Below are 343,528 nucleotides of genomic sequence, written 5' to 3' on the forward strand. Positions count from 1 at the left end.
ACGCGGACGGCCCGCACCCCGAGGGGTGCGGGCCGTCGTCGTTCGCGGCCGGTCAGCGGGCGGCCGGCTCGGTCGGAGCACCCCTCAAAGGCGGTCCTTCTTCGTGAACGCCACCGCGCCGCGGGCGGGCAGGACCACGGTCGCGCGGCCCTTCTTGTCCACCTTCACCGTCGTGCCGGCGCAAACGCCGTCGGACTCCCCGCCGGTGAGCGTGTCGCAGTAGGTGCCCTTCTTCAGCCCCGTCTTCACGGTGATCGTCCGGGCGGAGGTGTTGTTGTTGAACCCGGCCCAGCCCTTCGTGCCGCGGCTGAACGCGAGCACGTTCTGCTCGTCGTCGTCGACGTGCCGCTTGCCGGCGCTCCCCACGTACTGGTGGAACCGCACCATGGCCGCGACCCCGGCCTTCGCGTGGTCGCAGGTCCAGCGCCCGTTCGAGCAGCTGGCCCGGTCGATGATGCCCTCGTCGTCGGACGGCGGACCCTGGTTGGCGTCCGCGCCGAAGGTGAAGCTCGAGAACACCTGCGGCGAGCCGTAGCCGTCCGCCAGCAGCCACTCGGTGGCGAGCAGGTACTGGTCCCCCTCCTTGTACGTGAGCGCGTTGGCCGCGTCGTGGTTGGTGTCGTGGTTGGTCACGAACGACATGGTCCTGCTCGACCTCGTGAGCCCCGACCCGCTGCCGAACGTCGCCAGCCCGGAGATGTCGCCCTGGCGGTCCGAACCCTCGTAGCTCCGGAACGCGCCGTAGATCTGCTTGACCCCGTCCAGCCCGAGCACGTCACCGTGCTCGGTGTACGCCTCCGGGCTGAGCACGCCGGGGCTGCCCGCACCGATCTCGAGCGCCCAGTAGGGCCGCTTGCCGTCGACGGTGGGGCGCAGCCGGTCGTAGATCGCGTCCAGGTCGGCCGGGGCCATGTGCTTGCCCGCGTCGACCCGGAAGCCCGAGACGCCGTAGCGCAGGAGCTTGTTGAGGTACGCGGCGAGCGTGGCCTGGACCTTGGGGGTCTCGGTCCGGAGGTCCTCCAGCCCGACGAGGTTGCAGTTCCAGACCTCGGTCTTGTTGTTGAAGTCGGCGATCCCGCCGTCGGCCGAGGGGCACGCACCGACGTTGTAGTGGAAGTCCTCGGGCACGTAGCCCGCGTCGGCGTACGTGTACGGGGTGTAGCTCTTGCCGCCGTACGAGAGGTTGCCCTGGCCGGTGGTGTGGTTGATCACCGCGTCCACGTAGACCTTGACCCCGGCTTCGCGGCAGTCGGTGACCATGTCGCGGAACTGCTGCTCGTCGCCCATCCGGCTCGTCAGCCCGTAGTCGACCGCCTGGTAGACCTCCCACCAGGGGTGCAGGTAGGCGTCGGAGCCGTTGCCCGTGGCGGTGCGCTTCACCGAGTCCTGCGGCGGCGCGACCTGCACGCCGTCGTAGCCGATCTTCGCGAGCCGGGGGCACTCGGAGGCGACGCTGCGCCAGCTCCACTCCCACAGGCTGGCGGTGACGCCGGGCTCCTGGACCTTGCGCGACGCCTTGGCCGCGGCGCCGCCGACCGACGCGACCTGCCCGGTCAGCTGTGCCGCCGTCGCCTGCGGGGTGCTGGGCACGGCGGGCGCGGCCGACGCGGTGGTCGTGGTCGCCGCGGCCAGCGCGGCGGCGAGGGTGGCGAGTCCGACGACGGACGTGCGGAGCAGGGTTCGGGGCACAACCATGGGCCCTCCTTCGGGTACGGCGGGGTGTCGACGCTCGTCGAGCGCCCGGCGCGACCAGCGGTCGCGCCCGGGGACTTCCTAGCAGCCCGTCCCGCGTCCGACGCGTCCGACCCTCACGTGCCCCGCCACCGGCCCCGCGGCCGTACGCCGCGTCCGTGCTCCTCGGGTCGAGGTCAGCGCGGGATGTCCACCACGGCCAGCGTCCCCGGACCGTCCGTGCGGTTGTCGAGGGTGAAGGTGCCCTTCATCTCGGCCACCAGGGTGCTGACGATCTGCAGCCCGAGGCTCCGCGACTTGCGCGCGTCGAAGTCCGGCGGGAGCCCGCGGCCGTCGTCGGTGATCTCGATGCGCAGGTGCCCGTGCGCCGTGCTGGGCACGACCCGGACCTCGCCCGAGGAGTCGGCCAGGCCGTGCTCGACGGCGTTCTGGCACAGCTCGGTCACGACCATGGCGAGGCTCGTGGCCACGTCCGCCGACACGGCACCGAAGCTGCCCTCGCGTCGCGCCGACACCCCGCCCCAGCTGGCCGACACGTCGCCGACCATGCGCAGCAGGCCGTCTGCCACCCGGTCGAAGTCGACGATCTCGTCGAAGGCCTGCGACAGGGTCTCGTGCACGATGGCGATGGACGCGACCCGCGAGGTCGCGTCCTCGAGGGCGACCCGCGCCTCGTCGGAGGTCATCCGCCGGGCCTGCATGCGGAGCAGCGCGGCGACGGTCTGGAGGTTGTTCTTGACCCGGTGGTGGATCTCGCGGATCGTCGCGTCCTTGGTGACCAGCTGGCGTTCCTTGCTGCGCAGGTCGCTGACGTCGCGGCACAGCACGATCGCGCCGACCCGGACGTCGTCCTCCACGAGCGGGATGACGCGCAGCATCAGGTGAGCGTCGCCGGACACGAGCTCGCCCCGGCGCGAGGAGCGGCCGGACAGCACGGAGCGCACCGAGTCGTCGACCGGTCCCTCCGAGGCCGGGAAGAAGCTGGCCGTCAGGGTGGGCAGGTGCTCGTCGACGAGGTCGCCGATCAGCCCGAGCCGGCGGTAGGCGCTCAGCGCGTTCGGGCTGGCGTACTCCACGTCGCCGGCCGGGCTGATCTTGATGAAGCCGTCGCCGACGCGCGGGTTCATGGCCAGGTTCGTCTCCCCCGGCGTCGGGAAGGAGCCGGTCGAGACCATCCGGGCCAGCTGGGCGCCGGTGTCGAGGTAGGCCTGCTCCAGCCCGCTGGGCGCGCGGGTGCCGAGCACGCTCGTGTGCTGCTCCACCACCGCGATCACGCGGTCGTTCAGCTTGACCGGGATCGCGCGGCTGTCGACGGGCATGCCGGCCTGCAGCTTGCCCTCGCTGGTCCGGGTCATGCCCCCGCTGACGAACGCGTCCGAGACGAGGTGCTCCGGGGAGTAGGCGATCAGGTCGCCGACCACGTCGTCGAACAGCGAGGTCGCGCCCGTCGTCGGCCGGACCTGCGCGGCGGCCCAGTACACGTTCGGGTCGTGGTCGGGGACCCAGAGCACCAGGTCGGAAAAGCTCAGGTCCGCGAGCAGCTGCCACTCCGACACGAGGAGCTTGAGCCAGCGCTGCTCCGCGTCGTCGAGGTCGGTGTGCTCCGCGACGATCTCCGACATCGACGGCATGCGCGCACTCTAACCGCGTGCCCGAAGGGTCCGGGCCCTCCGCGGGCCCTCCGGGACCGCTCCTGCCGATCCCGGGAACTTTTCGGCCCTCCCGGACGTCCGCGAGGTCGGCGCGCCGTGGACGGTGCTTGACCGTCCGCACACGCGGCGGGTACCTATGAGGACCGGACCGGCCCCCTCCGGTCCGGCGAGTCACGCCGACGTGGCCGGAGGAGCCTGATGACCAACCATCCCGCGCCCACGACGGGCGGGACCGACCCACGCTGGAAGCTCAGCCCCACGAAGATCGTGGTCGCGCTGCTCCTCCTGGCGGGCATCGTCGTCCCGCTGCTGGTCGGCACGTACGCCAAGGTCGAGCCGCGGCTGTTCGGCTTCCCCTTCTTCTACTGGTACCAGCTGCTCTGGGTCTTCATCGCGGCCGGCCTCTGCTTCCTCAGCTACGTGCTGCTGAAGCGGGAGAAGGACGCGTTCGCCCGCGACGCCGCGCGCTCCGAGCGCACCGAGGGGGGAACCCGATGAGCATCAACTGGGTCGCGCTGACCGTCCTGGTCGTGCTGTTCGCCGTCGTCACCGTGATGGGCTTCCAGGCCGCGCGCTGGCGGCGGGCGGACGACATGGCGTCGCTGCACGAGTGGGGCCTCGGCGGCAAGAGCTTCGGCACCTGGACCACCTGGTTCCTGCTCGGCGGCGACCTCTACACGGCGTACACGTTCATCGCCGTCCCGGCGGCCATGTGGGCCACCGGTGCGGTCTCCGGCTTCTTCGCCGTCCCGTACACGATCGTGCTCTACCCGGTGATCTTCTACTTCCTGGGTCGCATGTGGTCGGTCGCGCACCGGCACGGCTACGTCACCACCGCCGACATCGTGCAGGGCCGCTACGGCACCCGCTCGCTGAGCCTGGCGGTCGCCGTCACCGGCATCCTCGCGACGATGCCGTACATCGCCCTGCAGCTGGTCGGCATCCAGGCCGTGCTCGAGGTCGTCGGCCTGGGCGGCAGCAGCCTGCTCGCCCGCGACCTGCCGCTGCTGATCGCCTTCGCGGTGCTGGCGGCGTACACCTACTCCTCGGGGCTCCGCGCGCCGGCCATGATCGCGTTCGTCAAGGACATCCTGATCTACATCGTGATCATCGTCGCGGTGGTCTACCTGCCCACGAAGCTGGGTGGCTGGAGCAGCATCTTCGACGCCGCGCAGACCAAGATGGCGGCGCCCTCCGCGGCCAACCCGAAGGTGCCGACGGGTGTCTTCATCCCCGCTCCGACCCAGTACTGGGCGTACGCCTCGCTAGCCCTTGGCTCGGCGATGGCGCTGTTCATGTACCCGCACTCGGTGACGGCGACCCTGTCGTCGAAGACCCGCAACACCGGGCGGCGCAACGCCGCCATCCTGCCGGCCTACTCGCTGCTCCTGGGCCTGCTGGCGCTGCTCGGCTACATGGCCATCAAGGCGGGCACCAAGCCGATCGGGCTGGACGGCAAGGTCAACCCGCAGCTGGTCATCCCGCAGCTGTTCGAGGACCAGTTCCCGAGCTGGTTCGCGGGCGTCGCCTTCGGGGCCATCGCCATCGGCGCCCTGGTGCCGGCCGCGATCATGTCGATCGCCGCGGCGAACCTCTTCACCCGCAACATCTACAAGGCCTACTTCAAGCCGCAGGCGACGGACGCGCAGGAGGCCAAGGTCTCCAAGCTGGTCTCGCTGCTGACCAAGGTCGGCGCGCTGATCTTCGTGCTGACGCTGGACAAGCAGAACGCGCTGAACTTCCAGCTGCTGGGCGGCCTGTGGATCCTGCAGACGCTCCCGGCGATCGTGTTCGGCCTGTTCACCCGGTGGTTCCACCGCTGGGCGCTGCTCGCCGGCTGGGCGGTCGGGATGATCTACGGGACCGTCGTCGCGTACGGCGGCTGCACGGCGTGCTCGACGCGGCCGTTCGGCAACTCGTTGGCGATCGTGCCCGGCCTGGGCGACGCCGGCTACATCGGCATCACCGCCCTGGCGCTGAACGTGGTCGTGGCCGTGGTGCTGAGCGCGATCCTCAACGCCGCCCGGGTCTCGAACGGCACGGACATCACCTCGCAGTCGGACTACTTCGCCGACCTGGGCGACCCGGCCGTCGAGCCCGCCCTCGACACGCACCGCTCCATCCACTGAGGCCGGTCCAAGCAACCCGTCCACGACGTCCGACCGCCGTCCCGGCCGCGCACCGCACGCGCCGGGACGGCGGTCGACGCCGGTAGGCCGTGAGGTGTGGAAGAATCAGGGGCTGTGCCCGGCGCGAGCCGGGGCCTCGGAGTCGCAGCAAGGAGTGATCACCATGGGCAAGACCGGCCGCAAGCGTCGTGCGCGTCGCAAGAAGGGCGCGAACCACGGCAAGCGCCCCAACGCCTGAGCGCTGACCCACCTCGGGTTCAGACGTGCGAAGACCCCGCAGCCCTCAGGGCTGCGGGGTCTTCTCGTCTCCGGGAGCGCGGCTCAGAACGTGCCGCGCGTGACCTGGATCTTCGTCATGATGCTCACCCGCAGGTGGTCGGGGGCCTTGTCGTTGCCGCAGCACCGCTTCACGAGCGACTTCACGGCCTGCTCGACGTCGTAGCGGTCGAGGCACGGCTCGCAGTCGGTCAGGTGCGCGCGGATCTCGTCACCCGTGGCGTTGTCGACCTCGTGGTCGAGGAACTCGTAGACCCGGGCGAGCACGTGCTCGCACTGGGCGTCGGTCCCGCGCTCGGGGGTCCCCGGCGTGGTCTCGCGGCTGTCGGTGCTCATGCCCGCGTGTCCTCCTTCACCCGCATCCCGCGGTCCCGCGCGTAGTCGGAGAGCAGGCGACGCAGCTGCGTCCGCCCGCGGTTGAGACGCGACATCACGGTCCCGATCGGGGTGCCCATGATCTCGGCGATCTCCTTGTAGGCGAAGCCCTCGACGTCGGCGAGGAACACCGCGAGGCGGAAGTCCGGGCTCAGCTGCTGCAGCGCGTCCTTCACGTCGGAGTCCGGCAGGTTCTCCAGCGCCACGGTCTCGGCCGACTTCAGCCCGCTCGAAGTGTGCGACGCGGCGCGGGCGATCTGCCAGTCCTCGACGTTCTCGCCGTCCGAGAGCTGCGGCTGGCGCTGCTTCTTGCGGTACGTGTTGATGTAGGTGTTGGTGAGGATCCGGTAGAGCCACGCCTTGAGGTTGGTGCCCGGCGTGAACTGGTGGAACGAGGAGTACGCCTTCGCGTACGTCTCCTGCACCACGTCCTCGGCGTCGCTCGGGTTCCGCGTCATCCGCAGGGCGGCGGCGTAGAGCTGGTCGAGGTACTGCAGGGCGTCGGCCTCGAAGCGCGCGTCGCGCTCCTCGGGCGTCTCGGTCGCGAGGTCGACCACCGGGGCCTGATCGACGCTGGCCAGCAGCGCGTCGGCCTGGTTCTCGAGCTCGTTGGGCGCAGAGGAGGACGGGTGCGTCGCGGGGATGCTCATCACGTACGAGAGTACCGGCGACCCGCCCGCTCGCGCTGCGTCCCGCGGCTGCGGGGTCACGAACATCGGCATGTGGGTGCAACGCGTCCGTCAGGACGGTATTCCCGGCCCTCCCGCGAGCCCCCGGACGAACGCCGACGTCCTCGTGACGGCCTCCGAGCGGAGCTCCGCGGCCGTCGGGGCGGCACCCCGGGGCACCCGGCCACCGTGGTCCGCGCCCGCCAGCTCCACCACCTCGACCCCCGCCGCCCGGGCCGGGTCGACCTCCGGGCCGGCCAGCGCGGCGACCACGTCGGCGGCGCTGCCGAACGTGTCGCGCGTCCCCTGCAGCACCAGCCGGGGCACGTCCGGGGCGAGCAGCTCGGGCAGCCGGGACCGTTCGGGCCGCCCGGGCAGGTGCAGCGGAAAGCTCAGGCAGACCACCCCGGACGCCCCGAGCCCCGCGGCCGTACGGCAGGCCACGCGGGCGCCGGCGCTGCGGCCGCCGGTGACGAGCGGGAGCCCCGGGCCGACGGCCGCCAGCACGGTCGTGAGCCCGGCGAGCCAGGCCTCGTCGAGCCGCGGCGGGCGTACGGCGACGCGTCCGCCGGCCACGCGCCACGGCTGCTCGAACCGCAGCACCGTGACGCCGTCGTCCGGCAGCCGGTGGGCCAGGGCCAGGAGGTCGGGCGCGTCCACGCCGCCGCCGGCGCCGTGACCGAGGACCAGGAGGGCGACGGGCGCGTCGGCCTCGTCGACGTGGAACCGTCCCGGTCCCTGCGGCGTGGCGACCTCCACCAGCCGCACCGCGCGCCCGGGGCTCACACCAGCGGTTCCTGCGCGGGCGGGTCGGGCGTCGCGGCCGGCTCCCCGCCCGACTCGGCCAGCGGCAGGAGCAGCTCCGGGCCGTTGTTCTTCACGCTGTTCACCTCGGTCGACACCGCGTACGCCTCGAGCTCCGCCGCGTCGCTCGTGAGCAGCCCGCGTACGCGGTCCGGGTCGGTCAGCGTCGGGTCGAGCCAGGCGTCCACGACGTCGGGGCGCACGACCATCGGCATCCGGTCGTGGATGTGGCCCGCGGCGTCCCTGGCCTCCGTGGTGATGACGGTGCAGGTGCGCAGCCAGGCGCTGTCGTCGTCACGGTCCTTGGTCGGGTCGCGCCAGATCTCGTACAGCCCGGCCATCACCAGCAGCCCGCCGTCCTGGCGGTGCAGGAAGAAGGGCTGCTTCTTCACCTTGCCCTTGCCGGAGCGGCCGCCGGGGGTGTCGGAGTCGTGGCCGTCGGGGGTGTACCACTCGTAGAAGCCGTCGGCCGGCAGCAGGCAGCGGCGGGAGGCGAAGGCCTTGCGGAACGCCGGCTTCTCCGCCACCGTCTCGACCCGCGCGTTGATCAGCCGGGCGCCGATCGAGCGGTCCTTGGCCCAGGACGGCACCAGGCCCCAGGTGAGCGGGGCGAGCCGGCGGCGTACCTCTCCCTCGGTCGTCGCGCCCGCGGCGTCGTCGCTCCGGACGGCCCGCTCGAAGACCGCCGGCACGGCGACGGTGGGCGCCACGTTGTAGTCCGGGTCGGGCAGCCCCTCGAAGATGTCGACCACGTCGAACTGGTCGGCCAGCCGCTCCGCCCGGGCCGAGACCGCGTAACGTCCGCACACCCGGAGGACGCTACCGGGCCCCGGATCGGTAACAATGAGGCATGACGTTGTTACGCGCCGCCTACCGCACGATGCTGGCCTCCTACTTCATCTCCTCCGGGGTGAAGGCGGTCCGCAACCCGGCGCCGCTGGCGCCGCTGGCCGAGCCGCTGGCCGACAAGCTGGTGCCCTTCGTGAAGAAGTACGCCCCCAGCGAGGTCGCCGGCTACGTGCCGGAGGACCCCAAGACGCTCGTCCGCCTCAACGGTGCGCTGCAGATCGCCGGCGGGCTCGCGCTCGCCACCGGTCGCGGCCGCCGGGTCGGCGCGCTGCTGCTCGCGGGGTCGTTGATCCCGAGCACGCTGGCGAAGTACCCGTTCTGGAGCCAGAGCGGCGAGGAGGCGGCCGCCTCGCGGAGCCACTTCGCGAAGAACGTGAGCATCCTCGGCGGCGTGCTGCTCGCCTCCCGCGACACCGAGGGCAAGCCCGGCATCGCCTGGCGCGCCCAGGCCGGCGGTCACGCCATCGCCAAGAGCACCAGCCGGACCACCAAGAAGCTGACCCACAGCGGTGCGGGCGACAAGCTCGCCAAGCAGGCCGGCCAGGTCGGCGACGCGGTGAGCGACGTGGCCAGCGACGTCGCGAGCAAGACGTCCGACCTCGCCGGTGCGGCCGTCGCCGGCGGCGTGGCGCTGCTCGGTGCGGCCGAGGTCGCCACCCGTGGCACCCGCAAGAAGGCCCGCAAGCAGTTCAAGGTGGCCCAGGTCACCGCGGCCAAGCAGGCCAAGGTCACCGGCAAGCGCCTGGCCGAGCAGGCCAAGGAGGCCCAGAAGGTCGCCGTCAAGCAGGCCGGCGAGGCGAAGAAGATCGCCGCCGCCCGGGCCGAGGAGGCCCGCGAGGCCGCGCAGAAGGCCGCCAAGCAGGCCAAGAAGGACGCGAAGAAGCGCGGCGCCAAGGCCGTCAAGTCCACCAAGAAGGTCGGCCGGCACATCCAGCTCGGCGAGAACTGACCGCTCGGGACACGCTCCCCCGCACCAGCACACGGACCGCCCGCCCGGAAGGGGACGGGCGGTCCGTCGCATCCGGGGCCGGAAGACCGCACCTCTAGACTCGCCGCGTGCCCGACCTCGACCCCACCACGACCTCCGACGACGACCTCCGGCCCTGGCCCGCCCCGCAGGCCCCCGTGCCGGTGACGGCGACCGTGACGGTCCCCGGGTCGAAGTCCGAGACCAACCGCGCCCTCGTGCTCGCCGCCCTGGCGAGCGGCCCGTCGACCATCGTCAACGGCCTGGACGCGCGTGACACCCAGCTCATGCGCGACGCGCTGCGCACCCTCGGCGTGGTCGTCGAGGACGAGGGCGACACGTGGCGGGTCACGCCGCCGGAACGCTTCACCGGGGGTTCCGTGGGGTGCGGCCTCGCCGGGACCGTGATGCGGTTCGTGCCGCCGCTGGCGCTGCTGGCCGACGGCCCCGTCTCCTTCGACGGCGACGAGCAGGCGTACGCCCGCCCCATGCGCCCGCTGCTGAACGCGCTGAGCGACCTCGGCGCCGAGGTGACCGCGGACGGCGAGGGCGACGGGCTGCCGTTCACCGTGGTCGGGCGACCCGACCTCGCCGGCGGCACGGTCACCCTCGACGCTTCCACGTCCTCGCAGTACGTGAGTGCCCTGCTGCTGGTCGGCGCCCGCCTGGCCGGCGGCCTGGAGGTCCTGCACGCCGGCCCGCCGGTGCCGTCGCTGCCGCACATCGCCATGACCGTCGCCATGCTCCGCGAGCGGGGGGTCGAGGTCGACGACAGCCGGGCCGACCGCTGGGCGGTCTCCCCCGGCGTGATCGCGCCGCGCGACGTCGTCGTGGAGCCCGACCTCTCCAACGCCGCGCCGTTCCTCGCCGCCGCGGCGGTCACGGGCGGCACCGTGACGGTCCCGCACTGGCCGACCGAGACCCTGCAGCCGGGCGACCAGCTGCGCGACATCCTGTCCGTCTTCGGCGCCGACGTGACGCTGGACGACCGGGGCCTCACGGTCACCGGCACCGACCAGCTGCTCGGCACGGACCTCGACCTGGGCGGAGCGAGCGAGCTGACGCCCGTCGTCGCCGCCCTCGCCGCGCTGGCCCGCGACACCAGCCACATCCGCGGCGTCGCGCACGTCCGCGGCCACGAGACCGACCGGCTCGCCGCGCTCCGCACCGAGCTGGAGGCGATGGGCGCCCGGGTCCACGAGACCCACGACGGGCTCACGATCCACCCCCGCCTGATGGGCGGGACGACCTTCCGCACCTACGCCGACCACCGGATGGCGCAGGCCGGCGCGGTGCTGGGCCTGGTCGTCGCCGACGTCGTCCTCGACGACGTCGCCTGCACGGCCAAGACGATGCCGACCTTCGTCGACCTCTGGACGACGATGCTCGACGAGTCGGTGACCGAGGTCGACGCCGAGCTGGCCGTCGAGGAGCAGGTCGACCCGGAGGTGGACGACCCGCCCAGCATCTTCGACGGGCTGCTGCCCGTCTCCTCCGACGAGAGCCGCAGCCGCCCGTGAGCCGGCGGTGAGGCAGCCGTGAGCCAGCGGGGCGTCGGTTTCGACGACCACGCCGGGTTCGACCGTCCCCGGCGGACCCGGCCGCGGACCAAGGACCGGCCGGACTACTCGCGCGACCCGGTCGGCATGGTCATGACCATCGACCGCGGCCGCTACCGCGTGGTGCTCACCGGGCCGGACGAGGGCCGCGAGGTCAACGCCGCGAAGGCCCGCCAGCTCGGCCGGATGGGCGTGATCGTCGGCGACCGGGTCCGCCTGCACGGCGACGTGTCCGGCGAGGAGGGGACGCTCGCCCGCATCGTCGAGGTGCTCCAGCGCGACACCGTGCTGCGCCGGACGGCCGACGACGACGACCCGTACGAGCGGGCGATCGTGGCCAACGCCGACCAGCTCGTCATCGTCACCGCCCTGGCCGACCCGCCGCCCCGCGTCGGCATGATCGACCGCATCATGGTCGCCGCCTTCGACGCGCGGATCGAGCCGCTGCTGCTGCTGACCAAGGCCGACCTGGCCTCGCCCGACGAGCTGGCGGCCGCGTACGCGCCCCTCGACATCGACGTCATGGCCACCAAGCCCGGTGACGACCTCGACGAGATCCGGGTCTGGCTGGCCGGCCACCGGACCGTGTTCATCGGGCACTCCGGCGTCGGGAAGTCGACGCTGGTCAACGCCCTGATCCCCGGCGCGGGCCGGACCACCGGCGTGGTCAACGACGTGACCGGCCGCGGCCGGCAGACCTCGACCTCGGCCGTCGTGCTCGAGCTCCCGGCCCACCAGGTCGACGGCGTCGACCTCGAGCCGGGCTGGGTCATCGACACCCCCGGCGTCCGGTCGTTCGGGCTGAGCCACGTGACCCGCGAGAACATCGTCGCGGCGTTCACCGACCTCGACGCGCTGACCGCGGACTGCCCGCGCGGGTGCAGCCACGAGACCGGGGCGCAGGACTGCGCGCTCGACCTGGCCGTGGTGCGCGGGGACTTGCCGCGCGCGCGGCTCGAGTCGTTCCGCCGGATGCTCGGCTCCGGCCAGTAGGTTTCGTGCCATGCCCGCCGCCCGTACCGAGGACCCGCTCCTGCGCGGCCTGACCGACGACCTCCGGCTGGCGCACCTGCTCGCCGACGACGCCGACTCGATCACCATGAGCCGCTTCAAGGCGCTCGACCTGCAGGTCACCAGCAAGCCCGACCTGAGCCCGGTCACCGACGCCGACACCGCCGTCGAGGAGTCGGTCCGCCGCACCCTCGGGCGCGCCCGTCCGCGCGACGCGGTGCACGGCGAGGAGATGTCGGACACCGGCTGGGGGCCGCGGCGCTGGGTGATCGACCCGATCGACGGCACCAAGAACTTCGTCCGCGGCGTCCCCGTGTGGGCCACGCTGATCGCCCTCATGATCAACGACGAGGTCGCGGTCGGCGTCGTGTCCGCACCCGCCCTCGGGCGCCGCTGGTGGGCGAGCCTGGGCGGCGGCGCGTACGCGGGCAAGTCGCTGATGTCGCCGGTCGAGTGCCACGTGTCGAAGGTCGCCGAGATCGAGGACGCCTCCCTGAGCTACGCCGAGATCGGCGAGTGGGTCGAGGCCGGGCAGGGCCAGGAGTTCGTCGACCTGCTGCGCAGCTGCTGGCGGACCCGCGCCTACGGCGACTTCTGGTCCTACGTGCTGCTCGCCGAGGGCGCGGTCGACATCGCCTGCGAGCCGGACCTCGAGCTCTACGACATGGCCGCCTGCTCGATCGTCGTGACCGAGGCCGGCGGGTCGTTCACCGACCTCGACGGCCGGGCCGGTCCGCTGGGCGCGGGCGCGTACGCGACCAACGGGCTCCTGCACGACGCCGTCCTGGCCCAGCTGCGACCCGCTCCCGACGACGAGGACTGAGCCGGCCGTCGGCGCCGAGTCGAGAGCCGCAGGCGTCGACGGGGTGCTGCTGGCGGCCGGGGCCGGACGACGGGCCGGCGGACCGAAGGGGCTGCGCCACGACAGTTCGGGGGCGCCCTGGGTGCGCCGGGCCTCGGAGGTCCTGCTCGACGGCGGCTGCGACCGTGTCCTCGTGGTGGTCGGTGCCGCCGGCGACGAGGTCGCCGCGCTGCTGCGACTCCCGGGCTGGAGCCACGCCGACCGGGTCCAGGTCGTCCCCTGCCCCGGCTGGGCGGTCGGGATGGGCGCGTCGCTCGCGGCGGGCCTGCGGGCCGTGACCGCCGACGTCGCGGTGGTGCACCTGGTGGACCTGCCCGACGTCCCGGCCGCCGCGGTGCGCCGGGTGCTCGACGCGGGTGGCCGGAACCGCAGCACCTTGGCGCGCGCGACGTACGCCGGCCGGCCCGGGCACCCGGTGCTCGTCGGTGCCGACCACCTCCCGGCCCTGCTCGCGACCCTCGAGGGCGACCACGGCGCGCGGGCCTACCTCGACGCGCACGACGCCCTCGGGGTGGCGTGCGAGGACCTGGCGACCGGCGTGGACGACGACGCTCCCCCAGCCGGCGACACCCGGCCGTAGTCCGCGGCTGGTAGAGAGGTTCCGTGGTCAGGGTCCGGCGGTGAGCGCCTCGCGCGACGTGCTGCCCGCGCTGCTCGCTTGGTGGCGGGACGGGAGCGCCTGCGCGCTGGCCACCGTCGTCGCGACGTGGTCCTCCGCCCCGCGCCAGCCGGGCGCCTCGATGCTGGTCGGCCCCGACGGCAGCGTGGTGGGGTCGCTGTCGGGCGGCTGCGTGGAGGGGGACGCGTACGCGGTCTGCGAGCAGGTCCTCGCCGACGGCGTCGCCACGGTGCGTCGCTACGGCGTCAGCGACGCGGAGGCGGCCGAGGTCGGCCTGACCTGCGGCGGCACCATCGACGTGCTCGTGGAGCGGGTGGACGCGGGCGGGTTCCCGGAGCTGGAGGCCGTCGCCGCCGACGTGGCGGCCGGCCGGCCGGTCGCCGTCGCCACGGTGGTCGCCCACCCCGACGCGGCCCTCGTCGGGCGCCGGCTGGTCGTGCGCCCGGAGGGGGACCCGACCGGGACGCTCGGCACCACCAGGCGCGACGACGCCGTCGTCGACGACGCGCACGGTCTGCTGGCGGCCGGCCACACCGGCACGCTGACCTACGGCCCGGACGGCGAACGCCGGGGCGAGGGTCTGGAGGTGTTCGTCGCCTCGTACGCGCCCCGTCCGCGGATGCTCGTCTTCGGGGCGACCGACCACGCCGCCGCCGTGGCCACCACGGGGTCGTTCCTGGGCTACCGCGTGACGGTGTGCGACGCCCGCCCGGTCTTCGCCACGGCCGGCCGGTTCCCCTCCGCGGACGAGGTGGTCGTCGACTGGCCCCACCGCTACCTGCGGGCGCAGGCCGAGCAGGGTCTGCTCGACGCCCGCACGGCGGTGTGCGTGCTGAGCCACGACCCCAAGTTCGACGTGCCCGTCCTGGAGGTCGCGCTGCGGCTGCCCGACCTCGGCTACGTCGGTGCGATGGGCTCGCGCCGGACGGCGGAGCACCTGCGCGGCGCGCTGCGCGACCTCGGGCTGACGCCGGCCGAGCTCGACCGGCTCTCCTCCCCGATCGGCCTCGACCTCGGCGCCCGGACCCCGGAGGAGACGGCCGTCTCCGTCGCGGCCGAGATCATCGCCGCGCGCTGGGGGCACGGTGCGCGGCCCCTGAGGCTCGGCGACGGTCCGATCCACGCCCGGCCCGGCCCCGGTCCGGCCTGACCCGGCCTCGGCTCCTGATCCGGCGTCTCCGTACGCCGGGGCGTACCTTCTGCGGTCACGCGCATCCTGCAGGGTGCGCGTGGTCGAACAAGGTACGCGCGGTGCGACGACCGCAGGGTCTCCGGTCGCCGCGGACCGGGAAGGCGGCTCAGGCCGCGGGTGCCGCCAGGTGCTGGCGCAGGCTGAGGACGCCGGCCCGAACGCGGGTCTTGAGCGTCCCGACCGGCACGCTGAGCAGCCGCGCGGCCTGCTCGTGGGTGTGGCCGTCGATGAAGGTCAGCACCACGGCGTCGCGCTGCACGGTGGTGAGCCGCTCGAGCGCCGCCCGCAGCCGACCGGCCTCGTGCCGGGCCACGCCGAGGTCGGCCACGTCGGGGACGTCCCGGTCGGACTCCGCGGCGTCACGCTGGTCGCGGAGGTTCGAGCGGACGACGTGGCGCACCCGGTCGACCGCGCGGCGTCGGGCCAGCATCAGGAGCCAGGCGTACACGCTGCCCTGGACCGCGTCGAAGGTGGCGGCGTTCAGCCAGACGTAGAGGTAGACCTCCTGCACGACCTCGGCCGAGTGCTCGGGCGAGCGCGTCGTCGCGGCGACGACCCGGGTGACCCGTGCTTGCGTCAGGTCGTAGAGCTCGCGGAACGCGTCTTCGTCACGCGCCCGGATCCGGGCCATGAGGGGTGCGAGGAGGAGCTCGGGCGACGAGGTGGTGCCGACATTGGTCACGGGAGCCGATCAGCCGTCGAGCAGTCGTTCCGGCCCCCAAGCCGACGCCACATCCTGACCCACCGCCCCTCAGAAGGCGATGTTCCGCCGAAAATCCTCACCTTTCGGTGCCAGATCGTGACCTAAGGGGTGAGTCGGATGGCGCTGGGCGTGCATCCGTACGGCGCGGGCGGGAGTCCTCCGGGGTCGAGCACGGGGGGTCGGATGGTCGACCCCGGAGGACGGCTCACGCGCGCAACCGTGCTCCCACCGACGCCGCAGGAGAGTCGCCGAGCGCGGCGTCCTCCTCGTCGGTGAGCAGCCGCGAGCGGATCAGGAACCGGACGCCGTTCGGGCTCTCCAGGGAGAAGCCCGCACCGCGGCCCGGCACCAGGTCGATGGTCAGGTGGGTGTGCTTCCAGAGCGCGAACTGCTCGCGGCTCATCCACACGTCGATCGGCTCCGGGGTGCCCGCCTCGTCCGTACCGACCGTGATCCGTCCGAGCAGCACGTCGGCGTCGCCGGTGATGAAGTCGCCCTTCGCGAAGCACATCGGCGACGACCCGTCGCAGCAGCCGCCCGACTGGTGGAACATCAGCGGGCCGTGCTCCTCGCGCAGCGTCCGGAGCATCTCCGCCGCCTTGTCGGTCACCGCCACCCGGGACGGCTGCTGCTCACCCATCAGAAGAAGCCCAGCTTGTTCGGGTTGTACGACACGAGCAGGTTCTTGGTCTGCTGGTAGTGGTCCAGCATCATCAGGTGGTTCTCGCGACCGATGCCCGAGGACTTGTAGCCGCCGAACGCCGCGTGCGCCGGGTACTGGTGGTAGCAGTTCGTCCAGACGCGACCGGCCTGGATGTCACGACCCGCGCGGTACGCGGTGTTGATGTCGCGCGACCAGACGCCGGCGCCGAGCCCGTAGAGGGTGTCGTTGGCGATCGAGATGGCCTCGTCGTAGTCCTCGAAGCCGGTCACCGAGACGACCGGGCCGAAGATCTCCTCCTGGAACACCCGCATCTTGTTGTTGCCCTGGAAGATCGTCGGCGCGACGTAGTAGCCGCCCGACAGGTCGCCGCCGAGGTCGACGCGCTCGCCGCCGGTGATGATCCGGGCGCCCTCCGCGGTGCCGATCTCGAGGTAGGACAGGATCTTCTCGAGCTGGTCGTTGCTGGCCTGAGCGCCGACCATCGTGTCGGTGTCGAGCGGGTTGCCCTGCACCATCGCCTTGACGCGGTCGGTCGCCGCCGGCAGGAAGCCGTCGATGATCGAGTTCTGGATGAGCGCCCGGCTCGGGCAGGTGCAGACCTCGCCCTGGTTCAGCGCGAACATGCTGAAGCCCTCGAGCGCCTTGTCGTAGAACGCGTCCTCGCTGCGGGCGACGTCCTCGAAGAAGATGTTCGGGCTCTTGCCGCCGAGCTCGAGCGTGACGGGGATGAGGTTCTGGCTGGCGTACTGCATGATCAGCCGGCCGGTCGTGGTCTCGCCGGTGAAGGCGATCTTGCGGATCCGCGACGAGCTGGCGAGCGGCTTGCCCGCCTCGGCGCCGAAGCCGTTGACGACGTTGATCACGCCGGGCGGCAGCAGGTCGGCGATGAGCTCCATGAGCAGCAGGATCGACGCCGGGGTCTGCTCGGCCGGCTTGAGCACGATGGCGTTGCCGGCGGCGAGCGCCGGGGCGAGCTTCCACGTGGCCATGAGCAGCGGGAAGTTCCAGGGGATGATCTGGCCGACGACGCCCAGCGGTTCCTGGAAGTGGTAGGCGACGGTGTCGTCGTCGATCTGGCTGCTGTGGCCCTCCTGGGCCCGGATCGCGCCGGCGAAGTAGCGGAAGTGGTCGACGACCAGCGGCATGTCGGCGGCGAGGGTCTCGCGCACCGGCTTGCCGTTCTCCCAGGTCTCCCCCACCGCGAGCATCTCGAGGTTCTGCTCGATGCGGTCGGCGATCTTGTTCATCACGACCGCGCGCTCGGCGACCGACGTCTTGCCCCAGGCGGGGGCGGCGGCGTGCGCGGCGTCCAGGGCGAGCTCGATGTCCTCGGCGCCGGAGCGGGCGACCTCGCAGAACGTCTTGCCGTTCACGGGCGACGGGTTCTCGAAGTAGCGGCCCTTGACCGGGGCGACCCACTCGCCGCCGATCCAGTTCTCGTAGCGGGACTTGTAGGAGACGACGCTGCCGTCGGTCCCCGGGTTGGCGTACACAGTCATGCTTCGCGACTCCTTCGTCGTGGGGCGGCCGGGCCGGGATCGCGCGGCGGACTACGCCCCTGATGGTGACGGTAGGCCGAGCAGGGTTGCCGCAACGTTGCGGCCCCGGTGGCGCGCCCCGGGGGGCGCGTGCGCTCAGGCGAGCCGCTGGTCCAGCGCCGCGAGGTGCTGCTCGACCACGGCCCGACGGGCCGAACCCGCCGGCAGGGCGTCCGCGGCCGCCGTCCACACCCCGTGGTCGTCCCGGCCCTCCGCGCTCTGCCCGTACGCGAGCAGCGCCTCGGCGTCCCCGGCGGCCAGCAGCCGGTCGCGCAGCCGCAGCCGCAGGTCCTCGCGCAGCTCCACGACGCCGGGCGCCTCGGAGGACGGCAGCACCGCTCCGGCGTACGCGGCGACGGCCTCCCGCAGCCGTCCGGCGGCGAGGGCGGTGCGGACCCGCTGCACGTCGGTGGTGAGCGGGATCCGGAGCGCGTACGGGCGCGACGCGAGGACCTCCTCGCCCAGGGCCGAGCGCAGGCGGGAGACCTCCGCGCGGACGGTGACCGCGGACAGGCCGTGCGTCGACAGCGCCGCCTCCAGCTCCCCGCCGCTCAGGCCGGCGCGGCGCTCGGACAGGACCAGCAGGATCTCGCTGTGCCGCAGGCTCAGGAGGGTGCTGCGCCCGGCGCGCACCAGCAGCCCCTGCGGGCGCCCGAGCACGGAGAAGCGCGCGGGCGCGGCCTCGCGATGGACGGGTCGGCCCGGTTCACGCCCGCGGAGGCGGTCGATCCGGAGCTCGGCCTCGGCCGCGGCCACGGTCGCGCGGACGAGGGCGAGCGTCTGGGGGCCGGCGACCTCCGGGCCGCCGGTGATGTCGAGGGCGCCCAGGACGACGCGGCTGTCCGGGTCGCGGATCGGGACCGCGGTGCAGCTCCACGGCGTGACTGACCGCAGCAGGTGCTCGGGGCCGAGGATCTGGACGCCACGTCCGGTGCGCAGGGCGGTACCGGGCGCGTTGGTGCCGGCCCGCGCCTCGCTCCAGTCCGCGCCCGCGACGAAGTGCATCGCCTCCGCCCGCGTCCGCAGCCCGGCGTCGCCCTCGACCCAGAGGATCTGGCCCTGGGCGTCGGTCACGGCGACGACGAGGCCGGCGTCGGTCGCGGCGTCGACGAGCAGCCGACGGATCACGGGCATCGTGCGGGCGAGCGGTGAGCGCCGCCGCAGGTCCTCGAGGGCGCCCGCGCCCAGCGCCACGCCCACGCCGTCCCGCTCGGGGTCGAGCCCGCCGCCGAGGCTGCGGCGCCAGGAGTCGGCGACCACGGGGCGCACGGTCGGGGCGATGCGGCCGGTGGCGAGGAAGTCGTCGTGCAGACCCGCCAGCGTGCGGGCGAGCGTGGCCGCGTCCGAGCCCGGTGGCACGGCGGGGGCGCCGTCGCCCCTCACGACGACCCGCTCGTCATGGACGAAGGATAGTGCGGGACCGCCCGGCCGGCTCCCTCGCGCACGAGGTCGTCAGCCGCCATGATGTCGCCATGGAGCTCACCCACCGCGTACGCGTGCCGGCCCCGCTGGACGAGGCCTGGACCGCGGTCCTCGACCCGGCGCGGGTGGCGGCGGTGCTGCCCGGGGCGCGGGTGGACACGGCGAGCGGGGACACGTTCGCGGGGGCGTTCATGATCAAGCTCGGGTCGTCCCTGCTCGCGCTGACCGGTGACGGGCGCTACGTGACGCGCGACGAGGGCGCACACCGGGTCGTGGTGACGACCGACGCGACCGACCGGCACGGCGACGCCCGGGTGCAGGCGACCCACACCGTGACCCTCGCGCACGCGGGCGGCAGCCGCGCCGAGACCGAGGTGACCGTGCAGACGTCGATGACGTGGAGCGGGCGCCCGGGCCGGCTGGGCGACGGCGTGGTCGTCGACGCTGTGGACCGCGTGCTCGACGTGACCGGGGAGCGCATCGCCGCCCGCGTCGCCGACGGCCTGCCCTGGGTCCCCGCGACCGGGGACGTCTCGGCGCGCGACGACGAGCTCACCGCGGCGGCCGTGGTCGACCACCCGGTCGAGCTGGGCGACGACCTCGGGGCGATCGACGAGACGCCCGCGGGAGGTGGGGCCCCGCAGCCCTCGCCCTCCCCCGGCCCGGCGCCGCGGCCGCCCGAGCCGCGGGAGTACGTCTACCGCCCCTACAGCAACACCGCCGAACCGCACTACGACGTCGCCCGGACGCTGGGCCGGCTGGTCTCCGGCCGGGTGCTGCCCTACGCGGGCCTCGGCGCTCTCGCGGTCTTCGTGGGCGCGTCGCTCGTACGGCGGGCGCGACGCTGAGCGGGTCCGCCCCCGCACCGCGGACCGCCCGCGCGCCGCGCCCCACCTTCACGGTGACGGCCACCGTGCTCCTGCACCGCGGGGACCGGTGGCTGCTCACGGCGCGCAGCACCACGGTCGACGACGCGGCCGGCCAGCTCGGCCTCGTCGGCGGGCACGTCGAGCACCCGGGCCCGGGGCCGGGGCTGCTGGAGGCGACGGCGCGGCGCGAGGCCGCCGAGGAGGTGGGCCTCGACCTGATCGACGTGACCCTCACCTACCTGGAGTCGGAGCACTTCGTCACCGACGCCGGCCTCGGCCAGGTCACCGTGTCCTTCCTCGCCGCTGCCCCCGTCGACCAGGAACCCGTCGTCGCCGACCCCACCGAGCTCAGCGCGGTGGGCTGGTGGACGCCGGAGGAGGCACGGGCCGACCACCGCTGCCCGGACTGGCTACCCGCGCTCCTCCTCCGCGCCCGGACCCGGCTCCTCCGGGCGACGTGAACCGCCGCCCGGGGGCGGGTCCCGTCAGCTGCTGATCGGCTCCGGCTGCGACCGACCCTCGATCGTGCGGGCGCTGCCGTTGACGTCGATCCGGATCTTGCGGGGCTTGGCCCGCTCCGCGACCGGCACGCTCAGGCGCAGCACCCCGTCGGCGTACGACGCGTTGATCCGCTCCAGGTCGAGGTTGTCGCCGAGGACGAGCTGACGGCTGAACACCCCGCGCGGGCGCTCGGCCGCGAGCAGGTCGCTGCCGCCCTGCCGCTCGGGACGCTCGGCGCGGACGGTGAGGACGTTGCGCTCGACGTCGAGGTCGATCGAGTCGGGCTGCACGCCCGGCAGGTCGAACTCGATGACGAACGCCTCGTCCTCGCGCCACGCGTCCATCGGCATCAGCGTGGGCCGGGCCGAGGTTCCCAGCAGCTGCTGGCTCAGCCGGTCCAGCTCACGGAACGGGTCGGTACGCATCAGGACCATGAGAGACACCTCCTGTGGACGTTGAAATGGTCCGTGGTGTCGACGTCAGAAAGAGGTAACCTCTATCGATCACCACACATTCATGATAGCCAGCGGCAGAACGACGTCAAGCAGAACGGAGGGACGGTGGCGGGACGCGAGGAGCAGGACGAGGACGGGCCGGACGAGCGGGCCGCCGACCCGAGCCAGGGCGTGTACGGGATCTCGGTGGTCTCCGGGCTGCTCGGCACCGGGGTGCAGAACCTGCGCGCGTACGAGCGCGCCGGCCTCCTGCAGCCGGACCGCACCGCGGGCGGCACCCGGCTCTACAGCCCCGAGGACGTGGCCCGGCTCCGGCGGATCCAGCGGCTCCTCACCGACGGCCTCAACCTCACTGGGGTGGGACGCGTCCTCGACCTCGAGGACGACCTCGCCGAGGCGCGTCAGGAGCTCGAGCAGCTCCGCGACGGCGGGCCCGCGCCGGACTGAGGGAACCCCGTCCGGCACGCCCGCCGACCCTCAGGCGGCGACCGGCTCCCGCGCCTCCTCCGGCGTCGCGGGCGCGGCGACCCGGGGTCGACCGGGCAGCACGAGGGAGAGCAGCACGGACGCACCGGTCAGGCCGGCGGCCCACCAGAAGGACTGCTGGAAGCCCGCGACGGGCCCCACCGCGGCCACCCCGCGCTGCAGGACCACGGCGAGCACGGCGACCCCCACGGCCCCGCCCACCTGCATCGCGATCCGCGTGATGATGCTCGCGTGCGGGATCTCGTCGCGCTCCAGCCCGACGAACCCCACCGCCATCAGGGGAATGATCACCGCGCCGAGGCCGACGCCGCGCACCAGCAGGACGACGACGACCACCCAGACCGGGGTCCCCGGCCCCATGAGCGCGAAGGGCACGGTGGCCGCGCCGAGCACCGCGAACGCGACGACGGCGACGACCCGGGCACCGAAGCGGTCGTTCAGGCGGCCGGCGAGCGTGCGGCTCAGCAGGGCGCCGACCCCCTGCGGGACGAGCAGCAGCCCGGCCCCCAGCGCGTCCGTGCCGCGCAGCTCCTGGAAGGACAGCGGCAGCAGCAGCATCGCGCCGTAGAGCGAGGCCCCGGTGAGGAACAGCAGCGACGCGGACGCCGCCAGCGGTCGGTGGCGCAGGAGGTGGACGTCGACCAGGGCGGCGCCACGGTGGCGCAGGGCCCAGAGCGTGAAGGCGACGAGCAGCGCGACGCCGACGGCGATGGGCAGCCAGACGGCGGTCCGGGAGAAGCCACCGCTCCCGCCGACGCCGCTGAGGCCGTAGAGCAGGCCCACGACCGCGGGCGAGAGGAGGACCAGGCCGACGACGTCGAGCCGGGCCTTCGTCCGCGGGCCGTCGGCCGGGATCAGGTACCAGGCCAGCAGCAGCCCGGCGACGGCGAACGGGACGTTCACCCAGAAGAGCCAGCGCCAGCTCGCCGCCCCGAGGATCAGGCCGCCGACCACCGGTCCGAGGATCGGCCCCAGCGCGGTCGGCAGCGACACGACGGCCATCAGCCTCCCGAGGTCGCGGCCACCGGCCGCCTGCATCAGCAGGGTCGTGAGGAGCGGCAGCATCGCCCCGGCCCCGATCCCCTGCAGCACCCGGAACGCGACCAGGCTGGGCGCGCTCCAGGCGAGGCTGCACAGCACGGAGCCGACGAGGAAGACGACGAGGGCCGCCATCCAGAGCCGCCGGCCACCGACCCGCCGCTGCAGCCAGCCCACGACGGGGACGGTCACCCCCAGGGCGAGCAGGTAGCCGGTGCTGACCCACTGGATGGTCGCGACCGGAGCGTGCAGGTCGGCCGCGAGGCTGTGCAGTGCGACGCTGACGATCGTGGAGTCGAAGAGTGGTGCCATCGCGCCGACGACGAGCGCGACGGCGAGGTTGCGGAGGGAACGGTCCATGGCCAGCCTTAGATACGGGGACGTTTCTTGAGCACCGTAAACCGGCCCGATAAGATACGCAAGTGGATCTTCTCGAGGATGTCGTGACCAGCGAGCCAGCCCGCCGGCGACGCGGCAGCGAGCTGGAGGGCGCCCTCCTGGACGCGGCCTGGGAGGAGCTGCAGACCGCCGGCTACGGGGGCCTGACCTTCGAGGCCGTCGCGGAGCGGGCGGGGACGAGCAAGCCGGTGCTCTACCGCCGCTGGCCGACCAAGTCGGACCTCGTGGTGGCGGCCATGCGCCACGCCGGCCTCTTCGACCGTTCGCCCCTGCCGGACACGGGCGCGCTGCGCAGCGACGTCCTCGCCAGCCTCCGCGGCTTCAACGCGTCGCGAGCGGGTTTCATCACGATGATCGGGCTCTACGTCGCCAACATCGCGTCGGACACGGGCCTGTCCCCGGCAGCCCTGCGCGAGCGCCTGCTCGGGAGCGGGGTCTCGGGCGGGCAGGTGTTCCTCGAGCGGGCCGTACGGCGCGGCGAGGTCGCCGACCGGGCCTGGCCGCCGGGGCTGGTGACGATGCCGTTCGACCTGTTCCGCCACGACCTGACCATGACGCTGGCCCCGGTCCCCGAGGCGCGGATCCTCGAGATCGTCGACGACCTCTGGCTCCCGCTGGTCCTGCGGGAGGTCTGAGCCCGCGCCCGGTAAGGGTGTCAGCGGGCCATCGGGGTCAGCGGACTGCCGCTGCTCAGTCGCAGGACAGGACGCGCAGCCGTACGGTCTCGGGCAGGTCGCGCAGGCGCGCGGCGAGGTCGGCGCGCACCGGCCCGACCGTGTCCGTGATGACGTAGCCGAGCTCGCCCCGGGTCGACAGGGTCTGGCCCTCGATGTTGACCCCGGCGTCGCCGAGCACGGTGTTCACCCGCGCGAGCACGCCGGGGACGTTCTTGTGGACGTGCAGGATTCGACTGCGGCCCGGCTCGGCGGCGGAGACCACCTGGGGCAGGTTCACGGACATGGTCGTCGCGCCGACCGTCGCGTAGTCCCCCAGCTTGAGGGCGACGAAGCGGCCGATGTCGGACTGCGCCTCCTCGGTGGACCCGCCGACGTGCGGGGTGAGGATGACGTTCGGGAGGCCCTGCAGGCTCGACACGAACGGGTCGCCCGCGGTCTTGGGCTCGGTCTCGAAGACGTCCAGGGCGGCGCCGGCGATGTGGCCTGACACGAGCTGCTCGCGCAGCGCCTCCTGGTCGACGACGATGCCGCGGCACAGGTTCAGGAACAGGCTGCGCGGGCGCATCTTGGCGAACTGCTCGGCCCCGAAGAAGCCGGCGTTGCCCGGCCGGCCGTCCACGTGCAGGCTCACCGTCTCGGCGACCGACAGCAGCTCGTCGAGGCTGTCGCAGCGCTGGGCGTTGCCGAGCGCGAGCTTGTCGGAGACGTCGTAGAAGTAGACCTTCATGCCGAGCGCCTCGGCGACGACGGAGAGCTGGCTGCCGATGTTGCCGTAGCCGACGATGCCGAGCGTGCGGCCGCGCACCTCGTGCGCACCCTTGGCCGACTTGTCCCAGACCCCCGCGTGCATGGCCGCGTTCTTGTCCGTGAGGTGGCGGGCGAGCGAGATGATCTCGGCGAGGACCAGCTCGACGACGCTGCGCGTGTTGGAGAAGGGCGCGTTGAAGACGGCGACGCCCCGCTCGGCGGCGACGCCGAGGTCGACCTGGTTGGTGCCGATGCAGAAGGCGCCGACGGCCAGCAGGTCGGGCGCCTGCTCGAGGACGCGGGCCGTGACGTTGGTCTTCGAGCGGATGCCCAGCAGCTGCACGCCGGGCAGGCGCGCGGCCAGCTCGGCCTCGTCGAGGGCCCCCTTCACGGTCTCCACCTCGATCCCGCGCTCACGGAGCAGCCGGATGCCCTCGGGGTGGATGTTCTCCAGCAGCAGCGCCTTCACGCACCGCAGTCTAGGAACCGGGGCTCAGCCGCCCGCCGGAATCTCGCGCCCGACCGCGGACGGGGCCAGCTCGGCGTAGCTGCGCCACGGACCCCGGCCCTCCGCCTGCAGGACCGCGTCGAGGCACGCCGCCGTGAAGGCGTCCGCGGCCGACTCGAGCAGCGCGTTGAAGGCGGGGACCGTGCCGGCCCACCCGACCGTCGGCTCGACGGAGAGCGGTCGACGTCCGGACGCGAGGCAGAAGACCGTGTCGCCGTCGGACATCGAGTGCACCGGGGTGACGGCCCGCGCGAGCCCGTCGTGGGCGACGGCCGCGACCTTGCGGGCCTGCGCCTTGGTGAGCGTGGCGTCGGTGAGGACGACCCCGATCGTCGTGTTGAGCGACAGCGGCGCGTCCCGCTGCCCCCGCTCGAGCGCGTCCCGCTCGTCGGCGGTCGGGGTGGCGAGCCACCCCCGGCGGTCCGCCCAGAGCCGCCCCGTCGCCGGGTCCACGACGGAGCCGGCCGCGTTCACGACGACGAGAACCGCGACCCGGACGCCCGTGGGCAGCGCGAGCTCGGCCCAGCCCACCCCGCCCCTGAGGCCGCCGCACCGCGCGCCGGTCCCCGCCCCGACGCAGCCCCGGGCGGGGTCGTCGGCACCGGCGGCCGCGAGCGCCCTCCGCCCGAAGGCCGCGTCCGGCCGGTTCCGGAACGGGCCGCCGCGACCGAGGTCGAAGATCACCGCCGCCGGCACGATCGGCACGACCTCCCCCGGGTGCGGGCCCACCGGGAGCCCGACGCCGAGGTCCTCGAGGCCGGCCATGACACCGTCCGCCGCCGCGAGCCCGTACGCGCTCCCGCCGGTGAGGACGACCGCGTGCACCCGCTCGACGAGGGTGGACGGGTCGAGCAGTTCGGTCTCCCGGGTGCCGGGCCCGCCGCCGCGCACGTCGACGCCGCCCACGGCACCGTCCCGGGCGAGGACGACGGTGGTACCGGTCAGCCAGCCGTCGCCGTCGGCCGTGGCGTGCCCGACCTCGAAGCCGTCGATCATGGCGCGACGCCCGTCCCGACCATGATCGTCAGGACGTGATCTTGTAGAGCGAGGAGCGCATCCCGAACTTCGACTGGAACGCCGAGCCGGTCACCGTGACCGACTTCTTGCTGCCGACGATCTTGATGCTGCTGACCCGGCCGCCGTAGCGGCCCGAGCCGTCGCGCTTGGTGATCGTGAGCTGCTTGACGGTCCCGACCGACGGGTAGGCCTTCGCGACCGCCTTGGCGGTGACCGTCTTGCTCCAGGCCTGCGACTTGACGACGCCGTCGTACGGGTCGTCCTTCTCCTTCAGGTAGGGGTAGCCGCCGGTCGACATCGCGCCACCGTTGGACGAGGCGAACTGGGTGAGGGCGACCTGGCCGCCGTAGGTCACGATCGTGCCCGCGGTGGCCTTGGCCGCGGCGGTCCCGGCCGTGGTCTCGCGGACGAGGCGCGTGCCGCCCGACGTCGTCGTCGCCTTGCCGCCGTAGACCTGGCAGGCCGTGGTGTCGCAGATGTCGTAGCCGCTGTAGCTGGTGAAGTCGCGGATCCGGATCGCGTACGACCGCGCGGCGACCGCCTGGGCGCGCACGGCGTCCGGGGCCCACGAGGTCGGCATCTCCGACGGCACGACCGAGCGCACGTAGTCCTCGAGCTTCACCTTGTTGACGGTGCGCCCGCCGGTCCCCCGCTTGATCAGCCGCAGGGTGCCGCGGTACTCGCGCGTCGCCCCGTTCGGGAGCCGCAGCTTCACCACCTTGGCCTTGGTCGACACCATCCACGTGCTCGAGTCGAGCGGCGTCTTCAGTGCGTGGTAGTCACCGTCGCCGTCGCGCCACTCCAGCTTGTAGCCCGACCCCGACCGCTTGATCCGCCACGACCTGTAGTCGCTCCCGGTGGGCACCGTGATGCTGTGGTCGTTCGAGTCGTAGACCTTCAGGCCCTCGGCCGGCAGCACGCGCAGGTTGTTGTCGTCGTCCGCGGTGATCCAGACCTTGATCGTCGTGGACGAGCTCAGGGTCTTCAGCGTGGTGCCCGGGTAGTAGAAGGCGAGGATCTCCTTCCAGCTCAGACCCTCCTTCGCCGCGCCGTACGCCCCGTACTGCGACATGCCGTGGCCGTGACCGAAGCCCGCGCCCTTGATCACGAACTTCCCGTCCGAGGGCTTGACCCCGGAGTCAGCCTCGGCGCTCGGCGCCGTCAGCGCTCCGGTGAGGAGCAGGGAGCCGGCGGCCAGGAGGGTGGCCGCCGCTCTCACGAAGCGGGTGCGGTGGTGGAGCTGGGGTCGCGTCATCGGGGCCGTCCTGGGGGGTTGGGACACGGGCGAGCCCAAGGTTTCACGATGTCAAGGACGACACGCCAGAGTTGCAGAAGAAAAAGTTGAGGTTCATGGGGTGGATGGGCCGATGTCACGCTCACGTGTGCGCTGCACCACACGAGGGCCTCTCGATTTGAAGCCGCGGAGAGAGTCGCGTAACTTGGTGTTCACCGGCGCGGGGTGGAGCAGCTCGGTAGCTCGCTGGGCTCATAACCCAGAGGTCACAGGTTCAAATCCTGTCCCCGCTACAAGGAAGGCCCGCACAGGAGACTGTGCGGGCCTTGTTCTTTCTCGGCGAAGGCAAGGAATCGATGAACCACGCGGACGCCCGGGAGCTTCTTCTTGACTGAGTCCGGCGACGTCGCGGCCTCGCGACCCAGCGCCGCCGCCCTGCGGCGCTGGCGCCAGTACCTCGCGGACGAGCGGGCCGAGGCCGCGGTCTACCGGGACCTCGCCCGACACCGCGGGGGCGAGGAACGCGAGATCCTCCTCTCCCTGGCGGAAGCCGAAGGGCGTCACGAGGCCCACTGGCTGGCGCTGCTCGGCGACGAGGCGGGCAAGCCGCGTCGACCGGACCTGCGCACGCGGCTGCTGCTGCTGCTGGCTCGGCGCTTCGGCTCCGTCTTCGTGCTGGCCCTGGCCCAGCGCGCAGAGGCGCGGTCTCCCTACGAGGAGGATGCCGACGCCACCTCCGCCATGGCCGCCGACGAGCGGATCCACGAGGAGGTCGTGCGCGGACTAGCGGCGCGCGGTCGTCAGCGCCTGTCCGGCACGTTCCGGGCCGCCGTGTTCGGAGCCAACGACGGCCTGGTCAGCAACCTGTCCCTGGTCATGGGCGTCAGCGCCAGCGGGATCGCCAACCACTTCGTCCTGCTGACCGGGCTCGCGGGCCTGCTGGCCGGCGCGCTGTCCATGGGCGCCGGCGAGTACGTGTCGGTCCGCTCGCAGCGCGAGCTGCTCGAGGCCTCGACCCCGGATCCCGACACCCAGGACGTCCTGCCCGCCCTCGACATCGACGCCAACGAGCTCGCTCTGCTCTACCGGGCGCGCGGCATGGACCCTGACGTCGCGGAAGCCCGCGCCAACGAGGTGCTCGGGCAGGTCGCGCCGCAGCTCCACCCACCCGTGGTCGAGGGAGCTGACGCGGCGGACGAGCACGAAGCGATCGGTACGGGCTGGGGCGCGGCGCTCTCCAGCTTCTGCTTCTTCGCCTCGGGTGCCGTCATCCCGGTGCTGCCGTACCTGTTCGGTCTGGAGGGTCTGAGGGCCGTCGTCGTGGCTGCGGTTCTCGTCGGCCTGGCGCTGCTGGCCACGGGCGCGACGGTCGGCCTGCTCTCGGGTGCCTCACCGCTCAGGCGGGGCCTTCGGCAGCTCGCCATCGGCTACGGCGCCGCGGCGGTCACCTACCTGCTCGGGCTGCTGCTGGGCACAGGGACGGCGTAGCCGGCGCCAGCGCTCCCCGTCCTTCGGGCTCGTTCGAGCTGCTGCTCGGCCAGCCGGTCCGCATCTCCCAGCACAGCCACGTCGAGCTGCGCGACCTCGCCGCCTCCATCGTCGCGGAGACAGCCCGGGCGTCGAACGGCTGAGGAGAGCCTCCGGCCCTGGTCGTACGACCCGAGCGCCCGTCCTGCTGCCGCTCCCCTCCGCGGGGTCTCCCCTGGACGTCGCGCGAGAACTCGGCAATTGTCGGAACCGCCGTGCCCGGCCCGAAGCTACGTTCGAGCCGCTCGTCATCTCACCGCGGAGCGGGCGTGCACGACAGTCGGCCCGGGAGCGGCTCGGTCCGACCAGACGACGGAGGACTGCAGCAATGGCATTCGTGACCACGGACGACGGCGCCGAGATCTACTACAAGGACTGGGGCAGCCCCGACTCGCAGCCGATCATGTTCCACCACGGCTGGCCGCTGTCGGCGGACGACTGGGACGCCCAGATGCTCTACTTCCTCGACAAGGGCTTCCGGGTGATCGCGAGCGACCGGCGGGGCCACGGGCGGTCTTCGCAGATCGGCACCGGCCACGACATGGACCACTACGCCAGCGACGCCAACGCCGTGGTCGAGCACCTCGACCTGCGCAACGCCGTCCACATCGGCCACTCGACCGGTGGCGGCCAGGTCGCGCGCTACGTCGCCCGGTACGGCGAGCCCCAGGGCCGCGTCGCGAAGGCCGTCCTCGTGTCGTCCGTTCCCCCGCTGATGGTCCAGACCGAGGGCAACCCCGACGGGACGCCGGTGTCGGTCTTCGACGGGTTCCGCAGCGCGCTGGCGGCCAACCGGGCCGAGTTCTACGTGGCCGTGGCGTCGGGCCCGTTCTACGGGTTCAACCGCCCGGGCGTCACGCTCTCCCAGGCCGTGGTCGACAACTGGTGGCGCCAGGGGATGATGGGCAGCGCGCAGGCCCACTACCTCGGCATCAAGGCGTTCTCCGAGACCGACCAGACCGAGGACCTGAAGGCCATCTCGGTCCCAGTCCTCGTCACGCAGGGCGACGACGATCAGGTCGTGCCCTACAAGGACGCCTCGCTCAAGCAGCACGAGCTCCTCAGCAACTCGGTCCTCAAGATCTACGAGGGCTACCCGCACGGGATGCTGACGGTCCACGCCGACGTCATCAACCCCGACCTGCTCGCGTTCATCCAGCAGTAGCCCGGAGCCGTCCGTGGCGGGCGTACCAGGGGGGAACCCGCCACGGACCTCGGCCACGAGGCCGAGCGTCCTCGAACGCTCCCGTGGGACCGACCACGGTGCCCGGTCGGCACGACCTCGTGCTGTCCGTGCACGACCCGAGCCTCCGGGTTCCGCTCACGCCCCGCTCCTAGCGGGCGCCGCGCCGGTCGGGATGTGGGCACCGCTGCGGTGGCCCGTGTTCCGCTGGGTGTGGCTCGCGGAGTTGGTGGCCAACATCGGCACCTGAAAGCCGTCGGGTGGGTCCTGCTCCGCGACGCCGTGGAGACCGACCGCTTCGTCGAGCGCTTCCTGATGGCGTCGTGGGCCGACCACCGCGACCACCACGAGCGCCGCCTGACCCCGTTCGACACCGACGTCGTGCGACGTGCCGCCGCCCTGGCCCAGGAGCCGCCGCAGATCACGCACCTGTTCGTCCTGGCCCTCCTCCATTGGGACCGTCGCCACCCGCCGGGAGAGCAGCCGTGAGGCTGGGTCGGCCCGTCACGGGCGGTCCAGCCGACGGACGACCTCCTCGAGCTGCCGCCGGGTCGTGACGCCGAGCTTGGGGAAGGCGTTGTAGAGGTGCACGCCGACGGTCCGCGGCGAGAGGAACAGCGACTCGCCGATCTGCCGGTTCGTCAGGCCCCGGGCGGCGAGCCGGACGACGTGGCGCTCCTGCCCCGTGAGCGAGGTCCAGACCGTCGTGCCGCTGTCGGGGGCGCCACCGGCCAGCCGCAGCTCGGTGCGGGTGGCGTCGACCCAGGGCCGGGTGCCGAGCCGTTCGAAGGTCTGCAGCGCGGAGACGAGCTGGTGACGCGCCTCGGGCACGCGCCGGTGCCGCTGCAGCCAGCGGCCGTAGTCGAGCCGGGCGTTCGCCAGCTCGAACGCCCACGGGGCGTGCGCCGGGTCGTCGACCACCTCACGGAACAGCCGGTCCGTCTCGTCGTCGTGGGCCAGCAGCGCGCGGGCGAGGGTGATGACCATCGCCTGGTACGTGCCCGGCGTGGCGGGCAGAGCGGCCTCGACCCCCGCGAGCAGGGTGCGCCCGTCCTCGGCCAGGCCGCACCGCAGCGCCGTCGACACCGCCGGCGCGAGCGCCCGTACGGAGAGCCGGAGGTGCCGGGGGCGGCCGTCGGGCGAGAAGGCGCTGCGCAGGTGCTGGTAGCGGACGAGGTCGTCCTCGCCGTACCAGCTGTCGGCGACGGCCGTCCGCACCCCCACCTCGAGCGCGACGCAGGAGGCGAGGTCCAGCCGGCCGAGGACGTCGGCGGCGATCCCCCGGGCCTCGTCGCGGTCCCCCCGCAGCGCGGCGACCGCGGCCCGGGTGTGCTGGGCGACGGCCCGCTGGTACTCCAGGTCCTGGGCCTCGGCGATCTCGAAGAGGATGCGGGCGGCCTCGTCGGCGTCGTCGAGCGCGACGCGGTCGGCGTGGACCTGGGCGAGGGCGACGAGGATCGGGACCAGCTCCCAGGAGCTGGGCCGGTCGAGGATGGCCCGTGCCTCGCGCAGGTGGGCGACGGCGAGGTCGGGCAGGTCGAGCAACCAGGCGGCGGCGCCGAACATCATCGCCCGCAGGCCGACGACGACGGGCGGGGTGCCCGGCGGGAGCGCCCGTGCGCCGCGGACCTCCTCGAGCAGGTCCGCAGGCCGTCCGGCGGGCTCGGCCGCGGCGCGGCTCCAGACGCGCGAGGCGGTGACGAGGACGTCCTCGGGGTCATGGCGACCGAGCCGCCGCACCCACTCGGTGAGGAACGCCGGGTCGCCCGCCGTCTGGTAGACCAGCACGCCGAGGCTGGTGAGCGAGGCCCAGGCGGCGCCCGGGGCTACCGTCGCCGACTGCGCGACGGCGTCCTCGAGGGCGAGCCGGGCCGCCTCGAGGTCCATCGTCTGGGTGAGCGCGGTCCCGATGAAGCTCTGGGCCCCGGCGCGGACCTCGGGGTTCGTGGTCTCGTCGCGCACGCGCCGGGCGAGCCCGATCTGGGCGGCGAACTCGCCGACCGGCACCCCGACCTGCAGCAGCTGCATCATGCGTGTCTCCCGGACCGACGGGTCGGGGGTGAGCTCCACGGAACGCCGCAGCGCTCGGGCCGCCTCGGCGTACGCGACCCGGTCGACGGCGCGTCCGGCCGCGGCGGCCAGCTCGTCGGCGACCGACGCGTCGGGGGCCGCGGCGGAGACCGCCCGGTGCCACGCCCGCCGGTCGCCCTCGCTCGGGTAGGCGTCGGCGAGCGCGCGGTGGGCGCGGGCCCGTGCGGCCGCTGTCGCGCCGCCGTAGACCGCCTGCCGCGCGAGGGGGTGGCGGAAGGAGACGCGTTGCCCCCGCACGGTGACCAGGCCGACCTTCTCCGCCGGTTCGAGGGCGTCGGCGACCTGAGCGGGGTCCAGGCACCGCGCGAGGACGGCGAGGTCCTCGGCGCCCGCGGCGGCCAGGAGCAGCGCCGTACGGGTCAGGGGCGGCAGGCTCGGCAGGTCGGCGGCGAAGGCCTGCTCGATGCGGACGGGCACGGCGAGGTCCGCGGCGTCCTCCGCGAGGGTCCCGGGGTCGACGCGGGCGAGCTCGACCAGGGCGAGCGGGTTCCCGGCCGACCGCCGCAGCACCCCGCGGACGGCCGCGGCGGGCAGCGACGCCCGGGCGTCCCGCAGCACCCGCCGGCCGTCCTCCTCGCTCAGCGGGCGGAGGACGACCCCGGGCAGGTCGTCCAGCTCGTCCACCGCCCGGTCGCTGCGGCGGGCGAGCAGCAGGGCGACCGGGACGCCGGCCAGCCGGTGGGCGAGGAAGGCGAGGATCTGCCGGGTCGTGGGGTCGAGCCACTGCGCGTCGTCGACCACGACCAGGAGCCGCCGGTCACCGGCGAGCTCCTCGAACCAGGCGAGCACGTCGAGGCGCAGCCCGAGCGGGGTGGCGCCCGCGGAGGTCCCCTCGCCGCGGACGTGGGCGAGCAGCCCGTCGCGCAGCCGGCGTCCCGCCTTCGTCCTCGCGGTCGGGGCGTTCACCAGGAGCTCGCTGAGCGCCGCGAACGGCAGCGAGGAGTCGGCGATCCGTCCCGAGGCGGTGATCACCTGCCACCCCTCGCCGCGGGCCAGGTCCCCGACGACCGAGAGCAGCGTCGTCTTGCCCTCGCCCGGGGCACCGACGACCACGGCGCACCCGGGTGGGGCCGAGAGCAGCCGGCGCAGCTCGGCCAGCTCGGCGTGCCGACCGTGCAGCAGACCGGACGGGTCGGACCAGACGTCCGCTCCCGAGGTCTGCGGCACGGCAGCACGCTAGCGCCTGCGGGAGCGGTGCGACGACGCCCGCTACGTCGGTGACCTAAGTCGTCGACCTAACGCCGGTCGTCGTGCCCTGCCTAGCGTTCCCGGCGTCGGTCCGGTCCGAACAGCGGCCGACAGATCGCCCTTTGTGTCCCCCTCGTCGAACGGCTGCCCATGACCGTGATCGTCCTCGTGCACGGGGGTTTCCTCGACGCAGCCGGCTGGGCCCCGGTGACCCGCCTGCTGCTCGACGCCGGCCACGACGTGCGGGTGCCCGCCGTGCCGAACCGCAGCCTGGTCGGTGACGCCCTGCACGTCCGGGGCTTCGTCGAGCGGCTCCGCGCGCCCGTCCTGCTCGTCGGCCACGCGTACGGCGGCGCCGTCGTCACCGTCGCCGGCGTCGCCGACAACGTCGTCGGTCTGGTCTACGTCGCGGCGTTCGCGCTGCAGGAGGGCGAGAGCATGGGCCAGCTGCAGGGAGCCTTCCCCGACGCCGACCTCGCGGCGAACCTCGTCTACGAGCCGTTCGTCCTGGCCGACGGGACCTACGGCACCGACGTGTCCGTGAGCATCGACGCCTTCCCGGCCGTCGTCGCCGCCGGCGTCGACCCGGCCGTCGTCGGCGTCCTGGCCGTGGCGCAGCGGCCCCTGTCGGCCCTCGCCTTCAGCGAGGTCGCGAGCCGGGAGGCCTGGTCGAGCAGGCCCGCCTGGGGTCTCGTCGCGGCCGCCGACCGCGCCGTCCACCCCGACGTCCAACGCTTCGGCTACGCACGAGCGGGGGTGGTGCGGACGGTCGAGGTCGCCGGCGCCCCCCACCTGGTCATGCACCGGGACCCGCACGCCGTGGTCGACCTGATCACCGAGGCCCTCCACCACGTGGCCCCGGAGAGGCCCTCAGCATGACCGCCGAACCGCAGGATCTCCGGCTCGAGCCCGACGCACCGGGCCCTGCCCCGTACGACCTCGGCCTCGACCCGGGCCTGACGGGCACGGGCGTCCTGCCCGCCTCGCCGGCCGGGACGCGGCAGCCGATGCTCCAGGACGTCGCCGAGGCCCTGGCGAGCACGCTGCGGCGTTCGGTGGTGATCAACGACCGGGCGCACCGCCCGCTGGCGACGAGCACGCGGGCCGGCGACGCGGGAGGCGCGCACCTCGTCGACCTGCTGCGGGGGCCCGCGCAGGTCGCGACCCGGAACCACCTCGAGCAGACCGGCGCGGCCGAGTCCCGGCAGGCCGTGCGCGTCACCCTCGCGCCCGTCGACGGCCGGGAACGGCTCGCCGTCCCGGTCCGACACGCGGACCGGCCGCTCGCCACGCTGTGGCTCTCGACGGGCGACCTGCCTCCGCTGACCTCGGTCGACTACTCCTCGATCGACGCGGCGGTGAGCATCACCCGCGACCTCCTGAGGCCGGCGGGGCCCGCCGACGACGAGGTGTCCGGCCGGGCCGCCATCCACCGACTGCTCCACGCGGACGTCGAGACCCGTCGGCGGACCTTCGTGGCCGCCGTGGCCGCGGGCTGGCTGACGCGCGGAGAGCAGACCGTCGTCTGGGCCCTCGACCTCGCGTCCAGCAGCGCCGTCGAGCGGCTGGCGCTCGCTCGCCACTTCACCGGCAGCCGTACCCCTCGCCTGCACTTCCTGGTCGAACGCGACGCGTGCCTGCTCTTCGTCTCCACGCGGTGGCCGAAGGACGCGGTCGAGGAGGCGCTCCGCAGCGAGGCGCGCCGGCGCAGCATCGTGGTCCGTGCCGTCGGGTCGGCCCACCACGACCGCGACGACGACGACCTCGGCGAGGCGGCCGCGCAGGCCGTGACCGCGGCCGCGCTCGTACGCCGGATCCCCCACCGCCCCGGCACCGCCGACATCTCCGAGCTCGGCGCCTGGCTGATGCTCTCCTCGGTCGTGGCCGACCGGGCGCAGCTGGCGAGGTTCTCCCCCGCCGCGCACGTCCTGTGGTCGGGCGGCGACAGCCTGCAGCGGGAGACGGTCGAGACCTACCTGGACGCCTGCGGCCAGGCGAAGGACGCGTGCCAGCGGCTGCACGTCCACCGGACGACCCTGTACTACCGGCTCGACCACCTCCCGGAGGTCGTACGGGAGGCCCTCGCCGACGGGATGCAGCGCAGCGCCCTGCACCTCTGCCTCAAGCTCATGCACTTCTGGGAGGCGACGGGCCGGCTCTGACGGCCCGGAGCGGTCTCGTGGGTGGCTCGACAAACGACGAACCGGCTTGGTTCCAGGCGTGCAAGACCTGCCCGCGACATCTCCGTACGTTCCTTCTCGAGGGGCGGACCGCCCCCAGCAGAGGAGGTAGGACGTGACCGCCACCGAACCGTCCCGCAGCGCGAACCACGTGATCGAGGTGGTGGCTTCCGCAGGGGTGAAGTACATCTTCGGCATCCCGGGCGCCAAGGTCGACGCCGTCTTCGACGCCACCAACGACGGCGGCCCCGAGCTCGTCGTCTGCCGGCACGAGCAGAACGCGGCCTTCATGGCCGCCGCCGTCGGCCGGCTGACCGGCGTCCCCGGCGTGGTGCTCGTGACCTCCGGACCCGGTACGACGAACCTCGCCACCGGGCTGCTGACCGCCAACACCGAGCAGGACCCGGTCGTGGCCCTGTGCGGCGCCGTGCAGCTGTCCGACCGGCTCAAGCGCACCCACCAGTCGATGGACGCGGCGGCCTTCCTCACGACCGTGACGAAGTCGACGGTCGAGTCGACCGACCCCGACGACGTCTCCGAGGCCGTCGTGAACGCCTTCCGGGTCGCGACCACGGAGCCGAAGGGGGCGGCGGCGGTCGTGCTGTCCGCCAGCGTGATGGCCGCCTCCCCGTCGGCGGCGTCCGCGGGCGGGCGGGTGCTCCCCGCGCCGAGGCCCGGGCCGGCCGCACCCGCGGACGTCGAGGCCGCGGCGGAGCTCGTCCGCGCCGCCGAGCGCCCGGTGCTCCTGGTCGGTCTCCGCGGCGCCGACGTCGACGGCACCCGGGCGCTCCGGGCTCTGGTCCGGGACACCGACCTGCCGGTGATCGAGACGTTCCAGGCCGCCGGGCTCGTCTCGCGGGACCTCGAGGACCACTACCTCGGCCGGGTCGGGCTCTTCAAGAACCAGCCCGCCGACCTGGCGCTCAACGAGTCCGACCTGGTGATCGCGGTCGGCTACGACGCCGTCGAGTACGACCCCGTGATCTGGAACGCCGACCCGGGCCGCCGCATCATCCACGTCGACTCCGTCGTGGCGCCGTACGACAACCACTACCGCCCGAGCCTCGAGCTGAGGGGCGACGTCGCCGCCACGATCGACGCGCTGCGTCCCGCGCTGGCCGGCCTGACGATCTCCGACGCCGCAGCGGCGCGGTCCGCCGAGCTCCGCCACGAGCTGACGCTGATCGACGACCGCGCCCGGACGGCCGAGGCGGGCGCCGGGCTGGTGGACCCGGCGCGGCTGGTCCTGCTGATGCATGACCTCCTCGACGAGGACGCCACCGTCGCGTGCGACATCGGCTCGAACTACATCTTCATGGCCCGGCACTTCCGCGTCTACGAACCCCGGCACCTGCTGTTCTCGAACGGTCAGCAGACCCTCGGCGTCGCGCTGCCCTGGGGCATCGCGTCCGCGCTCGTCCGCCCGGGGACGCAGGTCGTGTCCGTCTCCGGCGACGGCGGGTTCCTGTTCTCCGCGCAGGAGCTCGAGACCGCCCGGCGCCTCGGCGTCTCGTTCACCCACGTGATCATGCGCGACAACACGTACGACATGGTGGGCTTCCAGGAGGAGCTGAAGTACGGCCGCACCTCCGGGGTCCAGCTGGGCGACTACGACGTCGAGCACTTCGCCGCGGCGTTCGGCGCCAAGGGCCGCAGGGTCACGGGGTACGAGGAGTTCGAGGCGGCGCTGCGCGCGTCGTTGGCCGAGGACGGGGTGTCGATCATCGACGTCGCGGTCGACTACAGCCGCAACGCCGACATCGCCGCCCACCTCGACGAGGCGTCGTTCGAATGAGCGGCGACGGGCACGTCACGAGGGTCGACCCGGTCGACGACTACGCGGTCTACCAGACGTCGACGATGGCGGCGCTGCTGGCGGGCCTCTACGACGGCGACGTCACGATCGCGGAGCTGTTGACCCACGGCGACTTCGGTCTGGGCACGTTCAACGGGCTGGACGGCGGGATGGTCGTCGTCGACGGCGTCTGCTACCACCTGCGGGACGACGGCAGCGTGAGCGTCGCGGCGGGCACGGACCTGACGCCGTACGCCGCGGTCATGACCTTCGCGGAGCGCGAGGGCTTCGACGTCACGCAGCCCACGACGCTGGCCGACCTGACGACCAGGATCGACCAGGTGACCGGGGGTGAGAACCTTCCCGTCGCGGTACGGGTCGAGGGGACGTTCTCCACGATCCGCACCCGGACCGTCAGCGCGCAGCACCGCCCGTACCCGCCCCTGGTCGAGGCGACGGCCCACGAGGCGGTCGGGTCGCTGACGGACAGCCAGGGGACGGTCGCGGCCTTCCGCACACCCCGTCTCGAGGCGGCGATCTCCGTGGCCGGCTACCACGTGCACTACATCGACCACGCCCGGGCGCACGGAGGGCACGTCCTCGACCTCGTGCTGACCGCGGGCCGGGTCTCGATCTGCCCGATCTCGGAGCTGCGGCTGGTCCTGCCCGACACGGCCGCGTACCGGGACGCCGACCTCGAGATCGGGGACCTGGCGAAGCAGGAGCAGCAGGCCGAGGGCGCCTGACCTCCGCGGGCGTCCCCGGCCTGTCACCACCGGCGTGGCGGCCTCGACCGCGAACGTCCGCGGTGCCGTCGTCGTGCCGCCGTGGAGGGGGAGACTGTCGCCGTGGTCCAGGCCCTGGTCGTGCTGCTGGGCCTGGGGCTCGTGATGGCGTTCAGCCCCACGACCTTCGGCATCGAGCTGCGGACCGCTCGCGACACGTCGACCGTCTGGCGCCGGGTGGCGGTCGTGACGCTCGGCGTGGTCCTTGCGGCGGTCGTGCTGGCGGGCGTGACGGTCGCGTTCGGGACGGTCCTGCTGTCCGCCCTGTCCCGGGACGGCCTGCGCCACCTCCTGACCCTGCGCTGGCTGGACCTCGTCGCCGCGCTGCTCCTGGTGCTCGCGGGGACCTGGCGCTGGCTCCGCCGGGGCCGGCCCACGCGGCGGGCCCGACGACGGACCGACCTCGACCGGCCCGGCGTCCTGCTGGCCGTCGTCGCCGGCGAGAGCCTGGTGAGCACGACCGGGCCCGCGACGATGTACCTGGTGGTGCGCACCGTCGCCTCGACCTCCGTCGACCTCCGACCGCTCGACGTGCTGGTCTTCCTGGTCGGGCTCGTCGCGCCCTACCTGGCTCTCGGGGCGGTCATCGCCAGGCTGCCGGTCGACCGCGCCGTGAGCGCGCGGGCGGCCCGGCACCAGCGGGTGTGGCAGGAGCTGACCGCGTTGGCCCTCGTCCTGGCCGGCCTCGCGCTCGGGCTGGTGGTGGTCGTCGGCCGGTGACGCGGTCCCGCGTACGGCCGGGGCAGCCCGACGCCCAGCGCGTCCACGGGCCCGCCGACTTGCGTCATTTGTCGCGGGCGCCGGGCGGCCCGGCCCTGCTCGAATGGCGGTCCCGTCCACGAAGGAGAACCGTGACCCCCGACCGGCAGGATGCGCCGCACCACGAGCCCGCGAGCTTCGGGAACCCCGACCTGCCCGCCGAGGGTGTCGGCAACACCGCGGACGACCCGGCGAGCACCACGATGACGGGCCCCCAGAACCTCGTCGTCGAGAGCCAGTTCCCCGACCAGATGGTCGCCCCCGCCACCGACGTCAGCACGCAGGCCTTCTTCTGGTCCTCGTTCAACATCTCGCCGCGCCGCGTGCAGGACGGGGGCTGGGCCCGGGAGCTGACCAAGGCCGACTTCGCGCTGTCCGACGAGATCGCGGGCGTGAACATGTACCTCGAGGCCGGCGCGATCCGGGAGCTGCACTGGCATCAGACCGCCGAGTGGGCGCTGATGACCCGCGGCCGGTGCCGGATCACCACGCTCGGCCGGCAGGGGCTGCCGAGCGTCGAGGACGTGGAGGCGGGCGACCTCTGGTACTTCCCCGCCGGGCTGCCGCACTCCCTGCAGGGCCTGGGGCCCGACGGGGCCGAGTTCGTGCTCGCCTTCGACGACGGCGAGCAGTCGGAGAGCAACACCCTGCTCCTCACCGACTGGTTCGCCCACACGCCGCCGGAGGTCCTGGCGAAGAACTTCGGCGTCGCCCAGGAGGTCTTCGCCGACATACCGCTGCACAACCTGTGGATCTTCCCCGGCGAGGTCCCCGGCGACCTCGAGGCCGACCAGGCCGCCGCCGGCGTGGAGTGGGGCGACGAGCCCGTGATCTTCCGCCTGTCCCGCTCGACGCCCGTCCACGAGAACAGCGGCGGGAAGATCCAGATCGCCGACAGCACGAACTTCCGCGCCTCGACCACCGTCGCCGCCGCCCTCACCACGATCAACCCGGGCTCGATGCGCGAGCTGCACTGGCACCCGAACGCCGACGAGTGGCAGTACTACCTGCAGGGCCAGGGCCGCATGACCGTGTTCAACACCGGTCCGCACGCGAACACGACCGACTTCAAGGCCGGAGACGTCGGGGTGGTCCGTCGCAACCTCGGCCACTACGTCGAGAACACGGGCGACGACGTGCTGGTCTACATCGAGACGTTCCGCAGCGACCGCTACGAGGAGGTGTCGCTCGCGAACTGGCTCAGCCACCTCCCGCCGGCGCTCGTCTCGGCCCACCTCAACATCCCCGTCGAGACGCTCGCCACCTTCGCCAGGGGGACGCAGGGCATCGTCCCCGTCCCGGGGAGGTGACGGTGGATCCCGCGCTGGTCGCCGAGGCCGATCGCGTCGTGGCGTCGCTCTCCCCCGGTCGGCGCGAGAGCGTGCGGGAGATCGTCCACGACGCGGCCCGCCGAGGTGCCCTCAGCCCCAGCGGGCGCCGGTTCCTCGACGCGGCGACCGGCTCCACCCTGGTCGCCGACCTCCTCGAGGCCGCGGTCGCGGAGTCGGCCGCGCATCCGCAGGCCCTCCTCGGCTCGCGCTGAGGCCGCGACGCTCCGCTCGAGACCCCGGCGCCGGTCAGCACCCCTGCCGCTTCGCCGCCAACGCCATCGCCCGAGACCAGGAGAACCATGAGCAGCAGCCACCCGTCCACCGCCGGACCCGCCGCGACCCGGCTAGTCGCGACCCCGCGTACGGGCGGCACGTCGGCCGCGCGCTGGTCCTGGCTCCTGGTCCTGGTCGGCGGGGTAGCGGCCTACCTCGTGGTCCTGCGCGTCCTGGTGATCACCTCGAACGTCAACCTCTTCCCCGCGCTGCTGCTGATCGGTGCCGTGACGGTCCCGCTGTCGGTCCTCGTCCTGGCCGAGGAGCTCGGGGACACGCCTCTCGTGCCCGGCTGGGCGGCCCTGCTGACCGCCGTGGTCGGCGGGATCGTGGGCGTGGTGGCGGCCGGGCTCCTCGAGTACGACACCATGCGCCAGCTGGGGACGGTGCCGATGCTGCTCGTCGGGTTCATCGAGGAGGCCGCCAAGCTCGTCGTCCCCGTCGTGCTCTACCTCGTCTGGCACCCGACCGACCCGCGGGGAGGCGTAGTCATCGGCGTCGCCGCCGGGACCGGCTTCGCCACGCTCGAGACGATGGGCTACGGCTTCCAGGCCCTGCTCTCCTCGGGCGGTGTCAGCGCCGTCGACGGCACCCTCCTCCTGCGGGGGCTGCTCTCCCCGGCCTGCCACATCGCCTGGACCGGGATGACGGCCGCCATGCTCTGGCGCATCCGGTCCGCGCCGCACCGGGGCCGGGCCGTCCTGGGCTTCGTCGTGACGTTCCTCGCGGCCGTGGCGCTCCACGCCACGTGGGACGGCTCCTCCAGCCGGCCGGTGCACGTCGTGGTCGCCGTCGTCGGCCTGGCGGTGCTCGTCGGGTTCGTCGTCGCGGCCCGCCGAGGGCGCGGTCCGCTGGCCCGGGCCTGACCGAACCTCCTGACGTACGGGGACCGGTCTTCGCCGCCGCTGGTCGTCGTCGCGCGGTCGCCCTGCCCGTCGGCGGCAGGACGCACGGCGGTCTGGCGGACCATGGTCGGGTGAGACCGCCCGGTACGCGTCGCCGACCGCCGCCGCCACCGCGCTCCATCGACGGGACGGTCACGGCCGACCTCGCCGACGTCGGGCGGCTGGCCTGGCTGGTGGAGCGCGGGTTCGTGGTGGCGGCGACCACCACGGGCAACCCGGCGGGAACGCGGGTGGCGTGCGCGCTCGCGGCCGGGGCGTTCTGGCCGCTGCTGCCCGCCGCCCTGGCGCTGCAGACCGCGCTGACCGTCCGGCCGGGCACGCGCTACTACCTCACGCCGGCCCGCGACGCCGTCCTCGCGGTCGCCGTCCGGCGCGGCGGCTGGTTCGTCTTCTGCCACGTCGCGGAGCGGCCGGGCTCGGGTCAGGGCCGGGCCCTCCGCGCCCTCGTCGCCCCCGCCCTGTGCGCGGCCGCCGACGCCAGCGGCACGCCCATCGAGGCCGCCGCGCTCACGTCGCGGCTCGCCCGCCGCTACCAGGCGGAGTTCCCCGGCCTGGCCGACCAGGGTAGGGCGTTCCCGCAGGGCCGTCGGCTGCGCCGGGCACCCCGGCCCTGACCCGGCCGAGGACCGGGAGCCGGGCCGAGCCGACGACCCCTGCCGCTCGACCGGGGCTCGCGAGTAGCGTGCGGGAGATGTCCGACATGCCGATGCCTCCCCGGGTCCTCGACCTGCTGCGCCGACCGAACCCGGCGGTGATGGCCACGCTCGCCGCCGACGGTCGTCCCGTCACCGTCGCCACCTGGTACCTGCTCGAGGACGACGGCCGCGTCCTGCTGGGGCTCGACGCCACGCGCGCCCGGCTCAAGCACCTGAAGCGCGACCCCCGCGTCTCCCTGACCGTGCTCGCCGCGGACGACTGGTACACCCACGTCAGCCTGCAGGGACGGGTCGGGCCGGTCACCGAGGACGTCGGGCTCCAGGAGATCGACCGGCTGTCGACCCACTACACCGGCAACCCGTACCCGGACCGCGTGCACCCCCGGGTGGCCGTGCGCCTCGAGGTCGAGCGGTGGCACGCCTGGGGCTCGTTGCGCGAGGAGCAGCCGGGCTGACCCGTCGGGCGCCGCCCGGTGCGAGCGGGCAGCGCCCGTACGTGCCGGTGGTTCAGGCGACGAGGATGACGGTCTTCCCCGGCAGACGGCCCTGGCCGGCGTCCTCGTGCACGGCCGGCAGCTCCGCCAACGTGCGGCGGTCGACGACGTGGAGGCGGAGCCGGCCCGCGTCCACCCGCGTCACCAGGTCGGCGAGGTGGGCGGTGTCGGGCCTGACCCACACCCCGGCCGTGCGCACCGACCGCGCCTCGTCGGCCGGCACCGGGCCGGCCGAGCTGACGACGATCCCGCCGTCGGCCACGAAGGCGGTCAGCCGCGCCAGGTCCTCTGCCGGCAGGCGTACGTGGTTGACCACGACGTCGAACGGCCCGGACACCGCGGCGGGGCCCGCGTCCAGGTCCAGCGGGCCGACGACCCGGGCGCCGTAGCCGCGCAGCCGGTCGTCGTGCTCGGGACCGTCGACCGCGGTCACCGTCGCGCCGGCGTCGACGGCGAGCTGGACCACGATGCTGCCCACCGCTCCCCCCGCGCCGACGACGAGGACGGTCTGACCGGCGCGGACCTCGGCGAGCTCGACGACCGCCTGCATCGCGGCGAGCCCGGCCAGCGGCAGCGACGCGGCGTCGGCCAGGTCGACGGTCCGAGGCGCGCTGGCCAGCAGGTCGGCCGCCACGACCGCGTACTCCGCAGCGCCGCCGTGCACGTCGAGCGGGAGCATGGCGACGACCCGGTCGCCCGGCGCGACCCCGTCCACCCCGGCCCCGAGCTCGACGACGGTGCCCGCGAGGTCCAGGCCGGGGGTGATCGGCAGCGGTGTCGGGATCATCTCCGCGAGCACGCCCAGGCGTATGTGGTCGTCGACGGGGTTGAACGAGGTGGCGGCCACCTCGACGAGCACTTGGCCCGGACCGGGCACCGGGCGTTCGACCTCCTCGTGGCGCAGGACCTCGGTGCTGCCGAACTCGTGGTAGCGGACGGCCTTCATGTCTGTCTCCTTGGGCGTGACGGTGACGGCGGCGGGCAGGAAGCCCTTGACTTGCCTGAGCAAGTGATTCGACGGTGCCACGCTTGCCTAGGCAAGTCAAGCGCTCGTCAGCGCCCGCTTCGAGTCCGTGTCGTCGTTCGGGCAGGTACGTCCCGACCATTGCCTAGGCAAGTACGATGCGGGGATGACCAGCCCGACGCGGTGGCTCGACGACGAGCAGCAGGACCTGTGGCAGGACCTGCTCACGGTGGTCATCGGTCTGCCCGCGCTCCTGGACCGGCAGCTGGAGGCGGACGCCGGGATCTCGAACTTCGAGTACAGCGTGCTGGCCCGGCTGTCGATGACCGAGACGTCGTCCATGCGGCTCAGCGACCTGGCCGCGCAGTGCACCAGCACCCTGCCGCGGCTGTCGAAGGTGATGGTCCGCTTCGAGCAGCAGGGCTGGGTGACCCGCCGCCCCGACCCGGAAAACGGTCGCTACACCGTGGCGACGCTGACGGAGAGCGGTCGGCGGAAGGTCGTCGACTGCGCGCCCGGCCACGTCGAGCAGGTCCGGCGGCTGGTGTTCGACCCGCTCAGCGCCACGCAGCAGCGTCAGCTCGGAGCCGCGCTCGCGCGCGTCTCCGGACCGGTGCGCGAGCACCTCGGCCTGCGCTGACGGAGGTGCGAGCTCAGCCCGCGGCGACGCCCAGGGTCAGGAGGATGTTGGCGTATAGCCGCTGCTCCCCCGTGGCGATGACCAGGGCGACGTCCTCGGAACGAGCGGCGGCGTAGAACGCCTGCCGCGGGACCCCGGGGAGCTCGAGGTCCGGCAGCAGCTGGCGGAACGCGGCGAAGACCTCCGGCTCCGGGCCGGTCTCGGGCAGCATCACCAGGGCCTCCTCGACGACGACCGCGGTGCTCAGGACGGCGAGCATGTCGACGACGCCCACGAGCCCGGGGCGCACGTTCAGGTAGACCAGGCGCGCGTGCGGCCCGGCCGCCGTCCGGAACGGGTAGTTCGCATCGGCGAGGAGGACGCGCGACCCGTGCCCGGCGGAGCCGAGCGCGTCCAGGATCTCCGGGTGCGTGAGCGGGTACCTCAGCATCCGGCGCCTCCCAGCGGGTCCTTCATCGTTCCTCCTGTCGTGCGGTCGTCGCTGGGGTCACATGACGGCGGAGAGCTGCCACGGGGCGAACTCGTTCTGCCCGTAGCCGTGCAGCTCGCTGCGCGACCGGCGGCCGGAGGCGCAGTCGATCATGGCCTCGAAGATCTCGTCGCCGACCTCCGCGATCGAGCGCCGCCCGCCCACGATCTCGCCGGCGTTCAGGTCCATGTCGTCGCGCTGGCGGTCCCACAGCAGGCTGTTGGTGGCGATCTTGAGCGACGGCGTGGGCTGGCAGCCGTACGCCGAGCCGCGGCCGGTGGTGAAGCAGATGAGGTTCGCCCCGCCCGCGACCTGGCCGGTGGCCGACACCGGGTCGAAGCCGGGCGTGTCCATGAACACCAGCCCGTGCGCGGTCACCCGCTCGGCGTACGTGTAGACGTCGACGAGGTCGGTCGTGCCGCCCTTGGTCACCCCGCCGAGCGACTTCTCGAGCACGGTGGTCAGCCCGCCGGCCTTGTTGCCGGTCGACGGGTTGTTGTTGAGCTCGGCGCCCATCCGCTCGGCGTACGCGAGCCACCAGTCGAACCGGCGCAGCAGCTTGTCCGCCACCTCGGGCGTCCGGGCCCGGCGGGTCAGCAGGTGCTCGGCGCCGTAGATCTCCGGGGTCTCGGAGAGGATCGCCGTGCCGCCGTGGCGGACGAGCAGGTCGACGGCGTGGCCGAGCGCGGGGTTGGCCGTGATGCCGGAGTAGCCGTCGGAACCGCCGCACTGCAGCCCGACCGTCAGCTCCGAGAGCGGGATCGGCTCGCGGACGACGTCGTTCACGGTCGGCAGCATGGCCTCGACCAGGGCGATGCCCTGGGCGATCGCCCGGGTCGTGCCGCCCACGTCCTGGATGGTGAAGCGGGTGAGCAGCGGCCCGTCGCCCTGGCCGACCGGGATCTCCTCGACCTGGTTGGTCTCGCACCCGAGCCCGATCATGAGGATCCCGCCGAAGTTGGCGTGCTCGGCGTAGCCCTGCAGGGTCCGGCGCAGGACCGCGAAGCCCTCGCCGGCCGGGTCGACGGCGCAGCCCGTCTCGTGCACGAGCGCCACGACGCCGTCCACGTTCGGGTAGTCCGCGAGGCGCCCCGGGTCGGCGTCCGTACGCCGGAAGGCGTCGGCGATGGCGCGGACGACGGTCGCCGAGCAGTTGACGCTGCTGACGATGCCGACGTAGTTGCGGGTGGCCGCCCGCCCGTCCGCGCGGCGGATGCCCTCGAAGGTGCGCGGCTGCTCCACGAGTTGCGTGGGACGGCTGTCCACCGACGGCGCGGGGTCGCGGGCGAACTCCGACATCTCGAGGTTGTGCGTGTGGACGTGGTCGCCCACGGCGATCGCGGCCGAGGCGGTACCGATGACCTGCCCGTAGCGGAGCACCGGCGCACCCACGGCCACGGTGCGCGTGGCGACCTTGTGCCCGGCCGGCACCTCGGCCCGGACGGTGACGCCCTCGGCGTCCAGGTGGTCGCCGGCGCTGAGCGGGTAGCAGGCGATGACGACGTCGTCGTCCGCGTGCAGCCGGATGGTCGCGCGCCGCGAACCGCCGAGCACGAGCGGGACCGCGGCGCCGCCCGCGTCGGGGCTGTCGGCCGGGCCCAGCGCGAAGCCCTGCCCCGTGCCCGGGGTCGTGCCCGGTGCCGTCTGTGCCGTCATCGCTGGTCTCCTGTCGTCGGTGCGGGCAGCCCGTAGGCCCGCCGTACGGTGCCGTCGAACACGTCCGCGTGCCACGCGGCCGGCACGAGCCCGACCGCCATCTCGAACCAGTCTCCGTACGCGGCGCGGGTCGTCACCACCGGCCAGTCGCTGCCCCACATCACACGGGTCGGACCGAAGCGCTCGAGGATCGTCTCGACGTAGGGGCGGAGGTCGTCACGGCCCTGGTCGGGCGCGGCCTCGGTGAGCAGCCCGGAGACCTTGCAGAAGACGTTCGGGCAGGCGGCGAGGTCGGCGAGGTCAGCGGCCCACCCGGGCGACCCGCCCGCGGCGACGTCGGGCTTGGCCCCGTGGTCGACCACGATCCGCAAGCCGGGCAGCCGGCGAGCGACCGCGAGGACGCGGGAGAGGTGGACGGGTCGGACCAGGGCCTCGTAGACGAGCCCGCGCGCCTGCATCGCGGCCAGCGACGACATCACCGCGGGCGCGAGGACCCAGTCCGGGTCGTCGATCGCCTGGAGCCAGGGACGCAGGGCGACCAGGGCCGACGGCTCGCGGTCGCGGATCGCTGCCGCGGCGCGCGGGGCCGCCAGGTCGCACCAGCCGACGACCCCGAGGAGGTGCGTGGGGTGCGACGCCGCGAGCTCCTCGACGTACGCGGTCTCCGCGGTCGTCGGCGCGGCCTGGACGAGCACGGCGGCGTCGATCCCCAGGGGGGCGGCGACGCTTGTCCAGTCGGCGACGGTGAAGTCGCGCCGCAGCGCGGGGTCCTCGTCGGCCAGCCAGTCGTAGTCCCCGCGGTCGAGCCGCCACAGGTGCAGGTGGGCGTCGATCACGCCGCGACCTCCCCGTCGGTGGTGATGACGGTCGGGCGGCCCGAGGCCGGGGCCCACCGCTCGGGGAGCAGCCCCTCGGCGACGAGCTCGGCCCACAGGTCGGCCGGGACCGGTTCCGCGAGCCAGGCGAGGTTCTGGTCCAGCTCGGCGACGCTGCGCGGGCCGATCAGCAGGCTGGTGAAGCCGGGGTTCGCGGCGACGAGCTGCGCCGCCGCGGCGGGCAGGGCGACCCGGTGCCGGGCGCAGACGGCCTGGAGCCGCGCCACCCGGGTCAGAACCTCGGCGGGGGCGTCGGCGTACGCGTAGCGACCGGCCCCGGTGAGGGCGCCCGCCGCGTAGATGCCGCCGGCGACGAGCGCCACGCCCCGGTCCGCGCAGCGGCCGAAGAAGGCCTCGTCCTCGGGCTGGTCGAGCAGGGTGAAGCAGCCGGCGACGAGGGCGCAGTCGAGGTCGATGTCCTCCAGCACCGCGTCGACCGCCGCGGTCTCGTTGACCCCGACGCCGATGCGGTTGACGACCCCCGCAGCCCGCAGGTCGTCGAGGGCCCGGTAGCCGCCGGCCCGGAGCGCGGCGACGTGGCCGGCGTTGGCCGCGCCGTGCGTGGCGACGCCGATGTCGTGCAGGTGGAGGACGTCGAGACGGTCGACGCCGAGGCGGTTCAGGCTGTCCTCCACCGAGCGGAGGACGCCGTCGTACGAGTAGTCCCAGCGCTCGACGAACGGTCCCCCGCTGCGCCAGCCGAACCCGAGCCCGCCGGTGTCCTGCGGGTGCAGCCGACGCGGACCGAGCAGCCGGCCGGCCTTCGTGCTGAGGACCAGGTCGTCACGGCACCCGGTCCGGTCGAGGAACGTCCCGATGCGGCGCTCGGCGGTCGTCAGCCCGTACATCGGGGCGGTGTCGACGTAGCGGACGCCCCGGTGCACGGCGTGCTCCAGCACCGCCTGCGCCTCGTCGGCCTTGACGGGTGCGTAGAGCCCGCCCAGCGCGACGGTCCCGAGACCGAGGCGCGGGAGGAACGGCGACGTGGTCGCGGACGTCATCGGGCTTCGCCGGCACCGCCGGGCGCGTCCCCGGGGACGCCGACCCGCTCGTAGCCGACGAGCACGTACGCCAGACCGTCGTGGACCCGCAGCGTGACCTCGTGGCGGCCGTCGACGTCCGCCACGTCGATGACCTCGGCCCCCGGACCGGCCTCGACGGCGCCGAAGGTGCGGTCGGCCCAGGCGGGCACCACGACGGTGACCGTCGGCACGCTCGGGACCCGGTCGGTGGAGTAGCTCAGCAGGGTGACGAGCAGCCGCGACTCCTCGGCCTGGTCGAAGACGGACAGCCAGACGCCGTCGCTGCCGCGGGCGGAGACGCTGACGTCGTCGCCGAGCAGCCGCTCGACGAGCGCCGTGAACAGCCGCCGGTTGGCCGGGGTCGGCGAGGTCTCGAGGTCGAAGGCGCTGTAGACGGCCGTCCCGGCCCCGAACCGGTTCTGCACGAGGACCGGGGTCTCGGTCCGGCGCCACGGCGGGGCCGCGTGGATCGCCGCCCAGGTCTTGCGGTCCACCGAACCCCAGTCCGCGCTGTCCGCGTACGGCAGCGTCAGCGTGGCCAGCACCTCGCCGGACGCCTCCCCCAGCCGGGGCGAGGTGCAGAGCGGCCGGGGTTCGTAGACCTGGCCGAAGTGCAGGTTGTACGGGTGGCTCAGGCTGTGCTGCGGCCACACGGCCGCGCGGACGCCCTCGTCGGCGGGCTGCAGGTAGGCGACGCGGCCCTGCTCCTCGCCCGCGATCGACACGCCGAACACGTCGGCGAGCGCGAAGTCGTCGTGGCGCCGGCCGAGCACGTCGACCAGGGAGGTGTAGCCGCTCGCGTACAGGCGTCCGCCCGCGGCCACGAAGGCGCGGAACGCCGCCACCTCCGCCGCGCTCGTGCGGGAGACGTTCGGCAGGACGAGCACCTTGTGGTCGCCCAGCCGGTCGAGGTCGCTGGACGTGACGACCCCGAAGGCGACGTGCGCCTCGGACAGCGCGCGGGCGGCACCGCGGACCGCCTCGACGTGCGGGAACGGGTCGCCGCCCAGCTTGTGCGGGACGGTGACCGGGGTCCGGTTGTCCGCGAAGTCCATGAACGAGTCGTCGGAGAAGTAGATCGCCACGTCCTCGACCGGCGTGCCCCCGAAGTACGGCTCGAACGGCTTCAGCCGCTCGACGGTCTCGCCGATCGCCGCGAAGCTGCCCGCCACCTCGCGGCCGTCGGGCTCGATGCCGTCGATGATGATGAACGCGGAGCCGACGGCGCTGGCCGCCAGCCCCTGCATGGCGAGCTCCTGGCTGCTCTTCAGCGAGACATGGTCGATCAGGTCCTTGCCCAGGCTGACCATCAGCTCGGCCGGCTGGGACCGGCTCAGGTGCTGGGCCATCTTGGTGACCACGAGCTGCTCGAAGCGGTCGCCGTAGAGGTCCATCGACGTGTACGTGTCGAGCCGGCCGCTCGACAGGGGCTGCGCGCACCGCCAGCCGGACAGCGCGTTGGCCAGGTTGTGGGTGACGGCGAGGCCGGGCCGCAGCTCGAGCGCCCGGTCCATCAGCTCGGCCGTGAACTCGGAGATCCAGCGTCGGCGCGCCTCCTGGAACGCCGCCCAGGTCGGATCGGTCCAGTCGACGGTGCCCGGGATCTCCAGGCCGTCCTCGCGCCGGAAGCGGTCGCGGCACGCCTCGCAGCTGCAGACGGCGAGGAAGAAGATCATGTCGAGCCACAGCGCGTCCCACGTGTAGCCCGTGAGGATCTCCTCGAGGATGCCGAGCTCGTACGCGCGGTAGCCCGCGTTGTTCGGGCAGCACACGCCGTAGCGCGTGTAGCCGTGCATCGGCCCGCCCAGCCCCTGGTCGACCTGCGCCCAGTCCGGGTGCGTCTCGGCGGCCCAGTTGTCGAAGGTGATGCTCTGGTACGCGGCGGTCGCCAGCCCGCGGCTCCGCAGCGCGTCGTTCAGCTCGCCGAGCACGTCGCGGCCCTCGAGCCGCGGGTGCATCCTGCCGATCCTCGTCGGGTAGGTGCAGAGGCCGAGGTGCGACTTCGCGTAGATCATCACCGCGTTGAGCCCGGCGTCGGCGCACGAGGCGGCGAGGCGCTCGGGGTCGTAGTCGGACAGGAACTGCTCGTCCCACTCGGGGATGTGCATGTCGCGCAGCAGGCGTCGCGTCGTGGTCTGGAACGGGGACGGGGCGCTCGTCGGCACGCTGACACTCCTTCGGGTCGGTCGAGTCGTCGGGTCAGAGGGCTAGATTGAGCCGACATCGAGGTGCTGGCGACACTAGCTAACGAGATTCATCGGGTCAATAGTCAGCAGAGGACCCTGGACAGTCGGTTTCGGGGCCGTTCTCTTCGGCTTCACCCGATGACGCGATCAGCACGGCCGCGAGCGCTGACCCGATGACCGAGAGACCTGGAGGCTGACGTGACGGTGACCGACGCGGCGATCGAGAAGATCAAGTCGATGATCGTCTCGGGCGAGCTGCAACCGGGCGACCGCCTCCCCGTGGAGAAGGTCCTCGCCGCCGAGCTGGGCCTGTCGCGGAACTCGCTGCGCGAGGCGATCCGCGCTCTCACGGTGCTGCGGATCCTCGAGACCCGGCAGGGCGCCGGGACCTACGTGACGAGCCTGGCCCCCAGCCTGATCCTCGACGCCGTGAGCTTCATCGTCGCCTTCCACGACCCGAAGACGGCGCTGGAGTTCCTCGACACCCGGCGGGTGCTGGAGTCGGAGGCGGCGGCGCGCTCCAGCCAGCGCATGACGCCCGAGGACCTGGACCGGCTGGGCATGATCAACGCCGACCTGCACGCGCTGGCCGCCGCCGAGGTCTTCGACAGCGAGGCCTTCCTCCGGGCCGACAAGCAGTTCCACCGCGTCGTCGCCGAGAGCTGCGGGAACAGCGCGTTGGCTGCCCTCGTGGTGATGCTGGGCGGCCAGACCGAGCCGGCCCGGATGCTCCGGGTGGCCTTCAGCGACGAGGTCGCCGCGCAGGCCGCCCGCGAGCACGACGGGATCGTCGACGCCCTCCGGCGCCGGGACCCCGACCGTGCGCGTTCGCGGACGGCCGCCCACATCCTGAACCTCGAGGACTGGCTCGAGCGCGAGCTCGACAAGCGCTGATCGCGGCGCCTACCCGCCCGCGGGCTCGACGCGCGGCGGCCGGCAGCGCACCGCGCGCAGGTCGCCGCTCACCCGCACGTCGCCGAGCCCGTGAGGGACCAGCACGACGTCGCCGCGCCCCACGCCGAGCGTCCCGTCGTCCCACGTCAGGTCGCCGACGCCCTCGACCACCACGAGCACGGCGAACGACGGCTCGAGCGTGATCTCTCGGGCGGTGTCGAGCAGGTCCGCGCGGAAGAAGCGGTCGGCGGCCGCCGGCAGCAGGCTCGTGGCTCCCCCCTCCGCCGACAGCGCGCGGCGTACGAGGAGCGCCTCGAGGCTCTCCGCCGACCGGCTCGTCGACTCGAGGGCGTCGAACACCTCCCCCGCGTCGAGGCCGAGCGTCGCGGACTCGGCGGTGAGGCCGTCGAAGCCGCGCCACTCGAGCAGCACGGACAGGTCGGACGGCTGCTGGAGCTCGACGATCGTCAGGCCGGGCGCCAGCGCGTGCGCGAGACCCGCCGGGACCAGGAACGCGTCGCCGACCGCCAGCTCGACCTCGTTCATCCGACCCAGCAGGTCGCCGGTGTCGCCGTGGTCGACCCAGCGGGCCACGTCGGCCGGGCCGACCTCCTCCCGGAACCCCAGGTAGGCGGTGGCTCCCTCCGCGGGCGCGTCCACGACCACCCACGCCTCGGTCTTGCCGTTCGGCTCGTCGAGCCGCCGCCGGGCGTAGTCGTCGTCGGGGTGCAGGTGGGCGAACAGCCGTTGGCCCGGGTTGATCAGCTTCACCAGCAGCTGCGTCGACGACCCGTGACGCCGCACGTGCTCCGCCCCGAGGAACCACTCCGGGTCCTGCTCGACCGCGTCCCGCAGCGCGGTCCCGTCGGGCAGCCGCGACTGCCCGACGTCGGCAGTGCCGTACGCGGAGGTGGTGGACGCGAGGAAGTCCTCGGGCCGGTGGTCGTCGATCTGCAGGGTGCCCCGCAGCGCGGCGATCCCGGCCCCGCCGCGGTACGGACGGCGGGGCTGGTTGGGCGCCAGGACGTACGGACCGCCGCCGGGACGGCTCGTGGGCGCGCTCATCGCAGGTGCACCACGGCGTAGGTCTCGAGCACCGGCAGCACGAGGCCGACCGTGCCGTCGGTGCCGGGCGAGACCGGGACCTCGACGGCCTCCCGCCCGGGAGCGTGGACCGTGGCCTGCGTGAACCCCTCGTCGGTCCGCACCCGGACCTCGAGGTCGACCCGGGGCCGGACCTGGTCGAGGTCGCCGTCGTAGTCGTAGTTCACGAGGTGCAGGGCCCAGCCGCCGGCCGGGGCCGCCTGGAGGCTCACCGCGGCGGCCGGTCCGAGGTCGACGAGGACCTCGGGCTCGACGGCCGCGACGGTCTCCCCGACGGAACCGCTCCGGACGGTGCGGGCGTGGTCGGCGACCTCGCGGGCCACGTCGTCGCCGAGCTCGGTGCCGTACGCGCCCTGCAGCAGGACCCGCCCACCGGCGTCGAGGTACGCGACGAGGGCGCGGTGCTGGGTCGCGCTGACGCCCCAGACGTCCGGCAGCACGACGGTGTCGTAGCGCCGGAGGCTCTCGGCGTCGACGTCGTTGGCCCGCAGCACCTCGTCGGGCAGCACCACCACGTCGAAGGTGCGCGTCGCGCGGCTGAGCGCCTCGACCGTCTCCCAGTACGACGACGCCGGGACGCCGGTCTGCTCGACGACCGGGAACCAGCGGTCCACGTCGTTGAACTGGTCGGAGTCGATCGTCAGGTCCATGAGGCTGCGCACGGAGTAGACGACCGCGGTGCGGTGCGGCGAGGTGTGGGAGAGCAGGTGGTCGATCTCCTTGAGGAACTGACCCGTCTCGTTCACCAGGTCGCGCGGCGCCCAGTAGGCGTCGCGCTCGTCGGTGCCGAACCACGAGCCGTACGGCAGCGACATGTTCGCGCCCATGGCGCTGGCCTCGAAGATCGTCAGCCGGAACAGGTCGTGCGCGCGCCCGTGCTGCAGCTTGCGGGTGAGCTCGCCGGTGACGCCGCCGTACGGGTTCTCGACCGCGACCAGGTCGCGCCCGCGGGCGAGCCCGACACCGTGGCGGAAGTACCAGGGCTGCTGGTAGCGGGTCTCGCGCATCTCGGTGACGAGCACGTCGACGTGGTCGACCATCGGGTCCCAGTAGGGCGCGAGGTCGTAGAAGTTGCCGCCGACGCGGATGTCGACGCCGAGCGAGCGCCCGTACTCCTTCGCGTAGCCCGCCACCTCGGCGAACGTCCGCGCGATGGCGATCTGGGTCGCCCGGCTGTAGGCGGCGTAGAGCGGGAGGGCGCGCGGGTTCTCGCGGGCACGGTGGCCGCGCTCCAGCAGCCACTCCCGGTAGTCGAAGCCGGCCAGGTCGACCCCGTCGAGCTCGGCCGGGACCTCGGCGGCCGGCAGCCCCTGCAGGTAGGAGCGGAAGTCGGCGACGCAGTCGCGGCAGAAGCAGCAGCCGTAGCGGAACGCGCTCAGCGGGGTGTCGGTCTCGTCGAGCTGGATGCCGCGGGCGCCCGCGTCGATCTGGACCTTGATGACCGCCTTGAGGTACTCCCGCCACACCGGGTTGTTCCGGTCGGCGTAGTAGCAGCTCTGCTCCGGCCGCGCCGCGACCTCCACCCAGTGCGCGTGGATCGGCCCGCCCTCGAGGTCGCGGCAGGCCACCTCCTCGAACAGGTCGGTCACGAGCTCGCCGGCGCTGTTCCGCAGGCCGTCGGGGAAGTAGTCGGTCAGGGGCTTCCAGGACGAGGGCCCGGTGCCCGCGGAGAACTCCCGCAGCCCGACGGTCGTCGGGGTGCCGGCGCCGCGCAGCTCGTTCTGGGCGACGACCTCGTCGTCGGTCACCTCGGCGGGGAACTCCCACGCCTGCGACTCGAAGACGATCGCGAACAGGTCGATGTCGCGCTGCTGCGCGTGCGCGATGAACTCGCTCTCGTTCACGTAGCCGTAGTGGCGGAAACGCGCGGGGACGTGGCCGTACGCCTCCTCCTCGAGGTACGGCAGGCTGATCGAGCCGCCGCCGAGTCCGGCCCAGACCAGGACGGTCGCGCCCATGTCCTCCAGGTCGTCCAGCATCGTCAGCCGCCTCGGCGGCATGCTCGGGTGCTGGTTCCACGTGTACGGCGTCCAGCCGTCGAAATACACTCCGCGTTCCATCGGGTCCTCCTGGGTCAGGGCGTGCTCGGGTTGAATGACGGGGGCGTGCGGCACCCGTCGTGTGGGGGTGGTGTCGGTCGGGCTCCTGCCCTGCCGGAGCAGGTGCAGAGGTGGGTCAGGCGGTGGCGCGGGGCGGGGCGGCGCTGCTGCGCACGACCAGCTCGGTGCGCACGAGCACGCTGCCCGGGGCCGACGCGGCCCGGACGACGAGCCGGGCGGCCTCGCGCCCCAGCCGGCGGGCCGGCTGCGTGACGACGGTGATCGGCGGCGTCACCAGCGTCGCCCAGGGCACGTCGTCGAACATCACGACGGACAGGTCGTCGGGGATGTCCAGGCCCAGGTGCCGGACGGCACCGATCGCGGCCTCGCCGAGGATGTTGTTGGACGCCACCAGCGCGGTGGGCAGGGGCTCCGCGCCGAGGATGCGCAGCGCGTTGGCGAAGGCGTTGCGCCGGGTGAAGTGGCTCGGCACCACGAGCTCCTCGACGACCTCGAGCCCGGCGTCGGCGTGCGCGTCCCGGTAGCCCTGCTCTCGCTCCCGGCCGCTGCTGACCTCGCGGGGCCCGCCGAGGTAGCCGATGCGTCGGTGGCCGAGCACGATGAGGTACTCCGTCAGGGCGTAGGCGCCGTCGTGGTTGTCGACGACCACCGACGGCACGTCCAGGCCGTCGAGGACCCGGTCGGCGAAGACGAGGTTGACGCCGAGCTCCTTCGCCTCCCGCCAGACCCCGAGGTTCTCGCTGCTCGGGAACGCGATGATCCCCTCCACGCGCTGCTCGAGGAAGAGCTCGACGTACTCGCGTTCCGCGGCGGCGTCGTCGTCGCTGGAGCCCACGATCACGTGCCGGTCGAGGTGCCGGGCCTCGGCCAGCACGCCCTTGGCGAAGTCGCCGTAGTAGCTGTTCGAGACGTCGGCGACGAGCAGGCCGATGTTCTTCGTCCGCTGCTCCTTGAGCCCCCGCCCGATCGCGCTCGGGCGGTACCGGAGCTCGCGCACGGCCTCCTCGACCTTGGCGCGGGTGTCGAGCGAGACGTAGCCGCGCCCGGAGAGCACCCGCGAGACGGTCCCCACGCCGACACCCGCCGCGGCGGCGATGGTCTTGATCGTCGGCTGCCGCGCGCCGGCGGCCAGGTGGGCGTCCTCGGTCCCGTCCGGCAGGTCCGGCCGGCCCGGCTCGCTCACCCCTTCACCGCGCCCTCGAGGACGCCCCGCACGAACTGCTTGCGGAACACCAGGTAGACGAGCAGGGGGAGCGCGGTGGCCACCGCGAGCACGGCCATCTGCACCGCGATCTGCGACGTCGACCGTCCGGCGAACTGGAGCACACCCACGGGGACTGTGTACCGGTCGGGGCTCTGCATGTAGACGAGGGGGTAGATGAAGTCGTTCCAGACCCAGATCACGTTGAAGATCACGACGGTCAGCAACGACGGGCGCGCGAGCGGGAGCAGCACCTGGAGGAAGATCCGCACGTGCGACGCCCCGTCCATGACGGCGGCCTCGCGCAGCTCCTTCGGCACGGAGTCGAAGAAGTTGCGCATGACGAGGATGCCGAAGGGCGTCCAGCCGCAGTAGGTGACGATGAGCGCCAGGTAGGTGTCCTGGATGTTGAAGAGCTCGATCCAGCGGTAGCCCGCGATCACCAGGGCCTGCGGCGGCACCATCAGCCCGACGATCAGTAGCCCGAACCACACCTGCTTGCCGCGGAACTCGAAGGTCGAGAACCCGTACGCCGCCACCGCCGACAGGCCGGCGATCAGCGCGACGCTGATGACGTTCACGAGGACGCTGTTGCCCACCCAGGTCAGCAGCCGGCCGTCGGTGATCAGGAACGCGTAGTTGTCGAGGCTCCAGCGCCCGCCGAAGCCGAACGGGTCGGCGAGCGCCGCGCTGTTGGAGCGCAGCGAGGCGGTGGCCATCCACACCAGCGGGTAGACGATCGTCACCGCGAGCAGGGTGAGCAGCACGTAGCGCAGCAGCCGGGTCCCCCACGGGCGGACGGGTCGCCGCCGCGTGGTCGTGGGCTCGACGCCCGGCGCGGTCGTGGTGGGGTGCGTGGTCGTGGTCGTCATGGCCGCTGGTCCTTCCCGAGGCGGTCGGCCCGTCCCTGACGGACGTAGAAGAAGGCGAGCACGAGCGTGATCACCAGCAGCACGACGAGGATCGCGCTGCCGTAGCCCACCTGGTTGCCGCTGAAGGCCTGGAAGAAGGCCCAGGTGGACAGCACCTCCGTGCCGTGGTTGGGGCCGCCGCCGGTGCTGACGTAGATGGTGGCGAAGACCTTGAGACCGTCGATCGCCGCCAGCAGCAGGACGAGCTTGATGGTGTCGGCGAGCATCGGGATCGTGACGAACCCGGTCTCCTTCCACCACCCGGCGCCGTCGACCTTGGCCGCCTCGAAGACGTCGCCGGGCAGCGACGCCATGCCGGCGATGAAGATGAAGAGGTAGAGCCCGAAGCCGACCCACACGTCGAGCAGCACGAGCAGCGGCAGCGCCCGGGAGGTGTCGGCCAGCCAGGGTCCGGCGAGCGCGCCCAGCCCGACCGCGTCGAGCATCGGGTTGACCAGCCCGTTGTTGGGGTCGAACACGAACTTGAGCACGATGCCGACGACGACCAGGGAGAGCGTCGAGGGCACCAGGAAGATGCCCTGGAACAGCCCGCTCAGCGGGAACGCCTTCCGGAACGCCAGCGCCAGCGCCAGGGCGAGCCCGGTCTTGAGGACCACCGAGCCGGCGAGGAACGCGACGTTGTGCACGAGGGCCTGGACGAAGACCGGGTCCTTGGCCAGGTCGAGGTAGTTCTGCACCCCGTTGAAGCTGATGTCGTCGTAGCTGTAGCCGTTCCAGTCGGTGAAGCTCAGCACGATCGTGAGCGCCAGCGGGACGAGCAGGAACGCGACGAAGAAGAAGTAGCCGGGGACGATGGTCAGGAACGCCTTCGGCGCCTGGCGCTCCCGACGTCGGACGCGGGGGCGGACCCCGGGGTCGACGGTGGTGCTCATGGTGGGTCCTTCCCTCACGGACGGGGGACGGGCTTCTCGGCCCGTCCCCCGCCCGTGCGGTGGGGGGTGGCGGTGGGGAGGCTGGGTGCCTACTTCTTCGCGGCCGCCGCAGCCTTCTGCAGCGACGTCACGAACTCCTCGGCCGTCATCGTCTGGCCGGCCATCGCGGTGGCGCCGTTGAGCATCGCCTGGTCACCCACGGACGGGTCGACGAGGCTCTCGAAGTAGGTCACGAAGCCCTGGCCGCCGCCCTCGAACGCGCTCTGCACCTGCTTCCACGCCGGCTGCAGGTCCTCGGGCAGCGCGCCGTCGGAGCCCTTCATCATGTTCATCACCGACGCCTTGGAGAACAGCTCGCCCGACTTCTGCGTGGCCATGTAGTCCAGGAACTTGTACGACGCGTCCTTGTTGCCGACCTTCGCCGGGATGCCGAAGCCCTCGTTGATGCCGCCCAGCTGCTCGGTGCTCGGCTTGGCCGGATCGACCTGCGGGAAGGGCGCGACCGTGACGTCGAACGTCGGGGGCGTCTCGGCCATCGTCTGCTGGAACCAGGTGCCGGTCTCCATGAACGCGGACTTGCCGGAGAGGAAGAGCGACATCATCGCGTTGTAGTCCGAGCCCGCGGCACCCTCGGGGAACACGCCGGCCTCGGCGAGGCCCTGGAAGTCCTGGGCCGCCTGCAGGAAGCAGGGGTCGTCCCACTTGGCCCCGTCCTGCGCCACGGCCTTGTTGATCGTGGCGATCCCGCAGCGCTGGATCGAGAGCAGCTGCCACCACTGCGCGGCCGGCCAGCCGTCGCCGCCGTACATGGACACGGTGCTGATGCCGGTGCCCTTGAGCTTCTGCGCGTTGGTCTTGAAGTCGTCGACCGACGTCGGGACCTTGAGGTCGTACTTCTGCACGATCTCGGGGTTCATGTAGAGGACGTTGCTGGTGTAGACGTCGAGCGGGACGCAGTAGACCTTGCCGTCGTACGAGCAGAGCTGCTTGACCAGGTCGCTGTCCGCGTACGAGTAGGCGCTCTTGTGCTGCTCCCACCACGGGGTGATGTCGGTGAGCAGTCCCGCCTTGGCGTACTCCTCGGTCTGCCGGAAGCCCTCGAACTGCAGGATGGCCGGCGGGTTGTTGCTCGAGATCCCCGTCCGGACCACCGTGTCCGCCTCGCCGTCGGCGAGCTCGCGGTTCTGGAACTGCAGGTCCGGGTTCTCGGCGTTGAAGCCGTCGACCATGCCCTGCACCGCCGTGTTGCCCGAGCCGGCCAGCTGGTGCCAGACGCTGAGGTTCGTCTCGCCGCCACCACCCCCGCTGCCGCCCTTCGCGGCGAGGCCGCAGCCACCGACCGCGGGCAGGAGCGCCGCCAGGAGGGCCCCCGCCATGAGTGTCTTCCGCACAACCTTCATGAGTCCGTCCTTCGCATCGTTGCGTTCGAGCTCTCCGTGTGGAGTCGTTTCCACAGGTCTACCACAACGACGGAGCGGTGCACCAGAGGTGGTCCGTGGGCCACGGGGCGGGACCGCTGCAGCGTTGTCGTCGGACGCGGGTCGACGGCTGCACCGACGACCAGGGGTCGCCGCGTACGGGCTGGTGCTGCCGCGCAAGCATGCGAAAGCCGTCCACGACGTCCTCGCTCCCCTGGTCAGCGGGCAGGCGTCACCATCAGTACCGGTAGCCGGGGTGAGGCGGCCCCGAGGTTCCCGAACCGCGGCCGGTCCGGCGGCGGGATCGAAAAGAATTCAGGCCAGGAGCCGCGCGTGGAGATCACGTTCACGACCCGCTGACGCGCCGCCTCCGGCTGAGGGACGGTGGAACCTCTGTCCCCGGCGCGTTCAGGACCAGTCGCCGTCGTCCGTGCCCAGGTGCGCGCGGCCCAGCTCGGTGATCGGGACGGCGGCCAGGCTGGTGAAGCCGATGTCCAGGAGGGTCGCGCGGGGCACGCCCGCCCCGCCGAGGGTGCCCATGCCCTCGATCAGCGCGCAGAAGTAGGCCCCGAGCGAGTCGGCGTCGGCGGAGGTCTCGATCTCGCCGGCCTCCTGGGCCTCGACGATGCACGCCGCGTAGTGCGCCCGGATCGCCTCGAAGGCCGCGGCGACCGTCGCGGCCACCTCCGGGTCCCGGGCCGAGAGCTCGACCGCCGCCTTGGTAAACAGGGACGCCGGCGCCGCGGCCGAGCCGTGCGCCACCGCCATCTTGACGAGCTGCGCGCGGATCCGGCCGATCGGGCTGTCCGACCCGTGCCGGATGAACTCCACGGCCTCGACCGCCTCCGCGGTGTCGCTGAGGAACGCCCGCATGAAGAGCTCCTTCTTGCCCCCGAAGGCGTTGTAGAGGCTCTGGCGCGCGAGGCCCGTCGCCTCCAGCAGCGTGTCGAGGGACGTCCCGGCGAAGCCCGTCTCGGCGAACGCCTCACGGGCGCGGGCGACGACGTCCGCCTCGTCGAAGGAGCGGGGTCGCGGCATCGGGAGCCTCCTCAGAGGGGTTGTTGACTGATCGGTCTACAACAGGTGTAGGGTTTGAGACCAAGCAGTCAACAACCTACGCGGAGGAACATCATGGCTCAAGCACTGGCCGGCAAGACGGCGCTCGTCACCGGAGGGACCTCGGGCATCGGGCTCGCGGTCGTCCGCCGATTCGTGGCCGAGGGGGCGCACGTCGTCGTCACCGGGCGCGGGCAGGCCGCGCTCGACGCGGTCGCCACCGAGCTCGGCGACGACGTGACCACCGTGCAGGCGGACGCGACCAGCCCGACTGGCGTGGCGACGCTCTTCGCGGCCGTCGCCGCCCGCGGGACCGGGCTGGACGCGGTGCACGCGAACGCCGGCGTCGGCGAGTTCGGCGCCCTGTCCGAGGTGACGGCGGAGGACATCGACCGCACCTTCGCGACGAACGTGCGAGGGACGGCCCTGACCGTGCAGGGGTCCCTGCCCTTCCTGAACGAGGGTGCCGCGATCGTCGTGACCGGCTCCACCTCGGCGTCCGGGACCGAGCGTGGCCTCGGCGTGTACGGCGCGTCCAAGGCCGCCATCGTCGCGATGACGCGCAGCTGGACCGCCGAGCTCGCGCCGAAGGGCTTCCGGATCAACACCGTCGTCCCCGGCCCGACGGAGACGCCGGGGCTGAAGGGGCTCGCCCCGGACGACCCCGCCGCGCTGCTGGAGCAGATTGCGAGCGGCATGCCGATCGGTCGCCTCCTCCGGCCCGAAGAGATCGCCGCCGCCGTCCTGTTCCTGGTCTCCACCGAGAGCTCGGGCATGACCGGGAGCGAGGTCTTCGTCGACGGCGGCAGCACCATCGCCTGACCCGACGGCCGGCCGATCGAGGCGGTTGGGTCCCGCTACCCGACCTCGAGCAGATCAGGCGGCTCGAGCCTGTCGGGACGGGCCGGGTCCGGAGGCACCCGTCCGGTTCAGCCGGACGGGCGGGTGGTCAGCGTCGTGGGCAGCAGCAGACCGTCGAGGTGGACGATGCCCACGCCGAAGTCGACCCACGCGGACCCGGCAGGAGCAGACCGCGTCGCCGAGGAGTCCGAGGAGTCCGAGGAGTCCGACGAGAAGGTCTCGCAGCGGCGGTAGTCCGCGTCGACGCGGACGGAGACCTGCACGGTGCCGCGCCGGGTGTCGACGTGCCAGTGGTGGTCGACACCGAGCCGGGCGTAGGCGCGGGCAGGACGAGGACCGGCGGGCTCGTCGGAGACGTCGACGCACAGGACGGGTGCACCTTGCAGACGTCCCTCGTCCGCGAGCGCGCGGTGCACGGCGACGTCGGGGTGCAGGGTGCCCGGGCCGGGCGAGGGATGCCAGCAGCACCCGGCCGACACCTCCCAGCCGTCCGGGACCGAGGCGCGGAGGCGAGCCGCGATCTCGCTGCGGAGCCGGTGCTGCAGCCCGGCGGCGTCCGCATCGGGCGCGCCAGCACCGTCGCCGCCGGGACAGCACCGTCGAAGGACGCCCGGGCCGGGCGCTGCCCTGACGTCCAGCCGCACCGCGCCCACCTCAGGTGATCTCGGGCGAGCGGCCGTAGGAGGCGAGGACGCGGCCGGTCGCCGTCACGGCGTCCGCCCGGAGCTCGTAGCGGCCGGCGGGCACGGGGAGCGCGAACGCGTACGTGCGGTCCGCCGCCACGGCGGCGTTGCCCTGGAAGAGCGTCTCCCGGGTGATGCGGTCGACGACGTACCAGGTGACGTGGTCGGCGTCGGCCCCGACGGCGCCGACCACCTGGAGCGGACCCGGGGTCGGCACGGAGGTCGGGAGCGTCAGGTCCACCGACGTCCGGGTGTCGACGTCCCGGCGGGTGAAGGGCCTCGTGGTGTCGAGGAGCCCGAAGAGGCGGAACGCCCGCCCGTCGAGCGTGACCCGCACGGCGGTGGGTCGCCCCTCGTAAGCGGACACGGTGTGCACGAGGCTCTGGGCCCAGAAGGCCGCGACGGCCGTGTCGGGCTTGCCCGGCCGCACCTCGTCGTCCTTGGCGTAGTCGACGACGACGCCGTCGGCGTCCTCGCGCACGGAGGCGAGGGTCAGCGAGCCGAACGGCCACGACGCACCCTCCCCCGCGGGTTCCCCGCTGATGCCGGCCACGGCGTCGGTGAGGGTCGTGCGCGGTCGCGGTTCGGCGAGAAGGTGCTGGTCCGGGCCCGGGTAGTAGATCAGCGTCGTCGCGACCGGCGTCGTCGCCGGGTCGGTGACGGGGACCCGCGCGCCGGACGGGGCGCTGCCGGACACGGTGAAGCGGTGGCCCGCCTCCGTCCGGCCCGACCTGCGCACGAGCTCGACCGTGTAGTCGCCCGGGTCCAGCGCGGGAGCGGAGGTGAGGATCGTCCGGCCTCCCCCGCCTTCGTCGGCGGTCACGCTCGCGACGACCTCCCCGTCCGCCACGTCGCGTACCACCAGCCGGTCGCCGACCGCACCGGGCATCGCGGCGAGGGCGACGGGCGAGGTGACCGTCGCGGCGTCCGCCGGGAAGTAGACCGTAGCCGGGTGCTTCAGCTCGACCGTGGGCCCGAGGAGGGGCTCGAGGAGGGGCTCGGTCGTGTCGACCACGCCGTACAGCGTGGCCGGCCTGCCGTTCACCGTGATCAGCACCTTGTAGCCGTCGAAGGCCGACGCCGCCGTTCCCACCCAGGCGTCGACCCACCGGCGGGCCTGAGCCGCACCCTCCGTGCCGACCGGGCGCGTCTGGTCATCGACGGCCGCCATGTCGAGGTGGACCACGCCGTCGACGTCCGTGAGGCTCGCGACCCGGTTCCGCCCGTTCCCGGGAACCACCTCGGCGCCCGGCACCGTCGGGTCCTGCTGGAACAGCGCCTCCATCGCCTGCACGGGGTCGTACGGAGCACGGGCCGGCGCGGCGTCGGCGTAGAGCCCGTCGGGCCCGGCGCGATAGACGGTCCACGCCACGCGGGGCTGGCTCGGGCGGAAACCCGTCCGGGTGGACGCCGTCCGGCCGCTCCCGGCGGACGTCGGGCCGGGCGTCGGGCCAGGGGTGGGGACCGCGCTCGGGGACTGCGCCGGTCCCGGTGTCGCCGTGCGGTGCAGGCTGCTGGTCGTCACGACGAAAAGACCGACCACGACGAGGCCGAGCGCGACGAGGGCGGCCATCGGCCCGAGCCACCGGGGTCGTGCGCGGGACGGGCGACGACCGGCCCTGCCTCGGGTGGACGAACGACGGCGCTCCGTGTCCAACCGCGCCTGCAACGAGGCGCGGGCGTCCGGGGAGACCGTGATCTCGTCGGCCTCGGCCGTCAGCGCGCGCGTCAGCGCGGCCACCAGCTCGGGTTCCGGCTCAGTCCTCATCGGGTCCTCCCAGAACCGTCCGCAAGGCACAGATCCCGCGGGACCCGTGGCTCTTCACCGAGCCCCGACCGATCCCCAGGACGTGGGCCGTCTCGGCCTCGGTCAGCTGGGCGTAGTAGCGCAGCACGAGCACCTCCCGCTGCCGACGGGGCAGCCGCGCCAGGCCGTCGAGCACCCGCCGGCGTTCGACGCCCCTGAGCGCCTCCGTCTCGGCGCTCTCCTCGACCTCGAGGCGTTCGGGGGGCGTCGCGCTCACGACCTTCTGGTGCCGCAGCACCGAGCGCGACCGGTTGACCACCGAGACGTGCAGGTAGCCCGCTGCGTCCTCCGGGGTCCGCAGCCGCGACCACCGGCGGTGCAGGTCGACGAAGGCGTCCTGCACCAGCTCCTCGGCCCGCCCGCTGTCGCGCACCAGCAGCCACGCCACCCGGACGAGCCGGACGTGGTGCGCGGCGAAGAGCGCGTCGATCGACAGCTCCGCGGTCACGTCCCGCGACCGGCTCGCGTCCGTCGAGCTCAGCGCCTCCACACCCTCTCCACGCGCAAGCGGGCCTGGCGGTTGTCCGGAGGTCGTCAGTATCTCGTGGAGGCCCGAGATCGAGCCTCGTCGGTCAGATTCGCGGTGCCCGTCCGACGTCCTCGGCCGCACCCGGCCGATGACGCCCCAGGCCCTCCAGGACGAGAGCGCTCGAGCGGGCCCAGGATCAGATCGTCGCGACCGAGCCGGCGTCGACGCGGTAGTTCGAGCCGTTGACGAAGCTCGCCCGCTCGGAGCACAGGAAGGCGACCACGGCCGCGACCTCCTCCGGCTCCCCGCGCCGCTTCAGCTCGAGGTGGGGCCGCTCCTCGTCGAGGAAGCTGCTGATCGCCTCGTCGACGTCGGTGCCCCGCTGGTCCGCCCGCTTCGCCATCATCGCGTCGGTCATCGGGGTGTGGATGAAGGCCGGCGAGACGCAGTTGACCAGCAGCCCCTCGCGGGCATAGCTGCGGGACAGCCCCTTGGCCAGCGCCAGGACCCCGGCCTTGGCCGCGCAGTAGGGGAGCTCGTCGTCGTACGGCTGCACGGCGTCCTCGGAGGTGAGGAGCACCACCCGGCCCCAGCCACCCGTCCGCAGGTCGGGCAGGAACTCGCGCACCACCCGGACCGGACCGAGGAGGTCGGTGGTCAGCGTGCTGGTCCACCCCTCGTCGTCGATCTCGTGGAACAGCCCCTGCGCACCGGTGACGCCGGCGGACTGCACGAGCACGTCGATCCGTCCGAGCGGGGCGACGCGCCGGTGCAGGGCGGCCAGCTGGTCGACGTCGGTCACGTCCGCGGCGAAGGCGTACAGCCGTCCGGCCGGGGCCTCGAGGGCCGCCGCCGCGGTGTCGAGCTCGGCCTGGTCGAGGTCCGTGACGACCACGGTGGCCCCTTCGGCGAGCAGCAGCCGGGCGGTGTGCCAGCCGATGCCGGAGTCGGCGCCGGTGACGAAGGCGAGCCTGCCGTTCAGGCCGAGGTCCATGACGTGTCTCTCCCGGTGGGTGCGCGGTGGTCCTCGGGCGACGGGCGGGCACGGTGGGACCCGAGCCCCGTCCCGCGGAGGACCGACGTGCACCTAGCCAGCCGCGCACCCGTCGAAACCGGGCGCTCGCCCTCCGGCGCGAACACCCCTCGCGGGAGGAGCTCGGCCGTCGGCGGTCGTGTCCCGCACCGTCCGACTAGGGGTGATCTCGAGAACGGCCGAGGCGCAGGTTCAGCAGGTCGGCGTCACGGCGACTCGGCGAGCTCCTCCAGCCGCTCGCGCAGCCGGCAGAGGCTCCGTCGGATGTGGCTCTTGACGGTCCCCAGCGGCATCCCCAGCCGTTCGGCGATCTGGGTGTGGGTCAGGTCGTCGTAGAAGGCCATCCTGATCACCTGGGCGGGCACGGCCGGGAGGTACGACAGCTCGTCGAGCAGCACGAGCTGGGAGGCGAGGTCCGGAGGTTCGACCGTGTCGTCGACCTGCGTCCTGGACAGCACCTCGGTGCGGATCCGCCGCTGCCGGGCGCGGGCCGCGTGGGCGTCGGCGAGCTTGTTGCGCGCGATGCCCACCAGCCAGGCGGCCAGACGTGCCCGCTCCGGGTCGAAGGTGTGCCGTGAGGTCCAGGCGGCCGTGAACACCTGCTGCGTCACCTCCTCGGCGTCGTCGACGTCACCGAGCGAGCGCAGCGCGAGGCCGTGGACGACGGGCGACCACCGCCGGTAGATCTCTGCCAGGGCGCGCTCGTCACCCGCGCGGAAGGCGTCGACGACCTGGGGAGGGTCGTCTTCCCGCTGCAGCACCCCGGCTCCTCGCTGTCCCCCGGCTCCGACGTCGACCGCCTCCTACCCCGCTGGCGTCGGACTCCTCACCAGGACGGAACACTCGTGACGACTGCGGGTCTGGTTCCGCGAAGCATCGACGGCCGGGAGCACGGTGCAAGAGGCACTGCGGTGATGGCTCTGAGGGATTTCCGGACCAGCCGCGCCGTGGGCCGAGGGCTCGCGCCGGGCGCTCCGACCGCGTCGGACGCCCTGCTGCAGGCTGCCGGAGAAGAGTGAGGAGCGGCGAGAGGATGCTCGGGGGTTCATTCCCTCGCCGCTCGTGAAAATTCTAGGCCGAGCCGGTCGGTCGCCGCAACCGCTGGCGGTGTCCTCTTCCGGACGCGGCCAGAAGCGGACACCTCGAGCGTCGAGCGTTAGGGCCCGGCCGCGCTGGTTATGCCCACGCCCAGAGGTGGTGGCTGCGCCGCACGACGGTCGGGGGATCGCGACGATGCGCAGCGGACGGGGTCGGCTGCTGTCACGCACCAGCCGGCCCCGGCCCCTTCCGGCGCCCGCGCGGATTCGTCCCGGTCAGATGGCTCCACTCCCCGCTGGACGACAACGATGCGGATCTGACCGCGTCTGCCCGGTCGGATCCGCATCGGTATCAGGACCAGTGCCCCCTCCCCCGCCCCGGACGGCGGCCGTTCGGGCGCACCGGGGACGGGCCCGGGTCCACGTACGGTGGCGCGGTGCTGATCTTCGGACTGTCGACCAAGGACTTCCTGGTCGCGACCCTCGTCTTCCTCTGCGAGCGCTGCCACCAGCAGGGCGCCCACCACCTGGTCAAGCGCGTCCGCCGGTTCAGCCTGTTCTTCATCCCGCTCTTCCCGGTCAGCACCCGCTACACCGACACCTGCACGGTCTGCGGTCGCACGATCGGCGTCCCCCGGGAGATGGCCGAGCAGGCTGCCGTGAGCGCGACCAGCGGTTCGTAGAACTCTCCGCCGTTCGACCACCGCAGAGGTGGTCGATCGGCGGAAATCTCGGCCGACCGGCTAGTCGGTCTCGGTCACCCACCTGTGCTCGTCGTCCTCGAGCGCGACCCGCCGCCAGGTCGTGGCCGACTCGGCTCGGCCGAGGCTGTCCGTGAGCCAGTAGGCGAGGCCGGGGTCGAAACCGGCGAGGACGGTCTGACCCCCGCGCGTCGGCAAGGCCCGGCCGGCGGCAGCGAGGTACCCGGCGACGGTCAGGTGGACCGCGTCGTGGTCCTGGCTCACGGCGTACCAGTCGGGGATCTGCCACGGCCCCCGTCCACCCGTGGCGAGCCACCAGTCGTGACGTCGCGACCGGTCGACCTCGAGCGGGTACCGGTCGACCAGGTCCGTCCAATCCGAAGGTCCCCCGATCTCGTAGACGGAGCGGTCGGGAAGGACGGCAACCGGCGCTACCCTCGCCCGCTCCCACCCCATCGCGTCCTCGACCAGCTCGAGCTGGACGGCGGGCAGCCGGCCGAGCCGCAGGCTCGTCGTCGTGATGTTCACGGCGACGGGTGTGGACCACCACTCGCCCGAGACACCGGTCTCGTACGACGTCGGCCAGCCCTGCGCCTCCGCCTCCCCCGCCACCGTGCCGTGACGCCACCGGCGCAGACGCTCGACCGTGCCGGTGAGCTCCGGGGCCTCGGCGCGACGGCGCCCCGGCTCGCACCACCGCACGATGCTCTGGACCTCGGGGGCGAGCGGCTCCCACCACCAGGCGGCCGCAGGAGCGGACACGAGTCCCCGCGCGACCGACCGAAGAGCCCCGACGACGTCGGGACGCCCCAGCAGGTCGTCCAGCCCGGCCGGCTCCTGCCAGTAGGCGGCGGAGTCCACAGCCGTGCCCAGGGCGTCGACCAACGCCGACGGGTCCTGGAGCGCGGCGACCCGCGAGGGGTCCACGGCCGCGAGACCGTGCACGAAGGTGGCGGCGTCCGCACGGTCGGTCGGGCGGAACGGCCAGCCCAGGTCCGGCGCGACCTGCACCCCGACCGCTGCGCACACGTGGCGTCCCCGCGGCCCGGCCAGCAGGGACGCGATGCGCCGCTCGACCTCCTGCTCGTCCACGCAGCGCAGTCTCGTCGGTGCGGGGCTCGTCCACCGGGACTTTCTGCCGAGGCCCACACCTCGGCCGTACGTCAAAAGTTCATCTGAGCGACCACCGGCGTACCCGGGTCACGTCGGGAACCGGGCGCGCGGCGTCACTAGGTTCGGGCGGGTCATGACGACCCTGCAGCAGCGCCCCACCTCCCCGGACGAGCAGCTCGACCGGCTCCCGGTCCGGGCGCCCCGGGCACTCCTGACCGCGGTCGAGCGGCCGGACGAGTCGCCGCGGCTCCGGGCGGGCGTCGTGGTCGCCTCGGTCGTGGCGATGCTGGCCGTGGGGTTCTGGGGGCTCGACCGCGGGTCGATGTGGCTGGACGAGACCGCGACGTACACCGTCGTCACGCGCCCCGTGCACCAGATCCTGGCCGTGCTCGACCACATCGACCTCGTGCACGGCGCCTATTACCTGCTCATGCACGTGTGGATGCTGCCGGGCGGCGGCGAGGTGTGGATGCGGGTGCCGTCCGTGCTCGCGATGGGCGTCGCCGCCGCTGCGACGGCCGGCCTCGGGACGCGGCTGGCCGGGGCCCGGACGGGTCTGGTCGCCGGCCTGCTCTTCGCCGGGTGGCCGCTGGTCTCCTACTACGCCCAGGAGGGGCGCTCGTACGCGCTGGTCACCGGCGCGGTCCTCGCCGCCACGTACTGCCTCGTCCGGGCCCTGTCCGGAGGCCGTCGGCGCTGGTGGTGGGGCTACGGGCTGGCGATCGTCGTCGCGACGACGCTGAACGAGCTCGCCGTGCTGGCGCTGACGGCGCACGCGGTGACGGTCCTGCTGTCCCGGGTCGGCTGGCGCGTCTGGCGCTGGTGGGCCGTGGCGGTGCTGGTCTGCGGCGCGCTGATGGTTCGCGTCACGCTGCTGTCGCTGGAGCAGGCGGACCAGGTGGCCCACACGGCGGCGATCGGCCGGAGCACGTTCGTGGTGCTGCAGGGGAAGTTCCTCGGCACGAGCCCGTGGGTGCTGACCCTTGCCCTCGGCCTCGTGGTGCTGGGCGTCGCTGCCGAGCTCCGGCGGTGGAGGCACCACGAGGGTGGTGCTCTCGCCGCGGTGGCGCTGCCCCTGCTGCTGGTGCCCGTCGCGGCGCTGCTGGCGGTGTCGCTGGTGCACCCGCTGTTCGAGGTCCGCTACGTCCTCTTCTGCGTCGCCGGGCTCCCGCTGCTCGCCGCCCGCGGGGTCGAGGTGCTGGCCGCCCTCGCCGCGCGCGCGACGAGCCGGACCGCCGTCGGCTGGGCGGTCGCCGGGCTCCTCGTGGCCGCGGTGAGCCTGGCCCAGCTGCCCGACCTGCGCCACGAGCGGACGGTCGGTTCGCGCTCGCAGGACTTCGCCGGCGCCGCCGCCGTCCTGCGGGCGCAGGCGCAGCCGGGCGACGCGGTGATCTTCCTCCCCATGAGCTTCCGGCTGGGCGCGCTGGCCTACCCGGAGGGGTTCGCGCAGGTCGACGACGTGGCCCTGCAGAAGACCGCCGTACGGGCCGCGAACCTCCGCGGGACGGCGCGCAAGCCCGCCGACGTCCGCGCGGCCATGCTCGAGCGGGACCGGATCTGGGTCTTCGGCACGGTGAACCTGCGGGTGAAGAGCACGGACAAGGCCGGCACGAACCAGATGGCCGTGCTCGACGAGCACTTCGTGCAGGAGCGACGCAACGTCGTCCGCGGCGTCGAGGTCGATCTCTACGTGCGCAAGGACGGCTGAACCCGCCCTCGCTGAGGGGCGACCGGAAGCCGAAAACCGGTTGCGGGTCCGCGACGGGGGGTGCAGCGTACGGGTGGTCGACCGGTGTGGGACCGGTCCGGAGCAGGAGGAGGTGCGTGGTGTCCGTCGACGTCCCCGGGTTGCCCGCAGCCCACCCCTCCCGCTCTGGAGACCTGCTCACCCATGTCCGACCTGTTCCCTGTCCCACCCGCACCCGCCTCTGACCCCGAGGCCCTCCACTACGTCGAGACCGACGACCTCGCGCCCGGCCAGCGCTGGTCCACCTGGGACGACGTCGGCGTCCTCGCCGGCCCCGAGCCCTGGCCCGACTGGGTCGTCACCTCCGACGCCGCCGTCGACACCGAGCTCGGCGTCCTGAAGACCGGCAAGGAGGCCGACGTCTTCCTGCTCGAGCGGGCCGACGCCCACGCCGGCGTCGTGCTCGCGGCCAAGCGCTACCGCGGCCTCGACCACCGGATGTTCTCGCGCGACGCCGGCTACACCGAGGGCCGGCGGATGCGCAACAGCCGGGACCGTCGCGCCGCGGCGAAGGGCACGCGGCACGGCCGGGCGGTCGAGGCCGGGCAGTGGGCGGCCGCAGAGTTCGCGTGCCTGTCCCGGTTCTGGTCCGTCGGCCTGCCCGTGCCCTACCCCGTCCAGCTCGACGGCACGGAGCTGCTGATGGAGCTGATCACGCTCGAGGACGGGTCCGGGGCGCCGCGGCTGGCCCAGACACGACCCGCCCCGCCGCTGCTGGAGGCGTACTGGGAGCAGCTCGTCGAGGCGATGCGCGGCATGGCCGCGCTGGGGCTGGCGCACGGGGACCTGTCGGCGTTCAACCTGCTCGCGGCGGACGACCGCCTCGTCATGATCGACCTGCCGCAGGCCGTCGACGTGGTGGCGAACCCGCAGGGCATGGAGTACCTCGCGCGCGACTGCCGGAACGTCACGACCTGGTTCCGCGCCCGCGGGCTCGACGTGGACGCCGAGGAGCTCCTGGCCGACCTGCTGGCGTGCGCGTTCTGACGGTCGGAAGGTCCCGGCCCGGCGCAACAGCGGTCAGGGCGCGGCGACCCGGAACACCGGCCAGCCGATCTCGGTGAGCCAGGCGGAGGGTTCGTCGGTGTCGCGCGGCCCGACGAGGTAGGTCTCGCGGACCGGGCCGGCCACCGCCAGCGCGTTCCCGGCCACCCAGGCGCCGACCTCGCCGTACGTCACGTCGATGTCGTCGTGCGCGCCCACGTGGGTGGCGACGGCCAGCTCGACGGCCGGGAGCGTCACCGGTCGTACGCGGCCCCGGCTCGGCGGGTCGTCCGTCGGGCGGTGCACGAGCACGTGGCCCCGGCCGAGCTCGAACAGCGCGTTGTCGTACAGCCCGCCGGGCGCACCGGTCGACACCCGCACGGTCGCGTCGAGCTCGGCCATCGCGCCGCTGTACCAGCCGAGGACGTCGTCCAGCGCGACCTCGCCCTCGACGGCCGCCACGGTCGTCGCCGGGACGGCCCGCAGCTCCACCTGCAGCGGCGCCGGTTCCGGCCGCAGCAGCCGCCGCAGCGAGACGACGGCCGCCCGGGTGCGGTCGAGCTCCGCCTCGAGACGCCGCAGGTGGTCGGCGACGAGGGCCGCGCGGACCATGGGTTCTGGCGCTCGCAGGATGCGCCGGACGTCGGCGAGCGGCACGTCGAGCTCGCGGAGGCGGTGGATGACCTGGGCGTCCGGGATCTGCTCGACCCCGTACGAGCGGTAGCCGGTCGCCGCGTCCACCACGGCCGGGACGAGGAGGTCGGCGTCGTGGTAGCGGCGCAGGGTCCGCACGCTCAAGTGGGTCAGGCGCGAGAACTCCCCGATCGCCAGCATGCGCCGAGTGTGCACCCTCCCCCCGGGGGAGAGTCCCGCGCTTGACCCTCCCTCCGCGGCATCACGGACGGTGGTCGCATGACCACACCGACCCCGGTCCAGCCCACGCAGCTGCCCGCCACCGTCCGCACCTTCCTCACCGCCCACGTCGCCGGCGACGCCGACACCGCGATCCGGTCCTTCGCCCCCGACGCCGCCCTCGTCGACGAGGGGAAGACGTTCCGCGGGGCGCGGGAGGTCCTCGACTTCCTGCGCCACGCGGGCGGCGAGTTCACTTACACGACCGAGCTGGTCGGCGCCGAGCGCACGGACGACGCGCACTGGGTCGCCGTCAACCGGCTCGAGGGGGACTTCCCCGGCGGCGTCGTCGACCTCCGCTACCGCTTCACCCTCGCCGACGACCTGATCACCGAGCTGATCATCGCTCCTTGATCATCCCCCCTTGATCATCGAGCGATCGGGCTCAGGCCGGCCACACGACCGCCTCAAGCTGGGCCCGCAGGCGCCGGCCGCGGACGGGGTTGACCGACTCGACCCAGCCGACCCGGCCCTCCAGGTGGGAGCGGAAGTCCGGGTGGGCCTGCCGGTTGGCCGCGGCCGGGCCGTTCCGGGTGGCGTCGTGCAGGACCGCGCGGAGCTGGTCGTGGTACGCCCGGGGGACGTTCACCCGGTCGTTGACGACGAGGCCGGTGACCTCCTGACGCTGCTGCGCCGAGCGGATGCGGGTCTTCGGCGGGTTGAGCGCGAAGCCCTCGTCCCGCACGACGGCCCCGACCAGCGAGACGAACCGTCCCTGGTCGACCCGCGGCCCGGAGAACGTGAGGTCGTCGGCGTACCGGCTGTACGTGAGTCCGGTCGCGGCGGCGAGCCCGGCGAGGCGGCGGTCCAGCGTGAAGCCGGCGAGGTTCGCCAGCGCCGGCGAGGTGGGCGCGCCCTGGGGCAGGTGCCGGCTCCGCAGGCCGGCGCGCAGCCACGCGCGGCTGCTCGCCGAACCGCCGCCGGGCATGCCCGCCAGCGCGACGCGCGGCGTCGGGTGGGTGCACAGGCAGGCGAGCGCCCAGGCGACGGGTTCCGGGTAGCCCAGCCCGCGGAACAGCCCGTTCACGCGGTTGACCGTGATCGAGGCGAAGAACGCGCGGAGGTCGAGGCAGACGACCGACTCCGCGCCCACGTGGTTCGCGGCGTGGGTGACGGCGCTGCGCCCGCGGACGAAGCCGTGGACCGCCGGGTGCACCGGGACCCAGACGAGGATGCGGTCCAGGACCCTCCGCAGGACCGCGCGCAGCAGCGGGGTGGGCACCTCGAGCAGCCGGGGCGCGGCGCCGGGCCGCTCCACCCAGCGGTGCCGGTAGACGTGAAAGGGGCCGTCCGGCGTCCGGCGCTGCAGGCCGTGGGTGTCGGCGACCCAGACGAGCTGGTCGAGGGGCAGCTCGAGCGCGTCGGCCAACGCCGGGAGGTCGGGCAGCTCCGGGACCGGCCACCGGCGTACGCCCATGGCCCCCGGCAGCGTCGGGACCCGGACCACCCGGACCACGGAGCCGCGCCGCGACGCCCGGTCCGCGTGCTCGACGAGCGAGGTCTGCTGCAGGACGAACCGGGTGAACGCGTACGGGCCGTCGGTCGGGGGCGACCGGTGCGCGGCGACGACCGCTGCGGCGACCCGCGGCAGCCAGCGGTACCGACGCCCCAACGCGGTCGCGCCCGCGTCGACCAGGGCGGGGACCGTCCAGGCTTCGGCGGCGAGGAAGGCCCAGGCGAGCCCACGCGCCAGCGCCTCGTCCTGGTGCCGGCTCACGGGCGACCGGGTGCGGGGTGTGGCGGCGGCGCCGGACGACCAGTCCTGCACGAGCGGGTGCCGACCTGCGCGGAGCGCAGCCGGGCACCTGCGGACCTGCTGCGAGGTGGACCTGCTGCCGCCCGAGGGAGCCTCGGGCACCGATCCCGCCGGAGCGGGTTCGCGATCTCGCCGACGTCGCCGACCACGGCTGATGGTGACAGACCGGACGGGGCGGCGCCCGAGCGGGCGCGCGTCGAGCGGGCGCGCATCGGACCCCGCTACGTGCCGCTCAGCTCCCCCGCCGCCCGGACGAGGACGTCGAGGACCGTGGTGACCGCGCGGCGGAACCGCCGTTCGGGTCGCACGAGCGCGTCCACGTGCCGCGCGAGGTCCATGTCGGCGAGCGGTCGCAGCACGACGTCGGTGCGCGGCGGCGCGGTGTGGCGGGGCATCAGGGCGACACCGGCGCCGGCAGCGACGAGGCTCGCGGAGGCCGTGAGGTCGTTGACCCGGTGGCTGATGATCATGGGCCGACCGGCCGCGGCCGCGATCGCCTCGAGCGGGGCCAGGAGCGGGAAGCCCTCGTGCACGCCGATCCACGGCTCCCGGCTGACCTGGTCGGCCGTGACGCGCGGCTCGCGGGCCAGCGGGTGGTCGGCCGGCAGCGCGACGTCGAGGGGTTCGCGGAGCAGGTGCGTGACCGAGACGGTCGCGGGCCAGGGCGAGCTGTGGTCGAGCCGGTGGGCCAGCACGACGTCGTGGTCGGCGCACAGCGCCGGGAACCGGGCCTGGGCGACGTCGTGCTCCGCGCAGACGACCGGCGGGCCGCCGGCCGCGGCCGCCCGGACGACCGGGGGGAAGAAGGCCGCGGCGGCGCTGGAGAAGGCCGACACGCGGACGGGACCGCGCGGGTCCTCGAGGTGGGCGTCGACGGCCGCCTCCGCGTGCGCCAGCGCGGCGGCCACGTCGACGGCGGCCGCGGACAGCGCCCGCCCGGCGTCGGTGAGGACCAGCGTGCGGCCCCGCCGCTGCGTGAGGGCGACGGGCACGTTCCGCTGCAGGGCCGCCAGCTGCTGCGACACGGCCGACGGCGTGATGAACAGCGCCTCGGCGACGGCGACGACGCTCCCCCGGTCCCCGAGCTCGCGCAGGACCGCCAGCTGCCGTACGTCCATGAAGGAACGCTACAACGTGGATTGACCAAGACGTCCTTGTTCTTCATCGTCTACTGATCGACGGTGAGCGGGTGCGACTCCGCGGAACCGGCTCCGGCCACGCCACCGACCTCGTCCTGCTGGGCGTCGCCCTCGTGTGGGGCAGCAGCTACCTGGTCGCCAAGGACCTCACGGTCGTGGCGCCGGTCGTCGTCGTGCTAACCCTGCGCTACGTGATCAGCGCCGTCGCCCTGGCGGTGGTCCGCGGAGGGACGCGGGCCCCGCGGCCCGGCCGGCGCGAGCTGGGCGTGGGCGTGCTGCTCGGCGTCACGCAGGCGGCGGTGCTCACGCTGGAGACGTTCGGGGTGTCGGGCACGACGGCCACGAACGCCGGGTTGATCATCAGCCTGACCGTGATCATGACGCCGCTGCTGGACGGCGTGTGGAGCCGACGCCCGCTGCCGCCGCCCTTCTTCGTGGCCACGGTCGTCGGCGTGGTGGGCGTCGGCCTGCTCGTGTCGGGCGGCGGCTTCCGGGTCCCGGCGTGGGGGGACGGGCTGATGCTCGCCGCCGCGGCCGTCCGCGCGCTGCACGTGAGCCTGATCGGGCGGCTGACCGCGGGCCGCCCGTACGGCTCGCTGACGCTCACCACGGTCCAGGCCGTGGTAGGCGCCGTCCTGCTGTCCGTCATCGCAGCGCCGCAGCTCGCTCGGACCGTGACGGTGCTGCCGCTCGCCGCCTGGGCCCAGCTCGCCTACCTGGCGCTCGCCTGCACCGTCTTCGCGTTCCTGGCCCAGACCTGGGCGATCCGCCGCACCTCCCCCAGCCGCGCCAGCCTGCTGATGGGCACCGAACCCGTCTGGGCCGTCGCCGTCGGGGTCGCCCTGGGCGGCGAGCACCTCACCGTCGCCGTGGCCGTCGGCGCGACCCTGATCCTCGCGGCGACCTCGTACGGCCAGCGCGTCGAGCGCACCCACCGCCTCGCCCACGTCCTGCCGCCGGCCCCGGCCCGGGAGCCGGCCCGCCTCTGACGGAGCCGGAGGCCGGACAGGGCTCAGGCGTGGTCGCCGACCCCGGTCCGGACGCCCTCGGCTCCCGGCGGCGCCGTCGCGGCCCAGGTCGCGAGGAGCCGGAGCCCGTCGTCGCTGGCGGAGCCGGTCGGCGCCGAGAAGGCGAGCAGCTGCAGGCCGGGGTGCGAGGTGAGCTCCATGGCCTCGAAGGTCAGGTCGAGGTCACCGACGACGGGGTGGTGCACGTCCTTCGAGCCCGTCCGGTGCACACCGACGTCGTGGGCCGCCCACAGGGCCCGGAACGGGTCGCTGGCGCTGACCAGCTCGGCGACGAGATCGGTGAGGACGCGGTCGTACGGCGTGCGGCCCGCCTCCGCGCGCAGCAGGGCGACGACCTGGCGCGCGGTCCCCTCCCAGTCGCGGTAGAAGGTCCGGGCGCGCGGGTCGAGGAAGGTGAAGCGCGCGGCGTTCACCGGACGGCCCGGCAGCGCGAACATCTCGGAGAACAGGGCCGCGCCGAGGCGGTTCGTGGCCACGGCGTCGAGGCGGCCGTTCTGGACGAAGACGGGCACGTCGCGCATGGCGTCGAGCAGCTGCAGCACGTTCGCGCCCACCTGCGGAGGGCGGACGGGGCGGCGCCGCGTGGATCCCGGGGCCGTCGTACGGGCGAGGTCGTAGAGGTGGGCGTGCTCGGCGTCGTCGAGCTGCAACGCGCGGCTGATGCCGTCCAGGACAGCGTCGGAGACGCCCGCACCGTTGCCGCGCTCGAGCCGGACGTAGTACTCCGTGCTCATCCCGGCCAGCAGCGCCACCTCCTCGCGGCGCAGGCCCTTCACCCGGCGGCGCCCGCCGAAGTCGGGCAGCCCGGCCTGGGCGGGCGTCAGGCGTTCGCGGCGCGAGGTCAGGAACGCGCGCAGACCCTCCCGGCTGTCCATGGGACGACCCTAGGTGCCGCACCTCGGCGGAGGGAGTCACTGGCGTTGACCCCCTCGCCCGTGACTCCCTGGACCTCTCCCGCACGTCTTCACTGGGCCGGTCGGCACCCGCAGCACCTCCACGACCCGGAAGGTCCACCCCATGAAGCACGTCTCCCTCGGCAGCCTCGACGTCTCGCGCATCGGCCTGGGCGCCATGACGATGGCCGGCACCTACACGAGCGAAGGTGCCCTGGACGACGCCGAGTCCGTCCGCACGATCCACCGTGCCCTCGACCTCGGCGTGACCCACCTCGACACCGCGGAGATCTACGGCCCCTTCCACAGCGAGGAGATCGTGGGGCGGGCGCTGGTCGGGCGACGCGACCAGGTCGTCGTCGCCACCAAGTTCGGGCTGGTCTCGCACCGTGGCGGCGTCGTCCCCGGCACGGTCGACAGCAGCCCGGCCACGGTCCGCGCCGCCGTCGAGGGGTCGCTGAGGCGGCTGCGCACCGACCACGTCGACCTGCTCTACCAGCACCGTGTCGACCGCGGCACGCCGATCGAGGAGACGGTGGGCGCGGTCGCCGACCTGGTCGCCGAGGGCAAGGTGCTCCACCTCGGCCTCTCCGAGGCGAGCCCCGACACCATCCGGCGGGCGCACGCCGTCCACCCGGTCGCGGCTCTGCAGACCGAGTACTCCCTGTGGACCCGCGACCTGGAGACCGGGATCCTCCCGCTGCTGCGCGAGCTCGGCATCGGGCTCGTCCCCTACTCCCCGCTGGGGCACGGCCTGCTCACCGGGAAGATCAGGTCCGTCGCCGACTTCCCCGACGACGACTGGCGCAAGACGAACCCCCGGTTCACCGGCACGAACTTCACCCGGAAACTGGCCATCGTGGACGAGGTGCGGGCCATCGGGGCCGAGGTCGGCGCCTCCCCCGCCCAGACCGCCCTCGCCTGGATCCTCGCCCAGGGGGACGACATCGCCCCCATCCCGGGCACGCGCCGGGTCGCGCGCGTCGAGGAGAACACCGCAGCGGACGCCGTCGTCCTGACCCCCGACCAGGTCCGTCGGCTCGACGCGCTGACCCCGGCCTCCGGCGAGCGGCACGACGAGGCCAACATGGCCTCCGTCGAGGCCTGAGCGCGGAGGACGTCGTCGCGCCCGCCACCCGGGCAGGGTCCGGGCAGGGCCCTGTCCCGGCTGCTGCGCCGGACGGCGGCTCGTCACGCTCTCGGAGGCGCTCGCTTGAGGCTCGAGACGGGCCGGGCGGCAGCCGGTTCGAGTCGAACGACGGAAGCGCGGGCCGGCGGCAGGCAGCAGGATGGGCGCGTGGACGACGTCGACGCCCTGGCCCGCACCGTCTTCGGCTACCCGTCCCTGCGCCGGGAGCAACGCCTCGCGCTGGACCCGGTCGTCCAGGGCCGGGACACCCTCGCCGTCCTCGCTACGGGAAGCGGCAAGAGCGCGGTCTACCAGCTGGCCGGCCTGGTGCTAAGCGGGCTCACGGTCGTCGTCTCGCCGCTGGTCGCCCTGCAGCGTGACCAGCTGCGCGGGCTCGCCGGTCGCGTACGGCCGGACGGGCGACCGGTGCGGGCGGCGCAGCTGAACGCCGCGATCCACGTGGACGAGGCGCGGGCCGCCCGGGCCGCGGTCGCCACCGGTGAGCTGGACTTCCTGCTGCTCGGTCCGGAGCAGCTGGACCGGCCGGCGACGCGGGAGCTGCTCACCGCCACCGCACGCCCGTGCACCCTGCTCGTCGTGGACGAGGCCCACCTGATCAGCGAGTGGGGCCTGGACTTCCGGCCCGACTACCTGCAGCTGGCCGACGCCCGCGTCGCCCTCGGCTCGCCGCCCGTGCTGGCCCTGACCGCGACGGCCTCCCCGCCCGTCCAGACCGAGATCACCCGCCGGCTCGCGATGACCGACCCCGCTGTCGTCGTCGCCGGCTTCGACCGGCCCAACATCAGCCTCGCCGTCCACCCGGTGCGCGGCGGCTCCGACGCCGACCACGAGCGCGCCGACGACACCGTGGTCGAAACCGTGCTCGCCGGCCCCACCCCGGCCCTCGTCTACGCCGCCACGCGTCGCCACTGCGAGGAGCTAGCGACCCGGCTCGGACAGCTCGTGCTGCGCGCCGCCCCGTACCACGCCGGGCTGCCGGCCGCCGAGCGCTCGGCGACGCAAGACGCCTTCCTCGGCGGTGACCTGGACGTCGTGGTCGCGACCAGCGCGTTCGGCCTGGGCATCGACAAGCCGGACGTGCGCAGCGTCGTCCACGCCAGCCCGCCGGGGAGCCTGGACGAGTACTACCAGGAGGTCGGCCGGGCGGGCCGGGACGGCGGACCCGCGCGTGCGGTGCTGGTCTTCAACCCGTCGGACCTGCGCCTGCCCCGCCTCTTCGCGTCGGCGGCCCGCGTCCGCGACGTCGACGTGGCCGCGGTCATGGCGGTCCTGACGCGCGCCGGTGGCCCCGTCCCGCTCGAGGAGCTCGGCCGGGCCGCGGGCCTGGGGGCCCGCAGCACGGAGAAGGCCGTCGACCGCATCGCCGAGGCCGGCGGCGCGACGCTGCACGACGGCGTGGTGACGCCGACGCCGGACGCCCCGCCCACCACCACCGTCCGTCGGACGCACGACGCCGAGCAGGCGCGCGAGGCGGTGGCGGAGAGCCGCATCGACGCGGTCCGCCACTACGCCGAGACCACCCTGTGCCGACGGGCGGAGCTGCTGGGCTACTTCGGCGAGACCTACCCCCCGCCCTGCGGCAGCTGCGACAACGACCACCGGCCGCCGCCGCTCGTGTTCCGTGAACCGGCGCACGGCGCCCCTCGGTCCGTGCCCGACCCGCGCGGCGTGCAGCCCGGCACCCGCGTGCAGCACAACCTCTGGGGCGAGGGCCTCGTGCTCTCCGCCGACCCGCACGAGCTGTTCGTGGTGTTCGACTCGGTCGGCTACCGCCACCTCACCCCCGCCACGCTGGGCAACGGGCTGCTGCACGTCCTGCCCTGACGGCTCGCTGAGCGCGCCGGGTCAGCGGCCGAGCGCCGCGCGCAGCTGCGCGCGGGACGTGATGCCGAGCTTCGGGAAGACCCGGTAGAGGTGGGCGCCGACCGTCCGGTGCGACAGGTAGATCTGGGTGGCGATCTCCTTGTTCGTCAGGCCTTCGGCGGCCAGGCCGGCGATCTGCAGCTCCTGCGCGGTGAGCAGCGCGACGGCCTGGTCCGGAGCGTCGTGCCGGCGGTTCACGACGGGAGCCCCGGCGGCGCGGAGCTCGGCGGCGGCCCGCTCCGCCCACCGCTTCGCCCCCGCGGTGTCGAAGGTGCCCAGGGCCTCGGCCAACGGCTCCCGCGCTTCCGACTCCCGCCGCTGCCGGCGGAGCCACATGCCGTAGGCCAGCCGGGTCCGGGCCAGCTCAAGCGGGGCGCCGCTGCCCGTCCCCGCGGCGATCGCCGCCCGGAACTCGTCCCCGGCCGCCGCGCCGTCGGCGAGGAGCGCCCTGCTGCGGTGCAGCAGCATCGCCAGGTGGGGAGAGGCGTACGTCTCGTTGTCGCGCTCCAGCTGCTGCAGCACGACCGTCACCTCCGCGACCTTCCCGGTCTGGACCGCCGCCTCGGTGAGGTCGGCGACGGACCAGGCCGCGAAGGTGGGGTGGCTGCCCACCTGGCGCAGCCGGACCCAGGCGTCCCAGTGACGGTGCTCGGCCAGGGCGAGCATCCCCGCCGCCCAGTGCAGCTCGGCCTCCTTCCGGCCCAGCGGAGCGCCGCTCGAGATCGCCTGCGCCCGCTCGATCTCGGCCGCCGCCTGCGGCAGGTCGCCGAGCCAGACGTGGGCCAGCGCCGAGACGAGCAGGGCGGCGGGGCGCACGTTCTCCAGGTCGACCTCGCTCGACGCGCGCTGGGCGACCTCGGCGCTCGCCAACGACCCCGTCAGGTCCCCGGCCAGGATCCGGATCAGCGCCCGCCCGTGCAGCGCCAGCCCTTCCTCGCTGACCTCCCGTGCGCGGCCAGTCAGCTCGGCCGCGGCCGCCCACAACGCGGTGGCTCCGGGGAGGTCCTGGATGGCCTCGGCCGCGTACGCGAGGCGGTTCGGCGGGATCTTCGCTCCGTCGAGCTCCTGCAGCCGGCCTCGCCAGCGGGCGGCGTTGCCGAGCGGGTCGAGGAGGATCAGGGCCACCCGCCCCTGCACGTCGAGCTCGTGGTGGCGCTCCAGGGCGGTGAGCGCCGCGAGCGCACGGCGACGCAGACCCTCGGCGGGCTGGAGGACGTAGAGCCCGACGGCCACGGCGACGAGCGCGCGGGTCCGCTCCTGGGGGTGCGCCGTCCCGTCGGGGCCACCGAGGCGTTCGGCGATCTCGACGAGCTCCTCGACCCGGGCGGCGAACTGGCCGTCGTCCGCCCCCAGCCGCCAGCGCGTGATGGCGGCCCTGACCGCGAGCGCCGGCTCGGCGGTCGGGTCGATCAGCAGCGGCCGCGCCGCGTCGGCCAGGCGGGACGCCGACGTCACGCCCGCCAGCCGGGCGGTCTCGGCCGCCTCGACGAGCCGCCGGAGCCGCAGGGACGGATCGACCGACAGCGCCGCGGCACGCTCGAAGGCCATCGAGGCCTCGGCCTGCGCGCCGCGGTAGGCGGCGTCCTCGGCGATCGCGGTGAGCGTCTCGGCGACCGACTCGTCGCGGTCCGGGGTCGCGGCAGCGAGGTGCCAGGCGCCGCGGTGCGGCTGCAGGGTGCTCGCCAGCGCACGGTGCACCGCGAGACGCTCGGCGATCGGCGCGGCGTTGTAGACGGCGGAGCGGACCAGCGGGTGACGGAACCGCAGGTGCTGCGCGTCGACGCGCACCAGCCCGACCAGCTCGGCCGGCGCCAGGTCGGCGGGCGACAGGCCGAGCTCGGTCGCGGCGGCGACGACCTCGCTGAAGGGGGCGTCACCGCTGGCGACGGCCACGAGCAGGAAGCGCTGCGTCGCGCCCGGCAGGCGGTGGACCTGCTGCATGAACCCGTCCTCGAGCCGACGGGAGAGGGGCAGCTCGGGCAGGAGCTCGGCGTCCGCCGCCAGGCCCCGCTCCTGCAGCTCGGTCGACAGCTCGAGCAGCGCGAGGGGGTTGCCCCGCGCCTCGCGGAGCACCCGGGCGCGCGCGGGCGGCGGCAGCCGTACGGGCAGCTGGTCGAGGAGCTCCTCGGACTCCCGCGCGGTGATCGGTCCCAGGCGCAGGTGCTCGATCGGGGGGCCCAGCCAGGTCGTCGACGGCAGGTCCCCGTCGCGGAGCGTCGCCACGAGGACGACCCGGGCCTGCCCGAGGCGCCGGGCGACGAACCCCAGCACGTCACCGGAGGAGCGGTCGAGCCACTGCAGGTCCTCCACGAGCAGCAGGACCGGTCGCGGGGAACCCGCCTCCTCGAGGAGCCCGAGCGTCGCGATGCCCACCAGCAGCTGGTTCGCGGTCGGCGCCTCGTCCGACTCGTCCAGCCCGAACACGGTCTCCAGCGCCTGCTGCTGCCGGGGTGGCAGCGACGTGCGCAGGTGGAGGACGGGCTGCAGCAGCTGGTGCAGCCCGCTGTAGCCGATGCTGCGCTCGCGCTCGACGGCGTCGCAGCGCAGCACGACGAAGCCGAGGTGACGGGCGTAGGCCTCGGCCACCTCGGCCAGCGCCGTCTTGCCGATCCCCGCCTCGCCCGAGATCACCACGGCGCGTCCGGCCCGGCTCACCTCCGACAGCGACGCGCGCAGGTGGTCCACCTCCCGCTGACGTCCCGTCAGGGGTCGCGCCACCTGCCCTTCGTCGTCGACCGTGCGCAGCGCGCGTACGGACGAGGCGGAGGCCCGCTGCATCTCGGCTCATCTCCCTGGGTCGCTGGATCGACGGTGTCGACCGTAGGCGAGCCGCGCCGGGCTGTCATCAGCACGATGACTCTCGTCCTCGTGCCCGGGGCCGTCAGCCGTCGAGCATCGTCCAGAGCCGCGCGATGCGCCCGTCGACGACCTCGACGACGTCCAGCCCGGCCAGCACCGGGTCGCCGCCGGGCGGACCGAGCCGCCACGGCCGGGAGCCCAGACCACCCACGCCACGGAACGGGCCGGCGGGCGAGAACACGAACCCGGGCCCCTGCGCCAGCAGGCCGGTGATCGCGGCCTCGAGCGCCACCCGACCGGTCACCACCGCGCCCGGGTCGGTGAACACGACGTCCTCGGCGAACACCTCCGCGACCACCGCCGCGCGCCGCTCCGCGTCCGGTTCGTTGAACACCTCCTCCACCATGCGTCCCAGCAGGGCGGCCGGCGTCGGCGCCGTCACGTCAGTCCGTCCCCAGCACGCCACGCAGGAAGCCGACGGCCTGGGTGATGGCGGCCTGCGCGGCCATGGTGTGCCGCAGCGGGTTCAGCCCCACGAAGTCGTGGGTGATCCCGGCGTAGCGCACCGCCGTGACCGGGACGCCCGCGGTCCGGAGCTTCGCCGCGTACGCCTCGCCCTCGTCGCGCAGCACGTCGGCCTCGCCCACGATCACCAGAGCCTGCGGCAGCCCGGCCAGGTCGTCGGTCGTAGCCCGCAGCGGCGACGCGGTGATCTCGGCCCGCTCGGTCGGGTCGGTCGTGTACTGGTCCCAGAACCACTGCATCCCGGCCCGCGCGAGGAAGTAGCCCTCGGCGAACTGCCGGTAGGAGCCGGTCTCGAAGTCGGCGTCGGTCACGGGGTAGAAGAGCAGCTGACCCACGAAGGAGACGCCGCCGCGCTGCTTGGCCAGGAGGGTGGTGACCGCGGCCATGTTCCCGCCCACGGAGTCGCCGGCGACGGCGATCCGGGAGGCGTCGAGGCTCTGCTCCGGGCCGTTCATCGCGATCCAGTCCGCGACGGCGTAGACCTGCTCGATCTGGGTCGGGTAGCGGTGCTCCGGCGCCAGGTCGTAGTCGGGGAAGACCACGGCGGCCTGGGCGCCCACAGCGAGCTCGCGGACCAGCCGGTCGTGGGTCTGCGGGCCGCCGAAGACCCAGCCCAGGCCGTGCACGTAAAGGATCACGGGGAGCACCCCGGTCGCGCCGGCGGGACGCACGATGCGCACCCGGACCGACCCGGTGGGGCCGCCCTCGACGGTCAGGTCCGAGACGTCGGCGTCGAGCAGCACGGGGGGCGGGTCGGACTGCACCCCGTCGACGAGCTTCCGTCCCTGCTCGGGCGACAGCTGGTAGAGGAACGGAGGGTTCGCGTTGGCGTCGGCGAAGGCCTGCGCGGCGGGTTCCAGGACGGGGGTGACGAGCTCGCTCATGCGGGTGGTGCCTCTCTGTCGGATGTCGAGTCACCGATCCTCATCGGCGACCGGCCGCGCCCACATCCGTCACTCGACTGCCGCCGCTGGTGGCGGGCCGGACGTCGCGCCCGGTCGCCGGCGCCGTCCCTCCGCCGTACGCCGGAGTCACCTGACTCAAGCGCCGGCGCCCGTCCCGCGTCAGGGTGGCTCAGCAGCCCGCGCCGGGCTCGCACCCGCACCGGCCGACCCGGAGCGCCGCGGTGCCCGGCGTCCTCGCCGTCCCGCACCGTCCGCACCCACAGAAACGAGCTCCCGTGTCGCACCACCTCGACTCCCCCCTCGCCCGCCAGGACGTCCGCCTCGACCTGACCGACCTGTACGCCTTCCGCGGAGCGACCGGGACCGTGCTGGTCGTCAACGCCTCGCACTCCCTCGGCGAGCCCGCGACGCCCGGCTTCCACCCCGAGGGCATGTACGAGCTCAAGATCGATCTCGACGGCGACGCCGTGGAGGACGTCACCTGCCGGCTCGTCTTCTCCGAGCGCGACGAGCAGGGGCGCCAGCCGTACGTGCTGCACCGCGTCGCCGGGCCGGACGCCACCGACCCGTCCGCCGCCGGCACCGTCGTGCTGTCGGGCACGACCGAGGTGGAGGCCGAGGCGGACGGCCTGCGAGCGTGGGCCGGGCACGCGGGCGACCCGTTCTGGATCGAGCCCGACGTGCTGCACGCGGTCGGGCACGCGTTCCACGACGGGACCAGGGTGGACCTCGCCGACTGGGACGCCGCCCAGGCGAAGAACCTCTTCGCCGGTCAGACCGTCTACTCGATCGTCCTCGAGATCCCCGACGAGCAGCTGGTCGCCACCAGCCCCGCCGGCAGGATCGGCGTCTGGGCGGTCGCGACGCTGGCCACGGACGCCGGCGGCTGGCGCTCGATCAACCGCATCGGCCTGCCGATGATCCACCCGCTGTTCGCGCAGTACGACGAGGACCTGGGCGACCGGCTCAACGCGGGCGTGCCGTCGGACGACCTCGTCACCTACGGCGACCACGTGACCGACCGGGTCGCGGGCGTCGTGGCCGCCTACGGGACGGCCGAGGACCCGCGCGCCTACGCGGAGCGCGTGGCCCACCGGTTCTTCCCGAACGTCCTGCCCTACGAGGTCGGGACGCCCGCCGCCTTCGGCTTCGTGGGCTGGAACGGCCGGTCGCTGACCGACAACGTCCCTGACGTCATGTTCAGCCTCGCCGCCAACACGCCGGTCTCCCTCGGCATCGGCAAGGGCTCGGTGACCGCGAAGCCGCGCCCCGTCTTCCCGTACGTGCCCGCGGTCGCCTGACCTCCCCGCTCCGGGCGCTCCCGGTGGTCGGGAGCGCCTCCGCCAGGTACGTGAGAAAGGGGTCCGTCGTGCGGCAACCGCAGGGCACCTCGACGAGGAGCGGCGACCTCCGGTCGCTGACCGGGATGGGGCTGGCGATCCTGGGGCTCCACCTCCTCGGCCTCGCGCTGCTGCTCTGGGCACGTCCGTCGGCGGGGGTGCCCGTCGGCACGCTGTCGCTCGGCACCCTGTCGGTCGGCACGGGTGCGGCTGTCACCGCGTACACCCTCGGCGTCCGCCACGCCTTCGACGCCGACCACATCGCCGCCATCGACAGCACCACGCGCACGCTGCTGGGCTCCGGGCGGCGAGCGACGTCGGTGGGCTTCTGGTTCTCCCTGGGCCACTCGTCGGTCGTCCTGGCCCTGACCGTGCTCCTCACGTCGGGCCTGCACGCGCTGACCGGCCAGCTCGAGGACGAGGGGTCGGGCCTGCACGCGATCACGCAGACCATCGGCACGACGGTGTCGGGGGTGTTCCTCTACGGGATCGCCGCGGCGAACGTGGTGCTGCTCGTGCGCCTGCTGCGCGGCCGACGCCGGCAGCAGCACGACGGCGACCCGAGCCCCGCGCCGGGTCCCGGACCGGTCGGGGGCCCGTTCGTGTGGCTGCTGCGGCCCCTCCTCGACGTCGTGCGGACGCCGCGACAGATGTATCTCGTCGGGCTGCTCTTCGGGCTGGGCTTCGACACCGCCACGGAGGTCGGCCTCCTGGTCCTGGCCGCGTCCGGCGTGGCCGCCGGGGTGTCGTGGTCCGGCCTGCTCGCCCTGCCGATCCTCTTCGCCGCAGGCATGTCCCTGTTCGACGCCGTGGACGGCGCGATCATGCGTTTCGCCTACGGGTGGGCTCGGCAGGACTCGCGTCGGGACCTGCCGTACAACCTGCTCGTGACCGCGCTCTCCGTCTGCGTGGCGGTCGGCGTCGGGACCGTCGAGCTGGCGACCCTCGCGGCGGACCGGTGGGGTCTGGAGGGGGTGGTCTGGACGTGGTTCCGCAGCCGTGACCTCGGCCCCCTCGGGCTCGTCGTGGTCCTCGCCCTGGTCACGGTGTGGCTGGTCTGGGTGCTCCTGCGACGGACGCGCACGGCGCCGGACGCGGGCTGACCGCCGTCGCCCCCCGCACGAGAGCCGTCGACCGAGTCATCCGACGGATGTCCGCGGCCGGTCACGGCGCCGAGGATCAGCGGGACAGGCCGACCGGAGCCTTCGAGGTCGTGAGACCGGGACCGGCGGCACGGCACGACGACACCCAGCACAGACGGAGGAACACCCATGCCCGACCCGTACTCAGGACGCTGCGCCTGCGGAAGGATCACGTACGCCTTCACGGCAGCACCCGACTTCATCGCGAACTGCTACTGCCAGGACTGCCAGCGTTCGTCGGGGTCGGTGCTGGCCAGCTACTTCCGCGTCGACGTCGACGACTTCACGCTCCTCAGCGGCACCCCCCGGTCGTACGGGTACACGGCCGACAGCGGCAACACGCTGGTGCGGTCGTTCTGCCCCGACTGCGGCTCCCGCCTGGTCAACGAGCAGCTCGCGGGCTTCCCCGGGAAGATGTTCGTGATGCTCGGCAGCCTCGACGACCCGGAGCTGATCGCGCCTCCGATGATGGAGATCTTCACCGCCCACCGGACCTCCTGGACGAAGCCGTTGGACGTCCCCCAGCACTGGGCGCGCCCCGACGCCGACCCTGCCGTCGTGGCCGCCCGCATCGCCGCGGGCGAGCTGCCGGGAGGGTGCGGCTGATCGACGCAACGGAGCGGGCTGCGTCGGCGCAACCGACGTCGCTCGCCCCGCTCCGCTTCTCACCGACGGGGGTGGGCGCCGCACTACCGTCGGCCGCATGGCCGGAGCTGGTGCGCACCCGCTGTCGGACCGGCTGCGCCGCGTCGTCGAGGCGCTGCCGCTGCGTCCCGGCCTCCGGGTGCTGGAGGTCGGCGGCGCACCGGGGGCCGCAGCCCGTGCCGTCGCGGAGCGCGTCGCGCCGGACGGCCACGTGCTGGTGCTCGACCGTTCGGCGCGCGGGATCGCGCTGACCGAGGCGCTCTGCGCGCCCGAGATCGCCGCGGGGCTGCTGTCGACGAGGCTGGCGGCGGTCGAGGACGTGAGCCTGGACGTCGCCCCGTTCGACCTGGCGTTCGCGTGCCGGGTGGGAGCGCTCGACGGTCGGCATCCCCAGCTGTACGAGGCCGCCCTGGCGAACCTCCGGCGCGCGGTGGTCCCGGGCGGCGTGCTCTACCTCGACACCGGCGAACCGCTGGACGCCGTCCGCCTCTGACTGCCGCGAGGGCTCAGTCCTCGAGCAGCGCCTGGCGCAGCGCCGGGATCATCCTGTCGAGCAGCCTCGGCGCCAGCACGTCGACGAGGTCGTCGAGGTCGGCCGTGGGCTCCGGCGTACGCGCCATCTGCTCCATGCGCACCGGCGGTGCGGTGACCGGCCGGTGGTACGTCGGGGCGGCGCTCTTCGCGCCCTCGGCCGGGCCGCCCGCGCCCTCGTCGACCCACGCGTCGAACGCCTGGTCGATGGCTCGGTGGAGCCGGTCGACGAGCTCGCGCGCAGCCGCGGCGTCGACCGGTCGGCCCGCTCCGGTGGGCGTGCCGGCGGTCGTTTCGTACGAGGACGTCATGCCGCCAGCCTCTCACCGCGACCGCGACTCGCCCTGGGCGAACCGGCCGGGCCTGCCGCTCTGACTTGCCGACGTACGAGTCCCACCTGTCCCAGGACTTTCACGTTTACGTGAAACTCCGGTACTGAGCACGGCAGATCTGCCGTGGTGAGTACCGGTCTTTCACGTAAACGTGAAAGACCTGTGGCGCCTGGGCCGACGCGGCGGGAGCGAACACCGCCCTACCGCTGAACCCCGCGGTCCCCGCTCAGGAGCACCACCCCCACCGCGGCGAGGGCAGCACAGCACGCGGCGGCCGCCAGGGTGGTACCGCTGAGGGCGGCCCCATCGTGCAGGAGGGTCCGTCCGCCGACGACGGCGGTCAGCGGGTCGACGAGGGTCAGGCAGCAGACGACCACCTGAGGCGCGCCGAGCAGGTAGGCCGACTGCATCGCCCCGACCCCGACCGGCAGGGCCACGGCCACGGCGAAGACGGCGGTGACGACCAGCGCCCCCGGAACTCCCGCCCTCGAGCCGACGACCTCGCCGAGCGTGCGGACCAGGACCGAGACGAGGCCGAAGAGCACCGCGGCGACCACGGCCCGCCCGACGCAGCCGGGCAGGGCCGGCACCCACGACCTCGTCAGCAGGAGGAGCAGGAGGAGCCCGGCCCCGACCACCGAACCTCCGCCTGCCGCGACCGCGCCCCACGTCGGGAGCGCGGCGGCCCGGACGGGTGGCAGCAGGAGGACGACGGTCAGGGCCGCGACGCCGGCGACGCTCAGCGCGGCACCGAGGACCGCCGTACGCGACGGCCGACGACGGCGCGCGAGAGCGGTCGCCAGGACGGTCACCGGGACGGCGAGCACCCCGACGGGCTGGACGAGGGTGACGGGGGCCAGCGTGAGCGCGACGACGTGCAGCCCGCCGCCGAGCCCGGCCTGGCCCGCCCCCAGGAGCCAGGCGGGCTGGCGGACGAGCCGCAGCCCGGCGGCGACCCGCTCCCGGACGGTCGTCCGCGCCGGCGAACCGGACGCCGAGGCCAGCACCGCGTCGTGCTGGCGGACCGACGCCAGCCCGAAGAGCAGGGCGCCGGCGGCGGCGAGCGCGACGGCCAGCAGAGAGGACGGGGCGGTCACACCGTCTCGGGCACGGGAGCCTGCACGTCGGTCCGGCGGACGGCGAGCCAGGCGACGAGCGCCGCGATCAGCAGGGCGGCGACCCCGGCCACCGGGCCGTCCCCGAACCCGAGCCCGCCACCGTGCGAGGCCGGCTTGCCGAGCCAGTCCGCGATCGAGGCACCGAGCGGGCGCGTGAGCACGTACGCGACCCAGAAGGCGACGACGGGGTTGAGCCGGAAGAAGCGCCAGCCGATCGCGGGCACCGCGATCGCCACGGCGAAGATCGCGACCGAGGGCAGGTAGCCGAGCTCGAGCTGGTCGGCCGTGAGGTCGCCGGCCGCCGTCCCGAGGGCGAAGCTGGCGAGGACCGTGGCCCAGTAGAAGAGCTCGCGCCGGCGCGTGGTGATGCTGTGGATGGAGAGCGTGCCCTCGGAACGGTGCCACCAGAAGAAGAGCGCCCCGACGACGAGCAGGTAGAAGACGGTCGTCACCGCGTACGGGAGGCCGACCAGGTGCACGCCGTCCGCCGCCATCGTCCCGAAGACGGCGACCATCGCGACGGCCAGCCAGTAGACGGGCGCGGTGTAGCGCCGGGTCCGGAGCTGGAGCCACAGCGCGGCGGCGAGCCCGAGCACGCCGATCGCGATCGCTGCCACGAGATTCGTGCTCGCCAAGAAGTCCGACAGCGCCTCCCCCATGCCCGTCGTCAACGTCTTGACCACCCAGAAGAGGACCGTGATCGCCGGGACCTTCGCGGCCAGGTCGGTGCTGCCGGAGGCGACGGGGGTCACGGTGCTGGTGCTGGTCACGGGCTGTCCTCGGGGACGGGGTGTCGGCGGGGTACGCGAGCCCGACGCTGGCCTCGACGTGGCGGCCGGCGCCCCGGGAGGGTGGGCGCCGACCGCAGCCTCAGTCTGGGACGGGTCGGCTGAGCCGGACCTGAACGCGGGTCGCCGGCCGCAGGTCCTCCGGGACGAGGAGCCCGCGCTCGATCAGCAGCGACCCCACGACGACCACGATCGTCTGGGCCGCGAGCAGCCCGACGAGCACGAGGACCTGGGCGGCGCCGGCCTGGGCGGGGCTGCCGCCGCCGAGCAGCACGCCCACGAACGCCCCGGGTAGGGTCACCAGCCCGACGGTGCGGGTCTGGTCGAGGCCCGGGACGAGCGCCTCCGCCCGGTGCCGGCCGATCACCAGCCGGACCGCGACGGGGACGGGGAGCCCGAGGGCCAGCGCCCCCTCGTACGTGTCGCGCTCCTCCCGCAGCGCGGCGAAGCACCGTCGCCCGTTCAGGCTGCTCGCGGTCATGGCCCCGCCGATGACGATGCCCGCCACCGGCACGATGCCGGCCCCGTTCCACGGCACCGCGCCGGACGCGAAGACCACGACGAGCACCGGGAACGCGCCCGACGCCACGGTCACCAGGACCCACGGCCACGCCCGGACCGCGCCGATCCGCCTGGCGGAGGTGCCGACCGCGACGGAGAGCATGACCAGCGCGAACAGCAGCGACCACGTCACCCGCCCGAGGACGGCGGTGAGGACGAGCGAGACGAGCGCGAGCTGGCCGACCGCGCGGGCGACGGCGACCGCGTTCGAGCGGGCCGTGCCGAGCCGGCTCAGCGCCGCCACCCCGACGGCGACGCCGGCGAGGACCGCCAGCGCAACGACGAGGTGGGTCGAGAGCGTGGTCACCCCGGCGGCTGCCGGTCCGGCCCGGCGGGCCCGGTCGCGCCCGCGGCGTCGCCCACGTCGAGCGGACCGACCGGCTCGGGCACCAGCGGCAGCCGGAGCTCGAAGCGGCACCAGCCGAGCGGATGCTCCACGACGGCCAGCCGGCCGCCCTGGGACGTGACGCCGGCCCGGGCGATCGCCAGCCCGAGGCCGCTGCCGCCGGCGTCGCGGGTCCGGCTGACGTCGAGCCGGACGAACCGTTCGAAGATGCGGTCCCGGTCCTCCGGGTCGACCTCCGGGCCGTCGTTGTCGACCCAGACCACGGCGTCCCCACCCTCGGTCGTGAGGGTCAGCGCGACCTGGCCCGCGGCGTGCCGCTCGGCGTTGTCGACCAGGTTCCGCAGGGGCTGCGCCACGCGCGACAGGTCCGCGTGCACCCGTACCGGCTCGATCCGCGTGGTCACGTCGAGGGTGCTCGTGGTGCGCAGGCGCCGGGCCTCGTGGTCGACGAGGTCGTCGAGGTCGACGTCGGTCGGGTTCGTGGTGGCGTCGTGGGCGTCCACGCGGGCCAGCGTCATGAGGTTGCCCACGAGGCCGCGCATGCGGACGAGCTCGGCGTTCATGGTGTCGAGCAGACGGGTCCGGACCTCCTCGTCGCTCGTCCGGCCGGCGAGCTCGGCCGCCGTGCTCAGCGTGGCGAGCGGGCTGCGGAGCTCGTGGCTCGCGTCGGAGACGAAGGCGCGCTGGGCCCGGTCCGAGGCCTGCAGGCGGTCGAGCATGGCGTTCATCGTCTGCGCGAGCGCGGCGATCTCGTCGCGCGTCGGCGGCACGTCGAGCCGGGCGGTGAGGGCACGGGCGTCGATCTCGGCGACCGTCCGACGGATCTGCTCGACGGTGCGCAACGCCCGGCCCACGAGCACCCAGACGGCCGCGGCCACGGCCGCGAGCAGCAGGGGCGTGCCGGCCAGCAGGAGGACGGCCACGGTCTGCACGGTGTCGCGCTGGATCCGGATCGGCACGGCGACCTGCACGAAGTACGTCCGGCCGGCCGACTCGACCGCGGTGGTGACGACCTTCCACTCCCCCCGCTCGTCGAGGGTGTCGATGTCGAGCTCGACGGAGTCGTACGACCCGACCGTCGGCCGCTGCGCCGACAGCGCCTCGGTCGTCGAGCGGCGCGACGACCCGATCACGGAACCCCCGGCGTCGAGCACCAGCGTGACCGCGTCGGTCCGGCTCTGGTCGCTGAGCGCGGCGACCGTGGCCGGGACCCCGTTCGCGTCGATGCGGGAGACGACCTCGGCCGCGCGCGCTCGGCCGGTGGCCTCCACAGCCTGCTCGAGCGACGACTGCAGCACGAGGAGCAGGCCGGTGCCGCCGACGAGCATCGCCACGACGACGACCACCACGGCCACGAGCACGGAACGTCCCCGGACGCCGACCCGCGAGCCCCACCGTTCGGCGAGGCCCTCCGTACGCGCGCGCACCGCGCCTCCCCGTGCTGCCGAGTGGTCCGAGACGCCGATCGTCCCACCGCTCGGGCGGCCGGGCCTCATGCGGCCGTGGCGAGGCTGCGGCCCGTCGCCCGTACGCCCGCCCGGGTGACGGCCAGCCAGGCGTAGCGGTCCTCGAACGCGGCCACGGTCGCGCCCAGGGCGTGGGTCTCGGCGATCGCCCGTCCCGCGCGCCCGAGCCGGGTGCGCAGCCCGGGGTCGGCGAGCAGCGCGGTCAGGGCGTCGGCCAGGCCGACCACGTCGCCCGGGGCGTGCAGCCGGCCGTTCACGCCCGGGCGCACGAGGTGCGGCAGGGCCATCGCGTCGGCGGCGACCACCGGCAGCCCGGCGGCCATCGCCTCGAGCGTCGCGAGGCTCTGCAGCTCGGCGGTGCCGGGCATGACGAACACGTCGGCGCGCGCGTACGCGGCCCGCAGCGCGTCGTCGTCGACGGCGCCGAGGAAGCGGACCGAGGCCGCGACCCCGAGCGTCCCGGCCAGGAGGGTCAGCGCCGGGCGCAGGCTCCCCATCCCGACCACCTCGAGCCGCGCGCCCAGCGCCGGCGGGAGCAGCGCGAAGGCCCTGAGCAGCTCGTCGACGTGCTTCTCGCGCTCGAGGCGACCGACGAAGAGCACCGTCGGCGCACCCCCGTCGACGGCCGGGCGGTCGACGGCGAAGCGGTCGAGGTCGATCCCGCACGAGACCACGTCGGCCGGCGCGAGCGTGGTCGCCGCGGCGAGCAGCTCGGCGGCCCTGCCCGTCGGCACGGTCAGCAGGTCGGCGTCGCCGTACACCCGCTCGAGGTCGCGCCAGGCGAGCCGGCCCGCGGCGTCGGGGAAGCGCCGGACCAGCGGGACGTGGTGGAGGAGGTTCTCGGGCATGAAGTGGTTCGTGGCCACCACCGGGACGCCGGCGCGGCGCGCCGTGCGCAGCAGCGTGCGCCCGAGGCCGAGGTGGGACTGGACGTGGACGACGTCGGGGCCCGCCAGCTGGAGCAGGTCCTCGACCTGCCGGCGTACGCCCCGCGGGGTGGAGACCTGCATGCGCGGGCGGCCCGGCAGGCGCGTGGACCGGAGCCGGTGCACGCGGACGCCCTGCTCGAGGTAGGTGTCCTGGCGCCCGTCGGCCGAGGGCCACAGCAGGTCGACCGTGTGCCCGCCGGCGGCGAGGCCCGCCGCCAGCCGGGCCGTGAAGGTGGCCGCGCCGTTGATGTACTCGGGGTACTGGTCGGCACCCAGGACGATCTTCATGATGATCACGCTCACCCATCCCGGCTGAGCCCGACCTGAACGTCTGCACGCCGCGCGCCGGGCGCGCCCACCCCGCTCAGGCCCGACTCAGCCGGCGGGCGGGAGGATGCCGGGAGAGCGTCGGGAGGGGTGCCGGGATGAAGGTCCTGCTGGTCGAGGACGAGGGGCGCCTCGCGGACGTGGTCAAGGAGGGCCTGGTCGCCGAGGGCTTCTCCGTCGACGTCGTCGGCGACGGCGTCACCGGGCTGTGGGCCTCCACGACGAACCCGTACGACGTGATCGTGCTGGACATCATGCTGCCGGGCCTCAACGGCTACGACGTGCTCAAGGAGCTGCGGCGCCGCAAGGTCTGGACGCCGGTGCTGATGCTGACGGCCAAGGACGGCGAGTACGACCAGACGGACGCCTTCGACCTGGGCGCCGACGACTACCTGACCAAGCCGTTCAGCTTCCTCATCCTGGTCGCCCGGCTCCGCGCGCTGGTCCGCCGCGGCGCCCCGGAACGTCCCGTCCTCGTCACCGTCGGCACGCTCGTGCTCGACCCCTCCCGCCGGGCCGTGGCCCGCGGCAGCGTCCCGATCAGCCTGACCGCCCGGGAGTACGGCCTGCTGCTCTACCTGATGCGCCACGCCGGTGACGTGCTGAGCAAGGCGCAGATCCTCGACAACGTGTGGGACTCCGCCTACGAGGGCAGCGACAACATCGTCGAGGTCTACGTCGGCTACCTGCGCCGCAAGCTCGACGTCCCCTTCGGCCTCACGACCCTGCACACCGTCCGCGGGCTCGGCTACCGCCTCGACGCGGACGTCTGAGCGCAGCCGTCTAGAGCAGGCCCTGCTCGTGGGCCTCCTCGATCGTCACGAGGGTCGTCCGCATGTGCTGCACGGCGACGCGGGTGGCGTTCTCGGTGTCGCCGTCGCGGTAGTGCTCGAGGATCTCGGCGTGCTCCCGGTCCGACTCGGCCCGACGCTCCGGGCTCGCGCGCAGGGAGAGGCCGACGTAGGTCGAGGCGCTGTCGCGCAGCCCGCCGAGGATCGTCGCCAGCCGGCTCGCCCTGTCGTCCTCGGCGAAGCACGCGTGGAACTGGCGGTTCAGGTCCGACCAGAGGCCGATGTCACGGGTGCGGGTCATGCGCTTCATCAGCCGCTCGGCCTCGTCGAGGCGTTCCGGGCTGACCTTGCCGATCATGCGCCCCACCATCAGCGGCTCGAGCGCCATCCGGAGCTCGTAGATCTCGCGCACCTCGCCGAGGTCGAAGCTCCGCACCCGCGAGCCGCGGTGCGGGTCGAAGACGACGAGGCCCTCGCCGGCCAGGTCCCGCAGCGCCTCCCGCACGGGGGTGATGCTCACGTCGAACTGGTGCGCCAGCTCCGCCTGGATCAGGCGGGCGCCCGCCGGCAGCTCGCCGTCCAGGATCGCCTGGCGCATGCGCTGGAGGACGTAGGCGTGCGCGGTCAGGTTCGGCCGCTCGCCGCTACGCATCTGCCCTAGCGGCATCCTTCGCCTCCTGCACCGTCAGCCCTGGTCCCACAGACTAACCACGCGTGATCATGCACCGGCCCCGCGCGCCCCGCGCCGACGGAACTCGTCGGCGACGGTCGACCGGTCGCTCCCCGCGCCGAGCAGGCAGCCGAGCAGGATGCGGGCCTTGCGCGGGTCGAGCCACCCGGCCAGGACCGCGCCGCGGCCGATCAGGTCGGACTCGGAGCCGGGGAAGCCGTACGTCGACGTGTACGTCGTGCCCGCACCGGTGCGCGTGGCGACGACGACGGGCCGCCGGGTGGCGACCTCCTCCACCACGTCCGCCAGGCCGCGCGACAGGTGCCCGACGCCGAACCCCGCCAGCACCACACCGTCGCAGCCGGCGTCGTCGACGACCCGGAGCAGGCGACCGTCGTCACCCAGGAACGTCTCGAGCAGCGGCACGAGCAGCGGGCCCGTCGGCAGGTCGCCCGTCAGCGGAGCCGGCCGGGACGGCGGTCCACCGAAGGTCACCCCTCCCTCGTCGACGTAGCCCAGCGGACCGAAGGACGGGGAGCGGAACACGTCGGGACCGCTCGACCGGGTCTTGCGCACCCGGGCGGCCGCGTGGACCTGGTCGGCCAGGACCACCAGCACCCCGCGGTCCCGGGCGCCGGCGCTCGCCGCCGTCACCACCGACGCGGACAGGTTCGCGGGTCCGTCGGCGCCGGGCGCCTGGGCCGCCCGCATGGCTCCCGTGACGACGAGCGGGGCCGACCGGTCCCAGTAGAGGTCGAGCAGGTAGGCGCTCTCCTCGATGGTGTCGGTGCCCTGCACGACGACGACCCCGTCGGCGCCGGCGTCGACGGCGTCGCGGGCCCACCGCAGCACCCCCAGGAGGTCGGTCAGCTCGAGGGAGGCGCCGGGAACGGTGGCCAGGGTCGTGGACTCGACCTCCACGTGGGCGATCCCGGGCACCGAGCTGAGCAGGTCGGCCGCGCTCAGGGACGGGACCACACCTCTGCCGTCGGAGCGGTCCGAGGTCATCGTGATGGTCCCGCCGAGCGAGGCGACGGCGACGCGGCGCGGGTCGGGCAGCTGCTGGCTCATGGCCGGGCCTTCCTGGACATCGGGGGGACGCGGGCGGGTCCTGCGCGGCGGTGCGCAGACGACCCACGGCCGTTACGTCGTCGTCATCGTGCTCTGCCTACGCTGCAGCACGCGTCGTTGACATATCGCATGATGCATTCTATAACATCCAGGACGCAACAACGGAGGTCCACGTGAGCAGCTCAGCCCCCTCGTCCACCGAGAAGGACGCGCCGACCCTGGCGCGGCTCCCGATCGGCATCGCCCTGTTCACGTTCGTCGTGCTCGGGCTCTCCTACATCACCAATGCCGCCGACCGGCAGGTCTTCCCCGTCCTGCTGCCGGCCATCCGGACCGAGTACGGCTTCTCGCTCGGCGAGGGCGGCCTGCTCTCGACGATCTTCACGCTGGGCATCGGGCTGGCCGGCGTCCCCGGCGCCTACCTGCTCAACCGGTTCTCGCGGCGGGCGGTGATCGTGGGCGGGATCGTCATCTACTCCGGCTTCACCGCGCTGACGGCGGTCTCGGTCGGGTTCGCCGACATGTTCGCCTACCGCGCGCTCTCGGGCGTCGGCGAGGCGATCCAGAACGCGGCCCTCTTCGCGGCCGTCGGCGCGTACTTCTTCAAGCGGCGCGCGCTCGCGATCGGCAGCCTGAACTTCTGCTACGGCGTGGGCGCCTTCCTCGGCCCGCGGCTGGGGGCCCAGTTCGCGGCCGGCAGCGGCTGGCGCACGCCGTTCTACGTGTACGCGATCGCGGGCTTCGTGATCGCCGCGATCATCCTCGTGGTGGTCAGCAAGCGGTTCACCGAGCAGGTGGAGCCGCTGGGCGACGTGCGTCCCGAGGTGGCCGCGAACGTCCCCGAGAAGGTCTACAACCGCAACGTCGTCGTGCTGATGGTCGTCGCGGCCATCGCCGGCGTCTCCCTCTACGGCTACCTCGGCCTCTACCCCACCTACCTGCAGACCGAGCTGGGCTTCACCGTCGTGGAGGCGGGCAAGGCCGCCGGCATGTTCGGGCTCGGCGCCCTGATGGGCATCCCGGCCGGCCTGCTCGGCGACCGCTTCGACCAGCGCTGGATCCTGATGGGCTCGTTGATCGCGGCCAGCGTCGTCGGCTACGTCCTGTTCCACGGCCCCACCACGCCGGGCTGGCAGTCGCTGCTGTCCTTCCTCACCGGCGCCACCGGCAGCGGCCTGCTCTTCACCAACACCTACTCGGCGATGCAGCGGGCCGTCCGCCCCGAGAAGGTCGGGCAGGTCTCGGGCGCCTTCGTCACCAGCTGGTACCTGCCCTCGGCCCTGGCCGGCTACCTCTTCGCCCTGCTGCAGAACCACCTCGGCTGGGGCGGAGCGAGCCTCGTCCAGCTGAGCCTCGTGCCGCTGGTCGGCGTGGTCGCGCTGATCTTCCTCGACACCCGCAGGTTCACGACGGCCAGGCCGGCCGCCACCCACCACTGACCGGGACCGGACCGCCCACCCCGAAGGGACGCATGACTCTCCCCGCGCTCGACCCCGCCCGCACCGCGGTCGTCACCATCGACATGCACCGCGGCCACCTCGACCCGGCCGTGGCCACCATGCCGCTGCCCGCCGAGGCCGCCGCCCGGGTCACGGCGGCCAACGCCGTGCTCGTCCGGGCGGCGCGGGCGCGGGGCGTCCCCGTCGTCCACGTCGTCACCGGCTACCACGACGTCTCCGAGATCGCCTCCAACCCGTGGTGGGCGGCCGTCGCCGGCACCGACGCGACGCGGGCGAACGTGCTCAACCACCAGCTCCCCGGCAGCCCCGGGCTGGAGGTGATGCCCGACCTGCTGGAGCAGGGCGACGTGGTCGTCACGGGCAAGAAGCGCTACGACTGCTTCGCCGCCACCGACCTCGACCACGTGCTGCGCTCGCGCGGGGTCTCGACGCTGCTGATCACCGGCGTCAACACGAACTCCTGCGTGCTGGCCACGACGGTCGCGGCCAACACCCGCGACTACGCCGCCGTCGTCGTCGAGGACTGCGTCGACACGATGGACCGGACCCTGCATGAGCCGGCCCTCGCCGTCCTCCGGCAGGCCTTCGGCTGGGTGGCCACGCTCGACGAGACGGTCGCCGCGCTGTGACGACACCACCGCCGCGGGTCGTCGACACCCACAGCCACGTCATCCCGCCGCAGCTGGTGGCGGCCATGGAGGACGGCCGGGCCCCGGACGGCATCACGCTGGACCGCAGCGGTGCGACGCCGTGGGTCGTGCACCGCCAGGGCTACCGCTACCCCCTGCTGCCCGGCTTCCACGACGTGGGCGCCCGGCTCGAGGCGATGGACCGCGACCAGGTGACGGTGTCCGTGCTGTCGGTCGCTCCTCCGCTCTTCCTCTACTGGGTGGACGCGGCGGAGGCCCTGGCGTCCAGCCGGCTGGTCAACGACGCCGTCGCGGCCATGGTCGGTGAGCACCCGGACCGGTTCGCCGGTCTCGCCACCCTGCCGATGCAGGACCCGGACGCCGCCGCGGTCGAGCTCCGCCGCGCGGTCACCGAGCTGGGGCTGCGCGGGGCGCAGATCGGCCCGCACGTCGAGGGCGTCCCCCTGGACGACCCGTCCTTCCGGCCCGTCCTGCGCGCCGCCGCCGAGCTCGACGTCCCGCTCGTCCTGCACCCCTACTACGTCGGCGCCGCCACCGGCGAGCTCGCCGACTTCTACCTCACCAACCTGCAGGGCAACCCGTGGCAGACGGCCGTCAGCGCGTCGCGGCTCATCCTGTCCGGGACGCTCGACGAGCTGCCCGGACTGTCGCTGGTCCTGGTGCACGGCGGGGGCCACCTGCCCTACCAGATCGGCCGGCTCGACCACGGACACCGCGTACGGCCCGAGGCCGCGACGCCGCAGCACCCGCCGAGCGCCTACCTGCGGCGCTTCCACTACGACAGCCTCACGCACGACCTCGACGCCACCCGCTGGCTGATCGAGAAGGTCGGGGCCGACCGGGTCATGTTCGGCACCGACTACCCGTTCGACATGGCCGGGGGGACGTACGCCGAGCAGCTCGCCGGCGTGCCCTCCGGCTCCCCCGTCATCCCCACGGTCGGGTCGGTGACCGCCGACACCCTCTTCCGGCTGCAGCCCCCGCACGAAGGAGCGTCCCCCGCGTGAGCGAACCCGAGGTGCTCCTGCACGTCGACGGCACCGACCGTCCCGGCGCGACCGGCGCGACCTTCGCCGTCGTCGACCCCTTCAGCGGCGCCCACGTGGCCACGGTCGCGGAGGCCACGGCCGGCGACGTCGACGACGCCGTCGCGGCCGCGCGCCGCGCGTACGACGACCAGCGCTGGCGCGGCCAGGCCCCCCGCGACCGCGCCCGCGTGCTCAACCGGGCCGCCGCGCTGCTCGCGGACCGCATCGACGACCTCGCCGCCCTCGAGACCCGGCAGATCGGACGGCCGCTGCGGGAGATGCGCGCGCAGCTGCGCCGGCTGCCGGAGTGGCTCGAGTACTTCGGGGCCGTCGCGCAGACGGCCGAGGGCACCGTCCCCGACTTCGGGCACGGCCACCTCAACGTCGTGCGCCGCGTCCCGCTCGGGGTGGCCGGGCTGATCACGCCCTGGAACCACCCGCTGCTGATCACCATGAAGAAGCTGTCCGTGGCGCTGGCGGCGGGCAACTCCATCGTGCTCAAGCCGAGCGAGCTCGCCCCCGTCGTGCCCGGGCTGCTCGTCGGGCTGCTCGAGGAGGCCGGCGTCCCCGGCGGGGTCGTCAACGTCGTGCACGGCTTCGGCCGCACGACCGGTCGGGCGCTGTCCGAGCACCCGGGCCTGGCCAAGATCGACGTCACCGGCGGCACCGAGACCGGCCGGGCCATCGCGGCCCACGCCGGCCGGTCGCTGATCCCCGTCACCGCCGAGCTCGGCGGCAAGGCCCCGGTGATCATCCTCGACGACGTCGACCTCGACGTCGCCGTGGCCGGCGCGCTGTTCGCCGCCTTCGTCGCCACGGGCCAGACCTGCGTCCAGGGGTCCCGGCTGCTGGTCGCCGAGGCGGTGCACGACCGGTTCGTCGCCGCCCTCGTCGCGCGTACGGAGGCGCTGCGGCTCGGCGACCCGATGCAGGCCGGTACGCAGGTCGGGCCGCTGGTGTCCGAGGCGCAGCGCGACAAGACCGTGCAGGCCGTCGAGCGCGCGGTGGAGCAGGGCGCGACCGTCCTCGCCGGGGGCGCGGTGCCCACGGCGCCGGACCTGTGCCGCGGCTGGTTCTACCCGCCGACCATCCTGGGCGGCGTGACGTCGGAGATGGACATCTGGACCGAGGAGGTCTTCGGCCCGGTGACGCTCGTGCGGTCGTTCACCGACGACGCGGACGCCGTCCGCCTCGCGAACGACGCGCAGTTCGGTCTCGCGGCCTCGGTCTGGACCGCCGACACGGCCCGGGCGCTGCGGGTCAGCGAACAGCTCGACATCGGGATCGTGTGGGTCAACGACCACCACCGGATCGACCCGTCCTCCCCCTGGGGCGGGTTCAAGGACTCCGGTCTCGGCTCCGAGAACGGGCTCGACGCCTTCCACGCGTACACGCGGGCCCAGAGCGTCGTCGTCAACACCCAGCCGCCGGGGCCGGACTGGTTCGGCACCACGTCGGACCTGCGCTACTCCTGACCGTCCGTACGCCCACCCCTACCGTCCAGCCCCAGGAGGCCCCATGCCCGACGTCGATCTCCTCGTGGTCGGCGGCACCGTCGTCAGCCCGAGCGGGCGCTCGCGGACCAACGTCGCCGTCCGGGACGGCCGGGTCGTCGCGGTCGGACCCGACCGACCGCAGGCGGACGAGGTCGTCGACGCGACCGGGCTGCTCGTGCTCCCCGGCGGGGTCGACACCCACGTGCACCTGATGGACCCGGGTGCGCCCGACCGCGAGGACTTCCCCTCCGGCACCGCGGCGGCCGCGGCCTCCGGCGTGACGACGATCCTGGAGCACACCCACGGCCGGCCGGTCCGGACCGTCGCGGACCTGCACGCCAAGGTCGACCACCTGCGCGACCGCTCGTACGTGGACTTCGGGCTGGCGGCGCACGCGTGGCCGGGCGAGGACGCGGCGGTGGCCGACCTGTGGGCGGCCGGCGTCGCCTTCTTCAAGGTCTTCACCTGCACGACCCACGGCGTGCCGGGCCACAGCGCCGCGGCGCTGCGGACCCACCTGCGGGCCAGCGCCCTCGTCGACGCGGTCAGCCTGCTGCACTGCGAGGACGAGTCGCTGACCGAGAGCGCCGAGGCCGTCCTGCGCGCCGAGGGGCGGACGGACGCCGGCATCCTGCCCGAGTGGCGCAGCCTCGACGCCGAGCTGGTCGCCGTGGCCGTGGCCTCCCTGCTGGTCCGCCGCACCGGCGCCCGCGCCACCGTGGCCCACGTCAGCAACGCCGAGGCGGCCGGCTACCTCGCCGCGGAACGCGCCCGCGGTGCCCGGCTCGCGGCCGAGGGCTGCCCGCAGTACTTCCTGCTCCGCGAGGAGGAGGTGCACCCGCACGGGGCGCTGCGCAAGTTCACCCCGCCGGCGCGCGCCCGCACCGACGACGACGAGGCCCAGCTGTGGCGGCTGCTCCGTCAGGGGACGCTCACGCACATGTCGAGCGACCACGCCCCCTCGACGCTGGAGCAGAAGGCCGACGGCGACATCTGGTCGGTGCACTTCGGGCTGCCGGGCCTGGACAGCACGATGGCCGTGCTGCTCGACGCGGCCGCGCGGGGGCACCTCGCGTACGAGGACGTGGTCCGGGTCTACAGCGAGGCGCCCGCCAGGACGTACGGGCTGTGGCCGCGCAAGGGCCGGCTCGCGCCGGGCGCGGACGCCGACCTCGTGCTCGTCGACCCGCACGCGCGCCGCACGCTGCGGAACGCCGACGTGCTGTCGAAGGCCGGCTGGACGCCGTTCGACGGCCGCGAGGTCACCGGCCGGGTCGTCTCCACCTACCTCCGCGGTCGGCTCGTCGCCACCGACGGGCGCCCGGTCGGCGAGCGCGGCGGCACGTTCCTGCCCGGCGCCGGCGCCCGCTGAACCCGGTCCAGCCCCGCACCCCTCACCCCCGCCCGACCCCACGAGAAGAAGGAGGGCCCATGCCCGAGACGAAGTCCGAGGTCCGTGACGGGATGCGCGTCGACTGGGACGTGCAGATCCCGGCCGACGACGGCACCCTGCTGGCCGCCGACGTCTACCGCCCCGACGACGACGGACCGCACCCCGTCCTGCTGGCGATGTGCCCCTACCCCAAGGGCGTGGCGTTCCAGGAGGCGTACGCCAACCAGTGGAAGGCGCTCGCCGGCGACCACCCCGAGGCGCTCGAGGGCTCGACGAACGCCTACCAGTCGTGGGAGTACCCCGACCCCGAGCAGTGGGTCCCCCACGGCTACGTCCTCGTCCGCGTGGACAGCCGCGGCACCGGCGGCACGCCCGGCGAGATCGACTTCTTCTCCCCGCGGGAGACCAAGGACCTCTACGACGCGATCGAGTGGGCCGGCGCGCAGCCGTGGAGCAACGGCAAGGTCGGGCTGAGCGGCATCTCCTACCTCGCCACCAACCAGTGGCAGGTCGCCGCCCTGAACCCGCCGCACCTCGCCGCCATCGCCCCCTGGGAGGGCGCGGCCGACTACTACCGCGAGTACACCCACTCGGGCGGCATGATCTCGGAGTTCATGCCGAACTGGATGAAGGCGCAGGTCATCCCCTTCCAGCACGGCAACCCCGACGGCCTGGTCAACCCGAACAACGGCCGTCGCGTCACCGGTGACGTCGAGGTGCCCGCCGACGAGCGGGAGCGGCTCCGGATCGACCCCGGCGCGACGTTCCTCGAGCACCCGCTGGCCGACGACTTCTACGCCGACCGCACGGCCCGGCTCGAGGACATCACCGTGCCGCTGCTGTCCTCGGGCAACTGGGGCGGCGTCGCGCTGCACCTGCGCGGGAACACCGAGGGCTACGTCCGGGCCGCGTCCGAGCAGAAGTGGCTCGAGGTCCACGGCTACGAGCACTGGACGGAGTTCTACACGCCGTACGGCCGCGACCTGCAGCGCCGCTTCTTCGACCACTTCCTGAAGGGCGAGGACAACGGCTTCGACACCCACCCCCGGGTGCAGCTCCAGGTCCGTCACCCCGACCACTTCGAGGTGCGCCACGAGGACGAGTGGCCGCTGGCCCGGACGGTGTGGACGCCATACCACCTGGACCTCGCGAGCCGGGCCCTGGGCACCGGCGTCCCGGGGGCCGCCGCGTCGACGTCGTACGAGCCGCGCAAGACCCGGCTGCAGCTGCGGACCGCGCCGTTCACGGAGCCGACCGAGATCACCGGCCCGGTGGCTCTGAAGCTGTTCGTGAGCTCCGCGACCAGCGAGGCCGACCTCTTCGTGACGCTCAGCCTGTTCCGTCCGGACGGGACGGAGGTCCTCTGGTCCTCGGCGATGGAGCCCAAGGCGCCGCTGACGCAGGGGTGGCTGCGCACGACGCTGCGGAAGACGGATCCGGCGCGGAGCCTCCCCCACCGCCCGTGGCACACCTACGACACGCACGAGCCGCTGACGCCGGGCGAGGTCTACGAGGTCGACGTCGAGGTCTGGCCGACGTGCATCGTGATCCCGGAGGGCTACGTGCTGGGCCTCACGGTCGAGGGCACCGACTACGACCACGGGCTGCCCGACCCGAAGTACCACTACGGCCGGCCGCAGACCGGCAGCGGGCCCTACTGGCACGAGTACCCGGGCGACCGCGACCGTCCCGAGCTCGACGGCACCGTGACCCTGTGGTCGGAGCCCGGGCGCGAGCCGTACCTGCTGCTGCCCGTCGTGCCGCCGAAGGCCTGACGACGACGCTCCCGGTCGGGCCTCGTGCCCGACCGGGAGGGCGTCCTCACACGAACAGCGGCGCCATGCCCCACTGACGCTCGAGGTCGGCCATGACGTCCTCGTCCGGGCGCTGGGCGCCGTTCGCGAAGACGTGCTCGGCGGCGTCGAGGACGGTGGGCAGCACGTGGATGTCGCCGACGGTGTTCAGGAAGACGTCGGGACGGCCCAGCACCCAGGCGACGGCGGTCTCGATGGCCGCCGGGTCCTTGAGCGGCTCGTACCAGGTCGCGGCGTGCTGCTCGGCGCCCTCGGACCAGGGCGCCTTGGTGATCGCCTTGATCGTCTGCACCGCGACACCGCGCTGGGCGCACTCGGCGACGAGGGCCTCGAAGTCGTCGAGGTAGGCGGTGTTCCGCGACATCGGGAAGTTGTAGGGCAGCAGCACCGAGCTGAAGTCGAAGCGCTCGAGCGAGCGGAGGTGCTGCCGGGCGACGGTCACGCCGTGCCCGGTGACGCCGATGTGGCGCACCAGGCCCTCGTCCCGGGCGCGGACGACGGCCTCGAGGACGCCGCCGGGGGCGTACGCCTGCTGCCACTCGGCCTCGTCGACGAGGTTGTGCAGCTGGATCAGGTCGACCTGGTCGACGCCCATGCGCTCGAGGGACTTGTTGATCTCGACCCACGCGGCCTCGGCCTCGCGCTCGCCCGTCTTGGTGGCGAGGAAGACCTCGTCGCGGTGGTCGGCGAGGAAGGGCGCCAGCCGCAGCTCCGCCTCGCCGTAGCTGGCGGCCGTGTCGACGTGGTTGAGGCCGTGGCTGCGGACGACCTCGAGCGTCGCGTCGGCCTCGTCCTGGGTCACCTCGGACAGCGCGGCGGCGCCGAAGATGACGCGCGTGCTCGCGTGGCCGGTGGAGCCGAAGGGCAGCGTGGAGATCATGCGGCGATTATGCGCCGAGGAGCTCCCGGACCTGCGGGAGGACGCCCGGATCGATCTGGTGGCCGCCCGGGTGCGGGAGCTCGACCACGTCGGCGCCGCGCTCACGGAGCTGGCCGACCAGCGTGGCGGTGAGCGCGGCCGGGATCATCGGGTCGCGCCGCCCGTTCGACACGACCACAGACGTGCCGGCCAGGTCGACCGCGGGCGGTTCGGCGAACGGGACCATCGCCGAGAGCAGCACGGCGCCGCGGAGCAGCCCGGGCCGCCGCAGCAGCAGGGCCGACGCGATGTTCGCGCCGTTGGAGAAGCCGACGGCGACGAGCGCGCCCGGGTCGACCCCGTACGCGGCCCCGGCCGTCTCGACGAACGCCGCGAGCGCGTCGGCCCGCCGCCGGAGGTCGTCCTCGTCGAAGACGCCCTCGCGCAGCCGCCGGAAGAAGCGCGGCATGCCGTTCTCCAGCACCGAGCCACGGACGGAGAGGACCGCCGCGCCGGGGCTCAGCAGCCCGCGCAGCGGCAGCAGGTCGCGCTCGTCGCCGCCGGTCCCGTGCAGGAGCAGCAGAGGCGGCCCGGCGGCGGACGGCTCGGCCGGCAGGAAGACGTGCGGCCGGTCGAGACCGGCGTCGTCGCTCACGCCGCCGACGGTCGTCCCGCGGGGTCGAGCCGCAGCGGCGGGAGCGCGCGGGCGATCTGCTCGCGGTCCGGCTCCAGCCACGGTGGCAGCTTGAGGTGCCGACCGAGCTCGAGCAGCGGCTCGTCGACGGCGAAGCCGGGCGCGTCGGTCGCGATCTCGAACAGCACGCCGCCGGGCTCGCGGAAGTAGATCGACCTGAAGTACTGCCGGTCGAGGATCTGCGTCACCCCCACGCCGCGCTCCAGCAGCTCCTGCTGCCAGACGGTCATGGTCTCCAGGTCCGGTGCGCGGAACGCGACATGGTGCACGGTGCCGCCGGCCTGCAGGCCCCGCTCGCGCACGCCGCCGGCCACGTCCACGAGGGCACCGGCGCCGCCGCCGGCCATGCCGAAGCGGGCCCGGTCGGCACCCTCGCCCGTCACGGACATGCCGAGCAGGTCGGTGAGCATGGTCGCGGAGGGGTCGAGCAGCCGCTCGGAGAGCGTGACGGCGTGCAGGCCGCGGACCGCGTGGTCGGCGGGGATGTCGGCGACGCCGTCCCAGCCGGAGCGGTGGTCGCCGTCGGAGGCCACGAGGTCGACGACCATCCCGTTCGGGTCCCGGAACGTCAGCAGGTCCTCGTCGTCACGGCTCGTGAGGGCGTCGGTGTCGACGTCCAGACCGGTGAGGCGCTCGTGCCACCAGCCGAGCGACGTGCCGGGAACGCTGAACGCGGTGGTCGTGGTCATCCCGGCTCCCTGGCGGCCCTTCGGCACGCCGGGCCAGGGGAAGAAGGTCAGCAGGCTGGACGGGCTGCCCTGCTCGTCGCCGTAGTAGAGGTGGTAGCTGTCGGGGGCGTCGAAGTTGACGGTCTGCTTGACCAGCCGCAGCCCGAGCACGCGGGTGTAGAAGTCGACGTTCGACTGGGGGTCACGGGCGATCGCCGTGACATGGTGGATGCCGTGGGGTTCGACCTGGGTCATGGGCGCCTGGCTCCTCGGTGAAGGGAGGTCCTTCGTACCACCGGTGCTCCCTCGGCGCTCCTCACGTGCACGGGCGGCACCGCCTCGTGCACGGACAGCACAGGGCCGGGGTCGCCGGCCCCGGCGGGGCGACGGTCAGGCGCGGGGCGTACCGGCCAGGCGCTCGCCCTCGTCCTCGATGACGACACCCTCGACGTACTCCGGCTCCGGGCCGGTCGTCAGCTGGCGGGCGTCCTCGGGCGCGCTCGCGGTCGGCTTGCGCAGGCCCGTCTCGTTGGCCTGGTTGGCCAGCAGCACGCCCATGTACGGCAGGAACACGGCGCCGGCGAACATGACCCACTGCAGCCACCCGTGCGCGACCGTCACCGCGAGGATGAAGCACGCCGTCCGGAAGGCCATCGTGATCGTGTAGCGACGGATCCGCTGAGACGTGTCGACGCTGGCGCCGGCACGCGCGGTGGTGATGCTCGAGGTGGTCGGGTGGGCGGACATGGCAGACCTTTTCGTCGTCGAACGGTGTGTGCTTCGTGGGGTTCTCGCCCTGATCAGGACACCTTTGACAACGTCGTCACAGGCATGTTTAGTCCTTTGTTCGGCCCGGCGCGACCCGCTGGACGCGGTAGACCAGACCCGTTCTGGTATTCGAACAGGTGTTCGTCGTGACCTACGATCGTGCCGTGGGCTACCACCCGGTCGAACCCTCTGCCCAGCACGTCTGGGTCCGCGCCACCGGCGAGCACGGCCAGCCCGTGGCCGGGGTGGTCGTGGCCTGGCAGCACGCCCCGCTGCACAACGTCGGCGGGTCGGCCTGGCAGGCCCTCGTGGCCACCACCCCTTTCGACGACGCCCTCGTCGTGAGCTGGGTCGACGCGACCCGGCTGCTCGAGCTGCGCGACCCGGCGCCCCGGCCGTGACCACGCCGGCACCCGCCCACCGCCACGTGTGGGTCGACTGCAGCGGCGGCTACACCTGCCCGGGGCTGGTGATGGCCTGGCGCCGCGACCCGTCGGGCTGGCAGGCCCAGGTCGCGCTGGTCCGCCACACGACCGTCTTCGTGCAGTGGACCCCGGCCTCCGCGCTCCACCCGGTCGTGGACGACGGCTGGGACCCGACCCCGCGCCGCCCGTGACCGGAGCCCGTACGTGGGGACGGGCCTAGCCGGTCTTGCGACGGAACGTGCGCTTGGTCTCGACCCGGCCGTGGGCGTGGCCCGGGGTCTGGCCACCGTCGAGGTGGTCCTCGCCGTGGCGGGCCTTCTTGGCGTCGAGCGCCTCGCGGAACCGGCGCTTCGTCTCCTCAGCGGGGTTCTCGGCGGTCGGCTCGGGGGTCTCCGGCTCCTGGGTGCTCATGGGCGCCATTGTGTCCCCTGGCCCCAGCGCCGGTGCCCCCACCACCCGCGGCCGGGCCGGCGAGCTCGACCGCCGCGAGGAACTCCCGGAACGCCCGGTCCGTGCGCACGGCGTCGCCGGTGGCGTCGAGGTCGACCAGCAGCCCGCGGATCACCGCCAGGACGAGCGTGGCGAGCTCCGGGCGTCCGGCGGTCGCCAGCCCGACCCGCAGCGGCTCCAGCCAGTCCGTCGTCGCGACGCGCCGGAAGCCCGGCCAGAGCTGCTGCTCCGCGCTCTCGCGCAGCGGGTTGAACATCCGCACGTACGGCAGCCCGGGCGGGCCGGTCATCGAGGTCCAGGCCCGTAGCAGCGTGGTCGCGTACGGCTCCCCGGGTCGCGGCGCGAGCAGCTCGGTGAACAGGGCGACCTGGCGTTCGCGGGCGCGCCCGAGGACCGCCCGCAGCAGGCCGTCGCGGGTGCCGAAGTGGTAGACGAGCACCCGCGCCGAGCTGCCGCTCGCCCGGACGAAGGGGTCCAGCCGGTCCGGCAGGCCGTGCGCCAGGGCGTGGTCGGTGCAGGCCTCGAGCAGGCGCTCGCGGATCTGCGGCTGCGGTCGTCGGCCCACATCCGTGATCTTTTCGCGTAACAGACGCTACGTCTACCGTCCTTCAGGAGAGCTCGGCACAGGGCAGTCGGACGAGGAGGAGCGGGCGATGAGGGTGGTCTTCGTGCACGGGGCGTGCGTGCGGGACGGGTCGTGGTGGTGGCACCGGACGGCGGCGCTCCTCGAGGAGCGCGGGGTGACGAGCGTCGCCCCGGCGCTGCCGAGCTGCGGCGAGACCGGGGAGGCGGCCGGGACCGACGGCCCCGGGCTCGCCGAGGACGTGGCCGCCGTACGTGCGGTGCTGGAGGACGGCGACGAGCCGACGGTGGTGGTCGCGCACAGCTACGGCGGCATCGTCACCGCCGAGGCCGCGGCCGGGGTAGGGGCCGTGCGCCACCTCGTGCTCGTGTCGAGCTACCTGCCCGAGGTCGGGCAGAGCCTGTCCGACTTCGGCCCGCCGGAGCCGGCCCCCTTCCTCGACGTCGACCCCGTCGCCGGGACGTTCCGGGTCCGGCCGGACCGGCTGGTGGAGACGTTCCTGCAGGACTGCGACGCCGAGGTGCGGGCGCAGGCGACGGACCACCTGGCCCGCCAGAGCGTCCGGGTGACCGGCCAGCCGGTCTCCGCGGCGGCCTGGCACGACGTGGCGACGACGTACGTGGTCTGCACCGAGGACCGCGGGACGTCGGCCGAGCGGCAGCGGGCGTACGCCGAGGCGGCCGGCCGGGTGGTGGAGCTGCCAGCCGGACACCACCCGTTCCTCTCCCGGCCGGCCGACGTTCGCGACCTGTTGCTGCACATCTCCTGAGAGTTCGCCGACAAGTTCTTGGGCAGCGGCTATCGTTCGAACAGGTCCATACAGGTTTCGCGGACGCTGGCGAGGTGGCGATGACGGGCACGACGCACGAGGTGCTGCGCACCCCCGAGGAGGACCGGCCGGACCGGGCGCCGTCGGGCGTCGAGGCGAACGGCCTCAACGTCATCCCGGAGGCGGAGCGGCACGGCCGGCCCGCCCAGCTCTTCTGGCCGTGGTTCGCCGCGAACGTCTCGGTCCTCGGGCTCAGCTACGGCTCGTTCGTCCTCGGCTTCGGGGTGTCGTTCGTGCAGGCCACCGTCGTCGGCGTGGTCGGCATCGTGCTGTCGTTCCTGTTCTGCGGCTTCGTCGCCGTCGCCGGCAAGCGCGGGTCCGCCCCGACGCTGGTGCTCAGCCGCGCGGCCTTCGGCGTGCTCGGGAACCGGCTGCCCGCCGCCGTCTCCTGGATCCTCACGGTCGGCTGGGAGACGGTCCTCACGGTGCTCGCGACCCTCGCCACGGCGACGGTGTTCGAGCGGCTCGGCTGGGCCAGCGGGACACCGACGAAGCTCGTCGCCCTCGTGGTCGTCGCCGCGCTGGTGATCATCGGCGGGGTCATGGGGTTCCGGGTGATCATGCGGCTGCAGACCGTGATCACGGTCGTCACCGGCGTCCTGACGGTGGCGTTCATCCTGCTGTCGACCTCGCACGTGGACCTGGCCGCGGTGGCCGCCGTGCCGGCCGGCTCGACCCAGTCGGTGATCGGCGCCCTGGTGTTCGTGATGACCGGCTTCGGCCTCGGCTGGGTGAACGCGGCCGCCGACTACTCGCGCTACCTCCCCCGCACGGCGTCGGGCCGGGGCGTGGCCGGCTGGACCACCTTCGGCGCGTCCGTCGCCCCGGTCGTGCTGCTGGTCTACGGGCTGCTGCTGGCCGCCTCGTCGGAGACGCTGAGCACCGCGGTCGCCGCCGACCCGGTCGGGGCGCTGGCCGACCTGCTGCCCACCTGGTTCCTCGTCCCCTTCGCCCTCGTCGCCGTGCTCGGGCTGGTCGGGGCCTCGGCCATGGACATCTACTCCTCCGGCCTCTCGCTGCTGGCCGTCGGCGTCCGCCTGCCCCGCTTCGCCGCCGCGCTCGTCGACGGCGTGCTGATGGTCGCCGGCACGGTCTACGTCGTCTTCTTCGCGAGCGACTTCATCGGCCAGTTCATGGGCTTCCTGATCACCCTCGGGGTGCCGATCGCCGCCTGGTGCGGGGTCATGCTCGCCGACGTCGCCCTGCGGCGGCGCCCGTACGCGGAGGCGGACCTCTTCGAGCCGCGCGGCCGCTACGGCGGGGTCCGGGCCCTGCCCGTCCTCACGCTCGTGGTCGCGACCCTCGTCGGCTGGGGGCTCGTCACCAACGCCAGCGCCGGGTGGCTGGCCTGGCAGGGCTACCTGCTCGGCCCGCTGGGGCTCGGCGGGCGGGACGGCGCGTGGGCGTACGCGAACGTCGGCGTGCTCACCGCCCTGGTGGTCGGCTTCGTCGTGACCCTCCTGGCCTCCCGGGCCCGCGTCCGCGAGCAGGAGGCCGCCTCCCCGACCGTCGGGGCGCGCGCGTGACGAGCCCGGTCCCGCTGAGCAAGCCGGACGCGGTGCGGGAGCGCATCGTGGCCGAGATCCTCTCCGGCGAGCTGGCCCGCGGCGAGCGGCTGCCCGGGGAGCACGCGCTCGCCAGCCGCTTCGAGGTCAGCCGCGCCACCGTGCGCCAGGCCCTCGCCGAGCTGCAGCGCCGCGGCTACATCGCCACCCAGCCCGGCTCGGGCTCGTTCGTCACCTACGACGGCCGCGACATCGCCCCGACCCAGAGCTGGTCGGCCGAGTTCGCCGCGCACGGGCTCACCGCCACGTCCCGCATCCTGCGCTTCGAGGTCACCGACGTGCCCGAGCTGTCGGACTGGCTCGAGCTGGCGTCGCCGACGTTCCTCGCCGTCGACCGTGTCCGGGTGGTCGACGGCACGCCGGTCTCGCTGGAGTGGAGCCGGCTGCCCCACGGCCCCGAGATCGCCGACCTCACCGAGGAGGGCCTCGTGGACGGCAGCCTGACCACGAGCCTGGAGCGGCGCGGGCTGGTCGTCGACCGCTTCGAGGAGTGGGCCAAGGTCACGCTGCTCGGCGCCGCCGAGGCCGAGGCCCTCGAGCAGAAGGTCGGCGAGCCCTGGCTGCAGCTGTTCTCCGTCGGCCGGAACACGGCCGGCGAGGTCGTCGAGTTCGTCACCAGCTGGCTCGACCCGTCGCACTTCCACCTGCACCACGACAGCGCGAGGAGCACCGATGATGAGCACCGAAGCGCCTGAGGCCACGGCCACGGACCGCACCTGGCTGACCGCCAGGGCCGACCGTGCGCAGGCGGCCCTGCTCGGGCTGGCCATCGGCGACGCCCTCGGCATGCCGACCCAGTACCTGCCGCGCGGGACCGTCGACCACCTCTACGGCGGGCTGCGGTGGTTCGAGCCGGGGCCCGACGCGAACGACATCAGCCGTGGGCTGCCGGCCGGCCGCGTCACCGACGACACCGACCAGGCGCTGATCGTGGCCCGCGCGCTGCTGGCCGGGGGCGGGCACGTCACGCCCGGCCTGCTCGCGCGCGACCTCCTCGACTGGGAGGCCCGCATGCAGGCGACCGGGTCGCTCGACCTCCTCGGCCCCTCGACCAAGCGGGCCCTGAACGCGCTGGCCGACGGGGCGGACCCGTCCGAGTCCGGCCGCTGGGGCGACACCAACGGTGCGGCCATGCGGATCACCCCGGTCGGCCTGATGCTCCCCACGGTCCCACTGGCCCGGCTCGTCGACCGCGTCACCGAGGTCTGCGCCGTCACCCACAACACGGGCGTGGCCATCGCCGGCGCGGCGGCCGTCGCGGCCGCCGTGAGCACCGGGGTGGAGGGCGGGACCTTCGACGACGCCCTCGACGCCGCCGTCCTGGCCGCACGGCAGGGCGCCCGGCGGGGCGCGTACGTCGCCGGCGCCGACGTCGCCACCCGGATCGTCTGGGCCGTGGACACCGTCCGCGCGGCCCGTTCCGAGGCGGCCGCGCTGGACGCGGTCTCCTACCTCGTCGGCACGGGCATCGCGACCCAGGAGTCGGTCCCGGCCACCTTCGCGCTGGTGGCGCTCGCCCCCGAGGACCCCTGGCGCGTCTGCCTGGCCGCCGCGAACCTGGGCGGCGACAGCGACACCGTCGCCGCGATGGCCGGGGCCGTGGGCGGCGCGCTGAACGGCACCGCCGCCTTCCCGGCGGAGGCGGTCCGCCTCGTGACCGCCGGCAACGACCTCGACCTCCCGCCCCTCGTCGCCGGGCTGCTGGCGCTTCGGGACGCCGCGTGAGCGCTGCCCGGCTGGTGCTCGTCGGCGGGGTCCTCGTGGACGTCGTCCTCTACGTGCCGCACGTGCCCGCGGCGGGCGGGGACGTGCTGGCGTCCGACGCGTCGGTCACGACGGGCGGGGGGTTCAACGTCCTGGCCGCGGCCCGCCGCCAGGGCCTGGCCGTCACCTACCTCGGCCGGCACGGCACGGGCCGCTTCGGCGACCAGGCGCGCGCCGACCTGGCCGCCGAGGGCATCACCGTCGGGCAGCCGGTCTCGACCGAGGGCGACACGGGTTTCTGCGTCGGCCTGGTCGACGCCGACGCGGAGCGGACCTACGCGACGCACACCGGGGTCGAGGGCGGCCTCACCCGGGCGCACCTCGACGGCCTCGCGCTCGAGCCGGACGACGCGCTCTGGCTGTCCGGCTACGACCTGGCCTACCCCCACGGCCCGCTGGTGGTGCCGTGGTTCGCGGGGCTGCCGGCCCACCACCGGACGTTCTTCGACCCCGGGCCGGTCGTGGCGGGGCTGGACCCGGCGATGCTGAAGGCGGTCCTCGGACGGGCCGACTGGGTCTCGCTGAACGTGGCCGAGGCGCGCACGCTCACCGGGTGCCCGGACGCCGGCAGCTCGGCGCGGCACTGGTCCCGTGCCCTGCCGCTCCCCCGGGCCGGGGTCGTCGTGCGGGACGGGGCCGCGGGCTGCTGGGTGGTGGAGGCGGACCGTCCGGCAGAGGTCCGCCACGTCCCGGTGCCCCTGGGTCCGGTCACCGCGCGGGACACGAGCGGCGCCGGGGACTGCCACCTCGGGACCTTCGCCGCGGCTCTCGCACGGGGCGAGGAGCCGACCGCTGCCGCACGGTGGGCGAACGCGGCCGCCGCGCTGTCGGTGCAGCGCGTCGGGTCCGCCACCGGGCCCACGTACGCCGAGGTCGCCACCGCCCTCGGGTGCGGGCGCGCAGGCTGAGGGCGTCCGTTCAGCGCGACGGGTCCGGCGGGCCGGTGCTGCCGCGGACGACGAGGCTCGGCGCGACCAGGTCCTCGCGGGCCGGCGGCGCCGGGTCCTCGACGCGTTCGACGGCGCGGAGCACGGCCAGGCGGGCCAGGGCGTCGACGTCCTGGCGCACGGTGGTCAGCCGCGCCCAGCGCGACCGGGCCACCGGGCTGTCGTCGTAGCCCACGACGCTCACGTCCTCGGGCCAGCGGCGCCCGGCCTGCTGCAGCACGTCCATCAGCCCGACGGCCGACTGGTCGTTGAACACCACCAGCCCGGTCGGCAGCGGGCCCTCGGCGAGCAGACGCCCCGCGGCCGCGGCCCCGTCGTCCTCGGTCAGGCCGCCGCCGGTCGTCACGGCCGGACCGCGCCCGGCACCGTCGACCGCCGTCGCGAAGCCGCGGCGGCGTTCGTCCGCACCCGCGGCGGCCCCGCCGTCGACGTGCACGAGCCGCGCGTGGCCGAGGTCGAGCAGGTGCCGGGCGGCGAGCGCCGCGCCGGCGACGTCGTCAGTGCGGACCACGTCGACCCCGGCGGCGCGGGTCCCGCGCGCCACCGCCACGACGGGCACCGTGGCGGCCAGCCGGGCAAGCGCTGGCTCGCCCAGGGCGCTGCCGAGCAGCAGGAGCGCGTCGCAGCGCAGCGCGAGCAGGTCCGCGACGGCCTCGTCCTCGTCCCGGTCGCCCGTGGTCCCGCTCAGGGCGAGCTCGTGGTCGTGCGCGGCGGCCGCGCGGTAGAGCCCGGCGAGCAGGTCGGCGTGGAACTCGTGGCCGAGCGCGAAGGTCACGCCGAGCACGCGCGTCCGGCGCCGGCTCAGCAGCCGGGCGCGGCGGTCCGGCGCGTAGCCCAGCTCGGCCGCGGCCGCCTTCACCCGCGCCCGGGTCTGCTCGCTCGCGCCCGGGACGTCGCGGAAGACGATCGAGACCAGCGCGCGCGAGACCCCGGCGCGCTCGGCCACGTCGGTCATCGTCGGCCTGGCGTCCACGCGCCCACCCTAGGGCGCGGGAGTTGACGTGGGTTCCGTCTCGACGGTAGAACTAGCGCGCTCTAGTCGTCGAAGGAGACCGCCATGCCCACGCTCCCCCCGCCCGTCCGTCTCGGCCTGATCGGGGCCGGCCGCATCGGCACCTCGCACGCCCGGGTCATCGCCGAACGCGTCCCCGGGGCGGTCCTCGCGGCCGTCGCCGACGCGCGTCCGGGCGCGGCCGCCGCGCTGGCCGAGGGCTACGGCGCGAGCGCGTACGACGACCCCCAGGCGCTGATCGACGACCCCGGCGTCGACGCCGTGGTCGTCACCGCCTCGTCGACGGCGCACACCGACCTGATCGTCGCGGCCGCCGGGGCGGGCAAGCCGGTCTTCTGCGAGAAGCCGGCCTCGATGACCCTGGCGGAGATGGACCGGGCCCTGGCCGCGATCGACGCGGCCGGCGTGACGCTGCAGGTCGGCTTCAACCGCCGCTTCGACGCCGGGTTCGCCGCCGCGCACGCCGCGGTCGCCGCCGGCGCCGTCGGCCAGGTGCAGCTGATGCGCTCGCTCACCCGCGACCCTGGTCTCGCTAACCCCGCCGCGGTGCCGCCGTGGACGGTCTTCACGCAGACGCTGATCCACGACTTCGACACCCTGCTGTGGCTCAACCCCGGCGCCAGCCCGGTCGAGGTGTACGCGACGGCGGACGCCCTCGTCGCGCCGGCGTACAGGGACGCCGGCCTGCTCGACACGGCCGTCGTCGTCATCACCTTCGACAACGGCGCCCGGGCGGTGGCGGAGGCGAGCTTCTCGGCGGCGTACGGCTACGACGTCCGCGCGGAGGTCTTCGGCTCCGGCGGGATGGTCACGGTCGGCGACCAGGCACGCTCGAGCCTGCGGACGTACGGGGCGGCCGGCGTCGCGAGCGAGACCGTGCGGGGCGACGTCGAGCTGATGATCGACGCGTACACCGGCGAGTTCGTGGAGCTCGTCGCCTCCGTCCGCGAGGGCCGGCAGCCGAGCGTGACCGGTCACGATGCCCGGCGCGCCCTCGCCGTGGCGCTCGCCTGCGTCGAGTCGGTCCGGGCCCACGCCCCCGTCGCGGTCACCGAGGCCGGGCTGCCCGGCGCCGTCCCGGTCGCGGGGGCGGTCGGCGCATGAGCACCCCGTTCACGCTGACCGTCTGCGCGGAGATGGTGTTCACCGAGCTGCCCCTCGTCGAGCGGGTGCGGCGCATCGACGCGCTCGGCTTCGGCGTGGAGATCTGGGACTGGACGACGAAGGACGTCGACGCGCTCGTCGCGACCGGGGCCCGCTTCTCCTCGATGACCGGCTACGTCCGCGGGACGCTCATCGACCCCGAAGGCGCCGACGCGCTGCTGGCGACCGCGGCGGAGTCGATCCCGGTCGCGAAGCGGCTCGGGATCCCGCGGCTGAACCTGCACGGCACGGGCCTGGGCGAGGGCGGCCTGCCCGTGCAGCCGGTCGAGGTCGTGACCGGCCCGATGTGGGTCGCCGCCGTCGACACGCTGCGCCGCGTGGCGGCCCTCGGCGCGGAGCACGACGTCGTCTTCTGCCTCGAGAACCTCAACACCGCGGTCGACCACCCGGGCGTCCCCTTCGCCCGCGCCGAGGACACCCTGGCGCTGGTCGAGGCGGTGGGCAGCCCGCACCTGCGGATGATGCTCGACCTCTACCACGCCCAGATCGGCGAGGGGAACCTGATCGAGCTCTGCCGCCGCGCCGGCGCGGCGATCGGCGAGATCCAGGTCGCCGACGTCCCCGGCCGCTGCGAGCCCGGCACCGGCGAGATCAGCTACCCGGCCGTCGCCCGGGCGCTCGCCGGCATGGGTTACGCCGGCGTCGTGGGCCTCGAGGCGTACGCGGCCGACGGCGACAGCGAGCGCGCGCTGCGGCGGTTCCGGGAGGCGTTCACCTTCTGAGCGCGCTCCCGGGACGGACCCGCGGTGCGTGCGGCGCTCAGCCCCCGAACAGGCCGAGCGCGCGGCTCCCGTGCACGACGGGCCGACCCTCCGGCCCGGACGGGCGCAGCCGGACCAGCAGCTCGTCCACAGCCCAGGGGACGTTCTCGGCGGCGTCCTCGAACAGCGCGGTGCAGCCCGGCTCCCGGAACGGCTCCTCCGCGAGGTCCCGGAACGCCATCGTCCAGGTCGGGAACTGCCGCAGCAGCCGACGGCGTTCGCCGACCGTCCGCACCTCCCGGTGCCGCGCGTCGCCGGCGATGCGGGCGTACAGGTCGCGCACCACGCGCTCGTCCCCCTCGAGCAGCTGCAGGAACCGGCTGTCGCGGTAGAGGAGCATCCCCGTCACGCGGGCGTCGTCGTTGCGCGTACGGGACTGCTCGAGCAGGTCCACCAGCGCCTCGTGGGCGAGGGGCCGCACCGCGGCGCTGGAGTAGACGAGCTGGAAGACCATGGCTCGAAGGGTACGGCAGTCCTGAGATTTTCATGAGGAAAGCCTGAGAGCCACGTCGGAGACCGACGGCGGCTCGGTCGGACGCGAGACTGACGGCATGACCCGCACCGACCTGCCGACCGCCTGGGACGAGCGGTCGACGCTGCTCGCGATGCTGCAGTACACCCGCGACACGGCCGTGGAGAAGTGTCGCGGGCTCGACGCGGCGGGTGCCTCCGCGGCCCCGTTGCCCGGGTCGCCGCTGATGAGCATCGGGGGCGTGGTGAACCACCTGCGCTGGGTCGAGCACTCCTGGATCGAGAACCGCTTCGTGGACGGCCCGGACCTGGGGCCGTGGACCGACGAGTCGCCCGACCAGGAGTTCGTCGACGGGGCGACGCTGCCCCTGGCCGACGTCCTGGCGGGCTACGCCGAGCAGGCGCGGCGGACCGACGCCCTGCTGGAGGGGCTGGACCTCGACGACCGCTCCGCCTCCCCGCTCAGCACCGGGGAGCACCCCACCCTGCGCTGGGTGCTGCTGCACCTGGTCGAGGAGAACGCGCGGCACAACGGCCACCTCGACGTCCTGCGCGAGCTGCACGACGGCACCACCGGCGACTGAGCGCGCGCGGCCACGGGCGTGGGAGGGGTCACGTCCGTCCGCGGCGCGGGCGCGGGGTGCGGGCGGCGACGCTGGGTAAGTTCGGGTTCCCAGGCGAGGAAGGTGCACGACAGGCGATGACGAAGGTCCTGCTGCTCAGCAGCCCGATCTTCGGGCACGTGTCGCCGGTGCTCGCCCTCGGGCGCGGCCTGCGGCGTCGGGGCCACGAGGTCACGATCCTCACCGGGAGCAAGTACGCCGCCTCCGCGGCCGGTGCGGGGCTCGACTTCCTCCCGCTGCCGCCCGAGGTCGACTACGACGACGCCGACGTCGAGGCGTGGCTCCCCAAGCGTGAGCACCGCACCCGCATCGCCGCCGGCCGCTACGACATCACCGGCCTGTTCGTCCGTCCGCTCGGCCCGCAGCACCGCGCCCTCGAGCGCGCGCTCGCGTCGCGCCGCTACGACGCGGTGGTGGCCGACACCGCCTTCCTCGGCGTGGTGCCGCTCCTGGTCGGCCCGGGCCCCCGCCCGCCGGTCTTCGGGATCTCGATCACCCCGCTCTCGCTCACCAGCCCCGACGTCGCCCCGTTCGGCTCCGGGCTCGCCCCGGGCCGGACCGCGGTGTCGCGCATGCGCAACCGGCAGATCGACTTCATCCTGCGCCACGGGCCGCTCCGTCCCCTCCAGACCGCGTTGGACGCCCAGCTGGCCGCGCTCGGCCTGCCGCCCGCCCCCGTCGGCTACTTCGACGTCGCCGGCCTCTTCGACCGGACGTTCCACCTGTCGGTCCCCGGCCTGGAGTACCCGCGCCGCGACCTGCCGACGTCGATCGTCTTCACCGGGCCGCTTCCTCCGAGACGTCCCGACCTGGCGTGCGAGCCGTGGTCGCCGCCCCCGGGTGACGCCCCGGTCGTGCACGTGACCCAGGGGACCTTCGCCAACGCCGACCCGACCGCGCTGCTCGTGCCCTGCCTCGAGGCGCTGGCCGACGAGCCCGTCCGCGTCGTCGCCACCACCGGTGGCCGTCCCGTCGAGGAGGTCGTGGCGCGCCTCGGCGGCGGGCTGCCGGCCAACGCCGAGGTGGCCGAGCTCGTCGGCTACGACGACCTGCTGCCGCACACCGCCGCGATGGTGACCAACGGCGGCTGGGGCGGGGTCCAGCAGGCTCTGGCCGCGGGCGTGCCCGTGGTCGTCGCGGGGTCCACCGAGGAGAAGCCCGAGGTGGCCGCCCGCGTGGCCTGGTCGGGGGCGGGGATCAACCTCGGCACCGGCCGGCCCTCGCCGCGCCGAATCCGTCACGCCGTGCGCCACGCCCTGCGCCGGCCCCGCCACCACGAGGCGGCGCAGCGCCTGCGGGCCGAGTTCGCCGCCATGCCCGACCCGGTGGACGTCGTCGCCGCCGCGGTCCTCGAGAGTGCCCGTGTCCCGGTCGTCCGCACCACCTGAGCCGGGGGTCGACGCCGCACCGCGGACCCGGCTCGGCCGGGTGGGGCTCACGCCCCGCTCCGCCGCGCTGCTCGTCGGGATGAGCGCCGCCCTGCTGGCCTCCGAGCTCGCCGAGACCGTCGTCGCCACGGCCCTGCCGACCATCGCCGCCGACCTCGGCGACCTGCGCCTGCTCGCCCTCGTGACCACGGCCTACCTCGTCGCCGGCACCGCGGTGCTGCCCGCGTACGGGTGGCTCAGCGACCGTTTTGGCCGGCGCCGGCTGTTCGTCGTGGCCGTCAGCGTGTTCCTCGTCGGCTCGTTGCTCGGCGCCCTGGCCACCGGGCCGATGACGCTCGTCCTCGCGCGCCTCGTGCAGGGCGCGGGTTCCGGGGGCCTGCTGGTGCTCGTCCAGGCGGAGGTCGCCGTGCTCGTCCCGCTGCGCCAGCGGGCGGCCGTGATGAGCGGGGTCGGGGCCGTCTTCGCCGCGGCCGTCATCGCCGGGCCGCCGCTCGGCGGCTGGCTCGCCTCCGGCCCGGGCTGGCGCTGGGCCTTCTGGCTGAACCTGCCCCTCGCCGTGGCGGCCCTCGTCGTCGCCGCCGTGCTCATGCCCGCGGGCCGGCCGACGGGTCAGAACCGGCCGCGCTCGCCGTTCAGCGTGCTGCGGCGCCGCCAGGTCCGCTGGGCGACCGCGGGCGGGCTGCTGCTCGGCGCGTCGTCGTTCGGGATGCTGGCCTACCTGCCCACCTACCTGCAGCTGGTGCTCGGGCTGAGCCCGTCCTGGGCCGGCGTGCTGATGCTCGCGCTGTTCGGGGGGCTCGGGATCCTCACCGTCGTCGCCGCCCAGGTCGTCCGGCGCGGCGGCCCGGTCCGCGGCCTGCTGGTGACCGGCGCCCTCGCGGTCGCGGCCGGTCTCGCGCTGCTGGGCAGCGACGCCTCCGGCTCGCTCGTCGGCGTCGTCCCCGCGCTGGTCCTCCTGGGCGCCGGGATCGGCTGCGTGTGGGAGGTCGTCGTGGTGGTCGTGCAGGCCGGCGTCGTCGAGGCCGAGGTCGGCACGGCGACCGGCGCGAACAACCTGCTCCGCGAGGTCGGCGTCGTCGTCGGCACGGGCGCGGTCGGCGCGTGGGTCACCCACCGGCTGATGACCGCCGGCCAGGTCGGCGGCGCGGCGCTGGGGTCCTGGAGCCCGGGACGGCTGGCCGCGGCACCCGCGGCCACCCGGGCCGAGGTGAGCACCGCGTACGCCGACGCCTTCGGTCCCGCCTTCTGGGCGCTGGTGCCGGTCGCGCTGCTCGCGGCGGTGGCGTTCTCCCGGCTGGGCCGGCTGACGCCGCCCGCGAGCGCCGGATGAGCGGGACGGAGGGCACCGACCGACCGCGGTTCAGCGTCGTCGTGCCCGCGCACAACGAGGCCGACGGCCTCGCCGCGACGCTGACCGCCCTTGCGGCGCAGGACGTCGACGCGGCGTACGAGGTGCTCGTCGTCGACAACGCGAGCACCGACGCCACGGCGGCGATCGCCCGTGCGCACGGCGTACGGGTCGTCGCCGAGCCCCGCCGCGGGGTCTGCCAGGCCCGCCAGACCGGGGTCGACGCCGCCCGCGGCGAGATCATCGCCTCCACCGACGCCGACAGCGTCGTCCCGCCCGACTGGCTGCGGCGGCTGGACGCCGACCTCCGCGCCGACCCCGCGCTGGTCGCGGTGGCCGGGCCCTGCCGCTACGCCGACCCGCCGTGGTGGGCCGCCGTCTTCCCGCCGGCGTTCTTCGTCGTCGTGGACCGGCTGCACGCCCGCACCGGGCGGCTGCTCTACCTCACCGCGACGAACGTCGCCTTCCGCCGCGAGGGCTTCCCCGGCTACGACGTCCGGCTGACCCAGGGCGGCGACGAGGTGGACCTGCGGCGCCGGCTCCAGTCCTGGGGGCCCGTCGCCTGGGACGCCCGCTGCTCGGTGCGCACCTCCTCGCGGCGGATGGACTTCGGGCTGGCCCACACGCTGGTCGTGTCGTTCGGCTACCACTACGGCCTCACGTACGCGCTCGGGCGCCTCCTCCCCCGCCCGCCCCTCGGCTCGGCCCCGGCCATCCGCGCCGACCAGGCCGCCTCGGCCCGCCGCTGGCGCCGCGGGTGGCGCGCCGTCGTCCTCACGGGCACCGCCCTGCTCGTCGCCCGCGCCGTACGCCGCCGTCGCCGCGAGCGCTGAACCGCCGCCTCCCGCGGGAGGTGCGCCCGCCCCGCCGCGCATCCGCCCCGGACCGCAGACTCAAACCTGACAGGTGCACCACACGAGAAGGAGCAGGGCGTTGACGTTCCACCAGCAGGTCCCCGCCGCGGGCACCACCCGCCGTCACGAGGGGTCGGCGTCGTGACCGCCGTGACCGGGACCGGCGGGTCCGCCCCCCTCGCCCTCGTCGTCGGGGGCTCGCGCGGTCTCGGGCTGGCCGCCGCCCGCCAGCTCGCCGACCGGGGCTACCGCCTCGCGCTCACCGCGCGCAACGCCGAGGACCTCGAGCGGGCCGCCGCGCAGCTCCGCAAGGACGGCACGACCGTCGAGGTGCACGCCTGCGACGTCCGCGACGAGGCGGGCATGGAGGCGGTCGTCGCGCTCGTCGAGCAGACCGCGCCCATCGAGGTGCTGCTGCACGTCGCCGGCGTCATCCAGGTCGGCCCGCTCGCCGCGATGAACCGCGACGACTTCCGCGAGGCCATCGACATCATGCTCTGGGGCCCGATCAACACCGCGCTCTCGGTGTCCCCCCGGATGGTCGCCCGCGGCCACGGCCGGATCGGCATCGTCACGTCGGTCGGCGGCATCGTCCCGGCACCGCACCTGCTGCCCTACACGACGGCCAAGTTCGGGGCGACCGGCTTCTCCCGCGGCCTGCGTTCGGAGCTCTCCGGCTCCGGCGTGACCGTCACGACGGCCGAGCCCGGCCTGATGCGGACCGGCTCGCACCTGAACGCCCAGTTCGTCGGCAACCAGGGACCCGAGTTCGCCTGGTTCTCCACGGCGGACAACATCCCGCTCGTCTCGATGGACGCCGACCGCGCGGCCTCGCAGATCGTCGACGCCGTCCTCTCGGGCCGCGCCGTCGTGCAGCCCACCCCGCTGGCCAAGATCGCCCAGCGGGTCGACGCCCTCGCGCCGAACGCGACGTCGGTCCTCCTGGGCGCCGTCACCCGGCTCCTGCCGGACGCGCCGCCCTCGGCGGTGCACGAGAAGGTCCCGGGCCACGTGGCGCAGCAGCGGCTGCGCCCGCGCGCCCGCGGGCAGGTCCAGTGGCTCACCACGCTCGGCCGCCGCGCCGCCCGCCGCCTCAACCAGGCGACCCGCGACACGAGCCAGGTCAGCCCCGAGCCGCCGGTGATGAGCTGAACAGCAGCCGCTAAAGCGAGCCGACCCGGGCGTCGGTCCCAGAGGCCGGTCAGCCCGGGTCGCTCGCGGCGACGAGCGCGTCGCCGACCGACGTCCGCGTGTAGAGCACGGAACGTCCCGTACGTGCCCGGCTCACCACCCCCGCGTCGCGCAGCGCGGCCAGGTGGTCGCCGACGCCGCCGACGCTGAGGTGCAGCGCGGCGACGAGCTGGGTGGTCGTGGCCGGCTCGTCGAGCGCCGCCAGGACCGCGGCCCGGGTCGGGCCCAGGAGCCGGGCGAGCCCCCCGGGCGCCCCGGCCGGCTCGCGGCTCCACAGCGCGGCGACCCCGCGCGCCGGGTAGATCAGCACCGGCGGCCACGGCGGCTCGAGCCCGTACGCGACCCCGGGCCACACGAACACCGACGGCATCAGCAGCAGGCCGCGGCCGGCGAGGTCGACGTCGGTCTGGTCGGTGCCCGCGGTCAGCTCGACGTGCCCGTCCGCGTAGCGCAGCTCCGGGTGGACGTCGTCCAGGGCTGACGCCCAGCCCCCGCGGGCGAGCCGGCCGGCGCGGTGCACGACGTCGCGTTCGAGGATCGCCTGCAGCTGCGGCCAGTCCGGCGCGAGCAGCCGCCGCCAGGCCGTCGCCAGCACGTCGGCGAGGTAGTCGGTCACGTCGTCACGCCCGAGCACGGCCCGCAGGCGCGCCGACGGCTCCGGACCCAGCCGCAGGGCCCGGCCGATCTCGGTGCGCGCCGTCTCCAGCGGGGTGGCGCGCACGTCGTCCAGGAGGTCGTCGACCGTCGTCGCGACCCCGCGCGGCGGCGGCACCACGAAGTCGGCCCCGTAGCCGGGCGGCTGCAGCGCGAGCACGGCCTCGACGTCGGTCTCGCGGCGCAGCTCGGCGTAGCGGCCTCGCGCCCGCTCGACCCACGGCTGCGCGGGTCCCCGCCGGGCGCCCCGGCCGGCCACCGCGCGCAGGGCGTGCACGAGCTCCCACAGCGGCGAGACCGCGAACCGGGTCCTCGCCAGGTCGTCGGGCCCGACCGCGAGCCGGACGACCTTTCGTGCCACGACGAAACAGTAGCCCCGGTCCCGTCGACGTCGCAGGCTCAGCGTCGTGACGACGACCAGCACCGCCGTGCCGCAGCGCGGAGCGACGTACGCCGAGGTGTTCGCGGGCCGCGAGGTGCGCGTCCTCCTCGGCTCCTTCCTGCTCCGCGCGCTCTCGACGACCACCGAGATCCTCGGGCTGTCCGTGCTCGTGCTCGCCACCACCGGGTCGGTCTTCTGGTCCGCGGTCGCGTACGGGATCGGGTTCGCGCCGCAGCTCGTCGGCGGCTCCCTCTTCACCTCGCTCGCCGACCGGCTGCCGGCCAGGACGGTGATCGTCGCGTCCCTGCTCCTGCGGGCCGTCCCGGGTCTCCTGATCGGGCTCGTGCACCTGCCCGTCGCCGCGATGCTCGTGCTCGTCGCCGTGGTCGGCGCGTTCGACCCGGTCGGCACCGCGGCGACCGGACGGCTGACCCGGGTGCTGCTCACCGGCGACAGGTTCGTCGTCGGGCGTTCCGTCCTCAGCGCGGTCGCGTCGACCGCCCAGGTCGTCGGGCTGGCCCTCGGCGGGGTCCTGCTGCTGGCCTTCTCCGCGCAGGGCCTGCTGCTGGTGTCCGGGGTCGCGCTGGTGGTCGCCGCGCTCGTCAGCCGCCTCGGGCTCGGGCACCACCCCGTCGACGAGGAGCCCCGCCACGGCAGCGCCGTCCGGCAGACCCTCCGCGGCAACCGCCGGCTGCTCGCCGACGCCCGGGTCCGCGGCCTGCTGCTCGCCCAGTGGGTCCCCGCGTGGCTGGTGACCGGCGTCGAGGCCCTCGTGGTCGGCTACGTCGCCCACCGCGGCTGGGCGACCAGCGCCGCCAGCCTCGTCCTGGCCGCGGTCCCGGTCGGGATGCTCGTCGGCGACATCGCGGTCGGGCGCGGCCTGGCCCCGCGCCGGCGCGAGCAGGTCGCCCTGCCGCTCGCGCTGCTCGTCGGCCTCTCCCTCGTGCCCTGGGCGCTCGGCCTCCCGTACGGGGCCGTCGTCGCCCTCGGCGTCACGTGCGGGATCGGGTTCGGCTACCACGTCGGCCTGCAGCGGCGGTTCGCCGAGGCCCTGCCCGAGGGCGACCAGGGCCTCGGCTTCGGCCTGCTCTCCACCGGCCTGATGGGCGGGCAGGGGCTCGGCCCGGTCGCCGCGGGCGCCCTCGCCGCGACCCTCGGACCGGCCGTGGCCGTGGGCGCGCTCGGCGGCGTCGCGGTGGTCGGCGTGCTCGCCCTGCACCGGACGTTCCGGAGCGGGGTCGAGGACGAGGCCCCGCACGGACCCGCGACAGCCGGACCCGCGAGGTCCTAGGCTCTGCCCACCCGACGGGCCGGAGGCGCTGCGCGGGTGGGAGGCAGCATGAGCAGCCAGGACGACGACGTCGTGACGGTGGTCGCACGGATCGACGCGTACGGCGGTGCCGAGCTGCTGGTGAACGGCTCGCCCAGCCGCGCCCGGCTCGCCTCGATCGAGGACGCCCGCTCCTACGTCGGCCAGCACGCCCTCGACCTCGCCGCCCGCACCGGGCGCGAGGTGTCCCTCGACACCTCCGACCCCGACGGCGCCTGGCTCTTCGTCGCGCGTCCGGACGGCTCCATGATCGAGACCCCGCAGTCCCCGGGCGGAACGCGGCCCGCGGCCGAGGCGGACTCCCCCGCTCCCGCGGCGGCGGCGCACGCGGACGACCAGGCGGGACCGCAGGGTTCGGCGCGTGGGAACGGGGTGTCGACCGACGGCGCGCGCCGGGCGGACCCCGCGCCGCACGTGCCCCCTCAGCCGGTGCCGCAGGCCCCGCCCCCCGAACCCCCGCGCCAGACCTGGGCGGGACCGCAGCCCTGGTCGCCCCCGCCGTCCGTCGCGCCGCCGCACCCGGTGCCCGCCGCAGGTCCGCGGCCGGCACCGCCCGCGCAGGTCCCGCCGGGCCCGCCGCCGTACGAGCCCCAGCCCCGCCGCGCGCTGCCGACCCTGGACGACCTCCTCGGCGGTCGTCCCGCCGTGGCGCCCGGACCCGCGCAGACCGGCTGGCAGGCGTTCGTGCGGAAGGCGACGTTCGGGCTGGTCAAGCCGGGGCCGGGCCCCGTCGAGCTGCGCCACCGCGAGGCCGTCGCGACGATCCAGCGCTCGCTGCCCGGCCCGCGCACGGTGGTCGTCGTCAACCCCAAGGGCGGCGCCTCGAAGACGACGGCGACGATGCTGCTGGCCGCGACCTTTGCCACGCTGCGCGGCGGCTACACCCTCGCCTGGGACAACAACGAGACCCGCGGCACGCTCGGCTGGCGCGCGGTCCCCGCCCGCCACACGAACACCGCCGTCGACCTCCTGGCCGACCTCGAACGCTTCCAGCAGGTCCGCGGCGCCCGCGTCGGCGACCTCGACAACTACGTCCGTACGCAGGGCGCGGCCCAGTTCGACGTGCTGGCCTCCGACGAGGACCCGGCGGCCTCAGCCTCGATCGACGCGGACGCCTTCCAGCGGCTGCACGCGACGCTCAGCCGCTTCTACCGGATCCTCGTGATCGACACCGGCAACAACATGCGGGCCAGCAACTGGGAGGCGGCCATCGCGGCCGCCGACCAGCTGGTCATCGTGTCGACGATCCGCGAGGACACCGCGGCCAGCGCGGCCTGGCTCGTCGACGGGCTGCGCGCCAAGGGCCACGGCGACAAGGTCGAGCACGCCGTGACGATCCTCTCCGCGCCCGCCTCGTCGAACGACGCCGCGCTCTCCGCCCGGCTGCACGACCACTTCGCGCAGCTGACCCGCGCCGTCGTGGACGTCCCGCACGAGCAGTCGCTCGTCGCGGGCGGCCCGATCGACTTCCCCGCCCTCTCGAAGCCGTTCCGCGACGCCTGGGTCCTCGCCACCGCCAAGGTCGCCGAGGGCCTCTGACGGTCGGCCCGCTCTGCTCGCGTTCGGCACACCGTGCTCGCGTCGGCACACCCTGCTCGCGTCGGCACACCCTGCTCACGTCGGCACACCCTGCTCACGTCGGCACACCGTGCAGGGTGTGCCGGGACGAGCACGGTGTGCCTCTTGACGAACGGTGTGCCGGTGGGGCCCGAACGACAGACGTCACTCGGGGGCTGGGCCGCTCCTGGTTAGGCTCACGTGGTGACCGTCGTCTGCGTGCCCGACCCCGATGCCGTCCAGCTCCTCGGTGACCTGCCCGAGGGGGTCGAGGTCGTCGTCTGGAACGGCGAGCCCGACCACCCCGACCGCCTGGGCGAGACCACGTTCTGGGTGCCGCAGGTCGAGGACTCGCGCGACCTCGAGCGCAAGCTCGCGGCGATGCCGGAGCTCAAGGTCATGCAGCTCCTCAGCGCCGGCGTCGAGGACGTGATCGGCAAGATCCCCGACGGCGTCCAGCTCTGCGACGCCCGCGGCGTGCACGGCGGACCGGTCAGCGAGCTCGTGCTCACGATGATCCTTGGCGTGTTCCGCCGGCTGCCGACCTTCGTGCGCGCGCAGGAGCGCGGTGCGTGGGAGGACGCCCAGGGCGAGGACCTCGTCGACAAGCAGGTGCTGATCGTCGGCGCCGGCGACCTCGGCGAGCAGACGGCCAAGCGGCTCGTCGGCTTCGGCGCGAAGCCCGTGCTCGTCGCGCACTCCGCCCGCGACGGCGTGCACGCGACCTCCGAGCTGCCGGACCTGCTGCCCCACGCCGACGTCGTCGTCCTCACCGTGCCGCTGACCCCGGACACCGAGGGCATGGTCGACGCCGCGTTCCTCGCGGCGATGCCCGACCGGGCCCTGCTGGTGAACGTCGCCCGCGGCAAGGTCGTCGACACCGACGCCCTCCTCGCCGAGGTGACCTCCGGCCGCCTCCGCGCCGCCCTCGACGTCGTCGAGCCCGAGCCCCTGCCCGAGGGCCACCCGCTCTGGTCGGTCGAGGACGTCCTGATCACCCCGCACGCCGCCGGCAACGTCAAGGAGAGCGGCCCCCGCGCGTACGCCCTCGTCCGCGCCCAGCTCGAGCGCTTCGTCAAGGGCGAGGACCTCGAGAACGTCGTGACCGGCCAGTACTGAGCCGCCCCGTACGGCCACCGCGCCGAGCCCGGGCAGTCCGCCTCACCTGTCCCGGGACTTTCACGTAAACGTGAAAGACCGGTACTGACCACGGCAGATCTGCCGTGGCGAGTACAAGAATTCCGTGGTCAGTGCCTGCCGCCGCTGGGCGCCGACCTCTGCGAGGCCCTTCGACAGGCTCAGGGGGCGTAGCGGTCAGGAACGTGCCCGCCGAAAGGCGCCGACCTCTGCGAGGCCCTTCGACAGGCTCAGGGGGCGTAGCGGTCTGCAACGAGCCCGGGCCGAAAGGCGCCGACCTCTGCGAGGCCCTTCGACAGGCTCAGGGGGCGCTGGCGTCAGGAGCCGGTCTGGCCGAGGAGGCCGCGGACCCAGGTGGGGTCGGCGTACCAGTCGATCGCGCTGCCGGTGTTGTGCGCCGGGAAGGCGCCCGGGCCGAGGCCGGCCAGTGCGCGCCAGGTGTCGCCGTAGAGGGCGTCGAGGCCGGTGAGGATCTCGCCGCGGTTGTCCTCGGCCGTGCGCCCCACCCGGGTCATCGTCACGCGGCGCAGGTGGTGCACGAACACGGCCTCGGTCACCACGCAGCGCCAGCCCGCGCGCCGGGCGCGCAACGCCCAGTCGACGTCGGCGCCGTACCCGTGCTGGGGGAAGGCGACCGTGTCGAGCGGCCCGAGCTCGCTCACCGCCTTGACGTTGAACGCGATCGCGGTGCCGTCCACGAACGGCACGTCGCGCAGGACCGCGTGCGGCAGGTACGCCTCGGCGTCGACAGGGACGACCGAGGCCCGCTGGTGCAGCCAGAAGTCGTCGTAGCAGGCGGCCGCAGCGGCGACGTCGTCCTCGACCGCGGCGACCAGCCCCCGGACGAACCCCCGCGAGAGCCGGGTGTCGTTGTTGAGCAGCACGACGACCTCGGCGCCCGTCTCCGCCGCGCGCTCGAACGCCCAGTTGGTCGTCCCGATCCAGCGCAGGTTCGCGCCAGAGCGGACGAGCTCGACGCCGGCGGCCCAACCGGGCAGCACGTAGTCGCCCTGGTTGTCGACGACGACGAGGTGCAGGTCGTCCGGGACCAGCGGGTCGTCACGCAGCAGGTCGCGCAGGACCGCGTCCGTGAGCTCGGGGGACCCGTACGCCGGGATGGCCAGGAGGGTGCGACGCACCTGAGCAGGCTAAACCCCGATCGCTGCGGATCCGACCGCTCTGACGCGGTCGGATCCGCACCGGTGTCGCCGGCGCACGGCTACGGTGGCTCGCCGTGGGGTTCACCAAGGCGGAGCTGGCGGCGTTCCGGAACGCGAGCCTGCCCGACCTCGTCGGGGAGGACCCGCGGCTCGTCTTCGTCGGGATCAACCCCGGCCTGTGGACCGCGGCCGTCCAGACGCCGTTCGCGCGCCCGGGCAACCGCTTCTGGCCGGCCCTGCAGCTCGCCGGGATCGTCGACCGCAGGATCGACCCCGCCACCGGCTTCACCGAGGACGACCGCGCGTACCTGCTCGCCCGCGGCCTCGCGAACACCAACCTCGTGAACCGTGCGACCGCGCGTGCCGACGAGCTCACGGCCGACGAGCTCCGGGCCGGCCGGGCCCGGCTCGAGGCCTTCGTCGCCGAGCACCGGCCGCGCGTGGTCGCGGTCGCGGGCGTCACGGCCTACCGCGTGGCGTTCGGGGAGCCGAGGGCCCGCACGGGCGAGCAGCCCCAGGGCATCGGGCCGGCCGACGGGCGCGCCCGGCTGTGGGTCGTGCCGAACCCGAGCGGCCTGAACGCGCACGACACCGTGGCCAGCCTCGCCGCCGCGTACGCCGAGCCGGCCCGGGCCGCCGGTCTCCTCCCTACGTTGTAAGCCTGCCCGGGACGGAACCGTCGACCGTCGAGCGCACGCCGCGGGTTTCACCAGGTGTGCTCGAATGGCAGGCATGCCCGCCTGCTCCCGCCCCTGCGCTCGGTGAGGCGCGTGCCCTCCGCACCTGCCGACTACCCCGTCAGCGACCACGTCCTCGACAACGGCCTCCGCGTCCTGGTGAGCCCCGACCGCACCGCGCCCGTCGTCGCGGTGAACCTCTGGTACGACGTCGGCTCCCGCGACGAGGAGCCCGGCCGCACCGGCTTCGCGCACCTCTTCGAGCACGTGATGTTCCAGGGCTCCGCGAACGTCGCCTCCGGCGCCCACATCGGGCTGCTCCAGGCCGCCGGCGCCTCCGTGAACGCCACCACCTGGTTCGACCGCACCAACTACTTCGAGACGCTGCCCGTCGGCGGCCTGGACCTCGCCCTGTGGCTCGAGGCCGACCGCATGGGCAGCCTGCTCGACGCGCTCACCCTCGAGAACCTGAACACCCAGCGCGAGGTCGTCAAGGAGGAGAAGCGGCAGCGCTACGACAACGTCCCCTACGGCGACGTCATGCAGCGCCTCAACAGCCTCACCTTCCCGGCCGACCACCCGTACGGCCACACCACGATCGGCTCGATGGAGGATCTGGACGCGGCGAGCCTCGAGGACGCGCGCTCCTTCTTCGCCCGCCACTACATGCCGAACAACGCCGTCATCTCCGTCGTCGGCGACGTGACGGTCGAGGACGCGCTGCGGCGCGTCGAGCACTACTTCGGCGGCCTGGCCGCCGGCGAGCTCCCGTCGCACCCGAAGACCGGCGTCCTCGGACCCCTCGACGGCACGCAGCGCGAGGAGACCTCGGCCGACGTCCCGGCCGAGGCGGTCTACCTCGCCTGGCGCCTGCCCGCCCGCGGGACCCGCGCCTTCGACGCGCTCGACCTCTTCTACAGCGTGCTCGGCCACGGGCAGACCTCGCGCCTGCACCGTGCGCTGGTGCGCGACGCCGAGCTCGCCGAGAGCTCCGGCGCCGCCAGCACCGGCCTCATCGGCGGGAACTCGTTCGGCTACGCGTACGCCCGGGCCCGCGCCGGCCAGGACCTCGCCGAGGTCGAGGAGGCGCTCGTCACGCAGGTCGACCGGCTCGCCGCCGAGGGCCCGACGCCGACCGAGCTGGCTCGCGCCAAGGCCCAGTACGAGCGCCACTGGCTGCACGAGCTGTCCCGCGTCGACAGCCGCGCCGACGCGCTGAGCGAGTACGCGACCCTCGAGCACGACCCCGGGCTCGTGAACACCCGCATGGCCGAGGTCGACGCCGTCCAGCCGGAGGACGTCGCCGCCGCCGTCGCCGAGTGGTTCGGCAGCGAGCGACGCGCGACCCTGGTCTACCGGAAGGCCTCCGCATGAGCACCCCCACCTCCTGGCACGCCGACCCGCAGCCCGAGGTCGCCGCGCCCGGCGCCTGGTCGTTCCCGGAACCGGTGCTGAGCACGCTCGGCAACGGCATCGAGCTGGTCTGCTTCGACCTGCCCGGCCAGCACGTCGTCGCCGCGCACCTCGTGCTCGACACCCCGCTGAACGGCGAGGACCGCGACCTCGAGGGCGTGACGACCATCGCCGCCCGCACCATGGACGAGGGCACGCTGGCGCACCCCGGCGAGGAGTTCGCCGAGCTGCTCGAGACCGAGGGCGCCGGTTTCGGCATCGAGGTCTCGCTGTCCGGCTTCCAGGCCGTCCTCGACGTCCCGGCCTCGCACCTCGAGCGGGCCTTCGAGCTCTTCTCCGAGGCGGTGACGCAGCCGCAGATCTCGGACGCCGACGTCGCTCGGCACGTGCAGATCCGGCTCGCCCAGATCGAGCAGGCGTACGCGAACTCGGCCCAGCTCGCCTCGATGGCCTTCCGCGAGTCCGTCTTCGACCCGAGCAGCCGCGCGTCGCGGATGAGCGGCGGCGAGGCGGTCAGCGTGGCCAAGGTCGACGGAGCGGCCGCCCGGCGCTTCCACGCCGAGCGGGTCGGCCCGGCCGGCGCGAGCCTGGTGCTGGCCGGCGACTTCGGCGGGGTGGACCCGCACGCGCTCGCGGAGCGGTGGTTCGGGGGCTGGTCGAACGACGCCCAGGTCCGGACGCCGCACGAGCAGACCGCACCCGGCCCGCGTCGCCACGTCGTGCTGCACCGCCCCGGCGCCGTCCAGGCGGACGTGCGCTACGGCGGCTTCGGCATCGACCGGAGCGACCCGCGCTGGCCGGCGGCCAGCGTGGCCACGTACGCGATGGGCGGGGCGTTCCTGTCCCGGCTCAACGCCGTGCTGCGCGAGGAGAAGGGCTACACCTACGGCGTCCGGATGTCGCTGACGCCGCTGCGCGAGGCCGGCAGCTTCGCCATCGGCGGCTCGTTCCGCACCGACGTCGTCGCCGACGCGGTCCGGCTGGCCGGGGAGATCGCCGACGTCGCGGACCGGCCGTTCACCGCGGCCGAGGTCGCCGACGCCGTCACCTACAGCACCGGCATCTCGCCGCTGCGCTACGCGACCGCCGACGGCGTCGCGGACCAGGCGGCCGTGAACCGCCTCGTCGGGCTCGGCGACGACTACGTCACCCGGAACCTGGCCGAGCTGCGCGAGGTCACCCCGGAGTCGGCCACCCAGGCGTACGCCTCGCTGGTCGACGTCGACGCGCTCACGCTGGTCGTGGTGGGCGACGCCGACGTCATCGCCGACCCGCTGCGCGAGCTGGGGTTCGACGACCTCGAGGTCGTCCGCACGCTCGACTGAGGCACCACCCGGACAGAGCGACGGCGCGGCCCCGGATCACCGGGGCCGCGCCGTCGTTGCGTCTACGTCTGCTTCAGGGTCAGCGCCCGAGGGCCCGCTGAGCCTTGGTCAGGTCGTCCTGCATCTGGTTGATCTTGTTCTGGTACTCCCCCAGGTTGCCGGCCTTGAGGGCCGTCTGGGCGTCGGCGTACGCGGTCGAGGCGTCGTCGAGCGCGGCCACGGCCGCCTCGTTGTCCGCCTCGCCCGTGGGCGTGGGCGTGGTGCCCTGGCCCTCGTCGGTGTCGACGCCGGCGTTGCCCTTGAAGACCTGGTCCAGCGCCGCCTGCAGCGAGGTGCCGAAGCCCACGGACTGCCCGAAGCGGACCGCGACGAAGCGGAGCACCGGGTAGGAGCCCGTGGCGCCCGGCCGCTGCGCGTAGATCGGCATGGCGTAGAGCAGACCGCCGCCCAGGGGCAGGGTGAGCAGGTTGCCGAACGAGGCCTGCGAGCTGCCCTGCGCGGTGAAGTTCCGCAGCGCGGCGCTCACCGTCTCGTTCGTCGTGATCGCGTTGAACGACTGCCCGGGACCGTCGATCTGGGTCGTGTCCGACATCTGCAGGATGCGGATCTTGCCGTAGTCCGGGCTCGCCGCGTCGGCGTTCACGGCCATGTAGGCGGCGAGGTTCGAGCGGCCGTTGGGCACGTACGCCGTGGTCAGCGAGAAGATCGCGTTCGGGTCGCCCGGCCACTTCACCGACAGGTAGAAGGGCTGCTCGACCGAGTTCGTCGACGCGGCGTTGACCGGGTCGCGCGGGATCTCCCACAGGCTCGACTGCCGGTACCAGGTGCCGGGGTCGGTCTGGTGGTAGCGGGCCAGGATCTGGCGCTGCACCTTGAAGAAGTCCTGCGGGTAGCGCAGGTGCGCGAGCAGGTCGGCCGGGATGGCGCTCTTGGGCTGGATGACGCTGCCGAAGACCTTGCGCCACGTCTGCAGCACCGGGTCGGACTCGTCCCAGGCGTAGAGCTTGACCGTGCCGTCGTAGGCGTCGACCACGGCCTTGACCGAGTTGCGCATGTAGTTGATGTCGTCGCCCGGCTGCGCGACGACCTGGGTGCCCGGCGCCGACGTCTGGCTGTCCGACGTCGTGGCGTTCAGGTTGATGCGCTCGGAGTTGGGGTAGCTGTTCGACGTCGTGTAGCCGTCGACGACCCAGACGATCCGGCCCTGGACGACGGCCGGGTAGGCGTCCCCGTCCACCTTCAGCCACGGAGCGGCCTGCTGCACGCGCTCGCGCGGGGTGCGGTCGTAGATGATCTTCGACGCCGGGTTCACGCGGTCCGACAGCAGGATGTTGATGTCGGCGAACTTCGCGGCGTAGAGCACCTTGTGCCACAGGCTGCCGATCGAGACGCCGCCCTTGCCGGTGTAGGTGTAGTTCGGTCCGCCCGGGGTGTCGAGCTCGACCGGGGCGGCGCCCGGCTCGGCGCCGACGATCGAGTACTCGTCGGGACGGACGCCCTGCAGCTCGCCGAAGTAGATGCGCGGCTCGTGCTCCGCGATCGCGCCCGTGGGCGGGATGCCCTCGGTGATCCACTGCGGCTCGCCGTTGCCCTGCGCGCGGTTGCCGTACGCGGACACGAGGCCGAGGCCGTGGGTGTAGACGGTCTTGAGGTTGTTCCAGTTCTTGCCCTCGACGCCGTCGAGGTTCATCTCGCGCACGGCGACGACGGCGTCGGTCTCCTGGCCGTCGATCGTGTAGCGGTCGACGTCGAGGATCTTCGGGAACTGGTAGTAGCCACGGACCTGCTGCAGCTGCTCGTACGTCGGCGAGACCACGCTCGGGTCGACCAGGCGGATGCCCGGCAGCGCCTCGGCGTCGGAGCGCAGCTGCCCGGCGCTGGCCGTCGTCGTCGCGGAGTAGTCGGTGACCTCGGAGTTCGCCACCCCGTACGCCGCGCGGGTCGCGTCGATGTTCTGCTGGATGTAGGAGCGCTCGCGCAGCTCCTCGCTGGGACGCACCGAGAAGTACTGCACGGCGCCGGGGTAGACGTAGCCGAGCACGATCGCCGACAGGACCAGCAGCACCAGGCCGGCGGTGGGGACGACCCAGCGCTTCAGCACGGCGTTGGCCAGGAAGAGCAGCGCCACGATGCCGGCGGCGATCGCGAGGATCAGCTTGGCGTTCGCGGTCGCGTGGTCGGACGTGTACGAGATGCCGGTGAACAGCTGGGAGGTCTTGGTGACCTCCAGGCCGTACTGGTCGAACCAGTAGCTGACCCCGCGGACGAGCAGCGTCAGGCCGACGAGGACCGACAGGTGCGCCTGGGCGGGCGTCGTGCCGCCGCGGCGCGGTCCGCTGAACCGCACGGCCCCCATCACGTAGTGCATGACCGCGGCGGCGATGACGCTGACCGTCAGCGCGGTGAACGCGAAGGACAGGACGAAGCGCCACCACGGGTAGGAGAAGACGAAGAACGAGACGTCGAGGCCGTACTGCGGGTCGGTGACGCCGAAGGGGGTGCGCTTGCTCCAGGCGAGGAAGGTCAGCGTCTGCCCGCTGGCCGCGGCGCCGGCGAACAGCCCGACCACCACGCCGATGCCGATCATCACCCAGATGAAGCGCGTCTCGACGATCTCGCGGTAACGCTCCAGCAGCGGGCTGGTCGGCCCCTGCGGCCGGAACCGCGGGCGCAGCCGGTAGGCCAGGGCGGCGTTGGCGGCGACGAGGCCGGCCATCACCAGCCCGAAGACGAGGAACAGGCTGACGCGGGTCAGCAGCACCGTGCTGAAGACGGAGCCGAAGTCGAACGAGCGGTACCAGAGCCGCGCGGTCCAGACGTTCGTGAAGAGGGCGAACGCGACCAGGAGGACAGCCACGATGACCAACGTGGGCAGGATGGCGCCCCGACGTCGACCTGCTGCCCGCACGCTACTCAACCGTTCATCTCCTCATCGCCACGTGCACCGTCTGGGACCACCACGTGCCGGGAGCTGTCGAAGCGCGCGACCCGTACGGGTCAGCCAAGGGTATGCGCCAAGGCTGTGGCCAGCCCCGGCACGAGGTCGGTGCCGGCCAGGAGCTCCTCCGGCTGCGTCCGGAGCCGGGCCACGCCGTGCTGCGCGCCGCTGCGGTCGACGCCCACGACGACCCGGATCTCCTCGGCGGACGGGTGCCCGGCCACCAGGGCCGCGGCCTCGGCCGGGTCCTCCGGCAGCTCGACCTCGACCGACGACGGCAGGAAGGTACGTACCGTCGCGACCGCCGCGCCGAAGACCTCGTCGGGCCACTCGATCTGCGCGAGGTCGGACAGCAGGTCGTCCGACGGGGCGAACGTGTCCTGCTCGATCGCGGTCAGCGCGCCCGGCGAGGCGCCGTCGGCCGTCGTCCGCAGCTGCAGCGCCCGGGCCAGCTCGGGCTCGGCCGCCGCGAGCGCGTCGGTCTCCACGAGCGCGAACAGGCGCGCCGGGGCGTCCCAGCCGCCCTCGGCCACGTGGTGCTCCAGCTCGACGAGGGCGGCCAGCAGCGCCTCGCGGCGGTCCTGCTCCCCCACCGTCACGGTCTCGCTCACGGCACCAGCCTCTTCTCGTCCAGCGGGTCCGGCACGGCGGCCGGCGGGTGGTTCAGCACGTGGGCACCTGCGCCGCGGCCCCGGACGCGCCGAGCGCGCGGACCGAGCTGATGGCGTCGCCGAGGGCGGTCACCTTGACCAGCCGCATCGAGGTGCGGACGCCGGCGAGGTCGCCGCAGTTCGGGGCCGGCACGAGGAACGTGGTGGCCCCCGTCTCCTCGGCCCCCGCGATCTTCTCCTGGATCCCGCCGATGCCGCCCACGGTGCCCTCGGGGTCGATGGTCCCGGTGCCCGCGACGTGCTGGCCGGCGAAGAGGTCGCCCGGGGTCGTCTTGTCGAAGATGGCCAGCGCGAAGACCAGGCCCGCGCTCGGGCCGCCGATCTTCTGGCCGAGGTCGTAGGAGATCCGGGCCTTGTAGGAGTAGCCGCTGCCGATGGTGATGCCGATCTGCACGCCGGCGCCGGAGGCCTGCTCGGCCGGCACCACGCGCACGTCGGTCCGCACCTTGTCCCGCAGCACCACGAAGTCGAGCGGCTCGTTGGCCCGCGCCCGCCGGACCGCCGCCTGGACCTCCTCGATCGTCGGCGTCGCGGTGCCACCGACGGACACGATCAGGTCCCCCGCCCGCAGCCGCTTCTGCGCCGGGCTCCCGACGGTGACCGAGGCGACCGCCGGCAGCTGCTCGACGCGCTGGCCGGCGGCGCGGAGGGCCGCGACGACGGCGTCGTCCTGCGCGTCGACCATCATCTCGGCGTCGTCGTTCTCCACGTCCTGCACCGACTTGCCCGGCGGGTAGATCGCCTCGCGCGGCAGCGCGTCGTGCTCGGGGCGCCAGTAGGCGACCAGCGCCTGCGGCAGGCTCAGCCGGGAGTCGGCGGTCGTCGTCGAGACGACAGTCATGTCCAGCTCGCCGGTCGTCGGGTAGGTCTGCGCGTCGGCGATCGAGATGATCGGCTCCGCGCCCTCGCCGAGCACCTCGCGGGCCTGGCCCGGCGACCACGTCACGTACGGCACCGGCAGCACCGCCACGAGCACCGACAGGGCGACGAACGCGGCCGCGGCCGCGAAGGCCGTCACGGTCTGCCGGGTGATCGAGCTCCGCCTCACGCGTCGGGCCCGTCGCCCAGGCCGACCCACTCCGACGTGCCGTCGGTGAGGGCCTGCTCCTTCCAGATCGGCACCTGCTCCTTGAGCGTGTCGATCAGGTGGCGGCAGGCCTCCAGGGCCGGCTGCCGGTGCACGGCCCCGACTGCGACGACCACGGCCAGGTCACCGACCTCGAGGTGACCCGTGCGGTGGGACACGGCGATCGCCAGGACGTCGTACGCCGCCGCCGTCCGCTCGGCGCAGGTGGCGAGCGCCGCGGCCGCGGTCGGGTGGGCGGTGTAGTCGAGGCTGGTCACGGCGTCCCCGTGGTCGTGGTCGCGGACGACCCCGACGAACAGGGCGACGCCGCCGACGCGCGGGTCACGGACGCGGGCGAGGAGCCGGTCGACGCTGAGGGGCTCCGCGCTGGTGCTCGCCTCGCGCACCACGGAGCCGGCGGGCACGGGCTCGGGCATGGGTCGACCTTAGCCGTCGGGGCTGCGCCCACGTCGCTTCCGGCGCCGGGCTACGCCCACAGCGATCGCACGACCGTCGCCCGGGGTCGGCGGCGGCCTCTCCGCGTACCGTGGAGGGCACGGCAGCGCGGCCGGACCGCGGCCAGGCGACCCCAGGAGACCCCATGACCCAGGACCGGGACGAGCGTCCGGACGACGAGCAGGGCGAGCCCCCGGCGACCCAGCCGGGAGCCGGCGGATCCGGTCAGGGCACGGGCTCCGGCTCGGGCTCGGGCTCGGGATCCGGCTCGGGCGGCTACCGGCTCGGCGGCTCGGGTTCCGGGTCGGTCGGTCCGGGCGGCGGTTCCGGGGGCTTCGGCTCCGGCGGCTTCGGTTCCGGGGGCTCCGGCTCGGGCGGTGCCGGCTTCGGCGGGCTCGGCGGCGGCGCGGCCCCCTCGGGCGGCGGAGACCCGTCCAACCCGCTGGAGGCGCTGTTCGCCTCCCTCGCCAGCGGCGACACCAACGCCCTGGCCGCCCAGCTGCAGAGCGCGTTCGCGATGCTCGGCGGTGCGGGGGGCGGCATGTTCGGCGCCGGGTCCGACTCGGCCTCGGGCGTGAACTGGGAGGTCACCAAGGACACCGCGCGCAAGAGCGCCGCGGCCCTCGGTCCCGACCCGACCCCCTCGACCGCGCAGGTGCGCGCGGTCACCGACGCGGTCGAGATCGCCGAGGTCTGGCTCGACGCGGCCACGGACTTCCCCCGCGTCTCCGGACGTCCCACGGCCTGGAGCCGCGCGGAGTGGATCGAGCGCACGATGCCCACCTGGCGCCGCCTCGTGGAGCCGGTGGCGAGCCACATCGCCGACGCGATGGCGGGCGCCCTCACGACCGAGGGCGACGACCAGTCCCAGATCCCGGGCATGGCCGGCATGGCGGAGATGCTGCGGCCGATGCTGCGCAGCTCCGGCGCGAGCATGTTCGGCCTGCAGCTCGGCCAGGGCCTCGGTCAGCTCTCCGGCGAGGTCGTCAGCACGACCGACATCGGGCTCCCGCTCACCGACGACCCCCAGGTCGCGCTGCTGCCCACGAACGTCGCCGCCTTCGGCGAGGGCCTGGAGCAGTCCGCGACGGACGTCACCCTCTACCTCACGCTGCGCGAGTGCGCGCGGCAGCGGCTGTTCTCCTCCGCCTCCTGGCTGCGCTCGCAGCTGCTGGTGCTGGTCGAGCAGTACGCCGCCGGCATCACCATCGACACCTCCGCGCTCGAGGAGGCCGTGTCCGGCATGGACCCGTCCAACCTCGAGGAGATCGGCGCCAAGCTCGAGGGCGGGCTCTTCGAGCCGCAGAAGACCCCCGAGCAGCTGGCCACGCTGCAGCGCCTCGAGACCATGCTCGCGCTCGTCGAGGGGTGGGTCGACGACGTCGTCACCGAGGCGACCGCGAGGTGGATGCCGGCCGCGGTGCCGCTCGCGGAGACCGTCCGGCGTCGCCGGGCCACCGGCGGACCGGCCGAGGCGACGTTCGCGACCCTCGTCGGCCTGGAGCTGCGCCCGCGCCGCCTGCGCGACGCGGCGAACCTCTGGGCCGCCGTGCGCGACGCCCGTGGGGCCGAGGGCCGCGACGCGGTCTGGAGCCACCCCGACCTCGTGCCGACCTCCGCGGACCTCGACGACCCGCTGGGCTTCGCCCGGGCGGGCAGCGCGACGCAGGAGAGCGGCGACGAGGACTTCGACGCGGCGCTGGCCGAGCTGCTCGACGAGGCCGACCGCCCCGGACCGGAGTCCGGTGGGCCCGGAGAGCCGGAGCCCCAGGACCCGGGCACGGACGGCGAGCCCGGCTCCGGCCCCTCCCGCTAGGACGTGGCGTACGCCTCCCGGACGGCGCTGACCACCGAGTCGACGTCGGCCGGGGGGTCCTCGCGCCACCAGGCCAGGGCGACGGTGACCGGCGGCGCGTCCCGGACCCGCCGGTAGACGACACCGGGCCGCTGGTGCTGGCGCGTGGTAGCCGCCGACGTCATGCCGACGGCCTGGTCGGCGACCACGTGGTTGAGCAGGTCCTCGACGCCGTGGACCTCCCGGTAGGCGCGGGGCGCCGCGCCGGCGGGCCACAGGTGCTCCCCCGTCGTGCCAGTCCGCGGGTCCACGCCGAGGGTGCGGCCGACGAAGTCGGCGAGCGTCACCGAGCGCCGCCGCGCCAGCGGGTCCGTGCTCGGCAGGACGGCGTAGCGCTCCTCGCTGCCGACCTCGCGCACCACGAAGCGCGGGTCCGCGAGCGGTCGCCGCAGCACGGCGACGTCGGCCAGGCCCTCCGCGAGGCCGGCGGTCGGGGTGTTCGAGCCCACGAAGACGAGCTCGCGACCGGGGTGCGCGGCCGCCCAGCGACGCTGGACGGGCGCGGTGTGCTCGCCGAGGGCGGACCAGGCGTAGCCCACCCGCAGCTCGGCGTCGGTGTGCGCGGCGACCCGTTCGAGCGCGGCGACGGCGTCGAGCGCCTGACGTGCGTGCTCGAGGACCCGGGCGCCGACGGCCGTGGTCGCGACGTGCCGGGTGGTGCGCTTCAGGACGCGGGTGCCGAGAGTGACCTCGAGCGCGGCGACGGCCCGGGACACCGACGCCTGGGACGTGCCCAGCGCGATGGCCGCGTCGGTGAACGTGCCCTCGTCGACCACGGCGACCAGCGCGCGCAGCTGCCGCAGGTCGATCGCCATGCGAGAAGCGTATAGATCGGCGGCGCACTGCATTTCCCGTCCCCGCGGTGACCCTCGGAGACTCCAGGGGTGACCTCGCTCGAGCCCGAGCTGATCGTGCCGCCCACGCCCGCCGGGAACGGCTCCGGCCTCCTGCGCGGGACCCTGACCATGACCGGCAGCGCCGCGTCCGCCCAGCTGGGCGCCGCCGTCGGCACCCTCGCGTACGCCTCCGTCGGCGTCCCCGGCGTCGTCGCCGTCCGCCAGCTCGTGGCCGCAGCCGTGCTGCTGCCGATCGCGCGACCGCCCTTCCGCCGCTTCACCTGGGCGCAGTGGTGGCCGACGCTGCTGCTCGCGCTGGTCTTCGCGACCATGAACCTCAGCCTCTACACCGCGTTCAGCCGGATCGACCTCGGCCTGGCCGCCACGCTCGAGTTCCTCGGGCCGCTGGCCGTCGCGCTGGTCGGCTCGCGGACGGCCACCGACCTGGTCTGCGCCGTCGTGGCCGGGGTCGGCGTCTACGTCCTGGTGCTGCCCGGCCCCGCGACCGACTGGCTGGGCGTGGGCCTGGCGCTGCTCGCCGCGGCGTGCTGGGCCGCCTACATCGTCCTCAACCGGATGGTCGGGCGGCGGCTGCCCGGCCTGCAGGCGACCGCGGCAGCCACCACGCTCTCCGCGCTCGGCTACCTGCCCGTCGTCATCCTGCTCGCGCTGCACGGCAGGCTCGTCGGCTTCCCCCTGCTGTGCTGCGTGGCCGTCGGGCTGCTCTGCTCCGCGATCCCGTACGCGGCCGACCTGATCTCGCTGCGGAGGGTCTCCACGCGCTTCTTCGGGGTGTTCATGAGCATCAACCCGGCCCTCGCCGCGGTCGTCGGGCTGGTCGTGCTGGGGCAGGTGCTCGCGCTGCACGCCTGGACCGGCATCGGCCTGGTCGTCCTCGCGAACGTCGTGGCCCTGGTCGTGGCCGGGACGAGCACCCGGCGCGCACGCACCGTGGTCACGGCCTGACGGCGACCCTTCTCACCCCGGTCGCCGGTCACCGGCCGGACAGCAGGGCGCGGGTCTCCTCCCAGCCCTCGAGGGCCGGGTCGAGCCGGTGCACCGCGGTCGCGCCGCGCAGGCGGTGCCAGTCCGGCGTCGACTCCACCACGGCGTCCGCCGGGGCCGCCGCCCGGAGGGCCGCCCGCGGGTCGACGTCCAGGTCGAGGTCGGCGAGCGGGAGCCAGGCGGCGACGGGCAGCCGGAACCCGAGCGCGACGCAGCCGGGCCCGCCCCGCTCGGGAGCGACCGCGACGTCGGCCCGGTGCAGCACCTTGAGCTGCTTGGCCAGCACCAGCCCGGGCAGGTCGGGCGCGTCGGCCGGCACGAGCACGACCTCGTCGGCCAGCTCGGCGCACGCTGCGAGCAGGTCGTCCAGGCCCGTGTCGTCCAGGCGCACCGCACCGGGCCAGAGGAGCTCGTCCAGCGACGCCGGACCGACCAGGCCGGACCGCGCCCCCTCCAGGTCGGCGGTCACCTCGTAGGTGTCGGCGAGACAGGCGCGGGCGAAGGCGTCCGCGTCCACGCCGGGCGGCGCCGCGCCCGTCGCGTCGTACCGGGCGAGCACGAGCACCAGACGACGACGCCCCTCGGCCCCGCTCACCGGTCCGGCCCCTCGTCGTCGCCCTCGTCGTCGTCCAGGTCGGGAGCGACCTCGAGCCGCGCGGCGTCGGCGTAGCCATCGAGGTAGCCGCGCGCCCGCTCCGCGTCCGGGTAGGCCCCGACGAGCGCGTGGAAGCGCGGCGTGTGGTTGGCCTCGACGAGGTGCACGAGCTCGTGCAGCAGGACGTAGTCGCGCACGTACGCGGGCATCGGCCGCAGGCGGTCGGACAGCCGGATGGTCCCGTCGGCCGGGGTGCAGGAGCCCCAGCGGCGCCGCTGGTTGCCGACCCACGTCACCCGGGCCGGGACAGGCGCCTTCCCGCCGACCTGCGGCGCCAGGTAGCGACGGCCCAGCTCACGGGCCCGGGCCACGAGCGCGTCGTCGCCCGTCGGTGCCTGGTCGCGGGCCTCCCGGGCGAGCAGCCGGGCGACCAGCGCGTCGACGTGGCGACGCTCGTCGGCGCGCGACATCGAGGCGGGCACCAGGACCACGACGGTCTGCCCCTCCCGGTACGCGGTCACCGTGCGCTTGCGGCGCCGGCTGCGCCGCACCTCGACCACGGGGGCCGGGGTACCCGTCGGGCCCGCTGCGTCGCTCACCGCCCCATCTTCGCCCGCGCCCGGTCGGACGGCGCCGGTCTCGGCTGGCGAGAAAGGGCGGGGACGAGGGACGCCGGACCACTGCGCGCAGTGGTTTCCACAGGTGAACAACCGGCCAACGGCCGGGGACACCCCGGTGCCGGAGCACCGTCCACCCTGAAGCCACACGTCGTCCACATGGTTGTCCACAGGCAGTGGACAGCGCGCGGGGTCGGGGGTTTGACGGGTCCGTCGGGGCGGGCCTAGCGTTCGTCGCCACGAGGCCCTCGTCTCGTCCGGGTGGCTCGCAGGGGAAGGCGGGCAGGCCCTGGGCGGCGGGGGCCTCGTGCTGCCCGGGCCGCCGTCGCACCGGCTCCGACCCGTGCGGGAGCGGGGCACGGCGTGGCGTCACGGGCCTTCCACCCGGCCCTGCCGCTACGCTGACCGGGTCCGCCCAGGCTGGCCCCAGGCTCAGCCGGGCAACGATGACGAGAGTCGTCCACCGTCGAACGAGGAGAAGACATGGCCGAGACCGAGACGTACAGCGGCGAGTTCTACTGCGTGAAGTGCAAGGAGAAGCGCGAGGCCACGGGCGACGTCCACGTGAACGACAAGGGCACCCGCATGGCCAAGGCGAAGTGCCCCGTGTGCGGCACCAACCTCAACCGGATCCTCGGCAAGGCCTGATCCGACCCCGACGTCCGCCGCGCCCCTCGGGCCGGCGGACGTCGTCGTTCCCGGCCCGGGACGGCCCTGTGGACGGTCGTCCCCGACGCCCGCACGGACCGCAGACTGGGCGGATGGACGGCAGCGGAGAGCCCGGGCTCCGCCTGGTCCCGCACGCCGTGCTCCTGCGCCGCAGCGCCACCGAGCTGCAGGTCGGCGTCGAGCCCTCCGTCGTGGTCCCCGAGAACTTCCGCCCCCTCGTCCGGGCGCTCGCCGCGGGCGTCGCCCCCGAGCGGCTGGAGCTGACCGCCCGGCAGCACGACCTCCCCCGCCGTTCCGTGCCCGACCTCGTCGGTGCCCTGGCCGCCGCCGGTCTCCTCCGGTCCCCGTCCCCCGCCCCTGTCGGCGCCGTCCGCCTGGTCGGCGCCGGTCCGCTCGGCGCGCAGACCGCGTACGCGCTGGTCGCGGCGGGGTTCCGCACCCTCTACCTCGCCGACCTCCCGGGACGCGTCGAGCCCCCGGCCGCTCCCGTGCGGGGCCGCGCCTGCCGGCGCCGGACCGACCCCGACCGGCTGGACCTGCTCGCCGCAGGCCTCGAGGGCGCCGCGCCCGACGTCCGGGTGCGCCGGAGCCGCCACTTCGTCCACCCCGAGGGCGACGCCGTCGCGCTCACCGTGGTGGCGGCGGACGGGCCCGAGCCCGACCGGCTGGTGACCGACGTGCTGCGGGAGGCGGGCGCCCCGCACCTGCTGCTGCGCAGCAGCGGCGACGAGGCCGTGGTCGGTCCCCTCGTCGTGCCCGGCACGACCTCCTGCGTCCGCTGCGCCGACCTGGCCCGGCGCGACGCCGACGCCCGCTGGCCCTGGCTGCTCGAGCAGCTCGTCCGGCTGCCGGTGCAGCCCGCGCCGACCCTGCTCGCCTGGGCCACGGTCACCGCCGTCGTGCAGACGCTCGCGTACGTGGGCGGGAGCGCCGCCGAGACGCTCGGGCACACGCTCGAGCTCGGGACCGACCGGCACACGCTGCGCCTCCGCCCGTGGGCCGTGCACCCGGAGTGCCCCTGCCGCGACGGGGGCGCTCCCGCGGCCGCCGGGCCCGGCCCCGCCTGACGGGTTGGTGGCACCGACCAGAATGGGACCCATGCCCGACGACTCCTCCGCGGTGCCCGAGCGCGCACGCGGGACGCGTCGCCCCCGGCCCGACCGGGACGACCCCCAGGCCGACGGCAAGCGCCACCAGAGCGACGACCGGATCGCGCGCGGCGGTTTCCGCCGCAGCGCCCGGCTCGCCTCGCTGCCCCTCGGCTTCGCCGGACGCTCGGCCCTCGGGCTGGGTCGCCGGCTCGGCGGCGCACCCGCCGAGCAGGTGAGCGAGCAGCTCCAGCAGAAGGCGGCGGAGCAGCTGTTCAAGGTGCTGGGCGAGCTCAAGGGCGGGGCGATGAAGTTCGGGCAGGCGCTGAGCCTCTTCGAGGCCGTGCTCCCCGACGACGTCGCCGGTCCCTACCGCCAGCAGCTCGCGCGCCTGCAGGACTCCGCGCCGCCGATGCCGACGTCGCGCGTGCACGCCGTGCTGGCCCGCGAGCTGGGGCCGCGCTGGCGCGACAGCTTCTCCTCCTTCTCCGCGCAGCCCGCTGCCGCCGCGTCCATCGGCCAGGTGCACCGCGCCGTCTGGGCCGACGGCCGGCAGGTGGCGGTCAAGGTGCAGTACCCGGGCGCCGACGAGGCATTGCGCTCCGACCTGCGCCAGATCGGCCGGATGTCCAAGGTCATCTCGCCCCTCGCCGGCGGCATGGACATCCAGCCGCTCGTCGACGAGCTGACCGAGCGCGTCAGCGAAGAGCTCGACTACACGCTCGAGGCCGCGGCCCAGGCCCAGGCGGCCGCGGGCTTCGCCGGCGACCCCGAGTTCGTCGTGCCCGGCGTCCTCGCGTCGACGCAGCGGGTGATGGTCTCGGAGTGGGTCGAGGGGCGCTCGCTGAACACCGCCTTCGAGCTCTCCCAGGAGGAGCGCAACCGGATGGGGCTGGCGTACGTCCGGTTCCTGTTCGCCGCGCCCGCCCGGGTCGGGCTGCTGCACGCCGACCCGCACCCCGGCAACTTCAAGATGCTGCCGGACGGCCGGCTCGGGATCATCGACTTCGGGCTGGTGGCGCGCTTCCCCGACGGCCTGCCGCCCGCGATGGGCCGGATCCTCCGCGTCGCGGAGAACGGCGACGCGGCCCGCACCGCAGAGCAGCTGCGGACCGAGGGCTTCATCGTGAGCGACGTCGACGCGCAGGACGTCCTCGACTACCTCGCCCCGTTCGTCGAGCCCGCGGCGGTGCCCGAGTTCGAGTTCACCCGCGACTGGATGCGCGAGCAGTTCGTCCGCGTCCGCGACGTCCGCGCCAACAACGGCGTGGCCATGAAGATCAACCTGCCGCCCGAGTACCTGCTGATCCACCGGGTCTGGCTCGGCGGCCTCGCCGTCCTCGCCCAGCTGAACGCCCGGGCCCCGTTCAACGCCGTCCTGCGCGAGCTCCTGCCCGGCTACGAGGACTAGAGGAGACGAGCGGAGCTCGGGCGCCGCTGGAGCGCGTGGCCTCCATCAGCTCCGCCCGTCCGCTCCCGCGCGCCCGAGCCCCCGCGCCCCCGAGACCGTGCCCTGACCAGGACCGGCTCAGACCTCGCAGGCGATGTCGTCCTTGTCCGCATCGAGCTTCTTGTTCATCCCGTACGCCTTGGAGTCCCGGGTGAACGTGACGACCTCACTGCCCTCGTCCTCGGCACCGGGCTTGCCCACGCCGTGCGGGTAGACCGCGACCAGGGCCGTGCAGTCGGCGAACTTCCGGGGCTTGACCGGGTGCTTCGGCTTCACCACGACGTGGTCGCCGGCGGAGACGCCCGCAGCGGTCGTCGCGTCTGCGGCGCGGCTGAACCGGAAGGTGCCCGAGGTGGTCGCCTTCACCGAGGTCGAGAGCTTGCCCGAACGGCTGCTGCGCACGGTCCTGACGGCGCTGAACGCGCCGGTGCCGTCCGGCGCGAACTCCAGGACCGCGTCCGCCCTGAGCCGCTTGCCGTCCCGCTTGAGGGTGCCCTTGACGGTGATCTTCTTGCCCTCCTTGACCGACCCCGGCGACGCGTGGACGGTCAGCGTGACGGGAGCCACGGACGAGACCGGCGGGGCCAGGTCGGTCCGCACGACGGTCACCGCCTGCTCCAGCCCGTCGCCGGCCCCGAAGGAGGCCGTGAGGAAGGCCGGCCCCGCGAGCACCTCGGCGACGGTGGCGGTCAGCGGGACCACGACCGACGCCGAGTCGTCATCGTCGTCGTCGCAGGTGACCGGGACCTGCCCCTGGGCGATCGGGGTGGCGTCGTCCTCCGACGGCTGCAGGCTCACCTCGAGCGTGCCGGCGGTCCTCCGGTCGTCCGCATCGGGGCTCTCGCAGCGGTACCGGACGGTGACCGAGCCGGAGGTCGCGGAGCCGAAGGCCACGTCGCCCACGAGGGTGAGGGCCTGATGGTCGTCGTCGGAACCGTGGCCGCCGGCGAACGCGGTGACCGGGGTCAGCGTGGCGACGCCCAGGCAGGCCGTGGCGACCAGGGCCGGCAGGACACGGAAGGGGGTGCGCATGGGGGTGCTCCTTCTTTCGGGGAGCACAGAAAGTCTCACGTCCACGCCGCGGCCGCAGGCGATTCGTGTGAGTCGGGTGCCCGCGGGCCTACAGGCAGAGGTTCGAGCGCCGGAGGCCCGGAACGCGTGAGGGCGGCGGACCTCGGTCCGCCGCCCTCAGCTGATGCCCCGACTCACTCGTCCTCCGGCGACAGGGCGGCCCCGAGCCAGAGGCGTACGACGTGGAAGAGCCGTACGCCCAGGCTCAGGCCGGAGTCCTCGCCCGGCAGCCCGGTGCTCACGCCGCCACCTCGCCCCTGCGGGCGGGCACGGCGGGAGCGACCGGCTCCACCGGGTTCTTGCGGGGCCGGCCGCGCGGCCGCTTGCGGGCGACCACGACACCGGCGATGAACAGCTCCCCACCCCAGACGCCCCAGGGCTCCCGACGGTCGAGCGCCCCGGCGAGGCACTCGGTCCGGATCGGGCAGTCGACGCAGAGCGCCTTCGCCGTCTCCACGTCGGCGGGCGACTCGGCGAAGAACAGCTCCGGGTCGTTTCTCCGGCAGGGCAGCTCGGCGAGCGCCACGCCGGCGGGCGAGGTGACGAGCGCCGAGAGTCCTCCTGCGAAGCTCATGTCGGCCTTCCTTGCTTGCGGAGCGGCTGCTCCGGCGGGCCGAGAAACACGAAGGCCGTGAGTCCCGGTGTTCTGGGAGTCACGGCCTGGAGGCTGTCGGCGCTGGTTAGGCCGGCGGTCTGGAGGTCGATGGTCCCGAACGGGTCGAGAAGTGGTGCTTGGTGACGTACGCGGCGCCGGCGAAGGCGGTGCGCCCGTCCTGGTTCCCCTGCTTGGCGGCGGTCTCGATGCCCCGCGCCGTGGAGCCGTTCATGTCACGCCACGTCATCTGGGCGACGGACATCGCGAAGCGGTTCCGGAGGCGGGGCTGGGCGTCATCCGCGTGCAGGCGCGCACCAGCGACGGGGGCGCACGGACGCGGCGACGCGACGAGCGCGGCCGGGATGTCGATGAGGCTGGACATCAGGCGTTCCCCCTTCCTGGGGTGCGGGCGGTGTTCCTGCGTGATCCCGGAAGGCGCGTCGTGGCGTCTCTCGAGGTCGAGATTCACAGTAGAGGGCGGCCGCCGAGAGCCGCAACGGAATTAACGGGCGAGTTCCGCGGAACTTTCCCGGTGGTCTCGCCAGGCCGGTTCAGGAGGCCGCGTCGACCCGTTCCGCGGCGGCGGCCAGGACGGACAGGACCGCCTCGCCGTACTTGTCGACCTTGACCTTGCCGAGCCCCTGGATCTTGAACAGGTCGAGGTCGCTGCGCGGCCGCGCCTCGGCGATCGCGACGAGCGTGGCGTCGGTGAACACGCAGTAGGCGGGCAGGCTCTCCGACGCCGCCTCCTGGCGGCGCCACTCGCGCAGCAGGTCCAGCGTCCCCTCGTCGAACGTCGCCGGGCAGTCGTGGTGGCGGCCGAGCTTGCGCTCCGCGGCGTCGTTCAGCCCGCGGCCGCAGGAGCGGCAGTGCACCGACAGCACCACGCCGCGGCCCCGCGCCTTGCGGGCGGCCGAGCTCGACCCGACGCCGCTGCCGGCCGTCCGCTGCGAGGCGGGCAGCACCGGGTCGAGGAACCGGGACGGCTTGCGCACGTTGCCCCCGCCGTTGCGGGTGCGCGACCAGGACACGCGCAGCAGGCTCATCGCCCGGGTCATGCCGACGTAGAGCAGGCGTCGCTCCTCGGCGACCTGCTCGGGGGTGGTCGCGAGGACGAAGGGCAGCGAGCCCTCGTGCACGCCGAGCAGCGCGACGCCCTGCCACTCCAGCCCCTTGGCCGAGTGCAGCGTCGAGACGGTCACGCCCTGCGCGACCGGGACGTGCTGGGCCTCGGCCCGCCGGTCGAGCTCGGCCGACACCTCGGCGAGCGTCAACGGCACGCCCTGCACCGTCCGTGCGGCGGCGAGGTCCTCGGCCACGCTGAGCAGCGCCGCGAGCGACTCCCAGCGCTCCCGCACGGCACCCGCGCCCTCGGGCGGACGCTCGGTCCAGCCGAGCGCGCCGAGCAGCGCCTTGAACTGGTCGAGGGCGGAACCGCCCTCCGACTCGGCGGCCCGCAGCTGGGTCCGCAGGGTCACCAGCGTCTGGCGCACCTCGGGCCGCTCGTAGAAGCGCTCGCCGCTGCGGACGAGGTACGGGATGCCGCGGTCGGCCAGCGCCTGCTCCAGCGGGGGCGACTGGGCGTTGATCCGGTAGAGCACGGCCAGGTCGCGGTAGTCGACCCCGGCCGCGTGCTGCGCCTCGACCCAGTCGGCGACGCCGGACGCCTCGGACGCCTCGTCGGCGGCCTCGGCGAAGCTCACCTGCGGGCCGTCCGGGCGCTGGGCCACGAGCTTGAGCGACGACGCCCCGGCCACCGCCATGACGGCGTTGGCACAGCCGACGACCTGCGGGGTCGAGCGGTAGTCGCGGACCAGCTTGACCACGCTCGCGCCCGGGAAGCGGCGTGCGAAGCCGGTCAGGAAGGTCGGCTGGGCGCCGGCGAAGGAGTGGATGGTCTGGGCCGGGTCGCCGACGACGCAGATCTCCTGGCTGTCACCGCGCCACAGCGTCAGCAGCGCCTCCTGCAGCGGGCTGACGTCCTGGTACTCGTCGACGACGAGGTGGCGGTAGGTGCGCCGGACCTGCTCCGCGACGTCCGGGTGGTCGGAGATGAGGGCCGCCGTGCAGAGCAGGATGTCCTCGAAGTCGATCCGGCCGCGGTCGCGCTTGGCCTCCTCGTAGCCGGTGAAGATCCGCGCGACCGTCTCCGGGTCGATCGTCGCGACGCTGCGGTTGTGCTGCTGCGCCAGCCGCGCGTAGTCCTCGGGCCGGACGTTGCTGACCTTGGCCCAGCCGATCTCGGAGACGAGGTCGCGCAGCCGGGCGGTGTCGACGCGGACCCGGAGCCGGCCGGCGGACTCCGCCACGAGCGACATGCGGTTGTCGAGGACCGACGGGACCTCGCTGCCGTACGCGCGCGGCCAGAAGTACTGCAGCTGGCGCAGCGCCGCGGAGTGGAAGGTGCGCGCCTGGACGCCGTGCGCGCCGAGCTGCTGGAGCCGGCCGCGCAGCTCCCCCGCGGCCCGGGTGGTGAAGGTGACGGCCAGCACGGAGGTCGGGCGGTAGACCCCGGTGGCGACGCCGTACGCGATCCGGTGCGTGATGGCGCGGGTCTTGCCCGTCCCCGCGCCGGCGATGACGGCGACGGGTCCCCGCAGGGTCGTCGCGACCTCGCGCTGCTCGGGATCGAGCCCGGCGAGCAGCTCCTCGGGGTCCGTTCCAGCCACGACGGACACGGTAGCCGCCGCCACCGACAGGACCCGTCCACGCGCCGCTAGCCTGCTCCGGGCCGCGGGAGGATCCCGGGCCGCGGAGGGAGGCGCCGTGCGCGTCGGGATCACGCTGCTGCCGGAGCTCCCCTGGGCGGTCGACCGGGAGCGCTGGCGGGCCGTGGAGGCGTACGGCTACGACCACGCGTGGACCTTCGACCACCTCGCCTGGCGCTCGCTCGCCGACTCCCCCTGGTTCGCCACGGTGCCCACCCTGACCGCGGCGGCACTGTCGACGACCACGCTCCGGATCGGCACCTGGGTGGCCACGCCGAACTTCCGCCACCCGGTCCCCTTCGCCAAGGAGCTGATGACGCTCGACCACCTCTCGGACGGGCGGCTGAACGTCGGGCTCGGGGCCGGGACGGACGGGTTCGACGCGACGATGCTCGGCGAACAGGTGTTGAGCCCCGGACGCCGGCACGCGCGGTTCGTCGAGTTCGTCGAGGTGCTGGACCGGGTGCTGTCCGAGCCGCGTACGAGCTGGTCGGGCGACTGGTACACCGTCGACGCCGCCCGGACGGTCCCGGGCTGCGTCCAGCGGCCGCACCCGCCGTTCGTCCTGGCGGCCAACGGGCCGAAGGGCATGCGGCTGGCCCTCGACCGCGGGGCCGCCTGGGTCACGACCACGGGCGCCGCGCCGGACGCGGGCGCCGAGGACTGGTGGGCGGCCGCCGCGGACAAGGCCGGCCGGTTCGCGGAGCTGGTCGAGGAACGGTCCGCGGCCGGTTCTCCCCCGCCCGGCGGCTTCGCCCGCTACCTCAACCTCGAGGCGCGCACCGCGGGGTTCGGCTCGGCCGAGGAGGTCGTGGACGCTGTGGGCCGAGCGGCGGAGCTGGGGTTCACCGACGTGGTCCTGGCCTGGCCCCGCCCCGACGGCCCGATGGCCGGCGACCCGGCGCTGGTCGAGGCCGTCGCCGCCCGACTGCCCGAGCTGCACGCGCTCTAGCCGGCACGCCCTAGAGCCAGCGCCTGCGACCGTGGTCCGACGACCCCGACCCCGACCGAGACCGCGGGGCGATGCGGCGCCGGGGTGCTGCGCCCGAGGCTGAGGCACGTGCAGACCCTCCCGGCCCGGACGTCGACCCCGACCACGACCGCGACCCTCGAGCGACCGGCTCGCCGGCGCCCGCGCCCGCGCTGGACGTCGGTGCTGGTGCCCGTGGTCGTCGGCCTGGCGCTCGGGCCGCTCGACCTCCTGCTCCAGCACGTCCTGCCCTACCCCTTCGCCAACCTCGCGAACTCGCCGTCGGTCTGGGCCCTCGTCGCCTTCGCGGTCGGCTGGTCCGACCGCATCCGCGGGCGCTGGTGGCCCGCGGTCGCGGGGACGCTGACCCTGCTCCTCGCGGTCGAGGGCTACTACGCGACGGCCGTCCTCGCGCTGGGCGACGACGTGTCGACGATGACGAACCGGGCCGCCCTGGTCTGGCTGGGCCTCGCGGTGCTCGCCGGGGTCGGGTTCGGCACCGCGGGCGCCTGGGCCCGGTCCTCCCACCGGTGGCGCGGGCCGCTCGGCACGGCCGCCCCGGTCGCGGTGCTCCTCGCCGAGGCGTGGCTCGGGCTCACGCGGCTGTCGGGCGCCGGGGACGACGCCGCCTACCGCCACGACCTGGCGCAGACGGCGGTCGTGCTGCTGGTGCTGGCCGCGGTCGTCGCCGTCCTGGCCGGTCGTTCGGCGCGCCAGCGGGTGCTCGGGGCGGTGGCCGCGCTCGCGCTCGCCCTGGTGGGCGCCCTGGCGATCAGCACCCTCGTCGTGCAGGGCCTGCTCTGACCGGTCCGGACGAGCGCCGGAGGCAGGCCCGGAATAGGGGCCGCGACGCCGGGCGTTGACGCCGACGTGAGCACGCTGAACGCACCGACCGCCGACCGTCCCACGATCTTCACCACCACGTGGTGCGGGTACTGCAAGCGCCTGAAGTCGCAGCTCGACCGGGCCGGCGTGGCGTACGACGAGGTGAACATCGAAGAGGTCCCGGACGGCGCCGCGCTCGTCCAGAAGGCCAACGGCGGCAACGAGACCGTCCCCACCGTCTGGTTCGCGGACGGCTCGACCCTGACCAACCCCTCCGCGCGGCAGGTCCAGGACAAGCTGGCGTGAGCCGGCTGCCGGCCTGGTCCGGCGTCCGGGCGCTCGTCCTCGACGTCGACGGCACCGTCCTTGACTCCGCGGACGGGATCGTCGCCGGGTTCCGGCACGCGCTGACCGCGGTGGGCGTCGTGCCCCCGTCCGACGCGACCCTCGCCTCCGACCTCGGGCCGCCGCTCGTGACGCTGCTGCCCGCGCTCGGCGTACCCGCGGGCCGGCTGACCGAGGCGATCGAGGCCTACCGGACCTTCTACTTCCGCGAGGGCCTGCACCAGGCGACCCCGTACGCGGACGTCGTCGAGGTGCTGGACACCCTGGCGGCTCACCTGCCACTCGGGACCGCGACCGCCAAGCGCACGGACGTCGCGCAGGCGATCCTCGACGCGCACGGGCTGACGCGCTTCTTCACCGTGGTGAACGGGCTGGCCGACGATCACCCGAGCAAGGCCGAGACCCTCGTCCAGACGCTCGAGCTCCTCGGCGGCGTGCACCCCACCGAGGCCGTGATGATCGGGGACCGGCGCTCCGACATCGCGGCCGGGCAGGCCGTCGGCACCCGCACCGTCGGGGTGCTGTGGGGCTACGGCAGCCGCGCCGAGCTCGAGGCGGCGGGGGCAGACGTGCTGCTGGAGCACCCCCGCCAGCTGCTGGAACTGTTCACAGGCTGAGGTCCCGGCGGGACCCGTCGTCCCGTCCTGTGCACGAACCCGTTCTTGTCGGTGGGCCGCCCTAAGGTGGCGGAGCCATGAGCCTCCACCTGCACCGCGCCGAACGCGCCGACGTCCTCGTCGACGCCCTCGGCGAGGTGCTGGCCGCACCGCTGGACGACCCGTTCGCCAGCGAGGTCGTGTGCGTCCCCACGCCCGGCGTCGAGCGGTGGATCGCCCAACGGCTCGCGCACCGGCTCGGGACCGGGACCGGCGACGACGGCATCTGCGCCGGCGTCGACTTCCCCTCGCCCCGCCGCCTCGTGCAGACCGCGCTCGGCGACGCGCACGGCGACGACCCGTGGGCACCCTCCCGGGCCGTCTGGCCGCTCCTCGCCGTGCTCGAGGAGGCGGTCGACGAGCCCTGGGGCCGGGTGCTGGCCGGCTACCTGGGCGGTCCGGACGTCGGCGACGGACGCGACGGCGCCGACCCGCGACGTTCGCGGCGCTGGAGCACGGCCCGCCGCATCGCGGGCCTGTTCGCGCGCTACGCGGCGGACCGGCCGACCATGCTGGCCGCCTGGGCGGCCGGGGACGCCACGGGCCCGGACGGGTCGCCGCTGCCGGACGACCGCGCCTGGCAGCCGGAGCTCTGGCGCCGCCTCCGCGGACGCATCGGCGGCCCCGACCCGGTGGAGCGCCTGCGTCTGGGGGTCGACCGCCTGCGGCACGAGGACCTCTCGCCGGACGCCGCCGACGCGCTGCCGCCCCGGCTGTCGGTCTTCGGCGCCACCCACCTGGACCCGCGGCACCTGCAGGTCCTCGTCGCCCTCGCCGTCCGGCGCGACGTCCACCTCTGGCTCCCCCACGCGTCCCCCGCCGCCTGGGACGCCGTCGCCGCCGTGCCGCTCGCGGCCGGTGCGCGCCTGCCGCTGCGCGCCGACGATCCCGTGGACGACGTGGTCGCCCATCCCCTGCTCGCCTACCTCGGGCGTGACAGCCGCGAGCTGCAGGTCCGGCTGCGCCTGGCCGCGGAGGCCGCCGGGGTCGCGGTGCTGGACACCCACCACGCGCCGGGGCCCACGACGACGGCGCCGACCACGCTGCTGCACCGGCTGCAGGCCGACCTGGCGACCGACCGCGTGCCCACAAGCGAGCACCTGCTCGCCGAGGCCGACACGAGCGTGCAGCTGCACGCCTGCGCCGGCCCGCACCGGCAGGTCGAGGTGCTCCGGGAGGTCCTCGTCGGCCTCCTCGCGGACGACCCCACGCTCGAGCCGCGCGACGTCGTCGTGATGTGCCCGGACGTGGAGACCTACGCCCCGCTCGTCGCCGCCGCGTTCGGGCTCGACCCGGACGCCGCCACGGAGCCGGGCGGCGCCCGCGCCGAGCACCCCGGCCACCGGCTGCGGGTGCGGCTGGCGGACCGCTCGCTGCGCCAGCTCAACCCGGTGCTGGCCGTCGTCGCCGGCCTCCTCGACCTCGCCGACGGTCGGCTCACCCGCTCCGAGCTCCTCGACCTGGCGGCCGCCCCGCCGGTCGCGACCCGCTTCCGCTTCGGCGACGACGACCTCGAGCGGCTGCACGAGCTGGTGGCCCAGACCGGCGTGCGCTGGGGCCTCGACGCACCGCACCGGGCGGCGTACGGGATGGAGGGGTTCGGGCAGAACACCTGGTCCGCCGGCCTCGACCGGCTGCTGCTCGGGGTGGCGCTGGACGAGAGCGAGGGGCGGTTCATCGGCACGGTGCTGCCGCTCGACGACGTCGCCTCCGACGACGTCGACCTGGTGGGCCGGCTCGCCGAGCTGCTCGCGCGGGTTCGTGGGCTCGTGGACGCCTGCGCCGACCCGAAGAGCCTGCCGGACTGGCTCGCCGTCTGCCGCGAGGCCGTCGAGCTGCTCACCGACGTCCGTCCGGCCGACCGTTGGCAGCACGCCCACGCGTACGCCGAGCTGGCCCGCCTCGAGGACCGTGCCGGACCGGCCGCGCGCACCAGCCTGCTGTCGCTGGTCGAGCTGCGGGCGCTGCTGGCCGACGCGTTCCGGGGTCGGGCGAGCCGGGCGAACTTCCGCACCGGCACCCTCACCGTCGCGACGCTGCTGCCGATGCGCGCCGTCCCGCACCGGGTGGTCTGCCTGCTCGGCCTCGACGACGGCGTCTTCCCACGCCGGGTCGTGCCCGACGGCGACGACCTGACCGCGGACGACCCGCGCGTCGGCGACCCGGACCCCCGCGGCGAGGACCGCCAGCTGTTGCTGGACGCCCTCACCTCCGCGACGTCCACCCTGGTCGTCCTCTACACCGGCACCGACCCCCGCAACGGCGACGAGCTCCGGCCGGCGGTCCCGGTCGACGCGCTGCTGGACACGCTCGACCGGACCGTCGCGACCGCCCCGGGCGAGCCGTCGGCCCGGCAGCGTCTGACCACCCGGCACCCGCTGCAGCCGTACGGCCCGGCGGAGCTCCAGCCCCGCCCGGACGACCGCGCGCCGTTCAGCTTCGACCGCGCCGCGCTCCGGGCGGCGCGGGCGGAGCGCGACCCGCAGGGGCCGGCGCCGCAGCCGTACGGGGCCCTCGTCCTCGACCCGCTGCCGGCGCGGCGGGACGTGGAGCTCGGCGACCTCTACCGCTTCTTCCACCACCCCGTCCGGGCGCTGCTGCGCGCGCGGGCGCAGCTCTTCGACGAGCGCGAGGAGCGCGTCGACGAGCAGATCCCGGTCGAGCTCGACGGGCTCCAGCGCTGGGCGGTCGGCGACCGCATGCTGGCCGCGCACCTCGCGGGCGCCCCGCTCGAGGTGGTCGAGGCCGCCGAGTGGCGCCGCGGCGAGGTCCCGCCGCGCGCGCTGGGCCAGCGCCTGGTCAGCAGGCTGTCCGAGGACGTGGCGTCCGTCGCCGGCTCCGCGTCGTCCTGGCTCGGCACGCCCGCCGAGCGCGTGGACCTCGTCGTCGACCTCGCCGACGTCCGGGTCAGCGGCAGCGTGGCCGGCGTGCGTGGCGACGCCGCCGTACGGGTCCTCTTCTCCAAGCCCTCGGCCAAGCACCGCCTGCAGGCCTGGGTCGAGCTGCTCGCCCTCACGCTCGCGCGTCCCGAGCGGTCCTGGCGCGCGGTCGTCATCGGCCGGAACGGCGCCTTCGAGCTGGGACCCGTCCCCGTGGACTTCGCGCGGGCGGTGCTCGCCGACCTCGTCGCGGTCCAGGGCGCCGGGCTGGCTGCCGTGCTCCCGTTCGGTCCCGAGACCTCCTGGGCGTACGCGGTCCACCGCCACCGCGGCACGGACTGGCAGCAGGGCTTCGCTGTGGGCGACGCGTGGAAGAAGGACCGCGACCCCCTGTGGGAGCGGGTCCTCGGTCCGGCGCCGGAGCTCGAGGCGCTGATGGAGCTCGAGGCCGCGGTCGCGGGTGACCGTCCGGTGCCGGGCGAGACGACGGCGTTCGGGACGCTGGCCCGCCGGGTCTACCAGCCGCTGCTGAACGCGGGCGGTGGCTGACGTGGCCCGACCGGCGTTCGACGTCTGCGGCCCCCTGCCGACCGGGACGACCGTGCTGGAGGCCAGCGCGGGGACGGGCAAGACCTTCGCGCTCGCCGCGCTGACGGCGCGCTACGTGGCCGAGGCCGACCGGCCGCTGCGCGAGCTGCTCCTGGTCACCTTCGGCCGGATGGCGACGACCGAGCTGCGCAGCCGCGTCCGCGAACGGCTCGTCACGCTGCTGGCCGCGCTCACCACGGGCCGCGCCGTCGCGGACGACGAGGTCGCCGTCCTGCTCTGCGCCGTCGACCCCGACGAGCGGGAGCTGCGCCGGCACCGCGTGGCCGCGGCGCTGCGCGACATCGACGAGGCGACGATCGCCACGACGCACGAGTTCTGCCTGCAGATGCTCGAGAGCCTCGGGGTGCTCGGCGATGCCGAGCCGGAGGCCCACTTCGTCGAGCAGGTCGACGACCTCGTCGACGAGGTCGCCTCCGACCTCTACCTCCAGCGCTACGCCGGGACCGGCGTGACCCCGGTGTCGCTGAGCGAGGCGCAGACGCTGGGGCGGCGCGCCTGCGCGTCGGTCACCGCCCGGCTCGTGCCGGACCTGCCAGCCGACGTGACGGGCCCCGACCGGACGCGGCGGAGCACCGAGATCGCCGCCGAGCGGGTGGCCTTCGCCCGGGCCGTCCGCGTCGAGGTCGAACGGCGGATGCGCACGGCCCGGCTCTTCACCTACGACGACATGCTCACCCGGCTCGCCGGGAGCCTGCGCGACCCCGAGCGCGGCCCGGCCGCCGTCGCCCGCCTCCGGGCGCGGTACGGCGTGGTGCTGGTCGACGAGTTCCAGGACACCGACCCGGTGCAGTGGGACATCCTCCGCACCGCCTTCGCCGGGCACACGACGATGGTGCTGATCGGCGACCCCAAGCAGGCGATCTACGGCTTCCGCGGCGCGGACGTGCACTGCTACCTCGACGCGCGGGAGACGCCGGGCACGACGGTCTCGACCCTGCCCACGAACTACCGCAGCGACCCCGGCCTCGTCGCCGCCTTCGACGCCGTGCTCGGCCGGGCCACCCTCGGCGAGCGCGGCATCGTGGTCGAGAGCGTGAACGCGGCCCAGCCGGCGGCGCGGCTCGTGGGCGACCCCGCGCTGACCGCGCCCTTCCGGCTGCGGGTCTGGCCGGCGGCCGAGGGTGACGACGCCTCCGTACGGGTGGCCAAGGCGCGGCGCCGGGTGCGCGACGACCTGGTCGCCGACGTCGTCCGGCTGCTGGGGTCCGACGTCACGCTCGAGCGGCACGTCGGCCGCGGGCCCACCCAGGTCGAGCCCGGCGACGTCGCGGTCCTCGTCCGGACGAACGAGGCGGCCGAGGACGTCCGGGCGCGGCTGGTGCAGGCCGGCGTCCCCACCGTCGTGCACGCGGCGCGCTCGGTCTTCGCCTCCGAGGCGGCCCAGGACTGGCTCACCCTCCTGACCGCGCTCGACACCACCCGGCAGGCGAGCGTCCGGGCGGCGACGCTGTCCTGCTTCTTCGGCTGGACCGTGACCGACCTGGTCCGGGCGGGCGAGAGCGCACCGGGACCGGGCGACGACCGTGGTTCCGACCGCCTGGCCGACGTCACGCAGCAGCTGCGCGCCTGGCGCCGCCTGCTGCAGGCGCGCGGGGTCGCGGCGCTGATGGAGACGGCGAGCCGCGAGAACCGCGTGCCCGAGCGCCTCCTCGCCACGGACGGCGGCGCGCGCCGGCTGACCGACCTCCGTCACCTCGCCGAGGTGCTCCACGACACGGCGACGGTGCGCCAGCTGGGTGGCGGGGCACTGCTCGACTGGCTCCGCGACCGCGTCGCCGAGGCGCGCCGCGACAAGGGCGCCGAGGGGTCCCGCCGGCTGGAGACCGACGGCAGCCAGGTCACCGTGGTGACGATCCACCGGAGCAAGGGGCTGGAGTACCCGGTCGTCTACCTCCCCGACGCGTACGACCGGTGGGTGCCGGAGGACGACGGCGGCACCCTGCTGACCCACCCCGACGCCGCACCGGGCGAGGCCGGTGCGGGTCTCGAGCTCGACGTCGGCGGCAAGCAGGGGCCGGGGCGTCGCGAGCGGTTCCGGCGCTACGGCGAGGAGCAGGCGGCGGAGGACCTCCGGCTGCTCTACGTCGCCCTCACGCGCGCCCAGTGCCAGGTCGTGACCTGGTGGGCGCCGACCCGGAACACGCCGTCCTCCGCGCTGCAGCGGCTGCTGCGCCGCGAGCGTGACGGGGCTCCCGAGGCCGCCTACCCGCTCACGCTCGGGGACCCCACGCACGGGCGCGACCTCGGTCCGTACGTGGCCCTAGAGACGCTCGACCCGAAGGCCGCGCCCGGCACGGCCCGGTACGCGCGGCCGGAGACCTCCGACCTCCCGCTGGGCGTCCGCACCTTCGACCGGACGCTCGACCTGGCCTGGCGGAGGACGTCCTACTCCGCCCTGACCGCCGCGGCGCACGGCCTGGACCTCGCCGCCGCCGGCGTGTCCAGCGAACCCGAGCCGGGACGTGAGGACGACGAGACGCCGACCGAGCGCGAGCTCGACGCCGAGGCCGAGCGCGATGCGGACGTCGACGCCGTCCGCTCGACCGAGCGCACGGTCGGCACGACGGCAGCCGCTTCGGCGGCCGGCGACCAGACGTCCCCCGGCGCCGACCCCTGGGACGCGGTCTCGCCGATGGCCGGGCTGCCCAGCGGTGCCGACTTCGGGACGGCCGTGCACGCCGTCCTCGAGGAGGTGGACCCGGGCGCCGTCGACCTCGCGGTGGCGGTGCGGGAGGCCTGCGCCGCCCTACTCTCCCGCAGCGGCGCGACGGGGATGACCGCCGAACAGCTCGCCGACGGGCTGCTGCCCGCGTTCGCGACCCCGCTGGGGCCGCTGCTCGGCGACCGCACCCTCGCCGACGTCCCGCGCCGCGACCGGCTCGCGGAGCTGACGTTCGAGCTGCCGCTGGCCGGGGGCGACGAGCCGACGGCGCGCGAGCTCCGGCTGGGCGACCTCGTCCCCCTGCTACGCCGCCACCTGCGCGCGGGCGACCCGCTGGCCCCGTACGCCGACCACCTCGCGAACCCGGTGCTCGCCGACCAGCCGCTGCGCGGCTACCTGACCGGCAGCATCGACGCCGTGCTCCGCGTCCCGGGGGCGGGCGGCCCGCGCTACGTCGTCGTCGACTACAAGACGAACTGGCTCGGCCCGTTCGACGGGCGACCACTGACCCTGCGGCCGTACCGGCCCGCGGCGCTCGCCGACGCGATGATGAGCGCCCACTACCCGCTCCAGGCCCTCCTCTACGGCGTCGCGGTGCACCGGATGCTGCGCTGGCGCCAGCCCGGCTACGACCCGGAGGCCCACCTCGGTGGCGTGCTCTACCTCTTCGTGCGCGGGATGGCCGGTCCCGACGCCCCGCAAGTCGACGGGGTCGCGTCCGGGGTGTTCAGCTGGCGCCCGCCCGCGGCGCTGGTGACGGAGCTGTCCGACCTGCTCGCCGGGGCCCCCGTGCTGCCAGCCACCCGGGAAGGAGCCGCGACGTGAGCGCACCGACGACGGAGCTGGCGGCGGTCGAGGTCCGCTCGCCGCTGCTCGACCGGTTCCACCGGGCCGGGGTTCTCGGCCTGGCCGACGTCCACACGGCCGAGGGTCTCGGCCGGATGGTGCGGGAGCGCGACGAACGGGTCCTGCTCGCGACCGCGCTCACGGTGCGGGCCCTGCGCAACGGTTCGGTGTGCCTGGACCTGACGACGGCGAGCGACGTCGCGCTGGCCGACGACGACGCCCTCACCGGCCCGACCGACACCCCGTCGCTCGAGGAGCTGCCGTGGCCCGCGGTCGACGCCTGGCTCGAGGCCTGCCGCGGCAGCGCGCTCGTCGCGGGGCCGGACGCACCGCCCGCCGACCGGCCGCTGCGGCTGTCGGGGACGCTGCTGTACCTCGAGCGCTACTGGCAGCAGGAGGAGTCCGTCCGCGCTCAGCTCGAGGAACGCCAGCGGGCCGCGCCGCCCGCGCTCGACGCCGACGCCCTCGAGCGCGACCTGGCCCGGCTGTTCCCGCCGGACGTCGAGCTCGCCGGCGAGGTCGACCACCAGCGCGAGGCGGGTCTCGCGGGTGCCACCCGCCGCGTGACGGTGCTCGCGGGCGGACCGGGCACCGGCAAGACGACGACCGTCGCGCGGCTGCTGGCCCTGCTGCGCGCCCAGCCCGGTCCCCGCCTGCGGGTGGCCCTGGCCGCGCCGACCGGCAAGGCGGCCGCCCGGCTGGCGGAGGCCGTGCGCGAGGCGACCGGTCGGCTGCCCGTGGAGGACCAGGAACGGCTGGGCACCCTCGACGCGTCGACGGTCCACCGGTTGCTCGGGTGGCGGCCGGGGTCCAAGAGCCGCTTCCGGCACGACGCGACCAACCCGCTGCCGCACGACGTCGTGGTCGTCGACGAGATGTCGATGGTCTCGCTCACCCTGATGGCGCGGCTGCTCGACGCCGTCCGGGTCGACGCCCGGCTGGTGCTGGTCGGCGACCCCGACCAGCTCTCGTCGGTCGAGGCCGGCGCGGTGCTCGCCGACATCAGCGGCCCGGCCCAGACGTCGGTGGTCCGCCTGACGCACAACTGGCGGTTCGACGGCGAGATCGCCGACCTGGCCGACGCCGTCCGGACGGGTGACGCCGACCGCGCCGTCGCCCTCCTCGGCCGCGGACACGGCGGCGTCGCCCTCGCCCCGCTCGACCCGGCCGGCGGCCTCGGCACGGGCGCCGCGGGCGTCGACGAGCTCTCCCGCCGGCTGGCCGGCAGCGCGGAGGCGGCCCGACGGGCGGCCGTCGCGGGTGACCCGGCGGCCGCGCTCGAGGCGATCGAGTCGCACCGGCTCCTCTGCGCGCACCGGCGGGGACCGTACGGGGTCACGCGCTGGAACGTGGAGGTCGAGCAGTGGCTGGCCCGCACGCTGCCCGGCTACGCCGCCGACGGCGAGTTCTACCTCGGCCGGCCGCTGCTGGTCACCGCGAACGACCGCGACCTCGACCTGTGGAACGGCGACACCGGCGTGGTCACGAACACCGACGCGGGGCTCCGGGCGGCCTTCGCCCGGGCGGACCGCCCGCTGCTCTTCCCGCCGGTCCGCCTCGACGCGGTGCAGACCGTCCACGCCATGACCGTGCACAAGGCGCAGGGCAGCCAGTTCGACGCCGTCACCCTGGTGCTGCCGCCGCCGGAGTCGCCGCTGCTGACCCGCGAGCTCCTCTACACCGCCATCACGCGGGCGCGCGAGCGCGTGCTGCTGCTCGGCACCGAGGAGGCCGTCCGCCGCGCGGTCGCGCGACCCGCGAGCCGGGCGAGCGGCCTGCGCACCCGGATGGCCCCGCCGCCCGCGCCGACCGGCTCGTCCGGCCCCGTCAGCGCCTGAGCCGGCCCTCGGCGTCGACCGGGTCGGCCGGGGCCGTCACCGCGGCGTCCGGCGCGGGCATGGTGACGTCCGTGGCCGCCGAGCGGACGGCGTCGAAGGCCGCGTAGCCGCCGTCCTCCGTCCCGTGGCGGCGCTGCACGGCGCGGCTGTTGAACACCAGGTTCAGCAGGATCGCCGTGATGGCCCCCGCCGAGATACCGGAGTTGACGACGATCTGCAGGCCCTCGGGCAGCTGGCCGAAGACGTGCAACGCCTCGCCCTGGCCGCTGGTGACGGCCACCGTGGGGAGCAGACCCACGGCGAGCGAGATCGCGACGACGAGGACGTTCGCGTTGTTGAACTGCACCTTGGCCAGGGTGCGCACGCCGCTCGCCGCCACCATGCCGAACAGGGCGATGCCCGCCCCGCCGAGCACGGCCTGCGGGATCCCCTCGACCACGCCGCCCAGCTTGGGGATCAGTCCCAGCACGATCAGCACGCCGCCGGCGAACGTCGCCACGAACCGCGACCGCACCCCGCTGAGCGACACGAGCCCGACGTTCTGCGCGAAGGCGGTGTACGGGAACGTGTTGAAGACGCCGCCGATCATCGTCGACAGGCCGTCGGCACGGATGCCGTCCGCCAGCTGCCGGCGCGACAGCGGCTTGTCGACGATCTCGCCGATGGCGAGCATGTCGCCGGTCGTCTCGGTCATGATCACCAGGGCCACGACGATCATGGAGAAGTACGCCGCGAGCAGGCCGAGACTGAGGTCCGGGAGCCCGAAGTGGAACGGCACCGGGAAGCCGAACCAGCTCTCCTGCGCCGCACCGCTGAAGTCGGCGAAGCCGAACGGGATCGCGACGAGGGTCCCGACCACCAGGCCGAGCAGGATCGACAGCCGCTGCAGGAAGGGCGGCGCGAAGCGTTCGACGGCCAGGATGACCAGCAGGGTGAAGAAGGCGAGCCCGATGTTGCCCGGAGACCCGTACGCCGGGCTCGCCGACCCGCCGCCCACCCAGCCCGCCGCCACGGCGGTCAGCGACACCCCGATGATCAGGATGATCGTGCCGGTGACCAGCGGTGGGAAGAACCGCAGCAGCTGGGAGAAGACGGACGCGACGACGATCATGAACAGCCCGGAGATGATCACGGACGCGTAGATCGCGGTCACGCCGTACTCCGTCCCGATCGCGATCATCGGCCCGACGGCGGCGAACGTGCAGCCCTGCATCATCGGCAGCCGGACGCCGAAGCGCCAGAAGCCCACCGACTGGATGATGCTGGCGATCCCGGCGACGAAGAGGTCGGCGCTGATCAGGAACGGCAGGTCCCCCGGCGACAGCCGCCCGGCCGCGATCATCGCGCCGCCCACGACCAGCGGCACCGCGACGGCGCCCGCGTACATCGCGAGCACGTGCTGCAGGCCCAGCGGCGCCAGCCGCGACAGCGGGGGGACCTGGTCGACGGGGTGGACGTCGGTCGTCTCGTCCACCCTGGCAGCGGTAGCGGTCACGACGGTGCTCCTCGGCCCAGGGCCGGGGAGCGGACACGCCGGGCGGCGGACCACGGCCCCGACCGTGTCCCGCGAGAAATTACGGAGGTCGTGTTGCGAGGCCGTCCGCGCCAGGTTGCGAGTGGGTTAAGCCCGAGGACCGACGCTCACCAGACCGTCGGCTCCGAGCGCCAGGTGGCGATCAGGCGGTGCGCGATCGAGCTGGGGCCGGGCAGGCCGATGGTGCCGGCCTCGAGCTGCGCGGCGAGCTCCTCGCGGGTGAACCAGCCCGCCCAGGCGATCTCGTCGGCGTCGACGCACACGGCGGTCGAGGACGCGCGGGCGAAGAACCCCGTCATCAACGACCGCGGGAACGACCACGGCTGGCTGCCGAAGTAGCGGATCCGGTCCAGGGTGACGTCGACCTCCTCGGCGATCTCGCGGTGGATCGTCTGCTCGAGGGACTCCCCCGCCTCCACGAAGCCGGCCAGCACCGAGACCCGGTTGCCCCAGGACGCCTGGCGCCCCAGCAGGATCCGGTCGTCGACGTCGACCACGGCGACGATGACGGCTGGGTCGGTCCGCGGGAAGTGCTGCTCGTCGCACCGTTCGCAGTGGCGGGCGTAGCCGCCGTCGGTCACCCGGGTGGGACCGCCGCAACGCGGGCACTGCGGCTCGAGCTGGTGCCAGCGGACCAGCGCCGTGGCCGCCGCGGCGATGTCCCGCTCGACGTCGGAGAGGGACCCGCCGACCTCCCGGAGGCTGCGCACCTCGCCGTCGACGACGGCCTGCACGGCGAAGACGGGTGCGCCCTCGACGAGGCCGAGCAGCAGGTGGCGCTGGGGGTCGTGGTCCACGAAGGGCTTGACCAGGCGCAGCGTGCCGTCGGCCTGGGTGGTGAAGCTCGCGTCGGCGTCGAGCTTGAGCAGCCGCGCGTCGGGCGAGCGCCAGAGCTGGGCCACCCAGTCGGCGGACCGGCGGTGGTGGCCCACCCGGTCGAGCGAGCTGGCGACGGACCACGCCACCCCGCTGAGCTCGTCGGACCAAGCGGGCGGTGCCTCTGGGATCACTGACCCGAGATTACTGGGTCCGCCGCGGCGGTCGGGCCCGGCGCGAGCAGCCGCTCCAGCTCCGCCCGGCCGGCCAGCCCGCGCGGCACCACGACCTGGTCGTCGCGCACGTGCACGAACACCGCCGCCACCTCGTCGAGGTCGACCCCGGTGGCCTCGGCCCAGGCGAGCCGGTAGATGGCGAGCTGGAGCGGGTCGCTGCTCTCGGCACGCCCGGTCTTCCAGTCCACGACCAGGTAGCGGGTGCCCCGCGGCACGTCGACCGGGAACCCGGCGCCGTCGCCACGGCCCTCGTCCGCCGCGTAGACGGCGTCGATCCGGCCACGGATCAACCGGCCGGCGAGCGCGAAGGAGACCGGTGCCTCGACCGCGTACGGGACGCGCGCGGCGAAGCGCCCGCGGGTGAAGGCCTCGCAGACCGCGCGCAGGTCGGCCTCGTCCGGACCGTCCGCGTCCGCGCGGTCGGCCAGGTCGTCGGGGTCGACCAGCGCCTGCTGCCCGAGCCCGCCGTGGGCGAGCCGTTCCCCGAACCACTGCTCGACGAACGCGTGGAACCGCGTGCCGGACCGGGCCGCCCGGGACGGCGGGGCCGGCATGGGCCGGGCGAGCGACGCCGCGAACCCGTCGGGATCGGCGCGCAGCCGCAGCAGCGCGGTCGCCGCGAGGCTGGCGGGCAGCTCGACGGTCCGGTCCCCGGAACGGGACTCCCGCGCCTCGCGCAGCAGCCGGTCGAGGTCGGCGTCCCAGGCCGCGACCTGGCTCTCGAGGTCGAGCAGCAGCGGGGCCGACCCGACCTCGGCGTACGTGCCTGTCTCCCGGAACCGCGCCCGCGCCGTCTCGACGGCCGCCGCCGCCTCCTCGCGCCGGGCCAGGGCGTCCGGGTCGAGCGGCTGCGGCCAGGGGGTCGGCAGCGCGTCGGTGACCAGCGGGTTCTCCTTGCCGGGCGCCTCGGCCGTCACGAGCACCCGGTCCTGCCGCTCGGCCTCCGCGGCGATCGCCCGCAGGTAGGTCGACGCGACCCGCGGGCGGACGAGGTCGGGCCGCCACCAGTGGCCGCTGCCGACCAGGACCGACCGGGCCCGGGTCGCGGCGACGTACGCGAGCCGGTCCTCGCTGCGCAGCTGCTGGGCCTTGAGCGCCGCCTTGTAGTCGGTGATCGCCGCGTTGCTGGCCTCGGCCAGCTGCGGGATCGAGCCGGCGTCCCCGCGCAGGTCGGCGGGCAGCGCCGCGGCGGTGCTCACCCAGTTGTCGCTCACCCGCTCGCTGGGGAAGACGCCCTCGACGAGCCCGGGCAGGAAGACGACCTCCCACTCCAGGCCCTTGGCCTTGTGCACCGTGAGCAGCTTGACCGCCTCGCGGTCGGACGGGACGGCCTGCTCCAGCCCGGTGCCCGACTCGAGCTCGGCCTGCAGCCACGCGAGCAGCCCCGACAGCGAGGCGTCGCCGTCCACGTCGACGTAGTCGGCGACGGCGTCCAGGAACGCCCCCAGCTGGTCGCGGCGGTTGGTCCGCTCCAGCTCGGGCGTGGCGACGAGCTCGACGTCGAGGCCGAGCGTCGACACCACCCGCCGGGTGAGGTCGAGCACCGGCTCGTCGGCGTGCCGACGCAGCGCGGCCAGCTCGCTCGCCACCCGCGCGAACCGCCGCCGGGCGGCCGGCGAGTAGGGCGCGTCGCCCGGGTCCTCCAGCGCGTCGAGCAGGCTGACGACCTCGGTGGGGTCGAGGTCCGCGACCGCGTCGACGAGCGCGAGGCGCACCTGCGCCGGGTCGGGCACCTGTCCCCCGACGCCCCGCTCCTGCGCGGCGTCGGCGTGGTCGTCGCGGCCGAGCGCCGCCCGGGCCAGCTCGCGGGCGCGGCGCCCGAGCAGGGCGAGGTCGCGCGGCCCGACCCGCCAGCGCGGACCGGTGAGCAGCCGGACCAGGTCGGGGTTGGCCGTCACGTCGTCGACGAGCCGCAGCGTGGCGGTCACGTCCATCACCTCGGGCAGCCCGAGCAGCCCGCCGAGCCCGACGATCTCGACCGGCACCTCGCGGCCCGTCAGCTCGGCGTACAGGGGGCCGATGTCGGCGTTGCGCCGGGTGAGCACGGCGATGTCGGCCCAGTGCTCGACCTGCCCGGTGCGGCGCGCGTCGACGATCCGGTCGGCCACCCAGGTGACCTCCTCCGGCCAGGAGGTGAACGTCGCCGAGGCGACCTGACCGGGAGCGGTGCCCGGCGGCGCCTGCAGCAGCCCGGTGCCCGCCTCGGTGTCCTGGTCGGTCACGGCGCCGTCGCGCAGCGGGCGGCTGAGGACGTTCGCGACGTCGAGGATGGTCGGGCCGCTGCGGCGGTTCACGGTCAGCGCGAAGCGCGCCGCCGGGTGGCCGTCCGTCCGCCGGAAGGTGTCGGCGAACGTCGTGATGTTGCTGGCCGCGGCGCCGCGCCAGCCGTAGATGGCCTGGAACGGGTCGCCCACCGCCGTGACCGCGTGCCCGAGCCCGTCCTCGGGCGAGAAGCCGGAGAACAGCCCGCGCAGCATGCCGGCCTGGGCCGCCGAGGTGTCCTGGTACTCGTCGAGCAGCACGACCCGGAACGCGGAGCGCAGGTCGGTGCCCACCTGCGGCACCTCCGTGGCCAGCCGCGCGGCGATCGCCATCTGGTCGGCGAACTCGACGACCCCGAGCCGCGTCTTCAGCGCCTGGTAGTCGCGGACGAGGCTGGCCAGCTCGAGCCGCTCCTGCACCGCGATCCGGGCCTTCTTGACGTCGACGTAGACGTTGCCCCGGTTGTTCAGGGGCGCGGAGTCCCAGCCGATCACCAGGTCGCGCGCGTGCGCGTCGAGGTCCGCCACGTCGACGAGGTGCGAGGTGAGGTCGGCGTCGAGCTTGAGGACCCGCTCGGTGACCGTGGCCGGCCGCAGCCGCGAGAGGAACTCGAACGGCCCGGCCGCCGCCGCGACGACGCGGGCCGCCAGGCGGTAGCGCGTGGCGCCGCTGACCATGGTCGGGTCGGCCTCGTAGCCGAGCCGCAGCCCGTGCTCGGACACCAGCCGGGCCGCGAACGCGTCGTACGTCATGATCAGCTGCTCGCCCGACTCGTCGACCGCACGGTCGTCGACGACGCCGGCGTCGACCAGCGCCTTGCGCACCCGGGCCGACAGCTCGGCCGCGGCCTTGCGGGTGAAGGTGAGGCCCAGCACCTCCTCCGGGCGCACCCGCCCGGTGCCGACGAGCCAGACCACCCGGGCCGCCATGACCGTCGTCTTGCCCGACCCGGCGCCGGCGATGATCACGCCCGGCTCGAGGGGTGCGGTGATCGCCGCGAGCTGCTGCTCGGAGAAGGGCAGCCCGAGCGCGTCGACCAGGTCGCCCGGCGTCCGCAGCCGCGGCGTACCCGGCACGGGGGCCAGCGCGCGGACGCTCACGCGACCACCTGCCGGCCGACGGACTGCGTCGGGCAGCTGGCCCGGAAGGCGCACCACCGGCAGGCGGGCCCGACGCGGGCGTGGAAGCGTTCGGCGGCGATCAGCTCGGCGGCGTCGCACAGGCGCTGGTGGACCCAGGTCGCGCAGCCCTCCACGTCGGCGGGGTCGGCCCCCTGGGGGAACGGCACGTCGTCGAGCGAGGCCTGGGTGAAGACCTGCGGGAAGGACGTCTGCTTGTCGGGCAGCCGCAGGTAGACGAGCTCCGCGCCCGAGGGCCGGGCACCCGGCCCCGCGACGTCGGCGAACGCACCCTGGGCGACGGCCAGCTGGTAGACGCCGAGCTGGTCCTGCACGGCGACGTCGGCGGCGGCGGGCGCCGTCCGGCCGGTCTTGAAGTCGACGATCCGGACGCGGCCGTCGCGCTCGCGCTCGACCCGGTCGGCCGTGCCGGTCAGCAGCACCCGCCGCCCGCCCGCGTCGACCTCGCAGCGGAACGGCACCTCCGTGCCGAGCAGCTCCAGGTGCCCGCGGGCCTCCTGCCAGGCCACGAACCGGTCCAGCGCGTCCTCGGCCTCGGCCCGCTCCACGGCAGACAGCCAGTTGGCGTCGAAGCTGATCTGGTCCCAGACGCCCTCGAGGTACGCGGACCGCTCCTCCGGCTCGAGCGGCACGCCGGCGCTGTGCTGGGCCAGCACGTGCACGACGGAGCCGAAGCTCGCGGCGCTGTTCCGGGTCGTGCCGGCGCTGGCCTGCCGGTTGAGGAACCACTGCCGCGGGCAGGCCAGCACGTCGCCGAGCTGGCTGCCCGACAGCGCCACCGGCGCGCCGGGCGCGACGACCGGCACGCTCGCCTCGCTCAGCGCCCGCATGCCCCACCAGGTCGTCGGCGACGCGGACGGGACGAGCGGGCGCGCGTCGGCGTCGGTGGCGTCGGCCAGCCGGGCCAGCCGCAGGGCCGCCTGGTCGCGCAGCTCGGGGCTGGCGTCCGGGTCGACGCTCGTGCGCCGCAGCTCGCCGACGAGCGCGGCGAGCGTCAGCGGCCGGCGCGGCCGTCCGGGCCGGGCGGTGGCCGTCACGCCGAGCTCCTCGAGGAAGCGCGACGGCTGGTCGCCCTCCCCCTCGGTGCCGGCGACGGCGGTCACCACGAGCCGCGAGCGGGCCCGGGTGCAGGCCACGTAGAACAGTCGCCGCTCCTCGGCCACGCGCACGGCCGTCGGCACCGGGTCGGCCAGGCCGTGGCGGCCGAGCCGGTCGGCGTCGAGGAGCGAGCCCCGGCGCCGTACGTCGGGCCAGCGGCCCTCCTGGACGCTCGCCACCACGACGAGCTCCCACTCGAGGCCCTTGGACCGGTGCGCGGTGAGCACCCGGACGCCCGTGCCGCGCAGGTCGGCCTCACGCCAGGTGTCGGCCGGGATCTGCTGGCCCTCGACCTCGGCCAGGAAGCCCGTCACCCCGCGCAGCCCGGAGATCTCCTCCGAGCGGGCGGCCACGTCGAACAGCGCGCAGATCGCGTCCAGGTCGCGGTCCGCCCGGCGCGAGGACTCGCCCCCGCCCGCGGCGACGTGCTGCAGGTGCTCCGGCCAGCGGGTCCCCGACCAGAGGCTCCACAGGGCCTCCTCCGCCGTGCCGCCGGACCGGACGACGCGCTCGCAGGTACGCAGCAGGCCCGCCAGCCGCAGGGCGCCCGCGACCGCGGGGCCCGGCGGGCAGCCGTCGAGCAGCTCGGGGTCGTGGAGGGCCGCGGCGAGCAGCTCGGGTGACGGCCGGGGCATGTGGAGGCCGCCGAGCTCGGCCCGCTCCACCGCCCGCAGCGCGCGACCGAGGGTGCGGGTGGCCATCGAGTCGAGCCCGCCGAGCGGCGAGGTGAGCAGGAGCTGCGCCTCCTCGGCGCCCGGCCGGCGGCCCGTGGTCGCGACCCGCAGGGCCAGCAGCAGGGGGCGTACGGCGGGGTCGGCCGACAGCGGGATCTCGTCGCCGGCGACCTCGACCGGGACCCCGGCCCCGACGAGCGCCCGGGTCAGCGCGGGGATGCTCTGGCGCCCGGACCGAACGAGGACGGCCATCTGGTGCCAGGCCAGGCCGTCGCGCAGGTGCGCCGTGCGGAGCAGGTCGGCGACGTGCTCGGCCTCGGCACCCGGGCTGCTGCAGGTGATCACCTCGACGCGTCCCCGGGAGGCGTTGCCGTCCGGTCGCGGGTCACGGAACGCCTCGAACACGTCGCGCGGCAGGGCCGGCGGCACGGGCAGGCGCCGGGCCACGCTCCGGCTGGCGGCGAGCAGGGCCGGGCCGAAGCGCCGGGCCGTGCCCAGGGCGAGGACCGAGGCGGGCTCGCCGTCGACGGTGCGGAACCGCCGGGGGAAGTCGAGGATGCCGCGCGCCTCGGCCCCACGGAACGCGTAGATGGACTGGTCGGGATCACCGACGGCCACGACGTCGCGGCCGTCGCCGGCCAGCGCCTGCAGCAGGCTGACCTGGGCGGGGTCGGTGTCCTGGTACTCGTCGACGAAGACCGCGCCGATCTCGCTGCGCAGCACGGCGACGACCTCGGGGTCGGCGAGCAGGATGCGGCTGCGGTGCACCAGCTCGCCGTAGTCGAGCACGCCCTCGGCGTCCAGGACGTCGAGGTACTCCTCGAAGAACGCCCCGATCCGCACCCAGTCCTCGCGCCCGGCGGCCTCGCCCGCCTCGAGGACGTCGGCGGGGTCCATGCCGAGCTGGCGCGCCTTGGCCAGCACGGCGCGGACCTGCCCGGCGAACGCCCGGGTCCCGAAGGCGTTCGCCAGCGACTCCGGCCAGGCGTCGTGCCCGACCTCCTCGCTGCCCTCCAGGACCTCGCGGACCCGGAAGTCCTGCTCGGGACCGGTCAGCAGCCGCACGCCGGCCCCGTACGTCGCCCCGGACCCCGCGCCCGCCTCCGGCACCGGGCCGACCAGGCCGAGCCGGTCGGCGAAGCGCCGCACCAGCGCGTAGCAGAAGGCGTGGAACGTCATCGCCGCCGGCGTCACCACCGTCCGGCCCAGCCGCCCGGCGATCCGGGTCCGCAGGTCGGCCGCCGCGCGCCGGGAGAAGGTCAGCACCAGCACCGAGTCCGGCGCCGCACCCCGGCGCGCGATGCGGTCGACGACGGACTCCACGAGCGTCGTCGTCTTGCCGGTGCCCGGCCCGGCGAGCACGAGCAGCGGACCGCCGGGGTGCGCCACCACGGCGGCCTGCGCGTCGTCGAGGACGGGCGGGTCGTGGAGGGCTTCGGGGGTCAGCGCGAGTCGGTACATCGCCGACTATTCGAGCACGGCCCACCGACAGTTCCCGCCGGGTGGACGAGACCCCGCCCCCGAGGACGGCTCAGGCGAACAGCGCGGCCGCCTGCGCGTAGAACACGGCCGGGTCCTGGGCCACGCCCTGCTTGGTCATGCGGCTCCAGTCGTCGACCAGGACCTCCACCTGCCCGGCCTCGAGCCCGTCGAGCGCCGCGCGCACGACGTCGGCCGGGTCGAGCAGCGGGCCGTCGTAGCCGGCCATCATGTCGGTGTCGGCGCCCCCGAGGTGCAGGCCGAGCACCTGGGTGCCCTGCTGCGCGAGCTCCACCCGGGTGCTCTGGGTCAGGCTCCACTCGGCGGCCTTGGTGGCGGAGTAGGACGTGGCGCCGGGGAAGGAGAAGAACGACAGCGCCGAGAGGACGTTGACGATCCCGCCGCCGCCGTTCCCGGCGAGGACGTCGGCGAACGCCCGCGTGACCGCGAGCGTGCCGTAGAAGTTGGTGTCCATCTCCCGGCGGATCGCGGCGAGGTCGCCGCGGACGAGGTCCTGCCCGAGCGAGACGCCGGCGTTGTTGATCAGCAGCGTCACGTCCGGGGCGGCCTGCGCGGCCGCCTCGATGCTGGCCTGGTCGAGCAGGTCGAGGGCGATGACCTCGACCCCGGGGACCGTGACGGAGGAGGGGTTGCGGGCGGCCGCGTAGACCTTGGCGGCGCCGCGCTCGAGCAGGTCGGCGGCGAACCGCGCTCCGAGGCCACGGTTGGTGCCCGTCACGAGGGCGACCGATCCGGCGATGTTCATCTGGGTGTGCTCCTTGCGGTGTGGTGCGCCCGGAACGGGCGCTACGCTCGACCGTAGAACCTGACACTGACGTCAGAGGTAGACCTGAAGCCCCGACTGAGAGCGGAGTCACACGTGCGGATCGGCGACCTCGCCCGGCGGACCGGGACCAGCGTGCGCTCGCTGCGCTACTACGAGGAGCAGGGCCTGCTCACCTCGGAGCGCACGGGGACGGGGCAGCGGACGTACGACGAGGACGCGATCGCCCGGGTGCGGCTGCTGCGCCAGCTCTACAACGCGGGCCTGAGCAGCACGACCATCGCGACCGTGATGCCCTGCGTCGACCACCCGTCGGCGGCGTCGACCCGGGAGACGATCGCGGTCATGGAGCGCGAGCACGCCCGCCTCGGCGAGCAGGTCGCCGACCTCGTCTCGACGCGCGACCAGCTGGCCTACCTGATCGCCGCCGCGTCGGCGTGCGGCGAGGTGCAGGCCGACGAGCGCGAGCCGGTCGGCGCGCTCGCGTCCTGACCGCCTGCTGACCGTGCGCCGTCCGGGTGGGCCCACGGGCCCGCGCCGTACGACCAGGGTCGTCGCGGGGCTGCGGCACCGCGGCCCACGGACCGATGTCCGGGAGCCCGTCGCCGGGGAGGCTCGAGGGGTCGCGCCGCCACCCCACGAGGAGACCTCCCTGTGCCCCGATCGTTCGTCGCCGAGCTCCACGCCGGACCCGTGCTGCTTCCCCTGCTGGTCGGGGTGGTCGTGGTCTGGCTGCTCGCGCTCGGGCACCGCCGCGCTCTGACCCCGGGTCGGACGCTGACCGTGCTGGTCGCGACGACGTACGCGGCCGCCGTGCTGGCCCTGACCTTCTTCCCCTGGCGCGTGCCCTTCCCCGACGGTCGCGGCGACGTGCTCGTGGGCACGCCGACCGCCGCGCCGGAGGTGGCGCTGCGCAGCCTGCTGAACGTCGTCCCGTTCACCACGATCGACCCGCCCTCGTTCCTGCTCAACGTCGTCATGACGCTGCCGCTCGGCGCCCTGCTCCCCCTGCTGCTCCGGGTCCGGGGCGTGCCCGCGGTCGCCCTCGTCGGGCTGGCGGTCAGCACGTCGATCGAGCTCGGGCAGGGCGTGGGCGACGTGGTGCTGGGCATGCAGCGGACCGTCGACGTGAACGACCTGGTCGCCAACGTGTCCGGGACCGTGCTGGGGCTGCTGTGCTTCCGCGCGGTGGCCGGCGTCGCCGGCAGCGCGCTGGTGCGGTTCGCGCTGCCGGGCAGCGCCGTGGCGGGAGCGGGTCCGGCTCAGGCGGGGCCGGGCTGGCTGGTCGACGACCCCGAGGAGACGGCGTACGGGTCCGGCGGGACGCTCGCGGGGGTGGGCGCCGGCGTCGCCAGCTCTCCCGACGGTCGCGCGAGCACGGCCACGAGGCCGGCCGCCAGCAGCGCGGTGCCGAACACCAGGTCGCCGAGCTCGGCGTACGGGTCGAGGTAGATCGTCGTGCTGCCGTCGCGGACCAGGGCCGCGAAGGCGAGCACGCTCATGGTCGTCACCGAGTTCGCGAGGACGAGCAGCACCCGGGTCGGCCGGGCGAAGCGCCGGCTCGCCCCGTTCGCCCAGCCGGACCCGGTGAAGAGGTCCCAGACCAGGCCGAACAGCACGAGCGCGGCACCCGAGAAGCCGAGCAGCGCCCCCACCGGGTCGGAGATGAAGTCCCGCCCCGAGAACAGCGCGCAGAGCGTCAGCGCCCCGGCCAGCGCGAGCGCCCGGGGTCGGGTCAGGCGGCGCCGCACCAGCTGCACGACTCCCCCGACGAGGACGACGGCGGTCGCGACCAGGTTGAGCACGTCGGGGTCGACCCCGGCCCGGGCCTCCGGACCCTGCACCAGGCCGCGCGCCAGGCTCACCAGCATCACGCCGACCATGCCGAGCACGAGCGCGCGGGTCGCCCGACCCCGCCGCGCGGCGCGCAGGGCGAGCACCAGCACGGCCAGCCCCACGACGGCCCGGATCGGGTCGACCAGCCGGCCCACCAGCGCGGCCGCGTCGACGTCGGACCCCGTCACCGCACCGGTCGTGTCCAGCGCGGCGACCAGCGGGAGGACGCCCACGGCGAGCTGCAGGGGCAGGTTCACCACGATCAGCGCCGCGCCGACGGGCAGCGCGATGACCGTCAGCTCGTCGCCCAGCCCGTCCACGTCGGGGCGGGCGGACCGGCGCCGGGCCACGGCCAGCAACCCGACTCCGACGACGGCCAGGAGGCCGACCAGCAGCAGCGACGGGACGACCACGTCCCAGCCCTGGCGGACGGGGTCCAGCGTGAGCACCTGACGCACCACCTGGACCGCGCGGACCAGCACGACGACGCCGAGGACCGCGTACGGGACCCAGTGCCGTGCGACCCGCTGGGCCTGCTCGGTCGCGGAGACCGTGAGCCGCAGGCAGACCTCGGCGACCGCGGCGCCGGCGACCATCGCGGTCGGGAGCACGAGGTAGCCGAGGATCGCGGCGAGGTACTGCAGCAGGAGCGGCACCTGGTCGGAGCCGAACTCGACCGCGTAGCGGTTCTCGACCAGCCCGACCACCAGGCAGGCGCCGCTGATCGCCCAGACCGCCCCCAGCTCCCACCAGGCGAACGGCCGCCGGGAGCGGACGACGACGAGCACCACCAGCCCGGCCAGCAGGGCGAGGACGACCAGCGGCCACCACACCGAACCGCTGGTGCCCGGCGTGCGCAGGCTCCACGCCGCGAGGGCCGCCAGGACGACGAGCAGCGCGAGCAGCCGCAGCCACCACGGCGCCCGCAGCCCCGCCGTCAGCAGGAGGCTCAGCCCGAACGAGAAGAGGGTGGCGAGCATCCAGACGGCGGGTTCCGGGAGCCCGACCCCGCCGCTGGCGCCCGCGTCGAGGACGGACGCGCGCCGGATCGGCCCGGAGGCGACGACGAGGACGCCGGCGAGCAGGAAGGTGAGGTAGGCCAGCAGCACGACGGCCCGCAGCCCGTACGGCCACGCGTCCTCGCGGATCCGCCCCTCCCGGACCGGGGCCACGACGGTCTGGCGGGCCACGGCGCGGACGTACGGCACGACCCGCGCGGCGACGCCCGGGCGCGGCTCAGCCACCGGTCGTCCAGGAGTCGAAGGTCCAGCCCTTGGTGTAGCCGAAGAGGTAGACGCCCTGCGGCGTCGCGAGCCCGGGCCGTTCGCTCGACACCAGCGAGGTCGTGCGGGTGGGCCACGTGGCGGCGACCGCGCCGTCCGTGCCGACCACGTCGACGCGGTCGGACGTCCAGCCGACGAGGTGGTCCGCGGTCGGGTCGACCGTCAGGTAGCCCGGCAGCCGCTCCGCGACCCTGCCGGACGGGTCGAGCAGCAGCGAGGCGGTCTTGGAGACGACGAGCGGCCGGCCGGCGAAGGCCGTGAGCGCGGTCAGCTGCCCGTCGACGTGCGTGAGGAAGCGGGTCTCGCCCGACCCGGGGTCGAGGGCGAGCACGTTCTGGTCCTCGGCCACGAGGACCCGGTCGCCGGCGACCGCGACGGCGGTGGACGCGAACGACCGGTCCCAGCGGGGTGCGCCGGTGGCGGCGTCGAGGGCCGTCACGGTGCCGCCGCGGTCCCCGACGACGACCAGGCCGGCGCCGACGGCCGGCGCGCGGTTGACGTCGGAGGACACCTCCCGTCGCCAGCGTTCCGCGCCGTCAGTGATCCCGAACCGCAGCACCCGGCCCGACAGGTCCACCAGGACGGCGTCGGCGTCGGAGACCTGGACGGGCGCGGTGGGGCCGATCTCGGGCAGCGCCGCCTCCCACAGCCGCATCCCGGCGTCGGAGTAGGCGACCAGGCGCCGCTCGCTCGTCGTCACGAGGACCACTGAGCCGTACGCGGCCAGGCTCAGCACGGTGCCCCCGGGGTGCGCCGACCAGGCCGGGGTCCACGCGTCCGCCGTCTTGGGGGTCGTCGCGACCAGGTCGTCCGGCGGGCGCAGCGCCCGCACGACCAGGCCGGAGGCCGTGAGCACCGGCTCCACCACCGTCCGCGCCGCCCCGTACATCGCGCGGGTCTCCCCCGTGTCGTCGACCGTCACGGTGTCCCAGGTCCGCGGGGTCCAGGTTTTCGGGTCCGTCCAGGCGACCGGTGCGGTCGTCGTGGTCCGCGCGGCCGGCGACGGGGCGGGCACCGCGGTTGCGAGCGTCCGGGTGGCACCCACGCTCTCGCTCGCCGTGACGACGCCGCGGCCGGGGCACCAGGTCCGGGTCAACGAGGTCCGGCGGCGGACCTGCTCGGTGCCGAGGGCCTTGAGGACCAGCTGTCCGCTCACCTCCAGGCACCCGTCCGGGGCCGCGGCCGCCCGGAACGTGCCGGCGTAGCCGAGGTCGTCGCTGCGGTCGTCCCCGTCGGCGACCGTGCCGGACCCGGCCCAGGACGAGCCGGGTCCCACGTCGGCCGGCAGCTCGACGAGCGCCGGCTCGTAGGCGGTGACGGTGCCGTCCGCGGCCCGCTCGCCCGCGAGCTCGACGCTGCCACGGACGCGGTGGTAGCGCACGGTCTGGCTGCCGACGCCGACGTCGTCGACCGAGGTGGTGAAGGTGCGCCACAGCCGCGCGGTGGTCGGGTCGTCGTCGTAGTCCTGGTGCAGCACGCGGGTGGTGAGGAAGGAGTCGCCGCTGACGAGGCCGTTGATGCCGGCGAAGCGGGCGGACTCGGTGACCTGCACCGTCGTGTCGGTGACGAGCTCACGGGTCGTCTCCACCCGCTGCCACAGCGCGTCGCCGTCGGCGGGGACGTAGGTCAGGGCCGACGACGTCGCGGGCGACGGCGAGCGTCGCGCCAGCCACGTAGCGGTCCCGACGACGAGCCCGAGGCAGAGCAGGACGACGAGCGGGACCCACCAGGGCCGCGCGGGCCCCACGGTGGCCGGAGCCCCGACGGGTGCGGCCCAGGCGGGATCGACCGCCGACGGAGCGAGCAGGTCGACCGGCATCGTCGACCAGTCCTGCACGGGGAACGGCGCCCAGCGCCCGTCCGCCCCGCCGCTCACGGCGGACATCCTGCCAGCCGGGAGCGTCGGCGGAGGCGGTCCGACGCGGTGTCTCCGACGCGGCGTCTAGGGCGTGATCAGCACCTTGCCGACGGCACCCCGCTCGACCGCGGCGTGGGCCTCCGCGGCCCGGTCGAGCGGGAAGTGGTGCAGCGGCAGGCCGTGCCGCTCGCCGACCCCGATCGCGCCGTCGAGCAGCGCCGCGCCGAGGTCGTCGACCGCGCGGGCCTTCGCGGCGGCGGGCAGGGTGTAGACGAGGACGAACTGCCACCGCACGTTGCGGACCATGGACGTCCGCACCGGCACCGCCACCTCGGCACCGCCGCCGTCGTCGGCGTACGTCGCCACGACGGCCCCCGGCGCGAGCAGCCCGCCGTCCAGCCCCGCGTTGGCCTGCGGGTTCACCTCGACGACCACGTCCACGCCGTGCGGCGCGATCTTGCGGACCTCGTCGCGCACGTCCTGGCGGCGGTAGTCGACGACGTGGTCCGCACCCGCCGCGGCCGCCAGCTGGGCCTTCTCGGCGCTGCTGACCGTCGCGATGATCGTGGCGTCGGACCAGCGCCCGAGCTGGATGGCCGCGTTGCCGACCGCGCCGGCCCCGCCGGAGACGAGCACGGTCCGGCCCTGCAGCGTGCCGGGGCCGAGCCGCAACGGGCCCTCCTCGGCGACCGTCAGGCACCGGTGGGCGGTGATGAAGGGGATGCCGAGCGCGGCCCCGACGTCGTACGACGCGCCGTCAGGCAGCGTCGCCACCCGCGTCTGGCGGACCAGCGTCTGCTCGCTGGTCGTGCCCCAGCGTCGCTTCCAGGCGGCCTCGAACAGCCAGACGTCGAGCCCGACCCACGACGCGGGGACCCCGGCACCGACGGCCTCGACGACCCCGGCCCCGTCCTGGCCCGGGATCTGCGACGGGTCGACCGGGGTGCCCGGCTCCCGTCCGACGCGGGACTTCCAGTCCGTGGGGTTGACCCCGGAGCGGACCACCCGGACGCGGAGCTCGCCCGGGCCGGGCTCGGGGACGGCCTCCTCGGTGAGCTGCAGGACCTCGGGACCGCCGGTCTGGGCGTAGACGACTGAGCGCATGGGCGAGTCTTACCCACGCCCCTGCTCGGTCCTCCGTGAGGTCGGCCGTGTCCTACGCGAGGTCGCGGCGGCGGTTCAGCAGGACCGGCAGCGCGGACCGCACCCGGCCCACCTCGTCGAGGTCGAGCTCGGTGACGACCAGGTCGGGTTCACCGCCCAGCTCGACCAGCACGGTCCCGTCGGGCCCGACCACGCAGCTGTGGCCGACGCCGGTCGGTGCCGCGCCGCCGTCGGTCGGCAGGATCCCGGACGTCAGCGGGTCGGCCTGGCCCGTCGCGACCACGAAGCAGGTGCTGTCCAGCGCCCGGGCCCGCGTCAGCAGCTGCCACTGCTCGACCTTGCCGGGCCCCGCACCCCAGGAGGCCGGCAGGCACACGACCTCCGCGCCGCGGTCGGCCAGCGCGGTGAACAGGTCGGGGAAGCGCACGTCGTAGCAGGTGGCCAGCCCGACACCGACGCCGTCGACCCGCACCACGACGGGGGTGTCCCCCGGCGCCACGGTCGCCGACTCGGCGAACCCGAACGCGTCGTAGAGGTGGATCTTGTCGTACGCGGCCTCGACCCCGGGGCCGGTCGCCAGGAGCGTGTTGGTCACCCGCCCGTCGGGCGCCGGGGTGAACATCCCGGCCACCACGACCACGTCGTGCCGGGCGGCGATCGCCCGGACGCCGTCGGCCCACGGTCCGTCGAGCGGCTGGGCCACCGGGCCCAGCGGCCCCCCGAACGCCCGCATCGTCGCCTCCGGGAACGTCACCAGCCGCGCACCCGCCGCGGCGGCCCACGCGGTCTGCTCCGCGACCAGGCGCAGGTTCTCCTCGGGGTCGGGACCGCTCGTGACCTGCGCCTGCGCCACCCGCAACGTGCTCACGCACCCACCTCCGTCCCGACCGGCCGGCCGGCCGCCACCGCGTTCTCCGCCGCCGTCACCCGCTCCACGTCCGCACCCCGGATGCCGAGCATGAACAGGATCGCGTCCAGGTAGGGCACGGACACCGTCGTGTCGGCCTGCGCGCGGACCACGGGCTTGGCGTTGAACGCGATCCCGAGCCCGGCCGCGGCGAGCATGTCGAGGTCGTTGGCTCCGTCCCCCACCGCGACGGTCTGGGAGAGCGGCACGCCCTCCGCCGTCGCGATCTCGGCCAGGAGCTCGGCCTTGCGGGCGCGGTCGACGACGGTTCCGAGGACCTCGCCGGTCAGCCGGCCGTCGCGCACCTCGAGCGTGTTCGCGTGGGCGTGGTCCAGCCCCAGGTCGACGCGCAGGAAGTCCGTGAACGGCGTGAACCCGCCGCTCACCACGCCCACGACGAACCCCAGCCGCTTGAGGGTCCGGACGAAGGTCCGCGCGCCGGGCGTGAGCCGGATCCGCGCGCGCACCCGGTCGATGGCGGCCTCGTCGAGCCCGGCCAGGAGCCGGACGCGCTCGCGCAACGACCCCTCGAAGTCGAGCTCGCCGGCCATCGCACGGGCCGTGATCGCCGCGACCTCCGGCTCGCAGCCCGCCTCGTCGGCGAGCAGCTCGATGACCTCGTCGACGATCAGCGTCGAGTCCACGTCCATGACGACGAGCCGCTTGGCCCGGCGCTCCAGCCCGTTGACCTGCACCGCCACGTCGATGCGCTCGGCCTGGGCGACCGCGCCGAGCTCGCGCCGCATCGCCTCGACGTCGCCGGCGATGACGACGAGGTCGTACGCGGTGACCGGCTCGGTGGCCAGGCGGACGATCCGGTCGATGTTGCCGCCCGTCGCCGCGACCGCCTCGGCAACCGCGGCGAGCGACGAGGGCGTCAGCGGACGGCCGAGGACGGTGACCGCGTGCCGCATCAGCCCGGCGCGGCTCGACGTGCTGGCGACCCGCTCGAAGTCGACCTTCATGCCGTGCTGGAAGCCCCAGAAGAGGACGTCGCGCACCACGCCGTCGTCGGCCCCGTCAAGGCGGACCAGGACGTCAAGGGTCAGCCGCTCGCGGACGACGAGCTGCTCCATGTCCTCCAGCACCGCACCCGCGCTCCCCAGCAGCTGCAGCAGGTCGCGGGTGAGGCTCGGCCGGTCCCGCCCGGAGACGCGGATCAGCAGGGGCAGGTTCGGCTCCACGGTCACGCGAACGTCCAGACGAGCAGCTCGGCGGGCTCCACGGCCGTGACCGCGAGCGGGGCCGGGGTGGTGATCTTCAGGGCGTCGCCCTCGTCGAGCCGGCCGACGCCCTCGACCTCGACCGCACCGCGGGCCACCAGCGCGTACGCGGCGGGCGCCTCGGGCAGGGGACGTCCCACGCCGGGAGCGAGGCGGGTGACCCAGAGGCTGGTTCCGCGGCTGCGCAGGTAGACGAGGGCCTCGGCATCGGAACCGGAGGCTGCCAGCGCCCACCCGGACGCGAGCGACTCGTCGGCGACACCGCCGCTGCTCCACCGCGGAGGTCCTCCGGGCTCGTCCGGCCGCACCCAGGTCTGCACGAAGTGCACCGGTGCGTCCGCACTCGCCCCTTCGGCGTGGCGGACGCCGGCACCGGCGCTCAGGAGCTGGACGAAGCCCGGCACGAGCGTCACGACGTCCTCGTCCGCGTAGGCGTCGTCCGCGTGCTCGAGCGCTCCGGAGAGCACCCACGTCACGATCTCGACGTCGCGGTGGAGGTGCTCCGGGTAGCCCTCGCCGGCGCGGACGGTCTCGTCGTTGAGCGCGACGAGCGACCGGAAGCCGACGTTGTCGGGGTCGTAGTGCTCGCCGAACGAGAAGCTGTGGTGCGTCACGGCCCAGCCCTCGGCCGCGTCGGGCCGGGCGGGGGCGACCGTCAGGAACCGGTCGCCGGAACGACGCACCTCGACCCCCTGCACGAGCGTCAGTATCCCCTGCCGGGTCGGGCGTCACGCCTACGCTTCGTCCATGGTCAGCCGCCCGGTCCCCGATCCCGTCGCCCCCGGCCAGGAGTCCGTCTGGGACTACCCGCGCCCACCCGCGCTCCGGACCGTCGACCAGCTGGTCACCGTGGTCCTCGGCGGCGTCGAGATCTGCGAGACCCGGGCCAGCATCCAGTACCTCGAGACCTCGCACCCGCCCACCTACTACCTCCCGCGCGAGGCCTTCGTCGCCGGTTCGTTGCGCGAGGCGGGCGGTTCCTCCTTCTGCGAGTGGAAGGGCGAGGCGGCCTACCTCGACGTCGTCGGCGGCGGGAAGACCGCGCGGCGTGCGGCCTGGCACTACCCCAGCCCGACGCCGCGCTACGCCTCCCTGCGCAACCACGTGGCCCTCTACCCCGGCCAGATGGACTTCTGCCTGGTCGACGGCGAGCGCGTCGAGCCGCAGCCGGGCTCGTTCTACGGCGGCTGGATCACCAGCGCGGTCAGCGGACCGTTCAAGGGCGGGCCCGGCTCCCAGGGCTGGTGAGGCCGGCCGAGCAGGGACGGATGGTCCTGGCGATGGTCGACGCAGGTCCGGACGCGTACGCCGAGGCCGTGCTGCGCCTCGTGGAGGCCGTGCCGGAGGGTGCGGTGACGACGTACGGCGACCTCGCCGAGATGGTCGGGCGCGGCGGTCCGCGCCAGGTCGGGACGGTGCTCGCGCGGCACGGGGCGGGGGTGCCGTGGTGGCGCGTCGTCCGGGCGGACGGCCGCCCGGCCGAGGGCCTGACCGAGCGGGCGCTGCGCCGGCTCGGCGACGAGGGCGTGCCGCTGCGCGACGGCCGCGTACGGATGGCGCTCGCGCGCTGGCGACCCGACCCCGAGACCCTCGACGCGGCCCGTCCCTGAGGTGGCCAGCGCGTGTCCCGCGCGCGAACGCGGAGCGGTCACCGGTCGTTCCCAACCCGGGGGCGTTGTGCCAGGCTAGGAGCGCTGCTCGTGACGGAGCGGCAAGTCGGGCTCCGTGAGGTGCGGGCCCGGATGCCAGATCGCAAGGAGAGTTGCATGGCGCAGGGAACCGTCAAGTGGTTCAACGCTGAGAAGGGCTACGGCTTCATCGCCGTGGACGGCGGAGGCCCGGACGTATTCGTCCACTACAGCGCAATCCAGACCAATGGGTTCCGCACGCTCGACGAGGGTCAGCGCGTCGAGTTCGAGACCACGCAGGGTCCGAAGGGCCCGCAGGCCGACGCGGTCGTCGCGATCTGAGCCCGACCCGCACCGACTGACACGCAGCAGCCCCCGGCACCTCGGTGCCGGGGGCTGCTGTCGTCCGTGGACCGCTCGGTACGGTGTGCGCGCAGACCGTCACGAGGAGGAGCCATGGCCGTTCACGACGCCAAGTGGGACAGCGACATCGACACGGACGTCCCCCCGAGCGGGAACGGCTGCGTCGAGTGCGACGCGAGCGGTTCCTGGTGGTTCCACCTGCGCCGCTGCGCGGCGTGCGGGCACATCGGCTGCTGCGACGACTCGCTCAACAAGCACGCCACCAAGCACGCGATGTCGGAGCGGCACCGCTACATCCAGTCCTTCGAGCCCGGCGAGGACTGGTTCTGGGACTACCGCGACCAGACCGCCGGCGAAGGCCCGACGCTCGCCGCGCCGCACTCCCACCCGCGGGAGCAGACGACGCCCGGCCCCGCCGAGCGCGTCCCGTCGGACTGGCAGCAGGAGCTGCAGGACGCCGACCGCTAGCTGGTCGGCGCCCTGCGCCCTGCTGGTCTGTGCGGGTCGATCAGTAGGCGGGCTGGCTCGGGTCGATGTCGTTGACCCAGGCGCTGACGCCGCCGCCGACGTGCACGGCGTCGGCGAGGCCGGCCCCGCGGACGATGGCCAGGACCTCGGAGGACCGGACGCCCGTCTTGCAGTAGAGGACGACCTGCTTGTCCTGGGGCAGCCGCCCGAGGGCCTCGCCCGTCTGGAAGTCGCCCTTGGGGATCAGGATCGAGCCCGGGATCGCGTTGATGTCGCGCTCCACCGACTCGCGGACGTCGATCAGGGTGAAGTCCTTCTCACCCCGCTCGCGCTCCTGCAGCCACTCCTCGAGCTGACGCACGCCGATGGTGTGCCCGGCGACGGCGTCCGCGGCCTCGTCGGTGATCGCACCGCAGAAGGCCTCGTAGTCGATGAGCTCGGTGATCGGGGCCGCGTCCGGGTCCTTGCGCAGCTTGAGCGTCGTGTACGACATCTCGAGCGCGTCGTAGACCATCAGGCGACCGATCAGCGGCTCGCCGATGCCGGTGATCAGCTTGATCGCCTCGGTGACCATGATCGAACCGATCGAGGCGCACAGCACGCCGAGCACGCCACCCTCGGCGCACGAGGGCACCATGCCGGGCGGCGGGGCCTCGGGGTAGAGGTCGCGGTAGTTGGGCCCGTAGTCGTCCCAGAAGACGCTGGCCTGGCCCTCGAAGCGGAAGATCGAGCCCCAGACGTACGGCTTGTGCGACAGCACCGCGGCGTCGTTCACCAGGTAGCGCGTCGCGAAGTTGTCCGTGCCGTCGAGGATCAGGTCGTACTGGGCGAAGATCTCCATGACGTTGTCGTTGTCCAGCCGGACGTCGTGGACCTCGACGTTCACCAGCGGGTTGACCTCGGCGATGGACTCCTTGGCCGACAGGGCCTTGGACTTCCCGATGTCGGACTGGCCGTGGATGATCTGGCGCTGCAGGTTGGACTCGTCGACGGTGTCGAACTCGACGATGCCCAGCGTGCCGACGCCCGCCGCGGCGAGGTAGAGCAGCGCGGGGCTGCCGAGGCCACCGGCGCCGATGACGAGGACGCGGGCGTTCTTCAGGCGCTTCTGCCCCACCATGCCCACGTCCGGGATGATCAGGTGACGGCTGTAGCGACGGACCTCTTCGGTCGTCAGCTCGGCGGCGGGTTCGACCAGCGGTGGCAGAGCCACGGTTCCTCCTGCTCTCGTACGGGACCCGTCGGACGGGCCCCTCGATCGTCAGCCGGAACGTCTCCCCGGGGTGACCTATTCCGACGGTCGGACTCCTGGGCAGCGTCCGACCCGGTCCGGAAGACGCGGGACCGAGGTCGGGAGCCGTCGTCGCGTGGTCAGGTGCCGAGCAGATCGAGGACGACCGCGCGCCAACGGCGCAGCACGCCGACCAGCTCGTCCACCCCTACCTCCTGGTCGTCGAACATCTCGTACTGCGAGTGGGCGACCACTCCTGTCGTGGTGAGGATCAGTTCGCTGGCGTTGCCGCCGGCGACGATCGTTCCGAGCGACCCCCGCTCGATGGCGGCGAGCGTGTCGTCGATCCAGTAGGTCGAGGGGTTGACCCCGTCGCTGCCGCGGGGCGCCCGGGTCGTGACTGCGTCCTGCAGCGTGTCCTCGAGCGGTCCCCAGCGCTCCGGCAGGTGAACGTCGACGACGAGGTCGTCGCGCTGGGTGAAGCGAGCCTCCACGCCCGGATGATTCCCTTCTCGTGTCCGCCGAGGCGACCTCCCGCAGCTCTCGGCCAAGGGCCGCTACGGAAGCTCCTCCGCGGAACTGCAAGGCCGATTGCCTCGCTTGCATCCGAGGTGCCGACTGAGGCAGGCAAGCATCCGAGAGCACGACGAGCAAGCGCTCACGGTGGGTCGGGCGCACGACCCGTGTAGTGGTGGCCGGTCGGGGTGGTGGTCCGGACGGTGTGGGGCTGCTCGCCGAGCCCGTCGTGGACGACGGTCGCGGTCCAGCCGGGCTGCTCGCGGACGAGGTTGTGGCGGGCGCACACGCCGCGCCCGTTCGCGAGGGTGGTCTCTCCGCCGTCGGCGTAGCGAGTCACGTGGTCGAGGTGGCGGACCGGTGCACCGCAGAACGGTTCGCGGCAGGTCTGGTCCCGGACGGCGATCAGATCGCCCAACGGCCCAGTGAACCTCCGCCTCCTGGCTTCGAGCCCGACCACGTGGCCGGCGAGGGTGGCGTGCACGATCCGCCACCGCTTCACCCCACCGCTCGCGTCGACGACCGCGTGGGCCAGCGGACCGGGCAACGGCCCCGCGCCGGCGATCGTCGCGGTGCGTGACGAGTGCGGATCGGTGGGGAGCTCGGCGGGCATGACGATCTGCACCTCGACCGGAACGTCGGTCGCGGTGGCCTGACCGGTCAGTCGCTCGACGAGGGTGTCGGCCATGATCTGCCCACGCGTCCGCTCGTCGCCCGTGGCGACAACGCCGTCGGTGTGGCGCCGTAACGCGGCCAGGCAGGCGACGCCCTGCTCGACCGGCAGGTAACCCGACAACACGCTCATCGTGTCCGGCGCCGGCCGCAGACCGACGCGGCGATGCTTGCGCTCGTGCCTGCCCCGGGCGACGTAGGCCTCACGGTCCGCCTCGTACGCGTACCGGCGGGCCAGCGCGGCGGCGTCGCGAACGCCCTTGGCAGTGAGATCAGCCGCGTGCAGCCGTGCGTCGGCCGCACGACGGGTCGCCCCGTCGAGGTGCCGCGTCTCGGTCACGACCGCCTCGGCCGTCTGTTCGCTCACCGCGCCCGACGAAAGGGCGGCGTACGTTTGCGGCAGGTCAAACCACCAGGCCCGAGCTGACGACAACCGCCGGGCGGCAGCTGTGGGCGACAGCCGGCACGCGAGCCCGATCTCCTCCGCGATCCCGCGCCCGACGTCACGCGGGTGAACGTCCAGGGCCAGCTGACGCTCCACCCGCGCCCGTGCGAACCTCACCACCGTCGCCGCCTGAACCGCCGCCACCGCGGCCCGCAGCCGTTCCAGCACCGCGATCTGGTCGACCAGGTCGGCCTCGGACGACTCGTCGTCCACGCCGCCCAGCGCGTCCGCGGTCAGCGACGCCAGCTCGTCGAGCAGTGAGCACAGCCGCCGCGAGGCCGGGTGAGGGAGTCCCTCGACCTCGTCCACCACCCGCAGCGCCATGAACCGAACCTACGGCCCTCTACCGACAGAATCGAACACCTGAGCGAACCGCACAACACCAGCGCGAGGTGGACAACACCCGTTCAGCGCTGCACGGCCTTGACGACCGTCGTCGCCCACGTGACCTGCTCGGCGGGCACGCTCCCCCGCGCGAAGGAGGCCGCCAGCTCGACGACCGTCCGGACGACGACCCAGGCCCGCGCGCGGTCCTCGTCCAGCCCGGCGGCGTCGACGACGGCGTAGAAGCGTTCGAGCAGGTCGCCGCGCAGGTCCTCGCTGGCCTCGGCCCCGTCCCAGCGCAGGAGGACCGCGGCGACCTCGTACGCGGGGTCGCCGGTCACGGGCCGCGGCGCGACGGCCACCCACCGACGGTCCGCGGTCGCCCGGACGGTCGCGGGACGCAGGTCGCCGTGCAGCAGCGCGGGTCCGGCCTCGGCGGGGTCGACGAGGCCCGGCGTCCACGCCCGCACCTGCTCCAGGAACCGCCGCGGCACGGCTGCGCGCACGGCGGGCAGGTCGAGGTCGGCTGCCCAGCCTGGCGCGAGGTCGGCGAGGCGGGGCGGCTGCGGGATCGGCGTGCGGTGCAGGACGGCGTAGAGGTTCCCGACCTCGGTGCACGCCTCCCACACGTCGAGGGTCCGGAGGTCGTCGTCGGGGTCGGTCCGCTCGGTGAGCAGCAGGTGCCGCCGCGGGTCGGCGCGCAGCAGCCGGACCGCATCCCGGCCGTCCCACGCGCGCAGGGCCAGGTGCTCGTACGCCGAAGCGTCCGGCGCGTGCTCGAGCAGCGCCGCCTCGCCCGAGGCGGTGCGCACGGGCACACCCGCCCGCGTGCCCTCCGGCGTCGGGCCCTCCACCCGGAGGTCCCACTCGGCCGCGACGGCCTGCAGCACCCGGTCGTGGGGGTTCACCACGACCGGCACCCGCCGCGCCTCACCCCTCGGTGCCTGCGTCGCGGTAGCGGTGCCAGGACTCGGTGCGGTGGTCGACGACCCACCCGAGCGAGAGGTAGAGGCCGTCCGCGTTCGTCGAGGAGTCCGCGTCGACCTCGAGCGAGACCCGGTTGCGCCCGCGGCGGGCGGCGTCGGCGATGACCGTGTAGAGCAGCGCCTTGGCGACCCCGCGTCCCCGCGCCCGGCGGTGCACGCCGATGTAGTCGACGTAGCTGCCGTAGGCGCCGGAGGCGTCCGGCGGGGAGACCGAGCTGATCAGCGCCCCGCCCGGGTGCCACGCGCCGTCGAGCTCGACCTCGGCGATCCACCAGTGGTCCCACCGGTGCCAGGGGTCCTCCTGCAGCCGCACGACGAACTCGGCGAAGCCCTCGCGGTAGGAGTTGAAGTGGTCGGCGAACGACTGCTCCAGCACGAGGTGCACCGTCTGGAGGTCCTCGGCCGTGGGCAGCCCGTTGCCGTGCTCGCGGACCCGCCGCACGCGGACGCCCGGACGCGGCCCCGGCAGCACGCCGGGCTCGGCCTCGGCGGGGACGACCGGGCGGACCATGTGGAGCCAGGTGCGGACGCACTCGTAGCCGGCGCCGGCCAACCAGCCACGCTGGCGCTGGTCGTCCGACTCGGCGGCCGAGTCGAGCTGCGTACGCGGGGTCCGGCGGAGCGCGGCGACCTCGGCACCCTTGCGGTCCGCCCAGGCGAAGAGGCCGTCGGCGATCGCGTCCTGGGCGGGCGCGTCGGGCGCCACGAGGACGCTGACCTCCGTCCGCCCGTTCGCACGGTCGTGCACCACGCCCCAGCCCACGAGCGTGCCCGCGGGGTCGTGGACGACGAGCTGGCGCCGGGTCCAGCTGGCGGGCCCGACGACGAGCGAGGTCAGGGTCGCGACGTCCACGGGCGTGCTGCCGCTGCGCCGGTTGGCGGCGAGCAGGGCGGTCAGCGCCCCGATGTCACCGTCGCCGGGCACCCGGGCCGACCAGCCCTCGGGCAGGGTCGGCCGCTCGGACGTCGCTGGTTCGGGCACACCGGAAGTCTGTCAGCCCGAGGCGCAGGGGTGGTGCCGACCGTCTTCAGGCCCTTCGACAGGCTCAGGGGCGTACGGCGTCAGCGACCGAGCGGCGCGAACCACGTCGCATCGGGCGGGTCCACCGGGATCGGCTGCCCGTACGCCCACGGCGCGGGCTCGACGGCGGGCTCGAGCACGGGGCGGGTCGTCCGGTCGATCCGGGAGCGCCGGGCCTGCCAGAGGATCAGCGCGACGGCGATCGCGTGCACGACCAGGCCGGGGAAGAAGTCGAACGGGGAGCCGGTCGTGGTCTCGTCGACGAACGAGTCCGCGTAGCCGCCGTACGTGATCGTCACGATGCCCACACCGACGTTGTTCACCGCGTGCATGGCGATCCCGGCCTCGAGCCCGCCGGTGCGCCAGTTGGCGAGGCACGCCGCCACCGCCAGGGTCGCGATGCTCAGCAGCACCCACGGGTCGGGGCTGCCGTGCGCGAGGCCGAACAGCGCCGCGGACACGACCGTCGTGACGACGAGGCCGGCGACGGGGCGGGCGAAGTACGCGCCGAGGTTCTGCACGAGCCAGCCGCGGAAGAGGAACTCCTCCCCCGCCGCCTGGAACGGGGTCACCACCAGGGCCATCACGAGCAGCAGGACCCAGTGGTCCGGGCGGTCGGGCGCGGTCGGGTCGACGAAGAAGCCGAGACCCAGGTACACCACCCACACCGGCGCGACGACCAGGGCGCAGCGGCCGAGCCAGCGCCAGCGCAGACCGCCGCGCACGGAGGCGACCCACCGCGGGCGGACCTTGTGCGCCACCGCGACGGCGAGCGCCGACACCGGGATGAGGCCGGCCAGCAGGAGGTCCGTCGCGTTCGCGGTGATCGGGCTGAAGTCCTCGTCCAGCGTCCCGACCCACGCGTCGGGCAGCAGGGCGTCGAGACCGGCGTACCCGGGGAAGATCACGAGGAACAGCGCGAAGAGCAGCCCCACCAGGACGGCGAGGGAGACCAGGGGGCGCCACCAGCGCCACCGGGGGCCGCGCAGCAGCTGGTGGTAGGCGACCGGGTGGTCGGGCAGCAGCGTCGGGTCGCGCCGTCGGCTCCGCGGCCGGCTCCACAGCCGTCCAGCGCGCCGCGCCTCGAGCCGCCCCTGCACCGGCGGGAGGTCGAGGCTCCACATGCCGCCACCCTCCCACCTGTCGCCCGCTCGCCCCCGCTGACACGCAACCGTTGCGTACGCGCTGCGGCGAGGGTCTGGTCAAGGCGGGGCGGGGCCGGGAGACTACGTCGCACGTCGCCGGGGTGTCCCGGCGCGACGCCGGGGATCGGAGCCGTATGAGCACCTCGACCGTTCGACCCGGGTTGCGCGGCGAGCTCTGGCGCCGCAAGCCGGTGGGCGAGAGCGCCAACCCGCACGGACCGCGCCTGGAACGCACGATCGGCACCTTCCAGCTGACGATGTTCGGCGTCGGCGCCACCATCGGCACGGGCATCTTCTTCGTGCTCGGCCAGGCTGTGCCCGAGGCCGGACCGGCCGTGATCGTGTCCTTCATCCTCGCGGGCATCGCCGCCGGGCTCGCCGCGATCTGCTACGCCGAGCTGGCGTCGTCGGTGCCGGTCTCGGGCAGCACCTACTCGTACGCGTACGCGACCCTCGGCGAGGTCGTCGCCATGGGCGTGGCCGCCTGCCTGCTGCTGGAGTACGGCGTCTCGACCGCGGCGGTCGCCGTCGGCTGGTCGGGCTACCTCAACGAGGCCGTCAGCAACATCTTCGGCTTCTCGCTCCCCCAGGCCCTGCTCTACGCCCCCTTCGCCGCCGATCCCGACGCGCCGACCGGGTTGATCAACCTGCCCGCGGTGGTCCTCGTCGGGCTCTGCATGCTGCTGCTGCTGCGCGGGGCCAGCGAGTCGGCCCGGGCCAACGCGATCATGGTCGTGATCAAGCTGGGCGTGCTGCTGATGTTCGTGGTGATCGCGCTCACCGCGTTCAACGGCAGCAACTTCAGCGACTTCACCCCGCTGGGCAAGGCGGCGGTCGGCACCGCCGCCGGCACGATCTTCTTCTCCTTCATCGGCCTGGACGCCGTCTCCACCGCCGGCGACGAGGTCAAGGACCCGCAGCGAACCATGCCGCGCGCCCTGATCGCGGCGCTGATCATCGTGATCGTCTTCTACGTGCTGGTGGCCTTCGCGGCGCTCGGCACGCAGCCGTGGACGGAGTTCGAGGGGCAGCAGGAGGCGGGGCTGGCCAAGATCCTCGAGGTCGTCACCGGAGCGAACATCTGGGGCACGATCCTCGCCCTCGGCGCCGTGATCTCGATCTTCTCCGTCACGCTCGTCACGCTCTACGGGCAGACCCGCATCCTCTTCGCGATGGGCCGCGACGGCATGCTCCCGCCGGTGTTCGCCAAGGTCAGCACGCGGACGGGCACGCCGGTCAACAACACGATCATCGTCGCGATCGCCGTCGCCATCCTCGCGGCCTTCGTGCCGCTGGACTACCTCATCGACGTGGTGTCGATCGGCACGCTGACCGCGTTCGTGATCGTCTCGCTCGGCGTGATCATCCTGCGGGTCCGCGAACCCGACCTGCCCCGCGCGTTCAAGGTCCCGGGCTACCCGGTCACGCCGGTGCTGTCGATCCTCGCCTGCGCCTACATCCTGTCGAGCCTGCACTGGATCACCTGGGTCGTGTTCGCCGGGTGGGTGATCGTCTTCCTCGCCTTCTACATGTTCTACGGCCGCAAGCACTCCGTGGTCGGCAGGCTGCAGCGCGGCGAGATCACGCCCAACGAGATCCCGAGCACGAAGGAGCACTGACGTGTCGGTGGTGGTCGGCTACACGCCCGGCAAGGGCGGGCGCGGTTCGTTGGACCTCGGCCTGCAGCTGGCGCACGCGCTCGACGAGCCGATGGCGGTCGTCACCGTCGTCCCGCGGCAGTGGAGCACCCCGTCCATGGCCCGGATCGACGCGGAGTACGGCGCGTACGCCCGCCAGGTCGCCGAGGAGGCCGAGCGGCAGGCGCGCGAGTACCTGACCGAGACGACGGTGACGGTCGACGTGACCTACCGGGCCGTCCCCGGGCGGTCCATCCCGGGCGCGCTCGTCGACGTGGTCGCCGAGCTCGACGCGACCGTGCTCGTGCTCGGGTCGTCGGCGGACGGCCAGGTCGGGCGCGTCGTGGTCGGGTCGACCGCCGACAAGCTCCTGCACGCCTCCCCGGTGCCGCTGGCGATCAGCCCGCGCGACTTCCGTTCCGTGGCTTCCGAGGGCGTCACCAAGGTGACCTGCGCCTTCTCCGACTCGCACGCGTCCGTCGCGGTCGTCGGGCGCGTCCACGCGCTCGCCGAGCAGTTCGGGGTGCCGCTCCGGGTCGCGAGCTTCGGCGTCCGCGGCGCGACCATGTACCCGCCGCTCGGCGGCATCACGGCCGAGGACTCGGTGCTCGACTCCTGGGTCAGCGAGGCCGAGGCGGCCCAGCGCCGGCTGGTCGCCGACGGCGTGATCCCCGAGTCCGTCGAGCGGGTCATCGGGACCGGCCCGTCGTGGGGCGACACCCTCGCCTCGATCCCCTGGCAGTCCGGCGAGGTCCTCGCGATCGGCTCGTCCTCGATGGGACCGCTGGCCCGGGTGTTCCTCGGGGCCCGCGCGACCAAGCTCATCCGGCACGCACCGGTTCCGGTGATCGTGCTGCCGCACGAGGCCTGAACCCTCTCCACCCGACCGCATTTTTCTCCGTCCGACCACCTCAGCGGTGGTCAGACGGCGGAAAGATCAGGCGCCTACCTGCGGATCCGGACCGAGAGGCAGGTGACGCAGCCCTCGAGCCGCTCGAACTCGCTGATCGGCACCGTCACGACCTCGAGGCCGCGGGAGCGATACAGCTCCGCGGTGCGCGGGGCGTCGGCGGACATCAGGACGGCGCCGCCGCCGAGGTCGACGACGGCGGTCCCGTGCTCCTCGGGCACCGGGAGGAACGGCACGAAGGCGGCCACGTCGTCCACGAGCGGCTCGTAGCCGACGACGGTCCCGTCGGGCAGTGCCGTGACGCCCGACTTCAGGTGCAGGACCTTCTCGACCGGCACGGCGACGACCCGGTGCCCGTACGGGGCGACGAGCGCGGCCAGCTGGCGGATCCCCTCCTCGTTGGTGCGCGCGCCGCGGCCGACGTAGAGGACGTCGCCGACCTTCAGGACGTCACCACCGTCGAGGGTCCCGGGCGGTTCGATCGCCGCGACCTCCAGGTCGAGGCCGGAGGCGATCAGGCGGTCGACGCCGGCCCGCGCGCTCACGAGCTCACCTCGGCGCGAGGCCGCGCCGGGCGACGTGAGGACGGCCAGGCGGTCGACGACCACGAGGGCGTCCTCGACGAACACGCCGTCCGGGTGCTCCGGCGCGGCGTCCAGCTCGACCACGCCCCAGCCGCGGTCGGCGAAGGCGGCGACGTAGCCCTCCCACTGCGTACGGGCGAGGTCCGGGTCGACCGGCACCCGGTCGAGGTGGGTCAGCTCCCCCTCGGCGAGCCGGGGCGAGGGCGGGCGGACGACGATCAGCGGGACGTTCGGGGAGACGGGAGCCACGCCGCCATTCTGGCCTCGGGCGCCCGGAGGGTCTCTGGCAGGATCGCCCCCGTGGCGGACGACGCGGACGGGCTCCTGCGGCGCGAACGCCTGTCCGACGCCGCAGACGCAGCCGCGGCCACGGCCGGCGTCACCGTCCGGGACCTCGACGCCGGCGAGATGGCGGAGGCCTCGGCCCTCCTCGCCCAGGTCTGGCGGACCGGTCCGCGCGAGAGCCCGATGGAACCGGGCCTCCTGGTCGCGCTGGGGTTCGTCGGGAGCTACGTCAGCGGGGCGTTCACCCCGGACGGGACCATGGTCGGGGCGTGCGCCGGGTTCTTCGGCGAGCCGCTCGGCGGCCTGCTGCACTCCCACGTCGCCGCCGTCAGTCCCGGCGGGCCGCGCGGGACGGGTACGGCGCTCAAGCTGCACCAGCGCGCCTGGTGCGCTAAGCGCGGCATCGGCGTCATCGCCTGGACCTACGACCCGCTCATCGCGCGGAACGCCTGGTTCAACCTCGGTCGGCTCGGCGCCCACGTCGAGGCCTACCTCGTCGACTTCTACGGCGTGATGGACGACGGCCTCAACGCCGGCGAGGAGAGCGACCGCCTGCTCGTGCACTGGCCGGTCGACCCGGGTGCGGCCGAGCCCCTCCCGTCTCTCGACGGCGCCCACGTCGCGCTCGCCGTCGGGCCCGACGGAGCGCCCGTCCACGGCACCGACCCGCCCGCCGACGCCGACGTCGTCACCCTGGCCGTGCCGTCCGACGTGGAGGCACTGCGGGCGAGCACGCGCCCCGGCGACCGGGCGACCGCGTCGGCCTGGCGCACCACCTTCCGCGAGGTCCACGCCGGCCTGCACCAGCAGGGCTGGCGGGTCCACGGCTTCGTCCGCAGCGGGCAGTACGTGCTGCACCGTCCCCATCCAGAACCGGAGCCCTCATGACCCTGACCCTCGACGCCGTCGTCCTGCACCAGGTGCGGCTGCCGCTGGTCTCGCCCTTCACCACGTCGTTCGGCACCGAGACCGAGCGGCTCGCGCTCATGCTCGAGGCCCGGACCACCGTGTCCGTCGGAGGGGTCAGCCGCGAGGTCACGGGTTGGGGCGAGTGCGTCGCGCAGGAGGAACCCACCTACTCGAGCGAGTACGTCGCGGGCGCCCAGGCGGTCCTCGTCGACCACCTGCTGCCGCGCCTCTTCGCCGCGCAGCGCGAGCGGCCGCTCAGCGCCGAGACGGTGGGTGAGGTGCTGGCCCCGGTGGTCGGGCACCCGATGGCCAAGGCGGCGCTGGAGATGGCGCTGCTGGACGCGCAGCTGTGCGCCGCGGGCACCTCCTTCGCGGACTACCTCGGCGTCACCGTGGACCGGGTCCCGTCGGGCGTCTCGGTCGGCATCCAGGACGACGTGCCCACCCTCCTCGGCGTGGTGCAGGACTACCTCGACCAGGGCTACCGGCGGATCAAGCTCAAGATCAAGCCGGGGCGCGACGTGGAGCCGACCCGCGCGGTCCGCGAACGCTTCGGCGACGTCCCGCTGCAGGTCGACGCCAACGCCGCGTACACGCTGGCCGACGCCGGTGTCCTGCGCCGGCTCGACGCCTTCGACCTGCTGCTGATCGAGCAGCCGCTGGCCGAGGACGACCTGCGCCAGCACGCGCTGCTGGCGGCTCAGCTGCAGACGCCGGTGTGCCTCGACGAGTCGGTCGTGTCCGTGGCCCGCGCCGCCGACGCCCTGGCCCTCGGTGCGGCCAGCATCATCAACATCAAGCCGGGCCGGGTCGGCGGCTACCTCGAGGCCCGGCGGATCCACGACCTCTGCCGGGCCTCGGGCGCGGCCGTCTGGTGCGGCGGGATGCTCGAGACCGGGCTCGGCCGTGCGGCCAACGCGGCGCTCGCCGGGCTGCCCGGCTTCACCCTGACCGGCGACATCTCCGGCTCCGACCGCTTCTACGCCGTCGACCTCACCCCGCCCGTGGTGATGGAGGACGGCTGCGTTGCGGTCCGCCGCGAGCCCGGGCTGGGCGACCACCCGGAGCCGGCCCGCCTGGAGGAGTTCGGCGTGGGCCGGCTGGTCGTGGAGGCTCCGCGCCCGTGACGGGACCTGGATGACGAGCGTCCGGGTCGGGGGGCGCACGCTCGGCCTGTCCAACCTGGACAAGGCGCTCTACCCCGACGGCTGGACCAAGGGCGAGGTCATCGACTACTACGCCCGGGTCGCCGACACGATGCTGCCGCACGTCCGGGACCGCGCGCTGACCCGGCTGCGCTTCCCGAGCGGGGTGCCGGCGGGGACGCGGGCCCTGGAGACGGGCGGGACGACGCCGCTCGCGGCGGGCTCCTTCTACGAGAAGAACGCGCCCGTGGGCACCCCGGACTGGGTCCGCCGTCAGCCGGTCCGGACCAGCGAGGGCGTCATCGACTACGTCGTCGCCGAGGAGACCGCGACGCTGGTGTGGCTGGCCAACCTGGCGGCGCTCGAGCTGCACGTCCCCCAGTGGACGATCGGCAGCGGCCGGGTGGGGCCGGACGGGGTGCTCGACCTGCCGGGCGAGGAGCCGCGCGAGGGCGAGGCGCTGGCCGACCGGGTCGTGGTCGACCTCGACCCGGGCGCCGGGATGAACGTGCTCGACTCGGCCCATGCCGCGCTCCTCGTGGCCGGAGCGATGGCGGCCGACGGCCTCGTGCCGGTCCCGCAGACCTCCGGCAGCAAGGGCGTGCAGGTCTACGCCGCCGTCGCACCCTGCCGGGCACGGGACGCGTGGGCGTACGTGAAGGGGCTCAACGTCGCGATGGCCAGGGTCCGGCCCGACTTCTTCGTCTCCTCCATGTCGGTGGAGCAGCGGCGCGGGCGCATCTACGTCGACCACAACCAGGACCTTCCGGCCCGCAACACCATCGCGCCCTACTCGCTGCGCGGGCGGGAGCGCCCGTCGGTGGCCACGCCCGTCACGTGGGAGGAGCTCGCGGCGGCGACCCGTCCGGAGGACCTGCACTTCTCCCCCGCGGAGGTCCTCGAGCGCGTGGCCGAGCAGGGCGACCTGGCCGTCGACCTGCTGCTGGACGACCGACCGCCCCTGCCGACCGCCGGGGGCGCGGGCTAGCGCGGTCCGGTGCTGCGCCCGACGGCCGGCGCGGACGACAGCCGCCGCCAGAGCTCGCCGGCGTCGCGGACCGGCGGGTCGAAGGCGATCTCGACCGTCGTCACGCCCTCGACCCCCAGGCAGACGAGCCGCGCCCCACGGGTGGTCAGCGACGCGAGGGTGACCGCCGAGGCGCCGGGGACGCCGTGCGTCGCCGCCAGCTGCGCCAGGTCGTGCGCGTGCTCCTGCTCGAGGTGCTCGGTCAGGCGCCGCCCGCGCGCCAGCAGCCAGTCGGGTGCGGCGGCGGCGAGCGCACGCGGGGTCAGCGGCTCGGGCGACCCGCCGGGCGACGCGACGACCAGCCCGGTCAGCAGCAGCGGCACGACCCGCAGCGTGGCGGGGTCGACGGGCCCGAGCAGGCAGCCGCGGTGCTCCTCGATGGTGCGGACGACCGCCGCGTCGTCCCCGGCCGTCCGGGCCGGCATCGTCGTGCCCGTGCAGCGGACCACGCCCACGTCGGGGATGGCGACCCGGCAGCTCAGCCGGGTCCCCGTCGGGAAGAACCGGTCCGGGTCCGACGGCACCAGGTAGGGCTGCGCGCCGGCGGCGAGCAGGCCCACCGGTCCGGAGGCGGCGTCCTCCTCGCCGTCGACGCGGACGCACACCGCCTCGTGGCAAGTCCCCAGGACCGTCCTGGCCAGCACGGCGGCCTCGTCGTGGGCGTCCCGACCGTCCATCTCTGCGCTCCTTAGGCAAGCCTTACCTCAGTGGGATGGCACGCTAGCACCTCGTGAGCCCCGTAACGACGCGTCCGGCCGAGGACGCCGTCTCGTCCCCCCTCCGCGCGCTGTGGCGCCACCACCGCCGCTACCGCCCCCGCGTCGTCGCCGCCGTGGCCGCGACCACGCTGAACACCGCGGCCGACGTGCTGCCCGAGCTCCTCCTGGGCGTCGCGGTGGACGTCGTCGTGCGAGGTTCCGACTCGTTCGCCGCCACGCTCTTCGGCGTCGAGGACCGCTTCTCCCAGCTCGTCATCGTCGCCGCGGTGAACGTCGCGGTGTGGGTCATCGAGTCGATCACCGACTACGCGGCCTCGCTGCTCTGGCGCGGGCTCGCCCAGGCGGTCGAGCACGACCTGCGCGTGGAGACGTACGCGAACGTCCAGGACCTCGACGTGTCCTGGCACGAGGGGTCGGCGCCGGGCCGCGTGCTGTCGGTGGTGAGCGACGACGTGAACCAGCTCGAACGGTTCCTGGACACGGGCGCCCGCGTCATCCTGCACACCTTCTGGACGGTGGTCTTCGTCGGCGCCGTCTTCGCGGCGACGTCGTGGACGCTGACGCTGCTGGCCTTCCTGCCGGTGCCGGTGATCGTCATCGGCTCGATCGTCTTCCAGCGCCGCCTCGAACCCCTGTACGCCGGCGTGAGGGCCCGCGCCGGGGACGTCAGCGCGACGATCGCGACCAACCTCGGCGGCCTGTCGACGATCAAGGCCTTCACGGCCGAGGCGCGCGAGGTCGAGCGGGTGCGCGACGTCTCGGCGGGCTACCGCGACGCGAACCTCCGCACCATCCGCTGGTCGTCGGCCTTCGTGCCGCTGATCCGGATGGCGATCCTCGCCGGCTTCACCTCGACGCTGCTGCTCGGCGGCTGGCTGGTGATCAACGGCCGCCTCGAGGTCGGCCTCTACACGATCCTCGTCTTCATGACCCAGCGGCTCCTGTGGCCGCTGACCGACCTCGGCGAGACGCTCGACCTCTACCAGCGGGCGATGGCGTCGACCCGGCGGATCTTCGCGCTGATGTCCGAGCGCGGCGACACCCGTCCCGGCCCCGGCCGCCTCGCGCTGCCGGTCCGCGGCCGGCTCGAGCTGCGCGGCGTCCGCTTCGGCTACGCCGACGGTCCGGACGTGCTGCGCGGCCTCGACCTGGTCGTGCCCGCCGGCGAGACCCACGCCGTCGTCGGGACGACCGGCGCCGGCAAGTCGAGCCTGCTGCGGCTGGTCCTGCGCTTCTCCGACCCGCGCGAGGGCGAGGTGCTGCTCGACGGCACCGACGTGCGCGAGCTGGAGTGGGACGCGCTGCGCGGCGCGATCGGCTACGTCAGCCAGGACGTCTTCCTCTTCCACGGCACGGTCCGCGACAACCTCGCGTACGGGCGGGTGGACGCGACGGACGAGCAGGTCCGCGAGGCCGCGCGGCTGGCCGAGGCGGACCCTTTCATCTCGGAGCTGCCGCAGGGCTACGACACGGTCGTCGGCGAGCGGGGCCAGACGCTGTCCGGCGGCCAGCGCCAGCGGATCGCCCTGGCCCGCGCGATCCTGCGCGACCCGGCGCTGCTGGTCCTCGACGAGGCGACGTCCGCGGTGGACACCGAGACCGAGGCCGCCATCCAGCGCTCGCTGGCCGCGGTCACCGCCTCGCGGACCGCGCTCGTCGTCGCGCACCGGCTGTCGACCGTGCGCGACGCGGACCGCATCTGGGTGCTGGCCGGCGGGCGGGTGGCGGAGTCGGGCTCGCACGACGAGCTGGTCGCGGCCGGCGGCATCTACGCCGGCCTGTGGGCCGTGCAGATCGGCGAGGCGGTGGGGGCCGGGAGCGCCGCTCGTTAGGCTGCAGGGGTGCCGAGCTCCGCGCAGTCCTCGGGGGTCCGGACCTCGGTGGCGCCGCCCTCCGGGGGGCCGACCGACGACGGGCAGGTCCGGGGCGCACGGCTGCCCCGCGAGGCGCGCCGGGCGCAGCTCCTGGACGCGGCCAACGAGGTGTTCACGACGCGGGGCTACCACGCGGCCGCGATGGACGAGATCGCCGCGGCGGCCGGCATCAGCAAGCCGGTGCTCTACCAGCACTTCGACTCCAAGCTGGAGCTCTACCTCGCCCTGCTCGACCGGGCCTGCGACGCGCTGGTCGACGTCGTCCAGGGCGCGCTGACCTCCACCGACGACAACGCGGAACGCGTCGTGGCCGTGATCGGGGCGTTCTACGACTTCGTCTCGTCGGCGAGCGGGGAGTTCCGCTTCGTCTTCGAGTCCGACCTGACCGGCGACGGCCGGGTCCAGGAGCGGCTCTGGCGGGTCAACCAGGAGGTCGCCGACGCCATCGCCGCCGTCATCGTCGAGGACACCCGCCTGCCGCTCGAGCAGGCCAAGCTGCTCGCGAGCTCGCTGGTCGGCCTCGCGCAGGTCGGCGCCCGCTCCTGGGTCTCCGACCGCAGCGCCGCGATCGGCCTCGAGCAGGCCAAGCAGCTCGTCAGCACGCTCGCCTGGCGCGGCATCAGCGGCTTCCCGCTGCACGACGCCCGCGACGCCTGACCCTCCCCAGCCCTCTCTCCCCCTTCATCACCCAGCGCTCCTGCGCGAGTGGCGCCGACGGGCACGCGACACGCCGTACACGCGCGCCGGGTGGCGCCACTCGCACTCCGGGACGGGGTGGTCCGTGGATGCGATGGGATGCCTGGACGCACGACGGCCCGCGTACACCGAGGCGTACGCGGGCCGTGCGGTGGTGCGGGGTCAGCCGCGCTGGAGCGTGGTCGCGCCCGTCATGATCGCGACCGCCTCGGTGGGCGTGTGCGACTTGGGCGTGATGACGCCCGCGCACCCGCCGAGGCGGGCGATGTGGATGCGGTCGGCCACCTCGAACACGTTGGGCATGTTGTGGCTGATCAGGATCACCGGCAGGCCCTTGGCCCGGATCTGCTGGATCAGGTTCAGCACCTGACCGGTCTCCTTGACGCCCAGCGCCGCGGTCGGCTCGTCGAGCACCACGAACTTGGACGCGAAGGTCGCCGCCCGCGCCACGGCCACGGCCTGGCGCTGGCCGCCGGACAGCGTCTCGACGGCCTGGCCCATGTTCTGGACCGTGGCGATGCCGAGGTTGGCCATCGACTTGCCGGCCGCGTCCTTCATGCCCTTCTTGTCGAGCATCCGGAACACCGAGCCGAGCACGCCGGGCCGGCGCATCTCACGCCCGAGGAACATGTTGGCCGAGATGTCCAGCGCGGGCGCCACGGCCAGCGTCTGGTAGACGGTCTCGATGCCTGCGCCGCGGGCGTCCTGCGGGGTCTTGAAGCTGACCTCCTGGCCGTCCATGTAGAGCTGGCCGGAGTCCGGCGTCAGCGCGCCGGTGCAGGCCTTGATCAGCGTGGACTTCCCGGCCCCGTTGTCGCCGATGATCGCGAGGATCTCGCCGGGGTAGAGGTCGAGGTCGACGCCGTCCAGGCCGATGACCTTGCCGAACGTCTTGATCAGCTTGCGGGCCGACAGCACCGTGGTGCTCGGGTCGGCGATGCCCTGCTGCACGGCGTCGAGGTCGACGCCGTTGACCGTGCCGTAGCCGGCCTCGTTCTGGGTGGTGCTCACGACTTCACCTTCCGGATCCACTGGTCGATGGCGACGGCGACGATGACCAGGACGCCGGTGGCGAACACGCGCCACTGGTCGTCCACGCCGGCCAGGCTGAGGCCCAGGCGGAACGCGTACACGATCAGGGCGCCGATCATGGTGCCGATGATCGCGCCGCGGCCGCCGAAGAGGCTCGTGCCGCCGATCACGACGGCGGTGATGCTCTCCAGGTTGGCCTCGGTCAGGGCGTTCGGGCTGGCGCTGCCGGCCCGGCCGATCTGGAGCCACGCGGTGACGCCGTAGAGGAGACCGGCGACGGTGTAGACGCTCAGCAGGACCCGGTTCACCCGGATGCCGACCAGGCGCGCGGCCTCGGCGTCGTTGCCGACGGCGTAGACGTGGCGGCCCCACTTGGTCTGGCTGAGCGCGAAGCCCACGGCGATGGCCATGAGCGCCACGATGATGACGCCGGTGGTGATGCGGAACCGTCCGAACTGGATGACCGTGCCGGCCCAGTTGACCGAGTCCGGCAGGGCGGTGGACTGGATGTTCGAGCCGCCCGAGTAGAGCAGCCCGGCCGCCAGGAAGATGCTCAGCGTGCCCAGGGTCACGATGAACGGTGGCAGGTTGATCCGGGTCACGAGGAACCCGTTCAGCAACCCGCCCGCCGTGCCGACGAGGATCCCGATGAGGATCGCGAGCGGTCCGGGGACGCCGCCGGACGAGGCCAGGCTCGCCATGATCAGCATGGAGAACACCGTGAGCGCGCCGACCGAGAGGTCGATGCCGGCGGTGAGGATGATCAGCGTCTGGCCGATGGCCAGCGCCGCGATGATCGCCACCTGCTGGAACAGGATCGAGAGGGTCTGCGGCTGCAGGAACCGCGGGTTGACCAGCGAGAAGACGACGATCGCGACGATCAGCACCAGGAGCGGGCTCAGGGCCGGCTGCGCGTGCAGGACGTGCTGGATGCGTTGGGCCGGCGACTGGCGGCGGAGCGCGAACTGCTCGGCCGCCGTGGCCGGCCCTGGGGCGGGAGCGGTGGTGGTGGACACGTGGGCTTCCTTGCCGTTGGGTGTTGCGAAGACCGAGAAGGGTGCTCAGCACCCGGGGAAGCGGTCGGTCCGGCCGTCAGGCCGGACCGACCACCCCTTGACGAGCGTCAGCTCGCGGGCGTCAGCCCCAGCAGATCTTCTCGGCGTCGGCCGAGGTGATGCTCTCCAGGCCGTCGACCGGCTTGTCGGTCACCAGCGCCACACCGGTGTCGAAGAAGTCGACCCCCGGGGAGTTGGCGGGCTTCGCGCCGCCGTCGGCGATCTGCTTGATCGCCTTCACGCCCATCTCGGCCATCTTGACCGGGTACTGCTGCGCGGTCGCGCCGATGATCCCGGCTTTGACGTCGGCGATGCCCGGCGAGCAGCCACCGTCGACCGAGACGATCGTCGCGGTCACGCCCGCGGCCTTGAGGGCCTCGGCCGCACCGGCGGCGGCCGGCTCGTTCAGCGTGTAGACGAGGTTGATGTCCTTCGTCTTGGACAGGCAGGTCTCCATCGCGGTCTTGCCGAGGTCCTGCGCACCCTGGGTGGGCTCGTTGCAGGCGATCGTGTAGTCGCCGCCCTTGCCGCCGGTGTACTTGCCGGACTTGTCCTCGTCGCCGTTCTTCTTCGGGTCCTTGACGTCGATGCCCATGCCCGTCAGGAAGCCCTGGTCGCGGCCGTAGTCGACCGAGACGACCTTGTCGTTGTAGAGGTCGAGCAGCGCGATGTTGGCGGGCTTGCCGTCCTGCTTGGCCGCCGCCCACTTGCCGATCGCGAGACCGGCCTTGAAGTTGTCCGTGGCGAACGTGATGTCGACGGTGTCCGCAGGGTCCGGCGGGGTGTCGAGCGCGATCACGTACAGGCCCTGCTTGCGGGCGTTGTTGATCGCGGCGTTGACGCCGGGGCCGTTAGGAGCGATCAGGATGCCCTGGTCACCACGGGCCACGGCGGCCTCGATGGCCTTGACCTGGCCGTCCTCGTCGCCGTCCTCGGCGCCGGCGGCGTAGGTGAGGCTGACGCCGTCCTTGGCGGCCTCGTCCTCCGCGCCCTTCTTCATGGCGAGGAAGAACGGGTTGGTGGAGGTCTTCGTGATCAGCGCGACGGCGGTGGTCTTGCCACCGCCGTTGCCGCTGTCGCTGGAGCCGGAGTCGGCCGAGCCGCCGCAGGCGCTCAGCGTCAGCGAGGCGGCAGCCGCCAGCACGACGCCGACCGCGAGGCCTCGACGACGACCGTTGGCATGGAGCAGAGAAGTCTTCATGGACGTGATCCCTTCGTTGGAATGACGCACCCTTGTCGCGTGACAACGGTGTCAGGCTTCATCTAAGATATTCTCAGCCGCGGTGTCAACCTCGGTTCGGTCACGATCCGGTCGATAGGGTCGTGAGGACAAGGAGGTGCCCGTGAGCGAGACGCACACCCGCCCCGTTCGAGGTCGAGCGACCATCCGCGACGTCGCCGCGCTGGCGGGCGTCGGCATCAAGACCGTGTCGCGGGTGATCAACCACGAGGCGAACGTATCGGTAGCCACCCGCGAGAAGGTGGAGCAGGCGGTCGTGGCGCTCAACTTCACGCCGAACCAGGGCGCCGGTGCGCTGCGCCGCGGGGACCGGAAGACGCTCACGCTCGGCCTCCTCCTCGACGCCGTCGACAACCCATTCTCGGCCGCGATCCACCGGGCTGTCGAGGGTGCGGCGTGGGAGCGGCAGACCGCCGTCTTCGGCGCGAGCTTCGGCGACGACCCCCTCCGTGAGCGGGCGCTCGTCGAGGCCTTCACGCGGCGCCGCGTCGACGGCCTTGTGCTGACGACCATCTCCGACGACCACACCTACCTCCAGACCGAGCGCGACCAGGGCGTCCCCGTGGTGTTCGTCGACCGCCCGCCGCGCGGCCTCGACGCGGACACCGTGCTCACCGACAACCGGGAGGCGTCGATCACCGCGGTCGCCCACCTCCTCGCGCACGGGCACCGCGACATCGCCTTCCTCTCCGACGACCTCGAGGTCTCGACCGCCCGCCAGCGCCACGAGGGCTACCGCACGGCGCTGGCCGACGCCGGCGTCGTCCCCGGACCGGTGCTCACCGGACTCACCTCCGTCGAGGCCGCGTACGAGGCCGTCCGCGGCCTGGTCTCCGGGCCCGACCGGCCGACGGCGCTGTTCACCAGCCAGAACCTCGTCAGCATCGGCGGCATCCGCGCCCTGCACGACCTCGGCCTGCAGAACGAGGTGGCGATGGTCGGCTTCGACGACGTGTTCCTCGCCGACATGCTCGAGCCCGCGCTCACCGTCGTCGCGCAGGACCCCGCCGAGATGGGCCGCACGGCCGCGGCGCGCGTCTTCGCCCGCCTCGACGGCGACGACTCCCCCGCCGTCACCTCCGTCGTGCCGGCGCGCCTGGTCGTCCGCGGCTCGGGCGAGATCCCGCCCACCCGCTGAGGCCGGCCGCCGGGATCCTCGTCCCTCGGGCACCGCGGGGGTCCGCGGACCCGCGTACGAGTAGATTTTGCGCACCCGACCGGGCAGGACCGATCACGGGGGAAGACCCGCGAGCAGGAGCGAGAGGAAGCGTCGCATGACCGAGCCGGGAGGGGCCGTACCCGCCCAGGGAGCCTCCGCGCCCGCACCGCTGAGCCCGCCGCAGGGCGCGGGCGGCCTCACGCTGACGGCTCCCGAGCCCGTCGCCCCGGTCGTCGCGACGCAGGCGCCCGCGATGGCGCCGCAGGTGGACCCGCGCCAGCTGCCGGCGCTCGACGACCGCGTCGAGGGCTACCTCACCGCGCTGCTGAAGGCCCAGGCGCGCTCCCCCGAGTTCGCCCGGCAGGCCGACAACGTCCGGACCATGGGCGACGCGGACATCCGCAAGGCCGCCGAGACCTCGAACCGGCTGCTCCAGACGCCCGTCAAGGCGCTGCAGGAGGGCGGGCTGGCCGAGGGCTCGAAGGTCGGCCGGACCCTGCTCGAGCTGCGGCGCACGGTCGAGGAGCTCGACCCGAGCCAGGCGACCGGGCCGCGGAAGTTCCTCGGCATGATCCCCTTCGGCGACAAGGTCGCGGACTACTTCCGCAAGTACCAGGGCGCCCAGAGCCACCTCGACGCGATCCTGCACAGCCTGCGCAACGGCCAGGACGAGCTGGTCCGCGACAACGTCGCGCTCAACCTGGAGAAGCAGAACCTCTGGACCGTGATGGGCCGGCTCAACGCCTACATCTACGTCGCGGAGCAGCTCGACGGCCGGCTCGAGGAGAAGATCGCCGAGCTGGAGCTGATCGACCCGGAGCGGGCGAAGGCGCTGAGCCAGGACGTCCTCTTCTACGTCCGGCAGAAGCACCAGGACCTGCTCACGCAGCTGGCGGTGTCGATCCAGAACTACCTCGCGATCGACGTGATCATCAAGAACAACGTCGAGCTCGTCAAGGGCGTGGACCGCGCGTCCACGACGACCGTGTCGGCACTGCGGACGGCGGTGATCGTCGCGCAGGCGCTGAACAACCAGAAGCTCGTGCTCGACCAGATCACCGCGCTGAACGAGACGACGTCGGACCTGATCCAGCGGACGTCGGAGCTGCTGCGCGACAACTCGGCGTCCATCCAGAAGCAGGCCGCCTCCGCCACGGTCGGGCTGCCGCAGCTGCAGGCGGCGTTCGCGAACATCTACCAGACCATGGACTCGATCGACGCGTTCAAGGCCGAGGCGCTGACCTCGATGGGCGCGACGATCGGCGCGTTGGAGTCCGAGGTGGCGAAGTCGCGCAGCTACCTGGACCGCGTCTCCCGCTCCGACGCGAACGCGGCCTCCGGGGCGCTCGAGCTCGGCGACGAACCCCGCACGGCCGGCTGAGGACGCGGACGGGAGCAGGCGGGGCATGGGCTTGCGGGACTGGTGGGACCGGCTGAACGGTCGCGCGCCCGCAACCGCCCCGCCCGAGGTCGTCCTGGACCGGGTGCCCACGGAGGCCGACCTGCTCGCCGCGCTCGACGCGACCGACGCCTCCGTGGCGGACGGGGCCGTGCCCGCCCCGGTGGCGTCCCGGGTCCGCCGCATCACCCGGACGGTGCGCGAGACGCTGCCCCGCGTCCGCAACCTCGGGCTGGGCAGCGCCGAGGCGTACGCCGTGACGGCGACGGCGACCGACTACCTGCCCGAGGCGCTCGAGGCCTACACCCGGCTGCCGCGGCAGTGGGCCGACTCGCGGCCCGTCGAGGACGGCCGCACCTCGCTGATGCTGCTCGTCGACACCCTCGACCTGCTCGCGAGCACGATGGACGCGATCTTCGACGCCGCCGTCCGCGTCGACGCGAACGCGCTCGTGGTGCAGGGGCGCTTCCTGCAGGAGAAGTTCGGCCGGACGTCCTCGGAGCTGCCGTGAGCCCCACCGTGCAGGAGCTCGTCGACGCCTGGCGCGCCGTCCTGGCCAAGCGCGAGGCGGAGCCGGGCATCACCCGGGGCAGCTCCTTCGACCTGGCCGACGGCGACGTCCCGCAGGCCGTCCTGGACGCGCTGGTCCTCGGCGGGCCGCCCTCGTCGGACCGGCCGCGCTCGACGGGGCCCGTCCCGGCACCGGGCACCACGGCCGCCGACACACCGCCCGCGGCCGCACCGGAACCGGAGGAGCCGGCGGCGCCCGCGCCGGAACCGCCGAAGAAGACCGTCGAGGAGCTGCTCGCCGAGCTCGACGCGCTCACCGGGCTGGCCGAGGTGAAGGCCGAGGTCCACCGGCAGGTCGCCGTGCTGCGGGTCGAGAAGATGCGCGTGAAGGCCGGGCTGCGGTCCGCGACGATCACCCGGCACCTGGTGTTCGTGGGCAACCCGGGCACGGGCAAGACCACCGTCGCGCGCCTGGTCGGCGGCATCTACGCCGCGCTCGGCCTGCTCAGCAAGGGCCAGCTGGTCGAGGTCGACCGCTCCGAGCTGGTCGCCGGCTACCTGGGCCAGACGGCGCTGAAGACCTCCGAGGTCGTGGCGTCGGCCGTCGGCGGCGTGCTGTTCGTCGACGAGGCGTACGCGCTGGCCGGCGACCAGTACGGCCAGGAGGCGGTCGACACCCTCGTCAAGGAGATGGAGGACCGCCGCGACGACCTCGTGGTGATCGTCGCCGGCTACCCCGGGCCGATGGTGGGCTTCGTCGCGCAGAACCCGGGGCTGGCCAGCCGCTTCCGCACGACCCTGGAGTTCGGTGACTACACCGACGCCGAGCTGCAGGCGATCCTCGCGTCGATGGCGGGTGGGGCCGACTACGACCTGGGCGACGGGGCGGCCGAGCGCTTCGCCGCCCTGCTCGCCGCGACGCCGCGCGGCCCGACCTTCGGGAACGCGCGGTTCGCCCGGAACGTCCTCGAGGCCGCGATCGGCCGGCAGGCGTGGCGGCTGCGCGACGTCGCGGAACCCACGCTGGAGCAGCTCCGCGGCCTCACCGCGGACGACCTCGGGGCGGACCCGGCCCCGCCGGTCACGGACGACCCGCTCCTCGGGATCGCCCCGGACGACCCGCCGGCAGGCGATGCTGGTCCTCCGAACCCGTCCGCACCGAGCGAGGAGCAGCCCGGGTGACCCAGACGACCGCGGCGGCGCCGACGGCCCCCGCCGCGCGCCCCGGGCCCCCCGCCCTGCCCGCGCCCGCCGCCCTGGTCCCGCTGGGGACGGTGCCCGACGAGGTCGCCCACCCGTCGGGCAGCACCCCGGCCCGGCTGCGGCGGTTCCGGGACGTGGTCGTCGCCACCGGCCTGGCGGTGGCGATCCTCGGCACGGCCGTGATGGCCCTGCTCACCCTCACCCTGCGGCAGTCCGCGGACGACGTCGAGCAGCTCGTCCGGGTGCAGACCATCGAGACCGACCTGCTCGTCGCCGACGCGAACGCCACCAACACCTTCCTCGTCGGCGGCCTCGAGTCGCCGCAGCGCCGGGCGGCGTACGACGCGGCGCTGGCGGAGGTCGCGAGCCTGGTGGCGCAGGCGGCACAGGCCCAGCCGGCCGACGCCGACGCGCTCGCCGCGCTCAACGCCCACGTCCTCGACTACGCCGGTCTCGTCGAGGCGGCCCGGGCCAACAACCGGCAGGGCCTGCCGGTCGGCGCGCAGTACCTGCGCCAGGCCAGCAACGGGCTGCGCGCCGACGCGCTGCCCGTCGCCGACGCGCTCGTGCGAGCCAACACCGAGCGCGCGGACGCCTCGCTGAGCACCGGCTGGGGCTGGCTGCTGCCGCTCCTGGGGCTGGCGGCGACCGCGGTCCTCGTCGTCGTCCAGGTGCGCGTGGCGCGGCAGTTCCGGCGCCGGGTCAACCCGGGGCTGCTGACCGCCTCGCTCGTGCTGCTCGGGCTGTCGCTGGCGTCGCTGGTGGCGCTCGTCGCCCTGGCGACCTCCGTGGGCGTGGCCCGCGGCGACTTCGACGACGTCAACGACGCGGGGACGGCCCGCCTGCAGGCGAACCTCGCCAAGTCGTCGGAGAGCCTCACCCTGATCGCCCGGGGTTCCGGCCAGGCGTACGAGGAGTCGTGGGGCGCGTCGGCGGCCCAGGTCACGGACCGGCTGTCGGGCATCCGGGACGCGTCCGCCTTCGAGCAGGGCTGGGACGCGTACGCGAAGGTCCACACCGAGCTCCGCCGTCTCGACGACGGCGGTGCGTGGGACGACGCCGTGCAGCTCGCCGTCGGCTCGGGCCCGGGCTCCTCGAACGCGGCCTTCGGTCCCTTCGACCAGGCGGCGGCCTCCTTCGTCGCCGGCACCGGGACGAGGGCGGTCGACAGCCTGCGGAGCCACCAGCCGGGGCTCGTGCTCGGCTGCGTGCTGACCTTCCTCGCCGGCCTCGGTACCGCCTGGTCCGGGAGCCGCGGCGTCGCGGCCCGGCTGCGGGAGTACCGGTGAACGCCCACCGTCGGCCGCGCCGGGGGCTGCTCGCCGGCGCGGTGCTCGCCGTCTGCGCCCTCCTGCCCGCGTGCAGCGTGTTCTCCACCGCGGAGACCCCCGTGCCCACGCCCGCCGCCAGCCCGACGCCGGGCGGCGCCGCCCCCGCCGCGCCGGCCGCCTGCGACGACGCGACCACCTCGTACGCCCCGAGCGACCTGACCTCGAGCGACGACCTGCCCGCCGGCTCCACGATGGCCAAGATCAAGAAGCGCGGGCGGCTCGTCGCCGGGGTGTCCGCCGACAGCTACCTGCTCGGGGCGCGCGACCCGCTCGGCGGGGAGATCCAGGGCTTCGACATCGACTTCGTGAAGGCGATGGCCAAGGCGATCCTCGGCGACGAGAAGCGCTACCAGCTGGTCGTGATCACGGCCGCCCAGCGCATCCCCGCGCTGCAGTCGGGGCAGGTGGACGTCGTCGCCCGGAACATGACCATGACCTGCGACCGGTGGAAGCAGATCGCCTTCTCGTCCGAGTACTACCGGGCGGGCCAGAAGATCATGGTCCGGGCGGAGTCGCGGGCCCGGACGCTCGCCGACCTCGCCGGCCAGCGCGTCTGCGCCCCGAACGGCACCTCGAGCATGGACAACCTCGTGCGGCTGCAGCCCGACGCGGTCGCCGTCGGCTCGGACAGCCACACGGGCTGCCTCGTGCTCTTCCAGCAGGGCCAGGTGGACGCGATCACCGGCGACGACACCGTGCTCGCCGGTCTGGCCGCGCAGGACCCGTACGCGGTGGTCCCGGAGCAGAAGGCCTTCACCGCCGAGCCGTACGGGCTGGGCATGAACGCGAAGGACGTCGACCTCGTGCGGTTCGTCAACGCGCGGCTGGCGCAGATGCGGGCCGACGGCGAGTGGAAGACGATCTACGACCGCTGGTTCGCCGAACCCCTGGGCGAGGCCCCCGCACCGCCGAAGGCCGTCTACGGACGGTCGGCGTGAGCGGCCCGGCGATGGCGCACCAGGTCCCGGCGGGAGCACCCGCTCCCCCGGCCCCCGGACGGCTCGGTGACCCCCTCGAACCCGCGGCGGCGCTGGCCTACCTCACCGCGCTCGGAGACTGGCTGGCCCGGCGCCGGACCGAGCTGGACGCGCTCGACCGGGAGGTGCTGGCCTCGGCCGACCCCGGCGCCCACACCGGCGACATCACCCTGGCCCTGGCCCTGTGGCAGGCGGTCGCCGACCGCGAGCAGCAGCTGCGGGCGGTCTGGGACTCCGGCCGGGTGGGCCGTGACGAGCGGGAGCGGATGGCCGCGCTGGTCTGGGGCCGCCGCGACACCGCGGCCGCCGGACGCACGCCCGGCCAGCCCGGCAACCCGCTCGCGCTGTCGGTCCCCGAGGCGTGCCGGCTGACCGACGCCGTGGTCGGCGGGCTCCGCGAACGCCTCGGGCTCGACCCCTCGGGCGCCGAGACCAACGCCCGGGTGGCCGCGCTGCGGGCCCAGCTCGAGCGGCTGCGGGACCAGTCCACCCTCGAACCCGCCGGTCCGCCCCGGCTGCGGGCGGTGCAGCACGTCGCCGCCCTGGCCGCCCGGCTCGGGGCGGCGGTCGACAAGGCCGGTCGCGGCGGCGACGTCGGCGGCATCCTCGGACCGCTCGAGGTCGAGGCGGCCACGCTGGAGCGCGACCTCATCGTCGGCGGCGCCCGACGGCGCGATGCGGGTGCGCTCGTGGCCCGGGTCCGCGCCGCGCGGGCCGACCTGGTGCGGCGGTCCGCGGCGCTCCACGTCCTGGTCGACCGGTGCGTGGCGACGGTCGAGGAGGCGCCGCGCTACGCGGTCCCCGACGTCGACGCGCTCGGCCCGCTGCCGAACACCGCCGCGGCGCTCACCGCGTACGAGCAGCGGCTCGCGCTCGTCGGTCGCGCGCTGGCCGTCGCCGAGGAGGCCTACGGGCGGGCGCTACAGGGCCACGAGGACCGGGAGGCCCGCCTGTCGGCGCTGCGATCCCGGGCGGAGGCGGCCGGCCGCGCCGACGAACCCGGCGTGCGGGACGCGTACGGGCTGGCGCGCGCCGCGCTCGACGCGCGGCCTTCACGCGCCGCGCTCGCCGAACAGCTCCTCACCCTCTACGCCACCTACCTCGCCACCCGGGAGGGCCGGTGACCGCCACCGTCGTCGGACCTCCGTGCGCCCAGCCCGGCTGCACCGGCAGCATCGTCGACGGTTACTGCGACGTCTGCGGGCTCCCGCCCGTCGCGGGCACCACGCCCCCGGCACCCGCCGCCGCACCGCTTGGGACGACAGCACCAGCCGCCGAGGCGCCCGCCGCGGTGACGTCCGCGCTCACCCGCGGGTCCGCCCGGCTCGGCTCGACCGCGCTCGGCTCCTCCCGCCTGGGCGGTGGCCCCTCGCGCGCCACGCGCCGGGTGGGCAGCGGGTCGCAGCGGCTCCGGGCCGCCCGCCTGGGCGCCGGCCTCACCCGCGTGCCCCCGGCGCCGGTCGTCGACGCCGCGCACGCGGTCCTCGTCGACCCGTCGGTCCCCGAGGGCAAGCGCACCTGCGCCCGCTGCGGCAAGCCCGTCGGCCGCTCCCGCGACGGCCGGCCGGGACGCCCGGAGGGCTTCTGCTCGAGCTGCGGCGCGCCGTACTCCTTCACCCCCAAGCTGACGGCCGGGGACCTCGTCGCCGGCCAGTACGAGGTCGCGGGCTGCCTGGCCCACGGCGGCCTCGGCTGGATCTACCTGGCCCGCGACAAGAACGTCTCCGACCGGTGGGTGGTGCTCAAGGGCCTGCTGAACTCCGGCGACCCCGACGCGCTCACCGCCGCCATCGCCGAGCGGCAGTTCCTGGCCGCGGTCGAGCACCCGCTGATCGTCGAGATCTACAACTTCGTGACCCACGAGGGCGCGGGCTACATCGTCATGGAGTACGTCGGCGGCGTCTCGCTCAAGCAGATCCTCAAGGAGCGGATGCGGGCGAACGGAGGCGCCTTCGACCCGCTGCCGGTGGACCAGGCGCTCGCGTACGTCCTCGAGGTGCTGCCCGCGTTCACCTACCTGCACGACCTCGGGCTCGTCTACTGCGACTTCAAGCCCGACAACCTCATCCAGGTCGGCGACGCGGTCAAGCTCATCGACCTCGGTGGGGTCCGCCGGGTCGACGACGAGGACTCCGCCATCTACGGCACCGTCGGCTACCAGGCGCCCGAGGTCGCCGCGGTCGGGCCGAGCGTCGCGTCGGACATCTACACGATCGGACGCACCCTCGCCGTCCTGATGACCGAGTTCCGCGGCTACCAGACCACGTACGTCGCCAGCCTGCCGCCGGTCGCGGAGACGCCCGTGCTGGCCGCGCACGACTCCCTGCACCGGCTGCTGCAGAAGGCGTGCGCACCCGACCCCGCCGACCGCTTCGGCTCCGCCGACGAGCTGCGCGTCCAGCTGCTCGGGGTGCTGCGCGAGGTCGTCGCCGCGCACACCCCCGGCACCGCCCTTACCTCCGCGGCGTCCGTGCTCTTCGAGGCGCCGGCGATCACGGGCGGGCTGCTCGAGGCGCAGGACCTCCCGTCGTTGCGGGTCGACACCACCGACCCGCAGCACGCCTGGCTCAGCAACGTCAGCACCGAGGACCCGGCGGAGCGGCTCACATTCCTGCAGACCGCCCCGGCCACCAGCCCGGAGGTGCTGCTGGCCTCGGCGCGCGCCGCGCTCGAGCTGCACCGCCCCGACCTCGTCGCCCAGGTCGTCGACCAGATGCTGCGCGCCGACCCGTGGGAGTGGCGCGCGGTGTGGATGAGCGGGCTGGCGGCGCTCGAGTCCGGCGACCTCGCGGCGGCGCAGGCCGCGTTCAACGCGGTCTACGGGCAGGTGCCCGGCGAGCTCGCGCCCAAGCTCGCGCTGGCCCTGGCCTGCGAGCGGGGCGGGCAGCCGGACGTCGCCGAGGGCCTCTACACGACGTGCGCGAGCACCGACGCCAACTACGTCGCGGCCGGGGCCTTCGGGCTGGCCCGGCTGCGCAGCGCCCGGGGCGACGTCACCGGGTCGGTCGCGGCCCTCGACCTGGTGCCGTCGACGAGCCGGGCCTTCAGCGACGCGCGGCGGCTGCGCGCCGTGGCCCTCGCCGGGCCGGGTGCCGACCTGCCGCAGCTCGCGCAGGCGCTGGGCAGCCTGGAGGGCGTCCGGCTCGACCCGCACGAGCGCGCCCTGCTGACCGCCGGGATCCTCGAGCGCGCGCTGGCCCGTGCGGAGGCGCCGGGCCGTCCCGGTCCCGCTCCCCAGGGCCTGACCGTGGGTCGCCACGCCGCGCAGCCGGAGGCGCTGCGCGACGGGCTCGAGGCCACCTATCGTGAGCTGGCGCGCAGCGAGGACGACGAGGCCCGCAGCCACGCGTGGGTCGACCGGGCCAACGCCGTACGAAGGTGGAGCCTGAGATGACCGAGACCGCCCCGGCCGACCCCGGTCCCGCCACCCTGGGCGGCGGTGCGACGTGCCCGGTGTGCGGCGCGGGCGTCGAGCCGGGCCAGGCCTTCTGCGAGTCCTGCGGGTCGGCGCTGGGCGCCACGCCGCCGGCCGCACCGGCCGCGGCGGGCCTGCAGTCCGTCGAGCAGACCGTCCCCATCGAGCTGACCCGGCCGACCTCGGCCGCGACGCCCGGCGCCGCCGTGACCCTGACCCCAACCGCCCGCTGCCTCTCCTGCGGCGGCGAGGTCGGCGAGGACGGCTACTGCACCGTCTGCGGGACCAAGGCCCCGTCCCCCCGCGACCACTACGTGGAGCAGCCGGCGAGCTGGGTCGCGGCCGTCTGCGACCGCGGCATCAAGCACCACCGCAACGAGGACGCGACCGCGGTCGCGGCCGACCCCGAGCCGGGTTCGCGCGCCGTCCTCGTCGTCTGCGACGGGGTGTCCACGTCCTCCGACTCCGACGTCGCGTCGCTCGCCGCGGCCCGACGCGCCCGCGACGTGCTGGTCGCGCTGCAGCCGGCGGGCCTGCCGAACCCGGCGAGCCGGTCGGGCGCGATCGCCGCGGCGATCGAGAGCGCGGTCGCCCAGGCGAACGAGGCGGTGCTGGCCGCGACCCCGGCCGACGGCCCGGACGCGGCGGCCTGCACCTTCGCCGCCGCCGTCGTCGAGGGCGACCTCGTGGTCTTCGGCAACGTCGGCGACAGCCGCGTCTACTGGCTGCCCGACCCGGGCGGCACCGGGATGGGCGCCGAACCGACCGAGCTCAGCCTCGACGACTCGATGGCCCAGGCCCGGATCGCGATGGGCGTGGACCGGGTCACCGCCGAGAACGGGCCGCAGGCCCACGCCATCACCAAGTGGCTCGGGCGGGACACCCCCGACGCCGTCCCGCGGACGGGCTCGGTGCTGCTCGGGCACCCCGGCTGGGTGCTGGTCTGCTCCGACGGCCTGTGGAACTACTGCTCCGAGGCCGACCGGCTCGGCGAGCTGGTCGCCTCGCTGGCCGGCACCACGGCGTCGCCGCTGGAGCTCGCCGAGGCGCTGGTGCGCTGGGCCAACGAGCAGGGCGGCCGGGACAACGTCTCGGTGGCCCTGGCCCGCCACTGACGGGCTCCGTCACCCCGTTCTCCGCTACACCGTCCCGTCGTACGCCGCCTGCGACGCGGCCACCTCGCCGAGGTGCGCGATCGACCACGCCTCGAGGGCGCGGAGCGGTTCCTGCAGGGTGCGGCCGGCCTCGGTGAGCGCGTAGTCGACGCGGACGGGCACCTCCGCCCGCACCGTACGGCGGACCAGGCCGTCCCGCTCCAGGCCGCGGAGGGTCTGGGTCAGCATCTTCTGCGAGATCCCGTCGACCCTGCGTCGCACCTCGGAGAAGCGGGCCTCGCCGTCGCCGAGGATGCCGATCACCAGGACGGTCCAGCGGTCGCCGATGCGGTCGAGGATGCGGCGCGTCGGGCAGCCGGCCTGGTACGGGTTTCCCGGCAGCGCGTCGTCAGCCGGTGCGGTGTCCGTCGACGTGGTTACCACAAAGTGCCTACTTCCCATCGGAGACCTGCTCTCCTACGGTAGCCGAGGCGGTCCGCGCACGGGTCGCCCACCACGAAGGAAAGGCACCACCCATGTCCCGCATCACCGTCGTCGGCGGCACCGGCTACGCCGGCTCGGCCGTCGTCGCGGAGGCCGCCACCCGCGGCCACCACGTCACCGCGTTCAGCCGCTCGCTGCCGGCCGAGCCGCTCCCCGGCGTGACCTACGTCCAGGGCGACGCCACGGACGAGGCGGCCCTCGCCGCCGCCGTCGCCGGCTCCGACGCCGTCGTGGCCGCCCTCGCGCCGCGCGGCCCGCTCGAGGGCTCCTTCCGCGACGTCTACCGCACGCTCGGCCGCCTGGCCGACGCCGAGGGCGTCCCGCTCTACCTCGTCGGCGGCTTCTCCTCCCTGCGCCCGGCGCCCGGGGCACCGCGGTTCGTCGAGGACCTGACCCACGTCCCCGCCGCCCTCCAGCCGGAGGTGCTCGCCGGTGCGGCGCTCGTGGTCGAGGACCTGCCGGCCACCCCGGAGACGCTGGACTGGGTGTTCGTCAGCCCGGCGATGCAGTTCGGCTCGTTCGCCCCGGGCGAGCGGCTGGGCCGCTACCGCGTGGGCGACGACGTCGCCGTCGACCCGGCGGGCGGAGCGATCTCCGGCGCCGACTACGCGCTGGGGCTCGTCGACCTGGTCGAGCAGGGCGGGCACCACCGCGCGCACGTCAACCTCGGCTACTGACCCCGCGGGACGGCCCGGCCGGGAGGGTCCGCGCGATCGCCCGGACCCTCCCCCGGGCCGCCCGGCGCGAACCGGCCTCCCCGCATACTGGTGGCCCACCGGAGCGAGGAGAGCAGCACGATGGCGGAGTTCACCGCAGTCGTCTACCAGAACGAGTTCCTGCCCGAGGGCGGCACCGACGTCAACGCCATCGTCACGGTGAGCTGCACCGGGGCCGGCGCGGCGGGCCGCACCGGCTCGGGCGACGCGGGCGAGATCATCATCGTCGACACCTCCGGCTCGATGGGGCGGACGCGGATGGAGGCGGCCAAGCAGGCCGCGGACGCGGCGCTCGACGAGATCGCGGACGGGACCTGGTTCGCCGTGGTCGCCGGGACGCACCAGGCCTACCTCGCCTACCCGCCCGTCCGGTCCGGGCCCGGGATGGTCGTGATGGACCCCGACCGTCGCCACCAGGCCCACCAGGCCGTGCAGCAGTTCCGCGCCGACGGCGGCACCGCGATGGGCCAGTGGCTGGCGCTGGCCGGGCGCCTCTTCGACTCCGTCCCCGGAGCGTCCGGGAGCGGGCTGGCCAAGCGGCACGCGATCCTGCTGACCGACGGCGAGAACCACAATGAAACCCCCGACCAGCTGAGCGCGGCGATCGCCGGCGTGGCCGGCCGGTTCCAATGCGACTGCCGCGGCGTGGGCGTCGACTGGCAGGTCGCCGAGGTCCGCCGCATCGCGCAGGCGCTGCTCGGGACCGTCGACATCGTCGGGGAGCCGAGCGGGCTGCGCGCCGAGTTCGCGGCGCTGATGCAGGCCTCGATGGGCCGCGGGATCGCCGCCGCGGACCTGCGCGTGTGGACGCCGCAGGGCGCGCAGCTGCTGTTCGTGCGCCAGGTGTCGCCGTCGGTCGAGGACCTGACGGCGCGACGCACCGAGGTCAACGCGCTGACCGGCGCCTACCCGACCGGGTCCTGGGGCGACGAGTCCCGCGACTACCACGTCGCGGTCCGGCTCCCGGCGAAGTCGCTCGGCCAGGAGCAGCTCGCCGCGCGCGTGCAGCTCGCCGTCGGGCCCGACGTCGTCACGCAGGCGCTGGTCAAGGCGCGCTGGTCCGACGACGAGGGCTTGACCACCCGGATCAACCCCGAGGTCGCCCACTACACGGGCCAGACCGAGCTCGCCGACGCCATCCAGCAGGGCCTGGCCGCGCGGGCCTCCGGCGACGAGGCCACCGCGACCACCCGGCTCGGGCGCGCGGTCCAGCTCGCCGAGGCGACCGGGAACGCTGAGGCCACGACCCGGCTGCGCAAGGTGGTCGACATCGACGACCCGGGCACGGGCACCGTACGGCTGCGCCGCGACGTGGCGAAGCTCGACGAGATGGCGCTCGACACCGCCTCCACCAAGACGACGAGGATCCGTCCGTGAACCGTTGCCCGAACGGCCACTACACCAGCGCCGCCGACTACTGCGACATCTGCGGGGCGCCCCTCGAGGCCGCTGCGGGCGCCGCCGCGCAGGCCGACCCGCAGGCCGGCGGGGCGACGGCCACCGCCGCTGGTGACGCGGTCCCCGCACCCGCCGCGGCGCTCGACCCGTGCCCGGCCTGCGGCACGCCGCACGGACCGGACGCGCTCTTCTGCGAGGGCTGCGGCTACGACTTCACGACCGGGACGATGCCCCGCCCGCTCGACCCGCCGGTCGGGCTCGACCCGGCTCCTCCGCCCGGGTCCGCACCCGACGTGAGCGTCGTGACCGGTCACGCGGACGCACCCGGGGACGTGGCCGCACCCGAGGAGGAGGACGCGTCCGGGCTCCCCGACGTGCCCGTCGCCCCGCCGGCCGCGCGCTGGGTCGTCGAGCTCTGGGTCGACCCGGCCTGGCACACGGCGTCGCAGAGCCCGGACCCGCTGCCGTCCTCCGGCCCCCCGCGGACGGTCGTGCTGACCAGCCGCTCGGCGCTGGTCGGGCGGCCGTCGGCCAGCCGCAACATCCACCCCGACGTCGACTGCGCGGAGGACACCGGCGTGAGCCGACGGCACGCCCAGCTGACGACCGACGGGACCCGCTTCTGGGTCGAGGACCTCGAGTCCGCGAACGGCACCTTCGTCGGGGGGTCGGGCGGCGCGCTGCCGAAGGACCCGCTCGCCGTGGGCGTCAAGCACGAGCTGGGCGCCGACGACCGCGTCTACGTGGGGGCCTGGACACGGCTGGTCGTCCGGCCGGCGACCGAGGACGAGCAGGGCTGAGCCGGGCCGACCAGGCCTGAACGCGCGGGCGGCGCGCCGTCCGGGTCCGCCGCGCGCGAACACGTACGTGGTCCGGCACGCGCGTGTGGCAGCGTGGGTGCGCGGTCGTGGGGGTCCACCCCGCGCCCGGTCGAAGACGCAGGAGGAGCTCCGTGGAGATCAAGGTCGGCATCCAGTACGTGAACCGTGAGGTCGTCGTCGACACCGACGAGAGCGCCGCGCAGGTCGAGGCGGCCTTCGCCGCCGCGGTCGCCGACGGCTCGGTCCTGACGCTCACCGACAACCGCGGCCGCAAGGTCATGATCCCGGGCGAGCGGATCGCCTACGTCGAGCTCGGCGAGGAGAACGCGCGCCGGGTCGGCTTCGGCAGCCTCTGAGCCACGGCCCGGGCGGCGCGGCCGGCGGCTACGGCTGCAGGCCGAGCCGCCGGAGCCGGGCCGCGTGCTTCTCGACCAGGCGCGAGAGGCTCTTGTTGACGGCCACCACGTCGACGCCCTCGGCACCCATCAGCAGCCGGGTCAGGCCCACCCGGTCGACGGCGACGCGCTGCGCCTGGCTCAGCGCCTCCCCCGCGAGCCGCCGGCCCCACAGCGCGAGCCGGCCCGCGACCCGCGGGTCCGCCTCGATGCCGGCCCGGACGTGCTCGACGACGAAGTCGTCGTGCCCGGCGTCGGAGAGCACCTCGTCCACGAGGGCGCGGGTCTCGGGGTCCACGTGGACGGCCACCTCGGCGTAGAAGTCGTCGGCGAAGCCGCTGCCGACGTAGACCCACATCAGGCCCTCGAGCCAGTCCTTCGGCCGCGTGTGCGCGTGGAAGTCGTCGAACGCCCGGTGGAACGGCTCCATCGCCCCCATCAGGTCGGCACCCAGCTCGGCGAGCCGGTCCCGGACCCGCTCGAGGTGGTCGACCTGGCGCCCGGCCATGGTCGCGAGCGTCACCTTGTCCGCCAGCGTCGGCGCCCCGGCCCCGTCCTGTGCGAGCCGCTCGAAGGCGGTGAGCGCCCCGTACGCGATGGCGCCGAGCAGGTCCACGGTGCCGGCCCGCAGGTCGGCGTCGTCGGCCCCGCGGTCGGCGGGCTGGTCGGGGACCGGGATGACGTCTGACATGGGCGGCAGCCTAATGAGGGGTTCGTGAGCACCGGCGGGCTAGACTCCTTACCACAGACGCCCTACCGGCGTCCTGGCCGCCGGCCTCGGCACCGCGATGCGTTCGCGTCGTGCCGGCTCGTGCGGCCACCGCAGACGTAGACAGGCGAACCGCTGAACACGCACACGAACACGACCACGCCCGAAGGCGTCCTGGACCCCGAGCTCGAGACGACCGACCTGGAGCTCGACGAGACGGAGCTCGACGCCGACGGGCTCGACGACACGGTGCTCGACGAGGGCTCGCTGGCCGCGGCCGAGCAGGCCGACGAGGCCGAGGCCCCGCTCCCAGAGACCTTCGCCGACCTCGGCGTCGAGGGCCTCATCGTCCAGGCGCTCGAGCAGGTGGGCATCGTCCACCCCTTCCCGATCCAGGCCATGGCCATCCCGATCGCGCTGTCGGGCACCGACATGATCGGCCAGGCGCGCACCGGCACCGGCAAGACCCTCGCCTTCGGCATCGTCATGCTGCAGCGTGCGGCCGCGCCGGGCGAGCCCGGCTACGACGAGCTCAGCAAGCCGGGCGCCCCGCAGGGCCTGGTCGTCTGCCCGACGCGCGAGCTCGCGAGCCAGGTCAGCAAGGATCTCTCCACCGCCGCCGCGCTGCGGCCGATCCGGGTCCTCACCGTCTACGGCGGCGTCGGCTACGACGTCCAGATGGACGCGCTCAAGGAGGGCGTCGACGTCGTCGTCGGCACGCCGGGCCGGCTGCTGGACCTGGCCGACCGCCGCGTCCTCGACCTCTCGCACATCAAGACGCTCGTCCTCGACGAGGCCGACGAGATGCTCGACCTGGGCTTCCTGCCCGACGTCGAGCGCCTGCTGGCCAAGACGCCCGCGTCGCGCCAGACCATGCTCTTCTCGGCGACGATGCCGTCCGCGATCGTGACGCTCGCCCGCCGCCACCTCGAGCACCCGGTGAACATCCGCGCCGAGTCCGCCGACGACGAGACGACGGTGCCGGCGACGGCCCAGTTCGTCTACCAGGCGCACATGCTCGACAAGCCCGAGGTCGTCGCGCGCATCCTGCAGGCGCAGGACCGCGGCCGAGTGATGATCTTCAGCCGCACCAAGCGCTCGGCGCAGCGGCTGACCGACGACCTGGTCGAGCGCGGCTTCGAGGCGACCTCGATCCACGGCGACCTCAACCAGGTGGCCCGCGAGAAGGCGCTGAAGCGCTTCCGCGAGGGCAAGGTGGACGTCCTCGTCGCCACCGACGTCGCTGCCCGCGGCATCGACGTCACGGGCGTCACGCACGTGATCAACTACGAGTGCCCTGACGACGAGAAGACCTACGTCCACCGCATCGGCCGCACCGGCCGGGCCGGCGCGTCGGGCATCGCGATCACCTTCGTGGACTGGGCCGACCAGACCCGCTGGAAGGTGATCAACAACGCGCTCGGGCTCCCGTTCCCGGAGCCGCAGGAGACCTACTCCACCTCCGCGCACCTGTTCCACGACCTCGGCATCGACCCCAAGGCGAAGGGCCGGCTGAACGAGCCGACCCCGGAGCCGCCGCGCGAGCGCGACCGTGACCGGGACCGCGACCGCGACCGCGACGCCGGTGGGCGTGGCCGGCGTGGCAGCGAGGGCGGCGGCCGCGGCCAGGCCAAGGACGGCGCCAAGGACGGGGCCAAGGCCGACGGCGAGGGTTCGGGCTCGAGCCGGAGCCGCGGCCGGCGCCGGCTCCGCAACGGCGTGGCCGTCGACGCGGAGGGCACGACGGCCGAAGCGACGACGGACGCGGCCGGCAGCGGTGCGCCCGTGACCGAGCGCGAGGTCCCCGCGGTGGAGCCGACGCAGCAGACGGAGACCTCGGCAGCCGCCGAGACCGCGGTCGAGGCGGGCGAGGGTGACGTGACCAAGCGTCGCCGTCGTCGCCGCGGTGGCCGTGGGCGGAACCGTACCGACTCGTCCGAGACGGCGGGCTCGGACGCGTCCGACGCGTCGGGGTCCTCCGACGGCGACGCCGCAGCGACCGCTCCGGCCGGCGACGTCTGACCGACCCGCACGAGCTAGGGGCACTGCCCCGTACGACACCCGACGAGCCCGGCTCGTTGGGTGTCGTCGTCTCCGGGGTCCGCTGCCCCGGCGCGTCCTAGCGGGCCAGGCCCTTCGGCTTCGCGGTGACGACGACGTTGCTGTCGTAGCCACCCTCGCCGCGGCGGTAGTCGCCCCCGCAGGTGATCAGGACCAGGTGCGGGTCGCCGGTCTGCTCGAAGGCCGCGCTGCCGGTGGCGAGGGCGTCCTTCTTGATCGTGCGGATCGACGTGACGGTGTAGGCGAGGTGGTGGCCGCCCGGCCCCCGCAGGGTGACCGTCTCGCCCTTCTTCAGGCTGGGCAGCCGGACGAAGAAGCCGAGGCCGTCGGTCGCCGAGTCGACGTGCCCGGCGATGACCGTGTTGCCGAACGGGTCGCCCGCACGGGCGCTGCCGTCCCACCAGCCGACGTGCTGCACGTCCTCGGGCACCTGGAGCTCCCCGTCGCGGGTGGCGGCGGGCTGGACCGGGGCGGCGTCACCGCCGGGCAGGACGACCTGGTCGGGCACGAAGGTGATCCGGTTGCTCGCGGCCGGGGTCCCGACGGCGGCGGGCGGCGCCGGCCCGTCGGCGGGCGCGGGCGACGTCGCGGCCGGGCTGCCCGGGTCGGCGGCCGGGGGCTGGCCCACGACCGCCGGGTCCGTCCCGCCGCACGCGCCCAGCCCGAGGGCCAGCGCGAGCACCACGCCCGCGTACGCCGGCCGGAGCCGGGGACGCTGGGTCAACGAGTCAGCTTCGCGAGGAAGCGGACGACGCCGGCGGCCTCGCCACCCGTGCCGGTGTCGACCTTCTTGGGCCGCTCGGAGCCGGACGAACCGGTGGCCAGCACGTGCACCGCGACGTTCATCGTGTTGTTGTCCGGGTCGCCGAGCGCGTAGACGCGGTTCACGGCGCCGCCCTTGACGGTCAGGCTGACCGGGCCGAGGTAGACGGGCGACGTCTTGCCCGTGGGCGTGATGGCGACCTTGTACGTGGCGACCGGGACGGTGAGGTTCAGGGACTCGCCGTTGGCGATGTCGGAGAACAGGACCTTGCCGTTCACCCGGACGTCCGCCTCCGGCACGGTGGCCGTGTGCGCGACGACGAGCTCGGCCTTGCCGCGCGGCACCGACGTGGTGTCGTTGCGGAACACGGTGACGTTGGGTTCCGTGGAGCCGCCCGCGGGGAGGTGGACGACGACGTCCCAGCTCGAACGCGCCTTGACGGCGAACGAGCGGCTGAGCAGCTCCATCCCGGCGTCGCTGAAGGTCACCTCGCGCGACCCCGGACGCACCTTGAACGGACCGACGACGGCCGCGGTCTTGACGCCCTTGGCCACCTGCTTGCCGTCGACCGTGACGTCGACGCTGCGGCCCGGCAGGCCCTGGACGACGTACAGGCTGGCGCTGTTGGCCGCGTAGCTCGGGCCGGCGGTGAGACCCGCCAGGCCGAGCGTGGCACCGAGCGTCAGCACCAGGACGAGCAGCCGTCGCGGCGCGCGTGTGGTCATGAGAACCCCCCCGAGCTCTGGTCGGGACGTCGGCGACGACGTCCCAGCGGCGCCCGGCCCCCCGGACGCTCCAGGCGAGGCTACAAGCCGCCCAGGGGCCCCGCAGCCACGCTGGATAAGTCCGTAGGACGTATCTGAAGGCGGGCGAAGAGGTGGCTCCGACGGGGCCGCCGGACCGCCCTAGGGCCGCGGGTAGCGTGGCGATCATGACGACGGCCCCCGCAGCACTCGCCGGCACCTACGACCTCGCCGGCTTCCAGGTCAACCGCATCGGCTTCGGTGCCATGCAGCTCCCCGGCCCCGGGGTGATGGGCCCGCCCAAGGACCACGACGCGGCGATCGCCGTGCTCCGGCGGGCGGTCGAGCTCGGCGTGAACCACATCGACACGGCCCAGTTCTACGGCCCGGACGTCTCCAACGCCCTCATCCGCGAGGCGCTGCACCCGTACGCCGACGACCTCGCGATCGTCTCCAAGGTCGGGGCGCGCCGCGACAAGAAGGGCCGCTGGCTCCCGGCGCTGACGCCCGAGCAGCTGCGCGAGGACGTCGAGACGAACCTCCGCGAGCTCGGCACGGAGCAGCTGGCCGCGGTGAACCTGCGGCTGCAGGAGCAGCCGGTGCCCGGGCAGGCGCCGTTCCAGGACCTGCTCGCCGCGATGGTGCAGATGCGCGAGGACGGCCTGATCGCCGGCGTCGGCATCTCGACCGCCACGCTGGAGCAGGTCGAGCAGGCGATCGAGCACGCCAACGTGGTGACCGTGCAGAACGCCTACAGCCTCGTCGCGCGCGGCGACGAGGACGTGCTCCGGCTGTGCTCGGACCACGGCATCTCCTACGTGCCCTACTTCCCGCTGGGCTCCGCCTTCCCGGGCATGCCCAAGGTGGTCGACGACCCGGTCGTCCAGGCCGTCGCGCAGCAGACGGACTCCACGCCCGCGCAGGTCGGGCTGGCCTGGCTGCTGGCCCACGACGACAGCGTCCTGCTCATCCCCGGCACCTCGTCGGTGTCGCACCTGGAGCAGAACATCGCCGTGGCGTCGGTCGAGCTGACCGACAGCCAGCTCGCCCAGCTCGACGCGGTCGCGCCGCCGGCCTGACCCGTTGCTGAGCGGGGCCCGGCGAGGGCCCCGCTCAGACGGCCACGCGGAGCCGCTTGCGCAGCTCGTCGTAGACCTCGGGACGGGTGGTGTTCACCCCGAGCCCGTGGTCGGTCTTGCCGGTGCCGTGGTAGTCGCTCGACCCGGTGCCGAGCACCCCGAGCCGGTCGACGAGGGCCCAGAGCTCGGCGCGGGCCTCCGCGTCGTGGTCCTGGTGGTCGACCTCGACGCCGTCGAGGCCGTGGCGCTCGACGAGCTCGGTGAGGAACTCCTCCGGCAGCAGCGCCGCGCGCCCGCGGCCCCACGGGTGGGCGATGACGGCGACGCCGCCGGCCTGGTGCACGAGGTCGATGCCGTGCCCGACCTCGATGGCGTAGCGCCCCACGTGCGCGGGACCGCCGTCGGCGAGGAAGCGGTCGAACGCCTCGGTACGGTCCTCGACCCAGCCCGCCGCCACCAGGGCGTCGGCGATGTGGGGCCGCCCGACGGACGGCGAGGACCCGACCTGCGCCATCACCTCCTCCTCGGTGACGGGCACCCCAAGCCCGGCCAGGAGGTCGAGCACGGGCCGCAGCCGCCCCGAACGCCCCTCCCGCACCCGCACCATCTCCTCCGCCAGCGCGGCGGCCTCCGGGTCGGCCCCGTACGCGAGCAGGTGCACGCTCTGCCCCTGCCGCGAGCAGGACAGCTCCATGCCGTGCACGACCTCGACGCCGTGCTCGCGCCCGGCCGCCACCGCCCGGTCGAGCCCGTCGAAGGTGTCGTGGTCGGTCAGCGCGACCACGTCGAGGCCGGCCTCGTGGGCCGCCACCACCAGCTCGGCCGGGGTGTCGGTGCCGTCGGACACGTTGGAGTGGGTGTGGAGGTCGATCCGCATGCCCCAGACCTACCACCCCGGCCCTGACCTCCCGGCCACCCCCTCACCACGCCGACCGGTACGCCTTCCCGGTCCGGAGCCGCTCCCGACCGGGAGCAGGTACCGCTCGCGGGGGCCGCGTACCGGTCGAGGAGACAGCGGCGTCACCTCCGGCACCAGAAGGCACGCCACGAGGTCAGCGCCGTGACTTACGGCGCCAGAAGTCAAGGCCCGCCGTCACCCGCGTCGACCGGTACGCCTTCCCGGTCCGGAGCCGCTTCCGACCGGGAACGGGTACCGCTCGCGGGCTCCGCGTACCGCTCGAGGGCTAGTCGCCGACCAGGCCCCGGACCACGCGGAGGGCGACGGAGGCCTTGGCGAGGTCGGTGGGACCCGTGAGCACGGAGCGGAGGGTCGAGCGGGCGCCGGCGGCCGCGGGCGTGGCGTGCTCCCAGGCCTCGACCAGCTCGTGCGTCGCCTGCGCCGGGTCCTGCGCGGCAGCGCCGGGGACGGCGGCGCGGGCGACGACCTGGGCCGTGAGCCTCGCGTGCGCGGTGTGCAGGTCGTCGCGCAGGGCGGCCCGGGCCATCGTGGACCAGCGGTCCTCGCGCGGGAGCGCGGCGATCCGGCTCATCAGGCGGTCCAGGCCGAGCCGCTGCGCGAGGGCCAGGTGCACGCGGACGACGAGCGTCGGGTCGAGGTCCTCCGCGCGGGCGGTGGTCACGGCCGAGAGGGCGGCGAACGCCGCGGGCAGGACGGCGACGCGGGCGGCGAGGTCGTCGGGGACGCCGGCCGTCCGCAGCTCGGCGGCCCGGCCGGCCACGACCTCGGCCTCGCGCTCCCCGAGCGCGTCGGGCAGCACGGCCACGACGGCGTCGACCCCGGGCCGGAGGTCGGCCTCCGTCGCGTCGATCTCGAGCGGACGGGGCCGCTCGTTCACCAGCCAGCGCGTCACGCGCTCGACGAACGTCCGCACGGCGAGCCGCATCCGGGTCTGGACCTCGGCCGGCACGGCGTGGTCGAGCGCCGCGACCTCCGCCTCGAGGTCGGCCGCGCCGAAGATCGCCCGGGCCGCGATGTGCGCCCGCAGCAGCTCGGGCGCCGTCGCGCCGGTCTCGGTGGAGAGCCGGTGGAAGCAGGTGATGCCGGCGGTGTCGACGAACGTGTTGACCACGACGGTGGTGACGATCTCGCGGTGCAGGCGGTGGCGCCGCATCTGCTCGGTGTACGTGCCGCGCAGGGCCGGCGGGAAGTAGGTCACGAGCCGGTCGGCCAGGTCGGGCTCGTCGGGCAGGTCGCTGCGCCCGACCTCGTCGCTGAGCACGATCTTGGTGTACGCCAGCAGCACCGCGAGCTCGGGCGAGGTCAGGCCCCGGTTCTTGGCGCGGCGCGCGTCGAGCGCCTCGTCCTCGGGCAGGAACTCGATGGCCCGGTCGATGAGCCCGTGCTCCTCGAGCCGCACGATCCACTCCCCGTGCACGCGCGCCATCGCGGGGGCCTGCGCCTCGGCGTTGGCCAGCGCCAGGTTCTGCGAGACGTTGTGGGCGAGCACCAGCCCGGCCACGTCGTCGGTCATCGACGCCAGGAGCGCGTTGCGGCCCTCGGTGGTCAGCGAGCCGTCCGCGACGTCGGGGGCCAGCAGGATCTTGATGTTGACCTCGTGGTCGGACGTGTCCACGCCCGCCGAGTTGTCGATGAAGTCGGTGTTGATCTTGCCGCCGGCGGTCGCGTACTCGATGCGGCCGAGCTGGGTCAGGCCGAGGTTGCCGCCCTCCCCCACGCAGCGCGCCCGCAGCTGGGCGCCGTCCACCCGCAGCCCGTCGTTGGCCTTATCGCCGACGTCGGCGTTCGTCTCGGTCGCGGCCTTGACGTAGGTGCCGATCCCGCCGTTCCACAGCAGGTCGACGGGCGCCCGGAGCGCGGCGCTGATCAACGACGTCGGGTCGAGGGAGGTCACGCCGTCGGCCAGCCCGAGGGCGCGCCGGACCGGTTCGGTGACCGGGATCGACTTGAGCGTCCGGGGGAAGACCCCGCCGCCCTCGGAGACCAGCGCCGGGTCGTAGTCGGCCCAGCTCGACCGCGGCAGCGCGAACAGCCGCTGCCGCTCGGCGAAGCTGCGGGCCGGGTCCGGGTCGGGGTCCAGGAACACGTGCCGGTGGTCGAAGGCGGCCACCAGGCGCACGTGCTCGCTGAGCAGCATCCCGTTGCCGAAGACGTCGCCGCTCATGTCGCCGATGCCGACGCAGGTGAAGTCGTCGCGGTCGGGGTCGATGCCGAGCTCGCGGAAGTGCCGGACGACCGACTGCCACGCGCCGCGGGCCGTGATGCCCATGGCCTTGTGGTCGTAGCCGGCCGAGCCTCCCGAGGCGAACGCGTCGCCCAGCCAGAAGCCCTCGTCCAGCGCGATCGCGTTGGCGACGTCGGAGAAGGTCGCCGTGCCCTTGTCGGCCGCGACCACGAGGTAGGGGTCGTCCCCGTCGTGGCGCACCACGTCCGGCGGCGGCACGACGACCGGGCCGTCCGCGGTGGCACGGAGGTTGTCGGTCACGTCGAGCAGGCTCGTGACGAAGATCTGGTAGCAGGCGACGCCCTCGGCCAGCCAGGCGTCGCGGTCGAGCGCCGGGTCGGGAAGCCGGCGCGGCACGAAGCCGCCCTTGGCGCCGGTCGGGACGATCACCGTGTTCTTGACGGTCTGCGCCTTGACCAGGCCCAGGACCTCGGTGCGGAAGTCCTCCGCCCGGTCGGACCAGCGCAGCCCGCCGCGGGCGACCAGCCCGAACCGCAGGTGGACCCCCTCCACGCGCGGAGCGTGCACGAAGATCTCGAACGCGGGCCGCGGCTCGGGCAGGTCCGGGACCTCGCGCGACCGCAGCTTGAGCGCGAGCGCTGCCCGACCGGACCGGTAGAAGTTCGTCCGGACGAGCGCCTTCAGCACGGACAGGAACGAGCGGATGATCTTGTCCTGGTCGAGGCTGGACACGTCGTCCAGCGCGGTCTCGACCGACGTCACGAGCGCCGCCGCCCGCTCGGCCCGCTGCGCGACCGTCAGCTCCCGTGCGGGGTCGAAGCGGACCGCGAACAGCTCGAAGAGCGTCCGCGCGATCGCCGTGTTCGCGGCGAGGGCCTGGGCCATGTAGGTCTGGCTGTACGAGACGCCGCCCTGGCGCAGGTAGTGCCCGACCGCGCGCAGCAGGCTCACCTCGCGCCAGCCCAGCCCCGCCGCCATGACCAGCCCGCAGAACGCGTCCGACTCGGCCTCGCCCTCGTACGCCGCCCGGAACGCCGCCACGAAACGCTCGCGCCCGGCGGTGTCCCAGTCGGTGGCCACGGCGGCCGCGCCGCCCGGGACGGCGAGCCCGAAGTCGTAGATCCAGGCCCGTTCCTCGTCGCCGGCGTCGAGCTCGTACGGGCGCTCGTCGATCACGTCGACGCCCAGGCGGGTCAGGTGCGGCAGGAGCTGCGACAGCGACAGCGAGACGTCGCGACGGAAGATCTTGAGCCGCAGGTCGGCCTCGTCGACCCCTCGACCGGGCAGCGGGTCGGGCACGTAGAGGGCCAGGGCCATGTCCGCCCCGCTCTGCAGGTCGGCCAGGGCCACGAGGTCCTGGCGGCCCTGGCGCGGCGTGTAGTCCTCCTTGTAGCCCTCCGGCAGCGCGCGCAGCAGCGCGCCGAGCCGGTCGGCCGCCCGGGTGCCGCCGAGCAGGTCCGCGAACTCGTCGTCCCAGGTCCGCGTGGCCGCGGTGAGCTCGCGCTCGAGGGCGCGCAGGTCGATGCCCTCGTCCAGCACGACGGGTGCGTGCCCCGCGGGCATCCGCACGACCACGTGCAGCCGGGCCAGCACGGCGTCGGTCACGCGCGCGCTGTCGTCGATGCTCGCGCCGCCCAGGCGCTCGAGCAGGACCTGCTCCATCCGGCGGCGGACCGTGCCGGTGTAGCGGTCGCGCGGCAGGTAGACCAGGCACGAGGCGTAGCGCCCGTACGGGTCGGCGCGCACGAACATGCGGACCTGGCGCCGTTCCTTGAGGTGGGCGATCCGCTCGACGGTCTCGGCGAGCTCGGGCAGCGGCGTCTGGAAGAGCTCGTCGCGCGGGTAGGTCTCGAGCGTGTCGACGATGGCCTTCCCGCCGTGGCTGGCGAGGTCGTAGCCCGAGCCCGCGATGACGGCCGCGGCCTTCTGCCGGAGCACGGGGACGCGCATCACGCTCTCGGAGTAGGCCGTCGTCGAGAACAGCCCGAGCAGCCGGTGCTCCCCCACGACGGCGCCGTCCGCGTCGAAGCGGCGGACGCCGATGTAGTCCAGGTAGGCGGGCCGGTGGACCCGCGAGCGGGCGTTGTCCTTGGTCACCACGAGCAGCGCGGGCGGTCCGTCCAGCCGCGGCAGCGCGGCGAAGGCGCCGGGGGCGTCCTCGTCGCCGTGCAGGATGCCGAGCCCGGTCCCGGGGACGGGCACGTAGCGCGCGTGCTCACCCTCCCCGACGAGGTCGTAGTCCCGGGCGCCGAAGAACGTGAAGTGGTGGGTGCTCAGCCAGTCGAGCAGCTCGCGCGCCTGGTCGGCCTCGCCGCCGGTGCCCGCGTGCGGACCCGAGCCGACCTGTTCCGCGAGCTCGGCCGACACGGCGACGGCACGGTCGGCCATCGCGCGCCAGTCGGCCACGGACACCCCGACGAGGTCGAGCACCTCGTGGACGCCGCGCTCGAGGTCGGCCGCGGCCACGTCCTCCGGACCGAGTCGCGCGGGCGGCAGCAGCTCCAGGTGCATCCAGGACTCGTGCAGGGTGGCGGGCTCGGCCGCGGCCTCGGCGGAGCGCAGCAGCTGGCGCAGCCGGCCCTCGGCGTCGCGCAGCACCAGGAACTGCGGGTGGAAGACCTCGCGGATCGTCCAGCCCTGGCGCAGGACCTCCATCGTCACCGAGTCGACGAGGAACGGCAGGTCGTCGGTGACCACCTGCAGCACGGTCGCGCCGCCCACGCCGCCGGACCCGCCGACGTCGTCGAGGCCCGAGAGGTCGTCGGGCGCGTCGGTCCCGCCCGGGCCGACGACCCGGACGACGTCCTGGCCCGGCTCGCGGACCAGGGCCGCGCGGTAGTGGGCCTCGACGAGGGCCAGCAGGTCGTCGACCGTACGGTCCTCGAGGTCGGCCGGGTCGACGTGACGGAAGTAGTGCCACATGAAGGTCGAGACGGCGTCCGGGTCCTGCCCGAGCTCGGCCGCCACGCGGCGTCCGGCGGCGGCGACCGCGGCGATCTTGTCGGTCTTGTCCTGCTCGAGCCCGACCTCGTACGTCGTCACCACACCATCCGTCTCTGCCCTGGGCGCACCCCGTCGTGCGCCACGACCACGTTAGACGGTGCCGCGTCGGCTGGTTCAATGGCCGCATGGACATCTCGACCGACCTCGACTTCGCCGCGACGCCGGCCGCCGTGCACGCGATGATGCTGGACCGCGGCTACCAGGAGCAGGTCTGCGTGGACAGCGAGTCGCGCCGCTGGGAGGTAGAGATCACCCCGCCGCGCACCAAGACCTCGCGCACCCTCGACGCGCCGGAGTCCGCGGCCCGCTTCACCGGCTCCGAGCTGACGATCCTCGAGGAGACGACCTGGGGCGAGGCGGCGGCCGACGGCTCCCGCCGGGCCGACCTCGTGCTCACCGTCGAGCGCCAGCCGGTGACGCTGCGCGGCACGTTGCACCTGGCCCCCGGCGGCCGCGGGACCACCGTCCGCCTCACCGGCGAGCTCAAGGTCAACGTCCCGCTGCTCGGCCGCAAGCTCGAGCAGGGCGCGGCCCCGGCGGTGCTCGCCGGGTTCCGCACGCAGCAGAAGGCCGGCGACCGCTGGCTCGCGGAGAACCCGGCCGCCTGACCCGAGCGCGGTTCAGGGCAGGACGTCGACCGGGCACCGCAGCCCCGGTGCCCGGGCGATCCGGGCGTCGGCCGTGAGCAACGGGCAGCCCAGCCGTTCGGCGAGCGCGATGTAGAGGGCGTCGTACGCGCTCAGGTTCGCCCGCAGCCCCCACACCCGCTCGGTCATCGGTCCGGCCGGGTGGCGGGTCAGGCTCGCGCTCTGCAGCCCGACGAGCGCGCGACCCGCCGTCCCGGCGTCGAGACGGTTCCCCAGCACCAGCCCGCGGAGCGCGCTCGTCACCTCGGAGTCGAGCAGGTGCGGGGCGTGGAGCTCCTCCTCGGCCAGCCGCTCGCGCGTCTGCCCGTGCCTGAGCAGGGCGCCGACCAGAACCGAGGAGTGGACGACGACCACGGCCTAGCGCCGGCCGGCGTCGATGGCCGCGAGGATCTCGTCGGTCCCGACGTCCGTGGACGGCATGGCGTCGAAGATCTCGGCGTTCCGGGTGCGGCGGGCCAGGCCCTCGAGCTCCTTGACGACGACCGCGTTCACCGAGGAGCCCTCGCGGGCCGCCAGCTGCTCGAGCCGCTCGACGACGTCGTCGGGCACGTTCCGGACGTAGAGGGTCCTCATGCCGTCCATGCTAGCAATCTGCTAGCAGCTCAGCCGGCCTTCGCCGCCGCAACCTCCGCACGCCGCTTCTTGGCCGCCTCGACGGAGGCACGCAGGGCCGCGACGAGGTCGACGACCTCGGCCTCCTGGGGCGCCTCGGTCGCCTCGGCCATCGGGACGCCCGCGGCCTTGCTCTGCACGACCTCCTCGAGCGCCTCGCGGTAGGCGTCGGTGTACTCGTCGGGCTGGAAGTCCCCCGACAGCGCCTCGATGAACGACTGCGCCATGGTCACCTCGGCGTCGGAGACCGACACCGTCTCCGGCGGCGCGGCGAACTGGCCGTCGCGCAGCTCGTCGGGCCAGAGCATCGTGTGCATGACGAGCAGGCCGTCGCGGGGACGGACCAGGGCGAGCGCCTCCCGCGAGCGGAGCGCGACCTTGACGAGCGCGCACTGCCCGGTCTTGACCAGCGCGTCGCGGAGCAGCACGTAGGGCTTGGTGCCCGGTCCGTCCGCCTGCAGGAAGTAGGTCTTGTTGAAGTAGGTCGGGTCGACCTCCTCCTCGGCCACGAACTGCACCACCTCGACGGCCTTGGTCGTGGCCAGCGGGAGCGAGTCGAAGTCCTCCTTCTCCAGGATGACCATCCGCCCGTCCGCGAGCTCGTAGCCCTTGGCGATCTCGGCGTACGGGACCTCCTCGCCGTCGATCTCGCAGACCCGGCGGTACTTGATCCGGCCGCCGTCGGCCGCGTGGACCTGGCGGAAGGCGATGTCCTTCTCCTCGGTGGCGGAGTAGAGCTTCACCGGGATCGTGACGAGACCGAAGGAGATCGCACCCTTCCAGATCGAGCGTGGCATGACGTCAGTCTGCCTGCGTGCCCTCGGCAGTCGGAAGGGCCGGTCCGTAGACCACGTGCAGGACCCCGTTCGGGTAGGCCGTCGAGGAGAGCAGCGCCAGCGTCGTCTGCGGGCCGCCCTCGTGGGCCAGGTAGGGCCCGGACCCGACCAGCACCGGGTAGACGAAGAGGTGCAGCTCGTCCACGAGGCCGTCGGCGAGCAGCGCCCGGACTAGCGTCGCGCTCCCGCTGACGTAGAGGTCGCCGTCGACCTCGTCCTTGAGCGCCGCGATCCCGTCCCGGTCGTACGGGAGCACGGTGGCGGGGCCCCAGGACGGTTCGGTGAGCGTGCCGGAGACGACGTACTTGTGGCTGTCGTTGAAGAAGGGGGCGCCGGGGTCGTCCTCCGCCGTGCGCTGCGACCACGCCGGCCCGAACATCTCGTACGTGCTCCGGCCCAGCAGGAGCGCGCTCGCACCGGCGGTGAGGGCCGCGGTGTCGGCGGTCTGCTCCTCGGTCCACGGGAAGGGCATCGTCCACATCGGCGCGCCGACCGACGCGTCGACGCTCGTGAACTCGTGCACCTTGATCGCACCCACCGGGTCTCCTCCTCGTCGTCCGGACGGTCGGTCCCGCCGGTGTGCTCATGGACCCGGCCTGCGCCCGGTTCTCATCGGCTCTAGCCGAAGGAGGCGTCGAGCTCCTCCGGGGCGTACCAGAGCAGGTCCCAGCGGTCCACAAGCCCGACCACGTCCTCGTCGTCGGCGACGTCGCCGAGCGCGCGGCCGCCGGCCACGGCGCGGGCGGCGTCCAGGTCCTCCGCCGCGCCCGGCTCGTCCGCGAACACGGCAGTGACCGCGGACCACCGCAGGCCACGGACGACGACCTCGCCGAACTCGCTGCCCCGGTCGTCGACCCGCCCGCTGTCGACCGCGACGGCGAGCACCGTGCGCAGCCCCGGGCCGGCGAGCAGCGCCGCCAGCCCCGCGTAGCCGAGGGCGACGAACCCGGCCTCCTCGTCGTCGGCGGGCCCCAGGTCGTGGGCGGCGAGCAGCGCGGGGCCCGGCGCGTACGCGGTCAGGCCGGCGAGCTCCTCGCCGGCGCGCAGGGCCAGGGCCTGCTCCCGGGACACGGGGACGAAGGCGGAGAGGGTGCTCATGCGCGACCCGCCAGAGCGCGTCGGCGTGCGGCCTCGGCCCGCGCGGCGGCCTTCGACGCGGCGGCCCGGCGCTCGGCCGGGGAGGCCACGCGGACGGGGCGGCGCGGGCGGGCCCGGCCGGTCGTGCCCAGCAGGTCCGCGACGGCATCGTCGAGGCACCGCACGAGGTCGTCGAGGTCGGGGACGGCGTCGCGGTCGGCGGTCAGGCCGAAGACCACCTCGCCGTCGTAGGAGGTGACGCCGACCGCGAGCAGGTGGCCGGGGGCCAGCGGCAGCACCGGGAACGTCTCCGTCAGCCGGGCACCGCCGGCGTAGAGCGGCACCTGCGGCCCGGGCACGTCGACGACGAGCACGTCGTACGGCGGGCGCGCGGTCCCGGCGGCGACGCGCGCCCCGAGGGCGTGCAGCGTGGCGGGCGCGAAGCCCGGGATCTCGGTCAGCGTCCGTGCGCCGACCGCGCGCCCGTCGTCCCGCTGCCCCTGCGTCGCCCGGACGACCTCGTCGAGCCGGACCAGCGGGTCGGGCTCCCCCGTCGGCAGGTCCACGACCCGGGCCTCCACGGCCACGCCCAGCGACGAGGTGCCCGTCTCGTCCTCCAGCACGGTCGTCGGCACCAGCGCCCGCAGCGGCCGGTCGAGCCGCCCGGCTCCGTCCCGGGTGGGCAGCCAGGCGCGCAGCCCGCCGGCCACGACGGCCAGGACCACGTCGTCGACCGTGCAGCCGTGCGCGACGTGGACGGCCTGCAGGTCCGCCAGCGGGACCAGCAGGGTCGCGACGCGGCGCCCCGGCGAGACGTTCCCCGCCAGCGGCGAACCGGCGGGCGGACGACCGCCGCGGAGCACGTCACCGGCGACCTCGCCCAGGCCGCCGACGACCGTGCCGCCGACGACCTCGCCCACCGCGAGGGCCACCCCGAGGGCACCGGCCACGACGCCGCGGAGGTTGTCGAGCGCGCGGACCGGGTCCTGCGCGCTCTCCCACAGGGCGCCGACGACGAGGTCGGTCGGGCCGGGCTCGAGGCCGGGGTTCCAGGCGGAGGCGAAGGTGTCCTCGGACGAGGCCGGGTCGACGTCGAGCAGCACCTGGGCGAGGTCGACCGTGTCGTCGCCGTCGACCAGGGCGAGGTGGGTCTTCTCGACCACGGCCACGCGGCCGCCCTCCAGCCCCTCGACGACATGGACCTCCCACAGCGGCCGGGACCGGTCCAGGCGCCGGGCGAGCAGCCGGGCGACGAGCTCGCGGAGCTGGTCGGACGTGCCCGGCCGGGGCAGGACCACGCCGCGCACGTGGGTCGCGAGGTCGAAGTCGTCGTCGTCGACCCACACCGGGGCGGCCAGCCGGCCCGGGACGGCCACGACGCGCTGACGGTAGCGCGGGACGTACGCGAGCCGGCTCTCGACCAGGGCGGCGACGGCAGCCCGGTCGACCGGGCCGCTCCCGGGGGTCGGCTCGAGCACGGTGACGGTGCCGACGTGGGCCGGCGTGCGGACGGTGTCGAGCGCGAGCAGCGAGACCTCGAGGGGGGTCAGTCGCTGGGGCACGCGTCCACCGTACGGCGTGCGCGTCCGCCGACGAGGACCCCTCGCCCGGGCGTCCGTCCGCCGCCCGGGAAACCCGTGACAGCCGGCGGCGACTCCGTATCCTGGTGAGTCAGGTGGGGCGGCCTGTCCCGGACGCCTCCACGATCTCAGGGGACCCGTGAGCACCACCGTCGAGCACCGCCCGGACGCGAGCGCAGCGCTGACCGCGCTGCTGCGGGAGCGCGTGGTGGTCATGGACGGCGCCATGGGCACCCTGCTGCAGGAGCAGGGCCTGTCGGAGGGCGACTTCCGCGGGGAACGGTTCGCCGGCTGGCCGAGCGACGTGCAGGGCAACAACGACCTGCTGAACCTCACCCAGCCGGAGCTGATCGGGTCGCTGCACACGCAGTACCTCGACGCGGGGGCGGACCTGCTCGAGACCAACACCTTCAACGCGCAGCGCATCTCGCTCGCCGACTACGGCATGAGCGACCTGGCGTACGAGATCAACCTCGCGGCGGCGCGGATCGCCCGGGGAGCCTGCGACGCCGCCGAGGCCCGCGACCCGGGCCGGCCGCGCTGGGTCCTGGGCGCGGTCGGACCGACGAACCGCACGGGCTCGATCTCGCCGGACGTCAACGACCCCGGCGCCCGGAACGTCACCTTCGACGCACTGGTCGAGGCCTACCGCGAGCAGGTCCAGGGCCTGGTCGACGGCGGCGCGGACGCGTTGATCATCGAGACGATCTTCGACACCCTGAACGCGCGGGCGGCGATCTTCGCCGTCGAGACGCTGTTCGAGGACCACGGCCGGCGCTGGCCGGTGATCATCTCCGGGACGATCACCGACGCGTCCGGCCGCACGCTCTCGGGCCAGGTGACCGAGGCCTTCTGGAACTCGGTGCGTCACGCCCGCCCGCTCGCCGTCGGACTGAACTGCGCCCTGGGCGCGAGCGACCTGCGCCCGTACGTCGCGGAGCTCTCCCGCATCGCCGACACCTTCGTCTCCACCCACCCCAACGCGGGGCTGCCGAACGCCTTCGGCGAGTACGACGAGTCGCCCGAGGACCTCGCCCGGGTGCTCGGCGAGTTCGCCCGCTCCGGCCTCGTGAACATCGTCGGCGGGTGCTGCGGCACGACGCCGGCGCACATCGCCGCGCTCGCCGCCGCCGTCACCGCGGAGACCACCGGCGTCGGCCCGCGCGAGCCGGCCGAGGTGCAGCCCGCGCTCCGGCTGTCGGGGCTCGAGCCGCTGACCGTCACCGAGGACTCGCTGTTCGTCAACATCGGCGAGCGGACCAACATCACCGGCTCCGCACGGTTCCGGAACCTGATCAAGGCCGGCGACTACCCCACCGCCCTGGAGGTCGCCCGGCAGCAGGTCGAGTCCGGCGCGCAGGTGATCGACATCAACATGGACGAGGGCATGATCGACGGCGTCGCCGCGATGGAGCGCTTCACGCGCCTCGTCGCCACCGAGCCCGACATCTGCCGCGTGCCGGTCATGATCGACTCCTCGAAGTGGGAGGTCGTCGAGGCCGGCCTCAAGGCGCTCCAGGGCAAGCCGATCATCAACTCGATCTCGCTCAAGGAGGGCGTCGAGCCCTTCCTCGAGCACGCGCGCCTCGCGCGGCGCCACGGCGCGGCCGTGGTCGTCATGGCCTTCGACGAGGACGGCCAGGCCGACACCCTCGAGCGGCGCCAGGACGTGTGCCAGCGGGCGTACGACCTGCTCGTGGACGAGGTGGGCTTCCCCGCGCACGACATCATCTTCGACCCGAACGTCTTCGCGCTGGCCACGGGCATCGAGGAGCACCAGAACTACGGCGTCGACTTCATCGAGGCCGTGCGCTGGATCAAGAAGAGCCTGCCCGGCGCGCTGGTGTCCGGCGGCATCTCGAACGTGTCGTTCTCCTTCCGGGGCAACAACCCGGTGCGCGAGGCGATCCACGCGGTGTTCCTCTTCCACGCCATCGAGGCGGGCCTCGACATGGGCATCGTCAACGCCGGCGCGCTCGTGGTCTACGACGACATCGAGCCGGACCTGCGCGAGCGCATCACCGACGTGGTCCTGAACCGCCGCCCGGACGCGACCGAGCGGCTGCTCGAGGTCGCCTCGGCGCACAACCGGGCGGCCTCGGGCGAGGTCACCGAGCAGGAGTGGCGCGGGCTGCCGGTCCGCGAGCGCATCACGCACGCGCTGGTGCAGGGCATCGACGCCTGGGTCGTCGAGGACACCGAGGAGCTGCGCCTCGAGCTGGTGGGGTCGGGCGGGCGTCCGCTCGACGTCATCGAGGGCCCGCTGATGGACGGCATGGGCAGGGTCGGCGACCTCTTCGGCGCCGGGAAGATGTTCCTGCCGCAGGTCGTGAAGTCGGCGCGCGTGATGAAGAAGGCCGTCGCGCACCTCGTGCCGTTCATCGACGCGGAGCGTCAGCCGGGCGAGACGACGACCAAGGGCAAGGTCGTCATGGCCACGGTCAAGGGCGACGTGCACGACATCGGCAAGAACATCGTCGGCGTGGTCCTGCAGTGCAACAACTACGACGTCGTCGACCTCGGCGTCATGGTCCCGGGCCAGAAGATCCTCGACACCGCGCGGGCCGAGGGCGCCGACCTGATCGGCGTCTCGGGCCTGATCACCCCGTCGCTGGACGAGATGGTCAACCTGGCGAAGGAGATGGAGCGCCAGGGGTTCACGATCCCGCTGCTGCTGGGCGGCGCGACGACGTCGCGGGCGCACACCGCGGTCAAGGTCGCGCCCGCGTACTCGGGCCCGGTCGTCTGGGTGAAGGACGCCTCACGCTCGGTGCCGACCGTCGCCTCCCTGCTCTCCGACGAGCGCCGGCCGGCGCTGCTCGAGTCGGTCGCGGCCGACTACGCGTCGCTGCGCGAGCGGCACGGGGCCAAGCGGACCGACCGGCCGCTGCGCTCGTACGCGCAGGCCAAGGCCCACGCGACCCCGCTCGAGTGGACGGGCCACCGCCCCGTACGCCCGCGGATGCTGCTGCAGCAGGCGCGCGACCAGCACACGTCCGAGCAGCCGACGGGCCCGCACGCGGTGGCGTCGTACACCCGGACGTTCGACGACTACGACCTCGACGAGCTGCGCGGCTACATCGACTGGAGCCCGTTCTTCGGCGCCTGGGAGATGCGCGGCCGGTTCCCGGACCTGCTGCACAACCCGGCGACCGCGACCGTGGCGCGCAAGCTCTACGAGGACGCGCAGCGGATGCTCGACCGGCTGACGCGGGAGAAGTGGCTGCGCGCGGCGGGGACGTTCGGGCTGTTCCCGGCCAACCGCGTCGGCACCGACGACCTGGAGCTCTACACCGACGAGAGCCGCACGGCCGTCCGGACGACGCTGCACCACCTGCGCCAGCAGGGCGAGCACCGCCCGGGCATCCCGAACCGGTCGCTGGCCGACTTCGTCGCGCCGAAGGACAGCGGCCTGACCGACTACGTCGGGGCGTTCGCGGTGACGGCGGGGCACGGTTCAGCGGAACGCGTCGCCGCCTTCAAGGCCGACCTCGACGACTACGGCGCGATCCTGCTCGAGTCGCTGGCCGACCGGCTGGCCGAGGCGTTCGCCGAGCGGCTGCACCAGCGCGTGCGGCGGGAGTTCTGGGGCTACGCGCCCGACGAGCGCCTGGCCGGCGACGACCTGATCGCGGAGCGCTACACGGGCATCCGGCCGGCGCCCGGCTACCCCGCCTGCCCCGACCACACCGAGAAGGCCCTGCTCTGGCACCTGCTCGACGTAGAGGCGCAGGTCGGGATCACCCTGACCGAGTCGATGGCCATGTGGCCGGGGGCGGCGGTCAGCGGCTGGTACTTCGCGCACCCCGAGAGCCAGTACTTCGTGGTCGGCCGGATCGGCCGCGACCAGGTGTCGGAGTACGCCACCCGCAAGGGCTGGACGCTCTCGGAGGCCGAGCGCTGGCTCGCGCCCAACCTCGACTACGTCCCGGAGGACTGAGGGCCCATGGCTGGCGCGTCGGTCGGCTACCGCGTACGCGGGCCGGTCGACGACGTCGCCCTCTCCGCCCTGCACGACCGGGCCTTCGGTGCTGCCGGCCCGGTGCTGCCCTGGAACGCGCGGCTGCACCACCACAGCCTGACCTGGGTCGAGGCGATGGTGCGCGACGGTTCCGTGGGCCCGCAGGTCGTCGGCTTCGTGAACGTGGTCTGGGACGGTGGCGTGCACGCCTTCCTGCTCGACACCTGCGTCGACCCGGAGCGGCGGCACGAGGGCATCGGCGTCGAGCTCGTACGACGGGCGGCCGAGGCGTCGCGCGGGACCGGCTGCGACTGGCTGCACGTCGACTTCGAGCCGCACCTCGAGACGTTCTACGCGCGCTGCGGCTTCTCCCCGACCCCGGCCGGGCTCCTGCGCCTCTGAGCACGTCGCGCAACACCCGCGCGACAGCACCTCATGTCACGGGGTAAGCGGCGCGCATGAGCGCAGACCAGAGCCAGGACGTCAGCGGCCACACCCACGAGGCCCGCGACCAGACCTCGACCACCGGCGAGGGCCCGGGCGACAGCATCCGCGAGCTCCTCCACCCCGACCAGAACGTCGGGGTCACCGAGGACGCCGAGCGGCACGAGGAGGAGGCCAGCCGCGAGGCGAAGGAGGGACCGACCGGAACCCGCGCCCCCGACCCTCGCGACCGTCCCTGACGGCGGGCGCGAGTCCCAGGAGTTTCACGTAAACGTGGGTCTCCGGTACTCACCACGGCAGATCTGCCGTGGTCAGTACCGGGGTCCCACGTAAACGTGAAAGTCCTGTGACAGCAGTGACCCGCCGCTGGGCCCCGGCGGGCGGCTAGGAGCTGGCGCCCACGCGGACGTCGGCGGCGCCGAGGCGGGCGGCGTCGGCCGTACGGTCGTCGGGCTGGGTCTGGGACTCGCGCTCGGCGGCGACGCGGGCGACGTAGTGCTCGACCTCGCGGGCCACGTCGGCGTCGTCCCAACCGAGCACGGGGGCGACGAGGCGGGCGACCTCCTCGGCGACGACGGTGCCGCGGTCCCAGGTCTCGATGGACACCCGCGTACGGCGGGCGAGCACGTCGTCCAGGTGCAGAGCGCCCTCGTGCGAGGCGGCGTAGACGGCCTCGACGCGCAGGTACTCCCCCGCGCCGGCCAGCGGCTCGGAGAGCGACGGGTCGGCGTCGACCAGCTCGAGCAGCTCCGGGAGGAGCGTGCCGTAGCGGTTGAGCAGGTGCTCGACCCAGCTGACGCCCAGGCCGGCGCGCTCGGCGAGCAGGCGGCGGGAGTTCCAGGCGGCGTGGTAGCCGTCGGCCCCGAGCAGCGGGACGTCCTCGGTGATCGACGGGCCCGTGCCCGCGTCGAGGTCGCGCACGGCCGCGTCGACGGCGTCCTTGGCCATGATCCGGTAGGTCGTGTACTTGCCGCCGGCGACGGCGGTCAGGCCCGGGGCGGGCGAGGACACCGCGTGCTCGCGGGAGAGCTTGGAGGTCGACTCGTCCTCGCCGGCCAGCAGCGGGCGCAGCCCGGCGTAGACGCCGATGACGTCGTCGGTGGTCAGCGGGTCGGCGAGCAGCGCGTTGACCTGGCCGAGGACGTAGTCGATGTCCGCCGCGCTCGCCGCCGGGTGGGCGAGGTCGAGGTTCCAGTCGGTGTCGGTCGTCCCGATGAACCAGAAGTTCCCCCACGGGATGACGAAGAGCAGGCTCGTCGGGGTCCGGGTGATGATGCCCGTGCGGGAGCTGATGCGCTCGCGCGGCACGACGAGGTGGATGCCCTTGGAGGCCCGCACCCGGAACTGCCCCCGCCCGCCGATCATCTCCTGGATCTCGTCGACCCAGACCCCGGTCGCGTTGATCACGTGCTTGGCCCGCACCTCGATCGCGGAGCCCGTCTCCAGGTCGGTGACGGTGGCGCCGGTGATGCGCCCGGCCGTGCGCGCGAAGCCGGTCACCCGGGCGCTGCTGGCGACGATCGCGCCGTAGTGGGCGGCGGTGCGGGCGATCATCATCGTGTGCCGGGCGTCGTCGACCTGGCCCTCGTAGAAGGTGATCGACCCGCTCAGCGCGCCGGGCTTCGCCGAGGGGAACGCCTCGTACGTCGCACGCTTGCCGTGGTGCTTGAGGTGCGACGGCACGCCGCGGCCGGCGCCCATGACGTCGTAGACGCCGATGCCGAGGCCCGCGTACGCGCGGTCGATCCCGGTCTTCTGCAGCGGGTAGAGGAACTCGACCGGGTGCGCGAGGTGCGGGCAGAGCGTCTCGAGCGCGAGCTTGCGCTCCTTGAGGGCCTCGAAGACGAGGGCGAAGTTCAGCTGCTCCAGGTAGCGCAGGCCGCCGTGGAAGAGCTTGCTCGAGCGGCTGGACGTGCCCGCGGCCCAGTCCCTCGCCTCGACGAGCCCTACCCGCAGGCCGCGCGTCACCGCGTCGAGCGCGGCCCCCACGCCGACGACCCCGCCGCCGACGACGAGGACGTCGAGCTCCTCCTCGCCGAGCCGGCGCAGCGCCTCGGTCCGGGCGGCAGGGCTGAGGGGGGAGGTGAGCGAGGGCATGTCCCCAGTGTCCCCCGTTCCGCCGCAGGCCCCTCGGGGGTGGTGACGGTGGGCCGGGCGGGTCCCGCCGGGCCGTCGTCCGCGAGGGTCAGGTTCCGGTCATGTCCTGAACCTGACACGGCTTTTGGTCAGGCTCCTCTCAGGTGAGCACTAGAGTCGGTCATGCCGGACGGGGTGATGAACCCCCGAGCATCACCCCGCCCGGCGCAGTGGGAGTCCGTCCCTCACCTGAACCCCCGAGCAGGTGAGAGACGGACTCCTTCTGTCTTTCCTCCGACCGTCTCTCGTCCGACCGTCTCTCGTCACACCGTCCTCCGACCTCGCCCGCAGGCGAGCCGAGCGCCCTGAGGTCAGCGGGCCTCGACGGCCGCGACCACGGCGTCGACCAGGGACCCGATGTCCGCCCCCGACGAGTCGAGCACCAGGTGCCGCTCCGGCCACGGCTCGTACGTCCGCCCGACCACCTCCGCCCAGGTCGGCTTGACCAGGCCGGGCACGTCCGTGGCGCGGGTCTCCACGCGGCGCCGGTGCTCCGCGACGTCGGAGCAGACGAGCTCCACCTGCACGACCCGCGCACCCGCCGCTGCCCCGGTGGCATCCCACGCGTCGCGGGTGAGCGCGAGCGGGTTCACGCACTCGACCACGACGTCGAGGCCGAGCGCGAGCTGCTCGGAGGCGAGGAGGTGGGCGACTGCGTAGCCCACGGGTCCCACGGGGTGGGTCAGCGCGGTCTGGTCCACGACCGCCTGCTCGATGCGGTCGACGCGCAGGAACGGAACCCTCCGCCGGCGCGCGAACGCCTCGGCGAGGGTCGACTTGCCGCTGCCCGGCAGCCCGCCGACGACGACCAGGACCGGCACCGGGCTCAGGCGCCCGGCTCGGCGTCCACGTCGACCCAGCCGAGCGTCCGCTCCACGGCCTTCTTCCAGCCGGCGTAGCCCTTCTCGCGCGCCGGCCCGTCGGTCTGCGGGCTCCAGCGCCGGTCCTCGTGCCAGTTCTCGCGCAGCTCGTCCGGGTTCGACCAGAAGCCGACGGCCAGGCCCGCGGCGTACGCGGCCCCGAGCGCGGTCGTCTCGGCCACCTCAGGCCGGCTCACCTCGACGCCGAGGACGTCGGCCTGGATCTGCATGCAGAGGTCGTTCGCGGTGACGCCGCCGTCGACCTTGAGCACGTCGAGGTGCACGCCCGAGTCCTTCTCCATGGCGTCGACCACGTCGCGGCTCTGGTAGCAGATCGCCTCCAGCGCAGCCCGGGCGACGTGCGCGTTCGTGTTGAAGCGCGAGAGCCCGACGATCGCGCCGCGCGCGTCGGAACGCCAGTAGGGCGCGAACAGGCCGGAGAAGGCGGGCACGAAGTAGACCCCGCCGTTGTCGTCGACCGAGCGCGCGAGCGCCTCGCTCTCCGCGGCGTCCCCGATGATCCGGAGCTGGTCGCGCAGCCACTGGACGGCCGAGCCGGTGACGGCGATCGACCCCTCCAGCGCGTACACCGGCCTGGCGTCGCCCAGCTGGTAGCAGACCGTGGACAGCAGGCCGTTCTTCGACCGGACGAGCTCCTCGCCCGTGTTCAGCAGGAGGAAGTTGCCCGTGCCGTAGGTGTTCTTGGCCTCGCCCGCCGCCAGGCACACCTGCCCGACCATGGCGGCGTGCTGGTCGCCGAGGACGGCGGCGATCGGGACCTCGCTCTTCCACACGCCGCCCCGGGCCCCCTGCGTACGCCCGAAGAGGTTCGGGTCCGAGGACGGCCGGATCTCCGGCAGCATCTGCTCCGGCACGCCGAAGACCTCCAGCAGCTCAGGGTCCCAGGCCAGCGTCTCGAGGTTCATCAGCATCGTGCGCGACGCGTTCGTGACGTCGGTGAGGTGGACGCCTCCCTCGGTGCCGCCGGTCATGTTCCACAGCAGCCAGGTGTCCATCGTGCCGAACATCAGGTGGCCGGCCTCCGCGGCCTCGCGCACGCCGTCGACCTCGTCGAGGATCCACTTGAGCTTGCCGCCCGCGAAGTAGGTCGCCGGCGGCAGGCCCGAGCGCTCCCGGATCAGGTCGGCGTGCCCGTCCCGCTCCAGCGCGGCGGCGATCCGGTCGGTGCGCGTGTCCTGCCAGACGATGGCGTTGTAGCAGGGCCGGCCGGTCCGGCGGTCCCACACGACGGTGGTCTCGCGCTGGTTCGTGACGCCCACCGCGGCGAGGTCGGACGGGTCGGCCTTCGCCCGGCGCAGCGCCTTCTTGGCCACGGTCCGCGTCCGCTCCCAGATCTCGTCCGGGTCGTGCTCGACCCAGCCCGAGCGGGGCAGGATCTGCTCGTGCTCGAGCTGGGCCCGCGCCACCTCGCGCCCGTCGTGGTCGAACACCATGCAGCGGGTGCTGGTGGTGCCCTGGTCGAGGGCCGCGACGAGCTCAGGCACGGACGGGCACGATCTCGTTCGGCGCAGCCATGGCGACACGGTAGCGGGGCTCGTTAGGGTCGTCCCGCAGAAGGTTCTGCCCAGGTGCCCAGGACAGGAGATCCGCCCATGACCGTCTCTCGTGGCTTCGCCGGACGTCGACGGGGAGGCGGGCGCGACGACCTGCCGCCCGGCCAGTACGACGAGGGCGCGGGCTGGCCCGTCCTCACCGCCGAGGTCACGCCGCACCTCGACCCGCAGTCCTGGACGATGAGCGTCGACGGCCTGGTCGACTCCCCGACCACCTGGAGCTGGGACGAGATGCACGCCCTCCCCCAGTCCGACTACGACGGACCCATCCACTGCGTCACCACGTGGTCGAAGTTCGGGATGCACTGGTCCGGCGTCAGCGTCGACGTGCTGCTGGACGCCGTCGGCGTGCAGGACACGGCCAAGTTCGTGCTCGCCACCTCGACCACCGGCTACACGACGAACCTGCCGCTGGAGCACCTGCGCGGCGGCCAGGCGTGGGTGGCGTGGGAGGCCGACGGCAAGCCCCTGACCCGCGAGCACGGCGGCCCCGTGCGGCTGCTGGTGCCGCACCTCTACTTCTGGAAGAGCGCCAAGTGGGTCACCAAGCTGACGCTGCTCGACCACGACGTGCAGGGCTTCTGGGAGCGCAACGGCTACCACGACCTCGGTGACCCCTGGCGCGAGCAGCGCTACCAGGGTGACTGAGGTCGCAGGCGGTCCCGCGCCCGTCCCGGTCGTCGCCCCCGTCCCGGTGGTCTCCGGCGTCTCGATGACCGCCGGCCTCCCCCTCGCGGTGGACGGCTCCGGGCCGGAAGCACCGACCGGCGCCTGGCGGACCGCCACGGTGCGCGAGGTGCTGCACCCGCACCCCCGGGCCGTGCTGCTGCGCCTGGAGGTGCCGAACCGCGTCGACCACCTGCCGGGCCAGCACTACGTGGTCCGGCTGTCGGCGCCCGACGGCTACACCGCCCAGCGGTCCTACTCGCTGTCCTCGCCGCCCGAGGACCCGCTCGTCGAGCTCTACGTCGAGCGCATCGAGGACGGGGAGGTCTCGAGCTACCTCGCCGACGGCGTGGTCGTGGGCGACCGCCTGGACGTCCGCGGCCCGATCGGCGGCTGGTTCGTGTGGCGGGGCACGACCCCGGCGCTCGGCGTCGGCGGCGGCACCGGCGTGGTGCCGTTGGTCGCCATGCTGCGCCACGCCCAGGCCGTCGGGGCGACCGACCTGCTCTCGCTGGTCGCGGCCGCGCGGACCTGGGACGACCTCCCGTACGCGACCGAGCTGCGCGAGGCGGGCGCGGTGCTGGCGCTCAGCCGGGAGGCCGGCCCCGGTGGTCGTGCGCGCGGGCGGCTGACGCCCGAGGACGTCGCACCGCTGCTCGGCCGGCAGGGTCCGGGCTGGACGGCGTTCGTGTGCGGCTCGGCCGGGTTCGCGGAGGCCAGCACCAGCCTGCTGACGGGGCTCGGGGTGGCGTCGGGCGACGTGCGGGTGGAGCGCTTCGGGCCCAGCTGAGGGTCGATGAGCCATGCTGGTGCGGTGCGGAGATCGAGCAGGTGGACGGCGGCGGTGGCCGCGGCGGTGGCGACGGTCGGGCTGACGGCGGCGTGCGGCGGGGAGGCCCCGGCCCAGACGGCGCCCGGCGCGAGCGCCAGCAGCACGCTCGCGCCGCTGACGATCCCGATCACCATCGCGAACGGCCAGGTGACGCCGAACGGCGAGAAGATCGACGCGGCCCTGGGCCAGCAGGTCGTGCTGCAGGTGACCAGCGACGAGGCCGACGAGATCCACGCCCACACCGGCGGGGACGGCTACGAGCTCGAGGTGCCGGCCGGCACGCCCACGACGGGTGAGTTCACGCCGAGCCAGCCCGGCAGCTTCGAGGTCGAGTCGCACCACCTCGGCAAGGTCGTCGTCGTCCTGAACGTCAGCTGACGCAGGTCACCTCTCCCTTGTCCCCGTTCGTCCTGCTCCCCCTGCACGGCATCGCGTCCCGGCGCGACCTGCCGCTGCCCTTCTCCTTCGTCCTCGTCGGCGCCGCCGCGGCGCTGGTCGTGTCCTTCGTCGTGCTCGGCGTGGCCTGGCGACGGCCGCGCTTCACCGCGGTCGGCGGGATCGCGCTGCCCCGGCTGAGCCGGTTCGTGGACGCCCCGGCCACCCGCGCCGTCCTGCGGGTGCTCGTGCTGCTGCTGTTCGCGTGGGTCGGGCTGGCGCTGTTCGCGGGCCGGGACCTGCTGACCAACCCGGTCTTCGGCTTCGTCTTCGTCTGGGTCTGGGTGGGCCTCGTCCCGCTGTCGCTGCTGCTCGGGCCGTTCTGGCGGGCCGTCAACCCGCTGCGCACCGTGCACCGGCTGCTCTGCGCGGTCGCCCGGACGGACCCCCGCGAGGGTCTGGCCACGATGCCCGGCTGGGTGGGGCTGTGGCCGGGGGCGATCCACCTCGCCGCGTTCACCTGGCTGGAGCTGGTGCAGCCGGACCGGACGACCCTGCAGGTGATGCGGGTCTGGGTGCTCGCCTTGCTGGTCGTCGTGGTGCTGGGCGCCGTCGTGTTCGGCGAGCGGTGGTTCGCGGTGTCGGACCCCTTCGAGGTCTACTCCTCCACCGTCGCGCGGCTCTCGCCCTGGCACCGGACGGGCGACGTCGTCCGCCTCGTGAACCCCCTCGCGGGCCTGACCGCCTGGCGACCGCCACCGGGCGCCGTCGGGGTGGTCGCCGTGCTGCTCGGCAGCACCGCGTTCGACAGCTTCACCAACACCTCGTGGTGGTTGCGCACCGTGCAGTCCTCGGACGTGCCCAGCCTGCTGTGGGCGACGGCCGGGCTGCTCGTGATGATCGTGGTCGTCCTGGTCACCTTCAGCGCCGCGGCCGCCTGGATGGCCCGCTACGGCGACCGGCTGGCGGCGGCGTACGCGCGGCTGATGTCCGGCTCGCTGGTGCCGATCGTCGTCGGCTACGTGGTCGCGCACTACTTCACGCTGCTGGTCTACGAGGGTCAGCGCGTCGCCGTCGACCTGTCGGACCCGCTCGGCCGGGGCTGGAACGTCTTCGGCACGGACCACCTGCAGGTCAGCTCCGCCGTGTTCGACCACCCGACGGCCATCGCCGTCGTGCAGCTCGCGTCGATCATCGTCGGGCACGTCCTGGGGGTCGTCGTCGCGCACGAGAAGGCGGTGACGTTGTTGCCGGGACGGTCCGTGCTGCGGGGCCAGTGGCCGATGCTCGTGCTGATGGTCGGCTACACCAGCGCCGGCCTGGTGCTGCTCTTCTCCCCCTGATCCGGCACGGGACGAGCGTCGGCCGGGTGCGCGCGCTATTGTCCTGACAAATGCTTCCACCGGTCGAGAGAGGCCACCGACGATGACGTCCGCGAACACCCCAGCCACCCCCCTGCGCGTCGGGGTGGTGGGCCTCGGCTGGATGGGCCAGGTGCACGCCCGCGCCTACACCCGCGTCGGCCAGCACTACCTCGACGCCCCGCTGCGCCCCGTGCTGGTGGCCGTGGCCGACAACGCCGGGGACGAGCGGCTCGCGCGCGCGGTGGCGGCGTACGGGTTCGCGGACGTGCACGCCGACTGGCGTGACCTGGTCGCCCGCGACGACATCGACGTCGTCAGCATCACCGGCCCGAACTTCATCCACCGCGACGTCGCCGTCGCCGCCGCGGAGGCCGGCAAGCACGTCTGGCTCGAGAAGCCGGCCGGGCGGAACGCCGAGGAGACGGCGGAGATCGCCGCCGCGGTGGCCCGCGCGGGCGTGCAGGCCGCGGTGGGCTTCAACTACCGCAACGCGCCGGCCGTGGAGCTCGCCCGCCGGCTGGTGGCCGAGGGCCGGCTCGGGAAGATCGAGCAGGTGACGATCCGGATGCTGGCGGACTACGCCGCGCACCCCGAGGGCGCGCTGACCTGGCGCTACCAGAACGCGTGGGCCGGCTCGGGCGTCCTCGGCGACCTGGTCAGCCACGGCGTCGACCTCGGGCGCTACGTCGTCGGCGAGATCGACTCGCTGGTCTGCGACACGGCGACCTTCATCACCGAGCGCCCCGCGCTCAGCGGCGCCGCCTTCGCGCACACGGCCCGCGGCACGGGCGCGCTCGCACCCGTGGAGAACGAGGACTACGCCGGCAGCCTGCTGCGCTTCGCCAACGGCGCCCGCGGGACGCTCGAGTCCAGCCGGGTCGCGGTCGGCGAGCAGTGCACGTACGGGATCGAGGTGCACGGCGACACCGGCTCGCTGGCCTGGGACTTCCGGCGGATGGGCGAGCTGCAGGTCTGCCTCGACCAGGAGGTGACCGACGCCGCGTACGCGACGCACTACGTCACCTCCGGTGACGGCGAGCTCGGCGCCTTCCAGCCGGGGTCTGGGATCGCGATGAGCTACGACGACCTCAAGGTGGTCGAGGCGCACCGCCTGGTGCGCTCGATCGCCTCCGGGACCCCCGTCGGCGCCACGATCACCGACGCCCTGGCCGCGGCCCGCCTGGTCGACGCCATGGCCGAGTCCGCGCGCGAGCGGCGCTGGGTGGACACCGCGGCGCTCGTCGGCGCCTGAGCCGGGCGGTCGACCTCACAAGCCACCCACAGGATTCGCGTGCCTTTGTGCGAACAAGGGCCTCCGGTCGACCTAGGGTGGTGCCATGTCGCAGGGCGCCGTCTTCACCGAGCTCGACATCCGGCTGGACCGCAGCTCCTCCGTCCCGCTCTACCACCAGCTGGCCCAGTCGATCGAGCAGGCGATCACGTCGGGCGAGCTGGCCCCGGGTGACCGGCTGGAGAACGAGCTCTCCCTGACCAACCGGCTCGGGCTCTCCCGCCCGACCGCGCGGCAGGCGATCCAGGAGCTGGTGCGCAAGGGGCTGCTCGTCCGCAAGCGCGGGGTGGGCACCCAGGTCGTGCGCTCGCAGTTTCGCCGCGACGAGCGCCTGTCAAGCCTCAACGAGGACCTGGCCAAGGCCGGCCGCGTCCCGAGCACCCGGCTGCTGGACTTCACGGTCGGTCCGCTGGCGGACGACGTGCGCGACGCCCTCGACGCCGCCGACGTCACCTCCGGCGACTTCGTGACCATCCGCCGGCTCCGGCTGGCCGACGACGTCCCGCTCGCCATCCTCACCAACTACCTGCCCGCGCGGTTCGAGATCGCCCGCACCGACGTCGAGGACGGCAAGAGCCTCTACGGCCACCTCCGCGCGCTCGGGGTCAACCTCAAGATCGCGCACCAGCGCATCTCCGCGCGCCTGATGGACGACGACGAGGCCGGCCTGCTCGACGCCGAGCCGCCGGCCGCCTGCCTCACCGTCGAGCGGACCGCGTACGACGACGTCGGGCAGTTCGTCGAGCTGGGCCGGCACGTCTACCAGCCCGTGCACTACTCGATCCAGTCGTCCCTGGTCGTCTGAGATCCGGGCCCTCCCCGCGCGGGTGGGCTCAGGCGTCCGCGGGGCTCAGCAGGTCGTGGGTCGTGCTCCGCACCGCGTAGCCGTGCGACAGGTACAGCCGCCGGGCCGTCGCGTTGCCGCCGAACACGTGCAGCGCGACCCGCTCGTCCCCCGCGGCCCGCGCGAGCCGGTCCGCGACGACCATCGCCGCTCGGCCGAAGCCGCGCCCGCGGTGCTCCGGCGCCACCTCCACGTCGTAGACGAAGGACGTCCCGGGCTCGACGTGGTGCGCCACCCAGAGATGGCCGACCCGCTCCTCACGTCCTGCTCCGTCGCGGGCGCTCAGCACGATGATCGAGGTGTCGCGCGTCCGCAGCCCGTCCGGGAGCACCTCCGCGAACTCGGCCCGCGACCGCGCGAGCGCCCGCTCGAGGTCACCGCCGCTGCGCAGCAGGTTGTCCTGCGCGTACGCCTGCACCTGCGCCTCGCGCCACGGCCCGAGCTCGTCCTCGGTGAGCGGCCGCACGCTGACCGCTCCCGTGTCCTTCAGCGTCGACGGGATCTCGTGGCGGAGGAGCTCCCCCAGCACCCGGGTCCCGGCGGCGAGCGCCGTCGACGCCGGGTCGTCGTGACGCACCTGGGCGCTGAGCACCGTGGCCCCCCGGTCCCGGACGCGGGACCGCACGGCCGCCAGCACCGCGCGGCTGTAGCCCCTCCGGCGCAGGTCCGGGCGGACCCAGAGGTGGTGCAGACGGAGGACCGGCGGTTCACCGGTGACCAGGGCGGCCCCGACCGGTCCCTCGTCCCCGCCACCGGGCGGCAGCGCGACGAGGACCGTCGCACCCTCGATCACGGGCAGGTCCGCGCCGGGCGGCGCGGTGAGGTCGTCGCGCAGGACGAGCGACGACGGGTCAGGCGTCGACGACACCGGAACGGCTGGTGACCGGCGGCTGCGTGGACCAGGGGAAGTTGATCCAGCGCGAGGTGCGCTTCCAGACGTGGTCGCAGGTGATCACCGACTGCGGCTTCTCGTAGAGGACCGCGGTCTGCAGGTCCCGCACGTGGCCGCTGCAGAACTCGGCGACGAGCTCGAGCGTCCGGCCGGTGTCGGCCACGTCGTCGACCACGAGGACCGACGCCTCGTCGAGGTCGTGCGCGTTCAGGAACGGCGGCAGCATCACCGGCACGTCCAGCCGGCTGTCGACGCCGGTGTAGAACTCGACGCTGATCGTGAAGAGGTTCTTGCAGTCCAGCGCGTACGCGAGGCTGCCCGCCGGGATGAGGCCGCCGCGGGCGATGCCCAGGACGACGTCCGGCACGAAGCCGCTGTCGGCCACCGTCTGCGCCAGCTCACGGGCGGCCTGCCCGTAGAGCTCCCACGTCAGGACCTCGCGGTCCTGCTCCGGCGGCGCGCTCACGACCGTGCCCCGATCGAGACCGTGGGGGTGCTGTACGCGGGCGGGGTGGCGGTGGTAGACAAGATCACAGAGCGCGACCAGGGCTGCGAGCAGCGTCGCCCGCCCCTGGTCACGCCCTTCGAGGTCGGTCGCATCACGGTTGCAGGCACGGACCTCATCCTGCCGGTTCGAGCGCCAGCAGCGCGAACGTGCCGAGCCAGTGCGTGGACTGGTAGCCCTCCTCGGCCAGCGCGCCCAGCCCCGCGTCCAGGTGGTGCGCCGCCGCCGTCTCGAGCACCGACCGGCGAGGGTCGGCCTCCGCCAGCGCGGCCGCCAGGTGGGCCAGGGCCGCCGACCGCGAGAGGTTCAGCCCGTCGAGGTGGCCGAGCTGGCCGTCCGTGCGGTCCCGCACCTCCACCGGGTCGAGGAGGTTCCGCGGCTCCGCCGTCGCCAGCCCGGGCCAGAAGGCCTCCAGCCAGTCCCCGAACAGCCCCGGCGCGAGCACCCGCCGCACGAGGTCGGCCTCGCTGAGCCCCGGCGACAGGAAGTCCTGGCCCGACGGCTCCCAGCTCAGCGGCGCGTCCCGGTCGGGCACGAAGCGCTCACGGACGTAGGCGCGGACGGCAGCGTCGAGGTCGTCGCGCCCCAGCGTCGCGGCGGCGTCGAGCAGCAGGCCGAGGGCGAAGGCCGTGCTCGCGTGGGTGCCGTCGCGCACCGGTCGTCCGGCGCGTGGGAGCCAGTCGAGCACCAGCCCCACGACGACGTCCGCCGCGGGAGCCAGGGCGGCCGCCCACTCCCGTGCCGGCTCCAGCCCCTCCGCCGCGGCCGTCGTGCACTCCGCGGCGAGGGCGACGAGCCACGCCCAGCCGTACGGGCGCTCGAACGAGGAGTGCCGGGCCAGGAAGGCGGCCTCCGCGGTCAGGTTCGCGGGCGTCAGGTGCGTGCCGAGCACGGCGAGCGCCGCCTCCGCCGCTTCCGGCTCCAGCTCGCCGGCGTGCCGCCTCAGCAGCCGCACGAGCAGCCAGTGGGTGTGCACGGCGGAGTGCCAGTCGTAGCAGCCGGAGAACGCCGGGTGCTGCTCCGCCGGCAGCCGGAGGTCCTCCGGGCCGTCGACGACCGTGATCAACGCGTACGGGTAGGCGCGCGTCGCGTTGGTCACCGCCGTCCGCACGAGGCGGCCGAGATCCACCCCGGCCGCCGCGTCGGAGGGGCTCAGAAGGCCACCACGTACATGATGATGATGTTCGCGACGAGCAGCGGGACGGCCGTCGGCAGCTGCGCGCGGATGACCGCGTAGTTGCTCTTCAGCTCCAGCAGCGCCACCGGGACGATGTTGAAGTTCGCCGCCATGGGCGTGCAGAGCGTCCCGCAGTAGCCGGAGAGCATCCCGATGGCGAACACGGCCGCCGGGTTGCCGCCCATCGCGGCCACCAGCACCGGGTAGCCGATCGCCGCGGTGAGCACCGGGAACGCGGCGAAGGCGTTGCCCATGATCACCGTGAACACGGCCATCCCGACGCAGTAGAGGATCACCGCGGGCAGCAGCGAGCCCTTGGGCAGCACGGCCGAGACGGTCGAGCCGATCGCCGTCCCCACGCCGGCGGTCGCGAAGACCAGTCCCAGCACGGAGAGCAGCTGCGGCAGCACGAGGGCCCACCCGAGGTCCTCGGTGAGCCGGCGGCCCTCGGTCAGGGCCAGCGCGGGGCTCCGCAGCCGGAAGACGATCATCGAGATGCCGATCGCGATGATGCCCGCGGCGGCCAGCCCGATGACGGTCTCGCTGCCCTTCTGCAGCAGCGGCCGCCCGCCGATGATCACGTACGGCCCGGCGATGGCGCAGAGCGCGGTGATCACCGGGATGGCGAGCACCGGGATGAAGAGCTTGTTGCCGAAGCGCTCGGCCAGCGCCTCCCGCTCCTCGGTCGGGGCCAGGGCCACGCTCGAGCCAGCGGTCCCACCGCCGGCGCGCACCGGCCGGTCGGGCCGGTCGGCGTCGCGGTCCAGGTCGGCGCCCTCGACGTCGCCCGGGGCGGTCGCCGCGGTCGCGGAACCGCTCTTGGTGAGCCGCCCGGTCCCGGCCAGCGCCGCGATGACGACGATGACGAGCCCGAGCGGCCAGGCCGGCGCGGTCTTGGCCACCACGAAGGAGCTGTAGGGGAAGCAGAGCCCGAGCAGCGCCCAGAACAGCCCGCTGGTCAGACGCCGGGGGTTGGTCCGGTCCCGCGCCACGAGCGCGCCGACACCGAGCCAGAAGAGGCCCATCAGCCAGTAGAACCACTCGACGGAGATCATCGGGCCACCGCCTCGGGCACGACGCCGGCCATCTCCCGGCGCAGGGCGCGGTCGACGAGCAGGCTGCGGGTGCCGTGGATGAGCAGGGCGACCACCGCGGTCGGGATGGCCCACAGCGCGACCTGCAGCGGCGCGAGCGTGAAGCCGTACGTCGTGTCGACGAACGACGTGATGAGCAGGACGGCGCCGACGGCCACGAAGATGTCCTCGCCGAAGAAGGCGCCGACGTTGTCGGTGCTGGCCGCGAACGCGCGGATCCGCTGCACGACCTTGTCGGGCAGCACCCCGTACTTGCGCACCGCGGCGGCCTCGGCCATCGGCGCGACGAGCGGGCGCACGGTCTGGGCGTGCCCGCCGATGCTCATCAGCCCGATCGCGGCGAGCACCTGGCGCAGGAGGAGGTAGCCGGCGAGGATGCCGCCGGTGCTGAGCCGGGCCAGGCGCGAGACCAGGCGCCGGGCCTGCTGCTGGAGGCCGAAGTGCTCGACCAGGCCGATGACCGGCAGGACGAGCAGGAAGATGCTGACCGACCGGCTGCCGGCGAAGCCGGTGCCGAAGGCGTTCAGGACCTGCAGGGGGGTCATGCCGCCGAGGAAGCCGGTCACGAGGCCGGCGACGGTGACCACGAGCATGGGGTTGAGCCGCAGCGCGAAGCCGACGACCACCACCAGGATGCCGAGGAGGACGAGCACGCTCTCCGCCTTTCGGGAGGAGGGAGGGGTGCGGACCGGGTAGCCCTGCTAGGTAACCTAGGGATCGTTCAACGATTCTGCAAGAGCCCGACGAGCCAGGCGGAGCGCGATGACGGATCAGACCACCGGAGACCGGACCCCCCACCCCGCGCCGTCCCGGGCGGTCGCCCGGACCGTCGAGGAGTCGCGGCTGGACGGCACGCTCGTCCCCGGCGGGCCGACGCTCGCCGCCGAGGTGCTGCGGGAGTCCGGCTTCGACGAGCTCGTGGCCGGGCTGCGCGAGCCGGTCGTGCACGCCTCCTCGTTGGCGGACCTGACGTCCGCGGTGCGGGAGGCCGGCGTCCGCCTGTGGCGCGCCGCGGTCGACCGCGCGCAGGGCCGGACCACCAGCGGCACCCTCGACCCGTACGACGACCGCCCGCTCTACTGGGCGCGGACCTCGCTCTCGGCCACCCTGCGCGGGCTCGACTCGCCGCACCTGTCCGTCCAGCACCAGCGCCTCGGGCTGCTGCACCTGCTGGACCGCACGAGCCGGGGCATCGAGCGGGCGCCGTGGCCCGACGCGGACCCGGACGAGGTCCGCGTCATGGTCAGCGGCTTCGACGTGTTCGGGCTGGACCAGAGCCTGCGCCACTCCAACCCGTCGGGCGCCGCGGCGCTGCAGCTGGACGGGGTGCGGCTGACCACCCCGTACGGCCCGGCCCGCGTCCGCGCCGTGATGCTGCCCGTCGTCTACGGCGACTTCGACCAGGGCGTGGTCGAGGACGCGTTCGGGCCGGTGCTCCGGGCTGGCGCCGACCGCGCGGACCTGATCATGACGATCAGCATGACCGCGCGCGGCCGGATGGACGTCGAGAAGTGGGCGGCGAACACCCGCGGCGGGACGCCCGACAACCAGCGCGACCAGCACTTCGGCCCGGTCTCGCGGGCGTCGCACTGGCCGCAGCCCTTCGACTCGCCCGAGTGGATCGAGACGACGCTGCCGTACGAGGCGATGGTCGCCGCCGGCACCGGGCCGTGGCCGGTGGTGCTCAAGGAGGGCGTCCGCGAGTGGCCGGCCGGGACGTTCCCGGACCCGTCGGCGCTGACCGAGGGGCCGGACCCGTCGCCGGGCAGCACCGCGGCCGCCGGCACCGGCGGAGACTACCTCAGCAACGAGTCCATGTACCGCTCGAACCGGCTGCGCCAGGGCCTGCAGGCCTGGGACGTGCCGGGCGGGCACCTGCACATCTCGGCGCTGGAGTACCCGGAGGACCCCGCGGTGCTGACCGACCCCGCCTTCGAGGCGGACCGGCGCGCGGTGGTCGACCAGACCGTCGCCCTCGTGACGGCCGCCGCGGCCGCGGTCGCCCGGCGGCGCTGACCGACGGGGTCGAGAGGGCTCGGGGTGCGGACCGCGGTGCGGCCCGACGCCTCAGGCCGCGCCGCGGCTCCGGTAGGCCGCCAGCACCTGGGCCTCGGCCTCGTCGAGGTAGTCCCGGAGAAGGGTGGCCGCGGCCGGTCCCCCCTGCACGACGAGGGCGTCGAGGATCTGGTGGTTGCGGTGCAGGTAGGAGCCGTGGAAGTCGTCCGGCCGGGCGACCACGTGGAAGGCCAGGCGCATCTCGTTCCAGATGCTCTGCATCAGCGTGACGACCCGGGTGCTGGCGAGGGCCGTGAGCTCGCGGTGGAAGTCGATGTCGGCCGTCCCGACGCCCACCCAGTCGTGCGCCGCGGCCGTCGCGTCCGCCCGCCGCAGCGTCTCGAGCACGCGCTCGAGCCCGGCCTCGCCACCGGGGTGCGCGGCCACGGCGGCGCACTCCACGAGGCGGCGCACGTCGTAGAGCTCCGAGACGTCCTGCGTGGTCGGCACGCGGACGAACACCCCGCGGTTGAGCTGGTGCACGACCAGCCGCTCCTCCTCCAGCGAGCGGAACGCCTCGCGCAGCGTGTTCCGCGAGACCTGCAGGTCGCGGCAGATCTGAGGTTCCGAGAGCCGGGTCCCCAGCGCGTGCGTCCCGTCGAGGATGCCCAGCCGGACGTGGTCGGCGACCCGTTCGGCGCGGCCGGCCGGGTCGAGGGCGAGCGGGGCGACGGGGTCCGCGGGGGCGGTCGCGTCGAGCACCGTCGGAGGTTACCAGCGCGTAACTCCGTCGGGGCCGTGTGCGATCGTTCAACGATCAGGCAGGATGAGCGCGGGAGGTGCACGTGACCGTTCCGACCACGACCGACGAGCGGGCTGCGGGGCCCGGGCGGCAGCCCGCCCCGACGGTCGACCTGAACGCCGACGTCGGCGAGGGCTTCGGCCGCTGGGAGCTCGGCGACGACGCGGCGGTGATCGCCACGGTCACGAGCGCCAACGTCGCCTGCGGCTTCCACGCCGGGGATCCGTCGACCATGGCCACCACCGTCCGGACCGCGCTGGAGCACGGCGTCGCGATCGGGGCCCACGTGGCCTACCGCGACCTCGCCGGCTTCGGCCGCCGCTACGTCGACGCCGACGAGGCCGAGCTGGCGGGTGACGTGCTCTACCAGATCGGCGCCCTGGCGGGCATCTGCCGGGCGCTCGGCGCCCGGATCGGCTACGTCAAGCCGCACGGCGCGCTCTACAACACCATCGCCGCGGACGACCCGCGGGGCGCCAGACACGCCCGGGCGGTGCTCTCGGCGCTCCAGCGGTACGACCCGGCGCTGCCGGTCGTCGGCCTCGCCGGCTCCGCCTTCCTGCGCGCCGCGCGGGACGCGGGCCAGCCGGTGGTCGCGGAGGCGTTCGCCGACCGTGCGTACACACCCGAGGGCGCGCTGGTCAGCCGACGCGAGCCCGGGGCGGTCCTGCACGACGCCGACGAGGTCGCCGAGCGGATGGTCGCCCTGGTCCGTACGGGAACGGTCCCCGCGGTCGACGGCACGGAGGTGCCGGTGCAGGCGGAGTCGATCTGCGTGCACGGCGACTCCCCGGGTGCGGTCGCCATGGCGCGGGCCGTCCGCGACGCCCTGACCGGCGCGGGTGTGGACCTGCAGCCGTTCGCCGCCGGCCCCCGGGCCGGCTGAGCCGTGGGCGAGGCGGCCCTGGACGTCCGGCGGGCCGGTTCCGACGGCCTGCTGGCCGAGGTGGCCGACCTCGACGAGGCGCTCGCGCTCTTCGCCTCCCTGCGTGACCGGCCACCCGTCGGCGTCCGGGAGCTCGTACCCGCCGCCCGTACGGTGCTCGTCCGCTTCGACCCGGCCCGGACCAGCGCGGAGGCGCTCGCGGCCGAGCTCGCGTCGCGCCCGCGGACGGGAGTCGCTGCGATCGACGGGCCGGTGGTCGAGGTGCCGGTCCTCTACGACGGGGAGGACCTCGACGAGGTGGCCCGGCTGTGCGGCCTGGACGCGGCCGAGGTCGTCCGGCGGCACACCGCGCACCCCTGGACGGTGGCCTTCACCGGCTTCGCCCCGGGCTTCGGCTACCTGAGCGGCGGCGACCCGGCCCTCGACGTCCCGCGGCGGACGGAGCCGCGTACGGCGATCCCGGCGGGTTCGGTGGGTCTGGCCGGGAGGTTCAGCGGGATCTACCCGCGCGCCAGCCCGGGCGGCTGGCAGCTCATCGGGCGCACCGGCCTCGCGCTGTGGGACCTGCGCCGGCCGGAGCCGGCGCTGCTCGCCCCGGGCATGCGGGTCCAGTTCGTCGACGCGGGTCCCGACGCCCTCGCGGTGCCCGGCGCGAGCGGCGCCCGGCAGTCGGCCGACGCCGCGCCCGGCGAAGCCGCGCTCGAGGTGCTCACGCCCGGACCGCTGACCGTCGTCGTCGACCTCGGCCGGCCCGGACGCGCCGCGCAGGGCGTCGCCCGGTCCGGGGCCGTCGACCGCTCGTCCTTCCGCCGCGCGAACCGTCTGGTCGGCAACCCCTCCGCCACCGCGGCCCTCGAGGTCGCCGTCGGCGGGCTGCGGGTGCGTGCCCTGCGCGATCTGGTCGTCGCGGTCACGGGGGCGCCCGCCCCGCTGACGGTCGTCTCCCCCACCGGCCCGGCTCCGGACGACAGTTCGGGAGCCGCGTCGGACGAGACCGGCCACGCCGCCGAGGGCGACCGCGCGTTCACCCTCGACCGTGGCGCCGAGCTGCGCCTCGGCCCGCCGTCGCGCGGGATGGTCAGCTACCTGGCGGTTCCGGGCGGGGTGGCCGGCGAACCGGTGCTCGGCAGCCTTTCGACCGACCTGCTCTCCGGCACAGGCCCGGCTCCGCTGCGGGCGGGCGACGTCGTCCGGGTCGGGCGCGCGCGGGAGGCCGCCGCCGCGGTCGACCCCGAGCCCGGTCCCCTCCTCCCGGGCCCCGACGAGGTGACGGTCGTGGACGTGCTGCTCGGCCCCCGCGACGACTGGTTCACCACGGAGGGCCTGCGGACGTTCCTGGACCAGGAGTGGACCGTCACCCCGCGCTCCAACCGGGTCGGCCTGCGACTCGAGGGCGAGCAGCCCCTCGAGCGGTCGCGCACGGACGAGCTCCCGAGCGAGGGCACGGTGCCGGGCTCGGTCCAGGTCCCGCCGAACGGCCAGCCCGTCGTCTTCACCGCCGACCACCCCGTCACCGGCGGCTACCCGGTGGTCGCGTGCGTCGCCGGGCACGACCTGGACCGGGTCGGCCAGGTCCCGGTCGGCGGGCGGATCCGCTTCCGCGTGACGGACCGGCCGTGAGCACGCCGCAGCCGCAGCAGGACGGTCCAGGACCGCCGGGAGGGCCCGACCGGGCGGGCCTGGCCGGCGACCCGGCGGCGGTGCTCGCGGTCGCCGCGGCGCTGCAGGACCGGCTGGACGCGTTGCCGGCCGGGGCCGCCCAACGAGCGACCTTCCTCGCCGTCTACCGCCGGGTGACGCTCGCGGTCGCCGACGCCCTGGCGGCCGGCGCGTTCGAGGACCCGGTCTGGGTCAGCGCGTGGGACGAGGTGTTCGCGGAGCTGTTCCTGACCGCGCACGACGCCGACCTCGCGGGCACGCCCGTCGACCGCCCGTGGCGGCTGACCTTCGCGGCCGACCCCGGGCTGCACCCGCTGTTCCACCTGCTGCTGGCCATGAACGCCCACATCAACCTCGACCTCCCGCGGTCGCTCCTCGCGGTCGTGCCGGACGCCGACTTCGCCGACCCCCTCGTGCTCGCCCGGCGCGACCGGGACCACGCGCGCATCGACGACGTGCTCTTCACCCGGGTGGCCGCCGAGGGCACCGACCTCGGCTGGCGGCTCCGGCGCGTCGACCGCGTCCTCGCGCCCCTGAACCGCTGGGCCACGCGTCGCTTCCTGCGCGAGTCCCGCGAGAAGGTCTGGCACAACACCCAGGTCCTCCAGCGGGCGCGCGCGACGGGCGGGGACGCGTACGCCCGCGGGCTCTCCGACCTCGACACGCTGGCCTCGGCCAAGATCACCGACCTGCTCCGCCCGGGGCCGGTCCTGCTGCGGCTGGCGGTGCTCGGCTTCGGCGTCGCGCTGCCGCCCGCGTGAGCGTCACCGGGCCGGACCCGTCGCGCCCGCCATACTTCGCAGCGTGATCATCACTCGCGAGCACCGCACGAAGCCCTACCCGCTCGGCGTCCGCGCCGTCGGGGACGGCCTCGAGGTCGCCGTCTACTCCGAGACCGCCGACGCGGTCGACCTCTGCGTCTTCGACTCCTCCGGCAACGAAACCGCCCACCGCCTCCCGGAGCGCTCCGGGCACGTCTTCCACGGCCGCGTCGACGGCCTCGGTGTCGGCACCCGCTACGGCCTGCGGGTCGAGGGCGCCTGGGACCCCGCCAACGGCCTGCGCCACAACGCCCACAAGCTGCTCCTCGACCCCTACGCCACCGCGATCGAGGGCGAGTTCAACTGGGACGAGGCCGTCTTCAGCCACCGCTTCGACGCCCCCGACGAGATGAACCCGACCGACTCCGCGCCCTTCGTCCCGCGCTGCGTGGTCACCGACCAGTCCTTCGACTGGGGCGACGACACCGCACCCCTGACCCCGCTCGACGAGACCGTCGTCTACGAGACGCACGTCAAGGGCTTCACCAAGACGCACCCGGACGTCCCCGAGGAGCTGCGCGGGACGTACGCCGGCCTCGCCCACCCCGCGGCCGTGCAGTACCTCGTCGACCTCGGCGTGACCGCGGTCGAGCTCATCCCGGTGCAGCAGTTCGCCCAGGACTCGCACCTGCTGGAGAACGGCCTGCGGAACTACTGGGGCTACAACACGTACGCCTTCTTCGCCCCGAACGCCGACTACAGCGCGAGCGGCGACGGCGGGCAGCAGGTCGTCGAGTTCAAGCAGATGGTCAAGACGCTGCACGCGGCCGGGCTCGAGGTCATCCTCGACGTCGTCTACAACCACACGGCCGAGGGCAACCACCTGGGCCCGACGATCTCCTTCAAGGGCATCGACAACGGGGCCTACTACCGGCTCGTCGACGAGGACCGCTCGTCCTACTTCGACACCACCGGCACCGGCAACAGCCTGAACGTCAGCCACCCCGCCGCGCTCGGTCTGATCATGGACTCGCTGCGCTACTGGGTGACCGAGATGCACGTCGACGGCTTCCGCTTCGACCTCGCCACCACGCTCACCCGCCAGGCGGGCGAGGCGGAGGTGCACAGCGCCTTCCTCGACCTCATCCACCAGGACCCGGTGCTCGCGCCGGTGAAGATGATCGCCGAGCCGTGGGACACCCAGGGCTACCAGGTCGGCGGCTTCCCGGCCGACTGGTCGGAGTGGAACGGCAAGTTCCGCGACGACCTGCGCGACTTCTGGGGCGGGGCCGACAGCCGGATCGGCGGCGTCTCGCAGCGCATCCTCGGCAGCCCCGACGTGTACGAGGCCAGCCGCCGCTCGCCGCTGTGCAGCGTCAACTTCATCACCGCCCACGACGGCTTCACCCTGGCCGACCTCACGTCGTACGCCCACAAGCACAACGCGGCGAACGGCGAGGACAACGAGGACGGCGAGAGCGACAACCGCTCGACGAACTCGGGCGCCGAGGGGCCGACCGAGGAGCCGGCGGTCATCGAGCGCCGCAACCGTATGCGCCGCAACTTCCTCGCCACCCTCCTGCTGTCGGCGGGCGTGCCGATGATCCTCGGCGGCGACGAGATCGCGCGCACGCAGGGCGGCAACAACAACGCCTACTGCCAGGACAACGAGATCTCCTGGTACGACTGGTCGAACGCCGACGACGAGCTCCGCCGCTTCACCGCCGACCTCGTCGCCCTGCGTCGCGCGGAGCCGGCCCTGCGGCCCGACTGGTACCGGGCGGCGGCGAGCCAGGAGCCGGACGACGCCACCACGTCGACCGTCGACCTGCTCCGCTCGGACGGCAACCCGTTCAGCGACACCGACTGGGACGACCCGAGCGCGCGCAGCATCATGTTCGTCTTCGCCCACCGCGACCGCGACGCCTTCGCGCTGCTGCTGAACGCGGCGGAGAACGGGGTCGAGTTCACGGTGCCGGCGGCCCCCGACCGGGACTGGGAGCTCGTGGTGAGCAGCGACCCCGAGCAGACGGTCGTCACGCCGGTGACCACCCTGATCGTCCGCGACGGCTCGTTCACGCTGCTGCGGTCGCGCCAGGGCGAGGCGTAGGAGCTGCCGGGCCCTCACGAGCGGGCCTCGTCCGGCTCCGCGCGCCGTCGCGGGCCGGACGTCAGGCCCGCGTCGAGCGCGGTGCAGAGCCACTGCCCGTCGCGGGCCTCCAGCCGGTAGGCCAGGACGAGCAGCCGCCCGCCGGACCGGAGGACGGCGCACGCCTCCACGGACCGCGGTCCGGGGTGTTGGACCCGTCCGGAGAGCAGCACCGTTCGCGGCGCGCTGACCCCGGTCGGGCGGAGCCGCTGACGGCGGTTCAGGCCGGCGAGGACCTCGGCACTGACCCAGCCGGAGAGCTGCGTGGCCGGACGCCGGCCCAGCAGCGCCTCGCCGATCGCGAGCGCGAGCCAGCCGGCCCAGCGCGTCGCGTCGGGCAGGTCCTCGGGGACCCGCGCGCCGAAGGTCCGCCCGGACCGGACCACCCGGCCCGGCACCGGCCGGACGGCGGGTGCCGCGACCGCGACGTCGGGTGCGGGCCGGGCCGACGGCGCGCCCGGCCAGGTGCGGGGCTCCGGCCGGCTGGACGGCAGGACGCGGACGGCGGGGACGCTCACGACGCCACCCTGCGTGCGCGACGACCCCTACGGAAGAGCGCACGAGCCATCTGTGGACGATCGGAGCAGACGGACAACACCCGTCGCTCCGGGTCCGCACCGGAGCGTGTCCGGACACGAGCCTCAGGGCCTCGGGGCCGCGGCCTCCACGATCACAGCCGACAACGGGACGAGGCGCACGTCCCTCCGTCAGGCGCACCTAACGGGGTGCACGTGGCGGCGGGGCGTACGCCTCGTCCGTCGGTCAGGGAGCGGGAGTCCTCAGGACCCCGAGCGCCCGTGGCACATCTTGAACTTCTTGCCCGAGCCGCAGGGGCACGGGGCGTTGCGCCCGACACCCGCGTACGGGTCGTCGATGGCGGCGGCCTCCGCCGTCGCCTCGCCCGACTCGTCCGGCGAGGTGTAGGTCAGGCGGCGCCGGGCCGGCTGCTCGAGGCCCTTGGCGCGCACCCGCGGGCGCGAACCGGCCGGCTCGAGCTCGGGCTCGTCGACCTCCTCGACCTCGGTCACCTCGACACCGGGACCGTCCGGGTCGGGACCGGTCTCGACGAGGTGCCGGTGACCGTCGGGCGCGTCCGCGTCGGAACCGTTCGACCCGTTGGTGCCGTTGGCCCCGCGGTCGCCGATCTGCATCGCCCGACCGTCGGCACCGGCGACGACGCCGACCTTGGGGGCCTGCGGCTCGACCTCGACCTCCAGGTGGAAGACGAAGCCGACGACCTCCTCCATGAACGCCTCCATCATGGCGTTGAACATGTCGCCACCCTCGCGCTGGTACTCGACCAGCGGGTCGCGCTGCGCCATGGCGCGCAGGCCGATGCCCTCGCGCAGGTAGTCCATCTCGTAGAGGTGCTCGCGCCACTTGCGGTCCAGCACGGTGAGCAGCACGCGACGCTCGACCTCACGCATGACCTCGGACCCCAGCTCGGCCTCGCGGGCGTCGTACGCGCGCTCGGCGTCGGCCTTGAAGTCGGCGATCAGCGTGGCCTGGTCGAGGTCCTCGTCGTTCTCGTACTTCGAGCGGTCCAGCCCGACCGGGTAGAGCGTGCTCATGTTCGTCCAGAGCTGCTCGAGGTCCCAGTCCTCGGCGAAGCCCGCGGTCGCGCCCACGACGTACTGCTCGACCACGGTGTCGACCGTGTTCCGCAGCCGGTCGGAGATGTCCGCGCCCTCGAGCACCTTGCGCCGGTCACCGTAGACGGCGTGACGCTGACGGTTCATCACGTCGTCGTACTTGAGGATGTTCTTGCGGGTCTCGAAGTTCTGCGACTCGACCTGGGCCTGCGCGCTCGCGATGGACGAGCTGACGCGCTTGTTCTCGATCGGCTGGTCGTCGGGGATGTTGAGCGCCTGCAGCACCCACTCCACGATGTCGGACTTGAAGAGCCGCATCAGGTCGTCGCCGAGGGAGAGGTAGAAGCGGCTCTCGCCCGGGTCCCCCTGGCGGCCGGAACGACCGCGGAGCTGGTTGTCGATGCGGCGCGACTCGTGGCGCTCGGAGCCGACCACGTAGAGGCCGCCGGCCTCGACGACCTCCTCGTGCTCGCCCTCGACCTGCTCCTCGAGCGACTCGAGGACCTTCGGGTAGCGCTCCTCGTACTCCTCGGCGTGCTCGACGGGGTCGATGCCCTCGCCGCGCAGGGAGAAGTCGGCCAGGAACTCGGCGTTGCCGCCGAGGATGATGTCGGTGCCTCGACCGGCCATGTTCGTGGCGACGGTGACGGCGCCCTTCTGGCCGGCGAGGGCGATGATCGAGGCCTCACGCGCGTGCTGCTTGGCGTTCAGCACCTCGTGCTTGACGCCCTTCTCCTTCAGGAGCTTGGACAGCGTCTCCGACTTGGCGACCGACGCCGTGCCGATCAGGACCGGCTGGCCCTTCTCGTGCCGCTCGGCCACGTCGTCGACGATCGCCTCGAACTTGGCGAGCTCGGTGCGGAAGATCAGGTCGCGCTGGTCGGCGCGGACCATCGGCTTGTTCGTCGGGATCGGCACGACGCCGAGGCCGTAGATCTTCTGGAACTCGGCCGCCTCGGTGAGCGCCGTGCCCGTCATGCCCGAGAGCTTCTCGTACATCCGGAAGTAGTTCTGCAGCGTGATCGTCGCGAGGGTCTGGTACTCCTCGCGGATCTGCACCTTCTCCTTGGCCTCGATCGCCTGGTGCAGCCCCTCGTTGTAGCGACGGCCGACCAGCGAACGACCCGTGTGCTCGTCGACGATGAGGATCTCGCCGTCCATGTTCACGTAGTCGCGGTCGAGCTTGAAGAGCTCCTTGGCCTTGATCGCGTTGTTCAGGTAGGAGATCAGCGGGGTGTTCGCCGACTCGTAGAGGTTGTCGATGCCCAGGCGGTCCTCGACCTGGTCGATGCCGGCCTCGAGGATCGCGACGGTGCGCTTCTTCTCGTCGACCTCGTAGTGCACGTCCTTCTGGAGCCGGTTCACCATGCTCGCGAAGGTCGGGTACCAGCGCTGGCTGTCCTCGGCGGGGCCGGAGATGATCAGCGGCGTGCGGGCCTCGTCGATGAGGATCGAGTCGACCTCGTCGACCACGGCGAAGTGGTGCTCGCGCTGGACGCAGTCCTCGAGGCTCAGCGCCATGTTGTCGCGCAGGTAGTCGAAGCCGAACTCGTTGTTCGTGCCGTAGGTGATGTCGGCGGCGTACGCGACGCGACGCTCGGCCGGGGTCATCTGCGACAGGATCGCGCCGACGTCCATCCCCAGGAAGTGGTGGATGCGGCCCATCTGCTCGGACTGGTACTTGGCCAGGTAGTCGTTCACCGTGACGACGTGGACGCCGCGGCCGGTGATCGCGTTCAGGTAGGACGGCAGGGTCGCGACGAGCGTCTTGCCCTCACCGGTCTTCATCTCGGCGATGTTGCCGAGGTGCAGCGCCGCCCCGCCCATGATCTGGACGTCGAAGTGCCGCTTGCCGAGGACCCGCTTGCTCGCCTCGCGGACGGTCGCGAACGCCTCCGGCAGGAGCGACTCGAGCGTCTCGCCGTTCTGGTGCCGCTGCTTGAAGTCGGCCGTCTGCCCCTGGAGCTCGTCGTCGCTCATCGCGACGAAGTCCTCCTCGATGGAGTTGACCTGGTTGGCCATCCCCTTGAGCTGCTTGAGGATCTTGCCCTCGCCGAAGCGGAGCATCCTGTCCATCAACGCCACGAGATCCGGGCTCCCTACTAGGTCGTGCCAGCTGGGCGCCAGGACCCGTGCCCCGGCGCGCGTCCATGGTAGGCCAGCGATCACGCGGCGACGCCTCGCGCGCGTACGGCGTGCATCCGGGCACGATGTCGGGGTGACCACGCTCCGTACGTCCGACGGCCGCTCCCTCGACGTCCGCGTCAGCGGGCCGCACGGTGCCGTGCCGCTGCTGTTCCACCACGGGACGCCGGGTTCGGCGGTGCCCGTACGGGCCCTGGAGCGGGCCGCGGCCGAGCGTTCGCTGCGGCTGGTGACCTGGTCGCGGCCCGGCTACGGGTCGTCCACGCGGCGCGCCGGCCGTCGTGTCGTGGACGACGCCGACGACGTCGCCGTGGTGCTGGACCACCTCGGGTCCGAGCGCTGCGTCGTCGCCGGCTGGTCCGGCGGTGGGCCGCACGCCCTGGCCAGCGGCGCCCGGCTCCCCGACCGGGTGGCCGGTGTGCTGTGCATCGCCGGGGCCGGGCCCGCGGTGGCCATGGACGCGTCCGGCGCGGACTTCCTCGCGGGCATGGGCGAGCAGAACCACGAGGAGTTCGGCGCGGCCCGGACGGGCGAGCCGGCGCTGCGGGCCTACCTGGAGCGCGACGCCGCCGGCCTGCGCGACGTGCAGGCCGAGGGCGTCGTGGCCGAGATGGCGAGCCTGCTGCCGCCGGTGGACCGGGCCGTGCTGACCAGCGAGTACGGCGAGGACCTGGCCGCCGCGTTCCGCGAGTCGGTACGCACCGGGGTGGACGGGTGGCTCGACGACGACCTGGCGATGGTGACGCCCTGGGGCTTCGCGGTCGAGGAGGTCGGCGTGCCGACGTTCGTGTGGCAGGGCGAGGAGGACCTGATGGTGCCGTTCGCCCACGGGCGCTGGCTGAGCGAGCGCCTCCCCCGCGTCGCGACGCACCTGCTGCCCGGCGAGGGCCACCTCTCCGTCGCCCTCGGCAGCCTCGACGCCATGCTCGACGAGCTGGTCGAGACCCTCTGAATCGCGCCGCGGACGGGCCGGGGAGGATCGGGTCGTGGCCCTCCTCCGCTGCGACTTCTTCTCCGAGGCCCTGAGCCTCAGCACCTCCATGACCGTGCTGCTCCCCCAGCGCACGACCGGCCAGGTGGGGCTCACCGGCGCGGCGTCCGACGACCCTCCCCCGGTCCTCTACCTGCTGCACGGCATGAGCGACGACGCGACCACCTGGGTGCGCCGCACGTCGGTCGAGCGCTACGTGGCCCCGCTCGGGCTGGCCGTCGTCATGCCGCAGGTGCATCGCAGCTACTACACCGACGAGGCGTACGGCGGCCGGTTCTGGACGTTCCTGACCGAGGAGCTGCCCGCGCTCGTCCACGACTTCTTCCGCGTGTCCGAGCGCCGGGAGGACACCTTCGTGGCCGGGCTTTCCATGGGCGGCTACGGCGCCTTCAAGTGGGCGCTGCGCGACCCGGGCCGCTTCGCCGCGGCGGCGAGCCTGTCCGGCGCGCTGGACGTCGCCGGGCGGACGACGCAGCGCGAGCGCCCGGAGGACCCGCGGATGACGCAGCGGCTGTTCGGCGACGAGCCGGTCGCGGGCACCGACGCCGACCTGCTGCACCTGGTCGCCGGGGCGGACGTGGCCGCGCTCCCCGCCCTGCGCGCGTGGTGCGGCACCGAGGACGGTCTGCTCGAGGACAACCGGCGGTTCGCGGCCGCCTGCGACGAGGCGGGCGTGCCGTTGGAGCTGCACGAGGGGCCCGGCCAGCACGACTGGGCCTACTGGGACGCCCGCATCGTCGACGTCCTCGACTGGCTGCCTCTACGGACGAGGGGCTAGCGGCCGACGGGGTCAGGGACCGACGAGCAGGAGGACCGAACGGGCCTCGGCGGCCATCGCCTCGTCGACCATGCGCCCGTCCGGGAGCCGTGCCGCACCGGCACTCCCGGTGAGGGCGTCGAGAACCAGCCGGGCGTCGGCCACCTCGGCGGGCGTCGGGGTGAAGGCGTCGCGGATCACCGGCACCTGACGCGGGTGGATCGCCGCCCGGCCGCGCAGCCCGAGCGTCGCCCCGTGCCGGCACGACGCGTGCAGCCCCGCGTCGTCATCGAGCCGGGGGTAGACCGCCATCGCTGGCGCCGGCAGCCCGGCCGCCCGGGCCGCCACGACGCTCCGCACCCGGAGCCAGTCCAGGCCCGCGTCGGCCGTGATCCCCAGCTCGGCCCGGAGGTCGGCCTCGCCGAGCGCCACCGCCGACACGTCCGCGTGGCTCGCCACGGCGTACGCCTGCTCCACGCCGAGCGCCGACTCGAGCAGGCAGGTCAGCTCGAGCGTCTCGCCGGGGCGGGCCCCGAGCCGCTCGAGCACCCGGTCCACGTCGGACGGGCCCTCCACCTTGGGCAGCCGTAGCGCCGGCCGGGCCGTGGCGCGCGCCAGCATCGCCAGGTCGGCGTCGTGCCACGGCGTCCCGGCCCCGTTCGGGCGCACGGCGACCCGGACCGGCAGGGGCCCCTCGAGCAGCTCGGCCACCGCCTGCCGCGCGCGCTCCTTGTGCTCGGGCGCGACCGCGTCCTCCAGGTCGACGATCACCTGGTCCGCGCCCGCAGCGAACGCCTTGGCGAACCGCTCGGGCCGGTCTCCCGGGACGTACAGCGCGACGAGCGTCGGCCCGACGGGCCCCGGCGTCACACGACCCCCTGCTCGCGGAGGGCGGCGACCTCGGCGGGGCCGTAGCCGGCCCGGCTCAGCACCGCGTCGGTGTCGGCCCCGTGCGGGCGGGCGGTCCAGCGCACCGAGCCCGGCGTCTCCGACAGCCGGAACAGAACGTTCTGCATCTGCAGGGGCCCGAGCACCGGGTCCGGCACGGTCAGGATCGTCCCGCGGGCCTGGACCTGCGGGTCGGCGACGATGCCGCGGACGTCGTAGATCGGGGCGACCGCGGCCTGCGCAGCCGTGAAGGCCTCGAGCACCTCGGCGGTGGTCCGCGCGGCGATCCACGAGCCCACGGCCTCGTCGAGCTCGTCCGCGTGGGCGGCACGGCCCGCGCCGGTGGCGAACCAGGGCTCGTCGATCGGCTCGGGCCGCCCGACCAGCCGCATGACGCGCTCGGCGATGGACTGCGAGCTCGTGGAGACGGCGACCCAGTTGTCGTCCGCGGTCCGGTAGCAGTTCCGCGGGGCGTTGTTGACGGAACGGTTCCCGTGGCGCTCCTGCACGAGGCCCAGCTGGTCGTAGATCGTCAGCTGCCCGCCCAGCATGGCCAGGATCGGCTCGAGGATGGCGAGGTCGACCACCTGACCCCGCCCGGTCCGGTCGCGCCCGCGCAGGGCGGCGAGCACCGCGAACGCCGTCGCCAGCGAGGCGATGCCGTCGGCCAGCCCGAAGGGCGGCAGGGTCGGCGGTCCGCCCTCCTCGCCGGTCACCGCGGCGAACCCGCTCATGGCCTCGGCCAGCGAGCCGAAGCCGGGACGCGGCGCGTACGGGCCGGTCTGGCCGAAGGCGGTCACCCGGGCCACCACGAGCCCGGGGTTGAGCTCGAGCAGGTCGGCCGGCGCGAGGCCCCAGCGCTCCAGCGTGCCGGGCCGGAAGTTCTCCACCAGGACGTCGGCGTCCACCACGAGCCGGCGCAGCACCGCGGCACCCTCCGGGGAGGACAGGTCGAGCGTGATGCTCTCTTTGTTCCGTCCGATGGTGGCGTACCAGAGGCCGACGCCGTCCTTGCTCGGGCCGTGCCCCCGGGCACCGTCCGGCCGCCGCGGGTGCTCGACCTTGATCACCTCCGCGCCGAAGTCGCCGAGCTGGGTCGCCGCCAACGGTCCGGCGAAGAGGGTGGCGACGTCGATCACCCGGAGGCCGGCGAGCGGACCTCCGTCGGTCCCGGTCGTGGGCTGCTCGTTCACGGGCGCTCCTGATCATGGTCGAGGTCCCAGGCCAGGCGGAAGCCGATCATGGTCGACCGGGCCAGCCCGAGGCCGGGGAGCAGCAGCTTGGCCGTCACCTCCGGCGGCTGGGGACCGCCGTCGAAGTACCACTCCGAGCCCCGGGCGAGGTAGGCGCTGCCCCCCTTGAGCTGGACGTAGCGGGTCCGTCCGTCACTGTGCTCGCTCTCGGTCCAGTTCCACACCCGCCCGTGGCTCCAGCCGGGCGCGGCCTGCTGCGCGGCCAGCTGCCACTCGTCCTCCGTCGGCAGCCGGGCTCCCGCCCACCGCGCGTACGCGCGGGCGTCGTCCAGGTCGACGCAGGTCACCGGCTCGTCCGGCCCGGTCGCCTCGGCGAGGAAGCGGTTGGCGGTCCGCGGTCGCCAGGGCGACGACGCGAGGAAGCGGTCGAACTCCGCCCGGGTGACCTCGGTCGGCGCCACCGCGACCGCGTGCCCGAGCTCCACGACGCGGTCGAGGGTGCGCTGGTCGTGCAGGCGGGGCGGCAGCGGCTTCCACTCCTCGACGAAGGGTGCGTCGTCGTAGAGACCCGTCTCGCGCGCCCGGAAGCGCACGGTGAGGGGGTGCCGGCCGCCCGCGACGGGCACGGCACCGGCGGGCGGCACGTCCCGGCTGGGCTCCGCGACGACGCGGACCGCGGTGCGGAAGGGGAAGGACGCCTCGCCGTCGGCGGGCAGCGAGGCGAGGACGTCGGCCAGCGGTGCCAGCCACCCCGGAGCCTGCGTACCGGTCTCGAGCGTGACGAGGACACCGATCCCCGCCGGGGGCAAGGCTCCTGAGCTCAGCGCGACCGCGCCGGGGTGCCCGGGCGGGAGCAGCGGTCCCGCGTACTCCGACTCCCCCCGGTGGGCCAGCGTCCAGAGCGTGACGCCGTCGGCCGTCCAGGTCGAGGCGGCCACACCGGCGGCGGTGGCCTCGGGGTGGAGGTCCGCCAGCGGGGTCCACTCCCCCGTGACCAGGAGGTCCGCGCAGGCGCGCTGGACGGCGAGCATCCGGCGCAGGGTGGCGGCGTCGCGCGCGTTCCAGCCCACCCAGACCCCGAAGACCACCTCCCAGACCATGACGCCGCAGCCGTTGAGGAACGCCGACGACAGCTCCTCCGCGTGGTCGCGGTTCCAGCGCCGGACGTGGTGCTGCAGGTGACGGCGCTCGACGTAGTGCGTACGGATGACGCCGGGCGTCGGGGAGTCGGCGAACCACTGCGCCCACGACAGCCGGTGCTCGCCCAGCCGGGCCAGCGGCAGCGTGGACTCGCTCTCCAGCGCGATGCCCGGCCGCGCGTCCTCCAGGGCCGCCACCAGTGCCGGGTCGCCCTCCTTGAGGGTGTCGAGGAAGACCCCGTCCGCGCGCAGGTCCCGCACGGCGGCGGTCAGCTCGGTCCCGTCGTCCCCGCCGCGCCGGGTGCCGGTGTCCCACGGGTTGTAGTCCAGGAACACCGCGACGCCCGCGGCGTGCAGCGCGTCGACGAGCGCGTCCAGACCGGGCACGTCACGGTAGAAGTCCCACTGGTTGCGCGGGTCGATCCCGATCACCGGGTACGCGTGCCACAGCACCACGCCGTCGAAGCCACCCAGCCGCGCGTCGGCGTCGGCCAGCAGCCGCTCGGGCGTGAAGCGCCCCTCGGCCGCGTCGTACAGCAGCTCGTCCCACAGCCAGACCTGGGCCACCGAGAAGCAGCGCTGCGCCCAGCGACCCTCGGGGGCGTCGTACGCCGCGGTCGAGAAGCCCTGCCGGGCCGCCGCCCCGGAACGCCAGCGCTCCAGGACCGCACGCCAGCGGGGCCGGTCCGCCGGGTCCTCCGGCGCGGCGATGATCTTGGCCGCGTCCATGGCGGCCCAGTCCGGCGCGTCGAGGTCGACGACCGTCGGCCGGTCGAGGGGCCGGGGCACCAGCGGGTCCATGCCCCGCTCGCCGACCACGTACGTGGCGGTCGCCGTCGGCGGGACCGGTCGAGGGGGCTCGTCCCGCGCGGGTGGCCGGGCGTCGGCCCCGCGCTCGGAGAGGGCGAGCGTGCGGTTCACGAGCGTGCTGATCCGCTGCTCGCCGCCGGGCAGGCTCGTGGCGATCCGGCCGTCCAACGGTGCCGTCCACGCGGCGGGGAGGTCCGAGGCGCCGAGCAGGCCGCCGAGGACGGACCCGACGGTCGCACCGGTGGAGTCGGTGTCCCAGCCGGTCATGACCGCGAACGCGATGCCCTTGGTGAAGTCTCCGCCCGATGCCGTCAGGGCGCACGCGACGGTGGCGGCGTTGTTGAGCACGTGCACCCAGTGCAGGTGCCCGTAGCGCGCGTGGAGGGCGTCGAGCCGCTCGTCGCGGGACAGCGGGCGCCGCCCGAGGTCCGCCCCGAACGCGACGGCCTCGGCCAGCGCCGAGCGGGGCGGCACCACGGCGGCGGCGCGCTCGAGCACCTCGTCCACGTCGTCGGCGACGAGGCTCGCCGACGCGAGGGCGGCGGCCCACAGCTCGCCGTAGACGCCGTTGCGGGTGTGGCTGAGCACCGCGTCGGGCCAGGCCAGGCGGGCGGCCGCGTACGGGTCCCCGGGCCGGGCCCAGCCGAAGACGTCGCCGCGGATGAGCGCGCCGATCCACTCCCGGAACGGGTTGCGCCGGGTCGCCACGTCGGCGAGCGGCAACGCGAGCAGGAGGTTGCGGTAGGCCGCACGCTCGGCGGTGAAGACCCGGCCGGCGGGGAGGTCGGCCAGCCAGGCGAGCGCGACGTCCTCGGTGGTGGGGGTGCCTCGACGCTCGAGCAGGCCCAGGTTCAGCAGCGGGTAGTTGAGGTCGTCGTCCTCGGGCGTCCCGTCGATGTTCTCGGCCAGGCTGGTGGGCGCGGAGCGGCGGTTCCACGGCCACGCGGCCGCCGTCGCCGGGCTCAGGCCGACGGCGGTGAAGTAGCCGCGGACCGGCCAGTTGCCGGTCTCCTCGGCGATGGCCCGGATGCCGGCGCGCGGGATCTTCTCGACCGGCTTGCCGAGCACGCAGCCCGCCGAGCGGCCGAGCCAGGCACCGGCCACCCGGTCGGGCAGGTCGTCGCCGGGCGCGCGTACGCCGGGAGCGTCCGCGCCCACGGCCCAGCCCTGCTCGACCGCGGCCAGGGTCGTCGGGTGGTCCGGGTCGTCCGGGCGCGGCAGGTCGTCGAGCTCGTCCAGCAGCCGGCCGGCCAGGTGCCGCAGCTCCGCGCCGGCCGGGACCGGTGCCGCGCCGCTGACCGGCGGTTCGAGCGGACCGCCGCCCGTTTGCTGCCAGCGCCGCTCGACGTCGGCCAGCGCGTCGACGCCGACCCCCTCGGCCCGGGCCTGGACCAGCTCGTGCAGCAGCAGGTCCTCGGGCTGGGCCCAGGTCAGGCGCAGGCTCGGTGCGCCGGGCGTGGCCTCAGGCACCGGCGGAGGCGCCGACCGTCGCCGGGGCCAGCAGGGCGTGGGCGGTCCGGCGGCGGTCCTCGGCCTCGGCGAGGTCCGTCGTGATGATCTCGCTCGCGGCGGAGGCGAGCGCCGCGGCGACCCGGTCCAGGTCGATCCGGCTGGCCTGCTCCACGTCGCGCACCCAGTCGGCGGGCACCGCGTCCGGTCCGCCGAGCCCGGCGCAGACCGCACCGGCCATGGTGGCGATGGAGTCGGCGTCGCGGCCGTAGTTCACCGCGCCGAGCACCGCCGCGCGGTAGTCGCCGCGGGCGGCCAGGCAGAACCCGAGGGCGACGGGCAGCTCCTCGATCGCCTTCGTCCGGCTGGGCAGCCGGGCGTCCAGGGCCGGCTTGCGGTACTCGTCCCCGACGGTGTCGTAGGGCCGGACGGCCGCGCGCAGCGTGTCGCGCACCGTCGCGTCGTCGGCTCCGGGGGCGAGCCCGCGAGCGGCGTCGACCACGGCGACGACCGCCGCACGCGTGCCGTCATGAGCGACGTCGAGCACCGCCGACAGCACGTGCTCGACGTCTGCGCCCGGGGTCAGCGAGGCGGCCACCGCCGCTGCGAAAACCCCCGCGGCCTCCCGGCCGTAGCTCGACTGGTGGGCGCCGGCCATGTCGATGGCCTCCGCGTACGCGCCCCGGGGGTCGCCCGCGTTGACCACGCCGACCGGCGCCATGTACATGGCCGCACCGCAGTTGACGATGTTGCCCACGCCCGCCTCGCGCGGGTCGACGTGGCCGTAGTGCAGCCGCGCGACCAGCCACTTCTCGGCCAGGAACACGCGCTGCAGGATCAGGGCCTCCGACTCCAGCTCCGGGATCCAGACCTCGTCCCCCACCAGCAGCGGAACGAGGTCGCCGGCCATGGCGTACGCGTCGAGGTGCCGCCGGCGGGCGGCGTAGACCTGCACCAGCGCGTGCGTCATCAAGGTGTCGTCCGTGATGTGGCCGTCGCCCTTGTGGTAGGGGGCGATGGGCCGCGCGTGGCGCCAGTCGGCGTGGTACGGACCGACGATCCCCGTCACCGGACCACCGTGGCGCGCCTGGATCTGCTCGGGGGTCCACCCCTCGGTGGCGCCGCCGAGCGCGTCACCCACGGCGGCTCCTGCGAGCACGGCCCGCACGCGGGCCTCGAACGTGCCCGCCTTCGGCGTGTCCATCTTCTTCTCCTCGGCTGTCTGCTGCTGGCTGTCGTGCTGATTGTCGAGAGGGCTGGTCGCCCTGCCTGGTCGTGCCGGCGGCGTCAGCGGTTGACGGTGGCCCAGCCGTCGGAGAGCGCCTTCTGGAGGCCGACGGCGTCCGTCTTGCCCGCCAGGAACTGCTGGAACGCCGGGGTGGCGATCTGGTCCTTCCACTGCGGGTAGTTGTCGACGCTCTGGAACGGCGCCTTCTGCAGGGCGTCGCCGGAGGCCACGATCTGCTTCCAGCCGTCCTTGCCGCCGGTCTTGGTGATCACGGCCTGCTGCGCGTCCTTCGTGGCCGGGTAGAGGGTCTCGCCCTCGGCGACGGAGGCCAGGTTCTCGGCCTTCATGTAGAAGTTCATGAACTTCGCCGCGTCGTCGACGTGCTTGCTGTCCGCCGAGACGGAGAGGGTCTGCGGGTTGGCCGCCTGCGCGGCGCCCGCGCTACCGGCCAGGGCGGGCAGGGCCACCCAGTCGAAGCCCTTGGGCGCGTCGCTGCCGAAGGAGCCGGCGGCGTACGAGCCCTGGACGGTTATGGCGAACTTGCCCGCGTACCAGGCGGGGAGCACGTCGCTGCCGGACTGGGTGAGCGTGGCCTTGTCGAGGCTGCCGTCGGCGGCCATGGCGGCGATCCGCTTCGGCACCTCGAGCTCCGGGTCGCCGACCTTGATCGTGGCGTCCTTGCCGGTGCCGTCGAAGTAGGTGCCGCCGAAGCCGAGCGCCAGGTTCATGAAGGAGGCCGTCGGGCTCTTGAGGCCCCAGCCGACCCCGGGCTCGCCGGTCTTGGCCTGGACCTGCTTGGCCAGGGCGGCGAACTGGTCCCAGGTCATCGTCGGGCCGGTGGGCACGGTGGCGCCGGCCTCGTCGAGCATCTTCTTGTTGGCGAAGACGAGGTAGGACTGCAGCACGGTCGGGGCCGCGATGACCTTGCCGTCGACCGTGACGGCGTCGAGGACGCCGGGGCTGATCGAGGACTTCACGGCCGGATCCATCGCGCTGCCCAGGTCCGCGAGGTAGCCGCCCTGCGCGAAGCCGGTCATGTCGGCCGACTCGTCGTGGATGATGTCCGGCGCGGTGCCGCCGGCGAACTGGGTGACCAGCTGGTCGTGGACGTTGTCCCAGCTCCCCTGCACCAGGTCGACCTTGATGTCGGGGTTGGCCGCGTTGAAGTCGTCGACGATCTTCTTCGTCGCCGTCTGGGTCGCGGGCAGGAAGGCCAGCGACTGGAACTTCAGCGTGACCGGGCCGGACTCAGAGCCCGACGAGCCCTCGCCCCCTCCCCCACCACCGCAGGCGGCGAGCGAGGCGAGCAGGACCGTGGCGAGACCCGCGGCGGCGGTGCGGCGGAGGTTCATGGGTTTCTTCCTTCGTGGGGTCGTGGGGAGTGCGGCGGAGCGGGGTCGAGCGGTGCGGTGCGGAGTGGCGGGAGGTGACGTCACCCCTTGACGGCGCCGGACAGCAGCCCGCCGGTCAGGCGGCGCTGCAGGATGGCGAAGAAGACGAGGCTGGGGATCGAGGCGAGGACGGCGCCGGCGGCCAGCGGACCGAGCCGCACCTGGCCCTCCGCGCCGACGAACAGGGCGAGCGAGCGGGACAGGGTGAAGTTCTCGGGGCTCTGCAGGAGCACGAGCGCGAAGAAGAACTCGTTCCAGGCCGAGACGAAGGTGAACATCGCGGTCGCCACGGTTCCGGGCACGAGCAGCGGGAAGACGACCGTGCGGAGCATCGTGAAGCGGCTCGCGCCGTCCATCGCGGCGGCCTCCTCGAGCGAGACCGGGATGGCCGCGACGAAGCCCTGCAGCATCCACAGCGCGAACGGCAGGCAGAACGTGACGTAGACCAGCGTCAGCCCCAGCAGGGAGTCGTTGAGGTTGATCGTCCGCAGGATCAGGAAGAGCGGGATGATGATCAGGATCACCGGGAACACCTGGCTGACGAGGATGTAGCCGGTGCCGATCATCCGCAGCCGCCCGCGGAACCGGGCCATCGCGTACGCGGCGGGCAGCGCCACCGCGGTCACGACGACGGTCGTGATCAAGGAGACGATCGCGGTGTTCGCGGTCGCCCGCACGATGCCCTGGCTGGCCAGCGCCTCGCTGAAGTTCTCCCAGTGCAGCGAGCGCGGGAAGATCCAGACGTCCAGCGACGCGAGCTGCTGGGTCGACTTGAGCGACGCCATCAGGAGGTAGAAGAGCGGGAAGCCCAGGAAGACCATGTAGGCGACGAGGGCGACGTACTGGGCTCCGCGCGTGACGGGCCTGGTCCGGGTGAGGGCCATCAGTCGCGCTCCGTCCGGATCTGGGTCCAGAGGTAGAACACCAGCAGGACCACCACGACCACGACCATCACGTTGCCCATCGCGGCGGCGTACGCGATGTCGCGGTACTTGAACGCCTCGTTGTAGGCGAAGAGCATCGGCAGCATCGTCTGGCCCCCCGGCCCTCCTTCGGTGAGCACGTAGACCAGCCCGAAGGAGTTGAAGTTCCAGATGAAGTTGAGCGAGGTGATCGACGTGATCACCGGTCGCAGCGCCGGCAGCGTGACGTGCACGAACGAGGACCAGGTGCTGGCGCCGTCCATCTCCGCCGCCTCGACGAGCTCGTCGGGGATCTGCTGCAGCCCGGCCAGCAGGGTGATGGAGGTCTGCGGCATGCCGACCCAGACGCCCACGACGATCGCGGCGGGCAGGGCGGTGCCGAAGCTGCCCAACCAGTCCAGCGCGAAGGCGGGGTCGAACAGGCGGACGACCCCGTTCACCGGCCCGGAGTTGGGGTTGTAGAGCATCTTCCACATGATCGCCACGACCACCGGCGGCATCGCCCAGGGGATCAGGGCGAGCAGGCGGGTGAGGCCCTGGAAGCGCAGGTTGGCGTTCAGCAGGAGGGCGAGCCCGAGGCCGGCGGCCAGCTGCAGCAGCGTCACGCTGAACGCCCAGATCATCCCGATCTTGAACGAGTCCAGGAACAGCTGGTCGCCGAAGAGCTTGCGGAACTGCCCCAGCCCGGTGAACGCGTTGCTCGAGTTCCGCGAGAGCGTGGCGTCGGTGAAGGCCAGGTAGACGCCGTTCACGAGCGGCGCGACGCTGAAGATCAGGATCGGGATCAGCGAGGGGATGACCAGCGCGGCCACCTCCTTGCGCCGGGCGACGACCATCCGGGAGGTGCGGCGCGACGGCGGCGGCACGGCCGGCGCCAGGGGCACCGGCGGTGGTGTCTGGGTCACGGTGGTCATGTCGGGTCCCCTGCTTCGTACGGCGGTCCGGCGGTGGACGGTGCTGTGGTGGCGGGTGCTGTGGTGGCGGGTGCGGCTACGGAGGGCACGGCGCCGTCGGGCGCGGCCGTGGACGAGCGGACGATCAGGGCGGGTTCGACGACCACGCTCTGCGCGGGTCGGCCGGGTTCGCGGAGCCGGGCCAGCAGCAGCTCGGCGGCGTGCCGCCCGCGGACCGCCGCGCCCAGGTCGACGCTGGTCAGGGTCGGGAGCAGCTGGGCGGCGAGGGCGGAGTCGTCCATCCCCACGACGGCCAGGTCCGACGGGATCGTCAGCCCCTGCTCGGCGGCGGCGTGGTAGGTCCCGGCGGCGATGAGGTCGTTCGCCGCCACCACGGCGTCGAGCGGCTCACCGGCTGCCGCGGCGGCGCCGAGCAGCTGGCGGGCCGCCAGGAGACCGGCGGCGAAGGTGAAGTCGGAGGCGACGGCGCGGCGCTCCACCACCCCGGTCCGGTCGCAGGCCGCGCCGAACGCCTCGCCGCGCACGCGCCCCGGGGTCGTGTCCTCGGGACCGTTCACGAACCCGATGCGGCGTCGGCCCGTTTCCAGCAGGTGCTCGACGGCCAGCGCCACGCCGGCGGCGGAGTTGGCCCGGACGTTGTCGAAGCCGCCGGGCTGCGGGAGCAGCCCGACGACGACGACCGGCACGCGCAGCTGGGCGAGCTCGGCGAGCAGCTCGTCGTCCACCCGCAGCGGGCTGATGATCAGCCCGTCGACGTAGCCGCTGGCCAGGCTGCGGAGGAGCTCCACCTCGGTCTCGACGGTGGAGCCGACCGAGGAGATGAGCACCCGGTAGCCCTCGGCACGCACGGCGTCCTCGACCGCGCGCATCATCTCGACGTAGACGTGGTTGCCCACGTCCGCGACGCCGAAGGCCAGCTGGCCCGTCGAGCCGCGCTTGAGGCCGCGGGCGCGGGCGTCCGGGACGTACGCCAGCTCGCGCGCGGCGGCGGTCACGAGCTCGACGGTGCGGGGGCTCGCGGACTCACCGTTGAGGGCACGGGACGCGGACGCGATCGAGACGCCGGCGCGTCGCGCGACCTCCATCAACGTCGCCATCACCTCAGCCCCCTCGCTGGTCCGGCCCTCTTGTAAACGTTTACAAGAACGTGCAGCCACTAAACCCGCGGCCTGGGGGAAAGTCAAGGAGGCGGTGGTCAGGACGCGCGGACGGCGGCCTCGAGGGCGGCGGCGAGGTCACCCCTGGGCAGCACCTCGACGGCCGACAACCCCTGCCACGCCGCCATGGACGCGAGCTCGGCGGCCAGCTCGGCCGCGGTCTCCCAGGGGTCGGCGCCGTCCTCGACCCAGGCCGAGAGGACGCGCAGGACCCCGTGCGCCCGGTCGGCCTTGAGGTCCACCCGTGCGACGAAACGGTCGCCGAGCAGGAACGGGTAGACGTAGTAGCCGTGCACGCGGCGGGGGCCGGGCACGTAGATCTCGATGCGGTAGAAGAAGCCGAACAGGGCCTCGAGCCGGGCGCGCTCGAAGACCAGGGAGTCGAAGGGGCTCAGCAGCGCGCGGGCGTGGACCTTGCGCGGCAGCCGGGCCTCGTGCCACAGGTACCAGGGGCGGGTCTGGTCCCCCACCGCGACGGGCAGCAGCTCGCCCGACTCGACCAGCTCGGCGACGGCCTGCTGCGTCGCGGCCGGGCGCGTACGGAAGTAGTCGCGCAGGGCGGGTTCGGTCGCGACGCCGAGCGCGACGGCCGCTCGTCGGACGAGGCCCCGGACGGAGTCGGCGACGGTCGGCGTGGGCTGCGCCCGGACCGCGGCGGGCAGGACGCGTTCGGGCAGGTCGTAGACGCGCTCGAACTGGCTGTTGCGCCTCGCCGAGCTGACCTCGCCGACGTAGAAGAGCCATTCGAGGACCGTCTTGACCGCCGACCAGTTCCAGCCCCAGTGGTCGCGCTCGCGCGCGTCCTGGCCGTGCTCGACCTCGAGCTGCCGAGCGCTCAGCGGCCCGCGATCGGCGATCTCGGTGCGGACGAGGTCGACCAGCTCCGGGTTGGCCCGCGCCACGGCGTCCACTCCGCCCCACGCGTGCGCGCCCTCGCTCATCCGGAAGCGCAGCATCGGCTCGAGGTCGACGTCGAGCAGGCTCGCGGCGTGCCCCCAGTACTCGAAGAGCCGCCGCGGCGCACGGAAGGCGGCCCGCTCGAGCAGCGCCGGGTCGTACGGGCCGAGGCGGGAGAAGGTGGGGACGAAGTGGGCGCGCGTGACGACGTTGATCGAGTCGATCTGGAACTGGCCGAGACGGTGGGTCAGCCCGACCACGTCGCGCATCCCGACCGGGCGGGTCAGCGCCGGCCGCCCGAACCCCTGCGCGGCCAGCGCGACCCGTCGGGCCTGGGCCGGGCTCAGACGTTCGGGTGGCACCTGGGGAACGCTAGCGGGCTCCCCTGACAGGTTCGGTTGCGGCCAGGTGTGGTCCGTCCTGGTCGAGTAGAACAGGTGTTCGATAAGTGTCAGTGGCTCCTCGTAGGTTCAGGTCATGGTCATCGGGGTGGTCGAGGAGCGGGAGGCGGCGGCGGTCGAGCACGCTCTCGACGCCTTCGCCGCCGCCCAGGACCTCCTGGTCGCGGCGGTCGAGGGCGCCGGTCTCGACGGGCTCAACCAGGTAGGCCTGCTGAGCTTCGCCCGGCGGTTCGAGCAGGTGCGCAACCGCAGCGCGCTGGTGGACCACCAACTGGTCCATGAGCTCGAGAGGCGCGCCACCGCTCACGCGGTCGGGCAGCCGAGCACGGCCGCGCTGCTGTCCTGGCTGCTACGGCTCTCGCGCGGTGAAGCCACCCGTCGCGTGCGGGCGGCGGAGGCGCTGAGCGAGCGCGTGGCCATGACCGGCGAGGTGCTGCTGCCCCTGCGGCCCGCGCTGGCGGAGGTGCAGCGGGCGGGCGAGGCCAGCCCCGAGCAGCTCGACGTCTGCCTTCGGGCGCTCGGCACGGTCGACCACCGGGGGTTCGACCCGGCCGACCTCGAGACGGCCGAGGAGCTGCTGGCCGGGTTCACCCGGACCCTGGCGCCGCCTGACCTGCGGCTGGCGGCCCAGCAGGTGGTGGACCGGATCGATCCCGACGGCACCCGGCCGCAGGAGTTGCTGAACGTGGACCGGCGGCACCTGGCGTTCCGTCGGCTGCGCGACGGGATGTGGTCGGTGGAAGGTCGCTTGACCGGGCCGGTCGGGGCGAAGCTGCGAGCCGTCCTGGGTCCACTGGCGAAGCCGCGGCTGGCGACGGTGGTGCTGGAGGACGGGCGTGAGGTCCAGCAGGACGATCCGCGCCACCACGGGCAGCGGACCCACGACGCGTTGGAAGAGGTCTGCGACCGGCTGCTCCGCTCGGGCACCCTGCCCGACGCGGGCGGCACCCCGGCGACCGTGATCGTCACGATCCCCGAGGGCGACGTCGTCGCGCGCCGGAGGTGGGGCGTGAGCAGCGACGGCACCGTCCTGTCCGGCGAGACGGTCGTCGACCTGACGGACGAGGCCGAGATCTACCCCACCGTGGTGAGCCCGACCGGCGTGGTCCTCCAGCTGGGCCGGACCCAGCGATTGGCCACGCCGGGTCAGACGATGGCGCTGGTCGCCAGGGACGGCGGGTGCAGCTTCCCCGGCTGCGACCGGCCACCGGAGTGGTGCGAACGCCACCACATCACCGCCTGGGTGGACGGCGGCGCGACGGACCTCGAGAACCTGACGCTGCTGTGCGCGTGGCACCACCACAACTTCGCGGGTCGGGGCTGGACGTGCCTGATGGTCGACGGGCTGCCCGCCTGGGTGCCGCCGAGGTGGATCGACCCGGACCAGAGACCGCTGCGCAACACCAGGATCGGCGCGCTCAGACGGGTGCTGCGGACGTGAAGGGAGCGTGCTCGGGCGCGTTCGGAGGGTTCGGGGTCGGCCTCGGCCGGCGCGGAAGGCGTCAGACGGTCCAGAGAGGGGTGACGGAGAGAACTGCCGTCGGCAGTGACCAGGCCATGGCCGCCTGGGTCACAGGCTCTTCGCATTCGGCGCCAGCTTTGGCCGGCGCAAGGGTCGAGCCCGTCGGTCGTCGCACCCGCAGGCGGAGCTGCCAGTTCGTCCAGGCCGGACCGGCCGGCGAGGAGCAACGCTGCGTGGGACCTAGACATCGGGGGCCAAGACATCCGGAGCCGTGCCATACGGGGCCGTGACATCCGGGGCCGTGACGTCCGGGGCCGGAGGTACGCGAGCGGTTCGGCAGCGGCTGATCGCCTCCTGACAGGCGCCAAGGTCCACCCTCGCAAGCGAGCGAACACGCGGACCCCGACCAGAGCCAGGCTCTGGTCGGGGCGCGCGGCTCGAGCTCAGCGCGGCGGGTCAGCCCACCGCGGCGACGGCGCCTTCGGAGGTGGTCTCCAGCCGGATGACGCCGTAGTCGTAGCCGTGCCGCCGGTAGACGACGCTCGGCAGTTCGTGGTCCGCGTCGATGTAGAGGAAGAAGTCGTGACCCACGAGCTCCATGGCGTGGAGGGCCTGGTCGAGGGTCATGGGCCCGGCGGTGTGGGTCTTCTCCCGCACGACGAGAGGCCCGTCGCCCTGCACCTGCATGCCGGCGACGACCCGGGTGTCGCTCTCGGCCTCGCTCTCTGCGTCGTCCTGGGCCACCGATAGGTCGAGAGGCATCGCAGCCGCCTCGTGGAGGGACTGCGGGGTGTGCTGGCCGCGGTGGACCTTCTTGCGGTCCGCCGCCTTGCGCAGCTGGGCCATGATCCGGTCGAGCGCCATGTCGAGGGCGGCGACCTTGTCGGTGCTGGCCGCTTCGGCCCGGACGACGGGACCGCGGCTGCGGAGGGTGATCTCGACGCAGTGGGCCTGGTCGTGCTGGCGCTTGTTGCGTTCCTCGGTCACCTCGACCTCGACCCGGATCACGCGGTCGTCGAGCTTCTCGAGCCGCGCGAGCTTTTCCTCGACCACGGCTCGGAACTCGTCGGCGACCGAGCAGTGCCGGCTCTTGACGACAACATCCATCACTTCTTCGCCTTCCCTCGGGGTCACGGACTGGCGACGGCTGGGCGAACCCGCACGGGGGTGCGGGCCGGCCACGGTGCCGGACGCCACGAAGCCCCTGCATCCTCCCGGTCGGCCGGACCGCGAGGTCCGTTCCGTTCCGAGCTGAGCAGGGGCGCCATGAACAGACGTTAGACCCCCTGTCCAGGCTGTGGCAGGGCGGGGCGCTCGACGCCCGCTGCTCCACGCGGACGACCACGGGCAGCCGCGCGTGGTGGCGTACGACGCATCGTGGCGGCCACGGTCGCAGCCCCGAGGACGTCCACGCCGCCCACTCGCAGCGCCCGAGCGGCCTCGCTGAGGCTCGCCCCGCTCGTCACCACGTCGTCGACCACGACGATCCACGGGGCGTGTCGCCCTGACACCCGCAAGCTCCGACCGAGCGGCGGCGGGAGCGAGCGGCGTACCCGGAACGCCCCGGCCAGGTTCGCCTGCCGCTCCTCCGCCCCGAGACCGCTCTGGTCCGCCACCCGCCGCGCGGGGACGAGCAGCGGACCGGCGCGGGCGCCCGGCAGTCGTGCTGCCGCCGCTCGGGCCAGCGCCAGCCCGGCGTCGAACCCACGTTCCCGCACGGCCCGCCGCGCTGACGGAACCGGAACCAGCAGCACGGGCCGGCCGTCTGCGCCGAGCGGCAACGCCCCGGTCTCGTCGAGCAGGGCGAGCACCGCGAGGGCGAGCCGCTCCCCCAGGACCCGGGTCAGCCCGAGCGCGGAACGTTCCTTGTGTGCGCTCACCAGCCCGCGCGCGAGGGCGTCGTACGTGCCGGCCGTCCAGGTCCGTGGGAACCCCGCCGGGCAGGGCTCGGGCCAGGTCGGTCGCGCCGGGCTGGCGGCGAGCGCCGTCCGGCAGTCGTCGCACAGCGTCCAGGCGGGGTCCCCGCAGCCGTGGCAGCTCGCTCCGACGAGGAGGTCCCCCGCAGCGGCTCTCCAGCCTCCCGAACCCTGTGCAGCACCCATGCCGGCATCTTCATGACGAGGCGCCGATTCGTGCCGTCCTGGCCGGCACCTGTGGACGGGCGAGGCTGGTCGCGACACGCCCTGTGGACGACCGGCCGGAGCACGACCGCCCGCGACGGACCGAGCAGAGAGCCGCGAGCAGAGAGAGCAGAGAGAGACCTCAGCCCGGGTAGGCCACCGCCTGCACGTCGCCGATGAACGGGGCCCACGTCGTCCCCTGGTCCCGCCACGTCTGGGAGTTGCTGCTCCGCACGATCGCGGACTGGGTGCGCAGGAGCACGGCGACCTCGACCGGGTCCCAGGAGAGCGCCTCCCCCTGGTCGGTGATCGTCGAGGCGTCCTCGCTCACCGCGTACGGACCGGCGGTGTCCTTGGCCGTCGCGGACCCGAGCACGAGGAGGTGCGTGGCGTCGATCCAGCCGACGTCGCGGATGTGCTTGAGCTGCGGCGTCTCGGTCTGCGTAGTGTCCAGCTCGCGCAGGCCCTGGATGTCCACCCGGTCACCCCGGTTCACGCGGGCGACCGCGAGCCGGGACGACGAGCCGTCCTTCTCGACGAAGGCGATCCGGACGCCGTCCGGGGCGAACCTGAACGCGGTGATCTCGCGTCCCTCGAGCTCGGGCGCCGACACCCGCTGGGCCTTGCCGTCGACGATCCGCCACAGCTGCTGCTTGCCGTCCTGCCGCCCCAGGGCCCACAGCTCCCCGAACCGGGTGAACTGCGGTCGCACGAGGCCCTCGACGCCCGACAGCACCGTGCGGGCCCGGGCACCGGCGGCGGCGGTGGTCGTCGAGACGAGCGTCGTCCCGCCCCGGGTGACCGCGGCGAGGTCGGTGTCGGTCACCGAGACCGCCAGCGACCGCACCGGGTCGGGCCCGAGGTCGCCCGCGAAGGGGCGCAGGTCCCCGGTCGCGGCGTCGGCGAGCGCGACCTTGCCCTCGCGGACCACGTAGAGCTGGTTGCCCGCGTTCGGGCTGACGGGGTCGAGCTGCGTCGGGATCGAGGTGGTCGGCACGACGAGCGTCGTCGGGTCGCTCTCCGGCACCCGGAACCCCTGCTGGTTGACCGAGAGGGCGACGCCACGGATGGCGACCGCCTCGTTGAGCGTGTGCACGATCTGGGCGGCCAGCAGCGAGCGCTGCGTGTCCGGCAGCGAGAGGACCGTGTCGCTGAGGGACACCGACGCGACGCCGTCGGTGATGGTCACCGAGTCCACGCTGAGCGTCGTGCCCGGCGGGATCGCCGTCGTCACGGACGGGGCCAGCCAGGACGTCGGGCCGCTCACGAGCGCCTTGACCAGCGCCGACGCCACCTGGTCCGCGCTCCGGAACTTCGGCAGGTAGACCGGGTCCGGCACCAGCACCGGGCTCTGCACGGCCCCGGGCTGGTTGCTGGGGCGGCCGTCGGCGACGAAGAACAGGTCGTACGAGGAGTAGAACTGCGCGAACGCGTAGTCCGCCACGAGCAGCCCGTCCGGCGGCTTGTCGATGCGCCACTCGCCGTCCTGCTTGACCAGCGTGAAGCGCTGGGCGAGCGTCGTGTCGCTCGCCGTGTACGCCCGGTCCCCCGCCACCTTGCCCACGACCCGGCCGCCGAGGGTGACCTCGTCGGCGTCGAGCACCGTCGTGCCGTCGTAGACCGTGACGCCCGCCTCGGGCTTCCACGACTGCGCGGACTCGCGCGTGAGGTACTGCCGGGCCACGCTGTAGGTGGGCTGGTACTGGCCGTTGGCCCGCAGGAACCCGTCGACCACCTGCTGGGGGTCGTCGCCGGGGGCGGGCGGGGCGACCTCGACGTTCACGCAGTTCTGGCAGCTCTGCTGCTGGCCCTCGAGCCGCTCGATCCGCCCGGTCGTCGGCACCGTCACGCATCCGGCGAGCAGCACCACGAGCACCACGAGCAGACCCGCCGAACCCGTCCGCCGACGGCCGGCGCTGCCCACCCGGCCCAGGCCGAGGCCCGCTGGACGACCGCCGTTCGCGCCCATCACAGCGGGCTCCGTCCGAGCGGGTGCCCGCCGCCGGCGAGCACCTCGCTGCCCACCTGCAGCGCGCCCTCCGCGATCGGGATCTCCTCCGGCGGCTCGTCGTCGGCGCTCGGCAGCGGCGGCACGGGCAGGTCGCGCGGCACCATCGGCAGCGGGGACGTCTCCAGCACGCCCCCGGCCCGGCGGGGCACGGTCAGGCGGAACTGGGCCCCGAGCCCCGGGCGGCCCCAGGCGGTGAGCCAGCCGCCGTGCAGGTTCGCGTCCTCCATGGAGATCGCCAGCCCGAGGCCGGTGCCGCCGACGGTCCGGGCGCGAGCGGGGTCGGCGCGCCAGAACCGCAGGAACACCTGCTTGGCCTGGTTGGCCTCGAAGCCGATGCCGTGGTCGCGCACCGCCGCCGCCACGGCGGCGTCGTCGCCGGCCAGCAGGACGTCGACGGGGCGTCCCTCGCTGTGCTCGATCGCGTTGGTCATGAGGTTGCGCAGGATCCGCTCGATGCGCCGCGGGTCGACCTCGGCGGTCGTGTCCCCGGTGGTGTGCACGGTGACCGTCACCCCGTACGCGCGGATCAGCGCCTCCTGCGCCTCCAGGACGCGGTCGATGACGCTGCGCAGGTCGATCGGCGCGGCGGTCAGCTCCACCGCCCCGGCGTCGAAGCGGGAGATCTCCAGCAGGTCGTTCAGGAGCGACTCGAAGCGGTCGAGCTCGTTCTGCAGCAGCTCCGCGGAGCGGGCCGACACCGGGTCGAAGTCGTCGCGGGCGTCGTGCAGCACCTCCGCGGCCATCCGGACGGTCGTGAGCGGCGTGCGTAGCTCGTGCGAGACGTCGGACACGAAGCGCTGCTGCACCTGCGACAGCTCCGACAGCGTCGTGATCTGCTTCTCCATCTCCGCGGCCATGTCGTTCATCGACGTCGCCAGCCGCGCGAGGTCGTCCTGCCCGCGCACCCGCATCCGGTCGTGCAGGTTGCCCGAGGCGAGGTTCTCGGCGGCCCGTCGGGCGTCACGGACGGGCACGACGACCTGCCGCGCGACCAGCGCGGCGATGAAGGTGAGCATGATGACGAGCACCGCGCCGGTGCTGACGACGGCGTAGCGCAGCACCTCGAGCGTGCTGACCTCCTGGGTCAGCGGGAAGACCAGGAAGATCGCGTAGCGCCCCGTGCCCGGCAGCGTCAGGGCGGAGCCGGCGGCCAGGCCCGCGACGGGCGGCCTTCCGTCGTCGTAGACCACCTCGGTCGGCGTCATCAGCAGGTCGGGGCTCGCCTCGACCTGGGTCCGCAGCTCGGCCGGGATGCTCTCCGCCGTGACGTCGCCCGAGGTGAGCGTCCGGCCGCGGGCGGAGACGATCACCTGGTACTGCTCGCCGCCGCCGGAGCGCGTCGCGAAGCCCTTGACCAGGTCGAGGAGCAGCTTGTCGACGTTGACCTCGCCCGAGAGGTCGGTCGCGTTCAGCTGGGCCTGCGCGCTGTTCACGGCCTGGCGGGCCTCGTTCGCGGCGCTGTCCTGCTTGCCGTTGAGCACGCCGGCCGTGGCCTGCTGCATCAGCAGGAACCCGCCGAGCACCAGCACGACCACCGAGGCGAGGAAGACGGTCGAGGTGACGCGCAGCGGGAGCGAGCGGGACCACCAGTCCAGCGGGCGGCGCCAGAAGTGCGACGTGGCGACGGGACGCAGGCGGGCGAGCAAACGCGCAGCGCGACGCGGGGCGACCGGCGCGGCACCCGTCGCCGCGTCGGCCCCGACGTCAGGCGCGGACGGGCTCGCCGGCCTTGTAACCGATGCCACGGACCGTCACGACGATCTCCGGGTGCTCGGGGTCGCGCTCGATCTTGGAGCGCAGCCGCTGCACGTGGACGTTCACCAGGCGCGTGTCGGCCGCGTGCCGGTAGCCCCAGACCTGCTCCAGCAGCACCTCGCGGCTGAACACCTGCCAGGGCCGGCGGGCGAGGGCGAGCAGCAGGTCGAACTCGAGCGGCGTCAGCGCGATCGACGCGCCGTCGCGCTTGACGGAGTGGCCGTCGACGCTGATGACGAGGTCGCCGATGGCGAGCGTGTCGGCCTCGCCCTCCTCGACGACGCTCGGCAGCCGCCGCAGCCGGGTGCGGATGCGCGCCACGAGCTCCTTGGCCTTGAACGGCTTGGACACGTAGTCGTCCGCGCCGGCCTCGAGGCCCTCGACCACGTCGACGGTGTCGGTGCGCGCGGTGAGCATGACGATCGGGACGTCGGACTCGCCGCGGATGTCGCGGCACACGTCCACGCCGTCCCGCCCGGGCAGCATCACGTCGAGGAGGACGAGGTCGGGGTGGTTCTCCCGGAACGACGCCAGCGCCTTGTCCCCGTACGCGCACCAGAACGGCTCGAAGCCCTCGTTGCGCAGCACGATGGAGAGCATCTCGGCCAGGGCCGCGTCGTCGTCGACGACGAGGATGCGGGGGCGTGCGGCGCTGGTCTCGGTCGGCTCGCTGGAGCCCACTGCCATGGCGTCGAACACGCACAGCCCTTTCGTCGCGGGACCAGCGGGGCGCTCCGTCGCACCCTGCCGGCGTGGCCACATCCTATGCGCGCGGTCGTCACCGCGTCGTGATCGAAGGAGCGCGCGCCGGGTCGGCCCGCCGGCCGGGGTCAGGCGCGCCCGGCGTCGGGCGCCGGGCTCAGTTCGTGGTGGGGTCGTCGACCCACGTCGAGAACACCGCGACGGGCGTCCGCTGGCGCCGCAGCACGGAACGCCAGAGGTCCAGCGGCGCGTCGCCGAAGACGTCGCTGGGCTCGGCGCCGACGACGTGCCACATGCCCTGGTCGATCTCGGCCTGCAGCTGCCCGGAGGCCCAGCCCGCGTAGCCGGCGAAGATGCGCAGGTCGGCGTACGCCCCGGTCACGATCTCGACGGGGGTGTCGAGGTGCAGCAGGCCCACGTCGCCGAACAGCCGTCGCCAGCCGGGCGGCTCCTCCCCCGGCACCCGGACGCGGGCGAGGCAGATGGCGCCGTTGGGCGAGACCGGGCCGCCGTGGAACAGCAGCCGCGGCTCGGAGACGACGGGCACCCAGTCCGGCAGCACCGTCTCGAGGCCGGTCGGCGAGAGCTCGTTGAGGACGACGCCGAGCGCGCCGTCGGCGTCGGAGTCGAGGACGAGCACCACGGTGGCGTTGAAGACGCCGTCGGCGAGGGCGACGCTGGCCACGAGCAGGTCGCCGGGCCGGGGTTCACGCTCCGCCATGGGCCGCCCGCCTGGTCGTGGCTCCGGGCTCCGCGCCGACCGTGCCGCTCCGCCGCCGGACGAGGACGTACGCGCCCAGGCCCAGCAGGGTGCCCGTGACGTCGGCGAGCGCGTCGTACGGGTCACCGGACCGGGTCGTGTAGAAGTCGCCCTGGACGACCTCGCTCACCACGGCGTGCAGGACGAAGAGGCCGACCACGAGACCGACGGTGCGGGCCGCGAGCAGCCGTCCGGCCGCGGCGACGTGCAGGTGCAGGGCGAGCAGGACGAGGAAGCAGGGCAGGCCGAAGCCCACGAGGTGCTCGAGCTTGTCGGCCTGGGGGAACCAGGGGACGCTCGGCGGGCCGTGGTCGCGGTAGAGGCCCCACAGGTGCACGGCGACGCCGACGACCGCCGCGGCCGTCGCGGCGGTGCGGGCCGGTCGCCCGGGTGCAGGCCGGAGGGCCGGGCTGGAGGTGGGCGCCTGGCTCACACCGCGGCTTCGGTGTCGAGGACCTCGGTCGGCAGCTCCGCCGGGCCACCCGCCGCCCGGCGGACGGCCGCGGCCACCGCCGTGTGCACGTCGGCGTTGAACACGCTCGGCGTGATGTAGGAGGCGTTGAGCTCGGCGTCGGAGACCACGCTGGCGAGCGCGCGGGCCGCGGCCAGCAGCATCGTCGAGGTGATCTCCGAGCTGCGCGCGTCGAGCAGCCCGCGGAACACCCCGGGGAAGGCGAGCACGTTGTTGATCTGGTTCGGGAAGTCCGAACGACCGGTGGCCACGACCGCGGCGTGCTTGCTGGCCTCGGCCGGGTCGACCTCGGGCTCGGGGTTGGCCAGCGCGAAGACGATGGCCTGGTCGGCCATGGTGGCGACGTCCTCGCCGGAGAGCACGTTCGGAGCGGAGACGCCGATGAAGACGTCGGCGCCGGCGACGGCAGCCCGGAGCGACCCCGTGACGTCCAGCGCGTTCGTGTGCTCGGCCAGCCAGAGCAGCTCGCCGACCAGCCCGTCGCGCTGGCGGTGCACGACGCCCTCGATGTCGGCCACGACGATGTCGCCCGCGCCGGCCTCGAGCAGGAGCTTGATGATCGCGGTGCCCGCGGCCCCGGCGCCGGACATGACGATCCGGACGTCGGCGATGTTCTTGTCGACCACGCGCAGCGCGTTGTAGAGCGCGGCGAGGACGACGATCGCCGTGCCGTGCTGGTCGTCGTGGAAGACCGGGATGTCGAGCTGCTCGCGGAGGCGACGCTCCACCTCGAAGCACCGCGGCGCCGAGATGTCCTCGAGGTTGATGCCGGCGAAGCCCGGGGCCACCGCCTTGACGACGGCGATGATCTCCTCGGTGTCCTGGGTGTCCAGGCAGAGCGGCCAGGCGTCGATCCCGGCGAACCGCTTGAACAGCGCCGCCTTGCCCTCCATCACCGGCAGCGCGGCCTGCGGGCCGATGTTGCCCAGCCCGAGCACCGCGGAGCCGTCGGTGATGACGGCGATCGAGTTCCGCTTGATCGTCAGGCGGCGCGCGTCCTCGGGGTTCTTCGCGATGGCGAGGCAGACCCGCGCCACGCCCGGGGTGTAGATCATCGACAGGTCGTCGCGGTTGCGGATCGGGTGCTTGCTGGCCATCTCGATCTTGCCGCCGAGGTGCATCAGGAACGTGCGGTCGCTGACCTTGCCGATCGTCACCCCCGGCACGGCGGTCATCAGCTCCACGAGCTGGTCGGCGTGGTCGGTGTCGCGGGCCGCGACCGTGACGTCCATGCGCAGGCGTTCGTGCCCGGAGGCGGTCACGTCGAGGGCGGTCACCGCCCCGCCGGCCTGCTCGACGGCCGTGGTCAGCTGGCTGACCGAGGCTCCGCCCGCCGGGACCTCCAGCCGTACGGTGATGGAGTACGAGACAGAGGGGACAGCGCTCACGTCTGCATGTTCTCACGCACGGCTGCCCCGCCCGATCCGAGAGGAGCCGCGATGGAGCTGATCGCGATCGAGGAGCACTGGGACTCACCCCCAGTGACCGCCGCCGTACGGGGTCTGCCGGCCGGGCGGTCCGACCCCAGCCTCGTGTTCGACGAGATGGGCGACAACCTCGCGCGCCTCGCCGACCTCGGCGACGGCCGAGTCGCCCAGATGGACGATCAGGGCATCGACGTCGCGGTCGTGTCCCTGGCCCCGCCCGGGACGCACCCGCTCGACGCGGCCGACGCCGTCCCGCTCAGCCGGGACGCGAACGACGTCGCCGCCGAGGCCGTCCGCCGCCACCCCACCCGCCTGCGGGCGTTCTCCACGCTGCCGATGGCCGACCCGGAGGCGGCCGTCGCCGAGCTCGAGCGCACCGCGGCGCTGGGGTTCGTGGGCGTGATGCTCTACGGGCGCGTCGGGGAGACGCCGCTCGACGACCCGCGCCACGAGCCCGTGCTCGCCGCGGCGGCCGCGCTGGGGCAGCCGGTCTTCATCCACCCGCAGGTGCCGACGCCCGCGGTGCGGGAGGCGCAGTACGCCGGCTTCGACCCGACGACCGACCTGGCGCTGGCCACGTTCGGCTGGGGCTGGCACCTCGAGGCCGGGCTCGCCGCCCTGCGGCTGATCGTCCGCGGCACCTTCGACCGCCACCCCGACCTGCAGGTCGTGCTCGGGCACTGGGGCGAGCTCCTGCTCTTCTGGCTCGACCGGACGGACAGCCTGTCGCGCGTGGCCGGGCTGGAGCGCAGGGTGTCGGACTACGTCCGCACGAACGTCCACGTCACCGCCTCCGGGATGCTCAGCCCCGCGCTGCTGCACCACGCGCTCGCGGTGACCACGCCGGACCGGCTGCTGTTCTCGACCGACTACCCGTTCCAGCGGCCGTCGCGCACCGAGATCGCGACCTTCCTCGAGGAGCTGCCGGACGACGACGCTCGCGAAGGGTTCGCGTCCGGCAACGCCCGCGCCCTCTTCGGCATCACGGGAACGTGACGGTCCAGCGCCCCGGGCACGACACCATCAGGATCATCCGGTCGGTGGCCGGCGGTCGCCGCACCGGGAACGTCCCCGGGTCGTCCTGCTGCTGCAGCGTGTCGACCGCGTAGTCGTCCTCCCCCGGTCCGCGGGCGAGGGTGCGGACGAAGGACGCGCCCCCGCAGGTGAGCTGCAGGTCGGAGCGCGCGCTGACGGCCACGACGTCGTCGCCCAGGGAGCCGAAGGTCTGCTCGTTCACGGGGACGGCGTCGAACGGGGTGAGCGTGACGGTCCACAGGGCGGTCGGGGGTGCCTGCACGAGCAGGCTGCTGGTCGGGCCGAGCGCGACGGTGTCCACGGCCCAGATCACGTCCGCGGGGTTGAGCAGCGGGCCCCCTCCCACCGGGTTGCCCCGGGGCAGCTCGACGAGCCAGGTGTCGCCGTCGCAGCCGGTGCAGATGAAGTGCAGCCGCGTCCCGTTGTGCGGGGCGCGGCGGTAGCGCAGCTCGGCCCTCCCGCGGCCGTTCAGGAGCACGCTCCGGTCGGCGTCGAGGGCGCCGACCTTGCGGACCGGGAAGTCGGCGCCGCGCTGCGGCGTGCCGGGCGGCGGCGTCGTCGTGGTAGCCGTCGGGACCGGCAGCGGCGGCGCCGAGGTCGGGACGACGGGGCCGGGCTCGGACGCCAGGCCCGACGTCACCGCGTACGCGACCGCGAGCAGGACGGCGAGCAGCACGCCGACGAGCGCCGTCGTGCGTCGCGGGTGCCCGGGCTCGCTCACGCGCGGCCCGCCTGCTGCTGCGCGGCCCAGGCCCCGACGTCGCCGCGCCGCAGCGCGACGGCCAGGAGGTCCGGGAAGGCGTCCGGCGTGCAGGCGAAGGCCGGGACGCCGAGGGCCTCCAGCGCGGCCGCGTGCTCGTGGTCGTACGCGGGCGTGCCGGAGTCGCTCAGGGCCAGCAGGACGACGACGGTGACGCCGGAGCGGACGAGGGAGGCCACGCGGCGCAGCAGCTGCTCGGCGTCGCCGCCCTCGAAGAGGTCGGTGACGAGCACCAGCAGGGTGTTCTCGGGCTGACGGACCAGGCCCGCCGCGTACGCGAGCCCGCGGTTGATGTCGGTGCCGCCGCCGAGCTGGCAGCCGAAGAGGACGTCGACCGGGTCGTCGAGGTGCGGCGTGAGGTCGACGACCTCGGTGTCGAAGACGACCAGCGACGTGCGCAGCGACCGGACGGACGCCAGCACGGCGGCGAACACCGCCCCGAACACCACCGACTCGGCCATCGACCCGGACTGGTCGAGGGCGACGACCACGTCGCGGGAGACGGCCGGCGACGCGCGGGCGTAGCCGACCAGCCGCTCGGGCACGACGGTGCGGTGCTCCGGCAGGTAGTGCTTGAGGTTGGCCGCGATGGTGGCGTTCCAGTCGATGTCGCGGGGTCGCGGCCGGGATGTGCGGGAGGCCCGGTTGACCGCACCGTGCACCGCCGACCGGGTCGGCTGGGCGATCCGGCGCTCGATCTCGGCGACCACCCGGCCGACCACCACGCGCGCCGTGCGGCGGGTCGTCTCGGGCATCACCCGGTTCAGGCTGACCAGCGTCGCGGCCAGGTGGACGTCGGGCTGGACGGAGTCGAGCAGCTCGGGCTCGAGCAGCAGCGAGGCCAGGTCGAGGCGCTCGATCGCGTCGCGCTGCAGGACCTGCACGACCGACGTCGGGAAGTAGGTCCGGATGTCGCCCAGCCAGCGGGCGACGGACGGGGCCGTCGCCCCGAGCCCGCCGCGGCGCCGCGTCCGGCCGTCCTCGCCGGGCTCCTCCGCGTCGTAGAGGGCTCCGAGCGCCTGGTCCATCTGCTGCTCGTCCACGGTGAGGCCCGGCGTCAGCGCCTCCTCGGCCGGCTCGCCGAGCAGCAGCCGCCAGCGGCGGTCGCGGCTGTCCCCCTCGTCCTCGGCCGGCGTGCCCCCGACGGGCTCGGTCGCGTCAGGCATCCCGGCCCGCCGCCAGGATCGTCTCGACGGTCGCCAGCGCCGGGGCCGCGAGGTCGGCGAGGCGGTCGGTGCCCGTCACCGAGGGCACAGGGTCGCCGTGGGCGAGCCGCTGGGCCAGCGCCCGGCGCTGCGCGGTGGAGAAGGTGCCGAACGTGCGCCGCACGAGCGGCAGCACGTCGGTGAACTCGGCGTCGGCCAGCCCCCGGACCCAACCGTCGAGCAGGGCGCGCAGCGCGGGGTCGTGCACGAGCAGCACCGCACCGTCGGTGAAGAAGCCCTCGACCCAGGCGGCCTTGGTCGGCGCCGGGCTGCCGTAGGAAAGGGCCCGGTGCAGCCGCTCCGGCGCGTCGTCGACCAGCTCGGCGTCCACGAGCAGGCGCGTCAGGCGGCCCTGCAGCAGCGGGGCCAGGTCACGTCGGTCGGCCAGGGCCTGCAGCGTCGCGAGCCACTCCGCCCGCACCCCGCCGTCGTCGCCCTCCGCGGCGAGCAGGCCGACGGCGGCGTGCACCGCGTCCACGAGGTCGCGCACCCGGACGGCGCTGTCCTCGTCGAGGCCGGTCGTCGCCCGGCCGAGCCCGGCGCAGGTCCGGCGGACCAGCACCTCGGCGGTCTGGCGCAGGGCGCCCGTGTCGGTGCCGCGGACGTCGCCGTAGCGGGCGGCGCGGGCCAGGGCCGGCAGCGCCTCCATCAGGTGCACGACGTCGGCGTCGCGGGCCGCTTGGTCGGCGCACGCCTCCAGCAACCGCGCCAGGGCGTCGGGCAGGCCGGCGAGCAGGCAGCGTTCCACGGTGGTGGCCAGCTCGACGAGGCTCTGCCCCGCGACGACCGAGGCGACGCGGGCGGTCGCCGCCGACTCGACGGTGGTCCCCCAGACGGCCGCCTCGACCACCGCCACGGCCAGCTCGGGCTGCCAGGCCAGGCGCCACGTCTCACGGAACGTCCCCGTCGCCTGCACGTCGCTCTGCCCCGGCTTCGCCCAGCCGAGCTCGAGCAGGCGCAGCCGGTGGAAGAGCTGCGACCGTTCGCGGTCGATCCCGCGGCGCAGGTCGAGGTCGAGCGCGCGGGCGGTGGGCTCCCGCTTGAGACGCAGCCGCCGGGTGGTGGCCAGGAGGTCGGCCTCGAGCGGGACGGTGGGCACCGACGCGGGCACGTCGCCCAGCCGCTCCCCCACGACGAGCCGGTCGGTGACGTAGCGCAGCGCCAGCTCGTCGCCGTCGCACAGCACGGCCCGGGTGGCGTCGGTGACCTCCGTCAGGCCGGCCAGCGGGCGACCGCGCAGCGTGGCCAGCGTCTCGGCCAGCCGCACCGCCTCGATGACCGAGGCGCTCGACACGGGGAGGTCCCGGCCGCGCAGCTCCCCCGCCACCGCGGTCAGCCAGCGCGTCACCGGCACGTCCGGCGCCTCGAAGAGGTGGGCGTACCAGCCGGGCGAGGTGATCCCCGCGCCGTAGCCGCTGGCCGCGGCGAGCCGCCGGTGCGTCCACGGCACCCAGGTGCAGACGACCTTGCGCCTCGGCAGGCCGCGCAGCAGCCGGGCGTCGGGCGCGGCCGGCCCGAGCGGCGCGGTGAGGACGGGCGCGTGCCAGGCGCCGCAGACCACGGCCACCCGCGTCCGGCCGCGCTTGAGGGCGGCGCGGATGGTCTGGCGCATGTACGCCTCCCGCCGCGCCTCGTTCTCGCCGTGGCGGCCGCGGCGCTGCCCGACCAGCCGGCGGAGCTCCCCCATCGCCTCGAGCACGAGCGGGAAGGGCGACGACGAGTCGAGCCGGCCCTCCACGACGTCCTCCCACCACCGCTCGGCGTCGTCGTAGCCACCCGCCTGTGCGAGCGCGGCCAGCGGGTCCCGGCTGGCGAGCCGGCGGCGCGCCTCCGCCTCCGGGCCCCTCGCGGTCGCCGCGCCGAGCAGCAGGTCGACGGCCGACGGCCCGTCGGTCCCGTCGTCGCCGTCCGGAGCGTCCTCGTCGGGCTCGTCGTCCGGGACCTCGTCCAGCAGGGTCGCCTCGCGCGGCGCGAGGGTGGCCGAGGCGGGCAGGTCGCAGAAGGCGACCTCGACGTCGTGGCGCCGGGCCCACCGGACGGCCTGCCACTCCGGGGAGAAGCCGGCGAACGGCCAGAAGGCCGCCACCCGCGGCTCCTCCGGCGCGTACGCGAGCAGCGCCACGGGCGGGACGAGGTCCTCGTCGCCGACGAACCGCAGCAGGGCGTCCGCGTCCGGCGGACCCTCGACGAGCACGCAGTCCGGCGCGTACGCGTCGAGCGCCGCGACCAACGAGCGCGCGGAGCCCGGCCCGTGGTGCCGGATGCCGAAGACCTCGACCGGCCCGCGCGCGTCCGCCAGCTGCCCGGGCTCGTGCTCGAGGTCCTGCTCCGCAGCGAGGCTGTTCTGCTCCGCAGCGAGGCTGCCCTGCTCCGTCGCCAGGCTCATGTGCCGTCCGTGCACGCCTCGTAGAACGCGCCCCAGCCCGGCCGTTCCCGGACGACGACGTCCAGGTACTCCCGCCAGGCCTGCGCGTCCGCGACCGGGTCCTTGACGACGGCGCCGACGATGCCGGCGGCGACGTCGGCGGGCCGCAGGACGCCGTCGCCGAAGTGCGCGGCCAGCGCGATCCCGTTGGTCATCACCGAGATGGCCTCGGCCGCGGAGAGCGTGGCCGTGGGCGAGCGGACGGCGGTCCGGCCGTCCGTGGTGACGCCCGAGCGCAGCTCCCGGAACACGGTGACGACCCGCTCGATCTCCTCGCGGGCCGTGCTGACGGGCGGCAGCTGGAGCGAGGCGGTGAGGTCAGCGACCCGGGTGGTGACGATGCGCACCTCGTCCTCGGCGTCCGCGGGGAGCGGCAGGACCACCGTGTTGAAGCGGCGCCGCAGCGCCGAGGACAGCTCGTTGACGCCCTTGTCCCGGTCGTTGGCGGTGGCGATGACGTTGAAGCCGGGCAGCGCCGCCACCTCGCGCCCGAGCTCGGGCACCGGCAGCACCTTCTCCGACAGCACGGTGATGAGGGCGTCCTGGACGTCGGACGGGATGCGGGTGAGCTCCTCGACGCGGGCGAGCGCGCCCCGCTCCATGGCCACCATCACGGGCGAGGCCACCAGGGCCTGCGGGGTCGGGCCCTCGGCGAGCAGGCGGGCGTAGTTCCAGCCGTAGCGGATCGACTCCTCCGCCGTCCCGGACGTGCCCTGGACGAGCAGCGTCGAGTCGCCGGACACGGCCGCGGCGAGGTGCTCGGACACCCAGGACTTGGCGGTCCCGGGCAGCCCCAGGAGCAGCAGCGCCCGGTCGGTGGCCAGGGTCGCGACCGCGACCTCCATCAGCCGGCGCGACCCGATGTACTTCGGCGTCACGACCGTCCCGTCGGCCAGCGTCCCGCCGACGAGGTAGGTGACGACCGCCCACGGCGACATCCGCCAGCGGGGCGGCCGGGGGCGCCCCAGCTCCGCGTCGAAGGCCTCCAGCGCCGCCAGCTCGGCGGCGGACGCGACCTCGGCGTGCGGCCGGAGGACGGCCGGCGCCACGAGGGCCGCCTGGGGGTCCTGCTCGGACGGGGCCTGGTTCACGGACGCTCCTGGGGGGTGGTGGGTACGGGTTCGGTCGGGTCGGGCGGGTCCGGGGGCGGGACCTGGCCCGGGTCGAAGGCGAGCGCGAGGGCGGTGCGCACGCGCAGGACCTCGGCGGCGGCCGCGAGCCCCGTACGGGCGGAGGCGCCGGCGACCGGGTCGAGCAGCCCCGGTCGGGCGGCCTCGACCGCGGCCGCGGTCTCCAGCGGCACCCGCGTGCCGACGCGCTGGCCGAAGGCCCGGGCGGCCCGGACCGCGACGAGGCCGGCGGCGAGCACCCCGACCGCCACGCGCCCCACGTCCGCGGTCCACGGGTCGGGCCAGGTCAGCAGGAGGTCGGGGTCCTGCGCCAGCCGGGCCAGGTCGTCCGGCCCCCGCGCGGGCTCCGGTGCGGCGGGACCCGGTGCCTCGGCCGCCCGGACGACGGCGGACCACGCAGGGTTGTGCCGCGCGAACCACAGCCCCCGGGGTCCCAGCGCCTGCCCCAGCCGCCGGTCGAGGTCGGTCGACCGGCGCGCCCGGTCGAGCACCGGCGTCCAGTGCTCGGGCGCGAGACCGGACCCGGCGGTGAGCGCCTCGCGCAGCCACAGGTCGAGCACGACGGACGACCCCTGCAGCAGGAGCTCGTCGAGGACCTCCCGGGCGGCCGCCGGTGGCGCGGGCGGCCCGTCTTCAGGACCGGGCTCGGGCACGCGGACGACCGTGGAGGCGCCGGCCACCAGGGTCGAGGCCCGCCGCCGGCCCGCGGCGTCGAGCAGCCAGCCGGCCGGGTCCCCTCCGGCGGGGACGGGCAGGGACCGTCGGTCCGTGCCGAGCAGGGCGGCGTTCACGAGGTCGACGTCGGGCGCCACCGTGGTGCTCACGCGACCGCCAGCAGCCGCGCGCCGACGGCGTCCCGCTCGACCAGGCGTACGGGGCTGAAGCCGGCCGGGCCCCACTCGCCGAACACGTCGACCGGCCGTCCGCCCGAGGCGGCGAGGAGGGGCCACGGGTCGGGCGTGCCCGTGACGAGCCGGACCGCGGAACCGTCCGGGTCGGCCAGGTGCCAGGGCTCGCCGGGCCGGCTCGGCGGCACCGGCACGGCCCGCAGCACCGCGGGCATCCGGGTGGCCCACGGGTCGGCCCCCACCTGCGCCGCCCAGCGCCCCTCGGCGCCGGCGACCGGTTCCGCGGGGCTCGCCCCCTGGACCTCCCGCACGGCGTCCTCCTCCACCGGCAGCTGCTCCCCGAGCAGCACCCGGTGCTCGGCGGCGCCCGGGTAGCGGTGAACGGCGCCGTGGACGACCTGGCCCACGGCGACGCTCTCGTCGAGCCCCGCGCCCGGGACGGCGAAGCTCAGCAGCAGGGCCCAGCTGCGGGTGGCCGGACCCCACAGCCACACCCGCCGCGTCTCCAGCCGGCCGTCGAGGCTGTCCACCGCACCCAGCGCCCACCAGTGGTCGACGAGCCCGGGACGGGCGAGGACCGCGGCCTTGGCGACGGGGTAGCCGACCCGCGCACGAACCGTCGCGGCGAGGTCGTCGGGCAGCCGGTCGAGACCCCGGTGGGCCACGACGAGCAGGTGCAGCCCGGCCAGCGCGCCCAGGAGGTGCTCCGGCCAGGCGTCCCGGGCGAGCAGCCCGGGCAGGCCGCGCAGCATCCCCGCGACGCCGGGGGCCTGGGCGTCGACCATCCGCGCGGCCACGCCCTCGACGTGCGTCCAGGCGCGCCGCTCCCAGACGCTCAGCCCGGTCCGCACCTGGTCGTGCAGCCAGCGGTCCAGCTCCTCGAGCCCGGCCGTGACCTTGGCCCGCCGCTCCGCGACGCGGGCGGCCGCGGCGTCGGTGTCGGGCTCGCGCTCCTCGGCCGGTCGGGGCTCGCGCCGCGAACCCGCCGCCGCCGACACCCACGCCGGCTCGTCACCCGGCGGCACGAGGCCGTCCGCCCAGCGCAGCAGCAGCGCCAGGGCGTGCTTGCACGGGGACTTCCGGCTCGGGCAGCTGCAGGCGTACGAGCGTCCCGGGTCGGCCACGACGGCGTACGTCGCCGACCCGCGGCAACGGCCCCAGAGCAGGCCCTCCGCCCCCCGGCCGGACTCCGACCAGAGCCGGGTGGCCGTCAGCGGCGTGGCCGCCCGGCGCGAGGCGTCGTCCGGGGCGGCGGCCAGCACCTGCGCCCGGCTCCAGACCTCCACGGGCGCCACAGTAGTGAGGACCTCCGACAGGACCGGCGGGCCCGGCGCCGGGTCAGCCGGCGACGTCCGTGACCTCGTCCGGGCCCGCCGGGTCGTCGGGGTCGTCCTCGAGGTTGTGCCGCAGGCCGGTCGGCTCGCGCAGCCCCAGGACCGCCTCGAGCATCCGCGCCGCCGCGACCGAGGCGGCCACGTCGTGCATCCGCAGGAGCCGTGCCCCGCCGAGCACGCAGGCGCTCGCCGCGGCCAGCGAGGGCGCGAGCCGGGCGGGCTTGGGCAGCCCGGTCGACTCCCCCACGAAGTCCTTGTTGGAGACGGCCGCGAGCAGCGGGAGGCCGAGGTCGGCGATCTCGGGCAGCCGGCGGGTCAGCTCCAGGCTGTGGCGGGTGTTCTTGTTCAGGTCGTGCCCGGGGTCGATGACGATCCGGTCCTCGGGCACGCCGCGGTCGACGGCCGCCTGCACGCGGTCGGCCAGGTGGGCCTTCACCTCGTCGACGACGTCGTCGTAGCGCGGCCGGCGCAGGTGCGTCCGCGGCGCCGCGAGGCTGTGGGTGATGACGACGCCCGCGTCCGACGCGGCCACGACGTCGGCGAGCTCGGGGTCGCGCAGCCCGCTCGTGTCGTTGACGACGACGGCGCCGGCCGCCAGCGCCTGCCGGGCGACCTCCGGGCGCCAGGTGTCGACGGACAGGACCACGTCGGTCCAGACCCGGGCCCCCAGCACGACGGGCACGACGCGGTCGAGCTCCTCGGCGAGGCTCACGTCGAGCGTGTCCGGGGAGAAGGGCACGCCGCCCACGTCCACCCAGTCCGCCCCGGCCTCGGCCGCGGCGACCACGGCACCGACCGCGCGCTCGAGCGCGTACGTCGCGCCGCGGTCGAAGAACGAGTCCGGCGTCCGGTTGACGATGCCCATGGTGAGGACCCGCGCGGAGAAGTCCACGCTCCAGCTCCCCCAGGTGACCCGCGGGTGCCGCAGCGGGGGCAGGTAGACCACGACGCCAGTGTCCTCCGACGCCTCGAGCGCCTAGGGTCGCCGGGTGCTCCGCCCTGCCGTCGCCGCCGGTCTCCTCCCGCTCGCGGTGCTGCTCGCCGCCTGCGGCACGGGCCCGGCCCTCGCCCCGGTCCCGGCGACGACCCCGACGACCCCGACGACGACGGCCTCGACCTCCGCCCCGTCACCCACCCCCAGCGCGACGCCGACCTCCAAGCCCACGCCCACGCCCGCACCCTCGACGTCCAAGCCAGCACCGCGGGAACCGACCTGCGCGGCGGTCGTGCACGGGATGAGCCTGGCCGAGCAGGTCGGGCAGACGGTGATGGTCGCGCAGAGCTCGACCCGGGCGAGCCGGGAGGGTGCGGAGACGATCCGTCGCCTGCACCTCGGCTCGGTCGTCCTGCTCGGCAACAGCACGGCGGGCCGCGCCGCGACCAGGGACCTGGTCGACGACCTGCGCGACGACCTCGACGAGGTCGACGGGGTGGGGCTGCTGGTCGCGGTCGACCAGGAGGGCGGGCTCGTCCAGCGGCTGAAGGGCCCGGGCTTCGACACGATCCCGAGCGCCCGGACCCAGGCGGGCTGGTCGGACCAGACGTTGCGCCGGCGCGCCGAGACGTGGTCCGAACAGCTCGGGCGTGCGGGGATCGACCTCGACCTGGCGCCCGTCGCCGACGTCGTGCCGAGCTCGGTCGGCGCCGCGAACCAGCCGGTCTACGCGCTGCGCCGCGGCTTCGGCCCCGAGCCGTCGGTGGTGGCCCGCAAGACCGTGGCCGTGGTCGAGGGCATGCACGCCGGCGGGACGGCCACCGCCGTCAAGCACTTCCCCGGCCTCGGTCGCGTCCGCGGCAACACCGACTTCACCGCCCGCGTGGTCGACACGCGGACCACCCGGCACGACGCGCTGCTGGCCGGGTTCCGGGCGGACGTCGAGCACCGCACCGACGCCGTGATGGTGTCCTCGGCCGTCTACTCCCGGATCGACGCCGACCACCCGGCGACCTACTCCCGCACGGTCGTCGAGGGCATGCTGCGCCACGACCTCGGGTTCGACGGCGTGGTCGTCTCCGACGACCTGCTCGGCAAGGCCCTCGCCTCGACCTCGGTCCGCACCCGCGGCGTCCGCTTCCTGGAGGCGGGCGGAGACCTGGCCCTCGTCGGCAGCACGAGCGCCGCGGTCCAGGTCCACGACGGCCTGCTCGACCGGGCGCGCACGGACCGCGCGTTCCGGAAGCGGGTCGAGCAGAGCGCGACGCGGGTCGTCGCGCTGAAGAGCCGCCAGGGCCTCGTGCCCTGCCGTGTCACTGGTTGACCTCGGCGGACGAATTCCTGAACCTTTCTGAGAAAGTCTGGTCAACCGCTCAGCCCCTGCAATACGTTCTGCACGCCCCGTCAGGGGGTGAACCAGATCACATTCGGGGGGAAACGGATGCTCGTACGAAATCGGGTCGCGCTCGTCGCGGCCACGGCGCTGACCTGCGCGGGGCTGGTCGGCGGTGCGCCCGCGACGGCCGGCACGGCCAAGGCCGCGGAGACGCCGGCCAAGGTCAAGGTCGTGGCCAAGAACCTCACCGACCCGCGCCAGCTCAGCGCCAGCGGTGACTTCTTCTACGTCGCCGAGTCGGGCCTGAACCAGATCGCCAGGGTCGCGAAGGTCGGCGGGGCGCGCACCACGGTCGTCAAGGGCGTGCCGAACGCGCAGGGCGTCGTGAAGGCGGGGTCCAAGCTCTACCTGGCGGCCGGCTCGTCCGGACCCGGCGGCAAGGAGGGACCCGCGACGCAGCGGCTGCACGTGGCCAAGCCCGGTGGGTCGCCCCGGGTGTTCGCGAACCTGCTCAAGTACGAGCAGACGTACAACCCGGACAACCAGACCCAGGGCACCGGCCCCGAGGACGACACCCTCTCCAACCCGTACTTCGTGGTGAAGAGCAAGGCCAGGGGCGGCTTCCTCCTCGTGGCCGACGCCGGTGCGAACGACGTCCTCGCGGTCAGCAGGAAGGGCAAGGTCTCGACCTTCTTCGTCCCGCAGACCATCACGACCGGGTCCTGCGCCACCGCCGAGCAGAACAGCCCCGCCGGGCCCAGCTGCGACCCGGTCCCGACCGGGCTCGCGTACGGGCCGGGCGGTCTGCTCTACGTCTCGGGCCTGTCCAGCGAGGCGGAGGACCAGGGCCGGGTCTACGTCGTGGACAAGAACGGCAAGCTGGTCAAGACCCTCACGGGCTTCACGTCCCCGACGGGGGTGGCCGTCGCGCCCGACGGGACGGTCTACGTCTCGGAGGCCATCGACGGGGCTCCGCAGGGCCCGCCGCCCCCCGGCTTCAACCCCGACGAGATCGGCCAGATCGTCAAGGTCGCCTCGGACGGCAAGCGCACGTACGCCCAGGTGACCCAGCCGAGCGGGCTGCTCTACCTCGACGGCAAGCTCTACGCCTCCGCCCGGTCGCTCTACAAGGCCTTCCTCGGGGCCGACGGCCAGGGCCAGATCGTCTCGGTCGACCCGAGCTCCTTCGTGGCGGAGTAGGACCCGCCGGACAGACGTGCTGAGGCCCGGCCCCCCGCGGACCATCACCGGGCCTCAGCGCTCCGGCCGCCCCTCGCCGACGAGGGTCACCGGCCGGTCGCGCGGGACCGTTTCGGGGCCTTGCCCCGCCACGCCAGGGACCGGGCGTCCAGCGTGCGCAGCAGCGGGTCGCCCTCGACCAGCAGCCGCTCGCCGAGCGCGACGGCACCCGCCAGCTGCGCGTCGTCCAGCTGCCGGTAGGCCGGGCCCGCCCGCCGGTTGAGGTGGTCGTACCAGCAGCCGCCGACGGCGTCGTCCAGGAGCACCCGCCCGAAGCAGTGGTTCAGGCGGAGCGACCAGCCGTCGCGCCGCGCCGCCGCGGGCAGCGCGTCGTCCACCAGCGCGCGGTAGCGGACGAGCAGCTCCTCCCGCTCCGCGCCGTCCTCCGGGGTCACGCGGAGGGCAGGTCCCAGTCGAACCAGATCCGGTGCGTGCCGTCCTCGTCGACGCCCATGCCGCCCGAGCCCGAGATGCCGGCGAGCTCGTCGGTGCCGCTGCCGGTGGCGATGGTGAAGTACTCGGCGTAGCGGTCCTCGCCGTGCGTCGACGCCGCGTGCACGAAGACGAAGGCCCCCGCCCGGGTGTCCAGGCTCCCGGCGAAGGCCTCCAGCGCCACGTACGTGCCGTCGCCGCTCGGCGCCTGCCCGCCGACGAACCAGGTCGCGGACGTGCCGTCGACCTCGCCGGTGTAGCGCTTCTCCATCGCCGCCACGCCCACCGGCATCGCGGTCGTCACGTCGACCGCCGGCTCGACGTCGGCCGGCGTGAAGCCCAGCACCTCGAACGTCCCCTCGGACCGTCTGCTCATGCGTCCTCCTCGTCGTGCCGGGACGGGCCCCGTCCGTCCTGCTCACCGCAGCCTGTCAGGACCCTCCGACCGGGCGCCCACCGCGGGCCGTGCGACCGTGTGGGCGTGGCCCGTCCCCCGCTGTCCCGTCCGCTCCTGCTCGCCGGCCTCGCGGTGGCCGGCCACCTCGGACGGCTGCTGCTGGAGCACCGCCGGCTGGTCGCCGCGGTCCCGCCGGAGCTGCGCACGCCGATGCTCTGGCTCCCGACCGGGCTGCTGACCTCGGCGCCGGCCCGCCGGCTCCTCGCCGTGCTGCCGCTGCCGTCCCCGGAACCGCCGTCCGACGTCGACGCGCGGCCCGCCACGGCGACGCACGAGGGGTCGAGCGTGCCCGTCTGGGTCTACCGGCCGTCGTCCGGCACCCCCGTCGACGCTCCGTCCGGCGGCGCGCTGCTCTGGGTCCACGGCGGCGGCTACGTCGCCGGCGCCGCCGCGAACGACCACGAGGCCTGCGCCCGGTTCGTGCGCGAGCTGGGCGTGGTGGTGGTGAGCGTGGACTACCGGCTCGCCCCGGCGCACCCGTTCCCGGCCGCGCTCGACGACTGCACGACGGCTCTGCGGTGGCTGCACACGCAGGCCGACGAGCTGGGCGTCGATCCTGCGCGGGTCGCGGTGGGCGGCGAGAGCGCCGGGGGCGGGCTGGCGGCGGCGCTGGCGCAACGGGCGTACGACGAGGGCGTCGACGTGGCCTTCCAGCTGCTCGTCTACCCGATGCTCGACGACCGGACGGTGCTGCGCGCCGACCAGCCGGAGACGCTCGTGTGGACCAGCCCCTCGAACCGCTCCGGCTGGACCGCCTACCTCGGCCACCCGGTGCGCGCGACGGAGGAGCGCCCGTACGCGGCTCCCGCACGGCGCGAGGACCTCACCGGGCTGGCGCCGGCGTGGATAGGGGTCGGCGACGCGGACCTCTTCCACGACGAGGACCTCGCCTACGCCGCCCGGCTCGTCGCGGCCGGTGTCCCCTGCGCGCTCGACGTCGTGCCCGGGATGTACCACGGGGCGTACGGCCTCGCGCCCGCGTCATCCGCGATCGCGCAGCGGTTCCGGCAGGGGTCGGTCGAGGCCCTGCGCGACGGTCTGCTCGCCGGCTGAGGGGTCTCGGCCGGACCCGCGCTCAGCCGCGCGGGCTGCCGACCTCGTCGTGCGCGGTCGTGGCCTCGGCGCGCTCGGCGCGGGCGAGCCGCCGCCAGACCCAGCTCGACGGGACGCGGCGGTCGAGCAGCACGTACGAGGCCGTCGAGTCGATGACCAGCGTGCTCTCCAGCGCCCGCCGCTCCGCCGCGTGCCCCGCGAACAGCAGCTGGTCGCCCGGCGCGAGCACGGCGTCGTCGTCGGGGGTCAGCACGGCGTCGTCGCCGTGGAGCAGCAGCAGCGGGACGACGTCGAGGCGCCGCGACCGGTCCTCCGGGCTGCGCAGGACGTCACCGAGGCGCACCGGGCCGGCCCCGAGCAGCGGGTGCAGCGCCGGCGCCTGGTCCGGGTCCAGACGCACCTTCCACAGCGCGGGCAGCGTGTGGCCGCAGCTCGAGCGGAGCCGGGCGGTGACCTCGTCCGCCCACGCCTCGCCCTGCGCGGGCAGCCGCTGGATGAACCGCCACAGCAACGGGGTGCTCAGCTGCGCGTAGACCTCGTGCGCGACGACCTCGGTCGGCACCAGCAGCGCGTCGGGGTGCATCGCCTCGAAGAGCGCGGCGCTCGTCGGCAGGTTCTGCCGCGCGGCCAGGAACAGCCCCGGGTTCGTCCGGCGCGCGCTGGCGAGCATGGAGAGGTTCGTCGTGTCGTTGTCGGTGCCGGCGACCAGCCCGGCGGCCCGCTCCAGCCCGGCCGCGGCGAGGACGTCGGCGTCGGAGGCGTCACCCACGATGACGTCGTCGTCGTGGTCGTCGCGCGCCTCCGACTCGACGACGGCGACCTCGAGCCCGGCCGCGCGCAGGTCGGAGGTCACCTCGCGCCCGAAGCGGCCGTAGCCGCAGACGATCCAGAGCCCGTCGCGCCGCGGCGCCCCACGCTGCGGGAGCTCGCCGCCCGGGCCCGCCTCCAGCCACGTCAGCAGCTGGTAGGAGGCCGGCGCGTTCAGCGCGAGGCGCAGGTGCTCCCCGAACCGGTCGAAGGGGTTCACCACGGTCGGCGTGCCGAAGGCGTGCATGCGCTCGGCCACCGCCTTGGAGACCGTCCGCGCGACGACCGGGATGTCGGGACGCAGCAGGGCGGCCGCCATGGTGACGGCCAGGTTCGTCTCGTCGTCGTTGCTCAGCGCCAGCACCGCCGCGCAGCGCGGGTGGTTGAGCCCGGCGGCGCCGAGGTTGCGCGGGTTGGCGGCGTCGGCGACCAGGCCGGGGATGTCGGCGTGGTAAGAGCCGAGCTCGAGGGCGTCGATCCGGTCCGAGGATGAGTCGACGACCACGAGCTGCTGGCCCAGCGCGTCGAAGTCCCGCGCCAGCAGCTCACCCGCCCGCCCGAAGCCGGCGACCAGGAAGAACGGCTCGCGCATGCGCCCGACCTTGCGGGTGAAGCCCTGCAGGGCCACCGCCTGCTGGAACGCGCGGTCCTGCAGCAGCGTCAGCAGGGAGCCGATCGCGTACGCCCAGCCGATCACCGACGCGTAGATCGTGAAGGTGACCCAGAGCCGCTGCCCGGGCGTGAACGGCCACGGCAGCTCGCCGAAGCCGATGGTGGTCGCGGTGTAGCTGACGAAGTAGAAGGAGTCGAAGAGCCCGATGTGGGCGGGGCGGCCCTGGTCGTCGACGCCGGGGATGAGGTTCAGCCCGATCACGCTGACCGTGAAGATCACGATCAGGGTGATCAGGGGCGCGCGCATCCGGCGCATGACCACGAAGATCGCCGAGGACGCCTGCTCGGGCGCGAGGTCGACGAGCGCGGGGATCCGGCGGACCGGTTCACGCCGGCCCAGCAGCTCCAGGAAGACCAGCAGCGGGTTGCTCATCGACGTGGCCCGGGGAGCCGCTCAGCCCCGGTGGAACGTGACGGTCTCGGTCACGAGCAGCACGACCGAGACCAGGTTCGCCAGCAGCGCGCCGCCGGAGAGCGACACCACGCTGGCCGTCGACTCGGGCGTGATCCCCGCCCTGGAGATCTCGTCCGCCCAGACCCAGACCACGCCCGCGGCGATCAGCTGCAGGTCCGCGACCAGGCTCGTCGCGAGGTGCACCGCGCCGATCTGCGTGCGGTCGCCGAACTTCAGCACGGTGGCGATCAGGCTCACCGCGAGCGCCGCGAACAGCTCGTAGATGTTGTGCAGGTCCGGGTTCGCGATGTCGCCGACGAAGAAGCCCATGTTGAGCGTCGCGGCGAGGAGCACGAAGAAGCCGAAGACGACCTTCTCGAGGTTCATGCGTTCCGTCCTCCTCACCTGTCGGCCTCGACAGGATGGCACTTAGAGTGGCAGGACGTTCGTCGCCCCGGCCCAGGAGGGACACCCCATGTCCGTAACTGATCACACCGCGCTCGGCGGGCCGACGCTGCCCCAGGAACGGCGCCTCGTCACGAGCATCCCGGGCCCGCGCTCGCTCGAGCTGGCGGACCGGCGCAAGGCCGCCGTGGCGAGCGGCGTCGCCTCCTCGATGCCGGTGTACGCGGCGGCGGCCGGCGGCGGCGTGCTCGTCGACGTCGACGGCAACTCGCTCATCGACCTGGGCTCCGGCATCGCCGTGACGACCGTCGGCAACGCGGACCCGGCCGTGGCCGCGGCCGTCGCCGCGCAGGCCGCGCAGCTGACCCACACCTGCTTCACGATCACCCCGTACGAGGGCTACGTCGAGGTCGCCGAACGCCTCAACCGGCTGACCCCGGGCGACCACGCCAAGCGGACCGCGCTCTTCAGCTCGGGCGCCGAGGCCGTGGAGAACGCGGTCAAGATCGCGCGGCACCACACCGGTCGCTCCGCGGTGGTCGCCTTCGACCACGCGTACCACGGCCGCACGAACCTCACGATGGCCATGACCGCCAAAGCGATGCCCTACAAGGCCGGCTTCGGGCCGTTCGCCGGCGAGGTCTACCGCGCGCCGATGTCCTACCCGTACCGCGACGGGCTCTCCGGGCCCGAGGCGGCCGCGCGCGCGATCACCGTGATCGAGAAGCAGGTCGGCGCGCAGGACCTCGCCGCGGTGATCATCGAGCCGGTGCAGGGCGAGGGCGGGTTCGTGGTCCCGGCCGAGGGCTTCCTGCCCGCGCTGCAGGCGTGGTGCACCGCCAACGGCGTCGTGTTCATCGTGGACGAGATCCAGTCCGGCTTCGCCCGGACGGGCGACCTCTTCGCCAGCGAGCACGAGGGCCTCGTGCCGGACCTGATCACCACGGCCAAGGGCATCGCCGGCGGCCTGCCGCTCTCCGGCGTCACCGGACGCGCCGAGATCATGGACGCCCCGCACGCCGGCGGGCTCGGAGGCACGTACGCCGGCAACCCCGTCGCCTGCGCCGCGGCGCTCGCCTCGCTCGACCACTTCGAGCACGGCGGCCTCGTCGAGCGGGCCCGCGAGATCGGCGCGCTGCTGCTCGACCGGCTCGGGGCCGCGCAGGCCGCCGACCCGCGCATCGGGGACGTCCGCGGCCGCGGCGCGATGGTCGCGATCGAGCTCGTGGACCCGGCGACCGGCGCGCCCGACGCCGCCCTCACCGCGGCCGTCGCCAAGCGCACGGCCGGCGAGGGCGTGATCGTCCTGACCTGCGGCACGTACGGCAACGTCATCCGCCTGCTGCCCCCGCTCGCCATCGGCGACGCCCTGCTGTCCGAGGGCCTCGACGTCCTGCTGGGAGCCCTCGCCGCGAGCTGACGTCCTCCGCCGTGTCGAGAACGCCGACCCGGCTCCGTCTCCCGGTCGATCACCCGTCGAAGAAGAAGGTTGGAGACGTCCGATGGACATGAAGCTCGAGCTCGTGCAGGTCCCGGTCACCGACGTGGACCGCGCCAGGGCGTTCTACACGGAGCGGCTCGGGTTCGTCCTCGACGTCGACGTGCAGCCGATGGAGGGCATGCGGGTCGTGCAGCTGACCCCGCCCGGTTCCGGGTGCTCGATCCTGATCGGCACCGGCATGGGCGAGGCGTCCTCGATGGCCCCGGGCACGCAGAAGGCCCTGCACCTGGTCATCGCCGACATCGACGCGGCCCGCCAGGAGCTCCTCGACCGCGGCGTCGAGGTGGCCGAGGTCGTGGACGTCGGCGGCGGGGTGAAGTACGCCTGGTTCGCGGACCCGGACGGCAACTCCCTCGCCCTGCAGGAGATGCCCTGGCGCACGGGCGAGAACTTCTAGCCCCTCGCAACGCCCCCTGAGCCTGTCGAAGGGCCACGAACGCCCCCTGAGCCTGTCGAAGGGCCCGGGACGGGTTGGCTCTCCTCTGCCGACACGAGGAACCAACCTCTTCGAGGCCCTTCGACAGGCTCAGGGGGCGTGCTCGGACCTACGACGAGCTCAGGGGGCGTCGCTGCGCGAGGGCGTGCGCAGGTGAAAGAGGCCGGGGCGGGCCCCCCTGCCCCGGCCTCCGCTCTAGATCAGCGCCCAGGCGCGCGTGAGGACGTCGCGCAGCACGGACTCCATCTCGTCGAACTCCCGCTGCCCGCTGACCAGCGGCGGGGCGAGCTGGATGACGGGGTCGCCGCGGTCGTCGGCGCGGCAGTAGAGGCCGGCCTCGAAGAGCGCGCCGGAAAGGAACCCGCGCAGCATCCGCTCGGACTCGTCGGCGTCGAAGGTCTCCTTGGTCACCTTGTCCTTGACCAGCTCGATGCCGTAGAAGAAGCCCTCGCCGCGGACGTCGCCGACGATCGGCAGGTCCAGCAGCTTCTCCAGCGTCCGGCGGAACGCGGGTCCCTCGGTGTGCACGTGCTCGTTGAGCTTCTCGCGCTCGAAGAGGTCGAGGTTGGCCATCGCGACCGCGGCCGAGACCGGGTGCCCGCCGAACGTGTAGCCGTGGGAGAAGGTCGTCGTCCCGTGCGCGAACGGCTCGAACAGCCGCTCGCTGGCGATCATGGCGCCGATCGGTGAGTAGCCCGAGGTCATGCCCTTGGCGCAGGTGATGATGTCCGGCACGTAGCCGAAGTCGTCGCAGGCGAACATCGAGCCGATCCGCCCGAACGCGCAGATGACCTCGTCGGAGACGAGCAGGACGTCGTGCTCGTCGCAGATCTCGCGGACCCGCTCGAAGTAGCCGGGAGGCGGCGGGAAGCAGCCGCCCGCGTTCTGCACCGGCTCGAGGAACACGGCGGCGACGGTGTCGGCCCCCTCGAAGAGGATCGCCTCCTCGATGCGGTCCGCCGCCCAGCGCCCGAACGCCTTCGCGTCGCCGGCGACGACGTCGGGGGCGCGGTAGGCGTTGGTGTTCGGCACCCGGAACGTCCCCGGCACGAGCGGCTCGTAGACCTCCTTGAGCGCGGGGATGCCGGTGATCGCCAGGGCACCCTGGGTGGTGCCGTGGTAGGCGACCGAGCGCGAGATGACCTTGGTCTTGAGCGGCTTGCCGACCAGCTTGAAGTACTGCTTCGCCAGCTTCCAGGCGCTCTCGACGGCCTCGGCCCCACCGGTGGTGAAGAAGACGCGGTTGAGGTCGCCGGGCGCGTAGTGCGCGAGCCGCTCGGCGAGGTCGATCGCCGCCGGGTGCGCGTACGACCAGAGCGGGAAGAAGGCGAGCTCGCGGGCCTGCTTCGCCGCGGCCTCGGCCAGCTCGTGGCGCCCGTGGCCGGCCTGCACGACGAACAGCCCCGCCAGCCCGTCGAGGTAGCGCCGGCCCTGGTCGTCCCAGATGTAGGCGCCCTCGCCGCGCACGATGATCGGCACCTCGTGGCCCTCGCCGTACGCCGACTCGCGCGTGAAGTGCTTCCACAGGTGCTTGCGGGCGGCGAGGCCGCGGTCGGTGCCGCGCGGCGTCGTGGCGGCGCCGGAGGGCTGGGCCACCTCCTGGGGCGTGCTGGTCATGCTGGTCTCCTTGCAGTCTTCGGGGGACGTCGGTCGTGAGGGCCGGGGCCGATGGTCATCGGGTGCCCCAGTCGTAGCGCTGCCGGTGCAGCTTGAGGTAGAGGAAGGTCTCGGTCCCGCTCACGCCGGGCAGCCGTCGGAGCCGCGCGAGCAGGTCGAGCACGTGCTCGTCGTCCTCGCAGACGACCTCGACGAGCAGGTCGAACGTGCCGGCGGTGCTCACGAGGTACTCGACCTCGGGCAGCGCCTCGATCGCGGCGACCGGTGCGCTCGGGTCGCCGTCGACGCGGATGCCGATCATGGCCTGGCGGGTGAAGCCGACGTGGGTCGGGTCCGTCACCGCGACGACCTGGATCACGCCGGCGTCGAGGAGCCGCTGCACCCGCTGCCGCACCGTCGTCTCCGACAGGTTCACGGCAGCGGCCAGCGAGGCGTACGACTGCCGGCCGTCACGCTGGAGCATCTCGATCAACGCCCGCGACACGTCGTCCAGGACGGGCGGACGACGGGTCGCGCGGGCGGCGGGGTCGGGGAGGTTCACTGTTCCGGCGGCTCCTGCGGACGGACCGTCCGCGCGCCGGACGGCAGGTTGGACAGGTCGGGGGCGATGACCGTGGCCATCTCGCCCGAGTCCGGCAGCGCCACCCGCGGCGGGTTGGTCCCACCGCGCGCGAGCAGCAGCTCGTCGGCCGCCCGCTTGGGCAGCGTCTCGCCGCGGAAGTAGGCCGGGTGGCGCGCCTGCCACACGAACATCAGCACCAGGCCGAGGACCAGGGAGCCGATGCCGAGCAGGAACACCCCGCCGATGCCGCCGATCGACGTCTCGCCGAAGTCCGGGTTCGCGTACTGGTAGGCCGCGATGACGAACGCGCCCAGCAGCGAGACCCCGCCGAGGAACGGGAAGAGCCCGCGCATCACGAAGTTCCGCAGGCTCGTGGTCAGTGTGCGGCGGTAGAACCAGACGCACGCGAAGCCGGTGAGGCCGTAGTAGAAGGCGATCAGCAGGCCGACGGCGGCGATCGAGTCGGCGAGGATGTTCTCGCTGACCAGGGTCAGGCCGACGTAGAAGATGATCGAGATGATCCCCATCCAGACCGTCGAGCTGCTCGGCGACAGGTGCGTCGGGTGGATCCGGGCGAAGCGCGACGGCAGGGCCTTGTAGGCCGCCATCGACAGCGAGGTGCGGGCGGTCGGCAGGATCGTCGTCTGCGTCGAGGCCGACGCGGACGTGAGGACGGTGATCACCAGGAGCACCTCCATCACGTGGCCGAGCGTGCTGCCGCCGAACACCTCTGTACCCAGCGCGGCGAAGATGTCCTCGGCGTTGCCCTCGTTGCCCAGACCGACCCCGGTGTCCCCGACCCCGGCGAAGGCGACCATGGCGATCGAGACGACGGCGTACGTGGCGAGCAGCAGCAGCGTCGACAGCACCGCGGCGCGACCCGGCGTGGTCGCGGGGTCCTTGGTCTCCTCGTTCACCGCGACGGCGCTGTCCCAGCCCCAGTAGAGGAAGACGGCGATCAGCAGGGCCGTGACCAGGGCGTTCAGGGTGAGCCCCGACGGCCACAGCCAGGCCAGCGTCGGCGTGATCGAGCCCTCGGGCGGGTTCGAGCCGAGCACCCGGAACAGCGCGTACACGGCGAAGATCACCAGGACGACCAGCTCGACGCCCAGCAGGCAGTACTGGATGCGGGCGGAGAGCTCGAGCCCGCGCCAGCAGATGTAGGTCATGATCGCGATCCACAGGACGCCCGCGACCGTGCTCCATAGCGTCGAGGCCGCGAGGCCGTCGAGGCCCAGGAGCAGGAACGTGTACGAGCCGGCGATCTGCGCGAGGTTCGCCATGACGATCACGTCGGCGACGATGATCCCCCAGCCGCCCATCCAGCCGGCCTTGGGCCCGAAGGCCCGCGCCGCCCACGTGAACGTGGTCCCGCAGTCCGGCTCCGCCTTGTTCAGCTCGGCGTACGCGACGGCGATGAAGTACATCGGCACGAAGGCCAGCAGCATGATCGACGGGGCCTTGATCCCGACGATGCCGTCGTCCCCGTTCGCGACGAGGACCACGTAGCCGAGGCTCGCGGCCAGGCTGTAGGCCGGCGCGGTCGACGCGACGCCGACGACGATGCTCGACACGAGGCCGATGGCACCGCCCTTCAGGCCCTTCTCGCCCGCACCGGCCCCTGCGCTCGTCGTGTCCTGGACTGCTGTTGCCACCGGGCCTCCCCTCGTCGGCCGCGGGCCGACATCTTTCCGCTGCCGTTCGATATGGTGCGGAATCCGTGGTTTCTGGGAGTGTAGGGCTCAGGATGCTCGATGGGGAGGCTTGTGCGATGCGGATTCTGCTGATAGGCGCCGGTGGGGTCGGGGATGCGTTCGCGCGCATCGCGGCCCGACGACCGTTCTTCGAGGCGCTGGTGGTCACCGACCACGACGTCGCGCGCGCGGAGCGCACCGTCGCCGCCGTCCGCGAGCGGAACCCGGGCGAGGAGCGCTTCAGCGCCGCCCGTGTCGACGCCTCGGACGCCGCCGCGGTGGCCGACGCCGTCCGCACCCACCGCGCGACGCACGTCATGAACGCGGTCGACCCGCGCTTCGTGATGCCGATCTTCGAGGGCGCGCGGGCGGCGGGCGCCGACTACCTCGACATGGCGATGTCGCTGTCGCGGCCGCACGCCGAGCGCCCGTACGAGCAGACCGGCGTCAAGCTCGGCGACGAGCAGCTCGCGCAGGACGACGCGTGGCGCGCCGAGGGCCGGCTCGCGCTCGTCGGCATCGGCGTCGAGCCCGGTCTGTCCGACGTGTTCGCGCGGTACGCCGTCGACCACCTCTTCTCGCACGTCACCGAGCTCGGCGTGCGGGACGGCGGCAACCTCGCCGTGGCCGGCTACGACTTCGCGCCCGGCTTCTCGATCTGGACCACGATCGAGGAGTGCCTCAACCCGCCGGTCGTCTACGAGCGGGACCGCGGCTGGTACACGATCCCGCCGTTCAGCGAGCCCGAGGTCTTCGACTTCCCGGGCGGCATCGGGCCCGTCGAGTGCGTGCACGTGGAGCACGAGGAGGTCCTCCTCATGCCGCGCTGGCTGGACGCGGACAAGGTGACGTTCAAGTACGGGCTCGGCACCGAGTTCATCGACGTGCTGAAGGCGCTGCACAAGGTCGGGCTCGACAAGACCGACCTCGTGGACGTCAAGGGCGTCAAGGTCTCGCCTCGCGACGTCGTGGCCGCCTGCCTGCCGGACCCCGCGACGCTGGGTGACGCGATGTCGGGCGCCACCTGCGCCGGGCTCCTGGTCACCGGGACCGGGATCGACGGCCAGCCGCGCAAGGTCTACCTCTCCCACGTCGTCGACAACGCCGACTCCATGCGTATCGACGGCGCCCAGTGCGTGGTCTGGCAGACCGCCCTCAACCCCGTCGTCGCCCTCGAGCTCCTCGCCACCGGCGTCTGGTCCGGCGCCGGCGTCCTCGGCCCCGAGGCCTTCGACGCCGTCCCCTTCCTCGACCTCCTCGCCTCCCCCGACGGCTACGACTCCCCCTGGGAGCTCAACGAGCTCACACCGGACGTCGTCTGAGGAGAGCCAACCCCTCCGGGGCCCTTCGACAGGCTCAGGGGGCGTACGAAGCCAACCCCTCCGGGGCCCTTCGACAGGTTCATGGGGCGTACGCGGCACACGCCCCCTGAGTTGCACAAGAGCGCCCCCTGAGCTTGTCGAAGGGCCTCGAAGAGGTCGGCTTCACCTCTCCCCCTCCCCACCCCCATCGCGCGAGTGGCGCCAACGGGCACGCTCAGGCGGCGTGTCGCGTGCCGATCGGCGCCACTCGCGCACCGAACCCCAGCGGGTTGCTTGCCCGGCTGATCACAACCGCCGTACTCTGCTGCGCGTCGGACGGTTGTCGTCGTGACGCTGGGAGGGTTGTGCTCGACCGCTCGGACCTCCCGCTCGACGGCACGGTCGTGCTCGACTTCAGCCAGTTCCTGGCGGGGCCGGTGGCGGCGCTCCGGCTGGCGGACCTCGGCGCCCGGGTGATCAAGGTCGAGCGGCCGGTCACGGGCGAGATCGGGCGGACGCTCGCCTTCGCCGGGCGCTGGATCGACGGGGACACGGCGTCCTTCCACGCGATGAACCGCAACAAGGAAGCCGTCGTCGCCGACCTCAAGGACCCGGACGACCTCGCTCTGGTCAAGGATCTCGTCCGCCGGGCCGACGTGCTGCTCCACAACTTCCGGCCCGGCGTCATGGAACGTCTCGGGCTCGACCACCCCACCGTCGCCGCGCTCAACCCCGGCCTCGTCTACGCCAGCGCGTCCGGCTACGGCGCCGACGGGCCCTGGGCCGGCCGGCCCGGGCAGGACCTGCTCGCCCAGTCGGTGTCGGCCCTGCCCTGGGTGAGCGGTTCCGGGGACCGTCCGGTCACGGTCGGCCTCTCCCTCGCGGACCACCTGCTCAGCTGTCACATCGCGCAGGGCGTCGTCGCGCTCCTCGTACGCCGCGCCCGCACGGGCCGCGGCGGCCTGGTCGAGACCAGCCTCCTGGAGGGCATGCTCGACCTCCAGCTCGTACGCCTCACCGCGCGGCTGAGCGAGGCCGCGACCACCGCCCCCGGGTCGGAGGAGCTCGCCCAGACGCCCGTCTCCGGCGTCTTCCCGACCGCCGACGGCTGGCTGGCGCTCACCGCGTCGGCCGACCGCCTGGCCCGCCTCCTCGACGTCCCCGCACCCCGGCCCGAGGACCTGCCCCCGCTCCTGCGCACCCGCACCACCGACGCCTGGCTCGACCTGCTCGACGGCGACGACGTCTGGTGCTCCCCGGTGCTGACGCTCGAGGAGCTGCTCGAGCACGACGCGTTCCGAGCGGTGGAGATGACCCAGACGGTCGAGCGCCCGCCGCGCGAACCCGGCGGCGCACCCGTCCGCCTCACGACGACCCGCAGCCCGATCCGCATCGACGGCGAACGCCTGGTCAGCGGCCGCGGTTCGCCGCGTCTCGGCGCCCAGGGCCGCGTCGGCACGACCACCGTGCTGACCGACGACGACGGCGGGGCGTGGCGTGAGCGCTGACGACGAGGCCGGCGCCGACCGGGGCCGTACGTCCGCGACGGCGGCGGTGACCCTGTCCGAGGTCGCCGCGAAGGCGGGCGTCTCGGTCTCCGCGGTCTCCAAGGTGCTGCGCGGCACGACGGCGATCCGGGTCAGCCCCGAGACCCGGCAGCGGATCCTGACGGCGGCCGAGGAGCTGCGCTACCGCCCCAACTTCGCCGCCCGTGCGCTCCAGGCGGCACGCACCCAGGTGCTCGGGCTCGTGGTCCCCGACCTGACCAACGCCCTGTTCACCGAGCTCATGCACGGTGTCGAGGACGCGGCCGCGGCGCACGGCTACACCGTCCTGCTCGGCCGGCTCGACACCGACCGGCCGCAGACCGAGGTCATCGCCCGGCTGCTCGGCGAGGGCCGCGTCGACGGGCTGGTGCTGCAGGCCACCGACGGCGTGGACCCGGCCGCGCTCGCCCAGCTGCTCGACCCCCGCGCGGCCGTCGTGCTGATCAACTCCGTCGCCCCCGGGCGCGCCTCGTCGGTCACCGTCGACGACGTGGGCGGCGGCCGGACGGCCACCGAGCACCTGATCGGGCTGGGCCACACGCGGATCGCCCTCGCCGGCGGGCTCCCGACGTCCTACACGGCGCAGCGGCGGCGCCGGGGCCACCAGGAGGCGATGCGCGCCGCCGGGCTCGACCCGCGGGCCGACCACGAGACCGCGCTCGGCTACACCGCCGAGCAGGGGCGGCAGGCGCTGCGGCAGCTCATGGCGCTCGACCCGCGGCCGACCGGCATCGTCGTCGCCAACGTCAACGCCGCGATCGGCCTGCTCGCCGAGGCCCGCGCGCTCGGGATCGACGTCCCCCGCGAGCTGTCCGTCGCCACCGTCCTCGACTCCTGGACCGCGGAGAACACCTGGCCGCCGCTCACCGCGGTCAAGATGCAGTTCTACGCGATGGGCCACACCGCGGTGGTCAGCCTGGTCCACCGGCTCGGGAGCGGCGCGATGACGGACGAGGTGATCCTCGACCCGGCCCCGGAGCTGGTGGTCAGGGAGTCGACGGCTCCCCCTTCCTCCTGAGTCGACCGACCGGGACGTCGCGGGGCCTCGACGCACCGGGTCGTTGACCTTCCGAGCGCCCTGGTCTAACGTTTGATCACCGTCGACGCCGACAGATCGGTGCCGCTCGCCACCCGCGAAGGAGTCACCGTGCCGCCGCCGTCCGCCGCTGGTGACCCGGACGCGCTGCCCGAGCGGCACCCGCACCCCGGCTACCGGCTCGCCCTGCCGGACCACCCGCGCCCGATCGTGCTGATCGGGGCCGGCGGCATCGTCCGCGACGCGCACCTGCCCGCGTACGCGAAGGCCGGCTTCACCGTCGCGAGCATCACCGACCTCGACCTGGACCGTGCGCGGACGCTCGCCGACGCGTACGGGATCGCCGAGACGTACGACGACGTGGCCGACGCCGTCGCCCACGCGCCCGCCGACGCGGTCTACGACGTGGCGCTGCCGCCCGAGGCGCACATCCGTGTGCTGGAGGCGCTGCCGGACGGCGCGGCCGTGCTGCTGCAGAAGCCGCTCGGCAACGACCTCGCGGACGGCGTCCGCACCCGCGAGGTCTGCCACCGCAAGGGCCTGGTCGCGGCCGTCAACACGCAGCTGCGGTTCGCGCCGTACGTCGCCGCCGCCCGCGAGCTGATCGCCGCGGGGACGATCGGCGAGCTGTACGACGTCGAGGTCCGCGTCTCGGTGAACACGCCGTGGGAGATGTTCCCGTACGTGCTCGACCTCCCCCGCCTCGAGATCAACATGCACAGCGTCCACTACCTCGACCTGCTGCGCTCGTTCCTCGGCGACCCGACCGGCGTCTCGGCCGTGACCGTCCGGCACCCCACCATGACCGTCGCCAACACCCGCTCCGACATCGCCCTGACCTACGGGGACCGGCCGATCCGCGTCGTGGTCTCGACGAACCACGACCACCACTTCGGCGCCCGGTACGAGGAGAGCTTCGTCAAGTGGGAGGGCACCCGGGGCGCCGTGCGGGCGCAGCTCGGGCTCCTGCTCGACTACCCGCGCGGCGGCGAGGACCGGCTCGAGGTCGTGACCGACGACCGGCTCGACGAGGGCTGGCGCCCGCTGGCCTTCGCGGGCTCCTGGTTCCCCGACGCCTTCATCGGGTCGATGAGCGTCCTGCAGCGCTTCTGCGAGGGCTCGATCCCGACCCTGCCGACGTCGGTCGACGACGTGTTCCGCACGATGGCCCTGGTCGAGGCCGCCTACCGCTCCGCGGCGGCCGGCGGCGAACCACCCCCGTACGACGGCTGAGCCCGCTCGGCCCTCCCCCGTCCGAACCCGCACCACCCCTGCACCACCCGGAAGGAACACGATGAGACTCGCCCGCCTGGGGCCCCCCGGAGCCGAGATCGCCACCGTCGTCGTCGACGGCACCCACCACGACCTCCGCCCCGTGCTGAGCTCCCTCGGCGTCGCCGACCTCGGGCCGGCGTTCTTCGCCGCCGACGGGCTCGCGCGCACCGCCGAGGCCCTGGCCGACGGCTCCCTGCCCGAGCTGGCGGACGCCGCCGACCTCCGGGTCGGGGCGCCCCTCGCGCGCCCGGGCAAGATCGTCTGCATCGGCCTCAACTACCGCGACCACGCGGCGGAGACCGGCGCCAGGCTGCCCGAGGAGCCGATCCTCTTCATGAAGGACCCGAGCACCGTCGTCGGGCCCTTCGACCAGGTGCTCGTGCCCGTCGGCTCGACCAAGACCGACTGGGAGGTCGAGCTCGGCGTCGTCATCGGGCGTACGGCGCGCTACCTCGCCTCGCCGGAGGAGTCGCGCAGCCACGTGGCCGGCTACGTGGTCTCGCACGACGTGTCCGAGCGCGAGTTCCAGCTCGAGCGCGGCGGCCAGTGGGACAAGGGCAAGAGCTGCGAGACGTTCAACCCGCTCGGCCCCGAGCTCGTCACGGCCGACGAGGTCGCCGACCCGCAGGACCTCCGCCTGACGCTGTCGGTCAACGACGTCCCGCGCCAGGACGGCACCACGGCCGACATGATCTTCGGCGTCGACCACGTGATCTGGTACCTGAGCCAGTTCATGGTCCTGGAGCCGGGCGACCTCATCAACACCGGCACGCCCGCCGGGGTGGCCCTCGGCCTGCCCGGCAACCCCTACCTGAAGGACGGCGACGTCGTGGAGCTCGAGATCACCGGCCTCGGCCGCGCCGTGCAGACCTTCGCGCAGGCGACCCGATGAGCCCCGTGGACCCGACCCAGGAGTTCGCCGGGCTCGTCGCCGCGGTGACCGGCGGCGGAGCGGGCATCGGGCTGGCCGTCGTCGAGGAGCTCGTCGCCCGCGGCGCGCGCGTCGCCGCGCTCGACGTCGACCCGAGCGGAGCGCCCGAGGGTGTCCTGCCCGTGCCGTGCGACGTCCGCGACCGCGCGTCGATCGACGCTGCCATCGCGACCGTCGTGTCCGAGCTCGGGCAGCTCGACGTCGTGATCAACAACGCCGGAATCAGCGCCGTCGGCACGGTCGAGGACCTGTCCGACGACGACTGGTCGCGCGTCCTCGACGTCAACGTCGTCGGGATGGCCCGCGTCTCCGCGGCCGCCCTGCCGCACCTGCGCAAGTCGGACGCCGCGGCCATCGTCAACACGTGCTCGATCGCCGCCCTGAACGGGCTCCCGCAGCGCGCCCTCTACGCCGCCTCCAAGGGGGCGGTGCTCGCGCTCACCTTCGCCATGGCGACCGACCACGTCGCCGAGGGCATCCGGGTCAACTGCGTGTCGCCGGGGACGGTGCACACCGGATTCGTGGACCGGATGCTGGCGACCTTCCCCGACCCGGCCAAGGAGAAGGCCGCGATGGACGCCCGCCAGGCCATCGGCCGGATGGTGACGCCGGAGGAGGTCGCGTACGCGGTGGCCTACCTGGCCAGCCCGCGCGCGGGCTCGACCACCGGCACCTCGCTCGACGTCGACGGCGGCGCCACCCACCTGCGGGCGCGCGCAGTGCAGAAGCGCGACGGTGCCGGCCAGTGACCGTGCCCGAACGCCTTCTGAGCCTGTCGAAGCAGCGTCCTGAGCCTGTCGAAGGGGGCCCGGAACGGGTTGGCGATCAGGACGAGGCCCTGGACCTGCCGCTCGAGGGCGTCACGGTCCTCGACTTCAGCCAGTTCCTCGCCGGCCCGGTCGCGGCCCTGCGCCTCGCTGATCTTGGTGCCCGCGTGATCAAGATCGAGCGTCCGGGGACCGGTGATCTCGGTCGGACGCTCGCCTTCGGCGGTCGGATGGCCGGGGCGAGCTCGATGTCGTTCCACGCCATGAACCGCAACAAGGAGAGCATCACCGCCGACCTCAAGGACCCCGCCGACCTCGCCGCCGTCCGCGACCTGGTGGCGAACGCCGACGTGATGATCCAGAACTTCCGCCCCGGGGTGATGGAGCGCATCGGCCTCGACCACGCCTCCGTGAGCAAGATCAACCCGAAGATCATCTACGGCAGCGTCAGCGGCTACGGCGACGCCGGCCCGTTCAAGGACCGGCCCGGGCAGGACCTGCTGGCCCAGGCCATCTCCGGGCTGCCCTGGCTCAACGGCTCGCGCGACGACCCGCCGGTCCCCGTCGGGCTGTCCGTCGCGGACCACCTCGCCAGCTGCCACCTCGCGCAGGGCATCACCGCGCTGCTCGTCCGCCGCTACCGCACCGGCCGCGGCGGGCTCGTGCAGACCAGCCTCTTCGAGTCCCTGCTCGACCTGCAGTTCGAGCTGCTCACCACGCGCCTGAACGACCCGACCGTCGCCGTGCAGCGCAAGGGCCCGCGTTCGGCGCACGCCTTCCTTCCCGCCCCGTACGGCATCTACCCCTGCTCCGACGGCTACCTCGCGATCGCCATGAACCCGGTCCCGACCATCGGCCGCCTGCTCGGGCTGCACGAGCTGGTCTCCATGACCGACCCGAGCGGCTGGTGGGAGCGCCAGGAGGAGATCGAGGAGCTGATCGCCGACCGGCTGCGCACCGACACCCGCGACGCGTGGCTCGCGCTGCTCGACGCCGAGGACGTCTGGTGCGCACCGGTGCTGACGCTGGAGGAGCTGATCGGGCACGAGGGCTTCGCCGCCATCGCCATGACGCAGCAGATCAGCGCCGGCGACGTCAGCCTCACCACCACCCGCAGCCCGATCCGCGTCGACGGCCACCGGCTGACGAGCGCCCGACCTGGCCCGGCACTGGGCGAGCACAACCGATGACCACCCTCCCCGTCACGACCCTGCGCGGCATCACCTGGGAGCACCCGCGCGGCTACGACTGCCAGGTCGCGGCGGCCGCGGAGTACGAGCGGCGTACGGGCGTGCGGGTGGAGTGGGAGTTCCGGTCGCTGCAGCTCTTCGCCGACGCACCGCTCGAGGACCTGACCGCGCGCTACGACCTGCTCGTCATCGACCACCCGCACGTCCCGCTGGCCGCGAAGGCCGGTCTGCTGGCCGCCCTCGACGGGGCTGGGCACGACGAGGAGCTGGCCGCGCTGGCCGCCGACTCGGTCGGGCCGAGCCACGCGACGTACGCCCACGCCGGCCATCAGTACGGGCTGGCGACCGACACCGCTGCCCAGGTCGCGGTGCACCGGCCGGACCGGCTCGCGGACGCGCCGACGGACTGGGACCAGGTGCTCGAGCTGGCCGACGAGGGCCGCGTCATCTGGCCGGCCAAGCCGATCGACGCCTGGTCGAGCCTGTGCACGATCGCGGCCAACCGCGGCACCCCGGTCGGGGCCTCGCCCGGCGTGTTCCTCTCCCCCGAGGACGCCGCCCCCGTCCTCGACCTGCTGCACCGCCTGGCCGACCGCATCCCCGCCTGGTGCCTGTCCGCGAACCCCATCCAGGTCGCCGAGGCGCTCGCCGCCGACAGCGACGAGGTCTGGGCGTACGCGCCGCTGCTCTACGGCTACAGCAACTACTCCCGCGCGGGCTTCCGGTCGCACCGGCTGCGCTACGTCGACATCCCCGCCGGGCCGCGCGGCGTCGCCGGGTCGCAGCTGGGCGGCGCCGGCGTCGCGGTCTCGAGCCGGGCCACCGACCTGGCCGCGGCGCGCGCGTACGCGCTGTGGGTCGCCTCGCCGGAGATCCAGTCGGGCCTCTACTACGACGCCGGCGGCCAGCCCGGCTACAGCGCGTCGTGGGACGACGACCGGCTCAACGCCGACTCGTTCGACTTCTTCCGCGGGACCCGGCGGACGGTCGAGGAGTCGTGGGTCCGCCCGCGCACCGCCGGGCTGATCGAGCTCCAGGACACGGTCTCGCCCTGGGTGACCGAGGCGCTGCAGCGCGGGCTGAGCGACGAGACGCTGCTGCGCCGCGCGAACGAGCTGGCCGGGCGCCTCCTGGTCGAGCAGGACACGAGGACGGAGGACCGATGAAGACCGAGGACCGCTGGTTCGAGGACTACCGCGTCGGCGAGAGCCGGACGTCGGTCGGGCGGACGATCACCGAGACCGACGTCGTCATGCACGCCGGCCAAACGGGCGACTTCTTCCCGCACCACATGGACGCGGAGTGGATGCTCACGCAACCCGCCGGGCAGCGCATCGCGCACGGCACGCTGATCCTCTCCGTCGCGGTCGGCATGACGGCCACGGACATCAACCCGCAGGCGATGTCCTACGGCTACGACAAGATCAGGTTCATCAAGCCGGTCTTCATTGGCGACACGATCACCGTCACCGCCGCGATCACCGAGCTCAGCGACCACAAGAAGCAGCCCGACCGCTACGGCTACGTCCACGAGCTCGTCACCGTGACCAACCAGCGCGCCGAGACCGTGATGGTCCTGACCCACCTCTACCTGACCAACAAGCGCGGCGGATGAGGCACGCGCAGCACACGTCCCCTGAGCCTGTCGAAGGGCCACGAAGTGGTTGACGTGGGCCAACCCGCACTCATCCTCCTGGGCCGCGAGTTCGACGGCTTCCGCCGAGCGGTATCGGCGCACGCCGTGGCCTGGCCGTCTGTCGGCAGCGACGGCATACGCGCGACCTGGCTCGGGCTACCCGAGCTGGAGGCCGCGGCGCTTGGTCCGACAGCCCCGGACGCCGACCTGTTCGTCGTCCCCGCCGACTGGCTGCCGGCGCTCGCGGCAGGGGGCCGGATCCGCCCGCTGACGCCGTACCTCGACCAGACCCCGCCGGAGGGCTGGCCGGACGCCTGGTCGCCGTCCTTCCACGAGGGCATCACCTGGGGCGACGACGTCTACGGCCTGCCCTTCCACGACGGTCCGCAGCTGCTGTTCACGCGACCGTCGCTGCTCGCCGAGCAGGGGCTGCAGCCGCCAGCGACCTGGTCGGAGCTACTCGCCCAGGCGGCCGCGCTGCAGGAGCGCGGGGTCCGCGCCGGCACGGTCCTCGCCGGCAAGCCCGACGGCCACAACAACGTCTACGATCTCGTGCTGCACCTGCGTCGGTTCGGCGGGGACCTGGTCGACGGGAACGGCCGGATCGTCCTCGACACCGCCCCGATGCGCACGGCGCTCGCCTTCCTGCGCGAGGTCGTCACGACCCTCGTCAGCCCGACGGCGGCTGCGATGGACAGCAACGCGAGCGGCGACGAGTTCGCGGGGGGCCGGGTCGGCGTCACCGTGAACTGGGCCGGCTACGCCTCGCTCGCCGCCGCCGGCGCGGTGGCCGACGACTTCGCCTGCGCCGTCGTGCCCACCCACGACGACGGCAGCCCCACCGTCACCGTGAACGCCTTCTGGGTCACCTGCGTGAGCACTGCCTGCGCCGACCCGGACCGCGCCTGGGACTACCTGCGGCACGCGACGTCGGCGGCGATGGACCTCGAGACCACCCGCGCCGGTGCGTCCGGCGCCCGGCGCAGCACCTGGGCCGACGCCGACCTCCTGGTCGCCCACCCCGAGCACGCGCTCTTCGAGCAGGCCCACGCGAGCTCCCGCCCGCTGCCCCCGGTGCCCGAGCTGCCCGCGCTCGTCGGCGTGCTCAACACGCTGGTCGACGAGGTCGTCTGGCACGGCGAGCCCGTCGACCCGGCTCTCGCCACCGCCACGGCCGCCGTCGCGGACCTCGCCCCGCCCCTCCCCTGATCCTCCGTCCCCTACGCCCGCCTCCAGGAGCCCTCATGACCCGCATCGTCGCCGTCGACGTCGTCGACCTCCGTTTCCCGACCTCGCTGTCGATGGACGGCTCCGACGCCATGAACAAGGACGCCGACTACTCCGCGGCGTACGTCGTGCTCCGCACCGACGACCCCGGGCTCGCCGGGCACGGCTTCACCTTCACCATCGGACGCGGCAACGACGTCTGCGTGCTGGCCGCCGAGCACCGCGCCGCGGCGCTGATCGGGCGGGACGTCGCCGAGCTGGTCGGCGACCTCGGCGGGACCTACCGCGCGCTCGCGTCAGACTCGCAGCTGCGCTGGCTCGGCCCCGACAAGGGCGTCGAGCACCTGGCGATGGCCGCCGTGATGAACGCCGTCTGGGACCTCGCCGCGCGGGTGGCCGGCAAGCCGCTCTGGCAGCTGCTCGTCGACATGGACCCCGAGGCGCTCGTCGACACCCTCGACCTCACCTACCTCAGCGACGTGCTGACCCGCGACGAAGCCGTCGCGATGCTGGCGTCGTCCGTGACCGACCGGGCCGCGCGCGTCGCCGACCTGAGCCGCACCGGCTACCCCTGCTACACGACCTCCGCCGGCTGGCTCGGCTACTCCGACGACAAGCTGCGTCGCCTCGCCGCCGAGGCGGTCGAGCAGGGCTTCCGCCACGTGAAGCTCAAGGTGGGCGCGAACCTCGAGGACGACGTACGCCGCTGCTCGATCGCCCGCGAGGTCATCGGGTGGGACGCGAACCTCATGATCGACGCCAACCAGGTGTGGGACGTGCCCCAGGCCATCGAGTGGGTGCAGGCGCTGGCCGAGTTCAAGCCGCTGTGGATCGAGGAGCCGACCAGCCCCGACGACGTGCTCGGGCACGCCGCGATCCGCAAGGCCGTCGCCCCGATCGGTGTCGCGACCGGCGAGCACGGCATGAACCGGGTGCTGTTCAAGCAGATGTTCCAGGCGGAGGCGATCGACTTCTGCCAGCTCGACGCCGCCCGGCTGGCCTCGATCAACGAGATCGTGCCCGTCTACCTGATGGCGAAGAAGTTCGGCGTCCCGGTCTGCCCGCACGCCGGTGGCGTCGGGCTCTGCGAGCTCGTGCAGCACCTGTCGGTCTTCGACTACGTCGCGGTGTCGGGGACGACCGAGCACCGGGTGACCGAGTTCGTCGACCACCTGCACGAGCACTTCACCGACCCCTGCATCGTCGACGACGGCGCCTACGTGCTCCCGTCCCAGCCGGGCTACAGCGCGGAGATCAAGACCGCATCCGTCGCTGAATACGCGTTCCCGGACGGGACCTTCTGGGCCGGCCGCAGCTCCGCCGCCGATGTCGTCGACCCCGAGGGAGCGCTGCGGTGATCATCGACTCCCACCTGCACGTCTGGGACCTCGACCGCTCGCCCTACTCCTGGATCGACCGGGACGTCCCGCCGTTCAACCGCACCTTCACCTTCGGCGAAGTTGCGCCCCAGCTCGAGCAGAACGGCGTCGACGCCGTCATCCTCGTCCAGGCCGACGACGACGACCGCGACACCGATCTGATGCTCGAGGTCGCCGACGCCCGCCCCGAGGTCGTCGGCGTCGTCGCGTACATCCCCCTCGAACGACCCGCCGAGGCCGCGGCCCGCCTCGAGGTGCTGCTCCAGAACCCGTACGTCGTCGGCATCCGCAACCTCACCCACGACCGGCCGGACCCCGACTGGGTCCTGCGCCCCGACGTCGACGAGACCCTCGGCCTCATCGAGCAGGCCGGCCTCCCCTGGGACCACGTCGCCGTCCTCCCCCGCCACCTCGAGCACGTGGCCACGATCAGCGAGCGCCACCCCGACCTGCGCATCGTGATCGACCATTTGGCCAAGCCGCCGATCGGCGAGGACTCCGTGGAGCCCTGGTGGAGCCTGATCGGAATCGCCGCACAGAACCCGCTTGTGCACGCCAAGATCTCGGGCCTCTACCCAGGCAGCAACCCGGCGTCTTGGAGCGTGGACGGCCTCCAGCCCTTCGTCGACCGCGCGCTCGAGGTCTTCGGACCCTCCCGCCTCATGTACGGCGGCGACTGGCCGGTCTCCGTACCCGTCGGGGGCTACGGACGAGTCCTGGACGGCCTGCGTACGGCGCTCGCCAATCTGTCGCCCGCCGAGGCCGATGCCGTCTGGTCCGGCACGGCCAGCCACGTCTACGGCCTGGCTGTGGCTCGTCACGACTGAAACCGGCCCCCGGATTGGCAGCCTCGCGCGCGAGCGCCCGGAACACGCAGGCGAACGAACTGGTCGTGTCGCGGATGGTGCCCTCTGGAGGGACCCCAGGCGCTGGCAGTCATGACGTCTCGGCAACACTGACGGAACCAGCAACGACCTCCAGGAAGAGGGACCACGATGCCTGACTTCGACGGCAGAGTCGCGCTCGTCACGGGCGGAGGTTCCGGCCTCGGTGAGGCGATCAGCCTCGAGCTGGCGGCCAAGGGAGCGAGCGTCGTCGTCAGCGACATCAACCTCGCCGGCGCGGAACGGGTGGTGCAGCAGATCGCCGACGCCGGCGGCACGGCATCGGCGTTCGAGCAGGACACGGCGCGTGCGGCCGACTCGGAGAAGGCGGTGCAGCACGCCGTCGACACGTACGGCGGCCTGCACCTGGCGGTGAACAACGCTGGCATCGGCGGACCTCAGGCACCGGCGGGCGAGACGGACCTCGATGCCTGGGACAAGGTCATCGGGATCAACCTCAGCGGCGTGCTCTACGGGATGCGGTACCAGATCCCGGCGATGCTCGCCGCGGGTGCGGAGCAGTGCGCGATCGTCAACATGGCGTCCATCCACGGAACCGTCGCTGCGCTCGGGAACGGCGCCTACACCGCGGCCAAGCACGGCGTCGTCGGGATCACGAAGAACGCTGCGGCGGAGTACGGGCCTGCGGGGCTGCGCATCAACTGCGTCGGCCCCGCGTACATCGACACGCCGCTTCTCGCCGGCCTGCCCGAGGAGTACCGAGCGGCGCTGATCCAGCGGCACCCGCTCGGCCGGCTCGGTCGACCCGACGAGGTCGCGCACCTCGTGTCCTTCCTCCTCTCGCCCGAGGCGTCCTTCATCACCGGCGGCTACTACCTGATCGACGGCGGGTACACAGCCGTCTGAGGTCCGTCCCTCACAGGTGACCCCAAAACTGTCCGGCCGGTGCCGGGTGACCGATCCCGACCCGAGGAGCAACATGCCCGTCAACGTGCAGCGGCGCGAGCCCGACGAGACCACCGGGAGCACCGACGTCTACGTCGAGCAGGGCGAGCACTTCGTCGTGCACGAGGGCGTCCTGACGGTCCTGGACCGGCTCGACGGTCGCCAGGTCGCGGTGTTCGCCCCCGAGACGTGGCTGTCCGCCCAGGTCGAGGACTGATCCGGCGCGCTGAGCACCGGAGCGCTTCTCCCCCTCGGCTACCGTCGTCCTCCGTGCCTCCCTCTGCGCCCGTGCGGGTGCTGGACAAGAGCAGGCTGCCGGAGCCCGTCCTCGACGCCGCCCCGCACCTGGTCTCGCTCTACTGGACCGCGTGGGAGACGGCGTGGACCCACGTCGTCGAGCAGGAGGGTGTCCCGCGGTCGCCCTACATGGACGAGGGCTTCGACCCGGACGTCATCTGGATCTGGGACACCTGCCTCATGACCCACTTCTGCAAGTACGCGCCGGACCTGTTCCCGGGGATCGAGAGCCTGCAGAACTTCTACGGTCCCCTGCACGACGACGCGCCGTCGGTCCTGCAGATCCAGCACCCCGACAACCCGCCGCTCTTCGCGTGGGCGGAGGAGGAGTACGTCCGCCACACGGGCGACCTCGAACACGTGGCGCGGCTCCTGGACGCGGGCTACCTGCAGCGCCACTTCGCCTGGTTCGACACGGTGGCTCCCGGGACGGTCCTGCCCACCACCGTGATGCCGACGGCGATCGAGCGGCGGCCGGAGGGCTACCGCTGGGGCGCCATCCAGAGCGGCATGGACAACACGCCGCGCGCCGGGGAGGCGAACTGGTACGGCAACTCCCGGGGCGGGATCCTCTGGCTCGACGCCATGGCCCAGCAGGCGCTGTCCGCCCTGAGCATCGCCCGGCTGGCTCGCCTGGTCGGTCGGACCGCGCTCGCCGAGGAGTACGACGCGCGTCACGAGGCCCTCTGCGCCGAGCTCCAGCACCACTGGGACGACGAGGACGCGACCTTCTACGACCGCCTGGAGACCGCGCCCTTCCCGTTCCGACGCGTCGTCACGCCAGCGGCGTACTGGCCCCTGCTGGCCGGGGCCTGCAGCCCGGAGCAGGCCCGGTCGCTGGCCGACCTGCTCACGGACCCGCAGCGGCTGGGTGGTCCCGTGCCGTGGCCGTCGGTCGCCCGCGACGACCCGGCGTTCCGCGCCGACGGGCAGTACTGGCGCGGGAGCGTCTGGGTGCCGCTCGCCTACATGAGCGCCCGCGCCCTGGCCGACCACGGCCACGCGCAGCTGGCACGAACTGCGTCGAGGACCCTGCTGGAGCACATGGCCGCCACCTGGGCCGGCTGCTCACCCTCGACGATCTGGGAGGCGTACGCCCCGGTCGCGGCAGCCCCGGCGACGGACAAGGACGGGCGCACGACCGTGCGCCCGCAGTTCTGCGGCTGGTCGGCGCTCGGCCCGATCTCCATGCTCCTCGAGCACGTGCTCGGGTTCCGCGTGGACGCGACCACGCGGACGGTGTCCTGGGACCCCGACGGCGAGGGACGTCAGGGGGTCCGGCGCCTGCGGTGCGGAGCCGCCACCCTCGACGCGGTCGCCGAGGGTGACGCGGTCGTGGTGGACGCCGACCTCCCGATCACCCTGGTGCTGAACGGCCGGGCGCTCGAGCTGGCTGCCGGGCACCACGTGCTCACCCCGTGAGCGCGCTCAGGCGAAGGGCCAGGTCGCGTTCCTCAGCCCGGTGACGACGAACAGCGCCCCGCCCAGCGTGGTGTTGAGGACCGGGAACCGGCGGTAGAGGGCGAAGAGCTGCTCGGGCCCCCGGCTGCGGAGGGACAGGGCGATCATCACGAGGTAGGCCAGCCCGCCCACCGCCGCGAAGGCCCCGACCGAGGGGAAGGCCAGCAGGGCCGCCACGAGGTAGGCCGCACCGCACAGCAGCAGGGTCCGGACGCGGCCGAAGTAGGTCGCGACCGTGGACAGGTCGGCGGCCCGGTCGGCCATGATGTCCGGGACCGCCGAGTAGGCGTGCATGGCCATGCACCACAGCAGGGCCGCGACGAGCACGGGCACCGGCGGCTGCTGGCCGCTGACGGTGGCGTAGGCGGCGAGCCCGGGTGCGACGTAGAGGATGTTGAAGGCCGCGTCGACGACGGGCCGCGCCTTGGCCCGGAGCGGCGGGACGGAGTAGCCGATCCCGGTCACCAGGAAGAGCAGCAGCCACGGCCAGGCGTTCGGGAGGAAGGGCACGAGCGCCAGGAACGGCACGTTCAGCACGAGGATCGCGATGACGAGGCCCCGGCGCTGCGTCTGCTGCAGCAGGTGCTCGTAGTCGCGCTTCTTGGGGTTCAGCCGGTCGGTGTCGACGTCGAAGAGGTCGTTCACGCCGTAGATCAGCAGGTTGGCCGGCAGCGTCAGGTAGAGGCCGAGCAGCCAGACCTCCAGCGGCGGGCGCAACGAGGTCGCTGCGAGGGCCACCATGTACGGGCCGAGCAGGTACATCCAGAAGCGGGGCCGAGACACCCGGATCAGGTGGCGCATCGACCGCCATGCTAGTTCGGGTGGACGAGGCCTTCCGTCGGTACCGATGGGTGCTGACCGCCCTGCTGGTGGCCGCGGCCGCGGGGCTGGTCCAGGCGCCCCTCCAGCCGCGCTGGTGGTGGGTCTCCGCCCTCGCGATCCTGCTGTTCTCCGCGCCCGTCGTCGTCGGCGCCCTGCGCTGGCTGGGGGCGGGGCGGGGTGTGGCGCTGCTCCTCGGGCTGGGGCTGTACGCCGTGGTGTTCGAGTCCGTCGCCGTCGCCACCGGTGTGCCGTACGGCCGGTTCTCCTACAGCGGTGTGCTGGGCCCGCCGATGCTCGGGCTGGTGCCGCCGACGGTGCTGCTCGCCTGGACCCCGCTGCTCCTGGGCAGCCTCGCGTCCACCCGGCGTGCCTGGCAGGCGGTCGTGCTGGTCGTCGTCTGCGACCTCGTGCTCGACCCGGCTGCGGTGAGCCTGGGCTTCTGGGCGTGGGACGACCCGGGCCGCTACTACGGCGTGCCGCTGGTGAACTTCCTCGGCTGGGTGGTCTCGGGCGGCATCGCGGTACTGGCGCTCCGCCGGCTCCCCCGGCCGCTGCCCGGGCTGTTCGCCCGCAACCTCTGGCTGGTGCTGGTGTTCTGGACCGCCGTGAACGCCTGGAGCGGGCAGTGGCTCGCGGCCCTGGTCGGCGTGGTCACCGTGGTGTCTTTGGCCCGAGGCTATCGTCGCGCCCCGTGAGCACTGCACTGGTCGTCGGCGGCGGTATCGGGGGCCTGGGCACCGCGGCTCTGCTGGGACGGCGCGGGTTCGACGTGACCGTGGTGGAGAAGAACGCGCTGCTCGGCGGCCGGGCGAACTACTTCGAGGCTGACGGGTTCCGCTTCGACATGGGCCCGTCCTGGTACCTGATGCCGGACGTCTTCGAGCACTTCTTCGCCCTGCTGGGCGAGCGCGTCGAGGACCACCTCGACCTCGAGCGGCTCGACCCGTCGTACCGGATCGTGTTCCGCGGCACCGAGCTCGAGGTCGACATGTACTCCGACCTCGACCGTGACGTCGAGACCTTCGAGCGGCTGGAGCCCGGCAGCGGCCAGGCGCTGCGCACCTACCTCGACAGCTCGGCGGAGCAGTACGCGATCGCGATCGACCAGTTCATGTACCGCAACCACGACAGCTTCTTCGACTTTATCGACCGCAAGACGGCGATGCAGGGCCGGCAGCTGCACGTCTTCGAGAACATGCACAAGTACATCAGCCGGACGTTCTCCACCGACGCCGTGCAGAAGATCCTCGAGTACCAGCTGGTCTTCCTGGGTTCCTCGCCCTACAACACCCCGGCGCTCTACAACATCATGAGCCACATCGACTTCAACATGGGCGTCTTCTACCCCCGGGGCGGCATCTACTCGATCATCCGCGCGCTCGAGGCGATCGGCGCCAAGCACGGGGTCACCTACCGCACCGGGGCGCCCGTCGAGCAGATCCTGACCGACGGCGGGCGCGCGTCCGGTGTGCGGCTGGCGTCGGGCGAGGAGCTGTACGCCGACCTCGTGGTCTCCAACGCCGACATGGCGCACACCGAGACGACGCTGCTGCCGAAGGAGGCCCGGACCTACCCGGAGCGCTACTGGGCCAGGAAGACGCTGGCGCCGAGCGCCTTCATCCTCTACCTGGGGCTGCAGGGCGAGGTGCCGAGCCTGACCCACCACAACCTGGCCTTCGGGCAGGACTGGAAGCGCAGCTTCGGCCAGATCTTCGACGACCCGACCTGGCCCGACGACCCCTCCTACTACGTCTGCGCGCCGAGCCGGACCGACCCGACGGCGGCGCCCGAGGGTCAGGAGAACCTCTTCGTCCTCGTGCCCGTCGCGCCGGGGCTGTCGATGACCGACGCCGACATCGTCACCTACCGCCAGAAGGCGCTCGACCTGCTGGCGACCGACTTCGACGTCCCCGACCTGGAGTCGAGGATCGTGTTCGAGCGGACGTACACCTCGCGCGACTTCACCGCCGACTACAACGCGTACGGCGGGTCCGCGCTGGGCCTGGCGCACACCATGAAGCAGACGGCCTTCCGGCCGAACAACATCAGCAAGAAGCTGTCGAACCTCTACTACGTGGGCGCCAGCACCAGCCCGGGGATCGGGATGCCCATCTGCCTGATCTCGGCCGAGCTGGCCTACAAGCGGATCATCGGCGACACCAGCAGCGGGCCGCTGCCGGTCTGACCCCGTCAACGACTGCTCTCAGCGGCTGACGCGGTCCAGCAGCGGCTTGGCCCTGAGCAGGGCCGGCTGGCGCGTGCTCATGGGCACGGTCCACAGGTCGTGGCCGGCGAGCCCCCAGCCGGCGAGCAGCTGGTTGGCCGCGAGGAGCCCGGTGGTCGCCGCGCGCTCCATCAGCGCCACGGGGTAGTCGCACCGGATCCCGTCGCCGGCCAGGACCAGCCGCGGGTGCGGGGTCGCGACCTCGGGACGACGCAGCCAGGGGCTGGTGCCGACCAGGGGGCAGTCGTCCGACAGGATCCACTCGTCGGCCACCACCTGGGCGTCGGCGGTCTCGGGGTAGACGCGGGCCAGCTCGGCGCGCAGGGTGCGTCGGACCTGCTCCTCGTCACCGTCCTCGGGCTGCAGGGCGTACGCGTGCACCTCGACGACGGACGCGTCGTGCGCGTCGGACCAGCGCCGGGCGCCGGCCTCGAAGCGCTCGAGCACGGTGATGTTGTCCATCGGGCCGTAGCCGCTGGTGCCGAGGAAGGCCGGGCGCTCCGCGTCGACGCGTCGGTCCAGCCACAGGCGCCACACCGCGAACGGCGGGGCGTCCTGCGTCTCCGCGATCCGACCTCGCCACTCCGGGTCGTCGAGGCTCCCCCGCGTGGTCTCGACCAGGCGGCGCGTGGTGCGGAGGTCGGTGGCCAGGACCACGGTGTCGGCGAGCAGGGTGCCGGCGTCGGTGGTGACCTCGACCCGCTCGCCCTCGAGGTCGAGGCTCTGGACGGACTCGCCGGTCCGGACCTCGACGCCCAGCTGCTCGAGGTAGCGGCCCAACGGTGCCCAGAAGACGGTGTCGTAGTCGTCGACGGGGACGTCGAAGAGCAGCCCCTCGGACGAGCCGAGGAAGTAGCTGTGGAACATGCCGACCAGCTCGCCGGCCGAGAACTCGTCGGGCGCGGCGAAGAAGCTGCGCGCGAAGACCTCCAGCGCCAGGTGCCGGGCGTCGTCCGGGAAACCGAGCCGGTCCAGGAACGCTGCGGCGCTCTCGCCGTCGTGGGCCGAGAAGGTCGCGGGGAAGTCGACGTCGAGCAGCTCCCAGACCGCCACCTTGTCGATGTTCTTCAGGTCGCCCGCGGTGAAGCTCGGGCTCTGGGCCACGAAGGCGGCCATGTTGAGGGGCGGCGTACGGGGCACGCCGGCGAAGGAGTCGCGGTGGCCGCCCGCCAGGACGAGCGGGTAGTCGTCGACGGGCGTCAGACCCTCGAGGGCCGGGTCGACGCGACGGAGCAGGGAGCGGAGGTTGTAGTACTGCCGGAAGAAGGCGTGGAAGCCGCGGCTCATGGTGACCGGCGCACCGTCGGCGGTCGCGTGGTCGACGGGCCAGGAGCGGACCCGGCCGCCCAGCTGCTCCTCACGCTCGACGAGCGTGACCTTGACGCCACGCTCGGCGAGGCCGACGGCGGCCGCGATGCCCGCGATGCCACCCCCGAGGACGAGGGCCGACGGCTGGGGCCGGTGAGAGGTCGGGTGGAGGGCGCCGGGGTGACCGGCATGACGGACGGCCTTCTTGTCTCGCCCCGGCAGCCAGGCCCGGCTCATCGCCCGCACCGGCTGCTCGGACGTCCGTACGTCGAGCCGGTCAGCACGACGAAGGGCGCGACGCGCAGGGTCGCAGGGCTCGACATCGGTCACCAGCTCCTTCTGCCGACGACTGCTTCGAGCGGCTGCCCGACCCTACCCAGCGGCCCCGCACCGACCTCGGTGAATCGTGCTGCGAGCGGGCGGAGGGCTCGGTCCGGGTCAGCCCTTGACCGCGCCCACCGTCTGGCCCCGCATCAGGAACCGCTGCGCGCCGAGGAAGACGATCAGCAGCGGCAGCATGCTGATGAACGTCGCGAGGGCGAGCTGGGGCATGTAGAGCTTCACGTTCAGCCCGGCGGCGACGGTCGGGTTGAACAGCGGGCTCGCGCCGATCAGCTGCTGCAGGCCGATGGAGACCGTGTTGTTGTTCTGGTTCGAGCTGAGCAGGGCGAGCGGGAGGAAGAAGTTCGTCCAGTTCGCCACGAAGGAGAAGAACGCCACCAGGGCGACGGCCTGCTTCGAGATCGGGATCGCGACCTTGGTGAAGATCGAGATCTCGTTGAGCCCGTCGATCCGGGCCGCCTCGACGAGCTCGGGCGGCATGGTCGTCATGAAGTGGATGTAGGCGAGGTAGGCGCCGAAGGGGAAGAAGCCCATGATCACGACGACCGGCCAGAGCTCCCCGACCGCGCCGACCGCGGCGACCTCGAGGAAGAGCGGGATGACCAGGACCGTGTTCGGCATGACCATCGCCAGCAGCGTGACGAAGAGCAGGATGCGGCGTCCGCGGAACCGCAGCCGCGCCATCGCGTAGCCGGCCGGGATGGCCGCGACGACGGCGATCAGCGCACCGCCGACGGAGACGATGAGCGAGTTGATCATCCACCGGACGAAGAGTCCGCCGGTGCCCGGCCCGAAGCCGTTGACCTGCGACCAGGAGAAGCGCGCGTTGTCCCACGACACCCCCCCGAGCCCCAGGAACCCGCCCGTCCCCGCCGCGACCTCGTCGGCGTTGCGGAAGGCCATGGCGACGAAGCCGATGATCGGGAAGACAAAGGCGGCGGCGACGAGGAGCATCGTGACGATGCGGGCGAGCCGGTTGAGCGAGATCGGACGACGGCCGGCCGGGACGTGGACGGTCGCCTCGGGCGTGGCGGTGGCGACGGCCATCAGTTGGTCTCCTCGCTGAACAGCCCGCTCTTGAACACGATGAGCAGCCCGATCGCCAGGGTGATGACGAGCAGGATCAGCGACATCGCGGCGGCGGCCGGGAAGTTGTAGTTGGAGAACGCGAAGGCGTAGCCCAGCTGGCTCGGCGAGTACTGGTCGGGCAGCGCGTTGGAGGCCACCTGGTCCAGCAGCTGCGGCTCGAGGAAGAGCTGGAAGCCGTACGCGAGGTTCATCAGCGCGGCGTAGCCGATCCACGGCCGGATGATCGGCAGCTTGACGTTCCAGGCGACCCGCCACGGGCCGGCGCCGTCGATCTCGGCCGCCTCGAGGACGGCGTCGTCGATGCCGTTGAGCCCGCCGTTGACGATCACGATCCACGTGCCGACGCCCTGGAAGAACAGCATCGCCGCGAGGATGAAGGAGAGGTTGTCGCCGGAGACGACGACCGACTTGATGTCGGTCAGGCCCAGCGCGCTCCAGAACGCCTGGATCGGCGACGAGCTCGGGTTGAGCAGGTAGACCCAGAGGACGAAGTTCGCGACGCCCGCGAGCGCACCGGGGACGTAGTAGATGAAGCGCATCGCGTTGCCGAAGCGCCCGGGGCTCGCGTGCACGAGCAGCGCCAGGCCGACGACGCCGATCATCATGATCGGCAGCCAGATCACCAGGACGCTGGCGATGTTGCCGAACGTCCGCAGGAACCGGAAGTCGGTGACGACGGTCTCGAAGCTCTTCAGCCCGCCGAAGCCGACCGCCGGGTTGAGCGGGGTCGGCGGCGTCTGCAGCGCGGTGACGAAGGCGTACCCGATCGGGATGACGCCCGCGATCAGGAGCAGGACGACGTACGGCGCGCAGAGGGTCCACGCGCCGACCGCCTCGACGCGCCGGGAGGTGCGTCGAGACGGTCGCCGTGCCGGGGCTGCGACGGCGGCGTCGGCCGCCGTCGCAGACCCGGTTCGTGCGGAGGAGGCCACACTCATGGGGTGGTCTTCACCTCGTAGCCCTGGGACTTGGCCTGGTTGTTCAGCTCGCTGCCGAAGGTCGTCCACGCGTCGTCGAAGCTCTTGCCGGCGACGAGGTCCTTCGTGACGGTCTCGGTCCAGATGCCGCCGGTGTTGTAGAGCGTGTAGGCGTGGTCACCGGGGACGTACGTCGCCGCCTCCTTGAACGCCGCGAACGTGGCGTCGTTGTCGGCGAAGTACTTCGAGGCCTTCTGCTTCTCGATCCAGGCGTCCTGCACGGGTCCGTACGCCGGCAGACCGGTGCTCAGCTCGACCTGCCACTGCGGGTCGCTCGCCACGAAGGTGGCGAACTTGAGCGTGTTCTCGAGCTGCTTGCCGGTGATGTGGCTGGAGACGCCCCACAGGCCGCCGCCCTCGTTGCCCGTGGAGGGCTTCGACTCGCCCTGCCAGGTCAGCGGGGCCGTCGCCGTCATGGTGCCCGGGTCGATCTTCCAGGTCTGACGGAACAGGTAGTCGCCCCACCACAGCGCGCCCGGGCTCATCACGAGGTCCTTGCCCGTCTTGGCGGCGTCGGCGTCGAAGATGCCGAGGTTGGAGGCGGCCTTGCCGTCGACCATCTCGCCGACGAGCTTCTTGGCCCGCTGGCACTTCGCGTCGTCCAGGTTGATCAGGACGGACGTCTCGTTGAGGCGCTGGTTCGTCGGGCAGCCGCTGGCCCACAGGTAGCGGTCCGGGGCGTACGCGTCGCCGAGGAAGGCGCTGACCTTGCCGGGGTGCTCGGAGGCGATCTTGACGGCGAGGGTGCCGTACTCCTCCCACGTCTTCGGCGGGGTGTAGCCGTTGGCCTCGAAGAACTTCTGGTTGTACCAGAACACGTCCGGGGCGGCGTCGTTGCGCAGGCAGCGGATCTTGCCGTCGATGTTGCAGGGCGCGAGGACCGCGGGGTCGTAGCCCTTGATCAGGTCGGGCAGCTGCGTGGTCAGGTCGGCCGCGTAGTTGATCTGCGCGCCGGCGGCCCAGGCGATGTCGTCGTTGGACGGGAAGAAGATCGCGTCCGGCCAGCCCTGCTTGGCCTGGTTGAACTGCGCGAACTGCTGCGACAGCGCCTTGCTGCCGACCGTGCCGTCGATCTGGTTGATCGTGGTCTGGATCTCGGGGTTGGCCTTCTTCCAGGCCTCCGCCGCGGGCACCCGGGGCGGGTCGACCCACACCGTGATGGCGCCGCCCGAGTCGGTCTGGGCCGGTGCCGAGGCTCCGGCCTGGCCGGGCAGCCCGCCGCCGCCCCCGCCGCCGCACGCCGAGGCGATCAGCACGGCGAGCGAGGCGCCGACCAGACCCAGCGTCGTCCGCGTACGACGGTTGATGTCCTTGGTCTTCATTGACACTCCTGTCACGCGCCGGGTCGGCTCACCGCCAGGCGAAACGTTTTGCATTCGGGACGAGAGGGAACCTACTCATCGATCTTCGGCACTGTCAATGGATCTGGTGCAACGTTTGACCAACGACGCAGATCGTTGACATCGCGGAGCAGCCGCTCGTAAGGTCCACACGAATCGTTTCGTCTTCGGAGGGCAGCCCCTCCACCCGAAGGAGTCCTCGTGAGCTCGAGCCCCGATGTCACCGCCGACGTCGTCGACCCTGCGTCGGTCCCCTTCCGTGTCCTGACCGGCGGGGCCCGCATGCCGGCCGTCGGGATGGGCACCTTCGGCTCCGACCGCTACAGCACCGCGCAGGTCGCCGAGGCCGTGCGCGGCGCCCTCGAGGTCGGCTACCGGCTGATCGACTGCGCGGCGGTCTACGGCAACGAGCCCGAGATCGGGCGGGTCTTCGCCGACGCCTTCGCCGACCGGGTCGTCGAGCGCGACGACCTGTTCGTCATGTCCAAGCTCTGGAACGACAGCCACGGCGCCGAGGGCGTCGCGACGTCGGTCCGCCGCACGCTGACCGACCTCGGGCTCGAGCACCTCGACGGCTACTTCGTGCACTGGCCCTTCCCCAACCACCACCCGCCGGCCGCCGACCCCGACGCCCGCGACCCGCACGCCCGGCCCTACCTCCACGACGAGTTCATGGAGACCTGGCAGGCGATGGAGCGGCTCGTCGACGAGGGCCTCGTCCGCCACATCGGGACGTCCAACGTGACCGTGCCCAAGCTGCGCCTGATCCTGCGCGACGCGCGGATCCGGCCGTCGCTGAACGAGATGGAGCTGCACCCCTGCTTCCAGCAGCCCGAGCTCTTCGACCTCTGCGTCGCCGAGGGCGTCCAGCCGGTCGGGTACTCCCCGCTCGGCTCGCCCTCGCGCCCCGAGCGTGACCGGACGCCCGGCGACCACGTCGACACCGAGCACCCGGCCGTGGTCGCCGCGGCGCAGGCGCACGGCGTCCACCCCGCGCTCGTCTGCCTCAAGTGGGCCGTGCAGCGCGGGCAGGTCCCCATCCCCTTCGCCGTGAAGCGCCCCCAGTACGTGTCCAACCTGCAGACCGTGACCACGGACCCGCTGACCGACGCCGAGATGGCCGCGCTGCGCGAGGCCGACCAGGGCGACCGGCTGATCAAGGGCCAGGTCTTCCTGTGGCCGGGCTCGGAGTCGTGGGAGGACCTGTGGGACCTCGACGGCACGATCACGACCGGCGCGGCACGATGACCCCGTGAGCGCGGACCGGTGAGCGAGGACCAGGGGGGCGAGCCACGCGCCCGGGCCGGCCGGCCCGGGCGGTCCTCGGTGACCTACAAGGACCTCCAGGAGCACACGGGGCTGTCGCTGTCGACGATCTCGAAGTACTTCAACGGCCTGCCGCTGCGGGAGTCGAACCGCCTCGCCGTGGAGGCGGCGGCGACGGAGCTCGGCTACCGCGTGAACACGCTCGCCCGCAACCTGCGGACGCAGCGTTCACGCACGGTCGGGGTGCTGCTGCCCGTGCTCGACAACAACTTCCACCTCAGCATCATCGCCGGGATCGAGGCGTCGCTGAGCGGCAGCGGCGTCGGGGTCGTCGTCAGCGCCAGCCGCGACGGGAACGGCCGGCTCGGCGCCGCCGTGGACGCGCTCGCCGACCGCATGGTCGACGGCATCATCGCGGTCCCGGCCCACCAGGACGCCGAGGCGCTCACCCAGGTCTGGGGCCGCGGGCTCCCCGTCGTGCTCATCGACCGTCTGGTCGACGGGCTCGACTGCGACGCGGTCGTGCTCGACAACGGCGACGCAGCGCGCCAGGCCGTACGCCACCTGGTCGACCACGGGCACCGGCGCGTGGCCGCCGTCGCCGGGCCCCCCGACATCTGGAGCCTGCAGGGCCGCAACGAGGGCTTCTTCGACGCGCTCCGCCAGCACGGACTCGAGGCCGGGCCCGCCACCGTGCGGTCCGGGCCGCTCACGGTCGAGTCCGGGGTGGCGAGCATGCGCAGCCTGCTCGCCGAGCCCGAGCGCCCGACCGCCGTCGTCTGCATGAACTACGAGCTGACCATCGGCGCCCTGATCGCCGTCAACGAGTCGGGGCTCCGGATCCCGGAGGACATCTCGTTCGTCGGCTTCGACTCCCTCGAGCTGTCGCAGGTCATGAAACCCCGCCTGTCGATGGTCGTGCAGCCGACGCACGAGATCGCCGTACGGGCCGCCGACCTGATGCGGCAGCGTCTCGAGCCCCGGCCCGACGACGCCCCCGAGCCCGAGCCGTACCGTCGGGTCGTGCTGCCCGCCGAGCTCGTGCCCGGCGGTTCCGTGGCGCGTCCGCGTTCCTGACCCGCTCCCCCCCTCCCCCAGTCACTGCCCCAGCCATCACCGACCCGCGCTCGCGCAGGAGGAACCCCGTGCTCAACTACACGCTCACCCACCCCCCGCTGCTGCGGGCGTTGGCCGCCGCCGGCCACGGCTCGCAGGTGCTGCTGGCTGACGGCAACTACCCCGCCGCCACCGCGAAGCCGGCCGGCGCCGAGGTCATCCACCTCAACCTGCGTCCCGGCCTGCTGAGCGTCACCGAGGTGCTCGGCCCGCTCCTGGAGGCCGTGAACATCGAGGCGGCGCGCGTCATGGCGCTGCCCGACAACGGCGACGTGCCCGCCCACGCCGAGTACCAGCAGCTGCTCGGTGACGGGGTCGACTTCTCCGTGATGGAACGCTTCGCGTTCTACGAGGCGGCCCGCGGGCCCGACGTGGCCTTCGTCGTCGCCACCGGCGACCAGCGGATCTGCGCGAACCTGCTGCTGACCATCGGCGTCCGGACCTGACCCTGCCGAGGCAGGATCAGCACCGGGAACGACGGAGCACGACCAGGAGGAGGAGCAGATGCAGGTGCGCCGGCTGCGGACGGGGCTGCCGCTGACCGAGATCGGCTTCGGGGGCGCCCAGCTCGGCAACCTGCCGCAGGCGCTCGACGACGAGGTCGCCCTCGCCGCGCTCGAGGCCGCCTGGGACCACGGGATCCGCTACTTCGACACCGCCCCGCACTACGGGCTCGGGCTGTCGGAGCGCCGGATCGGGCAGGCGCTGGCCGGGCGGCCCCGGTCGGAGTTCGTGGTGTCGACGAAGGTCGGGCGCCGGCTGGTGCCCACGCCGGAGCGGGCGGGCGAGCGTGACCCGGAGTTCGACGTGCCCGCGTCGCACGAACGCGTCCGCGACTACAGCCGCGACGGCGTCCGGCGCAGCCTCGACGACAGCATGGCCCGCCTCGGGCTCGACCACGTCGACATCGTCTACGTGCACGACCCCGACGACGAGTACGCCGAGACCGCGTACACCCAGGCGATCCCCGCCCTGATCGAGCTCCGTGACCAGGGCGTCGTCGGAGCGGTGGGCGTCGGGATGAAGCACCCCGAGGGCCCGGCCGAGGCCATCCGGCGGACCGACCTCGACGTCGTCATGGTCGCGGGCCGCTACAGCGTGCTCGAGCAGCAGGCCCTCACCGAGCTGCTGCCGCTCGCTCTCGAACGCGGCGTCGGCTACGTCGCCGCGGGCGTCTTCCAGTCCGGCCTGCTCAGCCGGCCGCGACCGTCCGAGGGGCTCACGTACGACCACGGGCCCGTCCCGCCCGGGCTCCTCGCCCGCGTGAACGCCCTCGCCGACCTCGCCGAGCGGCACGGCGTGCAGCTGCCCGACATGGCCGTGCAGTTCCCGCTCCGCCACCCGGCCGTCGTCTCGGTCCCCCTCGGCGTCCGCACGGCCGACGAGGTCGCCGAGAACGACCGCCGCTGCGCCGTCCCCATCCCCGAGGAGCTGTGGGCGGAGCTGGACGAGCTGACGGGTTCGCGCCAGGGGTAGGTTCGCCGACCTCTTCGAGGCCCTTCGACAAGCTCAGGGGGCGTACCTGGCCGACGCTCCCTGAGCCTGTCGAAGGCGCGAACGCTCCCTGAGCCTGTCGAAGGGCCTCGAAGAGGTCAGCGTCCTCGCCCGAGGCCGACCTACCCCTCGAACCCGTGGTGCTGCATCACGTGCTTGACGCGCGTGTAGTCCTCGAGGCTGTACATCGACAGGTCCTTGCCGTAGCCCGAGTGCTTGAACCCGCCGTGCGGCATCTCGGCGACGAGCGGGATGTGGGTGTTCACCCAGACGCAGCCGAAGTCGAGGCGCGCCGGGACCCGGGCCGCGCGGCCGGCGTCGGTCGTCCAGACCGAGGAGGCGAGCCCGTACGCGGTGTCGTTGGCCAGGCGGACGGCCTCGTCCTCGTCGCTGAACCGTTGCACGGTGATCACCGGGCCGAAGATCTCGGTGACGACGGCCTCGTCGCCCTGCCGGACGTCGGCGATGACGGTGGGCGCGTAGAAGTAGCCGCGGTCCCCCACCGCCCGGCCGCCGGTGACGACCTGGGCGTGCTCGGCGACCCGGTCGACCAGGCCCGTGATCGTCTCGAGCTGGCGGGCGTTGTTGATCGCCCCGTAGAAGAGGTCCTCGTCGGCCGGGTCGAAGCCGGTGCGCGTCCCCTGCGCGGCCTCGGCGAGCGCGGCGACGAAGCGGTCGTAGATCCCGTCCTGGCAGATGACGCGCGTGGCGGCCGTGCAGTCCTGGCCGGCGTTGAAGAACCCGCCCGCCCGGATGCCCTCGACCGCGGACTCGAGGTCGGCGTCGTCGAAGACGATCACCGGCGCCTTGCCGCCGAGCTCGAGGTGGGCGACCTTGAGGTCGGGGGCGGCCGCCGTGGCCACCGCGATGCCCGCCCGGGTCGAGCCGGTGATCGAGATCATCCGCGGCACCGGGTGCGCGGCCAGGCGGGCGCCGGTGTCGCGGTCGCCGCAGACGAGGTTGACCACGCCGGGCGGGAAGACCTCCTGCGCCTTGCGGACCAGCCACGTCGACGAGGCCGGGGTCGTGTCCGATGGCTTGAGCACCGCGGTGTTGCCGGCGGCGAGCGCGGGCGCGAGCTTCCAGATCGCCATCATCGCGGGGTAGTTCCACGGCGTGACCTGGGCGACGGGCCCGCGGGGCTCGCGGCGTACGGAGGAGGTGTAGCCGCGCAGGTACTCCCCCGACGCCCGCCCCTCGAGGACGCGGGCCGCGCCGGCGAAGAAGCGGATCTGGTCGACGAGGACCAGCACCTCCTCCGACAGCGTGAGCCCGAGCGGCTTGCCCGTGTTCTCGGACTCGATCCGGGCCAGCTCGTCGGCGGAACCCTCGACGACGTCGGCGAACTTGAGCAGCATCCGCTGGCGCTCCGACGGGGTCGTCCAGCGCTGGGACTCGAACGCCTTCGCGGCCGCCGTGAAGGCGGCGTCGACGTCCTCGTCGCCCGAGTTCGGCGAGGTCGCGTAGACCTCGCCCGTCGCCGGGTTGACGATGTCGAGCACGTCGCCCGACGCGCTGGGCCGCTCCTCGCCGTCGATGACGTTGACGAACGTCTGCTTCTCCGCGACCTGCTCGACCATGACCAGCCCCTGTCCTCACGACGGTGCGCGGGCAGCCCCGTGCCCGCCAACCGTGCCACGCCCGGCCGACGTCCGAGCACCGAGGTCGAGCCCGATGGTCCGGCTATGCATGAGCCGGCCGGGCGGGGTTAAGTTCCTCTCGGTTCATCACCGTCGGAAAACGATTCAGGAGTGGCAATGACGCCCACCGCACCGCGGACCACGCGCAGACCAGCGCCCCGCACCCCCTTCCGCCGTCGAGCCGTGGCGCTGCTCGGCGCGCTCACGCTGGCCGGCCTCACCACCGGGGCCCTCGTCGCCCCCGCGGACGCCACGCCGACCCGGCCCAGCGCCCCGGTCGCACCCGCCGCACCGGTCGGACCTGCGGTGGCACCGCAGGCGCTCGACCTCGGCCCCAACGTCACGCTGTTCACCCCGGCCACGCCGCAGGCGGAGATCCAGTCCCGCCTCGACGCCATCGCGGCCCGCCAGGTGCCCAACCAGTTCGGCGAGGAGCGCGACGCCGTCCTCTTCGCGCCCGGCACGTACGGCTCCACGGAGAAGCCGCTGATCTTCCAGGTCGGCTACTACACCGAGGTCGCCGGACTGGGCCGCAACCCCGGCGACGTGGTGATCAACGGTTCCGTGAACGTGTTCAACCAGTGCACCAAGGACGACACCGGCGCCGAGAGCTGCATCGCGCTGAACAACTTCTGGCGCTCGCTGTCCAACCTCACGATCAACCCGACCGGCGGCGAGGGCTGCCGCGCGAACACCGAGTTCTGGGCGGTCTCGCAGGCGGCGCCGCTGCGCCGGGTCGACATCACCGGCAAGACGACGTTCATGGACTACTGCACCGCCGGCCCGCAGTACGCCAGCGGCGGCTACCTCGCGGACGCCCGCGTGGCCGGGGAGGTGACCAACGGCTCGCAGCAGCAGTGGTTCACCCGGAACTCCCAGATCGGCAGCTGGTCGAACGGCGTGTGGAACCAGACCTTCGCCGGCGTCCAGGGCGCGCCGCCGCAGTCGTTCTCGAACCTGCCGACCACGAACCCGCCGTACACGACGCTCGCCACCACCCCGGCGAGCAAGGAGAAGCCCTATCTCTTCGTGACCGACCGCGGCCGCTGGAAGGTCTTCGTGCCGCGGGCGCAGAAGAACAGCTCGGGCGCGTCGTGGGCCGACGGCCGTACGCCGGGCCGTGGGCTGAAGCTCTCCACCTTCTTCGTCGCGAAGCCCTCGGACTCCGCCAGGACGATCGACAAGCAGCTCGCCAAGGGCAAGAACCTGCTGTTCACGCCGGGCGTCTACACGATCGACCGCACCCTGCACGTCCGCAAGGCCGGCACCGTCGTCCTCGGTCTGGGCCTCGCGACCCTGACCGCGACCAAGGGCGCCGTGCCGATCGAGGTCGCCGACGTCCCCGACGTCGACATCGCGGGCCTGACGATCGACGCCGGCTCCAAGACGTCGAAGGCGCTGCTCGTCATCGGCTCCGGCAAGAAGAACGCGCACGGGCCCACGGCCAAGCGGCCGACCGCCGTCCAGGACGTCTTCTTCCGGATCGGCGGCCCGCACGTCGGCAAGGCGAAGGTGAGCCTGCTCGTCAACAGCGACCACGTCATCCTCGACGACATCTGGGCCTGGCGCGCCGACCACGGCGAGGGCGTCGGCTGGAAGGTCAACACCGCCGCCAACGGCGTGATCGTCAACGGCGACCACGTCACCGCGACGGGGCTCTTCGTCGAGCACTACCAGCGCTACAACGTCATCTGGAACGGCGAGCACGGCCGCACGGTCTTCTTCCAGAACGAGCTGCCGTACGACGCCCCCGACCAGAAGGCGTGGCGCCACGGCGACACGCTCGGGTGGGCGGCGTACAAGGTGAATGACAAGGTCAAGCACCACGAGCTGTGGGCCGGCGGGTCGTACATCTACACCAACGTCAACCCGTCGCTGCACCTCTCGCACTCCTTCGAGGTGCCCGACCGGGCCGGCGTCCGGCTCCACGACCTGGTGACCGTCAGCCTGAACAACGCGGGCACGATCGACCACGTGGTCAACGACGTGGGCGCCGCCGCCACGCCCAAGTCCGACGGCAGCAACATCGTGAACCTGGTGGACTACCCCGTCCGCTGACATCACGACCGGGCCGGTGAGCGGCCCGGGACGCACGTCGTACGGCGTCCGTCGTGGGACACCCTCGTGGTGACCTGCGGCGGGCGCCGTTCCCGTTTCCGAGGTCCGCTGGCGCCGGGGTCAGGGGCGCGGGGTCAGCGGTCGCGCGGCGGGCGCATCGGCCGCGGTGCGCTGCCCGCCACGACGACCTGCTGCGCGACGCCACCGAACTGGACCTCCGCGCACTCGGGCCCGTCCCCGACGAACGGCACCTGGTACGTCCCCGCGGCCTTGTAGCTGATCGCGGCACCGGTCGTCGTCCAGGCGGACGACCGGCCCAGCTGCACCGTCTGGCCCGCGACCGTCTCCAGCGGCAGCCGGAAGGGCTGCCCGACCCGCGCCGCCGGCTTGACCTGCACGGTCTGGCCGAGGGCGTTCACCAGCACCCCGCAGCGGAGCGGGCTGAGGTCGGCCAGGTGGTTGCCGGACACGTCCAGGGACGAGACGTTGGCCGGCAGACGGAACCCGTCCAGGTTGTCGAGCTGGTCGTCGTTCAGCGCGAGGGAGGACAGCGCCGCGAACCCGGCGAGCTGGTTCAGCGGACCGAGCCGGCTCTCCGACACGGAGAGGTAGCCGAGCTGCGGCAGCTGGCTCAGCGGGCTGAGGTCGGCGCGGTCCACGCCGCTGACCACGAGCTCCTGCAGGTCGGTCATGTTCCGCAGCGTCGAGACGTCCCTGATCCCGGACGAGGCGACGACCAGCCAGGTCAGGCGGGTGGACGCGGCCAGGACGTCCAAGCTGGGCAGCCGGACGCCGTAGACGGAGAGCTCGGTGAGGTCGGGCTTGCCCGCGAGGCCCGTCCCGCTCGTCGCCGGCGACGTGAGCGACAGGGTCCGCAGGCGGTTCAGCGGGCCCAGCGCAGACACGTCGGTCGCGGCCGCCTGCACCCGCAGCTGGGTCAGCGCGGTGAGGTTCCGCAGGGGCGAGAGGTCCTTCACCTCGGGCACCGCCAGGTCGAGGCGCTGCAGCGCGGTCAGCGCGCCGACCGCGGCCACGTCGACCGGGCCCTCCTGGTCGGCCGACAGCCGACGCAGCGCGGTCATCGAGCGGAGCGGCTCGAGGGTCGTCCAGGTCGCGCCCGTGACGTCGAGGTAGGTGAGCTTCGTGAGCTGCGCGAGCGGCTGCAGCCCCTGCACCGGGTTGCCGTAGACGTCCAGCCTGGTGAGACCGGTCAGCGCCCGCAGCGGCGAGAGGTCGGAGACCTTGCTCATCGGCAGGTCCAGCTCGCGGAGGTTTACGAGACCGGCCAGCGGGGCGAGGTCGGAGACCGTGCTGCCGTACGAGAAGGAGAGCGACGCGAGGTTCGTCAGCGCCTGCGCGCCGTCGAGCGAGGCCGGCGACAGCTCGCCGCAGTCGAGCGCCGTCAGCGTCGCGGCCTTGGCCCGGGTGATCGCCGAGGTCGGCGGCATCCCCAGGTTCGCGGCCACGCAGGTGCGGAAGACGGGGTCCGCGAACGTGAGGTCGTCGGCCAGCGGTGCGGCGACGGCCATCCCCGGGGCGAGCGTCACGGCCGCGCCGGCCAGGAGCAGGGCCGCCGTGGTGCGGCGGAGGCGGCGCCCGGCGGCCCACGGAAGGCGGCGCGAGGTGCGCATTTGTTCTGACACGGGAGAATCTTAAGGTTTCATGAGCGTTCGTGTCAGGACCGTGGGAACGGTCTTTCTGGGGAACGACGCCGGACGCACGAACGGCCCGCTCGTGACGAGTCCCGTGATCTAGGCGATCGGCCCTGACACCCGAGAGCAGACCATGATCGCGGATATGGTGCGACGACCCAGGGCCTGCTGGAGATCAACTTCAGGGGTCTGCGACAGCCCTGCCGGTCTCCAACGACCCCTCCTGCGCCCCTTGTCGATCCGGCGGTGCAACCGAAGAAGGAGCAAGCGATGACTCAGGGCGACCCGGAAACGGTGCAGACGGTCACGGTGGAGGCGGCCACTGTGGAGGCGGCCACTGTGGAGGCGGCCACGGTGGAGGCAGTCACGGTGGAGGCGGTCACGGTGGAGGCGGTCACGGTGGAGGCGGTCACGGTGGAGGCGGTCACGGTGGAGGCGGAGCTCGCCACAGATGAGGCGACGCGCGACATCGCACAAGCAGTCAGCGCTCGCCACTCGATCGCTCGCAAGTACGTCATGCGGATCCGGCGTCGGCATCCCGCTGCGACACCTGCCGAGGTGATCCAGATGCTCGAGCGTCACTACGCCACCTCGATCACGACTGCTGGTGCGCTCGTCACAGCTGGCGTGATCGCCGCTGACATCGGCATCGCCATGATTCCTGGGGTCGGGGCTGCAGCGGCCGGGGTCAAGAGTGCGGGCGCGCAGGCCGCCAAGAAGACCGGCAAGGAAGCCGCGAAGGTCGCTGCCAAGAAGGCGGCGAAGCACGCCGCGAAGAACATGGCGCTGGGAACTGCCAAGAACGGCGCGCAGCGAGCGGCAGCACTGCTACCCGCAGGCGACGAGCAGCTGCAGTTCGAGATCACGGCGATCTTCGCTCTTGCGATCGCCGACATCCACGGGATGGATCTCGACAAGGATCAAGCACTCGCTCTGGTGTACGGACTCTCCAACGAGCGCGTGAGTCAGAAGCAGATCGCGACGATGGCGACCGACTTGTCGGGTTCGTCGACCGAGAACTCCGTCGGTGTCGGCAGCAAGATCGCTGCTGGTCGCACGGACTGGTCGCACTGGGCCAACACTCTCGCGGACACCCTTCCTGGTGGCGCCGCACAGAGCTTGGTGAGGACCATGCAGACAGGTCAGCTCGACGTCGTGCGCGAGAGCTTGACCGGAAAGCAGCAGGCCACCATCGAATACGGTGTCGGAGCTCTGGCCGGAGGGGTCACGCGCTTCGTCTTCGGTCGCGACGTCGTGGTCGCAGCCCGTGCGGCATTTGCAGACGCCCCGGACGAGTTTCCCGAGCACCTCGCGGTGAAGGTGGCGGAACATCCTGAAGGCGAAGATGACGAGCTCGGGCAGAATCGAGCATTGGCGGCCATGGAGGACGCCGCGAAGATGACGGGGACCTGGCTCGCGGACACCGCCAGCACGGTCGGTGGCGGCGTCACAACGAGCGCTGTCGCCGTCGGCACAGGAGTGGCGAGCGCAGCGGACACAGCAACACGCGTGTTTCGAAGCGTGGACATCGACGGGGACGGCATCCCGGACGAGCCCCAGGCTCTTACTGCGGTCAAGGGCGTAGGCGGCGCGATCGCCGGCACAGCGGGATCGGTCGGCGGCAGCGTCGCTGGTCTGTTCCGAAAGAAGCGCGACAAGCGAACCACTGACAGCTCGGACGCGACCGACGAAAAGCTAGCCGAGAACTGAGGCAGGTTGTCTAGGTCGATCCGTTCTGGGCTGCGGTCTCATCCCCTCGCTCAGCTCCTCGTTCGCTCGAGCGACTGACACCGTCGGACCCGTCGGACCCGAACTCAGTTCACCTGGCGGCAGCGGGTCGTGTGCCCACTTCCTACTTCGCGCGCTACCGAACTCTCGGTCGATGGCCGTGGGAGCAGGCGGCTCGGACGACCCTGCGGGCACCGCGCGACCCCTGACGAGGTGCACAACCACGAACGGCCCGCTCGTGACGAG

The 343,528-nt window shown here is 73.9% G+C and carries 307 protein-coding genes and 1 tRNA gene; 155 read left to right on the forward strand and 153 right to left on the reverse strand.

Annotated features, from left to right (window positions below; translation table 11 throughout):
- Positions 1–84: 84 nt before the first annotated feature.
- Both ABD665_RS03970 and ABD665_RS03975 read right to left on the reverse strand, forming a co-directional pair.
- The gene (locus ABD665_RS03970) at positions 85–1,695 is read right to left on the reverse strand and encodes an alpha amylase C-terminal domain-containing protein (RefSeq protein WP_204912138.1); all 1,611 of its coding nucleotides are present in this window, start codon (positions 1,693–1,695) and stop codon (positions 85–87) included.
- Positions 1,696–1,868: 173 nt separating this feature from the next.
- Entirely contained in the window at positions 1,869–3,323 is a 1,455-nt protein-coding gene (locus ABD665_RS03975; RefSeq protein WP_204912137.1) for a histidine kinase N-terminal domain-containing protein, read from the reverse strand.
- Between the two features lie 219 nt (positions 3,324–3,542).
- On the opposite strand from ABD665_RS03975, the gene ABD665_RS03980 reads away from it, so the two are divergent.
- The 3 genes from ABD665_RS03980 to ABD665_RS21650 all read left to right on the forward strand — a co-directional run bounded on the left by ABD665_RS03980 (position 3,543) and on the right by ABD665_RS21650 (position 5,711).
- Positions 3,543–3,842 (forward strand): DUF3311 domain-containing protein, encoded by a 300-nt coding sequence (locus tag ABD665_RS03980; protein ID WP_204912136.1) that lies wholly within the window; start codon positions 3,543–3,545, stop codon positions 3,840–3,842.
- Positions 3,839–5,473 carry a monocarboxylate uptake permease MctP gene (mctP, locus tag ABD665_RS03985; protein ID WP_204912135.1) on the forward strand — a complete coding sequence of 545 codons (1,635 nt, stop codon included), beginning with the start codon at positions 3,839–3,841 and terminating at the stop codon, positions 5,471–5,473. Before ABD665_RS03980 ends, mctP begins: the two co-directional genes overlap by 4 nt.
- A gap of 163 nt (positions 5,474–5,636) precedes the next feature.
- The gene (locus tag ABD665_RS21650) at positions 5,637–5,711 is read left to right on the forward strand and encodes a 50S ribosomal protein bL37 (protein ID WP_369797015.1); all 75 of its coding nucleotides are present in this window, start codon (positions 5,637–5,639) and stop codon (positions 5,709–5,711) included.
- 83 nt (positions 5,712–5,794) lie between these two features.
- Here the strand turns inward: ABD665_RS21650 and rsrA are convergent, their stop codons facing one another.
- The 4 genes from rsrA to ABD665_RS04010 form a co-directional block, all read right to left on the reverse strand.
- Entirely contained in the window at positions 5,795–6,085 is a 291-nt protein-coding gene (gene rsrA, locus ABD665_RS03995; RefSeq protein WP_204912134.1) for a mycothiol system anti-sigma-R factor, read from the reverse strand.
- On the reverse strand, positions 6,082–6,774 hold the full coding sequence (locus ABD665_RS04000) for a sigma-70 family RNA polymerase sigma factor (protein WP_204912133.1): 693 nt from the start codon (positions 6,772–6,774) through the stop codon (positions 6,082–6,084). Before ABD665_RS04000 ends, rsrA begins: the two co-directional genes overlap by 4 nt.
- A gap of 90 nt (positions 6,775–6,864) precedes the next feature.
- Entirely contained in the window at positions 6,865–7,578 is a 714-nt protein-coding gene (locus tag ABD665_RS04005) for an alpha/beta family hydrolase (RefSeq protein WP_204912132.1), read from the reverse strand.
- The gene (locus ABD665_RS04010; RefSeq protein ID WP_204912131.1) at positions 7,575–8,405 is read right to left on the reverse strand and encodes an SOS response-associated peptidase family protein; all 831 of its coding nucleotides are present in this window, start codon (positions 8,403–8,405) and stop codon (positions 7,575–7,577) included. The genes ABD665_RS04005 and ABD665_RS04010 overlap by 4 nt, the downstream gene beginning before the upstream one ends.
- 41 nt (positions 8,406–8,446) lie before the next feature.
- Between ABD665_RS04010 and ABD665_RS04015 the strand changes: the two genes are divergently transcribed.
- From ABD665_RS04015 to ABD665_RS04040, 6 genes are all read left to right on the forward strand, one after another.
- The gene (locus ABD665_RS04015) at positions 8,447–9,394 is read left to right on the forward strand and encodes a DoxX family membrane protein (RefSeq protein WP_204912130.1); all 948 of its coding nucleotides are present in this window, start codon (positions 8,447–8,449) and stop codon (positions 9,392–9,394) included.
- Positions 9,395–9,501: 107 nt separating this feature from the next.
- Positions 9,502–10,932 (forward strand): 3-phosphoshikimate 1-carboxyvinyltransferase, encoded by a 1,431-nt coding sequence (gene aroA / locus ABD665_RS04020; protein ID WP_204912129.1) that lies wholly within the window; start codon positions 9,502–9,504, stop codon positions 10,930–10,932.
- An 18-nt stretch (positions 10,933–10,950) separates the two neighbouring features.
- Positions 10,951–11,964 (forward strand): ribosome small subunit-dependent GTPase A, encoded by a 1,014-nt coding sequence (rsgA, locus tag ABD665_RS04025; protein WP_344741147.1) that lies wholly within the window; start codon positions 10,951–10,953, stop codon positions 11,962–11,964.
- Positions 11,965–11,974: 10 nt separating this feature from the next.
- The gene (locus tag ABD665_RS04030; protein WP_204912128.1) at positions 11,975–12,805 is read left to right on the forward strand and encodes an inositol monophosphatase family protein; all 831 of its coding nucleotides are present in this window, start codon (positions 11,975–11,977) and stop codon (positions 12,803–12,805) included.
- A 43-nt stretch (positions 12,806–12,848) separates the two neighbouring features.
- Positions 12,849–13,424, forward strand: a complete 576-nt coding sequence (locus tag ABD665_RS04035; protein ID WP_204912127.1) for an NTP transferase domain-containing protein — start codon at positions 12,849–12,851, stop codon at positions 13,422–13,424.
- 40 nt (positions 13,425–13,464) lie between these two features.
- Positions 13,465–14,613 carry an XdhC family protein gene (locus ABD665_RS04040; protein WP_204912126.1) on the forward strand — a complete coding sequence of 383 codons (1,149 nt, stop codon included), beginning with the start codon at positions 13,465–13,467 and terminating at the stop codon, positions 14,611–14,613.
- A 148-nt stretch (positions 14,614–14,761) separates the two neighbouring features.
- On the opposite strand, the gene ABD665_RS04045 is transcribed toward ABD665_RS04040, so the two are convergent.
- The 4 genes from ABD665_RS04045 to ABD665_RS04060 form a co-directional block, all read right to left on the reverse strand.
- On the reverse strand, positions 14,762–15,337 hold the full coding sequence (locus tag ABD665_RS04045) for a sigma-70 family RNA polymerase sigma factor (RefSeq protein ID WP_204912125.1): 576 nt from the start codon (positions 15,335–15,337) through the stop codon (positions 14,762–14,764).
- A 226-nt stretch (positions 15,338–15,563) separates the two neighbouring features.
- Positions 15,564–15,998, reverse strand: a complete 435-nt coding sequence (locus ABD665_RS04050) for a DUF779 domain-containing protein (RefSeq protein WP_204912124.1) — start codon at positions 15,996–15,998, stop codon at positions 15,564–15,566.
- The gene (adh, locus tag ABD665_RS04055) at positions 15,998–17,521 is read right to left on the reverse strand and encodes an aldehyde dehydrogenase (protein ID WP_204912123.1); all 1,524 of its coding nucleotides are present in this window, start codon (positions 17,519–17,521) and stop codon (positions 15,998–16,000) included. The genes ABD665_RS04050 and adh overlap by 1 nt, the downstream gene beginning before the upstream one ends.
- A 135-nt stretch (positions 17,522–17,656) precedes the next feature.
- Positions 17,657–18,943 (reverse strand): sigma-54-dependent transcriptional regulator family protein, encoded by a 1,287-nt coding sequence (locus tag ABD665_RS04060; RefSeq protein ID WP_204912122.1) that lies wholly within the window; start codon positions 18,941–18,943, stop codon positions 17,657–17,659.
- Positions 18,944–18,972: 29 nt separating this feature from the next.
- Here ABD665_RS04060 and ABD665_RS04065 point away from each other — a divergent pair, with 29 nt between their 5' ends.
- Together ABD665_RS04065 and ABD665_RS04070 are read left to right on the forward strand one after the other, a co-directional pair.
- Positions 18,973–19,830: an SRPBCC domain-containing protein gene (locus ABD665_RS04065; protein WP_204912121.1), complete on the forward strand. Its 858-nt coding sequence runs from the start codon at positions 18,973–18,975 to the stop codon at positions 19,828–19,830.
- Positions 19,831–19,883: 53 nt separating this feature from the next.
- A complete protein-coding gene (locus ABD665_RS04070; protein ID WP_204912120.1) occupies positions 19,884–20,312 on the forward strand; it encodes an NUDIX domain-containing protein in 429 nt (142 codons plus the stop codon).
- Between the two features lie 24 nt (positions 20,313–20,336).
- Here the strand turns inward: ABD665_RS04070 and ABD665_RS04075 are convergent, their stop codons facing one another.
- Complete coding sequence (locus ABD665_RS04075; protein WP_204912119.1) at positions 20,337–20,786, reverse strand: Hsp20 family protein; 450 nt, start codon at positions 20,784–20,786, stop codon at positions 20,337–20,339.
- 126 nt (positions 20,787–20,912) lie between these two features.
- Here ABD665_RS04075 and ABD665_RS04080 point away from each other — a divergent pair, with 126 nt between their 5' ends.
- Entirely contained in the window at positions 20,913–21,254 is a 342-nt protein-coding gene (locus ABD665_RS04080; RefSeq protein WP_344741155.1) for a MerR family transcriptional regulator, read from the forward strand.
- A gap of 30 nt (positions 21,255–21,284) precedes the next feature.
- Here ABD665_RS04080 and ABD665_RS04085 read toward each other — a convergent pair whose 3' ends face one another.
- Entirely contained in the window at positions 21,285–22,691 is a 1,407-nt protein-coding gene (locus ABD665_RS04085; RefSeq protein WP_204912118.1) for a DHA2 family efflux MFS transporter permease subunit, read from the reverse strand.
- 83 nt (positions 22,692–22,774) lie between these two features.
- Between ABD665_RS04085 and ABD665_RS04090 the strand changes: the two genes are divergently transcribed.
- Positions 22,775–23,365, forward strand: a complete 591-nt coding sequence (locus ABD665_RS04090; RefSeq protein WP_204912117.1) for a TetR/AcrR family transcriptional regulator C-terminal ligand-binding domain-containing protein — start codon at positions 22,775–22,777, stop codon at positions 23,363–23,365.
- Between the two features lie 55 nt (positions 23,366–23,420).
- Here ABD665_RS04090 and serA read toward each other — a convergent pair whose 3' ends face one another.
- From serA to ABD665_RS04105, 3 genes are read right to left on the reverse strand one after another with little or no spacing between them, the layout of a single operon-like run.
- Complete coding sequence (gene serA / locus ABD665_RS04095; RefSeq protein ID WP_204912116.1) at positions 23,421–24,623, reverse strand: phosphoglycerate dehydrogenase; 1,203 nt, start codon at positions 24,621–24,623, stop codon at positions 23,421–23,423.
- A 24-nt stretch (positions 24,624–24,647) separates the two neighbouring features.
- The gene (locus ABD665_RS04100; RefSeq protein WP_204912115.1) at positions 24,648–25,658 is read right to left on the reverse strand and encodes a P1 family peptidase; all 1,011 of its coding nucleotides are present in this window, start codon (positions 25,656–25,658) and stop codon (positions 24,648–24,650) included.
- A 28-nt stretch (positions 25,659–25,686) separates the two neighbouring features.
- Positions 25,687–26,934 carry a SpoIID/LytB domain-containing protein gene (locus ABD665_RS04105; protein WP_204912114.1) on the reverse strand — a complete coding sequence of 416 codons (1,248 nt, stop codon included), beginning with the start codon at positions 26,932–26,934 and terminating at the stop codon, positions 25,687–25,689.
- Positions 26,935–27,132: 198 nt separating this feature from the next.
- Between ABD665_RS04105 and ABD665_RS04110 the strand changes: the two genes are divergently transcribed.
- The 4 genes from ABD665_RS04110 (at position 27,133) to ABD665_RS04125 (ending at position 30,112) form a co-directional block, all read left to right on the forward strand.
- Positions 27,133–27,206: transfer RNA gene (locus tag ABD665_RS04110), tRNA-Met, on the forward strand.
- 94 nt (positions 27,207–27,300) lie between these two features.
- Positions 27,301–28,401, forward strand: a complete 1,101-nt coding sequence (locus ABD665_RS04115; RefSeq protein ID WP_344741159.1) for a VIT1/CCC1 transporter family protein — start codon at positions 27,301–27,303, stop codon at positions 28,399–28,401.
- A gap of 367 nt (positions 28,402–28,768) precedes the next feature.
- Positions 28,769–29,605, forward strand: a complete 837-nt coding sequence (locus ABD665_RS04120) for an alpha/beta fold hydrolase (RefSeq protein WP_204912113.1) — start codon at positions 28,769–28,771, stop codon at positions 29,603–29,605.
- Between the two features lie 231 nt (positions 29,606–29,836).
- Positions 29,837–30,112: an MFS transporter gene (locus tag ABD665_RS04125; RefSeq protein WP_204912112.1), complete on the forward strand. Its 276-nt coding sequence runs from the start codon at positions 29,837–29,839 to the stop codon at positions 30,110–30,112.
- A gap of 15 nt (positions 30,113–30,127) precedes the next feature.
- On the opposite strand, the gene ABD665_RS04130 is transcribed toward ABD665_RS04125, so the two are convergent.
- Complete coding sequence (locus tag ABD665_RS04130; protein ID WP_204912111.1) at positions 30,128–32,881, reverse strand: AAA family ATPase; 2,754 nt, start codon at positions 32,879–32,881, stop codon at positions 30,128–30,130.
- Positions 32,882–33,052: 171 nt separating this feature from the next.
- On the opposite strand from ABD665_RS04130, the gene ABD665_RS04135 reads away from it, so the two are divergent.
- The 10 genes from ABD665_RS04135 (at position 33,053) to ABD665_RS04180 (ending at position 42,041) form a co-directional block, all read left to right on the forward strand.
- Positions 33,053–33,781 carry an alpha/beta fold hydrolase gene (locus ABD665_RS04135; RefSeq protein ID WP_204912110.1) on the forward strand — a complete coding sequence of 243 codons (729 nt, stop codon included), beginning with the start codon at positions 33,053–33,055 and terminating at the stop codon, positions 33,779–33,781.
- Positions 33,778–35,064 (forward strand): helix-turn-helix domain-containing protein, encoded by a 1,287-nt coding sequence (locus ABD665_RS04140; protein ID WP_204912109.1) that lies wholly within the window; start codon positions 33,778–33,780, stop codon positions 35,062–35,064. Before ABD665_RS04135 ends, ABD665_RS04140 begins: the two co-directional genes overlap by 4 nt.
- A 133-nt stretch (positions 35,065–35,197) precedes the next feature.
- Positions 35,198–36,877, forward strand: a complete 1,680-nt coding sequence (alsS, locus tag ABD665_RS04145) for an acetolactate synthase AlsS (RefSeq protein ID WP_204912108.1) — start codon at positions 35,198–35,200, stop codon at positions 36,875–36,877.
- Positions 36,874–37,623 (forward strand): acetolactate decarboxylase, encoded by a 750-nt coding sequence (gene budA / locus ABD665_RS04150; protein WP_204912107.1) that lies wholly within the window; start codon positions 36,874–36,876, stop codon positions 37,621–37,623. The genes alsS and budA overlap by 4 nt, the downstream gene beginning before the upstream one ends.
- A gap of 102 nt (positions 37,624–37,725) precedes the next feature.
- Complete coding sequence (locus ABD665_RS04155) at positions 37,726–38,382, forward strand: hypothetical protein (protein ID WP_204912106.1); 657 nt, start codon at positions 37,726–37,728, stop codon at positions 38,380–38,382.
- A 131-nt stretch (positions 38,383–38,513) separates the two neighbouring features.
- The gene (locus ABD665_RS04160; protein WP_204912105.1) at positions 38,514–39,731 is read left to right on the forward strand and encodes a cupin domain-containing protein; all 1,218 of its coding nucleotides are present in this window, start codon (positions 38,514–38,516) and stop codon (positions 39,729–39,731) included.
- A 2-nt stretch (positions 39,732–39,733) separates the two neighbouring features.
- Positions 39,734–39,964: a hypothetical protein gene (locus ABD665_RS04165; RefSeq protein WP_204912104.1), complete on the forward strand. Its 231-nt coding sequence runs from the start codon at positions 39,734–39,736 to the stop codon at positions 39,962–39,964.
- A gap of 87 nt (positions 39,965–40,051) precedes the next feature.
- Positions 40,052–40,891: a PrsW family glutamic-type intramembrane protease gene (locus ABD665_RS04170; protein WP_204912103.1), complete on the forward strand. Its 840-nt coding sequence runs from the start codon at positions 40,052–40,054 to the stop codon at positions 40,889–40,891.
- Positions 40,892–41,001: 110 nt separating this feature from the next.
- A complete protein-coding gene (locus tag ABD665_RS04175) occupies positions 41,002–41,544 on the forward strand; it encodes a hypothetical protein (RefSeq protein WP_204912102.1) in 543 nt (180 codons plus the stop codon).
- 77 nt (positions 41,545–41,621) lie between these two features.
- Positions 41,622–42,041 carry a TIGR03618 family F420-dependent PPOX class oxidoreductase gene (locus ABD665_RS04180; RefSeq protein WP_204912101.1) on the forward strand — a complete coding sequence of 140 codons (420 nt, stop codon included), beginning with the start codon at positions 41,622–41,624 and terminating at the stop codon, positions 42,039–42,041.
- A 52-nt stretch (positions 42,042–42,093) separates the two neighbouring features.
- Here the strand turns inward: ABD665_RS04180 and ABD665_RS04185 are convergent, their stop codons facing one another.
- A complete protein-coding gene (locus ABD665_RS04185) occupies positions 42,094–43,026 on the reverse strand; it encodes an alcohol dehydrogenase catalytic domain-containing protein (RefSeq protein ID WP_204912100.1) in 933 nt (310 codons plus the stop codon).
- A gap of 184 nt (positions 43,027–43,210) precedes the next feature.
- On the opposite strand from ABD665_RS04185, the gene ABD665_RS04190 reads away from it, so the two are divergent.
- Positions 43,211–43,684, forward strand: coding sequence for a MarR family transcriptional regulator (locus ABD665_RS04190; protein WP_204912099.1), 474 nt, complete (start codon positions 43,211–43,213; stop codon positions 43,682–43,684).
- 13 nt (positions 43,685–43,697) lie between these two features.
- Here the strand turns inward: ABD665_RS04190 and ABD665_RS04195 are convergent, their stop codons facing one another.
- The 5 genes from ABD665_RS04195 to ABD665_RS04215 are packed head-to-tail and all read right to left on the reverse strand — an operon-like array spanning position 43,698 to position 49,871.
- The gene (locus tag ABD665_RS04195; protein ID WP_204912098.1) at positions 43,698–44,114 is read right to left on the reverse strand and encodes an RbsD/FucU family protein; all 417 of its coding nucleotides are present in this window, start codon (positions 44,112–44,114) and stop codon (positions 43,698–43,700) included.
- Between the two features lie 57 nt (positions 44,115–44,171).
- Entirely contained in the window at positions 44,172–45,809 is a 1,638-nt protein-coding gene (locus ABD665_RS04200; protein ID WP_204912097.1) for a UxaA family hydrolase, read from the reverse strand.
- The gene (locus ABD665_RS04205; RefSeq protein ID WP_204912096.1) at positions 45,806–46,645 is read right to left on the reverse strand and encodes an amidohydrolase family protein; all 840 of its coding nucleotides are present in this window, start codon (positions 46,643–46,645) and stop codon (positions 45,806–45,808) included. Before ABD665_RS04205 ends, ABD665_RS04200 begins: the two co-directional genes overlap by 4 nt.
- Positions 46,642–47,685, reverse strand: a complete 1,044-nt coding sequence (locus tag ABD665_RS04210; RefSeq protein ID WP_204912095.1) for an aldo/keto reductase — start codon at positions 47,683–47,685, stop codon at positions 46,642–46,644. Before ABD665_RS04210 ends, ABD665_RS04205 begins: the two co-directional genes overlap by 4 nt.
- Positions 47,682–49,871: an alpha-L-fucosidase gene (locus tag ABD665_RS04215; RefSeq protein ID WP_204912094.1), complete on the reverse strand. Its 2,190-nt coding sequence runs from the start codon at positions 49,869–49,871 to the stop codon at positions 47,682–47,684. Before ABD665_RS04215 ends, ABD665_RS04210 begins: the two co-directional genes overlap by 4 nt.
- Before the next feature lie 219 nt (positions 49,872–50,090).
- Between ABD665_RS04215 and ABD665_RS04220 the strand changes: the two genes are divergently transcribed.
- The gene (locus ABD665_RS04220) at positions 50,091–50,786 is read left to right on the forward strand and encodes an FCD domain-containing protein (protein ID WP_204912093.1); all 696 of its coding nucleotides are present in this window, start codon (positions 50,091–50,093) and stop codon (positions 50,784–50,786) included.
- Positions 50,787–50,795: 9 nt separating this feature from the next.
- Here the strand turns inward: ABD665_RS04220 and ABD665_RS04225 are convergent, their stop codons facing one another.
- The 7 genes from ABD665_RS04225 to ABD665_RS04255 form a co-directional block, all read right to left on the reverse strand.
- Positions 50,796–51,851 (reverse strand): class I mannose-6-phosphate isomerase, encoded by a 1,056-nt coding sequence (locus ABD665_RS04225; RefSeq protein ID WP_204912092.1) that lies wholly within the window; start codon positions 51,849–51,851, stop codon positions 50,796–50,798.
- Complete coding sequence (locus ABD665_RS04230) at positions 51,848–53,950, reverse strand: hypothetical protein (protein ID WP_204912091.1); 2,103 nt, start codon at positions 53,948–53,950, stop codon at positions 51,848–51,850. The genes ABD665_RS04225 and ABD665_RS04230 overlap by 4 nt, the downstream gene beginning before the upstream one ends.
- Positions 53,951–54,065: 115 nt before the next feature.
- Complete coding sequence (locus ABD665_RS04235; RefSeq protein ID WP_204912090.1) at positions 54,066–55,133, reverse strand: substrate-binding domain-containing protein; 1,068 nt, start codon at positions 55,131–55,133, stop codon at positions 54,066–54,068.
- Positions 55,130–56,023 carry an ABC transporter permease subunit gene (locus ABD665_RS04240; RefSeq protein WP_204912089.1) on the reverse strand — a complete coding sequence of 298 codons (894 nt, stop codon included), beginning with the start codon at positions 56,021–56,023 and terminating at the stop codon, positions 55,130–55,132. The genes ABD665_RS04235 and ABD665_RS04240 overlap by 4 nt, the downstream gene beginning before the upstream one ends.
- Positions 56,020–56,955, reverse strand: coding sequence for an ABC transporter permease subunit (locus ABD665_RS04245; RefSeq protein ID WP_204912088.1), 936 nt, complete (start codon positions 56,953–56,955; stop codon positions 56,020–56,022). Before ABD665_RS04245 ends, ABD665_RS04240 begins: the two co-directional genes overlap by 4 nt.
- Before the next feature lie 89 nt (positions 56,956–57,044).
- Entirely contained in the window at positions 57,045–58,355 is a 1,311-nt protein-coding gene (locus ABD665_RS04250) for an extracellular solute-binding protein (RefSeq protein WP_204912087.1), read from the reverse strand.
- Between the two features lie 426 nt (positions 58,356–58,781).
- On the reverse strand, positions 58,782–59,411 hold the full coding sequence (locus ABD665_RS04255; protein ID WP_204912086.1) for a TetR family transcriptional regulator C-terminal domain-containing protein: 630 nt from the start codon (positions 59,409–59,411) through the stop codon (positions 58,782–58,784).
- Between the two features lie 93 nt (positions 59,412–59,504).
- Between ABD665_RS04255 and ABD665_RS04260 the strand changes: the two genes are divergently transcribed.
- The gene (locus ABD665_RS04260) at positions 59,505–60,251 is read left to right on the forward strand and encodes an SDR family oxidoreductase (RefSeq protein ID WP_204912085.1); all 747 of its coding nucleotides are present in this window, start codon (positions 59,505–59,507) and stop codon (positions 60,249–60,251) included.
- Between the two features lie 107 nt (positions 60,252–60,358).
- Here ABD665_RS04260 and ABD665_RS04265 read toward each other — a convergent pair whose 3' ends face one another.
- The 5 genes from ABD665_RS04265 to ABD665_RS04285 all read right to left on the reverse strand — a co-directional run bounded on the left by ABD665_RS04265 (position 60,359) and on the right by ABD665_RS04285 (position 65,043).
- Positions 60,359–60,934: a Uma2 family endonuclease gene (locus tag ABD665_RS04265; protein WP_204912084.1), complete on the reverse strand. Its 576-nt coding sequence runs from the start codon at positions 60,932–60,934 to the stop codon at positions 60,359–60,361.
- Positions 60,935–60,944: 10 nt separating this feature from the next.
- Positions 60,945–62,741: a hypothetical protein gene (locus tag ABD665_RS04270; protein ID WP_204912083.1), complete on the reverse strand. Its 1,797-nt coding sequence runs from the start codon at positions 62,739–62,741 to the stop codon at positions 60,945–60,947.
- On the reverse strand, positions 62,731–63,270 hold the full coding sequence (locus ABD665_RS04275; protein WP_344741176.1) for a SigE family RNA polymerase sigma factor: 540 nt from the start codon (positions 63,268–63,270) through the stop codon (positions 62,731–62,733). The genes ABD665_RS04270 and ABD665_RS04275 overlap by 11 nt, the downstream gene beginning before the upstream one ends.
- 175 nt (positions 63,271–63,445) lie before the next feature.
- Positions 63,446–64,243, reverse strand: a complete 798-nt coding sequence (locus ABD665_RS04280; RefSeq protein ID WP_204912082.1) for an SDR family oxidoreductase — start codon at positions 64,241–64,243, stop codon at positions 63,446–63,448.
- A gap of 245 nt (positions 64,244–64,488) precedes the next feature.
- A complete protein-coding gene (locus ABD665_RS04285; protein WP_204912081.1) occupies positions 64,489–65,043 on the reverse strand; it encodes a sigma-70 family RNA polymerase sigma factor in 555 nt (184 codons plus the stop codon).
- Between the two features lie 713 nt (positions 65,044–65,756).
- Between ABD665_RS04285 and ABD665_RS04290 the strand changes: the two genes are divergently transcribed.
- Positions 65,757–66,002: a zinc-ribbon domain-containing protein gene (locus ABD665_RS04290; protein WP_204912080.1), complete on the forward strand. Its 246-nt coding sequence runs from the start codon at positions 65,757–65,759 to the stop codon at positions 66,000–66,002.
- A gap of 60 nt (positions 66,003–66,062) precedes the next feature.
- On the opposite strand, the gene ABD665_RS04295 is transcribed toward ABD665_RS04290, so the two are convergent.
- Positions 66,063–67,112 carry a hypothetical protein gene (locus ABD665_RS04295; protein WP_204912079.1) on the reverse strand — a complete coding sequence of 350 codons (1,050 nt, stop codon included), beginning with the start codon at positions 67,110–67,112 and terminating at the stop codon, positions 66,063–66,065.
- Between the two features lie 154 nt (positions 67,113–67,266).
- Between ABD665_RS04295 and ABD665_RS04300 the strand changes: the two genes are divergently transcribed.
- Both ABD665_RS04300 and ABD665_RS04305 read left to right on the forward strand, forming a co-directional pair.
- The gene (locus ABD665_RS04300; protein ID WP_204912078.1) at positions 67,267–68,841 is read left to right on the forward strand and encodes a glycosyltransferase family 39 protein; all 1,575 of its coding nucleotides are present in this window, start codon (positions 67,267–67,269) and stop codon (positions 68,839–68,841) included.
- A gap of 183 nt (positions 68,842–69,024) precedes the next feature.
- Positions 69,025–69,867, forward strand: coding sequence for an RIO1 family regulatory kinase/ATPase domain-containing protein (locus ABD665_RS04305; RefSeq protein WP_204912077.1), 843 nt, complete (start codon positions 69,025–69,027; stop codon positions 69,865–69,867).
- Between the two features lie 33 nt (positions 69,868–69,900).
- Here ABD665_RS04305 and ABD665_RS04310 read toward each other — a convergent pair whose 3' ends face one another.
- Complete coding sequence (locus ABD665_RS04310; protein WP_204912076.1) at positions 69,901–70,698, reverse strand: MerR family transcriptional regulator; 798 nt, start codon at positions 70,696–70,698, stop codon at positions 69,901–69,903.
- Positions 70,699–70,776: 78 nt separating this feature from the next.
- Between ABD665_RS04310 and ABD665_RS04315 the strand changes: the two genes are divergently transcribed.
- Positions 70,777–71,130: a nuclear transport factor 2 family protein gene (locus tag ABD665_RS04315; protein WP_204912075.1), complete on the forward strand. Its 354-nt coding sequence runs from the start codon at positions 70,777–70,779 to the stop codon at positions 71,128–71,130.
- 31 nt (positions 71,131–71,161) lie between these two features.
- Here ABD665_RS04315 and ABD665_RS04320 read toward each other — a convergent pair whose 3' ends face one another.
- Positions 71,162–72,493, reverse strand: a complete 1,332-nt coding sequence (locus ABD665_RS04320; RefSeq protein WP_204912074.1) for a reverse transcriptase domain-containing protein — start codon at positions 72,491–72,493, stop codon at positions 71,162–71,164.
- A gap of 260 nt (positions 72,494–72,753) precedes the next feature.
- On the reverse strand, positions 72,754–73,650 hold the full coding sequence (locus ABD665_RS04325) for a LysR substrate-binding domain-containing protein (protein ID WP_204912073.1): 897 nt from the start codon (positions 73,648–73,650) through the stop codon (positions 72,754–72,756).
- A gap of 71 nt (positions 73,651–73,721) precedes the next feature.
- Here ABD665_RS04325 and ABD665_RS04330 point away from each other — a divergent pair, with 71 nt between their 5' ends.
- Positions 73,722–74,660, forward strand: a complete 939-nt coding sequence (locus ABD665_RS04330; protein WP_204912072.1) for an EamA family transporter — start codon at positions 73,722–73,724, stop codon at positions 74,658–74,660.
- Between the two features lie 23 nt (positions 74,661–74,683).
- Here ABD665_RS04330 and ABD665_RS04335 read toward each other — a convergent pair whose 3' ends face one another.
- Positions 74,684–75,574, reverse strand: coding sequence for an MmyB family transcriptional regulator (locus tag ABD665_RS04335; RefSeq protein ID WP_204912071.1), 891 nt, complete (start codon positions 75,572–75,574; stop codon positions 74,684–74,686).
- Between the two features lie 142 nt (positions 75,575–75,716).
- Between ABD665_RS04335 and ABD665_RS04340 the strand changes: the two genes are divergently transcribed.
- Together ABD665_RS04340 and ABD665_RS04345 are read left to right on the forward strand one after the other, a co-directional pair.
- Positions 75,717–76,700 carry an aldo/keto reductase gene (locus ABD665_RS04340; RefSeq protein WP_204912070.1) on the forward strand — a complete coding sequence of 328 codons (984 nt, stop codon included), beginning with the start codon at positions 75,717–75,719 and terminating at the stop codon, positions 76,698–76,700.
- Positions 76,701–76,889: 189 nt separating this feature from the next.
- Positions 76,890–78,566 carry a RecQ family ATP-dependent DNA helicase gene (locus tag ABD665_RS04345; RefSeq protein WP_204912069.1) on the forward strand — a complete coding sequence of 559 codons (1,677 nt, stop codon included), beginning with the start codon at positions 76,890–76,892 and terminating at the stop codon, positions 78,564–78,566.
- A gap of 21 nt (positions 78,567–78,587) precedes the next feature.
- On the opposite strand, the gene ABD665_RS04350 is transcribed toward ABD665_RS04345, so the two are convergent.
- The 3 genes from ABD665_RS04350 to ABD665_RS04360 form a co-directional block, all read right to left on the reverse strand.
- Positions 78,588–81,383 (reverse strand): AAA family ATPase, encoded by a 2,796-nt coding sequence (locus ABD665_RS04350; RefSeq protein WP_204912068.1) that lies wholly within the window; start codon positions 81,381–81,383, stop codon positions 78,588–78,590.
- Positions 81,384–81,486: 103 nt separating this feature from the next.
- The gene (locus ABD665_RS04355; RefSeq protein WP_204912067.1) at positions 81,487–81,846 is read right to left on the reverse strand and encodes a nuclear transport factor 2 family protein; all 360 of its coding nucleotides are present in this window, start codon (positions 81,844–81,846) and stop codon (positions 81,487–81,489) included.
- 1 nt (position 81,847) lies between these two features.
- Positions 81,848–82,813, reverse strand: a complete 966-nt coding sequence (locus ABD665_RS04360; protein WP_204912066.1) for an alpha/beta hydrolase fold domain-containing protein — start codon at positions 82,811–82,813, stop codon at positions 81,848–81,850.
- 296 nt (positions 82,814–83,109) lie between these two features.
- On the opposite strand from ABD665_RS04360, the gene ABD665_RS04365 reads away from it, so the two are divergent.
- From ABD665_RS04365 to ABD665_RS04380, 4 genes are all read left to right on the forward strand, one after another.
- Positions 83,110–84,135, forward strand: a complete 1,026-nt coding sequence (locus ABD665_RS04365) for a DUF4331 family protein (RefSeq protein WP_204912065.1) — start codon at positions 83,110–83,112, stop codon at positions 84,133–84,135.
- Positions 84,136–84,203: 68 nt separating this feature from the next.
- On the forward strand, positions 84,204–85,277 hold the full coding sequence (locus ABD665_RS04370; protein ID WP_204912064.1) for a HoxN/HupN/NixA family nickel/cobalt transporter: 1,074 nt from the start codon (positions 84,204–84,206) through the stop codon (positions 85,275–85,277).
- A 168-nt stretch (positions 85,278–85,445) separates the two neighbouring features.
- The gene (locus tag ABD665_RS04375) at positions 85,446–85,922 is read left to right on the forward strand and encodes a GFA family protein (RefSeq protein ID WP_204912063.1); all 477 of its coding nucleotides are present in this window, start codon (positions 85,446–85,448) and stop codon (positions 85,920–85,922) included.
- A 97-nt stretch (positions 85,923–86,019) separates the two neighbouring features.
- Complete coding sequence (locus ABD665_RS04380; protein WP_204912062.1) at positions 86,020–86,454, forward strand: methyltransferase domain-containing protein; 435 nt, start codon at positions 86,020–86,022, stop codon at positions 86,452–86,454.
- 13 nt (positions 86,455–86,467) lie between these two features.
- Here ABD665_RS04380 and ABD665_RS04385 read toward each other — a convergent pair whose 3' ends face one another.
- The 6 genes from ABD665_RS04385 to ABD665_RS04410 form a co-directional block, all read right to left on the reverse strand.
- Entirely contained in the window at positions 86,468–86,803 is a 336-nt protein-coding gene (locus tag ABD665_RS04385; protein ID WP_204912061.1) for a hypothetical protein, read from the reverse strand.
- Positions 86,804–87,024: 221 nt separating this feature from the next.
- Positions 87,025–87,921 carry a hypothetical protein gene (locus ABD665_RS04390; RefSeq protein ID WP_204912060.1) on the reverse strand — a complete coding sequence of 299 codons (897 nt, stop codon included), beginning with the start codon at positions 87,919–87,921 and terminating at the stop codon, positions 87,025–87,027.
- Positions 87,918–88,712 carry a COG4705 family protein gene (locus ABD665_RS04395; RefSeq protein ID WP_204912059.1) on the reverse strand — a complete coding sequence of 265 codons (795 nt, stop codon included), beginning with the start codon at positions 88,710–88,712 and terminating at the stop codon, positions 87,918–87,920. The genes ABD665_RS04390 and ABD665_RS04395 overlap by 4 nt, the downstream gene beginning before the upstream one ends.
- Positions 88,713–88,812: 100 nt before the next feature.
- Entirely contained in the window at positions 88,813–89,598 is a 786-nt protein-coding gene (locus ABD665_RS04400; RefSeq protein ID WP_204912058.1) for an ABC transporter permease, read from the reverse strand.
- Positions 89,595–91,064 carry an ATP-binding protein gene (locus ABD665_RS04405; RefSeq protein ID WP_204912057.1) on the reverse strand — a complete coding sequence of 490 codons (1,470 nt, stop codon included), beginning with the start codon at positions 91,062–91,064 and terminating at the stop codon, positions 89,595–89,597. The genes ABD665_RS04400 and ABD665_RS04405 overlap by 4 nt, the downstream gene beginning before the upstream one ends.
- Positions 91,065–91,129: 65 nt before the next feature.
- On the reverse strand, positions 91,130–92,335 hold the full coding sequence (locus ABD665_RS04410; RefSeq protein ID WP_204912056.1) for a glycosyltransferase: 1,206 nt from the start codon (positions 92,333–92,335) through the stop codon (positions 91,130–91,132).
- A gap of 122 nt (positions 92,336–92,457) precedes the next feature.
- On the opposite strand from ABD665_RS04410, the gene ABD665_RS04415 reads away from it, so the two are divergent.
- Positions 92,458–93,132, forward strand: coding sequence for a response regulator (locus ABD665_RS04415; RefSeq protein WP_204912055.1), 675 nt, complete (start codon positions 92,458–92,460; stop codon positions 93,130–93,132).
- 10 nt (positions 93,133–93,142) lie between these two features.
- On the opposite strand, the gene ABD665_RS04420 is transcribed toward ABD665_RS04415, so the two are convergent.
- Positions 93,143–93,817: an FCD domain-containing protein gene (locus ABD665_RS04420; RefSeq protein ID WP_204912054.1), complete on the reverse strand. Its 675-nt coding sequence runs from the start codon at positions 93,815–93,817 to the stop codon at positions 93,143–93,145.
- A gap of 51 nt (positions 93,818–93,868) precedes the next feature.
- The gene (locus ABD665_RS04425) at positions 93,869–94,891 is read right to left on the reverse strand and encodes an asparaginase domain-containing protein (RefSeq protein ID WP_204912053.1); all 1,023 of its coding nucleotides are present in this window, start codon (positions 94,889–94,891) and stop codon (positions 93,869–93,871) included.
- Positions 94,892–95,064: 173 nt separating this feature from the next.
- Between ABD665_RS04425 and ABD665_RS04430 the strand changes: the two genes are divergently transcribed.
- Genes ABD665_RS04430 through ABD665_RS04455 form a run of 6 tightly spaced genes read left to right on the forward strand, consistent with a single transcriptional unit; the run spans position 95,065 to position 102,693 of the window.
- Complete coding sequence (locus tag ABD665_RS04430; protein WP_204912052.1) at positions 95,065–96,330, forward strand: MFS transporter; 1,266 nt, start codon at positions 95,065–95,067, stop codon at positions 96,328–96,330.
- Positions 96,331–96,362: 32 nt separating this feature from the next.
- Positions 96,363–96,980, forward strand: a complete 618-nt coding sequence (locus ABD665_RS04435; RefSeq protein WP_204912051.1) for an isochorismatase family protein — start codon at positions 96,363–96,365, stop codon at positions 96,978–96,980.
- On the forward strand, positions 96,977–98,008 hold the full coding sequence (locus ABD665_RS04440) for an amidohydrolase family protein (protein ID WP_204912050.1): 1,032 nt from the start codon (positions 96,977–96,979) through the stop codon (positions 98,006–98,008). The genes ABD665_RS04435 and ABD665_RS04440 overlap by 4 nt, the downstream gene beginning before the upstream one ends.
- Entirely contained in the window at positions 98,005–99,504 is a 1,500-nt protein-coding gene (locus ABD665_RS04445; protein ID WP_204912049.1) for an aldehyde dehydrogenase family protein, read from the forward strand. Before ABD665_RS04440 ends, ABD665_RS04445 begins: the two co-directional genes overlap by 4 nt.
- A gap of 43 nt (positions 99,505–99,547) precedes the next feature.
- A complete protein-coding gene (locus ABD665_RS04450; RefSeq protein ID WP_204912048.1) occupies positions 99,548–100,897 on the forward strand; it encodes an amidohydrolase family protein in 1,350 nt (449 codons plus the stop codon).
- 59 nt (positions 100,898–100,956) lie between these two features.
- The gene (locus ABD665_RS04455; RefSeq protein WP_204912047.1) at positions 100,957–102,693 is read left to right on the forward strand and encodes a CocE/NonD family hydrolase; all 1,737 of its coding nucleotides are present in this window, start codon (positions 100,957–100,959) and stop codon (positions 102,691–102,693) included.
- 46 nt (positions 102,694–102,739) lie between these two features.
- Here ABD665_RS04455 and ABD665_RS04460 read toward each other — a convergent pair whose 3' ends face one another.
- From ABD665_RS04460 to ABD665_RS04475, 4 genes are all read right to left on the reverse strand, one after another.
- Positions 102,740–103,612, reverse strand: coding sequence for an aldo/keto reductase (locus ABD665_RS04460; RefSeq protein WP_204912046.1), 873 nt, complete (start codon positions 103,610–103,612; stop codon positions 102,740–102,742).
- Between the two features lie 7 nt (positions 103,613–103,619).
- Positions 103,620–104,246, reverse strand: coding sequence for an alpha/beta hydrolase (locus tag ABD665_RS04465; RefSeq protein WP_204912045.1), 627 nt, complete (start codon positions 104,244–104,246; stop codon positions 103,620–103,622).
- On the reverse strand, positions 104,243–105,208 hold the full coding sequence (locus tag ABD665_RS04470; protein WP_204912044.1) for a VOC family protein: 966 nt from the start codon (positions 105,206–105,208) through the stop codon (positions 104,243–104,245). The genes ABD665_RS04465 and ABD665_RS04470 overlap by 4 nt, the downstream gene beginning before the upstream one ends.
- Before the next feature lie 135 nt (positions 105,209–105,343).
- A complete protein-coding gene (locus ABD665_RS04475) occupies positions 105,344–105,700 on the reverse strand; it encodes a DUF3099 domain-containing protein (protein ID WP_204912043.1) in 357 nt (118 codons plus the stop codon).
- Between the two features lie 167 nt (positions 105,701–105,867).
- Here ABD665_RS04475 and ABD665_RS04480 point away from each other — a divergent pair, with 167 nt between their 5' ends.
- Both ABD665_RS04480 and ABD665_RS04485 read left to right on the forward strand, forming a co-directional pair.
- Entirely contained in the window at positions 105,868–106,122 is a 255-nt protein-coding gene (locus tag ABD665_RS04480; protein ID WP_204912042.1) for a hypothetical protein, read from the forward strand.
- Positions 106,119–106,337, forward strand: a complete 219-nt coding sequence (locus tag ABD665_RS04485; protein ID WP_204912041.1) for a hypothetical protein — start codon at positions 106,119–106,121, stop codon at positions 106,335–106,337. Before ABD665_RS04480 ends, ABD665_RS04485 begins: the two co-directional genes overlap by 4 nt.
- Before the next feature lie 25 nt (positions 106,338–106,362).
- Here the strand turns inward: ABD665_RS04485 and ABD665_RS04490 are convergent, their stop codons facing one another.
- Positions 106,363–106,557 (reverse strand): DUF5302 family protein, encoded by a 195-nt coding sequence (locus ABD665_RS04490; protein ID WP_204912040.1) that lies wholly within the window; start codon positions 106,555–106,557, stop codon positions 106,363–106,365.
- Positions 106,505–107,161 (reverse strand): TetR/AcrR family transcriptional regulator, encoded by a 657-nt coding sequence (locus tag ABD665_RS04495; RefSeq protein ID WP_204912039.1) that lies wholly within the window; start codon positions 107,159–107,161, stop codon positions 106,505–106,507. The genes ABD665_RS04490 and ABD665_RS04495 overlap by 53 nt, the downstream gene beginning before the upstream one ends.
- Before the next feature lie 88 nt (positions 107,162–107,249).
- Here ABD665_RS04495 and ABD665_RS04500 point away from each other — a divergent pair, with 88 nt between their 5' ends.
- The 5 genes from ABD665_RS04500 to ABD665_RS04520 all read left to right on the forward strand — a co-directional run bounded on the left by ABD665_RS04500 (position 107,250) and on the right by ABD665_RS04520 (position 112,245).
- Entirely contained in the window at positions 107,250–107,948 is a 699-nt protein-coding gene (locus ABD665_RS04500; protein WP_204912038.1) for an alpha/beta fold hydrolase, read from the forward strand.
- A gap of 80 nt (positions 107,949–108,028) precedes the next feature.
- Positions 108,029–109,534: a cytosine permease gene (locus tag ABD665_RS04505; protein ID WP_204912037.1), complete on the forward strand. Its 1,506-nt coding sequence runs from the start codon at positions 108,029–108,031 to the stop codon at positions 109,532–109,534.
- Positions 109,531–110,268 carry a GntR family transcriptional regulator gene (locus tag ABD665_RS04510; RefSeq protein ID WP_204912036.1) on the forward strand — a complete coding sequence of 246 codons (738 nt, stop codon included), beginning with the start codon at positions 109,531–109,533 and terminating at the stop codon, positions 110,266–110,268. Before ABD665_RS04505 ends, ABD665_RS04510 begins: the two co-directional genes overlap by 4 nt.
- A complete protein-coding gene (locus tag ABD665_RS04515) occupies positions 110,249–111,298 on the forward strand; it encodes an ADP-ribosylglycohydrolase family protein (protein ID WP_204912035.1) in 1,050 nt (349 codons plus the stop codon). The genes ABD665_RS04510 and ABD665_RS04515 overlap by 20 nt, the downstream gene beginning before the upstream one ends.
- Entirely contained in the window at positions 111,295–112,245 is a 951-nt protein-coding gene (locus tag ABD665_RS04520; RefSeq protein WP_204912034.1) for a PfkB family carbohydrate kinase, read from the forward strand. The genes ABD665_RS04515 and ABD665_RS04520 overlap by 4 nt, the downstream gene beginning before the upstream one ends.
- Before the next feature lie 10 nt (positions 112,246–112,255).
- Here ABD665_RS04520 and ABD665_RS04525 read toward each other — a convergent pair whose 3' ends face one another.
- Positions 112,256–113,257, reverse strand: coding sequence for a substrate-binding domain-containing protein (locus ABD665_RS04525; RefSeq protein WP_204912033.1), 1,002 nt, complete (start codon positions 113,255–113,257; stop codon positions 112,256–112,258).
- Positions 113,258–113,341: 84 nt separating this feature from the next.
- Here ABD665_RS04525 and ABD665_RS04530 point away from each other — a divergent pair, with 84 nt between their 5' ends.
- Together ABD665_RS04530 and ABD665_RS04535 are read left to right on the forward strand one after the other, a co-directional pair.
- Positions 113,342–114,400, forward strand: coding sequence for a Gfo/Idh/MocA family oxidoreductase (locus ABD665_RS04530; RefSeq protein WP_204912032.1), 1,059 nt, complete (start codon positions 113,342–113,344; stop codon positions 114,398–114,400).
- Entirely contained in the window at positions 114,397–115,182 is a 786-nt protein-coding gene (locus ABD665_RS04535; protein WP_204912031.1) for a TIM barrel protein, read from the forward strand. The genes ABD665_RS04530 and ABD665_RS04535 overlap by 4 nt, the downstream gene beginning before the upstream one ends.
- 37 nt (positions 115,183–115,219) lie before the next feature.
- Here ABD665_RS04535 and ABD665_RS04540 read toward each other — a convergent pair whose 3' ends face one another.
- Positions 115,220–115,675 (reverse strand): BLUF domain-containing protein, encoded by a 456-nt coding sequence (locus ABD665_RS04540; protein ID WP_204912030.1) that lies wholly within the window; start codon positions 115,673–115,675, stop codon positions 115,220–115,222.
- A 97-nt stretch (positions 115,676–115,772) separates the two neighbouring features.
- On the opposite strand from ABD665_RS04540, the gene ABD665_RS04545 reads away from it, so the two are divergent.
- From ABD665_RS04545 to ABD665_RS04565, 5 genes are all read left to right on the forward strand, one after another.
- Positions 115,773–116,276, forward strand: coding sequence for a mycothiol transferase (locus ABD665_RS04545; protein WP_204912029.1), 504 nt, complete (start codon positions 115,773–115,775; stop codon positions 116,274–116,276).
- Between the two features lie 116 nt (positions 116,277–116,392).
- Positions 116,393–117,703: a nucleotide disphospho-sugar-binding domain-containing protein gene (locus ABD665_RS04550; RefSeq protein ID WP_204912028.1), complete on the forward strand. Its 1,311-nt coding sequence runs from the start codon at positions 116,393–116,395 to the stop codon at positions 117,701–117,703.
- Positions 117,678–119,033 carry an MFS transporter gene (locus ABD665_RS04555; RefSeq protein WP_204912027.1) on the forward strand — a complete coding sequence of 452 codons (1,356 nt, stop codon included), beginning with the start codon at positions 117,678–117,680 and terminating at the stop codon, positions 119,031–119,033. Before ABD665_RS04550 ends, ABD665_RS04555 begins: the two co-directional genes overlap by 26 nt.
- On the forward strand, positions 119,030–119,884 hold the full coding sequence (locus tag ABD665_RS04560) for a glycosyltransferase (protein ID WP_204912026.1): 855 nt from the start codon (positions 119,030–119,032) through the stop codon (positions 119,882–119,884). Before ABD665_RS04555 ends, ABD665_RS04560 begins: the two co-directional genes overlap by 4 nt.
- A 162-nt stretch (positions 119,885–120,046) precedes the next feature.
- Entirely contained in the window at positions 120,047–121,057 is a 1,011-nt protein-coding gene (locus ABD665_RS04565; protein ID WP_344741203.1) for an SDR family NAD(P)-dependent oxidoreductase, read from the forward strand.
- Positions 121,058–121,106: 49 nt separating this feature from the next.
- Here ABD665_RS04565 and ABD665_RS04570 read toward each other — a convergent pair whose 3' ends face one another.
- Positions 121,107–122,111 carry a DUF5937 family protein gene (locus ABD665_RS04570; protein ID WP_204912025.1) on the reverse strand — a complete coding sequence of 335 codons (1,005 nt, stop codon included), beginning with the start codon at positions 122,109–122,111 and terminating at the stop codon, positions 121,107–121,109.
- Between the two features lie 46 nt (positions 122,112–122,157).
- On the opposite strand from ABD665_RS04570, the gene ABD665_RS04575 reads away from it, so the two are divergent.
- The 3 genes from ABD665_RS04575 to ABD665_RS04585 all read left to right on the forward strand — a co-directional run bounded on the left by ABD665_RS04575 (position 122,158) and on the right by ABD665_RS04585 (position 126,138).
- Positions 122,158–123,423 carry an MFS transporter gene (locus tag ABD665_RS04575; RefSeq protein ID WP_204912024.1) on the forward strand — a complete coding sequence of 422 codons (1,266 nt, stop codon included), beginning with the start codon at positions 122,158–122,160 and terminating at the stop codon, positions 123,421–123,423.
- A 48-nt stretch (positions 123,424–123,471) separates the two neighbouring features.
- Complete coding sequence (locus tag ABD665_RS04580; RefSeq protein WP_204912023.1) at positions 123,472–125,001, forward strand: hypothetical protein; 1,530 nt, start codon at positions 123,472–123,474, stop codon at positions 124,999–125,001.
- Between the two features lie 222 nt (positions 125,002–125,223).
- Complete coding sequence (locus ABD665_RS04585; protein ID WP_344741207.1) at positions 125,224–126,138, forward strand: 2-hydroxyacid dehydrogenase; 915 nt, start codon at positions 125,224–125,226, stop codon at positions 126,136–126,138.
- Positions 126,139–126,473: 335 nt separating this feature from the next.
- On the opposite strand, the gene ABD665_RS04590 is transcribed toward ABD665_RS04585, so the two are convergent.
- Positions 126,474–127,295: a glycosyltransferase gene (locus tag ABD665_RS04590; protein ID WP_204912021.1), complete on the reverse strand. Its 822-nt coding sequence runs from the start codon at positions 127,293–127,295 to the stop codon at positions 126,474–126,476.
- Positions 127,296–127,390: 95 nt separating this feature from the next.
- On the opposite strand from ABD665_RS04590, the gene ABD665_RS04595 reads away from it, so the two are divergent.
- The 3 genes from ABD665_RS04595 (at position 127,391) to ABD665_RS04605 (ending at position 130,731) form a co-directional block, all read left to right on the forward strand.
- Positions 127,391–127,975 carry a uracil-DNA glycosylase family protein gene (locus tag ABD665_RS04595; RefSeq protein ID WP_204912020.1) on the forward strand — a complete coding sequence of 195 codons (585 nt, stop codon included), beginning with the start codon at positions 127,391–127,393 and terminating at the stop codon, positions 127,973–127,975.
- A gap of 111 nt (positions 127,976–128,086) precedes the next feature.
- Entirely contained in the window at positions 128,087–129,367 is a 1,281-nt protein-coding gene (locus tag ABD665_RS04600) for a M16 family metallopeptidase (protein ID WP_344741210.1), read from the forward strand.
- Positions 129,364–130,731: an insulinase family protein gene (locus tag ABD665_RS04605; RefSeq protein WP_204912018.1), complete on the forward strand. Its 1,368-nt coding sequence runs from the start codon at positions 129,364–129,366 to the stop codon at positions 130,729–130,731. Before ABD665_RS04600 ends, ABD665_RS04605 begins: the two co-directional genes overlap by 4 nt.
- A gap of 79 nt (positions 130,732–130,810) precedes the next feature.
- Here ABD665_RS04605 and ABD665_RS04610 read toward each other — a convergent pair whose 3' ends face one another.
- The 4 genes from ABD665_RS04610 to ABD665_RS04625 form a co-directional block, all read right to left on the reverse strand.
- Entirely contained in the window at positions 130,811–133,639 is a 2,829-nt protein-coding gene (locus tag ABD665_RS04610) for a UPF0182 family membrane protein (RefSeq protein ID WP_344741212.1), read from the reverse strand.
- Between the two features lie 89 nt (positions 133,640–133,728).
- A complete protein-coding gene (locus ABD665_RS04615) occupies positions 133,729–134,280 on the reverse strand; it encodes a PPA1309 family protein (RefSeq protein WP_344741214.1) in 552 nt (183 codons plus the stop codon).
- A gap of 52 nt (positions 134,281–134,332) precedes the next feature.
- Positions 134,333–135,388, reverse strand: coding sequence for a S16 family serine protease (locus ABD665_RS04620; RefSeq protein WP_204912016.1), 1,056 nt, complete (start codon positions 135,386–135,388; stop codon positions 134,333–134,335).
- The gene (locus ABD665_RS04625; RefSeq protein ID WP_204912015.1) at positions 135,385–135,843 is read right to left on the reverse strand and encodes a molybdenum cofactor biosynthesis protein MoaE; all 459 of its coding nucleotides are present in this window, start codon (positions 135,841–135,843) and stop codon (positions 135,385–135,387) included. Before ABD665_RS04625 ends, ABD665_RS04620 begins: the two co-directional genes overlap by 4 nt.
- Before the next feature lie 164 nt (positions 135,844–136,007).
- On the opposite strand from ABD665_RS04625, the gene ABD665_RS04630 reads away from it, so the two are divergent.
- Entirely contained in the window at positions 136,008–137,678 is a 1,671-nt protein-coding gene (locus ABD665_RS04630; protein ID WP_204912014.1) for a zinc-dependent metalloprotease, read from the forward strand.
- On the opposite strand, the gene ABD665_RS04635 is transcribed toward ABD665_RS04630, so the two are convergent.
- Positions 137,675–138,532, reverse strand: coding sequence for a LysR substrate-binding domain-containing protein (locus ABD665_RS04635; RefSeq protein ID WP_204912013.1), 858 nt, complete (start codon positions 138,530–138,532; stop codon positions 137,675–137,677). The two genes, ABD665_RS04630 and ABD665_RS04635, sit on opposite strands and share 4 nt — an antisense overlap.
- 69 nt (positions 138,533–138,601) lie before the next feature.
- On the opposite strand from ABD665_RS04635, the gene ABD665_RS04640 reads away from it, so the two are divergent.
- On the forward strand, positions 138,602–139,519 hold the full coding sequence (locus ABD665_RS04640) for an EamA family transporter (protein ID WP_344741217.1): 918 nt from the start codon (positions 138,602–138,604) through the stop codon (positions 139,517–139,519).
- Positions 139,520–139,547: 28 nt separating this feature from the next.
- Here the strand turns inward: ABD665_RS04640 and ABD665_RS04645 are convergent, their stop codons facing one another.
- Positions 139,548–140,153 (reverse strand): glycosyltransferase family protein, encoded by a 606-nt coding sequence (locus tag ABD665_RS04645; protein WP_204912012.1) that lies wholly within the window; start codon positions 140,151–140,153, stop codon positions 139,548–139,550.
- Positions 140,150–140,752 carry a M48 metallopeptidase family protein gene (locus tag ABD665_RS04650; protein ID WP_344741220.1) on the reverse strand — a complete coding sequence of 201 codons (603 nt, stop codon included), beginning with the start codon at positions 140,750–140,752 and terminating at the stop codon, positions 140,150–140,152. Before ABD665_RS04650 ends, ABD665_RS04645 begins: the two co-directional genes overlap by 4 nt.
- A 501-nt stretch (positions 140,753–141,253) precedes the next feature.
- Here ABD665_RS04650 and ABD665_RS04655 point away from each other — a divergent pair.
- The 3 genes from ABD665_RS04655 to ABD665_RS04665 all read left to right on the forward strand — a co-directional run bounded on the left by ABD665_RS04655 (position 141,254) and on the right by ABD665_RS04665 (position 143,938).
- Complete coding sequence (locus tag ABD665_RS04655; protein ID WP_183338921.1) at positions 141,254–141,418, forward strand: DUF5679 domain-containing protein; 165 nt, start codon at positions 141,254–141,256, stop codon at positions 141,416–141,418.
- A gap of 113 nt (positions 141,419–141,531) precedes the next feature.
- Positions 141,532–142,506, forward strand: a complete 975-nt coding sequence (locus tag ABD665_RS04660) for a TOMM precursor leader peptide-binding protein (protein WP_204912011.1) — start codon at positions 141,532–141,534, stop codon at positions 142,504–142,506.
- 31 nt (positions 142,507–142,537) lie between these two features.
- Positions 142,538–143,938: an AarF/UbiB family protein gene (locus ABD665_RS04665; protein WP_204912010.1), complete on the forward strand. Its 1,401-nt coding sequence runs from the start codon at positions 142,538–142,540 to the stop codon at positions 143,936–143,938.
- A 117-nt stretch (positions 143,939–144,055) separates the two neighbouring features.
- Here ABD665_RS04665 and ABD665_RS04670 read toward each other — a convergent pair whose 3' ends face one another.
- From ABD665_RS04670 to ABD665_RS04685, 4 genes are all read right to left on the reverse strand, one after another.
- Entirely contained in the window at positions 144,056–145,009 is a 954-nt protein-coding gene (locus tag ABD665_RS04670; RefSeq protein ID WP_204912009.1) for an excalibur calcium-binding domain-containing protein, read from the reverse strand.
- Between the two features lie 277 nt (positions 145,010–145,286).
- A complete protein-coding gene (locus tag ABD665_RS04675; protein WP_204912008.1) occupies positions 145,287–145,622 on the reverse strand; it encodes a WhiB family transcriptional regulator in 336 nt (111 codons plus the stop codon).
- 106 nt (positions 145,623–145,728) lie between these two features.
- Entirely contained in the window at positions 145,729–146,025 is a 297-nt protein-coding gene (locus ABD665_RS04680) for a hypothetical protein (RefSeq protein ID WP_204912007.1), read from the reverse strand.
- 169 nt (positions 146,026–146,194) lie between these two features.
- Positions 146,195–148,312 (reverse strand): ATP-dependent DNA helicase UvrD2, encoded by a 2,118-nt coding sequence (locus tag ABD665_RS04685; protein WP_344741229.1) that lies wholly within the window; start codon positions 148,310–148,312, stop codon positions 146,195–146,197.
- Positions 148,313–148,409: 97 nt separating this feature from the next.
- Here ABD665_RS04685 and ABD665_RS04690 point away from each other — a divergent pair, with 97 nt between their 5' ends.
- The 7 genes from ABD665_RS04690 (at position 148,410) to recD (ending at position 159,981) form a co-directional block, all read left to right on the forward strand.
- A complete protein-coding gene (locus ABD665_RS04690; RefSeq protein WP_204912006.1) occupies positions 148,410–149,303 on the forward strand; it encodes an LLM class flavin-dependent oxidoreductase in 894 nt (297 codons plus the stop codon).
- A gap of 108 nt (positions 149,304–149,411) precedes the next feature.
- A complete protein-coding gene (locus ABD665_RS04695; protein ID WP_204912005.1) occupies positions 149,412–150,125 on the forward strand; it encodes a DUF6518 family protein in 714 nt (237 codons plus the stop codon).
- A gap of 66 nt (positions 150,126–150,191) precedes the next feature.
- Positions 150,192–150,452, forward strand: coding sequence for a mycoredoxin (locus tag ABD665_RS04700; RefSeq protein ID WP_344741231.1), 261 nt, complete (start codon positions 150,192–150,194; stop codon positions 150,450–150,452).
- Positions 150,449–151,108 carry an HAD hydrolase-like protein gene (locus tag ABD665_RS04705; RefSeq protein WP_204912004.1) on the forward strand — a complete coding sequence of 220 codons (660 nt, stop codon included), beginning with the start codon at positions 150,449–150,451 and terminating at the stop codon, positions 151,106–151,108. The genes ABD665_RS04700 and ABD665_RS04705 overlap by 4 nt, the downstream gene beginning before the upstream one ends.
- A gap of 77 nt (positions 151,109–151,185) precedes the next feature.
- Positions 151,186–154,575: an exodeoxyribonuclease V subunit gamma gene (recC, locus tag ABD665_RS04710; protein WP_204912003.1), complete on the forward strand. Its 3,390-nt coding sequence runs from the start codon at positions 151,186–151,188 to the stop codon at positions 154,573–154,575.
- A gap of 1 nt (position 154,576) precedes the next feature.
- Positions 154,577–158,122, forward strand: a complete 3,546-nt coding sequence (locus ABD665_RS04715; RefSeq protein ID WP_204912002.1) for a UvrD-helicase domain-containing protein — start codon at positions 154,577–154,579, stop codon at positions 158,120–158,122.
- Positions 158,119–159,981, forward strand: a complete 1,863-nt coding sequence (gene recD, locus ABD665_RS04720) for an exodeoxyribonuclease V subunit alpha (protein WP_204912001.1) — start codon at positions 158,119–158,121, stop codon at positions 159,979–159,981. The genes ABD665_RS04715 and recD overlap by 4 nt, the downstream gene beginning before the upstream one ends.
- On the opposite strand, the gene ABD665_RS04725 is transcribed toward recD, so the two are convergent.
- The 5 genes from ABD665_RS04725 to ABD665_RS04745 all read right to left on the reverse strand — a co-directional run bounded on the left by ABD665_RS04725 (position 159,971) and on the right by ABD665_RS04745 (position 169,985).
- The gene (locus tag ABD665_RS04725) at positions 159,971–161,476 is read right to left on the reverse strand and encodes a nucleobase:cation symporter-2 family protein (protein WP_344741236.1); all 1,506 of its coding nucleotides are present in this window, start codon (positions 161,474–161,476) and stop codon (positions 159,971–159,973) included. The genes recD and ABD665_RS04725 overlap by 11 nt on opposite strands.
- Positions 161,477–161,622: 146 nt before the next feature.
- On the reverse strand, positions 161,623–162,525 hold the full coding sequence (nudC, locus tag ABD665_RS04730) for an NAD(+) diphosphatase (protein WP_204912000.1): 903 nt from the start codon (positions 162,523–162,525) through the stop codon (positions 161,623–161,625).
- On the reverse strand, positions 162,522–165,929 hold the full coding sequence (locus ABD665_RS04735; RefSeq protein WP_344741238.1) for an ATP-dependent helicase: 3,408 nt from the start codon (positions 165,927–165,929) through the stop codon (positions 162,522–162,524). Before ABD665_RS04735 ends, nudC begins: the two co-directional genes overlap by 4 nt.
- Positions 165,926–169,201, reverse strand: a complete 3,276-nt coding sequence (locus ABD665_RS04740; RefSeq protein WP_204911999.1) for a UvrD-helicase domain-containing protein — start codon at positions 169,199–169,201, stop codon at positions 165,926–165,928. Before ABD665_RS04740 ends, ABD665_RS04735 begins: the two co-directional genes overlap by 4 nt.
- 70 nt (positions 169,202–169,271) lie before the next feature.
- A complete protein-coding gene (locus ABD665_RS04745) occupies positions 169,272–169,985 on the reverse strand; it encodes an SDR family oxidoreductase (RefSeq protein ID WP_204911998.1) in 714 nt (237 codons plus the stop codon).
- A gap of 114 nt (positions 169,986–170,099) precedes the next feature.
- Here ABD665_RS04745 and ABD665_RS04750 point away from each other — a divergent pair, with 114 nt between their 5' ends.
- On the forward strand, positions 170,100–170,495 hold the full coding sequence (locus ABD665_RS04750) for a MerR family transcriptional regulator (RefSeq protein ID WP_204911997.1): 396 nt from the start codon (positions 170,100–170,102) through the stop codon (positions 170,493–170,495).
- Positions 170,496–170,657: 162 nt separating this feature from the next.
- The gene (locus ABD665_RS04755; RefSeq protein ID WP_204911996.1) at positions 170,658–171,455 is read left to right on the forward strand and encodes a VanZ family protein; all 798 of its coding nucleotides are present in this window, start codon (positions 170,658–170,660) and stop codon (positions 171,453–171,455) included.
- A 1,620-nt stretch (positions 171,456–173,075) separates the two neighbouring features.
- Here ABD665_RS04755 and ABD665_RS04760 read toward each other — a convergent pair.
- The 5 genes from ABD665_RS04760 to ABD665_RS04780 all read right to left on the reverse strand — a co-directional run bounded on the left by ABD665_RS04760 (position 173,076) and on the right by ABD665_RS04780 (position 178,912).
- Entirely contained in the window at positions 173,076–174,998 is a 1,923-nt protein-coding gene (locus ABD665_RS04760) for an outer membrane protein assembly factor BamB family protein (RefSeq protein WP_204911995.1), read from the reverse strand.
- Positions 174,999–175,064: 66 nt separating this feature from the next.
- Positions 175,065–176,084, reverse strand: a complete 1,020-nt coding sequence (locus ABD665_RS04765; RefSeq protein WP_204911994.1) for a zinc-binding dehydrogenase — start codon at positions 176,082–176,084, stop codon at positions 175,065–175,067.
- 52 nt (positions 176,085–176,136) lie between these two features.
- The gene (locus ABD665_RS04770; RefSeq protein ID WP_344741244.1) at positions 176,137–176,952 is read right to left on the reverse strand and encodes a carbon-nitrogen hydrolase family protein; all 816 of its coding nucleotides are present in this window, start codon (positions 176,950–176,952) and stop codon (positions 176,137–176,139) included.
- Positions 176,949–178,181, reverse strand: coding sequence for a phosphoserine phosphatase SerB (serB, locus tag ABD665_RS04775; RefSeq protein ID WP_344741247.1), 1,233 nt, complete (start codon positions 178,179–178,181; stop codon positions 176,949–176,951). Before serB ends, ABD665_RS04770 begins: the two co-directional genes overlap by 4 nt.
- On the reverse strand, positions 178,178–178,912 hold the full coding sequence (locus ABD665_RS04780) for a pirin family protein (RefSeq protein ID WP_204911993.1): 735 nt from the start codon (positions 178,910–178,912) through the stop codon (positions 178,178–178,180). The genes serB and ABD665_RS04780 overlap by 4 nt, the downstream gene beginning before the upstream one ends.
- A 49-nt stretch (positions 178,913–178,961) precedes the next feature.
- Here ABD665_RS04780 and ABD665_RS04785 point away from each other — a divergent pair, with 49 nt between their 5' ends.
- From ABD665_RS04785 to ABD665_RS04800, 4 genes are all read left to right on the forward strand, one after another.
- Positions 178,962–179,462, forward strand: coding sequence for a DUF427 domain-containing protein (locus tag ABD665_RS04785; RefSeq protein ID WP_204911992.1), 501 nt, complete (start codon positions 178,962–178,964; stop codon positions 179,460–179,462).
- Between the two features lie 32 nt (positions 179,463–179,494).
- Positions 179,495–179,824 carry an MGMT family protein gene (locus tag ABD665_RS04790; RefSeq protein ID WP_204911991.1) on the forward strand — a complete coding sequence of 110 codons (330 nt, stop codon included), beginning with the start codon at positions 179,495–179,497 and terminating at the stop codon, positions 179,822–179,824.
- Between the two features lie 156 nt (positions 179,825–179,980).
- The gene (locus ABD665_RS04795; protein ID WP_204911990.1) at positions 179,981–180,184 is read left to right on the forward strand and encodes a cold shock domain-containing protein; all 204 of its coding nucleotides are present in this window, start codon (positions 179,981–179,983) and stop codon (positions 180,182–180,184) included.
- A gap of 114 nt (positions 180,185–180,298) precedes the next feature.
- Positions 180,299–180,673, forward strand: a complete 375-nt coding sequence (locus ABD665_RS04800) for a UBP-type zinc finger domain-containing protein (RefSeq protein ID WP_204911989.1) — start codon at positions 180,299–180,301, stop codon at positions 180,671–180,673.
- A 40-nt stretch (positions 180,674–180,713) separates the two neighbouring features.
- Here ABD665_RS04800 and moeZ read toward each other — a convergent pair whose 3' ends face one another.
- From moeZ to ABD665_RS04830, 6 genes are all read right to left on the reverse strand, one after another.
- Positions 180,714–181,886, reverse strand: coding sequence for an adenylyltransferase/sulfurtransferase MoeZ (gene moeZ / locus ABD665_RS04805; RefSeq protein WP_204911988.1), 1,173 nt, complete (start codon positions 181,884–181,886; stop codon positions 180,714–180,716).
- 158 nt (positions 181,887–182,044) lie between these two features.
- Entirely contained in the window at positions 182,045–182,398 is a 354-nt protein-coding gene (locus ABD665_RS04810) for a hypothetical protein (protein ID WP_204911987.1), read from the reverse strand.
- Positions 182,399–182,562: 164 nt separating this feature from the next.
- The gene (locus tag ABD665_RS04815; RefSeq protein WP_204911986.1) at positions 182,563–183,705 is read right to left on the reverse strand and encodes a DUF222 domain-containing protein; all 1,143 of its coding nucleotides are present in this window, start codon (positions 183,703–183,705) and stop codon (positions 182,563–182,565) included.
- Between the two features lie 239 nt (positions 183,706–183,944).
- Positions 183,945–184,781: an aminoglycoside phosphotransferase family protein gene (locus tag ABD665_RS04820; RefSeq protein ID WP_204911985.1), complete on the reverse strand. Its 837-nt coding sequence runs from the start codon at positions 184,779–184,781 to the stop codon at positions 183,945–183,947.
- A gap of 10 nt (positions 184,782–184,791) precedes the next feature.
- A complete protein-coding gene (locus tag ABD665_RS04825) occupies positions 184,792–185,829 on the reverse strand; it encodes a GNAT family N-acetyltransferase (RefSeq protein WP_204911984.1) in 1,038 nt (345 codons plus the stop codon).
- Positions 185,830–185,909: 80 nt separating this feature from the next.
- A complete protein-coding gene (locus ABD665_RS04830) occupies positions 185,910–186,992 on the reverse strand; it encodes a CPBP family glutamic-type intramembrane protease (protein ID WP_204911983.1) in 1,083 nt (360 codons plus the stop codon).
- Between the two features lie 155 nt (positions 186,993–187,147).
- On the opposite strand from ABD665_RS04830, the gene ABD665_RS04835 reads away from it, so the two are divergent.
- A complete protein-coding gene (locus ABD665_RS04835) occupies positions 187,148–188,632 on the forward strand; it encodes an amino acid permease (protein WP_204911982.1) in 1,485 nt (494 codons plus the stop codon).
- A 1-nt stretch (position 188,633) separates the two neighbouring features.
- Entirely contained in the window at positions 188,634–189,521 is an 888-nt protein-coding gene (locus ABD665_RS04840; RefSeq protein WP_204911981.1) for a universal stress protein, read from the forward strand.
- 74 nt (positions 189,522–189,595) lie between these two features.
- Here ABD665_RS04840 and ddaH read toward each other — a convergent pair whose 3' ends face one another.
- Complete coding sequence (gene ddaH, locus ABD665_RS04845; protein WP_344741257.1) at positions 189,596–190,393, reverse strand: dimethylargininase; 798 nt, start codon at positions 190,391–190,393, stop codon at positions 189,596–189,598.
- Between the two features lie 51 nt (positions 190,394–190,444).
- On the opposite strand from ddaH, the gene ABD665_RS04850 reads away from it, so the two are divergent.
- From ABD665_RS04850 to ABD665_RS04860, 3 genes are read left to right on the forward strand one after another with little or no spacing between them, the layout of a single operon-like run.
- Complete coding sequence (locus ABD665_RS04850) at positions 190,445–191,317, forward strand: GNAT family N-acetyltransferase (protein WP_344741259.1); 873 nt, start codon at positions 190,445–190,447, stop codon at positions 191,315–191,317.
- Positions 191,314–192,465, forward strand: a complete 1,152-nt coding sequence (menC, locus tag ABD665_RS04855; RefSeq protein WP_344741261.1) for an o-succinylbenzoate synthase — start codon at positions 191,314–191,316, stop codon at positions 192,463–192,465. Before ABD665_RS04850 ends, menC begins: the two co-directional genes overlap by 4 nt.
- A gap of 10 nt (positions 192,466–192,475) precedes the next feature.
- A complete protein-coding gene (locus ABD665_RS04860; protein ID WP_204911980.1) occupies positions 192,476–193,471 on the forward strand; it encodes a non-homologous end-joining DNA ligase LigD in 996 nt (331 codons plus the stop codon).
- Here ABD665_RS04860 and ABD665_RS04865 read toward each other — a convergent pair.
- A complete protein-coding gene (locus ABD665_RS04865) occupies positions 193,468–194,187 on the reverse strand; it encodes a DUF2470 domain-containing protein (protein ID WP_204911979.1) in 720 nt (239 codons plus the stop codon). The two genes, ABD665_RS04860 and ABD665_RS04865, sit on opposite strands and share 4 nt — an antisense overlap.
- A 53-nt stretch (positions 194,188–194,240) precedes the next feature.
- On the opposite strand from ABD665_RS04865, the gene ABD665_RS04870 reads away from it, so the two are divergent.
- Together ABD665_RS04870 and ABD665_RS04875 are read left to right on the forward strand one after the other, a co-directional pair.
- Positions 194,241–196,061, forward strand: a complete 1,821-nt coding sequence (locus ABD665_RS04870) for an ABC transporter transmembrane domain-containing protein (RefSeq protein WP_204911978.1) — start codon at positions 194,241–194,243, stop codon at positions 196,059–196,061.
- Between the two features lie 9 nt (positions 196,062–196,070).
- Positions 196,071–196,760: a TetR/AcrR family transcriptional regulator gene (locus ABD665_RS04875; RefSeq protein ID WP_344741266.1), complete on the forward strand. Its 690-nt coding sequence runs from the start codon at positions 196,071–196,073 to the stop codon at positions 196,758–196,760.
- Between the two features lie 201 nt (positions 196,761–196,961).
- On the opposite strand, the gene ABD665_RS04880 is transcribed toward ABD665_RS04875, so the two are convergent.
- The 3 genes from ABD665_RS04880 to ABD665_RS04890 form a co-directional block, all read right to left on the reverse strand.
- Positions 196,962–197,810 carry an ATP-binding cassette domain-containing protein gene (locus ABD665_RS04880; RefSeq protein ID WP_344741268.1) on the reverse strand — a complete coding sequence of 283 codons (849 nt, stop codon included), beginning with the start codon at positions 197,808–197,810 and terminating at the stop codon, positions 196,962–196,964.
- Positions 197,807–198,847 (reverse strand): ABC transporter permease subunit, encoded by a 1,041-nt coding sequence (locus ABD665_RS04885; RefSeq protein ID WP_204911977.1) that lies wholly within the window; start codon positions 198,845–198,847, stop codon positions 197,807–197,809. Before ABD665_RS04885 ends, ABD665_RS04880 begins: the two co-directional genes overlap by 4 nt.
- A gap of 121 nt (positions 198,848–198,968) precedes the next feature.
- The gene (locus tag ABD665_RS04890; protein WP_204911976.1) at positions 198,969–200,087 is read right to left on the reverse strand and encodes a substrate-binding domain-containing protein; all 1,119 of its coding nucleotides are present in this window, start codon (positions 200,085–200,087) and stop codon (positions 198,969–198,971) included.
- Positions 200,088–200,229: 142 nt separating this feature from the next.
- Between ABD665_RS04890 and ABD665_RS04895 the strand changes: the two genes are divergently transcribed.
- From ABD665_RS04895 to ABD665_RS04935, 9 genes are all read left to right on the forward strand, one after another.
- Positions 200,230–201,264 (forward strand): substrate-binding domain-containing protein, encoded by a 1,035-nt coding sequence (locus ABD665_RS04895; protein ID WP_204911975.1) that lies wholly within the window; start codon positions 200,230–200,232, stop codon positions 201,262–201,264.
- 136 nt (positions 201,265–201,400) lie between these two features.
- Positions 201,401–202,666: a toxic anion resistance protein gene (locus ABD665_RS04900; RefSeq protein WP_204911974.1), complete on the forward strand. Its 1,266-nt coding sequence runs from the start codon at positions 201,401–201,403 to the stop codon at positions 202,664–202,666.
- Positions 202,667–202,691: 25 nt separating this feature from the next.
- The gene (locus ABD665_RS04905) at positions 202,692–203,195 is read left to right on the forward strand and encodes a hypothetical protein (protein ID WP_344741273.1); all 504 of its coding nucleotides are present in this window, start codon (positions 202,692–202,694) and stop codon (positions 203,193–203,195) included.
- Positions 203,192–204,376: an AAA family ATPase gene (locus ABD665_RS04910; RefSeq protein WP_344741275.1), complete on the forward strand. Its 1,185-nt coding sequence runs from the start codon at positions 203,192–203,194 to the stop codon at positions 204,374–204,376. The genes ABD665_RS04905 and ABD665_RS04910 overlap by 4 nt, the downstream gene beginning before the upstream one ends.
- Positions 204,373–205,686: a hypothetical protein gene (locus ABD665_RS04915; RefSeq protein ID WP_204911972.1), complete on the forward strand. Its 1,314-nt coding sequence runs from the start codon at positions 204,373–204,375 to the stop codon at positions 205,684–205,686. Before ABD665_RS04910 ends, ABD665_RS04915 begins: the two co-directional genes overlap by 4 nt.
- A complete protein-coding gene (locus tag ABD665_RS04920) occupies positions 205,683–206,666 on the forward strand; it encodes a glutamate ABC transporter substrate-binding protein (protein WP_344741279.1) in 984 nt (327 codons plus the stop codon). Before ABD665_RS04915 ends, ABD665_RS04920 begins: the two co-directional genes overlap by 4 nt.
- Positions 206,663–207,829 (forward strand): hypothetical protein, encoded by a 1,167-nt coding sequence (locus ABD665_RS04925; RefSeq protein ID WP_204911971.1) that lies wholly within the window; start codon positions 206,663–206,665, stop codon positions 207,827–207,829. Before ABD665_RS04920 ends, ABD665_RS04925 begins: the two co-directional genes overlap by 4 nt.
- Positions 207,826–210,099 (forward strand): tetratricopeptide repeat protein, encoded by a 2,274-nt coding sequence (locus tag ABD665_RS04930; RefSeq protein WP_204911970.1) that lies wholly within the window; start codon positions 207,826–207,828, stop codon positions 210,097–210,099. Before ABD665_RS04925 ends, ABD665_RS04930 begins: the two co-directional genes overlap by 4 nt.
- Positions 210,096–211,235 (forward strand): protein phosphatase 2C domain-containing protein, encoded by a 1,140-nt coding sequence (locus ABD665_RS04935; RefSeq protein WP_204911969.1) that lies wholly within the window; start codon positions 210,096–210,098, stop codon positions 211,233–211,235. The genes ABD665_RS04930 and ABD665_RS04935 overlap by 4 nt, the downstream gene beginning before the upstream one ends.
- A gap of 24 nt (positions 211,236–211,259) precedes the next feature.
- On the opposite strand, the gene ABD665_RS04940 is transcribed toward ABD665_RS04935, so the two are convergent.
- A complete protein-coding gene (locus ABD665_RS04940; RefSeq protein WP_344741283.1) occupies positions 211,260–211,658 on the reverse strand; it encodes a winged helix-turn-helix transcriptional regulator in 399 nt (132 codons plus the stop codon).
- A gap of 92 nt (positions 211,659–211,750) precedes the next feature.
- On the opposite strand from ABD665_RS04940, the gene ABD665_RS04945 reads away from it, so the two are divergent.
- The 4 genes from ABD665_RS04945 to ABD665_RS04960 all read left to right on the forward strand — a co-directional run bounded on the left by ABD665_RS04945 (position 211,751) and on the right by ABD665_RS04960 (position 215,009).
- A complete protein-coding gene (locus ABD665_RS04945) occupies positions 211,751–212,395 on the forward strand; it encodes an NAD(P)H-binding protein (RefSeq protein ID WP_204911967.1) in 645 nt (214 codons plus the stop codon).
- A 120-nt stretch (positions 212,396–212,515) separates the two neighbouring features.
- On the forward strand, positions 212,516–213,811 hold the full coding sequence (locus tag ABD665_RS04950; RefSeq protein ID WP_204911966.1) for a VWA domain-containing protein: 1,296 nt from the start codon (positions 212,516–212,518) through the stop codon (positions 213,809–213,811).
- Positions 213,808–214,632, forward strand: coding sequence for an FHA domain-containing protein (locus tag ABD665_RS04955; RefSeq protein ID WP_204911965.1), 825 nt, complete (start codon positions 213,808–213,810; stop codon positions 214,630–214,632). Before ABD665_RS04950 ends, ABD665_RS04955 begins: the two co-directional genes overlap by 4 nt.
- Before the next feature lie 152 nt (positions 214,633–214,784).
- Positions 214,785–215,009: a DUF3107 family protein gene (locus ABD665_RS04960; protein WP_204911964.1), complete on the forward strand. Its 225-nt coding sequence runs from the start codon at positions 214,785–214,787 to the stop codon at positions 215,007–215,009.
- A 28-nt stretch (positions 215,010–215,037) separates the two neighbouring features.
- Here the strand turns inward: ABD665_RS04960 and ABD665_RS04965 are convergent, their stop codons facing one another.
- On the reverse strand, positions 215,038–215,739 hold the full coding sequence (locus tag ABD665_RS04965; RefSeq protein ID WP_204911963.1) for a ferritin-like fold-containing protein: 702 nt from the start codon (positions 215,737–215,739) through the stop codon (positions 215,038–215,040).
- Between the two features lie 417 nt (positions 215,740–216,156).
- Here ABD665_RS04965 and ABD665_RS04970 point away from each other — a divergent pair, with 417 nt between their 5' ends.
- Positions 216,157–217,779, forward strand: coding sequence for a DEAD/DEAH box helicase (locus tag ABD665_RS04970; RefSeq protein WP_344741918.1), 1,623 nt, complete (start codon positions 216,157–216,159; stop codon positions 217,777–217,779).
- A 97-nt stretch (positions 217,780–217,876) separates the two neighbouring features.
- Here ABD665_RS04970 and ABD665_RS04975 read toward each other — a convergent pair whose 3' ends face one another.
- Positions 217,877–218,542, reverse strand: a complete 666-nt coding sequence (locus ABD665_RS04975) for a class F sortase (RefSeq protein WP_344741289.1) — start codon at positions 218,540–218,542, stop codon at positions 217,877–217,879.
- The gene (locus ABD665_RS04980) at positions 218,539–219,306 is read right to left on the reverse strand and encodes a DUF4397 domain-containing protein (protein ID WP_204911962.1); all 768 of its coding nucleotides are present in this window, start codon (positions 219,304–219,306) and stop codon (positions 218,539–218,541) included. Before ABD665_RS04980 ends, ABD665_RS04975 begins: the two co-directional genes overlap by 4 nt.
- 206 nt (positions 219,307–219,512) lie before the next feature.
- On the opposite strand from ABD665_RS04980, the gene ABD665_RS04985 reads away from it, so the two are divergent.
- A complete protein-coding gene (locus ABD665_RS04985) occupies positions 219,513–220,403 on the forward strand; it encodes an oxidoreductase (protein ID WP_204911961.1) in 891 nt (296 codons plus the stop codon).
- A gap of 34 nt (positions 220,404–220,437) precedes the next feature.
- Here the strand turns inward: ABD665_RS04985 and ABD665_RS04990 are convergent, their stop codons facing one another.
- Both ABD665_RS04990 and ABD665_RS04995 read right to left on the reverse strand, forming a co-directional pair.
- A complete protein-coding gene (locus ABD665_RS04990) occupies positions 220,438–221,280 on the reverse strand; it encodes a PHP domain-containing protein (protein WP_204911960.1) in 843 nt (280 codons plus the stop codon).
- Between the two features lie 307 nt (positions 221,281–221,587).
- Positions 221,588–226,549 (reverse strand): NAD-glutamate dehydrogenase domain-containing protein, encoded by a 4,962-nt coding sequence (locus tag ABD665_RS04995; RefSeq protein ID WP_204911959.1) that lies wholly within the window; start codon positions 226,547–226,549, stop codon positions 221,588–221,590.
- An 86-nt stretch (positions 226,550–226,635) separates the two neighbouring features.
- On the opposite strand from ABD665_RS04995, the gene ABD665_RS05000 reads away from it, so the two are divergent.
- Positions 226,636–227,118, forward strand: coding sequence for a DUF2505 family protein (locus ABD665_RS05000; protein ID WP_204911958.1), 483 nt, complete (start codon positions 226,636–226,638; stop codon positions 227,116–227,118).
- 12 nt (positions 227,119–227,130) lie between these two features.
- Here ABD665_RS05000 and ABD665_RS05005 read toward each other — a convergent pair whose 3' ends face one another.
- From ABD665_RS05005 to ABD665_RS05030, 6 genes are all read right to left on the reverse strand, one after another.
- Positions 227,131–227,511: a PIN domain-containing protein gene (locus ABD665_RS05005; RefSeq protein ID WP_204911957.1), complete on the reverse strand. Its 381-nt coding sequence runs from the start codon at positions 227,509–227,511 to the stop codon at positions 227,131–227,133.
- Between the two features lie 3 nt (positions 227,512–227,514).
- Positions 227,515–227,730 carry a FitA-like ribbon-helix-helix domain-containing protein gene (locus ABD665_RS05010; RefSeq protein ID WP_204911956.1) on the reverse strand — a complete coding sequence of 72 codons (216 nt, stop codon included), beginning with the start codon at positions 227,728–227,730 and terminating at the stop codon, positions 227,515–227,517.
- A gap of 29 nt (positions 227,731–227,759) precedes the next feature.
- Complete coding sequence (gene ku, locus ABD665_RS05015) at positions 227,760–228,566, reverse strand: non-homologous end joining protein Ku (RefSeq protein WP_204911955.1); 807 nt, start codon at positions 228,564–228,566, stop codon at positions 227,760–227,762.
- Between the two features lie 4 nt (positions 228,567–228,570).
- Positions 228,571–229,143 carry a dihydrofolate reductase family protein gene (locus ABD665_RS05020; protein WP_204911954.1) on the reverse strand — a complete coding sequence of 191 codons (573 nt, stop codon included), beginning with the start codon at positions 229,141–229,143 and terminating at the stop codon, positions 228,571–228,573.
- A gap of 80 nt (positions 229,144–229,223) precedes the next feature.
- Complete coding sequence (locus ABD665_RS05025) at positions 229,224–229,703, reverse strand: DUF6912 family protein (RefSeq protein ID WP_204911953.1); 480 nt, start codon at positions 229,701–229,703, stop codon at positions 229,224–229,226.
- Positions 229,700–231,244: a wax ester/triacylglycerol synthase family O-acyltransferase gene (locus tag ABD665_RS05030; RefSeq protein WP_204911952.1), complete on the reverse strand. Its 1,545-nt coding sequence runs from the start codon at positions 231,242–231,244 to the stop codon at positions 229,700–229,702. The genes ABD665_RS05025 and ABD665_RS05030 overlap by 4 nt, the downstream gene beginning before the upstream one ends.
- A gap of 157 nt (positions 231,245–231,401) precedes the next feature.
- Here ABD665_RS05030 and metH point away from each other — a divergent pair, with 157 nt between their 5' ends.
- From metH to ABD665_RS05045, 3 genes are read left to right on the forward strand one after another with little or no spacing between them, the layout of a single operon-like run.
- Positions 231,402–235,202 carry a methionine synthase gene (gene metH / locus ABD665_RS05035; RefSeq protein ID WP_204911951.1) on the forward strand — a complete coding sequence of 1,267 codons (3,801 nt, stop codon included), beginning with the start codon at positions 231,402–231,404 and terminating at the stop codon, positions 235,200–235,202.
- A gap of 6 nt (positions 235,203–235,208) precedes the next feature.
- Positions 235,209–235,625, forward strand: a complete 417-nt coding sequence (locus ABD665_RS05040) for a GNAT family N-acetyltransferase (RefSeq protein ID WP_204911950.1) — start codon at positions 235,209–235,211, stop codon at positions 235,623–235,625.
- Between the two features lie 56 nt (positions 235,626–235,681).
- Positions 235,682–235,906 carry a hypothetical protein gene (locus tag ABD665_RS05045; RefSeq protein ID WP_204911949.1) on the forward strand — a complete coding sequence of 75 codons (225 nt, stop codon included), beginning with the start codon at positions 235,682–235,684 and terminating at the stop codon, positions 235,904–235,906.
- Positions 235,907–236,051: 145 nt separating this feature from the next.
- Here the strand turns inward: ABD665_RS05045 and ABD665_RS05050 are convergent, their stop codons facing one another.
- From ABD665_RS05050 to glpK, 3 genes are all read right to left on the reverse strand, one after another.
- Positions 236,052–237,764 (reverse strand): FAD-dependent oxidoreductase, encoded by a 1,713-nt coding sequence (locus tag ABD665_RS05050; RefSeq protein WP_204911948.1) that lies wholly within the window; start codon positions 237,762–237,764, stop codon positions 236,052–236,054.
- A 350-nt stretch (positions 237,765–238,114) separates the two neighbouring features.
- A complete protein-coding gene (locus ABD665_RS05055) occupies positions 238,115–238,624 on the reverse strand; it encodes an AAA family ATPase (RefSeq protein ID WP_204911947.1) in 510 nt (169 codons plus the stop codon).
- Between the two features lie 5 nt (positions 238,625–238,629).
- Entirely contained in the window at positions 238,630–240,168 is a 1,539-nt protein-coding gene (glpK, locus tag ABD665_RS05060; RefSeq protein ID WP_204911946.1) for a glycerol kinase GlpK, read from the reverse strand.
- Positions 240,169–240,276: 108 nt separating this feature from the next.
- On the opposite strand from glpK, the gene ABD665_RS05065 reads away from it, so the two are divergent.
- The 6 genes from ABD665_RS05065 (at position 240,277) to ABD665_RS05090 (ending at position 245,570) form a co-directional block, all read left to right on the forward strand.
- A complete protein-coding gene (locus tag ABD665_RS05065) occupies positions 240,277–240,885 on the forward strand; it encodes a molybdopterin-dependent oxidoreductase (RefSeq protein ID WP_204911945.1) in 609 nt (202 codons plus the stop codon).
- Entirely contained in the window at positions 240,878–241,693 is an 816-nt protein-coding gene (locus ABD665_RS05070; RefSeq protein WP_344741306.1) for an FAD-binding oxidoreductase, read from the forward strand. Before ABD665_RS05065 ends, ABD665_RS05070 begins: the two co-directional genes overlap by 8 nt.
- A 24-nt stretch (positions 241,694–241,717) precedes the next feature.
- On the forward strand, positions 241,718–242,113 hold the full coding sequence (locus ABD665_RS05075; RefSeq protein WP_204911944.1) for a hypothetical protein: 396 nt from the start codon (positions 241,718–241,720) through the stop codon (positions 242,111–242,113).
- Positions 242,114–242,130: 17 nt separating this feature from the next.
- Positions 242,131–243,453, forward strand: coding sequence for a hypothetical protein (locus ABD665_RS05080; protein WP_204911943.1), 1,323 nt, complete (start codon positions 242,131–242,133; stop codon positions 243,451–243,453).
- A gap of 82 nt (positions 243,454–243,535) precedes the next feature.
- Positions 243,536–244,726 carry a Gfo/Idh/MocA family protein gene (locus ABD665_RS05085; RefSeq protein ID WP_204911942.1) on the forward strand — a complete coding sequence of 397 codons (1,191 nt, stop codon included), beginning with the start codon at positions 243,536–243,538 and terminating at the stop codon, positions 244,724–244,726.
- Between the two features lie 85 nt (positions 244,727–244,811).
- A complete protein-coding gene (locus tag ABD665_RS05090; protein ID WP_204911941.1) occupies positions 244,812–245,570 on the forward strand; it encodes a UTRA domain-containing protein in 759 nt (252 codons plus the stop codon).
- 28 nt (positions 245,571–245,598) lie between these two features.
- On the opposite strand, the gene ABD665_RS05095 is transcribed toward ABD665_RS05090, so the two are convergent.
- The 5 genes from ABD665_RS05095 to ABD665_RS05115 all read right to left on the reverse strand — a co-directional run bounded on the left by ABD665_RS05095 (position 245,599) and on the right by ABD665_RS05115 (position 249,930).
- On the reverse strand, positions 245,599–246,477 hold the full coding sequence (locus tag ABD665_RS05095; RefSeq protein WP_204911940.1) for a GNAT family N-acetyltransferase: 879 nt from the start codon (positions 246,475–246,477) through the stop codon (positions 245,599–245,601).
- Positions 246,461–246,967 carry a phosphoribosyltransferase family protein gene (locus ABD665_RS05100; protein WP_204911939.1) on the reverse strand — a complete coding sequence of 169 codons (507 nt, stop codon included), beginning with the start codon at positions 246,965–246,967 and terminating at the stop codon, positions 246,461–246,463. Before ABD665_RS05100 ends, ABD665_RS05095 begins: the two co-directional genes overlap by 17 nt.
- A gap of 154 nt (positions 246,968–247,121) precedes the next feature.
- Positions 247,122–248,135, reverse strand: a complete 1,014-nt coding sequence (locus ABD665_RS05105) for a DUF2891 family protein (RefSeq protein ID WP_204911938.1) — start codon at positions 248,133–248,135, stop codon at positions 247,122–247,124.
- Positions 248,136–248,158: 23 nt separating this feature from the next.
- Positions 248,159–249,238 carry a 5-oxoproline transporter, DUF979 family subunit gene (locus tag ABD665_RS05110; RefSeq protein ID WP_204911937.1) on the reverse strand — a complete coding sequence of 360 codons (1,080 nt, stop codon included), beginning with the start codon at positions 249,236–249,238 and terminating at the stop codon, positions 248,159–248,161.
- Positions 249,235–249,930: a 5-oxoproline transporter, DUF969 family subunit gene (locus ABD665_RS05115; protein WP_204911936.1), complete on the reverse strand. Its 696-nt coding sequence runs from the start codon at positions 249,928–249,930 to the stop codon at positions 249,235–249,237. Before ABD665_RS05115 ends, ABD665_RS05110 begins: the two co-directional genes overlap by 4 nt.
- 109 nt (positions 249,931–250,039) lie before the next feature.
- Between ABD665_RS05115 and ABD665_RS05120 the strand changes: the two genes are divergently transcribed.
- Positions 250,040–251,293, forward strand: coding sequence for a hypothetical protein (locus ABD665_RS05120; protein ID WP_204911935.1), 1,254 nt, complete (start codon positions 250,040–250,042; stop codon positions 251,291–251,293).
- A 51-nt stretch (positions 251,294–251,344) separates the two neighbouring features.
- Here the strand turns inward: ABD665_RS05120 and ABD665_RS05125 are convergent, their stop codons facing one another.
- On the reverse strand, positions 251,345–252,034 hold the full coding sequence (locus ABD665_RS05125; RefSeq protein ID WP_204911934.1) for an FCD domain-containing protein: 690 nt from the start codon (positions 252,032–252,034) through the stop codon (positions 251,345–251,347).
- 83 nt (positions 252,035–252,117) lie between these two features.
- On the opposite strand from ABD665_RS05125, the gene ABD665_RS05130 reads away from it, so the two are divergent.
- Genes ABD665_RS05130 through glgX form a run of 4 tightly spaced genes read left to right on the forward strand, consistent with a single transcriptional unit; the run spans position 252,118 to position 257,490 of the window.
- Positions 252,118–252,960, forward strand: coding sequence for a 5-oxoprolinase subunit PxpA (locus ABD665_RS05130; RefSeq protein ID WP_204911933.1), 843 nt, complete (start codon positions 252,118–252,120; stop codon positions 252,958–252,960).
- Positions 252,961–252,963: 3 nt separating this feature from the next.
- On the forward strand, positions 252,964–254,580 hold the full coding sequence (locus ABD665_RS05135; protein ID WP_344741314.1) for a 5-oxoprolinase subunit B/C family protein: 1,617 nt from the start codon (positions 252,964–252,966) through the stop codon (positions 254,578–254,580).
- A complete protein-coding gene (locus ABD665_RS05140) occupies positions 254,577–255,380 on the forward strand; it encodes a DUF5995 family protein (protein ID WP_204911932.1) in 804 nt (267 codons plus the stop codon). Before ABD665_RS05135 ends, ABD665_RS05140 begins: the two co-directional genes overlap by 4 nt.
- Before the next feature lie 43 nt (positions 255,381–255,423).
- Positions 255,424–257,490, forward strand: a complete 2,067-nt coding sequence (glgX, locus tag ABD665_RS05145) for a glycogen debranching protein GlgX (protein WP_344741317.1) — start codon at positions 255,424–255,426, stop codon at positions 257,488–257,490.
- Positions 257,491–257,504: 14 nt separating this feature from the next.
- Here the strand turns inward: glgX and ABD665_RS05150 are convergent, their stop codons facing one another.
- Positions 257,505–258,047: an Rv3235 family protein gene (locus ABD665_RS05150; protein WP_204911931.1), complete on the reverse strand. Its 543-nt coding sequence runs from the start codon at positions 258,045–258,047 to the stop codon at positions 257,505–257,507.
- A 261-nt stretch (positions 258,048–258,308) separates the two neighbouring features.
- Positions 258,309–261,206, reverse strand: coding sequence for a preprotein translocase subunit SecA (gene secA / locus ABD665_RS05155; protein ID WP_204911930.1), 2,898 nt, complete (start codon positions 261,204–261,206; stop codon positions 258,309–258,311).
- Positions 261,207–261,339: 133 nt separating this feature from the next.
- On the opposite strand from secA, the gene ABD665_RS05160 reads away from it, so the two are divergent.
- Together ABD665_RS05160 and ABD665_RS05165 are read left to right on the forward strand one after the other, a co-directional pair.
- Complete coding sequence (locus tag ABD665_RS05160; protein ID WP_204911929.1) at positions 261,340–262,218, forward strand: alpha/beta fold hydrolase; 879 nt, start codon at positions 261,340–261,342, stop codon at positions 262,216–262,218.
- A 34-nt stretch (positions 262,219–262,252) separates the two neighbouring features.
- Positions 262,253–263,035, forward strand: a complete 783-nt coding sequence (locus tag ABD665_RS05165; protein WP_204911928.1) for an alpha/beta hydrolase-fold protein — start codon at positions 262,253–262,255, stop codon at positions 263,033–263,035.
- A 12-nt stretch (positions 263,036–263,047) separates the two neighbouring features.
- Here the strand turns inward: ABD665_RS05165 and ABD665_RS05170 are convergent, their stop codons facing one another.
- From ABD665_RS05170 to ABD665_RS05210, 9 genes are all read right to left on the reverse strand, one after another.
- Complete coding sequence (locus tag ABD665_RS05170) at positions 263,048–263,884, reverse strand: aldolase/citrate lyase family protein (RefSeq protein WP_204911927.1); 837 nt, start codon at positions 263,882–263,884, stop codon at positions 263,048–263,050.
- Positions 263,881–265,095, reverse strand: a complete 1,215-nt coding sequence (locus ABD665_RS05175) for a CoA transferase (RefSeq protein ID WP_204911926.1) — start codon at positions 265,093–265,095, stop codon at positions 263,881–263,883. The genes ABD665_RS05170 and ABD665_RS05175 overlap by 4 nt, the downstream gene beginning before the upstream one ends.
- Positions 265,092–268,514: an ADP-ribosylglycohydrolase family protein gene (locus tag ABD665_RS05180; RefSeq protein WP_344741323.1), complete on the reverse strand. Its 3,423-nt coding sequence runs from the start codon at positions 268,512–268,514 to the stop codon at positions 265,092–265,094. Before ABD665_RS05180 ends, ABD665_RS05175 begins: the two co-directional genes overlap by 4 nt.
- Positions 268,507–269,697 (reverse strand): ADP-ribosylglycohydrolase family protein, encoded by a 1,191-nt coding sequence (locus ABD665_RS05185; protein WP_204911925.1) that lies wholly within the window; start codon positions 269,695–269,697, stop codon positions 268,507–268,509. The genes ABD665_RS05180 and ABD665_RS05185 overlap by 8 nt, the downstream gene beginning before the upstream one ends.
- 83 nt (positions 269,698–269,780) lie before the next feature.
- Positions 269,781–271,073 carry an extracellular solute-binding protein gene (locus ABD665_RS05190; protein ID WP_204911924.1) on the reverse strand — a complete coding sequence of 431 codons (1,293 nt, stop codon included), beginning with the start codon at positions 271,071–271,073 and terminating at the stop codon, positions 269,781–269,783.
- An 80-nt stretch (positions 271,074–271,153) separates the two neighbouring features.
- Positions 271,154–271,996, reverse strand: a complete 843-nt coding sequence (locus ABD665_RS05195) for an ABC transporter permease subunit (protein WP_204911923.1) — start codon at positions 271,994–271,996, stop codon at positions 271,154–271,156.
- Positions 271,996–272,949 (reverse strand): ABC transporter permease subunit, encoded by a 954-nt coding sequence (locus ABD665_RS05200; RefSeq protein WP_204911922.1) that lies wholly within the window; start codon positions 272,947–272,949, stop codon positions 271,996–271,998. The genes ABD665_RS05195 and ABD665_RS05200 overlap by 1 nt, the downstream gene beginning before the upstream one ends.
- Entirely contained in the window at positions 272,946–274,046 is a 1,101-nt protein-coding gene (locus ABD665_RS05205) for a substrate-binding domain-containing protein (protein ID WP_204914215.1), read from the reverse strand. The genes ABD665_RS05200 and ABD665_RS05205 overlap by 4 nt, the downstream gene beginning before the upstream one ends.
- Positions 274,047–274,144: 98 nt before the next feature.
- Entirely contained in the window at positions 274,145–275,365 is a 1,221-nt protein-coding gene (locus ABD665_RS05210) for a winged helix-turn-helix domain-containing protein (protein WP_344741329.1), read from the reverse strand.
- Between the two features lie 115 nt (positions 275,366–275,480).
- Here ABD665_RS05210 and ABD665_RS05215 point away from each other — a divergent pair, with 115 nt between their 5' ends.
- Positions 275,481–276,845: a DUF222 domain-containing protein gene (locus ABD665_RS05215; protein ID WP_204911921.1), complete on the forward strand. Its 1,365-nt coding sequence runs from the start codon at positions 275,481–275,483 to the stop codon at positions 276,843–276,845.
- Between the two features lie 477 nt (positions 276,846–277,322).
- Here ABD665_RS05215 and hpf read toward each other — a convergent pair whose 3' ends face one another.
- From hpf to ABD665_RS05255, 8 genes are all read right to left on the reverse strand, one after another.
- Positions 277,323–277,973, reverse strand: a complete 651-nt coding sequence (hpf, locus tag ABD665_RS05220) for a ribosome hibernation-promoting factor, HPF/YfiA family (protein ID WP_204911920.1) — start codon at positions 277,971–277,973, stop codon at positions 277,323–277,325.
- Between the two features lie 170 nt (positions 277,974–278,143).
- Positions 278,144–278,968, reverse strand: coding sequence for a ComF family protein (locus ABD665_RS05225; RefSeq protein ID WP_204911919.1), 825 nt, complete (start codon positions 278,966–278,968; stop codon positions 278,144–278,146).
- Positions 278,969–279,128: 160 nt separating this feature from the next.
- Positions 279,129–280,955, reverse strand: a complete 1,827-nt coding sequence (locus tag ABD665_RS05230) for an LpqB family beta-propeller domain-containing protein (protein ID WP_344741920.1) — start codon at positions 280,953–280,955, stop codon at positions 279,129–279,131.
- Positions 280,955–282,643 (reverse strand): MtrAB system histidine kinase MtrB, encoded by a 1,689-nt coding sequence (gene mtrB / locus ABD665_RS05235; protein WP_204911917.1) that lies wholly within the window; start codon positions 282,641–282,643, stop codon positions 280,955–280,957. Before mtrB ends, ABD665_RS05230 begins: the two co-directional genes overlap by 1 nt.
- 58 nt (positions 282,644–282,701) lie before the next feature.
- Positions 282,702–283,439 carry an MtrAB system response regulator MtrA gene (gene mtrA / locus ABD665_RS05240; protein WP_204914205.1) on the reverse strand — a complete coding sequence of 246 codons (738 nt, stop codon included), beginning with the start codon at positions 283,437–283,439 and terminating at the stop codon, positions 282,702–282,704.
- 172 nt (positions 283,440–283,611) lie between these two features.
- Complete coding sequence (locus tag ABD665_RS05245) at positions 283,612–284,175, reverse strand: YqgE/AlgH family protein (RefSeq protein WP_204911916.1); 564 nt, start codon at positions 284,173–284,175, stop codon at positions 283,612–283,614.
- On the reverse strand, positions 284,162–284,647 hold the full coding sequence (locus ABD665_RS05250; RefSeq protein WP_204911915.1) for a VanZ family protein: 486 nt from the start codon (positions 284,645–284,647) through the stop codon (positions 284,162–284,164). The genes ABD665_RS05245 and ABD665_RS05250 overlap by 14 nt, the downstream gene beginning before the upstream one ends.
- Positions 284,644–286,074 carry a malic enzyme-like NAD(P)-binding protein gene (locus tag ABD665_RS05255; protein ID WP_204911914.1) on the reverse strand — a complete coding sequence of 477 codons (1,431 nt, stop codon included), beginning with the start codon at positions 286,072–286,074 and terminating at the stop codon, positions 284,644–284,646. The genes ABD665_RS05250 and ABD665_RS05255 overlap by 4 nt, the downstream gene beginning before the upstream one ends.
- 51 nt (positions 286,075–286,125) lie before the next feature.
- Between ABD665_RS05255 and ABD665_RS05260 the strand changes: the two genes are divergently transcribed.
- Positions 286,126–287,109: an amidohydrolase family protein gene (locus ABD665_RS05260; RefSeq protein ID WP_204911913.1), complete on the forward strand. Its 984-nt coding sequence runs from the start codon at positions 286,126–286,128 to the stop codon at positions 287,107–287,109.
- Here ABD665_RS05260 and ABD665_RS05265 read toward each other — a convergent pair.
- The 7 genes from ABD665_RS05265 to folP are packed head-to-tail and all read right to left on the reverse strand — an operon-like array spanning position 287,096 to position 295,796.
- Positions 287,096–287,869, reverse strand: coding sequence for a hypothetical protein (locus ABD665_RS05265; RefSeq protein ID WP_204911912.1), 774 nt, complete (start codon positions 287,867–287,869; stop codon positions 287,096–287,098). The genes ABD665_RS05260 and ABD665_RS05265 overlap by 14 nt on opposite strands.
- Positions 287,866–289,074 (reverse strand): VWA domain-containing protein, encoded by a 1,209-nt coding sequence (locus ABD665_RS05270; RefSeq protein WP_204911911.1) that lies wholly within the window; start codon positions 289,072–289,074, stop codon positions 287,866–287,868. Before ABD665_RS05270 ends, ABD665_RS05265 begins: the two co-directional genes overlap by 4 nt.
- On the reverse strand, positions 289,067–291,499 hold the full coding sequence (locus tag ABD665_RS05275) for a DUF5682 family protein (RefSeq protein WP_204911910.1): 2,433 nt from the start codon (positions 291,497–291,499) through the stop codon (positions 289,067–289,069). The genes ABD665_RS05270 and ABD665_RS05275 overlap by 8 nt, the downstream gene beginning before the upstream one ends.
- On the reverse strand, positions 291,496–292,629 hold the full coding sequence (locus ABD665_RS05280) for an ATP-binding protein (protein WP_425562108.1): 1,134 nt from the start codon (positions 292,627–292,629) through the stop codon (positions 291,496–291,498). Before ABD665_RS05280 ends, ABD665_RS05275 begins: the two co-directional genes overlap by 4 nt.
- Positions 292,626–293,492 carry a DUF5691 domain-containing protein gene (locus ABD665_RS05285; protein ID WP_204911909.1) on the reverse strand — a complete coding sequence of 289 codons (867 nt, stop codon included), beginning with the start codon at positions 293,490–293,492 and terminating at the stop codon, positions 292,626–292,628. The genes ABD665_RS05280 and ABD665_RS05285 overlap by 4 nt, the downstream gene beginning before the upstream one ends.
- A complete protein-coding gene (locus ABD665_RS05290) occupies positions 293,489–294,802 on the reverse strand; it encodes an SWIM zinc finger family protein (RefSeq protein WP_204911908.1) in 1,314 nt (437 codons plus the stop codon). Before ABD665_RS05290 ends, ABD665_RS05285 begins: the two co-directional genes overlap by 4 nt.
- Positions 294,803–294,854: 52 nt before the next feature.
- Positions 294,855–295,796, reverse strand: coding sequence for a dihydropteroate synthase (gene folP / locus ABD665_RS05295; RefSeq protein ID WP_344741341.1), 942 nt, complete (start codon positions 295,794–295,796; stop codon positions 294,855–294,857).
- Positions 295,797–295,839: 43 nt separating this feature from the next.
- Here folP and ABD665_RS05300 point away from each other — a divergent pair, with 43 nt between their 5' ends.
- Both ABD665_RS05300 and ABD665_RS05305 read left to right on the forward strand, forming a co-directional pair.
- Positions 295,840–297,108 (forward strand): glycoside hydrolase family 3 protein, encoded by a 1,269-nt coding sequence (locus ABD665_RS05300; protein WP_204911907.1) that lies wholly within the window; start codon positions 295,840–295,842, stop codon positions 297,106–297,108.
- Positions 297,109–297,225: 117 nt separating this feature from the next.
- The gene (locus tag ABD665_RS05305; protein ID WP_204911906.1) at positions 297,226–298,320 is read left to right on the forward strand and encodes a ScyD/ScyE family protein; all 1,095 of its coding nucleotides are present in this window, start codon (positions 297,226–297,228) and stop codon (positions 298,318–298,320) included.
- A gap of 86 nt (positions 298,321–298,406) precedes the next feature.
- On the opposite strand, the gene ABD665_RS05310 is transcribed toward ABD665_RS05305, so the two are convergent.
- A complete protein-coding gene (locus tag ABD665_RS05310; RefSeq protein ID WP_204911905.1) occupies positions 298,407–298,754 on the reverse strand; it encodes a hypothetical protein in 348 nt (115 codons plus the stop codon).
- Complete coding sequence (locus tag ABD665_RS05315; protein WP_204911904.1) at positions 298,751–299,167, reverse strand: DUF3224 domain-containing protein; 417 nt, start codon at positions 299,165–299,167, stop codon at positions 298,751–298,753. The genes ABD665_RS05310 and ABD665_RS05315 overlap by 4 nt, the downstream gene beginning before the upstream one ends.
- 105 nt (positions 299,168–299,272) lie before the next feature.
- Between ABD665_RS05315 and ABD665_RS05320 the strand changes: the two genes are divergently transcribed.
- A complete protein-coding gene (locus ABD665_RS05320) occupies positions 299,273–300,301 on the forward strand; it encodes an alpha/beta hydrolase (protein WP_344741345.1) in 1,029 nt (342 codons plus the stop codon).
- Between the two features lie 22 nt (positions 300,302–300,323).
- Here the strand turns inward: ABD665_RS05320 and ABD665_RS05325 are convergent, their stop codons facing one another.
- Both ABD665_RS05325 and ABD665_RS05330 read right to left on the reverse strand, forming a co-directional pair.
- Positions 300,324–302,153, reverse strand: a complete 1,830-nt coding sequence (locus tag ABD665_RS05325; protein WP_204911903.1) for an NAD-binding protein — start codon at positions 302,151–302,153, stop codon at positions 300,324–300,326.
- A 21-nt stretch (positions 302,154–302,174) separates the two neighbouring features.
- A complete protein-coding gene (locus tag ABD665_RS05330; RefSeq protein ID WP_204911902.1) occupies positions 302,175–302,561 on the reverse strand; it encodes a DUF6394 family protein in 387 nt (128 codons plus the stop codon).
- An 88-nt stretch (positions 302,562–302,649) separates the two neighbouring features.
- Here ABD665_RS05330 and gabT point away from each other — a divergent pair, with 88 nt between their 5' ends.
- Positions 302,650–303,999 (forward strand): 4-aminobutyrate--2-oxoglutarate transaminase, encoded by a 1,350-nt coding sequence (gene gabT / locus ABD665_RS05335; RefSeq protein ID WP_204911901.1) that lies wholly within the window; start codon positions 302,650–302,652, stop codon positions 303,997–303,999.
- Between the two features lie 82 nt (positions 304,000–304,081).
- Complete coding sequence (locus ABD665_RS05340; protein WP_204911900.1) at positions 304,082–304,477, forward strand: VOC family protein; 396 nt, start codon at positions 304,082–304,084, stop codon at positions 304,475–304,477.
- A gap of 234 nt (positions 304,478–304,711) precedes the next feature.
- On the opposite strand, the gene ABD665_RS05345 is transcribed toward ABD665_RS05340, so the two are convergent.
- From ABD665_RS05345 to ABD665_RS05355, 3 genes are read right to left on the reverse strand one after another with little or no spacing between them, the layout of a single operon-like run.
- Positions 304,712–306,133 carry an aspartate aminotransferase family protein gene (locus ABD665_RS05345; RefSeq protein ID WP_204911899.1) on the reverse strand — a complete coding sequence of 474 codons (1,422 nt, stop codon included), beginning with the start codon at positions 306,131–306,133 and terminating at the stop codon, positions 304,712–304,714.
- Between the two features lie 55 nt (positions 306,134–306,188).
- Positions 306,189–306,674, reverse strand: coding sequence for an Lrp/AsnC family transcriptional regulator (locus tag ABD665_RS05350; RefSeq protein WP_344741350.1), 486 nt, complete (start codon positions 306,672–306,674; stop codon positions 306,189–306,191).
- Entirely contained in the window at positions 306,671–308,350 is a 1,680-nt protein-coding gene (locus ABD665_RS05355) for an amino acid permease (protein WP_204911898.1), read from the reverse strand. The genes ABD665_RS05350 and ABD665_RS05355 overlap by 4 nt, the downstream gene beginning before the upstream one ends.
- Positions 308,351–308,466: 116 nt before the next feature.
- Between ABD665_RS05355 and ABD665_RS05360 the strand changes: the two genes are divergently transcribed.
- From ABD665_RS05360 to ABD665_RS05430, 15 genes are all read left to right on the forward strand, one after another.
- On the forward strand, positions 308,467–309,711 hold the full coding sequence (locus ABD665_RS05360; RefSeq protein ID WP_204911897.1) for a saccharopine dehydrogenase C-terminal domain-containing protein: 1,245 nt from the start codon (positions 308,467–308,469) through the stop codon (positions 309,709–309,711).
- 344 nt (positions 309,712–310,055) lie between these two features.
- Positions 310,056–311,198 carry a CoA transferase gene (locus ABD665_RS05365; protein ID WP_204911896.1) on the forward strand — a complete coding sequence of 381 codons (1,143 nt, stop codon included), beginning with the start codon at positions 310,056–310,058 and terminating at the stop codon, positions 311,196–311,198.
- Positions 311,188–312,255, forward strand: coding sequence for a substrate-binding domain-containing protein (locus ABD665_RS05370; protein WP_204911895.1), 1,068 nt, complete (start codon positions 311,188–311,190; stop codon positions 312,253–312,255). The genes ABD665_RS05365 and ABD665_RS05370 overlap by 11 nt, the downstream gene beginning before the upstream one ends.
- 129 nt (positions 312,256–312,384) lie before the next feature.
- Complete coding sequence (locus ABD665_RS05375; RefSeq protein WP_204911894.1) at positions 312,385–313,506, forward strand: Gfo/Idh/MocA family oxidoreductase; 1,122 nt, start codon at positions 312,385–312,387, stop codon at positions 313,504–313,506.
- Positions 313,507–313,567: 61 nt separating this feature from the next.
- The gene (locus tag ABD665_RS05380; protein ID WP_204911893.1) at positions 313,568–314,440 is read left to right on the forward strand and encodes a fumarylacetoacetate hydrolase family protein; all 873 of its coding nucleotides are present in this window, start codon (positions 313,568–313,570) and stop codon (positions 314,438–314,440) included.
- A complete protein-coding gene (locus tag ABD665_RS05385; RefSeq protein WP_204911892.1) occupies positions 314,437–315,228 on the forward strand; it encodes an SDR family oxidoreductase in 792 nt (263 codons plus the stop codon). The genes ABD665_RS05380 and ABD665_RS05385 overlap by 4 nt, the downstream gene beginning before the upstream one ends.
- Positions 315,229–315,230: 2 nt before the next feature.
- Positions 315,231–316,436, forward strand: a complete 1,206-nt coding sequence (locus ABD665_RS05390; protein WP_344741356.1) for a CaiB/BaiF CoA transferase family protein — start codon at positions 315,231–315,233, stop codon at positions 316,434–316,436.
- Positions 316,433–317,602 carry an extracellular solute-binding protein gene (locus tag ABD665_RS05395; protein WP_204911891.1) on the forward strand — a complete coding sequence of 390 codons (1,170 nt, stop codon included), beginning with the start codon at positions 316,433–316,435 and terminating at the stop codon, positions 317,600–317,602. Before ABD665_RS05390 ends, ABD665_RS05395 begins: the two co-directional genes overlap by 4 nt.
- Positions 317,599–318,051 carry a MaoC/PaaZ C-terminal domain-containing protein gene (locus ABD665_RS05400; protein ID WP_204911890.1) on the forward strand — a complete coding sequence of 151 codons (453 nt, stop codon included), beginning with the start codon at positions 317,599–317,601 and terminating at the stop codon, positions 318,049–318,051. The genes ABD665_RS05395 and ABD665_RS05400 overlap by 4 nt, the downstream gene beginning before the upstream one ends.
- A 126-nt stretch (positions 318,052–318,177) precedes the next feature.
- Positions 318,178–319,281 (forward strand): ABC transporter substrate-binding protein, encoded by a 1,104-nt coding sequence (locus ABD665_RS05405; protein WP_344741359.1) that lies wholly within the window; start codon positions 318,178–318,180, stop codon positions 319,279–319,281.
- A 35-nt stretch (positions 319,282–319,316) separates the two neighbouring features.
- Positions 319,317–320,657, forward strand: coding sequence for an enolase C-terminal domain-like protein (locus ABD665_RS05410; RefSeq protein ID WP_204911888.1), 1,341 nt, complete (start codon positions 319,317–319,319; stop codon positions 320,655–320,657).
- Positions 320,654–321,505, forward strand: a complete 852-nt coding sequence (locus ABD665_RS05415) for an amidohydrolase family protein (RefSeq protein WP_204911887.1) — start codon at positions 320,654–320,656, stop codon at positions 321,503–321,505. Before ABD665_RS05410 ends, ABD665_RS05415 begins: the two co-directional genes overlap by 4 nt.
- A 168-nt stretch (positions 321,506–321,673) precedes the next feature.
- Entirely contained in the window at positions 321,674–322,429 is a 756-nt protein-coding gene (locus ABD665_RS05420) for a glucose 1-dehydrogenase (RefSeq protein WP_204911886.1), read from the forward strand.
- A 73-nt stretch (positions 322,430–322,502) separates the two neighbouring features.
- The gene (locus ABD665_RS05425) at positions 322,503–322,685 is read left to right on the forward strand and encodes a hypothetical protein (RefSeq protein WP_204911885.1); all 183 of its coding nucleotides are present in this window, start codon (positions 322,503–322,505) and stop codon (positions 322,683–322,685) included.
- Positions 322,686–322,738: 53 nt separating this feature from the next.
- Positions 322,739–324,187 carry an MGH1-like glycoside hydrolase domain-containing protein gene (locus ABD665_RS05430; protein WP_204911884.1) on the forward strand — a complete coding sequence of 483 codons (1,449 nt, stop codon included), beginning with the start codon at positions 322,739–322,741 and terminating at the stop codon, positions 324,185–324,187.
- A 6-nt stretch (positions 324,188–324,193) separates the two neighbouring features.
- Here ABD665_RS05430 and ABD665_RS05435 read toward each other — a convergent pair whose 3' ends face one another.
- The gene (locus tag ABD665_RS05435; protein ID WP_204911883.1) at positions 324,194–325,027 is read right to left on the reverse strand and encodes a prenyltransferase; all 834 of its coding nucleotides are present in this window, start codon (positions 325,025–325,027) and stop codon (positions 324,194–324,196) included.
- 20 nt (positions 325,028–325,047) lie between these two features.
- Here ABD665_RS05435 and ABD665_RS05440 point away from each other — a divergent pair, with 20 nt between their 5' ends.
- A complete protein-coding gene (locus ABD665_RS05440; protein WP_204911882.1) occupies positions 325,048–325,743 on the forward strand; it encodes a carotenoid biosynthesis protein in 696 nt (231 codons plus the stop codon).
- Positions 325,740–327,233: a phytoene desaturase family protein gene (locus ABD665_RS05445; RefSeq protein WP_204911881.1), complete on the forward strand. Its 1,494-nt coding sequence runs from the start codon at positions 325,740–325,742 to the stop codon at positions 327,231–327,233. Before ABD665_RS05440 ends, ABD665_RS05445 begins: the two co-directional genes overlap by 4 nt.
- An 18-nt stretch (positions 327,234–327,251) precedes the next feature.
- Here the strand turns inward: ABD665_RS05445 and ABD665_RS05450 are convergent, their stop codons facing one another.
- From ABD665_RS05450 to ABD665_RS05465, 4 genes are all read right to left on the reverse strand, one after another.
- Positions 327,252–328,910 (reverse strand): FAD-dependent oxidoreductase, encoded by a 1,659-nt coding sequence (locus tag ABD665_RS05450; RefSeq protein ID WP_425562110.1) that lies wholly within the window; start codon positions 328,908–328,910, stop codon positions 327,252–327,254.
- A 108-nt stretch (positions 328,911–329,018) separates the two neighbouring features.
- Positions 329,019–329,969 carry an ABC transporter permease subunit gene (locus tag ABD665_RS05455; protein WP_204911880.1) on the reverse strand — a complete coding sequence of 317 codons (951 nt, stop codon included), beginning with the start codon at positions 329,967–329,969 and terminating at the stop codon, positions 329,019–329,021.
- The gene (locus ABD665_RS05460; protein ID WP_204911879.1) at positions 329,969–330,949 is read right to left on the reverse strand and encodes a carbohydrate ABC transporter permease; all 981 of its coding nucleotides are present in this window, start codon (positions 330,947–330,949) and stop codon (positions 329,969–329,971) included. The genes ABD665_RS05455 and ABD665_RS05460 overlap by 1 nt, the downstream gene beginning before the upstream one ends.
- On the reverse strand, positions 330,946–332,310 hold the full coding sequence (locus ABD665_RS05465) for an extracellular solute-binding protein (RefSeq protein ID WP_204911878.1): 1,365 nt from the start codon (positions 332,308–332,310) through the stop codon (positions 330,946–330,948). The genes ABD665_RS05460 and ABD665_RS05465 overlap by 4 nt, the downstream gene beginning before the upstream one ends.
- A 219-nt stretch (positions 332,311–332,529) precedes the next feature.
- Here ABD665_RS05465 and ABD665_RS05470 point away from each other — a divergent pair, with 219 nt between their 5' ends.
- From ABD665_RS05470 to ABD665_RS05485, 4 genes are all read left to right on the forward strand, one after another.
- A complete protein-coding gene (locus ABD665_RS05470) occupies positions 332,530–333,576 on the forward strand; it encodes an aldo/keto reductase (RefSeq protein ID WP_204911877.1) in 1,047 nt (348 codons plus the stop codon).
- Between the two features lie 18 nt (positions 333,577–333,594).
- Positions 333,595–334,671 carry a substrate-binding domain-containing protein gene (locus ABD665_RS05475; protein ID WP_204911876.1) on the forward strand — a complete coding sequence of 359 codons (1,077 nt, stop codon included), beginning with the start codon at positions 333,595–333,597 and terminating at the stop codon, positions 334,669–334,671.
- Positions 334,672–334,739: 68 nt separating this feature from the next.
- A complete protein-coding gene (locus ABD665_RS05480) occupies positions 334,740–335,156 on the forward strand; it encodes an RbsD/FucU family protein (protein WP_204911875.1) in 417 nt (138 codons plus the stop codon).
- Positions 335,157–335,214: 58 nt separating this feature from the next.
- Positions 335,215–336,186, forward strand: a complete 972-nt coding sequence (locus tag ABD665_RS05485) for an aldo/keto reductase (RefSeq protein ID WP_204911874.1) — start codon at positions 335,215–335,217, stop codon at positions 336,184–336,186.
- Positions 336,187–336,326: 140 nt separating this feature from the next.
- Here ABD665_RS05485 and ABD665_RS05490 read toward each other — a convergent pair whose 3' ends face one another.
- Positions 336,327–337,784: an aminobutyraldehyde dehydrogenase gene (locus tag ABD665_RS05490; RefSeq protein WP_204911873.1), complete on the reverse strand. Its 1,458-nt coding sequence runs from the start codon at positions 337,782–337,784 to the stop codon at positions 336,327–336,329.
- Positions 337,785–338,027: 243 nt separating this feature from the next.
- On the opposite strand from ABD665_RS05490, the gene ABD665_RS05495 reads away from it, so the two are divergent.
- On the forward strand, positions 338,028–339,902 hold the full coding sequence (locus ABD665_RS05495) for a glycosyl hydrolase family 28-related protein (protein ID WP_344741369.1): 1,875 nt from the start codon (positions 338,028–338,030) through the stop codon (positions 339,900–339,902).
- Between the two features lie 134 nt (positions 339,903–340,036).
- Here ABD665_RS05495 and ABD665_RS05500 read toward each other — a convergent pair whose 3' ends face one another.
- Entirely contained in the window at positions 340,037–341,545 is a 1,509-nt protein-coding gene (locus ABD665_RS05500; protein WP_204911871.1) for a leucine-rich repeat domain-containing protein, read from the reverse strand.
- A 279-nt stretch (positions 341,546–341,824) separates the two neighbouring features.
- Between ABD665_RS05500 and ABD665_RS05505 the strand changes: the two genes are divergently transcribed.
- Positions 341,825–343,264, forward strand: a complete 1,440-nt coding sequence (locus ABD665_RS05505) for a hypothetical protein (RefSeq protein WP_204911870.1) — start codon at positions 341,825–341,827, stop codon at positions 343,262–343,264.
- Positions 343,265–343,528 lie beyond the last annotated feature (264 nt).

Origin of the sequence: Microlunatus spumicola (assembly GCF_039536445.1) — a bacterium.
Classification (GTDB): Bacteria; Actinomycetota; Actinomycetes; order Propionibacteriales; family Propionibacteriaceae; genus Microlunatus; species Microlunatus spumicola.

Coding starts and splice junctions, on each gene's coding strand:
- ABD665_RS03970 (WP_204912138.1), bottom strand. CDS start 1,695: ATGGTTGTGCCCCGAACCCTGCTCCGCACGTCCGTCGTCGGACTCGCC.
- ABD665_RS03975 (WP_204912137.1), bottom strand. CDS start 3,323: ATGCCGTCGATGTCGGAGATCGTCGCGGAGCACACCGACCTCGACGAC.
- ABD665_RS03980 (WP_204912136.1), top strand. CDS start 3,543: ATGACCAACCATCCCGCGCCCACGACGGGCGGGACCGACCCACGCTGG.
- mctP (WP_204912135.1), top strand. CDS start 3,839: ATGAGCATCAACTGGGTCGCGCTGACCGTCCTGGTCGTGCTGTTCGCC.
- rsrA (WP_204912134.1), bottom strand. CDS start 6,085: ATGAGCACCGACAGCCGCGAGACCACGCCGGGGACCCCCGAGCGCGGG.
- ABD665_RS04000 (WP_204912133.1), bottom strand. CDS start 6,774: ATGAGCATCCCCGCGACGCACCCGTCCTCCTCTGCGCCCAACGAGCTC.
- ABD665_RS04015 (WP_204912130.1), top strand. CDS start 8,447: ATGACGTTGTTACGCGCCGCCTACCGCACGATGCTGGCCTCCTACTTC.
- ABD665_RS04030 (WP_204912128.1), top strand. CDS start 11,975: ATGCCCGCCGCCCGTACCGAGGACCCGCTCCTGCGCGGCCTGACCGAC.
- ABD665_RS04050 (WP_204912124.1), bottom strand. CDS start 15,998: ATGGGTGAGCAGCAGCCGTCCCGGGTGGCGGTGACCGACAAGGCGGCG.
- adh (WP_204912123.1), bottom strand. CDS start 17,521: ATGACTGTGTACGCCAACCCGGGGACCGACGGCAGCGTCGTCTCCTAC.
- ABD665_RS04075 (WP_204912119.1), bottom strand. CDS start 20,786: ATGGTCCTGATGCGTACCGACCCGTTCCGTGAGCTGGACCGGCTGAGC.
- ABD665_RS04085 (WP_204912118.1), bottom strand. CDS start 22,691: ATGGACCGTTCCCTCCGCAACCTCGCCGTCGCGCTCGTCGTCGGCGCG.
- ABD665_RS04100 (WP_204912115.1), bottom strand. CDS start 25,658: ATGATCGACGGCTTCGAGGTCGGGCACGCCACGGCCGACGGCGACGGC.
- ABD665_RS04105 (WP_204912114.1), bottom strand. CDS start 26,934: ATGACGCGACCCCAGCTCCACCACCGCACCCGCTTCGTGAGAGCGGCG.
- ABD665_RS04120 (WP_204912113.1), top strand. CDS start 28,769: ATGGCATTCGTGACCACGGACGACGGCGCCGAGATCTACTACAAGGAC.
- ABD665_RS04135 (WP_204912110.1), top strand. CDS start 33,053: ATGACCGTGATCGTCCTCGTGCACGGGGGTTTCCTCGACGCAGCCGGC.
- ABD665_RS04140 (WP_204912109.1), top strand. CDS start 33,778: ATGACCGCCGAACCGCAGGATCTCCGGCTCGAGCCCGACGCACCGGGC.
- budA (WP_204912107.1), top strand. CDS start 36,874: ATGAGCGGCGACGGGCACGTCACGAGGGTCGACCCGGTCGACGACTAC.
- ABD665_RS04170 (WP_204912103.1), top strand. CDS start 40,052: ATGAGCAGCAGCCACCCGTCCACCGCCGGACCCGCCGCGACCCGGCTA.
- ABD665_RS04180 (WP_204912101.1), top strand. CDS start 41,622: ATGTCCGACATGCCGATGCCTCCCCGGGTCCTCGACCTGCTGCGCCGA.
- ABD665_RS04185 (WP_204912100.1), bottom strand. CDS start 43,026: ATGAAGGCCGTCCGCTACCACGAGTTCGGCAGCACCGAGGTCCTGCGC.
- ABD665_RS04190 (WP_204912099.1), top strand. CDS start 43,211: ATGACCAGCCCGACGCGGTGGCTCGACGACGAGCAGCAGGACCTGTGG.
- ABD665_RS04195 (WP_204912098.1), bottom strand. CDS start 44,114: ATGCTGAGGTACCCGCTCACGCACCCGGAGATCCTGGACGCGCTCGGC.
- ABD665_RS04200 (WP_204912097.1), bottom strand. CDS start 45,809: ATGACGGCACAGACGGCACCGGGCACGACCCCGGGCACGGGGCAGGGC.
- ABD665_RS04210 (WP_204912095.1), bottom strand. CDS start 47,685: ATGACGTCCGCGACCACGTCGCCGTTCCTCCCGCGCCTCGGTCTCGGG.
- ABD665_RS04225 (WP_204912092.1), bottom strand. CDS start 51,851: ATGAGCGCGCCCACGAGCCGTCCCGGCGGCGGTCCGTACGTCCTGGCG.
- ABD665_RS04230 (WP_204912091.1), bottom strand. CDS start 53,950: ATGGAACGCGGAGTGTATTTCGACGGCTGGACGCCGTACACGTGGAAC.
- ABD665_RS04240 (WP_204912089.1), bottom strand. CDS start 56,023: ATGACGACCACGACCACGCACCCCACCACGACCGCGCCGGGCGTCGAG.
- ABD665_RS04245 (WP_204912088.1), bottom strand. CDS start 56,955: ATGAGCACCACCGTCGACCCCGGGGTCCGCCCCCGCGTCCGACGTCGG.
- ABD665_RS04250 (WP_204912087.1), bottom strand. CDS start 58,355: ATGAAGGTTGTGCGGAAGACACTCATGGCGGGGGCCCTCCTGGCGGCG.
- ABD665_RS04255 (WP_204912086.1), bottom strand. CDS start 59,411: ATGCCGCGACCCCGCTCCTTCGACGAGGCGGACGTCGTCGCCCGCGCC.
- ABD665_RS04260 (WP_204912085.1), top strand. CDS start 59,505: ATGGCTCAAGCACTGGCCGGCAAGACGGCGCTCGTCACCGGAGGGACC.
- ABD665_RS04270 (WP_204912083.1), bottom strand. CDS start 62,741: ATGAGGACTGAGCCGGAACCCGAGCTGGTGGCCGCGCTGACGCGCGCG.
- ABD665_RS04280 (WP_204912082.1), bottom strand. CDS start 64,243: ATGGACCTCGGCCTGAACGGCAGGCTCGCCTTCGTCACCGGCGCCGAC.
- ABD665_RS04300 (WP_204912078.1), top strand. CDS start 67,267: ATGACGACCCTGCAGCAGCGCCCCACCTCCCCGGACGAGCAGCTCGAC.
- ABD665_RS04305 (WP_204912077.1), top strand. CDS start 69,025: ATGTCCGACCTGTTCCCTGTCCCACCCGCACCCGCCTCTGACCCCGAG.
- ABD665_RS04310 (WP_204912076.1), bottom strand. CDS start 70,698: ATGCTGGCGATCGGGGAGTTCTCGCGCCTGACCCACTTGAGCGTGCGG.
- ABD665_RS04315 (WP_204912075.1), top strand. CDS start 70,777: ATGACCACACCGACCCCGGTCCAGCCCACGCAGCTGCCCGCCACCGTC.
- ABD665_RS04325 (WP_204912073.1), bottom strand. CDS start 73,650: ATGGACGTACGGCAGCTGGCGGTCCTGCGCGAGCTCGGGGACCGGGGG.
- ABD665_RS04335 (WP_204912071.1), bottom strand. CDS start 75,574: ATGGACAGCCGGGAGGGTCTGCGCGCGTTCCTGACCTCGCGCCGCGAA.
- ABD665_RS04340 (WP_204912070.1), top strand. CDS start 75,717: ATGAAGCACGTCTCCCTCGGCAGCCTCGACGTCTCGCGCATCGGCCTG.
- ABD665_RS04350 (WP_204912068.1), bottom strand. CDS start 81,383: ATGCAGCGGGCCTCCGCCTCGTCCGTACGCGCGCTGCGCACGGTCGAC.
- ABD665_RS04360 (WP_204912066.1), bottom strand. CDS start 82,813: ATGAGCGAGCTCGTCACCCCCGTCCTGGAACCCGCCGCGCAGGCCTTC.
- ABD665_RS04375 (WP_204912063.1), top strand. CDS start 85,446: ATGCCCGACCCGTACTCAGGACGCTGCGCCTGCGGAAGGATCACGTAC.
- ABD665_RS04380 (WP_204912062.1), top strand. CDS start 86,020: ATGGCCGGAGCTGGTGCGCACCCGCTGTCGGACCGGCTGCGCCGCGTC.
- ABD665_RS04385 (WP_204912061.1), bottom strand. CDS start 86,803: ATGACGTCCTCGTACGAAACGACCGCCGGCACGCCCACCGGAGCGGGC.
- ABD665_RS04415 (WP_204912055.1), top strand. CDS start 92,458: ATGAAGGTCCTGCTGGTCGAGGACGAGGGGCGCCTCGCGGACGTGGTC.
- ABD665_RS04420 (WP_204912054.1), bottom strand. CDS start 93,817: ATGCCGCTAGGGCAGATGCGTAGCGGCGAGCGGCCGAACCTGACCGCG.
- ABD665_RS04425 (WP_204912053.1), bottom strand. CDS start 94,891: ATGAGCCAGCAGCTGCCCGACCCGCGCCGCGTCGCCGTCGCCTCGCTC.
- ABD665_RS04435 (WP_204912051.1), top strand. CDS start 96,363: ATGACTCTCCCCGCGCTCGACCCCGCCCGCACCGCGGTCGTCACCATC.
- ABD665_RS04450 (WP_204912048.1), top strand. CDS start 99,548: ATGCCCGACGTCGATCTCCTCGTGGTCGGCGGCACCGTCGTCAGCCCG.
- ABD665_RS04455 (WP_204912047.1), top strand. CDS start 100,957: ATGCCCGAGACGAAGTCCGAGGTCCGTGACGGGATGCGCGTCGACTGG.
- ABD665_RS04460 (WP_204912046.1), bottom strand. CDS start 103,612: ATGATCTCCACGCTGCCCTTCGGCTCCACCGGCCACGCGAGCACGCGC.
- ABD665_RS04470 (WP_204912044.1), bottom strand. CDS start 105,208: ATGACCCAGGTCGAACCCCACGGCATCCACCATGTCACGGCGATCGCC.
- ABD665_RS04475 (WP_204912043.1), bottom strand. CDS start 105,700: ATGTCCGCCCACCCGACCACCTCGAGCATCACCACCGCGCGTGCCGGC.
- ABD665_RS04490 (WP_204912040.1), bottom strand. CDS start 106,557: ATGAGCACCCAGGAGCCGGAGACCCCCGAGCCGACCGCCGAGAACCCC.
- ABD665_RS04500 (WP_204912038.1), top strand. CDS start 107,250: ATGAGGGTGGTCTTCGTGCACGGGGCGTGCGTGCGGGACGGGTCGTGG.
- ABD665_RS04505 (WP_204912037.1), top strand. CDS start 108,029: ATGACGGGCACGACGCACGAGGTGCTGCGCACCCCCGAGGAGGACCGG.
- ABD665_RS04515 (WP_204912035.1), top strand. CDS start 110,249: ATGAGCACCGAAGCGCCTGAGGCCACGGCCACGGACCGCACCTGGCTG.
- ABD665_RS04530 (WP_204912032.1), top strand. CDS start 113,342: ATGCCCACGCTCCCCCCGCCCGTCCGTCTCGGCCTGATCGGGGCCGGC.
- ABD665_RS04535 (WP_204912031.1), top strand. CDS start 114,397: ATGAGCACCCCGTTCACGCTGACCGTCTGCGCGGAGATGGTGTTCACC.
- ABD665_RS04540 (WP_204912030.1), bottom strand. CDS start 115,675: ATGGTCTTCCAGCTCGTCTACTCCAGCGCCGCGGTGCGGCCCCTCGCC.
- ABD665_RS04545 (WP_204912029.1), top strand. CDS start 115,773: ATGACCCGCACCGACCTGCCGACCGCCTGGGACGAGCGGTCGACGCTG.
- ABD665_RS04550 (WP_204912028.1), top strand. CDS start 116,393: ATGACGAAGGTCCTGCTGCTCAGCAGCCCGATCTTCGGGCACGTGTCG.
- ABD665_RS04560 (WP_204912026.1), top strand. CDS start 119,030: ATGAGCGGGACGGAGGGCACCGACCGACCGCGGTTCAGCGTCGTCGTG.
- ABD665_RS04580 (WP_204912023.1), top strand. CDS start 123,472: ATGAGCAGCCAGGACGACGACGTCGTGACGGTGGTCGCACGGATCGAC.
- ABD665_RS04605 (WP_204912018.1), top strand. CDS start 129,364: ATGAGCACCCCCACCTCCTGGCACGCCGACCCGCAGCCCGAGGTCGCC.
- ABD665_RS04625 (WP_204912015.1), bottom strand. CDS start 135,843: ATGCCCGAGCCCGTGCCCGCCGGCTCCGTGGTGCGCGAGGCGAGCACC.
- ABD665_RS04630 (WP_204912014.1), top strand. CDS start 136,008: ATGACCCAGGACCGGGACGAGCGTCCGGACGACGAGCAGGGCGAGCCC.
- ABD665_RS04635 (WP_204912013.1), bottom strand. CDS start 138,532: ATGGCGATCGACCTGCGGCAGCTGCGCGCGCTGGTCGCCGTGGTCGAC.
- ABD665_RS04655 (WP_183338921.1), top strand. CDS start 141,254: ATGGCCGAGACCGAGACGTACAGCGGCGAGTTCTACTGCGTGAAGTGC.
- ABD665_RS04660 (WP_204912011.1), top strand. CDS start 141,532: ATGGACGGCAGCGGAGAGCCCGGGCTCCGCCTGGTCCCGCACGCCGTG.
- ABD665_RS04665 (WP_204912010.1), top strand. CDS start 142,538: ATGCCCGACGACTCCTCCGCGGTGCCCGAGCGCGCACGCGGGACGCGT.
- ABD665_RS04670 (WP_204912009.1), bottom strand. CDS start 145,009: ATGCGCACCCCCTTCCGTGTCCTGCCGGCCCTGGTCGCCACGGCCTGC.
- ABD665_RS04675 (WP_204912008.1), bottom strand. CDS start 145,622: ATGAGCTTCGCAGGAGGACTCTCGGCGCTCGTCACCTCGCCCGCCGGC.
- ABD665_RS04680 (WP_204912007.1), bottom strand. CDS start 146,025: ATGTCCAGCCTCATCGACATCCCGGCCGCGCTCGTCGCGTCGCCGCGT.
- recC (WP_204912003.1), top strand. CDS start 151,186: ATGAGCCTCCACCTGCACCGCGCCGAACGCGCCGACGTCCTCGTCGAC.
- ABD665_RS04740 (WP_204911999.1), bottom strand. CDS start 169,201: ATGTACCGACTCGCGCTGACCCCCGAAGCCCTCCACGACCCGCCCGTC.
- ABD665_RS04745 (WP_204911998.1), bottom strand. CDS start 169,985: ATGAACATCGCCGGATCGGTCGCCCTCGTGACGGGCACCAACCGTGGC.
- ABD665_RS04765 (WP_204911994.1), bottom strand. CDS start 176,084: ATGCGCTCAGTCGTCTACGCCCAGACCGGCGGTCCCGAGGTCCTGCAG.
- ABD665_RS04785 (WP_204911992.1), top strand. CDS start 178,962: ATGGTCAGCCGCCCGGTCCCCGATCCCGTCGCCCCCGGCCAGGAGTCC.
- ABD665_RS04790 (WP_204911991.1), top strand. CDS start 179,495: ATGGTCGACGCAGGTCCGGACGCGTACGCCGAGGCCGTGCTGCGCCTC.
- ABD665_RS04795 (WP_204911990.1), top strand. CDS start 179,981: ATGGCGCAGGGAACCGTCAAGTGGTTCAACGCTGAGAAGGGCTACGGC.
- ABD665_RS04800 (WP_204911989.1), top strand. CDS start 180,299: ATGGCCGTTCACGACGCCAAGTGGGACAGCGACATCGACACGGACGTC.
- ABD665_RS04830 (WP_204911983.1), bottom strand. CDS start 186,992: ATGTGGAGCCTCGACCTCCCGCCGGTGCAGGGGCGGCTCGAGGCGCGG.
- ABD665_RS04835 (WP_204911982.1), top strand. CDS start 187,148: ATGAGCACCTCGACCGTTCGACCCGGGTTGCGCGGCGAGCTCTGGCGC.
- menC (WP_344741261.1), top strand. CDS start 191,314: ATGACCCTGACCCTCGACGCCGTCGTCCTGCACCAGGTGCGGCTGCCG.
- ABD665_RS04860 (WP_204911980.1), top strand. CDS start 192,476: ATGACGAGCGTCCGGGTCGGGGGGCGCACGCTCGGCCTGTCCAACCTG.
- ABD665_RS04865 (WP_204911979.1), bottom strand. CDS start 194,187: ATGGACGGTCGGGACGCCCACGACGAGGCCGCCGTGCTGGCCAGGACG.
- ABD665_RS04890 (WP_204911976.1), bottom strand. CDS start 200,087: ATGAAGACTTCTCTGCTCCATGCCAACGGTCGTCGTCGAGGCCTCGCG.
- ABD665_RS04900 (WP_204911974.1), top strand. CDS start 201,401: ATGACCGAGCCGGGAGGGGCCGTACCCGCCCAGGGAGCCTCCGCGCCC.
- ABD665_RS04905 (WP_344741273.1), top strand. CDS start 202,692: ATGGGCTTGCGGGACTGGTGGGACCGGCTGAACGGTCGCGCGCCCGCA.
- ABD665_RS04935 (WP_204911969.1), top strand. CDS start 210,096: ATGACCGAGACCGCCCCGGCCGACCCCGGTCCCGCCACCCTGGGCGGC.
- ABD665_RS04945 (WP_204911967.1), top strand. CDS start 211,751: ATGTCCCGCATCACCGTCGTCGGCGGCACCGGCTACGCCGGCTCGGCC.
- ABD665_RS04950 (WP_204911966.1), top strand. CDS start 212,516: ATGGCGGAGTTCACCGCAGTCGTCTACCAGAACGAGTTCCTGCCCGAG.
- ABD665_RS04965 (WP_204911963.1), bottom strand. CDS start 215,739: ATGTCAGACGTCATCCCGGTCCCCGACCAGCCCGCCGACCGCGGGGCC.
- ABD665_RS04970 (WP_344741918.1), top strand. CDS start 216,157: ATGGCCATCCCGATCGCGCTGTCGGGCACCGACATGATCGGCCAGGCG.
- ABD665_RS04980 (WP_204911962.1), bottom strand. CDS start 219,306: ATGACCACACGCGCGCCGCGACGGCTGCTCGTCCTGGTGCTGACGCTC.
- ABD665_RS04985 (WP_204911961.1), top strand. CDS start 219,513: ATGACGACGGCCCCCGCAGCACTCGCCGGCACCTACGACCTCGCCGGC.
- ABD665_RS04990 (WP_204911960.1), bottom strand. CDS start 221,280: ATGCGGATCGACCTCCACACCCACTCCAACGTGTCCGACGGCACCGAC.
- ABD665_RS05000 (WP_204911958.1), top strand. CDS start 226,636: ATGGACATCTCGACCGACCTCGACTTCGCCGCGACGCCGGCCGCCGTG.
- ABD665_RS05010 (WP_204911956.1), bottom strand. CDS start 227,730: ATGAGGACCCTCTACGTCCGGAACGTGCCCGACGACGTCGTCGAGCGG.
- ku (WP_204911955.1), bottom strand. CDS start 228,566: ATGCCACGCTCGATCTGGAAGGGTGCGATCTCCTTCGGTCTCGTCACG.
- ABD665_RS05025 (WP_204911953.1), bottom strand. CDS start 229,703: ATGAGCACCCTCTCCGCCTTCGTCCCCGTGTCCCGGGAGCAGGCCCTG.
- ABD665_RS05040 (WP_204911950.1), top strand. CDS start 235,209: ATGGCTGGCGCGTCGGTCGGCTACCGCGTACGCGGGCCGGTCGACGAC.
- ABD665_RS05045 (WP_204911949.1), top strand. CDS start 235,682: ATGAGCGCAGACCAGAGCCAGGACGTCAGCGGCCACACCCACGAGGCC.
- ABD665_RS05050 (WP_204911948.1), bottom strand. CDS start 237,764: ATGCCCTCGCTCACCTCCCCCCTCAGCCCTGCCGCCCGGACCGAGGCG.
- ABD665_RS05065 (WP_204911945.1), top strand. CDS start 240,277: ATGACCGTCTCTCGTGGCTTCGCCGGACGTCGACGGGGAGGCGGGCGC.
- ABD665_RS05085 (WP_204911942.1), top strand. CDS start 243,536: ATGACGTCCGCGAACACCCCAGCCACCCCCCTGCGCGTCGGGGTGGTG.
- ABD665_RS05090 (WP_204911941.1), top strand. CDS start 244,812: ATGTCGCAGGGCGCCGTCTTCACCGAGCTCGACATCCGGCTGGACCGC.
- ABD665_RS05110 (WP_204911937.1), bottom strand. CDS start 249,238: ATGATCTCCGTCGAGTGGTTCTACTGGCTGATGGGCCTCTTCTGGCTC.
- ABD665_RS05120 (WP_204911935.1), top strand. CDS start 250,040: ATGACGGATCAGACCACCGGAGACCGGACCCCCCACCCCGCGCCGTCC.
- ABD665_RS05185 (WP_204911925.1), bottom strand. CDS start 269,697: ATGGACACGCCGAAGGCGGGCACGTTCGAGGCCCGCGTGCGGGCCGTG.
- ABD665_RS05190 (WP_204911924.1), bottom strand. CDS start 271,073: ATGAACCTCCGCCGCACCGCCGCCGCGGGTCTCGCCACGGTCCTGCTC.
- ABD665_RS05195 (WP_204911923.1), bottom strand. CDS start 271,996: ATGGCCCTCACCCGGACCAGGCCCGTCACGCGCGGAGCCCAGTACGTC.
- ABD665_RS05200 (WP_204911922.1), bottom strand. CDS start 272,949: ATGACCACCGTGACCCAGACACCACCGCCGGTGCCCCTGGCGCCGGCC.
- ABD665_RS05205 (WP_204914215.1), bottom strand. CDS start 274,046: ATGGCGACGTTGATGGAGGTCGCGCGACGCGCCGGCGTCTCGATCGCG.
- ABD665_RS05215 (WP_204911921.1), top strand. CDS start 275,481: ATGGTCATCGGGGTGGTCGAGGAGCGGGAGGCGGCGGCGGTCGAGCAC.
- hpf (WP_204911920.1), bottom strand. CDS start 277,973: ATGGATGTTGTCGTCAAGAGCCGGCACTGCTCGGTCGCCGACGAGTTC.
- ABD665_RS05225 (WP_204911919.1), bottom strand. CDS start 278,968: ATGGGTGCTGCACAGGGTTCGGGAGGCTGGAGAGCCGCTGCGGGGGAC.
- ABD665_RS05230 (WP_344741920.1), bottom strand. CDS start 280,955: ATGGGCGCGAACGGCGGTCGTCCAGCGGGCCTCGGCCTGGGCCGGGTG.
- mtrA (WP_204914205.1), bottom strand. CDS start 283,439: ATGGCAGTGGGCTCCAGCGAGCCGACCGAGACCAGCGCCGCACGCCCC.
- ABD665_RS05245 (WP_204911916.1), bottom strand. CDS start 284,175: ATGGCGGAGCGTGAACCCCGGCCCGGCGACCTGCTCGTGGCCAGCGTC.
- ABD665_RS05260 (WP_204911913.1), top strand. CDS start 286,126: ATGGAGCTGATCGCGATCGAGGAGCACTGGGACTCACCCCCAGTGACC.
- ABD665_RS05270 (WP_204911911.1), bottom strand. CDS start 289,074: ATGCCTGACGCGACCGAGCCCGTCGGGGGCACGCCGGCCGAGGACGAG.
- ABD665_RS05275 (WP_204911910.1), bottom strand. CDS start 291,499: ATGAGCCTGGCGACGGAGCAGGGCAGCCTCGCTGCGGAGCAGAACAGC.
- ABD665_RS05305 (WP_204911906.1), top strand. CDS start 297,226: ATGCTCGTACGAAATCGGGTCGCGCTCGTCGCGGCCACGGCGCTGACC.
- ABD665_RS05315 (WP_204911904.1), bottom strand. CDS start 299,167: ATGAGCAGACGGTCCGAGGGGACGTTCGAGGTGCTGGGCTTCACGCCG.
- ABD665_RS05325 (WP_204911903.1), bottom strand. CDS start 302,153: ATGAGCAACCCGCTGCTGGTCTTCCTGGAGCTGCTGGGCCGGCGTGAA.
- ABD665_RS05330 (WP_204911902.1), bottom strand. CDS start 302,561: ATGAACCTCGAGAAGGTCGTCTTCGGCTTCTTCGTGCTCCTCGCCGCG.
- gabT (WP_204911901.1), top strand. CDS start 302,650: ATGTCCGTAACTGATCACACCGCGCTCGGCGGGCCGACGCTGCCCCAG.
- ABD665_RS05340 (WP_204911900.1), top strand. CDS start 304,082: ATGGACATGAAGCTCGAGCTCGTGCAGGTCCCGGTCACCGACGTGGAC.
- ABD665_RS05345 (WP_204911899.1), bottom strand. CDS start 306,133: ATGACCAGCACGCCCCAGGAGGTGGCCCAGCCCTCCGGCGCCGCCACG.
- ABD665_RS05360 (WP_204911897.1), top strand. CDS start 308,467: ATGCGGATTCTGCTGATAGGCGCCGGTGGGGTCGGGGATGCGTTCGCG.
- ABD665_RS05380 (WP_204911893.1), top strand. CDS start 313,568: ATGAGACTCGCCCGCCTGGGGCCCCCCGGAGCCGAGATCGCCACCGTC.
- ABD665_RS05385 (WP_204911892.1), top strand. CDS start 314,437: ATGAGCCCCGTGGACCCGACCCAGGAGTTCGCCGGGCTCGTCGCCGCG.
- ABD665_RS05395 (WP_204911891.1), top strand. CDS start 316,433: ATGACCACCCTCCCCGTCACGACCCTGCGCGGCATCACCTGGGAGCAC.
- ABD665_RS05400 (WP_204911890.1), top strand. CDS start 317,599: ATGAAGACCGAGGACCGCTGGTTCGAGGACTACCGCGTCGGCGAGAGC.
- ABD665_RS05410 (WP_204911888.1), top strand. CDS start 319,317: ATGACCCGCATCGTCGCCGTCGACGTCGTCGACCTCCGTTTCCCGACC.
- ABD665_RS05420 (WP_204911886.1), top strand. CDS start 321,674: ATGCCTGACTTCGACGGCAGAGTCGCGCTCGTCACGGGCGGAGGTTCC.
- ABD665_RS05425 (WP_204911885.1), top strand. CDS start 322,503: ATGCCCGTCAACGTGCAGCGGCGCGAGCCCGACGAGACCACCGGGAGC.
- ABD665_RS05435 (WP_204911883.1), bottom strand. CDS start 325,027: ATGCGCCACCTGATCCGGGTGTCTCGGCCCCGCTTCTGGATGTACCTG.
- ABD665_RS05455 (WP_204911880.1), bottom strand. CDS start 329,969: ATGGCCGTCGCCACCGCCACGCCCGAGGCGACCGTCCACGTCCCGGCC.
- ABD665_RS05460 (WP_204911879.1), bottom strand. CDS start 330,949: ATGAGTGTGGCCTCCTCCGCACGAACCGGGTCTGCGACGGCGGCCGAC.
- ABD665_RS05465 (WP_204911878.1), bottom strand. CDS start 332,310: ATGAAGACCAAGGACATCAACCGTCGTACGCGGACGACGCTGGGTCTG.
- ABD665_RS05485 (WP_204911874.1), top strand. CDS start 335,215: ATGCAGGTGCGCCGGCTGCGGACGGGGCTGCCGCTGACCGAGATCGGC.
- ABD665_RS05490 (WP_204911873.1), bottom strand. CDS start 337,784: ATGGTCGAGCAGGTCGCGGAGAAGCAGACGTTCGTCAACGTCATCGAC.
- ABD665_RS05505 (WP_204911870.1), top strand. CDS start 341,825: ATGACTCAGGGCGACCCGGAAACGGTGCAGACGGTCACGGTGGAGGCG.